Here is a 456,224-nt window from a genome sequence, read left to right as displayed (position 1 = left end):
TGGCGGGCAGGAAACGAATCAGGCCGATCAATGCCACCACGCCAATTACGGTGACGGCAAAGAACGTTGAGCGCCATCCTGCTGCCTGGCCCAGCGCGGTACCCAGCGGGACGCCCAGCACGTTGGCCAGGGTCAGGCCGGTAAACATCAGCGCAACCGCAGAGGCTCGCTTATTGGCGGGCACCAGGCCAGCGGCTACGACTGAGCCGATGCCGAAGAACGCACCATGACACAGGGCCGTGACGACACGGGCGAACATCAGCACGTTGTAATCGCTGGCCAGAGCGCAGAGCAGGTTACCGATGATGAAAATAACCATCAGCGATACAAGGGCTGCTTTGCGCGGGAGCTTTGCCGTTGCCAGCGCCATGAACGGAGCACCGATGGCCACACCCAGTGCGTAACCGGTCACGAGCCAGCCAGCGCCCGGGATGGAAACACCAAGGTCAGCTGCGACATCGGGCAGCAAGCCCATGATCACGAACTCGGTGGTCCCGATGGCGAAGGCGCTGAGCGCCAGAATGAGTAGCGAGAGGGGCATGGAAGTCCTTGTTAAAGCGTTTGGCTGAATCGTTCGAGGAAGGCCTGGATGGTTTCCTCATTACGTTTGAAAAAGTGCCACTGACCGACCTTCTGGCTGCTGATCAGGCCGGCGCGTTGCAGGGTCGCCAGGTGGGCAGAGACGGTCGACTGCGACAAGCCGCAGCGTTGATCGATCTGTCCGGCACAGACGCCGTGTTCGGTGGAGTGATGCTGATCGGGGAACTCAATCTCCGGGTTTTTCAGCAGGTGAAGGATTTCTCGGCGTACTGGGTGTGCCAGCGCTTTTATTATTTCGTCGAGGTCGATCGGCATAATGGCAGTGCTCAGTGAGGTACAACGTTATATCGCGATGAGGCGAACTTTAAATCGTTAAATCGCGATATACAAATATGATTTTGATCTGAGATCAGTTCAAATCGGTATATCGAGTTATAACGATATTTGAGGGCGGTGATGAATCCTGCAGTGCTAAACTGCAACCCATGAATTATCTCGCACATTTACACCTTGGCGGCCAGCGCCCTGAAGAATTACTCGGAAGCCTTTACGGCGACTTCGTCAAAGGGCGCCTGCAAGGCCAGTACACGCCAGCGATCGAGGCGGGTATTCAGTTGCACCGCAGTATTGATGTGTTCACGGATAACCATGCTGTGGTTGATCAGGCACTGTCACGCTTTCGTCAAACCCGCAGGCGCTATGCGGGGATCGTGCTGGATGTATTTTTTGACCATTGCCTGGCACGTGACTGGTCACAGTACGCCGATGGCTCGCTGGAAGGCTTTACATCAAGTTTTTACCGCGTGCTGGTTTCCGAGCCCCGTCTGCCTGGCCGGCTCGCAGCGATAGCACCGCATATGGCTGCGCATGACTGGTTGGGCTCATACCGCGACTTCGAGGTGCTGGAGCAGGTCTTCAACGGTATTTCACGGCGTCTGTCGCAGCCACAGGAACTGGCTGGCGCCATGCAGGACTTGAAGCGCCTGTATGAGCCATTGAGTGAGGATTTTCGAGTGTTCTATCCGCAATTGCAGGCATATGCAGCGTCCGAGCTACGAACGCGCTTCTAGCGTGCCCGTGCCTCTGGCGTGACCTCAAGACACCGCAGTGATCCCGTTGTGAGCAAGTTCTGCTTCTGCCGGGTGGTTGCCCGGTCTGGTGGCGACCACCTGCCGAATCATTTCCTGCGCTCTGAACGCCAGGACGGCCCGTTCCTGTTGTTCGCAGGCAATCGGTTCAAGCAAGTGAATTTCGACTTCGGCCTGTTCATGGGCAAACAAGCGCAGCAAATGGGACAGCAGGTCATCATTGCCCACAAAGGGCGCTATCCGGTCTGGTTCGCCATTACGCAGATAACGAATGGCCACCGGCTGCAGCGACACCCGACTTTCAATGGCCGCCGAGAATAGCCGCCCATGAAAGGTACGCACTGAACCGCCGTCGGTGGTCGTGCCTTCGGGGAACATCAGCAAGGACAGTGACTGTTGCAGGTGTCGGGTCATTTGCTCACGAATCAATTGGCTGTCACCGGCCCCTCGGCGAATAAACAGGCTGCCGGCCTTGGCCGCCAGCCAGCCGGCTATGGGCCAGCCGCGAACTTCAGATTTGGATAAAAACGACAGCGGCGTCAGTTGCCCGAGCAGCGCAATGTCGGTCCATGACACGTGATTACTGACCCATAGCATTGGTGTTGCAGGACGTTCGCCAATGACCGTGACCCGAAAGGGCAGGGCGTTGCTGAGTCGGGCCATGAAAAACATCGACCAGCGTTGTCGACGTTCCATGGTGCTGTTGCAGTTCAGGCGTTCCAGCAAGCCAAATACACTTGCCATGCTCAAGCCCAGACCCACAACCCCGAGAACACGTACAACCCGGCCGTATCGCCGCAGACGGTTCATCACATGGCCGCCTTGAAGTGACGGGCGTAGCGCGGACACAGTTCATCGCGCTTGAGCAGTATAAACACGTCCGCCACCTGGAAATCTTCATCCCAGCAAGGCTCGCCACAAATCTTGGCGCCCAGACGCATGTAGGCCTTGAGCAGGGGCGGCATTTCAGTAATGACGTTGGCAGGGATTTCCAGTGCCGGCAGCGGTTTTTTGGGTTCGGCCCGCAAGTGTTCGGTGCTCAGGTAGCGTTCACGCAAACGCTGCATGATTGCCTGCGCCTGGATACCGCCGTCCTGCATGGGGATGCTCGCACACCCCATCAAATAACGGTAATCACCCTGGTTGAGGACCTCCGCCAGCTCACCCCACAGCACCGCGATGGTGCCGCCATTACGGTAGGCCGGATCGACGCATGTACGGCCGATCTCCAGGACAGGGCCTTGCAAATGGGCCAGGCCGTGCAGGCTGAATTCTTCTTCGCTGTAAAAGTGACCGATGTTTCGCGCGGCACTGTGATCCAGTAAACGGGTTGTGGCCACGAGTTCGCCGCTATTGAGGTCGCGAACCCCGATATGTTGGCAATAAGCATCGTAAGCATCCTGGTCCAGCCCGTGTTCGGCGCTTTTGAGTGTGGCGTGCAGCTCTCCGCTGAACACTCGAAAACGCAGGGCTTGAGCCTCGCGCAAGGCGCCGGGGCCAATCAGGCGCTCTGCCTGCAGACGTCGTTCTGGTGCGGTGTCGCGGATACGGGCGATCTGAGACATTGCGAATCTCCGTGCAGGCACTGTGCCCGCCTTGGGTTTCTGCCAATAGACTGAGGTGTGCAACTTCAGGCTAGGCAGGTGCAATGTCATCGCCATGACGATTGGATGATGCTTGTATGACAGACAGGCGGGACGCATTTGCAGCGTGCAAGGAACTGGCTCTGGTAATAAGCATCCTAGGCAGTGTGAAATAATCCTGCCGACACCGCTCGCAACTGCCCAGACTCGGGTTAATGTTCGCCCACGTTTATCTGCCGATGAGTTTTTATGTTTAAAGTGTTGTTGTCTTCTGTCTGTGCCCTGTGGCTGACCCTTGGGATGAGCGTAACTGCCCAGGCCAATTGGTACCTTGATGGTGAGTCGTCACGGCTGTCCTTTATCACCACGCAAAATGCCAATGTGGCGAACGTTCATCGTTTTTTGGTCCTGCACGGTAAAGTCGACAGCAAAGGGCTCGCGCAATTGCGGATCGAGATGGACTCGGTCAACAGCGCTGTGCCGTTGCGCGATGAGCGAATGCGTGACCTGTTATTTGATTTCAAGCATTTCCCCGAAGCGCAAATTACTGCGCAAATCGACTTGCAGCCCATTAATGCATTGGCCTCTGGCGCTCAGCTGGAATTGCACTTGCCGGTCACGGTGACTTTGCGCGGCAAGCAACATGTCTATGAAGCGGAGTTGTTAGCCACCCGTCTTGATGAGCGGCGGTTTCAGGTCGTGACCCTTGAGCCGTTGATGCTCCAGGCCGAGGACTTTGGTCTGCAGCCTGAGCTTGAAACCCTGCGTAAAATGGCCGGTTTGTCGGCGATCAGTTTTTCAGTGCCGGTGGGTGCGGTGCTGATCTTTACGGCCCGCTGATCATGGCTGGCGCAATCTTCCCCTGGCGCGGCGCCAACCAGTTCGAGTTGCTGATCGATGGCCCGCAGTTTTTCCCGCGGATGATCGATGCCATCAAACACGCTGAACAGCATGTCGATCTGGAACTGTATCTGGTGGAGGCCGGGGGATGCGCCGAAGCCATTGTGCAAGCATTGGAGCATGCCGCGCAGCGCCAGGTTCGCGTGCGCTGCCTGTTTGACGGCTACGGTAGCCTGGCGTTTACCTCAAGCTTGCGCCGTCGGCTGATCGATGCCGGGGTGGAATTGCGTTTCTACAACCGTATTCGCTGGCGCAACGGGTTGAATAACCTGTACCGCGACCACCGCAAGTTATTGCTGGTCGATCAGCAGATCGCTGTGGTGGGGGGCACAGGGGTGACGGATGAGTTCTGGCAGCCCGGTCTCGATAGCTGCGACTGGCATGAAGTCATGGTCGAAATTCTGGGGCCTCTGGTTCTGGACTGGCAGATGCTGTTTGATCGTCAATGGCGCGCAAACATCAGCCGTAAGGCCTGGAAACCTGCGACTCACTTTGGCCTGCCGCATTTGCCGCGGGTGCCTGATGCGGGTGCAGGCATGGGCCGGGTCGCATACGCGGATGCGCGCCAGCATCGGGATATTCTGCAATCTCTGGTACGGGCGATTAACAGTGCCCAGCACCGGATCTGGCTGGCCACGCCGTATTTCCTGCCCACCTGGAGCGTTCGTCGTTCACTGCGTCGGGCGGCGGGGCGAGGCGTCGATGTGCGGTTGCTGCTGACGGGGCCCCGAACGGATCATCCTTCAGTGCGCTATGCCGGACATCGTTATTACCCGCGACTGCTCAAGGCCGGTGTGCAGATCTTTGAATACCAACCGTGTTTTTTGCATCTGAAAATGGTGCTGATTGATGATTGGGTCAGCATCGGTTCATGCAACTTCGACCATTGGAATCTGCACTTTAACCTTGAGGCCAACCTTGAGGCTCTCGACCCCGGCCTCACCCAGGCGGTGGCGGCCAGTTTTGCCGCAGACTTCGAGCAAAGCCTGCCCATCAGCCTGCAGGCCTGGCAATCGCGGCCACTCTGGCGTCGTGTCAAACAGCGGATCTGGGGCTGGGTTGATCGGTTGGTGGTCAATCTGCTGGGGCGTCGGCATTAATCACGCATAGCGTCCGCCCGCGGCTGCCCTGAGTTTTCCCGCGGGATTTGCAGCGCTAACGGTTACATCGTGTTTTAGAACGTGCAGAATCGGGCTCAGCCACGGATAACTGGAGACCGTGAAGCTGTTTTTCTGGAGCTTTTCGCATGACCCCTTCATTGTTATTGGCCGTACTGGCCTCAGGTTTTATCTATGGCATCACCCCTGGCCCCGGCGTGCTGGCTGTTTTTGGCATTGGTGCGGCACGGGGGCGACGTGCCGGTGCCGGATTTCTCTGCGGGCATTTATTGGGGGATGTGATCTGGTGCAGCACGGCGTTGATTGCCATCGTCGGTGCGCGTGAATTTGGCAGTACGACTTTCAACGTGCTGGGGTTGCTGAGCGGGCTTTACCTGTTTTGGCTCGGTTTGCGTGCGGTGCTCGCCCGGAAAAGCAGCGCGGCCCAACAAGGCCCGGCTCGCCAGCCTTTTGCCCATGGCATTCTTTTTGGCTTGACCAACCCTAAAGCGTATCCCGTTGCCGTCGCCACTTTCACCGCGCTGCTTTCCAGTCGTGCAGAGCTGCTGACCTGGTCAATGTTGCCGTGGTTAATCGCATTGAGCTTCGTTGGAGGAGCGGCCGCGTATGTGATTTTGGTCGGCATTGTAGGTGCGGGTCATGTCCGGGCGTTGTATCAGCGTCATGAGTTGCTGATTACCCGGTTGTGCGGCGTGATGTTTATCGGTTTTGCGATCAGCGCCCTGGTGCATGCTTTGCCGGGGTTGATCCACGCGATGGGATAAAGCGGCTCGCGCTCAAGCAAATGCTCGTTAACTTCATGGTGCGTGCGTTTGTTTGTTGGTTCAGGGGGGAGATGCGAGGAAACGGAAGGGAAGCAAAAGTGGAGCGGGTAGAGGGAATCGAACCCTCAACTAAAGCTTGGGAAGCTTTCGTTTTGCCACTAAACTATACCCGCGTAGAGCGGCTGACTTTGTACCAGAAGTCGGCCTGGATGAGAAGTTTTTATTCGTGTAATGCGAAATTTACAAGGTTGTTCAATCCCTTGGGCGTGTTTTGAGTCGCTTTCAGGGGGGACGCGCACGGACTCGGCTGACGGATCGGCGTTAAAAAATTCAGCAGGGCAATCTTGCTGATATGACGTGCGTTTTTGTGTTCCATATCCAGAAAGTGACCGGTATTTTCCAGACAAATGAACTGGCTGTTCTGAATGGGACGGGCAAAGTGGTGTGCGTCGCTGGCGGCGGTGTATTCATCCAGTGCGCCGTTGATGAATAACACCGGTATGTCGATGCCTTGGGTTGCGTTCAGGTAGCACAGGCGGTCGCTGGTCAGTACCTGGTCTATGTGGAAATGCATTTGCGCGTACTCGTGTTCGGCGAGGGTGCTGACGTGTCGAAAGTTGAAGCGCTTGAACAGTGAGGGCAAGTGCTTGCCCAATGTATCGTTGACCAGTTGCCCGACCTGTGTGCGATTGCAAGCGGCCAGGCAGCGGCTGCCTCGTTCCAGATAGTCGCGCATGGCAGAGTTGATGAGCGGCGAGAACGAGCTGATGACGGCTTTTTTGATCCGTCGGGGTGCGCTTGTCAGCGCGGTCAGTGCTGCGGTGCCACCCCATGAAAATGACAACAGATAATTCGCTTCAAAATGCTCGATCAGCTCCAGGAGCACCTGTGCTTCAAGTTCTTTTGTCAGCATTGTCTGGTGTCGGTTGTGTGCTTTTGATTGGCCTGCATAGGGCTGATCGTAAAGCACGACGTTGAGGTGCGGATGCAGGCTTTTTAGTGTCTGGGAAAATGACGCGGTGGTGGCCAGAGAGCCGTTGACCAGAATAATGGTGTGTTCTGCGGTCTCCGAGCGGTAGAGCTCGGTGTGAATTCGGAATTGCCCTTGAACATCGAGCACAGCCGTTTCAGGTTTGATCATGGCGTCAGACTCCAGCGAATCGAGCGTCGGTCAGACGAATGATGCGCCGGGATTGTGACAGGCAAGTGTGAGCACAGGCTTCAGCTTTTAGCGAATGCTCCTTCTCAAAACAGCTGGATTTCCTGATCGCTGAGCGGGCGCCAGGCACCAGGTGCCAGCAGGCTGTCGAGCGCCAATGGGCCGATGCTTTCGCGGTGCAGGCGTATGACTTTGTTGTCGAAATAACCAAACATGCGTTTGACCTGGTGATAGCGGCCCTCAACGATGCTCAAGCGGGCGCTGCAAGGTCCGAGCAATTCCAGTTCGGCGGGCAGGGTTGTCAGGTTTTCGTAGGCGAAATAGATGCCTTGCCTGAACTGGTCAATGTACTCGGGGCCGATGATGTGTTCCGTCTCGACGTAATACACTTTGGGCAGTTTGGTTTGCGGCTGGGTGAGGCGTCGCGACCATTGCCCGTCATTGGTAATCAGCATCAACCCGCTGGTATTGAAGTCCAGTCGGCCGGCGATATGCAGCTCGTGTTTGTCAGGTTCATCCAGCAGGTCCAGCACCGTGGGGTGCTCCGGATCCCGGGTGGCACTGACGCACCCCTGCGGCTTATGCAGCATGAAATAGCGCGCCGGCTTACCGTCTTGCAGGACGCCATCATCGAGTTCGATGCGACTGAATGTACGGATTTCATGATGGGGATCGCAAATGACCTGACCATCGACCCGGATGCGCTTTTCTATCAGTAACAGCCGAACGTGCTGGCGGCTGAACTGGGGGAGGTTGCTCAGAAAGCGGTCTATGCGCATGGTCAACAATCATGAGGAATACAGGCACGCATCTTACGTGATGGGTTCTGATTTCGCTGTTGGCAATTGCTGTTCGGCGTTGGCGCAACGAGGGCAAAGACAGCTCTGGTCGCGCTGTTCAAGTGGCAGGGCCCGGATGATTTGCGGGTCGATACTGACGCTGTAGCACCAGCAGGGCAGGTGCTCGGTGTCGGTGCTGGCCATTGAGCAATCATTGCGGGCTCCGCATACCGGGCAGAGGTTGGGTGTAGTCATGTCGGTTGTCCGGTGTCAGGTCGGGGTCGCATCTTAAATAGCAAACTGCGCGGTGTGTGGGATTTCTGAATACCGCTCGGCAGCTGGATTTAACAGGCGGCACCAAGTGCTGTTTTCGTGGTCATAACAAGCGTCGGATGGCATTGCCATTTGTCGCCACCCAGCGCCGCTGTGTGTGCTCTCTCGCGGTCCAGGAGGCCGCCATGTATCGTCGCCTACTTTCTATTGTTCTGATTGGTCTGGCATTGTCAGCGTGTGTGCCCTATTACTCGGGGCATGGAGGCTACCGTTCAGAAGTTTACTCTTCGCCAGCGCCTTATCCGTATGGCGGTTACCGCTCCTACCCTGTTTATCAGCGAGGCTACTACACGCCGTCCCCCCGCTATTATCAAGCGTCGCCCCGTTATCGTCCGGCGCCCTATTATCGCAGTGGTTACCGGCAGGGCTACGATCGGGGCCACCGTTATGAACGCAGGCATGAACCAAGGCATGAGCGCAGGCACGAGCGCAGTGATAATCGCGGTGATCGCCGTGGTCATTGGCAAGGCCGGAACAGACAGGGACGTTGACAAGGGGGGCGGGCTTTTCTAGTGTCCGCCCCATTGTTTCTCAGGATGTAGTCATGACGCCGGATGATCGTATAAAACTTGAACCCGTCTGGAAGCAGGCCTTGCGCGAGGAGTTCGATAAACCTTACATGGCCGACCTGCGCGAGTTTCTGCGCCAGGAGCATGTGGCCGGTAAAGAAATCTATCCTCCGGGCCCCCTAATTTTCAACGCGCTGAACCTGACGCCTCTGGACAAGATCAAAGTGGTGATCCTGGGCCAGGACCCTTACCACGGTCCTGGCCAGGCACACGGGCTGTGTTTTTCGGTGCCGCCGGGCATATCGGTACCGCCTTCTCTGGTCAATATTTATAAAGAGCTCAAGCGCGATCTGAATATCGATATTGCCAACCATGGCTGCTTGCTGCATTGGGCCGAACAGGGCGTTTTGCTGCTTAACACGACAATGACCGTGGAGCGCGCGAACGCAGCTTCCCATGCCAAAAAAGGCTGGGAGCATTTCACCGACCGGATCATTCAGGTGGTGAGTGAGCAGCAGCCCAAACTGGTCTTTTTGCTATGGGGCGCCCATGCGCAAAGCAAACAGAAGTTGATTGATGCGACCAAGCATTTGGTGCTGACTTCGGTGCATCCTTCACCGCTCTCTGCCTATCGGGGGTTTATTGGTAATGGTCACTTCAGCAGAACCAATAAGTTTCTTGAGCAAAACGGGCTGGCACCCATCGACTGGAAACTTCCGGCGGTTTAGATAACCCAAGCAGATGCTCAGGTTTTGAAACCTGTTGGCGCGGCGAGTCCGGCTGTTTTGACACACCAGGTAGGGCCGCCTGGTGTGCTGGCTTGCAGAATTGACCGAGCCATCTCAGGCCGGGTGTAATCGATGCTTCCCGGACGCCCCCATCCCCCAGAGTAGAGCCAGTCTTACCAGCACTGTCCGGGGCATTCCCGCCCGTCCACGTCGGTCGGCTCTGCCAGGCAGTAAGTGGGCATCGCCCATACAGGCATGTCGAAGACGCGACAGGAACCCCGGTGCTGCATGTACCTGTGTCAGATCAATACTCATTGTCCCGCCCCGGCAGTCTGTTGGGCCGACTTGTCGCAAGGCAGGGCAGCCTGACGCAGTTCCTGATTGACGCCGGGCAGGTGGACATCAGGGTTGGGCATGCCGCTGGGAGATAGTTCGTGGGTCATTTCAAACTCTGCCCTGACAGACCATCCGCAGGCTTCAGTGGTGCATTGCAAGTAAGCTACCCGCAAGAAAATATGCCGACCTTCGCTGGTACGGATGCGCATCCTGCTCAAGCAATGCGGACAAACCATTTTGTAGGTGCTCATGATTGACTCCAGTTGAACTAGCGTTGAGTGCCGGATTTAAAAAGCACGTTAATTTCAAATAAAGACCCATCCTTTGATCCTGCATGACGGTATGTTGTTGGCGGTGGTAGTAAAGGTCGTAATCTATAAATTGTTTTATTACATTTTCTTGTAAGATTTATGGCGTTTGATATGTGATATTTCTGATAGCTTTTGTTAAGTGTTGCGCTTTTTCTTGGGGCTCTTTATTAATGGAAAGTGCTTTTGACTTATCAGGTTGCATATCTTGGCTCTAAAAAGTACTCAATAAGAGTAAATTTTGCCAAAAAACACAACAAAGTCAAATTGAGGGTTATTCAAAGTGAGTAACAAAAAATCAATTGAAATACTCGAGCGATTGAAGCATGTCACTCAGGTTAAAACAGATTCCGGTCTTTCCGAAGTACTGGGTGTCAGTCCGCAGACACTGAGTAGCTGGAAAGGGCGAGACAGTATTCCGTACTCAATATGCATAGACATAGCCAGGGAACAAGGTATTTCCCTTGACTGGTTGTTTGGTGGCCACGGCTCCATGCGCTTATCCACCTGCTCGTGTTTGTGTGAGGCGGTAGACAGGCTGAACACTCAAGAACAAAAGATGCTGCAGGTATTTCGGGAGCTGGATGAGACGGATCAGAAAATAATTTACAAGTGGGTGGAGGAAAAGAACCGTCTGCAGGTCTTGAATAACCGTATTGAAACGCTGGCTACCCGGCTTGAAACAATAATAAATCGCTTGTGAATCATTTGGGCCACCTTAACCGACGCAGGATATCGGCAATGTCTGCTGTGTTTACCCATGTCATGACTTTAATGCTGATGGGAAGGGCGACCAGCGCACAAATGAATGCCGTAACACTTACGGGCAAACCGGGTAAATGAGGGGCGGCGGCAGGTGTAAATAAATACCCGACACAAGCACTCAGTGCGAAAGATGCCATGTGTTGCCAGCGTTTTAATATCCGGCGCGAGCGCGTCACGACCCAACCACCCAGCACTGCGCCAAGGGCGGCCTCCGGATCAATCATGGCGAGCAGGACAAACAGGCCGGAATCAGGAAAGCTGTTCTGAACGAAATGCATGAGTTGATTGTTCATGTCATGAGTTAAGGCAGTCATCGCAGTGAATAGAGGCATGGTTTTATCTCTGTGCAATACCGCTCAGGGCAATGTTGTCATACCCAGTTTTATGGCTTTGAGTACAGCTGCGTGGCGTGAAGTGACATTGAATTTTGCGCGCAAGTTGGCCATGTGAAAGTTGATGGTTGTTTCTGATTTGTTCAGGATGATTGCAATTTCTGCGGACGTTTTTCCCCGCGAGCACCAATCCAGTATTTCATGCTCCTTGGGGGTCAGATGTGGAATGTCATGCAGGGTGGCAGGTGTGTGTGATTGGTAGCGGAAGTGGGTCATGGTGAACTCTTGCTGGGTGTGTTGAAGAGGAAGGGTGCGATTGTTTTGACGTGTTAAAAATAATCGCACTCGTATTGCATCAACAACGCAGCCAGTTTGTAGGAGCGCCTCTTACATTGAGCGAATAGTCCTACGCGCAAGGGTATGATTTACATTAGTTGCCGTGGTGTCTGTTCCAGTATCGAAACAAGGGCTCTGCCAGGAATAACACGAACAGCAAGCGCATCACTTGCATGGCCGTCACCAGCGGCACTGAGAGTTGCAGGGTTTGTGCGGTGAGGCTCATTTCGGCTATGCCGCCCGGCATCATTCCCAGCGTCATGGAACGCAGGTCGAGATGAGTCAATACGCTCAAGCCCAGCGCACAGACACCGGCAATCAACATGGTAAGGGCTGTGCCCAGTAGAGTGCGGCCGATGAACGATGGTGCCCGACGGAAGAACTCGCGATTGAAGTGACAGCCCAACCCGCTGCCAATCAGCCACTGGCCGATTTGGCTGCTGCCTTCGGGCAGGCCAATGTGCAGGTCCCACAAGAGACTGATACTGGCGCTGATCAGCAGCGGCCCGAACAACCAGGGATTTGGCTGGCGCAAGCGTTGCCAGATCCAGCCCGCAAGAGCGCCGGCGGGTAACAGCAACACCATCCAATAAATATTCACAGTGGCAGGGTGCAGGGTGGGAGTGCCTTCGCCCAGCAGGAACTTGAAGGCCGCCGGGACACAGAGCACGACGGTCAGTACCCTGATGCTCTGGCCTGCGGCGACGCGGCTTAATACGGCACCATTGCGGGCGCCCAGGTTGACCATTTCACCCGAGCCGCCGGGCATGCTGGAAAAAAACGCCGTGGCACGATCCTCGCCACTACGGCGCATCAGCCATACCCCGATCACACTTGACACGCTGGTGAGCAAAGCACCGAAAAAAATCAGCCAAAAATGGGCCAGCACTTGTTCCATTACCACTGGCGTGAAGTGCAAGCCGATGCCGATACCGACCACCCATTGCCCGCATTTGCGGCCGCCGGGGATTTCGGCCAGTTGCCAGGGGGTCAGGCAACGTACCAGGATGATCGCGAGTAGCGAGCCTACCATCCACGGCAATGGCCAGCCGATCTGGCTGGCCAGATAGCCGCCTGCGAGACCGACCAGAGGGGTTCCCCACCAGTGTTTCAGTGCTGTTTTATTCATGGCACGGGTTGGTACAGGCGATCGGTTGTCGGGCGACAACCTTGCAGCGCAACAGCATGGGTTACTCCTGAGGCAAGCTGTCGGCGATCAGCGATGGTTGATCAGGCCGAATTCAACGGCCAGGGTTTTATAGTCGGCCACCTGTTGTTTCACGTAGGTGTCGAGTTCGGAACCGGTCATTGCGAATGGGAAAAACTCACTCTGGGAGCGCATTTCTGCGAATGCCCGGGAGGCCAGTAACCAGTCGAAAGCAGCTTTCCACCAGGCGTAATCTTCGTCGCTGACTTTGGGCCCCATATAGAAGCCGCGAACCACGGGCCAGACGATGTCGTAGCCTTGCTCTTTGGCCGTCGGAATATCTTTCATCTCGGGGTCGCTGAGACGCTCATCGGCGAACACGGCCAGCAGGCGCATCTCGCCACTCTGGATGTGCGGCATTGAATCGGAAATATCGGTGCTGCCCACCTGGATATGACCGCCCAGCAACGCCGTGGCAATTTCACCGCCGCCTTCGAGCGCAACGTATCGCAAGTCGCGGGGGCTGATGCCTGCCGCTTTGGCGATCAGGGCCGCCTGCATCCAGTCCTGGCCGCCGACTGTACCGCTGGAGCCGATCGCCACTTTGCTCGGGTCTTTTTTGAGTGCTTGAACCAGATCATCGAGGTTTTGGTAGGGCGAATCGTTTTTTACTGCGATTGCACCGTAACTGGTGACCACCGCCGCGAGCCAGCGTACGGCGTTTTCATCGAAGCGCCCGAACTTGCCTTGCGCCAGATTAAGCAGCGATCCGCTGGACCAGGTCACCAATGTACCGCCTTCAGCCGGGCGCTGTGCAACCACGGCGTTGTACGCAACGGCCCCTACACCACCGGGCATATACGTAATGCGCATAGGGGTGGTGAGCAGCTTTTCATGGCTCAGTGCCTTTTGCACCAGTGTGCAGGTCAGGTCAAAACTGCCGCCGGGTGACGCCGGAGCAATGCACTCGGGGTGTGTGGGCTCGGCCATTGAATAACCGCTGAACAAGCAGCAGGCGGTGATGGCCAGGATGCGCACGGATGCATTCATATCGTGTTCGCCGGGGCAGCGAAACGTGGGCGTACTTGTCGAGTGGATGCGCGGAGAACAGAAGGGCGGCTTGTGGGCTGAAGAATCAGCATGCGGGGTGTGCTCCGTTATTGTTCTTATTGGCGAAAACGCATCGAGGCGTTTTTCGGACCGTTACAGGGACGTAGCTGCCGTGATTGTAACTGTCTTTTGCGGGATCCTAGACGGCCAACCTTTCACTAACCTTTCAGTTGTCTTTCCCTGTTTTCAGGCTTCACAGCCCGTCTGCCGTCTGTACACTCCGCGCATAGAAGGGCCTGGCCCACACAAAAAAAGATGAGGTGAATCCCATGCGTGTTCTTTTGGTCGAAGACCAGCCGCAGTTGGCCGACAGTATTGCCCAAGCCTTGAAAGGGACCAGCTTGACCGTGGATGTGCTGCACGATGGGGTCGCTGCGGATCTGGCCTTGAGCAGCGAAGAATATGCGCTGGCCATCCTGGATGTGGGGTTGCCGCGCATGGATGGTTTTGAGGTGCTGGCCCGTTTGCGTGCTCGTGGCAAAACCCTGCCGGTGTTGATGCTGACTGCCCGCAGTGACGTCAAGGACAGGGTTCACGGGCTCAATCTCGGTGCCGATGATTACCTGGCCAAGCCGTTTGAACTGACAGAGCTGGAGGCCCGGGTCAAAGCCCTGTTGCGTCGCACTGTACTGGGGGGCGAACGGCAGCAGCGCTGCGGAGCGCTGGTATACGATCTTGGTACTCGACGTTTCTCTCTGGGTGATGATCTATTGACCCTGACTTCGCGAGAGCAGGCCGTGCTGGAGGCATTGATCGCGCGGCCGGGCAGGGTGATGAGCAAGGAGCAACTGGCGGCTCAAGTGTTCGGTCTGGACGAAGAGGCGAGTGCTGATGCCATCGAGATCTATATTCATCGATTACGCAAAAAACTCGATGGTCAGGCCGTTGCGATCGTGACCTTCCGGGGCTTGGGGTATTTGCTGGAAGGCCGCGATGCATAAACTCGACAGTTTGCGTTGGGGGTTGCTCTGGAACCTGACGCTGTTGATGGTGGTATTGATGCTGGCCAGCGGGCTGAGTGCCTATTTCAATGGGCGTGAAGCGGCCGATACGGCCTATGACAGAACGTTGCTGGCGTCCGCACGAACCATCGCCGCCGGTTTGTCGCAACGCGACGGCAGTTTGAGTGCGGACGTCCCCTACGTTGCGCTCGATACCTTTGCCTACGATAGCGCCGGGCGGATTTACTATCAGGTCAATGATATTCACCAGCGACTGATATCGGGCTACGAGAACTTGCCTGCGCCACCACCCGGTACATTGCGCACTGATGACTACCCGGCTCTGGCACGTTTTTATGATGGCCAGTACCAAGGGCAAAACGTGCGCGTCGTGAGTCTGCTCAAGGCCGTTACTGAGCCCGAGATGAATGGCATGGCAGAAATCCGCGTCGCCGAAACCGACGAAGCACGCGTGGCGATGGCGCGCAGTTTAATGGCCGATACCCTGTTGCGCCTGGGTATGCTGGGGTTCGGCGCGCTGTTGGTGGTGTGGTTTGCCGTTAGTGCCGCGTTACGTCCACTGGAGCGTTTGCGCACGGCCGTCGAAGAGCGTGAGCCCGATGACCTGCGTGCCTTGCCTGCGGTATCGGTGCAGCGCGAACTGCGACCGCTGGTGCGGGCGATCAATCACTTTACCGAACGCTTGCGCGGGCAATTTGAGCGCCAGGCGCAGTTTATTGCCGATGCCGCGCATGAACTGCGTACTCCGTTGGCGGTACTCAAGGCCAGGCTCGAACTGGGCTTGCGCGCACATGAACCGCAGACTTGGCGCAACACCCTCGAACAGGCGGTGCAAGACACCGATCGTTTGACTCAGTTGGCGAATCAATTGCTGTCGCTGGCCCGTATAGAGAATGGCGCGCGAGCCATCGCTGAAGGACGAGCGCAGTTACTCGACCTCAGTCAATTGGCCCGTGAGCTGGGCATGGCCATGGCACCGCTGGCCCATGCGCGGGGTGTTGCATTGGCACTCGAGGCCGACCAGCCTGTCTGGCTGCACGGCGAGCCTATCTTGTTGCATGAGTTGCTGAGCAATCTGGTGGACAACGCTCTGGCCCACACGCCGGTCGGGGGCAATGTGATCCTGCGAGTCAGCTTGCCCGCGATCCTGGAAGTCGAAGATGATGGCCCGGGTATTCCTTTTGAAGACCGCGAGCGAGTATTCGAGCGTTTTTACCGGGGGCATCAACAGGTGACTGGCGCGGGGCTGGGGTTGGCGATCGTCGGGGAAATCGGCCGTGCACATCTGGCGCAAATCAGCCTGCACGATGGCGCGAAAGGAGGGCTGAAAGTACGGGTAAGTTTCGTGCCGGCGAATGGGGGACGCCAGCAAGGTTGATTGTGTCGAAGGTTAGATAAACATGCCGCGTGCGGAGTTCAGCTCCTCCAGAAAGCTTTGGCATTCAGCCTCGATGCCCAGTTTTTTGAAGGCAGGCAGGGTGCTGAGCTCGACGCCGGTGCAAGGTACCTGGCGTGTCTGATCAATGAATACCGTCGCGATTTGCACCAGGTCGATGTAGTCAATGGTTTTGGATTGACGGGTAAAGTCCAGGTACCGGCCAGGAATCGTCAGCAGCATTTCCGGGAACTCCCAGACCGCGAGCAGTTTGTCGCCGATCAGTGGGTGAATGCTCTCGATCACGTGATTCAGTGAAACCGGGTCAGAGAGCAGTTCATTGTGCTCTTCGGCGTAGGTCAGGATGGGCAGTACGCCGATTTGATGCACCAGCCCGCCGAGTGCTGCCTGGTCAGGCTTGAGTGAGGTATGGCGGCGGCACAGGGTGTAACAAATGCCGGCGACTTCCAGGCTTTGACGCCACACGTCGCGCATTTTCTTTTCTACTGCTTCCGAGCGGGCATGGAATATTTGCTCCATGACCAGGCCAATCGCCAGATTGCTGCTGTAATCGACGCCCAGGCGGGTGATGGCTGTATGCAGATTGGTGACTTCGTTGATGGCGCGGAGCAGCGGGCTGTTGACCACCTTGATCATGCGCGCTGTCAGGGCAGTATCCCGGCCGATGACTTTGCTCAGGTGGCCGACATTCACTTCAGGGTTTTCTGCAGCCTTGCGAATATTCAACGCCACTTCAGGTAGCGTGGGCAAGACCAGATCGTCGTTGTTGATGGCCTTGATCAAGTCCATCTGGACTTTATGCGCCAGCGTGTTCATTTTTGCTCTCCAGGCTCTGTTGGCGTTTCATCGTGGCCGCAATGCAGCCTGCGATGAAACACCAGGAGACCCTTGGGTGTTGCCTTCAAGGCGTGACAGTCAGCGCTGGATTTCGCGATCGCGGTCCAGTTGATACGGCAGATCAAGCAGCGAAAGCTCAGGGCCTTGCACGTCTCCCACGTGGATGTCGCCCGCTTGTGCGGCATCGGAGGTCAGGACGGCCAGCAACTCGATGCCCTGTTCAGCGTGAGCGGCAATCACCACTTCGCCTATAGGACTGCTGTGAGTGGGTATAAACAGGGGGGTTCCCGGTGCGGGAAGGGGGCTGTCCGAGTTGAGCGACAAACGGTAGAGGTGACGTTTGAGCTTGCCCAGATACTGCATGCGCGCGACGATTTCCTGACCGGTATAACAGCCTTTTTTGAAGCTGACACCGCCCACGGCTTGCAGGTTAAGCATCTGCGGGATGAACAGCTCACGGGTCTGGCCCATGACCTGGCCGATCCCGGCACGCACCTGACCGAGCAGCCATTGATTGAGGTCGGCTTCGGGCAGTTGTGTTTTCAAGTGCTGGAGCAGGCTTTCGGCCTGCTCAATCGGCCCCCACAACTCCGCTCGCCCGGCTGAGGCGCGTACCGCAATCAGGCCATTGGCCCGTGCGACGCTGTCGGTTTCGGCAGGTAGCTGGATACCCAGGCTTACCAGTGTCGCGTCTGCCTGGCTGAGGCCAAAGCGCACCCAGTTGTCGCTGTCGTCCGTCAGTTTGGACTTGGAGAAAACTGCGTACTTCTTGAGGTCAGCCAACTGTGGCTCAACCAGCTCTCGCGCCATCGCCAGCAAGCAGCCATCGGCTTCAAGCACAATGCGAAAGCTGGATTGCATGCGACCTTTTTGCGTACAGCGAGCACCAAGACTGGAGCGTGTTTCGCTCAGGTAGTTGAGATTGCAGGTCAGCTGCCCCTGCAAAAACTTGCTGGCGTCGTTGCCGCGAACAGCAAGAACACCTTCGTGGTTCAGGGTGCAGAAAAAAGCAGAGTCGGCCATGAGTCATCGCAGGTAATAAAGTCTGAGACACATCATAGAGGTGCGCCTAGCAAATGGGTAGTTCACAAAGGATCGACGGGGCCGACCAAAGCCGACTGTTCTAAGACTGATCGGTCTGTATACTTGCGCTCTATTTGAGGAGCGCTCCATGGTCGAAGATGTAGAACTCAATCGTCTCTATTGGCACAGCCGTCGCGGCATGCTTGAGCTGGACGTGTTGCTGGTACCTTTCGTCAAGGAGGTGTATGCCACCTTGAATGACGTGGACCGTGAATGCTATCGCAAACTGCTCGAGTGCGAAGACCAGGACATGTTCGGCTGGTTCATGGAACGCTCCGAGTCCGAGGACCCTGAGCTGCAGCGCATGGTCCGGATGATTCTGGATCGTGTCCAGCCCAAGTAAGTGTTTCGAGTGCCGCTGGCATGCCTCGGGGCAATTGCTGGCGGCCTATCTTGCAGCCCAGACGCTGGCGCTGATCTCCATTTACCTTTTGGCGGTTCCTTTCTGGGCACATGTGCTCGGGGTTTTGTTGTGTCTGCTGCATGGGGTCTGGACCCTTCCTCGGCACATTCGATTGACGCATGAGAATGCCTTTACCGGTTTGCGCCATGATGCGGATGGCTGGCAGCTGTACAGCCGGGGCAATGGTTGGCAGCCGGTACAATTGCGCCGCGACAGTCTGGCGCTGCCCTGGGCCGTGATCGTGCGATTTCGCTTGCGTGGCGAGTGGCGGGTGCGGGCCGTGTGTATTCCCCGCGACGCGCTGGCGCCGGATCAGCACCGGCGCTTGCGCGTGCGACTGAAGTTCAGTCGGCGTAGGTGGCTGGCACCAGAATAGTGTCCAGCGCTTCGGGCAGCATGTGCGGGTAGTCCAGGGTGTAATGCAATCCCCGAGATTCCTTTCTGGCCATTGCGCTGCGAATCATCAACTCGGCAACCTGGGCGAGGTTGCGCAGCTCGATCAGGTCGCGGCTCACTTTATAGTTGCTGTAGAACTCATCAATCTCATCCAGCAGCAAGCGAACGCGGTGTTGCGCACGTTGCAGGCGTTTGTTGGTGCGCACGATGCCCACGTAGTCCCACATGAAACGCCGCAGTTCATCCCAGTTGTGGGCGATGATCACGTCTTCATCCGAGTCCGTGACCTGACTCGCATCCCAGCTAGGCAGGGCAACCGGAATTGAAATCTCCGGTAACTGGCTGAGGATGTCGGCTGCGGCGGAGCGGGCATAAACGAAGCACTCCAGCAGCGAATTGCTGGCCATCCGGTTGGCTCCGTGCAAGCCGGTAAAGCTGGTTTCGCCGATGGCATACAAGCCCGGCACGTCGGTGCGGCCATGGCCGTCGACCATCACTCCGCCGCAGGTGTAATGCGCGGCGGGCACCACCGGAATTGCTTGTTTGGTGATGTCGATGGAGAACGCAAGGCAGCGCTCGTACACCGTGGGGAAGTGGGTCTTGATGAACGTTTCGGACTCATGGCTGATGTCCAGATAAACGCAATCAATGCCCAAGCGCTTCATTTCATGGTCGATGGCCCGTGCCACGATGTCCCGCGGGGCCAGTTCGCCGCGTGGGTCAAAACGGTGCATGAAGCGCTCGCCATTGGGTAGCTTGAGATGGGCGCCTTCACCCCGCAAGGCTTCAGTGATCAGAAAGCTTTTGGCCTGAGGGTGATACAGGCAGGTGGGATGGAACTGATTGAATTCCAGATTCGCTACACGGCAACCCGAGCGCCAGGCCATGGCGATGCCATCACCGCAGGCGCCGTCCGGATTGCTGGTGTACAGATACACTTTGGCGGCCCCCCCCGAGGCCAGGATGGTGAAGCGCGAACCGTAGGTGTCGACTTCGCCAGTGGCGCGGTTGAGGACATAGGCTCCCAGGCAGCGATCACCTTCCAGGCCCAGTCGCCGTTCGGTGATCAGGTCGACCGCGACGCGTTGTTCAAGCAGTTCGATGTTCGGCCGTTGCCGTGCCTGCTCGAGCAGCGTCTTGAAGATGGCTGCACCTGTCGCGTCGGCGGCATGGATGATACGCCGATGGCTGTGGCCGCCCTCGCGGGTCAGATGAAATTCGAAACCGGGCTGTTCGGGGTCGGCAGGTTCATCACGGGTGAAGGGGACGCCCTGGTCGATCAGCCACTGGATGGCTTCGCGGCTGTGTTCGACGGTAAAGCGCACGGCGTCCTCGTGACACAGGCCGCCACCGGCATTCAGGGTGTCTTCAACGTGGGATTGCACCGTGTCGGTGTCGTCCAGCACAGCCGCCACGCCACCTTGTGCCCAGAACGTCGAGCCATTGGCCAGGTCGCCCTTGCTGAGGACTGCAATACGCATATGGCCGGGCAAGGTGAGCGCAAGGCTCAAACCGGCAGCACCGCTGCCAATTACCAGCACATCATGTTGAAAATGTTGGCTCATTCTTCTGACGTCCGCAAAAAAAGCGCCCACTAGTATATAGAGGGGGGGATCGGCACAATAGCCGGGCCTTTGTGGCATTGTGAAACTACAGCGGGCACGAAGTGTGCCTCAGACTTGAAGCGTCTGCATGCCGTTTTCACAATTAATCTGCAAGGTCCTCAGGGCTTGGCGGGGCTCGTGCCCAGCCGCATTCTCATGGCATCCTAGGGTTTGAATTCGTACGTTTTTTTGAACTTTTCGTACGGCTAAGGGCTCCATAGAAGGTTGCCCTGAATGCAGGAGAACAGCGTTGAATGCGATGCGGGGTTTGTACTTCGACTTCGGCGGCGGAATTTGACGACAAGATTACCGACGCAGCCGGCCATGCCCGAGCTGCGTTTTCGTGCGTGCCAAATCCGAGTGCGCAGGAAATTTGCCAGGGGGGAGAGAACTTTTGCGTAAAGCCCGAGTCTATGTTTGCAAGTCTGTTCAATTAGCAAAGCAACCTTCCTCTTGGTCCCATGAGGAGTGTTCATGCTAACCCAGGAAGAGGATCAGCAGCTGGTCGAGCGCGTACAGCGTGGCGACAAGCGCGCATTCGATCTGCTGGTGCTGAAATACCAGCACAAAATTCTCGGGTTGATCGTGCGTTTTGTGCACGACACCCATGAAGCCCAAGACGTGGCTCAAGAAGCCTTCATCAAGGCTTACCGGGCCCTTGGCAATTTTCGCGGCGACAGTGCCTTTTAAACTTGGCTGTATCGCATCGCCATTAATACGGCGAAAAACTATCTGGTATCACGCGGTCGGCGTCCACCAGACAGTGATGTCAGCTCTGAAGACGCTGAATTTTACGATGGTGATCATGGTCTTAAGGATCTCGAATCGCCGGAGCGCGCTCTGCTCCGGGATGAGATCGAGGGTACGGTTCATCGCACGATTCAGTTACTGCCAGAAGACTTACGAACGGCGTTAACTTTACGTGAGTTTGATGGTCTGAGTTACGAGGATATTGCGAGCGTCATGCAATGTCCGGTGGGTACCGTGCGCTCCCGGATTTTCCGCGCTCGGGAAGCCATCGATAAAGCCCTGCAGCCGTTGTTGCAGGAAAACTGAGACAGCGGCGACAGCCAAGAGAGGAACCGCCATGAGTCGTGAAGCCCTGCAGGAATCGCTGTCCGCGGTGATGGATAACGAAGCGGACGAACTGGAACTACGTCGGGTATTGAATGCCTTCGACGATGCACAAACGCGTGACACCTGGTCTCGCTACCAAGTGGCCCGTGCTGTGATGCACAAGGACCTGCTGATTCCGCGTCTGGACATCGCATCTGCCGTGTCGGCTGCATTGGCCGAAGAGCAAACTCCGGCCAAAGTTGCACGTGGCCCGTGGCGCACTATTGGCCGTTTGGCCGTCGCTGCTTCGGTGACAGTTGCAGTATTGGCAGGCGTAAGACTGTACAACCAGGATGAAATCGCTGGCGCCCAGCTGGCACAGCAAGACAGCCAGCAAAGCCTGACTGCTCCAACGGCTAAAGGTCCTGCGGTACTGGCCAATTACAGCGAGAGCTCTGATCAAGGCACAGGGCCGATGGCCAATGGTGTCTTGCAAGGTCAACCCGGCTGGCACGATCAGCGTTTGCCAGGTTACCTGCGCCAGCATGCCCAGCAAGCTGCGTCAAAAGGGACTGAAAGTCCTTTGCCGTATGCTCGTGCAGCTAGCCAGGATGACCGTTAAGGACAAACATGCGCGTCCTACCCTTATTACCTCTTCTGCTCAGCGGCTGGTTTGTCGTACCAGCCCAGGCGGATGAAGCCCAGAACTGGCTTAAACGCTTTGGGCAGGCTGATCAACAGCAAAGTTACAAAGGCACTTTTGTTTACGAACGCAACGGTAGTTTTTCTACCCACAGCATCTGGCACCGCGTGCAGGATGGTGACGTTCGTGAGCGATTGATCCGGCTGGACGGTGCTGCGCAAGAAGTCGTTCGTGCCGGTGGGCGCACCGAGTGTGTCACTGGCAAGGTGATTCCCACCCCCGGAGATCTCTCTGCGCCATCCAGCCGACAGCTGGATACCTCGCGCCTGAACGACTGGTACTCGGTGGAAAAAACCGGTGACTCAAGGGTGGCGGGGCGGCCTGTCGCCGTGATTGCGCTCTCTCCCCGCGACCAGCACCGCTACGGGTTTGAGCTGTATCTGGACCGTGAGACCGGGTTGCCGCTCAAATCATTGCTGCTCAATGACAAAGGGCAGTTGCTCGAGCGCTTCCAGTTTACAAGCCTCGATACCACGCCTCCGGATGACAATGAACTCAAGCCGACAGCTCAATGTCGACCGATTGTCACCGCGCAGACGCCACCTGCCACCACCGATAATACCCATGCTTGGCATTCCGACTGGTTGCCTCCCGGTTTTGAACAGATCAGCAGCGTAGTGCGCCGTGATCCACGTACAAAATCTGAAGTCACCAGCCTTTTGTATGATGATGGCATGACGCGTTTTTCGGTGTTTCTCGAGCCTTTGAAAGGTTCAGCCGTACCTGACGCCCGGGTTCAGTTGGGCCCTACCGTTGCAGTTTCCCGGCATCTCACTACGCCTGAGGGAGACATGATGGCGACGGTGGTCGGCGAAATTCCGATGGGGACTGCTGAACGCATTGCACTCTCGGTGCGCGCTGGTAAGGATGCCCCAGAGGCAAAGCCCAAGTAATGCGCTGAAACAGCTGGTAGGAATTGCGACTTGCCTTACGTTTTTTATTCCTTATATAGAGGTCAGAGCCATCAAGGCTCTGGCCTTGTTTGTATTCAGGGGTCCGAAAAGCGGTCTATGCTAGCGTTGATTTTTGGACCTGCCGTTTAATTTTGCTTGCTATCAACGGGAGCTGTATATCAATGCCTCGATTGAAATCTTACTTACCCATTTTCGCGGCCGTACTGATGCTTGGGCAGGCAGTGCCGGCATTGGCCGAAGCACAGCTACCTGATTTCACGCAGTTGGTCGAGCAGGCTTCGCCAGCGGTCGTGAACATCAGTACCACGCAAAAACTCCCGGACCGCAAAGTCTCCAATATGGGGCCGATGCCCGACCTGGAAGGCTTGCCACCAGGCTTGCGTGACTTCTTTGAGCGCAGTATTCCGCCAAACCAGGGAGGGCGTCAGCGCGAAGCCCAATCCCTGGGCTCGGGTTTTATCATTTCATCGGATGGTTACATCCTCACCAACAATCACGTGGTAGCGGATGCTGATGAGATCATCGTGCGACTGTCTGACCGCAGCGAGATGAAAGCCAAGCTGGTCGGCACCGATCCACGTTCCGATGTTGCATTGCTGAAAATCGAAGGCAAGAACCTGCCTGTCTTGAAACTGGGCAAGTCCCAGGACCTCAAGGCCGGTCAGTGGGTGGTTGCAATCGGTTCGCCGTTCGGCTTTGACCACACCGTGACCCAAGGCATCATCAGCGCCATCGGTCGTAGTTTGCCGAATGAAAGCTACGTACCGTTTATCCAGACCGACGTGCCAATCAATCCAGGCAACTCCGGTGGTCCGCTGTTCAACCTGGCGGGTGAAGTCGTCGGTATCAACTCGCAAATCTATACTCGCTCCGGTGGTTTCATGGGCGTGTCCTTCGCCATTCCTATCGATGTGGCGATGGATGTATCCAATCAACTTAAAAGCGGCGGCAAGGTCAGCCGTGGCTGGTTGGGGGTCGTGATTCAAGAGGTCAATAAGGATCTGGCCGAGTCGTTCGGGCTTGAGAAGCCGGCCGGTGCGCTGGTCGCTCAGGTGCTGGATGATGGCCCGGCCGCCAAAGGCGGCTTGCAAGTAGGTGATGTGATCCTGAGCATGAATGGTCAGCCGATTATCATGTCAGCCGATTTGCCACATCTTGTGGGCGCACTCAAGGCGGGTGGCAAGGCATCCCTTGAGGTGGTTCGCGAAGGCAAACGCAAAACCCTGGATCTGACCGTTGGAGCCATCCCTGATGAAGGGAAAGAGTTTGGTTCGCCTGCGGGTGCCGATCAGAGCAGTAATCGCCTGGGCGTGGCGGTGGCCAACTTGAGCGAAGAGCAGAAGAAGGCCAACGACATCAAAGGCGGCGTGGTCATCAAGAGTGTGCAGGATGGTCCGGCAGCCTTGATTGGCTTGCAGCCTGGCGATGTGATTACGCACTTGAACAACCAAGCGATCAGCGATACCAAGCAGTTTGCTGAAATTGCCAAGGCCTTGCCGAAAAACCGTTCGGTGTCGATGCGGGTTCTGCGTCAAGGCCGTGCGAGTTTCATTACCTTCAAACTGGCCGAGTAAGGCGTACTCGACTCGTCCCTGACGGGGTTGCAAAAAAAAAGCCCGTATCGCGAGATACGGGCTTTTTCGTTTGGGTTATTTCTTTTGTTTGGGAATTCTTACCAACTGGCTGTTGGAGTACATGTCGTGCCAGGTGCGCTTTTGTTTATCGAAGATTGACCAGATAAAGCCCAGTCCGAGACATAGCCACGAGGCAATGGAAACAATGAAGCGCAGTAGGGCCTGCCACAGGGTAATGGCGCTGCCATCAGCATTTTGCACGCGAACGCCCCAGACCTGCATGCCCAGGGTTTGGCCCGAGTGGGTCCAGAACTTCGCAAAGAAGGCAAACAGGACGAAGAATAAAAGAGTTGAAAGCAAAGGGTCGCCATCCAGCGCGCCTGACTCCGATAAAGCCCTGAGTTTGGCTTCGCCGATAAAGCTCATCATGATCAATTTGTAAATGAAGGTGGTGACAATCAGCAAGGCCGTGCACAGCAGGAAGTCGTAGAAGATGGCTGCCAATCGGCGCCCCAGACCAACGGCGGGGAAATCGCCTTGAGGGCTAAGAGGATGTTTCGACATGGCAGGGTCTCTCGGAGGAAAAAAGCCATTTTACGGAATTGCGCTCATAAAAAAGCCTCTGATGGCACCATCAGAGGCTTTTCTGTGCGAGAAGCTTAGGCTTCGGCTTGAACTTCGTCAGCCTGCATGCCTTTTTGACCCTGAACTGCGATGAAGGTCACTTTTTGGCCTTCTTTGAGGCTTTTGAAGCCGTTGCCTTGAATGGCACGAAAGTGCACGAACAAGTCTGCGCCGCTTTCCGGAGTGATGAATCCGAAGCCTTTTTCGTCGTTAAACCACTTAACGGTACCGCTCTGACGTTGGGACATTTCTTAATTCCTTGACGCTAACAATGAATGACAGCCACTTTCACAGGAAAGAGGACTGGTGCTGGGTTGCAGGAAAGTAAGAGACGCCGAACGGGTTGTAGCAAACATAGAGCTACTGCCCAGGTCACGATTCCAGCGACCCATGCAAACACAGTAAACAAACTCTACGAAACCGGAGTTGAAAAAACAAGCCCCGCCAATAACACTCCGATACCAGGTAATAAAGGGGATAGTGTTTCAAAATACGACATAGAGCGGTTCAATTATGTTCAAGATCAGACAGTATTTTCGCTATCGAAAGTTTGCCGTCAGACAAAGGCAGTTGCAGCCTGCGCAAGTAGCGCAAACAGGCAACTGCCAACTTGAAGTTTGAACCTTAACCTCTGTAATAACGTGGCGCGATAAATGGCATCTTCGAGACTTTCATCGGGACCCGTTTACCGCGCACGATGGCCCACACCTCTGAATCAACCGCTGTAAATGCAATATCCAGATAACCCATTGCCAGCGGTGCGCCCAATGTTGGGCCAAATCCGCCACTGCACACGGTGCCAATCACCGTGCCGTTGGCGTCGACGATTTCAGCGCCTTCTCGAACCGGGGTCCGCTCCTGCGGCAGCAAGCCCACGCGTTTGCGGGATATGCCATGTTGCTGTTGGGCGAAGAGGGTTTCGGCACCCGGAAAGCCACCTGCACGTGGACCGTCTGCACGGCGTGCCTTGGAGATGGCCCAGAGCAGGCTGGCCTCAATCGGTGTGGTGCTGGCGTTCATGTCATGGCCATACAGGCACAGACCGGCTTCCAGACGCAGCGAGTCCCGTGCACCGAGACCAATGGCTTGAACTTGCGGTTCGGCGAGCAGATGGCGTGCCAGCCCTTCAGCCTGTTCTGCGGGGACTGAGATTTCGAAGCCGTCTTCGCCGGTGTAGCCCGAGCGGCTGACATAGCAGTCCGCGCCCAGCAGTTTGACCGGGGCAAATTGCATGAAGGTCATGTTCGCCACTTGTGGCGCCAGGCGTTGCAGCACCTCAACGGCTGCCGGGCCTTGCAGGGCGAGCAGGGCGCGGTCTTCAAACAGGGGCTGGATTTCGCAATGTGCACTCAGGTGCTTGCGCAAATGCGCCAGGTCCTGATCCTTGCACGCGGCGTTCACCACCAAAAACAGCTCATCATTACCCAGGTTGGCGACCATCAGGTCGTCGAGGATGCCACCTTGCTCGTTGGTAAACATGGCGTAGCGCTGCATGCCTACCGGCAGATCGATGATGTCGACCGGCACCAGGGTTTCCAGCGCTCTGGCCGCATCTGCGCCAGTCAGGCGAATCTGGCCCATGTGAGATACGTCAAACAGTCCGGCCTGTTCACGGGTGTGCTGGTGTTCTTTCATCACGCCCAGAGGATATTGAACAGGCATGTCATAACCGGCGAACGGTACCATTCGGGCACCGAGTTCAAGGTGCAGGGCGTGCAGCGGGGTTTTAAGCAGTTGCTCGGTGGACATTCGTGACTCCTTAAAAATCAGCACTCAATAATGTTGACGGCCAGACCACCGCGGGCGGTCTCTTTGTATTTGCTTTTCATGTCGGCGCCGGTTTGACGCATGGTGCGGATCACTTTATCGAGGGAGACAAAATGCTGGCCGTCGCCGCGCAGTGCCATGCGTACAGCGTTGATCGCCTTGACCGAGCCCATGGCATTGCGTTCGATGCACGGCACTTGTACCAGCCCCCCGATCGGGTCGCAGGTCAGGCCGAGGTTGTGCTCCATGCCAATTTCAGCGGCGTTTTCCACTTGCTGCACACTGCCACCCAGCACCTCGCACAACGCGCCTGCCGCCATGGAACAGGCGACACCCACCTCGCCCTGACAACCGACTTCTGCCCCTGAGATAGAGGCGTTCTCTTTGTACAAGATGCCGATGGCTGCCGCGGTCAGCAGAAACCGCACCACGCCGTCTTCGTTGGCCCCGCCGATAAAGCGCATGTAGTAATGCAACACGGCGGGGATAATGCCGGCAGCCCCGTTGGTGGGGGCTGTGACCACGCGCCCGCCGTTGGCGTTTTCTTCATTGACCGCCAGCGCATACAGGTTGACCCAGTCGAGCACTGACAGCGCATCGCGCAATGAGGCCTCCGGGTTTGAACACAGTTGGCGATACAGAGCAGGGGCGCGTCGCTTGACCTTCAAGCCGCCAGGCAAAATACCTTCGTTGCGACAGCCAGCGCTGACGCAGTCCTGCATGACTTGCCAGATCTGCAGCAAACCCTGGCGGGTTTCTGATTCGGGGCGCCAGGCGCTCTCATTGGCCAGCATGATCTGGCTGATCGAGAGGTTGTGGGTCACACAATGACGCAGCAAATCTTTGGCGGTTTTGAACGGGTACTTCAGCTCAGTGCTGTCTTCAACGATACGGTCCGCACCTGCGGCGCCTTCGTCCACTACAAAGCCGCCGCCAACCGAGTAATACTCGCGGCTGCGGATCTGAATGCCGGCGGCATCCAGTGCACGAAAAATCATGCCGTTGGGGTGAAAGGGCAGAGGCTTGCGAATCATCGCCAGGTGCAGTTTTTCGTTGAAATCGATGGAGTGCTCGCCCAACAGGTTCAAGCGTCCGCTGGTGCGAATCGCGGCTAAACGTTCGGCCACGGTTTCGGTATTCACGGTATCCGGGTGTTCACCTTCAAGCCCAAGCAGTACAGCTTTGTCGCTGCCGTGACCTTTGCCGGTGGCCCCGAGGGACCCATAGAGTTCCACTTTTATACAGGCACTGGCCTGCAGTAACCCATCGCGGCGCAAGCCTTCAGCGAAGCGCGCAGCGGCACGCATGGGGCCTACGGTATGGGAGCTGGAAGGGCCGATGCCAATCTTGAACAGGTCGAACACGCTTAACGACATAGGGTTCTCCGGTTTCTTATAGATTTATTGGCTGAGAAGGTCGCGATCCTGTAGCCCTGCCGCAGGCTGCGTCCGGCAGCGGTCGTAAAACCTGAGTGTGCGCTTTATCCGTCAAAGCGCATGTTCAGGTATCACGATTGCTTCGCCATCAGACGCAGCCTTCGGCAGTGGCTACGGGCAGGGTTACGCCTCCTGGTAGCTTTCGATGGACGGGCAGGCGCAGACCAGGTTCCGGTCACCGAACACGTTGTCGACGCGGCCTACCGGCGGCCAGTATTTGCCCTCGATCAGGGAGGTAACCGGGTACACGGCTTGTTCGCGGCTGTACGGATGAGTCCATTCACCGGCGATTTCTGCAGCGGTGTGCGGGGCGTTTTTCAGCGGGTTGTCTTCTTTGTCCAGGCTGCCGTTTTCGACTTGGCGAATCTCTTCGCGGATCTGGATCATGGCCTCGCAGAAGCGATCCAGCTCTTCCTTGGATTCACTTTCGGTCGGTTCGATCATCAACGTGCCAGCCACCGGGAACGACATGGTCGGTGCATGGAAGCCGAAGTCGATCAGGCGCTTGGCCACATCATCAACGCTGATGCCGCTGCTCTCCTTGAGCGGGCGCAGGTCAAGGATGCATTCGTGTGCAACCAGGCCGTTGCTGCCCGAGTACAGTACCGGGTAGTGCTCTTCGAGACGGCGGGCAATGTAGTTCGCATTCAGAATTGCCAGCTGTGACGCGCGTGTCAGGCCTTCGCCGCCCATCATGCGGATGTACATCCAGGTGATCGGCAGAATGCTCGCGCTGCCAAAGGGCGCCGCACACACGGCGCCCTCCTTGCGCGCCATCGTGCCATGACCCGGCAGGAACGGAGTGAGGTGCGATTTGACGCCGATCGGGCCAACCCCCGGGCCACCGCCACCGTGGGGAATGCAGAAAGTCTTGTGCAAGTTGAGGTGCGACACGTCGCCCCCGAACTTGCCAGGAGCACACAGGCCGACCATGGCGTTCATGTTGGCCCCGTCGATATACACCTGACCGCCGTTGTCATGAATGATGCCGCAGATTTCGCGGATGCCTTCTTCAAACACACCGTGGGTCGACGGGTAGGTGATCATCAGTGCCGCGAGGTGATCGCGGTGCTCGATGGCTTTGGCGCGCAGGTCTTCGATGTCGACGTTACCGCGGGCATCGCATGCGGTCACCACGACGCGCATCCCGGCCATATTGGCGGTGGCCGGGTTGGTGCCGTGGGCCGAGGACGGGATCAGGCAAATGTCGCGACGCTCTTCGCCACGGCTCTGGTGGTAGGCACGAATGGCCAGCAGGCCGGCGTACTCACCTTGAGAGCCTGCGTTCGGCTGCAGGGAGATGGCGTCATATCCGGTGGCGGCACAGAGCATGGCTTCCAGCTCGGTGGTCAGTTGCTGATAGCCCAGGCTTTGCTCGGCAGGGGCAAACGGGTGCAAGTTGCCGAACTCGGCCCAGGTGATCGGGATCATTTCGCTGGCAGCGTTGAGCTTCATGGTGCACGAGCCCAGGGGGATCATGGTGCGGTCCAGCGCCAGATCCTTGTCCGCCAGACGACGCAGGTAGCGCATCAGTTCGGTTTCGGAGTGGTAACGGTTGAAGACCGGATGGCTGAGAATCGGTGACTGACGCAACAGCGCCGCCGGCAGGGTGCCGGTGACGGTATTTGCCAGATCGTCGAAACCAGGCAGGGCCTGGCCGTCAGCCGCGAACAGGGTCCAGAGTGCGATCACATCGGCGGGGGTGCTGGTTTCGTCCAGCGACAGCCCCAGGCGAGTGTCTTCAACCACGCGCAGATTGATGCGCCGGGCGTGAGCCTTGTCGTGCAGGGCTGGCGTAGCGCTGCCGGTGTTCAGGGTCAGGGTGTCGAAAAAATGATTTTGCTCGACCTTCAGCCCCAGCGTGCTCAGGCCTTTGGCCAGAATCGCGGTGAGTTGATGAACACGACGGGCGATTTGTGTCAGGCCTTGAGGGCCGTGATACACCGCATACATGCTGGCGATGTTGGCCAGCAGCACTTGCGCGGTACAGATGTTGCTCGTGGCCTTCTCGCGGCGAATGTGTTGTTCGCGGGTTTGCATGGCCAGACGCAGTGCAGGTTTTCCGTGACGGTCAACCGAAACCCCAACCAGACGCCCAGGCATGTCGCGCTTGAACGCGTCACGCGTGGCGAAATAGGCCGCGTGCGGACCACCGAAGCCCAATGGCACACCAAAACGCTGGGCACTGCCGATGGCCACGTCAGCGCCAAACTCGCCCGGCGGGGTCAGCAAGGTCAGGGCCAGCAAGTCGGCGGCCACGGCGACCAGTGCGTTGGCGGCGTGGAAGCGCTCAGCCAGTTCACGGTAATCGAACACATCACCGTTGCTCGCCGGGTATTGCAGCAGGGCTCCGAAGAAGGCCGAGACGTCGGTCAGCTCGCGTTCATCAGCCACCACCACTTCGATACCCAGTGGCTCGGCACGGGTGCGCAGCACGTCGAGGGTTTGCGGATGGCAGTGGCTTGAGGCAAAAAAGGTGTGGCTGGTTTTGTTTTTGCTCAAACGTTTGCAAAACGTCATGGCCTCGGCCGCTGCGGTAGCTTCATCGAGCAGGGAGGCATTGGCGATCGGCAGGCCGCTGAGGTCACTGATCAAGGTCTGGAAGTTGAGCAGGGCTTCGAGGCGGCCTTGCGAAATTTCTGGCTGATAGGGCGTGTAAGCCGTGTACCAGGCCGGATTTTCAAGCAGGTTGCGCAAGATTGGCGAAGGCGTGTGGCAGTTGTAATAGCCTTGACCGATCCAGGTTTTGCACAGCTGGTTCTTGGCCGCGATGGCCTTGATCGAAGCCAGTGCGTCTGCTTCGCTTTGGCCGGCCGGCAAGTCGAGGACGCTGGTGCCCTTGATGCTTTCCGGGATCACGCTGGCGCTCAGGCCCTCAAGGGAATCAAAGCCCAGGGTGGCGAGCATGGCCTGTTCGTCGGCCTGACGCGGGCCAATGTGGCGCGCGATAAATTCATTGGCAGTGCTGAGGTTGACGGTCATGGCAAGTTCCTCACACGTCATCTTGGGCTTTGATCAAGCGATCGTACGCGTCTTGATCCAGCAATTGACCGACCGCATCGGCATCGGCGGGCTTGAAGCGGAAGAACCAGCCTTCACCCAGCGGATCTTCGTTGACCAGTTCCGGGGAACTGTCGAGTGCCGGGTTCACTTCGATCACCTCGCCGTCCAATGGCATGTACACACCGCTGGCGGCCTTTACCGATTCAACCGTGGCCGCTTCTGCACCTTTAGCGTAGGACTGCAGCTCAGGCAGTTGAACGAATACCACATCACCCAGAGCGTTTTGCGCAAACGCCGTAATACCCACAGTGACGCTGCCGTCAGATTCGGCGCGCAGCCATTCGTGGTCTTCAGTAAAACGCAATTCGCTCATGGAAAATCCTCAAGCCAGACATGTCTGGTGGTCACAGTTGAATGCTCGTGCAGGGCCGAGCTCTTTGAGGTATTTACTGCAAGATGGCTGCCAGTTTGTAAAAGGCTAATGTTTTCAGGCGCTTAGTGAGTATTTGGGCGCGACAAAACCTTAGCGCTGTAGCGAAATCGCTACAGCTGCGAGGCCGTAAAAAAAACGATGAGGATCAAAGCCTTGCGCAGTGGAGGTATGGCGGCCTTGTATCGAAATCATTCCAGTGGAATGATTTTAGTACACGTCAGCCAAAGACGTCAGGCTTTGCCGGGGATACCGTATTTGCGCAGCCGATGCGCAATTGCAGTGTGGGAGGTTTGCAAACGGCTAGCCAGTTGCCGGGTAGAGGGGTAGTTGACGTAGAGCTTTTCGAGCAGCGCTTTTTCAAAGGACTCGACGGCGTGCTCCAGGGTCTCGACTTCACCGTCGCTTTGCCGTGCCACAGAGGTCCCGGCAATGTCCAGGTCGCCAATATCGACCAGCGAGCTTTCGCAAATTGCCGCCGCACGGAAGATCACGTTCTGTAATTGGCGTACGTTACCCGGCCACCGGTTGCCCAGCAGGGCCGGGTAGGTTCCGGGGGCCAGACGGCACACGGGGCGCTGGATCTGTGTGCAAGCCTGCTGCATGAAGGTGCGCGCCAGCAGCAAAATGTCCTGGCCCCGTTCACGCAGGGGGGCACTTCGATGTTGAGCACGTTCAGGCGATAGAACAGGTCTTCGCGAAAAGTGCCTTCATTGACCATTTTTTCGAGGTTGCGGTGGGTCGCACTGAGGATCCGGACATTGACCTTGACCTCACGTTCGCCCCCGACTCTGCGGAAGCTACCATCGTTTAAAAAACGCAGCAGCTTGGCTTGCAGATAAGGCGACATTTCAGCGATTTCGTCGAGGAAAACCGTCCCGTTGTTGGCCAGCTCCATCAACCCCGGTTTGCCGCCGCGTTGAGCGCCGGTAAATGCACCGGGGGCGTATCCGAACAGCTCGCTTTCAGCCAGGTTTTCGGGCAGTGCCGCGCAGTTCAGGGCCAGAAAAGGCGCACCGAAACGCTCACTGATGGCATGGCAGGCGCGGGCCACAAGTTCTTTACCGGTACCGGTTTCGCCCTGGATCAGCAGCGGTGCGTCGAGGGTTGCGACGCGCTGTGCCCGGGCCTTGAGCGTGCGAATGGCAGGCGAGTCGCCCAGCAGGGCATCAAAGCCTTCAGCGTGATCGTGGTGCAGCGCCGCCAGTCGTTCGCCGATGCGGCTCGGTTGATACAGGGTGAGCAGGGCGCCCGCGTCGGTGATAGGCGTCGCGTCGAGCATTAACGGATGCCCGTTGAGTGTGACTTCGCGCAATGGCAGGCGAAAACCGTTCTCGAGCAACACATCGAGCAATCCGGGATCGGCAAACAGTTCGCCGATGCTCTTGCCTGTCGGTTCGCGGCCATATAACGCCACCAGTGCCGGGTTGGCCAGCAGTACATGCCCGTCGCTGTCCAGCGCGAGCACGGGATCTGTCATGGCAGCGAGCAGAGCATCAAGTTGCAGGTGACGACGCTGACCGGGAAGGATGTCGACCACCATGACCGACTGCACACCCTTGACCCTGAACAGGGCTTCGCGCAGTTCGTCGAGCACTTGCGGGCTCAGGGTCGGGGCATCGATGTAAACGTTGGGTGGGACCATTTCCACCGCATCCAGGTTGAGATTACGTCCGCCAAGCAATGCCAGGACTTCCTGGGTGATGCCGACTCGGTCGATAAAGCTGACATGGATACGCATGGTAAAAACGAACACTTCGGGACTGGAGGTGGCCAGTATGCCTTGGCCTTGGGGAATGGTGAAATGCGCAAGTCCCCGTGGCCTCCCTGAGAGGGGGCGGACGTCGCCTCGTTCCACTCGTTAACTGCGATGGACATCCTGAAGCTGCGGCCCAAAAAAATTGAAGGCCCTTCGGTCCTTTGCGCAGCCTGTGGCAGTGGCTACATGCTCTGGAGCGGCGCGCAGCGATTCTATTCGAGATGTTCGGGCTTTATCGGGTCGCCGGGCTTGTGGTTGAGCTGGGCCAGAACGTCGCTGAACATTTTGTCGTAATAGCCATGCATAGCGCGGATGTCAGCGGTTTTGGGGATGCCGTACTTCACGGCAATCTGGAATGCATCATGGGCAAAGTTGTAGGCCATGTCCTTGGGCAAGGTAAAGGACTCATTGAAGTCCGTGTTGTTGATCTTGCCATGCATGTCGAACTGCATCGACTTGCCTTCCTTGGGATCTTGAACGACCTGGTAATCGATTTTGATGTCATACCCAAAGTCACCCGGCTGCAGGGGTTCTCGGTGGATATGCAAGTGCCCGGGTTCGAACGAGGCCATAGGAGTACTCCTTGAGCTGGGGATAAAGGGCAGACCGCCAAGTCTGCCCCAGGGTTCAATAGTAGGTGATTCCGGATTGTTCAGTGCTGACGCGTGTTCCTGCGGTGCCCTGAACAATCGCTTCAATATCCGACAGTGCGCCGATCACGGCGGTCTTGCCGGTCTTGCGGGCAAACTCGCAGGCCGCCTCGACCTTTGGGCCCATCGAACCTGAGGCGAACCCGAGTTTTTCCAGTGCATCCGGGTGGGCCTGGGCGATGCCTTTTTGCGTTGGCTTGCCCCAGTCGATAAACGCGGCGTTGACGTCTGTGGCGATGACCAGCAGGTCGCTTCCCAGCTGCTGAGCCAACAGGGAGGAGGCCAGATCCTTGTCGATGACCGCTTCGATGCCCTGCAGCTTGCCATCCTCACCGTACATGGTCGGAATGCCGCCGCCGCCCGCGCAGATCACGATGGTGCCTTTTTCCAGCAGCCATTTGATCGGTCGAATCTCAAAGATGCGCTTCGGTTTCGGGCTGGCGACCACGCGGCGGAACTTGTCGCCATCGGGTGCAATGCTCCAGCCTTTTTCCGCCGCCAGGCGTTTGGCTTCGACTTCACTGTAGACCGGACCAATCGGCTTGGTCGGGTTCTGGAAGGCCGGGTCTTTCGGATCGACCTCAACCTGGGTCAGCAAGGTGGCGAAAGGCGCTTCCTGAGGCAGCAGGTTGCCCAGTTCTTGCTCGATCATGTAGCCGATCATGCCTTCGGTTTCGGCGCCGAGCACATCCAGCGGGTAGGGGCTGACATCGGTGTAGGCTGCGGCTTGCAAGGAGAGCAGGCCAACCTGAGGCCCATTGCCGTGGGCAACTACCAGCTCATTGCCCGGGGCAATTCGAGCAATTTGTGCGGTGGCGGTGCGGATGTTTTCGCGCTGATTCTCTGCGGTCATGGGTTGACCGCGACGCAAGAGGGCGTTACCGCCCAGTGCAACGACGATACGCATAGAAAATGTCCTTATAGAGGGGTGCGAGCAACTCAAGTCCTGTAAGAGGTGAGCCTGCCTGCGATGCCGGCAACGCGCTTTGAGCAACAAGCCGCATCGCTTGCATCACAAACAAGCTCGCCCTTCAAAGGGCTTTAGATATCAGCCAGTGCCGACACCAGGATTGCCTTGATGGTGTGCATGCGGTTTTCAGCCTGCTCGAAGGCGATGTTGGCAGGAGACTCGAACACCTCTTCAGTCACTTCAATACCGTTTTTCAGGTTGGGGTGGTGCTCCGCCACATCTTTGCCGACTTTGGTTTCACAGTTGTGGAACGCGGGCAGGCAGTGCATGAATTTCACACGAGGGTTTTCGGCCGCTTTCATCATGTCGGTGTTGACCTGATAAGGCAGCAGCAGTTTGATGCGCTCGTTCCAGGCTTCTACCGGTTCACCCATCGAAACCCAGACGTCGGTGTGGATGAAGTCCACGCCTTTGACCGCCGCTTTCGGGTCTTCGGTCAGGGTGATTTTGGCGCCGCTTTCCTTGGCGAATTCCTGGCACTGTTTAACAAACGCCTCTTCAGGCCAGAGACTTTTCGGTGCCCCGATACGCACATCCATACCCAGTTTGGCGCCGATCATCAGCAACGAGTTGCCCATGTTGTTGCGGGCATCGCCCAGGTACGCGTAGCTGATGTTATGCAGGGGCTTGTCGCTGTGTTCGCGCATGGTCAGCACGTCAGCGATCATTTGCGTCGGGTGGAACTCGGCGGTGAGGCCGTTAAAGACGGGCACCCCGGCGTACTTGGCCAGCTCTTCCACGATTTCCTGGGCAAAGCCACGGTATTCGATGGCATCGAACATGCGCCCCAGAACCCGGGCGGTGTCCTTCATGCTTTCCTTGTGGCCGATTTGCGAAGAGACCGGATCAATGTACGTCACATGTGCGCCCTGGTCGTGGGCCGCCACTTCGAATGCGCAACGGGTGCGAGTCGAGGTTTTTTCGAAGATCAGCGCAATGTTTTTACCTTGCAGGTGTGGACGCTCGGTGCCGGTGTACTTGGCGCGTTTGAGGTCGCGAGACAAATCCAGAAGGTAGTGCAGCTCACGTGGAGTGTGGTGCATCAGGCTGAGCAAGTGACGGTTGTGCAGATTAAACGCCATGGTGATCTCCTTGGTTTCTGTTAACCGGCCTGCGTGGGCCCTTCGTGGGGGCCAGCGCAAGCAATCAAATGTAAGAATTAATAGTCGATCGGGTCGCGGATGATCGGGCAGGTCATGCAGTGACCGCCGCCACGGCCGCGCCCCAGCTCAGAGGCGCTGATGGTGATAACTTCAACGCCTGCCTTGCGTAGCAGGGTATTGGTGTAAGTGTTGCGGTCGTAACCGATGACGACGCCTGGTTCCAGTGCTACCACGTTGTTGCCGTCGTCCCATTGCTCGCGCTCGGCGGCGAAGGCGTTACCGCCGGTTTCGACGACGCGCAGGGCTTTGAGGCCCAGAGCCCCGGCCACTACTTCGAGGAAGCTGCCTTCTTCACGGCGCACGTCAATGCCGCCGGCCTTGCTTTCGTCCGGGTACAACGAAAACGCGACGATCTGCTGCACAACCTCAGGGAAAATTGTTACCAGATCGCGGTCGCAGAAGCTGAATACAGTGTCCAGGTGCATAGCGGCACGGGACTTGGGCATACCGGCGACGATGACGCGTTCAACCGCTTTGTTCTTGAACAGGTTCTGTGCCAGTTGGCCAATGGCTTGGCGTGAAGTGCGCTCGCCCATACCGATCAGAACGACGCCTTTGCCGATGGGCATGACGTCGCCGCCTTCAAGGCTGGCGTTGCCGTGTTCGAGGGTCGGGTCGCCGTACCAGATCTGGAAGTCCGCGTTGGTGAACTGTGGGTGGAACTTGTAGATCGCGGTGGTCAGCAAGGTTTCCTGGCGACGCGCTGGCCAGTACATAGGGTTCAGCGTCACGCCACCGTAGATCCAGCACGTGGTGTCACGGGTGAACTGAGTGTTGGGCAGCGGTGGCAGGATAAAGCTGGTGTGGCCGAGGAAATCACGGAACATCTGGATGGTCTTGCCACCGAAGCTGTCGGGCAGGTCATCTGCGGACACACCGCCGATCAGGTACTCGGCCGCCTGACGTGGCTCCAGGCTTTTGATCCAGGACTTGACTTCATTCACCAGCCCCACACCCACCTGGTTCGGGGTGACTTTGTGCTCCAGAATCCAGTCCAGGGCTTCGGGTATCGCCACGATGTCGGTCAGCAGATTGTGCATTTCCAGGACATCGATGCCGCGATCGCGCATCTTGGTGACGAAATCGAAATGGTCGCGCTTGGCCTGGTTGACCCACAACACGTCATCAAACAACAACTCATCACAGTTGTTCGGGGTCAGGCGCTGATGCGCCAGACCTGGAGAGCACACCATAACCTTATGCAGCTTGCCGGCTTCGGAATGCACGCCGAACTTCACTTTTTCCGTGGTCATTACAGTCATCCTCCAAAGTACATAAACAGGTTGTTACAGGGTCAGGAAGCCGTCGTAGAGCCCGTAGGCCGCTACCAGGGCACCGATCACTACGGCGGCAAAGATCACTTTCTCAATGCTTGTGAACACTTGCTGGCCGCTTTCGCGCTTGGCCTTGGCGAACAGAATGGCGCCAGGGGCATACAACAGTGCTGAAAGCAGCAGGTACTTCAGGCCACCGGCATAGAGCAGCCAGATGGCGTAGATCAGTGCAATGGAGCCGATGATCAGGTCTTTCTTGCGTTCTGCCAGGGCGTTTTCGTAAGTCTCTCCGCGTACCGCCAACAGGAAGCCATAGGCCGCTGACCAGAGGTAAGGCACCAGGATCATCGAGGTTGCCAAGTAGATCAGCGACAGGTACGTGCTGGCCGAGAACAGGGTGATGATCAGGAACAACTGGACCATGGCATTGGTCAGCCACAGGGCGTTGACCGGTACATGGTTGGCGTTTTCCTTTTTCAGGAAGGCCGGCATGGTGTGGTCTTTAGCGGCCGAGAACATGATTTCGGCGCATAGCAGCACCCACGACAACAGGGCTCCCAGCAGAGAGATGATCAAGCCGACGCTGATCAACACCGCTCCCCAGTGACCCACCACATGTTCAAGCACGGCGGCCATCGAAGGGTTCTGCAGTTTGGCCAGTTCAGGCTGAGTCATGATGCCCAGCGACAGTACGTTCACCAGCACCAGCAACAGCAGCACGGTGATAAAGCCTATGACGGTGGCCTTGCCGACGTCAGAGCGTTTTTCGGCACGTGAGGAGAAGATGCTCGCGCCTTCGATACCGATAAACACCCAGACGGTCACCAGCATCATGTTGCGTACCTGGTCCATCACACTGCCCAGGTCAGGGTTTTTCAGGCCCCAGATGTCGCTGGTAAAGATGTCCAGCCTGAAGGCGAAGAAGGCAATCAGAATGAACAGAATCAGCGGTACCACTTTGGCAATGGTGGTCACCAGGTTGATAAAGGCAGCTTCCTTGATCCCGCGCAGTACCAGGAAATGCACGGCCCAAAGCAATATCGAAGCACCAATGATCGCGGCCGGTGTGTTGCCTTCGCCGAAGATCGGGAAGAAATAGCCCAGGGTGCTGAACAGCAGCACAAAATAGCCGACGTTCCCCAGCCAGGCGCTGATCCAGTAGCCCCAGGCGGATGAGAAGCCCATGTAGTCGCCAAAGCCGGCCTTGGCATAGGCGTATACACCGCCATCCAGATCTGGCTTGCGATTGGCCAGGGTCTGGAACACAAAGGCCAGGGTCAGCATACCGACCGCGGTTATTGCCCAGCCAATCAGGACAGCGCCGACATCCGCGCTGGCGGCCATGTTTTGAGGCAGTGAGAAAATCCCGCCGCCAATCATTGAGCCGACTACCAGAGCAACCAATGCACCCAGTCGCAGTTTTCCAGGAGTATCAGACATTTGTAGTGACTCCAACCCAGGAGAAGTAAGGTCTAAAGATTAGTCCGTTAGTGTTTTAGCCAGTTGACTTAGATCAGGGCATTACTACATTCCATTGTCAGTAGAGCGGAGGGTCGCGATCGCGCATTATTTTGACGCGTCTTGAAAAGCTTGCTCCATAAGCACCTTCAAGTAATACCGCGGTGTGAACTGCAATGTCGTGAGGGTTGACGCTAGTCACTATTCGCAGATATGCAAATATCATTTTCATGTTTCATCGGTCTGTCGAACAATAAAACTGACATCTATATGTGTATTGCTTTTTAGGCTTCAATAGAAAATATGGCTATTAAAAGGGCATGCCTTATTGTGGTGAGGGTATATACGAATGATCAGTTTATATATTTAGTCTTTGAGCGCCGGTAATCTGATAATTATGAGTAATTAATAAACCAAGAGGTGGCGATGGCCCTGCAGGCACAGAAACTTCGGATTAACGCCTTGATCGCCCTGGTGGTCGGCTCAATGATTGGCGGCGGGATTTTTTCGTTGCCGCAAAATATTGCTGAGCGCGCTGCAGGTGGCGCCGTATTGATTGGTTGGGCGATCACGGCCGTGGGGATGCTGGCACTGGCCTTTGTGTTCCAGACCCTGGCCAATCGCAAACCTGAGCTGGATTCAGGCGTCTATGCCTATGCGAAAGCCGGCTTTGGCGATTACATGGGCTTCTCATCCGCCTGGGGCTACTGGATCAGCGCCTGGCTGGGGAACGTCGGCTACTTTGTGCTGCTGTTCAGCACCTTGGGCTATTTCATTCCGGTGTTTGGGCAGGGCAATACACCGATCGCCATCGGTTGCGCCTCGTTATTGCTGTGGGCGGTGCACTTCCTGGTACTGCGCGGGATCAAGGAAGCCGCCTTTATCAACCTGGTGACCACCGTCGCCAAAATCATCCCCATCGTGATGTTTATCGTGCTGGCTGCTGTGGCATTCAAGGCCGATATTTTCACCCGTGATCTATGGGGTGCGGCAACCCCTGATCTGGGCAGCGTGATGGATCAGGTACGCAACATGATGCTGGTTACGGTGTTCGTATTTATCGGCATTGAAGGTGCCAGCGTGTATTCGGGGAGAGCTGAAAAGCGCTCAGATGTGGGCAAGGCCACGGTTATCGGTTTTCTGGGGGTGCTGGCCTTGTTGGTGCTGGTCAACGTGCTGTCCTTGGGGATCATGAGTCAGCCGGAACTTGCGAAATTGCAGAACCCGTCCATGGCCGGGGTGCTCAAGCACGTGGTGGGAGAGTGGGGGGCGATCCTGATCAGTATCGGTCTGGCGATTTCATTGTTGGGCGCGTTGCTGTCATGGGCTTTGTTATGCGCCGAAATTCTGTTTGCCACGGCCAGGGACAAAACCATGCCGGCGTTCCTGAAAAAGGAAAATGCCAATCATGTACCGGTCAACGCCCTGTGGCTGACCAACTCCATGATCCAGATTTTCCTGATGATCACCCTGTTTTCTGCAGGCACTTACACCAGCCTGATCTACCTGGCCTCATCGATGATTCTTGTGCCTTACCTGTGGTCCGCGGCCTACGCGCTGCTGTTGTGCCTGAGGGGCGAGACTTACACGCACGCCAGTCGTCAACGACTCAAGGATCTGCTGATTGCAGCCATCGCGCTGATCTACGCAATGTGGTTGCTGTATGCCGCAGGGCCCAAGTACTTGCTGTTGTCGGCACTGCTCTATGCACCGGGTGTTTTCCTTTTTGCCAAAGCCAAACGCGAGGAGCATCAACCGCTGTTCAAACCGTTGGAGAAAGTGATATTCGCTGCGGTGGTGATCGCGGCGATTTCAGCGGCCTATGGGCTTTATAGCGGCACGCTGACCTTGTAAGAACAATGCGGGATCAATCGTTGGTGACAGCCAGCGGCAAGCGTTCTGGCCGCGACCAGATCCACAGATTGCCCAGGCACATGCCCGCAATGGCGAGGAACACTGGCCATTCGTGATCCAGGGCATACAGCATCAATCCTGCACAGAAAAGCATGCTGACAGTGGCGCTGATTTTGGCCCTGCGAACGATGATTTTACCGTTGCGCCAGTTGATGAGGATCGGGCCAAACAGGTGGTGATTTTCGAGCCAGGCACTCAGGCGCGGAGAGCTTTTGGTCGCAGCCCAGGCGGCAAGCAAAATGAATTCGGTGGTCGGCAGCCCGGGAATCACGATAGCGATAAGTCCAATACCCAGGCTTACGTAAGCCAGCAGGCCGAACAGGGCGCGAGCGATTTTTGACGACGATCGGGTTTGGCGGGTCATAAGCTCAGGACACATAAAAGGACGCCCGACCAGCAGTCGCCGGTCAGGCAGGTCAAGCTTAAGCCAGTTCCGGCTGCTTCACGTATGTCTGTTCAAGCAGGAAGGTGAAGCGGCTGAAGGCGTCATTGGCCGCTTGCTCCAGTTCGATGTCTTCCTCAGGAGTGAGTTCGACGGCGTCGAGCATTTCGATAAAGCTTTTCCAGTTCCGCCCGCGCCCTTCAGCGGGTTCACCCATGTGACGGGCTCCGTGGGTTTCGCTCAAACCGAGCAGGCGAGCCTGCTTGATCAATACACCTGCTCCCAGCTTGGAGCCTTCGGAAACAAATACCCAACCCAACGCCTGGGCCTTGCTCGGGTTTTTGACGGCGCCGGGTACGGGAGCCGGTAACTCAACGCCCAGATCGATCAGGTCGGCCTTGATCATGTCTGCTCGGCAACGCTCGGGTAAGTTGGGGATGTGTCGGGTCAGGCGTTCATCGGTGTGCAGCGCTGCCAGCTCAGTCAGAAACAGGTACTGAGCCATGGCGAAATGGGTGTAGTTGACCAGGGAACCGAATGGATCGCGGCCCATTACTTTTACGCCCAGCGTGTCGTGAGTCTCGCGGGTGGCCAAGGTCAGGCGCTTGGAACGTTCGGAGGGGCGCGGTGCGGTATCTGGAGTGTTCATGCCAATGTCCTTGAGAATGAGATGCGCTTTGTAACTAGACGAATCAGAAGACGGGTCACAGTAAAAAATCCTCACTGCACCGCTTCAAATAGCTGTGCAGTGGAACCGTCGGGTCAGATATCCCAAACCAGATTGACCGAGAAGTTACGCCCCGGTGCGGTCAGACGCTCCATGTTGGCCGGGTTAATCACACCGGCCTCGCCGACGCTGTCGTAGCCGCGTACGTCATCCCAGTTCCAGTATTTCTTGTCGGTCAGGTTGTACAGGCCGGCGTTGACGGTGACGTCCTTGGTGACTTTGTAGAACCCGGTCAGGTCGAGGACGCCGTAGCCCGGGGACTTGAATTGGGTGCTGGTGCCATCAGGCGAGAAGAAATTGCTGTCGTCGACCTGCGTTTTGCGTTTCACCAGCGTCCAGCTGACCAGGCCACCGTAGGTGTCCTGCTCGTAACCCAGGCCCAGCACGGCAGTCAGCGGATTGACGCTGTTGATCGGTTCGCCGGTGTCGTTGTTTTCACCATGGGCGTAAGCGACAGATCCCCGGGTGTAGAGCCCCTGTGGAGCACCGAAAACGTCGAGATTCAGGCGGCCTTTGACTTCTGCCCCTTTGATGGTGGCGTGCTTGATGTTGTTGGTCTGGAAGGAGAGCTTGTCGTAGCCGGGCGTGATGGCGTCTTCATTGATGAAATCGCGGTATTTGTTGTAGAACACCGCGACATCGAATGAGCCCGCATCGAAGTTACCGCGCAGGCCGGTTTCGAAGCTTTTGCTTTTTTCCGGCTCAAGATCAGGGTTCGGCTCAACGGAATAACCTTCGGACAGATTTTCAAAACGGCCATACAGGGCTTTGGCGCTTGGCGTGCGGAAACCTTCAGCGTATTGACCGTACCAGGTGTATTGATCACTCAGGGCGTAGGTCAAACCAAATTTTGGCGACAGGCGATGCCACACCTTTTCTTTATCGCTGACCGTTTTTTTATCGGCCGTCGACACGGTATTCATGAAATCTTGAGTAATGTGCGGTGTGAGCTTGGTGTAGTCGTAACGCAGACCCGGCATGAAGGTCCAGTTGTTCCAGCTGATTTGATCCTGAGCAAAGAGACTGTAGGTGTTGATGGTCGGGTCCGGGAAGTCGCTGGACTTGACCAGGTAGTCTTTCGGGCTGTCGGCGCCTGCCGCCGTGCAGCCCGAACCTGCCGCCAGGCAGGTGCCCGAGCCGCTGCGTGAACCGGTTACCTTCTGGTGCTTGAGGGTGGCGCCATAGGTCAGCAGGTGATCGGTGTCGGCAATGTGGAAGGCCTTGTCCGCCTGGACGTCCAGTTTCCATTGTTTCTCTTCGTACGTGGTGCTGCGTGTGCGCATCACGTGCCGGGAGAAGGGGAAATAGTCTTCAAGGGTGCTTTGATCGGTCTTGGCGGTCTGGTAATTGAGGCTCCACTTGACGTGATCGGCCAGCAGGCTGTCGAGGACAATGCTGTTTTCGAGGCCAAAACGTTCACGGCTGATGGTGTCTGTACCCGTTCGTGAGCGGTACATGCCCATTGGCTGGCCTGCATTGAACGGACCGCCGACGGCGCTTTTCTCATTGACATCAAGGCGGCCTTTGTACTTATCGTAGGTGAAAGCCAGACGATCGTCGTCATTGTAGTTCCAGCCTGCCTTGGCCAGCACGTTGGTGATTCTTGCCTCTTCGGGGTTGGCCGCGGTGCGGCTCAGTCCCGTACCACCATGATCACCGTAGGACTCGGTTTCATGGCCATCGCGACGGCTCACGTGCAGCAAGCCGTCGAAATCGCCAGTGCGCCCGGCGACGGTGCCGGATTTCAGCCAGCTGCGATCGGCAGAGCTGTAGCCGGCTTTAAGCCTGGCGCCGACATCCTTGCCGGGTTTGATGATGTCATCCGGGTCGAGGGTGAAATAGCTGACGGCACCGCCAATGGCGTTGCTGCCATAGAGCACGGAAGCCGGGCCGCGGAGAATCTCGACGCGCTTGACGATTTCGGGGTCGACATAGTTGCGCTGGGTCTTGGCATAAGGACCGTTGAAGAACGATTCCGGGATTTCAACCCCGTCAACCTGGGTCAGGATCCGGTCACCATCGATGCCGCGAATGTTATAGCCGCTGATGCCGCCGCGCTGACCCGCGCCACCGACCGAAACGCCAGGCTCATAGCGCACCAGATCCTTGAGGGTGTTGACGTTCTGCCGATCGAGTTCCTCACGGTCATGCACAGTGACGGTGCTGGGCACCGAGTTCACGTCCTGCTCCTGGCGCGTGGCACTGATGGTCACTTGCTGCAGGGCGAGGGCGCCGCTGGCGCTGCTGCGCTTTTCGAGCACGATATTGTTGTTGCTGAGTTTTCGATAGCCCAGGTTGGTACCGATGAGCAGGCGATCCAGAGCTTTTTCCGGGGACAGTGAACCCCTGACACCAGGAGATGATACATGCTGGCCAAGCTCTGCCGGCAAGCCGACCTGCCAGCCTGTCACCGCACTAAAGTCGTTCAACGCAGACACAAGTGGCTGCTGGGAGATTGAAAACGTGTAATTGCCCACTGTGCGACTGGCTGGCTCAGCCCTGGTCGCGGCCAGGACCGGCATGGCCTGTACGCCGGCAGCCAGCATGGCGACGGTCAACAACGACAACGTGCACTGATGCAAACCGCGTGTGCGGACGCTGGAAGAGGACCGGCTGTTGAAACGAGTGGGCATTGATAGCGCTCCGTGGTGAACGAATCTTATAGTTGCGAAGCTGATTCAAAATAAGAATCAGTTGCATTGACTACAACGAGACGAACGACATCGGGCTATCGAGTAAAAATACTTTCAATTAATTGAGGATGACCAGCGCCGGGTATTCGGAGAGGCTCGAGGACGTGATATGGGCGAGGGAGCGAACGATGTCCAGCGGCTGATCCAGCCGGTAGTTGCCGGTTACCGACACGTTGACCAGTTTGTCGTTGTTGTTGACGATCCAGCCCGGGTAATAGCGACGCACTTCATCCAGCACCTTGCCCATCGGACAGTTTTCAAACACCAGGCGCCCCTGCACCCAGGCCAGGTCGGTCTGAGGGTTCAGCTTGACGGGCTTGCCGAATCCATTGGGGCCGATACTCACGCTGTTACCGGCGGACAAGCGCATTTGCGTACCTGCACGGTTGACCCGCAAATTCACATCACCGCGTTGTACCCGCACGTGGGCCTCACCATTGAAGTAGCTCACGGCAAAAGCGGTATCGCGCACACTGACGCTGACCGGTCCTGCATCGACCACCAACGGCAGTGCCAGGTTGGCCGGGATCTCAAAAAACGCCTCACCCTGCAGCAGCCGGGCGCTGCTCCGGACACGGGTCATGTCGCTGGAAAAGGCCGAGTTGGTGTTGAGCAGTACTTTGGAGCCGTCTTCAAGTTCGAGGCGCTGGCGCTCACCGACCACGGTCAGGTGATCGGCTTGCAGGCGCAAAGGCACATTGCTGTAACCGCCGACAGTCAGCAGTAACACGGCCGCCGCGGCCATGTGTTTCCAGTGGCGACTCATGCGGTGCAACAGGCCGGGTTGGCGGCGGGCCTGCAGTGACTTCGCAGCAGCCAGAACCGATTGCCCGTTCCATACGGCGCTGGCTTTGGCAAAGGCTTGAGCATGGGCCGGGTCGGCATTGAGCCAGTCATCAAAGGCTGCTTTTTGATCGTCGCTCGCGCACTCAAGCGTGATCAGCCAGCCCAGCGCCTGGTTCATGGCACTGTCTTGCAGCACATCTTGAGCAGAGTGATGAGGGTCCGTCACGTATGTTCCTTGGCTGTCTCGGGCGCGGTCTTGTTCAAAATCACATGATTCTTGGCGTTAGTTCTACCAAGTAATTCAGAGCATTCTTACAGGAATTAACGGTCAAGATTAAGGCCGATTAATCCTGTCGGCTACCCCGATGCAGATTGCCATGATCAATTTGAGTTCCTTTTGCACCGTGCTCAATGAGACATTCAGCTCATCCGCGATTTCTTGATAACTGCAGCCATGAAGACGGCTGAGGATGAAAATGCGCTGCTGACGTGCGCTTAACTGACTCAGGCTCACACTCAAACGCTCCAGTAATTGTGCGGCTTGATGGGCTTCGTCCGGGGTGCTGATCGAGGAGGGCACGCCTTCGATGACCTCCATGGGCACATCTTCGAGTACCGTGCGTGACTGGATGCGCCGGGAGCGTAAGTGGTCCAGTGCCAGATTGCGTGCGGTCTGAAAAACAAAGGGCTCGAGGTGTTCGACGGTACGTTCGCTCAAGGCCCGGGTTACGCGCAGGTAAGTCTCCTGCAGCAGATCTTCTGCAGTGCTGTGGTTATTGACCATCCGTTCGAGCGTGCGCAGTAACGTAACCCGCTGGGCAAGGAAGACCTGATTGAAGTGGGACTGACTCACCGTGCTACCCGACCGTTTTCGAGCTAATGATAATGCTTATCATCCACGCTGTTGGTCAAGCGCTGTTTTATAAACGCAGGATTATCACGCCAGGCGAGTGATTCGGTATGAACCGTTGCCGCAGGCTGCGACAAGTGTGCTCAGCGACCCTGTCTTTGAAGGGTTACGGCCCTTGTTGCAACCTGCGGCAGCGGCTACAGGGCTTTGTATATTCGGCAGAGCCGGGTCAGACCCGTCCCTTCAGATAGGCGCTGTAGTCCGGGATACGGTGTTCATGGGGCTGGGTCATCAGCGGACTGGTGAGCATGTAATCCGCACTGCACTCGTTGCACGCGACCGGGATATTCCACACGGCAGCGACCCGCAGCAATGCCTTGATATCAGGGTCATGCGGCTGCGGCTCGAACGGATCCCAGAAAAACACCAGCATATCGATCCGTTGTTCGGCAATTTGGGCGCCGACCTGCTGGTCTCCCCCAAGAGGGCCACTGATCATGCTTTCGATCGGTAAACCGAGGCGCTGGCTCAACAGTAAGCCGGTGGTGCCGGTGGCACAAAGATCATGCTGACTGAGCGTTGCCTTGTGGCGCTCGGCCCAATCCAGCAAAAACGCCTTGCAGTGATCGTGGGCCACCAAGGCGATGCGCTTGCGCGCTGCCAGGGTGGCGGTGGTGAAACTGATACCGATCATCGCGTCACTCCGCGTTGCACAGCGCCAGGCAGTTATCGAGCATGCGGTTGGAGAAACCCCACTCGTTGTCATACCAGGCCAGTACTTTCAGCAGTTTGCCACTGACTTTAGTGTGGTTGGCGTCGAAAATGGACGACAGCGGGTTGTGGTTGAAGTCGCTCGATACCAGCGGCAGGGTGTTGTAACCCAGTACCTTGGAGTGCTGGCTGGCTTCTTTGAACAGCGCGTTGACTTCAGCTGCGGTGGTTTCACGCTTGAGTTCGATGGTCAGGTCGACCAGAGAAACGTTGATCACCGGAACCCGTACGGCCATGCCGGTCAGCTTTCCGGCCAGCTCAGGTAATACCAGACCCACGGCTTCGGCCGCGCCGGTTTTGCTTGGGATCATGTTCTGGGTAGCGGAGCGTGCACGGTACGGATCCGAGTGGTAAACATCGGTCAGATTCTGGTCGTTGGTGTAGGCGTGGATGGTCGTCATCAAGCCGTTTTCAATGCCGAATTCGCGGTTCAGGATTTGGGCGACCGGAGCCAGACAGTTAGTGGTGCACGACGCATTGGAAATAATCTGGTGAGATTGGCGCAGAATGTCGTGGTTAACACCGTAGACCACTGTTGCGTCTGCATTTTTACCCGGAGCAGAGATAATGACCTTGCGCGCACCGGCAGCAATGTGGGCCTCGGCCTTGCTGCGATCGGTGAACAAACCGGTGCATTCGAATACCACGTCAACCTTCAATGCGGCCCAAGGCAGTTCGGCCGGATTGCGAATGGCGGTCACGCTGATGTGGTCGCCGTTCACGGTAAGGCTCTCCTGGTCATGTTCGACCGTGGCTTCGAACGTACCGTGAACCGTGTCGTACTTGAGCAGGTGCGCGTTGATCGCGCTGTCGCCCAGATCGTTAATGGCGACGATCTGCAAGTCCTGACGATAGCCTTGGGTATACAGTGCTCGCAGGACGTTACGGCCTATCCGGCCAAAACCATTGATTGCGATTCGTAGAGTCATGGAAAGCGCCTGCCATCGATTTGTTGTTGGAATTACAAGATTATTCTCATAAAAATAGAAAACAAGCCATTTAAGTGGCAATATTTTGTTTTATCTACAACGAGTGACCTGAATCAACGGGTCCGAATGATCGAAGTCGTGGTTTCTGGCCCTTCGATCAGCATAGGACACGCACAGGTCGCCATTTCCGTTAGCCTGGAGTTCAACACATGCATCCCCGCGTTCTTGAAGTCACCGAGCGTCTTATTGCCCGCAGCCGAGCTACACGTGAGGCCTATCTGGCGCTTATTCGCGGCGCGGCCAGTGATGGCCCGCAACGCGGCAAGCTGCAATGTGCCAACTTCGCCCATGGCGTGGCGGGATGCGGGACTGACGACAAAAACAGTCTGCGGATGATGAACGCGGCGAACGTTGCAATTGTTTCGTCATATAACGACATGCTATCGGCGCATCAGCCCTACGAGCACTTCCCTGAGCAAATCAAGCAGGCTCTGCGTGAAATGGGCTCGGTTGGTCAATTCGCAGGCGGCACTCCAGCCATGTGTGATGGTGTGACCCAAGGCGAAGCGGGGATGGAGCTCAGCTTGCTGAGCCGTGAAGTGATTGCGTTGTCGACGGCCGTGGCGTTGTCGCACAACATGTTTGATGCAGCCCTGATGCTGGGTATTTGCGACAAAATCGTGCCGGGCCTGCTGATGGGTGCGCTGCGCTTCGGGCATCTGCCGACGATCTTTGTTCCGGGCGGGCCGATGCCTTCAGGCATCTCCAACAAGGAAAAGGCCGACGTGCGTCAGCGCTACGCGGAAGGCAAGGCCAGCCGCGAAGAGTTGCTGGAATCGGAGATGAAGTCCTACCACAGCCCTGGCACCTGCACATTTTATGGCACCGCCAACACCAACCAGTTGGTAATGGAGGTCATGGGCCTGCACTTGCCGGGCGCCTCCTTTGTCAATCCATACACCCCCTTGCGTGATGCGCTGACTCGCGAAGCGGCCCATCAGGTCACTCGTCTGACCAAGCAAAGTGGTGAGTTCATGCCGTTGGGCGAGATCGTTGATGAACGCTCGCTGGTTAACTCTATCGTGGCCCTGCATGCCACCGGCGGTTCGACCAACCACACTCTGCACATGCCGGCCATCGCCATGGCGGCCGGGATTCAGCTGACCTGGCAAGACATGGCGGACCTGTCCGAGGTGGTGCCGACCCTGTCCCACGTGTATCCAAACGGCAAGGCCGATATCAACCACTTCCAGGCTGCGGGCGGTATGGCGTTCCTGATTCGTGAACTGCTGGAAGCCGGGCTGTTGCATGAAAACGTCAACACCGTGGCCGGCTTTGGCCTGAGCCGTTACACCCGTGAGCCGTTCCTCGTCGATGGCAATCTGGTATGGCGCGATGGCCCGGTTGAAAGCCTGGATGAGTCCATCCTGCGTCCGGTTGCCCGTGCGTTCTCCGCTGAGGGCGGACTGCGGGTGATGGAGGGCAATCTGGGGCGTGGCGTGATGAAAGTCTCGGCGGTCGCGCCCGAGCATCAAATTGTCGAAGCCCCGGCCCGCGTGTTCCAGGATCAGCAGGAGCTGGCGGATGCGTTCAAGGCCGGTGAGCTGGAGCACGATTTTGTCGCCGTGATGCGTTTTCAGGGGCCGCGTTCCAATGGCATGCCTGAGCTGCACAAAATGACGCCGTTCCTGGGTGTGCTGCAGGATCGAGGTTTCAAGGTGGCGCTGATTACTGACGGCCGGATGTCCGGGGCGTCGGGCAAAATTCCGGCGGCGATTCATGTCAGCCCGGAAGCTTCGGTCGGAGGCGCACTGGCGCGTGTCCAGGACGGCGACATGATCCGGGTGGACGGGGTCAAAGGCACCTTGCAACTGTTGGTGGATGAGGCAGAATTCGCAGCGCGCACCCCGGCAGTCGGCACTCTGGACAATGCCGTCGGTACCGGGCGTGAGTTGTTTGCGTTCATGCGTCAGGCCTTCAGTTCGGCCGAGCAGGGTGCGAGCACCTTCACCTCATCTCTGGAAAACCTTAAATGAAGCTCGCTCTGGTCGGTGATATTGGCGGCACCAATGCACGCTTTGCGTTGTGGGAAAACGACCAGTTGCACTCGGTCCGCGTGCTGGCCACGGCGGACTTCGCTTGCCCCCAGGAGGCCATCCGGCTGTACCTCAACGATCTTGATCTGGCCTTGGGGGCGGTAGGCTCTGTGTGTTTGTCGGTGGCCGGGCCGGTGAGTGGCGATGAATTTCGTTTCACCAACAACCATTGGCGTTTGAGCCGGTCGGGCTTTTGTCATGCGCTGCAGCTCGACAATCTGCTGCTGATCAATGACTTCAGCGCCATGGCTCTGGGCATGACCCGCTTGCAACCTGAAGATGTGCGTCAGGTCTGCCCGGGCACTGCCGATCCGGCGCGGCCGGCGGTGGTGATCGGGCCAGGCACCGGGCTTGGTGTCGGTACGTTGCTCAATCTCGGAGACGCGCAATGGATGGCGTTGCCGGGGGAGGGAGGGCATGTCGATCTGCCCATGAGCAATCCCCGCGAAGTTCAGCTATGGCAGCATATCTATAACGAAATCGGGCATGTCAGTGCCGAAACCGTCTTGAGCGGGAGTGGCTTGCCACGTGTGTACAGGGCCATTTGCGCAGTGGATGGCCACATGCCGGTGCTGGACAGCGACCGTGCAATTACCGCGGCAGCATTGGCGGGTGATCCTCTGGCGCTGCAAGTGCTTGAGCAGTTCAGTTGCTGGCTGGGGCGTGTAGCAGGCAACAACGTGCTGACCCTCGGCGGTCGGGGCGGGGTGTATATCGTGGGCGGGGTGATACCGCGCTTTGCCGATATCTTCATGGCCAGCGGATTTGCCCGCAGTTTCGCCGATAAAGGCTGCATGAGTGATTACTTCAAGGGTGTTCCGGTATGGCTGGTAACGGCGCCGTACCCGGGCTTGATGGGGGCGGGAGTCGCCCTGCAGCAAGCATTTGGCTGAATGAACCTGCAGGCACGTATCGATGCTGGCGCAGGCAAGCTCGCTCCTCGGGGATGAGGAGCCGGTGTGCTTCATAACAACAATAAGGAACACGACTGTGAGCGCACTCAGCAAATCCATATTGCTGGTCGACGATGACCTGGAGATCCGCGAGCTGCTTGATCAATACCTGACCCGTGCCGGTTTCCACGTCAGGACGGTGGGTGATGGTGCCGGTTTTCGTCAGGCCCTCGAAAACACATGCGCCGATTTATTGATTCTTGATGTGATGCTGCCTGACGAAGATGGCTTCAGCCTGTGTCGTTGGGTGCGACAACACCCGCGCTTTGCCCAGACCCCGATCATCATGCTCACGGCCAGTTCCGACGAGACTGACCGTGTGATTGGACTGGAGCTGGGCGCAGACGATTACCTGGGCAAACCTTTTAGCCCGCGAGAGCTGCAGGCACGGATCAAGGCCTTGTTGCGCCGGGTGCACTTTGCCAACGGGAGTGCGGGCAACGAAATCATGGCATTCGAGGACTGGCGGCTGAACACCGTGACCCACCGCCTGTTTCATACCGACGGTGAGGAAGTGATCCTGTCTGGGGCCGATTTTGCCTTGCTCAAGTTGTTTCTGGACAACCCGCAACAGATCCTTGATCGCGACACCATCGGCAATGCCACCCGGGGTCGAGAGTTGATGCCGCTGGATCGAATTGTCGATATGGCGGTCAGCCGCTTGCGACAACGCCTGCGTGATACGGATAAACCCCCGCGTCTTATTCGTACCGTCCGGGGCAGCGGCTATCAGTTGGCGGCTCAGGTCACAGTCGGTCATGGCCTTTAATATTCTGCGCAAATGGCATATGCCCCGTTCATTGCTCGGGCGGATGTTGTTACTGACGCTGCTCGCCATTTTGCTGGCACAGGCGCTGTCGAGCGCGATCTGGTTGTCGCAGCTGCGCACCACGCAACTTGAAGGGCTGGTAACCAGTGCTCGCAGCCTGGCGTATTCAATGAATGCGACGGTCACCTACATGCGCTCATTGCCCTTGGCTTATCGTCCGCTGGTGCTTGATCAACTGCGCAGCATGGGCGGCACCCGTTTTGTTGTGAGCCTCAATGACCGGCCGCTGGACATGCCGGTATTGGCGCCGACTCAACGCAAGCAGGCGGCCCTGGAAGCCGTGGATCAGGTGTTGCGCCAGTCATTGGGCCCTGATGTCGATATGTCGGTGAAATTCGTCAGCCCGCAGGACCTGCGTATTTTTAATGCCGGCTTGAAACTCGACGAGCTGCCGCGCTCATGGGCGCATTTTGCATTGACCCTCGAGCCCGTCAACCCGCCGGTGCTGGTGACCCAAATCCAGATGGCGCCGGGCGAGTGGTTGTACATCGCCTCGCTGTTGCCGGAGCCTTACACCAGCCTGGAAGAGGAAGGTTTGCCGGCACTGCAGTTGTGGTTTATTGCCCTCAGCAGCGGCTTCCTGTTGCTTTCCATCGGCTTGCTGGTGCACTGGCAAAGTCGCCCGCTCAAGCGTTTGGCACGGGCTGCCCGTGATATGTCGCTGGGGGAGGAAGAGGTCAAGCCGGTCGAAATCGGTGGCGGCAGCGAAGTGGTTGAAGTGGGGCGGGCATTTAACACCATGCGTGCACGTATCAGCCGTTATCTGACCGAGCGCAGCCAGTTGTTCAGTGCGATTTCCCATGACTTGCGTACGCCGATTACCCGTTTGCGACTGCGGGTTGAACTGCTGGAAGACGAGCAGCTGCAACTCAAGTTCGGGCGAGACCTGGATGAGCTGGAAATGTTGGTCAAAGGCGCGCTGCAATGCGTGAAAGACACGGACATCCACGAAAACATCGACCCGGTGGACTTGAATCACCTGCTTGACTGTTTGATCGAGCCCTATTTGCACCCGCAAGGTAATGGTCGTGTGACGTTGCAGGGGCGAGCGTGCAAACCTTATCCGGGCAAGCCCCTGGCGTTGCGTCGCTGTATGGGGAACCTGATCGACAATGCACTCAAGTACGGGAAAAACGCTCACCTGCGTATCGAAGACCATGGGCAGGCTTTTGTCTTGACCGTTGATGATGAGGGGCCGGGTGTCCCTGAACAGCGGCTGGAACAAGTGTTTGAGCCGCACTTTCGTCTGGCAGGACAGCAGCAGGGCTATGGGCTGGGACTGGGCATTGCCCGCAGCATTGCCCATAGCCATGGCGGGGAAGTCAGTTTGCAAAACCTGCGGGCCGGAGGTCTGCGGGTTACTTTGTATTTGCCGCGAAATGCCGATTGATTGACTGGCTTGCCTGCTCGGCACTGATGGGCAGTACCGGTTCCAAGTGGGTATTCGAGATATCTTCGGTAGCGGGTTTGAGCTGTCTGCTACTGTTCATCGCGGCCTTGATCCGGTTTTCCCTGACACGTCTGCTGGTCTGACTGAAGTGCTGCTGCAGTTTTTCCATGGCCACTTCATAAGGCTCATCGCATAGCTTCAGTTGTCGCTCGCGCTCCTGCAGGGCCAACTGCTTGGCTTCTGCATCGCCATAACGATCAATGCGGAAGCTTTTGCTCAGGTTGTAGCCATGGATGCGGGTGGTCGCACGCCAGTAATCGACATGATTGGATTGAACACGGTAGACCCCCGGGTGGCCACTGGTGTTGTGAGGCATCAGGCGTTGACGATGCTCGTAGGTGAAGGCCAGTGGCATTCTGAGCACCAGTTGATTACGCATGATTTCGGCTGCGTGTAATGCCGGCCCTTCACCGCCGTACTCGGAAAAATCGAAAATGTGTATATGCACTTTGCCTGCACGCTGAATATCGACTTTCCAGGCGTAGGGCTTGCCGTCCTGGTGCTTCAAGGCATAGATGAAGCAATGATTGCGGGGCGTTGAGCGAGGTTTCGGCATGGTGCACATCTCCTGATAGGTGTCGGCATCCGTTCTTTAATCGCGACGATGGCTAGCAGACTCGCTGAAGTTTTTGGCTTGTACAACGTGGGAAAACGACTTCGGGATGCGTCCTACAGGTAAAGCGGAAAAAGCTTGATGTGATGGGTAGCTGAATATGGATAGCTAACAGGAACCTTGAGTTTGTCCTGGTTGAACAATCTGCATCGCGGACGGCACTTCGGTTCAAATGTCACAAGGTGGTGACATTTTGGCGTCTCTTCGTTACGTGGGGCTCGATCGTGATGGATACACTCAAAGCAAGCGCAAGCAAAAGACTTGCTCAGTTATAACAACAAGAAAGGTCCCTTCATGAACTCATTCAATCGCCTCGCCGCTATTATTTCCCTCGCCTCGATATTCCCTCTGAATGTTTACGCTGCCGACTCAAAAGGTACGGTTGAAGTCGTGCATTGGTGGACGTCAGGTGGTGAGGCCAAAGCGGTAGATGTGCTTAAAAAGCTGATCGAAAAAGACGGTTACACCTGGCAGGACAGCGCAGTTGCGGGCGGTGGCGGAGCGGCTGCCATGACCGTGCTCAAAACCCGTGCCGTCTCGGGCAACCCGCCATCCGCTGCACAAATCAAAGGCCCGGACTTGCAGGAGTGGGGCGCGCTGGGGTTATTGAGCAACCTGGACAAGGTTTCCACGGAAAACAAGTGGGACACCTTATTGTCCAAAACAGTGTCCGACACAATGAAATACGACGGTCACTACGTGGCAGTTCCGGTGAATATCCACCGTGTGAACTGGTTGTGGATCAACCCCGAAGTGTTCAAGAAAGCCGGCATCGATAAAGCCCCGACCACCCTCGACGAGCTGTATGCCGCTGGCGACAAGCTCAAGGCCGCGGGTTTTATTCCTCTTGCCCATGGCGGACAACCTTGGCAGGACAGCACGGTTTTTGAAAACCTGGTGCTGAGCGTCATGGGGCCGCAGGGCTATAAAAAAGCGTTGATCGATCTGGATGAAAGCGCCCTGACGGGTCCGCAGATGGCTGATGTGTTCACCCAGCTGAAAAAACTCCAGGGCTATATGGATCCGGATGGCACGGGTCAGGACTGGAATCTGGAAGCCGCCAAAGTGATCAACGGCAAGGCCGGCATGCAGATCATGGGGGATTGGGCCAAAAGTGAATGGTCCGCTGCAGGCAAGAAGGCCGGTACCGATTATGAGTGCGTACCGTTCCCGGGCACCAAAGGCAGCTTTACCTACAACATCGACTCGTTGGCCATGTTCAAACTGGCCAAAAAGAACGACACCCCGGGTAATATCGCTGCGCAAAATGACGTGGCCAAAGTCGCCCTTGAGCCCGAATTCCAGTACGTGTTCAACCAGAACAAAGGTTCGATCCCGGTGCGCAATGACCTGGATATGAGCAAGTTCGACAGTTGTGGCCAGGCTTCCGCCAAAGACTTCGACGAGGCCGGTAAAACCGGTGGCCAGCTGCCAAGCATGGCGCACAACATGGCGACTTCCCTGGCCGTACAAGGTGCCATCTTTGACACGGTGAGCAACTTCATGAGCGACAAGAGTGCCGACCCGGCCAGCGCCGGCAAGAAACTGTACTCCGCGATCAAGTCTGCGCAGTAAGCCCCGGCATAGCTGCAATGCTGTTCTCACTGCAGGAGCACGCCCGCTCCTGCAGTCGGCCTTGAATGAACAGCATCTGCTGCGGCTTCACGTCTTCAAACCTGGATTATTCCGATGAGTACAGTCGCTGTGTTCAGCAAAGCCTCGCCGTTTGATGCGCTCCAGCGCTGGCTGCCCAAGTTGGTCCTGGCACCCAGCATGCTGATCGTATTGGTCGGTTTTTATGGCTACATTTTTTGGACGTTTATCCTTTCGTTCACCAACTCCAGTTTTATGCCCAGTTACAAATGGGTCGGCCTGCAGCAATACGTGCGCCTGATGGAGAACGATCGCTGGTGGGTGGCAAGCAAAAACCTGGCCGTATTTGGCGGTATGTTTATTGCCATCAGCCTGGTGATTGGCGTGTTTCTGGCGGTATTGCTCGACCAGCGGATTCGCAAGGAAGGCTTTATCCGCACGATCTATCTGTACCCAATGGCGTTGTCGATGATCGTCACCGGTACGGCCTGGAAATGGCTGCTAAACCCGGGGCTGGGCCTGGACAAAATGCTTCGCGACTGGGGTTGGGAAGGCTTTCGCTTTGACTGGCTGCTGGATCAGGAACGGGTGGTTTACTGCCTGGTGATTGCCGCCGTGTGGCAAGCCTCGGGCTTTGTGATGGCGATGTTCCTGGCGGGCTTGCGCGGTGTCGATCAATCGATCATTCGTGCTGCCCAGGTGGATGGCGCGAGCCTGCCAACGATCTACCTGCGCATTGTGTTACCGAGTCTGCGTCCGGTGTTTTTCAGTGCCTTCATGATCCTGGCGCATATAGCGATCAAGAGTTTCGACCTGGTGTCCGCGATGACTGCAGGCGGGCCGGGTTACTCCTCGGATCTGCCCGCGATGTTCATGTATTCCTTTACCTTCAGCCGTGGGCAAATGGGTATCGGTTCTGCGAGTGCCATCATGATGCTGGGCGCGATTCTGGCCATTCTTGTGCCTTACCTGTACTCCGAGCTGAGGAACAAGCGCCATGATTAATGCACAGCGTTTTACCTTCAGCCGTCTGGCCATTTACGCCACGCTGATTTTCGCGGCAGCGATCTATCTGGTGCCGCTGGTCGTGATGTTGCTCACCAGTTTCAAAAGCCCGGAAGACATTCGGACCGGCAACTTGCTGAGCTGGCCACAAGTGATCGAGGGGATTGGCTGGATCAAGGCCTGGGACTCGGTCGGCGGGTATTTCTGGAACTCAGTCAAAATCACTGTGCCGGCGGTGTTGATCTCGACCTTTATCGGCGCCATGAACGGTTACGTCTTGTCGATGTGGCGTTTTCGCGGCTCGCAGTTATTTTTTGGCTTGCTGCTGTTTGGTTGCTTCCTGCCGTTTCAAACCGTGTTGCTGCCAGCCTCGTTCACCATCGGCAAACTCGGACTGGCCAATACCACCACAGGCCTGGTGCTGGTGCATGTGGTCTACGGCCTGGCCTTCACCACACTGTTTTTCCGTAACTACTACGTGAGTATCCCGGATGCGTTGGTCAAGGCAGCACGACTGGACGGTGCCGGCTTCTTCACGATTTTCGGCCGCATCCTGCTGCCAATGTCGATCCCGATAGTGATGGTGTGTCTGATCTGGCAGTTCACTCAAATATGGAATGACTTTCTGTTTGGCGTGGTGTTCGCCAGTGGCGATGCGCAGCCCATTACCGTGGCCTTGAACAATCTGGTCAACACCAGTACCGGCGCCAAGGAATACAACGTCGACATGGCCGCAGCCATGATCGCCGGGCTGCCGACACTGTTGGTCTACATCTTTGCGGGCAAGTATTTCCTGCGCGGGCTCACCTCCGGCGCGGTCAAGGGGTAACGCATGGCAACTCTCGAATTACGCAACGTCAACAAAACCTACGGCAAAGGGCTGCCGGACACACTCAAAGACATCGAGTTGAAAATCGATGATGGCGAATTTCTGATCCTGGTGGGGCCTTCGGGCTGCGGCAAGTCGACCCTGATGAACTGTATCGCCGGACTTGAAAGCATCAGCGGCGGATCGATTCTGGTAGACGACGCCGACATCAGCGGCATGAGCCCGAAAGATCGCGACATCGCCATGGTGTTTCAGTCGTACGCGCTGTACCCGACCATGAACGTGCGCGACAACATCGCGTTCGGTCTGAAGATCCGCAAAATGAGTGCTGCGGCGATCGATGAAGAAGTGGCACGGGTCGCCAAGCTGTTGCAGATCGAACACTTGCTGACCCGCAAGCCCGGCCAGCTGTCGGGCGGCCAGCAGCAGCGCGTGGCCATGGGCAGGGCGTTGGCGCGACGGCCGAAGATTTATCTGTTCGACGAACCGCTGTCCAACCTCGACGCCAAGCTGCGGGTCGAGATGCGCACTGAAATGAAACTGATGCATCAGCGCCTTAAAACTACCACGGTCTACGTGACCCACGACCAGATTGAAGCCATGACCTTGGGCGACAAAGTGGCGGTGATGAAGGACGGGATCATTCAACAGTTCGGCACTCCCAAACAGATCTACAACGATCCGGCCAACCTGTTTGTCGCCAGCTTTATCGGTTCGCCGCCGATGAACTTCATTCCTTTGCGCCTGCAACGTCAGGAAGGTCGTTTGCTGGCGCTGCTCGACAGCGGGCAGGCCCGGTGCGAGTTGCCGCTGGGTGCGCGTGACCCGGGTCTTGAGGATCGCGATGTGATTGTCGGCATTCGCGCCGAGCAAATTGTGCTGGCGTCGGGTGAACCCAATGGTCTGCCAACGATTCGCGCCGAGGTGCAAGTGGTTGAGCCTACCGGTCCGGATACTCTGGTATTTGTGACCCTCAATGGCAGCAAGGTCTGCTGCCGGATGGCCCCCGATGATGCGCCTGAGGTGGGTCAAAATCTCAATTTGCAGTTCGATCCAGCTAAAGTGCTACTGTTTGATGCAAACACGGGTGAACGTTTGGGAGTGATGCATTCACTTCAGGACCAAGTCCGGGCTGATAACGTGGCGCGATTCAAGGGTCGTTAAATCTGAACAAGGAGCTGTTTTTTGAGCTGCTTGAGCTGTGCCGCGTTAAACAAAGCCAATAAAAAACAACGAGGATAAAGGGATGACTAAAAGAATGACCCGTACCCGCCTGGCTTGCCAGCTGTCGGCAATCGCTGCACTGAGCCTGGGGGCTGGCAGTGGTTATGCCGCCGAAGCGTTCAGCGCTGATTCACCCTGGATGACCGGCGACTGGGGGGGCGAGCGGACCCGGCTGATCGAGCAGGGTATCGACATCAAAATGGATTATGTCGGTGAAATGGGCGCCAACCTGCACGGCGGCTACAACGACAACAAAACGGCACGTTACAGTGACCAGTTCGGTCTGGGTGCTGCATTCGATCTGCAAAAACTGCTCGGCTGGGACAACACCCAGGCCAAGATCCAGATCACCAACCGTAACGGTCAGAATATCTCCAATGACCGTATCGGCGACCCGCGTGCGGGTACCTTGAGTTCTTCCCAGGAAGTCTACGGCCGTGGTCACATGGTTCGCCTGACCCAGTTGTATATCCAGCATCAATTCCTCGACGGCAAACTGGACGTTAAAGCCGGCTACTTTGGCGAAGGTGAAGACTTCAACACCTTCCCGTGCGACTTCCAGAACCTGGCGTTTTGCGGTTCCCAGGTGGGCAACTGGGCCACCAACATCTGGTACAACTGGCCGGTCAGCCAGGCTGCTCTGCGCGTGAAGTACAACATCACGCCTGAGCTGTATGCGCAGATCGGCGCGTACAACCAGAACCCGTCACAGCTGGAGCACGGCAACGGCTTCAAACTCAGCGGCAGCGGTACCAAAGGCACCGTCCTGCCCGTCGAACTGGTCTGGTCGCCCAAGGTCAACAACCTGCCGGGCGAATACCGTGTCGGTTACTACAAGAGCACGGCCTCTGCCGATGACGTGATCGAAGACGTAAACGGCGGGGACGCGGCCACCACCGGTGACGATTATCGTGTTCGCGACAGCAAGCACGGCTACTGGTTTGTGGCGCAACAACAGCTCACCACCCACAACGGCGACGCTAGTCGTGGCTTGAACGTGGCAGCCAATGCCACCTTCCACGACAAGGAAACCAACATCGTCGACAACTACCAGTCCCTGATGTTTGTGTACAAGGGGCCGTTCGATGCGCGTCCAAAAGATGACATCGGTATCGGTTTCGCCCGTATCCATGTCAACGATGACGTGAAGAAAAACGCCGAGCTGGCCAACGCCGCCATTGGTGTCAGCAATTATGACAACCCGTTGTACACGCCTCTGCGTAACACCGAGTACAACTACGAGCTCAACTACGGCTTCCACGTGACTAACTGGCTGACGGTGCGTCCAAACCTGCAATACATCACTCATCCGGGTGGCGTGAATCAAGTCGACGACGCTCTGGTGGCCGGTCTGAAAATTCAGTCGGTGTTCTAGTCAGTCTCGTTTACTCTTGTGTGTATCTGGCGGACAGCTTTTGCTGTCCGCTTTTTTTCGGGTCTGCACACCCCTGCGGGCTGACCTGCATGATTTTCAGGACTGCGGCACATGCATGAGCATCCGCTTCACCGTTTTTTCAAATCCAAACGCGAACAACCTGTCTTCCAGTGGGAACGCTTCCAGCTGCGCGATGTACTGGTGATTGACCACCCGCATTGTCAGGCGGTGTTCAGTCGTCAGGGCGCTCAGTTGCTGCACTTCCAGCCAACCGGGCAAAAGCCGTGGCTGTGGTGTGCGGCCAAGTGGCCACAGGTGGGTGCCATTCGGGGCGGGGTTCCGATCTTCTGGCCATGGTACGGCCGTCATCCCAGTGAGAACGCATGGCCATCCCATGGTTGGGCGCGGTTGATCGACTGGAAGCTGTTGGACAGCAGCTTTGACGAGGAGGGCGTGAGCCTGCATTGGCGTTTACAGCTGTGCGACTGGCAGGTCGACCTCCACGCGCGTCTGGGCGAAGACATGGAGTTGCGCCTGAGCACCGAACATCAGGACGACGAACCGTGCCAGCTGAGCCAGGCTTTGCGTGCTTACTGGCGTATTGGCGATGTCGCAGAGGTAGCGCTGTCTGGTCTGGACGGGGCGCACGGCTATGACCAGCTCAATCGCGAGGTTTGCCAGCAAAAAGGCGAATTGCGCGTCGATGGCGGCTGTCAGCGGGTATTTCAACATGATGGTGAAATGCAGCTCAATGACCATGCCTGGCGACGGGCGTTGAGCATTGATACCGGTGATCGGGCCAATACCGTGGTCTGGCATCCGGGCAAGCGCCCGCTGCTGGGTGTGAGCTGGAATGAAGTGATGGGTTTTGTCTGCGTCGAATCCACCAGTGGTGGAGCCCGGAGCCAGAGCCTGGCCCCCGGCGAGCAAGCCCACTTGAGCTTGCAGGCGCGGGCAGGGCTGGTAGAGGCTTAAAAGCGCTGCAGGCACGCACTCGGCCACGCTCTGCCCGGTCGTAGACTTAGCTTTCAGCAGCGCCAGTCAGTTGAACTCATCCCCTACCGGGTAGCGGCTGGCGTTGAGGCTTTCCTTGATTTTGCGCAAGTGCGGCTGGAAGTCCACGCCCCGGCGCAAGGTCATGCCGGTTGCCAGCACATCGAGCACGGTGAGCTGGATGATGCGCGAAGTCATCGGCATATAGATGTCCGTGTCTTCAGGCAGCGGAATGTTCAGGCTCAAGGTGCTGGCTTTGGCCAGCGGCGAGTTCTCTGCGGTCAGACCCAGGACCGAGGCACCGTTGGCCCGTGCTATACGGGCGACTTCGACCAGCTCCCGGGTACGCCCCGTGTAGGAAATAATCACAAACAACTCGCCGGTGTGGGCCACCGACGCAATCATGCGCTGCATCAGCACGTCAGCATGGGCGGTGACGGCGAGGTTGAAGCGGAAGAACTTGTGCTGCGCATCCAGCGCCACCGGCGCTGAAGCGCCCAGCCCAAAAAAGTGGATCTGGCGTGCCTGGATCAGCAAATCGACTGCGCGGCTGATAAGGTTCGGGTCCAGGGCCTGGCAGGCACTGTCCAGCGAAGCTATGGCACTGCCGAAGATTTTCTGGGTGTAGGCTTGTGGATCATCGTCGGCTTCGACCGCGCGGCTGACATAGGCCGCGCCACTGGCAAGGCTTTGCGCCAATTGCAGCTTTAATTCAGGGTAGCCGCTGACACCAAAGGAGCGACAGAAACGGTTAACCGTAGGCTCACTGACGGAGGCTGCCTGAGCGAGTGCTGCGATGCTGAAACGGGTCGCCTGCTGCGGATTCTGCAGGATGACTTCGGCGACTTTACGCTCGGCCTTGTTCAGTTCTTCAAGGCGACCCTTGATCTGTTCGAGTAAATTGCGCACGCGGTCCATTTATGTTCCTTGGTTCGGCGATGCTAAGAGCGCATTAATGCAGCTCTGGAAGGAGGCCTATCCTACTGATGGCCTGATACGACCACTAGCAAGAATCTGTATTTTGAGAAAATGTTGTGTTTATTACTACATTTTTCCTTGAGTGATGCCTTGAAAAAAGGTATTTGTAGCTTAACTTGATAAAAGAACATACATCATGTCTTCGATTACGGTTGAACCTTGCACCTTCGCCCTGTTCGGCGCCTTGGGCGATCTGGCCTTGCGCAAGCTGTTTCCTGCCTTGTACCAACTGGATCGCGCCGGCCTGCTGCATGCCGACACGCGCATCATCGCGCTGGCTCGGGAGCCCGGTGAGGCCTCTGTGCACCTGGCCCATATCGACAGCCAGCTGCGCAAGTTTGTCGGCGCCCGGGAAATCGAAGATGACGTGCTGAACCGCTTCCTGGCGCGTTTGAGCTACCTGCATGTGGACTTTCTCAAGACCGAAGATTATCTGGCCCTGGCTGAAGAGGCCGGTACCGAACAGCGTCTGATCGCTTACTTCGCCACCCCCGCAGCGGTTTACGGGGCGATTTGCGAGAACCTGTCGAAAGTCGGTCTGGCCGAAAACACCCGAGTGGTGCTGGAAAAGCCCATCGGCTCGGACCTCGACTCGTCACGCAAGGTCAACGATGCCGTGGCGCAGTTCTTCCCGGAGAACCGCACTTACCGTATCGACCACTATCTGGGCAAAGAAACCGTACAAAACCTGATTGCCCTGCGATTTGCCAACAGCCTGTTCGAAACCCAGTGGAACCAGCGCTATATCTCGCACGTTGAAATCACCGTGGCCGAGAAGGTCGGTATCGAAGGCCGTTGGGGGTATTTCGACAAGGCAGGTCAGCTGCGGGACATGATTCAAAACCACTTGTTGCAGCTGCTGTGCCTGATTGCGATGGACCCGCCTGCGGATCTCTCGGCAGACAGCATTCGCGACGAGAAAGTCAAAGTCCTCAAGGCGCTGGCCCCGATCAGTGCCGAAGGTCTGACCACCCAGGTGGTGCGCGGTCAATACATTGCCGGATACAGCGAAGGCCAGTCGGTGCCGGGTTACCTGGAGGAAGAAAACTCCAACACCCAGAGCGATACCGAAACTTTCGTCGCCCTGCGGGCCGATATCCGCAACTGGCGTTGGGCAGGTGTGCCTTTTTACCTGCGCACCGGCAAACGCATGCCGCAGAAGCTGTCGCAGATCGTGATCCATTTTAAAGAGCCATCGCATTACATCTTCGCGCCCGAGCAGCGTCTGCAAATCGGCAACAAGCTGATTATTCGCCTGCAACCGGACGAAGGTATTTCCTTGCGTGTGATGACCAAGGAACAGGGCCTGGACAAAGGCATGCAGCTGCGTAGCGGCCCGTTGCAACTGAATTTTTCCGACACGTATCGCAGTGCGCGGATCCCGGATGCCTATGAGCGACTGTTGCTCGAAGTCATGCGCGGCAACCAGAACCTGTTTGTACGCAAAGACGAAATTGAAGCGGCATGGAAATGGTGTGACCAGTTGATCGCTGGCTGGAAGAAGTCTGGCGATGCGCCCAAACCGTACGCGGCGGGCTCCTGGGGGCCGATGAGTTCCATTGCATTGATTACGCGAGACGGGAGGTCATGGTATGGCGATATCTGATTTGAAACTGCCTGAAGGTGTCACTGCGCACACGTTCGAGCATTCGGCGGCTTTGGCCCGTGAACTGGCCAAAAAAGTCGCTGCGCAATTGAGTGCAGCCATTGCCGGGACTGGCCAGGCAACGCTGGTGGTCTCAGGCGGTCGTAGCCCCGTGGCTTTTTTTGAGCACCTGCGTGAACAACCGCTCGAGTGGTCGAAAGTGGTGGTGAGCCTTGCTGATGAGCGCTGGGTTCCGGTGGAACACGTCGACAGCAATGCCGGGTTGCTTAAAAAGCATCTACTGCAAGGCGCTGCCGCCAAGGCGCGCTTTGTCGGCTTGTACAACGTGGCGGCCAATCTTGAGGATGCGGCAGAACAGGCTGATCGGTTGTTGGCCGAGTTACCACCGATTGACGTGCTGATTCTGGGCATGGGTGATGACGGTCATACCGCGTCGCTGTTCCCGGACAGCCCGAACCTGAATCAGGCCTTGCAACTGGACAACCCGCGCCGTTGCTGGCCGATGCTGGCACCGACCGTGCCGCATCAGCGCTTGAGCATGAGCCGTAGTTTATTGGCGAGTGCCAAAACCACGGTGCTGTCGATTCAAGGGCAGTCCAAATTGAATACCCTAAATGACGCACTGGCTGGCAATGATGTTGCTGCCTTGCCGATTCGTGCCTTTCTGCAACCTACGTTAGAGATTTACTGGTGCCCATGAGCCAAGGATCAGCTGCCATGACAATAAAAACTGCGAACGTTTCGATGGCGGACAAAATTGCCCGGATCGACGAATTGTGCGCCACCGCGCGAATTCTGCCGGTGATTACCATCGCCCGCGAACAAGACATTCTGCCGCTGGCCGATGCGCTGGCCGCGGGAGGGCTGACCGCGCTGGAAGTGACCCTGCGTTCACAGTTTGGCCTCAAGGCGATTCGTGTGTTGCGTGAGCAACGGCCTGAGCTGGTGACAGGCGCCGGTACGGTGCTTGATCGGCATATGCTGGCAGCCGCTGAAGAAGCTGGCTCGCAATTCATTGTGACCCCAGGTATTACCCGTGACTTGCTTGAAGCCAGTGTCGACAGCGATATTCCGTTGTTGCCGGGTATCAGCAATGCCTCAGGGATCATGGAAGGCTACGGCTTGGGTTACCGTCGATTCAAGCTGTTCCCGGCTGAAGTCAGTGGCGGCGTGGCAGCGATCAAGGCGCTTGGCGGACCGTTCGGTGAAGTTAAATTCTGCCCGACCGGTGGTGTTAGCCCAGCGAACATTCGCAACTACATGGCGTTGAAAAACGTCATGTGTGTGGGCGGCAGCTGGATGCTCGACAGCGAGTGGATCAAGAACGGTGACTGGGCCCGAATCCAGGAATGCACCGCCGAAGCACTGGCGCTGCTGGACTGATGCATTTGTAACGAATTTGTTGTGTGTTCTACGGTTTTCGGTGCGCTTGGTCGGCGCACCTTTTTTTTGCCTTTTTTTTGCTCGCACCCTGTTCATCTACAAGGTGCGAGTTTGCTCGCGATGGCCTCAGGTCACGCGCTGGCGTTGCAGGAAAGCTCACGCAACGCCTTGATTAGCTGATTGATGTCTTCCAGCGTAGTGGCAAAGCCCACGGTGATCCGGATACAGCTGCCGCAAGCCGAGCCACTGCGGGCAACCGTGAACAGGTTGTAGTCGTTGAGCAGGCGCTCGACCATCGGCTGCTGATCGTCCAGATGCGTAAAACGGAATGACGTGATGGCGCAGTGCAGTCGTGGGTCGTCCGGCGTCAGTACTTCGATACCCGGCAGCTGACGTGCTTCGCTAACCCATAAATTGCGCAGGTAGTTGAGGCGTGCGCCCTTGACTGCAGAGCCACCCAGCTCAATATGCTCCTGGAGTACCTTGGGCAGCGTCAGCCAGGCCGGGATATTGACCGTGCCATAGGGCGCACGGTTGCGGACATCCGGCTCGGGAAGTCGCTGGTTGCCCATGTCCGGGTCAATACTGCTCAGGCGCTTGGGGTCGATGTACATAAAGCCCAGTGTCAGCGGTGCGCCGATCCACTTGTGCAGGTTGTAGCCGGCGAAGGCCACGCCCATTGCTTGCAGGTCAAAATCGATTTGGCCCAAGGCGTGAGCACCGTCAAGCACCACATCTACCCCATGTTCTTTTGCCAGTTGCACAATTGCTTGAACCGGCAGCACCAGCCCGGTGCGGTGTGTGACATGGGTCAGGGTCATCAGTTTGATCCGCGGATGACGTTCGAATGCCTCGCGATAACCGGCGATCAGGCTTTCATGGGTGGCCGGGTGTGAGTGGGTGATCTCGATGATCTCAAGCCCGCGTTGCCGGGCGACCCAACGCATGGCGTACTCGACGCTGGGGTATTCCAGATCGCAGATCAGTAACTGATCGCCGGGCTGCAGGCCGTTGTAATTGCCAATCAAGGATTGCAAAGCATCGGAGGCGCAACGGGTGAGGGCGATACTGGCGTGATCGACCTCCAGCAGGTCCGCCAGCCGGTTGCGGATTTCAGTGCTTTGGGTGTCATCGAATTGCTGGCGGACATGCACCGAGTTGATGCGGTTTATAAAGTCGATCTGGTGTTGATAGTCCTGGGCCACGCTGCGGGTCATTCGCCCGAAATAGCCGTTTTCCAGATTGATCGGCCCGTGCTCCAGGTCATAGCGCTGAGCAATGGTGTGCCAGAAGTTTTCGTCGCGTGCGTTCTCTTCAATCCTTGGCATGGGGCAACTCTATCAGTGTCGAGGTTTGGGTTTTCCGTGTTTGGCGCGCAACGGGTCGAGCAAATCCGACAACCCGTTGTGGTCAATCTCTTGCATCAGTGCCAGCAAGCCACCCAGCTCTCCGTTGGGAAAGCCTTCTCGGGCAAACCAGTTCAAGTACTGGCCAGGCAGGTCGGCGATGATCCGACCCTTGTATTTGCCAAAGGGCATTTCGCGTGTCACCAGCAGTTCGAGTTTTTCGGGGTTCATGGTGAAGCCTTCGAGAGCGTGAAGCATCGGAATGAAAAATACAGGCATTCTGCATGCAGGCCAATTGACAGATCATGCAAAAAAACCGGATACAGATTTTTAGTAAATTATTAAGATGTTGATTTATAAGTATTTTTAATTGTTCGTGAAGCTGGCATGAGGTGTGCACTCTCTATAGCACGATCCCCAACTGTGCAAGGAATTGAACAATGACTGACCTTAATAAAGAAGCCATTTCTGTCCTGAACGATTTGATCGAAACCAGTAAAGATGGTCAGGAAGGTTTTAAAACCTGCGCTGAAGACATCAAGCATCCAGAGCTCAAAACGTTTTTTGCCAAACGCTCTGCCGATTGCGCCACTGCGGCCTCCGAATTGCAGGCCAGGGTCCGGGAGTTGGGCGGTGATCCAGAGACCGGTACCAGCGTGGCTGGCGATCTGCACCGCCGCTGGGTTGACCTGAAGTCACTGGTTACCGGCAAGAGCGATGAGGCGATTCTCAACGAAGCCGAGCGTGGGGAAGACCATGCGCTGAAGGCTTATAAAGAAGCCATCGAAAGTATCAACAAGCACGGCCTGGTGAATATTCGTGATCTGGTCGAGCGCCAGTACCATGGCGTGCAACGCAATCACGATCAGGTCAAAGCCCTGCGCAACCAGGCGCGCGCTCAATCCTGAGAAGTTTGTCACTGAACAAAAAAACGCCGGCTAGCCGGCGTTTTTTTATGCCTGGAGGTTAGCCAATGCTGATCGCTGGCAATACTGTCAGGTTTACGGTCTGTTGCTTGCGTGGGGCAATGATCTCGGCCTCACCGTCGACAACCAGCTCATCGCGCTGATTGAACACACGGGTTGCAATACGGACGCGGAATTTCGGCAGTTTTTCCAGGATTTCCAGGCGTACGGTCAGGGTATCGCCAATTTTCACCGGCTTTTGAAAGCTCATCTGCTGGCCGACATAAATCGTTCCCGGGCCAGGCAGTTCGCAGGCCACAGCGGCACTGATCAGCGCGCCGCTGAACATTCCGTGAGCGATACGCTCTTTGAACATGGTTGCAGCCGCAAACTCGGGATCGAGGTGCACCGGGTTGTGGTCACCGGACATGGCCGCAAAAAGCTGGATATCGCGCTCTTCGACGGTTTTGCTGTAGCTGGCGGTCTGGCCGACTTCGAGGGCTTCATACGGGGTGTTGGTAACCTGGGTCATCTAGCGCATGTCCTGTGACGAGTGTTTGAATTTAAGGCGATGATTTTAAAAGCTTTTTAGAGCCATTTGGGGCGATTCATTCATTGTGCGGCGCACGAGGGTGTTGCAACGTCTTGTTGAGCCAGTCAATGAGATCGGCCACCACGGTATCGCGGTTGGTTTCATTGAAGAGTTCATGCCGCGCTTGCGGATAGAGGTTCAATTGCAATTGACGATTCCCGGCGTCGCGTAATGCCTTTGCCAGATCATTGAGACGTTTACCCTCACTGACCGGATCACATGTGCCGCCCATCACCAACAGGGGCAGGCCAGGATCGATCTGAGCGAGATTGGACGCTTTGCTGATTTGCTGCAACCCGCCGAGCAGATCTATCCACAGTTGATTGGTGCATCGAAACCCGCACAAAGGGTCACTGGCGTAAGCATCGACCTCGGCCGGATCGCGGCTGAGCCAGTCATAGCGCGTGCGAGCGGGCTTGAAGGCTTTGTTGAAGGAGCCGAAGGACAGCCACTCGATGAGCGCACTGCACCCTTTGGGGCCCTGACGCCAGCGTTCAAAGCGTGCGATCAGGCTGGCGCTGCGGTAAAGCAACGCAGGCTGGAAATTGGAGGCGCTGAGAATGGCGCCCTGCAGGCTGGCGCTGTGATGCAGTAAATACGCCTGGGCGATATAGCTGCCCATGCTATGGCCGAGCAAAAAGATCGGCACGCCCGGATGTGCCTGGCCGATATGCTGGTTCAGGCTGGCGACGTCACTGACCACCGCAGACCAGCCGTCGTTGTCGGAAAAATACCCCAGCGTCCCGCGTTCGGCCGTTTTACCGTGACCTCGTTGATCGTGGGCATAAAGCCCGAACCCGGCGTTGCACAAGGCGTTCGCCAGGTGGGCATAGCGCCCGCTGTGTTCGGCCATGCCGTGAGCCAGCAACACAATGGCTTTGGGCATGCCTTCAGGCAGCCACTGGTTAACGAAAAGACCACTGCGGTCATTTGCTTCCAGCCAAAAAGTCTCGTGGATCATGGCGATTCCTTTGTGCAGGGTCGTAGCAGTGTATAGCGCATTTGCCAGTGAGCCATCGGCCAGATGATGTCCGGGTAATAAGATTCAAGATGTTAATGGCGAAGTTCGCTGTATTTGCCTACAACTTGATAACTGTTAACGTCCATACGTTCCGCTGTTCATCCTATGAAATTCGCGGCCAGACACGTTCAGGTATGAGGATAAAAATAATGCAACCTGATTTCTGGAATGACAAACGCCCCGCCGGTGTCCCGCTGGACATCGATATGACGGCCTTCACCTCGGTCGTCGATGTGTTTGAACGCTCCTGCAAGAAGTTCGCTGACCGTCCTGCCTTCAGTAACCTTGGCGTGACCCTGACCTACGCCGAGCTTGAGCGTCACAGCGCCGCGTTTGCCGGATACCTGCAACAGCACACTGATCTCAAGCCCGGTGATCGCATTGCCGTGCAAATGCCCAATATCCTTCAATACCCCATCGCCGTATTTGGCGCGCTGCGGGCAGGCCTGGTGGTGGTCAATACCAATCCGCTGTATACCTCGCGTGAAATGCGCCATCAGTTCCAAAGCGCTGATATCCGTGCGCTGGTGTATTTGAATATGTTCGGCAAGCGCGTGGAGGAGGTGCTGCAGGACACCGAAATCGAGTATTTGATCGAAGCCCGTATGGGTGACCTGATGCCTGCCGCCAAAGGCTGGATCACCAACCTGGTGGTCGATAAGGTTAAAAAGCTGGTGCCTGCTTATCGAGTGCCCCGGGCAATACCGTTTAAAAGTGCCTTGCATCGAGGTTCGGGTCAGGTCATCCGTCCGCTGACGGTGACACTCGATGACATCGCCGTTCTGCAATATACCGGGGGTACCACCGGGTTGCCGAAAGGCGCGATGCTGACCCATGGCAACCTGGTTGCCAACATGCTGCAGGTGCGTGCGTGTCTGTCCCAGCATGATGACGATGGCCTGCCGATCCTTAAAGATGGTCGCGAAATCATGGTGGCCCCGTTGCCGCTTTATCACATCTATGCCTTTACGGCGAATTGCATGTGCATGATGGTGACAGGCAATCACAACGTATTGATCACTAACCCGCGTGACATCAAAGGCTTTATCAAAGAGCTGAGAAACTGGCGTTTTACCGCGTTGCTGGGGCTTAACACGCTATTTGTGGCGCTGATGGATCACCCCGACTTCAAGACCCTGGATTTTTCCGGGCTTAAAGTCACCAACTCGGGAGGCACGGCTCTGGTCAAGGCCACCGCCGAACGTTGGGAAAAACTCACCGGTTGCCGCATTGTCGAAGGTTACGGCCTGACCGAAACCTCACCGGTTGCCAGCGCCAACCCCTGCGGCTCTCTGGCCAGACTGGGCACGGTCGGCATGCCGGTTCCAGGCACGGCGATGAAAGTCATCAGTGATGACGGCATCGATCTGGGCCTGGGCGAGCGTGGCGAGCTATGCGTAAAAGGACCGCAGGTCATGAAAGGCTACTGGCGCAATCCGCAGGCCACGGCTGAAGTTCTGGACGCTGAAGGCTGGTTCAAGACCGGTGATATTGCGGTGATTGATCCCGATGGGTTTGTGCGCATCGTTGATCGCAAAAAAGACCTGATCATTGTCTCGGGTTTCAATGTGTACCCCAACGAAATTGAAGACATTGTCATGGCGCATCCCAAAGTGGCGAACTGCGCAGTTATCGGCGTTCCTGACGAGCGCACGGGGGAGGCGGTCAAGTTGTTTGTGGTCGCACGCGAGGGCGGTGTGAGCATTGAAGAGCTGACGGCTTATTGCAAAGACAACTTCACGGGGTACAAGGTACCGAAACAGATTGAGTTGCGTAGTTCATTGCCCATGACGCCTGTGGGCAAAATCTTGCGCCGCGAGTTGCGTGACATCACCTCGTAGCTATGATGGCGAACGCAACGCCCGTTCACGTTTAGTGAGCGGGCTTTTTTGTTGGATAAATACGCCCTGGGCCCAAAAAAAAAGGTCTGCGGTACGCTATAACTCCCTGTTTAGAGGGGTTTTATCGATTTTAGAGTTTTTAATCTAATTATGACTTCAGATTGTCCTACAGTCAGGTTCGTAACTATTGCACCTTCTTTTGGCTCTAGGCGGCCTTTGGCAAAGCTGCTACTCTCGGCGCGCTTTGATACTTCTCGGTAGGTAAAGCCAGAACTATCCATTATAAAAATCAAACAAATAATAACCGCATCAAATGCGGTGAAGAATTCGCGACGCTGAGGAGTGGGCTTCCATGATTGAAGGCTTTTGGAAGGATAAGTACCCAGCTGGGATTGCTGCTGAAATCAATCCGGATGAATATCAAAACATTCAGACGGTACTGCGGGAATCTTGCCAGCGTTTCGCCGATAAACCGGCGTTCAGTAACCTCGGCAAAACCCTCACCTACGGTGAGCTTTACGAGTTGTCAGGTGCCTTTGCAGCCTACCTGCAGCAGCACACCGACCTGCAACCCGGTGATCGCATCGCTGTTCAGTTGCCCAACGTGCTGCAATACCCGATCGCTGTGTTCGGAGCCATCCGCGCCGGCTTGATCGTGGTCAACACCAACCCGCTGTACACCGCACGGGAAATGGAACATCAGTTCAATGACTCGGGTGCCAAGGCATTGGTGTGCCTGGCGAACATGGCGCATCTGGCCGAAAAGGTTGTGCCTCAGACGTCAGTCAAGCATGTGATCGTCACCGAAGTGGCGGACATGCTGTCTCCGTTCAAGCGTGTACTGATCAACAGTGTCATCAAGTACGTGAAGAAGATGGTGCCGGCCTATTACTTGCCCAAAGCCATCAAGTTCAATGATGTGCTGAGCAAGGGGCGAGGGCAGGCTGTCAACGAAGCCAGCCCGCTAGGCAGCGACGTCGCTGTGCTGCAATACACCGGTGGTACCACCGGCGTGGCCAAGGGCGCGATGCTTACCCACCGCAACCTGATTGCCAACATGTTGCAATGCAAGGCACTGATGGGCTCCAACCTTAATGAAGGTTGTGAAATCCTTATCACGCCATTGCCGCTGTATCACATTTACGCGTTTACCTTTCATTGCATGGCGATGATGCTGATCGGTAATCACAACGTGTTGATCAGCAACCCGCGTGATCTGTCTGCCATGGTCAAGGAGCTGTCGAAATGGAAGTTCAGCGGCTTTGTCGGTCTTAATACCCTGTTTGTGGCGCTGTGCAATAACGAAGCCTTCCGCAAGCTGGATTTCTCGTCTCTGAAGGTGACGCTGTCAGGCGGTATGGCGCTGCAGCTGTCGGTGGCCGAACGCTGGAAAACCGTGACCGGTTGCCCGATCTGTGAAGGTTATGGCATGACCGAAACCAGCCCCGTGGCAACAGTCAACCCGATCCAGAATATCCAGATTGGCACGATCGGCATTCCGGTTCCGTCGACCTTGTGCAAAGTGATCAATGACGCTGGCGAAGAGTTGCCGCTCGGGGAAATTGGAGAGCTGTGCATCAAAGGCCCGCAGGTCATGAAAGGCTATTGGGAACGTCCGGAGGCGACGGCTGAAATCCTGGACAGTGAGGGCTGGTTGAAGTCAGGCGATATCGCAATCATCCAGCCCGATGGTTTCATGCGCATTGTTGACCGTAAAAAGGACATGATTCTGGTGTCCGGATTCAACGTGTATCCAAACGAGCTGGAGGACGTACTGGCTTCGTTGCCCGGGGTACTGCAATCAGCGGCGATTGGTATTCCGGATGAGAAAACCGGTGAGTTGATCAAAGTCTTTATTGTGGCCAAACCGGGCGTGAACCTGACCAAGGAAGAAGTCATGGCACATATTCGCGCGAATGTGACCGCATACAAGGTGCCGAAGATTGTGGAGTTCCGCGACAGTCTGCCGACCACCAACGTGGGCAAGATCCTGCGTCGTGAGTTGCGTGACGAGGAACTGAAAAAGCTGGGCCTCAAGAAGTAACCCGCCCGGAAATGACAAAGCCCTGCATATGCAGGGCTTTGTCGTTTCCGGGGCCAGCGATTGGAACGGTCGCTTACTTTTGCAGGAAAGACACAAAATTAACGCCGGTACCTGTCGGACGAACGTCCTGCAGGAAGGAGTCTTTGTCTGCGCTCAGCTCAAGACTCATGGTTGGCGTGCGTTTGTGGGTGGCACGCACGACCATACCTTCACGCTTTTCACGCAGGAATGCTGTGGTCACTTTCACATGCAGCAGCTCATCAGTGCTTGGGGTGTGCAACAACAGATGCACCCATTCGTACTGACCAATGGCCAGACGGGCCAATGGAATATCGAACCACCAGATGTTCTTGTTGGTGTTCAGTGCTGCGAAATGGCAGTTGTTGACGCCGAGTACTGCACCACCGAGTTCCTGGTTTCTGCGGGCAATGGCCAGCTTTTTATCGAGTTTCATAACCTTCCTACAATTCTGGATCTTCAGCGCCATAGCCTGAATACGTCGCGCATTCTCGGGGGTTCGCGGGCAAACATAAAGCCCAACCTGCGTTGATCGACGAAATGAATCACAGTAAATAAATGAAACTCTGCGTGGGAAGGGCGAGTCAACACGTTTGTCGATGTTATGACTTCCGAAATTTCATCAGGAGAAATCCCATGAGCAGCACTGGCGATAAGATCAAAGGAATGGCGAACGAAGCAGTAGGTAACGTCAAACAGGCCGTCGGTAAAGCGACAGATAACGATAAGTTGCGAGCAGAGGGCAAAGCCCAGGAATTGAAAGGCGAAGGCCAGCAGGCTGTCGGCAAAGTCAAAGATGCAGTGAAAAAGACCGTAGACAAAGCCTGATAGCATCCGCTGCGACAGATCAAAACGGTCATCCTTGGGATGGCCGTTTTTACAGGTTCAGGTGTTAAGTGTTTCCAGAGTTCGCCAGCACGGCTACTTTTGAGGTAAAACCCCACCCTTGAATGTATTGAACCGATTTTCAGGCGGCGAAAGGAGACGCTATGTTTTTTCCGGTCTTGAATGGCCTGCCCTTGGGCAAAGTCTTGATCCGCACGGTCAAAGAGTTTATCGACGATGAAATGTCGACCTACGCCTCGGCATTGGCTTATCAAATGTTGTTCTCGCTCTTTCCGTTCATTCTGTTTCTGATTGCATTGATCGGTTTCCTGCACCTTCCGGACTTCTTCACCTGGCTGCGCCTGCAGTCAGAGCTGGTGTTACCACCGCAAGCGCTGGAGCAGGTCAACCCGGTCATCGATCAATTGCAGCAGTCCAAGGGTGGATTGCTGTCGGTGGGTATCGTGATTGCGCTGTGGACGGCTTCGGCCGGCGTACGGTTGATGATGAGCGCGATGAATGCGGCCTACGATGTGGTTGAGGGGCGGCCCATCTGGAAGCGCTTCCCGCTGTCGATCTTCTACACCGTCGGGATTGCCGGCATGCTGCTGGCCGCGGCGGCGCTTATGGTGCTTGGCCCGCAGGTGATGAGCTGGCTTGCCGGGCAGGTAGGGCTTGAGGAGTTCGTCGTTACCCTGTGGACCATTCTGCGTTGGCCGGTCATCGTTCTGTTGTTGATGGTGGCTGTGGCCGTGATTTATTACGTGATGCCCGATGTAGAGCAAAAATTCCGCTTTATCACACCCGGGTCGGTACTGGCCGTGGTGGTGTGGATTGTGGCGTCGTTGGGTTTTGCCTTCTATGTCAAAACCTTCGCGGACTACAACGCCATGTATGGCAGCATCGGTGCAATTATTGTGTTGTTGCTGTACTTCTACATTTCGGCCGCCGTATTGCTGCTGGGTGCTGAAATGAACGCCGTGATCGAACACATGTCAGTTGAAGGCAAGGACCCGGGGCAGAAAACGTTTGATGAGTCCGAAGACTCTGACCCCAAGCAGCATGTTTCCGGTCTTGGCCGTGACCATTCCCTTAAACCCACTTCTGATGAAGCCTGACTATGATTCGTGAAATCTTGAAAATGGGCGATGAGCGCCTGTTGCAGGTGGCCCGTCCGGTGCCGGCCGAAATGTTCGACACACCGGAGCTCTGGCAACTGCTCGATGACATGTTGCAGACCATGGAGCACGTGGGTGGCGTGGGCCTGGCAGCACCGCAAATTGGCGTTGACCTGCAGATGGTGATCTTCGGTTTCGAACACAGTGAGCGTTATCCGGACGCCGAAGCGGTGCCGCAAACCATTTTGATCAACCCGCTGATCACACCTTTGAGCCCTACGCTTGAAGAGGGGTGGGAAGGTTGCCTGTCTGTGCCGGGATTACGTGGGGCGGTCGAGCGCTATCAGAAGATTCGCTATGAAGGCTTTACCCCGAAAGGTGAGCCGATCGTACGGGTGGCAGAAGGCTTTCACGCACGGGTGGTGCAGCACGAATGCGATCACCTGATCGGTCGCCTGTACCCTTCGCGGATAAAGGATTTCAACAAGTTCGGCTTTATCGAGGTGCTGTTCCCTGATCTGGAGCCCGGTATCAAGGAGTAGGCGTTAACTGCATCGCTATCATCGCCTTGTTGCGCTGATAGCGAACCAGCCGTTCGTGCAAGGCGTACGGCAAATCGACGTCCAGGCTAAACCCGAGGCCCTCATAGAACTTTTGCAGTTCAGGGTCGCAGAACAACCACACAGGCCCTTCACAGGCCGACACTGCGCAATCGACCAGTTTGGCGGCAATGCCTTGTCCGCGGAATGCCGGTGCGACGAACAGGCCGGTCAACCAGTGACCGTAGGCGGCCGGCCGCAAACACAACCCTGCAATGATTTGGTCCTGGCGAGCGACCCACAATTGTGCATCTTTACTCGCTTTCATCGATGACTGATGAGACCGATAAAACTTGTTCATCAAAGGCCATAAGGGTGTTTCGAGCAGGGCGTAAGCAATGGCAGTCATAAGTCCACGGGCTTTGGTCTTGGGCGCGCAGTATATACAAACAGGGCGTGTTGATCGTGACGCCGGGTGAGGATCAGTCAGTACGAGAGGTTAATTGGCGGCTTTATCGCGCTTATATGAAATAAAGGCGTTTAAATAAAAGTTCCTGTGCAATCAGTGTTATACCTGAGTCTACATCCCTGAACAGTGGAGCGTATAACATGGCAAAAGGCATGGATTCAAAAAAAGCCGCGAAGAAAAAACCGGCTAAAACCGCCGATGAAAAGCGCGCCGACAAAAAGAGCAAAAAAGCCGAGACCGGATTGTTTGGGCATTGAGTGATTGTCCGGGGATTCAGTCCAGGATCCCCTCCTTTTGTACAAAAAAGACATCCCCCATTTGTTAACTTTTCTGAACATGAGCGTTTCGTCACACACTGGTGGCAAATGGCTTGCATGTGTTATTTGACTGTCTATGCTCCCTCTTGAAGGGGCGAATACTTTAATCCCCAGAGTGCTCATCGTGCTTTCGCTAGCTCGAATGATTAACCGTGCAGTAACTCCAGGGATTGAGCCATGTTTAATCGGCATCGCAAAACTGACCTGCTTGAGAATCAGCGGCTAAACACTTCATTAAATGACATGGCTGCCAAAGTACGGGCTATCAGTCAATCCATGGCCATGATTGAGTTTTCGCCAGATGGCACCATTCTGGAGGCCAACGATAGTTTTTGCCGAGTGATGGGGTTCACCGATGAAGAGGTTCGCGGCAAGCATCATCGGATTTTTTGCGAAGAGGCTTATACCAGAGGGGATGAATACGCCCGTTTCTGGCGTGCCCTGGCAAACGGCGAAGCTTTGAGTGGGACCTTTTTACGGCTCGGCAAAAACGGCCGTGAGGTCTGGCTGGAAGCCAGTTACATGCCGATTATCGATGCTGATCGGCAGGTCACTCGCGTGATAAAAGTGGCCTCGGACATTACCCAACGCATCATCAAAGAGCATGAAAACCAGAGCATTGTGAACGCCTTGGGTCGCTCCATGGCGGTGATCGAATTTTCCCCGGACGGTCGTGTGCTCAATGCCAATCAGAACTTTCTCGACACCATGCATTATGAGCTGAGCGAAATTGCAGGGCAGCATCACAGCCTGTTCTGCCGCCGCAGCGAGAGCGAATCCTCCGGATATAAAACCTTCTGGGCGTCTCTGAATCGCGGGGAATATCATTCCCGCCGGTTTGAACGGGTCGACAAGTACGGGCAAACGGTTTACCTCGAAGCCTCATATAACCCGATTTTTGATACCAATGGTCGATTGTATAAAGTGGTGAAATTCGCCAGCAATATCACAGCTCAAGTGGCCAGTTTGCAGACTGCCGCAGAATCGGCACACACCACCTCGGTGCAAAACGATGCCTGTGCGCAGAAAGGTTCGCAGGTGGTTCAGCAGACCGTACAAATCATTGAGGCCATCTCCAGGGATCTCAACGAAGCGGCGCAAAGTATCGATGCCGTGAACAAGCAGTCGGAAATTATTGGCAAAATTGTTCAGACCATTCGCGGGATTGCCGATCAGACCAACCTGCTGGCGCTCAATGCCGCGATTGAGGCGGCCAGGGCTGGCGAGCATGGGCGCGGGTTTGCCGTTGTGGCGGATGAGGTCAGGAGCCTGGCGGCTCGAACCAGTGCTGCCACCGTCGAGATTGTCGAAGTGGTGCGCAAAAACCATGATTTATCGATAAGTGCTGTCACCAGCATGCAGTCGAGCCTGAGCCGAACCGGGTTGGGCGTCGAGCTGGCCAATGAGGCGGGCGAGGCGATCCTGGAGATCCAGCAAGGTTCCAGGCACGTGGTCGATGCTATCAGTCAGTTCAACTCGACGTTACAGCTGCACTGATCGCCCCCCGCACATAGCCCTTCTGGCAGACCTCAAGCGTGCTTCGCTTGCCAGGGCTATAGCGGGTGGAGTTCAGGACGGGACTAGCTGCTTTCACGAACCATCAGTTCAAAGCCCATGTCCTGTATGGGGTTTGCCACGCTGTTACCGGCCATGAGTGTGAGCATCTGTTCGGCAGCTCGGCGACCAATAGCTTCTCGTGGCGTACGAATACTGCTGAGGCGGGGCACCATGAACTCGGAGGAAGGCAGGTCGTTAAAGCCCAGTATGGCGATTCGCTCAGGAATCTTGATGCCGATACGTGCGGCTTCCAGAAGTGCTCCGTGGGCAAGGTCATCGTTGCCGAAAAAGATCGCATCGACCTGCGGATGGGTGGCCAGTAGCTGCAAGAACATTTCGCCGCCGAGACCTACCGAGGAGGGGCGAGGGGTCAGTACTTCCAACTCCGGGTTGTAAAGCCCGGCTCCCTGCAGGGCGCGACGGTAGCCCTCGCCACGCAAGAGCGTACGTTGATCGAGTTGCGCGCCAATGTAGGCCAGGTGTCGGCGCCCGCGCGAGATCAAGTGATGAGCTGCGGTCTCGCCCGCCTTCAACTGCGAAAAACCGACACAGTTCAGCCCGGCGCCACTGTCTAGCTCCATCATGTACACACAGGGCACATTGCTGGCTTCAATCATGAGCCGAGAGCTTTCGGAGCGGTCAAAGCCGGTCAGCAGCAGGCCTCGAGGCTGATAGGCCATGTAATTGCGCAGCAGGTTTTCTTCTTCGTCGCGCGAATAGTGAAAGTTGCCGATCAGCACTTCAAAGCCCTTGGGTCGCAATACGGCATGGATGGCTTCAAGGGTGTCGATAAACAACAGGTTGGACAGTGACGGAACCAGAACCACAACAGAGTGGCTTTGCGCCGAAGCAAGTGCCCGGGCGGCAGGATTGACTACATAGTTCAGCTCGTCGGCGGCCTTGCGGACCTTTTCTGCCAGCTCGGTGGCCACGCTGCTGATGCCGCGCAAGGCCCGGGATGCAGTAATCGGACTGACCCCGGCAAGTCGTGCGACTTCATTAAGGGTAGGGCGGCCCGTGGTTCGGGTATTTTTGTCGTTTTTAGAGGAGGTCATCGGGGCGGCTTGCCAAACAAAAAACAAGTCACTAAGGTAGCGCTGTCCAAGCGTACCCGCAATTGCCTGATTGTATGTATGTTTGCTCCCCCAGCTTTGTATGTCGAGAACGTCACCGCGTCTCCCCACAAAAATGAGAAATAGACGTCGGTAGCTCCGACTTTGTGCTTTGCTTTCAAGTATTGAACGCATGGACAAAGACAGCGCTGTCTACGGACTGAGGTGTTTCATGAGTCAACCTATCACTGCTCTGGTCATCATGGGTGTTGCCGGCTGTGGCAAATCCAGCGTGAGCCAGGCGCTGTGCCAGCTAAATGGCGCAACCCCGATTGAAGGCGATGCGTTTCATCCTGCGGCCAACATTGCAAAAATGAGTGCGGGTATCCCTCTGACCGACGAAGACCGTGCCGGCTGGCTTGACAGCCTGTGCGATGAGTTGCGTCGAGTAGTTGCCAGTGGCCAGCGTCCGGTCCTGACCTGTTCGGCACTTAAACTGCGTTATCGCGAGCGCCTGCGCGGTGCCGTGGGCGGGTTGGGCTTTGTGTTTCTGGAGCTCACCCCTGAAGTAGCGGCTGAGCGAGTGGCTGACCGTCCGGGGCATTTCATGCCCAAGACCCTGATCGACAGCCAGTTCGCTACTCTTGAATCGCCGACTGGCGAACCTCTCGTACTGACACTCAATGCAGCCGTCCAGGACATCGATCAACTGGCCAGTGCCGCCCGTGATTGGTGGCATGAGCATACCTTGCTGGCAACCATATGATTTTGCTTCAAAAAGACAGCGCTATCCGCGCCAGCTACGGCTGCACATTAGAACTTCATAACAAAAACAAGGCAGGAGACGCCCCATGCTAGGCATGTCCCAAAACACCTTTCTACTGCTTGATGCAGTGGTGACCATTATCGGGCTGATCGTACTGATCACTCGTTTCAAGTTTCATCCGTTCATCGCCCTGATTATTGCTTCCGCCTTTTTGGGTCTGACAGCCGGCATGCCTGCTGACAAGATCATCAAATCGTTTCAGGACGGCTTCGGTGGGGTTTTGGGCTTTGTCGGGATCATCCTGGCGCTGGGCACCATGCTTGGCAAAATGATGGCTGACTCCGGTGGGGCTGACCAGATCGCCCGCACGCTGATTCGTGCCTTCGGCAAGGAACGGGTGCAATGGGCGATGATGTTCGCCGCTTTCCTGGTGGGCATTCCGCTGTTTTTCGAGATCGGCTTTGTACTGTTGATCCCGTTGGTCTTTATCGTCGCGCGTCGTACTGGCGTGTCCCTGATCAAGATCGGCATCCCGTTGCTTGCCGGCCTGTCGGCGGTACACGGCCTGGTGCCGCCGCACCCGGGCCCGCTGCTGGCCATTGGCGTGTTTGGTGCCGATATCGGCAAAACCATTTTGTATGGCCTGATCGTGGCGTTGCCGACAGCGATTATTGCGGGTCCGATCTACGGGACCTTTATTGCCAAGTACATTCCAGGCAACCCTTCCCAGGAACTGGTGGATCAACTGGCGAGCGAGCCTGAGTCCAGCAGCCTGCCGAGTTTTGGCATCACCCTGGTAACCGTGCTGTTGCCGGTGTTCCTGATGCTACTCAAGACGTTTGCCGACGTTGCGCTGCCGGAAGGCAATTTCTTTCGCGTCTGGATGGACATGATCGGTCACCCGATCAGTGCCTTGTTGCTGGCGCTGTTGCTATCGCTGTACACCTTTGGCGCCAAGCAAGGGATCGACTCCAAGCGCATCCTCAAGTTGCTCGATGCCAGTTTGGCACCGACCGCGGCTATCATTTTGATCATTGGTGCCGGTGGCGGTTTCAAGCAAATGCTGGTGGCCAGTGGTGTGGGTGATGTGATCGGTCATATGGCAGTGAACGCGCAAATCTCGCCAATCTTGCTGGCCTGGCTGGTGGCTGCGGTCATTCGTATCGCAACCGGTTCTGCAACCGTGGCGACCATTACCGGGGCGGGGATTGTATTGCCGGTAGTGGATTTGATCCCGGGTGTCAATCGCGAGTTGCTGGTACTGGCGACCGGTGCGGGTTCGTTGATCCTGTCCCACGTGAACGATGCGGGTTTCTGGCTGGTGAAGCAGTACTTCAACATGACCGTGGCTGAAACCTTCAAAACCTGGACAGCGATGGAAACCATCCTGTCGATCGTTGGTTTGATCTTTATTCTGCTGCTGTCGCTGGTGGTTTAACGGATCGTTGTAATCGACTGCCGCTGAATGCGTCGCCAGACGTGGTCAGCGGTAGTCTCTACCGGTCACCGCTACCTTGCGGCAGGGGTGACCAGCGTTTGTCAGCTGGCGCTCACGCCGTCCGCACGGAACATGCTGCGGATGCCACGCACGGCCTGACGGATGCGGTCCTGGTTCTCGATCAGGGCAAACCGCACATGATCGTCCCCGTATTCGCCAAATCCCACTCCCGGTGAAACGCACACCTTGGCGTCCGCCAGCAGCTTCTTGGCAAACTCCAGCGAGCCAAGATGGGCATAGGTTTCTGGAATCTTCGCCCAGACGTACATCGACGCTTTCGGGTTTTCGACCATCCACCCCAGTTCGTGCAAACCTTTGACCAGAACGTTACGGCGTTGACGGTATTGCTCGGCAATGTCCTTCACGCACTGCTGGTCGCCTTCCAGCGCGGCAATCGCCGCCACCTGCAGCGGGGTGAACGTCCCGTAGTCGTGGTAACTCTTGATCCGCGCCAAGGCATTGACCAGTTCAGCGTTCCCCACCATAAAGCCAATACGCCAGCCGGCCATGTTGTAGCTTTTGGACAGTGTGAAGAACTCCACTGCAATATCCTTGGCGCCGGGCACTTGCATGATCGAAGGTGCTTTCCAGCCGTCGTAGACGATATCGGCGTAAGCCAGGTCATGCACTACAAGCACATCGTATTGTTTGGCCAGAGCCACCACACGCTCGAAAAAATCCAGTTCAACACATTGTGCCGTCGGGTTGGACGGGAAACCCAGAATCATCATTTTTGGCTTGGGGATTGAGCCGCGAATGGCTTTTTCCAGCTCGGCGAAAAAATCCACACCTGGAATCAGCGGGACCGATCGCACCTGGGCGCCGGCAATCACGGCCCCATAAATGTGAATCGGGTAGCTGGGGTTGGGCACCAGCACAGTATCCCCCTGATCCAGGGTGGCCAGCATCAAGTGCGCAAGACCTTCCTTGGAACCGATGGTCACGATGGCTTCATGCTCGGGGTCAATCTCAACGTCATACCGATCGGCGTACCAGCGAGAAATGGCCCTGCGTAGACGCGGGATGCCGCGGGATGTCGAGTAGCCGTGAGTATCTTCACGCTGTGCGACCGTGCAGAGTTTTTCGACAATATGCGGGGGTGTCGGGCCGTCGGGGTTGCCCATGCTGAAGTCGATGATGTCTTCGCCACGACGTCGCGCGGCCATCTTCAATTCGGCGGTGATGTTGAATACGTAGGGGGGGAGTCGATCTATGCGCGCAAAGCGTCGCGGCGAACCTTGGTCTGCCATGTGTGCCTCTGTTACGTAAGCGCCCGGAACCGTCCGAGCGACGTTGACCACTGCGGTGGTCTGGGGCAGACAATAAGGCCGGCGATGGCCTTTTGTATAGGTACAGTTAGGCAAAAAGTCTGAATAAAGCGTGACGTTTGTTTTTCCCTATACTCCATAGCCAAACTGCCTACTTACTCAAAGAGTATCCCCGTATGGACGATATGACGAAGTTCGCGCTGCCGGAACCACGGTTTACCCACGGGCCGTTTCAGCTGATTGCGGGATTGGGTGAGCGTTTCACTCAGGACACGCTGGGCGGCATTCCTGAATTATGGAAGAAGCTGCTTCCCCATATTGGCACTATCCCCGGACAAACAGGCTGCGAAACCTACGGAGTTTGCTGTCATCCGGATGGACAGGGCGGCTTTGAGTACATTGCAGGGGTGGCCATCAGTAAGCTCGATGACTTGCCTGAACAGTACCGTTGGGTAGAGCTGCCTGCGCAGGAGTATGCGGTGTTCGAGCATCAAGGGTCGCTGGCCGACCTTGGGAAAACCATGCAGGCGATCTGGAAAGACTGGTTGCCTCAATCGGGTTTCGAAGCGGCGGATGCACCGGAGTTTGAACGTTACAGTGCCGAGTTTGACCCTCAGGCGGGTGCGGGTGTGTTCGAGATATGGATACCGGTCAAAAAGCGTCACTGAGTCGACTTAGCCGACTTGTCTGGGATCGGCAATGGCGTCTGCCAGTGGCAGCACCAAGCGTCGCTCGCCGCTGTAGGCTTCACCGTGATCAATCCAGCCCATGCCTTGGTAAAAGGCCAGGGCTGTAACGTTGAATGGGCTGACCGATAGCATCAATTGGCGAATCTCGGGCCAGAGCTTATTGACTGCCGCAGGAAGTTCGCGCAAACAGGCTTTGCCGAACCCTTGGCCTTGAACGCGCCTGTCGACCTGCAAGGCATGCAACGTGGCACTGTCAGGTTCGGCCCAATGGGCCAGAAGACCGCGTCGCTTGAGGAGAAAAAAAGCCACGGGCAGCTCATCGTTCAGCAACACAAAACCTTTGATGGCGGGGTCAGCCTGAGCGGGCAATGAATACAGGGCGCAGACAATATCCCCTGAGAAGACGATCTGTTCGGGGTGAACCTCAAGCATGCGCAGTTGTTCGCGCTGGAGGGGCGTCAGGTCTTCATAGAGGCAAAGGCGAGTGTTCATGCTGAGGTTCTGTCGGTGCGTGATGGGGCTTGAATGGCACGGCTTGGTGATGACCGTTAATCAATATGCCAGTGTCTACCCATCCCGGGCCCAAATACAGATTTATCAGTGCATTGAGGGAATTGCCATCTATCATCGCTGCGACCTGGAAAGGGCAGCAATATGGGGGGATGCCTGGTCGCTCTGGTGCTTGCCCTTCCGGGGACTGAGTAGTCAGTTGTCCGCCAGGATTATTGATTCAATATTGATACATAAGGCATAAAAAAACCGCGCCCCTTCATATAAAAGTGGCGCGGTTTTTAAAAAGTTCAGGTGAACTTAAGTATCTTGTTTGTCTTGCAGGACTTCAGCTGTTTTTGCGTCAAGATCGACATCCCACTTAACACCCTTGGTGTCACGCAGTTCAACTTCATAAACCAGTTTCCCGTAGGAGTGATCAAGCTCGGTATCGAGGATAGTTGCACCTGGATGCTTGGCAATGGCCGCTTGATTAAGCTTCTCGAACGAGGTGATTTCACCGGACTTGAGCAGCTCCGGGATCTGGTCTGGACGCACATCGGCCTGGGCCAGGCCGGCGGTCAGTGTCAGGGCTACAGTGGCGAACATTACGTTAAGTGCTTTCATGTTTAGTCCCTTTGGGGTGAACTGTTTAAGTGGGTTCAGATTACCCGGCGCAACTTAATTTATCCTTAATTTCAGCGGTGAGCCCTGAAACTAAGAATCAGACGAGTTAATAGCCATTCTGCTCCAGAAGTTGGTTCACGCTCCGGGGCAGCGGACGCTGGTAGAACGAGAGCAGTTCGCTGGCACGGTTGGTAAAGATGCCGTCCACACCTGCATTCATGGCAGCCTTGAAGTCTACGGCCTGGTCAAGGGTGTAGACGTGTACCAGCAGGCCTCTGTCATGGGTGGCTTTGTTCATCCAGGGTTTTATCAGATCGAAATAACTCTGATCGCCGCCGTGGGCCAGCGCCGCGGATGGGCCGGTGCCTATGGCGCCGTTGCTCTTGGCAATATCGAGCCAGCGAATGAACTCCGCCTTGTCCTTGGGTTGCTGCCTGGCGTAGTACGCCGCTTTGTCTTTCTCGCCGGAGTTGGCGAAGCTGACGGTGTTGTCAGGCGCCATGCCCCCTTCGCCGACCCACAGCAGAAGAATTTTGGGTGTGTCCGGCATTTCTTGTTGCAGCAACGCGAGGCTGTTCTTGTCAAAGGTTTGCAGCATGACCCGACCTTTGCCTTCGCCGGTTTGCGGTTGGGCATTGCCGGATGTTGAGGCCGCAGGCTTGAGCCAGCCGCGTGCGCTCAGCTGGTTTTTCAAGTCGTGCTCAAGACCTGGAAACTGCTGGGGTTCCTTGGTTTCAATGTACAGGCCCGGTTTCAGCTGCGGGTTGCCCTGGGCAATATCGATGATTTCATCAAGGGTCAGGATTTGCAGCCCGACATACGACGGTCGAGCGCGCTCTGGGTAGGCCTGGTTGAACCAGCTGCCAGCATCCAGGGTTTTCAGTTCGGCCAGGGTGAACGCGCTGGCCGGGCTGTTCTTACGTTCCGGGAATTTTTTGGCGACATCGGTGGTGCGCAGCAGGCTGTTGTCGTGCAGTGCGAAGAGCACGCCGTCTTTACTGCGCTGCAAGTCCATTTCCAGGTAATCGGCGCCCAGGTCGCGGGCAAGCATGTAGGCTGGCGCTGTGGATTCAGGTGCATCGAAAGACGCTCCGCGGTGAGCAATAACGGCAGGTAGCGGGATGCCTTGGGCATAGGCCGGCGTGGCTTCAGGGGAAGCTGGCGTGCTGGCTGCGTGCGGGCCGGACATGACCAGCAGCAGACTTAGCAGAAGAGCGCTCTTGGCAAAAGGGACAGGCATCGTTGAGGTCCTTGGTATTGGAAAAGACAGAGGGCGGGACTGGCGGTCAACTGTATTCAGGGGCTGAGTGTTCATAGGCAGGCTGCACTGTATTTTATTATTCAGCGCTATTGCGCCTGCTTGTGCAGTATTCTTGAACTCATCAGCATCCCCGGCAGAGGGATGCGTACGAAGCCTTGCGTGTAAACCATCGTCATTTGAGCCTTCCAGGCTCGTCAGTGAGGTTTACCATGCGCATCACTTCGCAGTTGATCTGTCAGGCCGCTGATCTACTTAACGGTTTTGTTGGTTTCAATCGGAAGACAGGCCGTCACATTGTTCGTTTTAGCGAGGACTCCTTCGGGATGGACGTTGCAGATGACTCCATTACGCCCGCGCGCGAGTTTGTCTGGCAGCCCGGCATTGCCCACACCATGACCCTCAAACGAGAGTTGATTCAGTTGTTGCTGGATCAGAATATCGACGACCGCCTGAACCTTACCGAGCCCTTGCGGGTGTACATGCAACGTGAGGACGTCCCCGAAATATCGGCCGAGCGTCGTTGCATCAGCTGAATGTCGACATGGCATTGCATGCACTCGGTAAATGCCTGTACTCATTGTCGCGATATTGCAGAGAGAGGCCCCTGTTGCAGCTATACAGGGGCTATGCAGGGAGGACTACTCGATCAGGGCAAAGTCTTCACGGCCCATTGGGTCTGGCGTGGTGCCACGAATATTGCCGCCGCGCCCTGGAGCAAATCCCGGGAAGAACACCAGACCTTCGGCTTCCAGGCTATAAGCCAGCGCCAGCCGGGTGACGTCGCGCACCGGCTCTCCGGCTTCGAAGCGTTGAATCGCCTGCACTGAGACTTTTGATTGCTCGCTCAGGTGCTCGAAGTTCCAGCCAAGCATTTCGCGGGCTTGTGTGCAGTGCAGTGGCGTGAATTGATTAATGATGATGCGTTCGAACGTGCTGCGCATGGCTGAATGAGGCATGGGGATTCTCCGGGGCTGAGTCGCTTTGAAAAAATACTGTGTTTTTATACAGTTGTTTTCAGGGGGGATCAAACTCAATTTGTTGATCGGTGCTGGCCGGTGAAATCTGCGTTCATTCTGCTTTTTCGGGTGTTTCAGGAGGCACCCGACGTCGAAGATTTCGATAATGGCTGATAAAAGCCAGCCGAAAAAAAGGGCTGCCCGCAGGCAGCCCTCTTGTTCAGCGTATAGCCTGGCCGGAGATTAATCCCAGCTCAAAGCGCCGCCAGTCTGGTACTCGATGACCCGCGTCTCGAAGAAGTTTTTCTCTTTCTTCAAGTCCATGATTTCGCTCATCCATGGGAACGGGTTAGTGGTGCCCGGGTATTCTTCTTTCAGGCCGATTTGCGACAGGCGACGGTTGGCGATGAACTTGAGGTAGTCCTCCATCATGGCCGCGTTCATGCCCAGCACACCGCGTGGCATGGTGTCGCGCGCGTATTCGATTTCGAGCTGGGTGCCCTGCAGGATCATCTGCGAAGCTTCTTCCTTCATTTCGGCGTCCCACAGATGCGGGTTTTCGATTTTGATCTGGTTGATCACGTCGATGCCGAAGTTCAGGTGCATGGATTCGTCGCGCAGGATGTACTGGAACTGCTCGGCGACGCCGGTCATCTTGTTGCGGCGACCCATCGACAGGATTTGGGTGAAGCCACAGTAGAAGAAGATGCCTTCCAGAACGCAGTAGTAGGCGATCAGGTTGCGCAGTAGCTCTTTGTCGGTTTCGACGGTGCCGGTTTCGAACTTCGGATCAGAGATCGAACGGGTGTATTTCAGGCCCCAGGTGGCTTTTTTGGCGACCGACGGGATCTCGTGGTACATGTTGAAGATCTCGCCTTCATCCATGGCCAGCGATTCGATGCAGTACTGATAGGCGTGGGTGTGGATCGCCTCTTCGAACGCCTGGCGCAGGATGTACTGGCGGCACTCGGGGTTGGTGATCAGGCGGTACACGGCCAGCACCAGGTTGTTGGCAACCAGGGAGTCGGCTGTGGAGAAGAAGCCCAGGTTGCGCATCACGATGCGGCGCTCGTCGTCGGTCAGGCCTTCCGGGTTTTTCCAGAGGGCGATGTCGGCGGTCATGTTGACTTCTTGCGGCATCCAGTGGTTTGCGCAACCGTCCAGATACTTCTGCCAGGCCCAGTCGTACTTGAACGGTACGAGCTGGTTAAGGTCGGCGCGGCAGTTGATCATCATTTTTTCGTCAACGGCAACCCGGGCGCTGGCGCCTTCGAGTTCGGCCAGGCCTTCTGCCACGTCGAGGTTGTCCAGTGCAGCCTTGGCGCGAATGATCGCTGCCGAGTCGGCGGCCGTTACGGCACGGGCTTCCTGGGCTGCTACGCCGCCAGCGGCGTCGAGGCGGTCCATGTTGGCTTCAGTTGCGTGGCCTGCGTTGGCGCCTTTAACGGCGACTTCGCCTTCGTCTTCTTTGTCGAATTCGTCCCAGCTCAGCATGACGTGTCGTCTCCTGCGTGAGGGCCTGTGCCCGTGTGGTAACACTGATGATTGGTTGTCACACGGCCATAAGGCCACTTGGATCTAAGAAATGTTGCTTGCAGTAGCGGTGTGCTCACGCAAAAACATGAATGTGTTGATTGGCTTGCCCATTAGCGCTGCTGAGGGGATGCATCGGTCTGTGCATCTCAACCTTGCCCTGGAGGGCTGGACAGCGTGGGGTTATAGCCCTTTAAAGGGATAAAACAAGCTCGTTTGAAGGCGCCAGTATACGGCTTTTGCACAGGGTATTTCAGCCAGTTTTTTTTCGTGGCGTGCGACGAAATGCCCTAAATCTTGCGAGGGGTGTGTATGGCTTAGGCTGGGCGCGGCTTTGGGCGAAAGCAAGTCTTTTCGCAGCCGATCAGGAATGTCGAATGACGCGGCTTGATTGTGGTCGGTGCTGGGCGTTGAAGGGGGAGATAGGCGCTGCCCGGTCGAAACCGGGCATCAGGCTCACGGGGTTTATCAGCTCAGACGAGCACCGTTGGTACGGTCATAGCCATCTTCAGCAAAGCCGGCCGAGCGGGTGCTGTCGTAGCCGTCTTCGGCAAAAGAGGCCGAGCGGGTATTGTCGTAGCCGTCTTCGGCAAAAGAGGCCGAGCGGGTATTGTCGTAGCCGTCTTCGGCAAAAGAGGCCGAGCGGGTATTGTCGTAGCCGTCTTCGGCAAAAGAAGCCGAGTGGGTACGATCATAACCGTCAGCGGCAAAGGCGGCGCTGGCGAGAACGGACAAACTTAAAGCCAAAAGATAAGAGCGTTTCATTTAATAGTTCCTGGCGATAAAGGCGCAGGCAGGCAACGGTTCAACGGCCATCAAGTTGCATTGAAAGTTGCAGTTAAGCGCCATGAGGGATCGCTTGATTACGTGAGTTGATTGACGGGTTCAGATAATCAATCAACCGTTGGAGCAGCCGTTGCCCATCACGCGATATTCCAAGGTGTGCTGCTTGCCTTGCGAGTCTTCGTAGACCATCTGGGCCGGTACGACCTCGCAAACACTCGGGATTTCGCTCATGGAAATCACTTTGGCGATATCCAGTTCCGAAGAGTAGGAATACTGTTCAACGGCAGGTTGCTGGCTGGAAACTTGAGTGTTCACTTCATCAGCCATGGCGGTAAAGCACACACTGCTGAGGGCCAGAACTAACAACGCTTTCATTTCTTGATTACCTGTTTTGGGGCGAGTGGGGTCACGCAGCCCTTGTGAGGCTACGTGTGAAACTGAAGTAGTTAAGAGCGACTAAACATGCCTTCGTGGGGGCTGTAACTTGCGTTAATCGCAGTGCCTTGGTTGGCGAGATGAATTTTAGGCCTGTGCCGGGCAAGCATATAGAGGGGGTTTTGATAAAGACTGTTGACAGATTCCGTAACAATCGTTGAAAACGGGAGGGCGTAGTGAGTGTGTGTCGGCACCGTGCTGAACGCTGAAACGCTGCAAGTACTGTTCTTGAGCCTTCGCAAGAAAAACCACGGTTTTTCTACGTATTTCTTACTACCAACGTCGAATGGTTCTCAGGCCTTGGCCCGGCTACAACAGGGTCATAAAACAACAACTACAAACATTGAGGTATGAAACATGAGTGCCGCTTCCCTGTATCCCGTACGCCCTGAAGTCGCAGCCAATACGCTGACTGATGAGGCGACCTACAAGGCGATGTACCAGCAATCCGTCGTCAACCCCGATGGTTTCTGGCGCGAGCAAGCCAAGCGTCTCGACTGGATCAAGCCTTTCACTACCGTCAAGCAAACCTCTTTCGATGACCATCATGTCGACATCAAATGGTTTGCCGACGGGACTCTCAACGTTTCCTACAACTGCCTGGACCGCCACCTTGCCGAGCGCGGTGACCAGATCGCGATCATCTGGGAAGGCGACGACCCTTCCGAGCAGCGCAACATTACCTACCGCGAGCTGCATGAAGAAGTCTGCAAGCTTGCCAACGCCTTGCGCGGCCAGGACGTTCACCGCGGTGACGTAGTGACTATCTATATGCCGATGGTTCCCGAAGCCGTGGTCGCCATGCTGGCGTGTACCCGCATCGGTGCCATCCATTCGGTGGTTTTCGGCGGCTTTTCTCCCGAAGCTCTGGCAGGCCGGATCATCGACTGCAAATCCAAAGTGGTGATTACAGCTGACGAAGGCCTGCGTGGTGGCAAGCGCACGGCACTCAAAGCCAATGTCGACGTGGCACTGACCAACCCCGACACTTCCAGCGTGCAGAAGATCATTGTGTTCCAGCGCACAGGTGGCGACATCGCCTGGTACAAGCACCGTGACATCTGGTACCACGATCTGATGGCCGTGGCTTCGACCCATTGCGCCCCGAAAGAGATGGGCGCTGAAGAGGCTCTGTTCATCCTTTATACCTCTGGCTCCACAGGCAAGCCCAAGGGCGTGCAGCACACGACGGGCGGTTACCTCCTGTATGCAGCGCTGACCCATGAGCGCGTGTTCGATTACCGTCCGGGTGAAGTTTACTGGTGCACCGCCGACGTGGGCTGGGTCACGGGCCACACCTATATCGTGTACGGGCCGCTGGCCAATGGTGCGACCACTGTATTGTTCGAAGGTGTGCCGAACTATCCGGATATCACCCGTGTCTCGAAGATTGTCGACAAGCATAAGGTCAACATCCTCTACACCGCGCCTACCGCTATTCGCGCCATGATGGCTGAAGGCCAGGCGGCGGTGAAGGGTGCTGACGGCTCCAGCTTGCGTCTGCTGGGGTCGGTAGGCGAGCCGATCAATCCGGAGGCCTGGAACTGGTACTACACCACCGTGGGCAAGGAGCGTTGCCCGATTGTGGATACCTGGTGGCAGACCGAAACTGGCGCCTGCATGATGAGCCCGCTGCCGGGGGCGCACGCACTCAAGCCGGGTTCTGCGGCACGTCCGTTTTTCGGTGTGGTGCCGGCGCTGGTGGATAACCTGGGCAACCTTATAGAGGGTGCGGCCGAGGGTAATCTGGTCATCCTGGATTCATGGCCGGGTCAGGCGCGAACGCTCTATGGCGATCACGACCGTTTCGTCGATACCTATTTCAAGACTTTCCGTGGGATGTACTTCACCGGTGACGGCGCGCGTCGTGACGAAGACGGTTATTACTGGATTACCGGGCGCGTGGATGACGTGCTCAACGTTTCGGGTCACCGCATGGGGACCGCCGAAATCGAAAGCGCGATGGTGGCTCATCCCAAAGTCGCTGAAGCCGCGGTTGTCGGTGTGCCTCACGATATCAAGGGGCAGGGGATTTATGTCTATGTCACCCTCAATGGCGGAGAAGCTCCGAGCGAAGAGTTGCGTCTTGAGCTGAAAAACTGGGTGCGCAAGGAGATCGGTCCGATTGCTTCGCCGGATGTCATTCAGTGGGCGCCGGGGTTGCCGAAAACGCGCTCAGGCAAAATCATGCGTCGCATCCTGCGCAAGATTGCCACCGGTGAATATGAGGGCCTGGGCGATATTTCGACCTTGGCTGATCCGAGTGTGGTGCAGCATTTGATCGAGACGCACAAGTCGATGAGCGCCGCGTAACACCAGCTGTGCTTTCTGGAGCCCCGTCCGGTCTTGCCGGGCGGGGCTTTTTGCTGGGCGGGCGATGTGCTGCGTCTTCCTTCTGCGGGCGCGAGGTAGAGGGCGGTGTTACCGACGATGTAACCGTGCGCACGAAAACGGGGCCTTGCTACACCCAAAGCACTGTTTTAGAGCCGTTTTAAGTGCGTATATGAATAAGATGAAACGCTACACTTGCCGGAATAGAAGGCTTTGCGAATAATAGGCCCGCTATTTGCAACTCACATAGGTTCTATGTCTTTTGCTCTTGCATAAATTTGAAGAGCTGTCAACGCTTGGGGTCGCCTTTCTCGGTGCATCTGTAATTTGTTGTCGCATTGAAGAAATAACGGCTTGAAGCCTGTCGTTAGAATGCCGATCACTCGCTCGTCGATGTTGTGCTGTTCACAGTGCAACGCCAGTAGGACGTGGCGCCGCATTCCCGGTTTAACCTCCGCACATTGGGCTTTTGCTCACTCTGCATTTATTGCCCTTTACCGATGGAGTCCTAAGATGAAGAAACTCGTGCTTCTTGGCGCCCTGGCACTGTCCGTGCTGTCCCTGCAGGCTTTCGCTGATCAAAAACCTCTGAAAATTGGTATTGAAGCCGCTTACCCTCCGTTCGCTTCCAAAGCACCGGATGGCAGTATCGTGGGCTTTGACTACGACATCGGTAACGCGCTGTGCGAGCAGATGCAGGTCAAGTGCGTTTGGGTCGAGCAAGAATTCGATGGTCTGATCCCTGCACTGAAAGTGCGCAAGATCGACGCGATCCTGTCCTCGATGTCCATTACCGAAGACCGTAAAAAGTCTGTCGACTTCACCAACAAGTACTACCTCACACCGGCGCGTCTGGTGATGAAGGAAGGTGTAGTGGTCGGTGACAGTCTTGATGAACTCAAGGGCAAAAAAATCGGCGTTCAGCGTGGTTCGATCCATGACCGTTTCGCCAAGGAAGTGCTGGCGCCTAAAGGTGCCACCGTTGTTCCTTACGGTTCGCAGAACGAAATCTACCTTGACGTGCAGGCCGGTCGCCTTGATGGCACCGTGGCCGATGCCACCTTGCTGGAAGACGGTTTCCTGAAAACCGACGCCGGCAAAGGTTTTGCGTTCACAGGTCCAGCGTTCACCGACGTCAAATACTTTGGTGATGGCGTGGGTATCGCTGTGCGCAAGGGCGACGCCCTGAAAGACAAGATCAACGCCGCTATTGATGCCATTCGTGCGAACGGCAAATACAAGCAAGTCCAGGACAAATACTTCAACTTCGATATTTACGGTCAGTAATACATCGCAGCGGTACGTCCGAAATGGCGCAAGCAGCAGAGTTTCTGAAGTTTGCGCCATTTTTTCATCTTAATTTTCGAGGACCTGAATCATGTTGAAAGGCTACGGGGCTGTCATCCTCGATGGCGCTTGGCTGACGCTTCAGCTCGCCTTGTCGTCCATGGCCCTGGCCATAGTTCTAGGTCTGATTGGTGTTTCATTGCGCCTGTCGCCAGTGCGCTGGCTGGCCTGGCTGGGCGATTTGTACTCAACGGTAATCCGCGGGATTCCCGATCTGGTGCTTATCCTGCTGATTTTCTACGGAGGCCAGGACTTGCTGAACCGCGTCGGGCCAATGCTGGGCTACGACGACTACATTGATTTGAACCCGTTGGCAGCCGGTATCGGCACCCTCGGCTTTATCTTCGGTGCCTACCTGTCCGAGACCTTTCGTGGGGCCTTCATGGCGATACCCAAGGGGCAGGCTGAAGCCGGGATGGCGTATGGCATGAGTCGTTTTCAAGTGTTCTTCCGGGTGTTGGTGCCGCAGATGATTCGCCTGGCGATTCCTGGGTTTACCAATAACTGGCTGGTGTTGACCAAGGCCACGGCCCTTATTTCGGTGGTCGGCCTGCAAGACATGATGTTCAAGGCCAAGCAGGCGGCAGATGCCACCCGCGAGCCGTTCACCTTCTTCCTGGCCGTTGCAGCGATGTACCTGGTACTGACCAGTGTTTCGCTGCTGGCATTGCGACAACTTGAGAAGCGCTACTCGGTAGGCGTAAGGGCGGCTGATCTATGATCTTCGACTACAACGTCATTTGGGACAGCATGCCGCTGTACCTGAACGGAATGCTGGAGACCCTGAAGCTGTTGGGTATCTCGCTGTTTTTCGGTTTGCTGGCAGCGCTCCCGCTGGGGCTGATGCGGGTATCCAAAAATGCCTGGGTCAACCTGCCGGCCTGGTTGTTCACTTACGTGATCCGCGGCACGCCGATGCTGGTGCAGTTGTTCTTGATCTACTACGGGCTGGCTCAGTTCGAAGCGGTACGCGAGAGCGTCCTGTGGCCGTTGTTGTCCAGTGCAACCTTTTGCGCGTGTCTGGCATTTTCCATCAATACCAGCGCCTACACCGCTGAAATCATTGCCGGCAGCCTCAAGGCCACGCCCAATGGCGAGATCGAAGCCGCCAAGGCGATGGGCATGTCACGCGCCAAAATGTATCGCCGTATCCTGCTGCCATCGGCCATGCGCCGGGCGTTGCCGCAATACAGCAACGAAGTGATCATGATGCTGCAGACCACCAGTCTGGCGTCCATCGTGACCCTGATCGACATTACCGGGGCTGCTCGTACCGTGAATGCGCAGTATTACTTGCCGTTCGAGGCCTACATCACCGCGGGTGTTTTCTACCTGTGCCTGACCTTCATTCTGGTGCGCCTGTTTAAACTGGCCGAGCGCCGCTGGCTGGGCTATATGGCCCCGCGCAAGGCCTGACCCATGGAACGGATCGAGCATCTGTTGCCGTGGAGCAGCCTGGGCAGCGAGCGCCGGTTGTCGGTGTTTCGTTTCGGTGTCGGCGAGCGCAAGGCTTACATTCAGGCAAGTCTGCACGCGGACGAGCTGCCGGGGATGCGCTGCGCTTGGGAACTGAAAAAGCGCCTGGCCGAGCTTGAAGCTCTGGGTGCCTTGAACGGTGTGATCGAATTGGTGCCCGTGGCCAATCCGCTGGGCCTTGGCCAGTTATTGCAGGGCAGTCATCAGGGGCGCTTCGAGTACGGCAGTGGCAAGAACTTCAACCGCGATTTCGTGGAGTTGAGTGAGCCAGTGGCGGAAAGGCTGCAAGGGCGATTGGGCGATGACCCGCATGCCAATATCCGTTTGATTCGTCAGACGATGCTGGAGGTGCTGGCTGAGTTGCCGCCAGCTGCCAGCCAGCTTCAGGGTATGCAGCGCGTTTTGCTGAGTCATGCCTGTAACGCCGATATCGTGCTCGATCTGCATTGCGACGCTGAAGCCGCATTGCACATGTACGCTTTGCCTCAGCATTGGCCACAATGGCGTTCGCTGGCAGCACATTTGAATATGCGGGTTGGCTTGCTCGCCGAGGATTCAGGCGGGAGTTCGTTCGATGAGGCTTGTTCTTTGCCGTGGCTGCGGTTGCAGCGCGAGTTCGGCGAGGCGCAGATTCCTTTGGCCTGCATGGCCACCACTCTGGAGCTGGGTGGGCAGGCAGACACCGGGCGAGCAGAGGCCGAAGCCTATGCTGAAGGTATTCTGGCGTTTCTGGCCGAGCAGGGCTTGATCGCCGGGAGCTGGCCTGAGCCACAGTACGAAGCCTGTGAAGGCGTGCCTTTTGAAGGGACTGAGTTGTTGTTTGCACCGCACCCCGGTGTGGTGAGTTTTTTACGCCCGGCGGGCGCCTGGGTTGAAGCCGGCGAGCCGCTGTTTGAAGTGATTGATCCTTTATCTGACCGGGTCAGTACGGTATGCGCAGGCACGGCCGGCGTATTATTTGCCGTTGAGCGACTGCGTTATGCCCAACCCGGTTTCTGGCTGGCCAAAGTGGCGGGGCGCAAGCCTTTGCGTCACGGGCGCTTGCTCAACGACTGACTGTTTTTGTGAGAACCGACAGCATGTACAAACTTGAAGTCCAAGACCTGCATAAACGCTATGGCAGTCACGAAGTGCTCAAAGGTGTGTCTCTGGCCGCCAAAGCTGGCGATGTCATCAGCATCATCGGTTCCAGTGGCTCAGGCAAAAGCACCTTTTTGCGTTGCATAAACCTGCTCGAGCAGCCGCATGCCGGCAAAATCCTGCTCAATGGTGAAGAGCTCAGGCTGGTTGCCAACAAGGACGGCGCGCTCAAGGCTGCTGATCCCAAGCAGTTGCAGCGCATGCGTTCGCGGCTGTCGATGGTGTTTCAGCATTTCAATCTGTGGTCACACATGACGGCGCTGGAAAACATCATGGAAGCGCCGGTGCATGTACTGGGCATGTCCAGGTCCGAGGCGCGAGACAAGGCTGAGCACTACCTGAACAAGGTCGGTGTCGCTCACCGCAAGGACGCTTACCCGGGGCATATGTCCGGTGGCGAACAGCAGCGCGTGGCCATTGCCCGTGCGCTGGCGATGGAGCCCGAAGTCATGTTGTTTGACGAGCCGACCTCAGCCCTCGACCCGGAGCTGGTCGGTGATGTACTGAAGGTGATGCAAGACCTGGCTCAGGAAGGCCGGACCATGGTGGTGGTGACTCACGAAATGGGCTTTGCCCGCGAAGTGTCGAACCAGTTGGTATTTCTGCATAAGGGTATCGTTGAAGAAAGTGGCAACCCGCGTGAGGTGCTGGTCAACCCGCAATGCGAGCGCCTGCAGCAGTTCCTGTCTGGCAGTCTGAAATAACCGCACTCTTTAGACTGCCGTTGTGCACCAAAATAGGTCATGCTCCGCATCCTGCGCAGCTGGCCTAGGCTGAGTGTTTGGCGCATTTGGTTTTTATCCCCCCCGTTTTCGTTCCGGATAGCACGCTATGACCGCCCATCGAATTGGTTTCCTCATTTGGCCCAGCACCAAAGCCTTGACTCTGGCGCTGGCAGAGGAAGCGTTGCGTGTTGCTCAGCGCGTGCATCCTGAAGTCGTATACGAACTGCTTTTCTTGCAGGCCGAGCCTCCCGCTGAAGGTGCCTGGCAATTACCCGGTGAGCCGTGGGTCGGCAAGCTTGAAGGCTGTCAGAAGCTGTTTTTGCTGGCGGACGAACCGCCCGCAGGCATAGCGCCGGCCTTGAGCAGTGCGCTCAAGCAACTGGTGCGTGCCGGCTGTGTAATAGGCGGGCTTTCGGCCGGGGTTTACCCATTGGCGCAACTGGGCCTGCTCGATGGTTATCGGGCTGCGGTGCATTGGCGCTGGCAGGATGACTTTGCCGAGCGCTTCCCCAAGGTGATCGCCACCAGCCATTTGTTTGACTGGGATCGTGATCGCTTGAGTGCCTGCGGCGGGTTGTCGGTGCTGGATCTGCTGCTCGCGGTCCTGGCCCGTGATCATGGGGCCGAGCTGGCGGGGGCGGTGTCTGAAGAGTTGGTGGTGGAGCGTATTCGTGAAGGGGGAGAGCGTCAGCGCATTCCGTTGCAGAATCGTCTTGGCTCCAGTCATCCCAAGTTGACTCAGGCCGTATTGTTGATGGAGGCCAATATTGAAGAGCCGCTGACCACCGATGAAATTGCCCAGCACGTCTGTGTCTCCCGTCGGCAACTGGAACGGATCTTCAAGCAGTACCTCAATCGCGTACCAAGCCAGTATTACCTTGAACTGCGTCTGAACAAGGCGCGACAAATGCTGATGCAAACCAGCAAGTCGATCATTCAGATCGGCTTGTCGTGCGGTTTCTCTTCCGGGCCGCATTTCTCCAGCGCCTATCGCAACTTCTTTGGCGCTACGCCTCGCGAAGACCGCAACCAGCGCCGCAGCAGCAGCCCGTTCGAGTTGTCTTCGGCCCCGGCCGAACGCGGCTAGGTCCGCAAGGTTTGCACGTGGCTTGAGTCGCAGGCGGTTCGCTCCTCAGGATCGGCCCCGGTTCAAGGTGTGAGCAGCGTGCGACGCGGGCTTTGCCTTGGAACATTCTCGAGACAAAAGTCTTTTCTCCGTTCTCTCAGCGTTTAAACTGCGCCTTTGCGACGAAATATGTCGCATTGCCGTAAACCCGGTGAAACCGTGGTTTGGCGCTATAAGAAGTTGTCGCTTGGCGACAAGGCCGCAACACCATCTGTCCTTACAATCCCCCATCGCTCGCCATTTTAGGCTGGCGTTCCTCTTCAGGAGACTCCGATGTCCGTTGAGCAAGCCCCGGTGCAACGCGCCGATTTCGACCAAGTCATGGTTCCTAACTACGCACCTGCGGCCTTTATTCCTGTGCGCGGTGCCGGTTCCCGAGTGTGGGACCAGGCGGGCCGAGAGCTGATCGATTTCGCGGGTGGTATTGCCGTTAACGTCTTGGGTCATGCGCATCCTGCCCTGGTCGGAGCGCTGACCGAGCAGGCCAATAACCTGTGGCACGTGTCCAACGTCTTCACCAACGAGCCGGCACTGCGCCTGGCCAAGAAGCTGGTCGAGTCGACGTTCGCCGAGCGTGTGTTCTTCTGCAATTCCGGTGCCGAAGCCAACGAAGCCGCCTTCAAGCTGGCCCGTCGTGTTGCCCACGATCGTTTTGGTGCCGAGAAATACGAAATCATTGCCGCACTCAACAGCTTCCACGGTCGTACGCTGTTCACCGTGAACGTGGGCGGGCAGTCGAAGTATTCCGACGGTTTCGGTCCAAAAATTACCGGCATTACCCATGTACCGTTCAATGATCTCGCAGCGCTGAAAGCGGCGATCTCGGACAAGACCTGCGCTGTAGTGCTGGAGCCGATTCAGGGTGAGGGCGGCGTGCTACCGGCCGAGCTGGCTTACCTGCAAGGTGCCCGCGATCTGTGTGATCAGCACGATGCGTTGCTGGTGTTCGACGAAGTGCAAACCGGCATGGGCCGTACCGGCGAGTTGTTTGCCTACATGCATTACGGCGTCACCCCGGACATCCTGACCAGCGCCAAGAGCCTGGGCGGTGGTTTTCCGATTGCGGCCATGCTGACCACAGAAGCGCTGGCCAAGCACCTGGTGGTCGGTACTCACGGCACCACCTACGGCGGCAACCCGTTGGCGTGTGCCGTGGGGAACGCGGTCATTGACGTGGTGAACACCCCTGAAGTGTTGGGCGGCGTGAGAGCCAAGCACCAGCAGTTCAAAACCCGCCTGGAACAGATTGGTCAGCAATACGGCCTGTTCACTGAAGTCCGCGGTTTGGGCCTGTTGATCGGTTGTGTATTGAGCGATGCCTGGAAAGGCCGCGCCAAAGACATTTTCAATGCCTGTGAAAAAGCAGACCTGATGATTTTGCAGGCCGGTCCCGACGTGGTGCGTTTCGCACCAAGCCTGGTGGTCGATGATGCGGATATCGAAGAAGGTCTGTCGCGTTTTGAGCGCGCTGCGAAAGCGCTGACTCAAGCCTGAGTGTGATCTCGACGCCCGGACTTCCGGGCGTCGAACCGAATTTTATGTGCCGAGCCTGATTCTCATTTCATTCAAATACCCCTGTAGGAGCGAGCTTGCTCGCGATAGCGTCTCTGGTCGTTATCCCCATCGCGAGCAAGCTCGCGCCTACAGGTTTGGTTGAAATCCTGCTCGGTATTTTCCTATGTAGTGAAAGGATTAAGGAGTGACACCATGCTGGTGATGCGCCCCGCGCAAATGGCTGACCTGGACGAGGTACAGCGTCTGGCTGCGGACAGCCCGATTGGTGTCACTTCATTGCCGGACGATATCGAGCGCCTGCGTGACAAGATCGCTGCGTCCGAAACATCCTTTGCGGCCGAAGTCAGCTTCAATGGCGAAGAGAGCTATTTCTTTGTGCTTGAAGATACCGCCAGCGGCAAACTGGTGGGCTGTTCGGCCATCGTGGCGTCGGCCGGTTATTCGGAGCCGTTCTACAGCTTCCGTAACGAGACCTTTGTCCACGCTTCACGTGAACTGAAAATCCACAACAAGATTCACGTTCTGTCGCAGTGCCATGACCTCACCGGAAATAGCCTGCTGACCAGTTTCTATGTGGTTCCGGAGTTGGTGGGCTCGGCCTGGTCCGAACTCAACTCCCGTGGTCGCCTGCTGTTCGTGGCCAATCACCCGGAGCGGTTTGCCGACTCGGTGGTGACTGAAATCGTCGGTTACAGCGATGAGAACGGTGATTCGCCATTCTGGGATGCCATTGGCCGCAACTTCTTCGACTTGAACTATGCTGCCGCCGAACGCTTGTGCGGGCTGAAAAGCCGCACCTTCCTCGCTGAGCTGATGCCGCATTACCCGATTTACGTGCCGTTGCTGCCTGATACCGCCCAAGAGGCGATGGGGCAAGTCCATCCGCGTGCGCAAATCACCTTCGACATCCTGATGCGCGAAGGCTTCGAGACCGATCACTACATTGATATTTTTGATGGCGGCCCGACGCTGCATGCCCGGGTTTCGGGCATTCGCTCGATCGCCCAAAGCCGTGTGGTGCCGGTCCGGATCGGTGAGCTGATCAAAGGCGGTGGGCGACAGTACCTGGTGGCCAATGCCCAGTTGCAGGACTACCGCGCCGTGTTGCTGGAGCTGGACTGGGCGCCAGGCAAGCCGGTCACGCTGGATCTGGAAGCGGCCGAAGCGCTCGGTGTTGGCGAAGGTGCCAGTGTACGAGTGGTTGCGGTTTAACGCCTTTGAGCGAGTTTCGCGGGGTTCGTCAGCGAGCCCTGTTTGAGGAGATAGCATGATCGTTCGTCCTGTACGCAATAGCGATTTATCGGCTCTGATCGAGCTGGCCCGCAGCACGGGCACCGGCCTGACCACGTTACCGGCCAATGAAGAGCGTCTGTCGCACCGTGTTGGCTGGGCTGAAAAAACCTTCCGTGGCGAAGCCGAACGCGGCGATGCGGATTACCTGTTCGTGCTCGAGGACGACGACGGCAAGGTGGTCGGTATTTCGGCAATCGCCGGCGCTGTCGGCCTGCGTGAGCCCTGGTACAACTTCCGTGTCGGGCTGACCGTCAGCGCCTCTCAGGAGCTGAGTATTTATCGTGAAATTCCGACGCTGTTCCTGGCCAATGACCTGACCGGCAACTCCGAGCTGTGCTCGCTGTTCCTCAGTGCCGATTACCGCACCGGCCTGAACGGCCGCATGCTGGCCAAGGCGCGGATGTTGTTTATTGCCGAGTTCCCCGAGCTGTTCGGCAACAAGATCATTGCCGAAATGCGCGGGATGTCCGACGAGTCCGGCCGTTCACCGTTCTGGGAAAGCCTGGGCCGGCACTTCTTCAAAATGGAATTCAGCCAGGCTGACTACCTGACCGGCGTGGGCAACAAGGCGTTCATTGCCGAGTTGATGCCCAAATTTCCGGTGTACACCTGCTTCCTGTCGCCGGATGCCCGCGCAGTGATCGGCAAAGTGCATACCGACACTGAGCCTGCCTTGAACATGCTCAAGAGCGAAGGTTTCAGTTACCAGGGTTATGTCGATATTTTCGACGCCGGCCCGGCCGTGGAGTGCGAGACCAGCAAGATCCGCGCCGTTCGCGACAGTGAAGCGCTGGTGTTGTCCATCGGCACGCCGGGTGATGATGCACCGGCCTACCTGATCCACAACCGCAAGCGCGAAGAGTGCCGCATCACCGCAGCCCCTGCGCGGTTGGCGGCAGGCACGCTGGTGGTCGACAAACTGACCGCCAAGCGTTTGCAACTGAGCGCCGGCGATCAAGTGCGGGCAGTTGCGTTGTCTGCTCAACCAGTTGCCTCACGGGAGTCGAAATAATGAGCATGTTGTATATCGCAGGTACCTGGCAGGACGGGCAGGGCGAAGCCTTTGAATCGTTGAACCCGGTGACGCAGCAGGTGCTGTGGGCCGGTCGCGGCGCAGATGCTGACCAGGTGGATGCTGCCGTCAAGGCAGCCCGCGAGGCATTTCCGGCCTGGGCCCGGCGCTCTTTCGAAGAGCGTCTGAGCGTGCTCGAAGCTTTCGCTGCCAGCCTGAAAAGTCATGCTGACGAGTTGGCCCGCTGCATTGGTGCCGAAACCGGCAAACCGTTGTGGGAGTCGGCCACCGAAGTCACCAGCATGATCAACAAGGTCGCGATTTCGGTACAAAGCTACCGTGAACGCACCGGTGAAAAAAGTGGCCCGCTGGGGGATGCAACGGCAGTGTTGCGGCACAAGCCCCACGGTGTTGTGGCGGTGTTTGGTCCGTATAACTTCCCGGGGCACTTGCCCAACGGGCATATCGTTCCGGCGTTGCTCGCGGGTAACAGCGTGGTGTTCAAGCCCAGCGAACTGACCCCGGCGGTGGCAGAACTGACGGTCAAATGCTGGATCGAGGCGGGCTTGCCGGCCGGCGTCTTGAACCTGCTGCAAGGCGCACGCGAAACCGGCATCGCGCTGGCGGCTCATGGGGGCATCGATGGCTTGTTTTTCACCGGTTCCAGCCGTACCGGCAATGCATTGCATCAGCAGTTTGCCGGTCGCCCGGACAAAATCCTGGCGCTGGAAATGGGCGGCAATAACCCGCTGGTGGTCGATCAGGTGGCTGATCTGGACGCCGCGGTCTACACCATCATTCAATCAGCGTTTATTTCGGCCGGGCAGCGTTGCACCTGTGCCCGTCGTTTGCTGGTGCCGCAAGGCGCGTGGGGCGACAGCCTGCTGACGCGCCTGGTTGAGGTCAGCCAGAGCATCGAAGTCGGTGCATTTGACCAGCAACCTGCGCCTTTCATGGGGTCGGTGATTTCCATCGGTGCAGCGCGCACCTTGATGGAGGCCCAGGAAGTCTTGCTGGCGAATGGCGCGGTGTCCTTGCTGGAAATGACCCAGCCAGACGCTAACGCCGCGTTGCTGACCCCGGGTCTTATCGATGTGACCGAGGTGAGCGAGCGCTCGGACGAAGAACTGTTCGGGCCGTTGCTGCAAGTGATTCGCTACGCTGACTTTGATGCGGCAATTGCTGAGGCGAACAACACGGCCTTTGGTTTGGCGGCGGGTTTGCTGTCGGACTCCGAAGCGCGTTATCAGCAGTTCTGGTTCGAAAGCCGCGCCGGGATCGTCAACTGGAACAAGCAACTCACCGGTGCCGCCAGCAGCGCACCGTTTGGCGGCGTGGGAGCCTCGGGCAATCATCGCGCCAGCGCCTATTACGCGGCGGATTATTGCGCGTACCCGGTGGCGTCCCTGGAAACCCCAACCCTGACCTTGCCTGCGGCCCTGACCCCGGGCGTGCGCTTGTAAGCAGACCGGGTCGCCGCGGGAGCCAAGCCCCGCACGACCCCGGGCCCTGAGGGCCGGGGTCACGCCCCGATGCATCGCCGCCTGCGCCAGTCGCTACACAATTTAACCGTTTGCTGGAGCCTCACCGATGAAATCATTTGAAGTCAATTTTGACGGTTTAGTGGGGCCGACCCATAACTATGGCGGTTTGTCGTTTGGCAACGTCGCCTCCCAGAGCAACAGCCAGCAGGCTTCCAACCCGAAGGAAGCTGCGCTGCAAGGTCTGGAAAAAATGAAAGCGCTGATGGACATGGGATTTGTCCAGGGCGTGCTGGCCCCGCAAGAGCGCCCGGATGTCGGAGCCTTGCGTAGCCTGGGGTTCAGCGGCAGCGATGCACAGGTCATTGCCCAGGCGGCCAAACAGGCGATGCCGCTGCTGGTTGCCAGTTGCTCGGCCTCGAGTATGTGGGTGGCCAACGCCGCCACGGTCAGCCCGAGCGCAGATACGGCTGACGGTCGGGTGCACTTCACCGCAGCCAACCTCAATTGCAAATTCCACCGCAGCATCGAGCACCCGACCACCAGCCGGGTGCTGGGTGCCATGTTTGCCGATCAACAGCATTTTGCGCACCACGCGGCGTTGCCGGCAGTGGCTCAATTTGGTGATGAGGGTGCAGCCAACCACACGCGTTTTTGCCGGGATTACGGCGAAGCGGGCGTTGAGTTCTTTGTGTTCGGGCGCAGTGCGTTCGACAGCCGTTACCCGGCCCCGCAAAAATACCCGGCGCGCCAGACCCTCGAAGCCTCTCAGGCGGTGGCCCGACTGCACGGCCTGAGCGAGGAGGGCGTGGTATTCGCCCAGCAAAATCCGGACGTGATCGATCAGGGCGTGTTCCATAACGATGTGATCGCGGTTGGCAATGGCGAGCTGCTGTTCCATCACCAGGATGCATTCCTCAACACCGATCAGATGCTGGCCGAATTGCACGGCAAGCTGGCTGCCCGGGGCGGCAACTTCCAGTCCATTTGTGTGCCGCGCGATCAGGTGGCGGTGGAGGACGCAGTGCGTTCCTACCTGTTCAACAGCCAGTTGCTGAGTCGCCCTGACGGTTCAATGCTGCTCATCGTTCCCGAGGAGTGTCGCGCCAATCCGCGGGTCTGGCAGTATCTGCAAGGCTTGACGGCCGCGGGTGGTCCGATTCGCGAGGTCAAGGTGTTTGATCTCAAGCAGAGCATGCAGAACGGCGGTGGCCCGGCTTGCCTGCGGTTGCGCGTCGCACTCAATGAAACCGAGCTCGCGGCGGTTAACCCGGGGGTTATCATGACCCCTGCGCTGTACGACACGTTGACCGGGTGGGTGAACAGGCACTACCGCGATGCCCTGCGTGAAAGCGACCTGGCGGACCCGCAATTGTTGATTGAATGCCGTACGGCACTGGATGAACTGACGCAAATCCTTAAACTGGGCGCGGTTTACCCCTTCCAGATCAATTGAGCCTGTGCGTGCCTGTGCGTTTGGCGCACCTGGGCACGCCTTTTCACCGAGCGAGAACGAAATCATGAGCGATACCCTGAAGCTGATCCTTGAAGACACCGATGGCACCCAGCTGGAAACTTCCTGCACCCGTGTCGCCGTCATGTGGCAGGGCAAAGAGTTGTGGATCCAGCAAGACGGCCGTGGGCAGCTGCTGATCGGCGTAGACGTTGAGGAAGGTGATGCTGAATACGCCAACCTGCTGCTGCGTCCATTAGCGACTAACCTTGTCAGCCTGCAACTGGAGATGGAGCCGGCAGACCTGAGTGATGACGAAGACGGTCACGTGCACGGTCCAGACTGCAATCACTGATTAAGGAAGCACTATGCTCGCTCTCGGCAAACTGCTTGAACTGACCCTGGCCGGACGTGAACCGGCCGAGAAGACTCAACTGACTGTCGACGGCGTGCGGATGCGCTGGCTGGCCGAGGGGGCACTTGAAGTGCGCCCTCCCGAGGCCCGCGACAACGGCATGGATGTGCTGTTGTCGGCCGGCATCCACGGTAATGAAACAGCACCGATCGAGTTGCTCGACCGCCTGTTGCATGACATTGCGCGGGGCGATGTAAAACCCCGTGCCCGAATTCTGTTTTTGTTCGGCAACCCTGCGGCCATGCGCACTGGCGCAAGGTTTGTCGAAGAAGACCTCAATCGGCTGTTCAACGGTCGCCATGAGAACAGCAGTGGTCCGGAGGCCTTGCGTGCGTGCGAGCTTGAGCATTTGGCCGAAACGTTTTTCAGCCAACCGGACCGCACCCGACTTCACTACGACCTGCACACGGCGATTCGGGGTTCGAAAATCGAACAGTTTGCGCTCTACCCTTATAAAGAGGGGCGTGCGCACTCTCGCGAAGAACTGGCCCGCTTGCGCGCTGCCGGCATGGAAGCGGTGTTGTTGCAGAACAAGCCTTCGATTGTATTCAGTGCCTACACCTACGATCGGCTCGGCGTCGAGGCGTTCACCCTTGAGCTGGGCAAGGCACGACCGTTCGGGCAGAACGCGGGGGTCAACGTTACGCGACTCGAGCGACGTCTGGAGCAGATCATCGAAGGGACGGAGCCGCCTTTGGCGGATGAATCCCTGGAGGGCTTGCAGCTGTTCAGCGTGGCCCGTGAAGTGATCAAGCACAGTGATGCGTTTATTCTGCATTTGCCGGCGGATGTCGAGAATTTCAGTGAGCTGCCCAAAGGCTATCTCTTGGCGCAGGACACGCCTCAGACCCGCTGGGTCATTGAGGAAGAGGGCGCCCGGATTATCTTCCCCAACCCCAAGGTGAAGAATGGCCTGCGTGCCGGCATGATCATCGAACCCGTGAGCTCGATGGCTTTTGCCTAGTTTTTCCGGCCAATACCCGCCCGTGTCCACAAACAAAAACAGGCCCTGAAAGGGCCTGTTTTTGTTGGCAGGGCAATTACACTGCGCGTTTTTGCTGGGTATCCATGCGCTTGATGTTGCGGATTTTCTGCAGGGTATCGACGCAGGTTTTTGCGGCTTCCTGGCCTTTGTGCACGAAGTGCTCAAAGTAGAAATTCTGGTGTTCTTCGCCGGCATGGAAGTGATGCGGTGTCAGGCTTACCGAGAATACCGGGACTTCGGTTTCCAGTTGAACCTGCATCAGAGCGCTGACGACAGACTGTGCAACGAAGTCATGACGGTAGATGCCGCCATCGACCACCAGTGCGGCCCCGACGATACCGGCATAGCGGCCGGTCTTGGCCAGCAGCTTGGCGTGCAGCGGGATTTCAAACGCGCCACCCACTTCATAGAAATCGATATCGCTTTCCTGATAACCCTGCACCAGCATTTCGGCCAGGAAGCCTTTGCGGCTCTGGTCGACAATCTCTTTGTGCCAGCAGGCCTGGATAAACGCTACACGCTCGTTGTGGTGGTTTTTGCTTTTGCTGTCGATTGCGGTGGGTTGCATGTTCTGACTCCTGTTTGTGTGAAAAACAGGGCATATGAATCGAATGGGATTTAAGGGTGCGTTCAGGCGGGTCATACAGAGCGATTCTGCATCGGTACATCCCCGCCTGATTGACGGCCCTTTGGCGCCAATCCCGTTCTCTCTTCATCCGGACTATGACCGTCGGCCCCGGGATCACACCGGGTCTGCTGACCTTGCCATGCCTCAGCCAAAGCTGTCGGCGCTGTCAAGCGCTCGCGGGCTAGACGCATTGCGCGCCATTACCGCCGGTGGGGAGTTACACCCCGCCCTGAGAACGTTGCCACCAGCCTTTCTGGCGGCGGACATTTTGTATCACATATATTTCACGGATGCATCGATGCTTTTTGCTAATAGCCATCAAGATTTCAGATCGGTTTGTCCGCGCATGACCCGCAATGCCCGAAATGTGACGGTTATGGGCTGTAGTCCCCTTGTTAGACAGGGATTCGTGCGATTAGCATCAAGGCTCCTTTGACATGGCCGAGGCTTCCAAATGACTGACATCGATCTTCGCAGTGACACAGTGACCCAGCCTAGCGTCGGCATGCGCGAGGCTATGGTGCAGGCCCCGCTTGGGGATGATGTGTATGGCGAGGATCCGGCGGTGAACAGGCTGGAAAGCGAGCTGGCATTGCGCCTGGGGTTTGCCGAGGGGCTGTTCGTGCCGTCGGGAACCATGAGCAATTTGCTGGCCCTGATGGCCCATTGCGGACGTGGCGATGAGTACATCGTCGGTCAGCAGGCCCATACCTACAAATATGAAGGCGGCGGTGCGGCCGTTCTGGGTTCTATTCAGCCGCAGCCGCTGGAAGTCCTGGCGGATGGTTCGCTGGACCTGGGACAGGTGGCCGCGGCCATCAAACCCGACGATTTTCACTTCGCCCGCACCCGTTTGCTGGCGCTGGAAAACACCATGCAAGGCAAAGTGCTGCCCGCCGAGTACCTGGCCGCCGCCAGTCGCCTGACCCGCGAACATGGCCTGGCGCTGCACCTTGATGGCGCGCGGCTGTACAACGCGGCGGTAGAAATGGGCGTGGACGCGAAAGAAATTACCCGGTATTTCGACTCGGTGTCGGTGTGCCTGTCCAAGGGCCTGGGCGCGCCAGTGGGGTCGGTGCTGTGCGGCACGGCTGACTTGATCGCACGAGCCCGGCGTTTGCGCAAAATGGTCGGGGGAGGCATGCGCCAGGCCGGTCAGTTGGCGGCTGCCGGGCTGTATGCGCTGGATCATCAGGTTGAGCGTCTGGCCGATGACCATGCCCATGCCCGGTTGCTGGCGGACGGCTTGCGCGCCTCGGGTTATGCGGTCGAGCCGGTACAGACCAATATGGTGTACGTTCAGGTGGGTGAGCGGTGTGACGCGCTCAAAGCCTTTGCGGCCGCACGCGGCATTCGCTTGAGTGCGGCTGCGCGACTGCGCATGGTGACGCACATGGATGTCAGTCGTGCGCAGATTGAGCAAGTGGTCGACGTTTTTGCTGATTTTTCCCGCCAATGAGCTTGCAATCCGTCCAATTGCTTGTCGCTATCGTATAAACACGCTGTACCCGGGGCGAAGGGCCGATATAATGCGGCCCTTTGCGAGTCGCACTGTCGATTGACGTGATTTACTTGCCTCTGGCCGCAGCCTCCGTGGAAGAACCTATGAAAAGCGCAGAAATCCGTGAAGCCTTCCTTCGCTTCTTCGAGGAGCAAGGTCACACCCGTGTCCCTTCCAGCTCCTTGGTCCCGAATAACGACCCGACCCTGCTGTTCACTAACGCGGGGATGAACCAGTTCAAGGACTGTTTCCTGGGTCAAGAAAAACGTGCCTACACCCGAGCGACCAGCAGCCAGAAGTGCGTGCGCGCCGGCGGCAAGAACAGCGACCTGGAAAACGTCGGTTACACCGCGCGTCACCACACCTTTTTTGAAATGCTCGGCAACTTCAGCTTTGGCGATTACTTCAAGAAAGACGCGATCAATTTCGCCTGGACCTTTCTGACCGGCGTATTGCAGCTGCCGAAAGACAAGCTCTGGGTGACTGTCTACGCCAGCGATGACGAAGCCTACGATATCTGGACCCAAGACGTCGGCGTGCCTGCCGAGCGCATGATCCGTATCGGCGACAACAAGGGCGCACCGTACGCGTCGGACAACTTCTGGACCATGGGCGACACTGGTCCGTGTGGCCCGTGCACCGAGATTTTCTACGACCACGGCCCTGAAATCTGGGGTGGTCCACCGGGCTCGCCAGACGAAGACGGTGATCGTTACATTGAAATCTGGAACAACGTGTTCATGCAGTTCAACCGCACCGCCGATGGCGTGTTGCATCCGTTGCCAGCTCCGTCGGTCGACACCGGCATGGGCCTGGAGCGGATCAGTGCGGTCATGCAGCACGTTAACTCCAACTACGACATTGACCTGTTCCAGAGTCTGCTGAAGGCATCGGCTGAAGCGATCGGTTGTGCCAATGAGGGCCAGGCGTCGCTGAAGGTTGTGGCTGACCACATCCGTTCGTGCAGCTTCCTGATCGCTGATGGTGTACTGCCTTCCAACGAAGGTCGTGGCTACGTGCTGCGTCGCATCATTCGCCGCGCATGCCGTCACGGCAACAAGCTGGGTGCGACCGGTAACTTCTTCTACAAGATCGTCGCGGCCCTGGTGGCCGAGATGGGTGGCAGCTTCCCGGAGCTGGTACGCGAGCAGTCCAACATCGAACGCGTACTCAAAGCTGAAGAAGAGCAGTTCTCCAAGACCCTGGAGCAGGGTCTGAAAATCCTCGAGCTGGATCTGGCTGAGCTCAAGGGCACCGTGGTGCCGGGCGATGTCGTGTTCAAGCTCTACGACACCTATGGCTTCCCGATGGACCTGACGGCCGACATCGCCCGTGAGCGTAACCTGACCGTGGACGAAGAAGGCTTCGAGCGCGAGATGGAAGCCCAGCGTGTTCGCGCACGTTCGGCCAGCTCGTTCGGGCTGGACTACAACACACTGGTCAAGGTCGACGTGCCAACCGAGTTCATCGGTTACAGTGCGACCCAGGGCTCGGCCAAGGTTGTAGCGCTCTATAAAGACGGCCAATCGGTTGCCAGCCTGAATGAAGGCGACGAGGGTGTGGTTGTTCTCGATCAAACCCCGTTCTACGCCGAGTCTGGTGGCCAGGTCGGTGACTGCGGTTACCTGCAAGCGGGTGCTGCCCGTTTTGACGTGCGCGACACGACAAAAGCCGGTGGCGCTTTCCTGCACCACGGTATGGTGGCTGCAGGCGGCCTGAAGGTTGGCGAAGTCGTAGAAACCCGTGTGGATGCCGATGTGCGTCACGCCACGGCGTTGAACCATTCGGCGACCCACTTGCTGCATGCCGCCTTGCGCCAGGTGCTGGGCGAGCACGTTCAGCAAAAGGGCTCGCTGGTCGACAGTCAGCGCATGCGTTTTGACTTCAGCCACTTTGAAGCCATCAAGCCAGAGCAGATCAAGGCCCTGGAAGATATCGTCAACGCCGAGATTCGCAAGAACACCCCGGTCGAGACCGAAGAGACCGACATCGAGACTGCCAAGCAAAAAGGCGCCATGGCGCTGTTTGGCGAGAAATACGGCGACAGCGTACGCGTGCTGAGCATGGGCGGCGCTTTCTCGGTTGAACTGTGCGGCGGTATCCACGCCAAGCGCACCGGTGACATCGGCCTGATGAAGATCATCAGCGAAAGCGGTGTAGCCTCGGGTATTCGCCGGATTGAGGCCGTTACCGGTGCGGCAGCACTGGCCTACCTCAATGCAGCCGAAGAGCAGCTCAAGGAAGCGGCAACCCTGATCAAGGGTTCCCGTGAAACCCTGCTCGACAAGTTGTCGTCCGTGCTGGAGCGCAATCGCCAGCTGGAGAAGCAACTTGAACAATTGCAGGCCAAGGCCGCAAGCGCTGCCGGTGACGATCTGTCATCGTCGGCAGTGGACGTAAAAGGCGTGAAAGTGCTGACCGCTCGCCTGGACGGTCAGGATGGCAAGGCGCTGCTGGCGCTGGTAGACCAGCTGAAGAACAAGCTCGGTCGTGCAGTGATCCTGCTCGGCAGTGTTCATGAGGACAAGGTTGTATTGGTTGCAGGCGTAACCAAGGACCTGACTGGCCAACTCAAAGCCGGTGATTTGATGAAGCAGGCTGCTGCGGCAGTGGGCGGGAAGGGCGGTGGTCGTCCGGATATGGCGCAGGGTGGCGGTGTTGATGCTGCGGCCCTGGACGCTGCGTTGGCCCTGACTGTGCCATTTGTCGAACAGGGTATCTGAGGTCCAGCACGCGTCGTCTGGTGGCGGCGCGTTGTTTGAATGATAAATGGGCGCCCTTTATGGGCTGAGGCTGCTTTGAAATGGCTTTGATCGTACAGAAATTTGGAGGCACCTCGGTTGGCTCTGTCGAGAGAATCGAGCAGGTCGCCGATAAGGTTAAGAAGTTTCGCGAAGCCGGCAATGACCTGGTTATTGTCCTGTCGGCGATGAGTGGCGAGACCAATCGCCTGATTGCGCTGGCCAAACAGATCAGCGATCAGCCGTTGCCGCGTGAACTGGATGTGATCGTATCCACCGGTGAGCAGGTGACGATCGGCTTGCTGGCCATGGCGCTGAACAAGCGTGGCGTACCTGCGGTGTCCTACACCGGTAGCCAGGTGCGCATTCTCACTGACAGCTCGCACACCAAGGCCCGGATCCTGCAAATTGATGATCAGAAGATTCGCGCTGATCTCAAGGCCGGTCGTGTGGTGGTGGTGGCAGGTTTCCAGGGTGTTGATGAGCAGGGCAATATCACGACCCTCGGTCGCGGTGGCTCCGATACGACCGGTGTTGCACTGGCGGCAGCCTTGAAGGCTGATGAATGCCAGATCTACACCGATGTCGACGGCGTCTACACCACTGACCCGCGGGTTGTGGCGCAGGCGCAGCGTCTGGAAAAGATCACCTTTGAAGAAATGCTGGAAATGGCCAGCCTGGGTTCCAAGGTGTTGCAGATCCGTGCTGTCGAGTTTGCAGGCAAGTACAACGTTCCGCTGCGCGTATTGCACAGCTTCAAAGAGGGTCCGGGTACCCTCATTACTATCGATGAAGAGGAATCCATGGAACAGCCGATCATTTCTGGCATCGCTTTCAATCGCGACGAAGCCAAGCTGACCATCCGTGGCGTGCCAGACACACCGGGCGTGGCGTTCAAGATCCTGGGCCCGATCAGTGCGGCCAATATCGAAGTCGACATGATTGTGCAGAACGTTGCACACGACAACACCACCGACTTCACCTTCACGGTTCACCGCAATGACTACCAGGCAGCCATGCTGATCCTGGAAAACACCTCCCGTGAGATCGGTGCGCGCGAAGTGGTGGGTGATACCAACATTGCCAAGGTGTCGATTGTCGGTGTGGGCATGCGCTCTCACGCGGGCGTTGCCAGCCGCATGTTCGAGTCCCTGGCCAAAGAGGGCATCAACATCCTGATGATCTCGACCTCCGAGATCAAAGTCTCCGTGGTCATCGAAGAGAAGTACCTGGAGCTGGCCGTGCGTTCCCTGCACACTGCTTTTGAGCTGGATGCACCTGCCCGACAGGGTGAGTAACGCGTTGCCCAAAGGGCGCGGTTGATCCGCGCCCTTTGTTTTTTGATGAGCGTGTTCGAATACCTTTCGTTTCGTCACGCTGATCAATACGAAGGAGCGGAGGGCTTTAGCTGTTTAGCTAGTAGTCCGCCGCCCTTTTTTTTTGCAGACTGTTGTTCCTGAAATGAATTGCGTGAGGAGAAACGTATGCTGATTTTGACTCGCCGGTGCGCAGAAAGCCTGATCATAGGCGACGGCGAAATTACTGTGACCGTGCTGGGCGTCAAAGGAAACCAAGTGCGAATTGGAGTGAATGCTCCCAAGGAAGTGGCCGTACACCGTGAGGAAATCTACCTCCGGATCAAGAAAGAAAAGGATGAAGAACCAAGTCTCTAATTTTATTTAAGTTTTTGGTTGCATACGGGGAAAAGGCTGGTTATTATACGCCCCGTGTTGCGGAGAGGTGGCCGAGTGGCCGAAGGCGCTCCCCTGCTAAGGGAGTACATCTCAAAAGGGTGTCGGGGGTTCGAATCCCCCCTTCTCCGCCATTATTCATGTAGCACGTTCGAATCTAGCCATTTCAGTAAGTTGTTGAGTTTATTGAAAAAAGTACTTGGCAGAGAGATTCAACGGTCTATAATACGCAGCTTCAAATGCACTCGTAGCTCAGCTGGATAGAGTACTCGGCTACGAACCGAGCGGTCACAGGTTCGAATCCTGTCGAGTGCACCATTTAAGAGTTAGTTGCCCAGGCAGTTAACTTTGCTTCAACCAGCGGTGGTCTGGTCTAACAAACACAACTTGCACTCGTAGCTCAGCTGGATAGAGTACTCGGCTACGAACCGAGCGGTCACAGGTTCGAATCCTGTCGAGTGCACCATTTAAGAGTTAGTTGCTCAGGCAGTTAACTTTGCTTCAACCAGCGGTGGCCTGGTCTAACAAACACAACTTGCACTCGTAGCTCAGCTGGATAGAGTACTCGGCTACGAACCGAGCGGTCACAGGTTCGAATCCTGTCGAGTGCACCAAACACCAAAAAGCCCGCATTCTATGCGGGCTTTTTGCTATCTGCGATTTGAGTGGATCGCACATGCCTCTGCAGATCAGCGCGAACTTGTAACGTCACAGACTTGTCTGATGATTACTGTAGCGGCTGGCGAGGTATGAAGGCTGCGATAAAAGGCCTGAAGGGGCTTCGCTTTTAAAGCAGCAGGGTTGCCATGCAGCTCATCGCGGTCTGCCGCAGCGGCTACGCATGTGGCTTGAGGTGCAGCTTTTGTGCTCCGCTGCGATGACTCGGCGTCGCATACCCTGTCAGGCAGACAAAATCCCGTAACGTCCCTCCAAGCATTTGTTATCCCGAGATTTTTGCCTCATTAATTTTGAAGCCGTGTATGATTGCGCCCGTCAGCCCCGCCGGGGCTTGTGGAATACCTCCATGGACTTACCCAGTAGTAACTCAGTATCCCGTTTTTCCAATCACGAATTGACTGATTGATCCTTCCGGCGTGCCCTGCTGCTGGGAGTGGAGTTCGCCTATGACCGAAGTTGAAGTAAAGAAAACGCAAGACAGCCTGCAAAGCCGCCTCGCTCAAGTTATTGAGCTGCTTAATCGCCAGCGTGTGGTCGAAGACCTGACTCATCGTCAGGAAGGCCAGCACCATGATCGGGTTGAAAACCTGGTCCATCGGCAAAACCTTGTTGAGCTCCAGCGCAAACTGGAAGACCTGCACTCCGCGGACGTTGCCTACATCCTTGAAGCATTGCCACTGGACGACCGTCTGACGGTTTGGCAATTGGTCAAGGCTGATCGCGATGGCGACATTCTGCTTGAAGTATCGGACTCTGTGCGTGAAACCCTGATCGCCGATATGGACGATCATGAGCTCCTGGCCGCTGCCAAGGAGATGGACGCCGACGAACTTGCGGATCTGGCCCCTGAGCTGCCACGGGACGTCGTCCATGAGCTGATGGAAACCCTCGATGGCCAGCAGCGTGAGCGCGTTCGCTCCGCATTGTCCTATAACGAGGATCAGGTCGGCGCCCTGATGGACTTCGAGATGGTGACGATCCGTGAGGACGTCAGCCTTGAAGTGGTATTGCGTTACCTGCGTCGTCTCAAGGAGTTGCCGGGCCATACCGACAAGCTGTTTGTGGTTGATTACGACGGTGCGCTGAAGGGTGTGCTGCCGATCAAGCGTCTGCTGGTCAACGACCCTGAAAAGCAAGTGTCTGAAGTCATGGCCAATGATCCGGTGAGCTTTCATCCGGATGAAGATGCCTACGACGCAGCGCTGGCATTTGAACGTTACGACTTGATCTCGGCTCCGGTGGTCGACAAGAACGGCAAGCTGATTGGTCGTTTGACCATCGATGAGATGGTTGACCTGATCCGTGAGGAGAGCGAAAGCGAAGTCCTCAACATGGCCGGTCTGCGCGAAGAAGAAGACATCTTCGCTTCGGTCTGGAAATCACTGCGTAACCGTTGGGCCTGGCTGGCAATCAACCTGGTCACTGCATTTATCGCTTCGCGGGTGATCGGCCTGTTCGAAGGCTCGATCGAAAAGCTGGTGGCGCTGGCTGCTCTGATGCCTATTGTGGCCGGGATTGGCGGCAACTCGGGCAACCAGACCATTACCATGATCGTGCGGGCGATGGCGCTGGATCAGGTCAACACCGGCAGTACCTCGCGCTTGATGCGCAAGGAGCTGGCCGTGGGCTTGATCAACGGCCTGGTGTGGGGCGGGGTGATCGGTGTCGTTGCGTATCTGCTTTACGGCAGCTGGTCACTGGGTGTGGTCATGACCGCGGCCATGACCCTCAACCTGCTGCTGGCCGCTCTGATGGGCGTGTTGATCCCCATGACCCTTGCCCGGTTGGGGCGTGACCCGGCCATGGGGGCGAGCGTGATGATCACGGCCATGACTGACAGTGGCGGCTTCTTTATCTTTCTGGGGCTGGCGACAATCTTCCTGCTCTGATGAACAACGGCCTGAACAGATCAATATCGGTTCAGGCCGTTCAGGTTGCGGGGCACTATCGTATTCGTTGTGGAGTGGGCGCTGAATCGCGACCATAAAAAAAGCCAGCGCAGTGCTGGCTTTTTAGTGTCTGGTTTATATCAGGATGCGCTGGATGTGGCTTCGGCATCATGAGCAATCAGCGAAACCAGAGCGTTTTGCTGACGATGGGACAACTGGCGGAAGCGTTGCAGCAATTCGCGTTCATTCAGTGAGAGCTCGGGGCTGTCCATGCGCATGCTGAGTTCTTCACCCAGTGCGCCTTCCTGAATGAGGCTTTGCTCCAGGCGGGCAATGATTTCAGAGTTCATGCTGCGGTGGTGATTGCGGGCCACTTCAGCAATGCGCTCGCGCATTCCGTCTGGCAGGCGTACGACGAACTTGTCAGCCGTACGGCTAGAATAAATTGCCTGTTTCAATGGGCGCATATAGTTAACCGGTTAGTTCAGGGGAGCGGTTCTGGGGAATTGGCCGCACGATGTGTTTTAGGACCACCTTTACGGCCAAATGTTCAACCTGAATTGCTAGGAGGCGAGCATCATGCCTCAAGCTCGACACTTCCTTGGCGTCAATTCTGTGACAAATATTGAACTGGACCAAGGCGTTATGCCAGTAGTGATTGGCACTAGAGAACGATTTTTTGAGTCGTTTGCGGGCTTTTTGCTGATCTAAACACTGTGGGAGATGCAAAAAGTGCCAGGTAAGTTGATCTATTTGATGGGGCCTTCGGGTTCGGGCAAAGACAGCTTGATCGATGCAGCGCGCCCTCAACTGGCAGCGCGCGGATGTGAAGTGGTGCAGCGGGTGATTACGCGCTCGGCAGAGGCCGTCGGCGAGGATGCACAGGGCGTCTCGCGTGAGGCCTTCGGTGCGCTCAAGGCGCAAGGGGCCTTTGCCCTGGACTGGCAAGCCAACGGCCTTGAGTATGGCATTCCCGTGCAGATTGACGACTGGCTGCAGGCTGGGCGCCACGTGTTGATCAACGGATCGAGGGCGCATCTTGAACACGCTCGTGCCCGTTACCCGGATCTGCTGGCAATCAGGGTAACTGTGGATGCCGGGGTGCTGCAAAGGCGTTTGCAGGCGCGTGGTCGCGAGACACCGGACGAAATCAACACCCGGCTCAAGCGCAATGAATTGTTTATTGACGGTGAGGGCGCTCCGAGTGGCAGCTCCGTGCAGCGACTGGATAACTCGTCAACGCTGGAAGCAGGGGTTCAAGCCTTGTTGGGGTTGATCGATGCCGCGTTAACGCCCTCGACGTAACAGCGCCTCACCCTTGATCCGGCGTCCGCTCAGTCAGGGGCGAGCCGGGCTCGGATCAAAAAAACCAATGTTCGCCCTGGGGGCTCTGGCTGACCACAGGTTGTGAGCTGACCAAATGGGCCGCGGAGCCATTGACGCCCGTCATCACAGCCCATTCTGGCTGCGGTTTCAGTGGTTTGGTGTAAGTACCTGCAACCTCGACCTCCGGGACCGCCGTGGATGGGGCGGGTTGAAAGTGGGGCACCAGCAGCACGGTCAGAGCGAGGGCATTCAAGACTAAAAGGGCGCTGTTCATGATGGTCATCCCTGAAGGGGTGGGCAGAGTAAAGAGTTGCACTGATTAGAGCAGGCTTCGTGCCAACTATTTTCTGGAAAATAATCCTTATAAAACAATAGGTTATATGCTGGTGTGAGTGCTGTCGGGTTGCATTTTGCAATGATGGCTTTTTGGGGGGAGTGCAATTTGCACGATACCCGGGAGTCCGGGTGCAGGAGGGACGGTCGAAGGGTTCAACCCCTCCGACCTTTGTCAGTCAGGCTGCAGTCGTCGCTAGCGGGCAAACCGTTCAGCCCAGCCGATAATAACCTTGGGCCTGGGTGTGGCGTAGGTGCGTACTTTGGAGGTCGAAAGCCCTAGCCGGACAAGGGATTCTGCAATGGCCACCGCGGCCGTCACACCATCCACCACCGGTACACCGGTACGTCGACGAATCTGCTCATCGAGCCCGGCCATCCCCCCGCATCCCAGACAAATGACTTCAGCCTTGTCTTCACTGACGGCCAGTTCTGCCTGGCGGACAATGGCTTCGAGTGCTCTTTGCGGCGAAGACTCAAGCTCCAATACCGCCAAACCACTGGCCCGGACCGACGCGCAGCGGTCCGACAGGCCGGACAACCTGAGACGGTCTTCGATCAAGGGCACGGTGCGATCCAGTGTGGTCACCACCGAATAGCTGCGCCCCAGAAACATGGCAGTACTGGCCGCCGCGTCGGTGATATCCACCACAGGCACATTGAGCAATTCTTGCAGCCCCTCGCGGCCATGCTCACCGTACCCGGCCTGAATTACCGCATCGAACGGTTGGTCGTAAGACATGACGCAGTCCATGACCGCGATGGCCGCTAGATAACTCTCAAAGTTGCCTTCTACAGATTCAGCACCAAAGTGAGGTGTCAGCCCGATGATCTCGGTACCCGGTGCCGCAATTGATTGCGCCTGACGGGCAATGGCCTGGGTGATGCTGTCGGTGGTGTTGACGTTGACCACGAGGATTCGCATGGATTCTCCTTGGAGCAGAAAGGGCGGCCCGTGCAGTGCGGGCCGCCGTTAAATCAATGGCTGGCGTTTTCGACCGCAATGGACTCGCCGCTGACTTCGACGTAGTGGGGCTGGCGCTTGGCGATGATCAGGTAGAGCATCGCCGCGATACCTGCACCGATCAGCCAGGAAAACGGAGACACGGTGTGAAAGCCCGGCACCAGGGCCAGGACGATTGCGATCAGCGCCGCCGGCACGAACGCCGCCACAGCGCGCAAGTTGACGCCGTGCGAGTAGTAATAACTGCCGGACGGGTCTTCGCTGTACAGCGCCGGCACGTCGATCCGGCCTTTTCGTATCAGCCAGTAATCCACCATGATCACGCCATACAACGGGCCGAGCAGGGCGCCCAGGCCAGAGAGGAAGTACACAATCACCAGCGGACTGTTGTAGAGATTCCACGGCAGGATCAGCACGGCAATGGTCGCGCTGATCAGCCCGGCACGGCGGAACGTCAGGTACTTGGGCGCCAGGTTGCTCAGGACGAAGGCCGGAGCGACAAAATTGGCCATGATGTTCACCGCGACGGTCACGATCAAAAACGCCAGGCAACCCAATACCAGGAAAAAGGTGTTGGGGATCGAGGCAATGATTTGTGTCGGGCTTTCGATGATCTGGCCATTGATTTGAAACTGCGCGCCGCACAGCAGGACGGTGATCCCGGCAAACACCAGGATATTGACGGGCAGCCCCCAGAAGTTACCGACCCTGATGGTTTTGCAGCAGGGCGAGGAGCGTGAGAAGTCACTGAAATTCAGGATCATCGTGCCGTAGATCGCCAGCCACAGTGCGCCCCCGGCAAATACATTGCGCCACATCTCACCGGTGCTCAGCGCGGTGCGATTCGACCAGGCAATGGTTCCGTTGGCCTGAAAGTACATCCACGCGGCGAGGCAGATCACCGTAAACAAAATCACCGGCCCAGCGAACGCTTCATACCGTCGAACCATTTCCATGCCGTAGGCCAGGATTGCCAGTTGCACGAGCCAGATCACCACGAAGCACACCCAGCCCAGGCTTGACAGTCCAAGCAGGGAATCATGGTCATAGGCGGCGAAACCGGGGTGTATGGCGACCAGCAAAACCCGCAGAACCACAGAGGCCAGGTATGTCTGAATCCCGAACCAGGCGATGGCGATAACAGCGCGTATCAATGCTGGAATTTGTGCCCCATGAATGCCGAAACTTATCCGGCTGATGACTGGAAAGGGCACCCCCAAGCGCTGCCCCATATAGCCGGACAGGTTCATGAAATTGAATACCAGCACCGCTCCGATCGCCAGCGAGAGCAGGATTTCCCAGCCGTTCAATCCAAGCGCATACAACCCAATGGCGAATGAGTAGTTGGCGATGTTGTGCACATCGTTGGTCCACAGCGCAAAAATACTGTAGCAGCCCCAGCGCCGGCCTTCCGTTTTGGTAGGCGCCAGGTCGTGGTTATGCAGGCGCGAACTGAGCGCCATCGTGGCTGCGGGCGTGTCTGCGCAGTGTTGGGGAGTTGAAACCGGGGAAGGTAAATCCAGAGCGATAGCGGGGGAGAGTCTTGTACGCATTCTGGCAAGCTCCTGATCCTTGCTGGCGTGATGACTGTTCATGAGCGCTGGCCCGACAAATCTTCGTCACGTTTAGCAAGCATCACTGGTTATGAAAGTCCGCGACAGGCCTGTTGTTTGGCTCAGGTTTAGAAGCGGCATGTACCTAGTTTTTGTGTGTTTTGTATACAAGTGCCGTGCGGATGTAAGCGATATTCATGCCAGCCAGAAGATTCTCAGCATTGGAGATTTCTGCTGGACGAGGAGCACGAAGTTAACAATATGAAAAATAGGAGGATTTTTTTTGAAGGGCTGAAGGCGTTAAAGGCAAGGGGGCAAAACAGTTACGGCTGGGTAATGTGTGGGCTGAGCCAATGCGTTGTTACTTTTTGATGCATAAACTGTGGAAGGCGATCTGGAGTGCACCGTTCTGTGACATTTTGTATACGGTTTTCTGCCGCAGCGGTGGGGCGTGATCTGTTGTGCTGCCAACAGGCGAGACTGACACCCGCGAAGCCAGCCTGGCGGGAGCCGACAGCTAAAAAGCCCACGGACGACATGACAAACCAAGGGTAGGCCGTTACCATGCACGCCGTTGATTGCAGCGCACGCCCTGTGCGATGCAAAAAGTGTGTCTCAGTAGCTCAATTGGATAGAGCATCCCCCTCCTAAGGGGAAGGTTGCAGGTTCGAACCCCGCCTGGGACACCATATTTTTCAAGGCTTCACGACCATTGCCTATGGTCATTCATCTCATACCCGCATGAGCGTGATGTGAAGCTGAGCTTGAAAGTATTCGGATGTGTTTTTGACCATCCTGCCCCTCCAGACAGTTTCTCCCTTTCCCTTTGTTCGATCGCCAGTATTGCGCCCGCCGCCATCACGCATCTGTGTCGGGTACGCGGATGCCACAAAATGTTTCGCGTCTATTTTTAGTGTTGTACGATAACGTACCTGTGCTTACGGCAGACCCACAAATCCTATAAAAATGGGGAAGACCGACCTGTGAATATCAGCAGTATCGAAATTATCCGCATCAGTGTCCCGTTCAGTGCGGGGACCGGCCAGCGGCAGAATCGTGGCCAAGCCAAGGACGATGACGCCTTTAATGCGGCCTCGCCGAGCCACCGGCGCATGGAAAGCCTGATGCTTAAAGTCATGACGGACACCGGCCTGGTGGGTTGGGGTGAAGCGTTCGGGCATGGCTCCAATCCGGTTACGTTCAAGGCGTTGGCTACGGTTGTCGCTCCGATGTTTATCGGGACGTCGCTTGAGGACCGCGAGCAAACCCTGGAGAAGGTACGTCGCGCCGTGCATGGCTTTGGGTCTACCGGGGCGATGGTCTACGCGCTTTCGGGGATTGATATTGCCCTGTGGGATCTTGCCGCTCAGGTTGCAGGGGTTCCGTTGCATCAATTGCTAGGGGGAACCCCTCGAACGCTGGAGCTGTACGCCAGCCTGGTCAGTTATGGCAACGATCCTGATGAGGTCTATCGGCAGGTCAGTCGTGCTCGTGACCTGGGCTTTCGCAAGATCAAACTGCATGAAACCCACATCGATGCGATTGCTGCTGCCCGTCAGGCGCTGCCCGTGGAAGCGGGCGAGTTGATGGTGGATGTCAATTGCCCATGGTCTGTGGCCGAGGCCAGCGCAGTCGCTGAGCAATTGAGGGCGCTTGAACTGACCTGGCTGGAAGAACCTGTATGGCCACCCGACGACTCCATTGGGCTGGCTCAGGTACGTCAGCAGGGCGTGCCCCTGGCCGCCGGTGAAAATGCTGCCGGGGTGCAAGGCATCAAGACGCTGCTCATGCAGCAAGCGATCGATGTCGTACAGCCTAGCGTGGCGAAAGTGGGAGGCATTGGCGCCATGCTCGAGGTGTTTGCGCTGGCGAAACAGCAGGGCGTGAAAGTTGTGCCGCACTGTTTCTATTTTGGTCCTGGCCTGCTGGCCGTAGCTCACCTGTGTACGTTGCTTCCCCGTGAGGTGGCAGTCGAGGTGCCGTTCATTGAGTTCGAGCGCCTGTTGTACCCGGCTTTGGCATTCAAACCGACCATGGAACTCCCATCTGCCGCAGGTCTGGGGTTCACGCCGGATTTCCAGGTCATCGAAGATTATTGCGTCGAGCGTGCCCTGATCGATTAGTCCCCCCCTCGATTGTTTCCATTAATAAAAAAGGCCATAAAAAAATGAAAGGCAATTACCGTTGGAGCATTGCCGGCTTGTTGTTCTTTGCCGGCATGCTCAACTATCTGGACCGTGCGGCGCTCTCGGTGGTCGCGCCGCTGCTCAAAAGCGAATTGCATATCGACGATGCGCAAATGGGCTTCATCTTCAGCTCTTTTTTCATTGGCTATTGCGCCCTGTGCTTTATCGGCGGCTGGGCGGCGGACAAATACGGACCGAAAAAGGTTTTCGCCTGGGCGGCAGGGAGCTGGTCTCTGTTCTGCGGTTTGACAGCCGTCATCACCGGTTACTTTCAGTTGCTGATATTCCGGGTGTTGTTCGGCATGGGCGAGGGGCCGATGGGCACCACCACCAATAAGGCGATTACCAACTGGTTCCCCCGCGAAGAAGCAGGGCGGGCATTAGGCTTCACTAACTGCGGGCAACCATTGGGTGCGGCCCTGGCAGGGCCTGTGGTGGGGCTGGTGGCTTACAACTTCGGCTGGCGCGTGTCATTTGTAGTCATCGCCGTGCTGGGGGCATTGTGGTTGTTGGCCTGGCTGATGATGTTCAAGGACACGCCCGAACAGCACCCAAAAGTCTCCGAGGCCGAGCGCGAATTGATTCGAGCCAGCCGTGAAGAAGTGCTGGTGGAGAGTGTTGAAGAAGGTCGCAGCCTGTTCAGCTATATTTTTTCTGCGCCCGTGCTGGCTGTGGCGACGGCCTTCTTTTGCTTCAACTATGTGTTGTACTTTTTTCTTACCTGGCTACCCAGCTATTTGATGGACTACCAGCATCTCGACATCAAAAGCATGAGTATCATCGGGGTGATCCCCTGGCTGGGCGCGGCAGTGGGCTTTTTGGGCGGTGGTTTCATGACAGACGCACTCGCCAAAAAACTCGGCAATGTGATCCTGGCCCGTAAAATCATGCTCACTGTAGGCTTGGGAGTAGCAGCGGCTTGCGTATTGATTACCACGCAAGTGGTGTCGTTGGGCATGGCCGTTGCCTGTATCACCGTATCCAGTGTTTTCCTGTTTGTGACCCCGCAGATTTGCTGGGCGTTGATTCAGGACATCGTGCCCAAGAATCGCGTGGGTGGCACCGGTGGTTTCGTTCACCTGCTGGCGAATCTTGCGGGGATCATCGCACCTACGTTGACCGGGCTGGTCGTGCAGTATGGCGGTGGTTACAACGTGGCCTTTGTTATCTCGGCCGCTGTATGTGGCTTGGGTATGTTAGTGGTGGTGCTGGCTATCAAGGGGCAAAGCCATCAAGTGCCGGTTGCCGCGGTAATGCGATAACGGCGTTTTTTGGCTGCGCAGCAGTGTGCTGGCGTTCCTGCCGGGTTGTAACCTGACCACGAGTCTGTGGGGCCTGTGCCTTGCAGGCTCGCTTTTTTCAAAAGGCCTTGGTGGGTAGGTGACGCACTCACCGGCTGATTCAAGCCTCCCCAAACCCATGAATAAGCCGCGCCAGTTCAGTCTATTTGCCTGTTGGTATCGGCTGTGCGAGATTTCCGTGCATTCAGGCGTGTTCCGCGCTGTGTTCTCAGTGTCCAGTTCAAGCATGAGGCGTTTGCATGGTCAGTTCGGGTGTCAATCAGCGCAGTAGTGCGTGGGCTGTGTTTCTGGTTTTTTTGCGCCTTGGGCTGACGTCTTTCGGTGGGCCAATTGCTCATCTGGGGTATTTTCGTGAGGAGTTTGTGGCGCGGCGGCAGTGGCTGACGGATCGCAGTTATGCGGACCTGGTGGCGCTCTGCCAATTCTTGCCGGGACCGGCCAGCAGTCAGGTCGGTATCGCATTGGGGTTGTCGCGGGCAGGATACGCGGGTGCGCTGGCGGCGTGGGCGGGTTTTACCTTGCCGTCGGCAATTGTCCTGATCCTGTTTGCGCTGGGTATTTCCCATTACGGCACTGCCATTTCATCCGGCGCCTTGCACGGGCTTAAAGTGGTAGCCGTTGCGGTGGTGGCTCAAGCGGTCTGGGGGATGGCGCGCACCTTGTGCACGGACGTGCGGCGAATCACCCTGATGACGCTGGCCGCCTGCGTGGCGTTGGTCGAGCCCTCTGCGTGGGGGCAGGTCGGGGTTATTGTTGCGGCGGGGGTTGCCGGGCTGATGCTGTTCAAACCTGAACAGCGCGCCGCGCACGATCCGCTGCCGATGCCGGTCAGTCAACGGGCAGGAATCATCTGCCTGGCGCTGTTTGTGCTGTTGCTGGTCGGCCTGCCGCTTCTGGCAGAACGCTTGCCGAATCAGACCGTGGCCCTGGTGGATGCATTCTACCGGGCGGGGTCGCTGGTATTCGGTGGCGGCCATGTGGTGTTGCCCTTGTTGCAAGCTGAGGTGGTGCCTGCGGGCTGGGTCAGCAATGACGTGTTCCTGGCCGGTTATGGGGCTGCGCAAGCGGTGCCGGGACCGCTGTTTACCTTTGCCGCTTTTCTCGGGGCATCCATGAACCTCGCGCCTTCAGGCTGGGCAGGAGGCATGGTGTGTTTGCTGGCAATCTTCGCGCCCTCCTTTCTGCTGATAGTCGGCGCCTTGCCTTTTTGGGAGCAGTTGCGCCGCAGCTTGCGTACACAGGCGGCACTGGCCGGGGTAAATGCGGGGGTCGTCGGCCTGTTGCTGGCCGCGCTGTATCAACCGGTCTGGACCAGTGCGATTTTGCGGACTGAAGATTTTGCGTTGGCGCTCCTTGCCCTGGTCGCGCTGATGTTCTGGAAACTCCCGCCATGGCTGGTGGTGCTCGGTAGCGGGGTCGCAGGTTGGGGGCTGAGCGTTATGTGATGAACATGCCAGGTACCCGGTCAGAATAAAAAACGCCCCACTGGAGGATGTCTCCGGCGGGGCGTTTTCGCATCAGTGCTCAGGGGCGAGCTACATCGGTCATGCCTGGCCGAGCACGCCGCGTTGCGCCAGGTTCTTCATCAGGGCACCGACCCCGAATGCCCAGGGCGCCGCCTGGTCGCTGCCGGTGACACGGTTATGCAGCGCGCCGAGGGCAGGGGATGAGATGCTCACCACATCCCCTTCCTTATGGGTAAAGCCCTGACCTGGTTGATCGCGGTCATCGGTGGGGGCGAACAGGGTGCCGAGGAACAGCACGAAGCCGTCCGGATATTGGTGGTTGGCGTTGAGTGTCTGCTGCGCCAGGTCCGCCGGGTCGCGGCTGATCTGGCTCATTGAACTGTTGCCGTTGAGCACGTAGCCGTCCTGGCCTTCGACCCGCAAGGTCACTTCGCAGCGACGTACGTCATCCAGGCTGAAATGCTCATCGAACAGCCGAATGAAGGGCCCCAATGCACAAGAAGCGTTGTTATCCTTAGCCTTGCTCAGCAGCAGCGCACTGCGCCCTTCGAAGTCGCGCAGGTTGACGTCGTTGCCCAGGGTTGCGCCGTGGATCCGGCCTTGGCTGTCCACCGCCAGCACCACTTCCGGCTCAGGATTGTTCCAGCTGGAACCGGGATGGACGCCGATCGTGTTGCCACTGCCCACCGCCGCCAGAATCGGGGCTTTGGTGAAGATTTCGGCGTCGGGGCCGATGCCGACTTCCAGGTATTGCGACCACATGTTCTGTTCGATCAACACCTGCTTCAGGCGCATGGCCTCCGGTGATCCAGGGCGCAGGTCGCGCAGGTTGTCGCCGATCACTTCCTGCACCAGGGCACGGATGTGTTCGGCACGCAGGGCATCGCCGCCGGCTTTTTCCTCAATCACCCGCTCGATCATGCTGGCGGCGAAGGTCACGCCGGCGGCCTTGATCACTTGCAGGTCGGCAGGGGCCAGCAGGTAAGGTTGTGCCGGATCACGCTGTTCGCCGCTGTTGGCCAGCAGGGCCTGAAGTGTCCCCAGCGAAGTACCGCGGGTTTCGCGCACGGTTTGCAGCGGTGACGGCGTTTCCAGCAACAGGCTCAGGGTGGAGAAGTGTGCGGTGCAGTCGATCACTTCACCGTCACGCACCACGACCACAGCGGGGCCGCCGGACGTGCCCGGCAGCCACACCCGACCGACCAGAGTTGCGCGTTGCCAGTCGTGGGGCAGAGAGTTTTCTACGGTTAATTGCAGGGATTTCATAAGGCTCGTCCTTGGGCTTAGTGAGAATGGCGAGGTGGGCCGTTTTCCGGGATGACGCGCCAGTACAGGGTTGCCGGTTCCAGGCAGCCGCCGGTGGACAGTTGGCCGACCAGTTGGCGGTAGAGTTCTTGCCACGGCGTTTGCGACGGGGCGAGGGGAGGCAGCGGTTCCTGACGGCGGGCGTCCAGTTCGGCCTCATCCACCAGCAGATTGACGCTGCGGGCATTCAGGTCGACGCGCAGGCGATCACCGGTGCGCAGCAGCGACAGGCCTCCGCCCACGGCCGATTCCGGCGACATATTGAGGATCGACGGGCTCGCCGAGGTCCCGCTTTGGCGACCGTCGCCCATGCACGGCAACGAATCGATGCCGGCCTTGATCAGCGCCGACGGCGGGGTCATGTTCACCACCTCGCCGCTGCCCGGGAAACCAACGGTGCCACAGCCGCGAATCACCAGAATGCAGCGCTCGTCGATGTCCAGCGCCGGGTCGTTGATACGCGCCTGATAGTCTTCCGGCCCTTCGAACACGATGGCCCGGGCTTCAAAACTGTTGGGCTGTAACGGGTCGCTGAGGTAAGTGCTGCGGAAGGCTTCGCCCACCACCGACATCTTCATGATGGCGCTATCGAAGAAGTTGCCGCTGAGGACGATAAAGCCGGCGCGGTGCATCAGCGGATCCTCGTACGAACGGATCACGTCGCGGTCGCCGGTCATGGCGTCGGCCACGATCTCGCCCATGTTCCGGCCACTCACCGAACGGCAGTCACGGTGCAGGCGTCCAACCTTGTCCAGTTCATGCATCACGGCCGGTACGCCGCCAGCACGGTGGAAGCCTTCGCCCAGGTACTCGCCGGCCGGCATGCAGTTGACCAGCAACGGCACGTCTTCGCCGACGCGCTGCCAGTCTTCCAGTGACAGGTCGATGCCGCTGTGGCGGGCAATCGCAATCAGGTGCGGTGGGCAGTTGGTGGAAGCGCCCAGCGCCGAGGCGACGGCGATCGCGTTTTCAAAGGCGGCGTGGGTCATGATCTGCGACGGGCGCACGTCTTCGCGCACCAGGTCGACGATACGCATGCCGGTTGCATAGGCCATCTGCCCGCGCTCGCGGTAAGGTGCCGGGATGCTGGCGCAGCCGGGCAGTGACATGCCCAGTGCTTCGGCCAGTGCGTTCATCGACAGCGCCGTGCCCATGGTGTTGCAGTGACCAATTGAAGGGGATGAGGCAGTGGTCAGGGTCATGAACCCTTCGTAATCGATCTCGCCGGCGCTGAGCAAATTGCGCGCATGCCACAGCACGGTGCCGGAGCCGATGCGCTGGCCTTTGTGCCAGCCATCGAGCATCGGCCCGCCGGAGAGCACGATGGAAGGCAAGTCGGTGGTCGCTGCGGCCATCAGGCAAGCCGGGGTGGTTTTATCGCAGCCGGTGGTCAGCACCACACCATCCAGCGGATAGCCGTGCAGCACTTCCACCAGGCCCAGATAGGCGAGGTTGCGGTCCAGGGCCGCTGTCGGGCGGCGCGATTGTTCGGCGATCGGGTGCACCGGAAATTCCATCGGGATGCCACCCGCGTCACGGATGCCGTCCTTGACCCGCTTGGCCAGCTCGATGTGATGGCGGTTGCAGGGCGTCAGGTCACTGCCGGTCTGGGCAATGCCGATGATCGGGCGACCCGATTGCAGCTCGGCGCGGGTCAGGCCCTGGTTCATGTAGCGTTCCACGTACAGCGCGGTGAGGTCGGCGTGGCTGGGGTCATCAAACCATTGCTGGCTGCGCAGGCGGCGTGGGGTTGAATCGGTCATGACAGGCTCCATCAAATTATTCGGGCAATGAGTTGTTGCGGCGCAGCTGGCGGATCAGCCCGGCATGGTCGAGTTCGCCGTCGCCAGCCTCGACCATGGCCTGGAACAGCCCGTCGACCAGGCTGCCTACTGGCAGGCTCAGGCCCAGCTTTTGCGCCTGGGCGAGGGCGGTCCGGGTGTCCTTGAGTTGCCACTTGGCCGGACCGCCGGGTGTGAAGTCGTTGTTGATCATGCGTTGGCCATGCTGGCGCCAGATTGGAGAGTCGACGAACCCGCCCAGCAGCGCGTCATGCACTTTGGCCGGGTCCGCACCGCCGCGTTCGGCCAGCAGCAGGCCTTCGGCGACCGTGGCGATGGTGCTGGCAACGATCAACTGGTTGACCAGTTTGGACAGCTCGCCGGTACCGGCCGGGCCGACATGCACCGGCCGGCCCATGGCGGCCAGCACCTCGCGGCCGAGGTCGAAGGCGGGGGGTTCGCCGCCGACCATGATTGCCAGATTGCCTTCGCGGGCCCCACGCTCACCTCCGGACACCGGGGCGTCGAGGTAATGCAGGCCCCGTTCGGCACAACGTCGAGCGTGCTCGACGGCGGTGTCGACCGGAATCGAGCTCATGACAATCACCAGCGCACCTGGCGCCAGAACCAGCGCCGCGCCTCCTTCGCCAAACAGCACCTGGTCACAGGTCGGGCCATCGCTGAGCATGCAGATCAACACCTGCGCGCCGTTTGCCGCTTGGGTCGGGGTCTGGTAAATCTCGGCGCCGTGGGCGGCCAGTGCGTCGGCCTTGGCGATCGAGCGGTTCCAGGCCCGCACCGGGTAGCCGGCTTGCAGCAGGTTGCGGGCCATGGGTTGGCCCATGATCCCGGTACCGATAAAGGCTACGGTTGGCAAACTCATGCTTTACCTCCTGCGGCCGGGGCCAGTTCTGCGCCAATCTGCGACACCTTGTTGCGCGGCATCATCACCATGCCCAGACCACCAAGGCCGACCAGCGCAGCAATCACCAGGAAGCCTGGGGTGTAGCTGCCGGTCACGGTGAACAGATAGCCGGTCAGGTAAGGGCCGATGAAGCCGCTGAGGTTACCGATGGAGTTGATCAGGCCAATGCCCACGGCAGCGCCCACGCCGGTCAGCACTTGCCCCGGTACGGCCCAGAACACGTTGATCGCGCTGTAGACACCCATCGCCAGCAGGATGAAACCGATGACGATGATCCACGGCTGGTTGAGCCATAGCGCTACGGCAATGGACAGCGCCGCAAGCATGGCGGCACCGCCCGCATGCCAGTGGCGTTCTTGCAGACGGTCGGAGCGACGGCTCCACCAGATCATGGCGACTGCGGCGACGGCGTACGGGATTGCGGTGATCAGGCCGTTCTGCATCAGGCCGATCTCCAGGCCGAAGGTGCCGCGGAACGATGCCAGCACCGTTGGCATAAAGAAGTTCATCGCGTTGGAGCCCGAGGTGATACCGAAATACACCAACGCCAGCATCCATACCTGACGGTTGCACAGGGCCTTGCGGATCATCTGGCCCTTGGTCGGCTGAACGCCCACCACCAGCGGTTTGTTGCGCTCTTCCTGGGCCAGGGTGTTGATCAGCCAGGTGCGCTGTTTTTCAGTCAGCCAGTGAGCATCGGCCGGGTGATCAGTGAGGTAGAAGAAGCACACCACACCAAGGATCACCGCCGGTATGGCTTCGACGATGTACATCAGGCGCCAGCCGACGAAGCCCCAGGCATCACCCATTTCCATCAGGCCCACCGACAGCGGGGCGCCGATGATTTGTGCGATGGGTACGCCCAGGTAGAAAGAAGCGATCATGCGGGCGCGGTAACGGCTCGGGAACCACAGCGACAGCAGATAGATCACGCCCGGGAAGAACCCGGCTTCGGCAATGCCCAGCAGCACGCGCAGGGAGATGAAGTGAACCGGCGTCTGCAAAAAGCCCATGGCACCAGCGATGATGCCCCAGGTCACCATGATCCGTGCGATCCAGACCCGAGCGCCGTAGCGGTGCAGCAAAATGTTGCTCGGCACTTCGAACATAAAGTAACCGAGGAAGAAAATACCCGCACCCAGGCCATAAATGGTCTGGCTGATGCCGATATCTTCGTTCATGCGCAGCGCGGCGAAACCAACGTTGTTGCGGTCCAGAAAGGCAACTACAAACAGCAGGACCAGAAAGGGGATCATGCGTCTGGTAACGCGTTTGATCGTCTGTTGTTCGATGTCCGAGACATCGGGGAGCGATGGGGTGGTCATGTCGCATGGCCTCGATTTTTTATTGTTGTGGGTAACGCGAACGGGTTTTGCTTTCTGCCGGAGCGAGCTTGCTCGCTCCGGCAGGTGGGTACTTCTGTCAGACAGCGGTGTCCTCGATGTGGGCCTGGACGATGGCGTCGAAATCAGGATCGGCGGTAAAGCCCAGGGCGCGGGCGCGCGGTGCTTCAACCCGGCTCGGCCAGCTTTCGACAATGCGCTGGATGGTGGCGTCCGGTTCCCAGCGGATCAGCTTGGCCACGTCTTCGCCGGCCACGCGTTGCAGGGCAGATACCATGTCGGCGACCGTGGTGGTCACGCCCGGCAGGGGAATGATCCGTTGATTGCCCAGGGTCTGCGGCGACAGGGTCATGCCGAGCAGCATGGATTCAATGATGCGTCGTGGCGATGTCAGATACACCTGCGTATCCGGACGCACCGGGCAGACGGCAGGCAGGCCTACCAGCGGTTCGCGAATGATCGAGCTGAAGAAAGTCGAGGCGGCCTTGTTCGGTTTACCCGGGCGCACGGCCACGGTTGGCAGGCGCAGCACGCGGCCATCGACAAAACCTTTGCGCGCATAGTCGGCCACCAGCAGCTCGCCGACGGCTTTTTGCATGCCGTAGGACGATTGCGGGGTGAGGACGGTGTCGTCATTGACCACTTCCGGCAATGTACCGCCAAACACTGCAAAGCCGCTGGCGTAAACCAGGCGGGTGGCGTTGCCCTGTTTGCGCAGGGTTTCCAGCAGCAGCATCAGGCCGTGCAGGTTGACCTGCATGCCCAGGTCGAAATCGGCCTCGGCTGCCGAACTGACCACCGCTGCCAGGTGCCATACCAGATCTACGCCATCGGTGACCCGGGCAATCACCGCAGGGTCGGCGACATCACCGGTGACCAGCTCGATGCGCGGGTCATTGGGCACGTCTTCACCGGCAAAGGCGTCGAACAGCACGATGCGTTCGATGGTGCGCGGTGCCTGGCCTTCGAGGCTCAGGCTGTTGAGGTCGAGCAGGCGCTGAGCCAGTTGTTTGCCGATAAAGCCGGTGCCGCCAGTGATGAGAATTCGCATGTGTTACTCCTGTTTCTTATCGTTCTTATGTCGGTGGAGAGTGTTCGACGCGTGAGTCAGTCAGCCTGAACCGTGCGCTGGGATTGCTCTCCGAGGCCGGCGATGCCCAGACGCATTTGCTGGCCGGCACGCAGGAACACCGGCTCAGGCTGGATGCCCAGGCCTACACCCGGTGGTGTGCCGGTAGAAATGATGTCGCCTGGCTGCAAGGACATGCAGCGGCTCAAATAGGCAATCAGCGCCGGAATCTGGAACACCATGGTGCGCGTGTTGCCGTTCTGGTAGCGGTGGCCATCGACCTCCAGCCACAGGTCGAGCTGGTGCGGGTCGGTGATTTCATCACGGGTCACCAGCCACGGGCCGATGGGGCCGAAGGTGTCAAAACCCTTGCCCTTGTCCCAGGTGCCACCGCGTTCCAGCTGCCATTCACGTTCGGATACATCGTTGATCACGCAATAGCCGGCCACGTGTTCCATGGCGTTACTTTCGTCGATGTAGCGACCGCCCTTGCCAATCACCACGCCGAGTTCGACTTCCCAGTCGGTCTTGGTCGACCCGCGAGGGATTTCGACATCATCGTTCGGCCCGCAAATGGCGCTGGTCCACTTGTTGAACAGCACTGGCTCGCTGGGCACGGCCATGCCCGACTCGGCTGCGTGGTCGGCATAGTTAAGGCCGATGCAGATGAACTTGCCCACCTGTCCGACGCAGGCGCCAATGCGCGGCGAACCTGGAACCAGGGGTAATGTTGAAGGGTCGATGTTGCTCAGCGCCTGGAGGCTGACCGGGTCCAGCGCCTTGCCGGCCACATCGGCGATATGTGCCGACACATCGCGAATGTTGCCTTGAGCGTCCAGTAGCCCGGGTTTTTCCTGACCTTTTTCGCCGTAGCGCAGCAGTTTCATAAAAGCTCCTTTATCCAAAACGTAGAAATCAATGCTCTTTGTGGGAGAGCGCTTGCTCGCGATTGCATCACCGCGGTGCTTCAGACAAACCGCGTCGTCTGCATCGCGAACAAGCTCGCTCCTACGGGATGCATCTGCGTTTAATTACTCATCCCGCCATCGATGACATGCACGCCACCGGTGGTGTAGGCGCTGGCGTCGCTGGCCAGGTAGAGCGCGAGCCGGGCGATTTCTTCGGCGGTGCCGATGCGGCCCATGGGCTGGCGGTCGACAAATGCCTGGTACACCTCAGCCTCCGAGCGTCCCTGTTCGCGGGCCTGTTCGGCGATACGCTGGCGCAGGGAAGGGGAGTCCACCGTGCCCGGGCAAATGGCATTGCAACGAATTCCCTGGCGCACGTAGTCACTGGCGACCGACTTGGTCAGGCCGACGACGGCTGCCTTGCTGGCGGTGTAGGCGAAACGGTTGGGCACGCCTTTGACGCTGGAGGCCACCGAGGCCATGTTGACGATACTGCCGCCGCCGGCGGCCAGCATGCCGGGCAGGTATGCGCGGATCATCCGGTACATGGCGGTGACATTGAGGTCGAAGGAGAACTGCCAGGCCTGCTCGTCGCATTCGAGCAACGCACCGCTGTGCACGTAACCGGCACAGTTGAACAGAGCGTCCAGCGTGCCGACCTGCTGGCAGGTCGCAGAGATGGCTGTCGGGCTGGTTACGTCCAGTCGCAAGGCCTGGATGCCGGGGATGTCTTGCAAGGTTTCAATGTTCAGATCAGTGGCGATGACCTCGGCGCCCGCGTCACGAAAGGCCAGCACCGATGCCAGACCAATACCCTGTGCCGCAGCGGTGATCAGAACGCGTTTGTTGGCGAGGTTCATGGGGGAGTTCCATTGTTATTATTTAGCGCAACGGCACCACCCTAATGTTGCTTTCCGATAATCGCCAATGAGATATTCTCAAGCCTTAATAACCGGAGGTTATCGGATGGCGGACGTAGGTTTTAATCAACTGTGCAACTGGCTGCGCGTTCGTCATCTGGTGCTGATCGACACCCTCGCGCGCACGCAAAATATGCACGCCACAGCCCAGGAGATGAACATCAGCCAGCCGGCGGTGAGCAAGATGCTGCGCGAGATCGAGCATCAACTGGGCTTCGATGTGTTCCAGCGTTTGCCGCGCAGCATGTCGCTCACCGACCTCGGTCGGCACGTGGCCCGGTTTGCCCAGATCGCGCTGAACGACACACAGCAGTTCGTTGGCCAGATCAACCACCTGCGCCAGGGCGGGCATGGTCTGCTCAAGGTAGGCACCATTTATGCGGCCACGGCGGTGGCGGTGCCGGCGGCGATTGTCGACGTCAAACACAGCTGGCCATTGCTGACCCTGGAAATACTCGAAGGCACCAGCGCCAACTTGCTGACCATGCTTGAGCACAAGGAACTGGATGTAGTGGTTGCCCGGTTTACGCTCGACCGGCACCGCGAACTGTTTGATTTCCAGCCATTGGCGCCGGAACCGCTGTGCCTGGTCACCGGCAGCCAGCATCCGTTGGCCGGAGCCAGCGAGGTACCGCTGGCCGAACTCGGCAGTTGGCCGTGGGTGGTCTATCCAACCGGCACCCCGATGCGTGCACGGCTGGAGCGGGCGTTTGTCGAGGCGGGCATGCAGACGCCGGAAAACACCGTAGAAACGGTCTCTCTGCAAACCACCATGCAATTGCTGCAGACGGCCCCCGTGGTCTCGATGCTGGCTGAGTCGATGGTCGAGCCGGAGATTCTGGCCGGTCGCTTGGCCCGCCTGGCGCTGCCGTTTCCGCTGGTGCTGGCGGACTACGGCATTATCACCCGCCGCAACGAGCCACCACGGTGGTCTGCGCAGGCCTTTATCGACGCCTTGCTCAGCGGCCCCGACGCGCTGCGTGGTGCTCGTCAGAGCGTTTGATAACTCATGGTTATCGTCTGATGGGAACTTGTAATTAGGCAGCCATTGAGCGGCCCTCTAGAGTGAGCCTCGCCCCACCTGACAGGTAGAGGCGCAATCGCTCACTAGAGGCGCTTATGAAAACAATAAAAAGCTACAAGACGCTGACGATTTTTTTCCTGTTCCTGATCGGCGTGGTCAACTACCTCGACCGCAGCGCACTGTCCATCGCTAACACCACCATCCAAAAAGACCTGGCCATCAGCCCGATGCAAATGGGTGTGATGCTCTCGGCCTTTTCAATTGCCTACGCATTCTCGCAACTTCCCCTGGGCGCCTTGATCGACAAGCTGGGCAGCAAGCTGGCGCTGGGCGGATCGCTGGTGGTGTGGTCGGTGGCGCAGGCGGCCTTCGGTCTGTTCAGCAGCTACGGCCATCTGGTCGGCCTGCGGGTGTTGCTGGGGATTGGCGAAGCACCGGTGTTTCCCTCGGCGGCCAAGGCATTATCAGAGTGGTTTGATACTCAGGAGCGTGGCACGGCCACCGGCTGGGTGTGGTCCTCGACCTGCATTGGCCCGTGCCTGGCACCGCCTTTGCTGACCGTGTTCATGGTACATCTGGGCTGGCGCGGCATGTTCATCCTCACCGGTGTCATGGGCTTGCTGCTGGCGGTGTGCTGGTTCAAATTCTATAAAAGCAAAGCGCAGTACATGGCTGAAACCGGCCGTGCCGAACCTGTGCCGGTGCAGCACAAGGCAGCGCCGAAAGTGCGCTGGACCTCGTTGTTCAAGGATCGCAATACCTGGGGTGCTTTCCTCGGGTTCATGGGCGTGATCTACATGATCTGGCTCAACCTCACCTGGTTGCCCGGCTATTTCGAGCGTGAGCATGGCCTGGATTTGTACCGCACCGCCTGGGTGGTGTCGCTGGCCTACCTGTTTGGCGCGCTGGGTACCATCGTCGCCGGCAAGTGCTGCGACCGGTTGGTTGCACGCGGCATGAAAGTACTGGCGAGCCGCAAACTGATGGTGATTATGGGGTTGCTTGGCGGGGCGCTGTTTACCCTGATCGTGGCGTTCACCACCAACGTGGTGGCCTGCACGGTGTTGCTGTGCCTGACGATGTTTTTCATCAACATCTCCAGTGCCACGGCATGGATGATCGTCAACACCATCGTGCCCTCGGAACGGGTGGCGTCATTCGGTTCGATCCAGAACTTCGGTGGCTATCTGGCAGGCTCCATCGCCCCGATTCTCACGGGCTTTAGCGTGCAGCAGAGCGGCTCGTTCTCTTCCGCGTTCGTGATCAGTGCAGTGGTTGCGGTGTGTTCAGCGTTTGCTTATTTTGCGCTGCTCAAGGAGCCGCAGGCGGGTCTTCCGTCAGCGTCGACACTGGAAGGCGAGGCCGCAACGGCCTGAGTCAGAGCCCTAAAAAAACCGGTTCAATGAACCGGTTTTTTTAGGGGGTGGTGATGCATCGCAGCCTTTGTCAGAGGCTAGGAAGACGCTTTGACGCTCAAGGCAGCATCAACCGATTGGCCGGGTTTACGCCCGGCCCTGGCTGAGCGGACCAGCATCAGGGCCCCCAGCAACGCTGTCCCGGCCAAAAAGTACATGCCCGCATGGGCGTTATTGAAGTAGCCCTCGGCCCAGGTCTTGACCGTAGGTGCGAGGAAGCCCCCCAGGTTGCCCAGCGCACCGATCACGGCAATTCCACTGGCTGCTGCGGCGCCACCCAAAAAGCGCGTAGGCAAGGTCCAGAACAACGGTTGCACGGTGATAAACCCGGCGGCTGCGACGCAGAACGCCAGAATCACCAGTGGCAAGCTGCCGCTCAGGGTCGAGCCGACCATGCCCACAGCAGCCAGTGCCAGCATGATGGCGGCGAAGCGGGTTTGCTGGCCTTTGCGGTCGGCGTAGCGGGTGACGGCATACAGCATGATCACGGTGGCAATCCACGGAATTGATGTCAGCAAGCCAACTTTCAAGCCAATGCCGGTGCCCAGCAGTTCGGCGATCCGCGTCGGCAGGTAGAACAGTACGCCATACACGCTGACCTGAATGGTGAAGTAGATCAGGGTGAAGTACAGCACCACGGGGTTGATCATTGCCGCACGCCACGAAGACGGTCCCTTGTTGGCTTTTTGCAGGTGCTCTTTTTCAAGTTCGTGCTCGATCGCGACCTTTTCTTCGTTGTTCAGCCACTTGGCATCGCGGGGTTTGTCGGTCAGGTAAAAGAACGCAAACACGCCGATGATCGAAGCCGCGAGGCCTTCAGTCACAAACATCCATTGCCAGCCGGTGAGGCCGAATTGGGCGGTTTCCAGCAACCAGCCCGACACGGGCCCGCCGACCATCAGCGATACGGGCACGCCGAAGTAATAGATGCCGTAGGCCGAGCCGCGCTGGTTCTGCGGGAACCAGTAGGTCAGGTACAACACCACGCCCGGCGACAGGCCGGCTTCGGCTACGCCCAGCAAAAAGCGCAGGATGTAGAAGCTGGTTTCGTCGTGGGCAAACATCATCGCCGCCGACACCAGGCCCCAGGTGACCATGATCCGGCTTAGCCAGATGCGGGCACCAATCTTGTGCAGCATCAGGTTGCTCGGGACTTCAAACACCGCATAGCCGATGAAGAAAATCCCCGCGCCCAAGGCAAATGCCGCGTTGCTGAGGCCGGTGTCCGCCTGGAAGGCATGCTTGGCAAAACCGATATTGGAGCGGTCGATGATCGCCATGGCGAACATCAGTGCGACAAAGGGCAGGATGCGCCAGCGAATCTTGCTTAGCGCTTGTTGGAGTACGGGATTTGACATGAGGTGCTCCGATTGTTTTTTTTGTGGAGTACAGCAATCAGTTTTTCTTCAGGGCGCCACGGGCATAAACCGCAACGATCACAAAACAGCCCATCGGTAGCAGGTACGCCACGGCGGTGGAAGAGTGGTCAGCCACCAGGCCCATGACGTAGGGCAGCAGCGCACCGCCGACAATGGCCATGATCATGAACGAGCTGCCGCGCTTGGTGTGCGGGCCGAGGTTTTTCACGCCCATCGCAAACAGGGTCGGGAACATGATCGACATGAAAAAGAACATCGCCACCAGCGCAACCACTGACACACCTTCCAGGCCGAGCGCCACCAGAGCACAGAGCCCGACGTTGATCAGGGCATAAACCAGCAGCAGGCGTTGGGCATTGATGCGGCCCATCAGCCAGGTGCTGAAGAAGCGTCCAAACATGAAACTGAGCATCGCAATCGACAGCAGATACGCCGCTTGCTGGCTGCTCATTTGCGCCCAGTGTTCAGTCACGTAGTTGATGAAAAACGCCCCCACGCCGACCTGCGCGCCGACATAGAAAAACTGGGTAATCACCCCGGCGACGAACTCGCGGTGTTGCCACAGGGTCTTGTGGTCGTGTTGTTGGACCTGAACTTCCTGCTCACGCAGATCAGGCAACGGTGTACGGGCGATCAGAATGGCCACCAGCAACACCAGTGCGGCAATCACCAGATAGGTCATTTGCAGTGATTGCGTGGTGTCGGTGCTGTTGGCGCCACTGAAAAACAGCGCGCCGCCAATCAGCGGTCCGAAAAATTGCCCCAGCCCGTTGAACGACTGCGCCAGGTTGAGGCGTCGCTCGGCCCCGGCCGGTTCACCCAGCACCGTGGCGTAAGGGTTGGCCGCAGTTTCCAGGCAGCCCAGGCCGCAGGCGATCACGAACAGGGCGAACAGAAAGAACTGAAAACTCTGCGCGGCAGCGGCTGGCATGAACAGCACTGCGCCAGTGGCATAGAGGCATAGACCGAGCAAAATTCCCGCCTTGTAGCCGTATTTATCCATCAGGAAACCGGCGGGCAGAGCGATCAGGAAATAGGCCCCGAAATAGGCGCTTTGCAGCAGGCCGGATTGCGCTTTGGTGACATGCAGGGTGTCCTGGAAATGCTTGTTCAGCACATCCAGCAGCCCATAGGACAGCCCCCAGAGAAAGAACAGACAGGTCACTAGAATCAGGGCCCAGCGATAGGAAGTAACCTCCCGCGCGAAGGGCGGTGCTGCGACGTTCGGGTGCTTGGTTGACATGACGCCTCTCCTTTTTATTGTTGTGAGTGCTCAACCGCTCGCAGCCGCCGAAGGCTGCATCCGGCGGTAGAACCGTCGTAAAGTCAGGGTTTTCGGTGTTACCGGTAAACGTGTGTTCAGGTTTAATGATGGCTGGGCCATCGGACGCAGCCTCCGGCAGCGGCTACGGACCCGTCTGGTGCGACAGGCTGAAAATCTGGCTCATCGGCGCCCATTTTTCATCGGGCAAGGTCCAGGGCGTGCGCTGCTGAAAGCGCCACATCAGCGCTTCCCATTCCTGTACCTGCGGGTCGCTGGCGCTGATCCGGGCAAAGGCCTTGGCGTTGAAGTCGGAGGCGGTGTCCATGACCATGAACAACCGCGTGCCCAGGCGCCATATCTGCATGTCGAGCACGCCGTGCTGGCGCAGATGGGCGCTGATCTGCGGCCAGATGTGCTGGTGCAGACGCTCGTACTCGGCGATCAGTGCCGGGTCGTCCTTCAAGTCCAGGGCCATGCATTGGCGGTTCATGTCAGCGCCCGGTCCAGATGGGTGTAGCCGCCATCCACCACCAGCCACTGCCCGGTGGTGTGGGATGCACGTGACGACAACAGGAACAGCACGCTGTCGGCAATTTCTTCAGCCGTGGTCATGCGTTGGCCGAAAGGGATTTTTTCGACGATGCTCGCCAGTTTGGCCTTGGGGTCGGCAAAGGTGTCGATCCAGCGCTCGTACAACGGGGTCATGACTTCCGCCGGGATCACGGCGTTGACCCGGATTCCGTCGCCCAGCAGTGAAGTGGCCCACTCCCGAGTCAGCGATAGCTGTGCGCCTTTGGCGGCGGTGTAGCCGCTGGTGCCGCCTTGGCCGGTGAGCGCGGTTTTGGAGCTGATATTGACGATGGCGCCGCGGGTGACCTTGAGTGCGTCCACGCACAAATGGGTCATGAGGTAGTAATGGATCAGGTTTTTTTCCAGAGATTCCACAAAAGCGGAGCACCCGGCCTCCAGCCCGACACCATCATTTGCGCCGGCGTTATTGACCAGTCCATCGATCCGTCCGAAACGTTGCAGCACGGTGGCGACCGCGGCACGACAAGCGTCTTCGTCGCGCAACTCGACCTGCACAAACAGGCTTTGGCCACCGCGCTGATCCAGCTCCCGGGCCAGTTCTTCGGACAGCGGGCTATGGCCGAAAATCACCGGGATCGCGCCTTCGTCGGCCAGTCCCAAGGAGATGGCGGCGCCAATCCCCGAGCCGCCGCCAGTCACGATAAAAACCTTGTTTTGCAGATACAGATTCATCGAGTCGTTCCTTCTATGTTGTAGACGCGGCACGCCGTCTCCCCCCAAATGGCCGCGTGCTGTGACACGCTACCGACCAGGCTGCAGGTGGCCTGGTAGTCGCTGGCCAACAGGCACACCGGCCAGTCCGATCCAAACATCAGGCGTTCAGGACCGAACAGTTCCAGCGCGGTTTCCAGGTAGGGGGTCAATTGCGCGTTATGCCAATGCTGCCAATGGGCCTCGGTGATCAGCCCCGACAGTTTGCAACTGACATGGGACAGGGCGGCCAGCGGCGCGAGCTGCTTGGCCCAGGCGTTCAAATCGTTGCCTTGCACATCGGGCTTGCCCAGATGATCGAGCACCAGGTGGTGCCGGTCATGCTGGTGGCACAGCGCGGTGACCGCGCCCAGATCCTTTGCCTTGACCAGCACTTCATAGACCAGCCCCTGACGTTGCAGCGTGGCGAGGCCACGCTGGAATTCGGCCTTTTGCATAAACCCGGCGGGCGAGGTCTCGTCCTGCAACTGATGGCGAAAGCCCCGCAATGCCGGGGCTTGTGCCCAGCGTTCCAGCGACTGCTCAAGGTCGCTGGCACACAGGTCGACCCAACCCACCACGGCGCGAATCCACGGGTAACGTTCAGCCAGTAGCAGCAACTGATCGGTTTCGCTTTCGCAGGCCCGGGCTTGCACCGCAATACAGCCGTCAAACCCGGCTGCATCCAGCAGCGGCCGCAGATCGTCCGGCTGGAAATCCTGGCGCAAGCAGGGCATGTCCTGGCCAATCCATGGATAGCTGGCGGTGTCATAGCGCCAGAAATGCTGGTGAGCATCCAGCCGAAGTGAGTGTCGGGACGACATTATTGTTGTACTCCGTCCGCTGAAACGTCTGGTTTAACCCCGGTAACGGTACTGTTCGCGGGACGCGGCTTTCATCTGGATCGAAAACCCCGGTGCTTGCGGTGGCATGTACGCGGCATTGCGAATCACGCAAGGGTCTTCGAAGTGCTCGTGCAGATGGTCGACAAACTCCACCACGCGGCCTTCGTGAGTACCGGCGATGCACAGGTAGTCGATCATCGACAGATGCTGTACGTATTCGCACAAACCAACGCCACCGGCATGCGGGCACACCGGCAAGTTGTATTTGGCGGCCATCAGCATCACCGCGAGCACTTCATTGACCCCGCCCAGACGGCAGGCATCGATCTGCACCACATCGATGGCTTCACGCATGATCAGTTGCTTGAACACGATACGGTTCTGGCACATCTCGCCTGTGGCGACCTTGACCGGAGCCACACCGAGGCGGATTTTGCGATGACCCTCCACGTCGTCGGGGCTGGTGGGTTCTTCGATGAACCACGGGTTGGCGAATGACAGTTCGCGCACCCAATCGATGGCGGCGTCCACCTCCCACACCTGGTTGGCGTCGATCATCAACTGGCGATCCGGCCCCAGCACTTCGCGGGCGATCCGGACGCGGCGGATGTCATCCTGCAGGTCATGGCCAACCTTCAATTTGACGTGGGAGAAGCCCGCATCCACGGCTTCCTGGCATAGCCGGCGGAGTTTTTCATCGGCATAACCCAGCCATCCGGCGGAAGTGGTGTAGCACGGGTAACCTTCGGCTTCGAGCAAGGCCAGGCGCTCGGCTTTGCCCTTCGAACGCTCACGCAGCAAGTGCAGGGCTTCATCCGGGGTGATGCAGTCGGTGATGTAGCGGAAATCAATGCAGCGCACCAGTTGCTCGGGGCTCATGTCAGCCACCAGGCGCCACACAGGCTTGCCTTCGGCCTTGGCCCACAGATCCCATGCCGCATTGACTACAGCGCCGGTCGCCAAATGGATCGCCCCTTTGTCCGGGCCGATCCAGCGCAATTGGCTGTCGCTGGTTACATGGCGCCAGAATCGCCCCATGTCCTCGGCAATCCATTCCAGTTTCAACCCGACCAGCAGGCCGGCCAGTGCGTTGATCGATGCGCAGCAGATCTCGTTGCCGCGGCCGATGGTGAACGTCAGGCCATGGCCTTGCAGGCCGGGGGTATCGGTTTCGAGGATGACATAGGCCGCAGAATAATCCGGGTCCGGGTTCATCGCGTCAGAACCGTCCAGGGATTGCGAGGTAGGGAAGCGAATGTCTTCAACCCGAACAGCAGTAATAGTGGTCATGGTGGCTCTCCCTGTCAGTCGGCATCTACGGTACGTTGCTGTTGCTCGCCCAGCCCGCTGATGCCCAGGCGGATGTGCTGGCCGGCGCGCAGGTAAACCGGCTCGGGCTTGATACCCAGGCCAACCCCGGGCGGTGTGCCGGTGGAGATCACGTCACCGGGTTGCAGGCTCATGAACTGGCTGAGGTAGCTGACGATTTTCGGGATCTGGAAAATCATGGTTCGGGTGTTGCCGTTCTGATAACGCTTGCCATCCACTTCCAGCCACAGGTCGAGCTGGTGCGGGTCGGCGATTTCATCTCGGGTCACCAGCCATGGGCCGAGCGGGCCAAAGGTATCGCAGCCTTTGCCCTTGTCCCAGGTGCCACCCAGCTCCAGCTGGAACTCGCGTTCGGACACGTCGTTGATCACGCAATAACCGGCCACGTGCTCAAGCGCATCGCTTTCACTGATGTAGCGGCCGCCTTTGCCGATCACCACGCCCAGCTCGACTTCCCAGTCGGTTTTGCGGGAATTGCGCGGGATTTCAATGTCGTCATTCGGGCCGACGATCGCGCTGGTCCATTTGTTGAACACCACCGGTTCGGCAGGAATGGCGGCTCCGGTTTCGGCGGCGTGATCGGCATAGTTGAGGCCGATGCAAATGAACTTTCCAACCTGACCGACGCAGGCGCCGATACGTGGCGAGCCTTCAACCCGTGGCAGGGTGGAGGGGTCGATAGCTTGCAGGCGGGCAATGCTTTGCGGGCTTAGCGTGTCGCCTGCGATATCAGTGACCACTGCGGACAAATCACGCAGTTGGCCGTTGTTATCGAGCAGGGCGGGACGTTCCTGGCCTTTTTCACCGTAGCGCAGCAGTTTCATATGAGTTCCTTGGTCAAATAATGAGAGTGCAATAAAACCTGTAGCCGCTGGATCAGTTGCTCCAGCCGCCATCGATGATTTGTGCCGTGCCGGTGGTGAAACCGCTGGCACTCGACCCCAGGTACAGCGCCAATTGCGCGATCTCTTCGGCGGTACCAATGCGGCCCATGGGCTGGCGTGCGGCAAAGGCGGCATATACCTCATCGACATGGCGACCTTCGCGCAATGCTTGCTCGCTGATGCGTTGACGCAGAGAGGGGGAGTCCACCGTACCGGGGCAAATGGCGTTGCAGCGGATGTTCTGGCTGACAAAATCAGCGGCCACCGAGCGAGTCAGGCCGATCACCGCACCTTTGCTGGCGCAGTAGGCAAAACGGTTGGGCACGCCTTTGACGCTGGAGGCGACCGAGGCCATGTTGATGATCGAGCCGCCGCCGTTGCTCAGCATCCCCGGCAGAAATGCGCGGATCATGCGGTACATGGCCGTGACGTTAAGGTCCAGGGCAAAGGACCAGTCTGTTTCGCTGCATTCGAGAATGTTGCCGCTGTGCACGACGCCCGCGCAGTTGAACAGCACATCCAGTGGGCCCAGTTGTGCGGCCAGGCGCTCGATGGCGGCTGCGTCGGTAACGTCCAGCTGATGTTTGTGCGCCCCTTCAAGGGCTTCGAGTGCGCTTGCATTGATGTCGGCGGCGAAGACTTCGGCGCCTGCGGCGAGATAGGCCTGTACAGTGGCTTGACCTATGCCTTGAGCGGCTGCGGTGATCAGCACGCGTTTGCCGGAAAGATTCATGGGGGCTCCCTGACGATGTTCATTATTGTTATTTGGCCCAATGGTCAGGCCATTGGTGACGCAGTGAATGGCAAAACCAGGCAATGAACGGGATAAGGTTTGCTATGATCGCATTACGTTAGTCGTTCAATGGTCAGGCCATTGAGCCTTTTGTAGCATGCACCTCACGTCTCAACAAGCGTCTTTTTTCTCGAGAACGGCTCGTAGACCGCTGTCAACACCAGGGCTAATTCCACAATGCCATTTCAAGTTATTGATAACCAAAGACTTTACCGGCAGATCGCTGATCAGCTGCGAGCACTGATCGACAGCGGCGAGTTCCCACCGGGCAGCCGCTTGCCCGCAGAACGCGAGTTGGCCAAATTACTGGGTGTGAGTCGAGCCTCGGTACGAGAAGCCATGATCGCTCTGGAAGTAATCGGGCTGGTGGATGTACGCGTCGGGAATGGGGTGCTGGTGTGTGAACCGCCCATGAGGGCAGTCTCCGACGAGCCCGTAATGGCCCAAGCCACCCGTGATCAGTGGAAAGAGCTGGACCCGGAGCTGGGCATTGAAGTCGACTTCAGTGCCGAGATCCCGCCCTTTGCGTTACTTCAAGCTCGTCGCCTGATCGAGCCGGAAGCCGCGGCATTGGCGGCGGTGAATGCCAGCGACGAAGAACTGGCGGGCATTCGCGAGGCGTTCGAGCGTAATACCCGCGACAACCGCGAAGGCTCCCACACGCATCCCGGTGATCGGCTGTTCCATATCCGCATTGCGCAGGCATCGGACAACCCGGCGTACGCCCTGATGATTCAGCACCTGTTGGGGCATCGTTACGGCAGCATGTTCCAGCGTTTGCAAAGTCACTACACCTCGGGCGATATGCCTCATCGCTCCGAAGATGAGCACCGGCGTGTGCTGCAGGCCCTCGAGCAGCACGACCCCGAAGCGGCGCGACAGGCAATGGCCGAGCATCTGGATGAAGTGATCCGGATCTTCAGCCGTAACGCTCAATAAACCCCGCAGTGAGTCAGGCCGTTCACCGGAGCGGGCGCAGGCGTCACAGCCAGGACTCGGTCACACGGCGGTCCAGCTCTTCCCAGTCGGCCATACCCAGCACCCGGGTGGTGTTCAGGCCGCGCAAGTAGCCTCTGAGTTGATGGGCGATGGCATGCACGTGTTCAGGCTGTGCCGGTTCATCGTGCAGCGCGTCTTCGTAGAGGCTCAGGTAGTCATTAACGCGGTCGCGATACTCAGGCAGTACGGCTTCGCGAATCAGGTCGAACGTTCTCAGTTTTTGATTGGTATTCAAGAGGCACCCTTTGTGAGATGACGGGCTGTTGTTTTGATGACAAGCCGTTTCAATGTATCTCACGTCACTGCAGGGTATCTACTGGTGTAAACGCCTGCCGGGTGCGGGCAGGGCGTTTATGGGGCACAGGCTTACTGAAAGGTGTAAGGCGTCAGCGCTGTCGGGTCGATATTTTTATCAACGGTTGAGATCGCGTCTTTGAGGGGGCAGAGCAGGCCGAGGCTCGTCGTGCGGCAGTCCTTGCTGCTTGCGAAGTCCGTGCGGTAGGGTTTTGCGGTTTCGCTCAGCGTGATCAGGTTGCGAATCTGATCCATCGACTGGGCCTCAAAGCCGATGCGCAAAAAGTATTCACCGGTTTTGACTTCCTTGTAACGTTCAAACTGCAGCGTCCCCACGGGCGGGATGTTGTTGTCGATGTAATCCCCTTGCTTCCAGTTGAACCCGAGCATGGTACGCAGGTACGAGATGTTGGTGTCGTGGGCGACCAGCAGCATCAGCGGTACATCGGGCGGGGTGCTTTCAGTGCGCGTGCTGGCCAGCGGGGTGCCTTGCTTGAGTTCCAGCGAGATCTGGTTCATCAACTCGGACGCGCCGCGGCTGGCGATGTAGGGGATGTCGTTGACGAAATCATATTTGGCTTTGGTCAGCACCATCAGGCTAGAGACTTCGGCTGCGCTACGGGCATGGCCGAACGCGACTTTATCCAGCGGCAGGCCCTGGCTGTATTCCAGGCGGAACACTTCGCCCATGTTGGCACCGGCGCTCAGGCCCTTGATCGAAAAACGGCCCTTGGCGTTTTCTTCCAGCGTCCAGGCTTGCTTACCGTACGGACAATCGGCGTCGGGCAGGCAGGCCACGGCCCTGAGCTTGTCTTCGTAGGGCTTATAGCGGGCCTGGGCGGCTTCGACACTGCCACCCAGTGCTTTGAGGATGCCCGCCTTGGCTTTTTCCGGATCAAGGGCGGCAAACTTCATTTCATTGGCCTGAAACAAGGCGTCCTGGGAACCCCTGACATAGGTTGGCTGGAAGCCGCAGCCCGGGAACATTCCATCGAGCAAGGCCTGTGCAGTGGCTTTGGTGCGCTGCATGGGGCTGGAGTGCGCCAGTAGCTGTCCGGCGTCCGGGCAGCCTTGAGGGATGAGACCGGCGTTGCGCAGCACGTCGCCACGGTAGCGGCCCATTTCAACCGCACCGGTGTAGCCATGACCCGTGAGGTTGCCAAAAGGCACCAGCCACGTTGGCCATTGCCGTTGTGTCACGGCCGTCAGCAGTTTTTCATTGGACTCAGTCGGCGGTCGCACCCCGTGGCGGCTGACCTGGACCACTTTATCCAGCACGTAAGCCTCGCTGCTGGTGGTTTGGGCAAGCGTCATCGGGGTGAACATACCGGCCAGGATCAGGCTGGCGCAAAGACGGGGCATTGTGAACACAGATCGATTCATGGTTTTCCCTTTTGGCAACATGGCGCAGGTTTGGCCTGCCGGGTCTTCCTGGACACACGCGTCGTTGAGTCTAGACGGCAAATTGTGCCGCTCGAAGATTTCATCTGTTCGCTCAATGGACGGCAGTGGAGTCGGTGATCAAGTGAGTGTCGTATGTAGACATGTTGGGTCTGGAGAGAGGAAATAACATGACCCATGAGGTCATCGACAGCCGGCGATCGACACCGGCTGATCAGGGGAAGAGCGGATTTTGTGCGGGACTCGCTTGAAATCTCGAACAGGTGGTGCGTATTTTGTACGGGTCGCCGTTCGCGGCCTGTACAACAACAAGGAAAGTGTCATGACGACCGATGGCCAGGGCTCTCTCGCGCAGCGACTGACCGGCATTGATGAGATTGAATGTGTAACCCCCGATTTGAATGGCGTCCCGCGGGGCAAAGTGATGACCGCCGAGGGATTCCTCGAGGGACGACGCCTGCAGATGGCCCGTGGCGTATTGCTGCAATGCATCATGGGCGGTTATCCCGAATCACGTTTTTACGGCAGCGATGATGGCGACCTGGCTCTGGTGCCAGACCCGGCGCACATTCATGTTTTGCCCTGGAGCGAGCCGCCACGGGCGTTGGCGATCTGTGATGCGGATGAGCTGACTGGCGAGGGCTCGAGCCTGTCGACCCGCGCTCAATTGAAGGCCGTGATCGCGCGTTATGCTGCACGCGGGCTGGCGCCGGTCGTGGCGACCGAGCTTGAGTTCTTTGTCTTTGCGCCCAACACCGACCCGACCCAGCCGTTCCGTCCGCCTCTGGGGCTCGATGGTCGTCGTGAGGACGGTTTCTCGGCCTTCAGCATCAGCTCCAATAACGGCCTGCGCCCATTTTTCAACGAAGTGTATGCCGGCATGGCGGCATTGGGCTTGCCGCGTGACACCTTCATGCACGAGATGGGCGTCAGCCAGTTCGAGATCAACCTGCTGCACGGCGATCCGCTGCTGATTGCCGACCAGACCTTTTTGTTCAAGCACCTGCTCAAGGAAGTTGCCCTCAAGCACGGCCTGACCGTGGTCTGCATGGCCAAGCCGCTGGCACACACGGCTGGCAGTTCGATGCACATTCACCAAAGCGTGGTAGAACTGGGCAGCGGACGCAATGTCTTCAGCGACGAGGCGGGGCAGCCGACTGCGACATTCCGGCACTTTATCGGCGGGCAGCAGGCCGGCATGGCAGACTTCACCGCGTTGTTTGCACCGAACGTCAATTCGTATCAGCGCCTGTGTCACCCGTATGCATCTCCGAACAATGCGTGCTGGTCCCACGATAATCGCGCGGCCGGTCTGCGCATACCTGCCAGCTCGCCTGTGGCGCGGCGGGTCGAAAACCGCTTGCCGGGCGCTGACGCTAACCCGTACCTGGCGATTGCGGCCAGTCTGGCGGCGGGTTTGCATGGTATCGAGCATGAGTTGGAATCGACCGCGGCCATTCAGGGTCAGTTCGAAGTGCCCGAGGCGTTGTCCTTGCCATGTACGTTGCATGCCGCCCTCGAGCGTCTCAAACGCAGTGACTTGGCAAAAGCGTTGTTCGGCAAAGACTTCATTGAAGGCTACGTCGCGACCAAAACCCTTGAACTCACAAGCTTCTATGATGAAATCACGCCCTGGGAGCGTCGCGTACTGGCGGCTCAGGCTTAATCGTTCAGACGGATAACGGCTCAGGCTTTACTGTTTGAACCCGTGGCAGTCAGCTATCGTTTACTGGCTGACTGCTCGCACAAGGAGCCGCACGTAAAGCCATGCGCCAAATCTGGAAGTCTTTTCGAGCGTTATATTTTGCCTCGCTGATGATGTTGATCGGCTCGGGGCTTTTGAGTACCTATCTGGCACTGCGGCTGGCGGCAGACAATGTCGACGGCCTGTGGGTCGGTGCCTTGATGGCGGCCAACTATTTTGGTCTGGTGCTGGGCGGCAAGATTGGCCATCGGCTGATCGCCCGGGTCGGACATATCCGCGCCTACGCCACGTGCGCCGGCATCGTCGGTGCCGCAGTGCTGTGTCACGGACTGACCGACTGGTTGCCTCTATGGCTGCTGCTGCGGGTGATCGTGGGGCTGGGGATGATGTGCCAGTACATGGTCATCGAAAGCTGGCTCAATGAGCAGGCTGATGCCAAGCAGCGTGGCGTGGTCTTCAGCCTGTACATGATTGCGTCCTACCTGGGCCTGGTGCTGGGGCAACTGATTCTGGTGGTTCACCCGGCGCTGGGGCTTGAGCTGCTGATGCTGGTGGCGCTGTGTTTTGCCCTGTGCCTGGTGCCTGTGGCGATGACCCGGCGCATTCACCCGGCGCCCTTGCACCCGGCGCCGATGGACCCGAAGTTCTTCATGAAGCGCGTACCGCAATCGTTGATTGCGGTGCTGGGCGCCGGCTTGCTGGTCGGTGCGTTCTACGGCCTGGCACCGCTGTATGCCGCTCAGCAAGGGCTCTCTACCGAGCTGGTCGGTTTGTACATGGGCTGCTGCATTTTCGCCGGGCTGGTGGCTCAATGGCCACTGGGCTGGTTGTCGGACCGCTATGACCGGCCGCTGCTGATTCGTATCTTCGCCTTCCTGCTGGCAATAGCCTCGTTGCCGCTGGCGATCTTGCCGGCGGTACCGCTTGAAGTGCTGTTCGTGGCCGGTGGCCTGAGCGCACTGGTGCAGTTTTGCATCTATCCGCTGGCGGTGGCTTTCGCCAATGACCACATTGAGCCGGAGCGCCGCGTGTCGTTGACCGCGATGTTGCTGGTGACCTACGGCATCGGCGCAAGCATCGGGCCATTGGTCGCGGGCGTATTGATGAAGGTATGGGGGAGCCAGATGCTGTACGCGTTTTTCAGCGTGGCCAGTCTGACTCTGGTATGGCGCATTCGCCCGAATGCAGTCACTAACCTGCACCAGGTCGACGACGCTCCGCTGCATCACGTGGCCATGCCCGACAGCATGTCCAGTTCGCCGCTGGTTGCCGCGCTCGACCCGCGTGTGGATGAGCAAGTGGTGCAAGACCAGATGGTGGATAACATCGAGCCGGAACCAGAGCCGGAACCAGACAGTGAAACGGTCGGGCCAGAGCCCGATCCGGACGCGTCAGAGCGCGTGTAGGCCGGGCTTCAAACCTGGCTATAGGCGCGAGGTTTGCTGAGCATCGACGTCGAGCCTCGTGCGTCATACAGCGTCGGGGCTTCGCCGCCATGCAGGATGCGCAACTGATTGGCAGTGATTGCCTGCTGGGTCTGGATCGATTGCCCGTTCAGCACGTTGGCGGCTTGGCATTGAGCCAGCAGGTGATTCAGGGCATCGCTCTGGCTGAGCAACTGCTGACCCACGCTTGAGTGGCTGGCAAGGCTTTCGAGGCCGCTGCGGTTGGTGGTCAGGCCGAGGCCCGCCAGAATCTCGCTGCGTCTGCGGCCATGTTGCTCAAGCAAAATGATCAACGATTGTTTACGCGCCAGAATCTTTTCCAGCACCTGCATGTCGCGGCCCTTGAGGGCGATGTGCTCGTCCTGCAGCAGGCCAAGCAGTTGCTCGGCCGGTGCCAGGTCGTCGTTGATCAATTGCAGTAATTGGGTGTCGTGCATGCTGGGCTCTGGGAGTTAAGCGTCCAAAAGCCTGCACTGGCCGTGGGGCTAGCGCTGGGCTTCCATTTCAAGCAGTTTGCCGGCGACCCGTTGGCTGTCGACTTTATAGCTGCCATCGGCGATGGCTTGTTTCAGTTCGGCCACACGACTGCTGTCGACTGCCGGTTGTTCACGCAACGCGTCGCCGATTTTCTGCAACTGTTGAGCTTCGGGGCTCAGTCGAACCGATTCCCCGCTCGGAGCGCTGGCTTGCTCAGGGCTGGGTGCAGGGGCCGCTTGCGTGGCGCTGCCTGCTTCCTGATGGTTGCTGCTGCGCGTACTGCCGGTTAAAGGCGGTGCGCTGTTAAGACGACTGAAGTCGATGACCATGATGCAAAACCTCTGGGTATTTGGACGCTTGCCATGTTTTCGGCCATACCCGGGAAAACTTTAGGCTCGATTAATCATAGGTCGGCGCCGACGGGTACTGATCTGCGTCAAGTCACAGTGTAGGAAAGCAGCGAGACTGACGCCAACTTTCCTACAAGGCTACCTCAACTTGCCCCGGTGCGATGATTCGCGCCCGGATCACGCGTTTGGAGTTCAGGTTACGAACCCGGATCTGCTCGCTGAGGCCGCCATCGGACAGGGCTTCGCCGGGCATTTTGACACTTAACGTGCCGCTGCGGGCATTGATCACGACCTGATCGCCCTTGCGTACGGCCGCTGCCTGTTCCAGGTGGGTGAGGGTCAAGACCTGATCGGTCACCATGGGCCGCAACAGTTTTTGCCCCACCGCCAGCTCGACGGCAGTCAAATACCCCTGATTGATCTGGCTGATATCCCGCTCGCGCAGGGTGACATCGGCGTAGTCGATCAACATGCCGCGCTTGAGCGGGTGGGCCACCGTGACCACCTCGCGGAACAGTTTGACCTGGGCCGGCACGAAGATGGTCCAGGGCGAGAGGCCGTCACAGCGGATGCGTACGGTCACGCGACCCATGGGTTGCGCCGGACTTTCGAGGCTGGCTGTCAATTCCTTGTCGCAGTGGGCCAGGCGCAGGCGCGGGTCCAGAGTGTTGACCTGTATCTCGTAGCGGCCTTCTGTCTGACGAGTGGCGAGATAGTCTTCGACGGCAAATTCAAGAAAGCCCTGGGTCACGCCGATAAGCTGATCAGGCGATGTAAAAGCGTCGGCGTGGGCCTGAGTGCCAGCGCCCAACAGGCCCGCAGCCGTCACGATGCCCAGGCCACGGTACACAGAGTGCATGAGTGGCCAGTGGCAGGATTTTGTCGTTTTTGCGTTCATGCCGGATAAATAGCAAAGCCCGTGCCGTTTCGCGGGCTTTGCGCCGCAACTTAAAGTTTTAAGAGGATCTGAGTATGGCTGGGGTGATGGATGCGGTTAACCAGCGCACTCAACTGGTGGGTCAAAACCGCCTGGAGCTGTTGTTGTTTCGTCTGGATGGGCCGCAGCTTTACGGGATCAACGTATTCAAGGTGCGGGAGGTGCTGCAGTGCCCGACATTGACGGTCATGCCCAAGTCCAATCCGGTGGTGTGTGGCGTGGCGAGTATTCGCGGAACGACCATTCCGATTCTTGATCTGGCCATGGCCACCGGGTTCGGTGCGTTGAAAGACCAGAGCAACCCGTTCGTTATCATCACGGAGTACAACACCCGGACCCAGGGGTTTCTGGTTCGATCGGTCGAACGGATCGTCAATATGAACTGGGAGGATATTCATCCGCCACCCAAGGGCACCGGGCGCGACCATTACCTGACGGCGGTGACCCGGATGGACGATCAACTGGTCGAGATCATCGATGTTGAAAAGGTTCTGGCTGAGGTTTCACCCTCGTCTGAAACCATTTCCCAAGGAGTGGTGGATGTCGATATCCAGAGCAAGGCGATCGCATTGCGGGTGCTGACGGTCGACGATTCGTCGGTGGCGCGCAAACAGGTGAGCCGTTGCCTGCAAACGGTGGGTGTTGAGGTGGTGTCGCTCAACGACGGACGCCAGGCCTTGAACTACTTGCGCAAGCTGGTAGAAGAGGGCAAGGATCCGTCTGAGGAATTCTTGATGATGATCTCGGACATCGAAATGCCGGAAATGGACGGCTATACCTTGACTGCCGAGATCCGGAACGATCCACGCATGCACAACCTGCACATCATTCTGCATACTTCGTTGTCCGGGGTCTTCAATCAGGCAATGGTCAAAAAAGTCGGTGCCGATGACTTTTTGGCCAAGTTTCGACCTGATGACCTGGCATCCCGGGTAGTTGACCGGATCAAAGCATCAGACCTTAGCTAGGGGCGCAGCCCCTGGCGGTCAACACGATTTAAGAGGCGGGATCATTTGTCGACGGCTAATTTGGATTTTGAACAGTTCCGGGTTTTCCTGGAAAAAGCCTGTGGCATTTTGCTGGGTGAAAACAAACAGTACCTGGTCTCCAGCCGTCTCAACAAGATGATGGAGCAGCAAGGTATCAAGTCGCTGGGCGAGCTGATTCAGCGGATTCAGAGCCAGCCGCGCAGCGGGCTGCGCGAGCAGGTGGTCGATGCCATGACCACCAACGAAACCCTGTGGTTTCGGGATACCTATCCCTTCGAAGTGCTAAAGAACAAAGTCCTGCCCGAGCTGATCAAGGCTAGCCCGGGTCAACGCTTGCGCATCTGGTCGGCGGCGTGTTCGTCTGGCCAGGAACCGTTTTCACTGTCGATGACCATCGACGAGTTCGAGCGCAGCAATCTGGGGCAGTTGCGGGCGGGGGTGCAAATCATGGCCACCGACCTGTCGGCCTCGATGCTCTCGACGTGCAAAACCGGTGAGTACGACAACCTGGCGATTGGCCGCGGTTTGTCCCAGGAGCGTTTGCAGCGTTATTTCGACCCCAAGGGTCCTGGGCGCTGGGTGCTCAAGGCGCCGATCAAAAACCGTGTCGAGTTTCGCTCTTTCAACTTGCTGGACAGCTACGCCGGCTTTGGCAAATTTGACGTGGTGTTCTGCCGCAACGTCCTGATCTACTTCTCGGCCGAGGTCAAAAAAGACATCCTGCTGCGTATTCACAGCACCCTGAAACCGGGGGGATATCTGTTTTTGGGTGCCTCAGAAGCGCTCAACGGCTTGCCCGATCATTACCAGATGATCCAGTGCAGCCCGGGGATTATTTACCAGGCCAAGTAATCAACGCCATCCTTTGCAGGCGCGAGCAAGCTCGCTCCTGCACAGAGAACGCTGATTAAAAGCGGCAGAAAAGCGGCAGTCAGCGGACATCCATTGCCGCTTTTCTGGCATTGCCGCCTTCAATTCCCCCGGCCAGGCCTTGAAATACGGCGATGTGAAAACTGGCACGGCACTTGCTCTGATCAACCTATGTAAAACCTGAACCTATCTCTCAGGTCAGCCCACAAAGGTTTTTCGACATGAGCATCAGCTTCGATAAAGCGCTCGGTATCCATGAGCAAGCCCTGGGTTTTCGCGCCCAGCGCGCCGAAGTACTGGCGAACAATATCGCCAACGCCGACACCCCGAACTACAAAGCCCGGGATCTGGATTTTGCTTCTGTGCTTGCCGCGCAGAACGATAAAAACCAGAACGGCAGTTTTGCCCTGAACAAGACCAATACCCGCCATATCGAAGCCCAAGGCCTGAGCGGCAGCGATGAGTCGTTGCTGTATCGCACGCCGATGCAACCCTCGATTGACCAAAACACCGTGGACGCCCAGCTGGAACAGTCCAGTTACGCAGAGAATGCGGTCAACTTCCAGGCCAGCTTCACCCTGCTCAACAGCAAATTCAAAGGGCTTATGTCAGCCCTGCGCGGGGAGTAATTCATGTCTCTAGCCAGTGTGTTCAATATTGCCGGTAGCGCCATGAGTGCTCAGACCACGCGTCTGAATACCGTTGCCAGCAACATCGCCAACGCCGAAACCGTGTCTTCGAGCATTGACCAGACGTACCGTGCGCGTCACCCGGTGTTTGCCACGATGTTCCAGGGGGCGCAAAGCGCAACCGGAGAGTCGCTGTTCCAGAACCAGGACGCTGCCGGCCAAGGCGTGCAGGTTCTGGGGGTGGTCGAAGACCAGAGCACCCTTGAAGCCCGTTACGAGCCTAACCATCCTTCTGCCGACGCCAAGGGCTATGTGTATTACCCCAACGTCAATGTGGTGGAAGAAATGGCCGACATGATTTCCGCCAGTCGTTCGTTCCAGACCAACGCTGAAATGATGAACACCGCCAAAACCATGATGCAGAAGGTCCTGACCCTCGGTCAGTGATAAGGGGCGACGTAAATGAGTGTGACCGATTCCACCAGCGGCCCGACCTTGAATCAGGTGCTCGCCAACTCTGCCCAGGCCAAGACCACAGACACCAGTCTGGCCGCTGCTTCCAAAGCGGTTTCCGGCAGCGGTTCGGCGCTGGGCAAGGACGCGTTCCTGCAATTGCTGGTCACCCAGCTGAAAAACCAGAACCCGCTGGATCCGCAGGACAACACCGCATTCGTGGCACAGCTGGCACAGTTCAGCAGCCTGGAAGGGATCACGACGCTGAACGATTCGGTCAACGCCATTTCCGGCAACTTCCAGTCTTCGCAGGCCTTGCAGGCCTCGTCGCTGGTGGGCCGCTCGGTGATCGTGCAAACCGGCGAAGCCTACGTCGACCCCACGAGCGACAAACCTTTCAATGGCACGGTCGTGGTGGCAGACGCGGACTCCAGGCCGGTCATCAGCATTACCAACGCTGACGGCGAAGTGGTCAGGACCCTTGAGCTGGGCACGCAAAAAGCCGGCAGTGTGGACTTCACCTGGGATGGCATGGACGACGATGGCCTGTTGCTGGACAAGGGCAACTACACCTTTACCGCCTCGAGCAAAACCGACACCGGCACCACGGCGCTGACGACTTACCTGCCAGCCACGGTAAACAGCGTGACCCTGAGCAAGACCGGTGGCGAGATCATGCTCAACCTCGCGGGTCTGGGCAGCATTGGTATTTCCAAAGTCCAGACCATTGGCCTCTAAGCCGACTCATACGCCTCAAGGAGAGAAACATGTCATTCAATATCGGCCTTAGCGGCCTCTATGCGGCGAACAAACAACTCGACGTTACCGGCAACAACATCGCCAACGTCGCGACCACCGGCTTCAAGGCATCCCGCGCAGAGTTCGCCGATGTCTACTCGGCCAGCAAGCTGGGCGTGGGCAGCAAGACCATTGGCAGTGGCGTCAACCTGGCCAACGTGTCGCAAAATTTTGGCCAGGGTGCGATCAACAACACCGGCAACCTGCTGGACATGGGCATTCAAGGCAGCGGGTTCTTCGTCCTGAGCGACAACGGCTCCCTCAGCTACACCCGCGCCGGTACATTCAAGTCTGACAAAGATGGCTACGTGACCAGTACCGACGGCACTTCGCGCTTGCAAGGCTACGGCGTGGATGCGAACGGCAAGATCGTCAACGGCGAACTGACGGACTTGCGTATCGACACCTCTAACCTTGCGCCCAAGGCGAGCAGTTCAGTTGACTCGACGATCAACCTCAATTCCAATTCTGAAGTGATCGATCAGACGCTTAACCCTTTTAATCCTGCCGAGCTCTCCAGCTACAGTAAAAAATTCAACACCATCGTCTACGACACCCAGGGCAACCCGCACCCGATGGATCAGTACATGGTGAAAACCGATTCCAATACCTGGAAAACCTACACCTTGATCGACGGACGCAATCCGGATGGCTCTCCGGTGACCGGTGAAAATGCCAAGACTCCGATCGCTTCGATCCTGGAGTTTGATTCGGCCGGTGCGCTGTCGAGCGTCTCGACGCCAAGTCCGGTTGCCGGCGAGGACCCCATTGTCAGCAGCACCCTGACTGTGGCGGACTGGATGCCGGGCGCTACGGTCAACGGCCAGTGGGTCTCCAACGGAGCAGCGGCCAACGGGACCGGGATTGGCATCGACATGACCAAAACCACCCAGTACAACACCGACACCTCGCGTAACCCGCCGACTCAGGACGGCTACGCCACTGGCCAGATCAACAATCTGACCATCGACGGTTCAGGGGTGATGTTCGCCAACTTCAGCAACAACCAAAGCCGCGCCATTGGCCAGATATCCCTGGCCAGTTTCACCAATGAGCAAGGTTTGCAGCCGGCGGGCGGCACCGCCTGGAAAGAAACCTACGCCTCGGGCCAGGCCGGTTATGACGTGCCCAAGATCGGCTCGCTGGGCGCCATTGCCTCGAACTCGCTGGAAGACTCCAACGTCAACCTGACCAATGAGCTGGTTGACCTGATCAAGGCGCAGAGCAACTACCAGGCCAACGCCAAAACCATTTCGACCCAAAGCACCATCATGCAGACCATCATTCAGATGACCTGATAGCGGTGATGCAACACAAAGCCCCGGCGCTCACACGTCGGGGCTTTGTGGTTTTTGAGGCAGTACCGAGGGCGATCATGTGCCCGCTCTCCGGGTGAGCCGGGGCCCCTCACAGGGCCGTGCGTTGCGCCAGCAATGCCTTGAACTCGGGTTGGCGGGCAGTCGGGACACAGACATTGATCACCTGCTCGATGGCCAGTGGTGTGGCGTTTTTTTGCTGCATCAATTCGATCGCTCTGTTCCACAGGGCATGGCGGCAATGCGCTTCGAGGTAATCGGGGGGCGAGATGGCCTGACCATAGATGATCATCTTGGCTGCCGGACGCAGGGGTTTGGCGACTGACAAAAGGCGGACTTTGGCCAGTGTTCGTGCCACCAGCCCCGGTCCGGGGAAGAATACCGGCACTGTTGCCGACAGTTGTGGCAGGTCGCTGCGGTACTGCTCGCCATACGTCTCAAAAAAGCCTTTGTTCATCGCATGGTGATAGCGTTTTTTGGCGTAGTAGTGATTTACGCAGTCACGGGCGGTGACCACCTTCGAGTCTCCCATCATGAACGAGACCGCGATCTGTTCGATGGTATGCAGGGTACTGCCATGGTCCGCCCATTCATCGATCAAGGCGATCACGGCGTCCATCAGTCCGGTGTTGGCGCGGGTGATCCCGCAGATACCGCTGTTGTAGAGTTTCAGGGTGTCTGCGGGGGCTTTGCCCCGGGCCACGAGATCGGCTGCAAAACGCTGATAAACAGGACGTTTGGCAGCCTCACGCCAGGTCCACTCAAATTGATCCATCAAATACTGATGATCGTTGATGCGCTCAAAGAGAGTGGCTGGGTCTTTGAAAAAGACCGTATCGGTGTCGACGAAAATGGTTTTGTCCGCGAGCTTGACCCCGGCAGCGATGGCGCAGGCCTTGCGTCTGTGGGTGTAGCCGTTGGCGCCTTTCCAGTCGGCCAGCATGGCGGTGGTCAGGGGGATGACATTGACGGGCCAGCCATCAAACGCCTGAGGTTCGTCAGTCATTACGCTGATCGTGAAGCTACCCGGTATGCGCTGCTCTCGAAGCGCAGTCAGTATGCTGAACCTGGCTTCCTGACGGTACACTTCATTACCGCCGTAGAGCAGATACAACAATTGATGGCTATCCATACGTGCATGCTTATCCATAGAGTGCGAGGGGCGCCCCGAGTCGGGTTTTTGGCAGGTGGGCATTATGCCGTATCACTTGACCATCAACCACAATGGCCTTCCCGGTGACCGTCATGAACCGGTGAGGGAGGCGGGGCGTCGTCTCGCGGCAGCTCAATCAGCCATTGAATTCAACCTGTTCCGGTATGCGCGTCATCAACACCTTGCCCCCGCGGATCGACACCCGTGCCTTGGCCTGGCGGCGTACCGCTTCGTAGTCGCTCTCTGCGTCCAGCACCAGCAGATTCGCCGGGCGACCCACGGCAATGCCGTAGCGCTCTCCGAGGTTGAGGGTTCGCGCGCTGTTGTCCGTGACCAGGTCCAGGCTACGTGCCAGGTCGTCAAACCCCATCATGTGGCAGATGTGCAATCCGGCATCCAGCACCCGCAGAATGTTGCCGTTGCCCAGTGGATACCACGGGTCCTTGATCGAGTCCTGGCCAAAGCAGACGTTCATTCCGGCACGATCCAGTTCGGCGACACGAGTGACGCCCCGGCGTTTGGGGTAGCTGTCGAAACGGCCTTGCAAGTGAATGCTTTCGGTCGGGCACGACACGAAGTTGATCCCCGATGCCTTGAGCAGGCGGAACAGTTTGAAACAGTAGGCATTGTCGTAAGAGCCCATGGCCGTGGTGTGGCTGGCAGTTACCCGGCTGCCCATGCCGCGCCCCCGTGCTTCTTCGGCCAGTACTTCAAGAAAGCGGGAATTAGGGTCGTCGGTTTCGTCGCAGTGCACGTCTACCAGGCAGCCGGTACGCTCGGCGAGGTCCATCAGGAACTTGATGGAGCTGACTCCCTGTTCGCGGGTGTTTTCAAAGTGAGGAATACCGCCAACCACATCGGCCCCCAGTTCGACCGCACGGGTCATCAACTCGCGCCCACCGGCATACGACTCAATACCTTCCTGGGGGAAGGCGACAATTTGCAGATCGATCAGGTGGCGTGTTTCTTCGCGGACTTCAAGCAAAGCCTTGAGCGCCCCCAGCGTAGGATCGGTCACGTCGACATGGGTGCGTACGTGCTGGATGCCGTGTTCGGCCAGCATCCGGAGAGTGGTGTGGGCACGTTGCTTGGTGTCTTCGTGGGTGATGGTTTCCTTGCGCTGGGCCCAGCGCTCGATACCTTCGAACAACGTGCCGCTCAAATTCCACTCGGGCTGACCTGCGGTCAGGGCCGCATCCAGGTGGATATGAGGCTCAACCAGAGGGGCGATCAGCAGTTGCCCGCGGGCATCGATATCACCCGCCCGGGCGAGCACCGTACCCGATTGCAAGGTGATGGCACTGATGCGCTCACCTTCGCAGGTGACGGTGTGCAGGCCTGGGGTTTTACGCAAGGTGGCATTGATGATGTTCATGTTCGGTCCTGTCGTTGGGCTTCAGTCATGCGCCACACGAGGAGGGCAACCGAAGCGTTCATGCGAAAAAGGGGATCGTCGAGCGATTGCCCGCTGTGGTGCTCGATGCGTTGTATCCGTTGGTTGATGGTATTGCGATGTACGTTCAGACGCTGGGCGGTCTTGAGGGCATTGCCGTTTTCCTGAAGCAGCGCGTCAAGGGTTTCGATCAGGCTGTTGGGGTGCTTGCGCCGGGATTCGATCATCCGGCCAAGGGTCTGCCTGACGAACCTATCGATCACGGAGCGGTCGCCAATGGCCTGTAACAGGCGCAGGACCCCCAACTCGCTGAAATCGCACAACCCGGTGTCCGGGCGTAGACTTTCCGCGACCTCCAGCGCCTGACGAGCCTCGTTCAATGCCTGGCGGTAATTCGCGCAGTCCTCGACCTTGGTTGCTAGCCCCATAAACAGCGGCATGTCTCCGGTGACGGCTTGCAGCCCTTGATAAAGAATCGACAGTTCTGCGCGAATGGCTTGGCGTTCTGCCAGCAACAGGATGAACAGGTCGCCTTGCACGATGACTGGTAGCGCATCGTGCAGACCACGGTTCCAGATGTCGAGATGGTCCTGCACGGCTTGACGAGTGTGTTGCAACACGCGCTCAGCTTCTTCTGGTGCATGGTTGACGAACAGCGTGCCGACCGCTGACAGGCGCAGCGCTACCAGGTGCCGCGGGCCGTCGAGGGGCAACTGCAAATGAGCTGCCCGCTGCCGGGCGGTGGCCAGGCTCGGGTAATCGCCGCTGAGCAACTGAGCCAGGATGTCATGGCGTGAACGTTTGACCTGGGCCATTTGCACCAGCGCGGTGCCGATCAGGTGGGTGACGATAACCATCTTCAGCAGGTACGGTTGTTCGATCAACGGCAAGCCGCACTGCTCGGCCAGGGCCACCACCGTGTCGGGGATGCGCTGGATGAATGTGCCCCCGGTCAGGATCACCAGCCCGGCGATTCCGCTGGCATTGCCATCGGCCACCAGGCGCATCAGGTTAGCCTCATCCCGGGGGTGATTGATCCCGGTGACGAATACCAGTTCGCCGCCCATGACCCATTCGGCGATACCTTCGTTCTCTGCAACGTACGACCAGCGCACATTACGCTGCAGGTTACGGGCGCCGGCGCGCAGGGACATGCCCTGCAAGCCGGGCAGGGCGAGAATTTCTTCGATAGTCAGGCTCAAAGCTCCTCCTGAGCTCGGGGTAACTGAAAGCGGCGGCTGATTTCCAGGAGCACGATGTAGCTCACGGCGGAAGCGACGATCCCGACCAGCGGCGCGACCCATGCCGAGCAATACGCCAGCAGCGCACCCAGCGCATAAGCGGTCAAGCCCAGCAAGTTGTAGCGCGGCAGCGTAACACTGGCCAGCGCCGGGTATTGACCGCGATGGCGATACCAGAAGTCAGCCATGATGACACCGCCAATCGGTGGAATGATGGAGCCGAGCAATACCAGGAACGGGATCAGCAGTTCGTACATGCCGCCCATGGCCAGTACCACTCCGATGGCGGCGGCGATCAAGGTCATCGTGCGACGGCGTTCGCTGCGCACCAGGTGGCAAGCCGATGCCGCGACGTTGTAGATCGTCGGGCCCTGGATCGTCCACAGGTTGAGGCACAGCATGACCACGGCGGCGAAGGACAAGCCTTGCAGCATCATCACTTCAACGATGTCGGCTTGTTGATACACCATGGCGCACCAGGCACCGGCAACGATCATCAAACCATTTCCGAGCAAGAAACTGACCACGCTGGCGATGACCGCAATGCGCCCGGTGCGCGACAGTCGCGTCCAGTTGGTGGCCTGGGTCGCACCGCTGGCGAAGGTGCCGAAGACCATGGTGATAGCGGCAGAGACACTCATGGTTTCATTCGGGATCACCGCCGCGAGCCCTTTGAAGCCGCCGACATGTTGAGTGGCGATGTACATGGAGATGACCAGCAGAGCACACATCAACGGCACTGACACCCGCGACAAAACATCCAGCCCCTTGTAGCCGATGATCGCAGTGATACTGAAGCCCAGGCCGAACAGGACCATCAGCGGCAAGGTGAAGCCCTCGGCCAGTCCCAGTATTTTCACCAGTACGATCGCAACCGTCGCAGTGCCCCAGGCGTACCAGCCCAGTTCGGCGAAACCGAGCAAAAAGTCCGAAAGCCGACTTCCGGCCTCGCCAAAGCAGAAGCGGCCCATCAGTACCGTATTCAGGCCGCTGCGGGCGGCGATCAACGCCAGAGCAGCGGCATAGAGCGCCAACAGGCTATTACCGATGGCGGCGATCCACAGCATGTCGATGAAATTGAACGCCATGCCCAGCTTGCCGCCGGCGAACATGGTTCCGGTAAAGAAGGTGAAGCTGAACAACACCATCGAAATTGACAGCAGCCCTTTGCGTGCTGAACGCGGGGCTTCGCTCAAAGGAAAGTCGCCGGGTGAACTCATGGTGTATTTCTCCGCCTCGAATGGATGACGCCGTAATCAATGGCACCCATGGGCTAGAGCAATAAGCGGGCCTGTTCAGCGTAGTGCGTAAAAACAGGAAAAGCGGGCACAGGCCATAGAGGGGCCTGTGCAGAGTGAACATATTCAGCGTGATTGCATGATTCAGGGTAGGCAGAGTGATTCATTTTGAGGCGTGGCCGCACTGTTTACGCACGCTATGTCGCAGCAGTCGCGGAGTCCGGTGCACATCCCATGGGCGTATTCCTCCCCCTAAAACAAAACCCCCGCCAGACCCGATTGTTGCCCGGGTCGTGCGGGGGTTTTGGTCAGGCGGTTAAACCGCCCGGGGAGCTCAGCTTATTGGCAAGCTTCGCAATCCGGCTCGTCAATCGCACAAGCCTTCGGCACCGGAGCCGGGCCAGCAGGTGCGGCGGCGACGTCTTCACTCTTGTTGCCGCTCGATACGGCGTTGAGCTTGCCAGTGTTGACGGTGGACTTCTCGGTGCTGGTCGCAGCCAGGGCACGGAGGTAGTAAGTGGTTTTCAGACCACGGTACCAGGCCATGCGGTAGGTCACGTCCAGTTTCTTGCCCGAAGCGCCAGCGATGTACAGGTTCAGCGACTGAGCCTGGTCGATCCACTTCTGACGACGGCTTGCAGCGTCAACGATCCACTTGGTGTCGACTTCGAACGCGGTGGCGTAAAGCTCTTTGAGCTCTTGCGGGATGCGTTCGATCTGCTGCACGGAACCGTCGTAGTACTTCAGGTCGTTGATCATGACCGAGTCCCACAGGTCGCGCGCCTTGAGGTCGCGAACCAGGTACGGGTTGATCACGGTGAACTCGCCCGAGAGGTTCGATTTCACGTACAGGTTCTGGTACGTCGGTTCGATCGACTGCGATACGCCGGTGATGTTGGCGATGGTCGCGGTCGGTGCGATGGCCATGATGTTGGAGTTACGAATGCCTTTTTGTACACGGGCGCGAACCGGTGCCCAGTCCAGGGATTCGTTCAGGTCAACATCGATGTATTTCTGGCCGCGCTGTTCGATCAGGATCTGTTGCGAATCCAGCGGCAGGATGCCTTTGGACCACAGCGAACCCTGGAACGTCTCGTAAGCGCCGCGCTCGTCGGCCAGGTCGCAGGAGGCCTGGATCGCGTAGTAGCTGACGGCTTCCATCGACTTGTCGGCAAATTCCACGGCTGCTTGCGAAGCGTATGGAATGTGCTGCAGGTACAGCGCGTCCTGGAAGCCCATGATCCCCAAGCCCACTGGACGGTGCTTGAAGTTCGAGTTGCGGGCTTGTGGCACCGAGTAGTAGTTGATGTCGATCACGTTGTCGAGCATGCGCACGGCAACGTCGATGGTGCGCTTGAGCTTGTCGGTGTCCAACTTGCCGTTGACGATGTGGTTCGGCAGGTTGATCGAGCCCAGGTTGCAGACCGCGATTTCATCCTTGTTGGTGTTCAGGGTGATCTCGGTGCACAGGTTCGAGCTGTGGACCACGCCCACGTGCTGCTGCGGGCTGCGCAGGTTGCACGGGTCTTTGAAGGTCAGCCATGGGTGGCCGGTTTCAAACAGCATGGACAGCATTTTGCGCCACAGGTCTTTGGCCTGGATGGTCTTGAACAGCTTGATCTTGCCCGGGTACTGGGACAGGGCTTCGTAGTACTCGTAGCGCTCTTCGAAAGCCTTGCCGGTCAGGTCGTGCAGGTCCGGTACTTCGGATGGCGAGAACAGGGTCCACGGGCCGTCATCGAAGACACGCTTCATGAACAGGTCAGGGATCCAGTTGGCGGTGTTCATGTCGTGGGTACGACGACGATCATCACCGGTGTTCTTGCGCAGCTCGATGAACTCTTCGATGTCCATGTGCCAGGTTTCCAGGTAGGCACAGACAGCGCCCTTGCGCTTGCCACCCTGGTTAACGGCCACGGCGGTGTCGTTCACGACTTTAAGGAACGGAACCACGCCCTGGGATTTGCCATTGGTGCCCTTGATCCACGAACCCAGTGCACGCACCGGCGTCCAGTCGTTGCCCAGGCCTCCGGCGAATTTGGACAACATGGCGTTGTCGTGGATCGCGTGGTAGATGCCCGAGAGGTCGTCCGGCACGGTAGTCAGGTAGCAGCTGGACAGCTGCGGACGCTGAGTACCGGCGTTGAACAGGGTAGGGGTAGACGACATGTAGTCGAAAGACGACAACAGGTTGTAGAACTCGATGGCACGGTCTTCTTTTTGCTTCTCTTCGATCGCCAGGCCCATGGCCACGCGCATAAAGAAGATCTGCGGCAGTTCGAAACGCACACCATCCTTGTGGATGAAGTAACGGTCGTACAGGGTTTGCAGGCCCAGGTAGGTGAACTGCTGGTCACGCTCGTGGTTGATCGCCTTGCCGAGTTTTTCCAGGTCAAACGTGGCCAGAACCGGGTTCAGCAGGTCGAACTCGATACCCTTGGCGATGTAGGCAGGCAGGGCCTTGGCGTACAGGCTGGCCATCTCGTGGTGAGTGGCGCTGTCGGCCACTTCGAGGAAGCTCAGACCTTCTGCACGCAGGGTGTCCATCAGCAGGCGAGCGGTCACGAACGAGTAGTTCGGCTCACGCTCTACCAGGGTACGAGCGGTCATCACCAGAGCGGTGTTGACGTCGGTCAGGGCTACGCCGTCGTAGAGGTTCTTCAGGGTTTCGCGCTGGATCAGGTCGCCGTCGACTTCAGCCAGACCTTCGCAGGCCTCGGTGACGATAGTGTTCAGGCGGCCCATGTCGAGCGGCGCGAAAGTGCCGTCGGCAAGAGTGATGCGGATCGACGGGTGAGCCTGGACAGCTTCTTCGGCCGGCGCGCGGATGGCGCGTTCCTTGGCACGCGAATCGCGGTAGATCACGTAGTCGCGAGCCACTTTCTGTTCGCCGGCGCGCATCAGGGCCAATTCAACCTGGTCCTGGATTTCTTCGATGTGGATCGTGCCGCCCGAGGGCATGCGACGCTTGAAGGTCGCGGTCACTTGTTCGGTCAGGCGCGCTACGGTGTCATGGATACGCGACGAGGCAGCAGCGTTGCCGCCTTCAACTGCGAGAAACGCTTTGGTGATGGCGACGGTGATCTTGTCATCAGTGTAAGGAACAACCGTTCCGTTACGCTTGATCACGCGCAATTGGCCTGGTGCAGTTGCAGACAGATCCAGATTGGAATCATCGGCCTGCGACGCAGTGCCCTGCGAGTTCTCGCGAGTTGTGTCGGTTTGCATGGGGGTGTCTCCACATTCTCTATGTTTGTTTGGGCGCCTTATGGGTGCCCACCGTTCCGTCCGAAGCGCTACAACCGGGTTGAGTCGGTATAAAGACCTCGAAGGTACAGAAAGGAGTTTGGGCCGCTTCCTTGCGAAGTCCTGAGTTTCAATGTACTGCCAGAAACTTTAATCCAGCTGGATGACAGTCTGCCTTCGGCTCTGCAACATCCAGGCCGCTTTCCGGCTTTTTGACTGGAAAGCGGAATCCATCCGCATGGGCGGTTGGAGTGTTTCAAAATGGTTTTGTCAACCAAACTGGCGCGAGAAAAGGACTTGAAATTCTCAGCTGAGCTGTGTTTGGTTTTTTTGCTGAAACCCTATATGTGGTGTGTTTCAGCAAGATTTATACAAGATATGCGTTTTTCAACGCATGTGCAACGTAGTATCCGGGCTTGAAACGTAGTGCGCTTTGTGTATGAAAGCCACAAAAACAGCGCAGACCGCGTACCTGCTAGGTCGAACCGTTTGTCACCCATTTTTACCGGATTAAACTGCCCGGACTGAATTTTGAGGGCGCGAACCCTACCACAAAAAACAGCGCTGTCCGAACGCATTTTGGGGCAGCGGCAAAGATAGAAAAGGTCAAGCGGAGATTGGAGGGAAAAGTGCCCGGGAGACCTCTCGGGGCCTTCCGGGCAATTGCGCGAAGTTAGAGCAACTGGAAGCTGTTTTGCTGGACGTTTTGCGAATCCAGGCCAATTTGTACCTTGAATTCACCGGGTTCGGCGGCGTACTTCAGTTGCGCGTTGTAAAACTTCAGGACGTCTTCATCGATCTTGAACTGCACGACTTTCTCTTCGCCGGGCTGCAGCATCAGCTTCTGGAAGTTTTTCAACTCCTTGACCGGACGGCTTAGCGATGCGGTGACGTCCTGGATGTACAGCTGGACGACCGTTTCACCGGCGCGCTTGCCGGTGTTTTTTAGCGTCACGCTGGCAGTCAGTGTTGCACCCGGTTTCAACGTACGGGCTGAGAGGCTGACATCCGACAGGCTGAAATCGGTGTAGCTCAAGCCATAGCCAAACGGGTACAGCGGGGTGTTCGGCTCATCAAAGTATTGCGAGGTGTAATTGCCCGGTTTACCCGGTGTGAAAGGACGACCAATGCTCAAATGATTGTAGTAGGTAGGAATCTGACCTACAGAGCGTGGGAAGGTGATTGGTAGCTTGCCTGACGGATTGTAATCACCGAACAGGACATCAGCAATGGCATTGCCACCCTCGGTTCCACTGAACCAGGTTTCCAGCACGGCATCAGCCTGTTGCTGTTGCACGTCAATCGACAGCGGACGCCCGTTCATCAACACCAGCACCAATGGTTTTCCAGTGGCTTTGAGGGCGGTGATCAGCGCGCGTTGGCTGGCAGGAATGTCGAGGTTGGTGCGGCTCGACGATTCGTGGGACATGCCCCGTGATTCGCCCACCACCGCCACCACCACATCGGCTTGCCGGGCAGCCTTGACCGCTTCATCGATCATCACCTGTGCCGGGCGCGGGTCGTTGGTCACTTCCGGGGCATCGAAGTTGAGGAAGTTGAGGTAGTCGACAATGGCCGTGTCGTCGGTGATGTTGGCGCCGCGGGCATAGATCAAGGAACCGTGCTCACCGAGTACATTGCGCATGCCGTCATACACGGTCACTGACTGCGCGGGCTGACCATTGGCCGCCCAGCTGCCCATCATGTCGATCGGTGCTTTGGCCAGGGGGCCAACCAGCGCGATCCTGGCCTGCTTGTTCAGGGGCAGGGTTTGTGCACGGTTCTTCAACAGTACCAGGCTCTTGCGCGCTACTTCGCGGGCTTCGGCACGGTGCAGGCGGCTTTCGGCGTTGGTTTCGGCCGGGTCATCTTCGGCCTTGCCGATCCGCAGGTACGGGTCGGCAAACAGGCCCATGTCGTATTTGGCGCCAAGGACTTCACGCACCGCGTTGTCCAGATCGCTTTGCGGGACCTCGCCGGACTTGAGCAGACCAGGCAGCTCCTCACCGTAAAGCGAGTCGTTCATGCTCATGTCGATACCGGCCTTGATCGCCAGCTTGGCCGCTTCGCGGCCATCTTTGGCGACGCCGTGCTTGATCAGTTCGAAAATCGCACCATGGTCGCTGATTGCCACGCCTTTGAAGCCCCAGTCCTTGCGCAGCAAGTCCTGCATCAGCCACATATTGGAGGTCGCCGGGACGCCGTTGATGGAGTTCAACGCCACCATCACCCCGCCTGAGCCTGCATCAATGGCGGCACGGTAAGGTGGCAGGTAATCCTGGTACATGCGGAGCGGACTCATATCGACGGTGTTGTAGTCGCGTCCGCCCTCTACCGCACCATACAGGGCGAAGTGTTTGACGCTGGCCATGATGTTGCCCGGCAGTGCGGGGGAGGCCCCTTGATACGCCTGCACCATCACTTTGGCGATTCGCGACACTAAATAGGTGTCTTCGCCAAAGCCTTCGGAGGTACGACCCCAGCGCGGGTCACGGGCGATATCAACCATGGGCGCGAAGGTCATGTCGATGCTGTCGGCGCTGGCTTCTCTGGCGGCGATGCGGCCGCTGAGGCCGATGGCATCCATGTCCCAGCTGGAAGCCAGCGCCAGGCTGATCGGGAAAATGGTGCGGTGACCGTGGATCACGTCATAGGCAAAGAACATCGGGATTTTAAGCCGGCTGCGTTGAGCTGCATCTTGCATCGGACGGTTTTCGGCGCGACTGATGGAGTTGAAGGTGCCACCGATACGGCCTGCGGCGATTTCCTTGCGGATCAGCTCACGGGGCATTTCCGGGCCGATACTGATCAAGCGTAGCTGGCCGATTTTCTCATCGACAGTCATTTGCTTCAGCAGGTCGGCGACAAACACCTCTTTGGCTGGAAGCGGCGCCGACAGGGCCTGACCCCATGCAGCGTGACTGGCAAGGCTGATGGCAATGCCCAGCAAACACATGTTTTTCATTAGGACTCTTCTGCGCGTCGCTTGCTTAAAGCGTGGGACAAACCCGTGCTTTCGAAACGATATTGTTCTGTGTGGAATGTATGTGCGGCTTAACTCGGAAAATTACCCTATCGTTAAAGCCAGTATTCATACATGGAAGGCAAGTCTTTTAGCTGATTCACCACGAGCAATCCAGTGCCACCTTGCGATATTGCGGGCGGCACGCGGCGATGAACTTAATCGGGTTATGCGGAGTACAAAGCGTATGTACAGCAAGAATGCAGGCATCATGGGCTGGAAAGCCATCGTACTGTTAGCCCTCGGCAGTATGCTGGCCGGGTGCGGGATCAACACCATTCCCACCCTCGACGAACAGGTCAAGGCCGCCTGGTCGCAAGTACAGAACCAGTACCAGCGTCGCGCCGACCTGATTCCCAATCTGGTCGAGACAGTCAAGGGGGCGGCCAAGCAGGAACAGGCGACTTTGACCGCGGTGATTGAGGCGCGGGCCAAGGCGACTTCGATTCAGGTCGATGCCAGTACCTTGGACAACCCGGAAAAACTCAAGCAGTTCCAGGACGCGCAAAACCAGCTGACGGGGGCCTTGAGTCGCTTGATGGTGGTGTCTGAGCGTTATCCGGAACTCAAGTCGAACCAGAACTTCCTTTCGCTGCAGTCTCAGCTCGAAGGCACGGAAAACCGCATCAGTGTCGCCCGTCGCGATTTCATTCTCGCCGTGGAGCGCTACAACACCGAGATCCGCACCTTTCCGGGCCGTCTGTGGCACACCGTGATGTACAGCGATTTGCCGGTACGCCCTACCTTCGAAGCCACCACGCCGGATGCCGACAAAGCACCTGAAGTGAAGTTTTAAACCGCAACGCACGACTCTGTAGCCGCGGGTGCAGCCTGCGGCAGCGACTACAGACTCCCTCACGCTGATTGACCGAGGTGCTGATGCGCGTATCAAAACTGGGGGTTGGCTTGCTGCTCTGGCTATTTATAGCCACCGCGCAAGCGCTGACCTTTCCCGCCTTGAGTGGGCGGGTGGTGGACGAGGGACAGATGCTTGACCCGGCCACGCGCCAGCAACTGGCGCAAAATCTGGAGGCCCATGAAAAGGCCACCGGTGAGCAAGTGGTGGTGGTCACCGTGCCGGATTTACAGGGCACTCCGATTGATGAGTTCGGCTACCAACTGGGACGAGCCTGGGGTATCGGGCAAAAGGACAAAAACAACGGCGCCTTGCTGATCGTTGCCCGAGATGACCGCAAGCTGCGGATCGAGGTCGGCTACGGTCTGGAAGGCCGTCTTACAGATGCGCAGTCCTCAGTCATTATCAACCAGGTCATTACCCCGGCCTTCAAGGCCGGCAATTTCAGTCAAGGCATCAGTGACGGCGTTGCCGCGATACTGCAAGTGCTGGGCGGTGATCCCTTGGCCGAACCGCTCCATGCCAGCGGGCAGGGCGATGGCAGCGATTTTATCGCTGAACACCCGGGCCTCGTCTTGCTGCTGTTTGTGCTGTTCATACTGGTGGTCGGCGCTTGCCAGTTCTATGGCATTTGCAACTCGGGCGGCGGCGGTGGTTCGCGCTCCGGCGGATTTGGCGGAATGGGGGGCGGTTTCGGCGGGGGAGGCGGTGGCGGTTTTGGCGGAGGTGGCGGCAGCTTTGGCGGCGGCGGAGCCTCTGGCGGTTGGTAATTCAACTCACATAGCGAGTATCGAGACCCATGTTATTGACACAGCAACAACAGCAGCAGGTCGCAGACGCCGTCACCCGGGCGGAACAGCGCACCGATGCCGAAATTGTCACCGTGCTGGCTCCGCGTGCCGACGATTACACTTATATCCCCTTGCTGTGGGCCAGCTTGATTGCCTTGCTGGTGCCCGGCCTGGTGCATTTCTTTATCGGCGGCCTGGAGATCTACCCGCTGCTGATGGTGCAGTGGGCCAGTTTCATCTTCCTCAGCCTGATCTTCCGCCTGCCGGCCATTACCACGCGATTGATACCGGCCCGCATTCGACACTGGCGCGCCGGCAACCTTGCCCGACGCCAGTTTCTCGAACAAAACCTGCACCACACCCAAGGCGGTACCGGTGTGCTGATCTTTGTCAGCGAAGCCGAGCGCTACGTGGAAATCCTGGTAGATGAAGGCATTTCGCGTCACCTGGACAACGGGGCCTGGGACACCATCGTCGGTGACTTCATCCGCCGCATCAGCCTGGGCCAGACTGCCGAAGGCTTTATTGCCTGCATCGAAGCCTGTGCTGAACTGCTGGCACACCCCGTGCCCAAAACCCTGCCGCGCAATCAATTGCCCAATCGGTTGGTGATGTTGTAATTACGTGCTGTTTGGTTTGGATGTTTCCGACACTTTGCTAAGAAGTGTCGGGTTATAAGGTGTGTTGTTAGTGCTCTTTTGTTTGTAAGTAAGTTCTTGTTCGAATGTAATATGTATTCTTGCTTGTTGTGACTTTTCGGTTTATGAAAATTATTGTTGTCATTTATTTAAATGATGGCTAGGTTAGATTGTGTCTTGGTGTTTTAGTTTGCGTAGGAAATATGTTGGTTGGTTGTTGCCTGGATGGAATTAGGTGGTTTTGAATGGATGGATTGAAGCTGACTCGCAGGGAAATGGATGTGCTTGATTGGCTCATGCAAGGCTACGCGAACAAGGAAATAGCGCAGCGTCTGAATATCAGTTGTTTCACGGTGCGTGATCATGTTTCATCCTTGTTGTTTAAGCATGGAGTAAAAAGCAGGCTGGCACTCATGGTGATGTGTGGTCGACTGGACAATGGTCGTTAGGGGGTACAACGGTAGGGTTGCGAGTATGAAGGCGGAGGTTTAGTTTGAAGTCGTCAGGTCGAACGGGTGAAGTGAGAAAACGATCGATATATATTCCGCCGCGAGGCTATGTGGCTGGGGTCGGTGAGTTGATCGTTTTGTTTGCTTGTATTTTAGTCATGGCGGGGCTTGGTTCTATGATGTGGGACTCCTTGGTCGAGATTCCGTCAGTTCCGAAAAGATTGGTGTTGAGGAGTGCCTATGTCACTCATGCCCTTGGCGTGTCTAAATCAACGTCACAGATGTATATCAAAGTGGCACGACAGGGTGGGGAATACGATCACTCATTTGATATACCCAATAGAGAGGCCCGCCTATTGGGTATTCATAAATTCAAGAGGTTGTGGGTGGCAATAGATGCGGACAGCGATAATCAATTTGTGTGGGCTGTCTATGATGAACGATTTCAATTGATGATGAGTCGTCGGCAAATAGTTGGCTGGGCGGAGCAGGGTAATGATGTGGCTCTTCTTATGGTTTTTTGCTCGTGCTTAATTGTCGTGTATGGCGTTTTTAATATGGGTGTGTGCGGGGTCTGGAACAGGTATTACTATAAAAAGGACAGCGAATGAAAATAGAGATGATTGATGAGTCAATTTATGTGATTGATGATTTTTTGACGGAAGCGGAAGAGCGTGAAATTAATGTGCTACTTAAAGGTTCTGTCTGGCGATATAACTGGCCAAACTACGAGGCTTTGCCGTTTATCAGGCCCTGTTGGCACGTGTTCATTGCGGGTAAAGGACGTCCTTTAGGCCAGTCAAGCTTGGAGGAACTGAATGAAAATAAATCGTGGCAATTTTTGAGTGGGGTATGGGCACGTTTTTTAGAATTGCATAGCTTTAAAATCACCTTATTGGGTGTGTATGCAAACGGGCAGACATTCGGTCAGGACACGATTATTCATCGGGAGAATAAAGTGCATCCTGGTTTAACCATCATTGTGTTTTGTAATGAATATTGGCCAACCTCCTGGGGAGGGGAACTGGTTTTTTACGATGACTCAAAAGAAAATATTATAAAGGCGGTGCTCCCTAAATCAAGGCGTGTAGTGGTATTCGATGGGCGAATACCACATGCGGCGCGATCACCGTCAGTCAAATGTGATCAGGTTCGAATGACCCTGGCGTTTAAAACAATCATTGAGGCGTAAGAGATGGCAGGGAAGACGGAATTAATAGTAGGTATCATAAATGAGGGTGCGACCGTAGCTTCGGGGGCGGTGGCAATATCAGACCAATTTATAACTAATAATCAAGGGATGGTATTGTTGAGTCAGACGGCCCAGACGGGAGCTGTTATAGCCAGTATTACGTCGATCACAAAGTTGGCAGGTCCGTACGTGCCAATAATAAGCATGCCGGGCAATACAGTGGCGGGGACCATTACTTTTCTAAAAGTAGGCATGGACCTTAAGGAGGGGCGTGAGATAAAATCTGGCGATATTTATAGTCTTGTAGGTAATGTGGCTGGAATTATTGCTACATTCGCTGTTCTGACGGGGGGAGGGACTTTAGTCGTTGGCTTTTTAGCAGGTGCTAGCGTGGCTGCGAGTTTGTTGTCAATTAGAGAGACGGAAACCTTTAAAAAAATCATGGTGGCCGCCAAGGACTTCTTCAGCACTACCCCCGCCGACAATTACCTCGACTATATGTGTGCGCCTGATATGAGGATTGTTGATCGAAATACCATCAGGCAGGCGTATGCCAACATGATGTTGTCCTGTAACTGGATATCGGAGACAGGTGAGTTGCAGTCATCCTCAGTGGTTGTGCCTAATGAGACTGACAGCATGGGTGCTGGTAGCGCTGGCGGTTCAGTGTCCGGTGGTACTTACAATCTGCCTGGCCCGACAATTCCCTCGCCAACGCCAACGCCTCATAATGTCGGCAATGTGGGTCTCAGTATTATCGTTGGAGGTCATACATATGATGCCGGTGATCAATATGGATGCTGCACAGGCACCAGTGACGGTTACATGTAGTTGTTTCACCTGGGCGAGCAATCAGCTCAATTACTGACCTTTCATCGTTAAGTTTTCGTCCCGCGAGTGGGGCAGTCTGGATTGTTGCCGGCCGGCATATCGTTCGTTTTTGCTTTTTCGGGAAGGCATACATTGAGCCTGTACCGAGCGCTCCGATAGCGTGTCCCCAAAATAACCCCGTGCCCTCAACGGCGAACACGCCTAAAATAGTCGCCATTCCTTTCTGATTTTCCCTCCTGCACCCCCGAGGCGCCTTTTTCAATGTCAGTGACTGCTATCACCGCCCCGTCTGTGCCGGATCACCGTGCGCAATTTTTGAGCCTGCTGGAAACCGGTCTGGCCCAGAGCTCCTTTATCAAACTGGTGCTGGCCAAGTACGTTGGCGCTGAAGCCGAATTGCAACGGGTCATCATCAAGCAGGTCACGGTCAAGGATCAGCCTTGCCTGTCATTTGTGTATCGCTACAAAACCCGCGACATCACCAAGAACTTCCCGCTGGACGAAGGTGTGGCGATCATTGCAAGCCTGCTGCCGGAAGCATTCAAGAATGCACATTTGCTGACGCTGACCGACGAAGTGCAGTTGGAGTACAGTAAAAAGGGCAAAAGCTCGCTGTTCAAAGGTAAGAGCCAGCAGGAACGGGAGGTGCCGTCGGCTGAGCACAACCGTGAGAAGAACCGCTTTCTGGACCTGTCACGGCCGTTTCTGGCCGATCTGGGCGTGACCAACAAGCAGCAAGAGCTGATTCCGGCGATGTCGCGCAAGTGGAAGCAGATCAACAAATTTATCGAGGTGTTTTCCCACGCCCTGAGCAACTCACCGCTCAAGCTCGACCAGCCCGTCAAGGTGGCGGATTTTGGTTCCGGCAAGGGCTACCTGACGTTCGCCATTCACGACTATCTGCGTCACAGCCTGCAAGCCGAAGGCGTGGTGACCGGCGTCGAGTTGCGCGAAGACATGGTCACCCTGTGCAACAACGCAGCCCAGCGCCTGGAGCATCCGGGGCTGAGTTTCCAGCATGGCGATGTCCGCAGTTTTGCCCCGACGCCGATCGACGTCATGATCGCGCTGCATGCCTGTGACATCGCGACCGATTATGCGATTCATATGGGGATTCGTTCGGGGGCGGCGATCATCATGTGCTCACCGTGCTGCCACAAGCAGATTCGCCTGCAAATCCAGAGCCCGGCGTTGCTCAAGCCGATGCTGCAATACGGTCTGCACTTGGGGCAGCAGGCAGAAATGGTCACTGACAGCCTGCGCGCGCTGTTTCTTGAAGCCTGCGGTTATGAAACCAAGGTGTTTGAGTTCATTTCACTGGAACACACCAACAAAAACAAAATGATCCTTGCGGTCAAACGCGCTGAACCAGTAGATCCGGCGCAATTACTGGAGAAGATTGAGGCCCTCAAGGCGTTCTATCACATTCAGGAACACTGCCTCGAAACGCTGCTGCGAGCCGATGGTTTGTTGAAGTAAGCATGTAAGACGCCCGTGCTGGGTACGTAGTATTTGGCTATTACCCATGCGGGCGCTCAGCAGTTACCTTGGCTACTCTTATTGGCCCAAGGTCTTACCTGAGGAGCATTTACCATGGCAGCGAAAAAAATTCTGATGCTGGTTGGCGATTACGTCGAAGACTACGAAGTGATGGTGCCGTTTCAGGCGCTGTTGATGGTGGGGCATCAGGTTCACGCGGTATGCCCTGGCAAAACTTCGGGTCAGACGGTGCGCACGGCAATTCATGACTTCGAAGGCGATCAGACCTACAGCGAAAAGCCAGGCCATCTGTTTGCCTTGAACTTCGATTTCGACAAGGTCAAGGCCAGCGATTATGACGCGCTGCTGGTGCCAGGCGGTCGTGCGCCGGAATACCTGCGATTGAACGAAAAGGTGTTGGAGCTGGTGCGTGACTTCGACAAAGCAGGCAAGCCGATTGCTGCCGTGTGCCACGGTGCGCAATTGCTGGCCGCGGCCGGTACGCTCGAAGGTCGTGAATGCAGTGCTTATCCGGCGTGCGCCCCGGAAGTTCGTCTGGCGGGCGGCACGTATATCGATATTGACGTGACCAAGGCCCATGTCCAGGGCAATCTGGCCACGGCACCGGCCTGGCCTGCGCACCCTGCGTGGCTGGCGGCGTTTCTGGGTCTGTTGGGTACGACCATCACGCTGTAAGAGAGGGGAGCGACCATGTGTGAGCTGTATGTCAAAGCCGATCCGATTCTCTACGAGTCGCGCTCGCGTTCATTGCGTATTTGCGGCGTGGTCACCACCTTGCGCCTGGAAAACCAGTTTTGGGACATCCTCAGCGACATTGCTGAAACCGATGGCATGACCACCAATCAGTTGGTGGCCAAGCTTTACGAGGAAGTAATGGATTATCGCGGCGAAGTGGTCAACTTTGCTTCGTTTTTACGGGTGAGTTGCACCCGCTACTTAAGCCAGCGCCGGGTGCAACCGGCGCCGTTGAAGGACGCTGCCACCCTGACCAGCCTGCAAGCCCGACGCTGACTCCAGAGCCACCCCGGGCCGTCTCCTCGACCCCCGGGCACGGGCTGGATACCCCGCTTAAAAGAACCGTGTCACGCTGATCTTGGCGTTACGGCCCTGGCTGTAGGCGTTCAGGCCACTGAGCGGAGGGCGATAGCTTTTGTTGAACAGGTTGTCCACCGTCAGGTTGACCTCAGTACCCTTGAGGTAAGCCTGTCGCGGTTTCCAGTTGGCGAACAGGCCCTGCACGTTGTACCCGTCATTGTCGTAATGGTTATAGAACGTGTCACCGAAGTTGCTGTTGTAGCCTTGCGCGTATTTGTCGCTCGGCAAGCGATCGGTTTTACGGACGAACTCACCTTGCCATCCCAGGCGAGCATCCCAGTCGGGAATTTTCACACCCAGTACGGCAATCCATTTTGGGGGCGGGATGTCCCGTGCCCACACGTCAGGCCCCCAAGGATTGGTATAGGCCCCTTGGTGTTTTCCGGTCATCCATGAATAAGACAACGACCCGAAGGTATACGTCGAGTCGTAGAAGCTCTCGACCTCAAAGCCTTTGATGGTGAGGCTGCCGATATTGCGATACACCGACATCGGCATCATGTCGCCACAGTCTTCAGTCATGCTGGAGGCGTCTTGCTGGGCTGCGCAACCTACGCCGGTAGCTTTGAAAATCTCATTGTCGATCTTGTTGCGAAACAGCGTTGTACGGATCAGCGCGGTGTCGTTTTCGCCGAACAGGCCATTGAAGGTGGTGATGTTCCCGGCGCGCCAGCCGGTGATGCGTTCCGGATCAAGATTAAGGCTGGTCGCGCTGCGGCTGCCCAGACCTTGCACCTCGTATTGTTCGTCAATCACCGGGGCACGCCAGGTTTTGCTGTAGTCGGCAAACAGGGCGGTGTGCGGCGTTATCTTCCAGAATGCCGACAAGCGCGGGGACCAGCCGGTGTAGGTTTTATTGCTGTAGTCGTGGCCCATTTCCGGATGGTTGTAAAGCGATGCATCGTTGGCCTGGCCCCGGTTGCGCACGTGGTCGTAACGCATGGACGGCGTCAGGGTGAAGTTGCCCAGGGTCATGGCATCCTGAACATAGAAACTGTGGGTATCGACCTTGCCCTGGGGCATGAAACCCGGCTGGTAGTGGCCGTAGTTGTATTTCTCAACCTCGTAGGTTTTGCCCGGCATCCACATTTGCACATCACGTTCATGCTTGCGAACTTGCAGGCCGGTGGTCACCACATGATCCAGCGGGCCGGTGGCAAACAGGCTGATGTTGGTGAGCTGCAACATGTTATCGGTGTAGCCGGTTTCCATCTTGCGCCCGCCGCTGGTGGGCTGCACAAAGGCTTTTTCACCACGTTCGTCGGTCTGCTCGGTGTTGGAGTAAGAATACTTCACCTCCAGATCGATCCATGGATTGTCGATGGGCTGGTACTGGTACCGGGTGACCCACGTGGTATCGCGGGTCACGCGGTCAGAGAGATACAGCTGGGTGGCAGCGTCATAGCCGACCTTGTCGATGTTGTGCTGGCTGGGCGGCGCGGGGTAGCTGGTGGCCGAGAAGGGCACCCACAACTGGTTGTTGGAGCGCGAATACGAGAAACCGACACGGTGCTCGTCATTGAGTTGCAGGTTCAGTTTGAACAGCTGTGCGTCGAGGTCCTGAGCGGTGTTGGGCAGGCGTCTGGGGTTGATCGGGTAGCTGTTGTCGGGGTCAGGCATGTTATCGGCCAGCTTCATGTCATCGCCGTCGCGCTTGGTCAAAAACAGCAGGGCATCTGCGCGCCCGTCGTCGGTGCGACCATACACGGCGCCGCTGTACACCTGTTGGTGGTCATTGCTGCTGTAGCCGTACTTGAGCATGCCCCCGGTATTCTTGCCGTCTTCGAGCAGGTCCGGTGCGTCTTTGGTTTCCATGTGTACCACCCCGGCAAAACCACCATTGCCGGTGCGTACATCGTGCGGGCCTTTCTCGACTTCAAGGCTTTTGATCAATTCCGGCTCGATGAAAATCGTGCCCTGCTTGTAGCGTTCAAAGCCGCTTTTGGTTGCGCCGTCCATGGTGATCTGAACGTCTTCGGCCTCGCCCAAGCCCCAGATATTGATGGTCTGGCCGCCCGGTTTCAGCGAGCCGCCGAGGTTTATGCCCGGTAACCTGGACAGCAGGGAAGGAATGTTATTGGCCTGATAGCGGTTGATTTCGGCCTGGTCCATGGTCGACTTTCCGACATTGCTTGAGTCGACCTCGTTACCGTTGCCGACCACGCTGACGGCCCCGAGCTCCAGGCGGGAGCTGGTGGTGGTGCCGTGTTCCGTGGGGCGAACCACATAGGTGCGATCGACCTGAATCAGGCTGAAAGCGGTATCCCGGAGCAGGTGGCTGATCGCCTCCTGCGGCGTATAAGTGCCTGTGAGGGCGGGAGCTTTTACGTTGCGCAACACGTCTTCGTCGAACAACAGCTGGATTTTTCCCTGCTGCGCCACCTCGCTCAACGAACTGGCCAGCGGTTGCGCCGGCAGTTGCAGCTGGATCGATTCGGCGTGGGCGTTAACGCTGATTGCCATGCACGCAGCGAGCAGCGTCGGGCGCATGCAGGCGTGCGAGAAGTGATGTGGTGCGCGAAACATGAAATCCCCCAGTGCGGCAACAAAGGCCAAAAAGACATGCGTTAGCAACGCAGACCGAAGGAAGACGCAGGGCGCTGAAAAAACCACATATGCGAATGAAAAATATTCGCATATGTTTTTTAGCGGGGTTCAATCCGGATTTTTCCGCTGCTCAACAGCACGGTTTTTACCGGAATAAGCGCGGGCAAAGCGTTGACCAGCGCCATCGGATCACTGACGTCCAGATTGCCAGAGACCTTGTAGTGGCTGAGCGGGCCACCAGCCAGTTGAATGATGCCGGGGCGGTACAAGTCCAGTTCGTCTACCAGGCTGGCCAGTTCGCGATTGCGAAACGCCAGGCGGCCGCTGCGCCAATCGGCGACTTCGCCTTTGCCAAGGGTTTGCGACTGCAGTGAAGCGTTGGCATAGCTGTAGGTAGCGCGCTGTCGGGCCGTCAGCAATGTGGACGTTTTGGGGTCGGGCATGAATGCAACCTGGCCGTGGTCGACACTGACAACCAGTTGCCGCTGGCTGCGGCGCACATCAAACCCGGTGCCGACAACGCGGATGCGTGCTGCACCGGCCTGCACCACCAATGGCTGTTCTTTATTGGGTGCCACCTCGATATAGAGTTGGCCCTGATCCAGATAAAGCGTGCGCTGATGGGCGCTGAAGTCGACACGAACCCGGGTATTGGCATTAACGGTCAAGCGGCTGCCGTCGGCCAATACCACGGTGCGTGCGCCTTGCTCCCGGGTGACGATCTGCTGTTGCTGCAGCGTGACGGGCGCGCCGATATTCATGGCAAACACGGCGCAAAGTACGGCGGCTGCAGTGGCGAGTGCCAAGCCTGTGCGCCGACGCTTGCGCACGGGCAGGGCAAGCGGTGCATTGGGCGCTTCAAGCTCGCCGAGTTCTGTCCACAAAGCTTCGAATTCGGCGTACGCCTGTGCATGGGCAGGGTCGGCCAGCCACGTATTGAACAGGTCGCGGCTCGCGTGACTGCGATCATTACGGTTGCGCGAAAACCAGTTGGCCGCTTGTGTGTCGATGCTGTCGTTATCGGTCGCTCGAAAAGGGCTCATTGCTGCGATTCCTTGCCCGTGTCCCGTTGGAGGTGCTGCTTGCAGTGCAACAAGGCAAAGGCAATGTGCTTTTCCACCATGCTTACGGAGATTCCCATTCGTTCAGCGATCTGTGCTTGGCTCAGGCCTTCAAAGCGATGCAGCATAAGGGCTTCGCGTCGGCGAGGGGAGAGTTCGGCGAGCACGGTCTTGAGCTGCGCAAGGCGCTGCAAGCGCTGAACGGCGGCCATCGGATCATCCTTCTCATCGCTTAAGGGCTCGGGTGCATGTTCGGCATTGTGCGGGTGCACGGCCTGTCGTACCTGCTGACGGCGCCAGTGATCACGCAACAGATTGCGCGCCACCTGGAACAAAAAGGCTCGGGGTTGTTCGACCTTGGCCCGGTTCTGATAACCCAGCCATTGCGTGAAGACATCCTGGGTCATGTCTGCGGCATCGCTGGCGTTATCCGTGCGTTTACGCAGGAACTGCAAAATCTGCGCATAGCACTCACGGAAAGATTCGGCCGCCAGCGGGTCGGATTTAAAGCGAGACATGAAGATCCTTGTGGATACAGCAATGCAATTTATTCTTGAATGGTATCGAGAATTATTGCTATTTGTCTGCCTTTAAAAATTATCTTCCGTTATTTCCTACAGATAAATGGCTAAAAGTCTGATGAGCGCTTTACTGGAGAAGACATATGCGTGTTCAACATCCAGGAGAAGACTATGTCGGGTTGGTACGAACTGAGCAAAACCAGCAGCGGGCAATTTCGGTTTGTGTTGAAAGCGGCGAATGCTGAAACCATATTGACCAGTGAGCAGTACACCACCCTCGCAGCCGCAAAAAGCGGGATTGCGTCGGTGCAAGTCAACAGCCCGCTGGATGAGCGTTATGACAAGAAAGTAGCCAAAGACGGTAAACCGTACTTCAACCTCAAGGCGGCCAATCACCAGATCATTGGCAGCAGCGAGCAATATTCCAGTGAGGCGGCACGGGACAAAGGCATTGCCAGCGTCAAAAACAACGGGCCAACCACGGTGATCAAAGAAAAGCTCTGATCGCGCACCCTGCAGGTGCGAGGCAATCTTGCTCCTGCAGGGCATCTCGGTGTTACACCTCTACTGGTACCGAGTGCCTGGTGTAGCCCATTGGGTGCGTTTTCGAGTTGAAGAAGCGCAGTGTCAGCTTCTGCTCGGCAAATAGCCGGCTGTAGTGGTTTTTCTGAAAGCGGATAAACGCCTCGTTGCGCGGGTATATCGAGATGCACAGGGTTTTCAGCGGGGCCTGACGCAGCGCATCAATCAGGTGCTGGTCCTGCTCGCCAAGGCTATGGCCAAAAATACACAGGGCGTCTTTGTGCCCCATCAATTGCTCATGGCAAAAGGACAGGTAATCCGAGTGGCGTATGGATTTACGCTTGTCCTCACTGCTGCCTTCGCTGACAAACAGTGGTACATCATCCAGTGCGCTGATGGAGTGGTTGATCGCAAAATTGCTCAATAGCGTGGGTGCGGTATTGATGATTTTGCGCGCCTTGCCTTCCTGATTCTTCACCAGATGCAAGCCTCCGTGCAGGTACAGCACGCGGGTGGCTTTGCTTTTGGCCAGCGCTGCGCCGGGTTCAAAGGTGGCTCCCGGGGTGTTGAACATATCATTGAAGCCTTTGGGCGCCTGCATCACCGCCCAGGGTGTGAGCAGGTCGTAGTTGCTGCAGTACACCGTGGCGTAACGTGCCAGCTCCTGGTTCCAGCAATCCAGCGTTTCGGCCTGCATCAGGCGCCAGGGAATGTGCACGTCCTGGGTGCAGTTGATCAGCGCTTCCTTGATTGCGTAATAGCGTTTGCGGGGCGAGGCCGAGCTGATGGCCAGCGCCTTGTTGACCTTGCTCGCGGTTTTAAGGGCACTTAATACGTGCTCGAAGTTACGCGTGTTCAGGGCCTCGAATACGCTGAGTTCGGTCTGGCTAAGGGGCTTTTCGGCGACGCTTTTGGCTTTTTCAAACAGTGAGTCGTAATAAAAGTCATGCCAGATGGCCATGCTTGCACCGTTGCCCACCAGTAGCCCGCTGCATGGCGCGCTGGTGCTTAGCGCATTCCAGTCTTCTAGTTCGGCATCAAATTCCTGGAAGGGGGTCATCGCAAATATCGTCTCAAGGCGTGGGCGGTGCAGGACTTTATCACGCTCAAGTGTTGAGCCAGATCAACATTGAAAACGTCCGGTTGGGTGAAACTGAGTTTATTGACTTCTCCACCGTCGCGGGGTGTGACCCGCACACCTGAAAGAGGACTTGCCATGACCAGTACCTTCTTTATCCCCGCCGTGAATATCATGGGCAACGGGTGCCTGGACGAAGCCATGACCGCGATTCGCAATTATGGTTTTCGCAAGGCCTTGATCGTGACGGATACAGGCCTGGCCAAAGCCGGTGTGGCGGCTCGAATCGCGGAGAAACTGACGTTGCAGGGTATCGAGTCGGTGATATTCGATGGCGCCAAACCCAACCCGAGCATCGCCAACGTCGAGGCCGGTCTGGAGGTCTTGAAGCAGCATCAATGTGACTTTGTCGTGTCGCTGGGTGGCGGCTCACCCCATGACTGCGCCAAGGGCATTGCGTTGTGCGCCACCAATGGTGGGCACATCCGGGATTACGAAGGGGTCGATCAGTCCAGCAAGCCGCAGCTGCCTCTGGTTGCGATCAATACCACGGCGGGGACGGCCAGTGAAATGACGCGTTTCTGCATCATTACCGATGAAGAGCGCCATGTAAAAATGGCCATCGTTGACCGCAACGTGACACCGTTACTCTCGGTCAACGATCCGGAGTTGATGGTGGCAATGCCTAAAGGACTGACCGCGGCCACCGGCATGGATGCGCTGACCCACGCCATTGAGGCCTATGTGTCGACGGCGGCCAACCCGATTACCGATACCTGTGCCATCAAAGCGATGGAACTGATTAGCCAGAACTTGCGTAAGGCGGTACAGGACGGCAAAGATCTGACGGCACGGGAGAACATGGCCTACGCACAATTCCTCGCTGGTATGGCATTTAACAACGCGTCGCTGGGCTTTGTGCACGCGATGGCCCACCAGTTGGGCGGCTTCTATGACTTGCCCCACGGGGTGTGCAATGCGGTGCTGTTGCCCCATGTACAAACCTTTAACGCCAGCGTCTGTGCGGTCCGCTTGACTGATGTGGCCCGTGCCCTTGGGGTTGATGTGAGTGGCCTGAGCCCGGAAGATGGCGCAAAGGCAGCCGTCGCGGCGATTTGCGCCCTGGCACGGGACGTCGAGATTCCGGCCGGTTTGCGGGATCTGGGGGCTAAGCTGGATGACATCCCGATTCTGGCGACCAATGCGCTGAAGGACGCTTGCGGTCTGACCAACCCGCGGCGGGCGGATCAGGGCCAGATTGAAGAGATCTTCCGCAACGCGTTCTAACGAAACAGCTGGTGCGGATGCAAAAAAAAACGGCCGGGTTAACCCGGCCGTTTTTATGTCTGGCTCAGAAGTGCTTATTGCACTTCAACGGCCAGGCTGTCGCTGATTTTCTTCTGCCAGATCGCCGGGCCGGTGATGTGCACCGACTCGCCTTTGCTGTCGACAGCCACTGTTACAGGCATGTCTTTTACGTCGAACTCGTAGATCGCTTCCATGCCCAGTTCGGCAAAGGCCACGACGCGCGACTTCTTGATTGCCTGGGCAACCAGATAGGCCGCGCCACCCACGGCCATCAGGTACACGGCTTTGTGTTCCTTGATGGCTTCGATGGCGGTAGGGCCGCGCTCGGATTTACCGATCATGCCCAGCAGGCCGGTCTGATCGAGGATCTGACGGGTGAACTTGTCCATCCGCGTGGCGGTGGTCGGGCCTGCAGGGCCAACCACTTCGTCGCGCACCGGATCAACCGGGCCTACGTAGTAGATGAAGCGGCCTTTCAGGTCGACCGGCAAGGTTTCACCCTTGTTCAGCATTTCAACCATGCGCTTGTGTGCAGCATCGCGGCCGGTCAGCATCTTGCCGTTCAGCAGCACGGTTTCGCCTGGTTTCCAGCTTTGCACGTCTTCCGGCGTCAGGGTGTCGAGGTCGACACGGCGGGCAGACGGGCCTGCTTCCCAGACGATTTGCGGGTAGGCGTCCAGCGGTGGCGCTTCGAGTTCTGCAGGGCCGGAGCCATCCAGAACAAAGTGCGCGTGACGGGTGGCTGCGCAGTTCGGGATCATGCACACCGGCAGCGAGGCTGCGTGGGTCGGGTAGTCCATGATTTTAACGTCAAGTACGGTGGTCAGACCGCCCAGGCCCTGGGCACCGATGCCCAGCTGGTTGACCTTCTCGAACAGCTCCAGACGCATCTCTTCGATACGGTTGGACGGGCCACGCTTGATCAGCTCGTGAATGTCGATGGACTCCATCAACACTTCCTTGGCCATCACTGCCGCTTTTTCAGCCGTGCCGCCAATGCCAATGCCGAGCATGCCCGGTGGGCACCAGCCAGCGCCCATGGTCGGAACGGTCTTGAGCACCCAGTCAACGATCGAGTCGGACGGGTTGAGCATGGCCATTTTCGACTTGTTCTCGGAACCGCCACCCTTGGCGGCTACATCCACTTCAACGGTGTTGCCCGGAACGATTGAGTAGTGGATGACTGCCGGGGTGTTGTCCTTGGTGTTGCGACGAGCGCCGGCCGGGTCGGCCAGGATCGAAGCACGCAGGACGTTTTCCGGCAGGTTGTAAGCGCGACGCACGCCTTCGTTGATCATGTCGTCCAGGCTCATGGTGGCGCCTGTCCAGCGCACATCCATGCCCACGCGTACGAATACGGTGACAATGCCGGTGTCCTGGCAAATCGGGCGGTGGCCAGTGGCACACATGCGCGAGTTGATCAGGATTTGTGCCATCGAGTCACGGGCTGCTGGCGATTCTTCGCGCAGGTAAGCTTCGTGCATGGCCTGGATGAAATCCACGGGATGGTAGTAAGAAATGAATTGCAGGGCGTCAGCAACGCTCTGAATCAGGTCGTCTTGCTTGATCACGGTCATGGGTCGCGCTCCTCTATAAGACGGGAACATTCAAAAAGGTGTTTGCGACCTTGGTCTATCGGTCTGTCGTAAACAACTTTGCTAGGCATACCGGACACGCATGACCGGTACAAAAAAGGCGCGGCAGTATAACCCGGAGCACTCTGTGATACACCCGCTGTGGTGCAAACGAAAGTAGGATGTGATTGTTGGCGCCATTAGACTGTCTGCGACCAAGGCCATTTGTAGCAGCGGTCGGGCGGAACGAGGTCGCGTCCGGTGGCGCAGCCGTCGTAAAGCCCGGTGTACCTCTCCCTTGGAGGTGCCGCTCTAGGGCAAGACACTCTCTACGGATTTGACTGCTATCAGGAGGCATGAAGTGCCCGAGTTACATGTTGCTGATCGCCGCTGGTCAGTTGCCCGAGACAGCAACTTGCTCGACAGCCTGAATCAGGCGGGTGTGACCGTACCCTACAGTTGCCGGGCCGGCAGTTGCCACGCTTGCCTGGTGCGTTGTGTGCGGGGCGAACCTGCAGACCTCAAGCCAGAGGCCTTGGCGCCGGCCCAGCGCGAGCAAGGGTGGCGCCTGGCCTGCCAGTGTCAGGTGACCGAGGACTTGCAACTCGAGACGTTCGATCCGGTGCGCGATGGATTGGCAGCCGAGGTGTCGGAGCTCGAGTGGCTCAGTCCGAATGTGCTGCGCTTGCGGCTGTCGACGCAGCGTCCCTTGCGGTATCGCGCCGGGCAGCATGCAGTGCTGTGGACCGTCAACGGGGTCGCTCGCCCGTATTCGCTGGCCAGTCTGCCCGAAGAAGACCGTTTTCTGGAGTTTCACCTGGACTGCGCCCATCCCGGTGAGTTCGTCAACGCGGCGCGACAGTTCAGTGTCGGTGATCCGGTGCGCCTGGGCGAGTTGCGCGGCGGAGCCTTGCATTACGATCCCGACTGGCAAGAGCACCCGCTCTGGCTGCTGGCGTCGGGTACGGGGTTGGGGCCGTTGTACGGGGTACTGCGCGAAGCCCTGCGCCAGGATCATCAGGGCCTGATCCTGCTGGTTCATGTGGCTCGGGATCACACCGAACATTATCTTGAGCATGAAATTAAGGCCTTGGCCGCAGCGCATCCGAATCTTCAGGTCGAATGGCTGGTGCGTGAGCAATTAGCTGATTTTCTAGTCCGGATGCGTCTTGTTTCCCGGCAAACCCGGGCCTTAGTCTGTGGTCACCCCGACAGTGTCGAGGCGTTTTCCAAACGCTTGTATCTGGCAGGGCTGGCGCGCAGTCAACTGTTGGCGGATACCTTTTTAACCCGCAGTTAAGCGCCGTTTCCCGACGTTTCGAGAGTGAGCATGACTCAAGCCATAGTGGTTGAACGCGACGGCGCGGTGCTGACCTTGCGTCTGAATCGCCCGGACAAGAAAAACGCCCTGACCCGCGAGATGTACGGTCAATTGGCGCAGGCCCTGGAGCAGGCCGATGCCGATGCCTGCGTGCATGCACTGCTGATCTGCGGTACGGCTGAATGCTTCACCAGCGGTAACGATATTGCTGACTTCCTGCAGCAACCGCCAGAGGACATGAGCAGCCCGGTGTTTCGTTTTATGCGCAGCCTGCTGGAATGCCGCAAGCCGGTGGTGGCTGCAGTGGCAGGCGCGGCGGTGGGGATTGGTACCACTTTGCTGCTGCATTGCGATCTGGTTTATGTGAGCCGCGACGCGCGATTGCGCATGCCGTTTGTCAATCTGGGGTTAAGCCCGGAGTTTGGCTCCAGCCTGTTATTGCCGCAGTTGCTCGGGCCGGCGAGGGCGGCGCAACTGTTGCTGTTGGGCGAGGGGTTCAGCGGCGAGCAGGCGGCGGCCTGGGGGTTGGCCAATGCCGCGTTGCCCGAAGGCGTGGCCACACTGGAAGCCGCGAGGGACGCCGCACAGCGGTTGGCGGCATTGGCCCCGGCGGCGGTACAGGACAGCAAGCGGCTATTGAAGGCGCCAGGGCGTGAGCAATTGCGCCAGGTGATCGAGGATGAAGGCTGGCTGTTCATTCAGCGCCTGAGCTCCTCGGAAGCGGTGGCCGCGTTATCGGGGTTTATGAATAAGCCCCGTAGCCCGTAGCCGCTGCCGAAGGCTGCGATGGGCCCGGCCAGCAAAACTGTGAAAAAAAGCCCCGCCTGATCACTCAGGCGGGGCTTTTTGGCTGTGGCCTTGTCAGGCTCAGACCATTTTGTCGCCGACATGCAGAATCTTCATGCCGTTGGTGCCACCGATGGTGTGGTAGCTGTCGCCCTTGGTCAGGATGACCCAGTCGCCTTTCTCAACGACGCCACGCTTGAGCAGCTCGTCGATAGCCGCTTGGCTGACCTGCTCGGGCGGCAGCGAAGCCGGGTCGAACGGTACGGTGTACACGCCACGGAACATGGCCGCGCGAGCTTGGGTTTCACGGTGCGGGGAGAACGCGTAGATCGGCACCGAGGAACGGATACGCGACATGATCAACGGCGTGTAACCGCTTTCGGTCAGGGCGATGATCGCTTTGACACCCGGGAAGTGGTTGGCGGTGTACATGGCCGCCAGCGCAATGCTCTGGTCGCAGCTTTCGAAGGTCTTGCCGATACGGTGGCTGGAGGTTTTGCTGGTCGGGTGCTTTTCAGCGCCGACGCAGATACGGGCCATGGCCTGTACCGCTTCCAGTGGATAGGCACCGGCAGCACTTTCAGCCGAAAGCATCACGGCGTCGGTGTAGTCGAGAACGGCGTTGGCAACGTCGGACACTTCGGCACGAGTTGGCATCGGGTTCTGGATCATCGACTCCATCATCTGGGTCGCAACGATCACCGCTTTGTTGTGGCGACGTGCATGCAGAATGATTTTCTTCTGAATGCCTACCAGCTCGGCATCGCCGATTTCAACGCCCAGGTCGCCACGGGCAACCATCACGGCGTCGCTGGCCTTGATCAAACCGTCGAGGGTTTCATCGTCGGCCACGGCTTCGGCGCGTTCAATCTTGGCAACCAGCCAGGCAGTACCGCCCGCTTCGTCACGCAATTGACGTGCGTATTCCATGTCGGCGGCATCGCGGGGGAACGACACGGCCAGGTAGTCGACTTCCATTTCGGCAGCCAGCTTGATATCGGCCTTGTCTTTTTCAGTCAGGGCTGGTGCGGTCAGGCCACCACCACGACGGTTGATGCCTTTATGGTCCGACAGCGGGCCGCCGATCAGGACCGAGCAATGCAGTGCGTCGGCGGTGGCGGTATCGACACGCATGACAACACGGCCGTCATCGAGCAGCAGCTCGTCGCCCACGCCGCAGTCCTTGACCAGATCGGGGTAGTCGATACCGACGATTTCCTGGGTGCCTTCAGTCAGCGGGTGGCTGGTGGAGAAGGTAAAACGATCACCGATTTTCAGTTCGATGCGTTTGTTGGCAAATTTGGCGATGCGAATTTTCGGGCCTTGCAGGTCACCCAGAAGGGCAACGAAGCGACCATGCTTAGCGGCGATTTCGCGCACCAGCTTGGCACGAGCCTTGTGCTCATCCGGAGTACCGTGGGAAAAGTTCAGACGGGCGACGTCCAGGCCAGCGAGGATCAGCTGTTCCAGCATCTCCGGTGAATTACTGGCAGGGCCAAGTGTGGCAACGATTTTAGTTCGACGAACGGACATGCAAAGACTCCTGAGTTCAAGCGCTGCCAAAGGCTACTATGGTCTTTCGCTGTAGTCATTGTTCCTCTGCACTACTTTCGACTTAAGTTGTGGTGCATCGGTGCGATGAGCGTTTAATTGCTGTTAAACCGGGCTTGAAGAATTTGGCGGTGGGGTCGATACACTGTTAAGAACAGGAGAGACCCATGCGATTCATGCTCGTTTTAATAATGGCCTGCACGGTGGCGGGCTGCACACGCTGGTCGATGAACCATCATTTGAATAATGCTTACCGGGCTTATGATCGCGGCAACTGCGAAACGGTCATGCTGGAGTTGTCCAAGGTTGACCGTGACAGCCGCAGCCGGCCCTATATCTGGCCGCAAACGGCCATGTTGCGCGGCTTGTGCCTTGAACGTACCCGGTTTTATCTGGATGCCGCGCAGACTTATCAATACATCATCAACGAATTCCCGAAGAGCGAATATGCCTACCGGGCCAAGGCGCGGATTGAGACGTTGCGCATCCTGAAGTTTATTCCGGGGCCGGGAACGGCTCAGGCACTGCCTGCGAAAATTTGACTGGGAATGACCTCTGACTGGTCGTTTGATCTCTTTTTACTATGGTATGTGTTCATTTGAGTTATTTTTCAGGGTGAAAAGCTCAAAGGTTTCAGTGCTGGGTAGCGGGTGTGTGGCTGTGCTTCCAAGGCTGTTGCCCTGAGTTTCGGGCGAATGCGGCGCGTGATGGCGGGGGTGAAAAGCCCGGTCCGAATGACGCGCAGGGCATTTCTAACGTCGGGCGCAGTTAGGCAGGATGGCTTTTTATCGTGATATTCAACAGGATGTCTGACCGCCGTATCGAGCGCCATCAACTGGTGTGTTTTTTGAAAGTGTTCAATCGGTTCACGGATAAACCCTTGGGTTTTCTGGGTAATGTGACCGAAGACCGAATCATGTTGATCAGCCAGCTGCCGTTGCTGGTGGGAGGCAATTTTGAATTTCGCCTCAAACTGCCCGCCCATGAAGGTGGCCAGCAGTTTATTGATCTGTCGGCGCGCTGCCTGTGGAGCCATGAGGATACCTCGCCACATTATTACGACTCCGGTTTTATCCTGTTCAAACCGCCTGCCGAATACGCCTCGCTGATCAGTGCCTTGCATCGGTACTTCAGTTTTCATCCCTTGCAAGCCTCTGCATAAGGCGAGCTTCTGGCTCGGGCGTCAGGTGCAGGGCTGGCCGTGCCCGGGCCTGAACGCCTAGACTGATGGGGTCTACTGTTCAGGAACACCCCGTGACCTCTATTTTCTGGTACGACTATGAAACCACCGGCATCAACCCGCGCTGCGATCGAGCCGTGCAGGTCGCCGGTATCCGCACCGATGCTGAACTCAATGAGATTGATCAGCCCCTCAACCTTTATTGCCAGCCCAGCGACGACATCCTGCCTCACCCCATGGCTTGCCTGATTACCGGCATCACCCCCGGGCGCCTGGAAGATAAAGGCCTCGGTGAAGCCGAGTTCATGACCCGGACACATGCCCAGCTGGCGCTGCCCGGTACCTGCGGTGCGGGCTACAACACATTGCGTTTCGATGATGAGGTCACGCGATACAGCCTGTATCGAAACTTTTTCGACCCTTACGCACGTGAGTGGCAGGGCGGCAACAGCCGTTGGGATTTGATTGATGTGGTGCGCACGGCATATGCCTTGCGCCCCGAAGGGATTGTCTGGCCTCAGGAAGACGGCCGAGTAACACTCAAGCTGGAGCGATTGACGGCGGCCAATGGCATTGACCATGGTCAGGCTCACGATGCGTTATCCGATGTGCGGGCCACTATCGCGCTGGCGCGGCTGATCAGGTCCAGGCAGCCCAAGTTATATGACTGGTTATTTCAATTAAGGACCAAACAGCGAGTGCTGGATCAGGTTCGCTTGTTACAGCCGATGGTGCATATTTCCGGGCGCTTTTCTGCGGCCAGGCATTATGTGGGCGTGGTATTGCCTCTTGCGTGGCATCCTAAAAATCGTAATGCGCTGATTGTGTGTGACCTGCACTTTGATCCCCAGCCTTTATTGGACATGGATGCCGAATCATTGCGGGCGTTGCTTTATACACGTCGGGAAGACTTGCCCGAAGGGCAACTGCCAATACCGCTCAAGCTGATACACGTTAATCGTTGCCCGGTGGTCGCGCCCTTGAATGTAGTGCGTGCGCAGGATCAACAGCGTTTGCAATGGGACATGGCGCACTATGAGGCCCGTGCACGCCAGCTGACGGAGACGCAGGAAGTTTGGCAGGATAAGTTATCCGCCCTTTATGCCCGTGAAGACTTTACCCCCAGTGAAGACCCCGAGCAGCAGTTGTATGACGGCTTTCTCGGCGACCGTGATCGTCGACTGTGTGAACAGGTCAGGCTGAGCGACCCCGAGCAATTAGCGAATGACGCCTGGCCTTTTGATGACGAGCGTTTGCCCGAGTTATTGTTTCGTTATCGGGCCCGAAACTTTCCTCATACCTTGAGTGCACAAGAACTCGAACGTTGGCATTTATTCTGCCAACAACGTTTGACCGATCCGGCCATGGGAGCACCCCTGACCCTGGAAGCGTTTACGCAGCAGGCTGACGAGCTGTCCCGTGCGGCCACGCCCGCGCAGTTGAAACTGCTGGATGAGTGGAAGCGATACGCCCGGGGCTTGAGTCGTCGTGTCGGCCTGGACACACAAACCGAGCACTCAAGTTAAAATAAGCCCATAAAAAAACGCCAGCTTGCTGGCGTTTTTTTATGGGTGACGCAACAGCGTTGCGCACACGGTGTCACTTAGTCCAGCAAAGTAGCCCAGCCTTCAACCACGTCGCCGCCCCACTTGGATTTCCACTCTTTCAGCGTCTTGTGATTGCCGCCTTTGGTTTCAATCACTTCGCCGTTGTGCGGGTTTTTGTACTGTTTAACCTTGCGGGCACGTTTGGTGCCGGTAGTTTTCACTACGCCACGGGGGGCTTTGCTTACTTTGGACTCTGGATCCAGCAGCGCGATGATATCGCGCAGCGATTTTTGATATTCGCCCATCAGGGTGCGCAGTTTACCTTCAAATTCCAGCTCGGTTTGAAGTTTGTCATCTTCCGACAGGTTCTTCAGGCGCGCTTGCAATTCTTTGATGGCTTCTTCTGTTGCGCGGTATTCGTTGATCAAGGACATGAGGATAACCTTATGTTGAAAAGGGTTTACAGGGAGACAGTGGCGCAATAATAGTCAGGCAGTTACGGCAAGTAAATATCCGAGGGCTGAATAATTTAAAAAAAAGAATCATTAACTTTTCATTCTTCTCATATACACGCTATTAAACAGTGGGCGTTTATCCGGATAATAAGGCGTCATAATAATTGATTCAAAGCTTGGTGAAAAACGCTGCAGGCCTCGACCGCATTGACGTGGGCTCATGTGCTGTGTGACCGCGTGACGCTTGCAATAAGCCTCAAGGAATACTGTCGTTTTGCTGCGCACTCGCTAGAATGGCGGCCTTAGTAAAGTTTTGGAGTTTTTCCCTCATGCGCACTTTTCGATTGGTGATTGCGTGCCCCGACGGCGTCGGCATTGTTGCCAAGGTCAGTAATTTCCTGGCCTCCCACAATGGCTGGATCACTGAAGCGAGCCACCACTCGGACGATCAAAGCGGTTGGTTCTTCATGCGTCACGAGATTCGTGCTGATTCTCTGCCCTTCGGGCTGGAAGCGTTTCGCGAGGCATTTGCCCCGATTGCCGAAGAGTTTTCAATGGTGTGGCGGATCACCGACACGGCGCAAAAAAAGCGTGTGGTATTGATGGCCAGTCGCGAATCCCACTGCCTGGCTGACTTGCTGCACCGCTGGCACAGCGATGAGCTGGACTGCGAGATTTCGTGCGTGATTTCCAACCACGACGACTTGCGCAGCATGGTCGAGTGGCACGGCATCCCTTACTACCATGTGCCGGTTGATCCTAAGAACAAAGAACCCGCCTTCGCTGAAGTCTCGCGCCTGGTCAAACAGCATGACGCCGAGGTTGTGGTGCTGGCGCGCTATATGCAAATCCTGCCGCCAGACCTGTGCCGCGAATATGCGCATCAGGTGATCAACATTCACCACAGCTTCCTGCCGTCATTTGTGGGTGCCAAGCCCTATCACCAGGCCTCGCTGCGTGGCGTGAAGCTGATCGGCGCAACGTGCCACTACGTGACCGAAGAGCTGGATGCCGGCCCGATCATCGAACAGGACGTGGTGCGCGTCAGCCACAGCGACAGCATCGAAGACATGGTGCGTTTCGGACGGGATGTCGAGAAGATGGTGCTGGCCCGTGGCCTGCGTTATCACCTGGAAGACCGCGTTCTGGTGCACGGCAACAAGACCGTGGTGTTCTGAGAACTCACAGCGCTGTTGCGTGACTGATTTTGTCGTCGCGGCCCACAGGGCGCGACGACAGGATATTGATATGACAGACCCTCTCGAACAAGCCGTTTCACGGGCACCGGCAACGTTGGGCGAAGGCTGCTTGAGCCGATACGACCCTGATGCGCTGGGCCCTGAAGACGGTACGGAATTTCCGGATGCAGCCGCCTTGTGGCGTGCGCTGCATCCGCTCCCGCCCCCCGAATCCGCTCCTGATGAAAGCACGCCCTCAGAAACGTGAGGCGGTTTACAGCGGGCGCGTGTCGATGGATGGCGCAGTTGAAGCCAGCCACTGAGCTTTGGTCACCGGCTTGCGGCCCTCGGCAATCAACCTTTGTACGGTCCGGAACCAGTAATCTCGGGAAAAACGGTGGCGCATATCCACCGGGTGCAGCCCCAGTCGGATCAATGGCGCATTGTGCCAGCGCTGTTCGCGCACATCGCTGATCAGTTTCGACACGCCTCGGCGCCAGGCGCTGCCGGCACTCCAGACCAGGCCCGGCGCCTCGATGGCGGTGAATTCAGGCAGGCGATAAAGATGCTGTGGGTCGCTGGTGTAGCGAAAGGGTAACTGGCGCAAGGCCTGGCGCGTTCCCTCACTCATCAGCCAGGCAGGGGCGACGAACCCCTGAACGGGCCATTGATAACGCTCGAACACCTCCAAGCCTTGCTGCAGCCGGTTCAATGCCTGTGCTTCGGACAACGTGTAAAACTCGCCCTCCCAGGTATACACCCTGCGCATGAACCAATCCCGCGGCGTACGTGGCGCTGGCTGGTCATCGGCATGAAAGTAGCCATGCAGCACCAACTCATCGCCCTTCATGACGCGGCTGTCCAGCTGTTGCCTGAACGCACCGGCTTCGGCCAGGGGACTGGCATGATGAAAGTCCGGCACCACCAGCCAGGTGATCGGGATGGCGCCAAGGGCATCGATGCGCTCGACGAATGGCTGGTAGTCCGGCCATGTTTGCGGGGCCACGTCATGCAGCACCAGCGCGACACTGAGATCAGACATGGGCAGCTAGCGCCTGATGGCTACCGAGCACGGCTTGATAATGCGTCAGGAGCGCCTGTACCACCTTGTCCCAGGAGTAATGCAGCTCGGCATGCAGACGCGCTTGGCGGCCGAGGCACTGGGGATCGCCGGCGAACAGCTCGCGCACGGCATCGGCCATGGCCTGTGGCTGATTGGGCTGGCAGAGAATGCCGACCTGATCGTGGACCAGTTCGTTGAATGCCCCGGCAGCCACGGCGACCACTGGAATGCCGCTGGCCATGGCTTCGAGGATGACCAGGCCGAAGGTTTCCTGATCGCCGGCATGGATCAATGCATCGGCACTGGCCATAAGGCGCGCCAATTGAGCGGCGGGACAAAAGTCATCAATCACCGTGACGTTATCCGGGACATGGGAGGGCATCTGCGAACCTACCAGTAGCAGATGATACCGATCCCCCAAGTGGCGCATGCACTCGAGCAGGACCGGCAGGTTTTTTTCTTTGGAGCCGCGACCGGCAAAAATCAACAAGTGAGCATTTTCGTTGATCTGCAATTCGGCGCGCAGTTCGGGATCGCGATGCTGAGGGTTGAACGTTTGCAAGTCGACGCCCAGTGTTTGCACGAACACATTTTCGACCCCCAGGTTTATCAACTTGTCAGCCATGACCTGGCTGGGTGCCAGCACGCGGTCGAAGTGGCTGTACAGGCGGCTGATATAGGCTTCGGCGTTGGGTTTGAGCCAGTTACCCATACGGTTGCGCACCAGCAGTGGGAGGTCCGAGTGATAAAAACCGATCACGGGTATATCCAGCTGGCGTCGAGCGTCGAGTGCGGCCCAGGCGGTGAGGTACGGGTCGCCGACTTCGATCAGGTCAGGTTGCAGCTCGTGCAACATGTTGCACCAGGGCGCGAGCCGGATAGGGAAGCGAAAACCATTGCCGAAGGGCAGGGCAGGCGAGGGGACCTGATAAATACCGTCGTGTTGACTCAGGTTGCTGCCCGGTATCAACAGGCTGTGACGAATGCCCGGCAAGCGGCTCAAACGTCGGTGTTTGGCATCCAGATAGGTGCGCACTCCGCCGCTGGCGGGCGCATAGAACATGGTGATGTCAGCAATATGCACGGCCTTGAGTCCTCTGATTCACTATCATCCATGGGATTGACCTCATTGGATGATAGATGCTCATCAGGATTGAGCGGCTGCAAAGCAGCGCGTAACTGCCGGCCAGCAGTTACGCGGTCCCGGGATCAGATGCGGAAGCTGCCTACCAGTTGTTTCAGGCGAGCTGCTTGTTGCTCCAGATCGGAGCAAGCGCGAAGCGTTGACTGAAGATTTTCGACGCCTTCCTGATTGAGCGTGTTGATCTCGGTGATGTCTATATTGATCGATTCGACCACCGAGGTCTGCTCCTCGGTCGCCGTGGCGACGGATTGATTCATGCCGTCGATTTCGCCAATACGCGCCGTCACGCCGATCAGTCGCTCGCCCGCCTGATTGGCAATCTCCACACTGTCCTGGCTACGGCGCTGACTCTCTTCCATCGTGCTGACAGAGTTGCGGGCACTGACCTGCAACTCTTCGATCATGGTCTGCACTTGCTGCGCCGACTCCTGGGTGCGATGTGCCAGGTTGCGAACCTCGTCGGCCACGACAGCAAAACCGCGCCCGGCCTCACCGGCCCGGGCGGCTTCAATGGCGGCGTTCAGTGCCAGCAGGTTGGTTTGTCGGGAGATGCTGGTAATCACTTCCAGGATCTGCCCGATGTTGACGGTCTTGTCGTTCAGCGCTTCGATATGGCTGCTGGACGTGCTGAGCATGTGTGACAGCTGCTGCATCGAGTTGATGCTGTGTTCAACCACTTGCTGGCCGTCTTCGGCAAGCCCGCGGGCATCGCTGGCCTGGTGGGATGCCTGTGCGGCGTTGTGGGCTATTTCCTGTGCGGCGGCGCCCAGTTCGTTGATGGCCGCCGCGACGCTGTTGGTGCGGCTGGCCTGTTCGTCCGAATTGAGCATTGACGAGTTGGATGCACTGACGACACGCAGGGCAACTTCGTTGACCTGCTCGGTGGCGGAGGCCACTTCGCCGATTGAGGTGTGAATGCGCTCGACAAACTGGTTAAAGGCACTGCCCAGTGTGCCGAACTCGTCCCGGGATTCAACGGCCAGTCGGCGAGTCAGATCACCTTCACCTTCGGCGATGTTCTGCATGGCCCGGGTCATGACATGCAATGGCTGCATAAGCAGGCGGATCAACAGGCCGAGCAGGGCAATGATCAAGACCACGGCAATCGCGGTGGCAATAATCGCAGAGGTGCGGAATGTCGTGAGCATGGCGAAGGCTTGCTCTTTATCAATGGACAGACCGATGTACCAATTGACCGAGCCCAGCCCTTTGATTGGCGCAAAGGTCACAATCCGGATCTGGCCATTGACCTGGATTTCGCTGATATCGGTACTGATGGGCGGCGTGTCCTGAGGGTAAATGTCTTTCAGGTTTTTCATCACCAGAGCGTTATCAGGGTGTACCAGGATTTTGCCGTCTTGCCGAACCAGGAACGCATAGCCCATGCCGTCGAAGTTCAAGGCATTGATGGTGTCGGTAATGGTTTTGAGTGACAGGTCTGCGCCGACGACGCCCAGGGTTTGCCCGGCTTTTTTCACCGCCGTGCCGATGGAGATGATCATCTGGCCGGTAACCGCATCGATGTATGGCTCGGTCAGGCTGGCAGTGTCGTTGTTCAGCGCATCCTTGTACCAGGGACGGGTACGCGGGTCGAAACCTTCAGGCATTTGACTGTCGGGGCGCATGGTAAAGTTGCCCAGGCTGTCACCCAGATAAACCCCCATGAACGTGCTGCTCAATGCTTTTTGTTCCAGCAGGCTTGCCACCTGGGCCGGCTCTGGAGCGATGGCGATCGATTGCGCCAGGTTTTCGACCAGCAGTATCCGGCCGCCGAGCCAGTTCTGGATGTTGTTGGCGGTGACGCCGCCCATCTCGTGCAAGTAGCTCTCCAGATCATCGCGGATGGCGTTACGTTGCAGGTAATCGTTGTACAGCGTAAATAGCGAGAAGGCGGCTATTACGATCAGGGACGCGGCAAGCAGTATTTTGTGGCTGAAACGCAGGTTTTTATTCATGGCTTGAAGGGTCCGCTAAGGTCTAAAAGTTTGAGGCCTACACTCTGAAAAAACGCGCACACTAGAAATCGCTGCCCAAACTGGCGAAATTTCTATATTTAATGGGGCGCCTTCCTACGCTAAATTCGGAATTTCCTGGTCTAGCATTAAGGGTGTATCGACGTCGGACCGTGAAAGATTAATTAAAGGTGGCAAAATGCCTGACTCTTCTGCTCTTGTTCTCGGTGCTGACCTCTCAGGTCAGGCCATCGCTCAGTCATTGCGCCTGGCAAACCGCCACGGCTTGGTGGCAGGGGCCACGGGGACAGGTAAAACCGTCACCCTGCAACGTCTGGCCGAGCAGTTCAGCGATGCCGGCGTGGCGGTGTTCGCCGCCGACATCAAAGGTGACTTGTGTGGCCTGGGGGCGGCAGGCAATCCCCAGGGCAAAGTTGCGGAGCGGATTGCCGGGATGCCGTGGCTTAACTATCAGCCTAAGGCGTATCCGGTAACGCTGTGGGACATACAGGGAAAAACAGGTCATCCATTACGTACGACGTTGAGTGAAATGGGGCCGTTGCTGCTTGGCAGCCTGCTGGAGCTCACAGATAGCCAGCAAGCCGCCTTGTATGCCGCGTTCAAGGTGGCGGATCGTGAAGGTCTGTTGCTGCTCGATCTGAAAGACCTCAAAGCGTTGCTCAATCATTTGCGTGACAACCCTGAAGTGTTGGGGGATGACGCAGCGTTGATGACCACCGGATCGAGCCAGGCGCTGTTGCGACGCTTGTCCACCCTTGAGCAGCAAGGCGCCGAAGCGTTGTTTGGTGAGCCAGCACTGCAGCTGGAAGACATTTTGCAACCTGCCAGCGATGGGCGCGGGCAGATTCACCTGCTTGATGCCAGCCGTCTCGTGCATGAGGCGCCCAAGGTTTATGCGACCTTTCTGCTGTGGCTGCTGGCGGAGCTTTTCGAGCAGTTGCCAGAGCGTGGCGATGCAGACAAACCTTTGCTGGCCTTGTTTTTTGACGAAGCGCACTTGCTGTTTGTCGACACCCCGAAAGCGCTTCAAGACCGTCTGGAGCAAGTGGTTCGGTTGATTCGTTCCAAAGGTGTCGGGGTGTATTTCGTCACTCAGTCACCGGCCGACCTGCCGGATGCGGTGCTGGCGCAACTGGGCTTGCGTATCCAGCACGGGCTGCGGGCGTTTACAGCCAAAGAGCAAAAGTCCTTGAGGGCAGTTGCAGACGGCTTTCGGCCGAATCCGCAGTTCGATGCCCTGGCGGTGCTGACAGAGCTGGGAACAGGGGAGGCGCTGGTCGGCATGCTGGAAGAAAAAGGCACGCCGGCCATGGTTCAGCGTGTGCTGATTGCACCGCCGCAATCACGCATCGGGCCATTGACCGAGGCAGAGCGTTCAGCGTTGATCGCCGGTTCTGCCTTGCAAGGGCGGTATGACAAGCCGGTTGACCGTGAGTCCGCGTACGAAATCCTGCTGGCCCGCAAAGGAGTGCCCTCTGAGGCGCCAGCGCAATCCGTCCCGGGCAAAGCAGATGCCCCGGAACCGGGCTTTCTTGATCAGGCCGGGGATTTTCTGGGGTCGACAGCGGGCAAGGCACTGCAATCCATGGCCCGGCAGGCCGCAGGCCAGCTGGGGCGTCAACTGGTTCGCGGGCTGATGGGATCATTACTGGGGAGCAGCAAGCGCAAGTAAGCAGGTGATGCATGTACACCGCTGACTCGCTCCTGCAGATCAGCGGTGTCTAGTCTTTAGGTCTGGCGTGACTGGCCAGGCGCTCAAGCGCGGCACGCAGCGCCGGATCGGTGATGCCGTCGGCGGTGGCCTGGATGGTCTGTGCGGCATCTACCGAAAGATCAAGCGTGTGCCCGGCCACTTTGGCCAGTACGGTTGGCGGCTGCACTTTAAACAGGATCCGGGTCAGGCTGGCGAATTCGTCGAACGCTTGCAGCTGGCGTTGCAGGCGCTTTTGCTGATAGCGCAGACGGGTGGCCCAGTGTCCGTCAGTGACGATCAACAGCAGGCTGCCTTCGCGCCATGAAGCGACGTGACAATGTTCACGTGCAGCAGGCTGGAGTTGGCTTTCGAGCAGGCGCTGCAAATGCGCCAGCCGTTTGGCATGGCCAAAAATGGCTTTTAGGGGCTTGGCCTCGCGGAGCAGAACGGCAGGGGCCCGTGCTGGGTGTGGGCGAAATGCCATGTTCAAACACCTGAGAAAACAGAGCTGCAATCTTAGCAGAAACCGCCTGTTCCACTCGAAGGCATCCTGATTTCACGGACTTTATTTGTGAAATCAATGAGTAACTTCTACACATCGTGGGTTGAAGTTCAGCAAAAAGGCCTTATTTTAGTGGGGCCCCGTCACAACGCTGCACCAGTATCGTGGAATAACGCCACTTTCCTCACCGCCGTTTCCGGGTAGAATGCTCGTTCGCATGCGGCCATCAGGGCTGCTCGGGCGACTCACGGGGCCGCCCTCCATCCCTATGTGTGGAAGATCCTGCCGATATGTTTGCGCCTTTGTTAAAGAAACTTTTTGGAAGCAAGAACGAGCGCGAAGTTAAACGCATGCTCAAGACGGTACAGGTCGTCAATGCCTTCGAAGAGCAAATGGTTGCTCTGAGTGATGAGCAATTGCGCGCCAAGACCGAAGAGTTCAAGGCCCGCATAGCTAAAGGTGAGACCCTCGATCAACTGCTGCCGGAAGCATTTGCGGTATGCCGCGAAGCCGGTAAGCGTGTCATGGGCATGCGCCACTTTGACGTACAGCTGATCGGCGGCATGACCTTGCATGAAGGCATGATCGCAGAAATGCGTACCGGTGAAGGCAAGACCTTGGTCGCAACCCTTGGGGTTTACCTCAACGCGTTGTCCGGCAAGGGCGTACACGTTGTTACCGTGAACGATTACCTCGCACGCCGGGATGCCAACTGGATGCGTCCGCTCTACGAATTCCTGGGCCTTACAGTGGGTATCGTCACGCCGTTCCAGCCGCCTCAGGAAAAACGTGAGGCCTACGCTGCCGACATCACGTATGGCACCAACAACGAGTTTGGCTTCGATTACCTGCGCGACAACATGGCTTTCAGCATGGAAGAAAAATTCCAGCGCGAGCTTAATTTCGCCGTGATCGACGAAGTCGACTCGATTCTGATCGACGAAGCCCGTACCCCGCTGATCATCTCCGGTCAGGCCGAAGACAGCTCCAAGCTCTATACCGAGATCAACAAACTGATCCCGCGCCTTGAGCAGCACATCGAGGAAGTGGAAGGCGAGGTCACCAAGGCCGGCCATTTCACGATCGATGAGAAGACTCGCCAGGTCGAGCTGAACGAAGCCGGTCACCAGTTTGTTGAAGACATGCTGACCCAGATCGGCTTGCTCGCCGAGGGCGAAAGCCTGTACTCGGCGCATAACCTGGGCCTGCTGACCCATGTGTATGCGGCGCTGCGAGCCCACAAGCTGTTCAACCGCAACGTTGAATACATCGTGGAAGACGGTCAGGTACTGCTGGTCGACGAACACACCGGCCGTACGATGCCCGGTCGTCGTCTGTCCGAAGGCCTGCACCAGGCCATCGAAGCGAAGGAAGGCCTGAACATCCAGGCCGAGAGCCAGACACTGGCCTCCACAACCTTCCAGAACTACTTCCGTCTGTACAACAAGCTGTCCGGCATGACCGGTACGGCTGACACCGAAGCGTTCGAGTTCCACCAGATATACGGTCTGTCGGTGATGGTCATCCCGCCGAACAAACCGCTGGCCCGTAAGGATTTCAACGACCTGGTGTTCCTCACTGCGGACGAAAAGTACGCGGCGATCGTAGCCGACATCAAGGACTGCATGGCCAAGGGCCGTCCGGTACTGGTGGGTACGGCCACCATCGAAACCTCCGAGCACATGTCCAACCTGTTGAACAAGGAAGGCATCGAGCACAAGGTGCTGAACGCCAAGTTCCACGAAAAAGAAGCCGAGATCATTGCCCAGGCCGGTCGTCCGGGTGCACTGACCATCGCCACCAACATGGCAGGTCGTGGTACCGATATCCTGTTGGGCGGTAACTGGGAGGTGGAAGTCGCTTCTCTTGAGAATCCGACCCCGGAACAGATTGCCCAGATCAAGGCCGACTGGCAAAAGCGTCACCAGCAAGTGCTGGAGTCGGGTGGCCTGCACGTGATCGCTTCCGAGCGTCACGAGTCGCGCCGTATCGATAACCAGCTGCGTGGTCGTGCCGGCCGTCAGGGTGACTCGGGTTCCAGCCGTTTCTACCTGTCGCTTGAAGACAGCCTGATGCGTATCTTCGCCTCTGACCGGGTGAAGAATTTCATGAAGGCCCTGGGCATGCAGTCTGGCGAAGCGATCGAGCACCGCATGGTGACCAACGCCATTGAAAAGGCTCAGCGCAAGGTTGAAGGTCGCAACTTCGACATTCGTAAGCAATTGCTGGAGTTTGATGACGTCAACAACGAACAGCGTAAAGTGATTTATCACATGCGTAACACGTTGCTGGCTGCCGACAACATCGGTGAAACCATTGCTGACTTCCGCAAGGACGTGCTCGACAGCACGATCAACGCGCATATCCCGCCTCAATCGTTGCCTGAGCAGTGGGATGTGACAGGGCTCGAAGCCGCGATCGAAAGCGGCTTTGGTGTGAAATTGCCGATCCAGCAATGGCTCGACGAAGATGACCACCTGTACGAAGAAACCCTGCGTGAGAAGCTGCTGGCTGAACTGATCGCGTCTTACAACGAGAAAGAAGAGCAGGCCGGTGCTGATGCGCTGCGCACGTTCGAGAAACAGATCGTCCTGCGTGTACTGGACGACCTGTGGAAGGACCACCTGTCGACCATGGACCACCTGCGTCACGGTATCCACCTGCGTGGTTATGCGCAGAAGAACCCGAAGCAGGAGTACAAGCGCGAGTCGTTCAACCTGTTCTCCGAGCTGCTTGACTCGATCAAGCGCGACTCGATCCGTGTGCTGTCGCATGTACAGGTTCGTCGTGAAGATCCGGTCGAAGAAGAGGCTCGTCTGCGTCAGGAAGCTGAGGAGCTGGCTTCACGCATGCAGTTCCAGCATGCGGACGCACCTGGACTTGATCAGCCCGACGCCATGAGCGAAGTGCTGGAAGGCGCCGATGTCTCTGAGGTTGCAACACCTGCCGAGCCTGTTCGGAGCGAGCCGAAACTGGGTCGCAACGAGCTGTGCTACTGCGGCTCGGGCAAAAAATTCAAGCACTGCCACGGGCAAATCAATTAAAGCCCGCTTCAACTGCTGAAGCACCTGCGCCGCGACCGGCATTAGCCGTCGCGGCGTTTTACCATTGAATTCACCGTCCTCTTTCGACGGCGCACATTTTATTTAGGAGCGCATCATGGCTGTTGGTCTTGGTCCTTTGCCCACTTTGCACCCGGTGGCCGGTTTTGAACTTGGCATTGCATCAGCGGGCATCAAGCGTCCAGGACGCAAGGATGTGGTGGTGATGCGCTGTGCCGAAGGCTCCAGCGTTGCCGGCGTGTTCACACTGAACGCATTTTGCGCAGCACCGGTTAATTTGGCCAAGCAACGGGTTCAGGGGCCAGTCCGCTACCTACTGACCAATACCGGCAATGCCAACGCCGGCACCGGTGAGCCCGGGCTGGTTGCCGCCACGCGTACCTGCGCCAAGCTGGCCGAGTTGACCGGTGTCGATGCCAGCGCCGTGTTGCCATACTCCACAGGTGTTATCGGCGAGCCATTGCCGGTCGAGAAAATCGAAGGCGCGTTGCAAGCAGCGCTGGACGACCTCTCGGAAAACAACTGGGCCCAGGCCGCTACAGGGATCATGACCACCGACACCCTGCCCAAAGGGGCCAGCCGTCAGTTTGAGCACGACGGTATCACCGTCACCGTGACGGGCATCAGCAAAGGTGCCGGGATGATTCGTCCGAACATGGCAACCATGCTGGGCTACATTGCTACTGATGCCCGGGTTTCCCGCGATGTGCTGCAAAACCTGTTGCTCGATGGGGCTAACAAGTCGTTCAACCGCATTACGATCGATGGTGATACGTCGACCAATGACTGCTGCATGTTGATCGCCACCGGCAAGACCAGCCTGCCTGAAATCACCGAGGCCAGCGGCCCGTTGTTCGCTGCCCTGAAAAAGGCCGTGCTTGAAGTCTGCATGGAAGTGGCCCAGGCCATCGTGCGTGACGGCGAGGGCGCGACCAAGTTCGTGACCGTGGAAGTGAACGGCGGCGGTAACCATCAGGAATGCCTGGACGTGGGTTACACCGTGGCCCACTCACCACTGATCAAGACGGCGCTGTTTGCCTCTGATCCCAACTGGGGTCGTATTCTCGCCGCTGTCGGCCGTGCCGGTGTCCCGAACCTGGATGTGAGCAAGATCGATGTATTCCTCGGTGAAGTGTGCATTGCCAGTGGTGGTGCCCGTGCGGCCACCTACACCGAGGAGCAGGGTTCTGCGGTGATGGCCCGTGAGGAAATCACGATCCGGATCGAGCTGGGTCGTGGCGACTGCAGTGAAACTATCTGGACCACGGATTTGTCCCATGAATACGTGAAAATCAACGCCGAATACCGTACCTGAATCGTCTCGACAATCACGGGCCGTTCAGTCGATGCTGTCGCGACCGGCTGGTGATTGTCGTCTCATTCGGCTTTCCCTCGTTGACTGAAGGTGCCTTCCTATGAGCTTCCACCTGATCATTGGCGACAAGTTACACTCATCCTGGTCCTTGCGTGGCGCGCTGGCGCTGGATTTGGCGGGGGTTACGTATACAGAACAGATGATCAGGCTGGGGCAGACCGATACCCGAGCGTTGCTGCTACAGCATTCGGCAACGGGCAAAGTTCCGCTGCTGAAGACTGAGCATGGCACCATTGCCGACTCCCTGGCCATTGCGGAATACCTGAGCGAGCGCTTCCCGGCGGCGCAACTATGGCCGTCCGATATCGCGGCGCGGGCTCAGGCCCGATCAGCCTGTGCGCAAATGCACAGTGGTTTTTTCGGCCTGCGCAGCCATCTACCCTTTGACTTGCAGCGTGACGAAGCGCTGGAGCCCATGCCGGTGGAGGCCCGGACCGACATTGAACGAATGGCTGCCTTGTGGGCGGAATGCCGTGCGGCGGCCACCGAGAGCGGCCCCTGGCTGTTCGGTCGGCGGAGCTTGGTGGATGCCTTTTTTGCACCGGTTGCTGTGCGACTTCGGACTTACAAAGTCGCGCTGTCGGCTGAAGATGAAGCTTATGTCGAGGCCATTTATCAATGGCCTGCGTTTAAAGCCTGGCAACAGGCCGGATTAGAGGAAGTGCAAGGGTGAAACGAGTTCATGTGGCTGCGGCCGTTATCCGGGGCGTCGATGGCAGGATCCTGATTGCCCGTCGCGCCGACACCCAGCACCAGGGCGGCCTGTGGGAGTTTCCCGGTGGCAAGGTGGAGGCAGGAGAGTCGGTCGAGGCAGCATTGGGTCGTGAGCTGAAAGAGGAGCTGGGCATCGTCGTCGAGGCGGCACGGCCCTTGATCAAGGTCCAGCATGATTACCCCGACAAACAGGTGCTTCTGGATGTGTGGGAGGTTTTGGCCTTCACGGGCGAACCCCATGGTGCAGAAGGCCAGCCATTGGCCTGGGTTGCTCAGCGCGAGCTGGCGGATTACGCGTTCCCGGCCGCTAACCAGCCGATAGTGGCGGCTGCCCGTTTGCCTGATCAGTACCTGATTACCCCGGATGGCCTGGAAGCACCGGAGCTTCTGCGCGGGCTGCAAAAGGCCGTTGCAGGCGGGATCAAGCTGGTATCGCTGCGTGCTCCCAATGGTTATGACCCCAAGTACCGTGATTTGGCGGTAGATGCGACGGGCTTGTGTGCCGGCAAGGCGCAACTGATGCTCAAGGGACCACTGGAATGGCTGGGGGATTTCCCGTCCGCCGGCTGGCATTTGACCGCCAAGCAACTGCGCAAATTGGCCCCCAACGGCCGGCCTTTTCCCAAGACGCGCTGGCTGGCAGCATCTTGCCATAACGCAGAAGAGTTGTTGTTGGCCGAACAGATGGACGTGGATTTCGTCACCCTGTCCCCGGTTTTGCCAACCGAGACCCATCCCGATGCAGAGCCTTTGGGTTGGGAGCAGGTGCAACACCTGATCGCTGATTTCAGCAAGCCGGTATTTCTGCTCGGTGGGCTGGGGCCGGATGATCGTCAGCAAGCATGGGCGATGGGTGCGCAGGGTATTGCAGGCATACGGGCGTTCTGGCCACAGGCATGACTCTACGGGGCTCCTGTAGTCGCTGCCGCTCTGCGTGGGTTTGAAGGTTATTCGGCCCTGTGCGCAGCCTGCAGCAGCGGCTGCACACCACTCGTAGCAGCCGTCAGCTTTGAGGCTTTGCTGCTGCTTGCCACAGGATCTCGGCAATTCCCTGGCGTCTGGCGATCAGGCGTGCGGCGACGAATAGCAGGTCAGACAAGCGATTGATATAAGCCAACCCCACACCAGCCAGCGGCTCCTGGGCGTTGAGCTGTTGGCAACGCCGTTCGGCGCTGCGTGCCAGGCAGCGGCAGACATGGGCTTGGGCAATCAGGCTTGAGCCGCCGGGCAGAATGAAGTTCTCCAGCGGCCCCAATTCTTCGTTCCAGCGATCGATCGCAGTTTCCAGGCGTTCGATCTCTGTGGTGTCGAGCGCTTGGTACGCTGGCATGGCCAGTTCGCCGCCCAGGTCAAACAAGCGGTGCTGGCAAGGCTCGAGCACTTCAATCAGTTCGTTGAGCCCGGGGTGCTGCAGGCTGTGCTCGGCAAGTCCGGCCAGCAACACACCAACCTGGCTGTTGAGTGTATCGACTTCACCGATGGCTTCAATCCGCGGATGATCCTTCGGCACGCGTCGACCATCACCCAGTCCGGTTTCGCCTTTGTCGCCCGTACGGGTGTAAATCTTCGATAAACGAAAGCCCATGTTTACAACTCCACCGTGGTTGATTCGTGTAAATGCATCAGATTACCGGCCAATGGAAGGCGCAGGGTAAAACAGGTGCCTTGATCAAGGGTGGACTGTACTTCCATTTGGCCTTTATGGTTGTTGGTAATGATGAAGTACGACACGGACAAGCCGAGCCCTGTGCCCTGGCCAACTTCCTTGGTCGTAAAAAAGGGTTCGAAAATCCGTTTGCGCACGTATTCCGGCATGCCGGCGCCATTGTCCTCGACCTGTATTTCAGCCCAGGGTGGATTGAGTCTTGTGCGCAGGATGATCCGCCCTGGCTCGTGCGGATCGCGGCGCTGGTGAATCGCCTGGGCGGCGTTCTTCAGCAGATTGAGCAGGACTTGTTCCAGCTCGTTGGGAATGCCGGGGACGGGGCCGAGTTGCGGGTCGAACTGGCGGGTAATGGCTTGTCCCTTGAAGTCAAAACCGATGGCCAGGTCAAAATCATTACTGGCGATATCCACGGCTTGATCAATCAGGGCCGATAAGTCGCAGGGGCTCATTTGCCGGTTGCTGCGTCGACTGAAGCTGAGCATGTGGGTGACGATTTTAGCGGCTCTGGCGCCAGCCTGTTGAATGCCGTCGAGCAGCTCCGGCACTTCTCGCGCCTGTAGATACTGGCTGATGGCATTCAGGTCTATTCCGGCCTGTGCCGCCTGCTCGATATTCTTGGGAAGGTCGCTCGACAGGCGTCGGCGAATGTTTTGCACGTTGTGCAGGATGGCGCCCAATGGATTGTTGATTTCATGTGCCATTCCGGCTGCCAGGCCGCCGACAGAAAGCATCTTTTCTGATTGCACCATCATGTCTTCCATCGACAGGCGCTGAGTAATGTCATCGATTCGAATCACTACCCCGCGTCCGCTTCCCCCCATCAGCGGGTAGAACGTCAGGGCGTAGTGCCGTGCTTCGTCGCCGTGGCCCCAGGTCACGCGCTCGATCTTGGTGACCTGGTGGTGGGCGATGGTGTCCTTGAGCTGTGGCACGAAGGGTTGCAACGGCTCAAAGGCGAGGTAAATCAACTGATTCATGGCTTCATTCAACGGCGTTCCTGAGAGCGTGCTGGCCTCCTGATTCCATTGCGTGACATAAAGCTGCTCGTCCAGTGCAATCAAGGCCGAGGGCATGGAGTCGATGATGCAGTTCAGATAGTTCTGGAAACCGGTGAGGGTTTTTTCGATTTTGCTTCGAACCTGAACCTCTTTCTCCAGCTTGCGATTGGTATGGCGGGTTTCTTCGGCCAATGTCTGGGCTTGATCGTAAGCCCCTTGGGCTTCGTCTCTTGCGCGCTTGAGTTCCTGTTCGCGCGCTTCAATGCGCGACAGCATGGTATTGAACGCTTCTGCCAGGTTACCGATTTCATCGTTATTGCCGGGAGCGGCGCGCAAGGCGTAGTTCTCTTCCCGGGTGACCTGGCGAGACAGTTCCTCAAGTCGATGGATAGGCTGGGTAATCAGGCGCTTGATCTGCCGGGCCACGGCAAACCACAGTAAAACGCTGAAGACCAGTATTCCCAGGCTCGCAGCGAATGTGCCGGTATAAAACGCGGTGGGCAGTTCACTGCTGGCTACCAACAACAAGTGTCCGGGGGGCTGGTCGCCGTTGAGCAGGGGGGTGAGGTGATTGCTGCGTAACTCCGTCAGGCGCCAGGCTTCAATCTGGTGATAGTGCTTGGGGAGGTGCAGGTGCTCACCCTGTTGCAACTGCGCCAATCGCTCGCCGTTACTGTCATAAATGGCCGCGGCCCGCAGAGGGGCATAGCTGCCGATTTCTTTGAGCAAGGCGTTGGCGTCTTCGGGGCTGTTCAGCGCTCTGGTGACAAGGGCTGGATTTGAAGTCAGCCTGCCCAGGGTCTGCAAGGCTTGCGGGGCGGTACTTTCATGGGAAATCCAGTAAGCCACGCTGATAAACGTCAAATTGGCCACGAGCAGGACCGTTGTCAGCAGCACAAGGAGGGCGGCCAGCAACTTCTGGCCGACCGGCAGGTTTTCAAGGCGCTGGCGCAAGGGCATGGGATGGCCGCATAAAGAGGAACACGCCTTCAGGGTAGCGCGGGCCTCAGTTAGAGGGCAATCCGCGCCGTTGCAGGTGCACGGTCAGCCGCTGGTACAGTTGCTCCAGGTGGGGCAGGGTGAGCTGTTGACGGTGGGCGGCTTCGCAGGCGTAACCCAGCAGGTAGCTGATTTCGGTGCGCCGACCCTGGGCCACGTCCTGATGCATCGAAGAGTAGTTGTTGGCAGTGGCCGCGATGACCCGGCTCACTTCATCGCTGAGGTCGATGGCTGCTTCGGGTTGTCCGCAACCCTCAAGCAAGGTGGCCAGTTCGGCGCATAAAACTTCGACCTCGGTGTGGTGGGCTTTCAAGCCGCCATTCTGGCAATCATGAAGCACCGTCAGGGGATTGATCGCACAGTTAAGGGCAAGTTTTCGCCACAGCCGGCCGACAATGTTCGTGCTCCACTCATGACGGATACCACTGCGTTGAAGTTCTTCGAGCCACAGCGGTGCGGGCCCCTGATGGGCGTCACCGAGCCAGGTATTGCCGTGCCCGGCAAACACTGCGCGCCAGTCGCCATCACGAAAGGCGCCTTCGGTGCTGGAGGCAAAGATGCAGCGCGCGTGCGGAACGCGCTCGGCAACGGCTTGCTGGCTGCCCAGGCCGTTTTGCAGCAGGATCAGCTCAGCATCCGGGCTAAGCCGTGCGGCGATCTGCGCAACGGCACGTTCGGCGTCATAGGCTTTGCAAGTCACCAGCAAGCGCCGGATCGGATCGTCGTCTTCAGGGAGCTGAGCGTCGATGAGCAGCCGTTGCGCGTGGTCGCCCTCAACCAGCGTCAATCCTTGAGCTGCTTGGTAGGCTTTCAGGCGCGCTGGGTTACGCACGATCAGCCGGACCGGAAGCCCCGCTCGTGCCAGTCGTGTGGCCCACAACGTCCCCATGCTTCCGGCACCCAGAATGTGCCAGAGCCCGGACGCCCGGGGTGAGGAATCGGCAGCAGTTTGTGGGATGAATGCGTTTGGCATGTGTGCTCGCAAGTGATTGAGGTCGAAGAACCGCTATAATGCCCGCGCATTTTAACTGTCAGGCCAGGCGCGCTCCATCTGTGTTGAGCGTGCCCTTTTACTATTGGAGAAAATCACATGCCGTCGTTCGACGTGGTATCCGAACTGGACAAGCACGAAGTCACCAACGCCGTCGAAAACGCCGTCAAGGAACTGGATCGCCGTTATGACCTCAAGGGCAAGGGCTCTTTTGAGTTCAAAGAGAAGGACCTGACGGTGAACCTGACTGCTGAAGCTGACTTCCAGCTGGAAGCAATGATCGAGATCCTCAAGCTGGCATTGGTCAAGCGCAAGATCGACGTTCAGTGCCTTGAGGTCAAGGACGCTTACGCGTCAGGCAAGCTGATGAAGCAGGAAGCCGTGCTTAAAGAAGGCATTGATAAAGAGATGGCGAAGAAGATCGTCGCTCATGTCAAAGATGCCAAGCTCAAGGTCCAGGCTGCCATTCAGGGTGAGCAGGTGCGCATCACCGGCAAGAAACGTGATGACCTGCAAGAGGCAATCGCTGCCTTGCGCGCCAAGACCTTCGACCTGCCGCTGCAATTCAACAACTTCCGCGACTGATCACGGGGGCTTAAGCAGTCCTTTCGCGTCGTAATGACGCGACTAAGGGGGCTGCGGGAACCTATGGCCAGCATCGGCGTCCGTATTTCCCGGGTAATGCAGAAACGATTGAGCGTTATCCGCTCAATCGTCTCGCTGAATAAATGATATGCCGGGTTTCGGTAGAAGGAGAGATAAATGGATTTGAACACTGAAGTCGATCAACTGATCAAGGCCTCAGAGGCCTGGATTCCGATGATCATGGAATACGGCAGCCGTGTTTTGCTGGCGTTGGTCACGCTGGCAATAGGCTGGTGGTTGATCAATCGGGTGACCTCCAAGCTGGCTCATTTGCTGGCGCTGAGAAAGGCTGATCAGGCTCTGCAAGGCTTTATCAGTAACCTGGCCAATATCATCCTCAAGATATTGCTGGTGGTCAGCGTCGCTTCAATGATCGGCATCCAGACGACGTCGTTCGTGGCAGCCATTGGTGCGGCAGGCCTGGCCATTGGCCTGGCGTTGCAGGGTAGCCTGGCAAACTTTGCAGGCGGGGTGCTGATTCTGTTGTTCCGTCCGTTCAAGATCGGTGACTGGATCGAAGCCCAGGGTGTGAGCGGGACCGTTGACAGCATTCAGATTTTTCACACGGTGCTACGCACCGGTGACAATAAAACCGTCATCGTACCGAACGGCAATCTGTCCAACGGCATCATCACTAACTACAACCGTCAGCCGACGCGCAAAGTGGTGTTCGATGTGGGTGTGGATTACGACGCGGACCTGCAAAAGGTACGTGAAGTGCTGCTGACGTTGGCCGATGATCCGCGCGTACTGAAGGATCCTGAGCCTGTCGCAGTCGTGACGGCTTTGGGCGACAGTGCAATCACCGTGTCGCTGCGTGTTTGGGTGAGCACCCCGGATTACTGGGATGTGCTGTTCATGTTCAACGAACGCTCTCGTGATCGCTTGAAGGCGGCAGGTGTTGATATTCCTTTTCCGCAGCGTGTGATTCGCATGGTTCAGGAAGCTGCCGCGCAATAAGCCATGAGGTAGCGCTACGAGCAACCTCTCATTAACAAAGTTAGTGGGTATGCAAATTAAAGGGGCCGCGGCCCCTTTAATTGTTTTTGCTTTCAGTGAAACAAGCCGGTCGCAAAGCAATAATCCATACTGATAATTACTTGCATTAAAGTTAGTTGGTTAGCTTGCTATATATCTGCATCGATCACGCAGGCATAAAAAAGCCACGCACCTTATGCAAGGGCGTGGCTTTTTATTGAACCGGACTTGTGATTATGCTCTAAGGCCGTAATTAAAAGATGTTCAATGGGTACTCAACGATGACGCGAACGTCGTTGGTGTCTGTACCGTAGTTGCTGGTAGTACGATAAATCGCGCTACGCAGGCGGAAAGACAGGTCTTTGGCCGGGCCTTCCTGCATGACGTATTTGCTTTCGAAGTTGAACTCGTGCTCTTTGCCTTCGCCTTCGCTTGTGGAAATGTTGTCACCCTTCACGTAGCGAGCCATGAAGCTCAGGCCTGGAACGCCGTAGCTGGCCATGTTCAGGTCGTAGCGACCTTGCCATGAACGCTCGTCCTTGCCGTTAAAGTCGGAGTACTGCACGGAGTTGGCGAGGAAGATGGTGCCGCCGCCGTCAACGCCATAGTAGTAGCCGCTGTCACCGCTGGAGCGCTGGTGAGCGATGGTGAACTTGTGGGCGCCAAGGCTATACGCAGCTGCCAGACTCCAGATTTTGTTGTCAACGTCGCCTGCCAGTTCCTTGCCTTCGCTCGAAGTCCGGTAGCCGTTGAAGTCGAAGTTCAGGGCTTGGGAGTCGTTGATAGGCAGGGTGTAGTTCAGGTTGGCGTATTGCTTCTTGAAGTAGTCTTCAACATCGGATGCGGCCACGCCACCGACCAGGTTGTCAGTGAACTGGTAGGTCGCACCGGCAATGTTTGCCGACGTCATATGCAGGCTGTCGTGGTACATGCCGGTCTGCGAGCTCATGCCGGTGAAACGGCCTGCGCTCAGTTCCAGGCCTTCGATTTCCTTGCTGGTGAGCAAGGTGCCGGTAGCGACTTCAGGCAGCAGGCGGCTGTCGTCCGTGGAGAGAACCGGGCTGGCAACGAACTGGTTACCGTATTTCAGAACGGTGTCGGACAAGCGCATTTTCACCGCACCGCCAGCCTTGGACTGAGTGTCTTCCGGGGAGCCGTCGCTGTTGGTGGCGAACAGACCGTTACCTGCGCGGCCACCGCCGCCGTCCAGGCGTACTGTGCCCATGGCGAACGCATCAACACCCACGCCAATAGTGCCTTGAGTGAAGCCGGACTCGTAGTTGAGCAGCTCGCTCAGACCCCAGGATTCACGGTAGCCGCTTTTAAAGCCGCCGCCTGGTTTTGCAATATTGCCCGCACCGTTGCGGAAGTCGCGATTCATGTACAGCATGCGGGTTTTGGAAGTCAGCGAGCTGTCTTCAATGAAACCTTTGGATTCGTCCTGAGACGAAGCCATTGCGAACTGAGTTGTGCCGGCTGAAACAGCCAGGGCGATCATGCTCCACTTCATCACGCGCATCGTGATTTGCTCCTTTGGTTTTTAGGAAGAGTACTGCCGTCCCACCTGAATTTATTATCTGGGGCGGCTCTTTCTTTTTGTGTCGGCGCAAACTTATATCACGCCGGCCATGTTGGCGATACTTGCCCTCAAAAGCTTTCGGCTTCTTTACGGCATGTCGCAAATTGCACCCTACATGTCGCAAGCGCGTAGCGTTGTGCAGTGTTCCAGTATGTTTTCAGTGAGGGATACGTGTGAAAAAAAAGCACGTGCACAGTCATTGAAATCGCCTTGTCCTTAAGGTCCGGCTATTGTTGTTTGTCGTCAGGTTTACAGCACTCCGGCCGAGGCCCTGAGGACGATGGCAATACCTCATGCAACAAGCATGCTCAAGTTGCCCTGAGGGTTAAAAAATAATGCATTCCGGCTTTTTTGGGCGAATCTGCTCGGGAGGCGCTCGAATAAAACGTTGAAAATTTAAAACGGGTCACGGGTTTTTTCGTTGCAAGGTCAAATGCCGGTGCTGATCGAATCTGCAAAGCGTTACCGGTTACCTCTTGTTGGGGTGCTTGGTGACATTTAGGTGCACTCATAGCGCCCTGGATGTGCAGTTTTGGTGCATGCCTGTTTCTGTGCCGCAAGGGCTGCACGGGTCTGCATCCGCTGGCGTGCAGGTGCCGGTTGAGGTGATGTGGGCGCCAATCAGGCGTATCCTGCTGCTCTGTCGCTTGGCGGTTGATGCAGATGATCGGGCATCGTGTTGAGCTTAAATTACCGGTCAAACAGGAGAGTCTCCCGTGTTCGTTATGGATACACGCCTTCAAGAGGATACGTGGCTGATAGGGGACTTCCCCTTGTGCCGTTTGCTGCTTTCCAATGATTCGAATTACCCCTGGTTCATTCTGGTGCCGCGACGCGAGGGTATAAGCGAGTTGTTTCAATTGAATGACCACGATCAACAGCTGATGTGGAATGAAACGACGGCTTTGGCGCAGGTGCTGAAAGAAGTGTTTGGTGCGGATAAAATGAACGTCGCCACGCTGGGCAATGTGGTCAGTCAATTGCACATGCATGTGATTGTCCGTTATCAGGCAGACGTGGCATGGCCAGGACCGGTCTGGGGCAAGCATCCCGCGAAGCCGTATACACGTGATCAGGTGTGTGCAATCCGTGACAGGCTAAAGCCGGTTCTTGATGCAGGCTTCACTTTTTCGGAGGGTGAGTCATGACGCTCGAAGCGCGGGTGATGGATCTTGAAAGTCGACTGGCTTTTCAGGATGACACCATTCAGGCCTTGAATGATGTGCTGGTAGCGCAACAGAACGCTGTTGACCGTTTGCAAATGCAGATGGCTGCCTTGCTCAAGCGTCAGGAAGAAATGGGCGGGCAGTTCGAGTCGTTCGAGGAAGAAGCGCCGCCTCCGCATTACTAGAGTATTCAGGCAATAAAAAAACCGCGAAGCAGCCTGGCTGATCGCGGTTTTTTTTCAGGCTGGAATCAACGGCGTGGCAAAGCAGCAATCACATCTTCAGCTTGCAGGCCTTTGTCGCGGTTCATTACCGAGAACTCAACGCGTTGTCCTTCTACCAATACGCGGTGACCTTCGCCTCGAATGGCACGAAAGTGGACAAAAATGTCATCACCGGAATCTCGGGAAATAAAGCCGAAACCCTTGGACGTATTGAACCACTTTACAGTGCCTGTATCGCGGTTGGTCATGTCATAGCTCTGCGAGGCTGCAGAAGGAGACGACTTGTAGAAGCTGACTGCCAGATGAAGCAGAACGGCAATGACTGCGGGTACGAGACCCAGCAGGACTGCAGGTTGCTCGCCGATCGGCAGCAGAAGGCCGAAGAGGGTAAGCGTTTGCAGGACCACGGAAAGAACCATCAGGGCGCTGACCAGGTTTTGCAATTGATGACGCGGGCCTTTGTTCCAGAAGGGAATCACTGGAGCCAGTGTCAGGTTGAGCAGGCCAAGGAAAGCCAGGTACAGCGCATCGGCATGTTGGAGGTAAGGTACAGCGTCAGATTGCAGGCTGGGAATGAAGGACAGCAGCAAGGCAGCTGCGCCCGTTAGCAGGTGGACGATTTTCAACATTTCAATTAACTCACATTAAGACGGATCAGCAAGGAAGAGCTGATGGCGCACGGTTCGCTTCTGAAAAAATGGAGGCGCCGGACACGTACGGGGCATCAGCCTATGCGCCTTCCCCAGAGACTTGGTGAAGGCGACACGCTGCCTATTTAACAGCAAAGCTTGGGCCTTCTCAAATTAAGCGTATGGCAGTGCCTGTGAGAATCATTACGCAAGACGGTCCGAATTATGCGTGCTTATCATGAAAGCATTGTCCTAGACATTCGTAGTCCTTTTCTTGTGTTCAGGCGGATTGAAATGAGAAGAGCCGGAGTGCCCTAACTTCATTGATGGGGCGACCGTTGGTCGATTTTTTTGTTTGACTCCGTCAGGTACTTTAAATCGTCCCCGTAAAGTATGGGCGACAGTCTATGTTGTTTGTCTGGCAATGAAACTAATAAGTTGCGTAATGCTCGTTAAGTTGTCGTGTGCGCTCTATGGCGTCTGAACGTATTGTGCGGGAGGTGAATGCAAGGTGTGGTGTTTCATATATGGATATATGAAGTGGATAGTCAGGGCTCCGGTTAGGGCATTTGTTTTTTCAGCATGATCCGCGGGGCGGCGAGTTCCGGAGACGGTGCGCTGTACGGGAGGGCTGCAGGTGAGTGTGAAAAGGCTCTTGTGGCACCGGTCGGGCTGTGTGATGTCTGGTGTCTGCTGTGGTGCAGGGCAGTCGGGCTGTGGCTGAGGCGGTCGGCAGGATCTTATTCTTCAGTTGCGCCGAGAGCCCTCCTACATATTTGAGAGGAGGGTCCGCTGGAAGGGAATTCTTGCATAATGTTTTCATGAGGTGCGTCTTTCAATAAAAGTTTATGGGTTAACAACAGTTGCAAGGGAGTGCTTTCAATATGGGACGGTTAGTTCGGCAGGAGAGTGTCGGTGGCAGGATGCTGCAAAGAGTTCGGGTCGATCCTGTTGTTCTTGATTTTGGCATGGCATTGGCCCAGCCACTTTCACGGTCGGTCAGGCTGAATGGTTTTGCCACATGTTTACGGCTGGAAGAAGTGTATTGGGAGGTATTGTCTGATATTTCCCGTGTTAACGATTGCTCCATCAATGCACTGCTGTCTTATATCGACAGAGAAGTGCACTTGCGCCATGGCGGCGTAAAAAACTTCAGCGGGCTCATTCGGGTTGTCTGCGTCATGCATCTCCTCAAGGCTGGGCGTGTCGCACGGGGAGGGGGGCATGCACAGGTGTTCGTGAGTTGAAAGAGGGGGTGAGCGCGCGAGGGCGTGTTCGGCGGCTTGTAATCTTTCGGTATTCGTGATGCATTTAGGGCGCAATGGCGCCTCATGCGGCTGCAATGGCTCGATTTACCAGATATAATCACGCGCTTTGCTGCGTGGCCCTCTATAAGGGTTGCCGCTAACGGATTGTCGAGACACGCCAATGCCCATGTACGATTACCAATGCGCTTCCTGTGGTCATCAGCTGGAAGCCATTCAAAAGATCAGTGACTCACCGCTGGTTGATTGTCCTGCCTGCCAGGCCCCTGAATTGAAGAAGATGCTGTCGATGCCTGGCTTCCGCCTCAGCGGTACCGGCTGGTATGAAACAGACTTCAAGACAGGCTCGAAAAAGAATCTGGCAGGCGGCGACAAGTCCGACTGAGGTTGAACGAACGCAGTCAGAACACAAGCGGGCTCTTGCAATGCTCCCGGCACCGACGGTGCGCAAGACCTCCACCGAATTTCGAATTACGAGAAGTGAAACCACTATCATGATGCGCAGCCATTATTGCGGCCAACTGAACGAAAGCCTGGAAGGCCAGGAAATTACCCTTTGCGGATGGGTCCACCGTCGCCGTGACCACGGTGGGGTGATTTTCCTCGATATCCGTGATCGTGACGGTCTGGCTCAAGTGGTATTCGATCCGGATCGCGCTGAAACCTTCGCTGCGGCCGACCGTGTGCGCAGTGAGTACGTCGTCAAGGTCACCGGCAAGGTGCGCCTGCGTCCTGCCGGTGCTGGCAACGCCAACATGGCGTCGGGCATGATCGAAGTTCTGGGTTACGAACTGGAAGTCCTGAACGAAGCTGAGACCCCGCCATTCCCGCTCAACGAATTCTCTGACGTTGGCGAAGAAACCCGCTTGCGTTATCGCTTCATTGACCTGCGTCGTCCGGAAATGCTCGAAAAGCTGCGTCTGCGTTCGCGCATGACCACCAGCATTCGTCGCTATCTGGACGAAAACGGCTTCCTGGACGTCGAAACACCGATCCTGACCCGTGCCACCCCTGAAGGTGCGCGTGACTACCTGGTGCCGAGCCGTACCCACGCCGGCTCCTTCTTTGCCCTGCCGCAATCGCCGCAGCTGTTCAAGCAATTGCTGATGGTGGCCGGTTTTGACCGTTACTACCAGATTGCCAAGTGCTTCCGCGACGAAGACCTGCGTGCCGACCGTCAGCCTGAGTTCACTCAGATCGACATCGAAACCAGCTTCCTCGATGAAAAAGACATCATGGGCCTGACCGAAGGCATGATCCGCAACCTGTTCAAGGAAGTGCTGGATCTGGAGTTCGGTGAATTCCCGCACATGACTTTCGAAGAAGCCATGCGCCGTTATGGCTCCGACAAACCGGACCTGCGTAACCCGCTGGAACTGGTTGACGTTGCCGACCAGCTCAAAGATGTGGATTTCAAGGTGTTCAGCGGCCCGGCCAACGATCCCAAGTGCCGCATCGCCGCCCTGCGAGTACCGGGCGCCGGCAGCATGCCGCGCAAGCAGATCGACGACTACACCAAGTTCGTCAGCATCTACGGTGCCAAAGGCCTGGCGTACATCAAGGTCAACGAGCGCGCCAAAGGTGTTGAAGGTCTGCAGTCGCCGATCGTGAAAAACATCCCTGAAGCCAACCTGAACGTAATCCTCGATCGTGTGGGTGCGGTTGATGGCGACATCGTGTTCTTCGGTGCCGACAAGGCCAAGATCGTTAGCGAAGCCCTGGGCGCCCTGCGCATCAAGGTCGGTAATGACCTGAACCTGCTGACGTGCGAGTGGGCGCCGATGTGGGTTGTCGACTTCCCGATGTTCGAAGAAAACGATGACGGCAGCTTCAGCGCGTTGCACCACCCGTTCACCGCGCCTAAATGTTCGCCTGAAGAGCTTGAGGCCAACCCTGCCACTGCGCTGTCCCGCGCCTATGACATGGTGCTGAACGGTACTGAGCTGGGGGGCGGTTCGATCCGTATCCATCGCAAGGAAATGCAGCAAGCTGTTTTCCGTCTGCTGGGTATCGAAGAGGCAGAACAGGAAGAGAAATTCGGCTTCCTGCTGGATGCCCTGAAGTACGGCGCACCGCCGCACGGCGGTCTGGCCTTTGGTCTGGATCGTCTGGTGATGCTGATGACGGGCGCTCAATCGATTCGTGAAGTGATTGCCTTCCCGAAAACTCAGAGCGCCGCCTGCGTCATGACCCAGGCTCCGGGCCTGGTTGATGCCAAGGCACTGCGCGAGTTGCACATTCGTTTGCGCGAACAGCCTAAGGCAGAGTAAGTCTGACCTTCAAAGGCGCATCTCCGGATGCGCCTTTGTCATTGGGTCGAGAATTTTTATTGCCGGACCCGGTCTCACCCGGGGTTCGACAACGTGGCATAAAAGGATTCGGAGTAGGTTATGGCAGGTCATTCTAAGTGGGCGAATATCAAGCACCGCAAAGAGCGTCAGGATGCCAAAAAAGGCAAGATTTTCACCAAGTGGATTCGCGAACTGACCGTTGCGGCCCGTCAGGGCGGTGCTGATCCAGGTTCCAATCCGCGTTTGCGTCTGGCCCTGGACAAGGCCTTGGGCGCGAACATGAGTCGCGACATCATTGACCGTGCAGTTGCTCGAGGTGCTGGCGCAGCTGACACTGACGACATGGTCGAGCTGAGCTACGAGGGGTATGGCCCGGGTGGTGTAGCGGTAATGGTTGAGTGCATGACTGACAACCGTAATCGTACAGCCGCCGCGGTGCGTCACGCATTCAGCAAGTGTGGTGGCAATCTGGGCACGGACGGCTCTGTAGCGTATCTGTTCGAGCGCAAGGGGCAGATATCCTATGCGGCAGGTGTTGATGAAGACGCTTTGATGGAAGCGGCGATGGAGGCGGATGCCGATGATGTCGTGACCAATGAAGATGGCTCCATTGATGTATTCACGTCGTTCTCGGGTTTCTATGCCGTGCGCAATGCCCTTGAGGCGGCTGGCTTTACGCCTGCTGACGCCGAAATCGTGATGTTGCCGACCACCAGCGCCGAGCTGGATCTGGAGGGCGCGGAAAAGGTACTCAAGCTGATCGACATGCTTGAAGACCTGGACGACGTGCAAAACGTGTACTCCAATGCTGAAATTCCTGATGCAGTCCTAGAACAGCTAGCCTGATACCTTGCTGTAATCCTTGAGGCCGGATGTGCAACGCCGCGAAGATCGTGTGCTGTGCACCTCCGGCTTCTGCCTTTAAGCTGTCCGGGTTTGTGCCCGTGGGCATCACTTCATAAGCTGCAGGCGTTATGACTCTTATTCTTGGTATCGATCCTGGTTCGCGAATCACTGGCTACGGCGTGGTGCGGGACACCGGGCGTGGCTGTGTGTATGTGGCTTCGGGTTGTATTCGTACAGGCAGCGGCGAGCTGCACGAGCGGTTGCAGATCGTCTATCGCGGAGTACGCGAGGTCATCCAGACCTACGGGCCGGTTACGATGGGCATCGAAAAAGTGTTTATGGCCCGCAATGCCGACTCGGCGTTGAAACTGGGGCAGGCGCGGGGTGCTGCCATTGTGGCGGGTGCCGAAGAGAGCCTCGAGATTGCCGAATACTCGGCCACTCAGGTCAAGCAGGCAGTGGCGGGGACGGGGGGCGCCAACAAAGAGCAGGTGATGATGATGGTCATGCACTTGCTCAAGCTCACCACCAAGCCGCAAATCGATGCCTCGGATGCCCTGGCGATTGCTCTATGTCATGCGCACACCCGCTCCAGTCTGTTGCCCCATGGTTTGGGTGCTGCGCGCAGCCGGGGTGGGCGCCTGAGGTTGTGAGACGTTTTTTTTAATGAATTCGAGCTTGCTGGCAGCGTTTCATCTGCAATGATGAAACGCTGCCGCTCTACTTGTCAGCCATTGATCTGGCCAGAGAAAAGGATCTGAAACGTGATTGGACGCTTGCGCGGGACTCTGGCTGAAAAGCAGCCGCCGCACCTGATTCTTGATGTAAACGGCCTGGGGTATGAGCTGGAAGTACCAATGACCACGCTTTATAGGCTGCCTTCACTGGGAGAGCCCCTAACCTTGCATACGCACCTGGTGGTTCGCGAAGACGCTCAATTGCTCTATGGTTTCATTGGCAAGCGTGAGCGTGATTTTTTTCGTGAGCTGATTCGACTTAACGGTGTCGGCCCCAAACTGGCCCTGGCATTGATGTCCAGTCTGGAAGTTGATGAACTGGTCCGGTGCGTGCAGGCTCAGGACACGTCGGCGCTGACCAAGGTGCCGGGTGTCGGCAAGAAGACAGCTGAGCGGTTATTGGTTGAACTCAAGGATCGTTTCAAGGCATGGGAACAAGTGCCAAGCATGTTTGCGCTGGTCCCCAACCAGCCCGACGCACCGGCACCCGTGGCCAGTGCCGAAAGCGATGCGGTCAGCGCCTTGATTTCCCTTGGCTACAAGCCACAGGAGGCGAGCAAGGCCGTCTCGGCGATCAAGGACAAGACATTGAGCAGTGAAGACATGATTCGCCGTGCCCTTAAGGGAATGATTTAAGTGATTGAAGCCGATCGTTTGATAACCGCCTCCAGCGGGCGAGACCGGGAAGAGGTTCAGGATCGGGCAATCCGCCCTTTGAGCCTGGCTGACTACATTGGTCAGCCAACGGTTCGCGAGCAGATGGAGCTGTTTATCCAGGCCGCTCGCGGGCGTTCCGAGTCGTTGGATCACACGCTGATTTTCGGCCCTCCGGGGCTGGGTAAAACCACGCTCGCCAATATCATTGCCCAGGAAATGGGAGTGTCGATCAAAAGCACCTCGGGTCCTGTATTGGAGCGCCCGGGTGATCTGGCGGCATTGCTGACCAATCTTGAGCCTCACGATGTCCTGTTTATCGATGAAATCCATCGGTTATCACCCATCGTCGAGGAAGTTCTTTACCCGGCGATGGAGGACTTTCAGCTCGACATCATGATTGGTGAGGGGCCGGCTGCCCGTTCGATCAAGCTCGATTTGCCGCCGTTTACGCTGGTGGGGGCGACGACGCGTGCGGGTATGCTGACCAACCCGTTGCGCGACCGTTTTGGCATTGTTCAGCGGCTTGAGTTTTACAGCACGGATGACCTGGCGACGATCGTCTCGCGTTCGGCCACTATTTTCGGCTTGCCGCTGGATCCCGAGGGCGCCTACGAGATTGCCCGGCGCGCGCGCGGAACGCCGCGAATTGCCAATCGCCTCTTGCGGCGTGTCCGGGATTTCGCTGAAGTACGCGCCAAGGGGCATATCACCAAGTCGGTGGCTGACCTGGCGCTGAACCTGCTGGACGTTGATGAACATGGTTTTGATCATCAGGATCGGCGCTTGCTGTTGACCATGATTGAAAAATTCGATGGCGGGCCCGTCGGTATCGACAGCCTCGCAGCGGCGATCAGTGAAGAGCGCCATACGATTGAAGATGTACTGGAGCCTTATCTGATTCAACAGGGCTACATTATGCGTACGCCTCGTGGTCGTGTTGTGACCCGTCACGCGTATTTGCACTTCGGCTTGAACATTCCGTCCCGTATGGGCGAGATGCCGACAGCGGATGAGTTTTTGAACGCTTTGGGTGATTAATAAGCCCTTTGGGATCGATTTTTTCAGGGTTTTTGATGTCACAGGGACGGGTGCTGAAAATCCCGGGTCTTAAAGGCCGGGAAAGAGTGAAAAAACAGTCGCTTGGCGGATTGGCAACCTGAGGAGTAAGCACTAGAGTATGCGCGCGCAAAACAGGCTTGAGCCGTTCGCACACCGCTGTCGCGTTTATTACGAAGACACCGATGCGGGTGGCGTCGTGTATTACGTAAATTATCTAAAGTTTATGGAACGGGCTCGAACCGAAAGGCTCCGGGAACTGGGTTTTTCCCAGTCCGCGCTGGTGGGCGAGAACCTGTTATTTGTCGTGCATTCCAGCGAGGCGCGTTACCACGCACCGGCGCGACTGGACGATGAACTGTTGGTAAGTGCGCAAGTGACAGAACTCAACCGTGCCAGCCTGCGCTTCAAACAGCAGGTCTGGCGGGCTGCAGATACAACACTGCTCTGCGAAGGGCAGTTTTTGGTGGCCTGTGTGCGCGCCGATAGTTTCAAACCCCGGGCCATTCCCGAAGCCTTGCGTACGGCCTTTGCCGACGTGAGCGGCGCGGGTAAACATTTAGAGCAGGAGATAAAGCGTGGAAGCTAACGTCGTCGACCATTCCTCCATGTGGAGCTTGGTCAGCAATGCCAGCATCGTTGTTCAGTTGGTAATGTTGATCCTGGTAGCTGCATCGGTTACCTCGTGGGTCATGATTTTTCAGCGCAGCACCATGCTGCGCGCCGGTCGACGTGCCCTTGAAAGCTTTGAAGAGCGCTTCTGGTCGGGCATCGATTTGTCGAAGCTGTACCGTCAGGCAGGCAGCAATCCTGATCCGGACTCAGGCGTTGAACAGATTTTTCGTGCGGGTTTCAAAGAGTTCTCCCGTCTGCGTCAGCAGTCGGGTGTAGACCCTGAAGCGGTCATGGAGGGTGTGGCGCGTGCCATGCGCGTGGCGATTTCCCGTGAAGAAGAGAAGCTTGAGCAAAGCTTGCCGTTCCTCGCCACGGTGGGCTCTGTCAGCCCGTATATCGGCCTGTTTGGTACTGTGTGGGGGATCATGAACTCCTTCCGCGGGTTGGCAACTGCCCAGCAAGCAACCCTTGCCACGGTGGCACCGGGTATTGCCGAAGCCCTGATCGCGACTGCGATCGGTCTTTTCGCTGCGATTCCGGCGGTGATCGCCTACAACCGTTTTGCTGCACGTAGCGAAACGCTGATCAGCCGTTACTACACCTTCGCCGACGAATTCCAGGCGATCCTGCACCGCAAAGTGCACACCAGCGAAGAATAAGCAGGTAATTTCCAATGGCTTTAATCGCCCGAGCTCGACGCAAGCGCAAGCCGGTTGCCGAGATGAACGTAGTGCCTTACATCGACGTGATGCTGGTACTGCTGGTCATCTTCATGGTGACCGCACCGATGCTCAATCAGGGTGTGAAGGTTGATTTGCCCAAGGTCTCCAGCGAGGCCTTGCCGCAAGACAACAACACTCAGGTTTTGACTATTTCGATCAAGGCTGACAAGACCTATTTCTGGAACCTTGGCAGTGAAGTCGACACCGAAAAGCAGATGGACAGGGCCATGACCCTGCCTCAGATGACTGACGCCGTGACTAAAATCATTCGCGCAGGCAACGAAGGTGGCAAGCAGACCCAGGTCTTTATTCGCGGTGACAAAACCGTGGATTACGGCGCTGTAATGGGTGCCATGGGCGGCCTGCAAAAAGCCGGGGTCGGTAACGTTGGCTTGATAACCGAGGCTCCCTGATGCGCGAACAGCGGGAGCCGTCCGCCTCTGAGAATTACTTTTGGCCTACAGTCTGGGCGATAGGGCTGCACATCCTGATTTTTGGCATGCTGTTCGTCAGCTTTGCCATGACGCCGGAGCTGCCGCCCTCCAAGCCTATTGTTCAAGCGACGCTGTACCAGCTCAAGTCCAAAAGTCAGGCGACCACCCAAACCAATCAAAAGATTGCAGGGGAGGCGAAGAAGTCCGCCGCGCGCCAGACCGAAGTCGAACAGATGGAACAAAAAAAGGTTGAGCAGGAAGCTGTAAAGGCCGCTGAACAAAAGAAAGAAGAGTCTGCAGAAAAGGCGGCTGAGGCGAAGAAAGCCGACGAAGCCAAGGCCAGTGAAGCCAAGAAAGCTGATGAGGCCAAAAAAGCCGACGAAGCGAAAAAGGCGGATGCTGCCAAGAAGTCTGCTGACGCCAAAAAGGCTGAAGAGAAAAAGCTGGCTGACATAGCCAAGAAGAAGTCTGAGGCAGAAGCCAAGAAAGCCGCTGAAGAAGAGGCGAAGAAGAAGGCTGCCGAAGACGCCAAGAAAAAGGTTGTCGAAGATGCGAAGAAAAAAGCAGCTGAAGACGCCAAGAAAAAGGCCGTAGCAGACGCAGCGAAGAAAAAGACCGCTGATGATGCGAAGAAAAAAGCGGCTGCCGATGCTGCCAAGAAAAAGGCCGTGGAAGCAGCGCGCAAATCGACCGAAGATAAAAAGGCCCAGGCTCTGGCGGATTTGCTGTCTGATACGCCGCAACGCCAACAAGCCCTGGCAGATGAGCAGGGTGATGAGGTCGCAGGAAGCTTCGACGACTTGATTCGTGCCCGGGCAGCAGAAGGGTGGGCTCGTCCTCCTTCGGCGCGCAAGAATATGACAGTAGTGCTGCAAATCGGCATGTTGCCTGATGGCACGGTAACCTCAGTGACGGTTGCCAAGTCCAGCGGTGACGGCCCGTTCGATAGCTCGGCTGTGGCAGCGGTCAAGAACATTGGCCGTCTAACCGAAATGCAGGGCATGAAGCCCAGCGATTTCAATCCTTATCGATCATTCAAGATGACATTCACCCCTGAGGATCTAGCCTTGTGATTAACTTTTTTCGAGGACTGCTGGTCGTCGTCTGCTGCTTGGCAGGGATGGCTGTAGCAGATGAAAAGAACATTCTGGTCACCAGCGGTAGCGACCGGGCCACGCCAATTGCCGTCGTGCCATTCGGTTGGCAGGGTGGCACCGTGCTACCGGATGACATGGCTGAAATCATCGGCAATGACCTGCGCAACTCGGGTTACTACGCGCCGATTCCAAAGCAGAACATGATTAGCTTGCCGACCCAGGCCAGTGAAGTCATTTTCCGTGACTGGAAAGCCTTGGGTGCCCAATACGTCATGGTGGGTAACATCGTGCCGGCAGGCGGGCGTCTTCAGGTGCAATATGCCTTGTTCAACGTCGCAACCGAGCAGCCGGTATTGACTGGCAGCGTGTCGGGTACGACCGAGCAGCTGCGCGACATGGCGCACTACATCTCCGATCAGTCGTTTGAAAAGCTGACCGGTATTAAAGGTGCTTTCTCCACGCGCCTGCTTTACGTGACGGCTGAACGTGCCAGTGCGACAAACACGCGCTACACGCTGCAGCGTTCCGACTACGATGGTGCTCGTGCCGTCACTCTGTTGCAGTCACGTGAGCCGATCCTGTCGCCTCGTTTTGCACCCGATGGCAAGCGTATCGCTTATGTGTCGTTTGAGCAGAAGCGTCCACGTATCTTCATGCAGAACATCGACACGGGTCGTCGTGAGCAGATTACCAACTTTGAAGGCTTGAACGGCGCCCCGGCGTGGTCTCCGGACGGTTCGAAGCTGGCATTTGTCCTGTCCAAAGATGGCAATGCTGAAATTTACGTGATGAACCTGGCGTCGCGCCAATTGACTCGCGTGACGAATAGCCCGGCTATTGATACCGAACCGTTTTGGGGTAAAGATGGCTCGACTATCTATTTCACCTCCGACCGTGGCGGCAAACCACAGATTTACAAAACCACAGTTGGCAGCGGTAATGCAGAACGCGTAACGTTTATCGGGAACTACAACGCCAGTCCGAAGCTTTCGGCTGACGAAAAGACCCTGGTAATGATCCATCGTCAGGATGGTTTCACCAACTTCCGGGTTGCAGCGCAGGATTTGCAGCGTGGAAGCGTGAAAATCCTCACAGATACTAACCTTGATGAGTCAGCTACTGTTGCACCCAACGGCACCATGGTAATCTACGCCACCCGCCAGCAGGGCCGGGGAGTCTTGATGCTCGTGTCCATAAATGGACGCGTAAGGCTCCCTCTTCCTACCGCTCAAGGCGAAGTCAGAGAACCTTCCTGGTCCCCTTACCTGAACTGACGTGGTGATAGTTGTACGTTGCATATAACACTTGGGGTTCATTAGGAGTTTTACGATGGAAATGCTGAAGTTTGGTAAATTCGCTGCGCTGGCACTGGCCATGGCTGTAGCTGTAGGTTGCTCGTCCAAAGGCGGCGACAATGCCGGTGAAGGCGCTGCTGTTGATCCAAACGCTGGTTACGGCGCAAACACTGGCGCTGTTGACGGTTCCCTGAGCGAAGAGGCTGCTCTGCGTGCCATCACAGTTTTCTACTTCGAATACGACAGTTCGGACCTGAAACCAGAAGCAATGCGCGCTCTGGACGTTCACGCTAAAGACCTGAAAGCAAACGGCGCTCGCGTTGTTCTGGAAGGTAACACTGACGCCCGTGGTACTCGTGAGTACAACATGGCACTGGGCGAGCGTCGTGCGAAAGCCGTTCAACGCTACCTGGTACTGCAAGGTGTTTCTCCAGCACAGCTGGAGCTGGTGTCCTACGGTAAAGAGCGTCCAATCGCTACTGGCAACGACGAACAGTCGTGGGCTCAAAACCGTCGCGTCGAACTGCGTAAGTAATTCGTCATGCGAACGTGCCGCCGTGCTGTAACTATTCTGACTCTCAGCCTCATGCCTCTAGCGGCATGGGCTGCGGTTCCTGTGGTCGAGGATAACTCTGGCTATAACAATAGCGGGGGGAGTTCTCCGTCAACGGGTTACGGTGCGAGCGGCGCCTATGCCGGGGGAGGGGTTTCGACCCCTGTCTCGGCACAGGGCGAACTGTTCAACCAGTTGCAACAAATGCAGGAGCAGATTGCACGCCAACAGGGTGTGATCGAAGTTCTGCAAAATGATGTCTCGCGCATGAAACAAGAAAGCCTGGAGCGATACCAGGAACTTGATCGGCGCATTGGTGCTGGCATGGCTCCTGCCGCCGCGCCTGATAATTCTTCTGCTGGTGGCGCTAATGCCGCCGGTAATACTGCAGCACCTGCTTCTCAGGCGGCTGCCAGTAATGAACCTGCTGATCCTGCGAAAGAAAAGCTCTATTACGATGCGGCTTTCGACTTGATCAAAGCCAAGGATTTCGACAGGGCGAGCCAGGCATTCACCGCCTTTTTGCGCAAATACCCGAATAGCCAATACGCGGGCAATGCCCAGTACTGGCTGGGTGAAGTCAATCTGGCCAAAGGTGATCTACAAGCCGCTGGCCAGGCATTTGCGAAGGTTAGTCAGCTATATCCCAAGCACGGAAAAGTGCCGGATTCACTCTACAAGCTTGCTGATGTAGAGCGTCGCCTGGGTCATGCCGACAAGGTGAAAGGCATTTTGCAACAGGTTGTGGCCCAGTATCCGGGTACTTCGGCTGCTCAGTTGGCCCAGCGTGATTTGCAGCGCATGTAAGTGACAAACGGCTTATATCGAGAAACCCGCGCTTGTCGCGGGTTTTTTCGTTAGAATCCACGCCCTTTTATGAAATACGCTCCTCTGAACCCTGCTCGGCAGGTTTTTTGGAGTGCCTGACGGAGGCGGACAGCCTGTTTAGCTGTTACGCCCGTGGCGGATATGCAAGACACATTGAGAATTACCGAAGTTTTTTACTCGTTACAGGGTGAAACGCGAACGGCTGGCCTGCCCACCGTTTTTGTTCGTCTGACTGGCTGCCCTTTACGTTGCGGTTATTGCGACAGCGCTTACGCCTTCAGCGGTGGCACCATACGTACGCTCGACAGTATTCTGGAGCAGGTTGCCGATTTTCGTCCGCGCTACGTCTGCGTGACGGGCGGTGAGCCATTGGCCCAGCCCAATGCCATTCCTCTGCTCAAACAGCTGTGTGATGCAGGCTACGAAGTCTCGATCGAGACCAGTGGTGCGCTGGATATTTCGGCTGTCGATCAGCGCGTAAGCCGCGTGCTCGACCTCAAGACGCCGGGCTCCAAAGAGTCCCATCGCAACCTCTACGAAAATATCGCTTTGCTGACCCCCAATGACCAGGTCAAGTTTGTGATCTGCTCACGGGAAGACTACGACTGGGCGGTTTCCAAGCTGATTGAGTACGGTCTGGAGCGACGGGCCGGTGAAGTGCTGTTTTCGCCGAGCCACCATGACTTGCCAGCCCGTGATCTGGCTGACTGGATCGTGGCGGATAATCTGCCAGTACGCTTGCAAATGCAGCTGCATAAATACCTGTGGAACGACGAGCCGGGGCGCTGATATGACTGAACAGACTGTTGTTACCGAAAAACGGGCAGTGATCCTGCTCTCTGGCGGGCTCGACTCCGCCACGGTTGTGGCCATGGCGCGTGCTGAAGGCTATAGCTGCTATACCATGAGCTTTGACTATGGTCAGCGCAGCCGTGCCGAACTCGACGCCGCAGCACAGGTTGCACGCGATCTGGGCGCGGTTGAGCATAAGGTCATTGGCCTGAATCTGAACGGTATCGGCGGCTCCGCGCTGACCGACGACTCCATTGATGTGCCGGAGTCTCCGGGGGAAGGTATCCCGGTGACCTACGTACCGGCGCGTAATACGGTGTTCCTGTCCCTGGCGTTGGGATGGGCAGAGGTCCTGCAAGCACGAGATATCTTCATCGGCGTCAATGCTGTGGATTACTCGGGGTACCCGGATTGCCGCCCTGAGTTTGTCGAGGCGTTTGAAGTCATGGCAAATCTGGCGACCAAGGCCGGGGTAGAAGGGCAGGGCTTCCGGATCAAGGCGCCATTGCAAAACATGAGCAAGGCTCAGATCGTGCAGGCGGGCGTGAAACTGGGGGTGGACTACTCACTGACGGTTTCTTGCTATCAGGCGGACGCTCAGGGGCAAGCTTGCGGTAAGTGTGATAGCTGCCGCCTGCGCGCGGAAGGCTTTGCCGCCGCCGGAATTACTGACCCAACCCGCTATTTTTGAATTATTTCGCATTTATTTTTAACAGGGTGTTGAATTCTCGTTAAAAATCAGTATTATACGTACCACAACGAAGCGGGTCGTTAGCTCAGTTGGTAGAGCAGTTGGCTTTTAACCAATTGGTCGTAGGTTCGAATCCCACACGACCCACCATATAGCTACACCAAAACAGCCGGTCAGCCCTCAGGGTTAACCGGCTTTTTTGCGTCTGTGATTTAGTCGGGTGCGAATCTAGGCGGTCGTACACAATGCGGGGGGGGGGGCTTTGGCGAAACTGGCGACTGCCGTATGGCGTCTGCGCTTTAGTCTGCGGAGTTAAAGCCTCGCTGGTTTTGGCTGGCGTTGGTTAGCCCGGCGATACGGCGCGGACTCGGCCATCCCAGGCGAGCAGCAGGCCTCGATATGGCGATAGCCTAGATCGAACGCAAGCGGACAAGGTACTTATGCATCTCACCTTGTGTCTATGCTCTAGGGCTGCCGTGTTCCCGGGCAGCAAGGGTTGCGTCCATTAAGGAGGTTCATGATGAGCAAGAAAATATTGGTGGTACTGACCAGCGTCGAAAAATACCCCGAACTGCCTCGGGCAACCGGCTTGTGGTTGGGCGAGGCTGTGCATTTTGTGGCCAAGGTCCAGGCTGCCGGTTATGCCGTCGATTATGTGAGTCCACAGGGGGGTTACACGCCGATTGATCCCCACAGCCTTGCCGCAGAAATGGCCGCCGAGATTGACTGGCAGTGGTATCACGACAAGGCCTTCATGAATCGGCTGGGGGCGACGCTTAAACCCGCTGAGATTAATCCGGATGACTACATCGCCATTTATTATGCCGGCGGTCATGGGGTGATCTGGGACTTCCCGGATAATACGGAGTTGCAAGCCTTGAGCCGGAGCATCTATGAGCGTGGCGGTGTAGTCGCTTCGGTGTGTCATGGCGCCGTTGGGCTTTTGAATATCAGGCTGTCGGATGGCGAGCTGCTGATTAAAGGAAAGAACCTCACCGGTTTCTCCAATGAAGAAGAACAGCTGGTCGGACTGGCAGACTGCGTGCCGTATCTGACGGAGACCGAGCTGGTGAAGTGCGGTGCCCGGTATGAGAAAGCCGATCAGCCCTGGGCGCCCTATGTCGTTACGGACGGGCGCCTCATCACGGGTCAAAACCCGGCGTCAGGCGGGGCGGTGGCTGAAGCGCTGTTAAGCACCCTTCAATAATCGTTCCCGGCGTGAAAGCCGGTGCCTGATGCAAGACAGGTATCGGCTGTTCATTACGCCAGTGGTCTGAATCCCCTCATCACAGGCTTCCTGTAACATTAAACTTTTGAATTCCAAGGTTATTCTGTAGCCTTGTCGCCCTTGATAGCTGGTCCGTGCCTGATAACACACATTCTCCCAGCGGGACTCGAACAGTCCGGAGCTGGTGGTACACTCGACTTTCGCGCAGCAGCGCTTGCAGGTCTTGCGAACATGACGCAAATTTCTGAACGACTTCTGGTTCAAGCCCACCTCGATGCCAAGCAACCCAAACCGTTGACTGAGGCACAATCCCTTATCCTGCGCGAGCAGATTGCGGCTGAGCTCAAGGCCCGTGATGCGGTGCTGGTGGCACACTTTTATTGTGATCCGGTGATTCAGGCCCTGGCTGAAGAAACCGGCGGCTGTGTATCCGACTCCCTTGAGATGGCCCGCTTTGGCGCGGCCCACCCGGCCAAGACCATTCTGGTCGCGGGTGTGCGCTTTATGGGGGAAACGGCAAAAATCCTCACCCCTGAAAAGCGCGTGCTGATGCCGACGCTGGAGGCGACCTGTTCGCTGGACCTGGGCTGCCCGGTTGAAGAGTTCTCGGCGTTTTGCGACAAGCATCCCGAGCGTACCGTGGTGGTGTATGCCAACACGTCGGCAGCGGTGAAGGCCCGGGCTGACTGGGTGGTGACCTCAAGTTGCGCCTTGGAAATCGTCGAAAGCCTGATGGACAACGGCGAAACTATCATCTGGGGCCCGGACAAACACTTGGGACGCTACATTCAGCGCCAGACCGGTGCCGACATGCTGCTCTGGGACGGCGCTTGCATCGTCCACGAAGAGTTCAAGTCCAAGCAGCTTGAAGGCATGAAGGCGCTGTACCCGGATGCGGCCATTCTGGTTCACCCGGAATCGCCGGAGTCGGTGATCGACCTGGCCGATGCCGTGGGCTCCACCAGTCAACTGATTGCCGCTGCGCAAAACCTGCCCAACAAGACTTTTATCGTGGCCACTGACCGCGGCATTTTTTACAAAATGCAGCAGCTGTGCCCGGACAAGGTCTTTATCGAGGCGCCAACGGCCGGTAATGGCGCCGCCTGCCGCAGTTGCGCCCATTGCCCGTGGATGGCCATGAACACGCTTGAGCGCACGCTGGAGTGTCTGAAAACCGGCAGTAACGAGATTTTCGTTGATCCGGCGTTGGTGCCTCACGCCGTTCGCCCCCTCAAGCGCATGCTGGACTTTACCCAGGCCGCACGTTTGAAGCTGGCGGGCAATGCCTGACGGTCAACCCCGGCGGCGCCAGCCGGGGAGTCGGGGTCAGTTCATCATCTCTTTGATGGATCGCTCCTGGTCCATCAATTCTCGTTGACGGGCATCCAGGCGGGATGAGAGCTGGAAGTTGCTGGTGAGCTTTTTCGCAAAGTCCAGATGCTTGATGGCCTGAGAATAGTCACCCACCAGGGCGAAGTATTCGGCCCGGGCCTGATGCAGGCCGATGATGTTGCCTGACAGGCCGCGAGTTTCGGCAACCATGTACCAGACATCCGGATCATCGGGGCGGCTTTTGAGCAGGGCGTCGAGCGCCTTCTCGGCGTCTTTTGGGCGGTTCTGCTTGAGCAACAGGTCGACCCGGGCCTGATTGAGCGGGTAGTTGCCCGGGTACAGGGTGCGCATTCTGTCGATCCGCTGCTGGGCTTCAGCCAGGCGGTTGTTGGCCATGTCCAGCTCAATCTGCGCCAGGTTATAGGTGATGTCGTTAGGCGCCTTGTCCAGCAAGGTCTTGAGATTTTCGCGGGCTTCCTTGAATTGACTGCCTTTGATTTGGGCAATCGCCAGGCCATAGCGCGCCACATCGTTTTTCGGGTTTTCATCGAGCTGCACGCGGAAGCGCTTGGCGGCCAGCCCCGGGGTATCCTCATAGTTGAGTTGCACCCTGGCACGGATCAATTGATAGCGCAGGCTGTCTTCGGTGCCGCCGGAGCGTGCCTGTTCGGCACGGTTGCGGGTATCGGCGATCCGCGACTCAGTGACCGGGTGAGTCAGCAGAAACTCCGGCGGCCGGCCGTCGAAGCGGTACTGGCGCATCAGGCGCTCGAACATGGTGGGCATGGAGCGTGGGTCGTAGCCGGCTTTTTCCAGATTGAGAATGCCGATCCGGTCAGCCTCTTGCTCATTTTGGCGCGAGAAACGCCGTTGCTCTTGCATGGCTGCTGCCTGTGTCCCGGCAATGGCGGCGATCCCGGCGTCACCTGCGCCCGAGGCTGCCACGATAATGCCTGCGAGCAAGGCCGCCATCATTGGCAACTGCATGCGTTGTTGGGCTTCTACGCCCCGCGCAAAGTGCCGTTGTGACAAGTGAGCCAGTTCGTGAGCCATGACCGAAGCGTATTCACCTTCGGTCTGGGCATTGAGAAACAAACCGCCATTGACCCCGATGATCCCGCCTGGCGCTGCAAACGCGTTGAGTTGCGGGCTGTTGATCAGGATGAATTCCAGGCGCCGATCCTGAACCTGGCTGGTTTCAACCAGCTTGTAAACGCTGGTTTCGACGTAATCCTTGAGCTGCGGGTCGTTGAGTTGCGAAACCTGGCCGCGCAGCATGCTTAGCCAGGCTCGGCCCAGTTGGTACTCTTGTTGGGGCGAGACAATGGACGAGCTGGCGTCACCCAGAGACGGCAAGTTGTCGGCGAAGCTCGGTGATGCGAGCAGGCAGGCGAGCGTCAACAGGGTAGGGCGCAGAAAAGTCATGCACAAAGCTCTTGTCGGTAAAGCGCTCACTGTAGCTGGACACTCGCCCGACGACCAGTAGCGGGTCGGCTTGGGGTATTCTAGCGAGCATAAAAAATGCCAATCCTGGCACGTCTGAGGAGTCAACAATGATCGATGCATTGGCGCACGATGCGCTAGTGGATGCCAGCGGCCTGAGCTGCCCGCTGCCACTGCTCAAGGCCAAGATGGAGCTGAATCGGCTGAGCGCTGGTCAGGTGCTTAAAGTGATTGCCACCGATGCGGGCTCACAGCGTGATTTTCGATCCTTTGCGCGTCTGGCAGGCCATGAACTGCTGCGCGAAGAGTCTGATGCCGGTACCTACCGCTACTGGCTTCGCAAGGCCTGAATCCTCGCCGCACTGTCTTTTAAGGAATATCGATGTTCAAAGTGTTGCGTGATTGGGTACAGCGCTATTTCTCGGATGAAGAAGCTGTGGTCCTGGCGGTATTGCTGGTACTGGCCTTTACGGCGGTGCTGACCTTGGGCGGTATGCTCGCACCGGTGTTGGCGGGCATGGTGCTGGCGTATCTGATGCAGGGGCTGGTGGTGGCGCTGGAGCGGCTACGGGTGCCAGCCGCTGCATCCGTAGGCCTGGTGTTTGCACTCTTCATGGGGCTGTTGCTGGTGTTTATGGTGGTGGTCTTGCCGTTACTCTGGCATCAATTGATTACGTTGTTCAATGAGCTGCCGGGCATGCTTGCCAAGTGGCAATCGCTGCTGTTGCTGTTGCCGGAGCGCTACCCGCATCTGGTATCGGATGAGCAGGTGCTGCAAGCCATTGAAGCGGCGCGCGGAGAAATCGGGAAATTCGGTCAATGGGCGTTGACCTTTTCGCTGTCCAGCTTGCCGTTGCTGATCAATATCATGATCTATCTGGTGCTGGTGCCGATTCTGGTGTTCTTTTTCCTGAAGGACAGGGCGATGATCAGCCGCTGGGTCCGCGGGTATTTGCCCCGTGAGCGCGCCTTGATTACCCGCGTTGCGCAGGAAATGAACCGGCAGATTGCCAATTACATCCGCGGCAAGGTCATCGAGATTCTCATCTGCGGCGGCGTGACCTACATCGCTTTCGCGACCATGGGTCTCAATTACTCGGCGTTGCTCGCCTTGTTGGTCGGCGTGTCGGTGGTGGTGCCGTATGTGGGCGCGGTGGTGGTGACTGTGCCGGTGCTGCTGATTGCACTGTTCCAGTGGGGCTGGAGTGATCAGTTCATTTACCTGATGGCGGTCTATGGGATCATTCAGACGCTGGATGGCAACGTGCTGGTGCCGTTGCTGTTCTCGGAGGCCGTCAACCTGCATCCGGTGGCGATCATTTGTGCGGTGCTGTTGTTTGGCGGGTTGTGGGGTTTCTGGGGCGTGTTCTTTGCTATCCCCCTGGCAACCTTGTTCAAGGCCGTGCTCGATGCCTGGCCGCGAAGCGAGCAAACGGTCGCGCCCTTGCTGTAAATCATCTTCAGGCAGACATGAAAAAGCCCCGCCGCTCGAGAGGATCGAACGGCGGGGCTTTTTTGTTACCGCTTCAGCTTACGCTTGAATAACCGGGATATTGGCATTTGCAGCCGCTTCACGGAATTCGGCGATCTGATCAAAGCTCAGGTAGCGGTACACGTCCGCAGCCATGGTGTTGATCTCGGCCGCGTACGCCATGTATTCCTCAACGGAAGGCAGGCGACCCAGGATCGAGGCAACCGATGCCAGCTCGGCCGAAGCCAGGTAGACATTAGCGCCGTCACCCAGGCGGTTCGGGAAGTTACGGGTCGAAGTCGACACTACGGTGGAGTTAGGCTCAACGCGTGCCTGGTTACCCATGCACAGGGAGCAGCCTGGCATTTCCATGCGTGCGCCAGCTTTGCCGTAGATGCCGTAGTAGCCTTCTTCGGTCAGTTGGTGAGCGTCCATCTTGGTCGGTGGCGACAGCCACAGGCGCGTTGGCAGCTGACCTTTGACCTTGTCCAGCAACTTGCCCGCAGCGCGGAAGTGGCCGATGTTGGTCATGCACGAACCGATGAATACTTCGTCGATCTTCTCGCCGGCAACAGTGGACAGCAGGCGAGCGTCATCCGGGTCGTTTGGCGCGCAGAGCACAGGCTCTTTGATGTCGGCCAGATCGATTTCGATGATTTCAGCGTATTCGGCGTCAGCATCGGCTTCCATCAGTTCCGGGTTGGCTATCCAGGCTTCCATCGCTTGAGCACGACGCTCAAGGGTGCGAGCGTCGCCGTAACCTTCACCGATCATCCAGCGCAGCAGGGTGATGTTGGAGTTCAGGTATTCGGTGATCGACTCTTTGGACAGTTTGATGGTGCAGCCTGCAGCCGAACGCTCTGCCGAGGCGTCGGACAGTTCGAATGCCTGCTCGATGCTCAGGTTGTCCAGACCTTCGATTTCCAGGATGCGACCCGAGAATTCGTTGATCTTGCCTTTCTTCTCTACGGTCAGCAGGCCTTTCTGGATAGCGACGTAAGGAATGGCGTGAACCAGGTCACGCAGGGTGATGCCAGGCTGCATTTCGCCTTTGAAGCGAACCAGAATCGATTCCGGCATGTCCAGTGGCATGACGCCAGTGGCTGCGGCGAACGCTACCAGGCCGGAGCCGGCCGGGAACGAAATGCCCATCGGGAAGCGAGTGTGGGAGTCGCCACCAGTGCCGACGGTATCCGGCAGCAGCATACGGTTCAACCAGCTGTGGATGATGCCGTCGCCCGGACGCAGGGAAACGCCGCCGCGGGTCTTGATGAAGTCTGGCAGGGTGTGGTGCGTGGTCACGTCGATCGGCTTTGGATAGGCCGCGGTGTGGCAGAAAGACTGCATTACCAGGTCAGCGGAGAAGCCCAGGCACGCCAGGTCTTTCAGTTCGTCACGGGTCATTGGACCGGTGGTGTCCTGAGAACCGACGGTGGTCATTTTCGGCTCGCAGTAAGTGCCTGGACGAACGCCAGTCACGCCGCATGCCTTGCCGACCATTTTTTGCGCCAGGGTGAAGCCCTTGGTGCTTTCGACAGGTGCTTCCGGCTTCTTGAACAGGTCGGATGGACCCAGACCCAGTTCGGCACGAGCCTTCTCGGTCAGACCACGGCCAATGATCAGAGGGATACGGCCGCCTGCGCGGACTTCGTCCAACAGCACCGGGGTCTTCATTTCGAAGGTGGTGATGACTTCGTCTGTACCGTGCTTGCAGACTTTGCCTGCATGCGGGTACAGGTCGATCACGTCGCCCATGTGCATGTTGGAAACGTCAAACTCGATCGGCAGTGCGCCCGCATCTTCCATGGTGTTGTAGAAGATCGGAGCGATTTTGTTGCCGAAGCAGAAACCGCCGGCACGCTTGTTCGGTACATAAGGAACGTCGTCGCCGAAGAACCACAGTACGGAGTTGGTGGCCGATTTGCGCGAAGAGCCGGTACCGACAACGTCACCGACATAGGCGATAGGGAAGCCCTGGCCGCGCATTTCTTCGATCTGTTTCATCGGGCCGATGGCGCCTTGAACGTCCGGCACGATACCATCACGTGCCATTTTCAGCATGGCCAGGGCGTGCAGCGGGATGTCAGGACGGGACCAGGCGTCCGGTGCAGGCGACAGGTCGTCGGTGTTGGTTTCGCCGGTTACCTTGAACACGCGCAGGCTGATTTTGTCAGCCAGGGTAGGACGGTTCTTGAACCACTCGCCGTCAGCCCAGGATTGCACCACTGCTTTAGCGTGGGCATTGCCGTTTTTGGCTTTTTCAGCGACGTCGTGGAAGGCGTCAAACATCAGCAGGGTGTGCTTGAGTTGCTCGGCGGCAACCGGTGCCAGCTCTGCGTCGTCCAGCAGGTCAACCAGAGTCACGATGTTGTAGCCGCCTTGCATGGTGCCAAGCAGTTCAACAGCGCGCTTTTTGCTGATCAGAGGGGAAGTGGCTTCACCTTTGGCGACGGCGGCCAGAAAGCCCGCTTTCACGTAGGCAGCTTCGTCCACGCCAGGTGGAATACGGTTGGTGATCAGGTCAACAAGGAAATCTTCTTCGCCTGCTGGTGGGTTTTTCAGCAGCTCAACCAGGCCAGCGGTTTGTTCGGCGTTAAGCGGCTGGGGAACGATACCCAGGGCTGCGCGCTCTTCGATATGTTTGCGGTAGGCTTCAAGCACAGTTATTACCCTCATCATTGGTCCCAAATGGGTGTCCGGGACGCTCATCCAGGAATGCCGGGCACTCATGCGCTGCGGGGCTTTTTGGGCCGCTTAGCCAGAGTTGCAAGGATTCCCAACAGAAGCTGTTTTCAAAGTTTTACGCCTTCCGAACGGGGAGGATGATGAATGTTGGTGCGGGTATTTGCAGAGCAAACACCCCTCACCAACACCGTTCTTCGGGATCAACTGTGCTCGTGACGCTTTGAAAACAGCTTCTAACGGACATTGGCGCCTTAAAAGGCAGGCCGATTCTACGGCAAAAATGCGTGGAAGGTAAGTTAGCCCCTGAAGGTTGAGGGGTGATCTGCGTTAGACAAAGGGCTAACATGGGCGCCTGTTTCGCTCTCCAGTGCTCTATTTCGCTATGTCCAATCAAACCATCAAGACTCCCTGCATAGGCCTTTGCTCAACGGTTTATGGTGACCTCGTGTGCCGCGGCTGCAAGCGTTTCCATCACGAAGTGATCCATTGGAACGGTTACAACGAGGAGCAGAAACGTGCCGTCTGGTGTCGGCTGGAGCAGCTTCTGGTGCAGGTGATGTCGGGCAAGGTAGAGGTTTTCGACCCGGCGGCGCTGCGTGCCCAGTTGGTGGGGCGCAAGATTCGCTTTGTGCCGACGCAGTCTGAATATTGCTGGGCCTACCAACTGATTGCGCGGGGCGCGCGGGTGATCAATCAGCTGGAGCTGTATGGCATGGTGCTGCTTCCGGAGTTTCGCAACTGGGGCCTGCCCGAATTGCGCGATGCCATTGATCGGGAGTTTTTCCTGCTTTCGGAAGCCCACTATGAGCGGTACATCGCTCCAGGCTTCCTGAAAGAGGCCTTCAACGAATAGACCGCTGGCCAGTCAGCGTTTGGCCGCCAGTTCTTCAAGGTGCTCGATCATGTCATCAGGCTTGAGCACCAGAATGTCGCTGTCCAGCTTGTCGATGACGACTTCAGCCGTGTTGCCGATCAGTGCCCCGGAAAGTCCGGTGCGGGCCACAGTGCCCATCACGGTGACAACCGCTCCAAGTGACTTGGCGACCCGTGGAATGACCATGTCCGCCGGGCCTTCCTCGATATGCAGGCGATCGTCTTCCACCTCACAGCGTTGCTGGAACACCTGGCATTCAGCGCGGTAGCTCGCTTGCAATTGGGTGTCCATGGGGTAGACCTCGTCGACCATGGCCAGTGTCGGCGCCGGGTGCGCGCTGATGACATGCAATTGCGCATGGGCCAGGCTGGCGATGCGAAACCCGTGGTCAACAATGCTTGAATGCAGCGCCATGTGCTCGGGATCGTTGTTACCCACGTCGACGGCCGCCAGCACCACACCGTGCTCCCAGTCTCTGTGGGTCTTCACCAGCAGTACCGGGCAGGGGCAGTAGCGCAGCAGTTTCCAGTCTTCGGGCGTCAGCAGAACTTTTTTCAGGGGGTTATCAGGTACGTGCTGTTTGATCACGAGCCCGCAGCCTTTGGCTTGTTGCACCTGGAGGATGGTGGCATGCCGGCTTTCATGCCAGGCCTGTTCGCTGGTCACGTTAAAGGCTTCGTCTGCCAGTTTGGCTTCAAGCACGCTGAGCAGGTCGGCGTGTTCGTGTTTTTTATCGCAAATCAGCAGGTGCAAATGGGCTTTGGTGGTCCTTGCGATGTATTTGGCGCGTTCGAGTGCGAGGCTTTCCATGAGCTCGGGTTCAATGACGACCAGCAGGCTGCGAATGGTTTGCATGACCGAAGACTCCACAAGTAATAAAGGCGACTGTATTCACTATAGTTGCTCGGCAGGAGTGCCTGCGTTGATGCATATCAAGTTGTGCGGTTGGAGCTACGCGTTGCGGCCCGTATAATCAGCCGTTTTGCCCTGGGGCTTGATCAATGCATGGTCCGTTTGGGGGCAATCCATTGAAAACGCCTTCAATCCAGTCTTTGTGAGCCTCATGTCAGCGATTCTTCAAAACACTGCCGGTCTGCTGTGCAATTCCCCTTGGTCGGGAGTGTGCGCGTGATTCTTCCTGAAATTCACGAGTTTCTGGGCTGCCGAACCCCTGATGGCTGGATTGCGGCAGCCCTGGCGGATCAGGAAACGCTGCTGATCGACCACAAGAACTGCGAGTTCAAGGCTGCCAGCACTGCCTTGAGCCTGATCGCGAAGTACCACTCCCATGTTGACCTCATCAATATGATGTCGCGTCTGGCGCGTGAAGAGCTGGTTCATCACGAGCAGGTCATGCGCCTGATGAAAAAGCGCAAGATCGAACTGCGCCAGCTTTCGGCAGGCCGCTACGCTTCCGGACTGCGCAAGGTTGTACGCAATCACGAGCCGGTCAAGCTCGTCGATACGCTGGTGGTGGGTGCATTTATCGAGGCCCGCAGTTGCGAGCGTTTCGAAGCGTTGGTGCCTCATCTGGACGAAGAGCTCGGCAAGTTCTACTTCGGATTGCTCAAGAGTGAGGCGCGGCACTTTCAGGGATACCTGAAGCTGGCATATCAGTATGGCGATGCCAAGGATATTGCTCAGGTGATCGAGCGTGTCAGAGCGGCCGAACAGGAACTGATCGAAACCCCTGATGTTGAGTTCCGCTTCCACAGCGGTGTGCCCGCCCCGGTATAAGCCCGCTTTTACTTGCGATACAGACGCTGCGGTGCACTAGATGATTCGCAGCGATTGCGCTGTGAGCGCGGGTATCTGCAGGAATGTGTCAGGCTCAAATAGATAGCGACCTATCTACCGCCTTGACATTAGCTGCCTAGGCAGTAACATCTGGAAACATTATTGCCTGTATGGCGTTCTGGTGCCCAGATGAAGCATTTCCATCCCGATACGTTTCAAAACTGCACCCTGGGTTTGCTCCTGGGGCGTACTGCGTTGCTCAAGGACCGCATCATTGATAGCCACATGGAGCCGTACGGCATCACGGCGGCTCAGTTCAAGGTGCTGATCATCATGGCGCAATTCGCTGTAGATACGCCGGCAGACCTGTGTCGCCACCTGTCATTGGACAGTGGTTCGATGACTCGCATGCTCGATCGCCTTGAGCAGAAAAACCTGCTGCTTCGCCAGCGCTCCGAGGCCGACAGGCGCCAGGTGCAACTGGTGCTCACCGCTGATGGCCAGGCACTGGCCGACTTGCTGCCGCAGATTGGTGCCGATGCGATGAACGAATTGGCGGCCGCGATCACTCCACAAGAACTGCAAAGCCTTGAGCAGATTCTCAAAAAAATACTGCTGGCGGCGGGTGACCCGATCACCGTTCAGCGCTTGGGTGATAAATGAGCATCAGAACATTGCGAGCTGACCTGAGCCTGATATGCATGGCCATGGCCATGGCGCTGGCCGGTTGCGCCAGCTACAGCGGCTTGAATCCCGAAGGTGTCAATTTGCAGGCCAATGTTCTCAAGGCAGCACACTCGCTGGAGGACGTTGCCGTGACCCCGGCGGCCTGGCCTGAAAAGGACTGGTGGAAGCGGCTGGGGGATGAACAGCTCGATGGCTTGATTAAAGAAGCGTTGCGCGACAGCCCTGATATGCAAATGGCCAATGCTCGTGCGCATCAGGCAACGGCAGCGGTCAGTGCGGCCAATGCGCAGCGCATGCCGACCCTGGATGCCGGCGCGGATGTCACGCGCTCCCGTTTGTCCCGTGCACAAGACCCCACGGGGCAGGGCGGGCGTTACGGTACTGAGCGAGATCTGAATCTGACATTCAATTACACCTTCGACCTGTGGGGTGGCCAGCGTGATGCATGGCAAGCCGCAGTGGGTGAAGCGCGTGCCGCAGAGGTCGACAATCAGGCGGCACGCCTGACCCTCGCCGCCGATGTGGCACGCGCCTACAGCGCGCTCGGGCATGCCTATAGCGTTCGGGACCTGGCCGGGGAAGACCTCGAACGCACCCGCAAAATGCTGAGCCTGAGCCAGCGCCGTCTGGTTTCGGGGATCGACAGTCACTATCAGTATCAACAAACCGAGAGCCTTGAGGCGAGTGCGCAAGCACAGCTGATCGACGCTGAAAAACAGCTAGGCAGCGCACGGATTGCCTTGGCCGTATTGTTGGGCAAAGGGCCGGACCGAGGCGGTGATATCGCTCGTCCCGATACCCTTGCCGCGGGGGCTGTCGCGCTGCCAAGCACGTTGCCGGCCGAGTTGCTTGGTCGACGTCCGGATCTGGTGGCCGCGCGCTGGCGGGTTGAAGCCGCGAGCAAAAACATTGCCGCCGCTAAAACCCGCTTTTACCCCAATCTCAACTTGAGCGCAGCTGCCGGTACCCAGTCGTTGCTGGGGGATGCGCTGTTTGGTTCCGCCAGTCGTTTCTTCAACATCGCTCCGGCTGTCTCGTTGCCGATCTTTGACGGCGGGCGACTGCGTGCCGGGCTGGATGCAGAAGACGCCAATTACGATGTGGCCGTTGCGCAGTACAACAAGATGCTGGTCGGTGCGCTGGGTGATGTCAGCGACACCCTTGGACAGCTAAGCGCGGTGGGCCAGCAAATCAACGCCCAACAGCGCGCCACCGCGATCGCCCAGGATTCGTATGACACGGTCCTGCAGCGGTACGGCTCGGGCGTCGGCAACTATCTGGACGTGCTCAGCATTGAGCAGCAACTGCTTCAGGCCCAGCGCTTGCTGGCGGATCTGAATGCCAACCGGATCGACCTCTCGATTCAATTGATGCAGGCCCTCGGCGGCGGCTTTGAACCTGCCCACACGGCATTGGCTGCTCCCACTCAAGCCTCGCTGGCAAAATAATTTCAGGTACTGATCCATGGCTACTGTGCAAACACCAAATGAAACGCAACACCAAGAGGACGCTGCCAATCAGCGTAACCGCAAGCGCTGGCTTGGCGGGCTGGCCGTACTGGTCATTCTGCTCGGGCTGGGCGTCTGGGCCTGGCACGAACTGTATGGTCGCTGGAATGAGAGCACTGACGATGCCTATGTAAACGGCAACGTGGTTGAAATCACGCCGTTGGCCACGGGGACGGTGGTGAGTATCGGGGCCGATGATGGCGATCTGGTGCATGAGGGCCAGACACTGGTCAGCTTCGACCCGAGCGATGCCCTGGTGGGCTTGCAAAGTGCCGAGGCCAATCTGGCCCGTACGGTGCGTCAGGTTCGTGGCCTGTTCAGCAATGTTGATGGCATGAAGGCACAGGTGGCTGCGCAAAAATCCGAAGTGCAAAAAGCTCAGGACAACTACACCCGGCGTAAAAGTCTGGCGGCAGGCGGAGCAATCTCTCTGGAAGAACTTTCTCATGCCCGGGATGACCTGTCTTCCGCGCGCAGCGCCTTGCGCAATGCCGAGCAGCAACTGGATACCTCGCGGGCGCTGGTCGATAACACCGCGGTGGTCAATCACCCGGATGTGATGGCGGCTGCGGCACAGTTGCGCCAAGCCTACCTGGCGCATGCCCGTACCACGTTGATCGCACCGGTCACGGGCTACGTAGCCAAGCGTACGGTTCAGTTGGGCCAGCGGGTTCAGCCAGGCACAGCGTTGATGGCGGTCATTCCGCTGAGCCAGCTGTGGATCGATGCCAACTTCAAGGAAACCCAATTGCACAACATGCGCATTGGTCAGCCGGTGGACATCGAGGCGGACATCTATGGCAGTAGCGTGAAGTACAGCGGTTCTGTCGACAGCATCGGGGCCGGTACGGGCAGTGCGTTTGCGTTGTTGCCAGCACAAAACGCTACGGGTAACTGGATCAAGATTGTCCAGCGTGTGCCTGTGCGGATTCATATCAACCCTGAGCAACTGACCGAGCACCCGCTGCGAGTCGGGCTGTCGACGATGGTCGAGGTGAACCTGCGCGACCAGAGCGGTCCGGTGCTTGCGCAGCTGCCGCCGCAGAAAGCGGCATTCACCACCAACGTTTACCAGCAGCAACTGGCCGATGCCGAAGCGCTCATTACACGCTTGATTGACAGCAATAGCTCGGTCTCCGGTAACACTGCCGCTCAACGTTGATTCGCCAATCCATAAGCCCCTGCGCACTGGCGGGGCTGTACACCCGGTTTTAAAGGATTTGCGATGAGTACGAACGCATCATTTACGCCCCCCAGTTTGCTGATGGCCACCATCGGGCTGTCGCTGGCGACCTTCATGCAGGTGCTTGACACCACTATTGCCAACGTCGCTCTGCCTACTATCTCCGGCAACCTGGGGGTGAGTTCAGAGCAGGGCACGTGGGTCATCACCTCATTCGCTGTAAGTAACGCGATTGCATTGCCGCTGACCGGCTGGCTGAGCCGCCGTTTTGGCGAGGTAAAGTTGTTCTTGTGGGCGACCATTTTGTTCGTACTGGCCTCCTTTTTGTGCGGTATCTCGACCTCAATGCCTGAGCTGGTGGGGTTCAGGGTGCTGCAGGGGCTGGTCGCGGGGCCGCTGTATCCCATGACCCAAACCTTGTTGATTGCGGTGTATCCCCCAGCGAAACGGGGGATGGCATTGGCATTGCTGGCAATGGTTACGGTGGTTGCGCCCATTGCCGGGCCGATTTTGGGGGGCTGGATCACGGACAGCTACAGTTGGCCGTGGATCTTCTTTATCAACATACCTATTGGCGCTTTCGCAGTGATGGTGGTTCGCCAGCAGCTCAAGGCCCGGCCGGTTGTGATTACCCGTCAACCGATGGATTACGTGGGCTTGATTACCCTGATCATCGGTGTGGGAGCCCTGCAGATCGTGCTCGACAAAGGTAATGATCTGGACTGGTTCGAATCCAGCTTCATTCTGTTGGGTACAGCATTGTCCGTGGTGGCGCTGGCGGCTTTTGTCATTTGGGAAATGACCGACAAGCATCCGATCGTCAACTTGCGCCTGTTTTCACACCGTAACTTCCGCATCGGCACCATCGTTCTGGTGCTGGGCTACGCCGGCTTCTTCGGGATCAATCTGATTTTGCCGCAGTGGCTGCAAACCCAGATGGGCTATACCGCGACCTGGGCAGGGCTGGCGGTGGCACCTATCGGGATTTTGCCCGTGGTGTTGTCACCCTTCGTGGGTAAGTACGCGCATAAATTTGATTTGCGCCTGCTCGCCGGGCTGGCATTCCTGGCCATTGGCCTGAGTTGTTTCATGCGCGCCGACTTCACCCATGAGGTGGATTTCCAGCGTATTGCTATGGTGCAACTGTTTATGGGGATTGGCGTCGCGCTGTTCTTTATGCCGACCTTGAGCATTTTGATGTCGGATTTGCCGCCTCATCAAATTGCTGACGGAGCAGGGCTGGCGACGTTCCTGAGGACGTTGGGCGGTAGTTTTGCGGCGTCACTGACAACCTGGATCTGGATTCGCCGGGCTGATCAGCATCATGCCTACATGAGCGAAAGCATCAGTACCTACGATCCAGTGACGCGAAGCACTCTGGAAAGCCTGGGGGGCGCGAGTCAGCGGGCGTATGCGCAGATGGAGCAGATCCTCAATAGCCAGGCCTATATGTTCTCCACTGTGGACTATTTCACGCTGATGGGCTGGTTGTTCATGGGCTTGATCCTGCTGGTGTGGCTGGCCAAGCCGCCATTCACCGCCAAGCCGGGGCCGGCGGCGAGCGGGCATTGATCAGCGGGCTTATGCGCTTGCCCCACCCTCTGCCGAGGGTCAGGGGCTGTTGGTTCTAGGCTGGCGCGAACTCAAACGGCGCCAGTTGCATGCCTTGCTCGTCCACTTGCAAGACCCAGCCTTGGCGGTCCCAGTCGCCGAGCACAATACGCTTGGCGGCGTGATCGCCGATTTGCAGCTTGTGAATGGCCGGGCGATGGGTATGACCATGAATCAAGGTGTGTACGCCATGGTGCGCCATGATCCGCGGGATTTCCTCGGGGGTCACATCGACAATGTCGTTGGCTTTCATGCGGGTCTGGGCGCGGCTTTCGCTGCGCAACTTGCGCGCCAGTTTGTGGCGTGTGCCCAGGGGTAGGTGGCGTAATACCCACAAGGTCACGGGGTTGCGCAGGTAGCGTCGCAGACGCATGTAGGCTTCATCGCGGGTGCACAGGCTGTCGCCGTGCATCAGCAAGACCGGCTCGCCGTAAAAATCTACAACGCTCGGGTCTTTGAGTAAGGTGCAGCCAGCCGCCTTGCAAAAGGCCTGGCCCAGCAGGAAGTCGCGGTTGCCGTGCATCAGGAAGACCTGGGTGCCGGTATCGCTCAGTGTTCGCAGCGCTTCGCAAATGGAACGCTGATAGGGCGTCATTGCATCGTCGCCAATCCAGGCTTCAAAAAAGTCGCCGAGAATGTACAGCGCCTGTGCCGAACGAGCGCGTCCGGCCAGGAAATCCAGAAACGCCCGGGTTATATCCGGGCGCTCCTCTTCCAGATGCAAATCTGAAATCAGTAATATCACTCAATGATCTCGGCTTTCTCGATGATCACGTCTTCAGCTGGCACGTCCTGGTGGCCGGCTTTGGAAGTGGTCTGAACGCCTTTGATCTTGTCGACCACGTCCTTGCCTTCAATCACTTCGCCAAACACGGCATAACCCCAGCCCTGAACGGTTTTGCCGCTGTGGTTGAGGAAGTCGTTATCAGCCACGTTGATGAAGAACTGGGCGGAGGCCGAATGCGGTTCCATGGTGCGAGCCATGGCAACGGTGTACTTCTTGTTCGGCAGGCCGTTGTCAGCTTCGTTCTGGATGCTTGGGCGCTTGTCTTTCTTTTCTTTCATGCCAGGCTCAAAACCGCCGCCCTGGACCATGAAGTTACCGATTACACGGTGAAAAACAGTGTTTTCGTAGTGGCCGGCGTTTACGTATTCGATGAAGTTGGCAGCGGTAATCGGCGCCTTTTCAGCGTTCAGCTGGATCACGATGTCGCCGTGGTTGGTGCTCAGTTTTACTTTTGACATGGTCTTTATCGCTCTATCAAAGAATTCGTCGGGCTCGGGAGTGGCAGAAATCGCCTCAACCCCTGAGCTGGCTGGGTAGATACAGCCGCGTGGCGGAGTTTAGCGTGCTCGCCGGACATTTCGATGGGGTTTTTGCGATATGGGCATTAAATGCAGCGGTTTTAGCCATTCGGATTGAGACTCTGCTCTGTCAGGGACTTGACAGCATCGGCTATGATAGGCGCTTTGATTTAGTCGGCCGACCCAGGCCGCGCACCTGTTATGTCCAAGGATCCTATGAGCAAGCCCACTGTCGACCCCACTCTGAATCCAAAGGCTGGCCCAGCTGTCCCGGCCAATTTCCTGCGTCCTATCGTTCAGGCGGACCTTGACTCGGGTAAATGCAAGCAGATCGTGACCCGTTTTCCGCCAGAGCCCAACGGCTACCTGCACATCGGTCATGCCAAATCCATTTGCGTGAACTTTGGGCTGGCTCAGGAATTTGGCGGCGTGACGCATTTGCGTTTTGACGACACCAACCCGGCCAAGGAAGACCAGGAATACATCGACGCAATTGAAAGCGACGTGAAATGGCTGGGCTTTGAGTGGTCTGGTGAAGTGCGCTATGCCTCGCAGTATTTCGACCAGTTACACGAATGGGCAAATTACCTGATCAAAGAGGGTAAGGCCTACGTCTGCGACCTGACCCCTGAGCAGGCCAAGGAATACCGCGGCAGCCTGACCGAGCCGGGCAAGAACAGTCCGTTCCGCGATCGCAGCGTCGAAGAGAACCTGGACCTGTTCGCCCGCATGACCGCCGGTGAGTTCGAAGACGGCAAATGCGTGCTGCGGGCCAAGATCGACATGGCTTCGCCGAACATGAACCTGCGTGATCCGATCATGTACCGTATCCGCCATGCCCATCACCACCAGACCGGTGACAAATGGTGCATTTACCCGAACTATGACTTCACTCATGGTCAGTCGGATGCAATCGAGGGCATTACCCATTCGATCTGCACCCTGGAGTTCGAAAGCCATCGCCCCCTGTACGAGTGGTTCCTTGACAGCCTGCCTGTTCCGGCGCAACCGCGTCAGTACGAATTCAGCCGCCTGAACCTGAACTACACCATCACCAGCAAGCGCAAGCTCAAGCAGCTGGTCGATGAAAAGCACGTCAATGGCTGGGATGACCCGCGCATGTCGACCCTGTCGGGTTTCCGTCGTCGCGGTTACACGCCTAAATCGATCCGCAACTTCTGCGACATGGTCGGTACCAACCGTTCCGATGGCGTGGTCGACTTCGGCATGCTGGAATTCAGCATTCGTGACGACCTGGACCACAGCGCCCCGCGTGCCATGTGCGTGCTGCGTCCGTTGAAAGTCGTGATCACCAACTACGACGAAGACAAGGTCGAGAACCTTGAGCTGCCTTGCCATCCGAAAGCAGACATGGGTGTGCGGGTTTTGCCATTCGCCCGTGAAATCTACATCGATCGTGACGACTTCATGGAAGAGCCGCCAAAAGGCTACAAGCGTCTTGAGCCAGGTGGCGAAGTGCGCCTGCGCGGCAGCTATGTGATTCGTGCCGACGAAGCGATCAAGGATGCTGACGGCAATATAGTTGAGCTGCGCTGCTCGTACGACCCTGAGACCCTGGGCAAGAATCCGGAAGGTCGCAAGGTCAAGGGTGTTGTGCACTGGGTGCCGGCGGCGGCCAGTGTCGAGTGCGAAGTGCGTTTGTACGATCGTCTGTTCCGCTCGCCGAACCCTGAAAAGGCCGAGGATGGCGCGGGCTTCCTGGAAAACATCAACCCTGATTCGCTGCAGGTGCTGACCGGTTGTCGTGCTGAGCCTTCGTTGGGCAATGCACAGCCGGAAGACCGTTTCCAGTTCGAGCGCGAAGGTTACTTCTGCGCAGATATCAAGGACTCGAAACCCGGTCACCCGGTATTCAACCGTACCGTGACCCTGCGCGATTCGTGGGGCCAGTGATCAAGTTTTGAAGGAACAAACCGTGCTTACGATCTACAACACGCTCACCAAGAGCAAAGAAGTTTTCAAGCCGCTGGACGGCAACAATGTGCGCATGTATGTGTGCGGCATGACCGTTTACGACTACTGCCACATTGGCCATGGCCGCAGCATGATCGCTTTCGATCTGGTGACCCGCTGGTTGCGTTTCAGCGGTTACAACCTGACTTATGTGCGCAACATCACGGATATTGAAGACAAGATCATCAATCGTGCCCGTGAAAACGGCGAGCCTTTTGAGGTACTGACCGAGCGCATGATCGCGGCGATGCATGAAGATGAAGCGCGGCTCAATATCCTGAAGCCGGATATGGAGCCTCGTGCCACGGATCATATCCCGGGCATGCACGCGATGATCCAGACCTTGATCGACAAGGGTTACGCCTACGCTCCGGGTAATGGTGACGTGTATTACCGCGTTGCCAAGTTCATGGGCTACGGCAAACTGTCACGCAAAAAGATTGAAGACCTGCGTATCGGTGCACGTATCGAGGTCGACGAGGCCAAGGATGATCCGCTGGACTTCGTGCTGTGGAAGGGCGTCAAGCCTGGCGAGCCGAGCTGGGAGTCGCCATGGGGAGCAGGTCGTCCGGGCTGGCACATTGAGTGCTCGGTGATGTCGACGTGCTGCCTGGGTGAGACGTTCGATATTCATGGAGGGGGCAGTGATCTTGAGTTCCCGCACCATGAAAACGAAATCGCCCAAAGCGAGGCGGCGACCGGTAAAACCTACGCCAATGCCTGGATGCACTGCGGGATGATTCGCATCAATGGCGAGAAGATGTCCAAATCCTTGAACAACTTCTTCACCATTCGTGACGTTCTGGCGAAATATCACCCGGAAGTGGTGCGTTATCTGTTGGTATCGAGCCACTACCGTAGCTCGATCAACTACTCAGAAGACAACCTCAAGGATGCGAAAGCAGCCCTTGATCGTTTCTACAACGCACTTAAAGGCTTGCCGAAGGTGGCTGCGGCCGGTGGCGAAGCGTTTGTCGAGCGCTTTACCCAGGTAATGAACGACGACTTCGGTACGCCGGAAGCCTGTGCGGTGCTGTTCGAGATGGTTCGCGAAATCAACCGGTTGCGTGAAACCGATCTGCAGGCTGCGGCCGGTCTGGCTGCGCGCCTCAAGCAGCTGGCGGATGTGCTGGGTGTTCTGCAGTTGGAAGCCGATGACTTCCTGCAGGCGGGCGCCGAAGGCAAAGTCGATGCCGCTAAGGTTCAGGCCTTGATTGATGCGCGTCTGGCCGCCCGTGCCGGTAAGGACTGGGCGGAGTCTGATCGGATTCGCGATCAGCTCACGGCAATGGGTGTTGTGCTGGAGGACGGTAAAGGCGGTACTACCTGGCGTCTAGCTGACTAGGTTGCCCGTTGTGTGAACAAAAGCCCGCCCAGTGCGGGCTTTTGTTTGCCTGACTTTTATCGTCGCTACTAAAAACGGCACCCGAAGGTGCCGTTATCTGCAGCGGCTTGCACAATAATCAGCCGTGCAATGCTTCAGCTGCGTACAAGGTGTTTTCCAGCAGGCAGGCGCGAGTCATCGGGCCTACGCCGCCCGGCACCGGGGTGATCCAGCCGGCGCGGGGCAGGGCGGTCTCGTAAACCACGTCGCCCACCAGCTTGCCGTCAGCCTGACGGTTGATGCCAACGTCGATCACGATGGCGCCTTCCTTGATCCATTCGCCCTTGACCAGGCCCGGTTTGCCGGCAGCTACAACCACCAGGTCGGCTCGGCCGACGTGGCCCGCCAGATCCTTGGTGAAGCGGTGGGTGACGGTCACGGTGCAGCCAGCCAGCAACAGCTCCATGGCCATTGGGCGACCCACGATGTTGGAGGCACCCACAATCACGGCGTCCATTCCGTACAGGTCCTGACCGGTGCTTTCCAGCAGGGTCATGATGCCTTTAGGCGTGCACGGGCGCAGCAGGGGGATGCGCTGTGCCAGGCGGCCGACGTTATAAGGGTGAAAACCGTCAACGTCTTTGTCCGGGCGAATGCGCTCCAGCAGTCTGGACGCATCCAGATGTTCCGGAAGGGGCAGTTGCAGCAGGATACCGTCGATGTTCGCGTCTTCATTAAGGCGGTCGATCAGGTCGGTCAGGGCTTGCTGTGTCGTATCGGAAGGCAGGTCATAGGCTTGAGAAAGGAAGCCTACCTCTTCGCAGTCTTTACGCTTGTGCGAAACATAAACCTGGGAGGCAGGATCGCTGCCGACCAGAATCACTGCCAGGCCAGGGGTGCGCAGGCCTTGCTCGTGGCGCTCGGCGACACGTTTGGCAATCTGCTGGCGCAGGCTGGCGGCGATCGCTTTGCCGTCGATTAGTTGTGCAGTCATTACGCGTGATTAACCATCGTAAAGGGTGGAAAAAGGACGTGCATTCTCGCATGCCGTGGCGTAAGGGCAAAGGCGCTTGGTCTGCTTATTCCCCTAACCCCTTTATATTTCTAAACTTTTTTCAAAAAAGAGTTGACGACTTCCCGACTCACCTATAACATTCGTCGCACTTGTCGGGCACAGCCTAGCACTGGTTAAGAAGGTAGAGCGAAGTTGATGTCTAGCTTGGTGATACTGAAAGCACTTAGTTTGTAGTCGTCACAGAATACAGATTAACAAGGCGCCCGTAGCTCAGCTGGATAGAGCATCCGCCTTCTAAGCGGATGGTCGCAGGTTCGAGTCCTGCCGGGTGCGCCATTAGGCAGCTTTGGCACAAGTAAGGCAACACAGGCAATATGGTGGGCGTAGCTCAGTTGGTAGAGCACGGGATTGTGACTCCCGTTGTCGAGGGTTCGATCCCCTTCGTCCACCCCATATTTAGAAAGACGCCAGATTAATCATCTGGCGTCTTTGCTTCAAAAGTTTGAAATGCGGATGTGGTGGAATTGGTAGACACACTGGATTTAGGTTCCAGCGCCGCAAGGTGTGAGAGTTCGAGTCTCTCCGTCCGCACCAAATTTAGTGGTTCATCCACTGTTTGACAAAAAGGCGCAGCACCTGAAAAGGGCTGCGCCTTTTTCGTTCTGGCGGTTTTTGGTTCTGATAGGGGTGTCGGGCGATTTTCCGGCGTTGAGGTGAGCTGCATTGTGTTGCGGCATGATGCGGTTTTTTGATCTTCATGCGCCGTAGAGAGCTTGTCGGGCGCCTGTCTGATGCTTGCTTCTATATAGAAGGCTCTGAATTAGGGTCTGTGTGTAAAGGTTTGTGTGTTCTGAGGTGGTTAAGCAAATGATTGCTTCCGCTTAATAATGTACCTGCTGTTTCTTTGCTCGATTCCGGTAGGGTGACTTCTTGAGTTTGACCCTCTAGAATGCATGCCCTTGATTATGGGGTCGGAAACGGCCGGCTAACGTCTGTGCAACGAGGAATATCCATGCAAGTTTCTGTTGAAAATACTTCCGCTCTTGAGCGTCGCATGACCATTGGCGTGCCAGCTGAGCGTATTGAGGCTGAAGTCAACAAGCGTCTGCAACAGACTGCCCAAAAGGCCAAGATCCCGGGCTTCCGTCCAGGCAAGGTGCCAATGAGCGTGATTCGTCAGCGTTACGAAGCTGATGCACGTCAAGAAGCTCTGGGCAATGTGATCCAGGCATCCTTCTATGAAGCAGTGGTTGAGCAAAAGCTGAACCCTGCCGGCCAGCCTTCGGTCGAGCCTAAGGTCTTTGAAAAAGGCAAGGATCTGGAATACGTTGCCACGTTCGAAGTTTTCCCTGAATTCGAAGTGACCGGTCTGGACACCATCGCCATCGAGCGCCTGAGCGCCGAAGTGGCTGATGCCGACCTGGATAAAATGCTGGACGTGCTGCGCAAGCAGAACACCCGCTTTGAAGTGACTGAGCGTGCCGCTCAGAACGAAGACCAACTGAACATCGATTTCGTTGGCAAGGTTGATGGCGAAGTATTCGCTGGCGGTTCCGCCAAGGCTACCCAGCTGGTTCTGGGTTCGGGCCGCATGATCCCAGGCTTCGAAGAAGGTCTGGTGGGTGCCAAGGCTGGCGAAGAGCGCGTTCTGAACCTGACTTTCCCGGCTGACTACCAGAACCTGGACCTGGCTGGCAAAGCCGCTGAGTTCACTGTAACAGTCAACACTGTATCCGAGCCCAAGCTGCCGGAACTGAACGAAGAATTCTTCGCCCAGTTCGGTATCAAGGAAACGGGTCTGGAAGGTTTCCGTGCTGAAGTTCGCAAGAACATGGAGCGCGAGCTGCGTCAGGCGATCAAATCCAAGGTCAAGAATCAGGTAATGGACGGTCTGTTGGCTGCCAACCCGATCGAAGTGCCTAAGGCATTGCTGTCCAGCGAAGTTGATCGTCTGCGCGTTCAGGCTGTTCAGCAGTTCGGTGGCAACATCAAGCCGGACCAACTGCCGGTTGAGCTGTTCGAAGAGCAAGCCAAGCGCCGTGTAGTGCTGGGCCTGATCGTGGCTGAAGTGGTCAAGCAGTTCGACCTCAAGCCTGACGAAGATCGCGTTCGCGAAATGATTCAGGAAATGGCTTCCGCTTACCAGGAGCCGGAGCAGGTTGTAGCTTGGTACTACAAAAATGACCAGCAATTGAACGAAGTGCGTTCGGTTGTGCTGGAAGAGCAAGTTGTGGATACTGTTCTGCAGAAGGCTAAGGTGACCGATAAAGCGGTCTCTTACGAAGAAGCTGTTAAGCCGGTGGAAGCTCCACAAGCCGACTGATTTCTGAATCGTTAGAAAACACAACCATAAGCCAGCCTCGAGCTGGCTTATGCGTATTCCAGACATGACTATTTGGGAGTGACTGCCGGACATGTCCCGCAATTCTTATATTCAGCAGAACTCTGACATCCAGGCCGCAGGCGGCCTGGTCCCGATGGTTGTTGAGCAGTCTGCCCGTGGCGAACGTGCCTATGACATCTATTCGCGCCTGTTGAAGGAGCGAATCATCTTCCTGGTAGGCCCTGTAGAAGACTACATGGCCAACCTGGTGGCGGCGCAGCTGTTGTTCCTTGAGGCCGAAAATCCGGACAAGGACATCCATCTTTACATCAACTCACCGGGTGGTTCGGTAACTGCTGGCATGTCGATCTACGACACCATGCAGTTCATCAAACCGGACGTGTCGACCATCTGTATCGGTCAAGCGTGCAGCATGGGTGCATTCCTGTTGGCTGGCGGCGCGCCAGGCAAGCGTCACTGCCTGCCTAACTCGCGCATGATGATTCACCAGCCGTTGGGCGGTTTCCAGGGTCAGGCGTCGGATATCGACATCCATGCCAAGGAAATCCTCAACATTCGTCATCGTTTGAACTCGCTGTTGGCTCACCACACCGGTCAAACGCTCGAAACCATCGAGCGCGATACCGAACGTGACAACTTCATGAGCGCCGAGCGTGCAGCCGAATATGGTCTGATCGACTCTGTGTTCAGCAAGCGTCAAATGCCCGCTTAAGCAGCACAAGTGTGGCCGGTCGGGTTAACTGACCACCTGTGGGCTTGAAAAAGCCCGCAGTTGCCTTCATCTTGTGTTGCAAGCCTATCGGATTTGGATCGATCGAATGACTGACACCCGCAACGGCGAGGACAACGGCAAATTGCTCTATTGCTCCTTCTGTGGCAAAAGCCAGCATGAAGTGCGCAAATTGATTGCCGGCCCCTCGGTCTTTATCTGCGACGAATGCGTCGACCTGTGCAATGACATCATCCGTGAGGAGGTGCAGGAAGCCCAGGCCGAAAGCAGCGCGCATAAATTACCTTCGCCAAAAGAAATCAGCGGCATTCTTGATCAATACGTCATTGGTCAGGAACGTGCCAAAAAGGTTTTGGCTGTAGCGGTGTATAACCACTACAAGCGCCTTAACCAGCGTGACAAAAAGAATGACGACGTCGAACTCGGCAAGAGCAACATCCTGCTGATCGGCCCGACCGGCTCGGGTAAAACCCTGCTGGCAGAAACCCTGGCCCGTCTGCTGAATGTGCCGTTTACCATTGCTGACGCAACCACGCTGACTGAAGCCGGTTACGTGGGCGAGGATGTGGAAAACATCATTCAGAAGCTGCTTCAGAAATGCGATTACGATGTAGAGAAGGCCCAGATGGGTATTGTCTATATCGATGAAATCGACAAGATTTCGCGCAAATCCGACAATCCTTCGATTACCCGCGATGTTTCCGGCGAAGGGGTCCAGCAGGCCTTGCTCAAGCTGATTGAAGGCACCGTGGCTTCCGTGCCGCCTCAAGGTGGCCGCAAGCATCCGCAGCAGGAATTCTTGCAGGTTGATACCCGCAACATCCTGTTTATCTGTGGTGGTGCGTTCTCGGGTCTGGAAAAGGTTGTACAGGCTCGTTCGACGCGTGGGGGCATCGGCTTCAGTGCTGAAGTTCGCAGTAAGGAAGAGGGCAAGAAGGTTGGCGAATCCTTGCGTGAAGTCGAGCCTGACGATCTGGTCAAGTTCGGTCTGATCCCGGAATTCGTGGGTCGTCTGCCTGTTTTGGCGACGCTGGATGAGCTTGATGAAGCTGCATTGATGCAGATCCTCACCGAGCCGAAAAACGCGTTGACCAAGCAGTACGGCAAGCTGTTCGAGATGGAAGGCGTTGATCTTGAGTTCCGTGCCGATGCCTTGAAAGCCGTCGCCAAGCGTGCGCTTGAGCGCAAGACTGGCGCACGTGGCCTTCGTTCTATTCTTGAAGGCGTGCTGCTTGACACCATGTATGAAATCCCCTCGCAGTCCGAGGTGAGTAAAGTGGTGATCGACGAAAGCGTTATTGAAGGCAAGTCCAAGCCGTTGTTGATTTATGAAAACAACGAAGCGACTGCCAAGGCTGCACCTGACGCGTAAGTGTATTGCTTTGTATTACACGCTGCGTGTTAAAGAAGGGGCCTTCGGGCCCCTTTGTTTTTCCTGTCGTTCAATGCTTGTTTTTTTTCGAGACTGCCCCCATCTTGGCTTCAAGCTTACATCCATCTGATTACGGCCTTATGGCCGCCGTAGAGGCGAAATCATGAAGACAACCATCGAATTGCCTCTCCTGCCATTGCGCGATGTTGTGGTGTATCCGCACATGGTGATCCCACTGTTCGTGGGACGCGAGAAATCAATCGAGGCCCTTGAGGCTGCGATGACGGGCGACAAGCAGATTCTGCTGTTGGCTCAAAAAAATCCTGCGGACGATGATCCGGGCGAAGATGCCCTTTATCGCGTAGGTACTATCGCCACGGTCTTGCAGTTGCTCAAGCTCCCGGATGGCACCGTTAAAGTACTGGTCGAAGGCGAGCAGCGTGGTGCTGTCGAGCATTTTGGCCAGGCGGATGGTTACCTGAGTGCAGAAGTCTCTTTGATCGATGAAGAGGCAGCACCGGAACGAGAGTCCGAAGTATTCGTACGCAGCCTGCTCTCGCAGTTCGAGCAGTATGTGCAGCTGGGGAAAAAAGTCCCGGCCGAGGTTCTGTCTTCGCTTAACAGCATTGATGGGCCAAGTCGTCTGGTCGATACGATGGCTGCCCACATGGCGCTCAAGATCGAACAGAAGCAGGAAATTCTTGAAATCATTGACCTGCAAACCCGGGTCGAGCACGTCCTGGCGTTGCTGGATGCCGAGATTGACCTGTTGCAGGTCGAAAAACGTATTCGTGGCCGTGTCAAAAAGCAAATGGAGCGCAGCCAGCGCGAGTACTACCTGAATGAGCAGATGAAGGCCATTCAGAAAGAGCTGGGCGATGGTGACGAAGGTCACAACGAAATCGAAGAGCTGAAAAAGCGTATCGATGCGGCGGGCTTGCCAAAGGATGCAATGGCCAAGGCCCAGGCCGAGTTGAACAAGCTCAAGCAAATGTCTCCGATGTCTGCAGAAGCCACTGTGGTGCGCTCCTACATCGACTGGCTGGTTCAGGTGCCGTGGAAGGCTCAGAGCAAGGTACGCCTTGACCTGAAGCGTGCAGAGGACATCCTTGACGCTGATCACTACGGTCTGGACGAAGTCAAAGAGCGGATTCTCGAATACCTCGCCGTGCAGAAGCGCGTGAAGAAAATTCGTGGCCCGGTTCTGTGTCTGGTAGGACCTCCTGGTGTGGGTAAAACCTCGCTGGCAGAATCCATTGCTCACGCAACGAACCGCAAGTTCGTACGCATGGCTTTGGGTGGCGTTCGTGATGAGGCGGAAATTCGTGGTCATCGCCGCACCTACATCGGTTCGATGCCAGGTCGATTGATTCAAAAAATGACAAAGGTGGGCGTTCGCAACCCGTTGTTCCTGCTCGATGAAATCGACAAAATGGGCAGCGATATGCGTGGCGATCCGGCCTCTGCATTGCTCGAAGTACTGGATCCCGAACAAAACCACAACTTCAATGACCATTACCTGGAGGTCGACTACGACCTGTCCGATGTAATGTTCCTGTGCACCTCCAACTCGATGAACATCCCGCCGGCCTTGCTGGACCGGATGGAAGTCATTCGTCTGCCGGGCTACACCGAAGACGAAAAAATCAATATCGCGGTCAAATACCTCGCACCCAAGCAAATTGAGGCCAATGGCCTGAAGAAGGGTGAGCTGGCATTCGACAACGAAGCGATTCGGGACATCATTCGTTATTACACGCGTGAAGCCGGTGTGCGGGGCCTTGAGCGCCAGATCGCGAAGATTTGCCGCAAGGCGGTCAAAGAGCATGCGATGGAAAAACGCTTCACGGTGACCGTGACTCCGGAGCTCCTGGAGCACTTCCTGGGCGTAAGAAAATTCAGCTACGGCCTCGCCGAGCAGCAGGACCAGATCGGTCAAGTGACCGGGTTGGCCTGGACTCAGGTGGGGGGCGAATTGCTGACGATTGAAGCCGCCGTTGTGCCGGGTAAGGGCCAGTTGATCAAGACCGGCTCGCTCGGTGACGTGATGCTTGAGTCGATTACCGCAGCTTTGACGGTGGTTCGAAGCCGCGCCAAGAGCCTCGGTATCCCATTGGATTTCCACGAGAAACGAGACATTCACATCCACATGCCGGAAGGCGCTACGCCCAAGGATGGCCCAAGTGCGGGTGTCGGCATGTGCACGGCACTGGTCTCTGCATTGACACTTATTCCTGTGCGAGCAGATGTTGCAATGACCGGTGAAATTACTCTGCGTGGCCAGGTATTGGCGATCGGAGGCTTGAAGGAAAAGTTATTGGCTGCTCACCGCGGTGGGATCAAGACGGTAATTATTCCTGAAGAGAATGTTCGCGATCTGAAGGAAATTCCTGACAACATCAAACAGGATCTTCAAATCAAACCGGTTAAATGGATTGACGAGGTCCTGCAAATTGCGCTGCAATACGCGCCGGAGCCCTTGCCGGATGTGGCTCCCGAGATTGTTGCCAAGGACGACAAGCGAGAGTCTGACTCTAAGGAAAGAATTAGCACGCATTAATACGGATTTGCCTGATGTGCTTTCTTGACGCTTTTTAGAGCCCTTGTTATAAAGCGGCTCTATAAGTGTCAATAAGTGCTTCAGCAATCGTTTTGCTTTCACCAAAAAAACTTTAGAAACATACTCAAACAGATATAAGGGGACTTAGAGTGAACAAGTCGGAACTGATTGATGCTATCGCTGCATCTGCTGATATCCCGAAAGCTGCAGCTGGTCGTGCACTGGACGCAGTAATCGAATCCGTCACTGGTGCTCTTAAGGCTGGCGACTCTGTGGTACTGGTTGGCTTTGGTACTTTCTCTGTAACCGATCGTCCTGCTCGTACTGGTCGTAACCCACAGACCGGTAAAACGCTGGAAATTCCTGCTGCTAAAAAGCCTGGTTTCAAAGCCGGCAAAGCACTGAAAGAAGCGGTTAACTAAGTTTCTGTAACACCTTTTACCCAACCGGGTCAGGCGCACGCCAGGCTTGGCAGCGGAGCGGTAGTACCGTCGATGATGACATCGTCGTGTTACGCCGGGGGTCGCGGGTTCGAGCCCGGTCCGCTCCGCCAGTTACGAGAAGGCGCATCCTCGGATGCGCCTTTCTTCTATCCGGACTCTACCCACGCTCCACGGTTGTTCATTACGTAAGACCGTTTCTGGGGGAAGCATGCTGCAAAATATCAGGGACAATTCACAAGGTTGGATTGCCAAGACCATCATCGGAGTCATCGTCGCGTTAATGGCGTTGACAGGTTTCGATGCCATTTTCCAAGCCACCTCTACCAGCCAGGATGCCGCCAAGGTAAACGGTGAAGAAATCACTCAGACCGAACTGAGCCAGGCCGTCGACATGCAACGTCGTCAGTTGATGCAGCAGTTGGGCAAGGATTTCGACGCTTCTCTGCTGGATGAGAAGATGCTGCGCGAAGCGGCCCTCAAGGGGTTGATCGATCGCAAGCTGTTGCTGCAAGGCGCCAATGAAGCGAAGTTCTCCTTCTCCGAGGCGGCACTGGATCAAGTGATTCTGCTGACTCCTGAGTTTCAGGAAGATGGCAAGTTCAGCCCTGAGCGTTTCGATCAGGTGATTCGTCAGCTGGGCTACGGCCGTCTGCAGTTCCGCGACATGCTGGGACAGGAAATGCTGATCGGTCAGCTACGCGCCGGTTTGGCCGGCAGCGGCTTTGTGACCGATGAGCAGGTGAATGCATTTGCCCGTCTTGAAAAGCAAACCCGTGATTTCGCTTCTCTGAACATCAAGGCCGACCCGGCCGCGGTGAAACTCAGCGACGACGAAATCAAGGCCTACTACGACGAGCATGCCAAAGAGTTCATGACGCCGGATCAGGTCGTGATCGACTACATCGAATTGAAGAAGTCGGCATTCTTTGATCAGGTGGCTGTCAAAGATGATGAGCTGCAAGCGCTTTATCAGAAAGAAATTGCCAACCTGGCAGAACAACGTCGTGCTGCGCACATTCTGATCGAAGTCAACGACAAGGTCAGCGACGAGCAGGCCAAAACGAAGATCGCCGAGATTCAGCAGCGATTGGCCAAGGGCGAAAGCTTCGAGGCATTGGCCAAGGAATTCTCCCAGGATCCGGGTTCGGCTGCCAATGGCGGCGATCTGGGCTTCGCGGGTCAGGGTGTCTATGATCCGGTGTTCGAAACAGCGCTCTATGCTCTGAACAAGGATCAGGTTTCCGAACCGGTGCGTACCAGCTTCGGTTATCACCTGATCAAGCTGCTGGGTGTTGAAGCACCTGAGGTGCCGAGCTTCGCCAGTTTGAAAGACAAGCTGACGCGTGATCTGAAAACTCAACAGGTTGAGCGCAGCTTCGTTGACGCGACCAAGCAGCTTGAGGATTCGGCTTTTGAAGCATCGGATCTGGCCCAGCCTGCCCAGGAGTTGAAGCTGACTGTGCATACCTCTGAGCCATTTGGTCGAGAGGGTGGTGATGGCATTACGGCCAATCGTGCTGTGATCCAGGCTGCATTCAGCACTGAAGTGATGGATGAGGGTGCGAACAGCACTGCCATCGAACTCGATCCCGAGACCGTGGTTGTATTGCGCGTCAAGGAGCACCGCAAGCCTGAGCAGTTGCCTCTGGAAGCCGTTGCCTCGAGCATTAGTGCGCAACTGGTCAAGGAGCATGCAAGTGCTGCTGCCAAGACCAGGGCTGAAGACATCATCAAAGGACTGCGCGATGGCAAGCTGCCGTTGAATCAGCCGGTCGATGGTCAGTCGTGGAAGGCGCAAGAAGCGGTTGCCCGGAGCCAGGAAGGTATCGATCCTGCTGTCCTGCAAGCCGTGTTCCGCATGGCCAGACCTGAATCCAAGGACAAGCCGACGTTTGGCAGTGTGACCTTGGCCGATGGCAGTGTTGTCGTGTTGCGTTTGAATGGCGTTAACGATTCCGCGCAACCCACCGAAGAAGAGAAAGCGTCCTATCGCCGCTTCCTCGCTTCGCGTGCTGGCCAGCAAGACTTTGCAGCCTACCGCAAGCAGCTGGAAAACGAGGCCAAGGTCGAGCGCTACTAAGCGTTCTTCGTAGCCTCACTAAAAATGGCCGCTCATTGAGCGGCCATTTTTTATGGGCGGTAAAGTAGCCCCGGCGGGGAGTCCTTGGGCATCAGAACGAAAAACGCCCGATGCAATCAATGCACCGGGCGTTATTGGGTAACGATGACGAAGTGCTTACTCTTCGATGTTGCCCATTGCGGTGGTGTTGAAACCGCCGTCTACGTACATGATTTCGCCGCTGATGCCAGACGCCAGGTCCGAGCACAGGAAGGCGCCGGCATTGCCGACTTCGTCGATGGTGACGTTACGGCGCAGAGGCGTTTGTGCTTCGTTGGCCGCCAGCATTTTGCGGAAGTTCTTGATCCCGGACGCTGCCAGTGTGCGGATCGGACCTGCCGATACGCAGTTAACGCGTGTGCCTTCAGGGCCCAGGCTGCCTGCCAGGTAACGTACACCGGCTTCCAGGCTGGCCTTGGCCATGCCCATCACGTTGTAGTTAGGCATGGTGCGCTCTGCGCCCAGGTAGGACAGGGTCAGCAGGCTACCGTTGCGGCCTTTCATCATCGGGCGGCCAGCTTTGGCCAGGGCCACGAAGCTGTAGGCGCTGATGTCGTGAGCAATGCGGAAACCTTCACGGGTGGTGGCGTCAGTGAAGTCACCGTCCAGTTGGTCGCCCGGAGCGAAGCCTACAGAGTGAACGATGCAGTCCAGGCCATCCCACTTTTTGCTCAGTTCTTCGAAAACCTTGGCGATTTCTTCATCGCTGGCAACGTCGCAAGGGAAGCACAGTTCAGGGCTGGAGCCCCAACCTGCAGCGAACTCTTCAACGCGGCCTTTAAGCTTTTCGTTCTGATAAGTGAAGGCAAGTTCGGCGCCTTCACGGTGCATGGCGGCAGCAATGCCAGAAGCGATGGACAATTTGCTAGCGACACCGACGATCAGGACGCGCTTACCGGCGAGAAAACCCATGTGTTGTTCCTCTATCAGGTTAATCGACAGCCACTGGTGCCAAAAAGGCGGCTTCCAGCAGCTGTTGTGTATATGGATGTTGCGGTGAGGCAAAGATATTTTGCGCTTCACCCTGTTCGACCACTTGGCCATGCTTGACCACCATCAATTGGTGGCTCAGCGCTTTGACTACCGCCAGATCATGGCTGATAAACAAATATGTCAGGTTGTACTTGGCTTGCAGTGAGCGCAACAGCTCGACTACCTGACGTTGTACGGTCCGGTCCAACGCTGACGTTGGCTCGTCCAGCAAAATCAACGCCGGCTTTAACACCAATGCGCGGGCAATGGCGATTCTTTGCCGTTGTCCGCCTGAAAACTCGTGAGGGTAGCGGTGCCGGGTTTCCGGATCCAGGCCTACTTCTCGCAAGGCTTCAATAATAGCGGTTTCTTGCTCCTGGGCGGTGCCCATACGGTGAATACGCAAGCCTTCACCGACAATCTCGCTCACGCTCATGCGTGGGCTGAGGCTGCCGAAAGGGTCCTGGAACACCACCTGCATTTCCCGTCGCAGCGGTCTGACTTCTTGCTGCGACAAACAGTCTAATCGTTTGTCTCCAAAACGGATCGAGCCCTTGCTGGCAATCAAGCGCAAAATTGCCAGGCCCAGGGTCGATTTTCCTGAGCCGCTTTCTCCCACGATACCCAAGGTTTGCCCACGTGGAAGGCTGAAGTTGATGCCGTCGACGGCCTTCACATGGTCGACCGTCTTGCGCAACAGCCCTTTTTTGATCGGGAACCAGACTTTCAAGTCCTCGACGTCCAGCAAGGGTGGCCCGGCAACAGTGCTGGCGGGGCCTCCACTGGGCTCTGCACTGAGCAGTTCCCGCGTGTAGGGATGTTGCGGCGAACGGAACAACTGTTCGCACGATGCTTGTTCGACGATGCAACCGCGCTGCATGACACATACTCGGTGGGCAATTCGTCGAACAAGGTTCAAATCGTGACTGATCAGTAGCAATGACATGCCCAGCCGGGCTTGCAGATCTTTCAATAAATCGAGAATTTTCAGCTGGACCGTTACGTCCAGCGCCGTGGTCGGTTCGTCGGCAATCAACAGCTCAGGTTCGTTGGCCAGGGCCATGGCGATCATGACTCGCTGTCTCTGGCCGCCTGAGAGCTCGTGTGGCAATGCCTTGAGACGTTTTGCAGGTTCCGGTATGCCGACCAGCTCGAGAAGCTCCAGGGTGCGGCGTGTGGCCGCCTTGCCCGTGAGCCCTTTGTGAATCCCGAGAACTTCATTGATTTGCTTCTCAATGCAGTGCAAGGGGTTCAGTGAGGTCATGGGTTCTTGAAAAATCATCGCAATCCGGTTGCCACGAATATGCCGCAGTTTTTTCTCGTTCAGGGTCAGCAGGTCGTGTCCCGAATACAGGATGCTGCCGCTCGGATGGCGGGCGATGGGGTAGGGCAGCAATCTCAGGATAGAGTGTGCGGTGACCGATTTACCCGAGCCGCTTTCGCCAACCAGCGCGAGCGTTTCCCCGCGCTTGATATCAAAACTGATGCCTTGCACCACGCGCTGCGGTTTTCCATCGCCTGCAAACTCAACAGAGAGATCGCGCACTTCGATCAGGTTGTCCTGCGTCATCTCATTTCCTCGGGTCGAAGGCATCGCGAGCGGACTCACCGATAAATACCAGCAGGCTAAGCATTATCGCCAGCACCGCGAAGGCGCTCATCCCCAGCCAGGGCGCTTGCAGGTTGGATTTACCCTGGGCGACCAGCTCACCCAGCGAGGGCGCACCCGGCGGTAGACCGAAACCCAAAAAGTCGAGGGCCGTGAGCGTGCCGATCGCCCCGGTCAAAATAAACGGCATGAAGGTCATGGTTGAAACCATGGCGTTGGGCAAAATGTGGCGGTACATGATCGCCATGTTTTGCATGCCCAGGGCGCGGGCAGCCCGCACATATTCCAGGTTGCGCCCACGCAGGAACTCGGCCCGCACCACGTCTACGAGGCTCATCCACGAGAACAGCAGCATGATCCCCAGCAGCCACCAAAAGTTGGGCTGGACAAAGCTGGCCAGAATGATCAGCAGGTAAAGCACGGGCAAGCCTGACCAGATCTCAAGAAAGCGCTGGCCGACAAGATCGACCCAGCCGCCATAAAAACCCTGGAGCGCGCCAGCAATGACGCCAATGACCGAGCTCAGGAGGGTCAGGGTCAGCGCGAACAGCACCGAGATCCTGAAGCCGTAGATGACCCGGGCCAGAACATCGCGCCCCTGATCATCGGTCCCCAGCCAGTTTTCCGCCGAAGGCGGTGCGGGGGCGGGCACTTTCAGGTCGTAGTTGATGCTCTGGTAGCTGTAGGGGATGGGCGGCCAAATGACCAGGGCATCTTTTTTGGCCAGCAATTCACGGATATACGGACTTTTGTAGTTGGCTTCGAGGGGGAACTCGCCGCCAAAATCTGTCTCGGGGTAGCGCTTGAGGGCGGGAAAATACCAGTCGCCGTCGTAATGGATGACCAGTGGCTTATCGTTGGCGATCAACTCAGCCCCCAGGCTTAGTCCGAACAGCACCAGAAAGATCCACAGTGACCACCAGCCACGCTTGTTTTGCTTGAAGCGCTCGAAGCGTCTTCGATTCAGAGGCGATAGCTTCATCTCAATGCTCCCTGCTTTCAAAGTCGATGCGCGGGTCAACCAGGGTGTATGAGAGATCACCGATCAGTTTCACCAACAACCCGAGCAGCGTGAAGATAAACAGGGTGCCAAAGACCACGGGATAATCACGGTTGATTGCGGCCTCGAAGCTCATCAGCCCTAAACCGTCCAGCGAGAATATGACCTCGACCAGCAATGAGCCGGTAAAGAAAATGCCGATGAAAGCCGACGGGAAGCCGGCGATGACCAGCAGCATGGCGTTGCGGAAAACATGGCCGTAGAGCACGCGGTTGTTACTGAGTCCTTTGGCTTTGGCGGTGACCACATACTGCTTGTTGATCTCGTCCAGGAAGCTGTTTTTGGTGAGCAAGGTCATGGTCGCAAAGTTGCCGATAACCAGCGCGGTCACGGGCAGCACCAGGTGCCAGAAGTAATCGAGGATCTTGCCGCTCCAGCTGAGCTCGTCGAAGTTGTTGGAGGTCAGGCCGCGTAACGGGAACCAGTCGAAATAACTGCCGCCGGCAAACACCACGATCAGCAGGATGGCGAACAGGAACGCTGGAATGGCATACCCCACGATGATCGCCGAGCTGGTCCAGACATCAAAAGGGCTGCCGTGTCGTGTTGCCTTGGCGATGCCCAGAGGAATCGAGACCAGGTACATGATCAGGGTGCTCCACAGTCCCAGGGAGATGGACACCGGCATCTTTTCCTTGATCAGGTCGATGACTTTTGCATCGCGGAAGAAACTCTCGCCGAAGTCCAGTCGGGCGTAGTTCTTGATCATGATCCACAGTCGTTCGGGGGCTGATTTGTCGAAGCCGTACATTTTTTCGATTTCGTGAATCAGCTCCGGGTCGAGCCCTTGCGCTCCCCGATAATTGGAGCCGGCCACCGAGACTTCAGAGCCGCCGCCTGCGATGCGGCTGGTTGCTCCGTCGAAGCCTTCGAGCTTGGCGATCATCTGTTCCACTGGGCCGCCAGGCGCCGCTTGAATGATAATGAAGTTAATCAGGAGGATCCCGAAAAGCGTCGGAATGATCAGCAGCAGTCGCCTGAATATATAGGCCAGCATTTAATGCTCCTGGCTCGGACTTGGGGTGTCAGTCGGCGCGGCAGGTTTCGCATCTGGTTTTATCCACCAGGTGTTGGTGCCGATGTCGTACAGCGGAGTGACCGATGGGTGAGCGATGTGATCCCAATACGCGATACGCCAGGTTTTGATATGCCAGTTGGGTACCACGTAGAAGCCCCACTGCAAGACGCGATCCAGCGCCCGGGCATGATTGATCAGGCTTTGTCGCGATTCGGCGTGGATCAAACCTTCGGTCAGTTGATCAATGGCCGGGTCCTTGAGACCTATGAAATTGCGGCTCCCGGGTTTATCGATACTCAGCGATTCCCAATAGTCGCGCTGTTCGCTGCCAGGTGAGTTGGACTGCGGGAAACTGCCGACGATCATGTCGTAGTCCCGCGAGCGAAGGCGGTTCAGGTATTGGGAGACGTCGACCCGGCGGATCTGCAAGTCGATTCCCAGGTCGCTGAGGTTGCGCTTGTAGGGAAGCAGGATCCGTTCGAACTCGGTTTGTGCCAGCAGAAACTCGATTTGGACCGGCTTGCCCTGGGCATCCACCATTTTGTCGTCGACGATGCGCCAGCCCGCGTCCTGCAGCAGTTTCCAGGCGCGACGCTGATGGTCGCGAATCATGCCGCTGGCATCGGTGACGCTGGGCTCGAAGGTTTCGGTAAAGACCTTGTCGGGGATCTGTCCGCGCAGAGGCTCCAGAATGGCCAGCTCTGCTTCTGTGGGAGGTGCCTTGGCGGCCATCTCCGAGTTTTCAAAATAACTGCCGGTACGCGCGTAGGCGCCGCTGAATAATTGTTTGTTGGTCCATTCAAAGTCGAACAGCAGGCTGAGCGCCTCCCGCACACGTACATCCTGAAACATTGGTTTGCGCAGGTTAAACACGAAACCCTGCATGCCTGTCGGGTTGCCGTTGCGGATTTCTTCTTTCTTCAAGCGGCCCTGATTCACCGCCGGGACGTTGTAAGCGCTGGCCCAGTTTTTGGCGCTGATCTCGAACCAATAATCGAACTGACCGGCTTTGAGTGCTTCCAGTGCAACGGTGTTGTCACGGAAGTAATCGACTGTGATCGCATCAAAGTTGAACAGCCCCTTGTTGATGGGCAGATCCTTGCCCCAGTAGTGGGTGTCGCGCTCATAGCGGATCGAACGCCCGGGGTTGATCTCTGCAACCTTGTAAGGACCGCTCCCTACAGGAATTTCCAGGTTGCTTTTGTCGAATTCACGGGTTTCCCACCAGTGTTTGGGCAGCACCGGAAGCTGGCCGAGGATCAGCGGCAGCTCGCGGTTTTTGTTGTGTTTGAACGTGAACTTCACTTGCAGCGGGCTTTCTGCGATGGCCTGGTCGACGTCGCTGTAATAGCCCTTGAACAGTGGCGAACCATTGGTCATCAGGGTGTTGAAACTGAACACCACGTCTTCGGCACGGATAGGGTGCCCATCGTTGAAGTGGGCTTCAGGGCGCAGGTAAAAACGCACCCAGCTGTTGTCCGGGGCTTTTTCAATCTTCTCGGCGATCAGGCCATACGCGGTGAAGGGCTCATCAAGGCTCTGGCGGGTGAGGGTGTCGAAAGTCAGGTCGATATCCGCCGCCGGAACGCCCTTGTTGATAAAGGGGTTCAGGCTGTCAAAACTGCCGAAATCCGACTTGCGGAACGTGCCGCCTTTGGGGGCGTCCGGATTCACGTAGTCGACATGCTTGAAGTTGGCCGGGTATTTCGGCGGTTCGTCATACAGCGTCAGTGCATGTTGCGGAGCCGCTAGCGCCATGCAGGCCAGGCTGGACAGCAACAGGCCACAGAGCGGTTTTAACAATGTACGCAGAGGCATCATTGGGTTTTCTCCGTAGGCTTTATCCACCACGCACTCAGGCCTAGCGTATAGGGCGGCGTGGTTACGAAGGCGAACCGGTTGCGGTACGCCAGGCGGTGATAATTCAGATACCAGTTGGGGATGCTGTAGTGCTGCCAGAGCAGGACGCGATCCAGCGCCCGCCCTGCCGCCAATTGTTCTTCGCGGGTCCGTGCCGCCAGCAATCGCTCAAGGAGTTGATCGACTATCGGATCAGAGACGCCTGCATAGTTCTTGCTGCCCTTGACGTTGACCTGGCTGGAGTGGAAGTACTGCCATTGCTCAAGGCCCGGGCTCAGGGTCTGGTTGAGCGTCATCAGGATCATGTCGAAATCGAACTGGTCCAGCCGTTGCTTGTATTGAGCGCGGTCCACGGTACGCAGTCGGGTTTCAATCCCGATACTGGCCAGGTTCTCCACATAGGGCTGCAGGATGCGCTCAAGATTGGGGTTTACCAGCAATATTTCGAATTTGAGCGGCTGGCCTTCACGATTGAGCAGACGCTGCCCTGAGAGTTTCCATCCACCTTGTTCCAATAACCCCAGCGCGCGGCGCAAGGTGGCGCGCGGGATGCCTCTGCCGTCGGTTTGCGGCAGGGTAAAGGCCTGACTGAATAGTTCAGGTGGCAGCTGGCTGCGCCAGGGAGAGAGCATCAGCCATTCATGCCCTACGGGAATGCCGTGGGCCGAGAACTCACTGTTGGGGTAATAGCTGAGGGCGCGCTGATAGGCGCTGTTGAACAGCGTGCGATTGGTCCACTCAAAGTCAAACATCAGACCCAGCGCTTCACGCACTCGGGCCTGGTTGAAGGTGGCGCGCCGGCTGTTCATGAACAGCCCCTGGGTTTGCGTCGGGATCTGGTGCGTGATCTCTGCCTTGACCACATCGCCCCGACGCGCAGCCGGGAAATTGTAGCCATTGGCCCAGTTTTTGGCCTGGTGCTCGATGTAGATGTCGAACTCCCCGGCCTTGAATGCTTCAAATGCGACATCGCTGTCGCGGTAGAACTCCACCTGAACCCGGTCAAAGTTGTATTTGCCGCGATTGACCGGCAGGTTGGCCCCCCACCACTGTTTAACGCGCTCAAAGACCAGTTGCCGGCCCGGAGTGACCTTGGTGATGCGATAAGGACCGCTACCCAGCGGCGGCTCAAAGGTCGTGGCTTTAAAGTCGCGTTTGGCCCAGTAATGCTGAGGCAATACCGGCAGTTCGCCCAGGCGCAGGATCAGCAAGGGATTGCCGCCGCGGTTGAACACGAAGCGAATGCGCTTGGGCCCCAGGATATCGACCCGTTGGACTTCCTGAAGATGGGTTCTGTATTGCGGATGGCCTTCTTTGCGCAACAGGTTGTAAGAAAACGCCACATCATAGGCGGTGATGGGGGCACCATCGTGGAAGCGTGCTTCGGGACGCAGGTTGAACACCACCCAGCTACGGCTTTCATTGTACTCGACCGATTGCGCGATCAAGCCATAGCTTGAAGTTGGCTCGTCTCCGGAAGGTGCATATTGGCCTGTACCCGCCATCAGGGTTTCGTTGAGTTCATTGACCCCATATTGCAAGAAGTTTGGGGTTGAGACAGGGCTCGAGCCCTTGAATGTGTAGGGGTTGAGCGTATCGAATGTGCCGAATGCCATGACCTTCAGCGTCCCGCCTTTGGGCGCGGAAGGGTTTACCCAGTCAAAATGGGTGAATGTGGCCGGGTATTTGAGGGTTCCAAATTGCGCGTAACCATGGCTTTCGCTGAGGTTTGCGCTTGCGGGGAAGCTCAAGGCCAGGCTGATGAATAGCGGAAGGAGGGGACGCATCAAGTCAGAGATCCGATCCAGGCATTGGGCTTTTGGTCTTCGTACAGTAACAGCTTGTATCTGTAGGAAAAAGGCCGTGCTGGAAAGCACTACGGGCAAGCTGCTTCCTACATGTATGTAAGATTCAGCTCGCCCGTAGATCCGCGAGTGTTGTGCTTAGCGCGGTTTGGACACAGTCAGCACTTGCCCGGGCTTGAGGGCTTTGGCGCTGTTTGGGTTCCAGCGTTTGAGATGCTGCATTTCGACGTTGAAACGCTTGGCGACGATGTACAGCGAGTCACCTTTTTTCACCTTGTACTTCGTGGCTGTTTTGACGGTTGCCTTGCGCGTGTCTTGCATGACCAGCGTTTGACCGACCTTGAGGTTTTTGCCGGTGAGCTGGTTCCAGCGTTGCAGATCCTTGACATTGACCTTGTTGTTCTTGGCAATGAGCGTCAGGTTATCGCCACTTTTGACACGGTACTTGCGATTGAGCCGGGCCGGTTGCTTGCTTGCCAGGTTGTCGAAGACCGGTTTTTTCGGACGCAGGCTGATCAGCTCTTCGGGTTTCAGGCTGGACAGGTTGGCGGTCAGCAATTGCGCCTTGGAGGTGGGTACCAGCAAGTGCTGCGGGCCATCGATAGTGGCTCGTTGCTTGTACGCAGGGTTCAGCTGGAACATCTCGTCTTCGTCGATCTCAGCCAGCGCTGCCACGCGTGACAGATCCATGGACTGTTTGATCTCGACCATTTCGAAGTAGGGTTCGTTGGCAATCGGGTTGAGATTGATGCCATAGGCTTCAGGGGCCAGAACCACTTGGGACAGGGCCAGCAGTTTGGGGACGTAGTCCTTGGTTTCCTGCGGCAATGGCAGGTTCCAGTAATCGGTGGGCAGACCGAGCTTTTCGTTGCGCTCTATGGCTCGGCTGACCGTGCCTTCACCCGCATTGTAGGCGGCCAGGGCCAGCAACCAGTCACCGTTGAACATGTCGTGCAGACGGTTCAGGTAATTCAAGGCGGCCAGGGTCGAAGCCGTAATGTCACGGCGGCCGTCGTAGGCGCGGGTCTGGCGCAAGTTGAAATAACGGCCGGTAGATGGAATGAACTGCCAGAGCCCTACCGCATTGGCGTGGGAATACGCCATTGGGTTGTAGGCGCTTTCGATGGCTGGCAACAGCGCCAGTTCCAGCGGCATGTTGCGTTCCTCGAGGCGCTCAACAATATAGTGGATGTACAGACTGCCGCGCTCGCCGGCGTTCTCGAGGAACGAGGGATTGCTTGCGAACCACAGGCGCTGCTGTTCAATACGCGGATTGACGTTCTGGCCGTCCTGCAACTTGAAGCCCTGGCGCATCCGTTCCCACACATCCTGTGGGGCCGCGGGGCCAGGTTTCTCGCTGAGCCAGATCGGCTCCTGCGGGATACGCTTGGTCAGTTTGAGGCTGGGCCTTTCGGCTGTTTGTGCCGAATGATCGATGCTTTGGCAGCCCGCGAGCGTCGCGGAAACAGCCAGCGCGATGGCTTTAACCAAGCGCGTCAATGCGTCTGAATTGATGGATTTACGTATGGATGACGACATTGGCTGGAAGTTAGTTCCGGGCAAAAATGTCGGGGGATTCTAGAAAGCACATGGGGCGCGGTCAACCGTTCAGAATTTTTGTGCCAACCGCGACCCTGATTAGAACTTATCTTTCCAGCTGCGCAGGCTGGCAAAGACCGAGCAGGGCGACGTATTGTCGAGCTTGTTCCACTCGTCAGCTTTTTCTTTAACGGATGTTTCACCGACTCTCAGGAAGGGGTTGGTACGCAATTCGAGGGCCATGGTTGATGGCAAACTGATGCGTCCCTCGGCGCGCCATTGCGTCACTTGGGCCATGCGCATGGCAACTTCGGGGTTGTTGGGTTCTACCGCCTGGGCAAAGCGCAAATTGCTCAAGGTGTACTCATGGGTGCAATACACGCCGGTGTTGCCGGGGAGTGCCGCCAGACGGCTCAGCGAGTGGTGCATCTGCTCGGGCGTTCCTTCGAATAGCCGTCCGCAGCCAGCGGCGAACAGCGTGTCACCACAAAACAGCAACGGTGCCGTTGCGTCAGCGTGATAGTAGGCAATGTGCCCGAGGGTGTGACCGGGGACGAGGAATACCTCGAACGCCAGGCCCAGTACTTCAATGCGGTCATTGTCGCCGAGCGCCACTTGTCGGGCCGGGATGTTCTCCTGTGCCGGACCCCAGACCTTCGCGTTAGTGTGTTTATGCAGTTGTTCGACACCGCCGACATGATCGAAGTGATGGTGGGTAACCAGAATGTCGCTCAGTACCCAGTCCGGGTGCAGGTCCAGCCAGGCCAGAACCGGCGCGGCATCACCCGGATCGACCACGGCGCAGCGCTTGTGGAGGGTGTCCTGTAACAACCAGATGTAGTTGTCACTAAAGGCGGGCAGGGCGTCGATCTGTAACATGGTGCAATTCCCAAGTACGAAACAATGGCGCATCTTAGAGCGTGTGATAGGTGGATGGCGAGTTGGAGGGAGCAATGACCGATAAAGCATTGGCTCAGGCTGATCCTGAGTGGCTGGCGCTGATCAGTTCGGCCCGCGAATGGCTGTCGGGTCCCCATGGACAGCTGTTGCTTGCAGAGGAACAGCGCGTACTCGAGGACGAGCTTGGACGCTATTTCGGTGGTTACCTGGTGCATTACGGCCCTGGCGCCGACACTCCGCCAAAGGCCCCTCAGGTGCAGCGCAATGTACGGCTCGGGGCGCCTTTGCCAGGCGTCGAAATCATCTGTGAAGAGCAGGCCTGGCCTTTATGCGAGCATGCTGCCGATGTGGTGGTGTTGCAGCACGGTCTGGATTTCTGCCTGTCACCCCATGGTTTGCTGCGTGAAGCGGCCAGCAGTGTGCGCCCGGGCGGGCACTTGTTGATTGTCGGCATCAACCCGTGGAGCAGTTGGGGGCTTAAGCATGCTTTTGCCAAGGACGCACTGCGCCAGGCACGTTGTATTCCGCCTTCGCGCGTCGCCGACTGGTTGAATCTGCTGGGCTTCGCGCTGGAGAAACGCCGCTTCGGGTGCTATCGTCCGCCGCTGGCCTCAGTTGCCTGGCAGAGCCGTTTGGCCGGCTGGGAACGCAGGGCGAGCAGCTGGCAATTGGCCGGTGGCGGCTTCTATATACTGGTCGCCCGCAAAATGGTGGTGGGCTTGCGGCCTGTCAATCCGTCGCGTCGCGAACCGATGGGCAAGCTGATCCCATTGCCGATGGCCAAGCTCAATCGGCGCCATAGTGATTCTTGAGCCACTCCTGATCAATTCAGGGCCGGATCAGTCCGGCCTCTGGTGCTGCTGATGATTATTGGCAGGCCACAATACCCTTTTTGGATAGTTTGTAATGACCGATAGCGTTGAGATGTTCACCGATGGTGCCTGCAAGGGAAACCCGGGCCCGGGCGGTTGGGGAGCCTTGCTGGTTTGCCAGGGTGTAGAGAAAGAACTCTGGGGCGGCGAACCCGATACGACCAACAACCGCATGGAACTGATGGCAGCGATTCGCGGCCTCGAAGAGCTCAAGCGCCCCTGCGAAGTGCTGCTGGTGACCGATTCACAGTACGTGATGAAGGGCATCACCGAATGGATGGTCAACTGGAAAAAGCGCGGCTGGAAAACCGCTGCCAAAGAACCGGTAAAGAATGCCGATCTGTGGAAGTTACTCGATGAGCAGGTCAACCGCCACACCGTGAAGTGGCAGTGGGTTCGCGGCCACATTGGTCATCACGGTAACGAGCGTGCCGACCAGCTGGCCAATCGCGGCGTGGATGAAATGAGGGGCCTCAAGCATGCGTAGTGTTGTACTCGATACTGAAACCACCGGTATGCCGGTCACCGATGGCCACCGGGTGATCGAGATCGGTTGCGTCGAGTTGATGGGCCGCCGACTGACCGGGCGGCATTTTCACGTCTATCTGCAACCGGACCGTGAAAGTGACGAGGGCGCGATTGGCGTCCACGGCATTACCAACGAGTTTTTGGTGGGCAAACCCCGTTTCGCAGAAGTCGCCGATGAGTTTTTTGACTTCATCAAAGGTGCGCAACTGATCATTCATAACGCTGCGTTTGACGTGGGCTTTCTGAATAACGAGTTTGCCTTGATCGGGCAGACAGACCGGGCCGACCTGACGCAGCATTGCAGCATCCTCGATACCCTGGCCATGGCTCGGGCGCGGCACCCGGGGCAGCGCAACAGCCTCGATGCCTTGTGCAAACGCTACGGTGTGGACAACTCGGGCCGTGAGCTGCACGGCGCTTTGCTCGACTCCGAGATTCTCGCAGACGTTTACCTGACCATGACCGGCGGCCAGACCAGTCTGTCACTGGCAGGCAATGCCTCTGATGGCAATGGTTCTGGTGAAGGTTCGGGCAACCAGGCCACTGAAATACGCCGTCTGTCGGCTGATCGTCAACCAGGCCGGATTATTCGTGCAAGTGAAAGCGACTTGACCGAGCATGCGGCGCGACTTGACGCCATTGCAAAATCAGCGGGTGGTCCATCGCTGTGGACGCAGCTTCTCGACGCCAAAGGACAGACGTTGCAGTAACCGCGATTGTTGTCGCCACTGTTAGTTCCTGTGGCGGTAAACCGACATCGTTCAGGGGGTATCCGTGACCGGAAATAAGGATTTTTCATGCATCTGGTTATGACCCCCAAGGACCCTGAAGTTTCGGTACGTTTGGCCGATGAAGGTTTCGCACCCTATATCTGGGGCAACGACTTCAGCTTTGAAGTGCGTGCCTATGCCCGCGTCGACCGTCACAAAAAGGTCGAGCAGTGGCCATTGGATATGATCACCCCTTATCGCAAGTGCTACGGCATCGATCCTGATGAGTTTGCGAGCTATCGAGGTGCACCCGATAGTGCGATCTTCATGGCTTATCTTGATAATCAGCCTGTCGGTCACGTGGTGGTCAGCACCAACTGGAACGGTTATGCCCATGTTGATGAACTGGCTGTGGCCGCTCCGGCCCGTCGTCATGGTGTAGCCCGATCGTTGCTGGATGTCGTCAGGTTCTGGAGTCACAAAAAAAACCTGCCGGGCATCGTGCTCGAAACCCAAAATAACAACCTGGGCGCCTGCCGTTTGTATGAGCGGTGCGGGTATCAGGTGGGTGGGGTGGATTATCTGCGTTATCGCGGTATTGACCCGCAGACTGCTGAAGTGGCCATTTTCTGGTATTTGTTGTTCGAGAGCCGCGACTGACCTGCAACACCGGCCTTTGCAGCCGGAGGCCAGTGCAGCGTTTTTACAGCGCCACCACTCCCTGGTCAGCGAGCATACTCTCAGCTTTCTGGCGCACGATATCCAGCAAGGCATTCAACGCGAGTCCGGATTCGCAACCCTTGCGCGTCAAGGCATACAGGGTCACAGGGATGGCCGGGGATAACGGGCATACATCCAGCCCGCTGTTTTTGGCCCCCACCGCCGTAAACGGATCGACCAGCGCCAGCCCTTCACCGGCTTCCACCATGCTGCGCATCATCTGATAGTTCTGCACCTGAATCTGTATTACCGGCACCGGATGCAAGGCTTGTACTTTGCTGTCCAGCATGCGGCTCAGGGGGTCGTGCTGTTCCAGGCCAATCATCGCTTGTCCGGCAAGATCCTGCAGCGCTATGTATTTTTGCCGGGGGGAGAGCCAGCCGTGCGGGGCCAGAAACTGTACCTTGCCCTGGGTCAGCTTCAGGCAATCGATACCTGACTGCGTGGAGGGGTGCAGGCTGAGGCCAATGTCGCACTCGTCCATCAACAAACGTCTCGCGATTTCCGTGCAGGGCTGGCTGCTCAGCGTGGTCGGCGTATCGGGGAAGCGGCGTCTGAGTGCAGCGATACAGTGGGGCAGCAAGGGTTGAGCCAGTGTTTCGCTACAGACCACGCGTAATGCCGGCTCCTGATGTTGGCGCAACGAATCGCCAAGCCGTTTCAGCGGCTCGAGCTCCAGGTACAACTGGTCGATGCGGGGTTGCAGCAGAAGGGTTTCACGCGAGGCCTGCAGCCGCCCGCGAACGCTGGCGAACAACATGAAGCCAAGTTGTTGTTCTGCCTCCTGCAGCGTGGCGCTGAGGGTGCTCGCAGGCAGCTGCAGCAACTCGGCCGCATGGCCGAGGTTACCTGTTTGCAAAATAGCCTGAATTACTTCGATATGGCGTAAACGCATGCTTGAAGTCCATGTGCAGCAGATGAGGTTTCAGTGTTGAGAAGCCTGATCCAAGTCTTATCCCATGACTTCAGCGATATGCCGGGCAATTAAGCCTGTACGACAGGAGCGACAGGCGCCTCGGTCACAGGGAATTCCGGTTCACGAATCAGTTCGACGCCCGATTGCACCAACTGGAACTGATTGCCACTGATCCTGGCAACACGGTCGCCGATCGCCAATTTGTAAGTGACGACAGGCTGACCGTCTACTCCTGGGGTGGAATTTTGAAACTCATGCACGGAATAGACGCGGCCTTCCGCATCCCTTGCATGAAATTGCCCAACGAGAACTGCCGACATTTGTAGAGAACCTCTGGAGATAAACACCCAATTTTCGGTTCTGTAGACCGTTGTTCAGTAGGGGAAGTTTAGCAATGTGAAAAAAATAGTCCGGCTACTTTACAGGCTTGCAGGCTGATAGGGTGAACTGGGGTGCAAGAAAGGCTTCCAATCATCTATAACTAATCTTCTTTCAGTCACAGACTTGGGGTTTTCCATGAGCAAGGTCTTCGATGTTGCAGTATTGGTCGGCAGTTTGAGAAAGGATTCCCTCAACCGAAAAGTGGCCCTTGCCTTGGCGGAACTGGCCCCGGCCAGTCTGAAGCTGAAAATTGTCGAAATAGGGGATCTGGCACTTTATAACGAAGACATCGACGTTACGCCGGCACCTGCGTCCTACACCGCTTTTCGCGATCAAATACGCCCGGCGGATGCCGTACTGTTTGTGACACCCGAATACAACCGCTCGGTGCCGGGTGTGTTGAAGAATGCCATCGATGTGGGGTCGCGCCCTTATGGGCAAAGTGTCTTCAACGCCAAGCCGGGCGCAGTAATCAGTGTCTCACCGGGGGCCATCGGCGGATTTGGGGCTAACCATCATTTGCGCCAGTCGCTGGTTTTCCTCAATGTACCCTGCATGCAGCAGCCAGAAGCCTATTTGGGCGGTGCGGGGGATGCATTTGATGCCTCGGGGAAACTGTCTGAAAAAACGCGTCCGTTTCTGCAGAAATTCATCGATGAGTTTGCCCGCTGGGTCGAACAACATCACAAGGCCTGATAGCTCAGAGCCATAAAAAACGCGGCAGGCCTGAGTCAGGGCTGCCGCGTTTTTTGTCAGCGTACTCAGCTGCTTTGCGGCATCTCGCCCTGGGCCAGACGCTTGTTAATGTCAGCAATGACCTCCGGCAGGTCGCTGATGGTGTCGATCAAGTAATGTGGGCGCGAACCTTCGAACAGGGCGTGGATGCGCTTGCGTTCCGTGGCCAGGGTTTCAGGGGCCAGTGCCTTGTATTGCGCATGGGTCAGGCCCAGAGCGTTACCTGAGCACACGAGAGCGACCGTCCACATGCCGGCGCGACGGCCTTCGAGAATGCCAGGAACCGTGTCGTCGATCTTCACGCAGGCGCCTACATCATCAATACCCAGCGCGATCACGTTGGCCAGTGCCTGGGCTGGCCAGGGACGGCCGTTCGGTACTTCGTCGGTGGCCACTACATGGTCGGCGACGTAGCCATTGGTGGCAGCCAGTTCAACCACTTTGGCCATCACTTGTGCCGGGTAGCCCGAGCAGGAACCAATCTTGATGCCTTGAGCGCGCAGGGCGGCGATGGTGTCCAGCGCGCCGGGAATCAGTGCCGAGTGCTCGGCGATTTTTTCGATTTGCAGCGGCATGAAACGCTCATAAATAGCGGTCACGTCGTCGTCGGTCGGTGCGCGGCCAAAGACTTTTTTGTAGCGTTCAGTGATTTGTGGTTGATCGCACAGCGTCCTGATGTGATCCCACTTGCCCATGCCCATCGGGCCTCGGGCTTCTTCGATGGAGACCTGCACGTCGAACTCGCCGAAGGCCTCGACAAAGATCTGGGTCGGGGCGAAAGAGCCGAAATCGACCACGGTGCCAGCCCAGTCGAGAATGGCTGCCTGAAGCTTGCTTGGATTGGTGTAGTTCATGTCATTAAATCCTGTGTGAGCGGGCTGTGCCGCACGGAAAAATCAAAGGTGGAGCGAAGGCGATGAGGTTCAGATTTCCAGCACTTCCATTTCCTGCAGCACTTCGGCCACGGCATTGACCGCCGCCCGCATTTCGGCCTGGTTAACGTGGCCGATACAGCCGACCCGGAAGGTCTCGACCTGAGTCAACTTGCCTGGGTACAGGATGAAACCCTTGGCTTTAACCCGTTCGTAGAAATCCTTGAACTGGTAGCGAGGATCTTTGGGGGCATGGAAGGTAACGATAATGGGGGCTTGAATCGCCTCGGGCAGAAAGCTGCGGATGCCCAGGCTGGCCATACCGTCGAGCAAGGCCTGGCAGTTGTTGGCATAACGCTGATGGCGAGCCGGCAAACCGCCTTCTTCGTTGTATTGCAGCAGTGCCTCATGCAGGGCGGCTACGACGTGGGTGGGCGGGGTGAAGCGCCATTGCCCGGTCTTGACCATATAAGTGTGCTGATCATGCAGGTCCATCGCCAAAGAATGGCAGTTGCCTGCGGCATTGCTCAGTGCCTCTTTACGGGCAAAGACAAAGCCCATGCCCGGCACGCCTTCCAGGCATTTGCCGGAGGCTGCGATCAGTGCATCGAAGGGGACTTGCCGCGCGTCGATGGGCAGGGCGCCGAAAGAACTCATGGCGTCAATGATCAGGCGCTTGCCATGTTGGGCGATGACGTTGGCGATTTCTGGCAGCGGGTTAAGAATCCCGGTGCTGGTTTCGCAGTGAATCAGGGCGACGTGGGTGATGCCAGGATCCGCGCTCAGCAAGCGATCCACGTCGCTGGCTGTAGTGGGTTCGTCTTCGGCCGTTTCGAAGGTGCTGAAGCGACGTCCCAGCACCTCGCAGATTTTGGCCAGACGCTTGCCGTAGGCGCCGTTGATCAGCACCAGAACCTTGCCATCGCGTGGCACCAGGGTGCCAATGGCTGCTTCGACGGCGAAGGTGCCGCTGCCTTGCAGCGGCACGCAGTAATGGCTGTTGCTGCCATTGATAATGGCCAGCAATTGCTCGCACAGGCTGGCGGTCAGTTGGTTGAAGCGGTCATCCCACGAGCCCCAGTCGACCATCATGGCCTGGCGTGTGCGCGCCGAGGTGGTCAGTGGGCCAGGGGTCAACAGGATCGGCGCGGCAGTACTCATTCTGGTTTCCTCACAAGCGTTGGGATGGCTACTGGATACACGGCATAAATTGCAGTTTGAGTTGATATCAATCAAATTGTTTGTTGTTATGCCAGCCATCAGTGAGGGTTATGCATGTGAATTTGTTCCAGCTTCGTGCGTTCGACGCAGTGGCCCGTGAAGGCAGCTTTACCCGTGCTGCGGCCCGATTGTTTATCAGCCAGCCGGCGGTCACCGGGCACATCAAGACCCTTGAGGAGCATTACCAGATCACCTTGCTGCGGCGAACTGCGCGGCGGGTTGAGCTGACAGAAGAGGGCATCAAGCTGGCCGCCATCACCCGTGCCATGTTTGGTCTGGTTGATGAGGCGCAGGTCATGCTTGAGGCCAATCGCCAGTTATTGACCGGGCGACTTGAGGTGGCGGCCGATGGTCCGCATATGGTGATGCCGATGCTGGCGAGCCTGCGGGCACGTTATCCGGGGATTACGGTCAATCTGCGGCTGGGCAACGCACAGGAAACCCTGGCGGCACTGCTGTCGGAGCACGTTGATGTGGCGGTGCTGACGGAGATAGAACCGCGCAAAGGATTGACCCTGCGGCCTCTCGTCGAGTCACGGATCTGCGCTCTGGTCCCGGCGAGCCACCCGTGGCTGGCGTTACCGGAAGGGATCGACATTGCGCAGCTGGATCAAATCATCATGGTGTTGCGTGAACCCACTTCCATTACCCGGCGCACCTTTGATGAGGCGTGCGATAAGGCCGGGGTTAACCCGCGTGTCCTGCTGGAGCTGGACAGCCGTGAAGCAGTCACCGAGGCCGTGGCCGCGCAGCTCGGGGTCGGGATCGTATCGTCTATCGAGGTCAGCCATGATCCGCGCGTAGGGGCGGTACCGATCAAGGGCGAAGGGCTGGCCAACCGGCATATGCTCGGCTGCATGGAACGCCGTGCCGAGCTGCGGTTGATCAAGGCTTTCATGGCGCTGGCGCCGGAGCACACGCCCTGAGGTCCTCACGCACGATATCGAGAAAGGTGGACACCACCCGACGTGAACCCTGCTCCCGCAGACAGACCAGGGTTTCAGTCAGGCGCCTGTTGCAATCGGTGATCGGCAAAGCACAGACACGCGAGTCCGAGCCGAATTCGGCCGCCGACACTACCCCCACGCCGATGCCGACGACCACGGCTTCCCGTGCGGCTTCGCGTCCCTCGACCTGAATCGCCGCACGAATGCGCAGACCTGCACGGTTCATTTCTTCCTCGAGGGTTTGCCGAGTCACCGAGCCGACTTCACGCAAGACCAGCGGCGTGTCATCCAGGTCGGCCAGGCAAATGGAGCTGCGGCCGGCCCAGGGGTGGGTGCGCGCTACAAACGCCAGCATCGGGTCGCTGCGCAACGGCACACTGAGCAGACGCTCATCATTGATATCACGCCCCAACAACGCCAGGTCAGCCTGGTAGTTGAACAGGCGTGCCAATGACTCATCGGTGTTGCCGGTTTCGATTTTGACGGTGATCCCCGGGTAGCGTTCGCAGAAACGGGCAATCTGGGGCAAGACATGAACGGGAGCGTCCACGGCCAGAACCAGACTGCCCGTCAGCAACGCCTGGGAATCCTGCAGCAACTCATGGGCTTCGGCCTGCACCACAAACAGGCGTTGGGTCACACTCAGCAGCCGCTCACCCAGATCGGTCAGACGTACCGAGCGCTTGTTGCGGTGGAAAAGTTGCACGCCAAATCGTTCTTCGAGTTTTCGGACTTGATCGGAGATGGCCGGCTGGCTCAAAAACAACCGCTCGGCAGCGCGAGTGAAACTGCCATGTACCGCAACCGCATGAAACGCTTTTAACTGTGCGTGGGAAACCGACATCGGACCACCTCTCACAAGCTGAGCTTATTAGTGAAATACGATAAATCGATTTTACCTATTAGTCAGTAATTGCTTTTATCGACCTCAGCCCGGCGTTATGTCCTCGATAGCGCCGGGTCGTGACTTGCCCCTGCGCGATCCTGAAACCCAATAAAAAACGGATCGTCGTGGTTTGTCTGATTAATCCCGCCCTTGTCTGAGGGCCGGATTGAAGTGCTCAACACAATAAAAAAACAGGCGTTCTTTTTTTGATTCTGCCGGCACATTCACTTCTGAGGTCATACCCGACATGAATAACTCCATTGCCACTATCAAGCGTTGGCGCGTGCAGATTTTTGCCATCACTTGGCTGGCCTATGCAGCCTTCTACTTCACTCGCAAAGCATTTTCGGTCGCCAAACTCGGCATCGGAGAGGACCCAGCGTTCCATATGGACAAGATGGCGATGGCGAACCTGGATGCCATCTATCTCGCCGCCTACGCCGTCGGACAGTTCACCTGGGGCATCCTCGCGGACCGCTTCGGCCCGAGAGTCGTGGTATTGGGCGGGTTGATCATCTCGGCCCTGGCGGCGCTGGTGATGGGCACCTACGCCACGTTGCCGATTTTCGCTACGTGCATGCTGATTCAAGGCCTGGCGCAATCCACGGGCTGGTCAGGACTGTGCAAGAACATCGGAAGCTTTTTCCCGGCCCAGCAACGCGGGCGGGTATTGGGGTTATGGAGTTCCTGCTACGCCTTTGGCGGACTGGTGGCTTCGCCCTTTGCCGGCTGGTGGGCGTACACCCTCATAGGCTCCTGGCACGCCGCGTTCATTTCCAGCGCCGCGGTGGTTGGGCTGGTTGCCGTGCTGTTTTTTATTTTTCAGCGCAACAGACCCGAAGACGTAGGTTTGCCGGCGGTCGAACCCGAACCTGAAATGAGCGATGAAGAACGTGCTGCCGAAAAGCGCATCAGTGTCTGGGCTCCGCTGCGCGAGATTATGCGCAATCGTACGGTGCTGACCCTGGGGCTGGCGTATTTCATGTTGAAGCCGGCGCGTTACGCCATTTTGCTCTGGGGGCCGGTGATCGTATTTGAGCAGATGCCCCAGGTGGGCAAAGTCGGTGCGGCGATTATTCCGACGGCGTTTGAACTGGCCGGGTTACTGGGGCCGATCATGATCGGCCTGGCCTCCGACAAAATTTTCGGTGCGCGGCGGATGCCCGCCTGCATTTTGAGTCTGTTTGCGCTGACGATCTCGCTGGCCTTCTTTATGGGGGCGCTGCATTCCGGCAGCGTGATGCTGGTGGTGGCGCTGTTGTTCATCATGGGCCTGACGCTTTACGGACCTGACTCGATGATCAGCGGAGCTGCGGCCATTGACTTCGGGACGGCCAAGGCGGGTGCCACGGCTGCCGGTTTTGTGAATGGCTGTGGTTCGGTAGGCGCGATTCTTGGAGGGCTGCTGCCGGGGTATTTCGACACGGTCACGGTGTTTATCGTCTTTGCCGGGTGCGCGCTGTTCGCTTCGCTGGTGCTGATTCCGCACTGGAACAGTCGTCCTGCCGGATACAAGCAGGAATGTCCGTTCGTGCCCAACAACTCGCTGTTGATCAAACCTTTGCGTACCTGACCGGGAGAAGTACCCATGCGACCTTTTTGGCTGGAACAGGCGCTCGCGTTAGACAGTGGCGTCCCATGCGAAGCGTTGACCGGTGACACCCGTGCCCAAGTCTGCATTGTGGGAGGCGGTTACACCGGGTTGTGGACGGCGATCATGCTCAAGGAACAAAACCCGGAGCTGGACGTGCTGCTGATTGAAGCCGACATCTGTGGGGCAGGTGCCAGCGGGCGTAATGGCGGCTGCGCGCTGTCGTGGTCGGCCAAGTACTTCACCCTTGAGCGACTGTTCGGGGTCGAGGAGGCGGTACGGCTGGTTAAAGCGTCGGAGCAGAGCATTTATGCCATCGGCGCGTTCTGCGAGAAGTACGCCATCGATGCCGATTATCGACTGGATGGCACTCTGTATACCGCGACCAATGCGGCGCAGGTGGGCTCAACCGATAGCGTGATCGCTGCGCTGGAGCGTCAGTCGATCAACTCGTTCAGTAAGCTGGCGGTAGAGGACGTGCAGCGTCGGGCCGGCTCGGCCCAGCATCTGGAGGGCTGGTTTTCTCCAGCAGCGGCCAGTGTGCAGCCGGGTAAGCTGGTGCGGGGTTTGCGTCGGGTAGCGTTGCAATTGGGCGTGCGAATTCATGAGAACACTCCGATGACCGGGCTGGAAGAAGGAACGCCTGCGTTGATTCGAACACCTGATGGCAGTATTCGTGCTGATCGCGTGGTGTTGGGGATGAACGCCTGGATGGCGCGGGCGTTCCCGCAGTTCGAGCGCAGTGTGGCGATTGTCTCCAGCGACATGCTGATCACCAGGCCGCGCCCGGACTTGCTGCAGGAAATCGGCCTGACCAGCGGTGTCACGGTGCTGGATTCGCGGATTTTCGTGCACTACTACCACAACACCCCGGACGGCCGGATCATGCTCGGGAAGGGCGGTAATACGTTTGCTTATGGGGGCCGGATGTCGCCAGCATTTGATCGACCTTCCCCCTATGCAGGGTTACTGCAAAAAAGTCTGCAGCAGTTTTTTCCTGCCTTTGCCGGGGTGGAGGTCGAAGCCACCTGGAACGGCCCTTCGGATCGATCGGTTACCGGCTTGCCGTTCTTTGGGCAGATGAGCCCCTACGGCAATGTGTTCTATGGCTTTGGCTATTCGGGGAGTGGCGTCGGGCCATGCCATATGGGCGGACAAATCCTGGCATCGCTGGTGCAAGGCCAAATCAATGACTGGACGCGCTCGCCGTTGGTCGACGGGCCTCTGGGGTATTTCCCGCCTGAGCCCATTCGTTACCTGGGGTCGTTGATGGTGCGTAACGCCATCCGCCGCAAGGAACGGGCGGAGGATCATGGGCGCCGGCCCCGGCATTTGGACGTACGGCTGGCCAAATTTGCAGCCGCGGCGGGCAAGGCTGATAAGGCTTAAGGCAGAGTAGATTGGATTTTTTGGTCGATTGAGCTCTTTTTGCCGTATAAACTTGCGCCCATTCGACGGCTTACCCGCCGCGACACACCCGATTGAGAGAGTGAGTAATGGGCGCACAGTGGAAGGTTAAACACAAAGCGGACGCCGCCAATGCACGCGGCAAAATTTTCGGCAAACTGGCCAAGGAGCTGACGGTTGCTGCCCGTAACGGCGCAGACCCGGACATGAACTCGCACCTGCGTCTGGTTTACGAACAGGCCAAAAAAGCGTCGATGCCAGCGGACACCATCAAGCGCGCCATCAACAAGGGTGCCGGCATCGGTACCGATGCCGTGCAATACCATCGCGTGACCTACGAAGGTTTTGCCCCGCACCAGGTGCCGCTGATCGTTGAGTGTCTGACCGATAACGTCAACCGCACCGTCGCTGAAATTCGTGTGGCATTCCGCAAGGGCCAACTGGGTGCTTCGGGTTCGGTTGCCTGGGATTTCAACCATGTAGGCATGATCGAGGCCAAGCCGGATACCCCCGATGCCGACCCCGAAATGGCCGCCATCGAAGCCGGTGCCCAGGACTTCGAGCCGGGTGAAGAAGAAGGTACGACCTTGTTCATCACCGAAACGACTGACCTCGACGCCGTACAAAAAGCCCTGCCGGAACAAGGCTTCACTGTGCTGTCGGCCAAGTTGGGCTACCAGCCGAAAAATCCGGTGAGTGGCTTGAGCGACGAACAAATGGCCGAAGTCGAAGCTTTCCTCGAAACCCTGGACAACCAGGACGACGTGCAGGAAATGTTTGTGGCACTGGCCTGAGCCGTTGCCCTGCAAGCTTTGAGTTTGTCTCGCGCAGAAGTGACACCTGCGCGAGACGAGCCGGCGCCTACCGGATGGCGCGCAACACTTCGTTGACCTCGGTGAATCCGGGGCGTGCCAGTACCTCTGGCTGCATGCAGCGCCGCTGCAGATCTTCCAGCACCGTGCGCGATTGATCGCTCAGGCCTGAGTCAATTCGCTCCAGCAACTCCCCCAGCAAGATCCCGAACGCCCGAACTTCCAACCGTTGCAACGCGCGCGTTTGCGGGCTGTCGTCTGTGGCGTGGAAACACGCGGCGCCAAAATCTCCCAGCAGGCATTCGCCCTCTGGGTTGAACAACATATTGTGCCCATACACATCGCCATGACTGATGCCTTGCGCGTGGAGGTGGCCGGCAGCGGCGGCTACTCCGCGGGCGATATGCAGGGCGTGGTCAGCGCTGAAGCGCAGGCTGTGCGCATACACATCGCGACTGCAGCTATCGAAGCTGGGTAATTCGGCGAGGTTGGTGAACGACGGGGCGATCAGGGCCATGACCAGGCCCGCGGTGTTCTGCGGATGCCCTGTGACACGTCCCAGCACCGGGATCAGGTTCGGATGCTCCCCGGCGGCGATGCAGGCGTGCATTTCGTTGAGTGGCGAGCCATCGCTGGTGATGCTGCCTTTGTACAGTTTGACCGCCACTGACCGGGGCGGTTGACCGCTGACGCTCCACTGCGCCTGATAAATCACCCCAGAGGCACCTTCGCCCAGTCGCTGACCGAGTTCGAGCTGTGACCAATCGATGTGCTGCGAGTGGTCGGCTGCGCCCGGAGCACGGGTGTCATTGCACAGTGGGTTCGCGGCATAGGCCAGCCAGCTCAGACGTGGCAGGCGCACTAACCATTCGGGCAGTTCGCTGAGCTGATTGGCGGCGAGCCGGATCAGCTCCAGACGTTCGCAGTTGGCCAGGCTGGAGGGCAGTTGTTGCAGACGATTACCGGCCAGCATCAGCTTTTGCAGGCGTGGTCGCTCGCCCAATTCGACAGGTAAATGTTCGATGCAGTTATCGGTCAGGATCAGCCAGCGCAACTGCGGCGGCAGTGCTGCGCCAGGTACGGATTTGATCTGGTTGGCCTTGAAACCAATCATGCTCAGTTCCAGGCACTGGCCCAGACAGGCGGGCAACTCGGTGAATTGGTTGTCCGAGCAAAACAGGATTCGCAACCGGGTCAGGCGATGCAAGTCCTCGGGAAGTTGGCTTAAACGGTTGCCGCTCAGGTTGAGGATTTCCAGCGAGTCGGCCAACTGAAAAATCTCGTCCGGGAACTCGGTCAGGTCACAGCAGAGGTCGAGACGTTTTTGACCTGCCAGTTGGCCGGCACGCAGTTGGGCGAGGGTGTTCATATGCAGGCGCAGCTTCTCGTAAATTCGCTAAAAAAAGCCGCGCGGTAGCGCGGCTCAGGTACAGCAGGATTGCCCGGCGGGTGAGTTAGCGCAACTCGCGAACCATGGCCGACAGCGTCGTCAGCACGTCCTTGGCCAATTGCATCGAGCGTTTGCCCGACCAGCCGGTGAGTGCATCCGGCGCGTCATTGTTGTCCTTGAAAGGCATCTCAAGGGTCAGCGACAGACAGTCAAAACGTTCGCCCACACTGTTGCAGGCCAGGGTCATGTTGGCCTGGCCGGGCTCGTCGCGGGTGTAGCCATGCACGGTCTGGAAGTCCCGGGTCAGGTTGCTGAGGTGAGTGCGAAAACGCTCTTCGAGGCCGGCCAGGCGCGGGGTGTAACCAGGATTGCCTTCACAGCCAGCGGTAAACACGTAAGGGATTTCTTCATCGCCATGGATATCCAGAAACAGATCCACGCCGTAGGTGTTCATGTGCTCCAACGCAAAAAACACTTCAGGACTGATCTCCTGACGGGTGTTTTGCCAGGCGCGGTTCAGGTCCTGGCCATTGGCATTGGTGCGTAAATGCCCGTGAAAGGCACCGTCCGGGTTCATGTTCGGGATCAGGTACAGGTCGGCGAAGTCCAGCAATTTACGGATTTGCGGATCACTGCCCTGTTCCAGACGCTCGATGAGGCCCTCCATGAACCATTCGGCCATGTGCTCCCCGGGATGCTGCTGGGCGATGATCCAGATCTTGTGCTTGTGAGGCGCGCCGGAGCCTTTGCGCAGCAACGGAATGTCGCGTCCCTCGACACTTTTACCAAGGCTCAGCAGTTCGCACCCTGCCCATTTGAGGGCACGCTGGATCAATTGCTCATGGCGTGCGCGGCTGTAAGGTTCGAAGTAGGCAAACCAGACCTGAGGATGCTTGGCCTCCAGACTGATGTTCAATGCTGTGCCGTCAAACGAGGTGGGCACCCGGAACCAGTTTTCGTGATCGTAAGACGCGACGGCCTGGTAACCGTCCCAGGCTTTGTTGTAGGAAGACTGGCTGGCGTTGCACAACTGGAAATGGTGAGTCTGGCCGGGTGTCAGGCCGTCAACCTTGAAGTGGAACCACTGAAAGTGCGGGCTTTTGGTATCAGGTTTGATTGCCAACTGAACCTGCAGCGGATTGCTGGCGTCCAGTACCTTGATATTGCCACTGTCGAAGTCACTGCTGATATGAAGTGAAGAGGGCGCCCCGGTCATCGTCCAAATCCTGGAATCTGATAAATGTGGGCACTACTGTACATCGCAATGGCGACAGGCCAATACGGTTTTGACGGTTTGCAGGAGAGGTGAGATGAGCGCAGGGGGGGCGTCATCCCTGACGCCGCGCCAGAATAGAGTTTTTGCGACTGATTCTCAAGTGCTAAATTGCCATTACCGCCATAGTCCAGGACTTCAGGCTTTCGTTGGTCGATGTTCTTTTGCTATCATCTTGCGCATTGTAGCGGCCACCGAAAAAAACCGGCCGCACACCCGACTTCATTAGCCTGAAGCACGCTGAGCCAGATAACTGGCCACAAAAAAAAGACCCGGCCATGAGCCGGGTCAAATAACCGTGATTAGCCTGATGAGGAGGTAATTCAAAAGACCGACCTAAGGTCCCTTGAATTATCGACTGATCTCGCGACCAGCTGCATGCAATAATAATCATTATCATTTGCAAATCAAGTGTTTTCCCGCGCAATTTGGAAATTTATTTCCCATTCCTCGCTTAAAGGCTCTATTCCGGAGCTTGTATACGCGACCTTTATCAGTCCAGTAGCAGTTCTGTGGTGCGTTTGACCTCGCTCATGGCGATATTCGAGTGCGCTTCCTGGACGTGTGGCTTTTGCAGCAAGTGATCGCGTAAAAAACGTTCATAACTGTCGATGTCATGGGTCACGACCTTCAGCAAGTAATCCATGTCGCCTGCCATCGTGTAGCACTCGATCACTTCGGGGTAATCGGTGATGGCTTCTTCGAATTCAGTCAAATGGCGCCGCCCATGGCCGGACAGGCGTACATTGACGAACACCACCACGTTAAGTCCGAGTTTTTTCGGATTGAGCAGGGCGACCTTGCGCTCGATCAGGCCTTCCTCTTGCAGTCGGTGAATACGTCGCCAGCAGGGCGACTGCGACAACTCCACATGTTCTGCCACTTCGGCCGCTGAGAGATCAGCATTGTGCTGAAGCAAGCGAAGGATCTTGCGGTCTATTGCGCTTAATTTGATCTGCATGAACTGATCTGCTTTCTTATTTTTTTGGGTGGTTTCATGCAGATTATCAGAAGATTTCCTTCAATTTAGAAAGAAAAATCCCACGTTAAACCTTCACTCTTTTGCTACGGGTCGCGTATCCGTGTGTCGGGTCAGAAACTGACTTTTCGGTCTGGCCCACCCGCAGGCTAAAACAAGAGAGAAATGAAATGCCGATTTTTACTCACCCTGAATTCGATCAGCACGAGCAGGTTCAGTTTTGTCACGACCCGGCGACGGGCCTCAAGGCCATTATCGCGGTGCATAACACTCGACTTGGCCCAGCGTTGGGAGGCTGTCGCATGTGGCCCTATGCCGACGAACAGCAGGCCTTGAACGATGTGCTGCGCTTGTCCCGGGGCATGACGTATAAATCGGCGCTGGCCGGGTTGCCGTTGGGTGGGGGCAAGGCGGTGATCATCGCGGATCCGCGCAAGGACAAGAGCGAAGCGCTGTTCCAGGCCATGGGCGGGTTTGTCGAAAGCATGGGCGGACGGTATATCACGGCAGCCGATTCGGGTACCGGAGTGACCGAAATGGCGCAGATGGGGCAGCGTACGCGCCATGTCGTAGGGGCTGGCACGCGTGAACAACTGGGTGGCGGATTGCGCAGTGGCGATCCATCGCCCTCGACGGCGCTGGGGGTTTTTATCGGGCTTCGCGAAGCTGTCCTGCAACGCTTGGGCACTGCTGACCTGACTGGTTTGCGGGTCGCGATTCAGGGGCTGGGCCAGGTGGGATTCGACCTGGCACGCCAACTGAAGGCCGCAGGTGCGCAATTGTGGGTACACGATATCCAGGAGGCTAACGTACGACGTGCGGTCGATGAGCTGGGCGCCCATGCGGTGAGTGCGCAAGATATTTACGGGCTGGATGTGGATGTGTTCGCACCGTGCGCGCTGGGGGCGATCATCAATGATCAGACCCTGCAATTGTTACGGGCGCCGGTCATCGCCGGTGCCGCCAACAACCAACTGGCCAAAGCGTCCCATGCCGATGAGTTGTGGCGCCGGGGGTGTCTGCACGCGCCGGATTACGCGATTAATGCGGGCGGCATTATCGATGTTTCCTACGAGTACAACGGTGGGACGCCGGAACAAGTGCGTGAGCATGTTGAGCGGATCGGAGAAACCCTGCGTCAGATCTTTTTGCGAGCCAAGGCAGAAGATTGCAACACGACCCGCATCGCTGACAGTCTTGCTCTGGAGCGTCTGAACGCCTGAGGGAAGAGCGCTGGTGCCCTGTGCGGGTCCGCCAGCGCCTTTTGTACGTGTCAGCGTGCAGGCAGTTGCTGGGCATCAACGACGCGGTCCACGCAGGTCTTGGCCAGCTCGACGAAGTACACCATGCCCAGCACAAGGTCGCGGTGCGAACCCTGCAGGCTCTCGCTGGAGCCATGGGCCGTGGCGATGACGCAACGCAGCAGTTCCGAAGCATGCACCATCGCTTCTTCCTGACTCACGCCCTCGCGCAACAGGAACACTTTCTGGTCGTTGAGCTGTTGGGAAACAGATGGTTTCAAATAATAGTCGAGTGCGCGCTGCGTGGCAGCGCTGTCCTTCAACGCGTCGAGCTCAGGATCCGGATCGGTTTTAAGCGGCATCTGGGTTATGGAAGTCATGATTTACCTGCATTTCGGAAGTTAATCGAATCAGCAAATCAAGATTAGTACGCTAAGTATTTTTATCTATAGGTCAAATAATACATAATGTGTATTGTTGCGCCGAATTCAATCCGTATTGTTCGGCAGATGGATAAATGGATCGCTTTAGTCAGAACCAAATTGCGCGAGTTGAAACTCACGCAAGAAAAACTAGCCGAACGCGTAGGGGCTTCCCAGGGCGGGGTCGGGCATTGGCTTAACAAGCGTCGTCAGCCTGATCTGCCGACGATGAACGCTGTGCTGCATGCCCTTGGGCTGGAGCACCTTGAAGTGGCCCTGGTCATTCGTGAGCGCAGTGGTGCGAACGAAGAGGCCGGTCCTGATGAATACACCTACGACATCACGTCAGCCTTCCGTTACCCGGTGAGTGACTGGGTGTCGGCAGGTCAAGTCAATGAGAAAGCACAGGCGGGCTATGCACCGGGTACGGTGTTCGAAGTCAGCGATCATTACGCCAAGGGGCCGGCGTTCTGGCTGCAGGTGACGGGCGATGCCATGACGGCTCCGGTCGGCGTCAGTATTCCGCAAGGCATGATGATCCTGGTCGATCCGGACATCGAAGCCAGGCCAGGGAAAATGGTGATTGCCCGTACGCCCGAGTCTGAAGCCGCCACCTTTCGCCAGTTGATCGAAGAAAGCGGTCAGCGTTACCTCAAGCCCCTGAACCCGACCTATCCCAAGACGCTGTTCGATGATCAGTGCCGGATTATCGGGGTGGTGGTACAGGCAACCGCCAAGTTTTAAGCAGCCCCGCCAGCATCAAAAAAGCGGCTACCGGTGACGGTAGCCGCTTTTTTATGGGGCTTATTGCAACTCGGTCAGTTCAACCAGCGCAGTGCCTTCGCTAACCATCTCGCCTTCCTGGCAAAACAGCGCTTTGACCACACCCGCGTGCGGTGCCCGCAAGCTGTGTTCCATTTTCATCGCTTCGAGCACCACCAGCTGGGTACCGGCCTCGACGGTTTGGCCGACCTCGACCAGTATGCGCACGATGCTGCCATTCATCGGAGCCGTCAGGCCGCCTTGCACCGAGTGGCTGGCGTTGGCGGCAGCAATCGGGTCATCGGTGCGTATGCCGTGCAGCTCACCTTCCCAGCGCAGGTAGAGCGTATCTGCCCGGCGAACGGCCAGGTGCTGGCGGCGTATGCCGGCCTGCTCAATGATCAGTTGGTCATCTTGCAGCACGGCCGTTTGGCCACTGAGATGGATGACCCGATGCTCGCCATTGCAATTCAGCGCCAACAGCGTGCGCGCAGGCAAGCCGTTGCGAAACCCGTTACCTGCCGACCAGGGCGAAGCCGGGTCATCGTGGCGAACCTGATGGGGGCGGGTTTGATCGAAGGCTTCAGCGGCCGCTGTCCAAAAGGCTGTGGGCAAAGGCTCAATGGCGGGCAGCAATTGTTCCTGGTAGCGCGGGATGAATCCGGTATCCAGTTCTGCCGCGGCGAAGGCCGGGTGTCCGAGGATGCGTCGTAAAAAGCTCAGGTTGGTTTTCAGGCCGCCAATGGCGAACTCATCAAGCATGGCCAGCAGCCGCAGGCGTGCCTGCTCACGGTCTTCGCCCCAGGCGATCAACTTGCCCAGCATGGGGTCGTAGAACGGTGACACCTCGTCGCCCTCGCAAACCCCGCTGTCCACCCGACGCCCCGGGCCAGCCGCCGACTCGCGGTACACCTCAAGCCGTCCGGTTTGAGGCAGAAAGTCATTGCCCGGGTCTTCGGCATACAGGCGCACTTCAATCGCGTGCCCATGTAACGGTACTTCAGCCTGAGTGAGCGGCAACGCTTCACCGCGGGCCACGCGGATTTGCCAGTCCACCAGGTCCAGCCCGGTGATGGCTTCCGTGACCGGGTGTTCGACCTGGAGCCGGGTGTTCATCTCCATAAAGAAGAACTCACCCCGGGCATCGAGCAAAAACTCAACGGTGCCGGCCCCGACATAGCCTATGGCCTGTGCCGCACGGACGGCGGACTCACCCATGGCCTGGCGCTGCGCGGCACTCAGGCCTGGCGCCGGAGCTTCTTCAATGACTTTTTGATGGCGGCGCTGAATCGAGCAGTCGCGCTCGTTCAGGTACAGGCAGTTACCGTGCTGGTCGGCAAAGACCTGAATCTCGACATGACGGGGTTTGAGTACGTACTTTTCCACCAGCATGCGCGCATCGCCAAAGGATGACAGTGCCTCACGCTGCGCCGAGGCCAGTGCGTCGGCCAGTTGGCTGACGTCCTCGACCACTTTCATGCCTTTGCCACCACCGCCGGCGGTTGCCTTGAGCAACACCGGGTAGCCGATGTGTTCGGCGGCAGCGCGAAAGGTTTCCAGATCCTGGGCTTCGCCGTGGTAACCCGGTACCAAAGGCACCCCGGCGACCTCCATCAAGGCTTTGGCCGCAGACTTGCTGCCCATCGCATCAATGGCCGCGGCCGGGGGGCCGAGGAAGATCAACCCGGCGGCTTCGATGGCGCGGGCAAAGCCGGCATTCTCTGACAGAAAACCATAACCGGGGTGAATCGCCTGAGCGCCGCTGGCTTTGGCAGCGGCGATGATTTTGTCGATTTTCAGGTAGCTGTCAGCGGCCTTGCTGCCGCCCAGGTCGACACAGATATCGGCTTCGCGGCAATGCCGTGCATCCCGGTCGGTCGCACTGTGGACGGCAACCGTGGTCAGGCCCAGGGCTTTGGCCGTGCGCATCACCCGGCAGGCGATCTCGCCCCGGTTGGCCACCAGCAGCGTTGTCAGCATGGGGGACGTCATGGGCGTGGTTCCTGGGTCAATGGGGCAGACTGCCAGTTGGGTGTGCGTTTTTGCAGAAAGGCGCGCAAGCCTTCCTGGCCTTCGGGGCTGACCCTGATCCGGGCGATGGCGTTTTCGCAATAGCGGCGAATGGCCGGGGTCGGTGCGCCGTGGCTGACTTCACGCAGCAGATCCTTGCAGGCACGCATGGCGTGGGGGCTATTGAGCAACAGGTTGTCGACCCAGTGCGCGACCTGTTGTTCAAGCGCGTCAGCCGCATAGCTTTCTGACAGCAATCCCAGTTCGCGGGCGCGTTCGCCACTGAAGCGTTCGGCGGTCAGGGCGTAGCGCCGCGCGGCGCGTTCACCGATGGCCTGCACCACAAACGGACTGATGACGGCAGGCGCCAGTCCGATGCGCACCTCTGACAAGCAAAACTGTGCGTCATGCGTTCCGATGGCCATGTCGCAGGCGCTGATCAGGCCCAGCGCTCCACCGTAAGCCGCGCCTTGAACCACGGCCAGGGTAGGTATTTTCAGCTTGGCCAGGTTGTACATGAGTTCGGCCAGGTGCCGGGCGTCGTCGAGGTTGGTGTGGTAGTCGAGCTCGGCCGATTGCTGCATCCAGGCCAGGTCGGCACCGGCGCTGAAATGCTTGCCGCGTCCGCGCAGGACCAGAAAACGTATGTCGGGATCACCCTGCACCGCATGCAGGGCGAGGATCAACTCGCGAATCATCTCGGCGTTAAAGGCGTTGTTCTTTTGTTCACGGCTCAACCACAGGGTGGCAAAGCCCCGTGGATCGGTTTGCAGTTCGAGGGTGTTGAAATCGATCATGTCCGTCAGTCCTTAATGGCTGCACGCAAAGGGAATGTCTGGGGGTGCGGTTACATGCGGAACACACCGAAGCGCGTCGCCTCGACCGGTGCGTTCAACGCTGCTGACAGGCCCAGCGCCAACAGGTCACGGGTTTGCGCCGGATCGATGACACCGTCATCCCACAAGCGGGCGCTGGAATAGTAGGGGTGGCCCTGCTGTTCGTACTGGTCAAGGATTGGCTGTTTGAGTTCAGCTTCTTCCCGAGCCGAGAACGTCTCGCCATTACGTTCCGCCTGCTCACGCTTGACCTGGACCAGAACGCCGGCGGCCTGTTCTGCCCCCATTACGCCGATGCGTGCGTTGGGCCACATCCATAGAAAGCGTGGGTCATAGGCCCGGCCGCACATGCCATAGTTACCTGCACCAAAGCTGCCGCCGATGATCACCGTGAACTTGGGAACCCGGGCGCAGGCCACGGCAGTCACCAGTTTGGCGCCGTGCTTGGCTATGCCGCCGGCTTCGTACTTTTGCCCGACCATAAAGCCCGTGATGTTCTGCAGAAACACCAGCGCAATACCGCGCTGGCAGGCCAGCTCAATAAAGTGCGCACCTTTTTGCGCGGCCTCGGCAAACAAAATGCCGTTGTTGGCCAGGATCGCGACCGGATACCCGTGCAGATGCGCGAAGCCACACACCAGCGTGGTGCCGAACAGGGCTTTGAACTCATCGAATACCGACCCGTCGACCAGCCGTGCAATCACTTCGCGGACATCAAAGGGCTGTTTGGCATCGGCGGGGACTATCCCGTACAGCTCATCACTGCTGTACAGCGGTGCCAGCGGCGTGCGCTGCTGCAACTGCCCCAGTTTGCGCCAGTTGAGGTTGGCCACGCTGCGTCGGGCCAGAGCCAGCGCGTGCTCGTCACTGTCGGCGTAATGATCGGCGACCCCGGAAATCTTGCAGTGCACATCGGCGCCACCCAACTCCTCAGCGCTGACCACTTCACCGGTGGCGGCTTTGACAAGAGGCGGGCCGGCGAGAAAAATCGTCGCTTGCTGGCGCACCATGATCGCTTCGTCGGCCATGGCCGGCACGTAGGCGCCACCTGCGGTACACGAGCCCATGACCACGGCAATTTGCGGAATGCCCGCTGCACTCAGATTGGCCTGGTTGAAAAAGATCCGGCCAAAGTGCTCGCGATCGGGAAACACTTCATCCTGACGGGGCAGGTTGGCACCGCCCGAGTCCACCAGGTAGATGCATGGCAGACGGTTCTGCTCGGCAATCGTCTGTGCCCGCAGGTGTTTTTTGACTGTCAGCGGGTAGTACGAGCCGCCTTTGACCGTCGCATCGTTAGCGACAATCATGCACTCCACGCCTTCGACCCGACCAATTCCGGCAATGATTCCGGCGGCCGGAACGTCTTCGCCGTAAACGCCATACGCCGCCAACTGGCTCAGCTCCAGAAAAGGCGAGCCACTGTCCAGCAGGCGGTCAATACGCTCGCGAGGCAGCAACTTGCCGCGTGAGGTATGACGTTCCTGGGCTTTGGCGCCTCCGCCCTGTTGCACCTCGGCCAGTAGCCGGTGCAGGGCGTCGACTTGCTTGAGCATCGCGTCACGGTTAGCGGCGAACTCGGCCGAGCGCGGGTTGAGGGTGGTGTGCAGAATGGACATGGACGCGCTCCTTAGCGGGTTTCGTTAAAGAGTTCGCGACCAATCAGCATGCGGCGAATTTCGCTGGTTCCGGCGCCGATTTCATACAGCTTGGCGTCACGCAGCAGGCGCCCGGCCGGGAATTCATTGATGTAGCCGTTGCCGCCCAGGATCTGGATCGCGTCGAGGGCCATTTGTGTGGCGCGTTCGGCGCTGTACAAAATCACCCCGGCCGCGTCCTTGCGTGTGGTTTCACCCCGTTCGCATGCAGCGGCCACGGCATACAGATAGGCGCGGCTGGCGTTGAGCTGGGTGTACATGTCCGCCACCTTGCCTTGGATCAGCTGGAATTCACCGATGCTCTGGCCGAACTGTTTGCGGTCGTGGATATACGGCACCACCAGGTCCATGCAGGCTTGCATGATCCCGGTAGGGCCACCCGACAGCACCACACGTTCATAGTCGAGGCCGCTCATCAAAACCTTGACCCCGGCGTTCAGCGTGCCGAGCAGGTTCTCTTCAGGCACTTCGACATCGTCGAAGAACAGTTCACTGGTGTTGGAACCGCGCATGCCGAGCTTGTCGAAATGGCTGCTGCGGCTGAAGCCTTTCCAGTCACGCTCGACGATAAAGGCGCTGATCCCGTGAGCGCCTTTTTCCAGGTCGGTCTTGGCATAGATGACGTAGGTGCTGGCGTCAGGGCCGTTGGTGATCCAGGTTTTACTGCCGTTGAGCACAAAGTGGTCACCGCGTTTGTCTGCGCGCAGTTTCATCGACACCACGTCAGAGCCGGCATTGGGCTCGCTCATGGCCAGCGCGCCGACATGTTCACCGCTGATCAGCTTGGGCAGGTATTTGAGTTTTTGCGCGTGACTACCGTTGCGGTTGATCTGGTTGACGCACAGGTTGGAGTGCGCGCCGTAGGAGAGGGCGACGGAGGCCGAGCCGCGGCTGATTTCTTCCATCGCCACCACGTGGGCCAAATAGCTCAGGCCGGTGCCGCCGTATTCTTCAGGGACGGTGATGCCCAGCAGCCCCATGTCTCCGAACTTGCGCCACATGTCTGTGGGGAACAGGTTGTCCTTGTCGATTTGCGCCGCTCGCGGCGCCAGTTCAGCGGCGACGAAGGCCTGGACCTGATCGCGCAGCATATCGATGGTTTCGCCCAGGGCGAAGTTCAAAGTCGGGTAGCTCATGGTGCACCTTGATCGTTGTTCTTATTGGGGGCGATGGCGGCATCGCCACGGGTATGCTTTACGTTAACGTAAACTTGGCGGGCAAGGCTGTCAATGACCTTTACGTTAACGTCAACTTAGGCCAGAGTAATGACCGTTCTCCCTCTAGAGACAGCGCCGAGATCCGCGTTGCTCATGCTCCCAAAACAATCACAAGAGGAGTTGCCATGAAGTCGCAATCTGTCCCCAGTTACAGCCAGGGCGCTCAAGACAAGGCCCTGCTGGCGATGACCATCGGTCAGGCTTTCGATCAAACGGTTGCACGTTATTCTGAAGGCGAGGCGTTGGTCGTCTGCCATCAGCGCCAGCGCTATACATGGGCGCAACTGGGGCAGGCGGTTGACCTGCACGCCAGAGCGCTACTGGCATTGGGCCTGGAGGCGGGTGACCGGCTCGGGGTATGGGCGCCCAACTGTGTTGAATGGTTCATCTGCCAGTTCGCCAGTGCCAAAATCGGCGTGATTCTGGTCAATATCAACCCGGCCTATCGTCTTGCTGAGCTGGAGTACGTGCTCAAACAGTCGGCCTGTCAGTGGCTAGTGTGCGCGGGTGCGTTCAAGACATCCGATTATCACGCCATGCTCCAGACGTTGATCCCGGAACTGGCCGCGCAACCGGCAGGGCATTTCAAGAGTGAGCGCTTTGAAGCGTTGCGCGGGGTCATCAGCCTCAGCGAGCAACCGCCGTGCGGTTTCATGCCCTGGTCGCAACTCGCGACGGCAGGCGCCGGGGTGCCGGTCAGCCAGCTCTATGCCCGTCAGGCCAGCGTGCAGTTCCATCAGCCGGTGAACATTCAGTACACCTCAGGCACCACAGGCTTCCCGAAAGGGGCAACCCTCAGTCATCACAATATTCTCAATAATGGCTATATGGTCGGCGAAAGCCTCGGGTTGACATCCAGCGATCGGCTGGTAATCCCGGTGCCGCTGTATCACTGCTTTGGCATGGTCATGGGCAATCTGGGGTGTGTGACTCATGGCACGACCATGATTTATCCCAGTGATGCTTTCGACCCGGGCCTGACCTTGCAAGCGGTTGCCGAAGAGTGCGCGACCGGGTTGTACGGCGTGCCCACCATGTTTATCGCCATGCTCGATCATCCGCAACGGGCCGGGTTTGATCTGTCGAGCCTGCGCACCGGGATCATGGCCGGGGCAACGTGCCCCATCGAAGTGATGCGTCGGGTGATTCGTGAGATGCACATGGGAGAGGTGCAAATTGCCTATGGCATGACCGAGACCAGCCCGGTATCGATCCAGACCGGCCCGGCGGATGACCTGGAGTTGCGGGTGACGACGGTGGGACGTACCCAGCCGCAGCTGGAGAGCAAACTGGTCGATGCTCAAGGCAACATCGTTGAGCGTGGTCAGGTAGGCGAGCTCTGTACCCGGGGGTACAGCGTGATGCTGGGGTACTGGAACAACCCGCAGGCCACCCGGGAAGCCATCGACAGCGAAGGCTGGATGCACACCGGCGATCTGGCCGAGATGAGCGAGCAGGGGTATGTGCGCATTGTCGGGCGCAACAAGGACATGATTATTCGTGGCGGCGAAAACGTTTACCCGCGTGAGCTTGAAGAGTTTTTCTTCACGCATCCGGCGGTGGCCGATGTACAGGTGGTAGGGATTCCGGATGCCAAGTACGGTGAAGAGATCGTCGCCTGGATCAAGCTGCATCCGGGACACGTGGCCAATGAGCTGGAATTGCAGACCTGGTGCAAATCACGAATCGCCCATTTCAAGACACCGCGCTACTTCAAGTTTGTCGAGGCATTCCCGATGACCGTGACCGGCAAGATCCAGAAGTTCAAGATGCGCGAAATCAGCATTCAGGAGTGCCAGCAACTGCGCTGAACGGGCGGTGAAACCTTGCAGGAGCGAACGTCTATCGCGTGGCCATGGTGCCGCTGGCCGCTCGTTCCTGTGCTAGAGGTTTGCGGTTTTCAGGTTCTCCAGACAGCACAAAGGGGAGCCGAGGCTCCCCTTTAATTTGTCGTTGCGTGCTCTTTTTTTATTATTGAGGGGCGGTCTATTGTTGTTTTTGGAACCGTGGCCCTTTGTTGCTGTTTTGGTGATCCCCATCCGGGATCAAGAGCAAACGTATTTTTTTGAGCGCTGATCCACTTTTATCACTGGCTATCAAACCTGTGATCCAACCTGTGCGGGTGCTACCTGAAGGTAGTTTTATTATTCTCTGCCCGGTTGCGAGGTGGCTTGTTAGCTCCCCGGAAAAGTAAACCTTCTCCAAAAAAATCTGTTAGCTGCGTCTCTGCCGTGTTGTTTTTGTTATGTCAGAGTCGTTTCGTATTGTTTTTATTATGTTGCCGCAATTTTTATTCTTGTTATGCCATAGAGATAGCAGGAGCCGTGCCAACTTTTAAAAATCGTTATAAATCAATGGCTTGTATTTTATGGCCATAAAAAACCGGCCATGAGGCCGGTCGGTTTGTTTCCGTGTTACTCGTTTCAGTGACAGTGCGGTAACACCGCGGCACACTTTTAGCCCTGGCGCGCCTTGGCCACCCGTGAACCGGTAACACGACCCAGCACGTTGCAGATGTGTTGCCCGGCCAGCAGCAGCTTGTCCATGTCGACCCCGGTTTCAATGCCCATGCCCTGGAGCATGTACAGCACGTCTTCGGTGGCCACGTTACCGCTGGCACCCTTGGCGTAGGGGCAGCCGCCAAGTCCGGCGATCGAGCTGTCGAACACGGCGATCCCTTCCTGCAGGCTCGCGTAAATATTCACCAGCGCCTGACCGTAGGTGTCGTGGAAATGCCCGGCGAGTTTTTCTCGCGGCACGTGCGCGGTGACAGCCTCGAACATCGCCCGTGTAGCGTTGGGTGTACCGGTGCCGATGGTGTCCCCCAGGGAAACCTCGTAGCAGTCCATCGCGTACAGCTCTTTGGCCACGGCCGCGACCTGTTGCGGAGGCACGTTGCCCTCGTACGGGCAGCCGAGCACGCAGGACACATAGCCGCGCACGCTGATCCCGTGTTGTTGTGCGGCTTCAATGATGGGCACAAAGCGCGCCAGACTTTCGCTGATCGAGCAATTAATATTGCGTTGCGAGAAGGCTTCGGAGGCGGCCGCAAACACGGCGACTTCCTTGACGCCTGCCGCCACGGCGTCTTCAAAACCGCGCAAATTGGGTGCCAGCGCGCCATAGACCACCCCGGGCTTGTGCTGGATCCGGGCGAAGACTTCGGCGGAGCCTGCCATTTGCGGCACCCATTTGGGCGAAACGAAACTGCCGACTTCGATATAGCCAAGCCCGGCGTCGGTCAGGGCGTCTACCAGATGCACCTTGTCTGCCACGCTGATGGGCATGGCTTCATTTTGCAGGCCGTCGCGCGGACCGACTTCGATCAGGCGCACATGGGTGGGAAGTGTCATGGGGGTTCACCTGTTGAATAGCGTTAAGCCTTATAGGCGCGAAGGTGCAATGCGTTGGCGTGTCCTGATGCCATTGCAGCAGGAAAAGCCTATAGCACTGTCGAGGTCCGGGAGGCCGTCTGGCTTTTAATGGTTTGCTCAAGTGCCTGGGTACAGCGCTCCTCGGCGGTATCCAGCTCCAGCTGCATTTGCTGGATATCCAGCAACTGTTGTTCCAGTTGCTCACGGCGTTCGGCAATTTTGCCCAGCATGCTGTTCAGCTGTTTTTGATTGCCGCTGCTCGGGTCATACAACTCGATCAATTCGCGGCATTCAGCCAGCGAAAAGCCGATGCGCTTGCCGCGCAATATCAGTTTCAGGCTGACTTTGTCCCGCGCTGAATACACCCGCTCCTGACCGCGTCGTTCAGGGGCGAGCAGTCCTTGTTCTTCATAAAAGCGAATGGCGCGTGTGGTGATGTCCAGCTCGCGGGCAAGGTCGGAAATACTGTACGTCTGGCTGCTCATGGGCGGGCTCTGGAAAAATCGTATTCCTAAGCTAATGGCTGCTTGACGTATACGTCAAGCAGGTGCGCGGCTTCAGCTTTCTTTTCCTGAGCGATCTGTTGCTGGCACAGCTCGATCAGTTGCTCACGCATCCAGCGGTTGGCAGGGTCTTGCTCTGTGCTTTCGTGCCAGTACAGATGAGTTTCAACCGTAGGCAACTCATTGAGCGGCAACGCTACGAAATGCAAAGCATGACGGCGGGCGAAACGCTCGGGCACGGTCATGACCATGTCGGTTTGCTGCAGCACATTGGACGCCATCAGGTAATGCTGTGAGCGCAGGGTGATTTTGCGTTGCTGGCCCATTTTGCCCAGAGCCAGGTCCACTTCGCCGAGGCCGTTGCGCCGGGTTGAAATATGGATATGGGTCAGTCCCAGATAGTCATCGAGGCTGATCGCCGATTTGTCGGCCAGCGGGTGTTCCTGGCGCATGGCACACACGTAGCGGTCTTCCATCAGCTTGACGTGGCGCACTTGCGGGTCGGTATTGAGCGGCGCATCCACCGCGAAGTCCAGGCGTCCGGCGGCCAGGTCGCTGGTGGTTTCACGACGATGGGAGAGAAAGCTTTCAACCACTACCGCGGGAGCCTGGCGTCGCAGGCGCTGAAACAGCGGCGGCAAAATGACCGCTTCGGACAGGTCAGTCATGCTGATGCGGAATGTCTTGTTCGCCTGCAGCGGGTTGAAGGTGCGGCTTTCCTGCACCGAGACACGCAGCAACGCGAGGGCGCTGCGCACCGGGCTGATGATGTTTTGCGCCATCGGTGTCGGCACCATGCCCTGAGCCGTGCGCACGAACAACGGATCGTTGAAGCTTTCGCGCAGTCGCGCCAGAGCGTTGGACACGGCCGGCTGAGTGATACCAATGATTTGCCCGGCGCGGGTCAGATTGCCTTCGGTGTAAATGGCGTCGAACACGACAAACAGATTGAGATCGACCTTGCTCAGGTTCATGGCACGGCTCTGGTGATTGAAAGGGGACTGCGCCCGAATCATATATTGCTTATGAATGGTAATACACGCGGTAAATAGACAAGGTAAATGAAGGTCGGCTGATCTAGGATCGGAACATCACTTTTGACATGACCGGTATGAAGGTAGCTCTCCATGGATTTCGCTTATTCCCCGAAAGTTCAGGCGCTGCGCGAGCGCGTCACCGCCTTTATGGACACCCATGTGTACTCGGCAGAGGCGGTCTTCGAACAACAGGTGGCGCAGGGTGATCGCTGGCAGCCGACCGCGATCATGGAGGAACTGAAACGCAAGGCCCGGGCGCAAGGTCTGTGGAATCTGTTCTTACCCGAGTCGGAGCGCGGCGCTGGCTTGACCAACCTGGAATATGCGCCGCTCGCTGAAATCATGGGGCGTTCAATGCTTGGCCCCGAGCCATTCAACTGTTCCGCCCCGGACACCGGCAATATGGAAGTGCTGGTGCGTTACGCCAGCGCGGCGCAAAAACAGCAATGGCTCGAACCACTGCTGCGCGGCGAGATTCGTTCGGCGTTTGCCATGACTGAACCCGATGTCGCATCGTCGGATGCCACCAACATGGACGCCCGCGCCGTGCGTGATGGTGATGAATGGGTGATCAATGGTCGTAAATGGTGGACCTCCGGCGCCTGCGACCCACGCTGCAAAATTCTGATTTTCATGGGGTTGAGCAATCCTGAAGGCCCGCGTCATCAGCAACACTCGATGATCCTGGTACCGGTCGATACGCCGGGTGTGCACATCGTGCGCCCATTGCCGGTGTTCGGTTATGACGATGCGCCTCATGGGCACGCCGAAGTGCTGTTTGAACATGTGCGGGTGCCGTACGACAACGTCCTGCTTGGGGAGGGGCGTGGCTTTGAAATTGCTCAGGGCCGCCTTGGGCCCGGGCGTATTCACCATTGCATGCGTTCCATCGGTATGGCTGAGCGGGCATTGGAATTGATGTGCAAGCGCGCGCTCACGCGCAACGCCTTCGGCAAGCCGCTGGCCAGGCTGGGTGGCAACATCGATCTGATCGCCAACTCACGGATGGAGATCGACATGGCGCGGTTGTTGACGCTCAAAGCGGCGTACATGATGGATACGGTGGGTAATAAAGTCGCAAAAAGTGAAATCGCGCAAATCAAGGTCATCGCCCCAAACGTGGCGCTCAAGGTTATCGACCGGGCGATTCAGATCCATGGTGGGGCCGGGGTGTCGGGGGATTTTCCGCTGGCCTACATGTACGCCATGCAGCGCACGTTGCGCCTGGCCGATGGGCCGGATGAAGTGCACCGGGCGGCGGTGGGCAAATACGAGTTAGGCAAATATGCGGGGCAGGGCGTTTAACCTACTTGCGCTGTCAGCATGGTTACAACGCTGGGGGACTCAATACACCCACACCTCAACCCGGCGGTTTTTCAAGCGGCCCTCATCTTCGGTGTTGGCCGCCACCGGCATGTGGGCGCCATAACCGCGAATCTCACGCAGCACCACGCCGCTTTTCACCAGCTCACGGCGCACGGCCATGGCCCGTAGCTTTGACAGCAGTTCTGCCCGTTCGGGGTTGTCCTTGGCATCACCGAACCCCACCAGGGTGACGTGTTTGTTGAGTTTGTCGCTGGCGTTTAAGTAGGCCACGACACGTAGCAGATCCTGGCGTGCCTTGTTGTCCAGCGAGGCGCTGCCTTCGTCAAAGCGAAAATTAACCGACAGGCGCTCGGCCTGCTGTGTCAGCGTCAGGTAATCCTCAGGCATGTGCGGGCCGGGAAGCACGCGACTGGCCAGGACGGTTTGGGCGACAAAGCCGTGTTGCGAAACGATGGCTTGTCCGTGGGCGCCTTGAGTGAAGTTGATGAGCGCTTTGGCCCATGGGTTATTCGACGAAGGAGGCAGGTAAAAGTACAGCCGCCGGGACAAGGGATAATCTTCGCTGGCGATCAGGCTGTTGAGAGGCAGCATCGGTTGCGAGGCCCCGTCGACAAGGGCCAGGGCTTTCGCCTCGCGGATATAAGGCAGGCCGATAAAGCCGATGGCTTGCGGGTCATGGCTGACCGCTTCTGACAGTTGCTTGCTGGACTCGAAACGTTGCGACTGGGGGCTGAGCCGATGCCCGGTGCGGCTCAGGACCAATTGGTTGAAGGTGTCGTAGGTGCCCGACCGGTCGTCGCGGGCATACACGCGAATCGGCCCGCCGACGCCGCCCAGAGCTTCCCAGGTAGAGAGTTGCCCACTGAAAATCTGCGCCACTTGCTCGGTGTTCAGTTGATTCAGCGGGTTGTCGGGATGAACAATAATGGCCAGGCCATCAATGGCGATCACATGCTCGGCGTCGGGGCTTTTCAGATCGCCCAGCGGATCGAGCTGGACCAGCTCGTGATCAGTGATGCTGCGCGACGCCGCGACAAGGTCGGCCTCACCGGCCTTAAGGGCGCTAAACCCGGTGCCTGAACCGTGCGCCGAGACCGCCACCCGGATCTGTTGGCCCTGAGCGTTGGTCCCTATGATGTTGTGTTCGTTGGGCGCAGTGGTCGGGACACTGTGGATATCGTGCAGACCTTGCTCCGCCAGCATCGCCGCGACCAGCGCCGGTCCCAGACTGGCACCTATGGTATTCGAGCCCTGAATTCGCAAATCGGCAACGGGCGCGGCACACGCCAGGTGAGTCATCACGAACAACAAGAACAACGGCATCAGACGCAGCATCAACGGGCACCTTCCTCTGGGCCATAGCAGTGCCAGCAATTTAACCCGGAGGTATTGCAAGCCCATGACATCGCCCCGTTGCATTCGGGGAAGCCTGTAGCCGCTGCCGCAGGCTGCGAAAAGGGCCGAGGCCCAGCGGCTACAAAAGCTGTTTGTAGCAGCAGTCGAGCGGAGCGAGGCCGCGTCCGGCTGCGCAGCAGTCGTTTTAGTTGAGCTCCAGCCAGATAGGGGCGTGGTCGGAGGGTTTTTCCATGCCGCGCAGGTCGTAGTCGACGCCGGCATCCTTGATCCGTGGCACCAGACCGCGGGAGGCCAGGATCACGTCGATGCGCAGGCCGCGCTTGGGTTCGTCTTCAAACCCGCGGCTGCGGTAGTCAAACCAGCTGAAGCGGTCAGCCACGTCCGGGTGCAGGTAGCGGAAGCTGTCGACCAGGCCCCAGCCCTTGAGGCGTTCCATCCATTCGCGTTCTTCAGGCAAAAAGCTGCATTTACCGGTTTTCAGCCAACGCTTGGCGTTGTCCGGGCCAATGCCGATGTCGCAGTCCTGAGGAGAGATATTGATGTCGCCCATCACCACCAGCGGTTGTTCGTTGCTGAACTGGTTTTCCAGCAACAGTTGCAGGTCGCTATAGAAACGTTGCTTGGCCGGAAATTTGGTCGGGTGATCGCGGTTTTCGCCCTGCGGGAAGTAACCATTCATGATGGTCACCGGCTGGCCATTTTCGTCAGCGAAAGTACCCCAGATAAAACGTCGCTGGGCATCTTCCTCGTCAGTGGAGAACCCCTTGTGCAGCTCCAGAGGTGGCTTGCGCGAGAGCAGGGCTACGCCGTAATGGCCTTTTTGCCCGTGGAAGTGCACGTGGTAGCCCAGTGCTTCGATGTCAGCGAAAGGGAACTGTTCATCGCTGACTTTGGTTTCCTGCAGGCCGATCACGTCGGGCTGATGTTTCTCGATCAGCGCTGCCAGCTGATGCGGCCGAGCGCGCAGGCCATTAATGTTGAATGAAACGATTTTCATGAGCGGGCAGTCCTGAGCAAAACTAAGATGCTAGCGGACTGAGGCGTTAGCGGCCAGCATGCAGTAGGGTAAATGCCCTGCTAACGTAGGGTGCACGCGCCAAGATGGAACTGTCGAGGCGCTCCGGGGTTCGTACTCACTAGATACACCGTCATTCAAGCGGTGTCAGGGAGATTAATCGTCATGAGCCAACCACCGAACGCCACAGGTGAGATTTTACTGCTAGACAGCGGTTATTCACGGGAGGCGCGATCACTGCTGTATCAGGCGTATCGGCATGAGCCCACTTTCCGTTTTCTGTTCGATGCCGATCGCAGCGGCTATGAACAGCGCGTTCGGGCGACGGTGCGTGAGCTGGTCAAACAGCATTTTCTGCAAGACTTGCCTGCCTTGGGATTACTGGCCAATGACCGCCTGGTGGGCATTGCACTGATTGCGCCGCCGCAGCGCCGATTGGGCATTACGGAAAGCTGGGCATGGCAATTACGCATGTTGCTCAGTACCGGTTTACGTTGCACGCGTCGCTATCTGGACTACCATCAGGCGGTTCTGGCCTGTGTGCCGGGTGATGCCGTGCATATGTTGCCTCTGTTGGGCATCCATCCGGAATTCCAGGGCCTGCACTATGGTGAGCAATTGCTGGGCGCCGTGCATAACTGGTGTGCCGAGGACGAGCATTCCGAAGGTGTTGTGCTCGACACCGGTAACCCGCGATACCTCGAGTTTTACAAAAAACAGGGCTATGTCGAGATCGGCCAGGTGGCGGTAGGGCCAGTGGTCGAACATGTTTTTTTCCACGCCAATCCACAGGTGTTACAAACAGCAAACGCTTAGGACGAACTTTCTGTCTATTGGCGCGCTCTATGACCACCCTTGCCCGTGATAGCATTGCGCCTATGAAGTTTCCAGGAAGATTTACCAGTGGTGTTGTCCTGTTCCTCAGCAGTTTTGCGGCATCAGCCCAAAGCGAGCTGGTGGTCAAGGTCAAGCCGGCAAATAACGCCCTCAAGGCCAATGTGGAAGGCTATATAGGCAGCCTCGGCGATCGCGACGAGGAAGCCTTGCTGCGTTTCAAGCGTGGTGCGCAAGAGCAGGCCCTCAAAGCATCCCAAGCCTTGGGGTATTACCAGCCCAGCATAGAGGCCGAGGTCAAGCCCGGCGATCCGCCGCGTCTGGAGCTGAGCATCGATCCCGGTGAACCGGTGCGTCTGCGCAACGTCGATGTGCGCGTCGAGGGACCTGCGGCACAACTCAAGGCCTTCCAGATTCCAGACAGTGACGACCTCAAGCCCGGCGCAGTGCTCAATCAGGGCAACTACGAAGATGCCAAGCGAATGATTCAAAACCGGGCCCTGCGCTACGGTTTTTTCAACGGTAAATTTATCAAGCACGAATTACGGGTCGACCCGAAAGGCGGGTTCGCCGATATCAATCTGGTCTACGAAAGCGGGCCGCGCTTCTTGCTCGGGAAAGTCAGCTTTGTCGGCAACACACCGTTCGATGAAGTCCTGCTGCAACGCATGGTGCCCTTCAAGCCGGACACCCCGTACGACTCGGAGCTGGTCGCCGAACTCAATCAAAACCTGCAATCGAGCGGCTACTTTGAAACCGTGCGAGTGGAGGCAACTCCGAGTACTGCCGTGGGGCAAGTGGTCCCGGTGGATGTTGACCTGCATACCCGAAAACCGCGGACCATGACCCTGGGTCTCGGTTATTCGACAGACATTGGTCCGCGGGGCAAGGCCAGCTGGACCCGCCACTGGGACAACCCGCGCGGTGACAGCTATGGCTTCGAATCTGAAATCTCCCAGCCACGTCAAAACGTCGGTGCCTGGTATGACATCCCGCTGGATCCGCCGCTAACAGACAAATTGCGTTTTGCGGCCGGCTATCAATATGAAGAAATCGCCAACACAGACACCCTGAGCAAATTGCTCACGGTGGGCCCTGAGTGGCATAGCAAGCTGGATAACGGCTGGACGCGAATCGTGTCGCTCAAGTGGCAGCATGAAGAGTATCGCCTGGGCGATGACTCGGGACTGAGTACCTTGCTGATGCCGGGTGTGAGTTATTCGGTGTTGCGCAGTGACAACCGGGTCGACCCCAGCCACGGCTACAGCGTGATGGTGGATACCAAGGTGGCCAAGGAAGGGCTCATGTCCGACACCAACCTGCTGCACGGCAATGTGCAATTCAAAGCGCTGACGACGGTCTGGGACAAACACCGCTTTTTGGGGCGCATCCAGTTTGGCGGTAGTGCCACCAATGGTTACAAATCGATTCCGCCGTCTTTGCGCTTCTTCGCCGGTGGCGACCAGAGTGTGCGTGGCTACGACTATCAGAGCCTGTCGCCGAAAAACTCGGACGGTGATCGTATCGGTGGCCGCTACATGGTGGCGGGCAGCGTTGAGTACCAATATCAGTTTGCAGAAAAATGGCGCTGGGCGACCTTTGTCGACCAAGGGAATGCGTTCAATACGCTGGAACTTCCCAGCCTGAAAACCGGGGTCGGGATGGGGATCCGCTGGATTTCTCCAGTCGGTCCCATACGTCTCGATCTGGCGCATGCGCTGGATGACGATGGCGGCGTTCGTTTGCACTTCTCCATGGGGCCTGAACTGTGATTCGTGGTTTGAAAATAGCGGGTCTGGTGTTGTTGGCCGTGGTGATGCTGGTGGTGATTGCGCTGGGCCTGGTGCTTGGCACTCAGGCGGGTAGCCGCTGGGCCCTGAGCCAGGTGCCGGGGCTGCAGATCGATAACTTTGCCGGGCGCCTGTGGGGTCAGTGGAGTGCGGATCATCTGTTGTGGGAGCAGGGAACCAGTCGCGTTGAGGTCAATCGGCCGATCTTTGCCTGGTCGCCAGGTTGCCTGACCCGCATGACCTTGTGCATTGACCAGTTGCAGGCCGACCAGGTCAGTCTGCAATTTCCGCCGAGCGAAGACAGCAGCAGCGGGCCGATCAGCTTGCCCGAGCTGAAACTGCCGCTGTCGCTTGAGGTGGGTGAGATCAAGGTCGGCAATGTACTGTTTAACGGCATCGAGCAGCTCAAAGGGCTGCAGATGGCCGCACAATGGACGCCCAAGGGATTGCAGATCGACTCGGTGCGGGTTGATCGCGATGACCTCAACGTTGAACTGTCCGGCCTGTTGCAGCCCAATGGCGATTGGCCACTGACGCTGCAAGGCAACATCAATCTGCCTGCACCGGGGGATGCACCCTTGGCGCTGGCGCTCAAGGTTGAAGGCAATTTGCGCACAACGCTAAATCTCACGGCTGACAGCAGCGGTTATTTGAATGCACATATCAAGGGTGAGCTGCAGCCACTGGCGGAGCACCTGCCTGCGCAACTGAGCATCACGTCGGAGCAGTTCAAACCCTCTGCGGATCTGCCCGACACCCTGCAACTCAATCAGTTGTTGCTGACCGCCAAAGGCGACCTCAAAGACGGTTACGAATTGAACGGCAGCGCCAGTTTGCCCGCTGAGCAGACCCCGGTGAGCCTGTTGCTCAAAGGACGTGTGGATGCCAAGGGCGCGCAAATCTCAACCCTGGATTTGACTGCCAGCCCACAACAACGCTTGAAACTGACCGGGCAAGTGGATTGGCAGGAGGGTTTGAGTGCCGAGGCCAAGATCGACTGGCTGGCGTTTCCGTGGCACAACCTGTACCCGTTGATCGACAAGCCCGATGTTGATTTGCGCACGTTCAACGGCGAAGTGTCATATCGCGATGGTCACTACCTGGGGAACTTCAAGGCCGACCTTGATGGCCCGGCCGGGGCGTTCAGTCTCAACAGCCCGTTCAGTGGTGACCTGGGGCAAATTTTCCTGCCGCAACTGGAACTGATCGCGGGCCAGGGCAAAGCCAAGGGACACGTCAATGTGCAGTTTGCTGAAGGCGTTGCCTGGGACACGGCGCTGGACTTGAGCGCGATCGATCCCGCGTATTGGGTCGCAGAATTACCGGGTAGCCTCGCGGGCCCCTTGCGCAGCAAAGGCTCATTCAAGAACGAGCATCTGGCGCTGGATGCAGACCTTGATCTTAAAGGTCGTCTGCGGGGGCTGCCGGCCATGCTCCAGGCCAAGGTGCAGGGCGCCGCTGAGGCATGGACCGTCAACGCGCTGGACATTCGTCTGGGCGACAACCGGATTAACGGCACCGCCAGTTTGCAGCAGCAACTCAAGGCCCGCCTTGACCTGAACATGCCGCGCCTGGGGCAGCTCTGGCCTGGGCTTCGCGGCCAGCTCAACGGGCGGGTCGACATGGACGGTACGCTCAAGGCACCGCAAGGAACGGCAAAGCTTAATGGGCAGCAACTGGCCTTTGCCGATAATCGCCTGCAAAACCTGACGCTGGACGCCAGCCTTGATCGCAATCAACGGGGGCGATTCGAACTGAAAGGCAGCGGGATTCAAGCAGGGGATACCCCGCTCGGTGTGCTGACTGCCAGCGGCAGTGGCGACATCAAGCGCCAGCAACTCGACCTGGCCCTGCAAGGGCCAAAGCTGCAGCTCGGCCTGGGGCTGGACGGTGTACTGGATAAAGGCAACTGGCGCGGACGCCTGGCCAAGGGTGACATCAAGGCTGGCGGACAGGACTGGGTGCTGCAAGCCCCGGCGCGCCTGGAGCGTCTGGCCGATGGCCGGATCAACCTGGGTGCGCAGTGCTGGATGTCCGGGCCGGCCAGTTTGTGCAGCGAAGACCAGCGCTTGATGCCGGAGCCGAAACTGCGTTTCCACCTGAAACAGTTCCCTCTCGACAGCCTGGCGCAATGGTTCCCCAAAGACTTCCAATGGCAGGGCCAGCTCAATGCCGACTTGCTGCTGGATCTGCCGGCCAGCGGGCCAAAAGGTCAGGTGGTGGTGGATGCCAGCGGCGGCACGTTGCGGATCAAGGATAAGGGCCGGTGGCTGGACTTCCCGTACCAGACATTCAAGTTGACCAGTAACCTGACCCCGAGCCGTGTGGATAGCCATTTTGACTTCAATGGCGGCAAGCTGGGCCAGTTGATGCTGACGGCAAGGATCAATCCGTTGCCCAAAAACAAGCCGGTCACCGGAGAGTTCCGCCTGACCGGGCTGGACATGTCGGTGATACGGCCGTTCGTGCCTATGGTCGAGAAAGTCAGTGGCCAGTTGAACGGATCGGGCACGATCAGTGGCGGGTTGCTCGCGCCGAAGATCAACGGCAACGTGGCGCTGAGTGGCGGCGAGATTTCAGGTCCGCAATTGCCGACCAATCTGGAGAACTTGCAGCTCACAGCCCGGATCATGGGCGAAACGGCGCAGCTCGATGGCGGTTGGACCAGCGGCAAGCAGGGCCAGGGCAGCATCGCCGGTAACGTGGCCTGGGGCCAGCAACTGGCGGTCAATGTGTTGCTCAAGGGCAACCATCTGCCGGTCACGGTCGAACCCTATGCCAAGCTGGAAGTCGCACCGGACCTGAGAATATCCCTGAGCCCGGACAACACCTTGTTGATCGCGGGCACCGTGAATGTGCCCAAGGGTGAGATTGTGGTTCGGGAGCTGCCGCCCTCGACCGTCAAAGTGTCGGATGACACGGTGATCGTTGGCCAGCAGGTACAGGAATCGGCAGCACCCATGGTGGTCGACATGGACATCAATGTGGTGGTCGGGCAGGAGCTGCTGACGTTCTCGGGCTTTGGCCTGAATGCCGATCTGGCCGGTCAAGTGCACATCGGCAACAACATGGAGACCCGAGGCGAGTTGCGCCTGAATAACGGTCGCTACCGTGCCTACGGCCAGAAGTTGACCATTCGCCGTGCGCGTCTGTTGTTTGCCGGGCCGCTCGACCAGCCGTATCTGGATATCGAAGCGGTGCGCAAGACCGATGACGTCATTGCCGGGATTCGCCTGACGGGCAGCGCCGAGCAGCCAACGACGCAGATTTTCTCGGAGCCGGCGATGAGCCAGGAGCAGGCATTGTCGTACCTGATTCTGGGGCGTCCGCTGACGGGCACGGGTGAAGACGAAAACATGCTGGCGCAAGCGGCCCTGGGACTGGGCTTGATGGGCAGTTCGGGGGTCACCACCAGTCTGGCCAACCACCTGGGGATCAAGGAATTTGAACTCGACACCGAAGGTAGCGGCAACGACACCGCGGTGGTGGCCAGTGGCAAGATCAACGAGCGGTTGAGCGTGCGCTACGGCGTAGGCGTGTTCGAACCGGCCAGCACCATTGCCCTGCGCTACAAGTTGAGCAAGCGGGTGTATGTGGAGGTTGCGAGCGGCATTGCCAGCTCGCTGGATATCTTCTACAAGCGGGACTTCTAGCTCCAGCGACAGACAGCCCCTGCAGGCACTTGCTCCTGCAGGGTCAATGTCAGCGATTGAGCTGCTTCATCGATTCCTCGGTATAGCGCAAACCTGCTGCGGCGCCAGCCGGGAAAATCGCGTCTAGCTGGGCTAATTCCCGGTCGTCCAGTTTGATCTCCAGCGCCGCTACGTTCTCGTCCAGGTACTTGCGTTGTTTGGTGCCTGGAATCGGGATCAGGTAATTCCCCTGAGCCAGTACCCAGGCCAGCGCCAGCTGTCCGGCAGTCACACCTTTATCGGCCGCCAGGGCTTGCACCTGTTCGACCAGGTGCAGGTTTTTGCTGAAGTTGTCACCTTGGAAACGCGGATTGAAGCGCCGGTAGTCATCGGCTGCAAAGTCGTTCGGGCTTTTCAGGGCGCCGGTCAGAAAGCCCCGTCCCAGTGGGCTGTAGGGCACGAAAGCAATCCCCAGGCGCTGGCACATGGCAAGGCAGCCGTTATCTTCCTGATCGCGGCTCCACAGTGAGTATTCACTTTGCAGTGCGCTGATGGGGTGCACCTGGTGCGCCCGTTCGAGGGTGCTCGCCGAAGCTTCGCTCAGGCCCAGATAACGAACCTTGCCGGCCTTGACCAGTTCAGCCATTGCGCCGACGGTGTCTTCGATCGGCACTTCGGGGTCCATGCGGTGCTGGTAATACAGGTCAAGGGTGTCGATCCCCAGACGCTTCAAGCTGCCTTCGATGGATTGCCGAATGTATTCCGGACGACCGTTCAGGCCACGGGCCGCGGGGTTGGCCGGGTCACGCATAATGCCGAACTTGCTGGCCAGGAATACCTGGTCGCGCTTGCCGCGAATGGCCTGGCCAATCAGTTCTTCATTGGTGTGCGGACCATACATGTCTGCGGTATCGAGCAGGTTGATACCCAGTTCCAGCGCATGGTGCAAGGTGGCCACGGCTTCGCGGGTGTCGCTGCCGGTGGTATAGAAATCACTCATGCCCATGCAGCCCAGACCGATTGCGCTGACCTGAGGGCCGTCTTTACCGAGTGTTCGAGTCATCATGCGAGGTGCTCCTGAGTGAGGTAGAGCGAGTATTCACCTCGACACAAAGAAGATAAACCGGGTAAAACCATCATCACTGTTCGCATTTTCTAAACAGTACGTGACAAACAATTCGTGTGGAGGAGGATCAGGCTATGGACCGATTCAATGCGATGCGGGTGTTTACCCGGATCGTCGAACTCGGTGGTTTTGCCAAGGCTGCCGACAGTTTGCACATGCCCCGCGCCTCGGTGACGGTGCTGATCAAGCAGCTGGAAGCGCATTTGGGCGTGCAATTGTTGCACCGCACCACGCGACAGGTCAGTCCCACCCTGGACGGAGCGGCTTACTACCAACGGTGCGTCAGCTTGCTGTCAGACCTTGAAGAAGCCGAAGGGGTGTTCAAAGACAGCCAGCCCCGGGGCATGTTGAGGGTCGAGATGCCTGCCGCCATTGGTCAGCGTGTGGTGTTTCCGGCATTGCCTGAATTCACCCGACGCTACCCATTGATCGAGCTGGAAATTGGCCTAAACGACCGCCCGGTGGACCTGATCCGTGAAGGCGTGGACTGTGTGTTGCGTGGTGGTCTGACGCTGGATGATTCGCTGGTTGCACGGCCTCTGGTGCTGATGGATCAAGTGACCTGCGCCAGCCCCGGCTATTTGCAGGCCCGCGGGGTGCCGCAATTCCTTGAGGCGCTGGACGGGCATCAGATGGTGGAATACTTCTCCAGCGTGACAGGCAAGCGCTACGGCCTGGAGTTTCAAATAGGCGATGAGGTGCGTTTGATCGATCTGCCCAAGCAGGTCTCGGTCGACAGTGCGTTGGGGTATCTGGCAGCCAGTGAGGCGGGCTACGGGCTGGTGCAAGTGCCGTATTATCATGCTGCCCAACGGCTGCGCGAAGGGCGTTTGCAAGAGGTGCTGGGCCATTGCCTGCCTCCGCCTCTGGCCCTCACGGCCTTGTACCCGGCGCACCGGCAATTGTCCCGGCGGGTGCGGGTCTTTGTGGATTGGCTGGTGGATCTGTGTGTACGACCGCAAAGTGGGTTTCGTCGCTAAAACCTGTTTGCAGTTGTAACATGGCCCACCTCTTGAGGGCGGGCCATCCCGCAAACCCGAAACATTTACGACCTTTTGACTTTGATTTTCAGTCTATTTTTCAGGAACCGGTAATGACTCCTTCGCAGCGCTTGAAATACTCGATTCTGATTTCCCTTGTGGTCCTGGGGATCATGTTTGGTCTTTCGTACATGCAAAACGCCGGCATGATCACCGAAAAAATGTTCCAGTACATCGCCATTGGTGTGGCAGTCATCGTGGTGGTCATCAACGGCGTGATGCGCCGCAAGACCAAGCTTTAAGCCTCGATCAGTACGGCTTCAGCCTGTGGATGCAGGCTGTAGCTTTTATCACTGTTGAGCACCACCACCCCCTCGCTGCACAAGCGCTTGAGCACTTCGCGCACACTCAGAAATGACAGCGGTATATCCAGTGCCAGCAAATGGCTGTGCATGCCGCGCACGCCCAGTCGGCGATCATTGCCGGCGGCGGTCAACAACGCGTCGATGACCTTGAGTCGCACCAGACTGGTCCGCAACCCGAAGCATTTGAGCAAGTGGCGGATTCGTTCGTTACCTTGCAAAGGCGTGGTTGCATCCAGCAATCCGGTCTCGGGTTGAAAAGTGGATGCGCACTGTTGTTGGCTACCGTCCGTTGGCATTTGCGGGTTGTGCATGCAAAAAACTCCTTTTCAGAGCCTGATCAGGAAAAATAAAAAACGCTCTTAGTTAACTAGACGAATGAGCGGCCTGAATCATGAACAATTGGATGTAGAAATTTTGTCGTGAGCCTGGAGAAATCACGTGCGGCCTCAGTGTGGCCGGGGTTTGAGGCAATGATTAATTTTTTTACACCCCCTTCGTCTTTAGTGTGCCGGGCAGAGGTTTTCAATGCGTGAAGCTGCCCGGTCTATCTAACGAGACAGCAGGAGTGTGCGTGATTATTTCCCGGCCATTAAGCAAAGCGTGCCTTGCAGGTTTGTGCCTGGGGCTGAGTGTCTCAGCTCTGGCCCGGACACCCGTGACAGACATGAGTGCGGACATTCGCCGCACCAGTTTTGGTGTGCCGCATATCCGCGCCGCTGATGAGCGTAGCCTGGGCTACGGCATCGGCTATGCCTATGCCCAGGACAATCTGTGCCTGCTGGCCAATGAAGTGACGACGGTCAACGGTGAGCGCTCGCAGTTTTTCGGGGCGCAGGCGTTAACCCTGGAACAGCGCGATAATCTGTCCAGCGATATGTTTTTCAAATGGCTCAATACGCCCGAAGCGGTGGATGCTTTCTGGCAGGCGCAGCCCCCTGAAGTGCGGGATCTGATCGACGGTTATGTGGCCGGTTACAACCGCCAGCTCAGCGAGCGGACACGTCTGCCGGCGGACTGCGACAATGCCTCGGTTCGACCGATCACGGCCGGGGATCTGCTCAAGCTGACGCGCCGCTTACTGGTTGAAGGCGGGGTCGGGCAATTTGCCGAGGCCCTGGTGGCGGCCAGTCCGCCCGAGGCCGTGGTACAACGCGGAGCAACCCCTGAAGGCTTTCAAATGGCCGCTGAGCGCATGCAGCGCTTTGCCCTGGATCGCGGCAGTAACGCGGTGGCCATCGGCAGCGAGCGTTCGCAAACCGGCCGCGCCATGCTACTGGCCAACCCGCACTTCCCGTGGGTGGGCGGCATGCGCTTTTATGAAATGCAGCTGACGATCCCCGGCAAGCTGGATGTGATGGGTGCAGCCTTGCCCGGATTGCCGCTGATCAACATCGGTTTCAACCAGCACATGGCCTGGACTCATACCGTCGACACCTCCAAACACTTCACCCTGTACCGACTTGAACTGGATCCAAAGGACCCGACGCGTTATTTGCTCGATGGCCAGTCGCGGGCGCTGGACAAGCAAACGGTGACGGTCCGCGTCAAGCAAGCGGATGGCAGCGTGCGCGAGCAATCACGGGATATCTACAACTCGGTGTTCGGGCCAATTGTGCAATGGCCCGGCAAGCTCGACTGGAATGACCGTGTGGCATATAGCCTGCGTGATGCCAACCTTGAAAATGATCGCGTGCTGCAACAGTGGTACGCGATGAATCAGGCATCCAGCGTCGATGCCTTGCAAACCTCGGTGAACACGATCCAAGGCATCCCGTGGGTCAACACCCTTGCCGTGGATGATCAGGGGCAGGCGCTGTACATGAACCTGTCGGTGGTGCCGTATGTGGATGCCGCCAAGCTGGCGGCCTGCAGCGACCCGCGTGCCGGGCTTGAAATGATTCTGCTCGATGGCAGCCGCAGCGTCTGCGGCTGGACAGTTGACCCCGCGGCCGCGCAAAAAGGCATCTACCCGGCAAGCCAGTTGCCGCAATTGCGGCGCAGTGATTACGTGCAACATTCCAACGATTCGGCGTGGATGGCCAACCCCGAGGCCCCGCTGACCGGATTTTCACCCCTGATCAGCCAGGATAGCCAGCCTCTGGGGCCCCGTGCGCGTTTTGCCCTGCAGCGCCTGAATCAGCCGGGAGCGATCAGTGTGTCGGATCTCCAGGGCATGGTGATGGACAATCGGGTGTACCTGGCCGGGCAAGTGATGCCCGATTTATTGACGGTGTGCGAGGAGGATGACCGACCCGAGCTGAAGGCGTTGTGCATCAGTCTCAAAGCCTGGGATCAGCAGGCTGATCTGGACAGTGGCATCGGTCTGGTGCATTTCCAGAACATCATGGCGAATGTGCTTGAAGTGCCGGATGTGTGGCGTGTGCCGTTTGATCCGGCCGACCCGCAGCACACGCCGCGAGGGTTGAACCTGCAACAGCCGGCAGTGCTGTCTGCGGTGCGAGAGGCATTACTGGCCTCGGCAATCGCGGTGAAAGCATCCGGCCTGAGCCCGGACGTGACCTGGGGCGAGATCCAGAGGGTCGGCAAAGGTGGTCGGCAAATCCCGATTCATGGCGGGCCTGCGGAGCTGGGTGTCTATAACGCCATGCAGAGCGTGCCCGGGGCGGGTGGTACACGCGAAGTGGTGAGCGGCACCAGTTACCTGCAAACGGTGACCTTCGACCGGAGTGGTCCTCAGGCACAGGGACTGTTGGCATTCTCCCTGTCCAGCGACCCGAGCGCTCGCCATTCGCGTGACCAGACGGTTGCGTTCTCGAAAAAACAGTGGCGACCATTGCCCTTCAGTGAAGCGCAGATCGAGGCCGATCCGGCGTATCAAACCGTACGGATCAGCGAGAAGACTCAGTAAACACATGGCCCGTGGCCGCTGCCGGATGTAGCCTTGGGTTACTCGGCAGCGTTACGGCGATGGCTGCGTTTCAACCTTTAGGTCTGGCGTTGATCACCGGCCTGCCATTCGGGTTCAGGCTCAGGTACACCGGCAATACTTTGGGAAGGGAAGTGACCAGTCGGTGGATGTCCTGAGTGTCGAACACGCCACCGATCCGCAGTTTGCCGGTGGCGCTGTCAGCCAGGGCGACCGGCATGTCCAGGTAACGGTTGATCAAGGGCAAGGCGTCAGCCAGGGTCAGGTTATCCAGTATCAGCTTGCCGTTGCGCCAGGCCAGGTCCTGTGTGGTGGCCGGAGTCTGGCTGACTTGCGGTGCATAATCGCCCGCCTTGTAGCGGGCCTGCATCCCGGGCTCCAGGTGCAAACCTTCGCTACTCAGGTTCTTGTTGCTGGTTACCAGCACTGAACCTTCCACCAGCGTAACCCGTACCTGATCCTCGTAGCGCCAGACGTTGAACTGAGTACCAGTGACGCGCACCCGACCTTCAGCGGCCTGGACCACGAATGGATGCGCGGCATCGTGGCTCACCTTAAAAAAAGCTTCGCCTTTGTCCAGGGTGACCTGGCGCTGGTCCTTGTAGTTGCTGAAAGTCAGTTGCGTGCCCAGGTTGAGCTCGACCTGAGTGCCATCCGGCAGCGTCATCTGCTGCCGACTGGTGCTGGCTTCCAGGCGCTCATAGGCGTTGGGTACCCAGCCCAGCTGCCAGCCGCAGTACGCGGCCGCGGGAATACCGAGGAGGGTGATGGCGGCAGCGATGCCGAAACGCTGCCAGGTGCTGCGCCGGGCTGCAGGTGGCCGCTGGTGCTTCGGCGTTGCGGCGGGAACGGGAGGAGGGAGGTGTTCGCTGACGTCCCAGATATCCAGCATGGCGTCGTATTCAGACGCGTGGAGTGGATCAGCATTCAGCCACACGGAAAAAGCTTCACGCTCACGGTCTGTGCAATCAGGCTCATGCAAGCGCATGCACCACTGCGCCGCAGCTTCGGTGATGGCATCGTATTCAGCTTCTGTGAGGCGCGTTTCGCTCATTGGCATTTCCTGATTTTGTGCATTCTAACCCTGTGCCAGATCGAACGAGAACATGAGCTGCGTCAAAAGCCTGTCATTTACCCCGCATAGTCTTTTTTTTCTCTGCTACGGTTACTGCGGCACGAGAAGTGCCTGACACAACATCAATTAATGGAGTTAAGACAATGTTGAAGAAAACGTTTGCCGCCGCTATTACCACTGCTGTTTTGTTGAGCTCTGGCGCTGCAATGGCCCAAGCCCCTGTTGATCCGAACTGGGCGTTCTCCAAAGAGGCTGTCGAGGTCTTCAAAAACAAGGCGGGCTACACCACGATCAAGAGCATCGAGCTGGAAAACCCGGCCACCGGTATCTGGAAAACCGAAGGGGTCAAGAAGATTGACGGCGTTGAAGTCGAGGTTGAAACCACATTTGACGCCACTGGCAAAGTGTTGAGCGAGAAGAAGGACTGATGCTCGACAGCATCACACGAATGGCTTGCTGAGCAAGGGTGTCCCGATCCTGCCTACTGATGGTATCAGCACGGGATCGGGCATTTTTTCAGGCTTTCCCGTGGCGCGAGAGCCATCGCGCGCGGGTAATTTCCCACAGGTCACAGACAAACCGGCCGCTGACAAAGTTTTTCTCCTGGCTGCTGACCCGGCGCATTCCCCCTCGCACCGATATCCGGCGCGAAGCCACGTTGGGTGCGGCTTTTGGCACGCGCATCATTGGGCGCCCCAGTGTCTCGAACCAAAAGCTGTCCACGGCTTCACAGGCTTCACTCATCAAACCTTGACCTTGCCAGGGTGGAGACAGCCAGAACCCCCGATTGTTGTCGACTTCATCCATCAGGCTGATACAACCGATCACGTTGTCAGGGTGTGACAACAACCTGAGGGTCCAATGCCACTCTGTGCCTCTCGCCATTGCCGGGAGTGCCACCTCTCGCAAATAACTTAACGCACCGTCTTGCGGATAAGGCCAGGGGACGAAAGCGTTCAAGTAACGCACCACTTCCCAGTGCGCGAAACGCAACTGGATGGCGTCGGCGTCCGCCAGGGTCAAGGGTTGCAACAGCAATTGCCGGGTGTAGAGGGTGGGGATGATTCGCATCGGGGTGGCTCCTTGCCATTTGTCTGAGCCGAGATTAACCCTGAACGACGATCGTCAAAAGGCCTTTTTAAATGTTGGATTATTGAAACATAGTAAGGCTGTTACGACCCGCGCTCCATTAAAACAGAGTGGACCTTGGGGGAGGCTTTTATTAATGGGCGGGATTTCAGGGGTTATTACGTTTCCGAATGCCTACCTCAAGAGAGGAGGACTAAGTATCGATGACTTGAATGAACTCCCTGCTGCACTCAGAGTTAAGATCGTAATAATGCAGGGTGTCTCATGGGGTTGTTAGGGGGCATGGCGGTATTGGTTTTGATTGAGGAATCAGGCGAATTGGAGCGATAGCAAGTACTTGTGCGGGTTTCTAAAAACGCAATATCCAGATTGTCCTCGATCACCTCAGTCTCATCTTGACTGTTTGAGCCGTCACCCTGTGTTTAATAAAAAAGCCCCCTGGAAAGAGGGGGCCGGGGCCAGCAAGGAGCGTTTAGTGCATGCTGCAGCCGTTGCCCATGACTTGATACTCCACGGTGTGGCGCTGACCCTGATGGTCTTCATAAGTCATGGTGGCCGGCACCACTTCACACACATCGGGGATGCTGGAAAGGCTAATGACTTTGGCAATGTCCAGTTTGGACCCGTAACGGTAATGCTCGATCGACGAATGGTGTGACTGTGTTGTTTCACCGGCCATCGCCAAGCTAGCAAAACCGGCAAGGAACAGTGCAAATAAGGTTTTCATGAGTGTGGCCTCTAAAGTAATCAAACGTTAAAACTGACTGACTTCATTTGCCGGTGTGGCGGGAAGAAGTTACGGTGCGACTTGAGTGATCAATATGCCCGTACGAAGTGCCGTTTACGCCTGTTAAGTCATGCGTGGAACATGCAATAAATGTTACGCCGATTCAAAAAACTTAAAACCCCAGATGGCAAAATGCTCTGTTACCGCAGGGGTAACAATGTGCGGCGAACTTGCGGTTTTTCAAGGCTTTTACGCTCTTCTTGCTGGCATACTGCCGCGTCTGAATCAGGAGCCAGCTATCGGTATGAATGTCGAGTCCCCCCTCAGCGCCTGGCAACGGGCTATTGAAGAACAAGGTTTTGTTCATGATCCCGCTCAGTGGCAGGCGGTGCAGGCGCTGCAGCGCTGTCATGATGCATTGCACCTCGGAGCCGGGCCGGTCAGTGGGGTGTATTTATGGGGGCCGGTGGGTCGGGGCAAGACCTGGTTGATGGATCAGTTCTATCAGAGTCTGCGGGTGCCCGCCCGGCGCCAGCATTTTCATCACTTCATGCAATGGGTTCATCAGCGTCTGTTTCAGTTGATCGGCACTGCCGACCCGCTCAAGGCGTTGGCCCAGGGCCTGGCCAAAGAACTGAAAGTGCTGTGTTTCGACGAGTTGTTCGTCAATGACATTGGTGACGCGATCATTTTGGGGCGTTTGTTTCAGGTGATGTTCGATGAAGGCGTGGTGCTGGTATGTACCTCTAACCAACCGCCTGAACAGCTCTACGGTCATGGCTTCAATCGGGACCGTTTTGCACCTGCAATCACTGCCATTCTTAACCACATGGACGTGGTGTCGGTGGACGGGATCGAGGATCACCGGCTGCACCCTGGTATTGCCCATCAGCGCTATTGGGTGACGAAGCCGGATGAGCCAAGTGTGATGCCCGGCATGTTTGAGACATTGACCCGGGGCCAGACGGTATCGGACCAGCCTGTGCCTGTGGGCCATCGTTCATTGCAGGTGGTGGGTGCCAGCGACAGTGTGCTGTGGTGCAACTTTCATGAGCTCTGTGAGCAGCCGTTGGCCGCGACCGAATTTATGGAGATCTGCGACCAATTCAAGGTGATTCTACTGAGCGAAGTGCCGTGCCTGAGTGCCGAGCAACGGGAAGGCAAGATTGCCCGTGGTACGGAAGATGGCGCGGTCAAGGTCGAAGCCGGAGACCGTGAACTGCCGCAGCTGTCCAGGTTCGACGACAGTGTGAGGCGTTTTATTGCCCTGATCGACGAATGTTACGACCGCAAAGTGCCGGTGTGCGTTGAGGCCCGGGTACCGATGGATGAGCTCTATACCCAGGGATACCTGGCGTTTGCCTTCCGCCGCACCCTGAGCCGCCTGCAGGAAATGCAACTGCAACGGTTTGGCCTTTAACCGCTGCCTAATGCGAAGTCGCAGCCTGCGACAAAGGTCATGTGTAGCAGCGGTCGAGTAGAGCGAGCCCGCGTCCGGCGGCGCAGCCGTCGTCAGCCCCGGGCAGGTGGCTTAAATTTAAGTGTCGAGCAAACGTTCTAGCTTGGATAACGCCTGCATTCAGGCTGAGACAGGTAGGGCAATGACGATTTCTCGACGAGGGTTCATCGCAGGTTTGGCGATCACCGGCGCGGCAGCGCCAGCAGCGTTCTACGCGCACCGAGCGTTAACGCAAGCAGACGAACCGGTCACGCCCGGTGAAGCGACGGTCGAGCTGGCCGACACCGCCGGCCAGCAATTGGCGGATCAGCTACGTGGGCGCTGGCGTATCAAGTTTAATGGCCGCGAGGCCGGACTTGAGGGCTTGCCCGCGGATGATCTGGAGCTATGGCTGGACATCGCTCCCCGCGGACGCGGTGTCCGCGGTTATCTGGATACCGCAGCGGTGTTGCAGGGAGAGACCGCACCGCACTACCGCATCCTCGGCGATCTGGTAGCCCCCGATGCCAAACGAATGCACTGGCGCTTGACTCGCAGCGATACGCTCAACGGCCAGCCAGATTACGAATTCAGTTTTAGCCTCGACGAAGTCTGGGGCACCTACGGCAACGCGGGCAGCGGCACCTTGAGCGGGCGCGTGCAACGCCTGGATCGCCCGCTGGGGCTGCCTGAGCAGGACAACCGCTTCGTCGCCCTCAAGCACACCTTTCCCGAAGCCCGTGAACGTATTGCCCTGGAGGCGCCGCTATTGGCCTGGCTGGTGGCGCCCGAACACCGGCTGTTTCATCAGCTCTGGCATGCTTCCCGCGATACTTGGCACGAACTGTCGGAAGACAAACGCAATGCCTTGCGCGGTATTGGCTGGCAACCCGGTCAACGCGGCAAAGAGCGCGATGCCCGTGGCCCGCGCAAGGATCGTAATGGCTCGGGTGTGGACTTCTTTTTTATGCACCGACACATGTTGCGCACGGCGCGTTCCCTGCAGGACCTGCCTGCGTGGGCATCTTTCCCGTTGCCTCAACCCGAGCTTGAACGCGACCGTGCAGGTTTTGGCCGCTACTTTGACAACCATGATGGCAGCGCCTTGCCGCCGACCTGGCTGGCAGAGGGGGATGAGGCCTATACCCAATGGCTCAGCGATATCAAACAGCCCGAAACCTTCCACGCTAACTTTGAGGTCTGGGAATCGCGTTATCGCGACCCTCGCTACCTGTCGACCCTGACACTCGGCCAGTTTGGTTCAGAGGTGGAACTGGGCCTGCATGACTGGCTGCACATGCGCTGGGCCTCTGTGCCCCGCGATCCCTCCAACGGTGCGCCGGTGCCCATGGCCCGCGACCCGGCTGATTTTGCTGCGCGCTGGTTTGTACCTGAAAACGATTTTTTGGGCGATCCGTTCTCTTCCCATGTCAATCCGGTGTTCTGGAGTTTTCACGGCTGGATTGATGATCGCCTGGAGGACTGGTTCCGTGCCCACGAGCGCTTTCATCCCGGTGAGTTGCAGCGTCAGGAGGTCAATGGCGTACCGTGGTTTGCGCCGGGCCGTTGGGTGGAAGTGGATGATCCGTGGTTGGGGCCCACTACCCATGGCTGCAGCACGGTGCCGGGTCTGGCCGCAGGCAAAACCGTGGAAATGGACCCGGAAACCATGAAGCTGGCATTGCGCATCACGTTTGGCGAGGAGAGCACGCTCACTCACCTGTTGCGTCGGGTGCCGCGTCGGCCCTGGTATGCACGGCACCTGTCGCTCAAGGCCTGAACGGCCTTGGCGTTCAGGCCGGCTCGGGTGAAGCCCGGGGCGAATGAACACCGGGTTTACTGTGAGTGCCAGCCACCCCCCAGCGCCTTGTACAGCGCGATGCTGGCTTGCAGTCGCGCCATGCGCAGTTGCACCTGTTGATCCTGAGCCTGATACAGCGTGCGCTGGGTTTCCAGTACCGTCAGCAGCATTTCCGCACCCGCCTGATAGCGGTTCTCGGCCATGTCGAAAGCTTGCCGGGCCTGTTTGAGTTCCTCGTCCTGCCAGTAACGCTGTTGATCCAGCCCGTGGGCACTGTTGAGCGCTTTTTCGACGTCGGCGAAGGCATTGATGATGCTTCCCCGATAGGTTTGCAGCAGCTCTTGCTGGCGGGCTGTGGCTTTGTCGCGTTCGGCGCTGAGGCGGCCGTTATTGAAAATGGGGGCCGCGAGCCCTGCGGTGAGGGTGTAGAACGGGCTGCGCAAAATATCGCTGAAGGAGTCCGCCCCGGAGCCCAGGCTGGCACTCAAAGTCAGGCCGGGCAGCATGGCGGCACGGGCAACGGTGATGTCGGCATGGGCGCCCGCCAGTTTGGCTTCGGCACTGGCAATGTCGGGCCGACGGCTCAGCAGGTGGCCGGGCTGGCCGCTGGCGATCTTCGGCCAGTGCAACCGGGCAAATGCCCTACCGTCAAGCTCAAGGTTTTGCACGGGCTGGCCGAGCAGTACCGCCAGACTGATGCGTGCTTCTTGCGCCTGTTGTTGCATCAGCGGCCATTGGCGTTGCTGGGCGGCCATCAGGCTCTTTTGCTGAGCCAGCTCCAATGCCGTGGCCGATCCGGCGTCATAGCGGGTTTGCACCACCTGTAACACGCGTTCTGCATTCGTCAGGTTGAGCCGGGCAATGCGCACTTGCTCGTTAAGCGCCAGGGTTTGTACATAAAGGGTGGCCACGCCGCTGAGCAGGGTCAGCTCAACGGTGTCCCGATCGAACTCGCTGGCCCTGAGCACTTGCTCGGCACTGTCCCGGGCCGCGGCTTTGCCCCCCCAGAAGTCCACCTCATAGCTGGCCGTCAGGCTGGCATCAAAATAGTCCACGGCCTTGTCGTCATCGCTGGTATCGAGCTGACTGTAACCCTGACCGCGCAGCAGTTTTTCACGATTGCCACTGCCGCCGAATTTGACCTCCGGCAACAGCGGAGCGCCTGCGATCGTGGCGCTGGCGCGGGCCTGACGGACCCGTGCCATGGCGGCAGCCAGGTCATGGCTGCCAGCTTTTGCCTGGGCGATCAGGCGATCCAGTTCAGGACTGCCAAACGCGCTCCACCAGTGTTGGTCGAGTTGCTGGTTGGCCTGTGAGTGCGTGGACTGCCAGGCGGCGGGCGGCACAATGCCGCTGTCGTCACGTGTAGGGGAATGGCTGCACGCGGCCAGCAACAGGCATGTGGACAGCAGGCTCAAAGACGGCTTCATCAAGAAATCATTCACTGGTAAGGGCCGTGACCGGGTCGAGCCGGGCAGCTTTGCGGGCCGGCATAAAGCCGAAAATGACACCCGTCACCAGCGCGCAAGCAAAGGCGCCGAGGACTGAGATCACAGAAAACGCGACCGCCACATCGCACAGCAGCAGTACGCCGCCGACCATGAATGCCAGGACGATACCCGCCACGCCTCCTACCACCGAGAGCATCAAGGCTTCGGTCAGGAACTGGCGCAGGATGTCGCGCTGACGCGCACCGGTCGCCATGCGGATGCCGATCTCTCGGGTACGCTCGCGTACGGTCATCAGCATGATATTCATCACCCCGATACCGCCCACCAGCAGCGAGATGGCGGCAATTGAACCGAGCATCAGCGACAGGGAGTTACGGGTTTTGGCTTCTGCCTGAATCATCGCAGCGTTGTTGGTGATTTCGAAGTCGCGTTGGCCGTGGTGCAGTTTGAGCATCAGTTGCTCAATGGCCTGCTCGGTTTGATGGACCTTGCTTGCATCGGCTGCGGCGATCACCACATATTCGGGATTATGGCTGCCGAACAGGCGCACGCTGGCGGCGGAGTAAGGCACCACGATGCGGCTGTCGCTGTCCGAATCGCCGGAGCTGGCCCCTTTTTTCGCGAGGATGCCGACGACGCGGAAGGGCACGTTTTCCAGCAGGATGTACTGGCCAATCGGATTGGGCACATCCTTGAGTACTTTGTCGCGGACCTTTTTACCGATCACCGCGACTGCAGCAGCGGCATCTTCGTCGGCCTGGGTGAAGAAGTTGCCCTGCACTACCGGCCAGTTGAAAATCGCCGGAAAATCGATGCCATTGCCGCCGGTGTACATCGTGTGGTCGACGTTGCCGTAGCGCACGCCAATGTCGGCGCCATTGATCGGCATGATCATTCTCACTTGCGGCAGGGTCGACAGGGCGGCCACATCATTGAGCGTCACAATGCCCAGTGGCGCCCGGGGTCTGGGAGACATGCCGCTGAGGTAAATAATATTTGAGCCAAACGCGCCCATTTCCGCCATCACCTGGCGTTTGCTGCCTTCGCCAACCGCCAGCATCACCACCACCGAGGCCACGCCGATCACGATGCCGAGCAAGGTCAGGGCCGTACGGAAACGATTGATCCACATCACCCGCCACGCGGCATGCACTGCATCCAGCAACTCGCCTTTCCAGGCCCCCCGGGCTTCGCTGCCCGCACTGAGTCGCTGGCGCAGGTCGATGGCTTGCAAGGCTTTGGGGTTATCGGTGGGCGCGGGTGGCTCGCCGTTGGCGCTGTCACTGATGACCTCGCCGTCGCGCACCTCGATGATCCGGTTGGCTCGGGCAGCGACTTCACGGTCATGGGTAATCAAGATAACCACATGCCCCTGGCTGGCCAGCTCGTCGAGCAGGGTCATGACCTCGGCGCCGCTGTGGCTATCGAGGGCACCGGTGGGTTCGTCAGCGAGGATGATGTGCCCGCCGTTCATCAGGGCCCGGGCAATCGAAACCCGCTGTTGCTGACCTCCCGACAGTTGATGCGGACGGTTGGCGGTGCGCTCGGCCAGACCCAGGCGGGCGAGGAGAGCAGCGGCGCGGACATGCCGTTCGGCGGCGGGCATGCCGGCATAAATCGCCGGCATTTCGACGTTTTCCTGTGCCGAGGCGGAAGGGATCAGGTGGTAGCCCTGAAACACAAAGCCAAAAGCCTCGCGGCGCAGCCAGGCCAGTTCATCGGTATCGAGATTGGCGACGTCTTCGCCGGCAAACAGATAGCGGCCGCTGGTCGGGCGATCAAGGCAGCCGAGAATGTTCATCAGGGTCGATTTGCCCGAGCCTGAAGCCCCGACGATCGCCACGAATTCGCCGGCATGGATCGACAGGCTGACGCCCTTGAGCACATGCACTTCAGGGGCGTCGACGCCGCCGTAGACCTTGCGAATGTCCTGCAGGTCAATCAAGGGAGTGGGCATTCAGCCTCCATTGCCGATGGCAGGGCCGATGAGCAGGTGATCACCTTCGTTCAGGCCTTCGAGCACTTGCACCCGCAAACGGTCGCTGAGGCCGGTGCGAATATCGCGGGGTTCGACCTTGCCGTTTTTTGCCACCACGTAAGCGGTCTGACGCTCACCCTCGGTACTGCCCTGCAAGGCCACGATCGGTGCGAGCAAGGTATTCCTGGCCTGGCCGGCGACGAAAAACACCTGAGTGGTCATTTCCGGCATCAGTGCCTGATCGGCGTTGTCGACGTCGAGGAGCACGGTGTACAGCACCACACGGGCACTTCCGCTCTTGCCGGAATTGGACGGGCTGCCCCCGCCCTGACTGGCTTCATTCAACGGTTTGGGCGGCACGGGCAGCACTTGGCGCACGGTGCTGGCCCAGCGCCGGTTACCGCCGCTCAAGGTGGTGAAATAAGCCGGCATGCCGGGTTTGACATGACCGATGTCCGCTTCCGATACCTCGGCCCAGACGGTCATGGGAGACAGCTTGGCGATGCGCAGGATCAGCGGTGTTTGTTGCTGGGCATTGAGGGTCTGGCCTTCGCGGGCATCCAGCGCCACGACGGTGCCGGACATGGGCGCATAGATGCGGGTATAGCCCAGCTCAGCCTCGTCACTGCGCAAGCTCGCCTGCGCCTGGCGAATCTGTGCCTTGAACATGTTGACCCGAGCCTGAGTGGTGCGCACTTCGGCCTGTGCGCTCTGGATATCTTCCTGGCGGGTGGCGCCGCCCTGGGCGAGGGTCTGCTGGCGCTGATATTTTTGCCGGGCCAGGTCGTGCAGGGCGCGCTGTTCTTGCAACTGGGCCTTGAGGTTGTCAATGGCGTAGCGGCTGGCGTCAAGCTTGGCGGTTTGAGTCGAGGGGTCGATTTCGACCAGCAACTGGCCTTCCTTGACTTCATCACCGACGTCGACATGGATTTTATGGATTTGCCCGGATGCTTGCGCCCCCACGTCAACATACTGTCTGGGTTGCAAGGTGCCCAGAGCGGTAACGCTACTTTCGATATCACCGCGGGTGACAGGCACGGTGTCAAATGCCTCCCGGCCGGGCTTCAGCCAAAGCCAGACAGCAAGGGCAACGACAAGCAATAAACTCAAGGCAATCAGCAGTGCACGGCGGGTCTGTCGAGGGCGTTTCATGCAGGGTTCCGGGCAATGGAAATCGGCCCGTTGTCATACCGTTGGGCGGCAAGGCCCAAGAGCAAACGCTGTCGATGGCACGACAGACACGGGGAGCTGTTGAGTAAACGAAGGGTTGAAGCGGGAATTTAACGGTGTTTCCACAAGGATATTACTGAACATTTCGGTGTCGTTACGGTGTTGGCGCTTTAAATCTATATGAGAATTACTATAAATTACATCGGCGAAAGTGCCATCATCATGCCGCTATCCCACTCAGTCTGTTCTGCGCTCATGGAAAGTTGCCGCTGCCATTGCGGTCAGGAGTCATGTTGGAAAACTACTATCGCGAGCTGGTGAGCTTCTTGAGTGCCAGGCTAGGCAATGCCCAGGCGGCCGAAGATGTGGTGCATGACGCTTATGTGCGGGTGCTGGAGCGTACCGCTGCCGAACCGATCGAGCAGCCTCGGGCATTTCTGTACCGCACGGCGCTCAACCTGGTGATCGACGGCCATCGGCGCAACACCTTGCGCCAGATCGAACCCCTGGATGTCCTGGACACCGAAGAGCGTTTTTTCAGCCCCTCGCCACAGGTCCTGATGGATCATGGCCAGCGTCTGGAGATGCTTCAGCGAGCCTTGGCAGAGCTGCCTGCGGCGTGCCGCGACAGTTTTTTGCTGCGCAAGCTGGAGGGACTGTCTCACCTTGAGATTGCCGAGCGCCTGGGAGTGTCGCGCAGTGTGGTCGAGAAGAACATTGTCAACGCCATGAAGCATTGTCGCGTTCGAATCCGGATGTGGGACAACGCCTAAATTTCATTTCCAGATGCTCGTTCCTACTCAACAGACGACCTGTTGTTCTGTCATGGATCACTCAGGTCACGGGCTTTTTTCCCTCTGTTGAGGGGTCATCCAGAGGACACTGAAAATGTCACAGGCAATCGCTTCGTCCGTCGTTCATGATCTGATCGGCATCGGCTTCGGGCCTTCCAACCTGGCGCTGGCCATCGCCCTGGAAGAACGAGGACAGGTTCAGGGCCCCTTGGACGTGTTGTTTTTGGACAAGCAGGCCGATTATCGCTGGCATGGCAATACGCTGGTGACCCAGAGTGAATTGCAGATTTCCTTTCTCAAGGATCTGGTCACCTTGCGCAATCCAACCAGCCCGTTCTCCTTCGTCAATTATCTGAAGGCCCATGGTCGGCTGGTGGATTTCATTAACCTTGGGACCTTTTATCCTTGCCGCATGGAGTTCAATGACTACCTGCGCTGGGTGGCGTCGCACTTTGAGGCGCAGAGCCGTTATGGCGAAGAAGTGCTGGCCATTGAGCCGGTGCTGCACCAGCAGCAGGTTGAAGCGCTGCGCGTAATTTCCCGCGATACCCAGGGCCAGCAATGGGTGCGCACCACGCGCTCGGTGGTGGTCAGTGCAGGTGGTACGCCGCGTATTCCGCAGGCGTTCAAGGCACTCAAGGATGACAGCCGGGTATTCCATCATTCGCACTATCTTGAGCGCATGGCCCGGCAGTCCTGCGTGTCAGGTAAACCGATGCGCATCGCGATTATCGGCGGCGGGCAGAGTGCGGCGGAAGCTTTTATCGACCTGAACGACAGCTATCCGTCGGTGCAGGTCGATTTGATCCTGCGTGGCTCGGCACTGAAACCTGCGGATGACAGTCCATTCGTTAACGAAGTGTTCTCGCCTGAATTCACCGATCTGATGTTTGCGCAAAATACCGCCGAGCGTGAGCGTCTGATCACCGAGTACCAGAGCACGAACTATTCGGTGGTGGACATCGACCTGATCGAGCGCATTTACGGGATTTTCTATCGCCAGAAAGTTTCAGGCATCGCGCGTCATGCATTCCGCAGCCTGACGTGCATTGAAAACGCTGTGGCGGGCGAGCAGGGCATCACACTTGCCCTGCGCAATACGGCCAGCGGTGAATTGAGCGAGCAGGTCTACGATGCAGTGATTCTGGCCACCGGTTATGAGCGGCAAATGCACCGTCATTTGCTGGCACCGTTGGCCGAGTACCTGGGTGACTTCGAGGTAGGCCGCGATTATCGCGTGATCACCGACGAGCGTTGCAAGGCCGGGATCTACATGCAGGGTTTCAGCCAGGCCAGTCACGGCCTGAGCGACACGCTGCTGTCAGTGTTGCCGATTCGGGCCGAAGACATTTCGGCCTCGCTGTACGCCCATGACAAGAACCGCCACACGCGCCACGAACTGGCCGAAAGGTTACTGGCCAACGCCAGCTAAAGCGCCCGTACGTGCCCCACGGATGTGCTTAGGGAGGCATTGGCGGGGTCAGGCTGAACCTTTGCTGAAGAACCTTGCGGTTCAGCCGGGTCGAGAGGGATTTTCGGTTTACTCACTAAAACACCGAGCGTAAGCTGCCGGCGTTTTTATCAATAGCGGAGCCCTTCAGTGGTTACCAGTTCGAGTGACAGTCATCTTCCGATGCTATTCATCGGTACTTACTCGGCAAGCTAGCGCGCAGACTTTCCTGCCGCTTCTTGCTGAACAGCGAGAAGCGGCCTCCTGATCAGGTCAGTCCTGACCTGATCATCGACGTCCTCTCATTGATATCGACGTGTGCGATCGCCTGTTTTCGCGGCTCGCTACACACCGTGCACGCTTGTGTTCATGACCTGGCGCGTACGTACGGCCGGCAGTGGTATCGCTGCCCGGGGACAACGACATGCAAGCACTTAACAACATCAACCTGACGTCCTTGATCGACACGCTGGTCAGTCTCAGCGCTGCTTTTATTCTGGGCGGGCTGATCGGTTATGAGCGTCAGTATCGCCAACGTACGGCAGGTTTACGCACCAATGTGCTGGTGGCGGTGGGCGCGGCTATTTTCGTCGACATGGCCAACCGCCTGGGCGGTGCTGAAGGCGCGGTGAGGGTGGTGGCGTATGTCGTGTCCGGCATCGGCTTTCTGGGCGCGGGGGTGATCATGCGCGAGGAGGGCAACGTCCGCGGGCTGAACACAGCGGCCACATTATGGGCATCAGCCGCCATCGGTGCCTGCGCCGGTGCAGACCTGGTTGTGGAAGCCTTGCTTGGCACGCTGTTTGTGCTTGCGGCCAATACGTTGTTGCGCCCGATCGTTAACAACATTAACCGCCAGCCGCTGGACGTGATCTCGTCCGAAGTGACCTACATGGTTTACGTCATTGCCCGACGTCATCAGCAGAAGGCCGCGCTGGCTCTGCTGGAGGCCGAACTGGAGCGCAGCAATTACCCGGCACGTGATCTGGATATGCATCCCTTTGGCCAGGATGACGTCGAGATTGAAGCGACGCTGGTCGCGACCTCGGTGGACGGTGATGAACTGGATGCCCTGATTGCGAGGATCTCGACGTCGACCCTGGTGGTTCAGGCTTTCTGGAGCTCAAGTACGACAGAGTAAAGCGATGCAGCACAGCAGTTCGTATATTTGAGAAAAGTCCTACAAGTTCGGTAGATTAATCCCTTCATGTAAGCGGGATTCAAATGGCGATTATGCGCGGCTTTATTTCAACCGGTTCTCTGTATGCAGTCTTCATTTTTGATCGCGGGTGACGAGAAAGTTTGTAGGAAATATCCTATAATTTTTCTATCATTCATTAGCGCATTTTTCTCCGTTCAAGCGATGTTGTTTCTATTCAAAACGATAGATATACAGCCGATACGAACAGTAGCCCGGGCTAATGGCGGGGGGGTTAAATGTTTAAAGTTCTGATTGCCGATGATCATTCGCTGATCCGCTCAGCGGTTAAAGTCCTACTGCAAAACCAGGGCTATAACGTTGTGGCAGAAGCAACCAATGGCATCGATGCGGTTCAACTGGCACGTCAGCATGTCGTGGACATGGTGATCCTGGACATCACGATGCCGGGTCTGGATGGTCTTGATGTGATCAGCCGGATCAAGGCTTCTGGCCTGAACAGCCGGATACTGGTGCTCACCTCGCAACCGCCGCTGTTTTATTCACAGCGCTGCATGAAGGCCGGTGCCGCCGGTTTCATCTCCAAGACCCAGGACCTCAGTGAGTTGCTGCGGGCAATCAAAGTGGTCATGGATGGTTATATGTTTTTCCCCAACCTGACCATTACGTCCGTGCGCAACAGTGACGGGACGTTGTCCGATCTCGAGCTGATCGAACAGTTGTCTGCCCGGGAGCTGAGCATCTTGCAGCAACTGGCGCGAGGGCTGAGCAACAAGAAAATCGCTGAAGACATGACGTTGAGCAGCAAGACCATCAGCACTTACAAAACGCGCCTGATCGAAAAGCTCAACATCAAGTCGGTGGTTTATCTGGCAGATTTTGCCAAACGCAATGACCTGATTTAAATGAAGGTCCTTGTGTGGCAAGGACTGGCCGGACTGTTACTTCTTATTATCGGGCTGCACAGTGCAATAGCTGACACGTCTGTACAAACGCTAGGGCTGTTGGGTCGTTCAAGCGTGGAAGGGTACAGCGTGGAACTTGCACCCGCTGACAGGCAATGGCTCAAACACAAAGGCACCCTTCGCCTGGGTGTTTCTGCACCCGACTACCCGCCTTTTGATTTGACGTCCAGCGGCGAGGAATTCGAAGGGCTGACCGCTGACTATGCCGCGTTGTTGTCGCAGTTGCTGAATGTGCCCATCGAGGTCAGGTGCTATCCGACGCGGCCGCTGGCGATAGCCGCGCTCAAGCGTGGCGAAATCGACCTGTTGAGCAGTGCCAATGGTTTTGAGGCGGCAGACCCCGGGCTGGTACTGAGTCTTGCCTATGCTGACGACTCGCCCGCCCTGGTGACGCGCATCAGCCCTCGAGAGGAACTGCCCGACGACCTGGCGGGCCTGCGCGTGGCGATGCTGGATCACTACTTGCCGCCCGAAAGTGTTCACGCGTTTTATCCCGAGGCCACGCTGCAACTGTATCCCTCCACCCTGACGGCGATCGGGGCCGTGGCGTTTGGTCAGGCGGACGTCTACCTAGGCGACTTCATCAGTGCGCATTACCTGATCAAAAAAAACTATTTGAACAATGTGCAACTGGCAGACTTTTCACGGCTGGAGGCCAATCCGTTCACGTTTGCCCTGAGGCGCGGTAACAAGCGGTTACTGTCTGCGGTGAACGCGGCGCTGGCCGTGATCCCGGCCAGTGAACGGATGACCATTCTGCGGCGCTGGAGCTCCGAAGGGCCGCAAATGAATAATCGCTGGCGGCTTGATTTCACCCCCGATGAGCAGCGCTGGGTGCGGGAGCATACGCGCCTGAAAGTGGCGATCAATGATCAGTTTCTGCCGTTTTCGTTTTTCGATGAACAAGGCACATTCAAAGGGTTAGTGGCTGATGTCCTCGCCACGATCAGTGCGCGTACGGGCATTCAATTCGAGCCGGTACGGGGGGATTCGGTTGAAGCTATGGAACAGTTGGTCATCAGCGGCAAGGCCGATCTGGTGGGTGCGTTCATCCCTAAAACGGGTCTAAACAGCGCGCTGCAACCCACCCGGCCTTACGTCACAACGCCTTTCGTGCTGGTGACCCGCATCGGCCCTGAAAACCCTGTCACGCTGGATCAGATGGCGGGCAAGCGAGTGACCATGGTGCGCGGAAATGTACTGGGTGAATTTGTGCGCCAGACCTACCCGCAGGTTCAGGTGCTGAATGCCGATAGTGCGGCGACGGCACTGACCATGGTGGCTGAGGGCAAGGCGGATGGGGCGATCAGTCCGCTGCTGAGTTCGCGTTATTTGATTGCCCAACACTTTAGCAAGCAGTTGCACATCACCAGCACGGTGGGTACATATCCTGCACAAGTGGGCTTTGCCACGGCAAGCCATGCGCCTGAGTTGAACTCGGTCATGGACAAAGCACTATTGAGTATCCCCCCTGAAGAAATGGGAGCGCTGATCAATCGCTGGCGCAGTGATAAGTTGCAGCCCGACAGTTATTGGTTGCGCAACCGCGCCGCGATTGTTCGAGGTTTTACCATCGCGGCGGGCCTGTTGTTAGTTGCTCTGGTGTGGATTGCCTATTTGCGTCGGGCAATCGCCAGGCGCCAGCAGTTATTGGAGCAACTGCAAGCGGCCAAACAAAGTGCCGATGAAGCGAACCGGGCGAAAACCACCTTCCTGGCGACCATGAGTCATGAAATCCGGACACCGATGAATGCGGTGATTGGCATGCTGGAGCTGGCCATGAAAAAAGCCGACCAGGGCGTCATGGACCGGTTTGCCATTGAGGTGGCATCCGGCGCGGCGCGGGAGCTGCTGGATTTGATCGGTGACATCCTGGATATCGCGCGCATCGAGTCGGGGCACCTGTCATTGAACCCTAAACGCGCCAATGTGCAGGCGCTGGTAAAAAGCGTGATGCACATGTTTGAAGGGCTGGCGCGGCAGAAGCGTCTGAGTCTGGTCTGCGAGCTGAATACCCTGACGGCGAGCACCGAAGTACTGCTCGACCCGATGCGCTTCAAGCAAATTGTCTCCAACTTGTTAAGCAATGCCATCAAGTTCACGGACAAGGGCCAGATCCGCCTGACAGTCGACATGGCCCCCGCTCACGATGCGGGTCACGTGTCGATCCGCGTGTGTGTGACAGACACCGGGATGGGCATTTCTGACGTGGACCAGCGGCGATTGTTCAGCCCGTTCGTACAGGCCAGTAACAACACTCAATCCGTTCGCAGTGGCTCGGGCCTGGGGTTGGTGATCAGCCGCACGCTTTGCGAAATGATGGACGGTGAGCTGCAGCTGAGCAGTGTCTTGGGCATCGGTACCCGGGTAGAGGTCATGTTGGTGTTACCACGGCTTGAGCCGGAGCACGCGGTGGTGGTCGCGGAGCAGGAAGGGCCTGTGCAGACACGTTCACTGAATATTCTGGTAGTGGATGATTACCCGGCCAACCGCATGCTGCTGTCCCAGCAACTGAGTTATCTGGGGCACCGCGTGACTGACGCTGAAAATGGTGCGCAGGGCTTGGCTGCATGGCGTACGGGGGCGTTCGACGGGGTGGTGACCGACTGCAGCATGCCGGTCATGGATGGCTATGGATTGACCCGTGCCATACGAGCTGAAGAAGCCGCACGAGGCCAGGCGCCGTGCCTGATTTTGGGGGTTACCGCCAATGCACAACCTGAAGAAGTCGAGCGTTGTCGAGAAGCGGGGATGGACCAGTGCCTGTTCAAACCGATCAGCCTCAAGGACTTGAGCACGGGGCTGGCTTCAGGCATACCGGATATGCAGGAAGAGGCCGAGGTCAATGACGATTCTGCAGTGGATGGTGAGATTGATTTGAAGTACCTGAGCCAGTTGAGCCAGGGCGACGACAAACTGGTTCACAGGTTGTTGGCGGAGCTGGCGAGCAGCAACAGCGAGGACCTTGTTCGTTTGCTGGCGCTGTTTGTTCGCGACGACTATCAAGGCCTGGCGAAGCTCGCGCATGGGATCAAGGGCGGAGGCATGCTGATTCGTTCCGCTCGACTGGTTGAATGTTGTGAGCAACTTGAAGCCGCCTGCGGTGCGGGTGATCTGCAGCAAATCACGGCCTGCGTCGACGCCCTGCACAGCGCCATGGAGCACCTGGCCGAGGTGCTAGACCGCTACGCCCACGCACGATAAGGTTTACCGCTGTCATCAATGGACATTACAGACGTGAATCGTCGAGGAATACGTGCAATGCCGGATGTCGTGATCGTGCAAGCCAACTATGCCAATCCTGTTCACGCCGAGGCGCTCAGGCAGGTGCTGAATCACTACGCTCAAGATCCGATGGGGGGCGGTGAAGGTCTGGCGCCAGAGGTGCTGGAGCAGTTGCCGTCCGAGCTGGCCAAACGCCCGCATGCGTTCAGCGTCCTGGCCTTTGTCAACGGCGAGGCGGCAGGGCTGATCAACTGTTTCGAAGGGTTTTCGACCTTTGCCGCAAAGCCTTTGATCAATGTACATGACGTGTCGGTGGTGGATACATTTCGCGGGTTGGGACTGAGCCAGCGCATGCTGCTCAAGGTTGAAGAGATTGCCCGTGAGCGCGATTGCTGCAAAATCACCCTCGAGGTGCTTGAAGGCAATCCGGTGGCCCAGGCGTCCTATCGCAAGTTCGGTTTCAGCGACGGGCAGCTTGATCCGGCCCACGGCCGTATGCTGTTCTGGAACAAATACCTGTAAAGGGTTGTTGTCGGCAGGAGTGGGTTGGTCGCTCCTGCCTTCGGTTAACGGTTTACAAGGTCCACTCCAGGCCTACGCTGACGGTTCGCGGATCGCCCCAGAACACGCCGTTATAGAACCCGACGTTTTCGTAGTACTTCTGATCCAGCAAGTTCTTGACATTCAATGATGCCGAGACGTGTTTGTCGAACTCGTAGCGCGCCATCAGGTCGACCAAGGTGTAGGCCTTCTGGGTAATATCTTCCTTGAAGGTGATCGGATTGCCTTTATCATTTTTGGCACCGGTCGGGCGGTTGGCTGCCCGATAGATATCACTTTGCCAGTTGACGGCGGCCCCCACAGTCATGGCATGCCATTCGCCGGGCAGGCGATAAGACGTGGAGATTTTCACCAGGTTCAGCGGCGATGCGGTGTTCATGCGCTGGCCGGCGGCGTTGCGTGAATGGGTGTAGGTGTAGCCCGCCATCATGTTCCAGTCACGCAGCACCTCACCGGCCAGCTCGACCTCAAAGCCCTTGACCTTGTTGCCCTTGCCGCCGGAGGTGTAGTACTCCTCGCCGTTCGGTCCACGAGGGACGGAGGCATCGACTTCCGGAACGTTGTCCTGCTTGCTCCAGAACACCGCACTCGACAAGTTCAGGCGCTCTTCAAGGAAGCTGCCCTTGAGCCCCACTTCATAGTTGCTGCCCACCACCGGCTCGAGGTAAGAGCCGCTCACATCCTTGTTGCTGGTGGGCTTGAAGATATCGGTGTAGCTCACATAAGCCGTCAGATCCTCAGTGAAGTCATACAACAGGCCCGCGTAAGGCGTGAGCATGTCGTTGTGTTCCTGGCTGACTTTTGCGTGCTTGAGGCTTTTGTTGTCTTTTTCGAATTCGGTACTGGCATTGGTGCTTTTCCAGCTGCCATAGCGGGTACCGAGAACGGCGTGCCAGTCATCGCTCAGATTAAAGCGCGTGGCCAGGTAACCGGACTTCTGCTTGATCACATCGTGGCTGCCCTGGATGCCGGTATTCATGTCCTGGTATTTGGGAATACCGCCCATGTCGCGCCAGTCCGGGATGGTGCCGTAGTCTTCGGGGTTGAGGTCGACCATCAACGGTGAGGTGTTGTCATTCTTGGCTTCGCCGTAACCCACCATCAGTTCGTGATCACGTCCGAATAATGGATAGGTTCCCGAGATGTTGACGTCTACTGCCGTCATTTTTTCGTCACCAATGAAGTGGCTGCTGTAGGCCGACATGCCGGTGCCATCGGCATTGGGGAAGCCGCCGCCAGCGTAATACACCTTGCCTTCGGCATCGCTGGTGCGATGGGTGTAGGCGGCTTTCAGACGCCAGTCGTCAAACAGTCGCTGGTCAAGTGTGGCAAAGGCGGTCTTGTCCTTCATCGGCCACGAACTCCAGGAAGTGGCCATGTTGGTTGAGCGGCCAAACCGGGCTTTTTCACCGGTGCCGGTCCAGTAAGGCGTCGTGCCCCAGGATGAGCCTTGTACCTGTTTGTCCTGATAGTCGTAACCCACCGCCAGGGTGGTGTCGTCGGTCAGGTCAGCTTCGAGAATGCCGTAGGCGACTTCGCGCTTGAGCGCGTAGTGGTCGCGAAATGACTTGCTGTCGCGGTAAGCCAGGACAGTACGGCCGCGCAAGCGCCCGTCGAAGGCCAGCGGGCCACCAACATCGACAAAGCTGTAATAGTCGTCATAGCTGCCGCCGCTGACCCCGGCCTTGGCGGCCAGCTCGCGGGTAGGGCGTTTGCGGATCATGTTGATGGTGCCGGAGGGATCACCCGCGCCGGTGGTCAAACCGGTGGCCCCGCGCACCACTTCAATGCGGTCGTAGATGATGGTGTCGGCGTCAGACTTCATGAAGCTGAAGGTATTGAGCATCCCGTCAATCTGGAAGTTGCTGATGCTATAGCCGCGCGACGAGTAACTGACACGGTCCGAGTCGTTATGTTGCACCACTACGCCCGTCGTATGGCGCATGGCTTCGGTCAGGGTGTTGAGGTTGAAGTCGTCCATCTCCTGGCGAGTGACAACCGAAATGGACTGTGGAGTTTCGCGAATGCTCAGGTTGAGCTTGGTGGCGGTGCTGGTCGAACCGGTGGTGTAGGAACCGGTGTTTTCGGTGGTCATTCCCAGACCGTCAGCGGTGACACGGGTGCTGCCCAGCTCCAGTGAACCGGGGGCTTTTTCGACGTCGTCCCGGTCATCGGTGTCCGCCAGCAGATAGGGGCTGGCGGCGCTGGTGATGAGGCCGAGGGCTAACGTCATGGAACGGGTGATTGGCGCGAACATCGCTGCCGACTCCTTGTCATTGTTGTGAAGTTGTCTAGTGCTTCAAACGAATGACAAGGGCAGGAGTTAGCGTTGTTGAGAATGATTGTTGTTTCTTGATGTGTCTGAGGTGGAACTAAAATGCGGCAGGGCGGTATGAGCGCCCTGCAGGGGGAGGGCTTACTGTTTGGCCACACTGCCTTCAGCAGGCGGTTTAGGCTTGATCAGGCTAAAGTCGATCAACGCTTTTTGCGGGCGTGAGTAAGGGTTGCCGATCAATTGCGGACGGGCAACGAACTGGTTGCTGACCAAGCTCTTCTTGTCGTCCAGTTCGTCAGCGCTCAACCCGGCCATATCGGCCCAGGTATGGATGAACTGCGAGCTGCTGTAAGGCCGGCCGAGGTCGTTGGAAAAATTCCAGGCATGGTCCTCACGCCACTTGGGGGAGGCCCATACCATGAAGGGAATGGTGTACATCGGCGCTGTCGGTTTGGATTCATTACGGCCCAGTGTGCCGTGGCCCGCAGAGTCAAAGACATCTTCGCCGTGGTCGGACAGGTACAGCAGGAAGCCGTTGGGATCGGTCTTGGCAAAGTCCTTGATCAGGCTCGACACCACGAAGTCGTTGTACAGGACCGCATTGTCGTAGCTGTTGTACGTCGGGACCTGATCATCGCTCAGGCCAACCGGTGCGCCGGTCCGATCGGTGAACTTGTCGAAGGTCGGCGGGTAGCGGTACTGGTAGCTCATGTGGGTGCCGAGCAAGTGAATCACGATCAGTTTGCGCGGAGCACTGTCGGCCAGGATTTTCGAGAACGGCTCCAGCACGTCGCCGTCATATTGGCGGGCGTTCTGGTTGCGGTTGTTATTCAGGTAGACCTGCTGGTCGGCCTGCTCGGAAAAGGTGGTGAGCATGGTGTTGCGTTTGGTCATGGTCTGCTGGTTGGTCACCCAGAAGGTTTTGTAACCGGCCTGCTTCATCACGCTGACCAGCGAAGGCGTGCTGAGGTAAAGGTCAGGGTTCTCTTCGTCAGCAAACGTCAGTACTTGTTGCAGGGCTTCGATGGTGTACGGGCGCGGGGTCACCACGTTATCAAAAATGGCCAGTTGGTCACGCAGTTTGTCGAGGTTGGGGGTCGTCTGACGTGGGTACCCATACAGGCTCATGCGCTGACGGTTGGTCGATTCACCGATGACCAGCACCAGCGTGGTGGGTTTGCCGGCTTCGTTATCCTTGAGGTTGGTCAGGGGCGGGATTTTGCTGGCGCTGGCAAGCATGCCTTGCATGCTGTCCAGTTGCTGCAGGTAACGGCGGTAAGCCACCACCATCTGCCATGGCACTGCGGGCTCAACCCGGCTCTCGAAGCTTTCCAGCGCAGAGGCGAAAGTATCGTGTTTGAGCGTTTGCTTGATCAGCGGGTAACCGATCACGGCTACCAATAACCCCATTGCGACGGCCCAGGCCTTTGCGCGTGGCAGGTAGACCGGACGCAGGCGAGTCCAGAGGAAAATCGCGAAGGCGGTGTGAGCGAGGAACGCGAACACCATCCACCAGGCAAAGTACTGAGTCATGTATTCGCCAGCTTCGGAAATGTTCGACTCGAACATGATGAAGATGACGCTTTGCGAGAACTCTTGTTGATAGATAAAGAAGTAGCCGAGGCTGGCCATGGAACAGGCCCACAACACAATGCCGATGACCGCAGCCATTACCCGGGTGCGCGAAGGGAACAGCAGCATGGGGGCCAGCCAGACGGCACTCATTACAAAGGCCTGGCGGAATCCTGAAAAGCCGGAGGTGCCGGTGAGTTGTATGAGCAGTTGGGTGATACCAGAGAAGTACCAGAAGAATAAAAACAGCCAGCCGAATCCGGCCCAGTCGAATCCTTTCGCAGATGTGTTACTGCGTTTAAACATCCCCATACAGCGCTCCAGCTGAAAACCACTTGGTAGGCGGGTGCCGAAAGCCCGGCACAACACAGGAAGGCTGCTTCAAGGGTGAGCAGCCATCATAAAGGGTTCAAGTATCACTAAGGGAATGTGAAAACTTTGTCAGACATGACAGCGAAGTCAGGCCCGCTGTGGTGTATGGATTCTTTTGCCGATGCAGTGGACTTGCATGTTTTTTTCAGTTTTTAGGGCTCGCGTCCGTCTGTTCAATGTATAGAAGCGCGAATATGGGTTGCTGCATGTGCGAAACTATATCCCATGTGCCAGGACTAACCCTGAGCCGAGCACCTTGAGCAATGTTGCACTAAGGTGCTGTACACCTATTTATTTGTCGTTGGGAGCAACAGTACATGCAGTTGGGAATTATTGGGTTGGGCCGTATGGGCGGTAATATCGCACGGCGTCTTATGCTCAATGGGCATACAACCGTGGTTTTTGACCGCAATACCGACTTTGTCAGCGCCCTCGAGCAAGAAGGCGCCACCGGCGTAGCCGACTTGCCTGCGCTGGTTGCCAGCCTGGAAAAGCCTCGTGCGGTATGGGTCATGCTGCCGTCCGGCGCACCGACCGAAGACACCATTGAGGCCCTGAGCCAACTGCTCGACGCCGATGACATCATCATCGATGGCGGAAACACTTTTTACAAAGACGACATTCGTCGTTCGCAGTCGCTGGCCGAGAAGGGCCTGCGCTATGTCGACGTTGGCACCTCGGGCGGCGTTTGGGGCCTGGAGCGCGGTTACTGCATGATGATCGGCGGTGATACAGCGGTGGTTAAACACCTGGACCCGCTGTTCGCAACGCTGGCACCGGGCATGGGCGATATCCCTCGCACCAAGGATCGTGTGTCTGATGATGATCGCGCTGAGCGCGGCTATATCCATGCCGGCCCGGCTGGTGCGGGTCACTTCGTCAAGATGGTGCACAACGGCATTGAGTACGGCTTGATGCAAGCCTACGCCGAAGGCTTCAACCTGATGAAAATGAAGACTTCCGAGAACCTGCCGGAAGATCAGCGTTTTGATCTGAACCTGGGCGATATTGCCGAAGTATGGCGTCGCGGCAGCGTAGTGTCGTCCTGGTTGCTGGACTTGACCGCAGACGCCCTGGCTACGGATGCTCCGCTGGACGGTTATTCGGGCGCTGTAGCAGACAGCGGCGAAGGTCGCTGGACCATCGAAGCGGCCATGGAACAATCCACACCGGTACCGGTACTGTCGAGCGCCTTGTTTGCACGCTACAGTTCTCGTCAGCAGAGCCTTTATGGCGACAAATTGTTGTCGGCCATGCGCTTTGGTTTCGGCGGCCATGTGGAGACGCCTAAAAAATGACCGAACTGTCCAGTAAACCCGATGTCAAGCCCGCACCGCCCACCACGCTGTTTCTGTTTGGAGCCCATGGTGATCTGGTCAAGCGCCTGCTGATGCCGGCGTTGTACAACTTGAGTCGAGACGGTTTGCTGGACGACGGCCTGCGCATTGTGGGCGTTGACCACAATGCGATCAGTGATGAAGGCTTTGCAAAAAAACTGGAGGACTTCATTCGCAATGAAGTCTCCAGCAAAGTGGATCATCCCGAAGGCCAAGGCTTGAATGCCGATTTGTGGGCCTCGTTGGCGAAAAACATCAGCTATGTGCAGGGCGACTTTCTGGATGACAGCACCTATACGGCGCTGGAACAGAAAATCTTCGCCAGCGGCACCGGCAATGCGGTGTTTTACCTGGCCACTGCGCCGCGCTTTTTTAGCGAAGTAGTGCAGCGGCTGGGTGCCAGCGGGCTGCTCAAAGAAACCCCGGATGCATTTCGCCGGGTAGTCATTGAAAAACCTTTTGGCTCGGACTTGCAGACAGCACAAGCGTTGAATGCTTGTCTGCTGACAGTCATGAGCGAAAAGCAGATCTATCGGATTGACCATTATCTGGGCAAGGAAACCGTCCAGAACATCCTGGTCAGCCGCTTTTCCAATGGGCTCTTCGAAGCTTTCTGGAACAATCACTACATTGACCATGTGCAGATCACTGCGGCTGAAACCGTCGGAGTCGAAACACGTGGCAGTTTCTACGAAAACACCGGTGCCTTGCGCGACATGCTGCCCAATCACTTGTTCCAGTTGCTGGCGATGGTGGCGATGGAGCCGCCTGCTGCATTTGGCGCGGATGCGGTGCGTGGTGAAAAGGCCAAGGTGATTGGTGCTATTCGTCCCTGGTCCAAGGGCGATGCCCTGAAAAACTCGGTCCGCGGGCAATACACCCGGGGTGAATCGGGTGGCAAGCCGGTCGTGGGCTATCACGAAGAGAGCAACGTGGCCCCCGACAGCACCACGGAAACCTTTGTAGCGCTCAAGGTGATGATCGATAACTGGCGTTGGGTCGGTGTGCCGTTTTACCTGCGCACGGGCAAACGCATGAGTGCCCGTGATACCGAAATTGCGATCTGTTTCAAACCTGCACCCTATGCACAGTTCCGCGACACCGAAGTCGAACGCCTGCAGCCCAACTATTTGCGTATCCAGATCCAGCCCAATGAAGGCATGTGGTTCGATCTTCAGGCCAAGCGCCCGGGGCCCGGATTAAAGATGGCGAATATCGAGTTGGGGTTTGCTTACAAGGACTTCTTCGAAATGCAGTCTTCCACAGGCTACGAAACGCTGATCTACGACTGCCTGACGGGCGATCAAACCTTGTTCCAGCGCGCCGATAACATCGAGAACGGCTGGCAGGCGGTGCAACCGTTTCTGGATGCATGGCGCGAAAACAAGGATGACGTGCATCCCTACGAGGCTGGCAAAGACGGTCCGCAGGCAGCTAAAGAACTGCTGGCTCGTGATGGTCGGGTCTGGCTGAACATAGGATGAGTGGCGTGAAGGACGACTTGATTCAACTGGTGCTGTCTGACATGGATGGCACCCTGTTATTGCCCGACCACAGTATCAGCCCCCGCAACCTGGCGGCGGTCAAGGCGTTGCAGGCGGCGGGCGTGCATTTCACGCTGGCCAGCGGACGGCCGCCCCGGGCCATGCGCGAGTACGTCGAGCAATTGGGCATTGAACTGCCGATCGCCGGCTTCAATGGCGGGATTCTGGTCAACCCCGATGGCAGTTACCTGCAGTCGCATCCTGTGCCTTATGACGCCGTGTTGCAGGCTCTTGCGCTCCTGGCCGGGCATGACGTTGAAGTGTGGCTGTTTGCGGATGATGAGTGGCTGTTGCGCGATCCACTGGGCGAAATGGTGAGTCAGGAACAGCGGGGCCTGGGCTACGGTCCGCGTGTAGTCACGAGCTTTGAACCCTACTTGAACGGCGTGCATAAAATTGTCGCCGCCAGCCGTAATGCCGCGCTTCTGGTGGACCTCGAGCAGCGTTTGCAGCCGCTGTTGAGCGGGCAGGCATCCGCCAGTCGTTCACAGGCCTGCTATCTGGACATCACGGCGATTCGCGCCAACAAGGGCGATGCGCTTGTCACGCTGGCAGAGCTGTTGAACGTGCCTTTGCCGCGCACGCTGGCTATCGGCGATGGTGGCAACGACCCGGCCATGTTCAAGCGTGCCGGACTTTCGATCGCCATGGGGCATGCCGACCCGCAGGTGCGCGAGCAAGCGATGCATGTGACCGGCAGCAACGTCGAAGATGGTGTCGCTCAGGTCATCGAGCGTTTGATCCTGGAGAGTTGAGGCGTATCCGGCTGGTCATATTGTCCGGATTATGGCGTCATTACGGCCTGCCTGGAGCTGGCAGCCCTTGTTATAGTCCGGCGCTTATTGACCGGCGACAGCGCCCCCAAAAGGATTCAGGTTATGTCCGACTACCAGGCTTTTCAGGTTGAGCTAACAGGCAATATCGCCCACGTGCAGATCAATCGACCTGAAAAGGTCAATGCAATGAATGCGGCGTTCTGGAGCGAGATTGTCGAGATCTTTCAGTGGATCGATGAAACCGATGCTGTGCGGGTGGTAGTGCTCAGTGGTGCCGGCAAGCACTTCTCGGCCGGTATCGACCTGATGCTGCTGGCTTCGGTGGCCAACGAAATGGGCAAGGATGTGGGGCGTAACGCCCGGTTGCTGCGTCGCAAGATTGTGCAAATGCAGGCGTCATTCACTGCAGTCGATCAGTGCCGAAAACCTGTTCTGGCTGCCGTTCAAGGCTATTGCCTGGGCGGTGCGATTGACTTGATTGCAGCCTGCGACATGCGCTATGCGGCCGAAGACGCACAGTTTTCAATCAAGGAAATTGACATGGGCATGGCTGCCGATGTGGGAACGCTGCAACGTTTGCCGCGTATCATCGGTGATGGCATGCTTCGGGAGCTGGCTTATACCGGGCGCATGGTCGCAGCCGATGAGGCACGTGCCATCGGGCTGGTGAACCGGGTCTACAGCACTAGCGAAACCCTGCTCGAAGGCGTCATGGACATTGCGCGGGTGATCGCCGGCAAGTCACCGATTGCCGTCGCAGGCACCAAACAGATGATCAGCTACATGCGCGATCATCGCGTCGATGACGGCCTGGAGTATGTAGCAACGTGGAACGCCGCCATGCTTCAGTCCGACGATTTGCGGTTGGCCATGACCGCGCACATGACCAAACAAAAGCCTGAATTTCTGGATTGACGTTTTTCCGGCGTCTGCTTTCAACCCTGATCAAGGATCGTTTCAATGACACCGCGTTGGACCACGGCAGTACTGGACACAGAACTCCTCGGCGGCTGGGCGGTGGCGCGCGGCCCTGACGGTTTTCTGATTGACGGCAATGGCCCGCTGTTCCCAAGGGAGTGGCTCAAGCGCCAGGAGCTGCCCGTGTTGGCAGAGCATGGCATTGGCCACCTGGACGGCGAGCCGGTGTACCTGCTGGAACTGGAGTGCCCGGCGCAGGTTGAAGGCTGTCACTGGCAAGGGTTACGGGCATTTATGCTTGAAGGCGATCACACCCTGTACCGGGTGCTGGCCTATGCAGCACAAATTGGCACGTGGGCGCGGGAGCACCGTTATTGCGGCAGCTGCGCCCGGTTGATGGTCCAGGTGCCAAGGGAACGTGCAATGCATTGCGTGGTATGCGAGATGCGCAGCTATCCGCGGATCTCGCCGAGCATGATTGTATTGATCACCCGTGGCGATGAAGTGCTGCTGGCCCGTTCGCCACGTTTTGTAGCGGGGGTGTACAGCACGCTGGCGGGATTCGCCGAGCCGGGAGAGTCAGCCGAGGAGTGCCTGGTTCGCGAGGTGCGTGAAGAGGTGCAGCTGGAGGTCAGGAACATCCAGTACATGGGCAGCCAGTGCTGGCCGTTTCCGCACTCCATGATGCTGGGTTTTCATGCTGAATATGCCGGGGGCGATATCGTGCCCCAGGCCGACGAGATCGAAGATGCACAGTGGTTCAATGTGCATCGGTTGCCGCCGTTGCCGGCATCACGCTCGATTGCGCGTTATCTCATCGACCTGTATGTAGCGCGCCGGTTAGGCCTCGCCGAACCAGTGCTGCCAGGCTAGGCGTACTGTCAGCCCCAATACCACGGTAATGAACACCGGGCGAATGAACTTCGCCCCGCCGCTGATTGCGCTGCGAGCACCAAAGAATGCACCGACCATCACGGCAAAACCCATGGTCAGGCCGATGACCCAGTCGACGTGTCCCGAGAAGATGAACACCGACAGCGCTGCGATGTTGCTGACGAAGTTCATGCTGCGGGCGACGCCGCTGGCCTTCACCAGGTCGATCGGGTACATCAGCATGCTACTGACGGTCCAGAATGCTCCCGTCCCCGGCCCGGCCACACCATCATAAAAACCCAGGCTAAAACCTTGCGGCAGCTGCCACTTCTTCTTGATGGGTGCATCGTTGTCGATGGGGGTTTTCGGTGTACCACCAAACAACAGGTACACACCGCAGGCGAAGACAATCACCGGCAACATTTTGTTGAGCCATTCGGCGGGCATGTAGTGGGCGACGATGGCGCCGATCAGCGCACCTGCAAGGGTACCGAAAATTGCCAGCTTCCACTCCCGGGGATGGAACAGCTTGCGCCGGTAGAAGGTGATACTGGCAGTGGCCGCACCAAAGGTTGAGCTGAGCTTGTTGGTGCCCAATACCAGGTGCGGAGGCAAGCCAGCAGTCAGCAGGGCGGGGGTGGTCAGCAAACCTCCGCCGCCCGCAATGGCATCGATAAAGCCAGCAACGAAAGCAACGGCAGCCAGAATGGCAAGGGTGGTCAAATCAACGCTGAGTTCAAAAGGCATGGGCTCGACTTAATTCGGCGGGACGTACAGCGCTGAGCGCAGGAAGAGCGACATCTTACCGATAACCCGGTAGAGCGGCGACAGGCCTTTTACGGGTTGGGCGTGTTGCTCGACCAACAGAGCATCAGCAAACAGTCGCTAAACATGACAGTCAGGTTCAGGCACGCGCCGGTGAACAGGCTGTTCCGCCTGGCTGGCACGGATGCTGCTCTGGTGACAGGACACCTTCTTCATGTCGAGAGCATGCCAATGAGTCAGCAAGCCATAAAATTCGCCTACTGGGTGCCCAATGTCAGCGGCGGCCTGGTCGTGAGCAAAATTGAGCAGCGCACCAGTTGGAGTATCGATTACAACCGAAAGCTCGCGCAGTTGGCAGAAGCCGCCGGTTTTGACTATGCATTGACCCAGATCCGCTTTACTGCAGGCTATGGTGCGGAGTTCCAGCATGAATCTGTGGCGTTCAGTCATGCCTTGTTGGCGGCCACGACACGCTTGAAAGTGATTGCAGCGATCCTCCCGGGGCCGTGGAAGCCGGCTTTGGCCGCCAAGCAGCTGGCAACCATAGATCAACTGACGCAGGGGCGGATCGCGGTCAATATTGTCAGTGGCTGGTTCAAAGGAGAGTTCCAGGCCATCGGCGAGCATTGGCTGGAACACGATGAACGCTATCGTCGCTCCGAAGAGTTCATTCGAGTGCTCAAAGGGATCTGGACCCAGGACAACTTCACGTTCAAGGGCGACTTCTATCGAATCAACAACTACACCCTTAAACCCAAGCCGCTAGCTTTGCCGCACCCTGAAATATTCCAGGGCGGCAGCTCGCGGGCGGCGCGTGACATGGCCGCACAGGTATCGGACTGGTATTTCACCAATGGCAATACACCTGAAGGTATCAAGACTCAGGTAGACGACATTCGGGCCAAGGCGGCTGCCCATCAGCATTCAGTGAAAATCGGGGTTAACGCTTTCGTCATTGCCCGTGACACCGAGGAAGAAGCGCGGGCGGTCTTGCAGGCGATCATCGACAGTGCCGACGTCGAGGCGGTCCATGCCTTTGGAGATGCGGCGAAGCAAGCGGGCAAGTCTTCACTTGAAGGGGAAGGCAACTGGGCAAAGTCAACCTTCGAGGATCTGGTTCAGTACAACGATGGATTCAAAACCAACTTGATCGGCACCCCGCAGCAGATTGCCGAACGAATCGTGGCACTCAAGGCCTTGGGTGTGGATTTGCTGTTGGCAGGTTTTTTACATTTTCAGGAAGAGGTCGAGTATTTCGGGCGTCGGGTTCTACCCTTGGTTCGTGAGCTGGAAGCGCGTCATCTCAAAGAGACTGCAGCGGCTTGAGGCCGGATCCAGCAGCAGCTGTCGTAAGCTGCTGCTGGCGCCTTCAGACCGATTGTTGCACAGGGGAGGAGCCGGAACTGGCTATAGGCTGACGTGTGTTAACTGACAGGGCGCCGAGTTTGATCAGGCGCGCACGCGTGACATTGCGGCTTAACCCCAGCAGCTTGGCTGTGTGCACCTGGTTGTGATGGCAAAATATGTACGCCGCCCGTAACAGGGCGTCTTCAACGGATTCATGCAATGCACCTGGCTCTTCTTCGAACAGCCGTTGGAATGCACGTTGCAACAGCGCTTGAGCCGTGTCCGGGACTTGAGGCTGAGCGGGATGATCCTGGCGTCTGGAGCGAGATTGCGAAAGACGCAGGTCTTGAACGGTGATGGTCTGATTTCGGCACAGTAGCAGGCTGTGATGGATGACGTTTTCCAGCTCGCGGATATTGCCTTGCCAGGAATGATGCCTGAGGACTTCTTCAGCGCCTCCGCTCAGCAGGGTGGGGCCATGGGACAGCCGTTGGCGATAGGTTTGCAGGAAGTGCCGGGCCAGCGGCAAGATGTCTCCCGGGCGTTCCCGCAACGGTAGCAGTTTCAGGCGGATGACATTCAACCGGTAATACAGATCCTCTCGAAAATGCCCGGCATCGATGGCCTGTTCCAGATTCACGTTGGTGGCTGCCAGCACACGCACATTGATCGGTGTGCTTTTGCGTGAGCCCAGCCTGACCACTTCCTGTTCTTGCAGGACACGTAGCAGTTTTACCTGGATCGGCAGCGACAAGTCACCGATCTCGTCCAGAAACAAGGTGCCGCCATCCGCCTCTTCAAACCAGCCCGCCTTGGCACCAAGTGCGCCCGTGAAGGCGCCTTTCTCATGCCCGAACAATTCGGCTTCGACCAGGGTTTCGGCAAACGCCCCGCAATTGACGGCCACGAACGGCTGCTGATGGCGGTGGCTGAGTTGGTGAATGTGCCGGGCGACCAACTCTTTACCGGTGCCGGTTTCGCCGATGATCAATACGCTGGCGTCGCTGGGGGCTATTTGTTGCATATGTGCGAGAAGTGCCCTGGACGCGGGGTCTTCGAACACCTGGGCGGTGGCCCTTATGGAAGTGGCGAGTGCGGGGGCGGGGGGTAAAGTTAAAAGCTGCATCCATGGCTCCTTGGTCGCGGGGCTCTGCCCACAAAAGGAAAGTCGATGGGTGTTTTATAAGGAAATTTGTTTATTCCGTAAACTAACCTAATTCCATATTTATATATCCTTATTGCATATAGGACTTGCACAAATGGCTTCTCTTGGCGCTTTATAAGGCGATGAAATTCAAGAGTCCAAGCTGACATGGATTTGGGAATGGCCCTACGGGCTTTCTTATAGGCACACCTTTTTCGTCCCGCTCAACCGGGTTCTAATGGCCGCTTTCAAACGTGGCTTCACTCTCCTGATATCAAGCACAGCCTGATTTCGGAACGCGCTCAGTGGGTTTTCAGCATGAACAAACGACCGCTTTATTTCGATTACGCTGCTACCACGCCTGTGGACGCCCGTGTCATTCAGGTGATGGTCGATTGCCTGGGGGTTGAAGGTAATTTTGGCAATCCGGCTTCCGGCTCCCATGTGTTCGGTCAGGAGGCCCGCCAGGCGGTCGAGCGTGCCCGTGAGCAGGTTGCAGCGCTGGTCAATGCCGACCCGGAGCAGATCATCTGGACGTCGGGTGCGACCGAGTCGAACAATCTGGCCTTAAAAGGCGTTGCCCAGGCCAGCGGCCACTCGCGCGGTCATGTCATCACCAGCCAGATCGAACACAAGGCGGTGCTGGATACTGCCCGTTTTCTGGAACAATCGGGTTTTGAGGTCACTTATCTGGCTCCCGACGCCAAGGGCCTTATCAGTACCGATGCCGTCAGCGCGGCACTGCGCGAAGACACCCTGCTGGTATCGCTGATGCTGGTCAACAATGAGCTGGGAACAGTGAATGACATTCCGGCTATTGGCCGGCGGGTTCGTGAGCATGGTGCGCTGTTTCATGTCGATGCTGCGCAAGGGGCGGGCAAGATCGCCATCGATCTGAGAGAGTGGGCAGTGGATCTGATGTCGTTTTCGGCGCACAAGGTTTACGGCCCTAAAGGGGTGGGTGCCTTGTATGTCGGGCCTCGTGCTCAGCATCGCTTGCAGGCACAAATGCATGGGGGCGGGCATGAGTCAGGCTTGCGTTCCGGAACGCTGGCAACCCACCAGATCGCAGGTATGGGCGCTGCTTTTGCCGTCGCCAGTGAATCATTTGCCCTGGAACTGAGCCACATCAAGGGTCTGCGCCAGCGTTTGCTTGAGTCGCTGATCGATGTGCCGGGTTTGCACTGCAACGGATGTCCAGATCAACGAATTCCACATACCTTGAGCCTGACGTTCGACAAAGGGCCTTTCAACAGCGCTGCGCTCAGTGCGGAACTGGCCTATTCGGCGACTTCTGCCTGCAATTCTGCGAGCAAGGCCCCGTCGCATGTATTGCTCGCACTGGGGCACGATGCTGAACAGGCGAGTCGAACCATTCGCCTGAGTCTCGGGCGCTTCACCCGCGAGCAGGACGTGGACGAAGCGGTAAAGGCAATCAAGGCTGCGATCACGGCGCCGGCACCTTTCTGGGTGGTTGCCGAGTCCTAGCGTCTGCTCCATCATTCATGACGAACAATAATCAGCAGTGGCTGTCAGCAGGAGACAGGATGAGTACTCAGTTGTTGAACACGGAAGCGGTGGTGTCGCGTTTGGCGCGTACCCGTGCATTGATGAGCCGGCACGGCATACATGCACTGCTGGTGCCCTCGGCCGACCCCCATCTTTCGGAGTATTTGCCTGCGTACTGGCAGGGCCGCCAGTGGCTGTCAGGGTTCCAGGGTTCGGTCGGGACGCTGATCGTGACCCCGACCTTTGCCGGGCTATGGGCCGACAGCCGTTACTGGGAACAAGCCACAAAAGAGCTTGGCGGCAGCACAATCGAACTGGTCAAGTTGTTGCCCGGTCAGCCCGGCCCTTTGGAGTGGCTGGCCGAACAGACGCCTGAAGGCGCGACCGTCTCGGTTGACGGTGCGGTACTTGCGCTGGCGTCGGCGCGAACACTGGAAAGCAAGCTCAAGGCGCGTGGTGCTTGTTTGCGGACCGATCTGGATCTGCTGGGCCAGGTTTGGGAGGATCGCCCCGCGCTTCCTGTCCGCCCGCTTTTTGAGCATCTGCCACCACAGGCCACGGTAAGCCGGGTCGAAAAGCTGGCCAAGCTTCGGGAAACGCTCAAGCAACGTGATGCCGACGCACATTTCATCGCCACTCTCGATGATATCGCCTGGTTATTTAACCTGCGGGGTTCGGACGTCTCCTTTAATCCGGTGTTTGTTTCGTTTGCGTTGGTTGAGTCTGAGCGGGCTACCTTGTTCGTGGACCCGGGCAAAGTGAATGCGCAACTGCAGCAGACACTTGAGCGGGATGGCGTGGAGCTGCGTGACTACAACGAGATCAATGCGGCGCTGGCGGCATTGCCTTCCTCGACCCGGTTGCTGGTGGACCCGGCGCGCGTGACCTGTGGGTTGGTCGGTCATTTGCAGGATGAGGTCAAGCTGGTTGAGGGGGTGAACCCGACCACTCTGGCCAAGTCGCAAAAGAGCCTCGATGACGCTTTCCATATTCGTCAGGCCATGGAGCAGGATGGCGCTGCTCTGTGCGAATTCTTCGCATGGCTGGAAAACGCCCTTGGGCGTGAGCGCATCACGGAACTGACAATTGATGAGCGGTTAACCGCTGAGCGAGCCCGACGCCCCGGCTTTGTATCGCTGAGCTTCAATACCATTGCGGCCTTTAATGCCAACGGCGCGATGCCGCACTATCACGCGACCGAGCAGGAGCATGCCGTGATTGAGGGTGACGGATTGCTGCTGATCGACTCCGGGGGGCAGTATCTGGGGGGAACCACCGACATCACCCGAATGGTGCCTGTCGGTACGCCCTGCAATGAGCAAAAGCGCGATTGTACCCGTGTACTCAAAGGCGTGATTGCCTTGTCCAGGGCGCAATTCCCAAAAGGCATCCTGTCCCCCTTGCTGGATTCCATCGCTCGGGCGCCAATCTGGGCAGAGAGTGTCGATTACGGACACGGCACCGGGCATGGGGTCGGGTATTTCCTGAACGTCCATGAGGGGCCCCAGGTTATTGCCTACCAGGCGGCTCCTGCAGCGCATACGGCCATGCAGCCGGGGATGATCACCTCCATCGAACCAGGCACATATCGCCCTGGTCGTTGGGGAGTGAGAATCGAGAACCTGGTATTGAATCGGGAGGCGGGTACTTCTGAATTCGGCGCGTTCTTGAGCTTTGAAACCTTGACCCTGTGCCCGATCGATACACGCTGCCTGGAGCCGTCGCTGCTGACGCGTGAAGAACTGGAGTGGTTTGATGCTTATCACGCACAGGTTCGTGCCCGCTTGAGCCCGTTGCTCGAAGGGGCTGCGCTGGAGTGGTTGCTGGCCAGAACGGCACCGCTTTCGATCACCGCTTGATACCGCATCCCTGTCGCGCAGTTCTCACGATCGACTGCGCGACAGGGAAGCGTGCTTACTTGCAGATGACAATCATGCTGCGGCTGGTGTAGCCGGCAGGGTTTAACCCGAAAGGATAGTCTCCCGGCTCTTCGGTCGTATCACCCGATTTGGCGATCACCCGGTAACCCTTCTTCCCGCAGGACTTGACGGCTTCGGCGTAGCACTTGTTCCAGGACGAGGACAATCCAGAGCAGTTGATATGCAAGCCTCTTTTACCGTGCCTGACGGAGGTTTCTGAGGTTGCGGCGCAGCCGGTTACAGCTAGCACGGCCAAAGCTACCAAAAATCGTTTCATTCCTGTCCTTAAGCGTTTGCGTCGGATTTACGGGATGCGGATATCTGTCAGCCATCTATTTGATGGGGCTTGCGGATAACCTTATCTGAAACCACCCCAAGCGATCTTACGAGGGATAAACATCGCTTAAATAAGAGTCAATTACCAGAACTGTGTCAAACAGATGAATTTTTGTCAGCAATAATAGGTTTTGAATGGTTGCGCATCGTTAGGGTCGCACCGACCGAGGCCAATATGATGCAAGAGATGGCCATCCACTGTGCGAATGACAGAACCTCGTTCAGGAATAACAAGCCTGAAAGCGCTCCAAAGGCCGGTTCGATGCTCATCAGCGTGCCGAATGTGCGGGTGGGCATGCGTGTCAGAGCGACCATCTCGAGTGTATAGGGTAGGGCGGTCGACAATATGGCTACAGCAATGGCTATGGGGATCAGGCCCGGAGTCAATAACGCTGAACCTGCGTGAACTATTCCGATAGGCGCAACAAACAGGGCGGCAATCATCACGCCCAGGGCTGCTGTTTGAACACCGTTGTCAGCTCCGGCCTTTTGCCCAAAAAGGATATACAGCGCCCAGCAGACACCCGCGCCCAATGCATAGCCGGCCCCTGTCAGGTCAATCCCCTGCGTGCTGTCACCTGTGGGGATGAGCAATAGAAGCCCGGTGATGGCGAGACCGATCCAGATAAAGTCGACCAATCTGCGGGAGGCGTAAATGGCAACGGCCAGAGGCCCTGTGAATTCCAGTGCCACAGCAATGCCCAGCGGAACACTGCGTAATGACATATAGAAGAGGAAGTTCATCCCTCCCAGGGCTGCGCCGTAAACAATGACGGTCTTCAGGGATTTGGCGGTGAGCTTTGCTCTCCATGGCCGCAGTATCAGCAGCATGATGATGCTGGCAAATATCAGGCGCAGAGTGGTTGTGCCTTGGGCGCCCACAATCGGAAACATGCTTTTGGCCAGGGATGCGCCGGATTGTATCGAGGCCATGGCGATCAACAGCAAGCCAACAGGTAATAGCGTCGACGAGAGGCTATGGGAGAGCTTAGTCATTTACGTAGAGAGCCTGGGGGTCTGGAGGGCTGGGGGCGAATTGAGCATCATGCTTAACTAATGCGTTATGTGCAATATAGTGCGCAAACTTGTGTTGCTTCTATCTATATAGCCGCTACATGCAATAGTTTTGATTAATGCTTGACTCAAAATTTCTACGGCCTATAATTCGCCCCACTTCCGGCGCAGTCGAAACGGAAAACTCCTTGAGTTTCAATGAGTTGGATTGGTTTTCGACGGTGTCAGCTTCAAGTCATCGAAGCAGGAAATGAGGTGTTGACAGCAGCGTGTAACGCTGTAGAATTCGCCTCCCGCTAACGAGCAATCGATAGCGCAAGTGGTTGAAGTTACAGAGGAAACTTTGAAAACTTCTTAAAATAACCGCTTGACAGCAACAGAGGCTGCTGTAGAATGCGCGCCTCGGTTGAGCGAAAGCTTAACCAACCGCTCTTTAACAACTGAATCAAGCAATTCGTGTGGGTGCTTGTGGAGTCAGACTGATAGTCAAAAAGATTATCAGCATCACAAGTTACTCCGCGAGAAATCAAAGATGTAACCAACGATTGCTGAGCCAAGTTTAGGGTTTTCTCAAAACCCAAAGATGTTTGAACTGAAGAGTTTGATCATGGCTCAGATTGAACGCTGGCGGCAGGCCTAACACATGCAAGTCGAGCGGTAGAGAGGTGCTTGCACCTCTTGAGAGCGGCGGACGGGTGAGTAATACCTAGGAATCTGCCTGGTAGTGGGGGATAACGTTCGGAAACGGACGCTAATACCGCATACGTCCTACGGGAGAAAGCAGGGGACCTTCGGGCCTTGCGCTATCAGATGAGCCTAGGTCGGATTAGCTAGTTGGTGAGGTAATGGCTCACCAAGGCTACGATCCGTAACTGGTCTGAGAGGATGATCAGTCACACTGGAACTGAGACACGGTCCAGACTCCTACGGGAGGCAGCAGTGGGGAATATTGGACAATGGGCGAAAGCCTGATCCAGCCATGCCGCGTGTGTGAAGAAGGTCTTCGGATTGTAAAGCACTTTAAGTTGGGAGGAAGGGCATTAACCTAATACGTTAGTGTTTTGACGTTACCGACAGAATAAGCACCGGCTAACTCTGTGCCAGCAGCCGCGGTAATACAGAGGGTGCAAGCGTTAATCGGAATTACTGGGCGTAAAGCGCGCGTAGGTGGTTTGTTAAGTTGGATGTGAAATCCCCGGGCTCAACCTGGGAACTGCATCCAAAACTGGCAAGCTAGAGTATGGTAGAGGGTGGTGGAATTTCCTGTGTAGCGGTGAAATGCGTAGATATAGGAAGGAACACCAGTGGCGAAGGCGACCACCTGGACTGATACTGACACTGAGGTGCGAAAGCGTGGGGAGCAAACAGGATTAGATACCCTGGTAGTCCACGCCGTAAACGATGTCAACTAGCCGTTGGGAGTCTTGAACTCTTAGTGGCGCAGCTAACGCATTAAGTTGACCGCCTGGGGAGTACGGCCGCAAGGTTAAAACTCAAATGAATTGACGGGGGCCCGCACAAGCGGTGGAGCATGTGGTTTAATTCGAAGCAACGCGAAGAACCTTACCAGGCCTTGACATCCAATGAACTTTCCAGAGATGGATTGGTGCCTTCGGGAACATTGAGACAGGTGCTGCATGGCTGTCGTCAGCTCGTGTCGTGAGATGTTGGGTTAAGTCCCGTAACGAGCGCAACCCTTGTCCTTAGTTACCAGCACGTAATGGTGGGCACTCTAAGGAGACTGCCGGTGACAAACCGGAGGAAGGTGGGGATGACGTCAAGTCATCATGGCCCTTACGGCCTGGGCTACACACGTGCTACAATGGTCGGTACAAAGGGTTGCCAAGCCGCGAGGTGGAGCTAATCCCATAAAACCGATCGTAGTCCGGATCGCAGTCTGCAACTCGACTGCGTGAAGTCGGAATCGCTAGTAATCGTGAATCAGAATGTCACGGTGAATACGTTCCCGGGCCTTGTACACACCGCCCGTCACACCATGGGAGTGGGTTGCACCAGAAGTAGCTAGTCTAACCTTCGGGAGGACGGTTACCACGGTGTGATTCATGACTGGGGTGAAGTCGTAACAAGGTAGCCGTAGGGGAACCTGCGGCTGGATCACCTCCTTAATCGACGACATCAGCTGCTCCATAAGTTCCCACACGAATTGCTTGATTCATTGAAGAAGACGGTAGAAGCGACGTTAAATCGTGGCTTCTCTATCGTAAAGCTTAGAAATGAACATTCCATCAGATGGTGGTGAATGTTGATTTCTGATCTTTTGATTAGATCGTTCTTTAAAAATTTGGGTATGTGATAGAAAGATAGACTGGATAACACTTTCACTGGTGTTTATTCAGGCTAAGGTAAAATTTGTGAGTTAAATTGCGAATTTTCGGCGAATGTCGTCTTCATAGTATAACCAGATTGCTTGGGGTTATATGGTCAAGTGAAGAAGCGCATACGGTGGATGCCTTGGCAGTCAGAGGCGATGAAAGACGTGGTAGCCTGCGAAAAGCTTCGGGGAGTCGGCAAACAGACTTTGATCCGGAGATGTCTGAATGGGGGAACCCACCTAACATAAGTTAGGTATCTTAAGCTGAATACATAGGCTTAAGAAGCGAACCAGGGGAACTGAAACATCTAAGTACCCTGAGGAAAAGAAATCAACCGAGATTCCCTTAGTAGTGGCGAGCGAACGGGGACCAGCCCTTAAGCTGTATTGATGTTAGCGGAACGCTCTGGAAAGTGCGGCCATAGTGGGTGATAGCCCTGTACGCGAAAACATCTTTGCAGTGAAATCGAGTAGGACGGAGCACGAGAAACTTTGTCTGAATATGGGGGGACCATCCTCCAAGGCTAAATACTACTGACTGACCGATAGTGAACTAGTACCGTGAGGGAAAGGCGAAAAGAACCCCGGAGAGGGGAGTGAAATAGATCCTGAAACCGTATGCGTACAAGCAGTGGGAGCCCACTTTGTTGGGTGACTGCGTACCTTTTGTATAATGGGTCAGCGACTTATTTTCAGTGGCGAGCTTAACCGAATAGGGGAGGCGTAGCGAAAGCGAGTCTTAATAGGGCGTCTAGTCGCTGGGAATAGACCCGAAACCGGGCGATCTATCCATGGGCAGGTTGAAGGTTGGGTAACACTAACTGGAGGACCGAACCGACTACCGTTGAAAAGTTAGCGGATGACCTGTGGATCGGAGTGAAAGGCTAATCAAGCTCGGAGATAGCTGGTTCTCCTCGAAAGCTATTTAGGTAGCGCCTCATGTATCACTGTAGGGGGTAGAGCACTGTTTCGGCTAGGGGGTCATCCCGACTTACCAAACCGATGCAAACTCCGAATACCTACAAGTGCCGAGCATGGGAGACACACGGCGGGTGCTAACGTCCGTCGTGAAAAGGGAAACAACCCAGACCGTCAGCTAAGGTCCCAAAGTTATGGTTAAGTGGGAAACGATGTGGGAAGGCTTAGACAGCTAGGAGGTTGGCTTAGAAGCAGCCACCCTTTAAAGAAAGCGTAATAGCTCACTAGTCGAGTCGGCCTGCGCGGAAGATTTAACGGGGCTCAAACCATACACCGAAGCTACGGGTATCACTTAGGTGATGCGGTAGAGGAGCGTTCTGTAAGCCTGTGAAGGTGAGTTGAGAAGCTTGCTGGAGGTATCAGAAGTGCGAATGCTGACATGAGTAACGATAATGGGTGTGAAAAACACCCACGCCGAAAGACCAAGGTTTCCTGCGCAACGTTAATCGACGCAGGGTTAGTCGGTCCCTAAGGCGAGGCTGAAAAGCGTAGTCGATGGAAAACAGGTTAATATTCCTGTACTTCTGGTTATTGCGATGGAGGGACGGAGAAGGCTAGGCCAGCTTGGCGTTGGTTGTCCAAGTTTAAGGTGGTAGGCTGGAATCTTAGGTAAATCCGGGATTCCAAGGCCGAGAGCTGATGACGAGTGTTCTTTTAGAACACGAAGTGGTTGATGCCATGCTTCCAAGAAAAGCTTCTAAGCTTCAGGTAACCAGGAACCGTACCCCAAACCGACACAGGTGGTTGGGTAGAGAATACCAAGGCGCTTGAGAGAACTCGGGTGAAGGAACTAGGCAAAATGGCACCGTAACTTCGGGAGAAGGTGCGCCGGTGAGGGTGAAGCATTTACTGCGTAAGCCCACGCCGGTCGAAGATACCAGGCCGCTGCGACTGTTTATTAAAAACACAGCACTCTGCAAACACGAAAGTGGACGTATAGGGTGTGACGCCTGCCCGGTGCCGGAAGGTTAATTGATGGGGTTAGCTAACGCGAAGCTCTTGATCGAAGCCCCGGTAAACGGCGGCCGTAACTATAACGGTCCTAAGGTAGCGAAATTCCTTGTCGGGTAAGTTCCGACCTGCACGAATGGCGTAACGATGGCGGCGCTGTCTCCACCCGAGACTCAGTGAAATTGAAATCGCTGTGAAGATGCAGTGTATCCGCGGCTAGACGGAAAGACCCCGTGAACCTTTACTATAGCTTTGCACTGGACTTTGAATTTGCTTGTGTAGGATAGGTGGGAGGCTTTGAAGCGTGGACGCCAGTCTGCGTGGAGCCAACCTTGAAATACCACCCTGGCAACTTTGAGGTTCTAACTCAGGTCCGTTATCCGGATCGAGGACAGTGTATGGTGGGTAGTTTGACTGGGGCGGTCTCCTCCTAAAGAGTAACGGAGGAGTACGAAGGTGCGCTCAGACCGGTCGGAAATCGGTCGTAGAGTATAAAGGCAAAAGCGCGCTTGACTGCGAGACAGACACGTCGAGCAGGTACGAAAGTAGGTCTTAGTGATCCGGTGGTTCTGTATGGAAGGGCCATCGCTCAACGGATAAAAGGTACTCCGGGGATAACAGGCTGATACCGCCCAAGAGTTCATATCGACGGCGGTGTTTGGCACCTCGATGTCGGCTCATCACATCCTGGGGCTGAAGCCGGTCCCAAGGGTATGGCTGTTCGCCATTTAAAGTGGTACGCGAGCTGGGTTTAGAACGTCGTGAGACAGTTCGGTCCCTATCTGCCGTGGACGTTTGAGATTTGAGAGGGGCTGCTCCTAGTACGAGAGGACCGGAGTGGACGAACCTCTGGTGTTCCGGTTGTCACGCCAGTGGCATTGCCGGGTAGCTATGTTCGGGAAAGATAACCGCTGAAAGCATCTAAGCGGGAAACTTGCCTCAAGATGAGATCTCACTGGAACCTTGAGTTCCCTAAAGGGCCGTCGAAGACTACGACGTTGATAGGTTGGGTGTGTAAGCGCTGTGAGGCGTTGAGCTAACCAATACTAATTGCCCGTGAGGCTTGACCATATAACACCCAAGCAATTTGCTGACTCGAAAGAGCACCAGATTGCGGTGTGTGAAGACGATACAAACCGAAAGTTTGCAATTCACAAAGCACCGACTCTATTACATACCCATTCGCTGGAGCGTGAACCGAAAGGTAAACGACCTGGCTACCGAATTTCTTGACGACCATAGAGCATTGGAACCACCTGATCCCATCCCGAACTCAGTAGTGAAACGATGCATCGCCGATGGTAGTGTGGGGTTTCCCCATGTGAGAGTAGGTCATCGTCAAGATTAAATTCCAAACCCCCTGTCTGCTCACGCAGACAGGGGGTTTGTTTTTGTGCCGAGAAAAGTCTTCCTCAGAGCTTGAGGTGTAGGGCAGTAAGTGTCCGGTAAAGTCATCTGGCTTTTTCCACGTTGTCGTTAATGACGACCTACCGACAGGAAGGTCATCGAATATGCCTATCGGGAAAGTTCACATGCCATTGCTACCATTCCAATTTCAACCAAGTCAGTTTTGAAAGGGATTTCACCGATTTCTTGGAAACCGAAACCCTCATAGAATCGCCGCGCATTTGAGTTGGTCTTGAGTACGTCAAGCCACAGCAAGCGTTCTCCGCGCTCTCTCGCTCGGCTGCAAATGAAGTGCAGGAGTTGTTTCCCATATCCTCGTCCTGCTTCGGATTTGAGAAAGTAAATTTTTTGAAGCTCCGCACCCAATTCACCAGTTAAAGGCGCAGGCGTTGACCAGTTAACTTTGGCAAAGCCTACGACCCTATCGCTTTCGTTTGAAGCTATAAGCCACAAATGGCAAGCGGAGGATTCGAGTGATTTGCCGAGCAAGTTAGGGGAAAAGTCTTGATTAAGAAAGTCTTGCATGCCGGAGAGAGACCAGATGTCCGAAAAATGCTCTTGGTAGGTCTCACAGCCGATTTCACGTAGAACATCTAGGTCGGCTTTAGTAGCTTCACGAATATTAATCATATTTCTCACCGGTTTATTTGCATACACACGAGCATCAGGCCCCGCGTAAGTAGCTAGATCGGCTGCCACCTGCCAGCTCGCATGTCCATCGGCTCGGTGGCGAGCCAGATGGAGTCGATGCGAATCATCGCAGCAGCATTTTCAGTTGGCCAGTTCACTTTGACGGTGCCACGCGGGTGTTGGATCTCAACGCAGATATTCGATGATGCAGCTTGCGAATTTACTCCGGCCAGCTGCATGGGTAACGGAATAAACTCAGGTTGCGGCGCCGTGTTTTTCTGCGTTTGTACCCGAATCCATTTATGGACAAGGTTTGCGTTGAGGCTATGGCTGAGCGCGATGCTGGCAATAGAAGCGCCGGGCTGGGCACACTCTTGAATGACTTGGGCCTTGAAGGACTTGGAGTAGGAACGGCGTTGTGGCTGCATGAAATACCCGCTTAAAAGGCTAGAACGGGTGTCCACCTAAATTTAAGTGCACACCATGTCCTGGCCTCGCGGGGCTGGGAAGATGACTTGGCCGGACGGATACGTAGGGCAGTCATGGTCTGCTGTTAATCACGGCACTGCCCGCACTTTTTTCGAATGCAAAAAAACCACCGGGCAGGTTAATGCTCGTCAGTTAAGGGAAAATGTCTTTGTAGGCGCGAGCCTTGCTCGCGATAGTCGCTAATGAGAACGCGTGTGCTGCTGGATTAACACAGCGTTTTGGAAGCCATCGCGAGCAAGCTCGCGCCTACAGGTTCAGATCGTACTGTCCTTAACTGACTGGCATTAACTGGGCAGGTGGGGTTTTTAAGCAAATCTCTCAATCACCGTAGTAGATGCAACCACTGGTGCAGGTTTCATGAATGCGTATCGCGGACAATTCTGGAAGCAACGGTTTCAGCTGTTGCCAAATCCACTTGGCCAATACTTCGCTGGTTGGGTTTTCCAGTCCTGGAATGTCATTCAGGTAGTTGTGATCAAGCTGCTCATAAAGCGGCTTGAAGATCGCCTTGATTTCGGAAAAGTCCCGGATCCAGCCTGTTGCAGGGTCAATGTCACCGCTTAAGTGGATCGCCACTTTGAAGGAGTGACCATGCAGGCGTCCGCATTTGTGCCCTTGCGGAACGTAAGGCAGGCGATGCGCAGATTCGAAGGTAAACTCTTTGAAAATTTCCACAGTTTTATAGCTCTTGAATAAATGGCTATCGCCAGGCGATGTATGCAGGCGCGCAGTTTAACAGTTAACGCTCTGTGAGCGAGTATAGCGGCCCTGTTCACTGTGCAATGGGGCACGATTTACGGGGCCTTCAGCTTCAATTAAGCCAATGGCGCTATGGTTCACACCTTTGATGTGGCAAAAATGAAACCGTATGGAGGCCGTTGAGGCTAGTGATGACTGTGAATGTGCGAATTGGCGGGCTTGTCGTGCTGATGATCTGTGCGCTTTGCTCTTTGGCTCAGGCGCGGGATTTAGGCCAGGACGAAGCGCTGCGTTTGCGGGTGCAAGGTGTAATCATGCCGTTGGAGCAGCTTCTTCAAAAGGTTCTTGAACGTCACTCAGGCGCAAAGCTGCTGGAGGTGGAGCTCGAGGAGGATGACGATATTTATGTCTACGAAGTCGAGTTGTTAACCACGAGCGGCATTGTGCGCGAGGTCAAGTTGAACGCGAGTAATGGTCAGTTGCTAAAAGATGAGGTGGATGATTAATGCGCTTGTTGCTGGTAGAGGATCATGTACCTTTGGCTGACGAGTTAATGGCTGGTTTGATTCGTGCAGGTTATGCAGTGGACTGGTTGACCGATGGTCGTGATGCCCTTTATCAGGGGCAAACAGAGCCGTATGACCTGATCATTCTCGATCTTGGCCTGCCGGGACTCCCCGGGATAGATGTCCTCAAGCAATGGCGTACGCAAGGGCTTTCAACCCCGGTGCTGATTTTGACTGCACGCAGTTCCTGGTCCGAACGCATTGAAGGGCTTAAGGCTGGAGCGGATGATTATGTGACCAAGCCGTTTCACCCCGAGGAACTACAGCTGCGGGTCCAGGCGTTATTGCGGCGTTCTCATGGCCAGTCGAACCAGCCACTCTTGCAGTCTGCGGGGTTGCATCTGGATGAGGCACGTCAATGCGTGATCAATGAGGGCGCCGAGATACAACTGACGGCGGCCGAATTTCGCCTCCTGCGGTATTTCATGTTGCACCCGCAGCAAATACTCTCAAAAAGCCACTTGGCAGAACATCTCTACGACGGCGAGACTGAGCGTGACTCCAATGTGCTGGAGGTTCATGTCAATCATCTGCGCCGCAAGCTTGGGCGAGCAGTCATTGAGACCCGTCGTGGCCAAGGCTATATATTCGGCGCAGTTCCTCAGTGAGGTCCATTCAGCAACGATTGAGCCTGGGCCTGGTCAGTGTCTTGCTGATTGCGGGTCTGGTGGTCGGTCAGGTCAGTCTCTGGTTGTTTGAAAGTGGTCTCCAGCGTTACCTGGAGTCCGGCTTGCAAAATGACAGTGAAAACCTGCTGATTGCCTTGAGTCGAGGCCCCCAGGGTTTACAGCTGGATGAGCGGCGACTGTCACCTGCTTACCAGCGACCCTTTTCCGGGCACTATTTCAGCATCGAGTTCGGGGATATCCATTGGCGCTCACGTTCGTTGTGGGATGCGCAGTTGCCGAGCTCCAGCCAGCCAGGCCTGGACAGCGAGCTTCAGCCGGGCCCCGAGGGGCAGATGTTGCTGGTTTTGCGCAGCAATTACCAACGCTTTGGCCAGGCAGTCTCCATCAGTGTGGCGCAGGACTACACGCCGATACGTGACAGCTTCAAGCAGGTTCAGCGTATCGGGTTAGGTATTGGTGTGTTTACCCTCATGGTCATTTTGCTGCTGCAGCGGCTGACGGTTCGCCGGGCTTTGCGGCCACTGGAAACCGCGCGCAAGCAAATCGTTCAGTTGCAGTCAGGGCAACGCTCGCAACTCGATACGCAGGTGCCTCTTGAACTTGAACCTCTGGTCACCCAAATCAACCATTTGCTGGCACACACTGAAGACAACCTGAAGCGCTCGCGCAATGCGCTGGGCAACCTGGGCCACGCATTGAAAACACCCTTGGCCGTTTTGTTCAGTCTGGCAAAGGATAAGCAGCTTGCTGCTTACCCCCGGATACAACACACCCTGCATGAGCAACTGGAACAGATACAGCAACGCATGAGCCGAGAGCTTAATCGGGCCCGGCTGGCCGGGGATGCGTTACCGGGCGCGCAATTTGATGTCGACAGAGAACTGCCGGGGCTGCTGGCCACTCTTGGCATGATCCACGGCGCGCATCTGGAACTGAAGTTGAATGCTTCCCCGGGCCTGCATATGCCCTGGGATCGGGAAGACATGCTCGAGCTGCTCGGCAACCTGTTGGATAACGCCTGCAAATGGGCCGACGCCCACGTAGAGTTGAGTATTCGGCAAACCCCGGCAGGGTTTGAAATCGACGTGCAGGACGACGGTCCGGGCATTCCGGAGTCTGAGCGTGATCAGGTGTTCAGTCGGGGAACGCGCCTGGACGAGCAAACCAACGGTCATGGTTTGGGTTTGGGAATTGTGCGGGATATTGTGGAGGCCTGGGGAGGGGAAATGCAGCTGGAAACGGGATCGATGGGTGGGTTGTTGGTCGTGATCCGGCTTCCGGGTCGTATCTTGAAAGCGGCGACGGCTTGAGCCGCCGTCGCTCACGGATCTATACCTCAGACGCGGAACTGATCCATCAGTTTTTGCTGCTGGTTCGCCAGCGAGTTGAGTGACTGGCTGACTCGTGCTGACTCATTCGCCTGCTCGGATAATGACTCGGTGACATCGCGGATGGTACTCACGTTACTGTTGATCTCTTCGGCTACGGCACTTTGCTCCTCCGCAGCGCTGGCAATCTGTAAGTTCATGTCGGTAATCACGGTCACGGCGTTGCCGATTTGCTGCAAGGCTGTCACCGCCAGGCTCACTTGCTCGACACTGCCTTGTGCCTGGCGATGACTGTTGTCCATGGAGCTTACGACGTCTTGGGTCCCAGCTTGTAATTGCTCAATCACCTGACGGGTTTCTTCGACCGACTCCTGGGTTCGGCGTGCCAGATTGCGCACTTCATCGGCCACTACGGCGAAACCGCGTCCGGCTTCACCTGCCCGTGCCGCTTCAATCGCGGCATTGAGGGCAAGCAAGTTGGTCTGTTCCGCAATGGCACGAATGACCTCAAGGACCGAGCCAATTTTCTCGCTATTGGCGGCCAGCCCCTCGACTTGTGTCATGGCCACGCTCATGTCGGCGGCCAGCAGATCAATGCTGGTGGTGGTGCGATCAATGATGGTGAGGCCCTCGCGAGTTGCCTGATCGGCATCGCGAGCGGCTTGGGCCGCCTGAGCAGCGCTGCGCGCGACATCTTGCGCCGTTGCGCTCATTTCATGGGACGCCGTGGCGGCCTGATCGACCTGGCGGTATTGCTGCTCCATGCCAGCACTGGTTTGAGCGGCAATGGCCGCCGATTGATCCGCTGTGTTACGGGCATCCTGTACCGAACGCTTGACCTCGGCGATGACCGGCTGCAGTTTGTCGAGAAACCGGTTGAACCAGCCAGCCAATTGCCCCAGTTCGTCTTTTTTATCGTAGGTCAGGCGCCGAGTCAGATCGCCCTCACCACTGGCAATGTCTTCGAGCATGTTGGCCACGTTGAGGATTGGCCGCGTGACGCTGCGGGCCATCAACCATACCAGCAGCAGACCTATGATCGCAGCCAGAACACCCAGGCCCAGCTCCGTCAGGGCACCTGCGCTGTTGCGCTCGTTCAGCTCTGCTTGCAGAACCTCTGCAGGGCCGACCAGCACCTTCTCCGGCACATCGAGCAAAACGCCCCAGGGTTGGCTGCCAGGGATCGGGAGAAACGGTGTCAGCACTTTCAGCCTTGAATGATCGCGAATGCTTTGTGTCGGACCGCCGCCGGTCATCATTTGCATCAGCGATGGACCATTGGCAGGGTCTACCTGATCGAAGCGTTGACCCAGCTTGCTTGAATCATCGCTGAAACCGGCCAGTACGCCGGCCGAACTGACGATGCTCACGCTGGTTTGCCCGTCGTAAAGCTTCTGGCTGGCTTTCAGGCTCATGGCTTGCAAGCTGTTCAGGTTGATATCAACCGAGAGCGAAGCGACGAGCTTGCCGTTGATCAGCAGCGGGAAAACGATGCTGGTCAGCAAGACGTTCTGCCCGTCGATCGCGTACATATAGGGCTCGATGATGCACGGTTTGAGCGTTGTGCGAGGGCAGGTAAACCAAGTGTTATTGGCCTGGCCGCTGGGGCCGGTACGGGTATCGGACATGTCCGTTTCCGGCAGGGCCATCGAGGTCAGTGTGCCGGGCGTCGGTTGCGACCAGTAAAGGGCAAAGCGCCCTTTGTCATTGCTGCCCAGCTCGGGCTGGTGGTCGAACAGTTGATCTTTTCCATCCAGGGCGTTGGCCTCAAATACCAGAGACAGGCCGAGCAAATCCGGATTGGCCTGCAAGGCCGCTTTCACCTGACGGGTCAGGTCTTCGCGAAGGTCGAATGCGTCCAGAAAGCGTTTTTCAGATTGCTCACGCAGAAACAGGACTTGTCGGGCGAACCCGTTGCCGTACTGGTAGGCGTCCATGAACTGGCGGCTGATCGACAATGCCTGCGCTTCACCCTGAGCTTCAATACGCGCTTGCGCGGCTTCATTGAGCATGTGCGCACTGGACGCCTTCACCAGCTCGGCGGTGTGATTCATGCGGTAAAGCGAAAGCCCGACCAGCAACGTCACAATACCCAACAGGCAAAGTCCGGCAAGCAGGGTGATTTTCCATTGGATGGAAAGTTGTCTGAGCGACATGACGACATCCTAAAAAGAGGCTTTGCTTGTTAGCGGCCGCTCGGGACGTTTCTTTACGCGCAGGGCTGAATTATCAGTATTGACAACCTCGCGCGCGGCAGGGGGATCAGCGCTTCGGGGATCAAGCCCGAAATCGGCTGGCGAGGCTGAGGAGAGGCTTGTTGAGCGTGCTTTGACAAGGTCGCGGTGCTGTTGCAAAGTGTGCGCCCTCAAATATGTCCCACCTTCCAGAACCGGCAGCGTGAACAACAGTCTGCGTCCGGAATTTTCCGCTTTACGGTGTTTTATCGTGGTGCGCGCTATCGCTATGAGGTTGTAATGATAAATGCAGTAATTGCCGCGGTCGGCATCATGCTGGTGCTCAGCCTGTCCCGTGTGCATGTGGTCATCGCTCTGATTGTCGGGGCTGTCGTCGGCGGTCTCGTGGGCGGGTTGGGCATCGAAGCCACGCTCAATGCCTTTAACAGTGGGCTGGGTGGAGGCGCAACGGTTGCGTTGTCTTACGCAATGTTGGGTGCCTTTGCCGTTGCGATTGCCAAGTCCGGTCTGGCCCACGCATTGGCCGACAAGGCCCTGACAATGGTCAACAGGCAGCAGCTGGGCGGTGGTAGCCGCATAAAGTGGCTTCTGATCGGTCTATTGCTGGTGGTGGCGATTTCTTCGCAAAACATTCTGCCCATCCATATCGCTTTTATTCCCCTGTTGGTTCCGCCCCTGTTGTATGTGCTGACCAAGCTGAAGATTGACCGTCGGCTGATTGCTTGTGTCATGACATTTGGCTTGATCACGCCTTATATCTTCTTGCCCGTGGGTTTCGGCAACATCTTCCTGAACCAGATCCTGCTGGCCAATGTCGGCAAGGGCGGGGTCGACGTCAGTCAGGTCAATGTCACTCACGCAATGGCGATTCCCGCGCTGGGGATGCTGGTGGGCTTGTTGGTGGCGGTTTTTATCAGTTACCGCAAAAAGCGCGAATATGACCTGGCCAGGATCGAACAGGTTGAGCAAGTTGCCGTCAGTTATAACCCGTTGACCCTGTTGGTAGCCGGGGGAGCCATTGCCGCCGCGTTTATCATTCAGCTATGGCTGGGCTCCATGATCATCGGTGCACTGGCGGGCTTTCTGATTTTTTCGGTGTCGGGCATTGTCCGCTGGCGTGAGACGGACGACCTGTTCACGGAAGGCATGAAGATGATGGCCATGATCGGATTCATCATGATCGCCGCTTCAGGTTTTGCCGAAGTCATGAAAGCCACCGGCGAAGTTAAATCGCTGGTTGAGGCGTCTGCAGGCTGGATCAATCACAGTAAGGGTTGGGGCGCGTTGCTGATGCTGCTGGTCGGATTGCTGGTGACCATGGGCATTGGCTCGTCATTTTCGACGGTACCGATTCTGGCGGCGATATTCGTGCCGCTGTGTGTGCAGCTGGGTTTCAGCCCGATGGCCATCGTGTGCATTGTCGGTACGGCGGGTGCCTTGGGTGATGCGGGCTCTCCGGCCTCGGACTCAACCCTGGGGCCGACCTCTGGCCTGAATATCGACGGTCAGCATCACCACATATGGGACACCGTGGTTCCCACGTTCTTGCATTACAACCTGCCACTGCTGGCTTTTGGCTGGGTAGCAGCGATGACGCTGTAAGGCGTCATATCCAGCACGCCGCCGGAAGGATCTGGCGGCAATGGTCAAATGTTTCGGCCTGCTCTTCAAGGCAACTCGATACGTCCCGTTTCGCCGGGTACGGTCGGCCAATCCCCCGCAGCCCAGCGGGTTCTCGCTTGTTCGATGAGCGCTGGGTCGCTGGCAACGAAGTTCCAGTTCATTCTTCGCGGCCCCTCCAGCGGCGATCCACCGATGATGACCGCATGGCAATCGCTTTCTGCGCATAGCGTCACGTCATCACCCTCAGGCAACACGACCAGGCAGTGTGGCTCAAGCGCCTGGCCATCGAGCAATGCTTCACCTTCCAGGAGATACAGCGCGCGCTCAGGGTGTTCTGCAGGGATGAGCAGGGTCGTGGCTGTTTGCATGTGCACTTGCGCATACAGCGTAGGTGACAGCACCGGTACGAGGGAGGTCATGCAAAAACCCGTGCCTGCAATCAGACGAATCCTGACGCCCAGGTTATCGCTGAACGGCAAGCTGCCAGCGTCATGGTGGCTGTAATGACCAGCCCCTTGCTCGTGTTCTTTGGGGGAGGCCAGCCACACTTGCAGCCCGCTCAATGTTGAGCCTTGCGCCAGCAATGCAGCGGGTGTGCGCTCAATGTGGGCAATGGCCGCGCCGGCGGTCATCCAGCTGACTTCACCCGGGCCCACCTGCTGGTCAGAGCCCAGGCTGTCTTTATGCTGGAGCTGGCCTTCAAACAAGTAAGTCAGGGTCGACAGGCCAATATGCGGATGCTGCCGGATATTCATGCCGTGGCCAGCCGGGTAATGGGTGCGCAGCATGTGGTCGAAAAATACGAAAGGTCCGACACTGCGGCATTTGGCTGAAGGCAGAGGGCGCAAGATGGGTTGGCCTTCAACCTCTTCGGCACGAGGACGAATAATGGTCAGTGGTGGCATGACGCTGTTCCTGGAAGGAAGGAGCGTTGAGCATAACCCAACGCTCCAGTGCTGGCAGCGGACTCTCTTTTCCTACTGGCTGAAAGCACCTTCAGACAGGTGGGTTTCGATGGTGACATCTGCGGTTGTCATCAATTTATGCAGTGGGCACTTGTCGGCCACACGGTGCAGTTCATCGCGCTGTGCATCCGTCAATACCCCTTTGAGCGTCAGCTTGACGTGCAGGGCGTACTTGCCTTGCTGCTCTTCACTGGCATCGTGCTTAACCTCCACCGTCACCCCGGTGAGCGGAATGTCCTTCTTCTGCGCGTACAGCCTGAGGGTCAAGGCCTTGCAGGCACCCAGCGCAGCATCGAAGTAATCGTGGGGAGAAGGCGCAGAGCTTTCGCCGCCCATGGAGGTGGGAAGGTCAGCAAACACTTCGTGATCATCGATCATGACACTGTGGCGAAAGTTATCGTGCGACAGGGTATTTACGGTAACAGTCATGGCAAACCTCAACTTGGCAGTGATTAAGGGACCTGATCTTTATAGAGCATACCGCGCTCCATGCGTTCCATTTGATCGAGTACCTGAACCCTTGTGGTGCCAGTCGTGTCTATCGCAGTCAACGGAGGGGGAATCATGCGGTTATTTAAATATACGGGGCTTGCGTTCGCCGTGCTGATGGCCAGCACCTGGGCCCAGGCTCGTGACTACACCTACAGTGATGCCCATCTGCATTACGTAGACTTCTTCCAGGAAACGGCAGGCATGGATGCGTTGCTTGAGGCAATGGCCAGCAATCACATTGAACACGTGATGATCTCGGGGATACCCGTGGCCAAAAAATGGCATGAAGACGAGCCCAAGCGCCCGCGTTACTACGCTGGCGATGATGCCGATGCATATTGGTACAGCGCGACCGATGTGTGGGTGGCTGCGGCAATCAACAAGCTGAGCCCGAAGCAGCGAGAGCACTTTCACCCGTTCCTGTCGGGATTTAACCCCAATGACAAGAACGCCGCGGCGCACATTCAGCGCATGCTCGATCTCGATCCGGGGTTATGGCAAGGCATTGGCGAAGTGTTCACCCGTCACGATGACCTGACAGCGCTGATCTCCGGAGATACGCCGCGTGCCAACAACGAGGCCATGATGAAGGTGTACACGCTGGCCGCTGAACATGACTTGCCCGTTTTGCTGCACTCCAACATCACGTCAAAGCGTGAGAAGAACCCGCTGTATCTGGCAGAACTCGAAGAACCATTGAACAAGCATCCCGGCACCCGTTTCATCTGGGCGCATGCGGGGACAAGTGCCGAGATACATCGGCATCAGGAAGAAATGCCCTTCCTGTTGCCAACGCTTGCCCGGTTACTGGCCGCGTACCCCAATCTCTACATAGACCTGTCCTGGAGCATGCTCACGCCGTATTTGCTGGATGAGCAAGGCAGGGCGAGGCCTGAGTGGGTTGCGCTGGTGGAGCGCTTCCCCGGGCGGTTCATGCTGGGCTCGGATGTAGTAGGGCGTTTCGACAAGTTGGGTGAGGAGTTGCGCAGCTTTGGCCCGTTTCTGGATGCGTTGCCCGACGCAGTGGCGCGCAAGGTCGCCAAGGATAATTTCTTGTCAGTGTTGCCGAAAAAAAGCCGTTAGCTTTAGGCCAGGCAAAAAAATGCCCCGAACCGTCGGGGCATTTTTATGTCGCGAGCTGAGGGCTTATTTGCCTTCCCAGCGCTTCAGAACCAGAGTGGCGTTGGTGCCACCGAAGCCGAAGCTGTTGCTCATCACGGTGTTGATGGTGGCATTTTCGCGGGTTTTGGTCAGGATCGGCATGTCTGCGACCGCTGGGTCCAGTTCTTCAATGTTGGCCGAGCCGGCCATGAAGTTGCCTTCCATCATCAGCATGCAGTAGATCGCTTCGTGAACGCCGGCGGCGCCCAGAGAGTGACCCGACAGGCTCTTGGTGGAGCTGATTGCTGGCGCGTTTTCGCCGAACACTTCACGCACGCCTTTCATCTCGGCAATGTCGCCGACCGGAGTCGAGGTGCCGTGGGTGTTCAGGTAGTCAATCGGAGCGTCAACGGTGGACATCGCCATTTGCATGCAGCGGATTGCACCTTCACCGCTTGGCGCAACCATGTCGTAGCCGTCGGACGTTGCGCCGTAGCCAACGATTTCGGCATAGATTTTCGCGCCACGGGCCAGAGCATGTTCCAGCTCTTCAACCACGACCATACCGCCACCACCGGCGATGACGAAACCGTCACGCTTGGCGTCATAGGCACGGGAGGCTTTTTCAGGGGTATCGTTGTACTGGCTGGACAGCGCGCCCATGGCGTCGAACAGGAACGACTGGCTCCAATGTTCTTCTTCGCCACCACCTGCAAACACGATGTCCTGCTTGCCCATCTGGATCTGCTCCATGGCAGTACCGATGCAATGAGCACTGGTCGCGCAGGCAGAAGCGATGGAGTAGTTCAGACCCTTGATTTTGAACGGAGTGGCCAGGCAAGCCGAAACAGTGCTGCTCATGGTCCGCGTTACGCGGTACGGGCCAACACGTTTCACGCCTTTTTCACGCAGGATGTCCAGCGCTTCCATCTGGTTCAAGGTCGACGCGCCGCCAGAGCCGGCGATCAGACCGGTACGCGGGTTGGAGACTTGCTCCTCGCTCAGGCCCGAGTCAGTGATGGCGTCTTTCATGGCCAGATAGGCGTAAGCCGCTGCGTGGCCGACGAAGCGATAGATCTTGCGATCAATCAGCTCTTCGAGAGGCAGGTCAATGGAGCCGGAAACCTGGCTACGCAGACCCATTTCGGCATATTCCGGGTTGAATCGGATGCCAGGGCGACTTGCACGCAGGTTAGCGGAGACGGTCTCTTTGTCATTGCCCAGGCACGAAACGATGCCCAGACCAGTGATAACGACGCGGCGCATGCGGATAACCCTTAGAAGTTTTCAGTGGATGTAAAAACGCCGACCCGAAGGCCTTCGGCGGTGTAGATTTCGCGGCCGTCAACGCTGACGGAACCATCGGCAATGGCCAGGTTCAACTTGCCGCGCAGAACACGCTTGATATGAATGTTGTAAGTGATCTTCTTGGCGGTCGGCAAGACCTGGCCGAAGAATTTCACCTCGCCCGAGCCCAGGGCTCGACCACGGCCTGGCAAACCTTGCCAGCCCAGGAAAAATCCAACCAGCTGCCACATGGCATCAAGGCCCAGGCAGCCCGGCATCACCGGATCACCTTCGAAGTGACAGGCGAAGAACCACAGGTCTGGATTGATATCCAGCTCGGCGACCAATTCACCTTTGCCGTACTTGCCACCCTCTTCGCTGATATGGGTGATGCGATCCACCATCAGCATGTTAGGGGCGGGCAGTTGCGCGTTACCTGGGCCGAACAGCTCGCCGCGGCTACAGCGCAGCAAATCTTCCCGAGTAAAGGCGTTTTGTTTGGTCATGCGAGCTCCTCAATAATCCCATGCGGCAGGGTGGGGCAAATCTTCCCGACCAACTGAAACATCGAGTTTCAGTTCGCCAGCCTACACATAGACTATTGCGTTGTAGTGAAAGTCACAGCGCTAAGGACAGGAATGTACACTTGTGCACTGAAAATTTAAACCGGGCCGGTTAATCGACCCATTCGGGTGCCTAAGACTGCCGCACTTTTGCCATTAACGCCAGTCGCAGGTGGTTCATTCGCCATAAGTTACTGGACCCAATGCAGCAGGATTTGTTCCAGATCAGCCCGTTTGAAGGGCTTTGCAAGGTAATCGTTCATTCCGGCCAGCAAACAGGTCTCCCGGTCGCCCTGCAACGCGTTCGCAGTCAAGGCAATGATCGGCAGCGCAGTGCCGCCCGTCAGTTGGCGGATTTGCCGGGTCGCTTCATAGCCATCGATGATCGGTAAGCGGCAGTCCATCAGGATCGCCGCAAAGCATTCGGTGTTGGCCCGATGGATCGCTTGCGCACCGTCACTGACGACACTCACCTCATAGCCCAGGCTGCTCAGCATCGCGGCAATGACGGTTTGATTGACCTTGTTATCTTCGACCAGCAACACCCGGCGTCCGGCTGGGGACACAGGCTCGGCCTCCGGGGCCGGTCTGCTGCCGGGCGCAACGGGGTGATGCAGTGCCAGAGGAATTTCCAGCGTAAACACCGAGCCCCGTGCTTCCTCGCTCTTGGCATGTAGCGTACCGCCCATGCGTTCGGCCAGGGTGCGGGCGATAGGCAGGCCCAGGCCCGTACCGCCATAACGCCTCGAAATCGAGCTGTCTGCTTGCTGGAAGGCATTGAACATCGATTCCAGTTTGTCGGTGCTTATTCCGATACCGCTGTCGCTCACGGTGCAGGTGAACCAGATCAGCTCGTGATCCAGCGGTTGACCGCGGGGTTCGATGAGCACACGTCCGTGTTCGGTAAATTTCAGGGCGTTGCCAATCAGATTCACCAGGATTTGCCGGATCCGGGTGGGATCGCCCAGCACATGCAAGCCCGGCAGGTCGTCGGGAATGTTCAGCTGCAACTGCAGGCCCCGTTGCCCGGCGCTGTGCTGGAAGGCCTGAGCGCTGGTGTTGATCAGATCGGCGAGATTGAAAGGAATGTGCTCGAGTTCCAGCGTCGAGCGTTCAATTCGCGAGAAGTCGAGGATATCGTTGATGACCTTGAGCAGATGCTCGGTGGACTCGGAGGCGAGGGCGGCATATTCAACCTGCTCCTCGGTCATTTCGGTGGTTTCCAGAAGCTGCAGCATCCCCGAGACCCCATTCATCGGTGTACGCAGTTCGTGACTCATCATCGCCAGAAAGTCGGTTTTGGCACGGTTGGCCTGCTCGGCCTCTTCGCGGGTCTGGATCAGCTGCGCGATGGTGGTCTTCTGTTCACGACTGGCTTGCTCCAGGGCTTCGGCCAGGTTGTTGATATGTTGCGCCAGGCTGCCCAGTTCGCCATCGTCAACCACGGGCAGCGGGGTTTTGTAGTCACCTTGCTGGATGGCTTTGACAGCATTGCTCATGTCGCTGATGGGTCTGGACAGGTTGGCCGCCAGGCGTTTGGCCAGCAGGAAAGTGAACCCCAGTGCAAACAGCGCGAGGATCACGGCTTTCAGCAGGATCTCGTGCTGGCGCTCATTGAATGACTCGTTGGACATGCCCACCAGGACCCGGCCCAGATAGTCCTCTCTCGGCGCCGCTACAGGATCGTTGCTGGACAGGAAGACAGGGTCGGGCGGACTTGTCTGCAGTCGGACCGGCGCCTGGAACACTTCGATCTGTGAACGCGTATCAAAGGCTGACGCCGGTTGTTCTGCGTGAGCCAGTACGTTGTCAGTCCGTCCCTGAACCTGCACGAACTGGACGTGGGGCGTGTTCAGCGAGGCCTTGATCAAGGTTTCCAGTACGTGGGTATTGCCGGACATCACCCCGTATTCCGTGGCCGGTGCCAATTGGCTGGCAATCAGCTGGCCTGTGCGGTTCAGCTCCTGACGCAAGTCCTGGATCCGCACGAAGGTAAAAAAGCTGATTAACAACAAGGTCAATAACAAGGCCGGGCCCAGACTCATCATCTGTGTCCGGGTATGGATATCCCAGCGACTGAGAGCGGTCATTCTTGCCTGCAGCAGAGCTGCCCCTAAAGTATGAGTAGCGAGGCGGCATGTTAACCGAGCCGCTCTGCTTTTCCAGTCGGGTCTATCTATTTCCGGGAACTCAATCACACAAGCATTTGCCTTGGGGGTAGTCGCGAGGGATGTGCTCCGTATAATGCGGGGATTGCCACAGCTAGATGGAAAACGGGTTTGCATATGACGGAACAGCGCGCTATTGCGGTCTTGGGAGGCGGGAGTTTCGGCACCGCCGTGGCCAACTTGCTGGCAGAGAACGGTCATCGTGTGCATCAGTGGATGCGCGATCCTGAGCAAGCCGAGGCGATTCGCCTCAATCGAGAGAACCCTCGCTACCTTAAAGGCATCAAGATTCATCCGGGCGTCGAGCCGGTCACTGACTTGCAAGCGACCCTCGATACTTGCGAACTGTGCTTTGTGGCATTGCCGTCCAGCGCATTGCGCAATGTGCTGGCGGTGCATGCCGAGCGCTTGAGCGGAAAAATGCTGGTCAGTCTGACCAAGGGGATCGAGGCGCACAGTTTCAAACTGATGAGCGAAATCCTCGAAGAAATAGCTCCGCAAGCGCGCATCGGCGTGTTGTCCGGGCCCAACCTGGCCCGCGAAGTCGCCGAGCATGCGCTGACCGCCACGGTAGTGGCCAGTGCTGACGAAGCCCTGTGCACTGAGGTTCAGGCTGCTCTGCACGGCCGCACGTTCCGGGTGTATGCCAGTGCCGACCGGTTCGGCGTGGAACTGGGCGGGGCGTTGAAAAACGTTTACGCGATCATCGCCGGCATGGCCGTAGCGCTGGGCATGGGCGAAAACACCAAGAGCATGCTGATTACCCGTGCCTTGGCAGAAATGACCCGCTTTGCCGTCAGTCAGGGTGCCAACCCAATGACTTTTCTCGGCCTGGCCGGTGTAGGTGACTTGATTGTGACCTGCTCGTCCGCTAAAAGCCGCAACTATCAGGTCGGTTATGCCCTGGGGCAGGGATTGAGCCTCGAAGAGGCGGTCAACCGTCTGGGCGAAGTGGCTGAAGGGGTGAACACCCTCAAAGTGCTCAAGACCAAGGCGCAGGAGCTGAATGTTTACATGCCGTTGGTCGCTGGCCTGCACGCCATCCTGTTCGAGGGGCGCACGCTGAATCAGGTCATCGAATTGTTGATGCGCGCCGAGCCCAAGACCGATGTCGATTTTATCTCCACCAGTGGTTTTAACTGAGCACGACAGGAGCGGCACATGAACGACCCTAAACAAGCCTCCCGCTATGAGTCTCTCGTTCTGCGCGTGCTGTGGATGCTGGTATTCCTTTTAGTCTGGCAAGTCGCGCAATTGGTGCTTGGCGGCCTGGTGCTGGTGCAACTGATTTATCGTCTGGTGTATGGCGCCCCGAACCGAGGGCTGATGAACTTCGGCGACAGCCTTAGCCTGTATCTCGCGCAGATTGGCCGTTTTGGCAGTTTTCACACCGAGCAAAAGCCTTGGCCGTTTGCCGATTGGCCAGCGTCGCGCGCACCTGAAGGTGAAGCACCTTATGAGGCACCGGACAACGGCACCGAGAGCAAGCCGTGAAGGTCTGGATTCTGCGGCACGGAGAAGCTGAGCCTCATGCCAGGCGTGATGCCGACCGCGAGCTGACGGCTCATGGGCGTGAGCAAGTGCTGCAAAGCGCTGCTCATCTGATTGGCCAACCGCTGGACAGGATCCTGATCAGCCCTTACATCCGGGCCCGGCAAACGGCGGCGTTGGTGCGTGAAGCCCTGGGCTTCACAGGCGCGTTCATCAGCGCGCCGTGGCTAACGCCTGAGAGCGAACCGAAGTACGCCCTGAGCCAGCTGCCTGACCATGGCAATGTGCTTTTGGTGAGTCATCAGCCCTTTGTCGGTGATTTTATCAGTCTGTTGCAGCATGGCCATTTGCGTCAGCCACAGCCCATGCAGACCGCAAGTCTGGCGGAGCTCGAAGGGGAATGGCCGCTCGCTGGCAGCATGACATTGCTCAGCGTGCGACACCCCTGATTGCCGCAAGCATCGGGGGCGCGCAGTCGCAACGGTTGCGCACATGGGGGAGAGTGAAAGATAGTTCGGGTTTATGCGAAAAGTCCTACGGCATTTCGGCCTCAACACTCACTGACCAAGGAATGACCCATGAGCTTGTGGAGTACTCCGCCAGACCTGGCGCAACTGAATGCGCTACGCCCCAACACCATCTGTGAGGTGCTGGACATCACCTTCGATGCTTTTGATGAGCAGTCCATCACGGCAAGCATGGTGGTCGATCATCGCACTCATCAACCGTTCGGGCTGTTGCATGGCGGGGCCTCTGTCGTGTTGGCCGAAACCCTGGGCTCGATGGCCAGCTACCTGTGCATCGATCAACAGAAATTCTACTGTGTGGGGCTTGAGGTCAACGCCAACCACCTGCGCGGTGTTCGCAGTGGACGGGTAAGCGCAGTCGCACGTCCAGTTCATATCGGTCGTACGACCCATGTCTGGGATATCCGTTTGACGGACGCTGAAGGCAAGCTCAACTGCATCTCCCGTTTGACCATGGCTGTGGTGCCACTGGGCGAAACACCGCCTGTGCGCTGAGTAAAGGATGGCTAATGGCCGTAGTGGCGTCTGTCCTGGCGTATACGGTCATTGATGTTAAGAATTTTCCTACAGACAATAAGGCGTATTCCCTATCTCTGGACGCCTTGTATGTCTCGGCAGATCTTCTTCGCCCATGCCAACGGCTTCCCTTCGGCCACCTATGGCAAGTTGTTCAACGCCCTTGCGCCGGATTTCAGCGTGGCGCACCTGTCGCAACACGGGCACGATCCGCGTTTTCCGGTGGACAACAACTGGCGCAATCTGGTTGATGAGCTGATTTTTCATCTGCAACAGCAGTCAGCCCCGGTATGGGGTGTCGGCCATTCCCTGGGCGGGATATTGCACCTGTACGCAGCGACCCGCTGCCCGCACCTCTACAAGGGGGTGGTGATGCTCGACTCGCCGGTGCTGACCCGCACCGACCAGTGGGTCATCCGTGCGGCCAAGCGCTTTGGTTTTATTGATCGTCTGACCCCGGCTGGCCGCACATTGGGCCGGCGCGAAGAGTTTGCCGACCGGGAAGCAGCCCGTACCTATTTCAATGGCAAATCGTTGTTTCGCAGCTTTGACCCGGATTGCCTGGAGGCGTATCTGGAGCACGGTTTGCAGCCGTTTGATGATCGCTTGCGATTGAGCTTCGATCCGGCCACCGAAATCGACATCTACCGCAGTGTCCCCCATATCAGTCCCGGGCGCGTCTTCCCGTTGCAAGTGCCACTGGCCATTGTGCGCGGGCGCGACAGCCGTGTGGTGATGCGCCATCATGCCCGGGCCGTTTCGCGCATGCCTAACGGCGAGTCGCTGAGCGTGCCTGGCGGGCACATGTTTCCGCTGGAGCAGCCGCAGGAGACCGCGAGCCTGCTCAAACAAATATTTACCCGCTGGGAGCTTCGCCATCCTGGCCCCTGAAGAGCACTTTGCATGAGCCCTGTGGTTGAAGAAATTCGTCTGAGCCTGCCGCATATCGAACTCGCAGCGCATATTTTTGGCCCTGAAGACGGCATTCCGGTCATTGCCCTGCATGGCTGGCTGGACAACGCCAACAGCTTCGCCCGGCTGGCTCCCCGGCTTTCAGGCTTGCGTATAGTGGCCCTGGATTTTGCCGGGCATGGCCATTCCGATCACCGACCTCAAGGGGCGGGGTATTCGTTGGCGGATTACGCTTTCGATGTACTCTGCGTAGCTGAACAATTGGGCTGGAAGCAATTTGCGCTGCTGGGGCACTCCCTTGGGGCAATTGTTTCGGTGGTGATTGCCGGGTCGTTTCCAGAGCGTGTTACCCGTCTGGCGCTGATTGACGGAATTGTGCTGCGCACGGGTGCCGAAGCCGATGCGGCCGAGCGCATGGGGCAAGCGTTGCAAGCGCAACTCGACCTGCAGCATAAACGCAAGTCGGTGCATCCCACTCTCGATAGGGCTATTGAGGCGCGGATGAAAGGCATGGTGGCGGTCAGTCGGGAGGCTGCAGAGTTTCTGGCTCAGCGCGGTTTGATGCCGGTGCCAGGGGGGTATAGCTGGCGCAGTGACAGTCGTCTGACCTTACCGTCTCCTTTGCGCCTGAGTGACGAGCAGGCCATGTCTTTCGTTCGCCGGGTGAGCTGTCCGACGACGCTAGTAGTGGCCGAGCAGGGCATGTTAGCCAGTCATTCAGAGTTGCTGAATCGACTACCCTTCAACCTGGAACGGTTACCCGGTGGCCATCATTTGCACATCAATGACGAAGCTGGGGCAATCCTTGTTGCAGACTGTTTCAATCGCTTCTTCGCTGTTCCTTGACTTGCAGCGGCCAACTGCCGAGGCTTGGCGGGTTGAAATGGGAGACAACCATGACAGATCTCTACACCGCTGCGACCCCGAACGGCCACCCGGTCTTTTTCGTGAGGAAGCTGCAACACATATCGCCCTCGGGTGATGCACGCCGATGAAAACAGTCAATGGTTTTATCCGTGTGCTGGGCCTGAGCTGTTTGAGCCCGCTGGTGTGGGCTGCCGACGTACCCGGCAGCCATGATTTGCAAGACGTGCCACGGCTGGCAGATGCACACATTGTGGATTACACCGTACGGCCCGACGTCGAACGTATTTACCCGTTGGGTGCGATCCGCAAGATCAGTGGCCGCCTTCGTTTCGAAGGGCAGGTCAACGCCCGTGGTCAGACGACGGCCATCATCTACGAGTTACCGCCTGAGCACACGGCCAATGATGCGTTCACGGCTGCTCGCGAGGCCTTGCAGGCCAAAGGTGCCGAACTGCTGTTCTGGTGCCGGGCACGGGATTGCGGCGAAAGCAGTCTGTGGGCCAATGAAGTGTTCGGCAATTCCAGGCTGGTAGGCTCAGACGATCGACAGTCCTATGTGTTGTTGCGCAGGGCGGCCCCCGCACAGAACCAGCTCATTGCGTTGTACAGCATCAATCGCGGGTCCCGCAAAGACTACCTGTATGTCGAGCAACTGGAGTCGAGCACCGATCTGGGTGAACTCTTGCCCACTTCCGCCACGCTGCAACGTCAGCTCAAAAGCACGGGCGAGCTGGATTTTCCGAACTTCACCGGCGAGCCTGATGAACAGTGGCTCACGCTGATTTCACGGGCATTGAACCTCGATACCACCTCCAGGGTCAGCCTGACGGGCCCTCAGGCAGCGGCCTGGCGCGATGCGCTGGTCAAGAAGGGAGTTCGTGCCGCCCGGATAGAACTGGGCAACAGCGAAGCCCCGGGTTTGCATATCGAGCTGCTGCGTTAAACGTTTGTCTACGACGGCTACACTCTGCGTAGCCGTTGTCTCTTTTTTGAACTCTCTGCGGAACACATATGCTCAATAACGATCGCCTGCTGGTGCAGATTCTGCTGCTGGTGTTGTTCGGTGCCAGTCTGTGGGTGATGGCACCCTTTTGGTCGGCGCTGTTCTGGGGGGCAGTACTCGCGTTTGCCAGTTGGCCCCTAATGCGGTTGCTGACGCGCGGGTTGAAAGGGCGTGAGTCGCTGGCTGCTGGCATTCTGACGCTAGGCTGGATGCTGCTGGTTGCCGGGCCGTTGGTGTGGCTGGGATTCAACCTGGCGGACCATGTGCGCGACGCAACGACTTTCGTCAAGGATGTGCAGCTCGAAGGCTTGCCCGAGGCCCCGACCTGGCTCGGCAGCATTCCGCTTATCGGCGAACGCCTGATCAGTATCTGGGACTCCATCGATGAGCAAGGGGCTGCCCTGATTCTGGCGGTCAAACCTTACCTGGGGCAGGTGGGCAACTGGCTGCTGGCGCGGAGTGCGCAGATCGGTGGCGGCATTCTTGAGTTAACGTTGAGTATCGTCTTTGTGTTCTTTTTCTATCGGGATGGCCCACGACTGGCGAATTTCGTGCATGGCCTGCTAGAGCGACTGATTGGCGATCGCGCTGATTATTATCAGGAACTGGTGGCGGGCACCGTGCAGCGGGTGGTCAACGGCGTGATTGGCACCGCAGCCGCGCAGGCGTTGTTGGCATTGATCGGCTTTTTGATCGCGGGCGTTCCCGGGGCGCTGGTGCTGGGGCTTGCGACGTTCCTGCTCAGCCTGATCCCGATGGGGCCACCCCTCATCTGGATCCCGGCGACTGCCTGGCTAGCCTGGAAAGGTGATTACGGGATGGCGGTCTTCCTCGGCATCTGGGGCACGCTGATCATCAGTGGTGTCGACAACGTGCTCAAACCTTACCTGATCAGCCGTGGTGGCAACCTGCCGTTGGTGATCGTTCTGCTCGGGGTATTCGGCGGTTTGATCGCCTTTGGTTTTATCGGCCTGTTTATCGGTCCCACTTTGCTCGCCATTGCGTACAGCCTGCTGGTGGACTGGAGCGCCAGCCAGCAGAACAAGAACAAGGCCTGAAGCTCGATAAGCGTGCAATTGCTAGCTAGCTAGCTAGCTGGCTGGCGCCGCGGGGGAGTCGCGCGCCAGCTGGCCTTTGTTCCCGGGCGGGCTTACTTCGCTTTCTGCGTTGCCTGCGCTTCGCTCACTTCCTTGAGTTTCAGCAATTCATCACCCGCACGTTCAATATCCGAGCGCAGGCTGTGCAATTGCTGGCGGCTTTGTTCAAGCATGCGCTTGGTTGAGCTGTACCCCGTGATTCCGCGCTTAAGCGCAATGGCGCCAATGCCAATCTGGATCAAGCCGATAAATCCGCCACGACGAATCCCTTTGCCCAGCATCACCACGCCACCCGCCAGGGAGCCGGCACGCTCCCAGCCTTGCACGTTTTGACAGGGCCGGTTTTCAACCGTGGACTCAATGCGCTCAACAGGATGTATTCCGCTCATGCTCAGTCTCCAATGGGATCGTCGATACAGAGCTGACTGTCGGCGGGGGCGTATCGTTCCATCGAATGACGGACGGCTCAGAACTTGGGACCGGACCGCGTGTTATTGCCTTTGGCCAGGCGGTCGTAAAGCACGACGTTGACCGTGGCGGCGAGGTTCATGCAGCCCGTGGTGGGGATGTAAATCACGTCTTCGCACCACTCCAGCACATCTTTGCCCAGTGAACCGTCTTCCGGGCCAAAGATATAGATCGCCCGATCAGGGTGGGTGTACTCAGGCAAGGAGCGTGCACCTTCGACCATCTCCACGGCGACCGGAATACAGCCCAGCGGGATGATTTTTTTCAAGTCGTCGATGCCGATGAGGGGAATGTCCTGATGGACTTTCTTGGTGTCGGTGACGAAATCGCGGGCGCGCTCATAGCGTTTTCCGGTATAGAACACTGACGCCACGCTGTAGCAACCAGCCGCACGCATCACCGAGCCGACGTTTTCCGGTGATTTGGGGTTATACAAACCAATGCAGCTGTACCGTTTGTTTGCCACGTGCCCGAGCCTTTCAGAAAAAAGACGCGAGTATACCGGCATTGGCAAGGTTTTTAAGGGCAGGGCGAAATTTGTGGCCGCTCACGCAAGACGGGCGCCAGCGGCCAAAGACAACGGTTAATCGTCTTTTTTCATCAGCCCGGCCAGCGCGGCAAACGGGTTGTGGGTGGCCTTGGCAACTTTCGGGCTGCTGGTGGAGCTGTCCGAAAAGTACTGTTGGTCGGTGTAGCGCGAGTGCTCGTTGTCGTGGCAGTACAAGCACAGCAACTCCCAGTTGGAGCCGTCCTGCGGATTGTTGTCGTGGTTATGGTCGCGGTGGTGAACCGTCAGTTCACTCAGGCGTTTGCCGGCAAACTCACGGGCACAGCGGCCGCACACGTGGGGGTACATTTTCAGGGCTTTGTCGCGGTAGCCCATTTCACGGTCGCGCTGGGCATCGGCCAGGATACGGTCCAGTTTGGCAGTGTGGGAGGGTGGGTTCGCTGAACTCATGGGTTCACCTTTCTAAGACAAATGACGGTTATGTCGTGAAGTTTAGCTGTTGATCAGCCTTTGATTTTTTCGGCAATCCAGATCGTATGCCGCGTGCCCTTATTGCCGTGGGCGAATACCTGCACTTCTTCGGCCTTGAAACCGGCCTTGCGCAGCTTGTCCGAAAACTGCTTGTCGGCACTTGCCGACCACACGGCCAGCACGCCTTTGGGGCGCAGGGCCTTGGCGCAGGCACTCAAGCCTCCAGCCGAGTAAAGCCAGCTATTGGCTTTTTGCGTCAGGCCCTCGGGGCCGTTGTCGACGTCGAGCATGATGGCGTCAAACCCACTGGGCTCGGCCTGCAGCACCTTGGCCACGTCTTCCATGCGGATGACGGTGCGAGGGTCTTGCAGCGGGTTGCCGGACTTCTCGCCCAGTGGGCCGCGGTTCCATTCCACAACGCCGGGCACCAGTTCGGCGACCACCACTTCGGCAGTCTTGCCCAAATGTTTGAGTGCAGAAGCCAGGGTAAACCCCATGCCCAGGCCGCCAATCAGCACTCGGGATTGCGGGCGTCCGGCGACTTTTCGGCAGGGGATTTCGGCCAGTGCATCTTCGGAACCGTGCATGCGGGTGTTCATCAACTGACCGCCGTCGCCGCCCTGAATCTTGATCACGAAGTCTTCGCCATACTCGAACAGGCACAAGGCACCGCCGTTTTCGGGGATTGGAGTGGTGTCGAGCAAAACAAAACGTTTCATGGATATCTCATAGAAAGGGGCAAAAACCGCAGGTTACGAGTAGCCTGAGGGCAGACAAGCCGGTCTGGCAACGGAGTGATAGATGAAACGTACTATTCTAACGGCCATTGTGTGGGGTGCGCTCATGATAAGTGCAGCCCGGGCAGCGGAGCTGGCTACGGTCCCGTCGGCTCCCGTGACGCCCGCACCGGGGTCGCCGGGCACCGCCACGCCAACCCCGTATCCGCAAATCACGCCGCGCATTGTGCCCCGACCGGCCGCCGGCAATGGCAGCCTGATTCCGCTGCCGCCAATCAACTTGCCGCAGCCGCCCAAAGACCAGCCGCTACCCGGGCTTGAACCCAAAGACTAATGATCTCTGCAGGAACCGAACAAGATTGGCTCCTGCCGCTCAGTCAGATCAGATCCCCAGCACCTTAAATACAAACGCATACTCCAGCGCCACGTCGCGCAAACCCTGGTAACGCCCGCTCATGCCACCATGACCGGCGTCCAGTTCGGTCTTGAGCAACAACAGATGATCATCGGTCTTGGTTGCACGCAGTTTGGCCACCCATTTGGCTGCTTCCCAATACTGCACACGACTGTCGTTGTACCCGGCAATGACCAGCAGAGCAGGGTACGCCTGGGCGGTGACGTTTTCATAAGGCGCATAGGCTTTGATTCGCGCATAAACCTCAGGCTCTTGCGGGTTGCCCCATTCGTCGTATTCGGTCACGGTCAGCGGCAGATCCGGGTCGAGCATGGTGTTGAGCACATCGACAAACGGCACCTCGGCAATCGCGGCCTTGAACAGCTCCGGACGTTGATTGAGCACCGCGCCAATCAGCAGGCCTCCCGCGCTGCCGCCACTGATCACCAGTTGCTCGGGACGGGTCAGGCCTTGTTTGATCAGGTGCTCGGCACAGGCGATGAAGTCGCTGAAGGTGTTGTGCTTGTGCTCCTGCTTTCCGGCGCGGTACCAGGCTTCGCCCAGTTCGCCACCGCCCCGCACGTGGGCAATGGCAAACGCGACGCCCCGCTCCAGCAGGCTGAGGCGGGCGTGGGAGAACCACGGGTCAAGACTTTCGCCATAGGCACCGTAACCGTACAAGTAGAGCGGCGTGGCTTTGCCCAGGGCATCGCGCTTGACCACCAGGCTGATCGGCACTTGGGTGCCATCGGGGGCCGTGGCCCACAGGCGCTGGCTGACGTAATCGTTTGCATCGAATGGCCCCAGCACCGGGGTTTCCTTGAGTACAGATTGCTCGCCGGAGGTCAGCGTCAATTGGCGGATCTGTGCCGGGCGATTCAGGGCTTCATAGCGCAGGCGAATGTACTTGCTGTCAAATTCCAGACTGTCTTGCACATAGAGGCTGTAGGCCGCGTCGGGCAGTTGAACCTGATACGGCGGCAACCCATCGGGACGGATTTCGATGATCGGCAGGCCGCCTTCACGCAGGCTCAGGCTCAAGGCATTCGCGTTCAGGCTCAACCCTTCGAGCATCACGTTATCGCGATGGGCGATCAGTCGCTGCCAATTGCTGCGTACCGGTACCTCATCCAAAGCGTAATACAGGGCGAAGTTGATACCGTCCTGATTGGTGCGGATAAACCAGGCCCATTGCCCTTCGAACAGACCGTGGTCGACGCTGTAATCGTGGCCTTCAACCCGTGGCGCCAGGCAGTTGAACGGCTGTTGCGGCTGCTCGGCATCCAGTACCCAGCTTTCACTGGTGGTTTTGCTGTTGAGCAACAGAATCAGCTGGCGCTCGGAGCTTGAGCGATAGCAATGCAGGAAAAATCGTCCGTCCGGCTCATGAAAAACTTCATGTGCCTCTGTCTCGCCCAGGGTATGACGCAACAGTTTGTGCGGGCGATGGGTATCGTCGAGCTCAGCGAAGAACAGCGTCTGGCTGTCATTGGCCCAGGTCATGCTGCCGTCGCAATTTTCATAAGGCAGCTCGCTGATCGCGTCGCTGCTCAATTCTTTGACGAACAGGCGGTAGGTTTCTTCGCCGCTGGTGTCCAGGCTGTAGGCCAAGCGCTGGTGGTCAGGGCTGATGCTGAAAGCCCCGAGTGAAATAAACCCGCCATCGGCCAGCGCGTTCGGGTCCAGCAGCAGGTGTTCAGCACTTTCATCGACCTGCTGGCTGTCATCCGCCGGGCGCGGGCAGCGATAGTGACGGGCGTATTCGTCCCCGGCATGGGTGCGCGTGTAGTACAGGTACGGCCCCCAGGGAGAGGGCAGAGACAAATCGGTTTCGCGAATACGGCCTTTGATTTCTTGAAACAGCGCTTCGCGCAATGCTGCCTGATCGGCCAGTTGCGCTTCCTGGTAGCTGTTTTCAGCGTTCAGGTAGTCCAAAACCTCTTTGCTGTCGCGATTCTGTAACCACGAATAGGGGTCGGAACCCTCGACCTTATGTGCGATAGGTGCGCTGTTTGCGTAGGCTGATTCGGTCATTAAGAGGTCTCTGAAACTCGCATGAAAGTAAATGGCGCGGACGGCGGTGCAGCCGCACTGCCGAAAAGCCGTTATCATAGCGTCTCATTGCCTGCCGACCATGGATACCATGACCGAGAACGACTATCTGATCGCCTGGGGCCTATATGCCTTTGCCGCTTTGGGCTGCCTGCTCGTATGGTGCCGCCTGACCCGATTTATGTGGCGTTGGTTGCGTGAGCCGCTGCGCATATTGATGGCGGTGTTGCTGTTCAGCCCGACCATCATTGATCCAGTGAAGGAAAAATTCGCCCCGGCCATCGCCATTACTGCGCTTGACCTGGCGTTCAAGGTAGGCAACAACGTCTGGCGTGCCGTCTCGGAGCTATTGATGTATGCCATTCTTGCCTTCTGCCTGTACGCGGTCTTTGCACTGATCCGCTGGTCAATCGAGCGAACCCGCAGGGCCACTGCCGCCGCGGCAGAACAGGCGCGCGACAGCGCTGAAGACGATCAGCCATTTGGCTCTGCCGGCAATGAGCGCTTCGGTCGTCCTGCTGCACGGGGTGCAACAGCACCTTCACGGGTTGAACCACGGTTGTAATTTGTTTCGTCAGCCTGAATGCGAGAGTCCGAGCGTGTGTGAATTATTGGGCATGAGCGCCAATGTCCCGACCGATATTGTGTTCAGTTTTACCGGGCTGATGCAGCGTGGCGGACGCACCGGTCCGCACCGCGACGGCTGGGGTATTGCCTTTTATGAAGGCCGTGGCCTGCGTCTGTTCCAGGACCCGGCTGCCAGCTGCGACTCTGAAGTCGCCCTGCTGGTGCAGCGTTACCCGATCAAAAGCGAAGTGGTGATTGGCCATATCCGTCAGGCCAACGTGGGCAAGGTGTGCCTGTCCAACACCCATCCCTTCGTTCGTGAACTGTGGGGCCGCAATTGGTGTTTCGCGCACAATGGCCAGTTGGCCGGCCTGTCGCCGAGCACCCGTTTTTACCGCCCGATTGGCGATACCGACAGCGAAGCCGCATTTTGTGATGTGCTCAACCGTGTGCGCGAAGCCTTCCCCGAACCGGTTGAAGTCGAACGGATCCTGCCGGTGCTGGTGGCGGCCTGCGCAGAATTCCGCAGTAAAGGCGTGTTTAACTGCTTGCTCAGTGATGGCGACTGGCTCTTTTGCTATTGCTCGACCAAGCTGGCGCACATTACCCGTCGTGCGCCGTTTGGTCCGGCTCGCTTGAAAGACGTCGATGTGATCGTCGACTTTCAGGCCGAAACCACGCCCAATGATGTGGTCACGGTCATCGCCACTGAGCCGCTGACTGAAAATGAAACCTGGACGCGCTATGAACCGGGTCAATGGAGCCTGTGGCGGCGCGGCGAATGCGTCAGCCAGGGCACAACCAAATAAGGATGGGCGTGTATGTTCTTGAGCTACCTGCGGTTGGTGTTGTTCACGTCAGGCCTGTTGATGGGTGTGCAAGTGCCGGGGTTTATCAATGACTACGCCAATCGTGTCGAAGCTCATCTGATCGAAGCGCAAACCGTACTGGCGGGTTTCCAGAACACCGCCAACCAGTTTTTCAAGGGCGATCTGCAAGCCCTGGTGGCGCATTATCAGGGCAGTGATGACCCGGTGTTTCGCAGCGATGCCAGTAGCCTGAGCACGATGCTTGGCCGTCAGCGTCTGCTCGACGAGCAGTTCCAGGCTATGCAGGGGCCGTGGTACATGCGTGCCTTGCAGGTGGCTTTCGCCGCGGACCCGGCCATGCGCCAGGAAACCCTGAATGCCTATACCTATCAGGTGCTGTTGTCGCCCGCCGCGATGGGGTGGGCCATGGCCGGTGCGCTGTTGTTTTCCTTCGTGATTGAAGGGCTCCTGCGCCTGATTGACTGGGTCGTGCTGGGGGGCAAGCGCCAGCGTGAACGCATTGCCCGCCGCGAGCGCAGCTACTAAGCCCCTTAGGGGCTGATGTTTCCAGCGCGGTCTTGTTAAGCAATCAACTTTTTCTTATCTCGGCGTCCGGCTTTTATTAGTTGGACGAACGGTGTGTGCCTGTCGAAAAATGCCGGCTCTCTAAACTATAAGAAAACACCACAAGAGCATCATCGTGAGCCGCCTGTTATTGAATTGCGACATAGGTGAGAGTTTCGGCAGCTGGACCATGGGCCTGGATGCCGAAGTGATGCCGTTTATCGATTGCGCCAACATAGCCTGCGGCTTTCACGCAGGCGACCCGAGCATCATGCGCAACACCGTGAAGCTGGCGCTGGCGCACAACGTGCGGATCGGGGCGCACCCTGCGTATCAGGATCTGGCCGGCTTTGGCCGCCGCTCGATGGCCTACTCGCCTCAGGAGCTGCAAGACCTGTTGCACTATCAGATCGGCGCCCTTGAGGGCATTTGCCGGGCTCAGGGCACGCGTGTCAGTTACGTCAAGCCCCATGGTGCGATGTACAACGACATGATGGCCAATCCCGCGCAGTTGCGGGCTGTGATTCAGGCCGTAGCGGCCTACGACGCGAGTTTGCCGCTGATGCTGATGGCCACCCGCGACAACAGTGCGGTTCAGGCGATAGGCGATGAGTATGGGCTCACGTTGTGGTTTGAGGCATTTGCCGATCGTGCCTACGACAACGCCGGGCGTTTGGTCTCACGTCAGTTGCCGGGTGCCGTGCATCACGAGGCCGATGTCATCGTGCAGCAGGCGCTGACTATTGCTGCCGGTAAACAGCTGGTTGCCAGCGACGGTAGCGCCTTGGTCTTGCAGGCCAATACCCTGTGTGTGCATGGTGACAACGCCAGTTCGGTGGCGGCGGTGCAGCGCATCCGCGAGGCCTTGAATCAGCAGATGCCGTCATGAAGCCGCGGATTGAAGTGGTGGCCATCGACTGCCTGATGCTGCGTCTGTTCGATGAAATTGCTGAAACCAACATGCCGTGGATGCTCGCCGCGAGCCAACGCCTGCGTGCCGGATTTGCCGATCAACTGATTGATCTGGTGCCGTCCTACACCACCCTGATGGTGCATTACGACGGGCTGGCGCTGAGCCCGGGCCAGGCCCGTGAATTGATCGCCCAGGCACTGACCGATCTTCAGCCCGACACGCAAAGCCGTGGCCAATGCCATGTGCTGCCGGTGTGGTACGACGTGAGCGTTGGCCCGGAACTCACCTTGTTGGCCAAGCGTACCGGCTGGTCGGTGAGTGAGGTTATTCGCCGTCACAGTGAGCATCACTATCAGGTGTTTGCACTGGGCTTTGCCCCGGGGTTTGCGTTCATGGGGCTGGTGGAAGAAGCCCTGGCGGCACCGCGTCTCGCGACACCGCGCAAACGGGTTGCCGCGGGAAGCGTCGGGATTGCCGAGCGCCAGACCGCGGCCTATCCAGCGCAATCGCCAGGTGGCTGGAACCTCATCGGACGTACTCCGAGTGCGCTGTTTGACCGTGAACGCGAGGGTTACAGCCTGATGCAACCCGGCGATAGCGTTCAGTTTGCCCCTGTCAGCCACGCTGAATTCATTAATCTGGGCGGCGACGACACGCCACAGGAGGCCCTGGCATGAGCGGTTTATTGATTCAGGCCAGCAACCCGATGTGCATGTTGCAAGATGCTGGCCGTTTCGGCGTCCGGCACCTGGGCGTTACCCAGGGCGGGGCTGCGGACTGGCTCTCAATGGCCTGGGCTAACTGGCTGTTGGGTAATTCGCCAGACGCGGCGGTTATCGAAATCACCTTGGGTGGCTTGACTCTGGTGGCGCAGGCCGATTGCAGCCTGGCCCTGGCCGGGGCTGATCTGGCAGCCACTGTCGATGGTCAGGCCCTTAAGCCCTGGCGCAGTTTTGTCCTGAAAAAAGGTCAGACGCTGGCATTCACGCAGCCGTTGCTCGGTGCACGGGCCTATTTGGCTGCGCCTGCTGGCTTTATCGCACCCCAGGTATTGGGCAGTTGTGCCACGGTGGTCCGTGAACAGCTTGGCGGTCCGGACGGTTTTGGTCGTGCGCTGGTTACCGGGGATGAGTTGACGTTTGCCGCTGCTTCCCGGCCGCTGCGTGAACTGGCACGGGACGCTATCCCGGGTTTCACGTCAAAACCCTGCCTGGACGTGGTATTGGGGGCGCAAATCGGAGCCTTCAGTGGACAAAGCACGTTTGATGCGTTCAACCAGCCATGGACCGTCGACAGCCGCGCCGATCGCATGGGGATTCGCTTGTTGGGGCCAAATCTGGTGTATCAGGGCGCGCCGCTGATTTCCGAAGGCATTCCGCTGGGCGCCATTCAGGTCCCCCCCGATGGCCAGCCGATCGTGTTGCTCAATGACCGCCAGACCATTGGTGGTTATCCGCGTCTTGGGGCCTTGACTCCATTGGCGCTGGCGCGTCTGGCGCAATGTTTGCCGGGGGAGGGCGTACACCTGCGGCCGACCACCCAGGATGCGGCGCAATGCCATCACGTCAGTTACATGCAACGCCTTGGCTAGAACCTCTGTCGGCGGGAGCTTGCCCGCGATCCAGTCAATGCGGTTTATCTGAAAAACCGCAGCGATCCAATCGCGAGCAAGCTCGACGCCTGCAGCTTCCGTTGTAACAAATGCTACTTGGCCAAATAGCGCATCGCTTCTTCCAGCCCTTCAAGCGTCAACGGGTACATGCGATCCTCGATCAAATCGCGGACGATGCCGGTTGAAGCGGTGTAATGCCAGGTGTCCTTGGGGTAAGGATTAATCCAGACAAGTTTTTTGTACTTCTCCATAAAGCGCTGCATCCACTTATACCCGGGCTCTTCGTTCCAGTGCTCGACACTGCCCCCGGCATGGGTGATCTCATACGGTCCCATTGACGCGTCACCGATGAAAATCACTTTGTAATCGGCCCCGTACTTGTGCAGCAGATCCTGGGTGGAGATACGTTCAACCTGGCGGCGCTGGTTGTTCTTCCACACCGACTCATAAACGAAGTTGTGGAAGTAGTAATACTCCAGGTGCTTGAACTCGGTTCTGCAGGCTGAAAACAACTCTTCGCAAATCTTGATATGGGCATCCATCGAACCACCGATGTCGAACAGCAACAACAGTTTGATGGTGTTGCGCCGTTCAGGCCGCATCTGAATATTCAACAGGCCTGCATCGCGGGCGGTGTGGTCGATGGTGCCATCGATGTCCAGTTCTTCTGCAGCGCCCTGACGCGCAAATTTGCGCAGGCGCCGCAGTGCCACCTTGATGTTGCGCGTGCCCAATTCGACCTGGTCGTCGAGATTCTTGTATTCGCGCTGCTCCCAGACCTTGGCAGCCTTGCCCTGACGCGCGCCGGCATCGCCCACGCGAATGCCTTCGGGGTGATAACCGCCTGAACCGAAGGGGCTGGTGCCGCCGGTGCCGATCCACTTGTTGCCGCCGGCGTGGCGTTCCTTTTGCTCTTCAAGGCGTTGTTTGAACGCCTCGATCAGTTTGTCCAGCCCGCCCAGAGACTGAAGCTGGGCCCGGTCCTCGTCGCTCAGCGAGCGCTCGAACTCCTTGCGCAACCAGTCGTCCGGAATCAAGGCCTCAAGGTGTTCATTCAGGTTTTGCAGGCCATTGAAGTACGCACCGAAGGCCCGGTCGAACTTGTCGAAATGGCGTTCGTCTTTCACCAGAATCGTACGCGCCAGGTAATAAAACTCGTCCATGTCGGCAAAAGTCACGCGGTGTTTCAGGGCGTTGATCAGGTCCAGTAACTCGCGTACCGAGACCGGCACCTTGGCTGCACGCATTTCATTGAACAGATTCAGCAACATGCTTATCGCCTTCTGGAAAAATCAGCGATTGCCGCGGCGGCTCATGAACGCCAGGCGCTCCAGCAACTGTACGTCCTGTTCGTTTTTCACCAGGGCACCTGCCAAGGGTGGAATGGCCTTGGTCGGATCACGCTCGCGCAATACGGCTTCGCCAATGTTGTCGGCCATCAGCAGCTTCAACCAGTCGACCAGTTCGGAGGTGGAAGGTTTTTTTCTTCAGGCCGGGCACTTTGCGCACATCGAAAAACACGTCCAGCGCTTCGCTGACCAGCGTTTGTTTAATGTTCGGGAAGTGCACGTCGACAATTTTTTGCAGCGTGGTGCGGTCCGGGAAGTTGATGTAATGGAAGAAGCAGCGGCGCAGGAACGCATCGGGCAGCTCTTTTTCGTTGTTAGAGGTAATGATGATGATCGGGCGAACCTTGGCCTTGATCGTTTCGTCGATTTCGTAAACGTAGAATTCCATCTTGTCGAGTTCTTGCAGCAGGTCATTCGGGAACTCGATGTCGGCCTTGTCGATTTCATCGATCAGCAGGATCACCCGCTGTTCGGCTTCGAAGGCTTCCCACAGCTTGCCTTTCTTCAGGTAGTTGCGCACATCGTGGACTTTATCGACACCCAGCTGCGAGTCGCGCAGGCGGCTGACCGCATCGTATTCGTACAAGCCTTGATGGGCCTTGGTGGTGGACTTGATGTGCCAGGTAATCAGTTTGCAACCAAAGGACTCGGCCAGTTGCTCGGCCAGCATGGTCTTGCCGGTACCGGGTTCGCCCTTGACCAGCAGCGGGCGTTCCAGGGTGATGGCTGCGTTGACCGCCAGCTTCAGGTCATCGGTGGCCACGTAGGCGCGGGTGCCTTCAAACTTCATCTGCAATTCCTCAAGCCATGACCCCGACCTGCAAGGCAGGGCGGGAAATGTTTAAACGGATGTCCGACTATAACGTGCTGCCTGTCTGGCGTGAACGCAGACGCGGTATTCAGTCTCTGAATGGCGCGTCACAGCATGACTGGACGCATGTGAGCACGAGGCCTACCCTTGAAGCCTTCCTAAACGGTGCATTAAGGACCCCCGCCATGAGCCGCATTTTTTCAGACAACGCGCACTCCATCGGTAACACGCCCCTGGTACAGATCAACCGTATCGCACCCCGTGGTGTGACTATTCTGGCCAAGATCGAAGGGCGTAACCCCGGGTACTCGGTGAAATGCCGGATTGGCGCCAACATGATCTGGGACGCCGAAAGCCGCGGGGTACTCAAGCCGGGCATGACCATTATCGAACCGACTTCGGGCAACACCGGTATCGGTCTGGCTTTTGTTGCCGCAGCGCGTGGTTACAAGCTGATGCTGACCATGCCGTCGTCCATGAGTATCGAGCGCCGCAAGGTGCTTAAGGCGCTGGGGGCCGAGCTGGTGTTGACCGAGCCGGCCAAAGGCATGAAAGGCGCCATCGACAAGGCGACTGAAATCCAGGCCAGCGATCCTGCGCAGTACTTTATGCCGCAGCAATTCGAAAACCCGGCCAACCCCGCGATTCACGAAAAAACCACCGGCCCGGAAATCTGGAACGATACCGATGGCGGCATCGATGTCCTGGTTTCGGGCGTTGGGACCGGCGGTACGATTACCGGTATTTCGCGTTATATCAAACAGACCCAGGGCAAGCCGATTCTGTCGGTGGCAGTAGAACCTGAAGGCTCGCCGGTGATTACCCAGGCCCTGGCGGGTCAGGAAATCAAGCCCGCACCGCACAAGATCCAGGGCATCGGCGCCGGATTTGTGCCGAAGAACCTTGATCTGTCGATGGTCGATAAAGTCGAACTGGTCAGCGACGAAGAGTCCAAGGCCATGGCCCTGCGTCTGATGCAGGAAGAAGGCATCCTGTGCGGGATCTCGTGCGGTGCGGCCATGGCCGTTGCTGTACGCATGGCCGAAACCCCGGAAATGCAAGGCAAGACCATAGTCGTGATACTGCCGGACTCGGGCGAGCGCTATCTGTCGAGCATGCTGTTCAGCGACATGTTCAGTGAGCAGGAGCTGCAGCAGTAATCACCCTGTAGATCCCGTAGCCGTTAACGGGTGGAGCATAGACCGACTCAGCTCCACTCGACGACTGCTGTGGGCAGTTACGTGATGTGCATCAAGCGGCTTCAGGTTTACGCATGCTAATTTTCGTTGTTACGTAATCCTTAACAATGAATGTTGGATCCGGCGGGTTTTGTCCCGGGCCGGTAGTGTTTATCATGGCCGGCTGCCATGTCGGGCTATTGGTACAGCACCGGCACGCGGCAAGAGGCCTATTTTCAAGGAGTTGTTGCATGACCTTATCCTTCGCCATCAAGGCAGGGCTGATACTGCTGTTTGTCGGCAGCATCCTGTACGTGCATTTGCGCGGCAAGGCGCGCTTGCCGGTATTACGCCAGTTCGTCAACCACTCCGCATTCTTCGCGCCCTACAATGCCTTGATGTACCTGTTCTCGGGTGTCCCGTCCAAACCTTATCTGGACCGCAGCAAATTCCCTGAGCTGGACGTCCTCAAGGACAACTGGCAGGCGATCCGCGAAGAGGCTATGCACCTGTTCGATGAAGGCTATATTCGCGCCGCCGAAAAGAATAATGACGCCGGTTTCGGTTCTTTTTTCAAGAAGGGCTGGAAGCGCTTTTACCTCAAGTGGTACGACAAGGCCCTGCCTTCGGCTGAGTTGCTGTGCCCAAAAACCGTTGAACTGGTCAACAGCATCCCTAACGTCAAGGGTGCAATGTTCGCCCTGTTGCCAGGGGGCAGCCACCTCAATCCGCACCGCGATCCTTTTGCCGGTTCCCTGCGTTACCACCTGGGCTTGTCGACCCCCAACTCCGACGCCTGCCGTATCTTCGTCGATGGCGAGGAATATGCCTGGCGCGACGGTCAGGATGTGATGTTCGATGAGACCTACGTGCACTGGGTCAAGAACGAAACCGACATCACCCGTGTCATTCTGTTCTGCGATGTGGAACGTCCACTGACCAGTCGCCTGATGACCCGCATCAATCGCTGGGTCAGTGCTCAGTTGGGCAAGGCGACGGCTCCGCAAAACCTCGATGACGAGCGCGTCGGCGGGATCAACAAGGCGTATGCCTGGAGCAAAACCTTCAGCGACCGCTTCAGTGGCGTGGTCAAGCAATGGAAGCGTCGTCACCCCAAACTGTATCGTGTGGCGCGCCCGGTGCTGGCGGTGATCGTACTGGTGCTGCTGTGGCGCTGGTTGTTCGGTTAAGTTGTTGCAATTTGTGTTGAGCGCTGTTTATAGTTGGCGCTCAATGAGCCTGGTGCTCACGTCCTTATCTTCAAGAAAGATCAGCACATGCCACTTTCCCTTATCCACGGTACCGTCAAATCAGCAGTCTCTGCTGGTGTTGTGCCGTGCGGGATCCAGCAGCCTGTGCAGATCAGTCACTATCCCCCTCCTGTCAGCAGCACCGTGGTGTACGTCGTCGTATCGCCACCGGGTGTTGTTACGGGCTGAGCTGATCATTCAGCTGCCCGTACCCGTCTGAAAAATACTGAACTTCAGCCCCGGCTGAGTTGGCTTTTTGTCTGATGACAGGTGTTGTCCATGTTTTCCATTTCTAAAGAGTCCGCATTGGCGGCTGCTTCCACGAGCCTGTTTGTACTGCTGTGGAGCAGTGGCGCCATTTTCTCCAAATGGGGGCTGGCTCATGCTTCGCCCTTTGCCTTTCTGCTGATCCGCTTTGCCATTGCCCTGTTGGCACTGCTGCTGTTAACCCCTTTGATGAAATTCAAACGGCCTCGCAGCCTCCACACCCTGGGATATGCGCTGTTAACCGGGGTTGTGCTGCTCGGCGCCTATCAGATTTTTTACATACTGGCCCTGGACCTCAAGGTCACGCCGGGAGTGATGGCGACCGTGATGGGGGTGCAGCCGATTTTGACGGCGGTGATCATGGAGCGCCGCCATTCATGGAGTCGCTCCCTGGGGCTGGTGCTGGGGCTGACCGGGTTGATTCTGGTGGTGTATCAGGGGATCGGACTGGCGGGCCTGTCGTGGCTCGGAATGCTCTTTGCGGTGCTGGCGCTGGCCAGCATGACGCTGGGCACCTTGATGCAGAAGCGCATCACTGAGAACCCGTTGGGCACCTTGCCTTTGCAATATCTGGCCGGTTTGTTGGCGTGCGGTGTGTTTGTGCCGTTCCAGCCGTTTCATTTCGAGCACAGCGTCGGCTTTGTCGTACCGGTGTTATGGATGGGGCTGGTGGTGTCGGTGCTGGCGACCTTATTGCTGTACCGGATGATCGCCAAAGGCAATCTGGTGAATGTCACCAGCCTGTTTTACCTGGTGCCTGCCGTGACAGCGATCATGGATTACCTGGTCTTTGGCAATAAGCTGGCAGCGTTGAGTGTGCTGGGCATGGCCATGATCATCATTGGATTGATGTTCGTGTTCCGCAAAACGGTATAGGCCGCACGCCCCGGCGGCGTAGCCGTCGTAAAGCCGGGTGTACCTGCCCGCTGGATGTGTCACGGCATTTGACGGCTCAGGACCTGAAGGCGGGCGGGTAAACCCCCGGACGCGGCCTCGCTCCGCTCGACTGCTGCTACGGATTTTGGGGGTTCTGTAGCCGCTGCCGAAGGCTGCGATGGGGTGCGCTGCACCCCCCGGTATCATGCAATCTGCTTGTCCGGCGTTGCCGGCTTTAACACCAACCACAACGCCACGGCAATCAGCAGCCCGCCATAGACATGCGCCATCGACAGCGGTTCATCCAGAAACAGGGCGCCCCAGAGCACGCCGAAAGGCGGGATCATAAAGGTCACGGTCATGGATTTGACCGGACCGATGCTGGTCAGTAAACGGAAGTACAGAATGTAGGCGAATGCCGTGCAGACAAGCCCCAGGCCCAGTAACGACAGCCAGACGCTCGCACCGCCCCAACTGGCGGGCGGTTGATTGATCAGGCTCAGCCCGAACAACGGTAATAGAAACAAGGTGGCGCCCAGCATGCTGCCCAGGGCCGAGAGTCTCGGATCAAGACCACCTTGCTGATCCAGCCAGCGGCGTGCCAGAAAGCCGGCAAAGCCATAGCAGGTGGTGGCCAGCAGGCAAGCGAGAGCCCCCATCAGCAGGTCGATGTCGAATGCCACAGGGCCGGCGCGGGTCAGGATCCCCACCCCGAGCAGCCCCAGAAATACGCCGCTCATTTTGGTCAGGGTGAGTTTTTCGCTGAAAAACAGCCCACCGATCAATACCCCCATCAACGGGGTCGTTGCGTTGAAAATCGCTGAGTAGCCGGCCGGCAGCACCAGTGCGGCCACGGAATACAACGTGGCGGGTAGTCCGGAGTTGATGACGCCGAGGATCAACACGACTTTGAATTTGCCACCGAAGTTCCAGCGCACGCGCATCAGCGCGAGGATCACCACCAGGCCGGTGGCGGCGATGGAGACCCGAAAAAAAGCAGTAGGAATGGACCCAAGAACCGGAGCGATAATCCGCATGAACAGAAAGCTGGCACCCCAAATGCCTGCCAGTGACAGCATGCGCATGATATCGACGAGTTTCACGTAGTTTCCTTGCTGGTTTAAGCGGGAGCTTGAGCCGGGCAGTGTAGGGGATGTTGCGCACATGGCAATGGTTGCGTGGTTTGACACCGGGCCACTAAGCTCAGTCGATCCACGGCTCTTCTACCGTCGTGTGGAGGTCTCACAATGCCCCAGTCCTGGCCGGCAGCAGCGATTGCACACATGATCCTCGAAGGCTTCGATGATTACCGTGAGCCGTTTCGACACATCACTGATGGCGCCCGGGCCCGTTTTGAAGGCGCATTATGGCAAGAAGCGCAGATCGCGTCGGCGGCACGGATCAACCTGTATGAGCAGAAGGTCAATCAGCTCAACCAGCGTTTGCAGGCGACATTCGCCGAAAAGGGCTTGTTGAATGCGGTGCATTGGCCGCAGGTCAAGCGTGCCTACATCAGCCTGATTGACCTGCGCTTTGACGATGAGCTGGCCGAGACCTGGTACAACTCGATCTTTTGCAGCCTGTTCAGCCATGACCTGATCAGCGACCGCTGCATGTTTATCCACACCACACGCCCGCTGCAGCGTCAGGCCCGTGCGGCGCAGACCCGCACTTATCGTCCGGCCGGTCAGTTGAGTCGCACCCTGGCGCAGATTTGCGCCGATTACGGGTTCAGTGAACCCTACGCCGATTTGCCGGGGGATTTGCGTCGACTTGAAGGGCAGCTGCGGGACAGTTTGCCGGACTGGGTCTGCAAAGACCCAGGCTTGAACCTTGAGCTGTTCTCTTCTGCGCTCTATCGAAACAAGGGAGCCTACCTCGTTGGGCGGCTCTACAACCAGGATGAGCAGTGGCCGCTGGTCATCGCGTTTGTGCACCGTGAAGGCGGGGGAATTCAGGCAGACGCGGTGATCACCGATGAAGCTGAAGTGTCGATCATTTTCTCGTTCACCCGCTCGTACTTCATGGTGGATGTACCTGTGCCGGCGGAGTTTGTCGGGTTTCTCCAGCGTATCTTGCCCGGCAAGCACATCGCCGAGCTCTATACCTCGATCGGTTTTTACAAACACGGCAAGTCCGAATTTTACCGTGCCCTGATCAACCACCTGGCCACCACTGACGACCGTTTCATCATGGCGCCAGGGGTTCGCGGCATGGTCATGACCGTGTTCACGTTGCCGGGCTTCAACACGGTATTCAAGCTGATCAAGGACCGTTTCTCGCCGTCGAAAAACATCAGCCGTGCCACGGTGATTGAAAAGTACCGGCTGGTGAAGCATGTCGATCGGGTAGGGCGCATGGCCGACACCCAGGAATTCGCAGATTTCCGCTTCCCGCTGAGCAAGTTCGCCCCTGATTGCCTGGCCGAATTGCTCGAGGTGGCCCCTTCAACAGTGGTCGTCGAGGGCGACACGCTGCTGATCCGCCATTGCTGGACCGAGCGGCGCATGACCCCGCTCAATCTGTACCTGGAGAGTGCCAGCGACGCGCAAACCCGCGAAGTGCTGGACGACTATGGGCTGGCGATCAAGCAATTGGCGGCGGCCAATATTTTCCCCGGCGACATGCTGCTGAAAAACTTCGGCGTCACCCGCCACGGCCGCGTGGTGTTCTATGACTACGACGAAATCTGTTACTTGACCGAAGCCAACTTTCGGTACATTCCGCAGCCTCGAACCCCTGAAGATGAAATGGCCAGTGAGCCCTGGTATTCCATCGGGCCGCTGGACGTGTTTCCTGAAGAGTTCCCGCCGTTCCTGTTCGCCGACGCCGGTCAGCGCCGCCTGTTCAGCGAACTGCACGGTGAGATCTACGATGCCAATTACTGGAAAGGCCTGCAGGCGGCAATTACCGCAGGCAAGGTGATTGACGTGTTTCCGTATCGGCGTAAGGGATAGGTGCTGCCTGTTCCTACAGATTCGTGCATAAGCGCTTAAATCTGCGACAATCCGGCCCCTGCATTTTTGAAGACTTTTGCGCACCTGATGACTGACGAATCGCCTGCTATCGACCAACTGTTGAAAAACCTTGATCAAGCCATGATTGCCGACCGCCACAAGTTGCGGCGTCAATTGCATGAGCTGCGCAAAAAGCCTGACGACGCCAAGTTGGCCGCATGGGCTGAACGGGTGCAGGCTTCGTGCGCGCAGGTCACGGCGCGGGCGGCGAGTGTGCCGTTGATTCGTTATGACGAAAACCTGCCGATTGCCGCCAAGCGCGATGAAATCAAGGCCGCTTTGCTCAAGCATCAGGTGCTGATTCTGGCCGGTGAGACCGGCTCGGGCAAAACCACCCAGTTGCCGAAAATCTGTCTTGAGATCGGTCGTGGGCAGCATGGCCTGATTGGCCACACACAACCCCGGCGAATCGCCGCCCGCAGTGTTGCCAGCCGGGTGGCCGAAGAACTGGCCACGCCCCTGGGCGCGCTGGTCGGGTATCAGGTGCGGTTCGAGGATCAAAGCGATTCCAATACCCTGATCAAGCTGATGACCGATGGCATCTTGCTGGCTGAAACCCAGCACGACCGCTATCTGGAGCGTTACGACACGATCATCGTCGACGAAGCCCACGAACGAAGCCTGAACATCGACTTTTTGCTGGGTTACCTGAAAATCCTGCTGCCGCGGCGCCCGGACCTGAAGGTCATCATCACCTCGGCCACCATCGATCTGGAGCGTTTTTCCAAGCACTTCAATGATGCGCCGATCGTCGAAGTCTCGGGCCGTACCTTCCCGGTCGAAACCTGGTATCGACCGCTGACCTCCGAGCAGGACGAAGAGGGCAACAGCGTCGAAGAGGACTTGAGCGTCGATCAGGCGATCATCGCCACCCTCGATGAGATCGCTGCATTTGAGCGTAGCGAGCGCAAGAGCCCGGGGGATGTGCTGGTGTTTTTGCCCGGTGAGCGGGAAATTCGCGATGCCGCCGACATGTTGCGCAAGGCGCAGCTCAAGCACACCGAAATCCTGCCTTTGTATGCGCGACTGTCGCCTGCCGAACAGCAGCGCATCTTTCAGTCGCACCCGGGGCGCCGCGTGGTACTGGCGACCAACGTGGCGGAAACCTCGCTGACCGTGCCGGGCATTCGCTATGTGATCGACAGCGGTACGGCACGGATCAGCCGTTACAGCTACCGGGCCAAGGTTCAGCGTTTGCCGATCGAGGCGATTTCCCAGGCCAGTGCCAATCAGCGTAAAGGTCGCTGCGGCCGGGTTGAGCCGGGTATTTGCGTGCGTTTGTACGCCGAAGAAGATTTCAACGGGCGTCCGGAATTTACCGACCCGGAGATCCTGCGCACCAACCTGGCGGCAGTGATCCTGCAAATGCTGCACCTGCGCCTGGGCGAGATTACAGCCTTCCCGTTTATCGAGCCGCCGGATGGCAAGGCCATCACTGACGGCTTTAATCTGCTGCAAGAGCTGTCGGCGGTAAACCGCGAGAATCAACTGACACCGCTGGGCCGCCAATTGGCCCGCTTGCCGGTTGATCCGCGGATGGGGCGCATGTTGCTGGAAGCCGCCAAACTCGGCAGCTTGCAGGAAGTGTTGATCGTCGCCAGTGCGATGTCGGTGCAAGACCCGCGGGAACGCCCGCCCGAGCGTCAGCAAGCGGCCGATCAAGCCCACGCACAATGGAAAGACGTAGACTCGGATTTCGCCGGGTTGATCAATGTCTGGCGCGGCTTTGAAGAACAGCGCCAGGCGCTGACGGCCAGCCCGCTGCGTAACTGGTGCCGCAAGAACTTTCTCAATTACCTGCGGTTGCGTGAATGGCGCGACTCTCACCGGCAATTGAGCCTGATCTGCCGCGACCTTCAGCTGACGGTCAATAAAGAGCCGGCCGATTACCCCAAGCTGCACAAGGCGGTGTTGTCAGGTTTGCTCAGTCAGATCGGGCAGAAGACCGAAGACGGCGATTACCTGGGCGCCCGCCAGCGCCGGTTCTGGATTCACCCCTCGTCTGGTCTGGGCAAAAAACGTCCGCAATGGCTGATGACCGCCGAACTGGTCGAAACCACCAAGCTGTATGCACGGATGGTGGCCAAGATCGAGCCGGACTGGATCGAGCCGCTGGCCGGGCACCTGATCAAGAAGAACCACTTTGAACCGCATTGGGAGAAGAAGCGCGGACAAGTGGTGGCTTATGAGCAAATCACCCTGTTCGGGCTGATCGTGGTGGGTCGGCGTGCAGTGCATTACGGGCCGATTGATCCTGTGCTGTCCCGCGAGCTGTTTATCCGCGAAGGGCTGGTGCGCGGCGAGATTCAGTCGCGGGCCAAATGCCTGACGGCCAATGCGCAGTTGCTGGAACAACTCGACGAGCTGGAGGCCAAGGCCCGCCGCCGTGACATCCTGGCCGACGAAGAAACCCTCTATGCGTTCTATGACGCTCGCCTGCCGGCAGAGATTCATCAGACCGCCACCTTTGACAGCTGGTACCGGGTTAACAGCCAGAAAGACCCGCAGCTGTTGATCATGCGCGAAGAGGACGTGCTGGCCCGCGAGGCCACCGAAATCACCGCCCGGCATTACCCGGACACTCTGCACCTGGGTGATCTGACCCTGGAGCTGAGCTATCACTTTGAACCCAATCACCCTCGTGACGGGGTAACGGTCAAGGTGCCAGCACCTTTGCTTTCGGTGTTGCCTCCGGAACGTCTGGAGTGGCTGGTGCCAGGCATGATTGAAGCCAAATGCATCGCTCTGGTACGCAGTTTGCCCAAAGCTTTGCGCAAAAATTTCGTGCCGGTGCCGGACTTCGTCAAAGCCGCCTTGCAGCGCCTGGAATTTGCCGAAGGCTCCTTGCCCCAGGCATTGGGCCGTGAGTTGCTGCGCATGACCGGGGCGCGAGTGAGTGACGAGGCCTGGGCGGAAGCCGCGCAGCAGGTGGAAAACCACCTGAAAATGAACCTGGAGATTGTCGACGCTGACGGCAAGTTCCTCGGTGAAGGGCGCGATCTGGCCGAGTTGACCGCGCGCTTTGCCCAAGCCAGTCAGGCCGCACTGGCGGTGCCGCAAACAGCCAGGAGTCAGCAGCCGGTCGAGGCCAAGGTATTTGCTCCGGTGGCCGAGAAAACCCAGCAGAAGATTGCCGGGTTGTCGATGACGGTCTACCCGGCGCTGGTGGAAGAGGGCAATACGGTCAAGGAAGGGCGCTTCTCGACCCCGGCCGAAGCGGAATACCAGCATCGACGTGCCTTGCAGCGGTTATTGATGCAGCAATTGGCCGAGACGGCGAAATTTCTGCGCGGTAAATTGCCGGGCATGACCGAGCTAGGGCTGCTGTATCGCGAGCTGGGTCGGGTTGAGAGTTTGGTAGAGGACATCCTGCTGGCCAGCCTCGACAGCTGCATTCTTGAAGGCGAAGCGGTGTTGCCGCGCGATGGTGCCGGCCTGGCTTCGCTGGCCGAGCGCAAACGGGGCGCCTGGACTGAACACGCCGAAAAACTGGCCAGGTTGACCCTGGATATCCTCAAGTTGTGGCACGGTCTGCAAAAGCGCTTCAAGGGCAAGATTGACCTGGCTCAGGCCGTGGCCCTGAACGACATCAAGCAACAGCTGAGCCATCTGGTTTATCCCGGTTTTGTACGGGAAACCCCGGCGGTCTGGCTCAAGGAGTTACCGCGTTATCTCAAGGCGATTGAGATGCGCCTGGAAAAACTCCCAGGACAGGTTCAAAAGGATCGGGTCTGGAGCGGCGAACTGAGCAACCTGTGGGCTCAATACCAGGCACGGGCCACCAAGCATGCCCAGGAAGGCAAGCGGGATCCGCAACTGGAGCTCTATCGCTGGTGGCTTGAGGAGTACAGGGTGTCGTTGTTCGGTCAGCAATTGGGCACCAAGGTCCCGATTTCGGATAAGCGTTTGAGCAAGCAGTGGAGTCAGGTAGACGCCTAACCACACTCGTTGGTGACAAATATCCGGTGCCCGCAGGGTGTTTGTCGCCAACAGGTGCAGATGACGCTAAAACTTGCCATTTATGGCAAACTTCGCGGCTATAACTACTTGATAGCAAGATGACTCAGGGCTTTTCATCCTTTGATCGGGGAACGGCCTTTTTATGATGTGGCACGTTTGTGCCAATATTTTCTGCCTGAACAGATATAGAGGAACGACCGTGCATAACGTCGTCATCAGCGGCACCGGCCTGTACACCCCGGCCAACAGCATTTCCAACGAAGAGCTGGTGCAGTCTTTCAATGCCTATGTGCAACAGTTCAATGCGGACAACGCGGCAGCGATCGAGGCGGGTGACCTCCAGCCTCTGGCCGAGTCCAGCGCTGCGTTCATTGAAAAAGCATCGGGCATCAAAAGCCGTTTTGTCATGGACAAGGAAGGCATCCTTGATCCGCAGCGCATGCGCCCGCGTCTGCCCCAGCGTTCAAATGATGAAATGTCGGTGCTGTGCGAAATGGCAGTGGGCGCCGCGAAGCAGGCACTCGAGCGAGCGGGCAAGACGGCTGCCGACATCGACGGCGTGATTGTGGCGTGTTCCAACCTGCAACGGCCGTATCCGGCGGTTGCCATTGAAGTGCAACAGGCACTGGGCATCCAGGGCTTTGGCTTTGACATGAACGTGGCCTGTTCTTCGGCGACCTTTGGCATTCAGACCGCCAGCAACAGCGTGCAGTTGGGTCAGGCCCGCGCCGTACTGCTGATCAGCCCTGAAGTGTGCACCGGACATTTGAATTTCCGTGACCGTGACAGCCATTTCATTTTTGGTGATGCGGCCACCGCGGTGATCGTCGAGCGCGCCGATCTGGCAACCTCCGAGCACCAGTTCGATATCGTCAGCACCAAACTGCTGACCACTTTCTCGAACAACATTCGTAACAACTTCGGCTTTCTCAACCGTGCCTCTGATGAAGCGGCCGACAGCCCGGACAAGCTGTTCGTGCAGGAAGGCCGCAAGGTGTTCCGCGATGTATGCCCGATGGTCGCCGAGCTGGTTGCCGAGCATTTGCAGGAAAACCGCATCGACGTCGCGGATGTGAAGCGCTTCTGGCTGCACCAGGCCAACCTGAGCATGAACCATTTGATCGTCAAGCGCCTGCTGGGACGTGAGGCATCGATCGAAGAGGCCCCGGTGATTCTGGATACCTACGCCAACACCAGTTCGGCAGGCTCCGTGATCGCATTCCACACCTACCAGGATGATCTGGCGAGCGGTGCGCTGGCGGTACTCAGTTCGTTTGGCGCCGGTTACTCGATCGGCAGTGTGATTTTGCGCAAGCGTTGAGTGCGGCTCGCGTTTTTTAACGCGCAAAAAAACGCAAGGCGCTGGATGGGACCAGCGCCTTGCGGGGTCTTTCCTGTAGCGATAAAGCCTTAGAACTTGGCTTCGAGATCCACCTGCAGCGTATTGATGTCCGCATCGGTACGGTCTTTTGCTGCGGTATCCGATTTGGCCATCAGGTACGCGGCGCCGACCGAGAAGTTCTTGTCGATTTCATAACCCACTTTGAACTTGTGGCCACGGGAGCCGGTATAGCCGTTGGCGACGAACTTGCCCAGCTTGGTCTTCACGCCCAGCAACCAGGCCGTGTCGCCATCGGTGGCGGCACGGTCGTTGACCACATACTGGCCATAGGCTGACACCGGCACCGGCAGGTTGCTCAGGTCGACCTGACCAAAGCCTTCATACAGACGGAACTGGGTGCTGGTGTTGCCGTTGACGGCCAGCGCGGCACGGGCTGCCGGGCTGTCATCACCGTCGAAGCTATAGATACTGCCGCCCAAGGTGACCTTCGTGCCGTCAAAGGGAGCGAAGCGCGCGCCCAGTTGACCTGCATACATGTTCAGGTCGTGCTTGAACTCCATGCCTTCGCCATCGACGTTGTCCTTGAGGATGTAGTAGCCGGCGCTACCGAACAGTTCGGTGTCGCCGCTGCCCACCGGCAACTTGTAGGTGGCAGCCAGGCCTTCTGGGTTGATGTCGCTATCCCAGATGATGTCGCCTTCGTTGACCCAGGGCTGGTTCATTTTACCGGCGATCAAATGCAGGTTTTTGATATTGGTAGGGTGCCAATCCAGATACGCCTGGTCGAGCCACAGCGATTTCTTGTTGAAGTAGTTGTCGAGGCTCTGGTTGGTCGAGCGGCGGTCGTCGCTGCTTCCGGTCGCAATACGTACACCGGCATCGACTTGCGGGTTGATTTCACTGTAGAACCCGACACGGGCGCGGACACGTCCCCGGTCCTGGTCGCTGGCGGCGCCATCCCCGTTCACATCTTCGTAACGCACACGTACGTCACCTTTGACCTGGGTCTTGGACGCCCACGCCACTTTTTGCTCGAAGGCGGTCAAGTCAGATTTTTTAACCTGATTGGCAACGGCTTCTTGCTGGGCTTGTTTCTCGCTGGCGAGCTCGGTTTGCAGCTCGGAATATTGCGCTGGAGAAATGGAACCGTTGGCTTTGAGCATTTCTAGCAGTTTGGCATCGACTGCTGCGCTGGCTGGAACACTCATGGCCAGAACAAGGCTGCCACACAGTCCCGCCGCAACCCGTGTAGAAACAAGACGCATATGAATCTCCCAGTGATGGGGTGGCGTTGACCACCCCAAAAAAAACGGCCCATTCAGGCTCAAAATTGAAACGGTCCGAGTGTGCCTACAGCGTGTTGGCAGACAGGCCACTCATAACCCTGTGTTCTAAGAAGCGGCGCCAGTATCGCGGCTGGATATGACAGAAAAATGGCGAAATGATATCAACTCTGTGACAGCTGACCGATTCACTGCCGGGTAGGGGGGCAGCGACGAGGCGGTGAGGGAGGTATCGCCAACGGCTAAGGGTTGTCAGGCCACTTGGTGCTACCATCGGCGCTCTACGCCGCGTATCCGGGGACATTCAATGCCGCTACACCGTCTGGACAGCCTGTCCGCCATCTCTGCCCAGGAATGGGATGCACTGGTGCCCGTGGCCCAGCCGTTTTTGCGGCATGCCTTCCTCACTGCGCTGGAAGACAGCGCCAGCCTGGGGCCGCATTCCGGTTGGCAGCCGGAGCATTTGTTGCACTATCAGGACGGGCAATTGCAGGCGGCCTTGCCCGGGTATCGAAAATGGCATTCTTACGGCGAATACGTCTTCGATCACGAATGGGCGCAGGCATGTGAGCGGGCGGGTATCGAGTACTACCCCAAACTGTTGATGGCCGTGCCGTTCAGCCCGGTCAGCGGTCCGCGCTTATTGGCCGCCCGTGCCGAAGACGGTCTTGAACTGCTGGCGGCCTTGCCCGGTTATCTGGAGATCGAAGGGCTGTCCAGTGCGCACATCAATTTCACCGATGCGCTGGCGGACAGTGCGCTGGCGCAACAGCCCGGCTGGTTGCAAAGGTTGGGGTGTCAGTTTCATTGGCAAAACCGTGAGTACCGCGACTTTCAGGACTTTCTCGATGCGCTGAGTTCACGCAAACGCAAGCAAATGCGTAAAGAGCGTGAACAAGTGGCGGCGCAGGGCTTTGAGTTTGAGTGGCTCGAAGGCCGGGAGGTCACTGAGGCGCAATGGGATTTTGTCTATGCCTGTTATGCCAACACCTATGCCGTGCGCCGGCAAACCCCGTACCTGACCCGTGCGTTTTTCAGTCTGCTGGCTGAGCGCATGCCCGAAGCGATTCGCGTGGTCCTGGCCAGGCAGGGGGCACGCCCGGTGGCAATGGCTTTCAGCCTGGTCGGGGGCGACAGCCTGTATGGGCGTTATTGGGGGTGTCTGGCCGAGTTTGACCGTCTGCACTTCGAGACCTGTTTCTACCAGGGCATGGATTACGCCATCGCCCAAGGGCTGCAGCGTTTTGACGCGGGGGCTCAGGGTGAGCACAAGTTGATTCGCGGTTTTGAACCGGTGATCACCCATTCATGGCATTACCTGCGGCATGCGGGCTTGAAAGCCGCGGTGGGTGATTTCCTGCAGCGTGAGCGTGTCGGGGTGTTGGCGTATGCCGACGAGGCGAGGGCGGCGCTGCCTTACCGGCAGGCCTGACCCTCGCCAGATTGTGTGTCAGTGGTCTTCTTTACCCAGCCAGCGATACGTCAACCCACCCAGCGCTGCGCCCACCAGCGGCGCCAGCCAGAATAACCACAACTGCTGAAGTGCCCAGCTGCCCATGATCACGGCGGGGCCGGTACTGCGGGCCGGGTTGACCGAGGTATTGGTGACCGGGATCGATATCAGGTGGATCAGCGTCAGTCCCAGGCCGATGGCAATCGGCGCCATTCCCGCCGGAGCGCGTTTATCGGTGGCGCCCATGATGATCAGGATGAACATCGCAGTCATAACGATTTCGCACACCAGCCCCGATATCATCGAATAACCGCCGGGTGAATGTTCTCCATAGCCGTTGGCTGCCAGTCCGCTGGCCAGTTCAAACCCGGGCTTGCCGCTGGCGATGAAATACAGCAACGCAGCGGCAATCACGCCACCCGCGACCTGGGCAATGATGTACGCGGGCAGCTCCCTGGCCGGGAAGCGTCCGCCGACCCATAACCCGAATGACACGGCGGGGTTGAGGTGACAGCCGGAAATATGGCCGATGGCGAATGCCATGGTTAGCACGGTAAGACCAAACGCCAGTGCCACGCCGAGCAAGCCGATACCGACATCAGGAAAGGCTGCAGCCAGTACCGCGCTGCCGCAACCGCCAAGTACCAACCAGAAAGTGCCTAACAACTCAGTCATCGAACGTTTTACTAAAGTCATGGGACGGCCCCGGATAGATGCTCTATCAAGCAAAGGAAGCTGCGGTGCATCCTGCAATTGACGGCAGGGCCCTCCTGGATCCTGTCGTTAATTACAGCAGCCTCCGGTGCTTTTGCCAGTGCCATGAAAACGCCAGAGCCCTTTGGTCACGGGCCCTGGCGCATTTTTTTCAGTAGAAGAACGGTCTCTGTTTTTTTGAGTTAGTCGATGCCGACAAATCCACCCGTTTGATGTTGCCATAGACGCGCATACAGCCCGCCATGAGCGAGCAATTCGGCATGGGTGCCGGTTTCGGCGATATGGCCTTTTTCCAGGACCACCAGACGATCCATCCGCGCGATGGTTGAAAGCCGGTGGGCGATGGCAATCACCGTCTTGTTTTGCATGAGGGTTTCGAGGCTCTCCTGAATCGCCGCTTCGACTTCCGAATCCAGGGCCGAGGTGGCTTCGTCCATGATCAGGATCGGCGCATTCTTGAGCAGGACCCGGGCGATGGCGATGCGCTGGCGTTGTCCGCCCGACAGCTTGACCCCGCGTTCGCCCACGTGGGCGTCAAAACCGGTTCTGCCCTGGGCATCGGACAGGTGCGGGATAAACTCGTCGGCCCGTGCCTTGCGCACGGCTTCCCACAGTTCATCATCGGTCGCGTCCGGTTTGCCATACAGCAAGTTGTCGCGGATCGAGCGGTGCAGCAGCGAGGTGTCCTGGGTAATCATGCCGATTTGCTCGCGCAGGCTCTCCTGGGTCACTTCGGCAATGTCCTGATCATCGATCAGGATGCGCCCGCCTTGCAGGTCGTACAGGCGTAACAGCAGGTTGACCAGCGTCGACTTGCCCGCGCCGGAAGGGCCGATCAGGCCGATTTTTTCACCAGGCCGGATCACCAGGTTGAGGTCGCTGATGATCCCGCTGCGTTTGCCATAGTGGAACGCGACGTGCTCGAAGCGCACTCCGCCATGCTTGACGTTCAGGCGCGGAGCCTGTTCGCGGTCAGTCACGGCGACGGGCTGGGCGATGGTCTGCAGCCCGTCTTGCACCATGCCGATGTTTTCGAAAATACCGTTGACCACCCACATGATCCAGCCCGACATGTTGACGATGCGAATCACCAGGCCTGTGGCCAGGGCAATGGCGCCGACGCTGATCAGCGACTGGCTCCACAGCCAAAGCGCGAGGCCGGTGGTGCCGACGATCAGCAGGCCGTTCATCAGCGTGATGGTGACGTCCATGCTGGTGACCACGCGTCCTGCGAGTTGGGTTTTCTCGGTTTGCTCGATGATGGCTTCACGGGCGTACTGTTGTTCGAACTGAGTATGGGCAAACAGCTTGAGCGTGGTGATGTTGGTATAGCCGTCGACGATGCGGCCCATGAGCTTTGAGCGTGCGTCGGAAGAGACCACCGAGCGCTCCTTGACCCGGGGTACGAAGTAATAGAGTGCGCCGATGTAGGCCAGGATCCAGACCAATAACGGAATCATCAGGCGCCAGTCGGCCTCGGCAAACAGCACCAGTGAACTGATGGCGTAGATCATCACGTGCCACAGGGCATCGACGGCCTGTACCGCCGAGTCACGCAACGAGTTGCCGGTTTGCATGATGCGCTGGGCGATTCGCCCGGCGAAGTCGTTTTGAAAGAAGTTCAGGCTTTGCTGAAGCACATAGCGGTGGTTCTGCCAGCGAATCATGCTGGTCATGCCCGGCGTCAGGGTCTGGTGCACCAGCAAGTCATGCAGGCCAAAGAACACCGGACGCAGCACCAGCGCCACCACGGCCATCCAGATCAGCTCGTTGCTGTGGACCTTGAAAAAGTCGCTGGCGGGAGTGTTTTGGGTCAAGTCGATCAGCGTGCTCAGGTAACTGAACAGCGCCACCTCGATCAGGGCGGCGATCAGCCCGATGACCAGCAGGGCGGCAAACAGGGGCCAGACCTGGCGCAGGTAATACAGATAAAACGCCCAAACGGAGTTGGGCGGGGCAGCACCTGGGGCTTCGCGGAAAATATCGATCAGGTTTTCAAAGCGACGATAAAGCATGGGCACTGACGCCCGCGGTGCGGGCTCTCCTTTAGTGATGTGACCGGCCTTGGCCGGTCAACGCTCCCTGCGCGACTCAGTCCATCAGTTCAGGCGCTTGGCCGACTTGATGATGACCGGGTCGATAGGCACGTTTTGCATGCCTTGTTTGGTGGTGGTCTGCGAATTGACGATCTGGTCGACCACGTCCATGCCATTCACCACTTTGGCGAATACGGCGTAGCCGGCATCACGGCCCGGATCGAGGAAGGCATTGTCGGCCACGTTGATAAAGAACTGGCTGGTGGCCGAGTTCGGGTTCGATGTACGGGCCATCGACAAGGTGCCACGTACGTTATGCAAACCGTTGCTGGCTTCGTTCTTGATCGGATCGCGGGTAGGTTTTTGCACCATCTGCGCGGTGAAACCGCCACCCTGGACCATGAAGCCCGGGATCACACGGTGAAAAATGGTGTTCTTGTAGAAGCCGCTGTCGACGTATTCCAGGAAATTTTTGCTGCTGATCGGGGCTTTCACCGGATCCAGTTCGATTTCGATTTTGCCGAAGCTGGTGTCCAGCTCAACACGCGGAGCTTGAGTGCTGGCAGGTGTTGCAGCCAGAACGTTGGCTGCAAAGAACAGGGCGCCAGCGGCGAGGGCAATTTTTTTGAGCATGGTTCAGGGGTCCTGGAAAAGTGGGTGACGGTTCAATGTCACGCAAACAGTGGTCAAAACTGTATTGAGGCAATGCCCGGGTCACCTGTGCGAGTGCAGGTGTTCACGGGCGGCGGGTGTTGGACAGGATATTCTTCAATCGGGTTCCTGCCCACCGCTGTTCACGCTTGCAACGGGGCCGCAAAAGGCGCATCGAGCGGCGCAGTGTCGAAGGTACGCAGCAGTTCGACCAGGATTTGCGTGGCCGGGCCCAGAGGCTTGTCCTTGTTGGAGTACAAGTAGAACAAGGGGTGACGGCTGCCGCCCTGATTCAATGGCAGCAGTTTGAGTACACCCTCCTTGAGTTCCCGCTCGATCATGTGCCGTGGCAACCAGGCAAAGCCGAGTCCGCTTCCGACAAAAGCGGCTGCAGTGGCCAGGCTGCCGACGGTCCAGCGCTGTTCGGCGCCCAGCCAGCCCATGTCGCGAGGTTGTTGCCGACCGGAGTCGCGGATCACCACTTGCAGCTGGCTTTCGAGATCCTGGAAGTGCAGTTCGCGCTGCAGGCGGTGCAGCGCATGATCGGGATGAGCGACAGCGACAAACTCCACATCGCTCAGTTCGGTGCCCAGATAGCCGGGAATATTGAAACTGCTGATGGCCAGGTCAGCGATCCCTTCAAGCAAGACTTCTTCTACACCGGAGAGCACCTCTTCACGCAGACGTACGCGGCAACCGCGGCTTTGCGGCATGAATGCGGTCAGGGCGCGTACCAGTCGGGCATTGGGATACGCCGCATCGACCACCAGGCGGACTTCGGCTTCCCAGCCTTGTTCCATGTGATGAGCGAGGTCTTCCAGCTGGCTGGCTTGCTTTACCAGCTGTCTGGAGCGGCGCAGCAACACGCCGCCGGCTTCGGTGAGTACGGCCTTGCGTCCGTCTATACGCAGCAACGGCACGCCGAGCTGGTCTTGCATGCGGGCAACGGTGTAGCTGACAGACGATTGCGAGCGATGCAGCACTTCGGCAGCCTGGGCAAAGCCTCCATGGTCGACTACTGCCTGCAAGGTGCGCCATTGATCAAGGGTCACGCGGGGCGCTTTCACGATGAATTCCTCTGGAGGGGGATAGCCGGTCGATTGGTGGGTTACACCGGCTATCCCGCAAAAGTGTTGAGGGTGCGGCATGGACGAATGCTCGCACCCTTGGCAGGATAAATAAACAGGTTTATAGATAGGTTACAGCAGATAATTGCGCTTTTTCATCGAAGCAATGCCCTATAACCTTTTATCCATCGCCTTACAGCATCTCTAGATGGAGCCTACACACCATGTCTAATGTTCTGATCATTGAAAGCAGTGCCCGTCAGCAGGATTCATTTTCCCGACAGTTGACCGAGCAGTTCATCAGCCAGTGGCGTGAAGTGCATCCCGCAGACCTGATCACTGTTCGCGACCTGGCGGTAAACCCGATCCCGCATCTCGACGCTAACCTCCTGGGCGGCTGGATGAAGCCCGAGGCGCAGCGCAGTGCTGCCGAACAGTCTTCGCTGCAGCGCTCCAATGAATTGACCGATGAGCTGCTGGCCGCCGATGTTCTGGTCATGGCTGCACCGATGTACAACTTTGCAATCCCCAGCACCCTCAAAGCCTGGCTTGATCATGTGCTGCGTGCCGGCGTCACGTTCAAATACACCGAGACCGGCCCTCAAGGGCTGCTGGCCGGCAAAAAAGCCTACGTGCTGACGGCCCGTGGCGGAATCTATGCGGGCAGTGCTGCGGATCACCAGGAACCGTACCTGCGTCAGGTCATGGCATTCATCGGGATTCACGACGTGACCTTTATCCATGCCGAAGGCATGAATCTGGGCGGAGACTTCCAGGAAAAAGGTTTGAACCAGGCCAGGGCCCAGTTATCTGCAGTCGCCTAGTCTGTTAATCGACAGATAATCAGCAGCAGGTTTAATCGCTTCATTGCTCCTTCAAGCATGCGGTTCGCGCATCGAACCTCCCTTTGCACTTTCTTGAGTGCTCGTACCCGATCAGCCATTGCGCCGGATCGGGTTTTTTTTGCCCGGGATTCACGGGGTGATGGCGTGGCTCACTGAAAAACCGCTAAGGTCGCGCACATTCTTACTGGCTCATAGGTGGTTTCTACCGTGAGCGGTGTCGACTTCTGGGCGAGAGATTCATGGGTTATCTATTATTTGTCACTTTGATTCAGGCGTTTTCCTTCAGCCTGATTGGCGAGTACCTGGCGGGGCACGTCGATAGCTACTTTGCGGTGCTGGTGCGCGTGGTACTGGCGGGGCTGGTATTTATCCCGCTGACACGCTGGCGTCAGGTCGAGCCCGGATTCATGCGCGGCATGCTGTTGATTGGCGCCTTGCAGTTCGGGATCACCTACGTGTGCCTGTACTTGAGCTTTCGCGTACTTACAGTGCCGGAGGTGTTGCTGTTTACCATCCTGACGCCGCTGCACGTGACCTTGATCGAAGATGCGCTGAACCGGCGCTTCAATCCCTGGGCGCTGGTGGCGGCCCTGGTGGCGGTCATGGGGGCGGCCGTCATCCGTTTCGACAGCATCAGCCCGGACTTCTTCAAAGGGTTTCTGCTGCTGCAACTGGCCAACTTCACCTATGCCGCAGGGCAGGTCATGTACAAGCATCTGGTGGCCCGCTACCCAAGTGATCTGCCGCATTATCGACGCTTTGGTTACTTTTACCTCGGCGCACTGGCGGTTGTCTTGCCGGCATTCCTGTTGTTCGGCAAGGCGCACTTCTTGCCTGATGCGCCGGTGCAATGGGCTGTGCTGGTGTTTCTGGGGCTGGTCTCTACAGCGCTGGGGATGTACTGGTGGAACAAGGGCGCCTGTCTGGTCAGCGGCGGTACCCTGGCGGTGATGAACAACTTGCATGTCCCGGTGGGATTGTTGCTCAACTTGCTGATATGGAATCAACACGAGCCTTTGGGGCGGCTGTTTTTGGGTGGGCTGGGGATTCTGGCTGCCGTGTGGATCAGTCGCCTGGATCGCAAGGGCGGGTTATTGCGATAAGTGCTGAAAAAACGGGCTTTAGGTGCATGGGGAATAACCAGGGGGGGAAGGCGAGGACTCTGATGATACTGGTCGGCGCGAGCCTCACTTGACTAGACCTGAGGGCCGGGGCGAGCTAACGTCTCAACGACCTATCCACCGCCTCAAGGGAGAACAGGGATGACCGTCAGGGTGTTGATATTGCCAGGCCTCTTCGATTCCGGGCCCCAGCATTGGCAAACACAGTGGGAACAGCGTTTCAGCGGGCTGCATCGAGTCGAGCAGAGTGACTGGCAGACGCCGACCTGCGCGGACTGGGTACTGCGGCTACACGACAAGGTGATGGCCAGTCAGCGTCCGGTTGTCCTGGTGGGGCACAGTCTGGCGTGCAGCCTGATCGCACAGTGGGCGCAGCAGTACCCCGAAGCGGCGCAGCGGGTGCGTGGCGCATTGCTGGTCGCCCCCAGCGATACAGAGGCCGACAGCTACCCGGAAGGTACTACGGGCTTTACCCCGATGCTCATGAACCCGTTACCCTTTAACGCGATCACCGTCGCCAGCACGGATGATCCCTATGTCTCCGTGACGCGGGCCAGTGCCTTCAGCGAGGCATGGGGCAGCGAGTTGGTGTGGTTGCACAAGGCAGGTCATATCAATGACCAGAGTGGTTACGGTGCCTGGTCCGAGGGCGTGGACCTGCTGTTCAAGCTGACAGGCGATCCGCAGTTCCAGCACGGTTAACCCTGGTGAAGCTCAAGCCCTTGTCACCACGAGCGGGTGCAAGGGCCTGAGCAGTTTGCGGATCAGGCCTCGGCTTCTGCTGTCTCGGCCGACACCACCAACGGTGCCTTGATCTTGTTCAACAGGCCATTTCGCAGGTCATTCCCGCTTGGTTGTTGATACACGCTCAGCCCGAACTCGGGCATCACGGCCAGCAAATAGTCAAAAATATCGCCCTGGATCTGTTCGTATTCGCCCCACACCGTAGTACGGGTAAAGCAGTACACCTCCAGCGGCACACCTTGGGCCGTGGTTTGTAGCTGGCGCACCATACAGGTCATGTTCGGCTGAATCTCGGCATGGCTTTTCAGGTAGGCCAGCGCATAGGCGCGGAAGGTCCCGATGTTGGTCATGCGCCGCCGATTGGCTGACAGGGCAGCAACGTTACCCTGAGCTTCATTCCAGCTTTTGAGTTCAGCCTTTTTGCGCGCCAGGTAATCGCTCAGCAAGCGCACTTGCTCCAGACGCTGTTCCTGTTCATCGGTCAGGAAACTGACGTCATTGGCATCGATGAACAGGCTGCGCTTGATCCGGCGTCCCCCCGATTGCTGCATGCCGCGCCAGTTTTTGAACGACTCGGACATCAGGCGCCAGGTCGGAATCGAGACGATGGTCTTGTCAAAGTTCTGCACTTTGACTGTATGCAATGTGATGTCGATCACATCGCCATCGGCACCCACCTGAGGCATTTCGATCCAGTCGCCGACGCGCAGCAAGTCATTGCTGGTCAACTGCACGCTGGCCACGAACGACAGCAGGGTGTCTTTGTAGACCAGCAAGATGACCGCAGACATAGCGCCCAGCCCCGAGAGAAGCAGCATCGGTGAGCGATCGATCAGGGTGGCGACAATGATGATGGCCGAAAACACATACAGCAGCATCTGGCTCAGCTGGATGTAGCCCTTGATCGGGCGGGTCTTGGCGTAATTGGTGCGCGAATAAATATCGAGCAAGGCATCCAGCAGCGCGCTGGTTACGCGGGTCAGGACAAAGATGGTGACGGCCAGTGCCAGGTTGCCCAGGAAATGGCGGCCGTTGTCGCTCAGATCCGGTACCAGGTTGCGTCCGAATTGCACCATCAGGGACGGCGTCAATTGTGCCAGACGGTGGAACACCTTGTGTTCGCGTAAGTTATTGACCCAATGCAAGGCCGGTTGACGGCCGAGGATCTTGCTCACGCGCAGGATAATGATGCGTGCGATGTAACCGGCAATCAGAGCGATACTCACCAGCACAATCAGGCCGAGAAACGCCGATACCCAGGGATGTTGATCCAGGTTGGCCCAGAGGGCCTGGAAACGGGCCCAGAGTTGTTGAGTGTCCATAAGCTAAAACGTTACCCCAAAGAGAAATGGCCCCGGAATTAGAGCATTTAAGTGCGCTTTTGGGGCTTGGACAGGACTAAAGATCTTAAAAAAGCATTTGTTTCGTGCCGTTTGTACAAAGAAACTCGGCCTGGGCGCTCGAAACCGTTACTCTATGCCGCTGATTTTTTGCATTTCTTCGAGGTAGCACCCGTGTTTTCCCAATTCGCCCTGCACGAACGCCTGCTTAAAGCCGTGGCCGAGCTTAAATTTGTCGAGCCAACGCCTGTGCAAGCAGCGGCCATTCCGCTCGCGCTCGAAGGGCGTGACCTGCGGGTGACAGCTCAAACCGGGAGTGGCAAAACCGCCGCTTTCGTCCTGCCGATTCTCAATCGCCTGATCGGTCCGGCCAAAATTCGCGTCAGCATCAAAGCGTTGATCCTGTTGCCGACCCGCGAGCTGGCACAGCAGACGCTGAAAGAAGTCGAGCGTTTTTCGCAGTTCACGTTCATCAAGTCCGGCCTGATCACCGGTGGTGAAGACTTCAAGGTCCAGGCCGCCATGTTGCGCAAGGTGCCGGACATTCTGATCGGCACGCCCGGTCGTTTGCTGGAGCAACTGAACGCCGGCAACCTGGACTTGAAAGAAGTTGAAGTGCTGGTGCTCGACGAAGCCGACCGCATGCTCGACATGGGCTTCTCGGAAGACGTCCAGCGTCTGGTCGATGAGTGTCCAAACCGTCAGCAAACCATGCTGTTCTCGGCCACCACCGGTGGCTCCGGGCTGCGCGAGATGATCGGCAAGGTCCTGACCGATCCCGAGCACTTGCAGCTCAACCAGGTCAGCCAGCTGAACGCCACGACTCGCCAGCAAGTGATCACGGCCGATCACAACCAGCACAAAGAGCAAATCGTGAACTGGCTGCTGGCCAACGAGACTTATCAAAAAGCCATTATCTTCACCAACACCCGGGCCATGGCTGACCGTATCTACGGTCGTCTGGTGGCTCAGGAGTACAAGGCGTTTGTCTTGCACGGTGAGAAGGATCAGAAGGATCGCAAGCTGGCAATCGACCGCCTGAAGCAGGGCGGGGTCAAGATCCTGGTGGCCACCGATGTGGCGGCCCGTGGTCTGGACGTTGATGGTCTGGACATGGTGATCAACTTTGACATGCCACGCAGCGGCGACGAATACGTACACCGTATTGGTCGTACCGGTCGCGCGGGCAACGATGGCCTGGCGATCTCGCTGATTTGCCACGGTGACTGGAACCTGATGTCCAGCGTTGAGCGCTACCTGAAGCAAAGCTTCGAGCGTCGCACCATCAAGGAAGTCAAAGGCACCTACACCGGGCCGAAGAAGGTCAAGGCATCGGGCAAGGCCGTTGGCGTGAAAAAGAAAAAGACCGACGCCAAAGGCGACAAGAAGAAGTCCGGCGCCAAGGCTCCGACCAAGCGTAAAATCGCCAACCGTCCGAAAACCGACGCATTGTCGTTGGTCAGCAAAGACGGCATGGCTCCGCTCAAGCGCCGCAAGCCAGAAGCACCTGCCGCCGAATAAGGCGCGCATGTGATTCACCAAAACCCGGCCCAGGCCGGGTTTTTTGTTGCCCGTTCCAGGCTGCTGATCCCGTCGTAGGCTGCAAACACCGGCTGAACGTCCTGGTGGTCTGCCGGTCACTACTGATGAAGGCTTTTTTCATCAAACAGTACGGAGCGTGACGCTGATGACCACTTACAACTGGGCACTGATCGAACGGCTACTCCATGAAGTCCAGAATAACGACGGCGTTGCATTTGCGCCGCGGGCTTATGCTGAAGAGCACGCGGCAGCCCAGGCCGCCGCCGGCCAACCGATTGGTAATCTGGATGAACTGAAAAAGCTGGCGGCTGATTATGAAGCGCTGCTGTTCAAGAACGGTTTTATTGAAAGCCGGCCTGAGGAAGAGGGCGGCAACGGCGAGAACTTTGTCCTGACCGCGCGTGGGGCCAGCCTGTTGAGCCTGATCGACAGCAGTATTCCGGGCAATGACCACCCGTTGCAGGTGCTCAACCAGCAATCGGATGCGCTGGACCCTGTGATCTTCGATGCGCTGGCCGCAAAGGTTCAAATTGCCTGAATCCAGCCGCGGGGCAGCCTTCAGTGACGGGCTTTCGACTCAGTAAAACGCGCGCTCGGCTTTAAAGGTCAGCAAGCCATCGCACTGCGAGTTTTGCCCTGAATACGCCGAGCAGTCATTGCCGTTGAGGTTGGAGTCGCTGTAGATCAGGTTCAGGTCGATTCCCATCCACGGGCGCGATAATTTAACCGACCAGTCATTGAAAGCATGTACGCTGCCACCCTCGGCGATGGACACAGGCGAGTCCAATTGGTGGGCGGTGTACTTCATGCTCATCCCGATACCAAAGGGCTGATTGAGGCCGAGGTCGGCAAACAGCGTGCTGTCACGGCGCCCTGGGTCATTACTGAAGGCTGCGCCAAAGCGCGTGCCCAGCAACGTGAGCCCGGCATAAAATTGCTGGCTGTCGAGCGGGCTCAGTTTGGGGTAGCTGTAATGAATCATCCCCAGCTCATAGCTCAGGCTTTCGTCGAAAGGGTGTTTGTAACCCAGGTAGGAGTCTACCTCGAGGTTGCTGCCCGGCTTGATGCCCATCGTCGGTGCCCATTGGCCGACATACCAGCCGCTGTCATGGCTGAGGTCGAGGCCGCCATGGAAGCTTGAGCCGGGGCTGGTGGGTTTGACCAGGCCCTGCGCCATGCTGCGGCTTGGCTGGGTGGCCAGTTTAAGGTCGAAATCTCCCAGTTCACGGGAAAACACCTGGGCATTGGCCAGCGAACTGGCCAGCATGCCGATGGTCAGCATTAACACCCGCGTGGGCATGTATTCCCTCCTTGTATGGGCCAAGAGGCTTGATCCAGAGGCTTTAGAGCATACGGATGAATAGGGGCGGATGAATGCCGTTCGTCGATTTGTCGAGTACCGGATCAATGCGAGGGGGATAAGGCGGATAAATCGTTAGTCCTAGCGCTTTGGAAGGCAAAGCGCATGAGGACACAGTGACGCGAGGGGTGTTACTTTTTGCCCAGCGTGATTTGCTTGGACGGGCCGAATGTCTGGCCGCTGACACCTTTGTCAATTTGCTGGATCTCACCGCCGGACTTCAAGAATGCGGAAATTTGCGCATTGATTGAATCGCTGGTTTCAACAGCGGGAGCTGGCTTTGCTTTGCTGGCAGATGCTTTAACGCGCATGACGGCTATTGACCTGTAGAAAATAACTTGGCCAGCGATAGTACCAGAAATACTTGACAATGGCTTGTTAAATATCTTCTTAAAATAAACCTCGCGGCCTGATCATGTACATGATCGTTCATCAAAACGTTCTCTAACTCGCTGTTTTAATTAACAACGGTGGTGATGTTTTAATCCGCCCGGGAGGTCGCCAAGCTGACTTGCGGTGTGCGCAAGGCTGACGAATGGTGCTGCAAGCGGCCAGAAAATCCTGAGAAATCAGGCCTTTCACAGATTTTTTGATTGGCAGGCGGCGGCACCTCAATTCGCCTCCCTAAACTCGGGTAGAATGCCGCCCACGTAATGAGGGTATTGAACATGGCTTTAATCGGTCGCTACAACAGTTTGCAAGTGGTGAAACACACGAACTTCGGTTTGTATCTGGATGGCGGGGCAGACGGCGAAATCCTGCTGCCCAATCGTTATATTCCCAAAGATATTCCCAGTGAAGATGAAGACTGGCTCAACGTATTTGTTTATTTGGACAGTGATGACAAATTAATTGCCACCACTGAAAAACCAAAAGTTCAGGTCGGTGAGTTTGCCAGTCTCAAAGTGGTTGAAGTTAATAGCATCGGTGTCTTCCTGGATTGGGGGTTGCCGAAAGACTTGCTGCTGCCGTATTCCGAAGAAAAACGCCAGATGACCGCTGGCGAATACGTCGTGGTGCATGTCTACCTCGACAAGCACACTCGTCGTATTACGGCGACAGCGCGACTGGACCGTTATCTGGACAAGACCCCGCCGACCTATCAAGTGGGCCAGGAAGTTGACCTGTTGGTGGCCGAAGCCACGGACATGGGCTTTAAAGCCGTGATCAACAACAAGCACTGGGGCTTGATCCACAAGAACGAAGTGTTCAAGTTTATGCGCGCGGGCAAGCAAGAGAAAGGCTTCATCAAAGAGATTCGCGCAGACGGCAAAATCAGCCTGAGCCTGCAGCCGGTAGGCCAGGAAGCCGCCAGCAGCCTGAACTCGAAGATCCTCGCCAAGTTGCGCGACAATGACGGTGTTTTGGCAGTCAGCGACAAAAGTGCCCCCGAAGTCATCAGCAGCCTGTTCGGTGTGAGCAAGGGCAACTTTAAAAAGGCTATCGGTGCACTGTACAAGGAAGGCAAGATTACGATTCATCCGGACCGTATCGAATTGATCTGATCCTGCAGACCGAGGGCTGTCGTCATGAGAAAAGTTGCGTGGGCATATACCGGTGCATTGCTGGCTTTTCTGGTGCTCGACGGCCTGTGGCTGGGTGTGCTCATGGACTCTACCTATAAAGAGTTACTGGGCCCGCTGATGCTTGAGCAACCCAAGTGGGGGCCGGCGATCGTGTTCTACCTGGTGTACGTGCTGGGTGTGGTGTTTTTTGTGGTATTGCCGGCTCTGGCCCGCAGCAGTGCGCGCAGGGCAGCATTGAGCGGTGCGTTTTTCGGGTTGGTGGCGTATGGCACCTACGACATGACCAACTGGGCTACCCTGCAAGGCTGGTCGGCCCAACTGGCCTTGATGGACATGGCCTGGGGCGGTCTGTTGACCTGCCTGGCGGCATTGTCGGGTTACTGGACGTCACACAAGCTGGCGGCCTGATTCTTTCTTAATGACACGCTGAATATTGTGCGTCCCTTGACCTTCTTCCAGGTGTAGCTATGACTGTTTCGCGGCGAGCAACGGATGCTTTCGCACTGCAAGTGATGCTGGGTCTGTGCCTGATCTGGGGCGTGCAGCAAGTCGTCATCAAAGCGGCGGCCGTGGACATCGCGCCCGTGATGCAGGCCGCCTCTCGTTCCGCGATTGCAGCGTTGCTGGTGGGGTTGTTGATCTGCTGGAAAGGCGGATGGAGCCAGGTTCCGTGCACTTGGCGAGCCGGCTTGCTGGCAGGCAGCCTGTTCGGCCTGGAGTTTTTCTTCATCGCCGAAGGTCTGCAAATGACCAGCGCCGCCCATATGTCGGTTTTTCTCTATACCGCCCCCATCTTTACCGCCCTCGGGGTTCACTGGTTTCTGCCCAGCGAGCGTTTGCGGCCATTGCAGTGGCTGGGGATTTTTCTCGCTTTCGCAGGCATCGCCTTCGCCTTTGCCGGGGGTGTTTCATTTTCCGGGATGGATCGCACCATGTTGCTGGGCGATGCCTGCGGGATCCTGGCCGGCATGGCCTGGGGTGCGACCACCGTGGTGGTGCGGGCTTCTCGGCTGTCCGAAGCCCCCGTCACGCTGACCTTGTTCTACCAGTTGATGGTCGGTTTTGTCGGGCTGTTGTTGATTGCCGCTGTCAGTGGGCAGATCAGCCATGTCAGCCTGACGCCAGTCGCCGTGGCCAGCGTGCTGTTTCAAGGGCTGGTGGTGTCGTTTTTCAGTTATCTGGTGTGGTTCTGGCTGCTCAAGCGTTACCTGGCCTCCAACCTGGCGGTGTTTTCGTTCATGACCCCGCTGTTCGGTGTGACGTTCGGTGTGCTGTTGCTCAATGAGCCCTTGAGCTTCAACTTTGTGGTGGGCGCTGTGCTGGTGTTATTCGGCATAACGTTTGTCAGCGCTGAGCCGTGGTTGCGTCGCAAGGTGCGTGCGCTGCTGGGGAGCTGACCGACTGCAAGGCCAGTCCTCCGGCAAGCAGCAGCCCCGCGGCAGCGGCAATCAACGCCGGCTGCAGGCCGCCGCTGAAATGACTGCTGAGGGCCGCCAGTAACGGCCCGCACAACTGGCCGAGGGCAAAGCAGGCGGTCAGCAAAGCGGCGTTGCGTTGCATGGCATGGGGCGCCAGATCCCGGGAGCGTTGCATGACCAGCGGCATGCAGGCCAGGAACGGGGTGCCACACAGAACCACGCCCAATGCCAGGCCCGCGCTGCTTGGCAGCAGGCATGCCAGCACCCCCAGCGCCTGTATCCACAATCCACCCGTCAACCACAGGCGTGTGGTGCCGGGGCGGGGACGGCGCAAGCTGATCAGGCCGACGCCAATTGCGGCGCACAACCCGAATGCGGGCCAGAACAGGTCCGCTTGCCACTGGCCGTGAAATCGGGCGCTGGCCATCTGCGACAGAAACGTGGCCGGGATGATGTAGCCCAGACCATACAGCGCATAGATCGCACCCAGTCGCGCAATCCCGGGCGTCCGTTCAGTCGGTTGCATCACCGCGCTGGCCTTTGCGTTTGTGACGGGCCTCGGCAGAATCGGCAAAATCGCCAACAGCATCAACAGGGCCGCGGCGGCATAAACCAGCCATAAGATGGCCGAAGGCTGGTCGAGCCTGTTCGAAACCAGCGCCAGCACCCCCGTGAGCAGTACCCCGGCACCCGGGCCGGCAAACACCAGTGCGCCTGAGCGCGGGCGATTGGCAGCTATGGCAATTTGCTGGCTGAGCGAGGTAATCATCACCATCACCCAGGCGCTGGCGACCCCGGTACCAAAGCGCAAAAGCAGGTGCGGCCAAAACCCCTGGGCCCAGAATGACAGAAGGGTCAGCCCCACGCATAACCACAGACCCGCCTGCAGCCGGTGCTGGATCTGTGCGGGACGTCTGGCGCGGATGGCATCCAGCGCTCCGAGCAAATAACCCAGGTAGTTGGCGGCAGCAATCAACCCGGCGCCGGTCAGATCGATCTGGCCTTCACTGATCAGGTGCGGCAGTTGTGGCGTCAATGAAAAACGGCCAATGCCCATTGCCATCATGAGCGCGATAAAGCTGGCGAGTAAGCGGGTCTGGGGAGACATGCTGCGGGTTCCTGGGAGAAATCAGAGACCGTCAGGCTAGAGGTTATTGACTTTCTTTAAAAATGAATAATAGTGAGATACTTGTTCTGTTTTGGAGAATATCGTGGAGTTCAGTCAATTGCGGATTTTCCAGGCCGTGGCCGAAGAAGGTTCTGTCACCCGTGCGGCTGAGCGTCTGCATCGAGTCCCTTCCAACCTGTCGACCCGTCTGAAGCAACTTGAAGAGCAGATGGGCATCGAACTCTTCATGCGCGAGCGTCAGCGCTTGCAGTTATCCCCGGCCGGTCAGGTGTTGCTGGATTACACCGCGCGCCTGTTTGCTCTCCACGACGAAGCCCTGGCTGCCGTGCAAGGTGGAGTGCCGTCTGGCAAGTTCACGCTGGGCACGATGTACAGTACGGCAGCAATTCATTTGCCAGGGTTGCTGGCGCACTATCACCGGACTTATCCGGCGGTGAACCTGCATGTGCAATCGGCTCCGAGCGGGGAGTTGCTTGAAGGCTTGCTGACCGGCCGTCTGGACGCCGCGCTGGTGGATGGGCCACTGGAGCTGGCCGGGCTGGACGGTATTGAGTTTTGCGAGGAGCACCTGGTACTGATCAGTGATCTGGATCACTCACCGATCACCCGTGCTCGGGATGTGCAGGGCCTGGAGGTGTTCACCTTTCGACAGGGCTGTTCGTATCGGGCTCGTCTTGAGGCCTGGTACGCCAGTGATCGTGCCGCCATGGGCAGGGTTATGGAGATAGAGTCCTATCAAGGCATGTTGGCGTGTGTGGTAGCCGGTTCGGGTGTGGCGCTGATGCCGGCTTCGATGCTGGCCAGTTTGCCGGGACGTGAAAATGTCAGCGTACATGCTTTGCAACAACCTTTTTCACAAGCCACAACATGGCTGATGTGGCGAAAAGGCATGATGGGCGCCAACCTGAATGCCTGGATCGAGCTACAGCAAGCGCAGCCGCTGCAAAACGGCGGCCCGGGCACGCAACTTCACGCATTGGGCTGAGTCTGATTTGTAAGGCGTTAGCCTAAAGTTCATTGACTTCCGGCAAGCATTGCGTAGGAGTTAGGGCTATTATCTGTACGAAGCGACCACAGAATTCCCGTCGCCGGTGTTACCCCAAGGGGGATATATGAAAGACAAATTGCAAACCTGGCTCCATGACGTTGGCGTTGCGCTTGGCTTGATCGAGCCGCCACTGCAACCTGTGCCGATTCCTGTCGAGGATCCGCGTCGTCATCCGCAACGTCGCCGGTAAGGCGGGGGGATAACGCTGCACACGGGTCGCTACGCCTTCTTTTGATCCTTTGTCCGAAGGGAGGTCGAGTTGTAAAAAAAACGGGTACGACCTCCGACGTCGTACCCGCTGAGACAAACATTCCTCACGTATTGATCAGGCGACGCTGACCGCTGGGGCGGGGCGCCGATTCATCAGGCTGACCACGATAAAACTGATCAACGCCACCGCCAGGCTGTAGTAAATCGGCGTATTGGCGTCCAGCCCATCCTTGAACATAAAGACCAGTGCGGTGATAAACCCCAGGCTCATGCTGGTAATGGCGCCTGCGGTGGTGGCGCGTTTCCAGTAAATGGCCCCGATCAATGGCACCAGCATACCGCCGACCAGCAGGTTATAGGCCAGGGTGAGGGCGCTGATCACATCATTGACCACCAGAGCGATTGCCAGCACCACAAACCCCGTCAGCAGAGTAAACAGCCGGTTAACCTTGAGACTCGACTGTTTGCCACCGCGCAGCTTTGGCAGCAGGTCTTCAGTCAGTACCGTGGATGCGGCCAGCAAGCCGGCGCTGGCGGTCGACATCATGGCGGCCAGGGCAGCAGCGATCACGAGCCCGCGAATGCCGTCAGGCAGGGATGCCTTGACGATGGCGGCGAAGGCGTTGTTGACGTTGTCCAGGTCAGGCAGCAGCACATGCGCCGCCATGCCGATCAATGCACAGGTCAGACCGTAGAGGATGCAATAGAACCCGGCGAATGTGCCGGCGTACTTGGCGACCCTGGCGGTCTTGGCGGTAAACACTCGCTGCCAGATATCCTGGCCGATCAGGATGCCGAAGAAGTAAATCAGGAAGTAGGTGATGATCGTGTCCCAGCCGATCTGGGTGAAGTTGAAGCTGGACGCGGGCAACTTGCTCACCAGTTCGTCCCAGCCACCGACGCGGTACAGGCAGATCGGCAGCAGGACAAACATCAGGCCCACGGTCTTGATCACGAATTGGACAATGTCGGTCAAGGTCAGTGACCACATGCCGCCGATGGTCGAATACACCACCACTACACCGCCGCCGAGCAACACCGAGATCCAGAAAGGCAGGTCGAACAGCACTTCCAGCACTGTGCCGATGGCCAGGATCGAGGTCACGCCAATCATCAGCGCATAGGCCAGCATAATGATTGCACTGGCCTGACGCGCCATGGGGTTGTAACGCTTCTCCAGGACCTGGGTGACAGTGAATATCTTCAGCTTGAGCAGCGGCTTGGCCAGGAACAGGTTGAGCGCGATGATCCCGCAGCCCAGCGCGGCACACAGCCAGAAGCCCGAAATACCGTGCACATACCCCAGGCGCACGGTGCCCACGGTCGACGCGCCGCCGAGTACGGTGGCGGCCATGGTGCCCATGTAGAGTGTCGGTCCCAGGTTGCGCCCGGCGACCAGGTAATCTTCGTGGGTTTTTGCCTTGCGCATGCCGTAGTAACCGAGCACTAGCATTGCAGCGGCGTAAATAAGGACGACCAGTAGATCTAAAGCCATGATGGCGAGTCTCCGATTTTTGTTTTTATGAATGCTGCTAGTCACGCGGGTGTGGCGCGGTGCTTTCAAGTCCAGGACTTGATAGCACCGGTGGAACGTCCTTATCGATGCACGACGCCGGGCAGCACGCAGAGCATTTCGTAGAGCAGATTGGCGCCCAGTAATGAGGTGTTGCCGGTGGTGTCGAACGGCGGCGAGACTTCTACCAGATCGCACCCGACCAGGTCGAGGCCCTGACAGCCGCGGATGATTTCCATCGCCTGAATCGTGGTCAGGCCGCCGATTTCCGGGGTTCCGGTGCCGGGTGCCCACGCCGGGTCGATGCCGTCGATATCAAAGCTCAGGTATACCGGGCCATTGCCGACCTTTTCACGCACTTCGGCCATGAGCGGTGCCAGGGATTTATGCCAGCACTCTTCGGCCTGGACCACGCGAAAACCCTGTTTGCGGCACCAGTTGAAGTCTTCAGCGGTATAGCCCTGGGCTCGCAGGCCGATTTGCACCACGCGGTCACAGTCCAGCAGACCTTCTTCCACGGCGCGGCGGAAGGTGGTGCCGTGGGCGATTTTCTCGCCAAACATGTGGTCGTTTACATCGGCGTGGGCGTCGATATGCACCAGGCCAACCTTGCCGTGTTTCTTGTGGATCGCCCGCAGGATCGGCAGGGTGATGGTGTGGTCGCCGCCCAGGGTCAGGGGGATCACATCATGCTCAAGAATCTCGTGGTACGACTCTTCGATGATGCGGACCGCATCCAGCAGGTTGAAGGTGTTGATTGCCACATCGCCGATGTCAGCCACCGACAGGGAGTCGAACGGTGCGGCGCCGGTTGCCATGTTGTAGGGGCGAATCATGACCGACTCGGCGCGGATTTCACGGGGGCCAAAACGTGTACCGGGCCGCAGTGAGGTGCCGATATCCAGTGGCACGCCGATAAACGCGGCGTCCAGGCCTTTGGCCGATTGCAAGTGGGGTAGCCGCATCATGGTGGCGATGCCGGCGAAGCGCGGCATTTCATTACCGCCCAGTGGTTGGTGAAGGATTTTTTCCACGGGATAGCCTCGTCGTTTGTTGTGGTTATGGCGACCGATTCTGCGAAAGGCATGAGGCGGGAAGAATCCCTGTGGGCAAATACTTAGTTCAGGTTTTTCTAAACTAATGCGGTGGTAGGCGTTAGACTCCGGTTATCGAATTCATGCCAATACCCTGAAGGCGCATACATGCTAACGCCGACAGGATCAGTGAGCTCTCTATGGCCAGTGCTTTACCCGATCTCAAACTATTGCGCATTTTCGCCAGCGTGGTCAGGCATCAGGGTTTTGCCAATGCGCAGCAGGCGCTCAACCTCTCGACGTCGGCGATCAGCACCTACATGAGTCAGCTCGAAGCCAATCTGGGGCTGGTGTTGTGCCATCGCGGGCGGGGCGGGTTCAGCCTGACCAGCAAGGGCGAGCTGTTCCATCAGGAAACCCTGCGGTTGCTGGGTGAGCTGGAAGGTTTCGAGCAGTATGCGGCGGCGCTCAAAGGCGAGCTGCGCGGTACTTTGAATCTGGGCGTGATCGACTCGACCGTGAGTGACAATGCATTGCCCTTTGCCGAAGCCATTGGTGCCTACAGTCAGGAACATCCGGCGGTGCATTTGCATTTGTCGGTCATGAGCCCATACGAGCTGCAATTGGGGGTACAAGACAACCGCCTGGATCTGGCCATTGGCGCGTTTTCATCGCGCATGAGCGGCCTTGTCTATCAGCCGCTGTACCGCGAACAGCACTGGTTGTATTGCAGCAACCGCCATCCGTTGTTCAGTGAGCGGCGCATCCCCGAGCCATTGATTACACAACAGCGCATGGTCGGGCGTGGCTACTGGAGCCAGGCCGAATTGGCTCGGCATGGCTTCAAGCACAGCGCGGCGACGGTCGATAGCATGGAGGCACAGCTGATTCTGGTGCTCTCGGGCGCTTACATTGGCTATTTGCCCGAGCACTATGCCGAGCCCTGGGTGGAGAAGGGCGACTTGCGTGTGTTGCTGCCTGCAACCTTCGGTTATCAAGCGCCGTTTTCGATGATCGTGCGCCGGGGCCGCAGTCGCGAGCCGTTGATTCAGACCTTTCGCGACCTGCTTAAAGCGCAGCTTAATAAACCTTGAACGAGCGTTTCCATTCCATGTCCAGAATCCAGTGTCCGCGCTGCTTGCGTCCACAAACCCATTGTTTGTGCGAGTTGATCCCGTGCCTGGAAAGTCGCACCCGGGTCTTGCTGTTGCAGCATCCGAGTGAAGTCGGCCACGCATTGAACACGGCGCGGTTGGCAGCCTTGGGGCTTAGCAATGCCGAGCTGCGGGTGGGTGAGGTGTTTGAGGATCTGGCCACGTTGCTCAACCCGCCGGGGTACCGGGCGCGGTTATTGTTTCCGGGAGAGGGCGCACAACTGATCGAGACCGAGACCGAGACCGGGTCCGGACCAGATCTGCCGCTGCTGCTGGTGGTGCCGGACGGTACATGGCGCAAGGCACGCAAGCTGTTGCACCTCAATCCGTTGCTGGCGCAGTTGCCGCGGGTCACTTTGCCCGAAGGTGCGGTCTCGCGTTACCGGTTGCGCAAGGCGCCGGGGCCGGGCGCCTTGTCGACCCTGGAAGCCATTACGCAAGCGCTTGAAATCCTCGAAGCGCCGAACTCATTCGCCGCGCTGCTACGCCCGTTCGAAGCTTTGATTGAAGGGCAGATCGAAGCCATGGGCGCCGAAACCTATCAGCGTAATCATGGCAACCCATAGCTTTGCTTGAAACCCTGTAGCCGCGGCCGGAGGCTGCGACAGGTGTCTTTCGGCACTCATTGCAACCTGCGGCAGCGGCTACACAAGGCGTGTGTTTCGCCGGTCAGGGTTTTTCGAGGGTTTTTTGCCGGAGGATGTAGAGCGTGACCAGGACCGCGCTGGTCAGCATAAAAAAACGCGCCCAGGGTAAAGGCACCAGGTAGCAGGACAGTCCAATGCTCAACCACATCAGGCCAATGGCGTAGACCTTGCCCTTGAGCGGGATGCCGTTGCCATCAAGGTAGTCGCGGATCCATGGCCCGAGCCGCGGGTGCTCGACCAGCCATTGATAAAAGCGCGGGGAACTGCGGGCGAAGCACGCGGCCGCCAGCAACAGAAAGGGGGTCGTGGGCAGTACCGGCAGGAAGATCCCGATAACCCCCAGCACTACGCTCAGCCAGCCAATGGCAAACAGTGCGTAGCGCAGCAACCGCGAACGGTTGCCGGGTGAGGGTAGGGTCATTGAAAATCAGTGGTGACGTGGCTTGAGGATCGCCGGTTTCTCGTCAGGTGCATTGCACAGCAGGTACAGGGCGGTCAGCGCTTCCGGGATCTGAACGATCATGTCGTCCATCAGGTTGGCATCCTGGGCGATGTCGGAGAACTCAGGCTGGTCATCGAACAGGCCCGAACCGACCATGATCGGCAACAGCATTTCGCTGACTTCTTCTTCGGCGGTTTCGAACCAGGCCGCTTCGCGCATGAATACGCCTTCCATGAAACCGACACACCAGCCGCGCAAGTCGGAATCATCCGGCTCGTCGCCCAGGTCCAGATCGCACGGCAGCTCGAATTCTTCGTCAGACGCCAGTTGGCGTGCGATGTGGGCCTTGAGCTGGATCAGGGTGCCTTCGATTTCGGCACGCTGGGCGTCGTCCTTGTAGTGTGGTGCTTCGGAGAAGATCGCATCGATCCACTCACGCTCAGGTACGACCTCGGAACAGATGGAAAGGGCGGTCAGGTAGCCGTGGGTGGCCACGTAGTCCAGCGCCTCGTCATGCAGCTCGTCGGCGTCGAGGAAGGCTTGCAGGCGGGTTAGTTGCTCAGCGAAGGACATTAATGTGCTACCTAGTAAATAAACGATAGCGAATTCTAGGCTTTCTTGAGCGCCCAAGCCAGCCGCAGGGCACATTTGCTGTTACTTCCCGGTGATCGGCAGGGCAATTACAGCGCCCTGCGCAGGAGAGGGCTCGGGTATACTGCCGCGTTTTGTGATGCCCTGCAGCCAATGCGGCGGATCCTGCGCTTTGCGCCCATGCCTTCAGACGGGCCTGTGGCCGCGCCGGATCACGCCCGCGCAGGGGTGTTTCGGCGATTTCTGGAGTTTCTATGCTCGAACAGGCTCAACGCGTACTCAAAGACATCTTCGGCTACGACAGTTTCCGTGGCCGCCAGGGTGACATTATTGAGCGCGTGGCCAGTGGTGGCGACGCTTTGGTGCTGATGCCCACCGGCGGCGGCAAATCCCTGTGCTTCCAGGTGCCGGCGTTGCTGCGTGAGGGCCTGGCGGTGGTGGTGTCGCCGCTGATTGCCTTGATGGACGATCAGGTCGCAACCCTGGAAGAGCTCGGGGTGGCGGCGGCGGCCTTGAATTCGACCCTGACGGCCGAGCAGCAGCGCGATCTGGCGAATCGGATCAAGCGGGGCGAAGTCAAGATGCTCTATCTGGCCCCAGAGCGTCTGGTCCAGCCGCGAATGATGGCGTTTTTGCAGAGCCTTGATATTGCCCTGTTTGCGATCGACGAAGCGCACTGCGTATCCCAATGGGGCCATGACTTCCGGCCTGAATACCTGCAACTGGGCCAATTGGCCGAGGTGTTCCCGAATGTGCCGCGCATTGCCCTGACCGCCACGGCCGACAAGCGCACCCGCGAAGAGATCGTCACGCGTCTGCATCTGCAAAATGCCGAGCGCTTCCTGTCGAGCTTTGACCGCCCCAACATTTTTTACCGCATCGTGCCGAAAGAGCAGCCGCGCAAGCAGTTGCTGGCATTTCTTTCCGAGCGGCGCAGTGACGCGGGCATCGTGTATTGCCTGTCGCGCAAAAAAGTCGACGAAGTGGCGCAGTTTCTGTGTGCCCAGGGTTTCCCGGCCTTGCCGTATCACGCCGGCCTCCCCAGCGAGACCCGGGCCGCCAACCAGAAGCGCTTTCTCAACGAGGAAGGGCTGATCATGGTGGCGACCATTGCCTTCGGTATGGGCATCGACAAATCCAACGTGCGCTTTGTGGCGCACCTGGATTTGCCCAAGTCCCTTGAGGCCTATTACCAGGAAACCGGTCGTGCGGGCCGTGACGGTTTGCCCGCTGACGCGTGGATGGCCTATGGGCTGCAAGACGTGGTGATGCTCAAGCAAATGCTGCAAAACTCCGAGGGAGATGAGCGGCACAAGCGACTTGAGCACCACAAGCTCGATGCCATGCTGTCGTTGTGTGAAGAAACCCGCTGCCGTCGCCAGACCTTGCTCGCCTATTTCGACGAAGATATGCCGCAGCCATGCGGGCATTGCGACAATTGTGTGGACGGTGTGCAGACCTGGGATGCCACCGAGCCTGCGCGCCAGGCACTTTCGGCCATTTACCGAACGGGCCAGCGTTATGGTACCGGGCATCTGATCGACGTGCTGCTGGGTCGGGAGAACGAAAAAGTCCGCAGCTTCGGGCACCAGCATTTGTCGGTGTTCGGTGTCGGCAAAGCTCGCGCTGAAGGCGAGTGGCGCACGCTGTTCCGCCAGTTGGTGGCCCGTGGCCTGGCCGACATTGATATCGAAGGTTACGGCGGACTGCGTTTGAGTGACAGCTGCCGGCCGCTGCTGCGGGGCGAGGTGACACTCGAACTGCGTCGTGAGCTCAAGCCGCAAACGTCGGTCAAAAGCAGTTCTGCCAGCCCGGCCAGTCAATTGGTACGCGGCGAAGAGCGCGAACAATGGGAGGCTCTGCGAGCGTTACGACGCAAGCTGGCCGAAGAGCACGGCGTGCCGCCTTACGTCATCTTCCCCGACTCGACGTTGCTCGAAATGCTGCGTAGCCAGCCCACTTCATTGTCCGAGATGGCCACGGTCAGCGGTATTGGCGCGCGCAAGCTGGAGCGCTACGGTGAGGCGTTCCTCGAGGTGCTGGGTGGGCAGGCCGAACCCCCGAAAGTGGTCGCGGACATTCGCCATGAGCTGATCAGCCTGGCCCGTGCCGGCATGACTCCGCTACAGATCTCCGGGCAATTACAGTGTTCTGAAAAGAATGTTTACACAATGTTGGCAGAAGCCATCGGCCGTCAGGAGTTGTCACTGGAGCAGGCGCTGGACTTGCCAGAAGAGCTGATGGAAGAAGTTCAGGACGCCTTTCTGGACGGCGAAGGCGAACTGCCGAGCGTGGCCAGCATTGCAGAACAGTTCAAGGGGCGCGTCCCGGAAGGTGTGCTGTATTGCGTGCGTGCAGCGCTGCAATCCGAGTTTGAAATATAACTGCGAGTCGCGAAAGGTGACGATTGATTGATGCGCAGGTCTTGCTTGGACGAAGGCTCCATGCTTAGCTGGCTAACAATTATCTTCACTCTATTTCAGTCTAACCATTGAGTTTTTTATGTCGTTATCCGATCAACACCGTTTTGGTATGCAGCTAGCTCAAATGTCTCGTGGCTGGCGTGCCGAACTGGATCGTCGTCTGGCAGGTCTCGGTTTGTCGCAGGCGCGCTGGTTGGTGCTCTTGCATCTGGCCCGCTTTGAAGGCGTGCCGACCCAGCGTGAACTGGCGCAAAGCGTTGGCGTTGAAGGGCCTACGCTGGCTCGTTTGCTTGACAGCCTTGAGGCTCAAGGACTGGTCAAGCGTCATGCCGTGCTGGAAGATCGCCGCGCCAAAAAAAATTGTCCTGAGTGATTCCGCTCGCCCGTTGATCGAACAGATAGAATCCATTGCCAGTGCTCTGCGCCAAGAGCTGTTTGTCGGTGTGGATGAAGAAGAACAGCGCATTTGCATGCGTGTTCACAGCCGGATCCTGGCTAACCTCGAGAAAAGCTGAACCACGACCCGTGCAGGCGCTGCCCCTTCATCTTGATGAGGGCAGCCCTCAGAACGTCTGCCCCAGGTTCAAGTACACCGCCTTCTGATCGTCATCGTTGAAGCCATAGCTGAAGTTGAGCGGGCCCAGCGGTGTGTCGAACCCGATGAAAATGCTTGCGGCATTGATATAGCCACTGTCGAACTCATTGTCGTTGTTCCAGGCGCGACCACGCTCCAGGGACACACCGGCGTACAGCGGGAAATCAAGCGGCAAATACGAACGAGGCGTCAGGCGCCGGTAGTAAACGGCACGCATGAGACTGATGTTTTGTCCGGAAATCGCATCCTGCCTGAAGCCCGACAACTGCCGGGCACCACCGAGCAAAAAGCTTGAAGTCACGACTTCGGCGGTGTTGAGCGTACGCCCGTAACGTCCGCCCAGAATCCAGGTGTTGGGTCCTGAACTCAGGGCTTTATCCAGGTTGAACTCCCACTGACGGTAGCGATCATCCGAGCCCAGCCCCGGTTCGTACTGGCGCACGCTCAGGCTGATATCTTCTCCGGAATGCGGGAAGTACACGTTATCCAGCGAGTCGAAGGAGTATTTCAGGTCGTAGAAACCTTCGTTGAAACTGATGCCCGGCAAGTCGCGTTCACCGATTCGTACATCAGCCTTGCCCCATGCTTCGCCTATGCCAAGACGGATCTCTCCGCTGTTGCCGATTTGCCGCCCAAAATTCAAACCGAACCCGTAGCGTTCCAGCCGATACTCGGCAATGGGGTCATTGTCGAGAATGGACTCAACGTTCTGTGACTGCGCATTGATGTACGGTGCGACAAAGTAGCGCGAGCCGGCATCCAGGGGCTGATAGAACTCGCTGTACAGCTCCTGCTGATCGCCAATCTGCCCCCGCGTCAGCCATTCGGCCCCCAGGGTGTTGATGCCATTGACCCGGTAGCTTGCGCCCAGGTTGAACGCGCTGTCGCCACGCATGTCGTCAGACAGGTTCAGCCCCAGTCGCAGGTAATCGGTACCGCTACGCTTGCCCCGAGCGCTGATCACCAGCGTGCGCTCCTTGCCTTTATGCACCACGCGGTATTGCACTTGTTCAAAATAATCCAGGCCGTACAACGTCCCCATGTCCCGTTGCAGGCGGGTCAGGTCCAGCGGTTCGCCGACGGGTTGGCGAATGTAGTAGCGAATCACCGAGTCGCCGATTTTTGAGTCGTTTTCAATCCGGATCGCGGTAATGACCGGCTTGCGCTCATCGGATGAACGCGCGGTATTGAGTTGCACATCACTGTCATCGTTATGGCGCAGGACGGCCAGGCGAGGTTCGAGAATCTGCGTTGCGCGGTAGCCGGCGGTGATGATGTCTTGCGAGCGCCCGAAATCAGTGGCGCCAAAACTGGTGAGCGCGGGTTGAATCAGAATGTCGTCCGGGCGCAGCGACGCCAGTTGTACTTCAGAGTTGCTGCGGGTCATCAGGGTGATGGACTGGTTGAGAATGTCGAACACGGTACTCAGCTCTTTACGCCCCCGCAGCGGGGTGCCGATGTCCACCACGATGACGCGATCCACCCCCATTTCGCGCGCCACGTCCACCGGGATGTTATCGACCATGCCGCCGTCTACCAGCAACTGCCCATTGATTTCGACAGGTGCGAACACCGCAGGGATAGACATGCTGGCGCGAATGACCTGAGGCAGATGACCTTTACGGAACACCACTTTTTCGCCGTTCACAATGTCGGTGGCCACGGCCCGGAACGGAATCGGCAGTTTGTCAAAGTCGCGGATATCGCTGCTGTGGGCCAGCAGGCTTTCGAGTAACAGCGCCAGGTTTTGTCCTTGAATGACACCCAGCGGCAGGCCGAGGCTGCCATCGTCGCGGAAGCTGAGTTTTTGCTTGACCAGAAAATCGCGGTCATCCTGTTTGCGCCGGAACGGGATGTCTTCGCGGGCGGGGTTATCGGACAACGCCTGCTGCCAGTCAATGCTCAGCGCAAGCTTCTCCAGCTCGTCGATCTTGTAGCCGGAGGCATACAGGCCGCCGATCACCGCCCCCATGCTGGTGCCTGCGATGGCATCAATGTGAATCCCTTGCTCTTCGAGCGCCCTGAGTACACCGACGTGGGCCAGGCCACGGGCGGCGCCGCCGGATAATACCAGGCCGACTTTCGGCGGTGCGGTTTCGGCGGCAAGTACCATCAGCGGGCATAAACACAACAGCAGGCAACTGAGCAGGCGGCGCATCATGAATCTCTGGGCAAGCAAGAAAGGCGGCTATTATAGCGGCGCCTTTCTCTTCAAGAGCCTTTGAAATCATGCCAGTCAGCAAGCCCGAAATTGTCATCACCTACTGCACCCAGTGTCAGTGGTTGTTACGTGCCGCCTGGTTGGCCCAGGAGCTGCTCAGTACGTTTGCCGACGATCTGGGGCGGGTGGTACTGGAGCCGGGCACCGGGGGCGTGTTCCGCATTACCTGTGAGGGCGAACAGATTTGGGAGCGCAAGGCCGATGGCGGTTTTCCGGAAGCCAAGGTGCTGAAGCAGCGGGTACGTGATCACATCGATCCGCAGCGAGATCTGGGGCACAACGACCGGGTTCAGTGAGCCGCGTCGATTGATGCCTTGCCCGTCGCCGGTGCGCCGGCCATGCGGCTCGACACCACAATCGCGATGATGATCAGCGCACCGCCCAGCAGCATGCGCAAGGTGGGTGTTTCGTGGAACAACACCCAGGCCAGAGTGATGCCATACACCGGCTCCAGGGCGAAGACCACTGCCGCGGTGCGGGCCTTGATCACTGCAAGGCTGGCGACGAACAGGCTGTGAGCAACCCCGGTGCACAGGACGCCGAGCAGGCCGATCCACAGCCAGTCGAGCGCTCGAACCGCACCCAGCCCTGGCGCTGCAAAGGGCAGCAGGCACAGCGCGACCACTGCGTTTTGCCACAGGGCGGCCTGCACGGCTGGCACTCGACCCGAGTTGGCACGGTTATTCAGCGATAGCAGCGAGAACGTCAGGCCGGAGGCAATCGCCCACAGCAAGCCTTCCGTCGCCTGGCTGGCCAGATCAAAGGCCGGGGTCACCAGGATCAGACCGACGCTGACCAGCGTCACCAGCATGATTTCGTTGAACCGGATACGTTCGCGAAACAGCAGGCCTTCGAGGATCACCGTAAAGGCCGGGAAGCTGGCAAACCCCAGGGTCGCAATGGCCACGCCGGCGACTTTGACCGAGATAAAAAAACTGACCCAATGCGCAGCCAGCAGCAACCCGCTGAGCAGCAGGTTACGGGCATCGCGCAGAGACAGTCGATAACCGTCCGAGCGCTTGGCCAGGGCGGCAAAGCCCGCGAGCGCCAGCACTGCGAAGGCAGCCCGGCCGAAGACGATGATTGACGCTGAAGCAGCGGCCAGTTTGCCGAGCACGCCGGTCAAGCCGAACAGCAGGGCGCCGATATGCAGTGCACCCAGAGCGGTACGCGGAGTCATTGCAATCCTTATGTCGAAGCAGGCAAGGGGTGCAGTCTAAGGCGTGCTCGGGTCGGATGTCTGTCGCAAGACTGGCGTCAATTGTCGCCAGACTCTCGGCGCAGGGTGCTGGGAGAGGCGCCGAACTCGCGCAGCATGGCGGCTGCGAAAGCGCTTTGCGAAGCATAACCGGTGCGACTGGCAATCTCGCCCACGGCCAGGGTGCTTTGGCGCAGCAGGGTCAAGGCGCTGCGTAAACGGCGCTGACGCAGATAGTCCATCGGCGTTTGTCCGCACTCACTGAGAAAGCGGCTGTGCAAGCGGGCGCAGGACAATCCGCAAATGCGTGCCAGATCTGCAACCTGAAGCGGGTAGGCCGCGTTCTGATCGATATAGGCGTCCAGTGCGGCGAGAGGCAGGCCTTTGGCGCGAACAGGTTCGTTTGCCTGACTGCTCAGGCTGGCCAGCAACAGAATTGCGCCTTGCCGTGAGATCAGCGGGTCCGCGACGGGGCTGGTGGACAGCCAGTTGACCAGTTGATGCTGGTGGGGGGCGAGTGGTAGATGCCCGGGGGAGTCGAGCAGTCGACGACTGGCCTCGGCATGAGCACCCAGTGATTGGCTTAGCCAGTTGTCGCCCGGGACATCGAGCACCAGGCAATGGCTGCCCTGCAGGCTGTCACAGGTATGGTGGGCCCCTGCCGGGATCACGATCAGTTGTTGTTGGCGCAACAGGCTGGTACGACCCTCCACCTCGAAATCGAGCTTGCCGGACAAGCTGATCACCACCTGTGGATGCCCATGGCTATGAGCGATCACCTCTTGGCGATAATGGCGCAGTGACAGGATTGAACCCATGCTGATCTCTGGTTGACGAGTCGAAAACGGTAGCCGCTGCCGAAGGCTGCGATAAGGGCCGCAGGCCCTTCGCTTTAACCGCCTGGGCGACTATGCCACACGCCTGCGGCAGCGGCAGCGGCTTTTTAATGCCGCCAGAACGCCGGAATACACAGTACAAATACAGTAATGATCTCCAGGCGACCGAGCAGCATGCCCAGCGACAGGATCCATTTGGCAGCGTCGGGCAAGCTCGAGAAATTGCCGGACGGGCCGATGATTTCCCCAAGCCCGGGACCGACACCGGACACGGTACTGGCAGCGCCGGTCAGTGCAGTCATCCAGTCCAGACCCAGCAGTGACAAGGCCAGGGCAATCACGCAAATAGTAATCGCGAAGAAAAACGAAAAAGTCAGGATCGAACGGACAATCTCTTCATCGAGGCGGTGCCCGTTGTACTTTTGCTTGATGACCGCACGGGGGTGGATCAACTGGTTAAGGTTGGCCTTGAGCAGGATATAGGCAACCTGGAAGCGGAAAATCTTGATCCCGCCAGCGGTCGAGCCCGAGCAGCCACCGATAAAACCGAGATAGAAAAACAACATGAGCGAGAAGTTGCCCCACAGGCTGTAGTCACCCAGGGCGAAGCCTGTAGTGGTGACCACCGAGGTGACGTTCAGCGCCACGTGACGGAAGGCATCCCACCACGGCATGTTGGTCGTCCACCAATACCAGGTGCTGAGCACCAGCCAGGTCACCAGCAGCAGCCCGAGCAAGCCCTGCACTTGCTGATCCTTGATCAGCGCCTTGCGGTGGCCGCGCAGGGTCGCGACATACAGGGTAAACGGCAGGCTGCCCATGATCATGACCGCGATGGCGACCCAATGCACGGCCGGCTGCGACCACTTGGCCAGTGACTGGTCGGACGTCGAAAAGCCGCCGGTGGAAATGGCGGACATGGCATGGTTGATCGCGTCGAACACGCTCATGCCGGCCCACCAGAACGCCAGGCTGCCGATGATGGTGATGCCGACATAGGTGGCCACGATCAGGCGTGCCACCATATGCGAGCGCGGCATGACTTTTTCGGATCGGTCAGACGATTCGGTCTGGAACAGGCGCATGCCACCGATTCGCAGCAAGGGCAGAATGGCCACCGCCATCCCGATAAAGCCGATGCCGCCCAGCCAGTGCAGCATGGAGCGCCACATCAGAATCCCCGGTGACATGTTGTCCAGGCCGCTCAGCACTGTAGAGCCGGTGGCGGTAATGCCGGACATGCTCTCGAAAAACGAGTCGGTGTAACTGATGTGTTGCGTCAGTAGAAACGGCAGCGCGGCGAAGATACACACCACCACCCAGCTTGAGACGGTCAACAGGTACATGTCGCGGGGGCGCAGGTGGACTTGTTCGGGACGTCCGGGGAGCACTAGCGCCAGGCCGGCAAGAAAGGTGATCAGACTCGCCCACAAGAAGGACGGCAGGTCGCCTGTGTGCTTGTAAATCACCAGCGTCAACATGGGCACCGCCATGCTGATTGCCAGAGTAATCAGGAAGATGCCGATAATGAAACCGATGATGCGTAAAGTCGGCAACGCCATGAAGTCAGCTCGGGCTTGGAAGAGGGGCGCCATTCTACCTGTGGGGCGAGGTATGTAAACCGCCTGCCTTCGAGGAGATACCGTTAGAATAGCCGCACATTTTCTTCAGGAGGTGGCCAATGGAGGCTCTCGACGTTTTGCTCAACCGTGTTTCTGCCCCGCGACTGCTGGATCCGGCGCCAACGGCTGAGCAGCGTGAAGTACTGTTTGCGGCCGCATTGCGTGCGCCGGACCACGGTCAGCTGCGTCCTTACCGGTTTTTGACGGTGGAAGGCGAGGCGCGCCAGCAACTGGGCGAAATACTTGCCGAGGCGGTACAGGAGCAGGGCGGTGAGGTGACTCAGGCAGCTCTGGACAAGGCCCGCGCCATGCCGTTGCGTGCACCGCTGGTGGTGGTGGTGATCGCTCGCTTGCAGGATCACGTCAAAGTGCCCAAGTCCGAACAATTGATTACTGCAGGCTGTGCGGCCCATGCCATTGAACTGGCGGCTTTTGCGCAGGGCATCGGCGCGGTATGGCGCACGGGCGAGCTGTCATATGCTGCGCATGTGGCCAAAGGCCTGGGACTGGCAGACGGCGAAGAAGTGGTGGCGTTTCTGTATCTGGGTACCCCGCAGAACGAACTGCGCACCCCGTCGAAAGTCGACACCGCTGAGTTTGTGCAGGTGTGGTCGGTTTAAATCCGGCCCTCTGCAGGTGCGTGCAAGCTCGCTCCTGCAGATTTTGCACGCGTTTAAAGATTGCCGTTTGGCGCTAGCGGCAATTCCAGCGTGGCGATAAACCCGCCCTCGGGATGATTGTCCAGAATTAACCGTCCGCCATGGCGTTCAGCCGCGCGGCGTGCGATGGCCAACCCCAGGCCATGCCCGGCAGCGGTCTGGCCGGGCGCGCGGAAGAACGGCTCGCCCAATTGCGCCAGATATTCCTCGGCCACACCGGGCCCGTGATCGCGCACGCTGATGGCGATATGCTCGCCTTCGTGACCGGCGCTCAACTCAATCGGTTGTCCTGGCGGGTTGAAACGCTGTGCGTTGCGCAGCAGATTATCGACGGCTCGCTCGATCATGTTTGGCCAGCCCCTGAGGGTCAAGTCGGGTTCGGCATTCAGGTGAACGGATTGTTCCGGAGCGGCCAGTGACGCATCTTTTTGTACAGACGTGAGCAGGGCATTGAGCTGGATAGGCTCGGCGCTGGCCTGATCGGCATCAACGCGGGCCAGGGCCAGAATCTCGCTGATCAACGACTCCAGGCGATCACATTCGCGGGTCAGGCGTGGCCAGAGTTTTTCCCGCTCATCCGGCCCCGCACGTTCGGCCAGCGCCAATGCGATACGCAGACGGGCCAATGGTGAGCGTAATTCGTGGGAAACATCGCGCAGCAACTGGCGCTGACTGCTGATCAGGCTTTGCAGGCGTGCGCCCATGCGGTTGAAGTCGGTGGCCAGCACGCCAAACTCGTCACGTCGCGATGCCAATTGGGCGAGGCTGTTTTGTTGATAGGTGGTTTGCCCAAGATCGTGCACGGCCACCCGCAAGCGACTCAGCGGGCGGGTGATCGACAGCGTGACCAACAAGCTGAAGAGCGTCAGCACCACCAATGCAATCCCCAGCGCACTCAGCGGCCAGAGCAGGCTCTGGCGGTGCCAGGCATCCAGTTCGGGGTTGGGGATCCGGTAGATCAGCAGGTAGGTTTCGGCGGTGTTCGGGCTGGTGTATTCAACGGTCAGGCGGCGCCACGGCAATGGGTGCTCGCCCGGATGCTGGCGGGCCTCCCATGCGGCTGCCCGGCGCGGGAATGTACCGCGTACCACCGGGTCGCCACTTTCATTCAGGACCTGAACGTCAATGTGATAGCGGCGTTTGCGTTGCTGAAGGAAATCTTGCGCTGCATCAGCGCCTTGAGTTTCATAACGTTGGGTCCATTCCTGAGCCAGGTTGGCAATGCCGGGATGGCGACTGAGGATCCAGGTGTCCTGATTGAGCATGTGCCCGAGCAGGATAGACAACCCTGCGACCAGAGCAATTGCCAGCCAGAAGCTGGCCAAAATGCGCCAAAACAGTGATCGCACGGTACATCCTCACAGGTAATGGATTTAAACGACCAAAGCCCAGCGGCGTGAGCCGCTGGGCCTGGTCAATGCGCGTGTTACTGCGCTTTTGTCGCTTGCTGGGCTTTCCACTCTTTGAACTGTTTCATCTCGGCCTGACGTTCTGCGCGTTTCTTTTGCATTTCGTCGAAGCTTTTTTGCTGTTCAGGCTTGAGCAGTGCCCGGATATCGCTCTGGGTTTTGTCATGCTTGGCCTTGATCTCGTCTTTCAACGCTTTTTGATCGGCGGCTGGCAGTTTTTCCAGGTACTTGTTGACCAGCTGTTTGCGCTCTTGCATTTGCTGGCCCATCAACTTGCCGATCTGCTGGCGCTGTTCGCGGCTCAGGTCCAGCTGGCTGTAAGGGGCATCGCCGCGACCGTGGTGCCCGCCGCCGTGATGTGGGCCGTCACCACCAGGCATGGCCATTGCGACGGTTGGCAAAGCTGCAGCAAACATCAAAGCAATTAGAGTCTTACGCATGGTGTGTCTCCTGATTACGGTTCCGGTAAATCCGGATGCGCCCAGTTTAGGGAGATCAAGGTCAATCGCTGTCAGCCAAGCGTAAAGCTTAGGTAAAGAAGGTCTTGCTGGAAAACCTGTGGCCGCTGACGAAGGCTGCGATAAAGCTCGAAGGGGCTTGAGCTTTTCAGGGTCGCTACGCAACCCGTCGCAGCGGCGACAGAAACAGCTCAGGCGCTGTAGAAATAACCCCGGCTGCGCAGTGCGACGATACGTGGACGACCGTCAGGGTGGGGGCCGATCTTTTTACGCAGGTTGCTGACGTGCATGTCGAGGCTGCGGTCGTACAGGGTCAGCTTGCGGCCCAGAGCAATTTGCGCCAGCTCCTGTTTGTCCAGCGGTTCGCCGGGCTGGCGCAGCAGCGCTTCCAGCAAGCGGCTTTCCGAAACGGTCAGGACAATGTCGTGCTGGTCGATCGTGACAACACCGCGCACCGGGCTGAAGCACAGATCGCCGAGTTCCATCTGGCTGGAGACCGCAGGCGGATGACTGCGGCGCAATACCGCCCGCAAGCGGGCCGTCAACTCGCGCGGGTCGCAGGGCTTGGCCAGATAATCATCGGCGCCCAGTTCGAGCCCCAGGATACGGTCAAGCGGTTCGCCGCGGGCAGACAGCATCAGTACCGGTAAATCAGGGTGATCGTTGCGCAGTTGCTTGAGCAGTTCGAGCCCGCTGCCGTCAGGCAGCATGACGTCCAGTACCACAGCGTCGGGACTGGTGTCGGCCAACGCCTTGCGGGCGCTTGAACCGTCATGACAGGCGCGAACCTGGAAGCCTTCCTGGCTCAGCCAGCTACCCAGGAGCTCACACAGCTCCTGGTCATCATCTATCAGTAACAGGTCGCTCATGACTCACTCGATTCAGCCAGTGCCGGCGTGTCGACGCCGGCGACTGTCAAAGATACCGCAGAGCAGGACCGAAGACCCTGCACCGTTGGGGTTACGGCAGGACTTTCTTGAACGGCTTGACGACCACGTTGGCGTAAACACCGGCACCGACATACGGGTCGGCGTCAGCCCAGGCCTGTGCAGCGCTCAGGGAATCAAACTCGGCGACCACCAGGCTGCCGGTGAAACCGGCCGGGCCCGGGTCGTTGCTCTCGATGGCCGGATGCGGGCCGGCCAGGACCAGGCGGCCTTGCTCTTTCAGCAGGTTCAAGCGCTCAAGGTGCGCCGGGCGGGCGGCCAGGCGGGCGTCGAGCGAGTTGGCAACGTCTGTGGCAATGATTGCGTAGAGCATGTCAATCCTTGGTTTTTGGGGTGGAGGGGTCTGCGTCATGCAGATGGCGCGACAGGTAAATGCCTTGGGCGACCAGGAACAGGACGGTCATGCCCAGGCTGCCGAAGACTTTAAAGTCGACCCAGATGCTTTGATAGGTAAACGCAACGAACAGGTTGGCCGCGCCGCAAAAAATGAAGAAGGCGATCCAGGCCAGGTTCAGGCGTGTCCATACGGCATCGGGAAGGGTCAGTGCATGGCCCATGATGCGCTTGATCAGCAGCTTGTCGCCAATGAAGTGGCTACCGGCAAACGCCAGAGCAAACAGCCAGTTCACCACCGGTGCTTTCCACTTGAGGAAGGTTTCGCTGTGGAAGGCGAGGGTCAGGCTGCCGAAGACCAGGCAGGCAATCAGGGTCAGCCATTGGCTTTTTTCGAGTTTGCGTTGCTTGAAAAACAGGAAGCCGTAAACCACCAGCGAGCTGACGATCAGCATCGCCGTAGCACTGTAGATACCCCCGACCGACAGGCTGTGCCCGGCGATTTCGACGATGCGTGGTTCGATTTTGTAGACGATGAAAAACAGTAACAGCGGGATGAAGTCGATGAATTGTTTCACAGTGGCAGCCAGAAGCAGGATGTGGCGGCATAATAACAAACATCAATGACAGCGAAAGTGTCAGCTAGAGGTTATTAAATCCCCGTGGAAATTGACTTGCATTGCCATAGCACAGCTTCTGACGGCGCCCTGGCGCCTGCGGTACTGGTCGCCCGTGCGTTCGAGAAAGGTGTGCGAGTCCTGGCCCTGACCGATCACGACACACTTGAAGGTCTGGATGAAGCCCGTGCGGCGGCGCAGGCGTTGAACATGCAGTTGGTCAATGGCATTGAACTGTCTTGCACCTGGGGCGGGGCAACGATTCATGTGCTCGGCTACGGTTTTGATGTCAATGCCCCGGCATTGCTCGAAGCGATTGCCAAGCTTCATGACGGGCGTTGGCTACGGGCCGAAGAGATCAGCCGCAAGTTGGCGCTCAAGGGCATGCCGGATGCCCTTGAAGGCGCCCGGGCCGTTCAGCAGGCCCTGGGTGACAGCGGCAATGCCCCGGCGCGTCCGCACTTTGCCGACTTTCTGGTTGAGGCCGGATACGTCAAGGACCGCGCCGAAGCGTTTCGCAAATGGCTGGGTGCGGGCAAGCTGGGCGACGTCAAGCAGCATTGGCCGACCCTAGAAGAGACTGTTGCCACCCTGCGTGCGGCGGGGGCCTGGGTCAGTCTTGCGCATCCTTCCCACTACGATTTCACCCGCAGCAAGCGCCGACGCCTGATTGGCGACTATATTCAAGCAGGGGGTCACGCGATTGAAGTGGTCAACGGGTATCAGCCGGCTGAGCAAGTCGGCAGCCTGGCGATCCTGGCGCGTGAGTTCGGTCTGCTGGTCAGTGCCGGCAGTGACTTTCATGGGCCGGGAGGTTGGTCCGAGATCGGCGAATACCGCGCCATCCCGGAAGATCTGCCGCCACTGTGGTGTCGATTCAAATATGACCAGCCCACTGCCACCGTCTGAACAGGTAAACACTGTGAGTCAATTTTTCCAGATTCATCCGGAAAACCCACAAGCGCGTCTGATTAAACAGGCCGTCGACATTATCAAAAAAGGTGGGGTGGTGATTTACCCCACCGATTCGTCCTACGCTGTGGGTTGCCAGATGGGCGACAAAAGCGCGATTGAACGGATCAAGCGCCTGCGTAACCTGGACGACAAGCACAACTTCACCCTGATGTGCTGTGACCTGTCGCAGCTGGGGCTGTTTGCCAAGGTCGATACCGGCACGTTCCGTCTGCTCAAGGCCCATACGCCGGGTCCGTACACCTTTATCCTCAATGCCACCCGTGAAGTGCCGCGACTGTTGCTGCACCCCAAGCGTCGTACCATCGGCATGCGGGTGCCGAGTCACCCGATTGCGCTGGCGCTGCTGGCCGAACTGAACGAACCGCTGATGAGTGTGACCCTGATTCTGCCGGGTGAAGCCGAGCCGATGGAAGATCCGTACGAGATCCGCGACGCCCTTGAAAAACACGTCGACCTGATCATTGACGGCGGCTTTGGCGGGCACAAGGCATCCACCGTGATCAGCCTGGTTGATGGTGATCCGGAAGTGGTGCGTGTCGGTTGCGGCGATCCTCAGCCCTTTATGGTCGAGGCCTGATGTCCGGCGTAGAAACCGCAGAAGCCGTTGACGCTCAGGCCGGTGCGCAGCAAGAACTGTCGTTTGCCATGGTGTACGGCCAGGCCGTCATCGAGATGCCGCAAGACCTGTATATCCCGCCGGATGCGCTGGAGGTGTTTCTTGACGCCTTCGAAGGCCCGCTCGACTTGCTGCTGTACCTGATCCGCAAGCAGAACATCGATATTCTCGACATCCCGGTGGCGGAAATCACCCGCCAGTACATGGGCTATGTCGAGCTGATGAAAACCGTGCGCCTGGAGCTGGCCGCGGAGTACCTGGTGATGGCGGCCATGCTGGCCGAGATCAAGTCGCGCATGTTGCTCCCGCGCTCGGCTGAAATTGAAGAGGATGAGGGCGATCCGCGGGCCGAGCTGATCCGTCGTTTGCAGCAGTACGAGCGATTCAAGGCGGCTGCCGAAGGCCTTGATGGCTTGAGCCGGGTAGGGCGCGATGTGGTGGTGCCCAAGCTCGATGCCCCTGAAGCCCGCGCACGCAAGCTGGTGCCCGATGTCGCGCTCGAGGAGCTGCTGATGTCGATGGCTGAAGTGTTGCGCCGCAGTGACATGTTTGAAAATCACCAGGTCAGCCGTGAAGCCCTGTCGACCCGCGAGCGTATGAGCGAGGTGCTGGAGCGTCTCAAGGGCGGCGGTTTTGTGCCGTTTGTCGACTTGTTCACCGCAGAGGAAGGTCGTCTTGGCGTGGTCGTGACGTTTATGGCCGTGCTTGAGCTGGTCAAAGAGTCGCTGGTTGAGCTGGTCCAGAATGAACCCTACGCGGCCATCCACGTACGGGCGAGAGCCGAATAAAGAGCTGAAACCATGAATTTGACTGAACCCCGCGAGCTGGCCCCCTTGCTTGAGGCCTTTTTGCTGGCCTCGGGAAAGCCGCAAGGCCTTGAGCGGCTGTATGAGTTGTTTGAAGAGAACGAGCGTCCCGAGCCGGCGGTGTTCAAAAAAGCCCTTGAGCTGCTGCGCAAGTCTTGTGAAGGGCGGGCGTTTGAGCTGAAGGAAGTCGCGTCGGGCTATCGCCTGCAGATACGCGAGAAGTTTTCGCCGTGGGTCGGTCGGTTATGGGAAGAACGCCCTCAGCGTTATTCGCGGGCTATGCTGGAAACCATGGCGCTGATTGCCTATCGTCAACCGATCACCCGTGGTGAAATCGAGGACGTGCGAGGTGTGGCCGTCAACAGCCATATCGTCAAAACCTTGCTGGAGCGTGAGTGGATTCGCGTGGTGGGCTATCGCGACGTACCGGGCAAGCCCGCGATGTTTGCGACGACCAAAGGCTTTCTTGATCACTTCAACCTGAAGAACCTCGACGATTTACCGCCGCTGGCCGAATTGCGCGAGCTGGAACCCGATCCGATCCTCGACTTCGACGATGCGCCGGTGCCCGCACACCTTCAGGCCCTGGCCGATGAAAGTGCAGAACCGGAAGAACCCAGGGATGAAACCAGCTTCCGCACCTTGCTGGTGGAACTCGACACCATGGAAGACGGACTTAAAACGGATTTCGATGACCTGTTGCGTGACGGCGCACCCAGCGCAGAGCCGGAGCCAGCGGAACCAGAACCGGAACCAGAACCGAAATCAGAGCCAGAACCGGAGCCAGTCCCGGAACCCAAGCCAGATGCCGCGGCCTTGGCCCGTGAACGATTGCGGGCTGTCGTGGCGGCACTTGAGCAGCGCGCGGCGCTGAGCGACGAAGAGCTGGAAGCCCAGGCCCTGGCCGACGCCATCGAGCAGGAACGCCGCGAACGCGAGGATTGACCCGACGCGGCCTCGTTCTACTCGACCGCTGCTACGGTCCGTCCACTGTGCAGCTGTCGTAGCAGTTGACGAGTGGAACGAGGCTACGTCTTGGCTCGATCACCACCGATTGGCGGAAAAGCAGGTGCATTTGCCACTTTGTGTCCAGGCTTTGATGCGTAACGGTCAACATCAGCGTATGATTCGCGACCCTTCGGCGCTCGTTCGAGCCCCAGGACTCTTTTTAACACCTCAGGCGCTTGCCTGAATCGACACACCGGGAGGTGCCCAGATGAGTGATCTAGACCCTAAAGACAGCCAGGAAATTGGCCCAGCAGGCGAAAAACTGCAAAAAGTTCTCGCCCGTATTGGCGTGGGTTCACGTCGCGACGTAGAGAGTTGGATCAGCCAGGGCCGGATCAAGGTCAATGGCAAGGATGCAACCCTGGGTCTGCGCGTAGACCTGCATGACGCCATTTCCATCGATGGCAAGGTGATCAAGCGTGAAGAGGCTGCCGAGTCGGTACGCCGCGTGATCATGTACAACAAGCCCGATGGCGAAATCTGCACCCGTGACGACCCGGAAGGCCGTCCGACCGTATTCGACAAGTTGCCGCGTCCAAAAGAAGGCCGCTGGATCAACATCGGTCGTCTCGACATCAATACTACCGGCTTGCTGATGTTCACCACTGATGGTGAGCTGGCGAACCGCTTGATGCACCCTTCCTACGAAATGGACCGTGAATACGCGGTACGTGTACGTGGCGAAGTGGATGACGACATGATCGAGCGCCTCAAGGCCGGCGTTGTGCTGGAAGACGGCCCGGCGCGTTTCACCGACATCAAGCAGGCTCCGGGTGGTGAAGGCTTCAACCACTGGTATCACTGCGTGGTGATGGAAGGCCGTAACCGTGAAGTACGTCGCCTGTGGGAATCCCAGGGCCTGGTGGTCAGCCGCCTGAAGCGCGTGCGTTTTGGTCCGGTATTCCTCAACTCCGACCTGCCGATGGGTCGCTGGCGCGAAATGAGCCAGTACGAGGTGGATATCCTCAGTGCTGAAGTCGGTCTTACGCCTGTTGCCATGCCGGTACTGAACGCCAAGAGCAAAGACAAGCTTGAACGCCTGCAGCGCAAGTCGTCGCGCCCTGTGGCCCGTGCTGACCGTGTTGCGCGTACTTTGCGCCCGGCTGAAGGTGCTCCGTTGGCACCACGTCCGGCGCGTCAGCCGCACATCGAAGGCGAACGCCCGTCGCGTCCGGCCCGTGATGAAGCGCCACGTCCGGCCCGCAAGCCGTCGGGTCGTACCGATCGTGTGCCGGCAGGCCGCGGTGCACCAGTGGCTGAGCGTCCGAGCGAGGTCAACAAGCGTCCGACCAAGCCGAGCCGCACCGGTCCAAAACTGGTTGACGATGCGCCGTCCGGCAAGCGCCGTGGTGCACCGGCCGGTTCCGGCCAGCGTCCAGGCTTCGGTCGCCGCAAGCCGCAGTAACGGTTCGTGCAGTACAAAAAACGCCAGCCCCTCGGGGCTGGCGTTTTTTTATGCCCGTCAAATGCTTACCTGCAGGCGCGAGCGTGCTCGCGATGGTATTGACACGGCGTCAGGCAGGCCGCGTCGCCCGCATTGCGAGCACGCTCGGCGGCTACAGGTGCAAGGGCGGATGATTAAAGTGGAAATTTTTCTTTACGTTGTGTCAGCCAAACGATACGGAATAGGTGATTTGACGGTGTTAAATACTTAATTTGCTGCTTCTGTAAGATAAAGTTTCCATGAAAAGCCCTTTTTGCAGCGCTTTCGTCCATAAATCGGCTTGTTTAGTGTTGCCGGCAGCGGTGTGATGGGATCTTGCCTACGTGCGGGTGTACAATGCGCCGCGTTTTAACTGTGACTCAATTGCGTACCCGCGCATTTTGTGTCTTGTCGGCGATGTGCCGATGAGCCAAAACATCGAGGCCAACCCGCCTTGTTAACTCCGCAATGCCACAAGCGTTGCGGGTTCGATTCCGTCACAGATAAAAACAAACAGGTGACGCATGACTCGTGAAACAACCTTGGATTCCTGGCGACTGCGCTGGGGTTTGATTTGTGTTGTAGAACCTTCGATCACTGCCTGGTGCTGAAGCGACAACGCACTGAATGACATCAAACCTTGTGTGGGACCCTTTCAATGAGTGGACAAACCTCGCATTCGGGCGAGCTTAAACGCGGCCTGAAAAATCGTCATATCCAGCTGATTGCCCTTGGTGGGGCGATTGGTACTGGCCTGTTCCTCGGCTCGGCCGGGGTACTGAAGTCTGCCGGCCCGTCGATGATCCTGGGCTATGCGATTTGCGGCTTTATTGCCTTTATGATCATGCGCCAGCTCGGCGAAATGATCGTCGAAGAGCCCGTAGCCGGCTCTTTCAGCCACTTTGCGCATAAATACTGGGGCGGTTTTGCCGGTTTTATGTCGGGCTGGAACTGTTGGGTGCTGTACATCCTGGTTGGCATGTCAGAGCTGACCGCGGTCGGCAAATACGTGCACTACTGGTGGCCGGAGATCCCGACCTGGGCCTCGGCAGCAGCCTTCTTCATTCTGATCAACCTGATCAACCTGACCAACGTCAAAGTGTTTGGCGAGGCCGAGTTCTGGTTCGCAATCATTAAGGTAGTGGCGATCGTCGGCATGATTGCCCTGGGCAGCTATTTGCTGCTCAGCGGCAGCGGTGGCCCTCAGGCTTCGGTTAGCAACTTGTGGGAACACGGTGGCTTCTTCCCGAACGGTACGACCGGCCTGATCATGGCCATGGCCTTTATCATGTTCTCCTTCGGTGGTCTGGAAATGCTCGGTTTCACCGCAGCCGAAGCTGACAAACCGCGCACCGTGATCCCCAAGGCGATCAACCAGGTGATCTACCGCATCCTGATTTTCTACATCGGTGCACTGGTGGTTCTGCTGTCGCTGACCCCGTGGGACTCGTTGCTGGAAACCCTGAATGCCGGTGGCGACAGCTACAGCAGCAGCCCGTTCGTGCAAGTGTTCTCGATGCTGGGCAGCAACACCGCTGCGCACATCCTCAACTTTGTGGTTCTGACGGCAGCGTTGTCGGTGTACAACAGCGGTACCTACTGCAACAGCCGCATGCTGTTGGGCATGGCTCAGCAGGGCGATGCGCCCAAGGCGCTGGCCAAAATCGACAAGCGCGGTGTACCGGTCAACTCGATCCTGGCGTCGGCGGCGGTCACTGTGATTGCGGTGTTGCTCAACTACCTGATGCCGCACGATGCGCTGGAATTGCTGATGTCGCTGGTGGTCGCCACCCTGGTGATCAACTGGGCGATGATCAGCTTCTCGCACCTCAAGTTCCGCCAGCACATGAACAAGACCGCTCAGGTTCCGCTGTTCAAGGCGCTGTGGTATCCGTACGGCAACTACGTTTGCCTGGCATTCGTGGTGTTCATTCTGGTCATCATGTTGATGATTCCGGGCATCCGCGTGTCGGTGTACGCGATTCCGGTGTGGGTCGTCTTTATGTGGGGCTGCTACCTGCTCAAGAACAAGCGCGCACTGCAAGCTTCGGCAGCGGCGTCTTACGGCTCAGCTGCCAAATAAGCTGACCTGTTCAACAACAAACCCGGCCCTTGTGCCGGGTTTGTTGCTTGTGAAAGACCGGGAGAGGGGCGTCTGAGGTATTCTGCAGGCCCTGAAGACGGACCCTTTTTATGCTGGTCATTTCCAATAACGTTCATATCCCCGATGCCGAGATCGAACTGACGGCGATTCGTGCCCAGGGCGCGGGCGGGCAGAACGTCAATAAAGTCTCAAGTGCGATGCACTTGCGCTTCGACATCCCTAATTCTTCGCTGCCGCCGTTTTACAAGGAACGTCTGCTGGCGTTGCGTGACAGCCGGATCACCAGCGATGGCGTGCTGATCATCAAGGCCCAGCAATACCGTACCCAGGAGCAGAATCGCGCGGATGCGCTGGAGCGGCTGGCCGAGTTGATTCTGAGCGCGACCAAGGTCGAGAAAAAACGTCGACCGACCAAACCCACCCTGGGTTCAAAAAAGCGTCGCCTCGAATCCAAGACCAAGCGCGGCAACATCAAGGCCGGGCGGGGCAAGGTGGACTTTTAAGGGGGAGCCGGCGGCCCTTGTTGCCGCTGACTCGCTCAGCGAGGCTGCAATCGGCCTCGTTCTACCCGGCTCGCGCCGCCTTGGCCTGCCGATACAGATAAACGCTCAGCAATAGCCCGCTAAACGCCGCCAGGGCGGCGAACAAAAAGATCGAGGCAAAGCCAAAGCCTGCGGCCACGGCGCCTACCAGTGGGCCGGTAATGCCCAGTGACAGGTCGATAAACAGCGAGTAAGCGCCCACGGCGGCGCCCCGGCTGGACGCCGGGACCAGGTTGACCGCTTCGACGCCCAAGGCCGGAAACACCAGCGAGAAGCCGAAACCGCTCAAGGCAGCACCCGCCAGGGCCAGTTCAGGGTTCGGTGCCAGCCACAGCAACAGCAAACCCAGGGTTTCGACGCTGAGGCAGACAATGGCTACTTTGAATCCGCCGATACGGTTGATCAGGTTGCCGAACAACAGGCGCGCACCGATGAAGCTGGCGCCAAACAGGCTCAGGCACAACACGGCGTTTTCCCAGTGATTCGTCGCGTAGTACAGGGTGATGAACGTCGCGATGGTGCCGAAGCCGATGGAGCCCAGCGCCAGCCCGGTACCGTGGGGCAGGACGCGTCCCAGGACATGCAGAAACGGTAGGCGCACACCGCTGACGATGGGCGCGGCGCGTTTTGGCCATGCCAGCAGCAGGCCCACGATGCCGAGGGCGATGATGCTGGCGCCCATGCTCCAGATGCCCCATTGCTTGACCATCATGACCCCCAGCGGGGCGCCGATGGCAATGGCGCCGTAGCTGGCAATGCCGTTCCAGGAAATCACCTTGGCGGTGTTCTGCGAGCCAACGCGGCCGATCCCCCAACCGATGGCGCCCGAGCCGACCAGGCTTTCTGCGCTGCCCAGCACCAGGCGGCCGATCAGCAGGCAGGCCAAGCTCAAGGCCGGTGCCGCCGACAGCCAGCTGGACACCAGCATGAACACGCCGCTCAGGCCGCAGCCTGCCAGGCCGTACATGACGGCACGCTTGCTGCCCAGGTTATCGATAATGCGGCTGGCATAGGGGCGGCTCAGCAGCGTGGCCAGGTATTGCAGGCTGATCACCAGCCCGGCGATCACGGTGCCATAACCCAGCTGGTTATGGACGTAGCCGGGCAAGACGGCCAGCGGGATGCCGATATTGAGATAACCGATAAAGGTGAACAGGACGATGGAGACCACTTGCAGGGTAACTGCCAGAGGACGTTGTGTTTCAGGCATGGAGTAAAGGTCCTGCGGGGATTTGAAAAGGCGCCGTAAGTGTAGTCGCTGCTCTGGGCGGCGATGGGCGGCGTAGGAGCCCGCTGTTGAAAGAGCTGCGAGGGTTTTCGCAGTGTTGACGCGGCTCCGGGCTGGAGCCTGTTACAGCGGTGTCACCAGCCGGGTTGCGATCAGGGCGGCGAGGGCGTTCTCTTGGGTGCCAAAGCGCTTGAGCAAAGTGGCTTGCTTCTCGGGGCTAAGGCGCTGCCACAGCTCGATCATTTTTTCGGCGGTGCCGATCAGCACGCTGGCTTGGGTTTCGCTGAAGGTGTCAGTCACGCTGGAATCCGGGGTAGGGGTAAGCGGTTGTGTCAGGCGGTATGAAAAACCAGTGCTTTTCGCACCGCCTGATGATCAGACCGTCAGTCTTCGCTGTTGGCCTTGAGGCTTTCTTGAGCCTCATCCAGTGCGGGTTTTTCAGCGCTGGTGTGTTGTGGGATTGGCTGCTGTGTTTCTTGCAGGCTTGGGAAGGGGAGGTTTGGGATTTCGTGCATCGTCGCGCTCCTCGCAAAACGTGTTTTTAAATCGCTGGGTACATCCGCGCTTTTAAAAAGCTTGTGCAGGATACAGGAGGGAGTGTGACAAATTGCCTTTTTTTTGCGTCTGGCGGGGTTTATGTCGAACTTTTCACTTTACTGTTGTCCCGAAAGGCCACGCCGCAAATTCGTGGCATAGCCGCTGCCGCCGGCGGTGACAAGGGCCTCAGGCGCCGCCCTCCTGGAGAAGAGCGGCCCTGCGGATGATCGCAGCCCACAACAGCGGTTACACGTTTGGGGCAGTGCTAGCGCTCGCAGACCTGAGCAATGGCCTTGGCCAGCAGGTTCAGGCGGGTACCGTCCACACCGGCGATGTTGGCACGGCCGGAACCGACCATGTACACGCTGTGTTTTTCCCGCAACAGTTTGACCTGGTCGGCTGTCAGTCCCGTGTAAGAAAACATCCCGCGTTGCTCATTGATATGGGCAAAGTGCTCGGCCAGGCCGAACGGCGTCAGGGCTTCAACCAGGCCGCCGCGCAGTTGCGCAATGCGGCTGCGCATGGCTTCGACTTCTTCGGCCCACAGGGTTTTCAGTTGCTCGTCACCGAGGATGGTCGCCACGACAGCGGCGCCATGGTCTGGCGGGTTGGACCACAGGTTGCGGGCCAGGTAGGCCAGCTGGCTGCGGATATCCGTCAGTTTCTCGGCATCCTGGGCGCACACCAGCAATGCCCCGACACGTTCGCGATACAGGCCGAAGTTCTTTGAGCAGGAGCTGGTGATCAGCACTTCCGGCAGTTCGCTGGCGAACAGGCGAGTAGACCAGGCGTCAGCTTGCAGGCCGTCGCCGAAGCCCTGATACGCGAAGTCGATCAGCGGCAGCAGCTCGCGGCGGCGCACCACGTCGAGCACCTGCAACCAGTCGGACTTGGACAGATCGAACCCGGTCGGGTTGTGGCAGCAGGCATGCAGCAGTACCACGTCACCTTTGGGCGCTTGCTCCAGGGTGGCCAGCATCGCCGCGACGTTGAGTCGATTGTCGCTGCCCACATACGGGTAGTGGCTGATTTTCAGGCCGGCCGCGGCAAAGATGGTTTCGTGGATCGGCCAGGTCGGGTCGCTCAGCCAGATACCGCGTCCCGGCAGGCACTGCGCAATGAAATCCGCGCTCAGGCGCAGCGCACCCGTGCCGCCCGGGGTCTGGGTGGCACCCGCACGGCGGGCGCCGAGCAAAGGGGAGTCAGCGCCCAGTACCAGCTCGCTGATCAATTGCCCGAAGCGGCTGTCGCCATGCCCGCCGATATAGGTTTTGGTCTGTTGCTGGTCCACCAGGCGCTGCTCGGCCTGTTTGACCGACTGCAGGATCGGCGTCAGGCCATTGGCATCTTTATAGACGCCCACGCCCAGGTCGAACTTGTCCGGGTTAGTGTCCTGTTGATAGGCGTCCATCAAACCGAGAATCGGGTCGCCCGGTACCCGACCAATATCGGCAAAGTGCATTACTTGCGACCTTCGGCAGTTTTGGCCACTTCGTCAGTGCGTGCAGCCATGATGAAGTCGTTGCGATGCAGGCCCTTGATCGAGTGGCTCCACCAGGTCACGGTGACTTTGCCCCACTCAGTCAGCAGGCCAGGGTGATGGCCTTCAGCTTCAGCGATTTCACCCACGGCATTGGTAAACGCCAGGGCAAATTTGAAATTCTTGAACAGAAAGACCTTTTCCAGCTGCATGACGCCGTCGCGAACTTCAATGTTCCAGTCCGGGATCTGTTTGATCAGGATCGGCAGTTCTTCGTCGCTGACCTGGGGAGCATCGGCGCGGCAGGCTTCGCAGTGGGCTTGGTTCAGTGCGTTCATCGGGGGGCTCCTGAGATCGGTTTTTCTTCTTGTTTAAAAAGTAGTGTTCAAAAAACGGGTTACGCAGCTTTGGGTTTCGGGGCAAATTTTGGCGCGTGCAGGCCCATCGTCATGCCTTTTTCCACCATGCCCATAATGTCTTCATGGGCCAGGTCGAACAGCCGCTTCAAGTCCGGGAGGACAAAATACAGCGGTTGCAAAATATCGATGCGATACGGGGTGCGCATGGCTTCCAGCGGATCGAACACCTGATGTTCAGGTTCTGAGGACAGGCTGTAAACCGTTTCTTTAGGCGAAGAAAGAATTCCGCCACCATAAATGCGCTTGCCTTGCGGGGTGTCGACCAGGCCGAACTCGATGGTCATCCAGTACAGGCGGGCGAGGTACACGCGCTGTTCTTTGCTCGCCTGCAGGCCCAGCTTGCCGTAGGTGTGGGTGAACTCGGCAAACCACGGGTTGGTCAGCAGCGGGCAATGGCCGAAAATCTCGTGGAAAATATCGGGTTCTTGCAGGTAGTCCAGCTCTTCCGGGGTGCGAATAAAGGTCGCTACCGGGAATTGCTTATTGGCCAGCAATTCAAAAAAAGTCTGGAACGGGATCAGGGCCGGTACGCGGGCGACTTGCCAGCCGGTGGTGGCAGCCAGTACCTGGTTGATTTCGTCCAGCTGCGGGATGCGATCGTGGGGCAGGCCCAGTTTTTCGATGCCTTCCATGTATTCCGGACAGGCGCGACCGTCGAGCAGCTTCAGCTGGCGGGTGATCAGCGTATTCCACACCGCGTGTTCGGCAGGTGTGTAGTCGATAAAGCCAGTGGCATCCGGCTCGCGGGCGACGTATTTCGTTTGCTTCATGGTGCTCTCCGCAAGGAAATCGTTTTTATTATTGGGCGGTGTGGCGATGCCTTAGTGATACCCCAAGTGATGAGCGCATGCAGCTAGCCTTAATCCCGTAATGCTGGGATGATGCGTGATATTCGTAAATATTTCGTTACGATGTGTGGGTTGAGCTGTCATTCTTGTTGTTAGTGACAGCGCAGCTGTCACAAAAACGTGACGATGAAATGTACCCATCAACAAAAAAGAGCGCTGCAGGCGCGCTTGTTCGCGATTCCCGCCACGCGGCTCGTCAGTCATTGCCCCGTGATGCCGTTGTGAGCACGTCCACTCCTGCAGGTTATGCCTTGCACTTATCTCCGAGTTTTCTTCATGCGTATAAAAGTCCACTGCCAAAACCGGATTGGTATTCTCCGCGACATTCTTAATCTGTTGGTTGCCTACGGGATCAACGTGAAGCGGGGTGAGGTGGGCGGGGATCAGGGCAATGCGATTTATTTGTACTGCCCGAACTTGATCAACTTGCAGTTTCAGGCCCTGCGCCCGAAGTTTGAAACCATTGCGGGTGTATTCGGGGTCAAGCGCGTCGGCTTGATGCCGAGCGAGCGCAGGCACATGGAGCTCAATGCCTTGCTCGGGGCGTTGGAGTTTCCGGTGTTGTCCATCGATATGGGTGGCTGCATTGTTGCGGCCAACCGTGCGGCCGCGCAGTTGCTCGGGGTGCGGGTGGATGAAGTGCCGGGCATTGCCCTGTCGCGCTATGCCGAGGATTTCGACTTGCCGGAGCTGGTCCGGGCCAATAAATCCCGGATCAATGGCTTGCGGGTCAAGGTCAAGGGCCATGTGTACCTGGCAGACATTGCGCCCTTGCAACTGGAGCACGATGAAAGCGAGGCGATGGCGGGGGCTGTGCTGACGTTGCACCGTGCCGACCGCGTCGGTGAGCAAATCTACAACGTGCGCAAGCAAGAGTTGCGGGGCTTCGACAGCATTTTCCAAAGCTCGAAAGTCATGGCTGCCGTGGTACGTGAGGCTCGGCGAATGGCGCCGCTGGACGCGCCGTTACTGATAGAAGGTGAAACTGGCACCGGCAAGGAACTGCTGGCCCGGGCCTGCCATCTGGCCAGCCCGCGCGGGCAGTCGCCGTTGATGGCACTCAACTGCGCCGGCTTGCCCGAGTCGATGGCTGAAACCGAACTCTTCGGTTACGGGCCGGGGGCTTTTGAAGGGGCGCGGGCCGAAGGCAAGCTGGGCCTGCTGGAGCTGACGGCAGGCGGCACGTTGTTTCTCGATGGCGTCGGTGAAATGAGCCCGCGCTTGCAGGTCAAGTTGCTGCGTTTTCTGCAGGATGGCTGCTTCCGGCGCGTCGGCAGTGATGAAGAGGTGTACCTCGATGTCCGGGTGATGTGCGCCACTCAGGTCGACTTGTCCGAATTGTGTGCCCGCGGCGAGTTTCGCCAGGACCTTTACCATCGCCTCAACGTGTTGTCGCTGCATATACCGCCGCTGCGCGATTGCCTGGATGGCCTGGAGCCGCTGGTCGAGCACTTTCTGGATCAGGCCAGCCGGCAAATCGGCTGCCCGCTGCCTCGCCTGGCTCCGGCAGCGATGGATCGCCTGAGCCACTACCATTGGCCGGGTAACGTGCGCCAGCTGGAGAACGTGCTGTTCCAGGCGGTTTCGTTGTGTGACGGCGGGGTGGTCAAGGCTGAACATATTCGTCTGCCGGATTACGGCGTACGGCAACCGGTGGGCGAGTTTTCCCTGGACGGCGGCCTCGATCAGATTGTCGGGCGTTTCGAGAAGGCAGTGCTGGAGCGCTTGTATTCCGAGCACCCGAGCAGCCGTCTGCTGGGTAAGCGGCTTGGGGTTTCCCATACCACCATCGCTAACAAGCTGCGCGAGTACGACATCATCAAGCCGGGTAAAGAGTCCTGAGGCATCCTCTGCGCAGGAGCCAGCGTACTCGCGATGCAATCACCCTCCTGCTGGAAGGTGATTGCTTGCCGCAACCGGCATAACCGCGCCGTTGAACCTCTTTCATCTGCCCCCGATCCCCGGTCAATTCCCCTCTAAACCCCCGCCAGCACAGCCTTTTCGACCGTCAAAAAATAGTTGGTGCGTTAATTGCTTGAAGCTCTGCCATGCAGGGGTGGGCGGCAAGCGTCCGTCAGACAGAGGAAAGACTGTGGACAAGTACCTTTATGTGGCAATGACGGGCGCCAGCCAGAACGCGCTGGCCCAGAAGGCGCATGCCAACAATCTGGCGAACATCTCGACCAATGGTTTTCAGCGTGACCTGGAGCAGGCGCGTTCGATGCCGGTGTTTGGCGACAGCTTCCCGGCGCGTGCCTTTGCCCTGTCCGAACGGCCTGCGACGGATTTCACCCCCGGCGCCATGATCGAAACCGGCCGCGAGCTGGATGTGGCCGTGGGCGGTAATGGCTGGATTGCCGTGCAAGCGCCTGATGGCAGCGAGGCCTATGTGCGCACCGCGAGCCTGAATGTGGATGCCCTGGGCATGCTGCGTACGGGCAACGGGATGCCAGTCATGGGCAATGGCGGGCCGATAGCCGTGCCGCCCGAGCAGAAAATCGAAATTGGCGAGGACGGCACCGTGAGCATCCGCGCCATGGGCGAAGGTCCACAGGTCATGGCCGAAGTGGATCGCATCAAGCTGGTTCAGCCAGATCTGCGGGCCATGAGCAAGGGGCTGGACGGCTTGATCCACACCAATGACGGCCAGCCGGCCCAGGCCGATGCCAATGTGCGCGTGGTCTCGGGGTTCCTGGAGGCGAGCAACGTCAATGCCGTCGATGAGATGACCTCGGTGCTGGCGCTGGCCAAGCAGTTCGAGCTGCACATCAAAATGATGAACACCGCCAAAGAAGACGACCAGGCCATGACTCGGGTCCTGTCCATCAGCTAATGACTTGAACGCAGCGCCGAAAAACCGGCGCGCGAGGAGAACACCATGCTTCCGGCACTGTGGGTTGCAAAAACGGGCTTGGCTGCACAAGACACCAACCTGACTACTATTTCCAACAACCTGGCCAACGTCTCGACCACCGGCTTCAAACGTGATCGCGCCGAGTTCCAGGACTTGCTGTACCAGATCAAGCGCCAGCCTGGTGCCCAGTCGACCCAGGACAGTGAATTGCCGTCGGGCCTGCAAGTGGGAACCGGGGTACGGATCGTCGGCACGCAAAAGAACTTTGCCGCCGGCAGCCTGCAAACCACCGAGCAGCCGTTGGACCTGGCGATCAATGGCCGTGGTTTCTTCCAGATCATGCAGCCCGACGGGACCACGGCCTACAGCCGCGACGGCACCTTTCACCTCGACTCCAACGGTCAGATCGTCACCGCCAGCGGCTTTGCCCTTGAGCCGGCGATCGTGGTGCCGGCCGATGCCCAGACCTTCACTGTCGGTCAGGACGGCACGGTGTCGGTCACCATTGCCGGCAACCCGGCGGCACAAGTCATCGGCAACCTGCAGACCGCCGACTTCATCAACCCGGCCGGTTTGCAGTCCCAGGGCGGCAACCTGTTCCTTGAAACCGCGTCCAGCGGCGCACCGCAAATCGGTACGCCCGGCTTGAACGGTTTCGGCCTGACCATGCAAAGCATGCTGGAGACGTCGAACGTCAGCACCGTGGAGGAGATGGTCAACATGATCACTACCCAACGTGCCTACGAGATGAACTCCAAAGTGATCTCCACCGCGGACCAAATGTTGTCGTTCGTTACGCAAAATCTGTAATTACGTAAATACGGCGGCCCACAGGGCGCCGGCAATGGCGGGAGAGGTCATGAAGCGCTTGTTTTCTGTTCTGGCACTGGGCGGCATTACGTTCCTGGCGGGCTGTGTCAACCCGCCACCACGCCCGAACGATCCGTATTACGCCCCGGTTCTGCCGCGTACGCCGCTGCCGGCTGCGGCCAACAACGGTTCGATTTACCAGGCCGGCTTTGAGCAGAACCTGTACAGCGACCGCAAGGCCTTTCGCATTGGGGACATCATCACCATTACCCTGAACGAGAAGACCCAGGCGAGTAAAAACGCCAACTCGCAGATCGGTAAAAACAGCAACACCAGCCTTGGTTTGACGTCGTTGTTCGGTGCCGGTCTGAGCACCAATAATCCGCTGGGCGGTGGTGATTTGAGCCTGGATGCTGGTTACAGCGGCAGCCGGGCAAGCAAGGGCGACAGTAAGGCGGGCCAGGGCAACAGCCTCACGGGGTCGATCACCGTGACGGTGGCCGATGTGTTGCCCAACGGGATCATCGCGGTGCGTGGCGAGAAGTGGATGACCCTGAACACCGGTGATGAGCTGGTGCGTATTGCCGGGTTGGTCCGGGCCGATGACATCTCCACTGACAACACCGTGTCTTCGACCCGCGTGGCCGATGCGCGGATCACCTATTCGGGCACCGGTTCGTTTGCCGATGCGAGTCAGCCGGGCTGGTTTGATCGGTTCTTCCTCAGCCCCCTCTTTCCTTTCTAGGTGATGGCCGCCATGTTCAACCTCAAGCATCTGCTGGCAGCCGTAGTGCTGCTGTCGACCACCCTGGGCGCCCACGCCGAGCGGTTGAAAGACATCGCCAGCATTTCGGGCGTCCGCTCCAACCAATTGATTGGTTATGGCTTGGTGGTCGGGCTTAACGGCACGGGCGACCAGACCACGCAAACCCCGTTCACCTTGCAGACATTCAATAACATGCTGTCGCAGTTCGGGATCAAGGTGCCGCCGGGCTCGGGCAACGTGCAATTGAAGAACGTCGCCGCGGTCTCGATCAGTGCCGACTTGCCGGCCTTTGCCAAGCCGGGGCAGGTGGTTGATATCACCGTGTCCTCCATCGGCAACTCCAAAAGCCTGCGCGGCGGCACCCTGTTGCTGACCCCGCTCAAAGGCATTGATGGCAACGTCTATGCCATTGCCCAGGGCAACCTGGTGGTGGGCGGTTTTGACGCCGAAGGTCGGGACGGCTCGAAAATTACTGTCAACGTACCGTCGGCCGGGCGGATTCCGGGCGGTGCTTCGGTTGAGCGCGCGGTACCCAGTGGTTTCAACCAGGGCAACAGCTTGACCCTGAACCTCAACCGTTCGGACTTCACCACCGCCAAGCGGGTGGTGGACAAGATCAACGATTTGCTCGGCCCGGGCGTGGCCCAGGCCATTGATGGCGGCTCGGTCCGGGTCACGGCGCCGTTGGACCCAAGCCAGCGCGTCGATTACCTGTCGATCCTGGAAAACCTGGAGGTCGATCCGGGGCAGGCGGTGGCCAAGGTCATTATCAATTCGCGCACCGGCACTATCGTGATCGGGCAAAACGTCAAGGTTTCCCCGGCGGCCGTGACCCACGGCAGCCTGACCGTGACCATCACCGAAGACCCGATTGTCAGTCAGCCGGGCCCGCTGTCCAACGGCGAGACCGCCGTGGTCCCGCGTTCGCGGGTCAATGCCCAACAGGAAGCCAAGCCCATGTTCAAGTTCGGCCCGGGCACCACCCTCGACGAAATCGTTCGTGCGGTGAATCAGGTTGGCGCGGCGCCGGGGGACCTGATGGCGATTCTGGAAGCGCTCAAGCAGGCCGGCGCCCTGCAAGCCGACCTGATCGTGATCTGAGGCCGGCATTATGGATATGCGTAAGAGCGGTGTGGTCAGCGGCAGCGATTCGGGTGCGTTCAGCGACCTGAACCGGCTGAACAATCTGAAGGTCGGTGATCGCGAAAGCGACGGCAACATGCGCAAGGTGGCGCAGGAGTTCGAGTCGCTGTTCCTGAACGAAATGCTCAAGTCCATGCGCTCGGCGAACGAAGTGCTGGGCAAGGACAATCCGCTCAACACGCCGGCCGCCAAGCAGTATCAGGAAATGTACGATCAGCAGCTGTCGGTGACCTTGTCCCGTCAGGGTGGTGGCATAGGCCTGGCGGATGTACTGATGCGCCAGATGGCCAAGCACAAACCGACAGCCCCGCAAGACGCCGTGCCCAACACCGGACTGGTCACGCAACCCGCAACAGCGGCACCTGCCGTCAGCCCGAGCGACAGCCCGTTTGTGCGCTCCAATGGTCAGCGACCGTTGTGGGCCTCCCGGGTCGCGGTCGCGCCGGGCGAGGGAGGACATGCCAATGACCGAGCATTGCTCAACCAGCGGCGCCTGTCGTTGCCCAACAAGCTGACCGACCGGTTGCTGGCCGGGATCGTGCCGTCGGCCGACCCGGCGATCGCCACCCTCAATGCCGGCGCTGTGCCGGGCCGTACTTCGCCCGGGATGGAGGCGGTGCTCAAGGGCGGCGGCCAGCCGATGCTCAGCGCAGCCGGCGCTTCAGGGCGGATGCAGGTGTATGGCCGCGCCGTGGCGCAGCCGCCCTTGGCTCCGGCCAGGCAAGCCTTCAACTCACCGGATACATTTGTCGCCAGCATGCTGCCGATGGCGCAACAGGCCGCCGCCCGCATTGGCGTCGACCCGCTGTACCTGGTGGCCCAGGCTGCACTGGAAACCGGCTGGGGCAAGTCAGTCATGCGCCAACAAGACGGCAGCAGCAGTCACAACCTGTTTGGCATCAAGGCTACCGGCAGTTGGCAGGGCGCACAGGCGCGGGCCATCACCAGTGAGTTCAAGGGCGGGCAGATGGTCAAGGAGACGGCGAACTTCCGTTCCTACGATTCCTACCAAGACAGCTTCCATGATCTGGTCACGCTGTTGCAGAGCAACAATCGTTATAAAGAAGTGTTGAATTCGGCCGATAAGCCGGAGCAGTTCATACGCGAATTGCAGAAGGCCGGTTATGCAACCGACCCTGAATACGCCAGCAAGATTTCGCAGATTGCCAAGCAAATGAAGACCTACCAGAGCTACGCCTCGACGGGTTCTCTCACGAATTTATAAGGTTTGAACCATGGCGAGTTTGATCAACATCGGGATGTCGGGGCTGAACGCCAGTCAAGGCGCATTGGCGACTGTCGGCAATAACATCGCCAACGCCAATACCTCGGGCTATTCACGTCAGCAAATCGTGCAGGGCAGTGCCGCCTCGCAACAGGCGGGCGGCGTGTTCATTGGCACCGGCACCACGCTGGCTGACGTGCGCCGGGTCTATAACGCTTACCTCGACGCCCAGTTGCAAACCACTACTTCGCTCAATGGTGACGCCCAGGCCTATCTCGACCAGATTGGCTCCATCGACAAGTTGCTGTCGGATAAAAGCACCGGTGTCTCGGCCGCGCTCGGCAGCTTCTTCGCCTCATTGCAAACCGCTGCCGGGGCGCCCGGTGACATATCGGCCCGCCAGTTGCTGCTCACCCATGCGCAAACCCTGAGCAACCGCTTCAATTCGATCTCGACCCAGCTCAACCAGCAAAACGAAGGCATCAACAGCCAGCTGGACACCCTGACCTCAATGGTTAATCAGCACACGGCCACCATTGCCTCGCTGAACCAGCAGATTGCCCATGCGACCACCGCCGGCAATACACCGAACAACTTGCTGGATGCGCGCAACGAAGCGGTACGCACGCTCAATGAACTGGTGGGGGTCACCGTCCAGGAACATGACAACGTGTTCGATATCTCGCTGGGCACTGGCCAGTCGCTGGTGCTGGGCGGTACCGCCAGCACGCTGTCGGCGGTGCCGGGCAAGGTCGACAAAAGCCAATACAGCATTCAGGTCAACTACGCGCAGTCCAGCATGGACGTGAGCTCGGTGATCAGCGGCGGCAAGATTGGCGGCTTGCTGCGTTACCGCGATGAGGTGCTGGCGCCGGCGATGAATGATCTGGGGCGCACTGCGATTGTGGTTGCTGATGCGATCAA

General features: G+C 57.7%; 414 protein-coding genes, 10 tRNA genes, 3 rRNA genes, 7 pseudogenes and 1 riboswitch (2 of these 435 running past the window's edge). Of the genes and pseudogenes, 241 read left to right on the top strand and 193 right to left on the bottom strand.

All coding sequences use genetic code 11. The annotated features are described in order from the left end of the window. Positions 1-541, bottom strand: partial view of an MFS transporter gene (locus DQN55_RS16935; protein WP_048378915.1) — the beginning only. The gene continues 626 nt to the left of window position 1, outside the view; 541 of the gene's 1,167 nt are visible here — the first part of the coding sequence; the start codon lies at positions 539-541; its stop codon lies beyond the left edge, outside the window. 11 nt (positions 542-552) lie between these two features. Then, positions 553-855: an ArsR/SmtB family transcription factor gene (locus DQN55_RS16930; RefSeq protein WP_074702982.1), complete on the bottom strand. Its 303-nt coding sequence runs from the start codon at positions 853-855 to the stop codon at positions 553-555. Between the two features lie 170 nt (positions 856-1,025). Here DQN55_RS16930 and DQN55_RS16925 point away from each other — a divergent pair, with 170 nt between their 5' ends. Continuing rightward, positions 1,026-1,610, top strand: a complete 585-nt coding sequence (locus tag DQN55_RS16925) for an acyl carrier protein phosphodiesterase (RefSeq protein ID WP_048378917.1) — start codon at positions 1,026-1,028, stop codon at positions 1,608-1,610. A gap of 24 nt (positions 1,611-1,634) precedes the next feature. On the opposite strand, the gene DQN55_RS16920 is transcribed toward DQN55_RS16925, so the two are convergent. Beyond that, positions 1,635-2,438 carry a lysophospholipid acyltransferase family protein gene (locus tag DQN55_RS16920; protein WP_048378919.1) on the bottom strand — a complete coding sequence of 268 codons (804 nt, stop codon included), beginning with the start codon at positions 2,436-2,438 and terminating at the stop codon, positions 1,635-1,637. Next, positions 2,438-3,193 (bottom strand): L-ornithine N(alpha)-acyltransferase, encoded by a 756-nt coding sequence (gene olsB, locus DQN55_RS16915; protein WP_048378921.1) that lies wholly within the window; start codon positions 3,191-3,193, stop codon positions 2,438-2,440. Before olsB ends, DQN55_RS16920 begins: the two co-directional genes overlap by 1 nt. A 267-nt stretch (positions 3,194-3,460) precedes the next feature. Between olsB and DQN55_RS16910 the strand changes: the two genes are divergently transcribed. The 3 genes from DQN55_RS16910 (at position 3,461) to DQN55_RS16900 (ending at position 5,993) form a co-directional block, all read left to right on the top strand. Continuing rightward, positions 3,461-4,051: a YceI family protein gene (locus DQN55_RS16910; RefSeq protein ID WP_048378923.1), complete on the top strand. Its 591-nt coding sequence runs from the start codon at positions 3,461-3,463 to the stop codon at positions 4,049-4,051. Between the two features lie 2 nt (positions 4,052-4,053). Beyond that, the gene (locus DQN55_RS16905) at positions 4,054-5,211 is read left to right on the top strand and encodes a phospholipase D-like domain-containing protein (RefSeq protein WP_048378925.1); all 1,158 of its coding nucleotides are present in this window, start codon (positions 4,054-4,056) and stop codon (positions 5,209-5,211) included. Positions 5,212-5,357: 146 nt separating this feature from the next. Then, complete coding sequence (locus tag DQN55_RS16900) at positions 5,358-5,993, top strand: LysE family translocator (protein WP_048378927.1); 636 nt, start codon at positions 5,358-5,360, stop codon at positions 5,991-5,993. A gap of 99 nt (positions 5,994-6,092) precedes the next feature. On the opposite strand, the gene DQN55_RS16895 is transcribed toward DQN55_RS16900, so the two are convergent. The 4 genes from DQN55_RS16895 to DQN55_RS16880 form a co-directional block, all read right to left on the bottom strand. Continuing rightward, a tRNA-Gly gene (locus tag DQN55_RS16895) sits at positions 6,093-6,166 on the bottom strand. A gap of 47 nt (positions 6,167-6,213) precedes the next feature. Then, entirely contained in the window at positions 6,214-7,134 is a 921-nt protein-coding gene (locus DQN55_RS16890) for an alpha/beta fold hydrolase (protein ID WP_082150726.1), read from the bottom strand. A 104-nt stretch (positions 7,135-7,238) separates the two neighbouring features. Beyond that, complete coding sequence (locus tag DQN55_RS16885) at positions 7,239-7,931, bottom strand: pseudouridine synthase (RefSeq protein WP_048378929.1); 693 nt, start codon at positions 7,929-7,931, stop codon at positions 7,239-7,241. A 33-nt stretch (positions 7,932-7,964) separates the two neighbouring features. Further along, positions 7,965-8,186 (bottom strand): cysteine-rich CWC family protein, encoded by a 222-nt coding sequence (locus DQN55_RS16880; protein WP_048378931.1) that lies wholly within the window; start codon positions 8,184-8,186, stop codon positions 7,965-7,967. A 622-nt stretch (positions 8,187-8,808) separates the two neighbouring features. Between DQN55_RS16880 and ung the strand changes: the two genes are divergently transcribed. After that, positions 8,809-9,501 carry a uracil-DNA glycosylase gene (gene ung / locus DQN55_RS16870; RefSeq protein WP_048378935.1) on the top strand — a complete coding sequence of 231 codons (693 nt, stop codon included), beginning with the start codon at positions 8,809-8,811 and terminating at the stop codon, positions 9,499-9,501. A 311-nt stretch (positions 9,502-9,812) separates the two neighbouring features. On the opposite strand, the gene DQN55_RS16865 is transcribed toward ung, so the two are convergent. After that, entirely contained in the window at positions 9,813-10,088 is a 276-nt protein-coding gene (locus tag DQN55_RS16865; protein ID WP_048378937.1) for an Ogr/Delta-like zinc finger protein, read from the bottom strand. Between the two features lie 340 nt (positions 10,089-10,428). Here DQN55_RS16865 and DQN55_RS16860 point away from each other — a divergent pair, with 340 nt between their 5' ends. Next, complete coding sequence (locus DQN55_RS16860) at positions 10,429-10,848, top strand: helix-turn-helix domain-containing protein (protein ID WP_082150727.1); 420 nt, start codon at positions 10,429-10,431, stop codon at positions 10,846-10,848. Position 10,849: 1 nt separating this feature from the next. Here DQN55_RS16860 and DQN55_RS16855 read toward each other — a convergent pair whose 3' ends face one another. The 4 genes from DQN55_RS16855 to DQN55_RS16840 all read right to left on the bottom strand — a co-directional run bounded on the left by DQN55_RS16855 (position 10,850) and on the right by DQN55_RS16840 (position 13,775). Next, positions 10,850-11,242: a putative holin gene (locus tag DQN55_RS16855; RefSeq protein ID WP_231995608.1), complete on the bottom strand. Its 393-nt coding sequence runs from the start codon at positions 11,240-11,242 to the stop codon at positions 10,850-10,852. 24 nt (positions 11,243-11,266) lie between these two features. Beyond that, on the bottom strand, positions 11,267-11,518 hold the full coding sequence (locus DQN55_RS16850) for a response regulator transcription factor (protein WP_048378939.1): 252 nt from the start codon (positions 11,516-11,518) through the stop codon (positions 11,267-11,269). 154 nt (positions 11,519-11,672) lie between these two features. Further along, a complete protein-coding gene (locus DQN55_RS16845) occupies positions 11,673-12,707 on the bottom strand; it encodes an AbrB family transcriptional regulator (RefSeq protein WP_048379558.1) in 1,035 nt (344 codons plus the stop codon). A gap of 87 nt (positions 12,708-12,794) precedes the next feature. Continuing rightward, complete coding sequence (locus DQN55_RS16840) at positions 12,795-13,775, bottom strand: Bug family tripartite tricarboxylate transporter substrate binding protein (protein ID WP_048378941.1); 981 nt, start codon at positions 13,773-13,775, stop codon at positions 12,795-12,797. Positions 13,776-14,104: 329 nt separating this feature from the next. Between DQN55_RS16840 and DQN55_RS16835 the strand changes: the two genes are divergently transcribed. Then, entirely contained in the window at positions 14,105-14,776 is a 672-nt protein-coding gene (locus DQN55_RS16835; protein ID WP_048378943.1) for a response regulator, read from the top strand. Continuing rightward, on the top strand, positions 14,769-16,175 hold the full coding sequence (locus tag DQN55_RS16830) for a sensor histidine kinase (RefSeq protein WP_048378945.1): 1,407 nt from the start codon (positions 14,769-14,771) through the stop codon (positions 16,173-16,175). The genes DQN55_RS16835 and DQN55_RS16830 overlap by 8 nt, the downstream gene beginning before the upstream one ends. Positions 16,176-16,187: 12 nt before the next feature. On the opposite strand, the gene DQN55_RS16825 is transcribed toward DQN55_RS16830, so the two are convergent. Together DQN55_RS16825 and ygfZ are read right to left on the bottom strand one after the other, a co-directional pair. After that, positions 16,188-17,009, bottom strand: a complete 822-nt coding sequence (locus DQN55_RS16825; protein WP_048378947.1) for an HDOD domain-containing protein — start codon at positions 17,007-17,009, stop codon at positions 16,188-16,190. A 99-nt stretch (positions 17,010-17,108) separates the two neighbouring features. Continuing rightward, positions 17,109-18,053 (bottom strand): CAF17-like 4Fe-4S cluster assembly/insertion protein YgfZ, encoded by a 945-nt coding sequence (gene ygfZ / locus DQN55_RS16820; protein WP_048378949.1) that lies wholly within the window; start codon positions 18,051-18,053, stop codon positions 17,109-17,111. Positions 18,054-18,201: 148 nt separating this feature from the next. Between ygfZ and DQN55_RS16815 the strand changes: the two genes are divergently transcribed. Both DQN55_RS16815 and DQN55_RS16810 read left to right on the top strand, forming a co-directional pair. Further along, on the top strand, positions 18,202-18,456 hold the full coding sequence (locus DQN55_RS16815; RefSeq protein WP_048363403.1) for an FAD assembly factor SdhE: 255 nt from the start codon (positions 18,202-18,204) through the stop codon (positions 18,454-18,456). Then, complete coding sequence (locus DQN55_RS16810) at positions 18,440-18,892, top strand: protein YgfX (protein WP_048378953.1); 453 nt, start codon at positions 18,440-18,442, stop codon at positions 18,890-18,892. The genes DQN55_RS16815 and DQN55_RS16810 overlap by 17 nt, the downstream gene beginning before the upstream one ends. Here DQN55_RS16810 and nadB read toward each other — a convergent pair. Then, positions 18,861-20,477: an L-aspartate oxidase gene (gene nadB, locus DQN55_RS16805; RefSeq protein WP_048378955.1), complete on the bottom strand. Its 1,617-nt coding sequence runs from the start codon at positions 20,475-20,477 to the stop codon at positions 18,861-18,863. The two genes, DQN55_RS16810 and nadB, sit on opposite strands and share 32 nt — an antisense overlap. Positions 20,478-20,990: 513 nt before the next feature. Here nadB and rpoE point away from each other — a divergent pair. From rpoE to DQN55_RS16785, 4 genes and pseudogenes are all read left to right on the top strand, one after another. Next, positions 20,991-21,572: pseudogene (rpoE, locus tag DQN55_RS16800) on the top strand (RNA polymerase sigma factor RpoE). Positions 21,573-21,603: 31 nt separating this feature from the next. Next, complete coding sequence (locus tag DQN55_RS16795) at positions 21,604-22,194, top strand: sigma-E factor negative regulatory protein (protein WP_048378956.1); 591 nt, start codon at positions 21,604-21,606, stop codon at positions 22,192-22,194. 8 nt (positions 22,195-22,202) lie between these two features. Beyond that, positions 22,203-23,168, top strand: coding sequence for a MucB/RseB C-terminal domain-containing protein (locus tag DQN55_RS16790; protein ID WP_048378958.1), 966 nt, complete (start codon positions 22,203-22,205; stop codon positions 23,166-23,168). Between the two features lie 182 nt (positions 23,169-23,350). Next, positions 23,351-24,763, top strand: coding sequence for a DegQ family serine endoprotease (locus DQN55_RS16785; protein WP_408634577.1), 1,413 nt, complete (start codon positions 23,351-23,353; stop codon positions 24,761-24,763). 75 nt (positions 24,764-24,838) lie between these two features. Here the strand turns inward: DQN55_RS16785 and DQN55_RS16780 are convergent, their stop codons facing one another. The 12 genes and pseudogenes from DQN55_RS16780 to arcD (DQN55_RS16725) all read right to left on the bottom strand — a co-directional run bounded on the left by DQN55_RS16780 (position 24,839) and on the right by arcD (DQN55_RS16725) (position 39,279). Next, positions 24,839-25,327, bottom strand: a complete 489-nt coding sequence (locus tag DQN55_RS16780; RefSeq protein WP_048378960.1) for an RDD family protein — start codon at positions 25,325-25,327, stop codon at positions 24,839-24,841. Between the two features lie 95 nt (positions 25,328-25,422). Next, the gene (locus DQN55_RS16775; RefSeq protein ID WP_048378963.1) at positions 25,423-25,635 is read right to left on the bottom strand and encodes a cold-shock protein; all 213 of its coding nucleotides are present in this window, start codon (positions 25,633-25,635) and stop codon (positions 25,423-25,425) included. Between the two features lie 376 nt (positions 25,636-26,011). Beyond that, positions 26,012-27,136: a glycine cleavage system aminomethyltransferase GcvT gene (gene gcvT, locus DQN55_RS16770; RefSeq protein WP_048378965.1), complete on the bottom strand. Its 1,125-nt coding sequence runs from the start codon at positions 27,134-27,136 to the stop codon at positions 26,012-26,014. Between the two features lie 17 nt (positions 27,137-27,153). After that, positions 27,154-28,530 (bottom strand): L-serine ammonia-lyase, encoded by a 1,377-nt coding sequence (locus DQN55_RS16765; protein ID WP_048378967.1) that lies wholly within the window; start codon positions 28,528-28,530, stop codon positions 27,154-27,156. Between the two features lie 183 nt (positions 28,531-28,713). Next, complete coding sequence (gene gcvP, locus DQN55_RS16760) at positions 28,714-31,572, bottom strand: aminomethyl-transferring glycine dehydrogenase (protein ID WP_048378969.1); 2,859 nt, start codon at positions 31,570-31,572, stop codon at positions 28,714-28,716. A 10-nt stretch (positions 31,573-31,582) separates the two neighbouring features. Continuing rightward, a complete protein-coding gene (gene gcvH, locus DQN55_RS16755) occupies positions 31,583-31,966 on the bottom strand; it encodes a glycine cleavage system protein GcvH (protein ID WP_048378971.1) in 384 nt (127 codons plus the stop codon). A 290-nt stretch (positions 31,967-32,256) separates the two neighbouring features. Next, a pseudogene (locus DQN55_RS16750) lies at positions 32,257-33,764 on the bottom strand (sigma-54-dependent transcriptional regulator). Between the two features lie 230 nt (positions 33,765-33,994). Then, a complete protein-coding gene (locus DQN55_RS16745; RefSeq protein ID WP_048378973.1) occupies positions 33,995-34,354 on the bottom strand; it encodes a DUF5064 family protein in 360 nt (119 codons plus the stop codon). 55 nt (positions 34,355-34,409) lie between these two features. Continuing rightward, positions 34,410-35,339, bottom strand: coding sequence for a carbamate kinase (gene arcC, locus DQN55_RS16740; RefSeq protein WP_048378975.1), 930 nt, complete (start codon positions 35,337-35,339; stop codon positions 34,410-34,412). A 134-nt stretch (positions 35,340-35,473) separates the two neighbouring features. After that, positions 35,474-36,484: an ornithine carbamoyltransferase gene (locus DQN55_RS16735; protein WP_048378976.1), complete on the bottom strand. Its 1,011-nt coding sequence runs from the start codon at positions 36,482-36,484 to the stop codon at positions 35,474-35,476. A gap of 77 nt (positions 36,485-36,561) precedes the next feature. After that, on the bottom strand, positions 36,562-37,818 hold the full coding sequence (gene arcA, locus DQN55_RS16730; RefSeq protein ID WP_048378978.1) for an arginine deiminase: 1,257 nt from the start codon (positions 37,816-37,818) through the stop codon (positions 36,562-36,564). A 33-nt stretch (positions 37,819-37,851) separates the two neighbouring features. After that, a complete protein-coding gene (arcD, locus tag DQN55_RS16725; protein WP_048378980.1) occupies positions 37,852-39,279 on the bottom strand; it encodes an arginine-ornithine antiporter in 1,428 nt (475 codons plus the stop codon). A gap of 444 nt (positions 39,280-39,723) precedes the next feature. Between arcD (DQN55_RS16725) and arcD (DQN55_RS16720) the strand changes: the two genes are divergently transcribed. Beyond that, the gene (gene arcD / locus DQN55_RS16720; protein WP_048378982.1) at positions 39,724-41,151 is read left to right on the top strand and encodes an arginine-ornithine antiporter; all 1,428 of its coding nucleotides are present in this window, start codon (positions 39,724-39,726) and stop codon (positions 41,149-41,151) included. Positions 41,152-41,164: 13 nt separating this feature from the next. Here arcD (DQN55_RS16720) and DQN55_RS16715 read toward each other — a convergent pair whose 3' ends face one another. The 7 genes from DQN55_RS16715 to gap form a co-directional block, all read right to left on the bottom strand. Further along, positions 41,165-41,575, bottom strand: a complete 411-nt coding sequence (locus tag DQN55_RS16715) for a YbaN family protein (RefSeq protein WP_048378984.1) — start codon at positions 41,573-41,575, stop codon at positions 41,165-41,167. Between the two features lie 58 nt (positions 41,576-41,633). Beyond that, a complete protein-coding gene (locus DQN55_RS16710; RefSeq protein ID WP_048378986.1) occupies positions 41,634-42,242 on the bottom strand; it encodes a biliverdin-producing heme oxygenase in 609 nt (202 codons plus the stop codon). Between the two features lie 113 nt (positions 42,243-42,355). Further along, on the bottom strand, positions 42,356-44,953 hold the full coding sequence (locus DQN55_RS16705) for a TonB-dependent receptor (protein WP_048378988.1): 2,598 nt from the start codon (positions 44,951-44,953) through the stop codon (positions 42,356-42,358). A 118-nt stretch (positions 44,954-45,071) separates the two neighbouring features. Next, positions 45,072-45,977 carry a FecR family protein gene (locus DQN55_RS16700; RefSeq protein ID WP_088500009.1) on the bottom strand — a complete coding sequence of 302 codons (906 nt, stop codon included), beginning with the start codon at positions 45,975-45,977 and terminating at the stop codon, positions 45,072-45,074. Between the two features lie 156 nt (positions 45,978-46,133). Further along, entirely contained in the window at positions 46,134-46,652 is a 519-nt protein-coding gene (locus DQN55_RS16695) for an RNA polymerase sigma factor (protein ID WP_048378996.1), read from the bottom strand. A gap of 226 nt (positions 46,653-46,878) precedes the next feature. Beyond that, positions 46,879-47,343 (bottom strand): methylglyoxal synthase, encoded by a 465-nt coding sequence (locus DQN55_RS16690; protein WP_048378998.1) that lies wholly within the window; start codon positions 47,341-47,343, stop codon positions 46,879-46,881. Between the two features lie 4 nt (positions 47,344-47,347). Further along, positions 47,348-48,349, bottom strand: a complete 1,002-nt coding sequence (gap, locus tag DQN55_RS16685) for a type I glyceraldehyde-3-phosphate dehydrogenase (protein WP_048379001.1) — start codon at positions 48,347-48,349, stop codon at positions 47,348-47,350. A 209-nt stretch (positions 48,350-48,558) separates the two neighbouring features. Here gap and edd point away from each other — a divergent pair, with 209 nt between their 5' ends. The 4 genes from edd (at position 48,559) to DQN55_RS16665 (ending at position 53,617) form a co-directional block, all read left to right on the top strand. Beyond that, complete coding sequence (edd, locus tag DQN55_RS16680; RefSeq protein ID WP_048379003.1) at positions 48,559-50,385, top strand: phosphogluconate dehydratase; 1,827 nt, start codon at positions 48,559-48,561, stop codon at positions 50,383-50,385. After that, a complete protein-coding gene (locus DQN55_RS16675; protein WP_048379005.1) occupies positions 50,382-51,338 on the top strand; it encodes a glucokinase in 957 nt (318 codons plus the stop codon). The genes edd and DQN55_RS16675 overlap by 4 nt, the downstream gene beginning before the upstream one ends. Before the next feature lie 97 nt (positions 51,339-51,435). After that, positions 51,436-52,167, top strand: coding sequence for a response regulator (locus DQN55_RS16670; protein ID WP_048379008.1), 732 nt, complete (start codon positions 51,436-51,438; stop codon positions 52,165-52,167). Then, positions 52,157-53,617 (top strand): ATP-binding protein, encoded by a 1,461-nt coding sequence (locus DQN55_RS16665; protein ID WP_048379009.1) that lies wholly within the window; start codon positions 52,157-52,159, stop codon positions 53,615-53,617. The genes DQN55_RS16670 and DQN55_RS16665 overlap by 11 nt, the downstream gene beginning before the upstream one ends. Here the strand turns inward: DQN55_RS16665 and DQN55_RS16660 are convergent. Then, positions 53,586-54,233, bottom strand: coding sequence for an AP2 domain-containing protein (locus DQN55_RS16660; protein ID WP_048379011.1), 648 nt, complete (start codon positions 54,231-54,233; stop codon positions 53,586-53,588). The two genes, DQN55_RS16665 and DQN55_RS16660, sit on opposite strands and share 32 nt — an antisense overlap. Before the next feature lie 351 nt (positions 54,234-54,584). Between DQN55_RS16660 and DQN55_RS16655 the strand changes: the two genes are divergently transcribed. The 6 genes from DQN55_RS16655 (at position 54,585) to DQN55_RS16630 (ending at position 61,291) form a co-directional block, all read left to right on the top strand. Further along, the gene (locus DQN55_RS16655) at positions 54,585-55,865 is read left to right on the top strand and encodes an ABC transporter substrate-binding protein (RefSeq protein WP_048379013.1); all 1,281 of its coding nucleotides are present in this window, start codon (positions 54,585-54,587) and stop codon (positions 55,863-55,865) included. 114 nt (positions 55,866-55,979) lie between these two features. Next, positions 55,980-56,888 (top strand): carbohydrate ABC transporter permease, encoded by a 909-nt coding sequence (locus DQN55_RS16650; protein ID WP_048379015.1) that lies wholly within the window; start codon positions 55,980-55,982, stop codon positions 56,886-56,888. Next, positions 56,881-57,717 (top strand): carbohydrate ABC transporter permease, encoded by an 837-nt coding sequence (locus DQN55_RS16645; RefSeq protein WP_048379017.1) that lies wholly within the window; start codon positions 56,881-56,883, stop codon positions 57,715-57,717. The genes DQN55_RS16650 and DQN55_RS16645 overlap by 8 nt, the downstream gene beginning before the upstream one ends. A 3-nt stretch (positions 57,718-57,720) precedes the next feature. Next, on the top strand, positions 57,721-58,881 hold the full coding sequence (locus tag DQN55_RS16640; RefSeq protein ID WP_048379019.1) for an ABC transporter ATP-binding protein: 1,161 nt from the start codon (positions 57,721-57,723) through the stop codon (positions 58,879-58,881). 82 nt (positions 58,882-58,963) lie between these two features. Continuing rightward, on the top strand, positions 58,964-60,316 hold the full coding sequence (locus DQN55_RS16635; protein ID WP_048379020.1) for a carbohydrate porin: 1,353 nt from the start codon (positions 58,964-58,966) through the stop codon (positions 60,314-60,316). 111 nt (positions 60,317-60,427) lie between these two features. Then, a complete protein-coding gene (locus DQN55_RS16630; protein ID WP_048379024.1) occupies positions 60,428-61,291 on the top strand; it encodes a D-hexose-6-phosphate mutarotase in 864 nt (287 codons plus the stop codon). Positions 61,292-61,357: 66 nt separating this feature from the next. Here DQN55_RS16630 and DQN55_RS16625 read toward each other — a convergent pair whose 3' ends face one another. After that, on the bottom strand, positions 61,358-62,218 hold the full coding sequence (locus DQN55_RS16625; RefSeq protein WP_172601062.1) for a MurR/RpiR family transcriptional regulator: 861 nt from the start codon (positions 62,216-62,218) through the stop codon (positions 61,358-61,360). 205 nt (positions 62,219-62,423) lie between these two features. Here DQN55_RS16625 and zwf (DQN55_RS16620) point away from each other — a divergent pair, with 205 nt between their 5' ends. Genes zwf (DQN55_RS16620) through DQN55_RS16610 form a run of 3 tightly spaced genes read left to right on the top strand, consistent with a single transcriptional unit; the run spans position 62,424 to position 65,276 of the window. Next, positions 62,424-63,893: a glucose-6-phosphate dehydrogenase gene (zwf, locus tag DQN55_RS16620; protein ID WP_048379027.1), complete on the top strand. Its 1,470-nt coding sequence runs from the start codon at positions 62,424-62,426 to the stop codon at positions 63,891-63,893. Then, on the top strand, positions 63,880-64,593 hold the full coding sequence (pgl, locus tag DQN55_RS16615; protein ID WP_048379029.1) for a 6-phosphogluconolactonase: 714 nt from the start codon (positions 63,880-63,882) through the stop codon (positions 64,591-64,593). Before zwf (DQN55_RS16620) ends, pgl begins: the two co-directional genes overlap by 14 nt. Then, positions 64,590-65,276: a bifunctional 4-hydroxy-2-oxoglutarate aldolase/2-dehydro-3-deoxy-phosphogluconate aldolase gene (locus DQN55_RS16610; protein ID WP_172601032.1), complete on the top strand. Its 687-nt coding sequence runs from the start codon at positions 64,590-64,592 to the stop codon at positions 65,274-65,276. The genes pgl and DQN55_RS16610 overlap by 4 nt, the downstream gene beginning before the upstream one ends. 131 nt (positions 65,277-65,407) lie before the next feature. Here DQN55_RS16610 and DQN55_RS16605 read toward each other — a convergent pair whose 3' ends face one another. Then, the gene (locus DQN55_RS16605; protein WP_048379033.1) at positions 65,408-66,604 is read right to left on the bottom strand and encodes an aminotransferase class V-fold PLP-dependent enzyme; all 1,197 of its coding nucleotides are present in this window, start codon (positions 66,602-66,604) and stop codon (positions 65,408-65,410) included. 12 nt (positions 66,605-66,616) lie between these two features. Beyond that, positions 66,617-66,853: a DUF3820 family protein gene (locus DQN55_RS16600; RefSeq protein WP_048379563.1), complete on the bottom strand. Its 237-nt coding sequence runs from the start codon at positions 66,851-66,853 to the stop codon at positions 66,617-66,619. A gap of 209 nt (positions 66,854-67,062) precedes the next feature. Here DQN55_RS16600 and DQN55_RS16595 point away from each other — a divergent pair, with 209 nt between their 5' ends. Continuing rightward, complete coding sequence (locus DQN55_RS16595) at positions 67,063-67,530, top strand: ferritin-like domain-containing protein (protein ID WP_048379035.1); 468 nt, start codon at positions 67,063-67,065, stop codon at positions 67,528-67,530. Positions 67,531-67,588: 58 nt separating this feature from the next. Here DQN55_RS16595 and DQN55_RS16590 read toward each other — a convergent pair whose 3' ends face one another. Together DQN55_RS16590 and DQN55_RS16585 are read right to left on the bottom strand one after the other, a co-directional pair. Then, entirely contained in the window at positions 67,589-68,059 is a 471-nt protein-coding gene (locus tag DQN55_RS16590) for a MaoC family dehydratase (protein ID WP_048379036.1), read from the bottom strand. A 76-nt stretch (positions 68,060-68,135) separates the two neighbouring features. Beyond that, the gene (locus DQN55_RS16585; protein WP_048379038.1) at positions 68,136-69,080 is read right to left on the bottom strand and encodes an alpha/beta hydrolase; all 945 of its coding nucleotides are present in this window, start codon (positions 69,078-69,080) and stop codon (positions 68,136-68,138) included. A gap of 209 nt (positions 69,081-69,289) precedes the next feature. Between DQN55_RS16585 and fadD2 the strand changes: the two genes are divergently transcribed. Together fadD2 and fadD1 are read left to right on the top strand one after the other, a co-directional pair. After that, the gene (gene fadD2 / locus DQN55_RS16580) at positions 69,290-70,981 is read left to right on the top strand and encodes a long-chain-fatty-acid--CoA ligase FadD2 (RefSeq protein ID WP_048379040.1); all 1,692 of its coding nucleotides are present in this window, start codon (positions 69,290-69,292) and stop codon (positions 70,979-70,981) included. A gap of 352 nt (positions 70,982-71,333) precedes the next feature. Beyond that, the gene (fadD1, locus tag DQN55_RS16575; protein ID WP_048379042.1) at positions 71,334-73,025 is read left to right on the top strand and encodes a long-chain-fatty-acid--CoA ligase FadD1; all 1,692 of its coding nucleotides are present in this window, start codon (positions 71,334-71,336) and stop codon (positions 73,023-73,025) included. A 73-nt stretch (positions 73,026-73,098) separates the two neighbouring features. Here fadD1 and DQN55_RS16570 read toward each other — a convergent pair whose 3' ends face one another. Then, on the bottom strand, positions 73,099-73,479 hold the full coding sequence (locus tag DQN55_RS16570) for a hypothetical protein (protein ID WP_048379043.1): 381 nt from the start codon (positions 73,477-73,479) through the stop codon (positions 73,099-73,101). 200 nt (positions 73,480-73,679) lie between these two features. Between DQN55_RS16570 and DQN55_RS16565 the strand changes: the two genes are divergently transcribed. From DQN55_RS16565 to def, 3 genes are all read left to right on the top strand, one after another. Beyond that, positions 73,680-73,871 (top strand): CsbD family protein, encoded by a 192-nt coding sequence (locus DQN55_RS16565; RefSeq protein ID WP_048352620.1) that lies wholly within the window; start codon positions 73,680-73,682, stop codon positions 73,869-73,871. Positions 73,872-74,032: 161 nt separating this feature from the next. Beyond that, a complete protein-coding gene (locus DQN55_RS16560; RefSeq protein ID WP_048379045.1) occupies positions 74,033-74,986 on the top strand; it encodes a YihY/virulence factor BrkB family protein in 954 nt (317 codons plus the stop codon). 2 nt (positions 74,987-74,988) lie between these two features. After that, a complete protein-coding gene (gene def / locus DQN55_RS16555; RefSeq protein ID WP_048379046.1) occupies positions 74,989-75,528 on the top strand; it encodes a peptide deformylase in 540 nt (179 codons plus the stop codon). Here the strand turns inward: def and DQN55_RS16550 are convergent. Beyond that, entirely contained in the window at positions 75,518-75,934 is a 417-nt protein-coding gene (locus DQN55_RS16550; RefSeq protein ID WP_048379048.1) for a GNAT family N-acetyltransferase, read from the bottom strand. The two genes, def and DQN55_RS16550, sit on opposite strands and share 11 nt — an antisense overlap. A 554-nt stretch (positions 75,935-76,488) precedes the next feature. On the opposite strand from DQN55_RS16550, the pseudogene DQN55_RS22690 reads away from it, so the two are divergent. Then, positions 76,489-77,211 (top strand): annotated as a pseudogene (locus DQN55_RS22690) (PAS domain-containing protein); the annotation flags it as partial. Positions 77,212-77,235: 24 nt separating this feature from the next. Further along, positions 77,236-77,808 (top strand): methyl-accepting chemotaxis protein, encoded by a 573-nt coding sequence (locus tag DQN55_RS22685; RefSeq protein WP_408634598.1) that lies wholly within the window; start codon positions 77,236-77,238, stop codon positions 77,806-77,808. An 83-nt stretch (positions 77,809-77,891) separates the two neighbouring features. Here DQN55_RS22685 and gntR read toward each other — a convergent pair whose 3' ends face one another. Next, positions 77,892-78,923 carry an HTH-type transcriptional regulator GntR gene (gene gntR / locus DQN55_RS16540; RefSeq protein WP_048379052.1) on the bottom strand — a complete coding sequence of 344 codons (1,032 nt, stop codon included), beginning with the start codon at positions 78,921-78,923 and terminating at the stop codon, positions 77,892-77,894. Positions 78,924-79,152: 229 nt separating this feature from the next. On the opposite strand from gntR, the gene DQN55_RS16535 reads away from it, so the two are divergent. Together DQN55_RS16535 and DQN55_RS16530 are read left to right on the top strand one after the other, a co-directional pair. Beyond that, the gene (locus DQN55_RS16535; RefSeq protein WP_048379054.1) at positions 79,153-79,686 is read left to right on the top strand and encodes a gluconokinase; all 534 of its coding nucleotides are present in this window, start codon (positions 79,153-79,155) and stop codon (positions 79,684-79,686) included. Positions 79,687-79,771: 85 nt separating this feature from the next. Beyond that, entirely contained in the window at positions 79,772-81,124 is a 1,353-nt protein-coding gene (locus DQN55_RS16530; RefSeq protein ID WP_048379056.1) for a GntP family permease, read from the top strand. A 101-nt stretch (positions 81,125-81,225) separates the two neighbouring features. Here the strand turns inward: DQN55_RS16530 and alaC are convergent, their stop codons facing one another. Then, on the bottom strand, positions 81,226-82,434 hold the full coding sequence (alaC, locus tag DQN55_RS16525; protein WP_048379058.1) for an alanine transaminase: 1,209 nt from the start codon (positions 82,432-82,434) through the stop codon (positions 81,226-81,228). A 194-nt stretch (positions 82,435-82,628) separates the two neighbouring features. Between alaC and DQN55_RS16520 the strand changes: the two genes are divergently transcribed. Beyond that, positions 82,629-83,120: a GyrI-like domain-containing protein gene (locus DQN55_RS16520; RefSeq protein ID WP_048379059.1), complete on the top strand. Its 492-nt coding sequence runs from the start codon at positions 82,629-82,631 to the stop codon at positions 83,118-83,120. 6 nt (positions 83,121-83,126) lie between these two features. On the opposite strand, the gene DQN55_RS16515 is transcribed toward DQN55_RS16520, so the two are convergent. The 3 genes from DQN55_RS16515 to DQN55_RS16500 form a co-directional block, all read right to left on the bottom strand. Beyond that, entirely contained in the window at positions 83,127-83,633 is a 507-nt protein-coding gene (locus tag DQN55_RS16515) for a GNAT family N-acetyltransferase (RefSeq protein ID WP_048379060.1), read from the bottom strand. A gap of 318 nt (positions 83,634-83,951) precedes the next feature. Beyond that, positions 83,952-84,257, bottom strand: coding sequence for a PepSY domain-containing protein (locus DQN55_RS16505; RefSeq protein WP_048379064.1), 306 nt, complete (start codon positions 84,255-84,257; stop codon positions 83,952-83,954). 106 nt (positions 84,258-84,363) lie between these two features. Next, positions 84,364-85,497 (bottom strand): glycerophosphodiester phosphodiesterase, encoded by a 1,134-nt coding sequence (locus DQN55_RS16500; protein WP_048379066.1) that lies wholly within the window; start codon positions 85,495-85,497, stop codon positions 84,364-84,366. Between the two features lie 230 nt (positions 85,498-85,727). Here DQN55_RS16500 and DQN55_RS16495 point away from each other — a divergent pair, with 230 nt between their 5' ends. Beyond that, the gene (locus DQN55_RS16495; protein WP_048379067.1) at positions 85,728-86,051 is read left to right on the top strand and encodes a DUF2025 family protein; all 324 of its coding nucleotides are present in this window, start codon (positions 85,728-85,730) and stop codon (positions 86,049-86,051) included. Positions 86,052-86,156: 105 nt separating this feature from the next. Here the strand turns inward: DQN55_RS16495 and DQN55_RS16490 are convergent, their stop codons facing one another. From DQN55_RS16490 to DQN55_RS16475, 4 genes are all read right to left on the bottom strand, one after another. Beyond that, positions 86,157-86,474, bottom strand: coding sequence for a helix-turn-helix domain-containing protein (locus DQN55_RS16490; RefSeq protein ID WP_048379069.1), 318 nt, complete (start codon positions 86,472-86,474; stop codon positions 86,157-86,159). Positions 86,475-86,717: 243 nt separating this feature from the next. Beyond that, complete coding sequence (locus DQN55_RS16485; RefSeq protein ID WP_048379071.1) at positions 86,718-87,968, bottom strand: ribonucleotide-diphosphate reductase subunit beta; 1,251 nt, start codon at positions 87,966-87,968, stop codon at positions 86,718-86,720. A 507-nt stretch (positions 87,969-88,475) separates the two neighbouring features. Then, positions 88,476-88,772 (bottom strand): hypothetical protein, encoded by a 297-nt coding sequence (locus DQN55_RS16480; RefSeq protein ID WP_048379073.1) that lies wholly within the window; start codon positions 88,770-88,772, stop codon positions 88,476-88,478. Between the two features lie 132 nt (positions 88,773-88,904). After that, positions 88,905-89,168 (bottom strand): DUF2790 domain-containing protein, encoded by a 264-nt coding sequence (locus DQN55_RS16475; protein ID WP_048379075.1) that lies wholly within the window; start codon positions 89,166-89,168, stop codon positions 88,905-88,907. Positions 89,169-89,585: 417 nt separating this feature from the next. Between DQN55_RS16475 and acs the strand changes: the two genes are divergently transcribed. The 14 genes from acs to astE all read left to right on the top strand — a co-directional run bounded on the left by acs (position 89,586) and on the right by astE (position 105,506). After that, positions 89,586-91,541 carry an acetate--CoA ligase gene (gene acs, locus DQN55_RS16470; protein WP_048379077.1) on the top strand — a complete coding sequence of 652 codons (1,956 nt, stop codon included), beginning with the start codon at positions 89,586-89,588 and terminating at the stop codon, positions 91,539-91,541. A 531-nt stretch (positions 91,542-92,072) separates the two neighbouring features. Next, positions 92,073-92,846, top strand: a complete 774-nt coding sequence (locus DQN55_RS16465) for an ABC transporter substrate-binding protein (protein WP_048379079.1) — start codon at positions 92,073-92,075, stop codon at positions 92,844-92,846. A gap of 91 nt (positions 92,847-92,937) precedes the next feature. After that, positions 92,938-93,627 carry an ABC transporter permease gene (locus DQN55_RS16460; RefSeq protein WP_048379081.1) on the top strand — a complete coding sequence of 230 codons (690 nt, stop codon included), beginning with the start codon at positions 92,938-92,940 and terminating at the stop codon, positions 93,625-93,627. Next, positions 93,624-94,322 carry an ABC transporter permease gene (locus DQN55_RS16455; RefSeq protein ID WP_048379085.1) on the top strand — a complete coding sequence of 233 codons (699 nt, stop codon included), beginning with the start codon at positions 93,624-93,626 and terminating at the stop codon, positions 94,320-94,322. Before DQN55_RS16460 ends, DQN55_RS16455 begins: the two co-directional genes overlap by 4 nt. A 3-nt stretch (positions 94,323-94,325) precedes the next feature. Further along, positions 94,326-95,438 carry a succinylglutamate desuccinylase/aspartoacylase family protein gene (locus DQN55_RS16450; protein ID WP_048379094.1) on the top strand — a complete coding sequence of 371 codons (1,113 nt, stop codon included), beginning with the start codon at positions 94,326-94,328 and terminating at the stop codon, positions 95,436-95,438. Between the two features lie 23 nt (positions 95,439-95,461). Next, complete coding sequence (locus DQN55_RS16445; RefSeq protein WP_048379096.1) at positions 95,462-96,226, top strand: ABC transporter ATP-binding protein; 765 nt, start codon at positions 95,462-95,464, stop codon at positions 96,224-96,226. Positions 96,227-96,353: 127 nt separating this feature from the next. Beyond that, on the top strand, positions 96,354-97,334 hold the full coding sequence (gene argR / locus DQN55_RS16440) for a transcriptional regulator ArgR (RefSeq protein ID WP_048379098.1): 981 nt from the start codon (positions 96,354-96,356) through the stop codon (positions 97,332-97,334). A 312-nt stretch (positions 97,335-97,646) separates the two neighbouring features. Beyond that, positions 97,647-98,867, top strand: a complete 1,221-nt coding sequence (locus DQN55_RS16435) for an aspartate aminotransferase family protein (protein ID WP_048379100.1) — start codon at positions 97,647-97,649, stop codon at positions 98,865-98,867. A gap of 213 nt (positions 98,868-99,080) precedes the next feature. Further along, positions 99,081-100,100 carry an arginine/ornithine succinyltransferase subunit alpha gene (gene aruF, locus DQN55_RS16430; RefSeq protein WP_048379102.1) on the top strand — a complete coding sequence of 340 codons (1,020 nt, stop codon included), beginning with the start codon at positions 99,081-99,083 and terminating at the stop codon, positions 100,098-100,100. A 55-nt stretch (positions 100,101-100,155) separates the two neighbouring features. Continuing rightward, on the top strand, positions 100,156-101,193 hold the full coding sequence (gene astA, locus DQN55_RS16425) for an arginine N-succinyltransferase (RefSeq protein ID WP_048379103.1): 1,038 nt from the start codon (positions 100,156-100,158) through the stop codon (positions 101,191-101,193). After that, positions 101,190-102,656, top strand: a complete 1,467-nt coding sequence (astD, locus tag DQN55_RS16420) for a succinylglutamate-semialdehyde dehydrogenase (RefSeq protein WP_172601061.1) — start codon at positions 101,190-101,192, stop codon at positions 102,654-102,656. Before astA ends, astD begins: the two co-directional genes overlap by 4 nt. A gap of 127 nt (positions 102,657-102,783) precedes the next feature. After that, positions 102,784-104,130, top strand: a complete 1,347-nt coding sequence (gene astB / locus DQN55_RS16415) for an N-succinylarginine dihydrolase (protein ID WP_048379107.1) — start codon at positions 102,784-102,786, stop codon at positions 104,128-104,130. Positions 104,131-104,194: 64 nt separating this feature from the next. Continuing rightward, on the top strand, positions 104,195-104,482 hold the full coding sequence (locus tag DQN55_RS16410; protein WP_048379564.1) for a hypothetical protein: 288 nt from the start codon (positions 104,195-104,197) through the stop codon (positions 104,480-104,482). Positions 104,483-104,495: 13 nt separating this feature from the next. After that, positions 104,496-105,506, top strand: coding sequence for a succinylglutamate desuccinylase (gene astE / locus DQN55_RS16405; RefSeq protein WP_048379110.1), 1,011 nt, complete (start codon positions 104,496-104,498; stop codon positions 105,504-105,506). A gap of 76 nt (positions 105,507-105,582) precedes the next feature. On the opposite strand, the gene DQN55_RS16400 is transcribed toward astE, so the two are convergent. Beyond that, positions 105,583-106,095 carry a 6,7-dimethyl-8-ribityllumazine synthase gene (locus DQN55_RS16400; RefSeq protein ID WP_048379112.1) on the bottom strand — a complete coding sequence of 171 codons (513 nt, stop codon included), beginning with the start codon at positions 106,093-106,095 and terminating at the stop codon, positions 105,583-105,585. Between the two features lie 131 nt (positions 106,096-106,226). Continuing rightward, positions 106,227-106,396, bottom strand: a riboswitch (FMN riboswitch). A gap of 213 nt (positions 106,397-106,609) precedes the next feature. Here DQN55_RS16400 and ltaE point away from each other — a divergent pair. The 9 genes from ltaE to mgtE all read left to right on the top strand — a co-directional run bounded on the left by ltaE (position 106,610) and on the right by mgtE (position 114,655). Beyond that, positions 106,610-107,614: a low-specificity L-threonine aldolase gene (ltaE, locus tag DQN55_RS16395; RefSeq protein WP_048379114.1), complete on the top strand. Its 1,005-nt coding sequence runs from the start codon at positions 106,610-106,612 to the stop codon at positions 107,612-107,614. Positions 107,615-107,760: 146 nt separating this feature from the next. Beyond that, a complete protein-coding gene (gene alaS, locus DQN55_RS16390) occupies positions 107,761-110,379 on the top strand; it encodes an alanine--tRNA ligase (protein ID WP_048379566.1) in 2,619 nt (872 codons plus the stop codon). Between the two features lie 80 nt (positions 110,380-110,459). Next, entirely contained in the window at positions 110,460-111,695 is a 1,236-nt protein-coding gene (locus DQN55_RS16385) for an aspartate kinase (protein WP_048379116.1), read from the top strand. Positions 111,696-111,881: 186 nt separating this feature from the next. Next, positions 111,882-112,070, top strand: coding sequence for a carbon storage regulator CsrA (gene csrA, locus DQN55_RS16380; RefSeq protein ID WP_003175645.1), 189 nt, complete (start codon positions 111,882-111,884; stop codon positions 112,068-112,070). Positions 112,071-112,131: 61 nt separating this feature from the next. Then, positions 112,132-112,222 (top strand) — tRNA-Ser (locus DQN55_RS16375). A 107-nt stretch (positions 112,223-112,329) separates the two neighbouring features. Next, a tRNA-Arg gene (locus DQN55_RS16370) sits at positions 112,330-112,406 on the top strand. A gap of 71 nt (positions 112,407-112,477) precedes the next feature. After that, positions 112,478-112,554: transfer RNA gene (locus tag DQN55_RS16365), tRNA-Arg, on the top strand. A 71-nt stretch (positions 112,555-112,625) separates the two neighbouring features. Next, positions 112,626-112,702: transfer RNA gene (locus tag DQN55_RS16360), tRNA-Arg, on the top strand. A 510-nt stretch (positions 112,703-113,212) separates the two neighbouring features. After that, positions 113,213-114,655, top strand: a complete 1,443-nt coding sequence (gene mgtE, locus DQN55_RS16355; protein WP_048379117.1) for a magnesium transporter — start codon at positions 113,213-113,215, stop codon at positions 114,653-114,655. Positions 114,656-114,795: 140 nt separating this feature from the next. Here the strand turns inward: mgtE and DQN55_RS16350 are convergent, their stop codons facing one another. Then, positions 114,796-115,122, bottom strand: coding sequence for an Arc family DNA-binding protein (locus tag DQN55_RS16350; protein ID WP_048379119.1), 327 nt, complete (start codon positions 115,120-115,122; stop codon positions 114,796-114,798). 265 nt (positions 115,123-115,387) lie between these two features. Here DQN55_RS16350 and phnN point away from each other — a divergent pair, with 265 nt between their 5' ends. Beyond that, positions 115,388-115,960: a phosphonate metabolism protein/1,5-bisphosphokinase (PRPP-forming) PhnN gene (gene phnN / locus DQN55_RS16345; protein WP_048379568.1), complete on the top strand. Its 573-nt coding sequence runs from the start codon at positions 115,388-115,390 to the stop codon at positions 115,958-115,960. 55 nt (positions 115,961-116,015) lie between these two features. Here phnN and DQN55_RS16340 read toward each other — a convergent pair whose 3' ends face one another. From DQN55_RS16340 to DQN55_RS16330, 3 genes are all read right to left on the bottom strand, one after another. Continuing rightward, complete coding sequence (locus DQN55_RS16340; protein WP_048379121.1) at positions 116,016-116,255, bottom strand: hypothetical protein; 240 nt, start codon at positions 116,253-116,255, stop codon at positions 116,016-116,018. Between the two features lie 255 nt (positions 116,256-116,510). Then, positions 116,511-117,239, bottom strand: a complete 729-nt coding sequence (locus tag DQN55_RS16335) for an aspartate/glutamate racemase family protein (protein WP_048379123.1) — start codon at positions 117,237-117,239, stop codon at positions 116,511-116,513. 53 nt (positions 117,240-117,292) lie between these two features. Then, positions 117,293-118,831, bottom strand: coding sequence for an NCS1 family nucleobase:cation symporter-1 (locus tag DQN55_RS16330; RefSeq protein WP_048379126.1), 1,539 nt, complete (start codon positions 118,829-118,831; stop codon positions 117,293-117,295). A gap of 612 nt (positions 118,832-119,443) precedes the next feature. On the opposite strand from DQN55_RS16330, the gene DQN55_RS16325 reads away from it, so the two are divergent. The 4 genes from DQN55_RS16325 to chrA all read left to right on the top strand — a co-directional run bounded on the left by DQN55_RS16325 (position 119,444) and on the right by chrA (position 123,763). After that, positions 119,444-119,520 (top strand) — tRNA-Arg (locus tag DQN55_RS16325). Positions 119,521-119,814: 294 nt separating this feature from the next. Continuing rightward, positions 119,815-120,954, top strand: coding sequence for a mandelate racemase/muconate lactonizing enzyme family protein (locus DQN55_RS16320; RefSeq protein ID WP_048379128.1), 1,140 nt, complete (start codon positions 119,815-119,817; stop codon positions 120,952-120,954). 44 nt (positions 120,955-120,998) lie between these two features. Beyond that, positions 120,999-122,279: an MFS transporter gene (locus DQN55_RS16315; protein WP_048379131.1), complete on the top strand. Its 1,281-nt coding sequence runs from the start codon at positions 120,999-121,001 to the stop codon at positions 122,277-122,279. Positions 122,280-122,557: 278 nt separating this feature from the next. Next, positions 122,558-123,763, top strand: a complete 1,206-nt coding sequence (chrA, locus tag DQN55_RS16310; RefSeq protein WP_048379134.1) for a chromate efflux transporter — start codon at positions 122,558-122,560, stop codon at positions 123,761-123,763. Positions 123,764-123,862: 99 nt separating this feature from the next. On the opposite strand, the gene DQN55_RS16305 is transcribed toward chrA, so the two are convergent. From DQN55_RS16305 to DQN55_RS16275, 7 genes are all read right to left on the bottom strand, one after another. Further along, positions 123,863-125,050, bottom strand: a complete 1,188-nt coding sequence (locus DQN55_RS16305) for a fumarylacetoacetate hydrolase family protein (protein WP_048379136.1) — start codon at positions 125,048-125,050, stop codon at positions 123,863-123,865. A gap of 17 nt (positions 125,051-125,067) precedes the next feature. Continuing rightward, the gene (locus DQN55_RS16300) at positions 125,068-126,852 is read right to left on the bottom strand and encodes an IlvD/Edd family dehydratase (protein WP_048379137.1); all 1,785 of its coding nucleotides are present in this window, start codon (positions 126,850-126,852) and stop codon (positions 125,068-125,070) included. A gap of 16 nt (positions 126,853-126,868) precedes the next feature. Next, positions 126,869-127,753, bottom strand: coding sequence for an NAD(P)-dependent oxidoreductase (locus tag DQN55_RS16295; protein WP_048379139.1), 885 nt, complete (start codon positions 127,751-127,753; stop codon positions 126,869-126,871). Beyond that, positions 127,750-129,120 carry an MFS transporter gene (locus tag DQN55_RS16290; RefSeq protein ID WP_048379142.1) on the bottom strand — a complete coding sequence of 457 codons (1,371 nt, stop codon included), beginning with the start codon at positions 129,118-129,120 and terminating at the stop codon, positions 127,750-127,752. Before DQN55_RS16290 ends, DQN55_RS16295 begins: the two co-directional genes overlap by 4 nt. Positions 129,121-129,217: 97 nt before the next feature. Beyond that, positions 129,218-130,189, bottom strand: a complete 972-nt coding sequence (denD, locus tag DQN55_RS16285) for a D-erythronate dehydrogenase (RefSeq protein ID WP_048379144.1) — start codon at positions 130,187-130,189, stop codon at positions 129,218-129,220. Between the two features lie 56 nt (positions 130,190-130,245). Continuing rightward, entirely contained in the window at positions 130,246-131,094 is an 849-nt protein-coding gene (locus DQN55_RS16280; protein WP_048379146.1) for an ureidoglycolate lyase, read from the bottom strand. Positions 131,095-131,234: 140 nt separating this feature from the next. Beyond that, entirely contained in the window at positions 131,235-131,975 is a 741-nt protein-coding gene (locus tag DQN55_RS16275; protein ID WP_048379148.1) for an SDR family oxidoreductase, read from the bottom strand. A 106-nt stretch (positions 131,976-132,081) separates the two neighbouring features. Between DQN55_RS16275 and DQN55_RS16270 the strand changes: the two genes are divergently transcribed. Together DQN55_RS16270 and DQN55_RS16265 are read left to right on the top strand one after the other, a co-directional pair. Then, complete coding sequence (locus tag DQN55_RS16270; RefSeq protein ID WP_048379151.1) at positions 132,082-133,038, top strand: LysR family transcriptional regulator; 957 nt, start codon at positions 132,082-132,084, stop codon at positions 133,036-133,038. Positions 133,039-133,154: 116 nt separating this feature from the next. After that, the gene (locus tag DQN55_RS16265) at positions 133,155-134,435 is read left to right on the top strand and encodes an MFS transporter (RefSeq protein WP_048379153.1); all 1,281 of its coding nucleotides are present in this window, start codon (positions 133,155-133,157) and stop codon (positions 134,433-134,435) included. Positions 134,436-134,512: 77 nt separating this feature from the next. Here DQN55_RS16265 and DQN55_RS16260 read toward each other — a convergent pair whose 3' ends face one another. The 8 genes from DQN55_RS16260 to DQN55_RS16225 form a co-directional block, all read right to left on the bottom strand. Beyond that, the gene (locus DQN55_RS16260) at positions 134,513-135,832 is read right to left on the bottom strand and encodes an MFS transporter (protein WP_048379155.1); all 1,320 of its coding nucleotides are present in this window, start codon (positions 135,830-135,832) and stop codon (positions 134,513-134,515) included. Between the two features lie 37 nt (positions 135,833-135,869). Beyond that, complete coding sequence (fucP, locus tag DQN55_RS16255; RefSeq protein ID WP_048379158.1) at positions 135,870-137,096, bottom strand: L-fucose:H+ symporter permease; 1,227 nt, start codon at positions 137,094-137,096, stop codon at positions 135,870-135,872. 163 nt (positions 137,097-137,259) lie between these two features. Beyond that, positions 137,260-137,607 (bottom strand): L-rhamnose mutarotase, encoded by a 348-nt coding sequence (locus tag DQN55_RS16250; RefSeq protein WP_048379160.1) that lies wholly within the window; start codon positions 137,605-137,607, stop codon positions 137,260-137,262. After that, the gene (locus tag DQN55_RS16245; protein WP_048379162.1) at positions 137,604-138,380 is read right to left on the bottom strand and encodes an L-fucose dehydrogenase; all 777 of its coding nucleotides are present in this window, start codon (positions 138,378-138,380) and stop codon (positions 137,604-137,606) included. Before DQN55_RS16245 ends, DQN55_RS16250 begins: the two co-directional genes overlap by 4 nt. Next, complete coding sequence (locus DQN55_RS16240; protein ID WP_048379164.1) at positions 138,377-139,222, bottom strand: amidohydrolase family protein; 846 nt, start codon at positions 139,220-139,222, stop codon at positions 138,377-138,379. Before DQN55_RS16240 ends, DQN55_RS16245 begins: the two co-directional genes overlap by 4 nt. Positions 139,223-139,255: 33 nt before the next feature. Beyond that, positions 139,256-140,533, bottom strand: a complete 1,278-nt coding sequence (locus DQN55_RS16235; protein WP_048379166.1) for an L-fuconate dehydratase — start codon at positions 140,531-140,533, stop codon at positions 139,256-139,258. Between the two features lie 14 nt (positions 140,534-140,547). Continuing rightward, entirely contained in the window at positions 140,548-141,396 is an 849-nt protein-coding gene (locus DQN55_RS16230; protein WP_048379171.1) for a fumarylacetoacetate hydrolase family protein, read from the bottom strand. Positions 141,397-141,448: 52 nt separating this feature from the next. Continuing rightward, positions 141,449-142,189 (bottom strand): SDR family oxidoreductase, encoded by a 741-nt coding sequence (locus DQN55_RS16225; RefSeq protein WP_048379173.1) that lies wholly within the window; start codon positions 142,187-142,189, stop codon positions 141,449-141,451. A gap of 237 nt (positions 142,190-142,426) precedes the next feature. Between DQN55_RS16225 and DQN55_RS16220 the strand changes: the two genes are divergently transcribed. After that, the gene (locus DQN55_RS16220; protein ID WP_048379175.1) at positions 142,427-143,188 is read left to right on the top strand and encodes a FadR/GntR family transcriptional regulator; all 762 of its coding nucleotides are present in this window, start codon (positions 142,427-142,429) and stop codon (positions 143,186-143,188) included. A 43-nt stretch (positions 143,189-143,231) separates the two neighbouring features. Here DQN55_RS16220 and DQN55_RS16215 read toward each other — a convergent pair whose 3' ends face one another. Then, positions 143,232-143,483, bottom strand: a complete 252-nt coding sequence (locus DQN55_RS16215; RefSeq protein WP_048379177.1) for a hypothetical protein — start codon at positions 143,481-143,483, stop codon at positions 143,232-143,234. A gap of 131 nt (positions 143,484-143,614) precedes the next feature. Next, positions 143,615-144,904, bottom strand: coding sequence for a histidine-type phosphatase (locus tag DQN55_RS16210; protein WP_088500008.1), 1,290 nt, complete (start codon positions 144,902-144,904; stop codon positions 143,615-143,617). A gap of 463 nt (positions 144,905-145,367) precedes the next feature. Here DQN55_RS16210 and DQN55_RS16205 point away from each other — a divergent pair, with 463 nt between their 5' ends. Together DQN55_RS16205 and DQN55_RS16200 are read left to right on the top strand one after the other, a co-directional pair. Beyond that, on the top strand, positions 145,368-146,609 hold the full coding sequence (locus DQN55_RS16205) for a glutamine synthetase family protein (protein WP_172601060.1): 1,242 nt from the start codon (positions 145,368-145,370) through the stop codon (positions 146,607-146,609). A gap of 101 nt (positions 146,610-146,710) precedes the next feature. Further along, positions 146,711-148,054 (top strand): MFS transporter, encoded by a 1,344-nt coding sequence (locus DQN55_RS16200; protein ID WP_048379181.1) that lies wholly within the window; start codon positions 146,711-146,713, stop codon positions 148,052-148,054. 8 nt (positions 148,055-148,062) lie between these two features. On the opposite strand, the gene DQN55_RS16195 is transcribed toward DQN55_RS16200, so the two are convergent. The 3 genes from DQN55_RS16195 to flgA all read right to left on the bottom strand — a co-directional run bounded on the left by DQN55_RS16195 (position 148,063) and on the right by flgA (position 149,818). Then, positions 148,063-148,530 (bottom strand): flagella synthesis protein FlgN, encoded by a 468-nt coding sequence (locus tag DQN55_RS16195; RefSeq protein ID WP_048379183.1) that lies wholly within the window; start codon positions 148,528-148,530, stop codon positions 148,063-148,065. A gap of 48 nt (positions 148,531-148,578) precedes the next feature. Further along, positions 148,579-148,899, bottom strand: a complete 321-nt coding sequence (gene flgM / locus DQN55_RS16190) for a flagellar biosynthesis anti-sigma factor FlgM (protein WP_048379185.1) — start codon at positions 148,897-148,899, stop codon at positions 148,579-148,581. Positions 148,900-149,050: 151 nt separating this feature from the next. After that, a complete protein-coding gene (gene flgA / locus DQN55_RS16185; RefSeq protein ID WP_048379186.1) occupies positions 149,051-149,818 on the bottom strand; it encodes a flagellar basal body P-ring formation chaperone FlgA in 768 nt (255 codons plus the stop codon). 74 nt (positions 149,819-149,892) lie between these two features. Here flgA and DQN55_RS16180 point away from each other — a divergent pair, with 74 nt between their 5' ends. From DQN55_RS16180 to flgE, 6 genes are all read left to right on the top strand, one after another. Then, positions 149,893-150,825, top strand: a complete 933-nt coding sequence (locus DQN55_RS16180; protein ID WP_048379188.1) for a chemotaxis protein CheV — start codon at positions 149,893-149,895, stop codon at positions 150,823-150,825. A 45-nt stretch (positions 150,826-150,870) separates the two neighbouring features. After that, on the top strand, positions 150,871-151,698 hold the full coding sequence (gene cheR / locus DQN55_RS16175; RefSeq protein ID WP_048379190.1) for a protein-glutamate O-methyltransferase CheR: 828 nt from the start codon (positions 150,871-150,873) through the stop codon (positions 151,696-151,698). A gap of 239 nt (positions 151,699-151,937) precedes the next feature. Then, positions 151,938-152,345, top strand: a complete 408-nt coding sequence (gene flgB / locus DQN55_RS16170; protein WP_048379192.1) for a flagellar basal body rod protein FlgB — start codon at positions 151,938-151,940, stop codon at positions 152,343-152,345. Positions 152,346-152,348: 3 nt separating this feature from the next. Continuing rightward, on the top strand, positions 152,349-152,792 hold the full coding sequence (gene flgC / locus DQN55_RS16165; RefSeq protein ID WP_048379194.1) for a flagellar basal body rod protein FlgC: 444 nt from the start codon (positions 152,349-152,351) through the stop codon (positions 152,790-152,792). Positions 152,793-152,807: 15 nt separating this feature from the next. Next, complete coding sequence (locus DQN55_RS16160; RefSeq protein ID WP_048379195.1) at positions 152,808-153,536, top strand: flagellar hook assembly protein FlgD; 729 nt, start codon at positions 152,808-152,810, stop codon at positions 153,534-153,536. Positions 153,537-153,565: 29 nt separating this feature from the next. Further along, complete coding sequence (gene flgE, locus DQN55_RS16155; protein WP_048379197.1) at positions 153,566-154,894, top strand: flagellar hook protein FlgE; 1,329 nt, start codon at positions 153,566-153,568, stop codon at positions 154,892-154,894. 109 nt (positions 154,895-155,003) lie between these two features. Here the strand turns inward: flgE and DQN55_RS16150 are convergent, their stop codons facing one another. The 6 genes from DQN55_RS16150 to bglX form a co-directional block, all read right to left on the bottom strand. After that, a complete protein-coding gene (locus DQN55_RS16150) occupies positions 155,004-156,044 on the bottom strand; it encodes a hypothetical protein (protein ID WP_053070892.1) in 1,041 nt (346 codons plus the stop codon). 157 nt (positions 156,045-156,201) lie between these two features. Next, entirely contained in the window at positions 156,202-157,440 is a 1,239-nt protein-coding gene (codA, locus tag DQN55_RS16145) for a cytosine deaminase (protein ID WP_048379199.1), read from the bottom strand. After that, complete coding sequence (locus DQN55_RS16140; RefSeq protein ID WP_048379201.1) at positions 157,437-158,660, bottom strand: PucR family transcriptional regulator; 1,224 nt, start codon at positions 158,658-158,660, stop codon at positions 157,437-157,439. The genes codA and DQN55_RS16140 overlap by 4 nt, the downstream gene beginning before the upstream one ends. Continuing rightward, positions 158,657-159,919: a cytosine permease gene (gene codB, locus DQN55_RS16135; RefSeq protein ID WP_048379203.1), complete on the bottom strand. Its 1,263-nt coding sequence runs from the start codon at positions 159,917-159,919 to the stop codon at positions 158,657-158,659. Before codB ends, DQN55_RS16140 begins: the two co-directional genes overlap by 4 nt. Before the next feature lie 357 nt (positions 159,920-160,276). After that, positions 160,277-163,165, bottom strand: a complete 2,889-nt coding sequence (locus DQN55_RS16130; RefSeq protein WP_048379205.1) for a ribonucleoside-diphosphate reductase subunit alpha — start codon at positions 163,163-163,165, stop codon at positions 160,277-160,279. Between the two features lie 691 nt (positions 163,166-163,856). Beyond that, the gene (gene bglX, locus DQN55_RS16125) at positions 163,857-166,148 is read right to left on the bottom strand and encodes a beta-glucosidase BglX (RefSeq protein WP_048379207.1); all 2,292 of its coding nucleotides are present in this window, start codon (positions 166,146-166,148) and stop codon (positions 163,857-163,859) included. Between the two features lie 244 nt (positions 166,149-166,392). On the opposite strand from bglX, the gene DQN55_RS16120 reads away from it, so the two are divergent. From DQN55_RS16120 to DQN55_RS16110, 3 genes are all read left to right on the top strand, one after another. Beyond that, complete coding sequence (locus tag DQN55_RS16120) at positions 166,393-167,001, top strand: LemA family protein (RefSeq protein ID WP_048379209.1); 609 nt, start codon at positions 166,393-166,395, stop codon at positions 166,999-167,001. An 83-nt stretch (positions 167,002-167,084) separates the two neighbouring features. Then, complete coding sequence (locus DQN55_RS22555) at positions 167,085-167,831, top strand: TPM domain-containing protein (RefSeq protein WP_048379211.1); 747 nt, start codon at positions 167,085-167,087, stop codon at positions 167,829-167,831. Positions 167,832-167,860: 29 nt separating this feature from the next. Beyond that, a complete protein-coding gene (locus DQN55_RS16110; protein ID WP_048379213.1) occupies positions 167,861-168,472 on the top strand; it encodes a TPM domain-containing protein in 612 nt (203 codons plus the stop codon). 203 nt (positions 168,473-168,675) lie between these two features. Here DQN55_RS16110 and DQN55_RS22480 read toward each other — a convergent pair whose 3' ends face one another. Then, positions 168,676-168,855 (bottom strand): hypothetical protein, encoded by a 180-nt coding sequence (locus DQN55_RS22480; protein ID WP_231995706.1) that lies wholly within the window; start codon positions 168,853-168,855, stop codon positions 168,676-168,678. On the opposite strand from DQN55_RS22480, the gene DQN55_RS16105 reads away from it, so the two are divergent. The 7 genes from DQN55_RS16105 (at position 168,787) to DQN55_RS16075 (ending at position 173,473) form a co-directional block, all read left to right on the top strand. Beyond that, entirely contained in the window at positions 168,787-168,939 is a 153-nt protein-coding gene (locus tag DQN55_RS16105; RefSeq protein WP_231995696.1) for a LuxR C-terminal-related transcriptional regulator, read from the top strand. The genes DQN55_RS22480 and DQN55_RS16105 overlap by 69 nt on opposite strands. A gap of 44 nt (positions 168,940-168,983) precedes the next feature. Further along, positions 168,984-169,550, top strand: a complete 567-nt coding sequence (locus tag DQN55_RS16100; protein WP_126514215.1) for a hypothetical protein — start codon at positions 168,984-168,986, stop codon at positions 169,548-169,550. Beyond that, a complete protein-coding gene (locus DQN55_RS16095; protein WP_048379218.1) occupies positions 169,547-170,131 on the top strand; it encodes a 2OG-Fe(II) oxygenase in 585 nt (194 codons plus the stop codon). Before DQN55_RS16100 ends, DQN55_RS16095 begins: the two co-directional genes overlap by 4 nt. A 3-nt stretch (positions 170,132-170,134) precedes the next feature. Continuing rightward, positions 170,135-170,962, top strand: a complete 828-nt coding sequence (locus tag DQN55_RS16090; RefSeq protein ID WP_053070893.1) for a hypothetical protein — start codon at positions 170,135-170,137, stop codon at positions 170,960-170,962. Positions 170,963-171,223: 261 nt separating this feature from the next. Continuing rightward, complete coding sequence (locus DQN55_RS16085) at positions 171,224-172,441, top strand: class I SAM-dependent methyltransferase (RefSeq protein WP_048379219.1); 1,218 nt, start codon at positions 171,224-171,226, stop codon at positions 172,439-172,441. A gap of 114 nt (positions 172,442-172,555) precedes the next feature. Next, positions 172,556-173,137, top strand: a complete 582-nt coding sequence (locus DQN55_RS16080; protein WP_048379221.1) for a DJ-1/PfpI family protein — start codon at positions 172,556-172,558, stop codon at positions 173,135-173,137. 15 nt (positions 173,138-173,152) lie between these two features. Continuing rightward, positions 173,153-173,473: a ribbon-helix-helix domain-containing protein gene (locus tag DQN55_RS16075; protein ID WP_048379223.1), complete on the top strand. Its 321-nt coding sequence runs from the start codon at positions 173,153-173,155 to the stop codon at positions 173,471-173,473. Between the two features lie 57 nt (positions 173,474-173,530). Here DQN55_RS16075 and DQN55_RS16070 read toward each other — a convergent pair whose 3' ends face one another. The 3 genes from DQN55_RS16070 to DQN55_RS16060 all read right to left on the bottom strand — a co-directional run bounded on the left by DQN55_RS16070 (position 173,531) and on the right by DQN55_RS16060 (position 177,683). Further along, on the bottom strand, positions 173,531-176,083 hold the full coding sequence (locus DQN55_RS16070; RefSeq protein ID WP_048379225.1) for a TonB-dependent receptor: 2,553 nt from the start codon (positions 176,081-176,083) through the stop codon (positions 173,531-173,533). A gap of 119 nt (positions 176,084-176,202) precedes the next feature. Continuing rightward, positions 176,203-177,147, bottom strand: coding sequence for a FecR family protein (locus DQN55_RS16065; RefSeq protein WP_048379228.1), 945 nt, complete (start codon positions 177,145-177,147; stop codon positions 176,203-176,205). After that, on the bottom strand, positions 177,144-177,683 hold the full coding sequence (locus DQN55_RS16060; protein WP_048379230.1) for an RNA polymerase sigma factor: 540 nt from the start codon (positions 177,681-177,683) through the stop codon (positions 177,144-177,146). The genes DQN55_RS16065 and DQN55_RS16060 overlap by 4 nt, the downstream gene beginning before the upstream one ends. Positions 177,684-177,857: 174 nt before the next feature. On the opposite strand from DQN55_RS16060, the gene DQN55_RS16055 reads away from it, so the two are divergent. Continuing rightward, on the top strand, positions 177,858-178,190 hold the full coding sequence (locus DQN55_RS16055; protein ID WP_048379232.1) for a YegP family protein: 333 nt from the start codon (positions 177,858-177,860) through the stop codon (positions 178,188-178,190). Between the two features lie 52 nt (positions 178,191-178,242). Here DQN55_RS16055 and DQN55_RS16050 read toward each other — a convergent pair whose 3' ends face one another. Beyond that, on the bottom strand, positions 178,243-179,268 hold the full coding sequence (locus DQN55_RS16050; protein ID WP_048379234.1) for a DUF4917 family protein: 1,026 nt from the start codon (positions 179,266-179,268) through the stop codon (positions 178,243-178,245). A gap of 156 nt (positions 179,269-179,424) precedes the next feature. On the opposite strand from DQN55_RS16050, the gene yiaY reads away from it, so the two are divergent. Beyond that, positions 179,425-180,573 (top strand): L-threonine dehydrogenase, encoded by a 1,149-nt coding sequence (gene yiaY, locus DQN55_RS16045; RefSeq protein ID WP_048379236.1) that lies wholly within the window; start codon positions 179,425-179,427, stop codon positions 180,571-180,573. 74 nt (positions 180,574-180,647) lie between these two features. Here yiaY and DQN55_RS16040 read toward each other — a convergent pair whose 3' ends face one another. Continuing rightward, positions 180,648-182,171, bottom strand: coding sequence for a fumarate hydratase (locus tag DQN55_RS16040; protein WP_048379238.1), 1,524 nt, complete (start codon positions 182,169-182,171; stop codon positions 180,648-180,650). A gap of 358 nt (positions 182,172-182,529) precedes the next feature. Between DQN55_RS16040 and DQN55_RS16035 the strand changes: the two genes are divergently transcribed. Further along, on the top strand, positions 182,530-183,468 hold the full coding sequence (locus tag DQN55_RS16035; RefSeq protein WP_048379240.1) for an iron-sulfur-binding ferredoxin reductase: 939 nt from the start codon (positions 182,530-182,532) through the stop codon (positions 183,466-183,468). A gap of 30 nt (positions 183,469-183,498) precedes the next feature. Beyond that, on the top strand, positions 183,499-184,257 hold the full coding sequence (locus DQN55_RS16030) for an enoyl-CoA hydratase-related protein (RefSeq protein ID WP_048379242.1): 759 nt from the start codon (positions 183,499-183,501) through the stop codon (positions 184,255-184,257). 99 nt (positions 184,258-184,356) lie between these two features. Here the strand turns inward: DQN55_RS16030 and pyk are convergent, their stop codons facing one another. Further along, on the bottom strand, positions 184,357-185,808 hold the full coding sequence (pyk, locus tag DQN55_RS16025) for a pyruvate kinase (protein ID WP_048379244.1): 1,452 nt from the start codon (positions 185,806-185,808) through the stop codon (positions 184,357-184,359). 185 nt (positions 185,809-185,993) lie between these two features. Between pyk and DQN55_RS16020 the strand changes: the two genes are divergently transcribed. From DQN55_RS16020 to sbcB, 3 genes are all read left to right on the top strand, one after another. Beyond that, the gene (locus DQN55_RS16020) at positions 185,994-186,368 is read left to right on the top strand and encodes a tetratricopeptide repeat protein (RefSeq protein ID WP_048379247.1); all 375 of its coding nucleotides are present in this window, start codon (positions 185,994-185,996) and stop codon (positions 186,366-186,368) included. Positions 186,369-186,631: 263 nt separating this feature from the next. Beyond that, the gene (locus DQN55_RS22475) at positions 186,632-186,988 is read left to right on the top strand and encodes a hypothetical protein (RefSeq protein WP_048379250.1); all 357 of its coding nucleotides are present in this window, start codon (positions 186,632-186,634) and stop codon (positions 186,986-186,988) included. Positions 186,989-187,080: 92 nt separating this feature from the next. Next, positions 187,081-188,532 carry an exodeoxyribonuclease I gene (gene sbcB / locus DQN55_RS16010; RefSeq protein ID WP_048379252.1) on the top strand — a complete coding sequence of 484 codons (1,452 nt, stop codon included), beginning with the start codon at positions 187,081-187,083 and terminating at the stop codon, positions 188,530-188,532. Positions 188,533-188,609: 77 nt separating this feature from the next. On the opposite strand, the gene mvaT is transcribed toward sbcB, so the two are convergent. Next, the gene (gene mvaT, locus DQN55_RS16005; protein ID WP_048379254.1) at positions 188,610-188,987 is read right to left on the bottom strand and encodes a histone-like nucleoid-structuring protein MvaT; all 378 of its coding nucleotides are present in this window, start codon (positions 188,985-188,987) and stop codon (positions 188,610-188,612) included. Positions 188,988-189,337: 350 nt separating this feature from the next. Between mvaT and purU the strand changes: the two genes are divergently transcribed. Together purU and DQN55_RS15995 are read left to right on the top strand one after the other, a co-directional pair. Continuing rightward, positions 189,338-190,186 carry a formyltetrahydrofolate deformylase gene (purU, locus tag DQN55_RS16000; RefSeq protein WP_048379257.1) on the top strand — a complete coding sequence of 283 codons (849 nt, stop codon included), beginning with the start codon at positions 189,338-189,340 and terminating at the stop codon, positions 190,184-190,186. A 70-nt stretch (positions 190,187-190,256) separates the two neighbouring features. Then, the gene (locus DQN55_RS15995; RefSeq protein ID WP_048379258.1) at positions 190,257-190,454 is read left to right on the top strand and encodes a hypothetical protein; all 198 of its coding nucleotides are present in this window, start codon (positions 190,257-190,259) and stop codon (positions 190,452-190,454) included. A 6-nt stretch (positions 190,455-190,460) separates the two neighbouring features. Here DQN55_RS15995 and DQN55_RS15990 read toward each other — a convergent pair whose 3' ends face one another. The 4 genes and pseudogenes from DQN55_RS15990 to DQN55_RS22675 form a co-directional block, all read right to left on the bottom strand. Further along, a complete protein-coding gene (locus DQN55_RS15990) occupies positions 190,461-191,228 on the bottom strand; it encodes a DUF2334 domain-containing protein (protein ID WP_048379276.1) in 768 nt (255 codons plus the stop codon). Continuing rightward, positions 191,221-192,333, bottom strand: a complete 1,113-nt coding sequence (locus DQN55_RS15985) for a glycosyltransferase family 4 protein (RefSeq protein WP_048379280.1) — start codon at positions 192,331-192,333, stop codon at positions 191,221-191,223. Before DQN55_RS15985 ends, DQN55_RS15990 begins: the two co-directional genes overlap by 8 nt. A gap of 125 nt (positions 192,334-192,458) precedes the next feature. Beyond that, positions 192,459-193,223: a methyl-accepting chemotaxis protein gene (locus DQN55_RS22680; RefSeq protein WP_408634597.1), complete on the bottom strand. Its 765-nt coding sequence runs from the start codon at positions 193,221-193,223 to the stop codon at positions 192,459-192,461. Positions 193,224-193,364: 141 nt separating this feature from the next. After that, a pseudogene (locus tag DQN55_RS22675) lies at positions 193,365-194,204 on the bottom strand (cache domain-containing protein); the annotation flags it as partial. Positions 194,205-194,544: 340 nt separating this feature from the next. Between DQN55_RS22675 and DQN55_RS15975 the strand changes: the two are divergent. After that, on the top strand, positions 194,545-196,038 hold the full coding sequence (locus DQN55_RS15975; protein ID WP_048379284.1) for a helicase HerA-like domain-containing protein: 1,494 nt from the start codon (positions 194,545-194,547) through the stop codon (positions 196,036-196,038). A gap of 49 nt (positions 196,039-196,087) precedes the next feature. On the opposite strand, the gene DQN55_RS15970 is transcribed toward DQN55_RS15975, so the two are convergent. Further along, a complete protein-coding gene (locus DQN55_RS15970) occupies positions 196,088-196,543 on the bottom strand; it encodes a DUF721 domain-containing protein (RefSeq protein WP_048379286.1) in 456 nt (151 codons plus the stop codon). Between the two features lie 308 nt (positions 196,544-196,851). On the opposite strand from DQN55_RS15970, the gene secA reads away from it, so the two are divergent. The 4 genes from secA to DQN55_RS15950 all read left to right on the top strand — a co-directional run bounded on the left by secA (position 196,852) and on the right by DQN55_RS15950 (position 202,612). Continuing rightward, positions 196,852-199,605: a preprotein translocase subunit SecA gene (gene secA / locus DQN55_RS15965; RefSeq protein ID WP_048379288.1), complete on the top strand. Its 2,754-nt coding sequence runs from the start codon at positions 196,852-196,854 to the stop codon at positions 199,603-199,605. 115 nt (positions 199,606-199,720) lie between these two features. Then, positions 199,721-200,938, top strand: a complete 1,218-nt coding sequence (gene argJ / locus DQN55_RS15960) for a bifunctional glutamate N-acetyltransferase/amino-acid acetyltransferase ArgJ (RefSeq protein ID WP_048379290.1) — start codon at positions 199,721-199,723, stop codon at positions 200,936-200,938. A 100-nt stretch (positions 200,939-201,038) separates the two neighbouring features. Continuing rightward, positions 201,039-201,671 (top strand): glutathione S-transferase family protein, encoded by a 633-nt coding sequence (locus tag DQN55_RS15955; protein ID WP_048379291.1) that lies wholly within the window; start codon positions 201,039-201,041, stop codon positions 201,669-201,671. Beyond that, positions 201,668-202,612, top strand: coding sequence for a Nudix family hydrolase (locus tag DQN55_RS15950; RefSeq protein ID WP_048379293.1), 945 nt, complete (start codon positions 201,668-201,670; stop codon positions 202,610-202,612). The genes DQN55_RS15955 and DQN55_RS15950 overlap by 4 nt, the downstream gene beginning before the upstream one ends. A 103-nt stretch (positions 202,613-202,715) precedes the next feature. Here the strand turns inward: DQN55_RS15950 and DQN55_RS15945 are convergent, their stop codons facing one another. From DQN55_RS15945 to DQN55_RS15935, 3 genes are read right to left on the bottom strand one after another with little or no spacing between them, the layout of a single operon-like run. Next, on the bottom strand, positions 202,716-203,297 hold the full coding sequence (locus DQN55_RS15945; protein WP_048379295.1) for a cob(I)yrinic acid a,c-diamide adenosyltransferase: 582 nt from the start codon (positions 203,295-203,297) through the stop codon (positions 202,716-202,718). Positions 203,298-203,299: 2 nt separating this feature from the next. Continuing rightward, positions 203,300-205,336, bottom strand: a complete 2,037-nt coding sequence (locus DQN55_RS15940; RefSeq protein ID WP_048379297.1) for a sensor histidine kinase — start codon at positions 205,334-205,336, stop codon at positions 203,300-203,302. Positions 205,337-205,382: 46 nt separating this feature from the next. After that, positions 205,383-206,348, bottom strand: coding sequence for a putative 2-dehydropantoate 2-reductase (locus tag DQN55_RS15935; RefSeq protein ID WP_074702976.1), 966 nt, complete (start codon positions 206,346-206,348; stop codon positions 205,383-205,385). 117 nt (positions 206,349-206,465) lie between these two features. Between DQN55_RS15935 and DQN55_RS15930 the strand changes: the two genes are divergently transcribed. Next, positions 206,466-206,951, top strand: a complete 486-nt coding sequence (locus DQN55_RS15930) for a YajQ family cyclic di-GMP-binding protein (protein WP_048379301.1) — start codon at positions 206,466-206,468, stop codon at positions 206,949-206,951. A gap of 177 nt (positions 206,952-207,128) precedes the next feature. Beyond that, positions 207,129-207,971: a mechanosensitive ion channel family protein gene (locus tag DQN55_RS15925; RefSeq protein WP_048379303.1), complete on the top strand. Its 843-nt coding sequence runs from the start codon at positions 207,129-207,131 to the stop codon at positions 207,969-207,971. 271 nt (positions 207,972-208,242) lie between these two features. Here DQN55_RS15925 and DQN55_RS15920 read toward each other — a convergent pair whose 3' ends face one another. Next, positions 208,243-209,508, bottom strand: coding sequence for an OprD family porin (locus DQN55_RS15920; protein ID WP_048379305.1), 1,266 nt, complete (start codon positions 209,506-209,508; stop codon positions 208,243-208,245). 776 nt (positions 209,509-210,284) lie between these two features. Here DQN55_RS15920 and DQN55_RS15915 point away from each other — a divergent pair. Both DQN55_RS15915 and DQN55_RS15910 read left to right on the top strand, forming a co-directional pair. Then, on the top strand, positions 210,285-210,716 hold the full coding sequence (locus DQN55_RS15915) for an HIT domain-containing protein (RefSeq protein WP_048379307.1): 432 nt from the start codon (positions 210,285-210,287) through the stop codon (positions 210,714-210,716). Continuing rightward, positions 210,713-210,919: a SlyX family protein gene (locus DQN55_RS15910; RefSeq protein WP_029611570.1), complete on the top strand. Its 207-nt coding sequence runs from the start codon at positions 210,713-210,715 to the stop codon at positions 210,917-210,919. The genes DQN55_RS15915 and DQN55_RS15910 overlap by 4 nt, the downstream gene beginning before the upstream one ends. Positions 210,920-210,984: 65 nt before the next feature. On the opposite strand, the gene DQN55_RS22550 is transcribed toward DQN55_RS15910, so the two are convergent. Next, positions 210,985-211,587, bottom strand: coding sequence for a cold-shock protein (locus DQN55_RS22550; RefSeq protein ID WP_048379309.1), 603 nt, complete (start codon positions 211,585-211,587; stop codon positions 210,985-210,987). An 884-nt stretch (positions 211,588-212,471) separates the two neighbouring features. On the opposite strand from DQN55_RS22550, the gene DQN55_RS15900 reads away from it, so the two are divergent. From DQN55_RS15900 to nadA, 19 genes are all read left to right on the top strand, one after another. After that, complete coding sequence (locus DQN55_RS15900; RefSeq protein ID WP_074702974.1) at positions 212,472-212,834, top strand: ribbon-helix-helix domain-containing protein; 363 nt, start codon at positions 212,472-212,474, stop codon at positions 212,832-212,834. A gap of 181 nt (positions 212,835-213,015) precedes the next feature. Beyond that, complete coding sequence (locus DQN55_RS15895) at positions 213,016-213,237, top strand: FmdB family zinc ribbon protein (RefSeq protein ID WP_003441220.1); 222 nt, start codon at positions 213,016-213,018, stop codon at positions 213,235-213,237. 109 nt (positions 213,238-213,346) lie between these two features. Further along, positions 213,347-215,122 carry an aspartate--tRNA ligase gene (gene aspS, locus DQN55_RS15890; RefSeq protein WP_048379315.1) on the top strand — a complete coding sequence of 592 codons (1,776 nt, stop codon included), beginning with the start codon at positions 213,347-213,349 and terminating at the stop codon, positions 215,120-215,122. A gap of 120 nt (positions 215,123-215,242) precedes the next feature. After that, entirely contained in the window at positions 215,243-215,989 is a 747-nt protein-coding gene (locus DQN55_RS15885; RefSeq protein WP_048379317.1) for a YebC/PmpR family DNA-binding transcriptional regulator, read from the top strand. Between the two features lie 128 nt (positions 215,990-216,117). Continuing rightward, entirely contained in the window at positions 216,118-216,642 is a 525-nt protein-coding gene (gene ruvC, locus DQN55_RS15880) for a crossover junction endodeoxyribonuclease RuvC (RefSeq protein WP_003441230.1), read from the top strand. A 111-nt stretch (positions 216,643-216,753) separates the two neighbouring features. Beyond that, positions 216,754-217,362 (top strand): Holliday junction branch migration protein RuvA, encoded by a 609-nt coding sequence (gene ruvA / locus DQN55_RS15875; RefSeq protein WP_048379320.1) that lies wholly within the window; start codon positions 216,754-216,756, stop codon positions 217,360-217,362. Then, complete coding sequence (gene ruvB / locus DQN55_RS15870; RefSeq protein WP_048379322.1) at positions 217,363-218,421, top strand: Holliday junction branch migration DNA helicase RuvB; 1,059 nt, start codon at positions 217,363-217,365, stop codon at positions 218,419-218,421. It abuts the gene before it with no gap. A gap of 139 nt (positions 218,422-218,560) precedes the next feature. After that, entirely contained in the window at positions 218,561-219,028 is a 468-nt protein-coding gene (gene ybgC / locus DQN55_RS15865; RefSeq protein WP_048379324.1) for a tol-pal system-associated acyl-CoA thioesterase, read from the top strand. Beyond that, positions 219,018-219,713, top strand: a complete 696-nt coding sequence (tolQ, locus tag DQN55_RS15860) for a protein TolQ (RefSeq protein WP_048379326.1) — start codon at positions 219,018-219,020, stop codon at positions 219,711-219,713. The genes ybgC and tolQ overlap by 11 nt, the downstream gene beginning before the upstream one ends. Before the next feature lie 23 nt (positions 219,714-219,736). Beyond that, on the top strand, positions 219,737-220,189 hold the full coding sequence (tolR, locus tag DQN55_RS15855) for a protein TolR (RefSeq protein ID WP_162199347.1): 453 nt from the start codon (positions 219,737-219,739) through the stop codon (positions 220,187-220,189). After that, positions 220,189-221,283, top strand: a complete 1,095-nt coding sequence (gene tolA, locus DQN55_RS15850; RefSeq protein ID WP_048379329.1) for a cell envelope integrity protein TolA — start codon at positions 220,189-220,191, stop codon at positions 221,281-221,283. The genes tolR and tolA overlap by 1 nt, the downstream gene beginning before the upstream one ends. Before the next feature lie 47 nt (positions 221,284-221,330). Then, complete coding sequence (gene tolB / locus DQN55_RS15845) at positions 221,331-222,581, top strand: Tol-Pal system beta propeller repeat protein TolB (protein WP_218017839.1); 1,251 nt, start codon at positions 221,331-221,333, stop codon at positions 222,579-222,581. A gap of 55 nt (positions 222,582-222,636) precedes the next feature. Further along, positions 222,637-223,137 carry a peptidoglycan-associated lipoprotein Pal gene (gene pal, locus DQN55_RS15840; protein ID WP_003441254.1) on the top strand — a complete coding sequence of 167 codons (501 nt, stop codon included), beginning with the start codon at positions 222,637-222,639 and terminating at the stop codon, positions 223,135-223,137. Between the two features lie 6 nt (positions 223,138-223,143). Then, positions 223,144-223,962 carry a tol-pal system protein YbgF gene (gene ybgF, locus DQN55_RS15835; RefSeq protein WP_074702972.1) on the top strand — a complete coding sequence of 273 codons (819 nt, stop codon included), beginning with the start codon at positions 223,144-223,146 and terminating at the stop codon, positions 223,960-223,962. Between the two features lie 162 nt (positions 223,963-224,124). Next, on the top strand, positions 224,125-224,772 hold the full coding sequence (gene queE / locus DQN55_RS15830) for a 7-carboxy-7-deazaguanine synthase QueE (RefSeq protein WP_048379578.1): 648 nt from the start codon (positions 224,125-224,127) through the stop codon (positions 224,770-224,772). A gap of 1 nt (position 224,773) precedes the next feature. Beyond that, positions 224,774-225,466, top strand: coding sequence for a 7-cyano-7-deazaguanine synthase QueC (queC, locus tag DQN55_RS15825; protein ID WP_048379335.1), 693 nt, complete (start codon positions 224,774-224,776; stop codon positions 225,464-225,466). 74 nt (positions 225,467-225,540) lie between these two features. Then, positions 225,541-225,616, top strand: a tRNA-Lys gene (locus DQN55_RS15820). Positions 225,617-225,986: 370 nt separating this feature from the next. Continuing rightward, positions 225,987-226,673: a type 1 glutamine amidotransferase domain-containing protein gene (locus DQN55_RS15815; RefSeq protein ID WP_048379338.1), complete on the top strand. Its 687-nt coding sequence runs from the start codon at positions 225,987-225,989 to the stop codon at positions 226,671-226,673. A gap of 252 nt (positions 226,674-226,925) precedes the next feature. Next, the gene (gene nadA, locus DQN55_RS15810) at positions 226,926-227,984 is read left to right on the top strand and encodes a quinolinate synthase NadA (RefSeq protein WP_048379340.1); all 1,059 of its coding nucleotides are present in this window, start codon (positions 226,926-226,928) and stop codon (positions 227,982-227,984) included. A 36-nt stretch (positions 227,985-228,020) separates the two neighbouring features. On the opposite strand, the gene DQN55_RS15805 is transcribed toward nadA, so the two are convergent. Then, the gene (locus tag DQN55_RS15805; RefSeq protein ID WP_048379342.1) at positions 228,021-229,451 is read right to left on the bottom strand and encodes a M48 family metalloprotease; all 1,431 of its coding nucleotides are present in this window, start codon (positions 229,449-229,451) and stop codon (positions 228,021-228,023) included. 128 nt (positions 229,452-229,579) lie between these two features. Between DQN55_RS15805 and DQN55_RS15800 the strand changes: the two genes are divergently transcribed. Together DQN55_RS15800 and DQN55_RS15795 are read left to right on the top strand one after the other, a co-directional pair. Further along, positions 229,580-229,819 carry a sulfurtransferase TusA family protein gene (locus DQN55_RS15800; RefSeq protein ID WP_048379344.1) on the top strand — a complete coding sequence of 80 codons (240 nt, stop codon included), beginning with the start codon at positions 229,580-229,582 and terminating at the stop codon, positions 229,817-229,819. Between the two features lie 32 nt (positions 229,820-229,851). Next, on the top strand, positions 229,852-230,922 hold the full coding sequence (locus DQN55_RS15795; RefSeq protein WP_048379345.1) for an AI-2E family transporter: 1,071 nt from the start codon (positions 229,852-229,854) through the stop codon (positions 230,920-230,922). A gap of 78 nt (positions 230,923-231,000) precedes the next feature. Here DQN55_RS15795 and acnB read toward each other — a convergent pair whose 3' ends face one another. Beyond that, the gene (gene acnB, locus DQN55_RS15790; protein ID WP_048379347.1) at positions 231,001-233,601 is read right to left on the bottom strand and encodes a bifunctional aconitate hydratase 2/2-methylisocitrate dehydratase; all 2,601 of its coding nucleotides are present in this window, start codon (positions 233,599-233,601) and stop codon (positions 231,001-231,003) included. 406 nt (positions 233,602-234,007) lie between these two features. On the opposite strand from acnB, the gene DQN55_RS15785 reads away from it, so the two are divergent. After that, a complete protein-coding gene (locus DQN55_RS15785; RefSeq protein WP_048379349.1) occupies positions 234,008-234,478 on the top strand; it encodes a DUF1289 domain-containing protein in 471 nt (156 codons plus the stop codon). Positions 234,479-234,490: 12 nt separating this feature from the next. On the opposite strand, the gene DQN55_RS15780 is transcribed toward DQN55_RS15785, so the two are convergent. Further along, on the bottom strand, positions 234,491-235,354 hold the full coding sequence (locus DQN55_RS15780) for a universal stress protein (RefSeq protein ID WP_048379351.1): 864 nt from the start codon (positions 235,352-235,354) through the stop codon (positions 234,491-234,493). A gap of 273 nt (positions 235,355-235,627) precedes the next feature. On the opposite strand from DQN55_RS15780, the gene miaE reads away from it, so the two are divergent. From miaE to DQN55_RS15755, 5 genes are all read left to right on the top strand, one after another. Continuing rightward, positions 235,628-236,236 (top strand): MiaE family protein, encoded by a 609-nt coding sequence (gene miaE / locus DQN55_RS15775; RefSeq protein WP_048379353.1) that lies wholly within the window; start codon positions 235,628-235,630, stop codon positions 236,234-236,236. Positions 236,237-236,425: 189 nt separating this feature from the next. After that, positions 236,426-236,899, top strand: a complete 474-nt coding sequence (locus tag DQN55_RS15770; RefSeq protein ID WP_048379355.1) for a MarR family winged helix-turn-helix transcriptional regulator — start codon at positions 236,426-236,428, stop codon at positions 236,897-236,899. After that, complete coding sequence (locus tag DQN55_RS15765) at positions 236,896-238,371, top strand: efflux transporter outer membrane subunit (RefSeq protein ID WP_048379357.1); 1,476 nt, start codon at positions 236,896-236,898, stop codon at positions 238,369-238,371. The genes DQN55_RS15770 and DQN55_RS15765 overlap by 4 nt, the downstream gene beginning before the upstream one ends. Positions 238,372-238,387: 16 nt before the next feature. Beyond that, a complete protein-coding gene (locus DQN55_RS15760) occupies positions 238,388-239,593 on the top strand; it encodes an HlyD family secretion protein (RefSeq protein ID WP_048379359.1) in 1,206 nt (401 codons plus the stop codon). 63 nt (positions 239,594-239,656) lie between these two features. Then, positions 239,657-241,186, top strand: coding sequence for a DHA2 family efflux MFS transporter permease subunit (locus tag DQN55_RS15755; RefSeq protein WP_048379361.1), 1,530 nt, complete (start codon positions 239,657-239,659; stop codon positions 241,184-241,186). Positions 241,187-241,241: 55 nt separating this feature from the next. On the opposite strand, the gene lpxH is transcribed toward DQN55_RS15755, so the two are convergent. Both lpxH and DQN55_RS15745 read right to left on the bottom strand, forming a co-directional pair. Then, positions 241,242-241,970 carry a UDP-2,3-diacylglucosamine diphosphatase gene (gene lpxH / locus DQN55_RS15750; protein ID WP_048379363.1) on the bottom strand — a complete coding sequence of 243 codons (729 nt, stop codon included), beginning with the start codon at positions 241,968-241,970 and terminating at the stop codon, positions 241,242-241,244. After that, the gene (locus tag DQN55_RS15745) at positions 241,967-242,470 is read right to left on the bottom strand and encodes a peptidylprolyl isomerase (RefSeq protein ID WP_048379365.1); all 504 of its coding nucleotides are present in this window, start codon (positions 242,468-242,470) and stop codon (positions 241,967-241,969) included. Before DQN55_RS15745 ends, lpxH begins: the two co-directional genes overlap by 4 nt. 276 nt (positions 242,471-242,746) lie before the next feature. Here DQN55_RS15745 and DQN55_RS15740 point away from each other — a divergent pair, with 276 nt between their 5' ends. Together DQN55_RS15740 and cysS are read left to right on the top strand one after the other, a co-directional pair. Further along, on the top strand, positions 242,747-244,444 hold the full coding sequence (locus DQN55_RS15740; RefSeq protein WP_048379368.1) for a glutamine--tRNA ligase/YqeY domain fusion protein: 1,698 nt from the start codon (positions 242,747-242,749) through the stop codon (positions 244,442-244,444). Between the two features lie 22 nt (positions 244,445-244,466). Continuing rightward, positions 244,467-245,849 (top strand): cysteine--tRNA ligase, encoded by a 1,383-nt coding sequence (cysS, locus tag DQN55_RS15735; RefSeq protein ID WP_048379370.1) that lies wholly within the window; start codon positions 244,467-244,469, stop codon positions 245,847-245,849. 118 nt (positions 245,850-245,967) lie between these two features. Here cysS and folD read toward each other — a convergent pair whose 3' ends face one another. Further along, positions 245,968-246,822 (bottom strand): bifunctional methylenetetrahydrofolate dehydrogenase/methenyltetrahydrofolate cyclohydrolase FolD, encoded by an 855-nt coding sequence (folD, locus tag DQN55_RS15730; RefSeq protein ID WP_048379372.1) that lies wholly within the window; start codon positions 246,820-246,822, stop codon positions 245,968-245,970. Positions 246,823-247,102: 280 nt separating this feature from the next. Here folD and DQN55_RS15725 point away from each other — a divergent pair. From DQN55_RS15725 to DQN55_RS15680, 9 genes are all read left to right on the top strand, one after another. Next, positions 247,103-247,179: transfer RNA gene (locus DQN55_RS15725), tRNA-Arg, on the top strand. Positions 247,180-247,220: 41 nt separating this feature from the next. Beyond that, a tRNA-His gene (locus DQN55_RS15720) sits at positions 247,221-247,296 on the top strand. 56 nt (positions 247,297-247,352) lie between these two features. Next, positions 247,353-247,437, top strand: a tRNA-Leu gene (locus DQN55_RS15715). Between the two features lie 418 nt (positions 247,438-247,855). Further along, positions 247,856-249,166, top strand: a complete 1,311-nt coding sequence (gene tig, locus DQN55_RS15710; protein WP_048379374.1) for a trigger factor — start codon at positions 247,856-247,858, stop codon at positions 249,164-249,166. 91 nt (positions 249,167-249,257) lie between these two features. Further along, the gene (gene clpP, locus DQN55_RS15705) at positions 249,258-249,899 is read left to right on the top strand and encodes an ATP-dependent Clp endopeptidase proteolytic subunit ClpP (protein ID WP_019408040.1); all 642 of its coding nucleotides are present in this window, start codon (positions 249,258-249,260) and stop codon (positions 249,897-249,899) included. A 106-nt stretch (positions 249,900-250,005) separates the two neighbouring features. Next, entirely contained in the window at positions 250,006-251,289 is a 1,284-nt protein-coding gene (gene clpX, locus DQN55_RS15700; RefSeq protein ID WP_048379377.1) for an ATP-dependent Clp protease ATP-binding subunit ClpX, read from the top strand. A 163-nt stretch (positions 251,290-251,452) separates the two neighbouring features. Continuing rightward, the gene (gene lon / locus DQN55_RS15695) at positions 251,453-253,849 is read left to right on the top strand and encodes an endopeptidase La (protein ID WP_048379379.1); all 2,397 of its coding nucleotides are present in this window, start codon (positions 251,453-251,455) and stop codon (positions 253,847-253,849) included. Positions 253,850-253,998: 149 nt separating this feature from the next. Next, on the top strand, positions 253,999-254,271 hold the full coding sequence (locus tag DQN55_RS15690) for an HU family DNA-binding protein (RefSeq protein ID WP_003183171.1): 273 nt from the start codon (positions 253,999-254,001) through the stop codon (positions 254,269-254,271). A 229-nt stretch (positions 254,272-254,500) separates the two neighbouring features. Further along, positions 254,501-256,372, top strand: coding sequence for a SurA N-terminal domain-containing protein (locus tag DQN55_RS15680; protein ID WP_048379381.1), 1,872 nt, complete (start codon positions 254,501-254,503; stop codon positions 256,370-256,372). A 156-nt stretch (positions 256,373-256,528) separates the two neighbouring features. On the opposite strand, the gene fabI is transcribed toward DQN55_RS15680, so the two are convergent. From fabI to gloB, 8 genes are all read right to left on the bottom strand, one after another. Continuing rightward, positions 256,529-257,323, bottom strand: coding sequence for an enoyl-ACP reductase FabI (gene fabI / locus DQN55_RS15675; RefSeq protein ID WP_048379384.1), 795 nt, complete (start codon positions 257,321-257,323; stop codon positions 256,529-256,531). Between the two features lie 19 nt (positions 257,324-257,342). Then, positions 257,343-258,953, bottom strand: coding sequence for an ABC transporter ATP-binding protein (locus tag DQN55_RS15670; protein ID WP_048379386.1), 1,611 nt, complete (start codon positions 258,951-258,953; stop codon positions 257,343-257,345). Between the two features lies 1 nt (position 258,954). Then, positions 258,955-259,974 (bottom strand): ABC transporter permease, encoded by a 1,020-nt coding sequence (locus tag DQN55_RS15665; protein WP_048379388.1) that lies wholly within the window; start codon positions 259,972-259,974, stop codon positions 258,955-258,957. A gap of 1 nt (position 259,975) precedes the next feature. Then, positions 259,976-261,049, bottom strand: coding sequence for a microcin C ABC transporter permease YejB (locus tag DQN55_RS15660; RefSeq protein ID WP_048379390.1), 1,074 nt, complete (start codon positions 261,047-261,049; stop codon positions 259,976-259,978). Beyond that, a complete protein-coding gene (locus DQN55_RS15655) occupies positions 261,050-262,891 on the bottom strand; it encodes an extracellular solute-binding protein (protein WP_048379392.1) in 1,842 nt (613 codons plus the stop codon). Further along, positions 262,888-264,717 (bottom strand): extracellular solute-binding protein, encoded by a 1,830-nt coding sequence (locus tag DQN55_RS15650; RefSeq protein WP_048379394.1) that lies wholly within the window; start codon positions 264,715-264,717, stop codon positions 262,888-262,890. The genes DQN55_RS15655 and DQN55_RS15650 overlap by 4 nt, the downstream gene beginning before the upstream one ends. 156 nt (positions 264,718-264,873) lie before the next feature. Continuing rightward, on the bottom strand, positions 264,874-266,274 hold the full coding sequence (locus DQN55_RS15645) for a lytic transglycosylase domain-containing protein (RefSeq protein WP_048379396.1): 1,401 nt from the start codon (positions 266,272-266,274) through the stop codon (positions 264,874-264,876). A 99-nt stretch (positions 266,275-266,373) separates the two neighbouring features. After that, a complete protein-coding gene (gene gloB / locus DQN55_RS15640) occupies positions 266,374-267,153 on the bottom strand; it encodes a hydroxyacylglutathione hydrolase (RefSeq protein ID WP_048379398.1) in 780 nt (259 codons plus the stop codon). 74 nt (positions 267,154-267,227) lie between these two features. Here gloB and DQN55_RS15635 point away from each other — a divergent pair, with 74 nt between their 5' ends. The 4 genes from DQN55_RS15635 (at position 267,228) to DQN55_RS15620 (ending at position 269,944) form a co-directional block, all read left to right on the top strand. Then, complete coding sequence (locus tag DQN55_RS15635) at positions 267,228-267,986, top strand: methyltransferase domain-containing protein (protein WP_048379401.1); 759 nt, start codon at positions 267,228-267,230, stop codon at positions 267,984-267,986. A gap of 94 nt (positions 267,987-268,080) precedes the next feature. After that, complete coding sequence (gene rnhA / locus DQN55_RS15630) at positions 268,081-268,533, top strand: ribonuclease HI (RefSeq protein ID WP_048379403.1); 453 nt, start codon at positions 268,081-268,083, stop codon at positions 268,531-268,533. Continuing rightward, complete coding sequence (gene dnaQ, locus DQN55_RS15625) at positions 268,526-269,284, top strand: DNA polymerase III subunit epsilon (protein ID WP_048379405.1); 759 nt, start codon at positions 268,526-268,528, stop codon at positions 269,282-269,284. The genes rnhA and dnaQ overlap by 8 nt, the downstream gene beginning before the upstream one ends. 87 nt (positions 269,285-269,371) lie before the next feature. Beyond that, positions 269,372-269,944, top strand: a complete 573-nt coding sequence (locus DQN55_RS15620; protein ID WP_048379407.1) for a GNAT family N-acetyltransferase — start codon at positions 269,372-269,374, stop codon at positions 269,942-269,944. Positions 269,945-269,987: 43 nt separating this feature from the next. Here DQN55_RS15620 and DQN55_RS15615 read toward each other — a convergent pair whose 3' ends face one another. Further along, positions 269,988-270,899, bottom strand: a complete 912-nt coding sequence (locus DQN55_RS15615) for a LysR substrate-binding domain-containing protein (protein ID WP_048379409.1) — start codon at positions 270,897-270,899, stop codon at positions 269,988-269,990. A gap of 89 nt (positions 270,900-270,988) precedes the next feature. After that, a complete protein-coding gene (locus tag DQN55_RS15610) occupies positions 270,989-271,240 on the bottom strand; it encodes a hypothetical protein (RefSeq protein WP_048379411.1) in 252 nt (83 codons plus the stop codon). A gap of 196 nt (positions 271,241-271,436) precedes the next feature. Between DQN55_RS15610 and DQN55_RS15605 the strand changes: the two genes are divergently transcribed. Continuing rightward, complete coding sequence (locus tag DQN55_RS15605; protein WP_048379413.1) at positions 271,437-271,997, top strand: NADPH-dependent FMN reductase; 561 nt, start codon at positions 271,437-271,439, stop codon at positions 271,995-271,997. Between the two features lie 65 nt (positions 271,998-272,062). On the opposite strand, the gene phnX is transcribed toward DQN55_RS15605, so the two are convergent. Both phnX and DQN55_RS15595 read right to left on the bottom strand, forming a co-directional pair. Continuing rightward, a complete protein-coding gene (gene phnX, locus DQN55_RS15600) occupies positions 272,063-272,890 on the bottom strand; it encodes a phosphonoacetaldehyde hydrolase (RefSeq protein ID WP_048379415.1) in 828 nt (275 codons plus the stop codon). Between the two features lie 69 nt (positions 272,891-272,959). Further along, the gene (locus tag DQN55_RS15595; protein WP_048379417.1) at positions 272,960-274,069 is read right to left on the bottom strand and encodes a 2-aminoethylphosphonate--pyruvate transaminase; all 1,110 of its coding nucleotides are present in this window, start codon (positions 274,067-274,069) and stop codon (positions 272,960-272,962) included. A gap of 116 nt (positions 274,070-274,185) precedes the next feature. Here DQN55_RS15595 and DQN55_RS15590 point away from each other — a divergent pair, with 116 nt between their 5' ends. Continuing rightward, positions 274,186-275,055 carry a LysR substrate-binding domain-containing protein gene (locus DQN55_RS15590; RefSeq protein ID WP_048379580.1) on the top strand — a complete coding sequence of 290 codons (870 nt, stop codon included), beginning with the start codon at positions 274,186-274,188 and terminating at the stop codon, positions 275,053-275,055. On the opposite strand, the gene DQN55_RS15585 is transcribed toward DQN55_RS15590, so the two are convergent. Continuing rightward, positions 275,024-275,920: a LysR substrate-binding domain-containing protein gene (locus DQN55_RS15585; RefSeq protein WP_048379421.1), complete on the bottom strand. Its 897-nt coding sequence runs from the start codon at positions 275,918-275,920 to the stop codon at positions 275,024-275,026. The two genes, DQN55_RS15590 and DQN55_RS15585, sit on opposite strands and share 32 nt — an antisense overlap. Before the next feature lie 289 nt (positions 275,921-276,209). Between DQN55_RS15585 and DQN55_RS15580 the strand changes: the two genes are divergently transcribed. The 3 genes from DQN55_RS15580 to DQN55_RS15570 all read left to right on the top strand — a co-directional run bounded on the left by DQN55_RS15580 (position 276,210) and on the right by DQN55_RS15570 (position 279,754). Then, positions 276,210-277,535: an MFS transporter gene (locus DQN55_RS15580; protein ID WP_048379423.1), complete on the top strand. Its 1,326-nt coding sequence runs from the start codon at positions 276,210-276,212 to the stop codon at positions 277,533-277,535. A 15-nt stretch (positions 277,536-277,550) separates the two neighbouring features. Beyond that, the gene (locus tag DQN55_RS15575) at positions 277,551-278,942 is read left to right on the top strand and encodes an FAD-dependent oxidoreductase (RefSeq protein WP_048379425.1); all 1,392 of its coding nucleotides are present in this window, start codon (positions 277,551-277,553) and stop codon (positions 278,940-278,942) included. Between the two features lie 107 nt (positions 278,943-279,049). Further along, positions 279,050-279,754 (top strand): YebC/PmpR family DNA-binding transcriptional regulator, encoded by a 705-nt coding sequence (locus DQN55_RS15570; protein ID WP_048379427.1) that lies wholly within the window; start codon positions 279,050-279,052, stop codon positions 279,752-279,754. 67 nt (positions 279,755-279,821) lie between these two features. Here DQN55_RS15570 and DQN55_RS15565 read toward each other — a convergent pair whose 3' ends face one another. The 3 genes from DQN55_RS15565 to DQN55_RS15555 all read right to left on the bottom strand — a co-directional run bounded on the left by DQN55_RS15565 (position 279,822) and on the right by DQN55_RS15555 (position 283,396). Continuing rightward, entirely contained in the window at positions 279,822-281,141 is a 1,320-nt protein-coding gene (locus DQN55_RS15565; RefSeq protein WP_048379429.1) for a leucine-rich repeat-containing protein kinase family protein, read from the bottom strand. Between the two features lie 85 nt (positions 281,142-281,226). Further along, positions 281,227-282,378: a M14 family metallopeptidase gene (locus tag DQN55_RS15560; protein WP_048379431.1), complete on the bottom strand. Its 1,152-nt coding sequence runs from the start codon at positions 282,376-282,378 to the stop codon at positions 281,227-281,229. A 550-nt stretch (positions 282,379-282,928) separates the two neighbouring features. Then, positions 282,929-283,396: an Lrp/AsnC family transcriptional regulator gene (locus tag DQN55_RS15555; RefSeq protein WP_016782348.1), complete on the bottom strand. Its 468-nt coding sequence runs from the start codon at positions 283,394-283,396 to the stop codon at positions 282,929-282,931. A 188-nt stretch (positions 283,397-283,584) separates the two neighbouring features. On the opposite strand from DQN55_RS15555, the gene DQN55_RS15550 reads away from it, so the two are divergent. Next, positions 283,585-284,637: a Glu/Leu/Phe/Val dehydrogenase dimerization domain-containing protein gene (locus tag DQN55_RS15550; protein WP_048379434.1), complete on the top strand. Its 1,053-nt coding sequence runs from the start codon at positions 283,585-283,587 to the stop codon at positions 284,635-284,637. A 50-nt stretch (positions 284,638-284,687) separates the two neighbouring features. On the opposite strand, the gene DQN55_RS15545 is transcribed toward DQN55_RS15550, so the two are convergent. After that, on the bottom strand, positions 284,688-285,035 hold the full coding sequence (locus tag DQN55_RS15545; RefSeq protein ID WP_048379435.1) for a DUF6124 family protein: 348 nt from the start codon (positions 285,033-285,035) through the stop codon (positions 284,688-284,690). 129 nt (positions 285,036-285,164) lie between these two features. Here DQN55_RS15545 and DQN55_RS15540 point away from each other — a divergent pair, with 129 nt between their 5' ends. Then, positions 285,165-285,821, top strand: a complete 657-nt coding sequence (locus tag DQN55_RS15540) for a LexA family protein (protein WP_048379437.1) — start codon at positions 285,165-285,167, stop codon at positions 285,819-285,821. A gap of 60 nt (positions 285,822-285,881) precedes the next feature. Here DQN55_RS15540 and DQN55_RS15535 read toward each other — a convergent pair whose 3' ends face one another. From DQN55_RS15535 to DQN55_RS15520, 4 genes are read right to left on the bottom strand one after another with little or no spacing between them, the layout of a single operon-like run. Continuing rightward, entirely contained in the window at positions 285,882-287,831 is a 1,950-nt protein-coding gene (locus DQN55_RS15535; protein WP_048379439.1) for an acetyl/propionyl/methylcrotonyl-CoA carboxylase subunit alpha, read from the bottom strand. Then, a complete protein-coding gene (locus tag DQN55_RS15530; protein ID WP_048379441.1) occupies positions 287,828-288,646 on the bottom strand; it encodes a gamma-carboxygeranoyl-CoA hydratase in 819 nt (272 codons plus the stop codon). The genes DQN55_RS15535 and DQN55_RS15530 overlap by 4 nt, the downstream gene beginning before the upstream one ends. A gap of 50 nt (positions 288,647-288,696) precedes the next feature. Then, positions 288,697-290,304 carry a carboxyl transferase domain-containing protein gene (locus tag DQN55_RS15525; protein ID WP_048379443.1) on the bottom strand — a complete coding sequence of 536 codons (1,608 nt, stop codon included), beginning with the start codon at positions 290,302-290,304 and terminating at the stop codon, positions 288,697-288,699. Between the two features lie 11 nt (positions 290,305-290,315). Beyond that, on the bottom strand, positions 290,316-291,479 hold the full coding sequence (locus tag DQN55_RS15520) for an isovaleryl-CoA dehydrogenase (protein WP_048379444.1): 1,164 nt from the start codon (positions 291,477-291,479) through the stop codon (positions 290,316-290,318). Between the two features lie 206 nt (positions 291,480-291,685). Here DQN55_RS15520 and DQN55_RS15515 point away from each other — a divergent pair, with 206 nt between their 5' ends. Then, positions 291,686-293,371, top strand: coding sequence for an AMP-binding protein (locus tag DQN55_RS15515; protein WP_048379446.1), 1,686 nt, complete (start codon positions 291,686-291,688; stop codon positions 293,369-293,371). 645 nt (positions 293,372-294,016) lie between these two features. Here the strand turns inward: DQN55_RS15515 and DQN55_RS15510 are convergent. From DQN55_RS15510 to DQN55_RS15500, 3 genes are all read right to left on the bottom strand, one after another. Further along, positions 294,017-294,913 carry a hydroxymethylglutaryl-CoA lyase gene (locus tag DQN55_RS15510; RefSeq protein WP_048379447.1) on the bottom strand — a complete coding sequence of 299 codons (897 nt, stop codon included), beginning with the start codon at positions 294,911-294,913 and terminating at the stop codon, positions 294,017-294,019. Positions 294,914-295,002: 89 nt separating this feature from the next. After that, positions 295,003-295,419, bottom strand: coding sequence for a MerR family transcriptional regulator (locus DQN55_RS15505; protein WP_048379449.1), 417 nt, complete (start codon positions 295,417-295,419; stop codon positions 295,003-295,005). Between the two features lie 26 nt (positions 295,420-295,445). After that, positions 295,446-296,411: a LysR family transcriptional regulator gene (locus DQN55_RS15500; RefSeq protein WP_048379452.1), complete on the bottom strand. Its 966-nt coding sequence runs from the start codon at positions 296,409-296,411 to the stop codon at positions 295,446-295,448. A gap of 153 nt (positions 296,412-296,564) precedes the next feature. Here DQN55_RS15500 and DQN55_RS15495 point away from each other — a divergent pair, with 153 nt between their 5' ends. After that, a complete protein-coding gene (locus DQN55_RS15495; RefSeq protein WP_048379454.1) occupies positions 296,565-297,779 on the top strand; it encodes an acyl-CoA dehydrogenase in 1,215 nt (404 codons plus the stop codon). Positions 297,780-297,818: 39 nt separating this feature from the next. Here the strand turns inward: DQN55_RS15495 and DQN55_RS15490 are convergent, their stop codons facing one another. Both DQN55_RS15490 and xthA read right to left on the bottom strand, forming a co-directional pair. Next, positions 297,819-299,135 (bottom strand): substrate-binding domain-containing protein, encoded by a 1,317-nt coding sequence (locus DQN55_RS15490; protein ID WP_048379456.1) that lies wholly within the window; start codon positions 299,133-299,135, stop codon positions 297,819-297,821. A 205-nt stretch (positions 299,136-299,340) separates the two neighbouring features. Further along, on the bottom strand, positions 299,341-300,153 hold the full coding sequence (xthA, locus tag DQN55_RS15485; RefSeq protein WP_048379458.1) for an exodeoxyribonuclease III: 813 nt from the start codon (positions 300,151-300,153) through the stop codon (positions 299,341-299,343). A gap of 183 nt (positions 300,154-300,336) precedes the next feature. On the opposite strand from xthA, the gene DQN55_RS15480 reads away from it, so the two are divergent. The 3 genes from DQN55_RS15480 (at position 300,337) to DQN55_RS15470 (ending at position 306,448) form a co-directional block, all read left to right on the top strand. Then, positions 300,337-300,987 (top strand): GNAT family N-acetyltransferase, encoded by a 651-nt coding sequence (locus DQN55_RS15480; protein ID WP_048379460.1) that lies wholly within the window; start codon positions 300,337-300,339, stop codon positions 300,985-300,987. Between the two features lie 62 nt (positions 300,988-301,049). Then, a complete protein-coding gene (locus tag DQN55_RS15475) occupies positions 301,050-302,777 on the top strand; it encodes an autotransporter assembly complex protein TamA (RefSeq protein WP_048379582.1) in 1,728 nt (575 codons plus the stop codon). After that, complete coding sequence (locus tag DQN55_RS15470) at positions 302,774-306,448, top strand: translocation/assembly module TamB domain-containing protein (RefSeq protein WP_048379462.1); 3,675 nt, start codon at positions 302,774-302,776, stop codon at positions 306,446-306,448. Before DQN55_RS15475 ends, DQN55_RS15470 begins: the two co-directional genes overlap by 4 nt. 49 nt (positions 306,449-306,497) lie before the next feature. On the opposite strand, the gene DQN55_RS15465 is transcribed toward DQN55_RS15470, so the two are convergent. Next, on the bottom strand, positions 306,498-307,493 hold the full coding sequence (locus DQN55_RS15465) for an aldo/keto reductase (protein WP_048379464.1): 996 nt from the start codon (positions 307,491-307,493) through the stop codon (positions 306,498-306,500). 134 nt (positions 307,494-307,627) lie between these two features. Here DQN55_RS15465 and DQN55_RS15460 point away from each other — a divergent pair, with 134 nt between their 5' ends. Both DQN55_RS15460 and DQN55_RS15455 read left to right on the top strand, forming a co-directional pair. Further along, a complete protein-coding gene (locus DQN55_RS15460) occupies positions 307,628-308,533 on the top strand; it encodes a LysR family transcriptional regulator (RefSeq protein ID WP_048379466.1) in 906 nt (301 codons plus the stop codon). Positions 308,534-308,646: 113 nt separating this feature from the next. Further along, positions 308,647-308,835 (top strand): hypothetical protein, encoded by a 189-nt coding sequence (locus tag DQN55_RS15455; protein WP_048379468.1) that lies wholly within the window; start codon positions 308,647-308,649, stop codon positions 308,833-308,835. On the opposite strand, the gene DQN55_RS15450 is transcribed toward DQN55_RS15455, so the two are convergent. Continuing rightward, a complete protein-coding gene (locus DQN55_RS15450; RefSeq protein WP_048379470.1) occupies positions 308,832-309,209 on the bottom strand; it encodes a hypothetical protein in 378 nt (125 codons plus the stop codon). The genes DQN55_RS15455 and DQN55_RS15450 overlap by 4 nt on opposite strands. 260 nt (positions 309,210-309,469) lie before the next feature. Here DQN55_RS15450 and pvdQ point away from each other — a divergent pair, with 260 nt between their 5' ends. Further along, complete coding sequence (pvdQ, locus tag DQN55_RS15445; protein WP_048379472.1) at positions 309,470-311,767, top strand: bifunctional acylase PvdQ; 2,298 nt, start codon at positions 309,470-309,472, stop codon at positions 311,765-311,767. A gap of 70 nt (positions 311,768-311,837) precedes the next feature. On the opposite strand, the gene DQN55_RS15440 is transcribed toward pvdQ, so the two are convergent. After that, on the bottom strand, positions 311,838-312,839 hold the full coding sequence (locus DQN55_RS15440) for a FecR family protein (RefSeq protein ID WP_048379474.1): 1,002 nt from the start codon (positions 312,837-312,839) through the stop codon (positions 311,838-311,840). A 164-nt stretch (positions 312,840-313,003) separates the two neighbouring features. Here DQN55_RS15440 and DQN55_RS15435 point away from each other — a divergent pair, with 164 nt between their 5' ends. Next, the gene (locus DQN55_RS15435) at positions 313,004-313,288 is read left to right on the top strand and encodes a PepSY domain-containing protein (RefSeq protein WP_048379476.1); all 285 of its coding nucleotides are present in this window, start codon (positions 313,004-313,006) and stop codon (positions 313,286-313,288) included. An 88-nt stretch (positions 313,289-313,376) separates the two neighbouring features. On the opposite strand, the gene DQN55_RS15430 is transcribed toward DQN55_RS15435, so the two are convergent. Both DQN55_RS15430 and DQN55_RS15425 read right to left on the bottom strand, forming a co-directional pair. Then, entirely contained in the window at positions 313,377-313,931 is a 555-nt protein-coding gene (locus DQN55_RS15430) for a GNAT family N-acetyltransferase (RefSeq protein WP_048379477.1), read from the bottom strand. Positions 313,932-314,421: 490 nt separating this feature from the next. Beyond that, entirely contained in the window at positions 314,422-314,676 is a 255-nt protein-coding gene (locus DQN55_RS15425) for a DUF2790 domain-containing protein (RefSeq protein ID WP_048379479.1), read from the bottom strand. A gap of 304 nt (positions 314,677-314,980) precedes the next feature. On the opposite strand from DQN55_RS15425, the gene zapE reads away from it, so the two are divergent. Both zapE and pvdP read left to right on the top strand, forming a co-directional pair. Further along, positions 314,981-316,096 (top strand): cell division protein ZapE, encoded by a 1,116-nt coding sequence (gene zapE, locus DQN55_RS15420; RefSeq protein WP_048379481.1) that lies wholly within the window; start codon positions 314,981-314,983, stop codon positions 316,094-316,096. Between the two features lie 181 nt (positions 316,097-316,277). Further along, on the top strand, positions 316,278-317,894 hold the full coding sequence (pvdP, locus tag DQN55_RS15415) for a pyoverdine maturation tyrosinase PvdP (RefSeq protein ID WP_048379483.1): 1,617 nt from the start codon (positions 316,278-316,280) through the stop codon (positions 317,892-317,894). Between the two features lie 56 nt (positions 317,895-317,950). On the opposite strand, the gene DQN55_RS15410 is transcribed toward pvdP, so the two are convergent. From DQN55_RS15410 to DQN55_RS15400, 3 genes are read right to left on the bottom strand one after another with little or no spacing between them, the layout of a single operon-like run. Further along, positions 317,951-319,345: an efflux transporter outer membrane subunit gene (locus tag DQN55_RS15410; RefSeq protein WP_048379485.1), complete on the bottom strand. Its 1,395-nt coding sequence runs from the start codon at positions 319,343-319,345 to the stop codon at positions 317,951-317,953. Between the two features lie 7 nt (positions 319,346-319,352). Then, entirely contained in the window at positions 319,353-321,323 is a 1,971-nt protein-coding gene (locus DQN55_RS15405; RefSeq protein WP_048379487.1) for a MacB family efflux pump subunit, read from the bottom strand. Beyond that, on the bottom strand, positions 321,324-322,496 hold the full coding sequence (locus tag DQN55_RS15400; RefSeq protein ID WP_048379489.1) for an efflux RND transporter periplasmic adaptor subunit: 1,173 nt from the start codon (positions 322,494-322,496) through the stop codon (positions 321,324-321,326). Positions 322,497-322,804: 308 nt separating this feature from the next. Between DQN55_RS15400 and DQN55_RS15395 the strand changes: the two genes are divergently transcribed. The 6 genes from DQN55_RS15395 (at position 322,805) to DQN55_RS15370 (ending at position 330,629) form a co-directional block, all read left to right on the top strand. After that, positions 322,805-323,287 (top strand): sigma-70 family RNA polymerase sigma factor, encoded by a 483-nt coding sequence (locus DQN55_RS15395; protein ID WP_172601031.1) that lies wholly within the window; start codon positions 322,805-322,807, stop codon positions 323,285-323,287. Between the two features lie 115 nt (positions 323,288-323,402). Further along, the gene (locus DQN55_RS15390; RefSeq protein WP_048379491.1) at positions 323,403-324,740 is read left to right on the top strand and encodes a lysine N(6)-hydroxylase/L-ornithine N(5)-oxygenase family protein; all 1,338 of its coding nucleotides are present in this window, start codon (positions 323,403-323,405) and stop codon (positions 324,738-324,740) included. 442 nt (positions 324,741-325,182) lie between these two features. Then, on the top strand, positions 325,183-325,899 hold the full coding sequence (locus tag DQN55_RS15385; protein WP_048379586.1) for an MgtC/SapB family protein: 717 nt from the start codon (positions 325,183-325,185) through the stop codon (positions 325,897-325,899). A 296-nt stretch (positions 325,900-326,195) separates the two neighbouring features. Beyond that, entirely contained in the window at positions 326,196-326,822 is a 627-nt protein-coding gene (locus tag DQN55_RS15380) for a response regulator transcription factor (protein WP_048379492.1), read from the top strand. After that, the gene (locus DQN55_RS15375; protein ID WP_048379494.1) at positions 326,823-330,086 is read left to right on the top strand and encodes an ATP-binding protein; all 3,264 of its coding nucleotides are present in this window, start codon (positions 326,823-326,825) and stop codon (positions 330,084-330,086) included. A 57-nt stretch (positions 330,087-330,143) separates the two neighbouring features. After that, the gene (locus tag DQN55_RS15370; RefSeq protein ID WP_048379495.1) at positions 330,144-330,629 is read left to right on the top strand and encodes a GNAT family N-acetyltransferase; all 486 of its coding nucleotides are present in this window, start codon (positions 330,144-330,146) and stop codon (positions 330,627-330,629) included. A gap of 52 nt (positions 330,630-330,681) precedes the next feature. On the opposite strand, the gene DQN55_RS15365 is transcribed toward DQN55_RS15370, so the two are convergent. Continuing rightward, positions 330,682-332,925 carry a TonB-dependent siderophore receptor gene (locus DQN55_RS15365; protein WP_048379497.1) on the bottom strand — a complete coding sequence of 748 codons (2,244 nt, stop codon included), beginning with the start codon at positions 332,923-332,925 and terminating at the stop codon, positions 330,682-330,684. Positions 332,926-333,084: 159 nt separating this feature from the next. Continuing rightward, positions 333,085-334,827, bottom strand: coding sequence for a phosphoethanolamine transferase CptA (locus DQN55_RS15360; RefSeq protein ID WP_048379499.1), 1,743 nt, complete (start codon positions 334,825-334,827; stop codon positions 333,085-333,087). A 377-nt stretch (positions 334,828-335,204) separates the two neighbouring features. Between DQN55_RS15360 and gnd the strand changes: the two genes are divergently transcribed. The 5 genes from gnd (at position 335,205) to nudC (ending at position 340,335) form a co-directional block, all read left to right on the top strand. Then, on the top strand, positions 335,205-336,185 hold the full coding sequence (gene gnd / locus DQN55_RS15355; protein ID WP_048379501.1) for a phosphogluconate dehydrogenase (NAD(+)-dependent, decarboxylating): 981 nt from the start codon (positions 335,205-335,207) through the stop codon (positions 336,183-336,185). Further along, positions 336,182-337,708 (top strand): glucose-6-phosphate dehydrogenase, encoded by a 1,527-nt coding sequence (gene zwf, locus DQN55_RS15350; protein ID WP_048379503.1) that lies wholly within the window; start codon positions 336,182-336,184, stop codon positions 337,706-337,708. The genes gnd and zwf (DQN55_RS15350) overlap by 4 nt, the downstream gene beginning before the upstream one ends. Further along, entirely contained in the window at positions 337,705-338,523 is an 819-nt protein-coding gene (locus tag DQN55_RS15345) for a Cof-type HAD-IIB family hydrolase (RefSeq protein ID WP_048379505.1), read from the top strand. Before zwf (DQN55_RS15350) ends, DQN55_RS15345 begins: the two co-directional genes overlap by 4 nt. Before the next feature lie 123 nt (positions 338,524-338,646). Then, positions 338,647-339,459, top strand: coding sequence for a crotonase/enoyl-CoA hydratase family protein (locus DQN55_RS15340; RefSeq protein ID WP_048379507.1), 813 nt, complete (start codon positions 338,647-338,649; stop codon positions 339,457-339,459). 45 nt (positions 339,460-339,504) lie between these two features. Continuing rightward, entirely contained in the window at positions 339,505-340,335 is an 831-nt protein-coding gene (nudC, locus tag DQN55_RS15335) for an NAD(+) diphosphatase (protein ID WP_048379509.1), read from the top strand. Here the strand turns inward: nudC and DQN55_RS15330 are convergent. Continuing rightward, complete coding sequence (locus DQN55_RS15330) at positions 340,303-341,082, bottom strand: TSUP family transporter (protein ID WP_048379511.1); 780 nt, start codon at positions 341,080-341,082, stop codon at positions 340,303-340,305. The genes nudC and DQN55_RS15330 overlap by 33 nt on opposite strands. A 243-nt stretch (positions 341,083-341,325) precedes the next feature. Between DQN55_RS15330 and sfnG the strand changes: the two genes are divergently transcribed. Beyond that, a complete protein-coding gene (gene sfnG / locus DQN55_RS15325) occupies positions 341,326-342,426 on the top strand; it encodes a dimethylsulfone monooxygenase SfnG (protein WP_162199348.1) in 1,101 nt (366 codons plus the stop codon). Between the two features lie 43 nt (positions 342,427-342,469). Here the strand turns inward: sfnG and DQN55_RS15320 are convergent, their stop codons facing one another. Beyond that, the gene (locus tag DQN55_RS15320; RefSeq protein WP_048379515.1) at positions 342,470-343,573 is read right to left on the bottom strand and encodes a sigma-54 interaction domain-containing protein; all 1,104 of its coding nucleotides are present in this window, start codon (positions 343,571-343,573) and stop codon (positions 342,470-342,472) included. A 336-nt stretch (positions 343,574-343,909) separates the two neighbouring features. Between DQN55_RS15320 and DQN55_RS15315 the strand changes: the two genes are divergently transcribed. Further along, positions 343,910-345,079: a cysteine desulfurase family protein gene (locus tag DQN55_RS15315; RefSeq protein WP_048379517.1), complete on the top strand. Its 1,170-nt coding sequence runs from the start codon at positions 343,910-343,912 to the stop codon at positions 345,077-345,079. Between the two features lie 59 nt (positions 345,080-345,138). After that, entirely contained in the window at positions 345,139-346,959 is a 1,821-nt protein-coding gene (locus DQN55_RS15310) for an aminopeptidase P family protein (protein WP_048379519.1), read from the top strand. Between the two features lie 55 nt (positions 346,960-347,014). Here DQN55_RS15310 and DQN55_RS15305 read toward each other — a convergent pair whose 3' ends face one another. Then, positions 347,015-347,296 carry a hypothetical protein gene (locus tag DQN55_RS15305; protein WP_048379521.1) on the bottom strand — a complete coding sequence of 94 codons (282 nt, stop codon included), beginning with the start codon at positions 347,294-347,296 and terminating at the stop codon, positions 347,015-347,017. Between the two features lie 155 nt (positions 347,297-347,451). Next, positions 347,452-348,351: a threonine/homoserine exporter RhtA gene (gene rhtA / locus DQN55_RS15300; protein ID WP_048379523.1), complete on the bottom strand. Its 900-nt coding sequence runs from the start codon at positions 348,349-348,351 to the stop codon at positions 347,452-347,454. 607 nt (positions 348,352-348,958) lie between these two features. Here rhtA and DQN55_RS15290 point away from each other — a divergent pair. The 3 genes from DQN55_RS15290 (at position 348,959) to rrf (ending at position 353,974) form a co-directional block, all read left to right on the top strand. Continuing rightward, a 16S ribosomal RNA gene (locus DQN55_RS15290) occupies positions 348,959-350,495 on the top strand. A gap of 314 nt (positions 350,496-350,809) precedes the next feature. After that, positions 350,810-353,701 (top strand): 23S ribosomal RNA (locus DQN55_RS15285). 157 nt (positions 353,702-353,858) lie between these two features. After that, positions 353,859-353,974 (top strand): 5S ribosomal RNA (rrf, locus tag DQN55_RS15280). Together the 16S, 23S and 5S rRNA genes form the textbook arrangement of a ribosomal RNA operon. Before the next feature lie 171 nt (positions 353,975-354,145). Here the strand turns inward: rrf and DQN55_RS15275 are convergent. The 3 genes from DQN55_RS15275 to queD all read right to left on the bottom strand — a co-directional run bounded on the left by DQN55_RS15275 (position 354,146) and on the right by queD (position 355,831). Continuing rightward, positions 354,146-354,667 carry a GNAT family N-acetyltransferase gene (locus DQN55_RS15275; protein ID WP_048382917.1) on the bottom strand — a complete coding sequence of 174 codons (522 nt, stop codon included), beginning with the start codon at positions 354,665-354,667 and terminating at the stop codon, positions 354,146-354,148. Positions 354,668-354,720: 53 nt separating this feature from the next. Then, positions 354,721-355,095: an IS66-like element accessory protein TnpA gene (tnpA, locus tag DQN55_RS15270; RefSeq protein ID WP_231995605.1), complete on the bottom strand. Its 375-nt coding sequence runs from the start codon at positions 355,093-355,095 to the stop codon at positions 354,721-354,723. A 379-nt stretch (positions 355,096-355,474) separates the two neighbouring features. Then, positions 355,475-355,831: a 6-carboxytetrahydropterin synthase QueD gene (gene queD, locus DQN55_RS15260; RefSeq protein WP_048382918.1), complete on the bottom strand. Its 357-nt coding sequence runs from the start codon at positions 355,829-355,831 to the stop codon at positions 355,475-355,477. A gap of 215 nt (positions 355,832-356,046) precedes the next feature. Here queD and DQN55_RS15255 point away from each other — a divergent pair, with 215 nt between their 5' ends. The 3 genes from DQN55_RS15255 to DQN55_RS15245 are packed head-to-tail and all read left to right on the top strand — an operon-like array spanning position 356,047 to position 358,360. Continuing rightward, positions 356,047-356,361, top strand: coding sequence for a PepSY domain-containing protein (locus DQN55_RS15255; protein ID WP_048382919.1), 315 nt, complete (start codon positions 356,047-356,049; stop codon positions 356,359-356,361). Next, the gene (locus DQN55_RS15250; protein WP_048382920.1) at positions 356,361-357,029 is read left to right on the top strand and encodes a response regulator transcription factor; all 669 of its coding nucleotides are present in this window, start codon (positions 356,361-356,363) and stop codon (positions 357,027-357,029) included. The genes DQN55_RS15255 and DQN55_RS15250 overlap by 1 nt, the downstream gene beginning before the upstream one ends. Next, positions 357,026-358,360, top strand: a complete 1,335-nt coding sequence (locus DQN55_RS15245) for an ATP-binding protein (RefSeq protein ID WP_048382921.1) — start codon at positions 357,026-357,028, stop codon at positions 358,358-358,360. Before DQN55_RS15250 ends, DQN55_RS15245 begins: the two co-directional genes overlap by 4 nt. A 26-nt stretch (positions 358,361-358,386) precedes the next feature. Here the strand turns inward: DQN55_RS15245 and DQN55_RS22670 are convergent, their stop codons facing one another. After that, positions 358,387-359,091, bottom strand: a complete 705-nt coding sequence (locus DQN55_RS22670; protein WP_408634596.1) for a methyl-accepting chemotaxis protein — start codon at positions 359,089-359,091, stop codon at positions 358,387-358,389. A gap of 201 nt (positions 359,092-359,292) precedes the next feature. After that, a pseudogene (locus DQN55_RS22665) lies at positions 359,293-359,349 on the bottom strand (hypothetical protein); the annotation flags it as partial. 1,506 nt (positions 359,350-360,855) lie between these two features. Here DQN55_RS22665 and DQN55_RS15235 point away from each other — a divergent pair. Beyond that, on the top strand, positions 360,856-362,175 hold the full coding sequence (locus tag DQN55_RS15235; RefSeq protein ID WP_162199360.1) for a Na+/H+ antiporter family protein: 1,320 nt from the start codon (positions 360,856-360,858) through the stop codon (positions 362,173-362,175). A 65-nt stretch (positions 362,176-362,240) separates the two neighbouring features. On the opposite strand, the gene DQN55_RS15230 is transcribed toward DQN55_RS15235, so the two are convergent. Both DQN55_RS15230 and DQN55_RS15225 read right to left on the bottom strand, forming a co-directional pair. Further along, entirely contained in the window at positions 362,241-363,101 is an 861-nt protein-coding gene (locus tag DQN55_RS15230; protein ID WP_048382924.1) for a pirin family protein, read from the bottom strand. A 72-nt stretch (positions 363,102-363,173) separates the two neighbouring features. Beyond that, positions 363,174-363,590, bottom strand: a complete 417-nt coding sequence (locus DQN55_RS15225) for an OsmC family protein (protein WP_048382925.1) — start codon at positions 363,588-363,590, stop codon at positions 363,174-363,176. Positions 363,591-363,725: 135 nt separating this feature from the next. On the opposite strand from DQN55_RS15225, the gene DQN55_RS15220 reads away from it, so the two are divergent. After that, on the top strand, positions 363,726-364,736 hold the full coding sequence (locus DQN55_RS15220; RefSeq protein WP_048382926.1) for an amidohydrolase family protein: 1,011 nt from the start codon (positions 363,726-363,728) through the stop codon (positions 364,734-364,736). 63 nt (positions 364,737-364,799) lie between these two features. Here the strand turns inward: DQN55_RS15220 and fabB are convergent, their stop codons facing one another. From fabB to DQN55_RS15205, 3 genes are all read right to left on the bottom strand, one after another. After that, positions 364,800-366,020, bottom strand: coding sequence for a beta-ketoacyl-ACP synthase I (fabB, locus tag DQN55_RS15215; RefSeq protein ID WP_048382927.1), 1,221 nt, complete (start codon positions 366,018-366,020; stop codon positions 364,800-364,802). 11 nt (positions 366,021-366,031) lie between these two features. After that, on the bottom strand, positions 366,032-366,547 hold the full coding sequence (gene fabA, locus DQN55_RS15210) for a 3-hydroxyacyl-[acyl-carrier-protein] dehydratase FabA (protein WP_048382928.1): 516 nt from the start codon (positions 366,545-366,547) through the stop codon (positions 366,032-366,034). Positions 366,548-366,795: 248 nt separating this feature from the next. Further along, complete coding sequence (locus tag DQN55_RS15205) at positions 366,796-368,694, bottom strand: ATP-binding protein (RefSeq protein WP_048382929.1); 1,899 nt, start codon at positions 368,692-368,694, stop codon at positions 366,796-366,798. Positions 368,695-368,889: 195 nt separating this feature from the next. On the opposite strand from DQN55_RS15205, the gene DQN55_RS15200 reads away from it, so the two are divergent. The 8 genes from DQN55_RS15200 (at position 368,890) to DQN55_RS15165 (ending at position 375,146) form a co-directional block, all read left to right on the top strand. Continuing rightward, a complete protein-coding gene (locus tag DQN55_RS15200) occupies positions 368,890-369,915 on the top strand; it encodes an NAD(P)H-dependent glycerol-3-phosphate dehydrogenase (protein ID WP_048382930.1) in 1,026 nt (341 codons plus the stop codon). An 18-nt stretch (positions 369,916-369,933) separates the two neighbouring features. Continuing rightward, complete coding sequence (locus DQN55_RS15195; protein WP_048382931.1) at positions 369,934-370,266, top strand: DUF4389 domain-containing protein; 333 nt, start codon at positions 369,934-369,936, stop codon at positions 370,264-370,266. Further along, complete coding sequence (gene sixA, locus DQN55_RS15190) at positions 370,263-370,712, top strand: phosphohistidine phosphatase SixA (protein WP_048382932.1); 450 nt, start codon at positions 370,263-370,265, stop codon at positions 370,710-370,712. Before DQN55_RS15195 ends, sixA begins: the two co-directional genes overlap by 4 nt. A gap of 129 nt (positions 370,713-370,841) precedes the next feature. Then, on the top strand, positions 370,842-371,285 hold the full coding sequence (locus DQN55_RS15185) for a hotdog fold thioesterase (protein ID WP_048382933.1): 444 nt from the start codon (positions 370,842-370,844) through the stop codon (positions 371,283-371,285). 111 nt (positions 371,286-371,396) lie between these two features. Continuing rightward, positions 371,397-372,197 carry an alpha/beta fold hydrolase gene (locus DQN55_RS15180; protein ID WP_048382934.1) on the top strand — a complete coding sequence of 267 codons (801 nt, stop codon included), beginning with the start codon at positions 371,397-371,399 and terminating at the stop codon, positions 372,195-372,197. A 12-nt stretch (positions 372,198-372,209) separates the two neighbouring features. After that, positions 372,210-373,064, top strand: coding sequence for an alpha/beta hydrolase (locus DQN55_RS15175; protein WP_048382935.1), 855 nt, complete (start codon positions 372,210-372,212; stop codon positions 373,062-373,064). Between the two features lie 145 nt (positions 373,065-373,209). Further along, positions 373,210-374,028: a DUF4892 domain-containing protein gene (locus DQN55_RS15170; RefSeq protein WP_048382936.1), complete on the top strand. Its 819-nt coding sequence runs from the start codon at positions 373,210-373,212 to the stop codon at positions 374,026-374,028. A 68-nt stretch (positions 374,029-374,096) separates the two neighbouring features. Then, positions 374,097-375,146, top strand: a complete 1,050-nt coding sequence (locus tag DQN55_RS15165; RefSeq protein WP_048382937.1) for an AI-2E family transporter — start codon at positions 374,097-374,099, stop codon at positions 375,144-375,146. 92 nt (positions 375,147-375,238) lie between these two features. On the opposite strand, the gene DQN55_RS15160 is transcribed toward DQN55_RS15165, so the two are convergent. The 4 genes from DQN55_RS15160 to DQN55_RS15145 all read right to left on the bottom strand — a co-directional run bounded on the left by DQN55_RS15160 (position 375,239) and on the right by DQN55_RS15145 (position 377,351). Further along, on the bottom strand, positions 375,239-375,574 hold the full coding sequence (locus tag DQN55_RS15160) for a DUF2892 domain-containing protein (RefSeq protein ID WP_048382938.1): 336 nt from the start codon (positions 375,572-375,574) through the stop codon (positions 375,239-375,241). 77 nt (positions 375,575-375,651) lie between these two features. After that, positions 375,652-376,119, bottom strand: a complete 468-nt coding sequence (locus DQN55_RS15155; RefSeq protein WP_048382939.1) for an RNA methyltransferase — start codon at positions 376,117-376,119, stop codon at positions 375,652-375,654. 117 nt (positions 376,120-376,236) lie between these two features. After that, complete coding sequence (locus DQN55_RS15150; protein ID WP_048382940.1) at positions 376,237-376,611, bottom strand: YajD family HNH nuclease; 375 nt, start codon at positions 376,609-376,611, stop codon at positions 376,237-376,239. Positions 376,612-376,664: 53 nt separating this feature from the next. Further along, the gene (locus DQN55_RS15145) at positions 376,665-377,351 is read right to left on the bottom strand and encodes a spermidine synthase (RefSeq protein ID WP_048382941.1); all 687 of its coding nucleotides are present in this window, start codon (positions 377,349-377,351) and stop codon (positions 376,665-376,667) included. Positions 377,352-377,433: 82 nt separating this feature from the next. Here DQN55_RS15145 and DQN55_RS15140 point away from each other — a divergent pair, with 82 nt between their 5' ends. After that, positions 377,434-377,703: a hypothetical protein gene (locus tag DQN55_RS15140; RefSeq protein ID WP_048382942.1), complete on the top strand. Its 270-nt coding sequence runs from the start codon at positions 377,434-377,436 to the stop codon at positions 377,701-377,703. Between the two features lie 48 nt (positions 377,704-377,751). Here the strand turns inward: DQN55_RS15140 and DQN55_RS15135 are convergent, their stop codons facing one another. Next, on the bottom strand, positions 377,752-379,797 hold the full coding sequence (locus DQN55_RS15135) for a S9 family peptidase (protein ID WP_048382943.1): 2,046 nt from the start codon (positions 379,795-379,797) through the stop codon (positions 377,752-377,754). A 100-nt stretch (positions 379,798-379,897) separates the two neighbouring features. On the opposite strand from DQN55_RS15135, the gene DQN55_RS15130 reads away from it, so the two are divergent. The 6 genes from DQN55_RS15130 to DQN55_RS15105 all read left to right on the top strand — a co-directional run bounded on the left by DQN55_RS15130 (position 379,898) and on the right by DQN55_RS15105 (position 384,259). Next, positions 379,898-380,380: a hypothetical protein gene (locus DQN55_RS15130; protein ID WP_048383216.1), complete on the top strand. Its 483-nt coding sequence runs from the start codon at positions 379,898-379,900 to the stop codon at positions 380,378-380,380. 34 nt (positions 380,381-380,414) lie between these two features. Then, positions 380,415-381,191, top strand: a complete 777-nt coding sequence (locus DQN55_RS15125; RefSeq protein ID WP_048382944.1) for a class II glutamine amidotransferase — start codon at positions 380,415-380,417, stop codon at positions 381,189-381,191. A gap of 12 nt (positions 381,192-381,203) precedes the next feature. Beyond that, positions 381,204-381,737: a DUF2937 family protein gene (locus tag DQN55_RS15120; RefSeq protein WP_048382945.1), complete on the top strand. Its 534-nt coding sequence runs from the start codon at positions 381,204-381,206 to the stop codon at positions 381,735-381,737. A 154-nt stretch (positions 381,738-381,891) separates the two neighbouring features. After that, positions 381,892-382,644, top strand: a complete 753-nt coding sequence (locus tag DQN55_RS15115; RefSeq protein ID WP_048382946.1) for a 5-oxoprolinase subunit PxpA — start codon at positions 381,892-381,894, stop codon at positions 382,642-382,644. Beyond that, on the top strand, positions 382,641-383,345 hold the full coding sequence (gene pxpB, locus DQN55_RS15110; protein WP_048382947.1) for a 5-oxoprolinase subunit PxpB: 705 nt from the start codon (positions 382,641-382,643) through the stop codon (positions 383,343-383,345). The genes DQN55_RS15115 and pxpB overlap by 4 nt, the downstream gene beginning before the upstream one ends. Next, the gene (locus DQN55_RS15105) at positions 383,342-384,259 is read left to right on the top strand and encodes a 5-oxoprolinase subunit C family protein (protein WP_048382948.1); all 918 of its coding nucleotides are present in this window, start codon (positions 383,342-383,344) and stop codon (positions 384,257-384,259) included. Before pxpB ends, DQN55_RS15105 begins: the two co-directional genes overlap by 4 nt. A gap of 113 nt (positions 384,260-384,372) precedes the next feature. Here the strand turns inward: DQN55_RS15105 and DQN55_RS15100 are convergent, their stop codons facing one another. Next, positions 384,373-385,551 carry a vWA domain-containing protein gene (locus tag DQN55_RS15100; protein ID WP_048382949.1) on the bottom strand — a complete coding sequence of 393 codons (1,179 nt, stop codon included), beginning with the start codon at positions 385,549-385,551 and terminating at the stop codon, positions 384,373-384,375. Positions 385,552-385,572: 21 nt separating this feature from the next. After that, a pseudogene (locus DQN55_RS15095) lies at positions 385,573-386,419 on the bottom strand (AAA family ATPase). Positions 386,420-386,625: 206 nt separating this feature from the next. Here DQN55_RS15095 and cysK point away from each other — a divergent pair. The 3 genes from cysK to DQN55_RS15080 all read left to right on the top strand — a co-directional run bounded on the left by cysK (position 386,626) and on the right by DQN55_RS15080 (position 390,011). After that, complete coding sequence (cysK, locus tag DQN55_RS15090; RefSeq protein WP_048382951.1) at positions 386,626-387,600, top strand: cysteine synthase A; 975 nt, start codon at positions 386,626-386,628, stop codon at positions 387,598-387,600. 269 nt (positions 387,601-387,869) lie between these two features. Beyond that, positions 387,870-388,808 carry an aspartyl/asparaginyl beta-hydroxylase domain-containing protein gene (locus DQN55_RS15085; protein ID WP_048382952.1) on the top strand — a complete coding sequence of 313 codons (939 nt, stop codon included), beginning with the start codon at positions 387,870-387,872 and terminating at the stop codon, positions 388,806-388,808. A gap of 339 nt (positions 388,809-389,147) precedes the next feature. Then, complete coding sequence (locus DQN55_RS15080) at positions 389,148-390,011, top strand: DMT family transporter (RefSeq protein WP_048382953.1); 864 nt, start codon at positions 389,148-389,150, stop codon at positions 390,009-390,011. A 203-nt stretch (positions 390,012-390,214) separates the two neighbouring features. On the opposite strand, the gene DQN55_RS15075 is transcribed toward DQN55_RS15080, so the two are convergent. Beyond that, the gene (locus tag DQN55_RS15075; protein WP_048382954.1) at positions 390,215-391,114 is read right to left on the bottom strand and encodes a DMT family transporter; all 900 of its coding nucleotides are present in this window, start codon (positions 391,112-391,114) and stop codon (positions 390,215-390,217) included. 144 nt (positions 391,115-391,258) lie between these two features. Between DQN55_RS15075 and aceK the strand changes: the two genes are divergently transcribed. From aceK to DQN55_RS15060, 3 genes are all read left to right on the top strand, one after another. Continuing rightward, positions 391,259-392,968 (top strand): bifunctional isocitrate dehydrogenase kinase/phosphatase, encoded by a 1,710-nt coding sequence (gene aceK / locus DQN55_RS15070; RefSeq protein ID WP_048382955.1) that lies wholly within the window; start codon positions 391,259-391,261, stop codon positions 392,966-392,968. An 87-nt stretch (positions 392,969-393,055) separates the two neighbouring features. Further along, on the top strand, positions 393,056-396,967 hold the full coding sequence (gene hrpA / locus DQN55_RS15065; protein ID WP_048382956.1) for an ATP-dependent RNA helicase HrpA: 3,912 nt from the start codon (positions 393,056-393,058) through the stop codon (positions 396,965-396,967). Positions 396,968-397,187: 220 nt separating this feature from the next. Further along, positions 397,188-398,309 (top strand): beta-ketoacyl-ACP synthase III, encoded by a 1,122-nt coding sequence (locus tag DQN55_RS15060; RefSeq protein ID WP_048382957.1) that lies wholly within the window; start codon positions 397,188-397,190, stop codon positions 398,307-398,309. An 89-nt stretch (positions 398,310-398,398) separates the two neighbouring features. Here DQN55_RS15060 and DQN55_RS15055 read toward each other — a convergent pair whose 3' ends face one another. Next, positions 398,399-399,595: a putative porin gene (locus DQN55_RS15055; protein ID WP_074702967.1), complete on the bottom strand. Its 1,197-nt coding sequence runs from the start codon at positions 399,593-399,595 to the stop codon at positions 398,399-398,401. A 325-nt stretch (positions 399,596-399,920) separates the two neighbouring features. Between DQN55_RS15055 and DQN55_RS15050 the strand changes: the two genes are divergently transcribed. Beyond that, positions 399,921-401,045 (top strand): GNAT family N-acetyltransferase, encoded by a 1,125-nt coding sequence (locus DQN55_RS15050; RefSeq protein WP_048382959.1) that lies wholly within the window; start codon positions 399,921-399,923, stop codon positions 401,043-401,045. Positions 401,046-401,063: 18 nt separating this feature from the next. Here the strand turns inward: DQN55_RS15050 and aqpZ are convergent, their stop codons facing one another. The 4 genes from aqpZ to DQN55_RS15030 form a co-directional block, all read right to left on the bottom strand. Then, positions 401,064-401,762, bottom strand: coding sequence for an aquaporin Z (aqpZ, locus tag DQN55_RS15045; RefSeq protein ID WP_048382960.1), 699 nt, complete (start codon positions 401,760-401,762; stop codon positions 401,064-401,066). Between the two features lie 200 nt (positions 401,763-401,962). Continuing rightward, complete coding sequence (locus tag DQN55_RS15040) at positions 401,963-403,795, bottom strand: ABC transporter ATP-binding protein (protein WP_048382961.1); 1,833 nt, start codon at positions 403,793-403,795, stop codon at positions 401,963-401,965. A gap of 84 nt (positions 403,796-403,879) precedes the next feature. Then, a complete protein-coding gene (locus DQN55_RS15035) occupies positions 403,880-404,449 on the bottom strand; it encodes a peptidylprolyl isomerase (RefSeq protein WP_048382962.1) in 570 nt (189 codons plus the stop codon). A gap of 161 nt (positions 404,450-404,610) precedes the next feature. Then, positions 404,611-405,534, bottom strand: coding sequence for a LysR family transcriptional regulator (locus DQN55_RS15030; protein ID WP_048382963.1), 924 nt, complete (start codon positions 405,532-405,534; stop codon positions 404,611-404,613). A 224-nt stretch (positions 405,535-405,758) separates the two neighbouring features. On the opposite strand from DQN55_RS15030, the gene DQN55_RS15025 reads away from it, so the two are divergent. From DQN55_RS15025 to DQN55_RS15015, 3 genes are all read left to right on the top strand, one after another. Continuing rightward, positions 405,759-406,358 carry an FMN-dependent NADH-azoreductase gene (locus DQN55_RS15025; RefSeq protein WP_048382964.1) on the top strand — a complete coding sequence of 200 codons (600 nt, stop codon included), beginning with the start codon at positions 405,759-405,761 and terminating at the stop codon, positions 406,356-406,358. A gap of 260 nt (positions 406,359-406,618) precedes the next feature. Continuing rightward, a complete protein-coding gene (locus DQN55_RS15020) occupies positions 406,619-407,482 on the top strand; it encodes a carboxylate/amino acid/amine transporter (RefSeq protein ID WP_048382965.1) in 864 nt (287 codons plus the stop codon). Positions 407,483-407,641: 159 nt separating this feature from the next. Beyond that, positions 407,642-408,202 carry an RBBP9/YdeN family alpha/beta hydrolase gene (locus DQN55_RS15015; RefSeq protein ID WP_048382966.1) on the top strand — a complete coding sequence of 187 codons (561 nt, stop codon included), beginning with the start codon at positions 407,642-407,644 and terminating at the stop codon, positions 408,200-408,202. Between the two features lie 62 nt (positions 408,203-408,264). Here DQN55_RS15015 and DQN55_RS15010 read toward each other — a convergent pair whose 3' ends face one another. Beyond that, a complete protein-coding gene (locus DQN55_RS15010) occupies positions 408,265-409,566 on the bottom strand; it encodes a mechanosensitive ion channel family protein (RefSeq protein ID WP_048382967.1) in 1,302 nt (433 codons plus the stop codon). A gap of 192 nt (positions 409,567-409,758) precedes the next feature. On the opposite strand from DQN55_RS15010, the gene DQN55_RS15005 reads away from it, so the two are divergent. Further along, complete coding sequence (locus DQN55_RS15005; RefSeq protein ID WP_048383217.1) at positions 409,759-411,105, top strand: DEAD/DEAH box helicase; 1,347 nt, start codon at positions 409,759-409,761, stop codon at positions 411,103-411,105. A 166-nt stretch (positions 411,106-411,271) separates the two neighbouring features. Then, positions 411,272-411,664 carry a hypothetical protein gene (locus DQN55_RS15000; protein WP_048382968.1) on the top strand — a complete coding sequence of 131 codons (393 nt, stop codon included), beginning with the start codon at positions 411,272-411,274 and terminating at the stop codon, positions 411,662-411,664. Between the two features lie 39 nt (positions 411,665-411,703). Here the strand turns inward: DQN55_RS15000 and DQN55_RS14995 are convergent, their stop codons facing one another. Next, positions 411,704-412,426: a TorF family putative porin gene (locus DQN55_RS14995; RefSeq protein ID WP_048382969.1), complete on the bottom strand. Its 723-nt coding sequence runs from the start codon at positions 412,424-412,426 to the stop codon at positions 411,704-411,706. Positions 412,427-412,617: 191 nt separating this feature from the next. Continuing rightward, complete coding sequence (locus DQN55_RS14990; protein ID WP_048382970.1) at positions 412,618-412,797, bottom strand: hypothetical protein; 180 nt, start codon at positions 412,795-412,797, stop codon at positions 412,618-412,620. Positions 412,798-413,154: 357 nt separating this feature from the next. On the opposite strand from DQN55_RS14990, the gene DQN55_RS14985 reads away from it, so the two are divergent. From DQN55_RS14985 to DQN55_RS14975, 3 genes are read left to right on the top strand one after another with little or no spacing between them, the layout of a single operon-like run. After that, positions 413,155-413,991 (top strand): CvfB family protein, encoded by an 837-nt coding sequence (locus DQN55_RS14985; protein ID WP_048382971.1) that lies wholly within the window; start codon positions 413,155-413,157, stop codon positions 413,989-413,991. A gap of 24 nt (positions 413,992-414,015) precedes the next feature. Continuing rightward, a complete protein-coding gene (locus DQN55_RS14980; RefSeq protein ID WP_048382972.1) occupies positions 414,016-414,420 on the top strand; it encodes a DUF2177 family protein in 405 nt (134 codons plus the stop codon). A gap of 59 nt (positions 414,421-414,479) precedes the next feature. After that, entirely contained in the window at positions 414,480-415,409 is a 930-nt protein-coding gene (locus DQN55_RS14975) for a DMT family transporter (RefSeq protein ID WP_048382973.1), read from the top strand. Here the strand turns inward: DQN55_RS14975 and DQN55_RS14970 are convergent. Next, on the bottom strand, positions 415,357-416,538 hold the full coding sequence (locus DQN55_RS14970) for an MFS transporter (protein ID WP_048382974.1): 1,182 nt from the start codon (positions 416,536-416,538) through the stop codon (positions 415,357-415,359). The genes DQN55_RS14975 and DQN55_RS14970 overlap by 53 nt on opposite strands. Before the next feature lie 103 nt (positions 416,539-416,641). Between DQN55_RS14970 and ptrR the strand changes: the two genes are divergently transcribed. Then, positions 416,642-417,544 (top strand): putrescine utilization regulator PtrR, encoded by a 903-nt coding sequence (gene ptrR / locus DQN55_RS14965; protein ID WP_048382975.1) that lies wholly within the window; start codon positions 416,642-416,644, stop codon positions 417,542-417,544. A gap of 127 nt (positions 417,545-417,671) precedes the next feature. Then, positions 417,672-417,797: a PA1414 family protein gene (locus DQN55_RS22545; protein ID WP_268876088.1), complete on the top strand. Its 126-nt coding sequence runs from the start codon at positions 417,672-417,674 to the stop codon at positions 417,795-417,797. A 135-nt stretch (positions 417,798-417,932) separates the two neighbouring features. On the opposite strand, the gene DQN55_RS14960 is transcribed toward DQN55_RS22545, so the two are convergent. Both DQN55_RS14960 and speB read right to left on the bottom strand, forming a co-directional pair. After that, positions 417,933-419,312, bottom strand: coding sequence for a sodium:solute symporter family protein (locus DQN55_RS14960; protein ID WP_048382976.1), 1,380 nt, complete (start codon positions 419,310-419,312; stop codon positions 417,933-417,935). Positions 419,313-419,413: 101 nt separating this feature from the next. After that, positions 419,414-420,364 carry an agmatinase gene (gene speB, locus DQN55_RS14955; RefSeq protein ID WP_048382977.1) on the bottom strand — a complete coding sequence of 317 codons (951 nt, stop codon included), beginning with the start codon at positions 420,362-420,364 and terminating at the stop codon, positions 419,414-419,416. A gap of 200 nt (positions 420,365-420,564) precedes the next feature. Between speB and DQN55_RS14950 the strand changes: the two genes are divergently transcribed. Continuing rightward, a complete protein-coding gene (locus DQN55_RS14950; RefSeq protein WP_048382978.1) occupies positions 420,565-421,458 on the top strand; it encodes a LysR family transcriptional regulator in 894 nt (297 codons plus the stop codon). A gap of 17 nt (positions 421,459-421,475) precedes the next feature. Then, positions 421,476-422,084 (top strand): tRNA-uridine aminocarboxypropyltransferase, encoded by a 609-nt coding sequence (locus DQN55_RS14945; RefSeq protein ID WP_048382979.1) that lies wholly within the window; start codon positions 421,476-421,478, stop codon positions 422,082-422,084. A 103-nt stretch (positions 422,085-422,187) separates the two neighbouring features. On the opposite strand, the gene DQN55_RS14940 is transcribed toward DQN55_RS14945, so the two are convergent. Further along, complete coding sequence (locus DQN55_RS14940; protein WP_048382980.1) at positions 422,188-422,586, bottom strand: YbaN family protein; 399 nt, start codon at positions 422,584-422,586, stop codon at positions 422,188-422,190. 6 nt (positions 422,587-422,592) lie between these two features. Beyond that, positions 422,593-423,180: a UPF0149 family protein gene (locus DQN55_RS14935; protein ID WP_048382981.1), complete on the bottom strand. Its 588-nt coding sequence runs from the start codon at positions 423,178-423,180 to the stop codon at positions 422,593-422,595. 272 nt (positions 423,181-423,452) lie between these two features. Between DQN55_RS14935 and recQ the strand changes: the two genes are divergently transcribed. Together recQ and DQN55_RS14925 are read left to right on the top strand one after the other, a co-directional pair. After that, positions 423,453-425,582 carry a DNA helicase RecQ gene (gene recQ, locus DQN55_RS14930; protein WP_048382982.1) on the top strand — a complete coding sequence of 710 codons (2,130 nt, stop codon included), beginning with the start codon at positions 423,453-423,455 and terminating at the stop codon, positions 425,580-425,582. A 118-nt stretch (positions 425,583-425,700) separates the two neighbouring features. Next, positions 425,701-426,136 (top strand): annotated as a pseudogene (locus tag DQN55_RS14925) (MarR family transcriptional regulator). Positions 426,137-426,184: 48 nt separating this feature from the next. Here the strand turns inward: DQN55_RS14925 and DQN55_RS14920 are convergent. Next, a complete protein-coding gene (locus tag DQN55_RS14920; RefSeq protein ID WP_048382984.1) occupies positions 426,185-428,374 on the bottom strand; it encodes a patatin-like phospholipase family protein in 2,190 nt (729 codons plus the stop codon). Between the two features lie 71 nt (positions 428,375-428,445). Between DQN55_RS14920 and DQN55_RS14915 the strand changes: the two genes are divergently transcribed. After that, positions 428,446-428,733 carry an Rdx family protein gene (locus tag DQN55_RS14915; protein ID WP_048382985.1) on the top strand — a complete coding sequence of 96 codons (288 nt, stop codon included), beginning with the start codon at positions 428,446-428,448 and terminating at the stop codon, positions 428,731-428,733. Here the strand turns inward: DQN55_RS14915 and DQN55_RS14910 are convergent. The 3 genes from DQN55_RS14910 to DQN55_RS14900 all read right to left on the bottom strand — a co-directional run bounded on the left by DQN55_RS14910 (position 428,727) and on the right by DQN55_RS14900 (position 432,033). Further along, the gene (locus DQN55_RS14910; RefSeq protein ID WP_048382986.1) at positions 428,727-429,617 is read right to left on the bottom strand and encodes a DMT family transporter; all 891 of its coding nucleotides are present in this window, start codon (positions 429,615-429,617) and stop codon (positions 428,727-428,729) included. The genes DQN55_RS14915 and DQN55_RS14910 overlap by 7 nt on opposite strands. Positions 429,618-429,694: 77 nt before the next feature. After that, positions 429,695-430,453, bottom strand: coding sequence for a helix-turn-helix transcriptional regulator (locus DQN55_RS14905; RefSeq protein WP_048382987.1), 759 nt, complete (start codon positions 430,451-430,453; stop codon positions 429,695-429,697). Positions 430,454-430,578: 125 nt separating this feature from the next. Beyond that, positions 430,579-432,033 (bottom strand): TrkH family potassium uptake protein, encoded by a 1,455-nt coding sequence (locus tag DQN55_RS14900; protein ID WP_048383218.1) that lies wholly within the window; start codon positions 432,031-432,033, stop codon positions 430,579-430,581. Positions 432,034-432,152: 119 nt separating this feature from the next. On the opposite strand from DQN55_RS14900, the gene DQN55_RS14895 reads away from it, so the two are divergent. Then, positions 432,153-432,713 (top strand): NAD(P)H nitroreductase, encoded by a 561-nt coding sequence (locus tag DQN55_RS14895; RefSeq protein ID WP_048382988.1) that lies wholly within the window; start codon positions 432,153-432,155, stop codon positions 432,711-432,713. Positions 432,714-432,766: 53 nt separating this feature from the next. Here DQN55_RS14895 and DQN55_RS14890 read toward each other — a convergent pair whose 3' ends face one another. The 5 genes from DQN55_RS14890 to DQN55_RS14870 all read right to left on the bottom strand — a co-directional run bounded on the left by DQN55_RS14890 (position 432,767) and on the right by DQN55_RS14870 (position 436,477). Continuing rightward, positions 432,767-434,101: a sensor histidine kinase gene (locus DQN55_RS14890; RefSeq protein ID WP_048382989.1), complete on the bottom strand. Its 1,335-nt coding sequence runs from the start codon at positions 434,099-434,101 to the stop codon at positions 432,767-432,769. A gap of 77 nt (positions 434,102-434,178) precedes the next feature. Then, positions 434,179-434,601 (bottom strand): LTXXQ domain protein, encoded by a 423-nt coding sequence (locus DQN55_RS14885; protein WP_048382990.1) that lies wholly within the window; start codon positions 434,599-434,601, stop codon positions 434,179-434,181. A 209-nt stretch (positions 434,602-434,810) separates the two neighbouring features. Then, the gene (locus DQN55_RS14880) at positions 434,811-435,488 is read right to left on the bottom strand and encodes a response regulator transcription factor (protein WP_048382991.1); all 678 of its coding nucleotides are present in this window, start codon (positions 435,486-435,488) and stop codon (positions 434,811-434,813) included. Between the two features lie 91 nt (positions 435,489-435,579). Continuing rightward, on the bottom strand, positions 435,580-435,879 hold the full coding sequence (locus DQN55_RS14875; protein ID WP_048382992.1) for a YciI family protein: 300 nt from the start codon (positions 435,877-435,879) through the stop codon (positions 435,580-435,582). 1 nt (position 435,880) lies between these two features. After that, positions 435,881-436,477, bottom strand: a complete 597-nt coding sequence (locus tag DQN55_RS14870; protein ID WP_048382993.1) for a septation protein A — start codon at positions 436,475-436,477, stop codon at positions 435,881-435,883. Between the two features lie 84 nt (positions 436,478-436,561). On the opposite strand from DQN55_RS14870, the gene DQN55_RS14865 reads away from it, so the two are divergent. The 7 genes from DQN55_RS14865 (at position 436,562) to arfB (ending at position 443,951) form a co-directional block, all read left to right on the top strand. Then, positions 436,562-437,425: a PHP domain-containing protein gene (locus DQN55_RS14865; RefSeq protein WP_048382994.1), complete on the top strand. Its 864-nt coding sequence runs from the start codon at positions 436,562-436,564 to the stop codon at positions 437,423-437,425. A gap of 13 nt (positions 437,426-437,438) precedes the next feature. After that, entirely contained in the window at positions 437,439-438,068 is a 630-nt protein-coding gene (locus DQN55_RS14860; RefSeq protein WP_048383219.1) for an L-threonylcarbamoyladenylate synthase, read from the top strand. Between the two features lie 128 nt (positions 438,069-438,196). Further along, positions 438,197-438,895, top strand: a complete 699-nt coding sequence (locus tag DQN55_RS14855; RefSeq protein WP_162837543.1) for a segregation and condensation protein A — start codon at positions 438,197-438,199, stop codon at positions 438,893-438,895. A 12-nt stretch (positions 438,896-438,907) separates the two neighbouring features. Continuing rightward, on the top strand, positions 438,908-439,858 hold the full coding sequence (scpB, locus tag DQN55_RS14850) for an SMC-Scp complex subunit ScpB (protein ID WP_048382996.1): 951 nt from the start codon (positions 438,908-438,910) through the stop codon (positions 439,856-439,858). Positions 439,859-440,129: 271 nt separating this feature from the next. Next, positions 440,130-441,326 (top strand): 23S rRNA pseudouridine(2605) synthase RluB, encoded by a 1,197-nt coding sequence (rluB, locus tag DQN55_RS14845; protein WP_048382997.1) that lies wholly within the window; start codon positions 440,130-440,132, stop codon positions 441,324-441,326. Positions 441,327-442,002: 676 nt separating this feature from the next. Further along, positions 442,003-443,427 carry an amino acid permease gene (locus tag DQN55_RS14840; protein ID WP_048382998.1) on the top strand — a complete coding sequence of 475 codons (1,425 nt, stop codon included), beginning with the start codon at positions 442,003-442,005 and terminating at the stop codon, positions 443,425-443,427. Between the two features lie 110 nt (positions 443,428-443,537). Next, positions 443,538-443,951, top strand: coding sequence for an alternative ribosome rescue aminoacyl-tRNA hydrolase ArfB (gene arfB / locus DQN55_RS14835; protein WP_048382999.1), 414 nt, complete (start codon positions 443,538-443,540; stop codon positions 443,949-443,951). Positions 443,952-444,012: 61 nt separating this feature from the next. Here arfB and DQN55_RS14830 read toward each other — a convergent pair whose 3' ends face one another. From DQN55_RS14830 to phhA, 6 genes are all read right to left on the bottom strand, one after another. Continuing rightward, positions 444,013-445,200, bottom strand: coding sequence for an MFS transporter (locus DQN55_RS14830; protein WP_048383000.1), 1,188 nt, complete (start codon positions 445,198-445,200; stop codon positions 444,013-444,015). 141 nt (positions 445,201-445,341) lie between these two features. Next, positions 445,342-445,518 carry a hypothetical protein gene (locus tag DQN55_RS22305; RefSeq protein WP_088500038.1) on the bottom strand — a complete coding sequence of 59 codons (177 nt, stop codon included), beginning with the start codon at positions 445,516-445,518 and terminating at the stop codon, positions 445,342-445,344. Positions 445,519-445,601: 83 nt separating this feature from the next. Next, complete coding sequence (locus DQN55_RS22540; protein WP_256930434.1) at positions 445,602-445,733, bottom strand: hypothetical protein; 132 nt, start codon at positions 445,731-445,733, stop codon at positions 445,602-445,604. Positions 445,734-446,020: 287 nt separating this feature from the next. Beyond that, the gene (locus tag DQN55_RS14825) at positions 446,021-447,217 is read right to left on the bottom strand and encodes an amino acid aminotransferase (RefSeq protein ID WP_048383001.1); all 1,197 of its coding nucleotides are present in this window, start codon (positions 447,215-447,217) and stop codon (positions 446,021-446,023) included. Beyond that, positions 447,217-447,573 carry a 4a-hydroxytetrahydrobiopterin dehydratase gene (locus tag DQN55_RS14820; RefSeq protein ID WP_048383002.1) on the bottom strand — a complete coding sequence of 119 codons (357 nt, stop codon included), beginning with the start codon at positions 447,571-447,573 and terminating at the stop codon, positions 447,217-447,219. Before DQN55_RS14820 ends, DQN55_RS14825 begins: the two co-directional genes overlap by 1 nt. A 59-nt stretch (positions 447,574-447,632) precedes the next feature. Then, positions 447,633-448,424, bottom strand: coding sequence for a phenylalanine 4-monooxygenase (phhA, locus tag DQN55_RS14815; RefSeq protein ID WP_048383003.1), 792 nt, complete (start codon positions 448,422-448,424; stop codon positions 447,633-447,635). A gap of 354 nt (positions 448,425-448,778) precedes the next feature. On the opposite strand from phhA, the gene DQN55_RS14810 reads away from it, so the two are divergent. The 7 genes from DQN55_RS14810 to flgK form a co-directional block, all read left to right on the top strand. Continuing rightward, entirely contained in the window at positions 448,779-450,344 is a 1,566-nt protein-coding gene (locus tag DQN55_RS14810; RefSeq protein ID WP_048383004.1) for a sigma-54-dependent transcriptional regulator, read from the top strand. A gap of 250 nt (positions 450,345-450,594) precedes the next feature. After that, positions 450,595-451,335 carry a flagellar basal body rod protein FlgF gene (locus DQN55_RS14805; RefSeq protein ID WP_048383005.1) on the top strand — a complete coding sequence of 247 codons (741 nt, stop codon included), beginning with the start codon at positions 450,595-450,597 and terminating at the stop codon, positions 451,333-451,335. Between the two features lie 45 nt (positions 451,336-451,380). Then, a complete protein-coding gene (flgG, locus tag DQN55_RS14800; RefSeq protein WP_048383006.1) occupies positions 451,381-452,166 on the top strand; it encodes a flagellar basal-body rod protein FlgG in 786 nt (261 codons plus the stop codon). Positions 452,167-452,215: 49 nt separating this feature from the next. Beyond that, positions 452,216-452,911, top strand: a complete 696-nt coding sequence (flgH, locus tag DQN55_RS14795) for a flagellar basal body L-ring protein FlgH (RefSeq protein ID WP_048383007.1) — start codon at positions 452,216-452,218, stop codon at positions 452,909-452,911. A gap of 12 nt (positions 452,912-452,923) precedes the next feature. After that, the gene (locus DQN55_RS14790; protein ID WP_048383220.1) at positions 452,924-454,033 is read left to right on the top strand and encodes a flagellar basal body P-ring protein FlgI; all 1,110 of its coding nucleotides are present in this window, start codon (positions 452,924-452,926) and stop codon (positions 454,031-454,033) included. A gap of 10 nt (positions 454,034-454,043) precedes the next feature. Then, complete coding sequence (gene flgJ, locus DQN55_RS14785; protein WP_048383008.1) at positions 454,044-455,300, top strand: flagellar assembly peptidoglycan hydrolase FlgJ; 1,257 nt, start codon at positions 454,044-454,046, stop codon at positions 455,298-455,300. A 10-nt stretch (positions 455,301-455,310) separates the two neighbouring features. Continuing rightward, positions 455,311-456,224: the 5' portion of a flagellar hook-associated protein FlgK gene (flgK, locus tag DQN55_RS14780; RefSeq protein WP_048383009.1), read on the top strand. Its footprint extends 1,105 nt past the window's final position; only the first 914 of its 2,019 coding nucleotides appear in the window; it begins with the start codon at positions 455,311-455,313; the stop codon falls past the right edge of the window.

Origin of the sequence: Pseudomonas taetrolens, from assembly GCF_900475285.1 — a bacterium.
Lineage (GTDB): Bacteria > Pseudomonadota > Gammaproteobacteria > Pseudomonadales > Pseudomonadaceae > Aquipseudomonas > Aquipseudomonas taetrolens.
The sequence above is the reverse complement of the archived record's forward strand: the minus strand, read 5'-3'. Positions and strand labels throughout refer to the sequence as shown.

Coding starts and splice junctions, on each gene's coding strand:
- DQN55_RS16930 (WP_074702982.1), bottom strand. CDS start 855: ATGCCGATCGACCTCGACGAAATAATAAAAGCGCTGGCACACCCAGTA.
- DQN55_RS16925 (WP_048378917.1), top strand. CDS start 1,026: ATGAATTATCTCGCACATTTACACCTTGGCGGCCAGCGCCCTGAAGAA.
- DQN55_RS16920 (WP_048378919.1), bottom strand. CDS start 2,438: ATGAACCGTCTGCGGCGATACGGCCGGGTTGTACGTGTTCTCGGGGTT.
- olsB (WP_048378921.1), bottom strand. CDS start 3,193: ATGTCTCAGATCGCCCGTATCCGCGACACCGCACCAGAACGACGTCTG.
- DQN55_RS16910 (WP_048378923.1), top strand. CDS start 3,461: ATGTTTAAAGTGTTGTTGTCTTCTGTCTGTGCCCTGTGGCTGACCCTT.
- DQN55_RS16905 (WP_048378925.1), top strand. CDS start 4,054: ATGGCTGGCGCAATCTTCCCCTGGCGCGGCGCCAACCAGTTCGAGTTG.
- DQN55_RS16900 (WP_048378927.1), top strand. CDS start 5,358: ATGACCCCTTCATTGTTATTGGCCGTACTGGCCTCAGGTTTTATCTAT.
- DQN55_RS16890 (WP_082150726.1), bottom strand. CDS start 7,134: ATGATCAAACCTGAAACGGCTGTGCTCGATGTTCAAGGGCAATTCCGA.
- DQN55_RS16885 (WP_048378929.1), bottom strand. CDS start 7,931: ATGCGCATAGACCGCTTTCTGAGCAACCTCCCCCAGTTCAGCCGCCAG.
- DQN55_RS16880 (WP_048378931.1), bottom strand. CDS start 8,186: ATGACTACACCCAACCTCTGCCCGGTATGCGGAGCCCGCAATGATTGC.
- ung (WP_048378935.1), top strand. CDS start 8,809: ATGACGCCGGATGATCGTATAAAACTTGAACCCGTCTGGAAGCAGGCC.
- DQN55_RS16865 (WP_048378937.1), bottom strand. CDS start 10,088: ATGAGCACCTACAAAATGGTTTGTCCGCATTGCTTGAGCAGGATGCGC.
- DQN55_RS16855 (WP_231995608.1), bottom strand. CDS start 11,242: ATGCCTCTATTCACTGCGATGACTGCCTTAACTCATGACATGAACAAT.
- DQN55_RS16850 (WP_048378939.1), bottom strand. CDS start 11,518: ATGACCCACTTCCGCTACCAATCACACACACCTGCCACCCTGCATGAC.
- DQN55_RS16845 (WP_048379558.1), bottom strand. CDS start 12,707: ATGAATAAAACAGCACTGAAACACTGGTGGGGAACCCCTCTGGTCGGT.
- DQN55_RS16840 (WP_048378941.1), bottom strand. CDS start 13,775: ATGAATGCATCCGTGCGCATCCTGGCCATCACCGCCTGCTGCTTGTTC.
- DQN55_RS16835 (WP_048378943.1), top strand. CDS start 14,105: ATGCGTGTTCTTTTGGTCGAAGACCAGCCGCAGTTGGCCGACAGTATT.
- DQN55_RS16830 (WP_048378945.1), top strand. CDS start 14,769: ATGCATAAACTCGACAGTTTGCGTTGGGGGTTGCTCTGGAACCTGACG.
- DQN55_RS16825 (WP_048378947.1), bottom strand. CDS start 17,009: ATGAACACGCTGGCGCATAAAGTCCAGATGGACTTGATCAAGGCCATC.
- ygfZ (WP_048378949.1), bottom strand. CDS start 18,053: ATGGCCGACTCTGCTTTTTTCTGCACCCTGAACCACGAAGGTGTTCTT.
- DQN55_RS16815 (WP_048363403.1), top strand. CDS start 18,202: ATGGTCGAAGATGTAGAACTCAATCGTCTCTATTGGCACAGCCGTCGC.
- nadB (WP_048378955.1), bottom strand. CDS start 20,477: ATGAGCCAACATTTTCAACATGATGTGCTGGTAATTGGCAGCGGTGCT.
- DQN55_RS16795 (WP_048378956.1), top strand. CDS start 21,604: ATGAGTCGTGAAGCCCTGCAGGAATCGCTGTCCGCGGTGATGGATAAC.
- DQN55_RS16790 (WP_048378958.1), top strand. CDS start 22,203: ATGCGCGTCCTACCCTTATTACCTCTTCTGCTCAGCGGCTGGTTTGTC.
- DQN55_RS16785 (WP_408634577.1), top strand. CDS start 23,351: ATGCCTCGATTGAAATCTTACTTACCCATTTTCGCGGCCGTACTGATG.
- DQN55_RS16780 (WP_048378960.1), bottom strand. CDS start 25,327: ATGTCGAAACATCCTCTTAGCCCTCAAGGCGATTTCCCCGCCGTTGGT.
- DQN55_RS16775 (WP_048378963.1), bottom strand. CDS start 25,635: ATGTCCCAACGTCAGAGCGGTACCGTTAAGTGGTTTAACGACGAAAAA.
- gcvT (WP_048378965.1), bottom strand. CDS start 27,136: ATGTCCACCGAGCAACTGCTTAAAACCCCGCTGCACGCCCTGCACCTT.
- DQN55_RS16765 (WP_048378967.1), bottom strand. CDS start 28,530: ATGTCGTTAAGCGTGTTCGACCTGTTCAAGATTGGCATCGGCCCTTCC.
- gcvP (WP_048378969.1), bottom strand. CDS start 31,572: ATGACCGTCAACCTCAGCACTGCCAATGAATTTATCGCGCGCCACATT.
- gcvH (WP_048378971.1), bottom strand. CDS start 31,966: ATGAGCGAATTGCGTTTTACTGAAGACCACGAATGGCTGCGCGCCGAA.
- DQN55_RS16745 (WP_048378973.1), bottom strand. CDS start 34,354: ATGGCCTCGTTCGAACCCGGGCACTTGCATATCCACCGAGAACCCCTG.
- arcC (WP_048378975.1), bottom strand. CDS start 35,339: ATGCGTATCGTCGTTGCACTGGGCGGTAACGCCCTCTTGCGTCGCGGT.
- DQN55_RS16735 (WP_048378976.1), bottom strand. CDS start 36,484: ATGGCGTTTAATCTGCACAACCGTCACTTGCTCAGCCTGATGCACCAC.
- arcA (WP_048378978.1), bottom strand. CDS start 37,818: ATGACCACGGAAAAAGTGAAGTTCGGCGTGCATTCCGAAGCCGGCAAG.
- arcD (WP_048378980.1), bottom strand. CDS start 39,279: ATGTCTGATACTCCTGGAAAACTGCGACTGGGTGCATTGGTTGCTCTG.
- arcD (WP_048378982.1), top strand. CDS start 39,724: ATGGCCCTGCAGGCACAGAAACTTCGGATTAACGCCTTGATCGCCCTG.
- DQN55_RS16715 (WP_048378984.1), bottom strand. CDS start 41,575: ATGACCCGCCAAACCCGATCGTCGTCAAAAATCGCTCGCGCCCTGTTC.
- DQN55_RS16710 (WP_048378986.1), bottom strand. CDS start 42,242: ATGAACACTCCAGATACCGCACCGCGCCCCTCCGAACGTTCCAAGCGC.
- DQN55_RS16705 (WP_048378988.1), bottom strand. CDS start 44,953: ATGCCCACTCGTTTCAACAGCCGGTCCTCTTCCAGCGTCCGCACACGC.
- DQN55_RS16700 (WP_088500009.1), bottom strand. CDS start 45,977: ATGAACCAGGCGCTGGGCTGGCTGATCACGCTTGAGTGCGCGAGCGAC.
- DQN55_RS16690 (WP_048378998.1), bottom strand. CDS start 47,343: ATGATCGGTATCAGTTTCACCACCGCCACCCTGGCAGCGCGCAAGCGC.
- gap (WP_048379001.1), bottom strand. CDS start 48,349: ATGACTCTACGAATCGCAATCAATGGTTTTGGCCGGATAGGCCGTAAC.
- edd (WP_048379003.1), top strand. CDS start 48,559: ATGCATCCCCGCGTTCTTGAAGTCACCGAGCGTCTTATTGCCCGCAGC.
- DQN55_RS16675 (WP_048379005.1), top strand. CDS start 50,382: ATGAAGCTCGCTCTGGTCGGTGATATTGGCGGCACCAATGCACGCTTT.
- DQN55_RS16665 (WP_048379009.1), top strand. CDS start 52,157: ATGGCCTTTAATATTCTGCGCAAATGGCATATGCCCCGTTCATTGCTC.
- DQN55_RS16660 (WP_048379011.1), bottom strand. CDS start 54,233: ATGCCGAAACCTCGCTCAACGCCCCGCAATCATTGCTTCATCTATGCC.
- DQN55_RS16655 (WP_048379013.1), top strand. CDS start 54,585: ATGAACTCATTCAATCGCCTCGCCGCTATTATTTCCCTCGCCTCGATA.
- DQN55_RS16650 (WP_048379015.1), top strand. CDS start 55,980: ATGAGTACAGTCGCTGTGTTCAGCAAAGCCTCGCCGTTTGATGCGCTC.
- DQN55_RS16645 (WP_048379017.1), top strand. CDS start 56,881: ATGATTAATGCACAGCGTTTTACCTTCAGCCGTCTGGCCATTTACGCC.
- DQN55_RS16640 (WP_048379019.1), top strand. CDS start 57,721: ATGGCAACTCTCGAATTACGCAACGTCAACAAAACCTACGGCAAAGGG.
- DQN55_RS16635 (WP_048379020.1), top strand. CDS start 58,964: ATGACTAAAAGAATGACCCGTACCCGCCTGGCTTGCCAGCTGTCGGCA.
- DQN55_RS16630 (WP_048379024.1), top strand. CDS start 60,428: ATGCATGAGCATCCGCTTCACCGTTTTTTCAAATCCAAACGCGAACAA.
- zwf (WP_048379027.1), top strand. CDS start 62,424: ATGTCTTCGATTACGGTTGAACCTTGCACCTTCGCCCTGTTCGGCGCC.
- pgl (WP_048379029.1), top strand. CDS start 63,880: ATGGCGATATCTGATTTGAAACTGCCTGAAGGTGTCACTGCGCACACG.
- DQN55_RS16610 (WP_172601032.1), top strand. CDS start 64,590: ATGAGCCAAGGATCAGCTGCCATGACAATAAAAACTGCGAACGTTTCG.
- DQN55_RS16605 (WP_048379033.1), bottom strand. CDS start 66,604: ATGCCAAGGATTGAAGAGAACGCACGCGACGAAAACTTCTGGCACACC.
- DQN55_RS16600 (WP_048379563.1), bottom strand. CDS start 66,853: ATGAACCCCGAAAAACTCGAACTGCTGGTGACACGCGAAATGCCCTTT.
- DQN55_RS16595 (WP_048379035.1), top strand. CDS start 67,063: ATGACTGACCTTAATAAAGAAGCCATTTCTGTCCTGAACGATTTGATC.
- DQN55_RS16590 (WP_048379036.1), bottom strand. CDS start 68,059: ATGACCCAGGTTACCAACACCCCGTATGAAGCCCTCGAAGTCGGCCAG.
- DQN55_RS16585 (WP_048379038.1), bottom strand. CDS start 69,080: ATGATCCACGAGACTTTTTGGCTGGAAGCAAATGACCGCAGTGGTCTT.
- fadD2 (WP_048379040.1), top strand. CDS start 69,290: ATGCAACCTGATTTCTGGAATGACAAACGCCCCGCCGGTGTCCCGCTG.
- fadD1 (WP_048379042.1), top strand. CDS start 71,334: ATGATTGAAGGCTTTTGGAAGGATAAGTACCCAGCTGGGATTGCTGCT.
- DQN55_RS16570 (WP_048379043.1), bottom strand. CDS start 73,479: ATGAAACTCGATAAAAAGCTGGCCATTGCCCGCAGAAACCAGGAACTC.
- DQN55_RS16565 (WP_048352620.1), top strand. CDS start 73,680: ATGAGCAGCACTGGCGATAAGATCAAAGGAATGGCGAACGAAGCAGTA.
- DQN55_RS16560 (WP_048379045.1), top strand. CDS start 74,033: ATGTTTTTTCCGGTCTTGAATGGCCTGCCCTTGGGCAAAGTCTTGATC.
- def (WP_048379046.1), top strand. CDS start 74,989: ATGATTCGTGAAATCTTGAAAATGGGCGATGAGCGCCTGTTGCAGGTG.
- DQN55_RS16550 (WP_048379048.1), bottom strand. CDS start 75,934: ATGACTGCCATTGCTTACGCCCTGCTCGAAACACCCTTATGGCCTTTG.
- gntR (WP_048379052.1), bottom strand. CDS start 78,923: ATGACCTCCTCTAAAAACGACAAAAATACCCGAACCACGGGCCGCCCT.
- DQN55_RS16535 (WP_048379054.1), top strand. CDS start 79,153: ATGAGTCAACCTATCACTGCTCTGGTCATCATGGGTGTTGCCGGCTGT.
- DQN55_RS16530 (WP_048379056.1), top strand. CDS start 79,772: ATGCTAGGCATGTCCCAAAACACCTTTCTACTGCTTGATGCAGTGGTG.
- alaC (WP_048379058.1), bottom strand. CDS start 82,434: ATGGCAGACCAAGGTTCGCCGCGACGCTTTGCGCGCATAGATCGACTC.
- DQN55_RS16520 (WP_048379059.1), top strand. CDS start 82,629: ATGGACGATATGACGAAGTTCGCGCTGCCGGAACCACGGTTTACCCAC.
- DQN55_RS16515 (WP_048379060.1), bottom strand. CDS start 83,633: ATGAACACTCGCCTTTGCCTCTATGAAGACCTGACGCCCCTCCAGCGC.
- DQN55_RS16505 (WP_048379064.1), bottom strand. CDS start 84,257: ATGAAAGCACTTAACGTAATGTTCGCCACTGTAGCCCTGACACTGACC.
- DQN55_RS16500 (WP_048379066.1), bottom strand. CDS start 85,497: ATGCCTGTCCCTTTTGCCAAGAGCGCTCTTCTGCTAAGTCTGCTGCTG.
- DQN55_RS16495 (WP_048379067.1), top strand. CDS start 85,728: ATGCGCATCACTTCGCAGTTGATCTGTCAGGCCGCTGATCTACTTAAC.
- DQN55_RS16490 (WP_048379069.1), bottom strand. CDS start 86,474: ATGCCTCATTCAGCCATGCGCAGCACGTTCGAACGCATCATCATTAAT.
- DQN55_RS16485 (WP_048379071.1), bottom strand. CDS start 87,968: ATGCTGAGCTGGGACGAATTCGACAAAGAAGACGAAGGCGAAGTCGCC.
- DQN55_RS16480 (WP_048379073.1), bottom strand. CDS start 88,772: ATGAAACGCTCTTATCTTTTGGCTTTAAGTTTGTCCGTTCTCGCCAGC.
- DQN55_RS16475 (WP_048379075.1), bottom strand. CDS start 89,168: ATGAAAGCGTTGTTAGTTCTGGCCCTCAGCAGTGTGTGCTTTACCGCC.
- acs (WP_048379077.1), top strand. CDS start 89,586: ATGAGTGCCGCTTCCCTGTATCCCGTACGCCCTGAAGTCGCAGCCAAT.
- DQN55_RS16465 (WP_048379079.1), top strand. CDS start 92,073: ATGAAGAAACTCGTGCTTCTTGGCGCCCTGGCACTGTCCGTGCTGTCC.
- DQN55_RS16460 (WP_048379081.1), top strand. CDS start 92,938: ATGTTGAAAGGCTACGGGGCTGTCATCCTCGATGGCGCTTGGCTGACG.
- DQN55_RS16455 (WP_048379085.1), top strand. CDS start 93,624: ATGATCTTCGACTACAACGTCATTTGGGACAGCATGCCGCTGTACCTG.
- DQN55_RS16450 (WP_048379094.1), top strand. CDS start 94,326: ATGGAACGGATCGAGCATCTGTTGCCGTGGAGCAGCCTGGGCAGCGAG.
- DQN55_RS16445 (WP_048379096.1), top strand. CDS start 95,462: ATGTACAAACTTGAAGTCCAAGACCTGCATAAACGCTATGGCAGTCAC.
- argR (WP_048379098.1), top strand. CDS start 96,354: ATGACCGCCCATCGAATTGGTTTCCTCATTTGGCCCAGCACCAAAGCC.
- DQN55_RS16435 (WP_048379100.1), top strand. CDS start 97,647: ATGTCCGTTGAGCAAGCCCCGGTGCAACGCGCCGATTTCGACCAAGTC.
- aruF (WP_048379102.1), top strand. CDS start 99,081: ATGCTGGTGATGCGCCCCGCGCAAATGGCTGACCTGGACGAGGTACAG.
- astA (WP_048379103.1), top strand. CDS start 100,156: ATGATCGTTCGTCCTGTACGCAATAGCGATTTATCGGCTCTGATCGAG.
- astB (WP_048379107.1), top strand. CDS start 102,784: ATGAAATCATTTGAAGTCAATTTTGACGGTTTAGTGGGGCCGACCCAT.
- DQN55_RS16410 (WP_048379564.1), top strand. CDS start 104,195: ATGAGCGATACCCTGAAGCTGATCCTTGAAGACACCGATGGCACCCAG.
- astE (WP_048379110.1), top strand. CDS start 104,496: ATGCTCGCTCTCGGCAAACTGCTTGAACTGACCCTGGCCGGACGTGAA.
- DQN55_RS16400 (WP_048379112.1), bottom strand. CDS start 106,095: ATGCAACCCACCGCAATCGACAGCAAAAGCAAAAACCACCACAACGAG.
- ltaE (WP_048379114.1), top strand. CDS start 106,610: ATGACTGACATCGATCTTCGCAGTGACACAGTGACCCAGCCTAGCGTC.
- alaS (WP_048379566.1), top strand. CDS start 107,761: ATGAAAAGCGCAGAAATCCGTGAAGCCTTCCTTCGCTTCTTCGAGGAG.
- DQN55_RS16385 (WP_048379116.1), top strand. CDS start 110,460: ATGGCTTTGATCGTACAGAAATTTGGAGGCACCTCGGTTGGCTCTGTC.
- csrA (WP_003175645.1), top strand. CDS start 111,882: ATGCTGATTTTGACTCGCCGGTGCGCAGAAAGCCTGATCATAGGCGAC.
- mgtE (WP_048379117.1), top strand. CDS start 113,213: ATGACCGAAGTTGAAGTAAAGAAAACGCAAGACAGCCTGCAAAGCCGC.
- DQN55_RS16350 (WP_048379119.1), bottom strand. CDS start 115,122: ATGCGCCCATTGAAACAGGCAATTTATTCTAGCCGTACGGCTGACAAG.
- DQN55_RS16340 (WP_048379121.1), bottom strand. CDS start 116,255: ATGAACAGCGCCCTTTTAGTCTTGAATGCCCTCGCTCTGACCGTGCTG.
- DQN55_RS16335 (WP_048379123.1), bottom strand. CDS start 117,239: ATGCGAATCCTCGTGGTCAACGTCAACACCACCGACAGCATCACCCAG.
- DQN55_RS16330 (WP_048379126.1), bottom strand. CDS start 118,831: ATGCGTACAAGACTCTCCCCCGCTATCGCTCTGGATTTACCTTCCCCG.
- DQN55_RS16315 (WP_048379131.1), top strand. CDS start 120,999: ATGAAAGGCAATTACCGTTGGAGCATTGCCGGCTTGTTGTTCTTTGCC.
- chrA (WP_048379134.1), top strand. CDS start 122,558: ATGGTCAGTTCGGGTGTCAATCAGCGCAGTAGTGCGTGGGCTGTGTTT.
- DQN55_RS16305 (WP_048379136.1), bottom strand. CDS start 125,050: ATGAAATCCCTGCAATTAACCGTAGAAAACTCTCTGCCCCACGACTGG.
- DQN55_RS16300 (WP_048379137.1), bottom strand. CDS start 126,852: ATGACCGATTCAACCCCACGCCGCCTGCGCAGCCAGCAATGGTTTGAT.
- DQN55_RS16295 (WP_048379139.1), bottom strand. CDS start 127,753: ATGAGTTTGCCAACCGTAGCCTTTATCGGTACCGGGATCATGGGCCAA.
- DQN55_RS16290 (WP_048379142.1), bottom strand. CDS start 129,120: ATGACCACCCCATCGCTCCCCGATGTCTCGGACATCGAACAACAGACG.
- denD (WP_048379144.1), bottom strand. CDS start 130,189: ATGCGAATTCTCATCACTGGCGGCACCGGCTTTATCGGCAAACAACTG.
- DQN55_RS16280 (WP_048379146.1), bottom strand. CDS start 131,094: ATGAAACTGCTGCGCTACGGCGAAAAAGGTCAGGAAAAACCCGGGCTA.
- DQN55_RS16275 (WP_048379148.1), bottom strand. CDS start 131,975: ATGAACCTCGCCAACAAACGCGTTCTGATCACCGCTGCGGCACAGGGT.
- DQN55_RS16270 (WP_048379151.1), top strand. CDS start 132,082: ATGGCGGACGTAGGTTTTAATCAACTGTGCAACTGGCTGCGCGTTCGT.
- DQN55_RS16265 (WP_048379153.1), top strand. CDS start 133,155: ATGAAAACAATAAAAAGCTACAAGACGCTGACGATTTTTTTCCTGTTC.
- DQN55_RS16260 (WP_048379155.1), bottom strand. CDS start 135,832: ATGTCAAATCCCGTACTCCAACAAGCGCTAAGCAAGATTCGCTGGCGC.
- fucP (WP_048379158.1), bottom strand. CDS start 137,096: ATGTCAACCAAGCACCCGAACGTCGCAGCACCGCCCTTCGCGCGGGAG.
- DQN55_RS16250 (WP_048379160.1), bottom strand. CDS start 137,607: ATGAACCGCCAATGCATGGCCCTGGACTTGAAGGACGACCCGGCACTG.
- DQN55_RS16245 (WP_048379162.1), bottom strand. CDS start 138,380: ATGAATCTGTATCTGCAAAACAAGGTTTTTATCGTGACTGGCGGCGGC.
- DQN55_RS16240 (WP_048379164.1), bottom strand. CDS start 139,222: ATGTCGTCCCGACACTCACTTCGGCTGGATGCTCACCAGCATTTCTGG.
- DQN55_RS16235 (WP_048379166.1), bottom strand. CDS start 140,533: ATGACCACTATTACTGCTGTTCGGGTTGAAGACATTCGCTTCCCTACC.
- DQN55_RS16230 (WP_048379171.1), bottom strand. CDS start 141,396: ATGAAACTGCTGCGCTACGGTGAAAAAGGCCAGGAACGTCCCGCCCTG.
- DQN55_RS16225 (WP_048379173.1), bottom strand. CDS start 142,189: ATGAATCTTTCCGGCAAACGCGTGCTGATCACCGCAGCCGCTCAAGGC.
- DQN55_RS16220 (WP_048379175.1), top strand. CDS start 142,427: ATGCCATTTCAAGTTATTGATAACCAAAGACTTTACCGGCAGATCGCT.
- DQN55_RS16210 (WP_088500008.1), bottom strand. CDS start 144,904: ATGCCCCGTCTTTGCGCCAGCCTGATCCTGGCCGGTATGTTCACCCCG.
- DQN55_RS16205 (WP_172601060.1), top strand. CDS start 145,368: ATGACCGCCGAGGGATTCCTCGAGGGACGACGCCTGCAGATGGCCCGT.
- DQN55_RS16200 (WP_048379181.1), top strand. CDS start 146,711: ATGCGCCAAATCTGGAAGTCTTTTCGAGCGTTATATTTTGCCTCGCTG.
- DQN55_RS16195 (WP_048379183.1), bottom strand. CDS start 148,530: ATGCACGACACCCAATTACTGCAATTGATCAACGACGACCTGGCACCG.
- flgM (WP_048379185.1), bottom strand. CDS start 148,899: ATGGTCATCGACTTCAGTCGTCTTAACAGCGCACCGCCTTTAACCGGC.
- flgA (WP_048379186.1), bottom strand. CDS start 149,818: ATGAACGCAAAAACGACAAAATCCTGCCACTGGCCACTCATGCACTCT.
- DQN55_RS16180 (WP_048379188.1), top strand. CDS start 149,893: ATGGCTGGGGTGATGGATGCGGTTAACCAGCGCACTCAACTGGTGGGT.
- flgB (WP_048379192.1), top strand. CDS start 151,938: ATGAGCATCAGCTTCGATAAAGCGCTCGGTATCCATGAGCAAGCCCTG.
- flgC (WP_048379194.1), top strand. CDS start 152,349: ATGTCTCTAGCCAGTGTGTTCAATATTGCCGGTAGCGCCATGAGTGCT.
- DQN55_RS16160 (WP_048379195.1), top strand. CDS start 152,808: ATGAGTGTGACCGATTCCACCAGCGGCCCGACCTTGAATCAGGTGCTC.
- flgE (WP_048379197.1), top strand. CDS start 153,566: ATGTCATTCAATATCGGCCTTAGCGGCCTCTATGCGGCGAACAAACAA.
- DQN55_RS16150 (WP_053070892.1), bottom strand. CDS start 156,044: ATGGATAGCCATCAATTGTTGTATCTGCTCTACGGCGGTAATGAAGTG.
- codA (WP_048379199.1), bottom strand. CDS start 157,440: ATGAACATCATCAATGCCACCTTGCGTAAAACCCCAGGCCTGCACACC.
- codB (WP_048379203.1), bottom strand. CDS start 159,919: ATGAGTTCACCCGGCGACTTTCCTTTGAGCGAAGCCCCGCGTTCAGCA.
- DQN55_RS16130 (WP_048379205.1), bottom strand. CDS start 163,165: ATGCAAACCGACACAACTCGCGAGAACTCGCAGGGCACTGCGTCGCAG.
- bglX (WP_048379207.1), bottom strand. CDS start 166,148: ATGAAAAACATGTGTTTGCTGGGCATTGCCATCAGCCTTGCCAGTCAC.
- DQN55_RS16120 (WP_048379209.1), top strand. CDS start 166,393: ATGTACAGCAAGAATGCAGGCATCATGGGCTGGAAAGCCATCGTACTG.
- DQN55_RS22555 (WP_048379211.1), top strand. CDS start 167,085: ATGCGCGTATCAAAACTGGGGGTTGGCTTGCTGCTCTGGCTATTTATA.
- DQN55_RS16110 (WP_048379213.1), top strand. CDS start 167,861: ATGTTATTGACACAGCAACAACAGCAGCAGGTCGCAGACGCCGTCACC.
- DQN55_RS16105 (WP_231995696.1), top strand. CDS start 168,787: ATGCAAGGCTACGCGAACAAGGAAATAGCGCAGCGTCTGAATATCAGT.
- DQN55_RS22480 (WP_231995706.1), bottom strand. CDS start 168,855: ATGATCACGCACCGTGAAACAACTGATATTCAGACGCTGCGCTATTTC.
- DQN55_RS16095 (WP_048379218.1), top strand. CDS start 169,547: ATGAAAATAGAGATGATTGATGAGTCAATTTATGTGATTGATGATTTT.
- DQN55_RS16090 (WP_053070893.1), top strand. CDS start 170,135: ATGGCAGGGAAGACGGAATTAATAGTAGGTATCATAAATGAGGGTGCG.
- DQN55_RS16085 (WP_048379219.1), top strand. CDS start 171,224: ATGTCAGTGACTGCTATCACCGCCCCGTCTGTGCCGGATCACCGTGCG.
- DQN55_RS16080 (WP_048379221.1), top strand. CDS start 172,556: ATGGCAGCGAAAAAAATTCTGATGCTGGTTGGCGATTACGTCGAAGAC.
- DQN55_RS16075 (WP_048379223.1), top strand. CDS start 173,153: ATGTGTGAGCTGTATGTCAAAGCCGATCCGATTCTCTACGAGTCGCGC.
- DQN55_RS16070 (WP_048379225.1), bottom strand. CDS start 176,083: ATGTTTCGCGCACCACATCACTTCTCGCACGCCTGCATGCGCCCGACG.
- DQN55_RS16065 (WP_048379228.1), bottom strand. CDS start 177,147: ATGAGCCCTTTTCGAGCGACCGATAACGACAGCATCGACACACAAGCG.
- DQN55_RS16060 (WP_048379230.1), bottom strand. CDS start 177,683: ATGTCTCGCTTTAAATCCGACCCGCTGGCGGCCGAATCTTTCCGTGAG.
- DQN55_RS16055 (WP_048379232.1), top strand. CDS start 177,858: ATGTCGGGTTGGTACGAACTGAGCAAAACCAGCAGCGGGCAATTTCGG.
- DQN55_RS16050 (WP_048379234.1), bottom strand. CDS start 179,268: ATGACCCCCTTCCAGGAATTTGATGCCGAACTAGAAGACTGGAATGCG.
- yiaY (WP_048379236.1), top strand. CDS start 179,425: ATGACCAGTACCTTCTTTATCCCCGCCGTGAATATCATGGGCAACGGG.
- DQN55_RS16040 (WP_048379238.1), bottom strand. CDS start 182,171: ATGACCGTGATCAAGCAAGACGACCTGATTCAGAGCGTTGCTGACGCC.
- DQN55_RS16030 (WP_048379242.1), top strand. CDS start 183,499: ATGACTCAAGCCATAGTGGTTGAACGCGACGGCGCGGTGCTGACCTTG.
- pyk (WP_048379244.1), bottom strand. CDS start 185,808: ATGTCCGTTCGTCGAACTAAAATCGTTGCCACACTTGGCCCTGCCAGT.
- DQN55_RS16020 (WP_048379247.1), top strand. CDS start 185,994: ATGCGATTCATGCTCGTTTTAATAATGGCCTGCACGGTGGCGGGCTGC.
- DQN55_RS22475 (WP_048379250.1), top strand. CDS start 186,632: ATGTCTGACCGCCGTATCGAGCGCCATCAACTGGTGTGTTTTTTGAAA.
- mvaT (WP_048379254.1), bottom strand. CDS start 188,987: ATGTCCTTGATCAACGAATACCGCGCAACAGAAGAAGCCATCAAAGAA.
- purU (WP_048379257.1), top strand. CDS start 189,338: ATGCGCACTTTTCGATTGGTGATTGCGTGCCCCGACGGCGTCGGCATT.
- DQN55_RS15995 (WP_048379258.1), top strand. CDS start 190,257: ATGACAGACCCTCTCGAACAAGCCGTTTCACGGGCACCGGCAACGTTG.
- DQN55_RS15990 (WP_048379276.1), bottom strand. CDS start 191,228: ATGTCTGATCTCAGTGTCGCGCTGGTGCTGCATGACGTGGCCCCGCAA.
- DQN55_RS22680 (WP_408634597.1), bottom strand. CDS start 193,223: ATGCTCAATTCGGACGAACAGGCCAGCCGCACCAACAGCGTCGCGGCG.
- DQN55_RS15975 (WP_048379284.1), top strand. CDS start 194,545: ATGCCTGACTCTTCTGCTCTTGTTCTCGGTGCTGACCTCTCAGGTCAG.
- DQN55_RS15970 (WP_048379286.1), bottom strand. CDS start 196,543: ATGGCATTTCGCCCACACCCAGCACGGGCCCCTGCCGTTCTGCTCCGC.
- secA (WP_048379288.1), top strand. CDS start 196,852: ATGTTTGCGCCTTTGTTAAAGAAACTTTTTGGAAGCAAGAACGAGCGC.
- argJ (WP_048379290.1), top strand. CDS start 199,721: ATGGCTGTTGGTCTTGGTCCTTTGCCCACTTTGCACCCGGTGGCCGGT.
- DQN55_RS15955 (WP_048379291.1), top strand. CDS start 201,039: ATGAGCTTCCACCTGATCATTGGCGACAAGTTACACTCATCCTGGTCC.
- DQN55_RS15945 (WP_048379295.1), bottom strand. CDS start 203,297: ATGGGCTTTCGTTTATCGAAGATTTACACCCGTACGGGCGACAAAGGC.
- DQN55_RS15940 (WP_048379297.1), bottom strand. CDS start 205,336: ATGCCCTTGCGCCAGCGCCTTGAAAACCTGCCGGTCGGCCAGAAGTTG.
- DQN55_RS15935 (WP_074702976.1), bottom strand. CDS start 206,348: ATGCCAAACGCATTCATCCCACAAACTGCTGCCGATTCCTCACCCCGG.
- DQN55_RS15930 (WP_048379301.1), top strand. CDS start 206,466: ATGCCGTCGTTCGACGTGGTATCCGAACTGGACAAGCACGAAGTCACC.
- DQN55_RS15925 (WP_048379303.1), top strand. CDS start 207,129: ATGGATTTGAACACTGAAGTCGATCAACTGATCAAGGCCTCAGAGGCC.
- DQN55_RS15920 (WP_048379305.1), bottom strand. CDS start 209,508: ATGCGCGTGATGAAGTGGAGCATGATCGCCCTGGCTGTTTCAGCCGGC.
- DQN55_RS15910 (WP_029611570.1), top strand. CDS start 210,713: ATGACGCTCGAAGCGCGGGTGATGGATCTTGAAAGTCGACTGGCTTTT.
- DQN55_RS22550 (WP_048379309.1), bottom strand. CDS start 211,587: ATGTTGAAAATCGTCCACCTGCTAACGGGCGCAGCTGCCTTGCTGCTG.
- DQN55_RS15900 (WP_074702974.1), top strand. CDS start 212,472: ATGGGACGGTTAGTTCGGCAGGAGAGTGTCGGTGGCAGGATGCTGCAA.
- DQN55_RS15895 (WP_003441220.1), top strand. CDS start 213,016: ATGCCCATGTACGATTACCAATGCGCTTCCTGTGGTCATCAGCTGGAA.
- aspS (WP_048379315.1), top strand. CDS start 213,347: ATGATGCGCAGCCATTATTGCGGCCAACTGAACGAAAGCCTGGAAGGC.
- DQN55_RS15885 (WP_048379317.1), top strand. CDS start 215,243: ATGGCAGGTCATTCTAAGTGGGCGAATATCAAGCACCGCAAAGAGCGT.
- ruvC (WP_003441230.1), top strand. CDS start 216,118: ATGACTCTTATTCTTGGTATCGATCCTGGTTCGCGAATCACTGGCTAC.
- ybgC (WP_048379324.1), top strand. CDS start 218,561: ATGCGCGCGCAAAACAGGCTTGAGCCGTTCGCACACCGCTGTCGCGTT.
- tolA (WP_048379329.1), top strand. CDS start 220,189: ATGCGCGAACAGCGGGAGCCGTCCGCCTCTGAGAATTACTTTTGGCCT.
- tolB (WP_218017839.1), top strand. CDS start 221,331: ATGGCTGTAGCAGATGAAAAGAACATTCTGGTCACCAGCGGTAGCGAC.
- pal (WP_003441254.1), top strand. CDS start 222,637: ATGGAAATGCTGAAGTTTGGTAAATTCGCTGCGCTGGCACTGGCCATG.
- ybgF (WP_074702972.1), top strand. CDS start 223,144: ATGCGAACGTGCCGCCGTGCTGTAACTATTCTGACTCTCAGCCTCATG.
- queE (WP_048379578.1), top strand. CDS start 224,125: ATGCAAGACACATTGAGAATTACCGAAGTTTTTTACTCGTTACAGGGT.
- queC (WP_048379335.1), top strand. CDS start 224,774: ATGACTGAACAGACTGTTGTTACCGAAAAACGGGCAGTGATCCTGCTC.
- DQN55_RS15815 (WP_048379338.1), top strand. CDS start 225,987: ATGAGCAAGAAAATATTGGTGGTACTGACCAGCGTCGAAAAATACCCC.
- nadA (WP_048379340.1), top strand. CDS start 226,926: ATGACGCAAATTTCTGAACGACTTCTGGTTCAAGCCCACCTCGATGCC.
- DQN55_RS15805 (WP_048379342.1), bottom strand. CDS start 229,451: ATGACTTTTCTGCGCCCTACCCTGTTGACGCTCGCCTGCCTGCTCGCA.
- DQN55_RS15800 (WP_048379344.1), top strand. CDS start 229,580: ATGATCGATGCATTGGCGCACGATGCGCTAGTGGATGCCAGCGGCCTG.
- DQN55_RS15795 (WP_048379345.1), top strand. CDS start 229,852: ATGTTCAAAGTGTTGCGTGATTGGGTACAGCGCTATTTCTCGGATGAA.
- DQN55_RS15785 (WP_048379349.1), top strand. CDS start 234,008: ATGTCCAATCAAACCATCAAGACTCCCTGCATAGGCCTTTGCTCAACG.
- DQN55_RS15780 (WP_048379351.1), bottom strand. CDS start 235,354: ATGCAAACCATTCGCAGCCTGCTGGTCGTCATTGAACCCGAGCTCATG.
- DQN55_RS15770 (WP_048379355.1), top strand. CDS start 236,426: ATGAAGCATTTCCATCCCGATACGTTTCAAAACTGCACCCTGGGTTTG.
- DQN55_RS15765 (WP_048379357.1), top strand. CDS start 236,896: ATGAGCATCAGAACATTGCGAGCTGACCTGAGCCTGATATGCATGGCC.
- DQN55_RS15760 (WP_048379359.1), top strand. CDS start 238,388: ATGGCTACTGTGCAAACACCAAATGAAACGCAACACCAAGAGGACGCT.
- DQN55_RS15755 (WP_048379361.1), top strand. CDS start 239,657: ATGAGTACGAACGCATCATTTACGCCCCCCAGTTTGCTGATGGCCACC.
- DQN55_RS15745 (WP_048379365.1), bottom strand. CDS start 242,470: ATGTCAAAAGTAAAACTGAGCACCAACCACGGCGACATCGTGATCCAG.
- DQN55_RS15740 (WP_048379368.1), top strand. CDS start 242,747: ATGAGCAAGCCCACTGTCGACCCCACTCTGAATCCAAAGGCTGGCCCA.
- folD (WP_048379372.1), bottom strand. CDS start 246,822: ATGACTGCACAACTAATCGACGGCAAAGCGATCGCCGCCAGCCTGCGC.
- tig (WP_048379374.1), top strand. CDS start 247,856: ATGCAAGTTTCTGTTGAAAATACTTCCGCTCTTGAGCGTCGCATGACC.
- clpP (WP_019408040.1), top strand. CDS start 249,258: ATGTCCCGCAATTCTTATATTCAGCAGAACTCTGACATCCAGGCCGCA.
- clpX (WP_048379377.1), top strand. CDS start 250,006: ATGACTGACACCCGCAACGGCGAGGACAACGGCAAATTGCTCTATTGC.
- lon (WP_048379379.1), top strand. CDS start 251,453: ATGAAGACAACCATCGAATTGCCTCTCCTGCCATTGCGCGATGTTGTG.
- DQN55_RS15680 (WP_048379381.1), top strand. CDS start 254,501: ATGCTGCAAAATATCAGGGACAATTCACAAGGTTGGATTGCCAAGACC.
- fabI (WP_048379384.1), bottom strand. CDS start 257,323: ATGGGTTTTCTCGCCGGTAAGCGCGTCCTGATCGTCGGTGTCGCTAGC.
- DQN55_RS15670 (WP_048379386.1), bottom strand. CDS start 258,953: ATGACGCAGGACAACCTGATCGAAGTGCGCGATCTCTCTGTTGAGTTT.
- DQN55_RS15665 (WP_048379388.1), bottom strand. CDS start 259,974: ATGAAGCTATCGCCTCTGAATCGAAGACGCTTCGAGCGCTTCAAGCAA.
- DQN55_RS15660 (WP_048379390.1), bottom strand. CDS start 261,049: ATGCTGGCCTATATATTCAGGCGACTGCTGCTGATCATTCCGACGCTT.
- DQN55_RS15655 (WP_048379392.1), bottom strand. CDS start 262,891: ATGATGCCTCTGCGTACATTGTTAAAACCGCTCTGTGGCCTGTTGCTG.
- DQN55_RS15650 (WP_048379394.1), bottom strand. CDS start 264,717: ATGCGTCCCCTCCTTCCGCTATTCATCAGCCTGGCCTTGAGCTTCCCC.
- DQN55_RS15645 (WP_048379396.1), bottom strand. CDS start 266,274: ATGTCGTCATCCATACGTAAATCCATCAATTCAGACGCATTGACGCGC.
- gloB (WP_048379398.1), bottom strand. CDS start 267,153: ATGTTACAGATCGACGCCCTGCCCGCCTTTAGTGACAACTACATCTGG.
- DQN55_RS15635 (WP_048379401.1), top strand. CDS start 267,228: ATGACCGATAAAGCATTGGCTCAGGCTGATCCTGAGTGGCTGGCGCTG.
- rnhA (WP_048379403.1), top strand. CDS start 268,081: ATGACCGATAGCGTTGAGATGTTCACCGATGGTGCCTGCAAGGGAAAC.
- dnaQ (WP_048379405.1), top strand. CDS start 268,526: ATGCGTAGTGTTGTACTCGATACTGAAACCACCGGTATGCCGGTCACC.
- DQN55_RS15620 (WP_048379407.1), top strand. CDS start 269,372: ATGCATCTGGTTATGACCCCCAAGGACCCTGAAGTTTCGGTACGTTTG.
- DQN55_RS15615 (WP_048379409.1), bottom strand. CDS start 270,899: ATGCGTTTACGCCATATCGAAGTAATTCAGGCTATTTTGCAAACAGGT.
- DQN55_RS15610 (WP_048379411.1), bottom strand. CDS start 271,240: ATGTCGGCAGTTCTCGTTGGGCAATTTCATGCAAGGGATGCGGAAGGC.
- DQN55_RS15605 (WP_048379413.1), top strand. CDS start 271,437: ATGAGCAAGGTCTTCGATGTTGCAGTATTGGTCGGCAGTTTGAGAAAG.
- phnX (WP_048379415.1), bottom strand. CDS start 272,890: ATGAACTACACCAATCCAAGCAAGCTTCAGGCAGCCATTCTCGACTGG.
- DQN55_RS15595 (WP_048379417.1), bottom strand. CDS start 274,069: ATGAGTACTGCCGCGCCGATCCTGTTGACCCCTGGCCCACTGACCACC.
- DQN55_RS15585 (WP_048379421.1), bottom strand. CDS start 275,920: ATGTCGGTTTCCCACGCACAGTTAAAAGCGTTTCATGCGGTTGCGGTA.
- DQN55_RS15580 (WP_048379423.1), top strand. CDS start 276,210: ATGAATAACTCCATTGCCACTATCAAGCGTTGGCGCGTGCAGATTTTT.
- DQN55_RS15575 (WP_048379425.1), top strand. CDS start 277,551: ATGCGACCTTTTTGGCTGGAACAGGCGCTCGCGTTAGACAGTGGCGTC.
- DQN55_RS15570 (WP_048379427.1), top strand. CDS start 279,050: ATGGGCGCACAGTGGAAGGTTAAACACAAAGCGGACGCCGCCAATGCA.
- DQN55_RS15565 (WP_048379429.1), bottom strand. CDS start 281,141: ATGAACACCCTCGCCCAACTGCGTGCCGGCCAACTGGCAGGTCAAAAA.
- DQN55_RS15560 (WP_048379431.1), bottom strand. CDS start 282,378: ATGACCGGGGCGCCCTCTTCACTTCATATCAGCAGTGACTTCGACAGT.
- DQN55_RS15555 (WP_016782348.1), bottom strand. CDS start 283,396: ATGCAGATCAAATTAAGCGCAATAGACCGCAAGATCCTTCGCTTGCTT.
- DQN55_RS15550 (WP_048379434.1), top strand. CDS start 283,585: ATGCCGATTTTTACTCACCCTGAATTCGATCAGCACGAGCAGGTTCAG.
- DQN55_RS15545 (WP_048379435.1), bottom strand. CDS start 285,035: ATGACTTCCATAACCCAGATGCCGCTTAAAACCGATCCGGATCCTGAG.
- DQN55_RS15540 (WP_048379437.1), top strand. CDS start 285,165: ATGGATAAATGGATCGCTTTAGTCAGAACCAAATTGCGCGAGTTGAAA.
- DQN55_RS15535 (WP_048379439.1), bottom strand. CDS start 287,831: ATGACGTCCCCCATGCTGACAACGCTGCTGGTGGCCAACCGGGGCGAG.
- DQN55_RS15530 (WP_048379441.1), bottom strand. CDS start 288,646: ATGATCGATTTCAACACCCTCGAACTGCAAACCGATCCACGGGGCTTT.
- DQN55_RS15525 (WP_048379443.1), bottom strand. CDS start 290,304: ATGTCCATTCTGCACACCACCCTCAACCCGCGCTCGGCCGAGTTCGCC.
- DQN55_RS15520 (WP_048379444.1), bottom strand. CDS start 291,479: ATGAGCTACCCGACTTTGAACTTCGCCCTGGGCGAAACCATCGATATG.
- DQN55_RS15515 (WP_048379446.1), top strand. CDS start 291,686: ATGAAGTCGCAATCTGTCCCCAGTTACAGCCAGGGCGCTCAAGACAAG.
- DQN55_RS15510 (WP_048379447.1), bottom strand. CDS start 294,913: ATGACACTTCCCACCCATGTGCGCCTGATCGAAGTCGGTCCGCGCGAC.
- DQN55_RS15505 (WP_048379449.1), bottom strand. CDS start 295,419: ATGAGCAGCCAGACGTACAGTATTTCCGACCTTGCCCGCGAGCTGGAC.
- DQN55_RS15500 (WP_048379452.1), bottom strand. CDS start 296,411: ATGAACCTGAGCAAGGTCGATCTCAATCTGTTTGTCGTGTTCGACGCC.
- DQN55_RS15495 (WP_048379454.1), top strand. CDS start 296,565: ATGGATTTCGCTTATTCCCCGAAAGTTCAGGCGCTGCGCGAGCGCGTC.
- DQN55_RS15490 (WP_048379456.1), bottom strand. CDS start 299,135: ATGCTGCGTCTGATGCCGTTGTTCTTGTTGTTCGTGATGACTCACCTG.
- xthA (WP_048379458.1), bottom strand. CDS start 300,153: ATGAAAATCGTTTCATTCAACATTAATGGCCTGCGCGCTCGGCCGCAT.
- DQN55_RS15480 (WP_048379460.1), top strand. CDS start 300,337: ATGAGCCAACCACCGAACGCCACAGGTGAGATTTTACTGCTAGACAGC.
- DQN55_RS15475 (WP_048379582.1), top strand. CDS start 301,050: ATGAAGTTTCCAGGAAGATTTACCAGTGGTGTTGTCCTGTTCCTCAGC.
- DQN55_RS15465 (WP_048379464.1), bottom strand. CDS start 307,493: ATGATGACTCGAACACTCGGTAAAGACGGCCCTCAGGTCAGCGCAATC.
- DQN55_RS15460 (WP_048379466.1), top strand. CDS start 307,628: ATGGACCGATTCAATGCGATGCGGGTGTTTACCCGGATCGTCGAACTC.
- DQN55_RS15455 (WP_048379468.1), top strand. CDS start 308,647: ATGACTCCTTCGCAGCGCTTGAAATACTCGATTCTGATTTCCCTTGTG.
- DQN55_RS15450 (WP_048379470.1), bottom strand. CDS start 309,209: ATGCACAACCCGCAAATGCCAACGGACGGTAGCCAACAACAGTGCGCA.
- DQN55_RS15440 (WP_048379474.1), bottom strand. CDS start 312,839: ATGAGCGAAACGCGCCTCACAGAAGCTGAATACGATGCCATCACCGAA.
- DQN55_RS15435 (WP_048379476.1), top strand. CDS start 313,004: ATGTTGAAGAAAACGTTTGCCGCCGCTATTACCACTGCTGTTTTGTTG.
- DQN55_RS15430 (WP_048379477.1), bottom strand. CDS start 313,931: ATGCGAATCATCCCCACCCTCTACACCCGGCAATTGCTGTTGCAACCC.
- DQN55_RS15425 (WP_048379479.1), bottom strand. CDS start 314,676: ATGAAAACCTTATTTGCACTGTTCCTTGCCGGTTTTGCTAGCTTGGCG.
- zapE (WP_048379481.1), top strand. CDS start 314,981: ATGAATGTCGAGTCCCCCCTCAGCGCCTGGCAACGGGCTATTGAAGAA.
- pvdP (WP_048379483.1), top strand. CDS start 316,278: ATGACGATTTCTCGACGAGGGTTCATCGCAGGTTTGGCGATCACCGGC.
- DQN55_RS15410 (WP_048379485.1), bottom strand. CDS start 319,345: ATGAAGCCGTCTTTGAGCCTGCTGTCCACATGCCTGTTGCTGGCCGCG.
- DQN55_RS15405 (WP_048379487.1), bottom strand. CDS start 321,323: ATGCCCACTCCCTTGATTGACCTGCAGGACATTCGCAAGGTCTACGGC.
- DQN55_RS15400 (WP_048379489.1), bottom strand. CDS start 322,496: ATGAAACGCCCTCGACAGACCCGCCGTGCACTGCTGATTGCCTTGAGT.
- DQN55_RS15395 (WP_172601031.1), top strand. CDS start 322,805: ATGTTGGAAAACTACTATCGCGAGCTGGTGAGCTTCTTGAGTGCCAGG.
- DQN55_RS15390 (WP_048379491.1), top strand. CDS start 323,403: ATGTCACAGGCAATCGCTTCGTCCGTCGTTCATGATCTGATCGGCATC.
- DQN55_RS15385 (WP_048379586.1), top strand. CDS start 325,183: ATGCAAGCACTTAACAACATCAACCTGACGTCCTTGATCGACACGCTG.
- DQN55_RS15380 (WP_048379492.1), top strand. CDS start 326,196: ATGTTTAAAGTTCTGATTGCCGATGATCATTCGCTGATCCGCTCAGCG.
- DQN55_RS15375 (WP_048379494.1), top strand. CDS start 326,823: ATGAAGGTCCTTGTGTGGCAAGGACTGGCCGGACTGTTACTTCTTATT.
- DQN55_RS15370 (WP_048379495.1), top strand. CDS start 330,144: ATGCCGGATGTCGTGATCGTGCAAGCCAACTATGCCAATCCTGTTCAC.
- DQN55_RS15365 (WP_048379497.1), bottom strand. CDS start 332,925: ATGTTCGCGCCAATCACCCGTTCCATGACGTTAGCCCTCGGCCTCATC.
- DQN55_RS15360 (WP_048379499.1), bottom strand. CDS start 334,827: ATGGGGATGTTTAAACGCAGTAACACATCTGCGAAAGGATTCGACTGG.
- gnd (WP_048379501.1), top strand. CDS start 335,205: ATGCAGTTGGGAATTATTGGGTTGGGCCGTATGGGCGGTAATATCGCA.
- zwf (WP_048379503.1), top strand. CDS start 336,182: ATGACCGAACTGTCCAGTAAACCCGATGTCAAGCCCGCACCGCCCACC.
- DQN55_RS15345 (WP_048379505.1), top strand. CDS start 337,705: ATGAGTGGCGTGAAGGACGACTTGATTCAACTGGTGCTGTCTGACATG.
- DQN55_RS15340 (WP_048379507.1), top strand. CDS start 338,647: ATGTCCGACTACCAGGCTTTTCAGGTTGAGCTAACAGGCAATATCGCC.
- nudC (WP_048379509.1), top strand. CDS start 339,505: ATGACACCGCGTTGGACCACGGCAGTACTGGACACAGAACTCCTCGGC.
- DQN55_RS15330 (WP_048379511.1), bottom strand. CDS start 341,082: ATGCCTTTTGAACTCAGCGTTGATTTGACCACCCTTGCCATTCTGGCT.
- sfnG (WP_162199348.1), top strand. CDS start 341,326: ATGCCAATGAGTCAGCAAGCCATAAAATTCGCCTACTGGGTGCCCAAT.
- DQN55_RS15320 (WP_048379515.1), bottom strand. CDS start 343,573: ATGCAGCTTTTAACTTTACCCCCCGCCCCCGCACTCGCCACTTCCATA.
- DQN55_RS15315 (WP_048379517.1), top strand. CDS start 343,910: ATGAACAAACGACCGCTTTATTTCGATTACGCTGCTACCACGCCTGTG.
- DQN55_RS15310 (WP_048379519.1), top strand. CDS start 345,139: ATGAGTACTCAGTTGTTGAACACGGAAGCGGTGGTGTCGCGTTTGGCG.
- DQN55_RS15305 (WP_048379521.1), bottom strand. CDS start 347,296: ATGAAACGATTTTTGGTAGCTTTGGCCGTGCTAGCTGTAACCGGCTGC.
- rhtA (WP_048379523.1), bottom strand. CDS start 348,351: ATGACTAAGCTCTCCCATAGCCTCTCGTCGACGCTATTACCTGTTGGC.
- DQN55_RS15275 (WP_048382917.1), bottom strand. CDS start 354,667: ATGATTAATATTCGTGAAGCTACTAAAGCCGACCTAGATGTTCTACGT.
- tnpA (WP_231995605.1), bottom strand. CDS start 355,095: ATGCAGCCACAACGCCGTTCCTACTCCAAGTCCTTCAAGGCCCAAGTC.
- DQN55_RS15255 (WP_048382919.1), top strand. CDS start 356,047: ATGACTGTGAATGTGCGAATTGGCGGGCTTGTCGTGCTGATGATCTGT.
- DQN55_RS15250 (WP_048382920.1), top strand. CDS start 356,361: ATGCGCTTGTTGCTGGTAGAGGATCATGTACCTTTGGCTGACGAGTTA.
- DQN55_RS22670 (WP_408634596.1), bottom strand. CDS start 359,091: ATGAGCGCAACGGCGCAAGATGTCGCGCGCAGCGCTGCTCAGGCGGCC.
- DQN55_RS15230 (WP_048382924.1), bottom strand. CDS start 363,101: ATGCCACCACTGACCATTATTCGTCCTCGTGCCGAAGAGGTTGAAGGC.
- DQN55_RS15225 (WP_048382925.1), bottom strand. CDS start 363,590: ATGACTGTTACCGTAAATACCCTGTCGCACGATAACTTTCGCCACAGT.
- DQN55_RS15220 (WP_048382926.1), top strand. CDS start 363,726: ATGCGGTTATTTAAATATACGGGGCTTGCGTTCGCCGTGCTGATGGCC.
- fabB (WP_048382927.1), bottom strand. CDS start 366,020: ATGCGCCGCGTCGTTATCACTGGTCTGGGCATCGTTTCGTGCCTGGGC.
- fabA (WP_048382928.1), bottom strand. CDS start 366,547: ATGACCAAACAAAACGCCTTTACTCGGGAAGATTTGCTGCGCTGTAGC.
- DQN55_RS15205 (WP_048382929.1), bottom strand. CDS start 368,694: ATGACCGCTCTCAGTCGCTGGGATATCCATACCCGGACACAGATGATG.
- DQN55_RS15200 (WP_048382930.1), top strand. CDS start 368,890: ATGACGGAACAGCGCGCTATTGCGGTCTTGGGAGGCGGGAGTTTCGGC.
- DQN55_RS15195 (WP_048382931.1), top strand. CDS start 369,934: ATGAACGACCCTAAACAAGCCTCCCGCTATGAGTCTCTCGTTCTGCGC.
- DQN55_RS15185 (WP_048382933.1), top strand. CDS start 370,842: ATGAGCTTGTGGAGTACTCCGCCAGACCTGGCGCAACTGAATGCGCTA.
- DQN55_RS15180 (WP_048382934.1), top strand. CDS start 371,397: ATGTCTCGGCAGATCTTCTTCGCCCATGCCAACGGCTTCCCTTCGGCC.
- DQN55_RS15175 (WP_048382935.1), top strand. CDS start 372,210: ATGAGCCCTGTGGTTGAAGAAATTCGTCTGAGCCTGCCGCATATCGAA.
- DQN55_RS15170 (WP_048382936.1), top strand. CDS start 373,210: ATGAAAACAGTCAATGGTTTTATCCGTGTGCTGGGCCTGAGCTGTTTG.
- DQN55_RS15165 (WP_048382937.1), top strand. CDS start 374,097: ATGCTCAATAACGATCGCCTGCTGGTGCAGATTCTGCTGCTGGTGTTG.
- DQN55_RS15160 (WP_048382938.1), bottom strand. CDS start 375,574: ATGAGCGGAATACATCCTGTTGAGCGCATTGAGTCCACGGTTGAAAAC.
- DQN55_RS15150 (WP_048382940.1), bottom strand. CDS start 376,611: ATGAGTTCAGCGAACCCACCCTCCCACACTGCCAAACTGGACCGTATC.
- DQN55_RS15145 (WP_048382941.1), bottom strand. CDS start 377,351: ATGAAACGTTTTGTTTTGCTCGACACCACTCCAATCCCCGAAAACGGC.
- DQN55_RS15140 (WP_048382942.1), top strand. CDS start 377,434: ATGAAACGTACTATTCTAACGGCCATTGTGTGGGGTGCGCTCATGATA.
- DQN55_RS15135 (WP_048382943.1), bottom strand. CDS start 379,797: ATGACCGAATCAGCCTACGCAAACAGCGCACCTATCGCACATAAGGTC.
- DQN55_RS15130 (WP_048383216.1), top strand. CDS start 379,898: ATGGATACCATGACCGAGAACGACTATCTGATCGCCTGGGGCCTATAT.
- DQN55_RS15120 (WP_048382945.1), top strand. CDS start 381,204: ATGTTCTTGAGCTACCTGCGGTTGGTGTTGTTCACGTCAGGCCTGTTG.
- pxpB (WP_048382947.1), top strand. CDS start 382,641: ATGAAGCCGCGGATTGAAGTGGTGGCCATCGACTGCCTGATGCTGCGT.
- DQN55_RS15105 (WP_048382948.1), top strand. CDS start 383,342: ATGAGCGGTTTATTGATTCAGGCCAGCAACCCGATGTGCATGTTGCAA.
- DQN55_RS15100 (WP_048382949.1), bottom strand. CDS start 385,551: ATGTTGCTGAATCTGTTCAATGAAATGCGTGCAGCCAAGGTGCCGGTC.
- cysK (WP_048382951.1), top strand. CDS start 386,626: ATGAGCCGCATTTTTTCAGACAACGCGCACTCCATCGGTAACACGCCC.
- DQN55_RS15085 (WP_048382952.1), top strand. CDS start 387,870: ATGACCTTATCCTTCGCCATCAAGGCAGGGCTGATACTGCTGTTTGTC.
- DQN55_RS15080 (WP_048382953.1), top strand. CDS start 389,148: ATGTTTTCCATTTCTAAAGAGTCCGCATTGGCGGCTGCTTCCACGAGC.
- aceK (WP_048382955.1), top strand. CDS start 391,259: ATGCCCCAGTCCTGGCCGGCAGCAGCGATTGCACACATGATCCTCGAA.
- hrpA (WP_048382956.1), top strand. CDS start 393,056: ATGACTGACGAATCGCCTGCTATCGACCAACTGTTGAAAAACCTTGAT.
- DQN55_RS15055 (WP_074702967.1), bottom strand. CDS start 399,595: ATGCGTCTTGTTTCTACACGGGTTGCGGCGGGACTGTGTGGCAGCCTT.
- DQN55_RS15050 (WP_048382959.1), top strand. CDS start 399,921: ATGCCGCTACACCGTCTGGACAGCCTGTCCGCCATCTCTGCCCAGGAA.
- aqpZ (WP_048382960.1), bottom strand. CDS start 401,762: ATGACTTTAGTAAAACGTTCGATGACTGAGTTGTTAGGCACTTTCTGG.
- DQN55_RS15040 (WP_048382961.1), bottom strand. CDS start 403,795: ATGCTTTATCGTCGCTTTGAAAACCTGATCGATATTTTCCGCGAAGCC.
- DQN55_RS15035 (WP_048382962.1), bottom strand. CDS start 404,449: ATGCTCAAAAAAATTGCCCTCGCCGCTGGCGCCCTGTTCTTTGCAGCC.
- DQN55_RS15025 (WP_048382964.1), top strand. CDS start 405,759: ATGTCTAATGTTCTGATCATTGAAAGCAGTGCCCGTCAGCAGGATTCA.
- DQN55_RS15020 (WP_048382965.1), top strand. CDS start 406,619: ATGGGTTATCTATTATTTGTCACTTTGATTCAGGCGTTTTCCTTCAGC.
- DQN55_RS15015 (WP_048382966.1), top strand. CDS start 407,642: ATGACCGTCAGGGTGTTGATATTGCCAGGCCTCTTCGATTCCGGGCCC.
- DQN55_RS15010 (WP_048382967.1), bottom strand. CDS start 409,566: ATGGACACTCAACAACTCTGGGCCCGTTTCCAGGCCCTCTGGGCCAAC.
- DQN55_RS15000 (WP_048382968.1), top strand. CDS start 411,272: ATGACCACTTACAACTGGGCACTGATCGAACGGCTACTCCATGAAGTC.
- DQN55_RS14995 (WP_048382969.1), bottom strand. CDS start 412,426: ATGCCCACGCGGGTGTTAATGCTGACCATCGGCATGCTGGCCAGTTCG.
- DQN55_RS14990 (WP_048382970.1), bottom strand. CDS start 412,797: ATGCGCGTTAAAGCATCTGCCAGCAAAGCAAAGCCAGCTCCCGCTGTT.
- DQN55_RS14985 (WP_048382971.1), top strand. CDS start 413,155: ATGGCTTTAATCGGTCGCTACAACAGTTTGCAAGTGGTGAAACACACG.
- DQN55_RS14980 (WP_048382972.1), top strand. CDS start 414,016: ATGAGAAAAGTTGCGTGGGCATATACCGGTGCATTGCTGGCTTTTCTG.
- DQN55_RS14975 (WP_048382973.1), top strand. CDS start 414,480: ATGACTGTTTCGCGGCGAGCAACGGATGCTTTCGCACTGCAAGTGATG.
- DQN55_RS14970 (WP_048382974.1), bottom strand. CDS start 416,538: ATGTCTCCCCAGACCCGCTTACTCGCCAGCTTTATCGCGCTCATGATG.
- DQN55_RS22545 (WP_268876088.1), top strand. CDS start 417,672: ATGAAAGACAAATTGCAAACCTGGCTCCATGACGTTGGCGTTGCGCTT.
- DQN55_RS14960 (WP_048382976.1), bottom strand. CDS start 419,312: ATGGCTTTAGATCTACTGGTCGTCCTTATTTACGCCGCTGCAATGCTA.
- DQN55_RS14950 (WP_048382978.1), top strand. CDS start 420,565: ATGGCCAGTGCTTTACCCGATCTCAAACTATTGCGCATTTTCGCCAGC.
- DQN55_RS14945 (WP_048382979.1), top strand. CDS start 421,476: ATGTCCAGAATCCAGTGTCCGCGCTGCTTGCGTCCACAAACCCATTGT.
- DQN55_RS14940 (WP_048382980.1), bottom strand. CDS start 422,586: ATGACCCTACCCTCACCCGGCAACCGTTCGCGGTTGCTGCGCTACGCA.
- DQN55_RS14935 (WP_048382981.1), bottom strand. CDS start 423,180: ATGTCCTTCGCTGAGCAACTAACCCGCCTGCAAGCCTTCCTCGACGCC.
- recQ (WP_048382982.1), top strand. CDS start 423,453: ATGCTCGAACAGGCTCAACGCGTACTCAAAGACATCTTCGGCTACGAC.
- DQN55_RS14920 (WP_048382984.1), bottom strand. CDS start 428,374: ATGCGCCGCCTGCTCAGTTGCCTGCTGTTGTGTTTATGCCCGCTGATG.
- DQN55_RS14915 (WP_048382985.1), top strand. CDS start 428,446: ATGCCAGTCAGCAAGCCCGAAATTGTCATCACCTACTGCACCCAGTGT.
- DQN55_RS14910 (WP_048382986.1), bottom strand. CDS start 429,617: ATGACTCCGCGTACCGCTCTGGGTGCACTGCATATCGGCGCCCTGCTG.
- DQN55_RS14905 (WP_048382987.1), bottom strand. CDS start 430,453: ATGGGTTCAATCCTGTCACTGCGCCATTATCGCCAAGAGGTGATCGCT.
- DQN55_RS14900 (WP_048383218.1), bottom strand. CDS start 432,033: ATGGCGTTGCCGACTTTACGCATCATCGGTTTCATTATCGGCATCTTC.
- DQN55_RS14895 (WP_048382988.1), top strand. CDS start 432,153: ATGGAGGCTCTCGACGTTTTGCTCAACCGTGTTTCTGCCCCGCGACTG.
- DQN55_RS14885 (WP_048382990.1), bottom strand. CDS start 434,601: ATGCGTAAGACTCTAATTGCTTTGATGTTTGCTGCAGCTTTGCCAACC.
- DQN55_RS14880 (WP_048382991.1), bottom strand. CDS start 435,488: ATGAGCGACCTGTTACTGATAGATGATGACCAGGAGCTGTGTGAGCTC.
- DQN55_RS14875 (WP_048382992.1), bottom strand. CDS start 435,879: ATGCTCTACGCAATCATTGCCACAGACGTTGCCAACTCGCTCGACGCC.
- scpB (WP_048382996.1), top strand. CDS start 438,908: ATGAATTTGACTGAACCCCGCGAGCTGGCCCCCTTGCTTGAGGCCTTT.
- rluB (WP_048382997.1), top strand. CDS start 440,130: ATGAGTGATCTAGACCCTAAAGACAGCCAGGAAATTGGCCCAGCAGGC.
- DQN55_RS14840 (WP_048382998.1), top strand. CDS start 442,003: ATGAGTGGACAAACCTCGCATTCGGGCGAGCTTAAACGCGGCCTGAAA.
- arfB (WP_048382999.1), top strand. CDS start 443,538: ATGCTGGTCATTTCCAATAACGTTCATATCCCCGATGCCGAGATCGAA.
- DQN55_RS14830 (WP_048383000.1), bottom strand. CDS start 445,200: ATGCCTGAAACACAACGTCCTCTGGCAGTTACCCTGCAAGTGGTCTCC.
- DQN55_RS22540 (WP_256930434.1), bottom strand. CDS start 445,733: ATGCACGAAATCCCAAACCTCCCCTTCCCAAGCCTGCAAGAAACACAG.
- DQN55_RS14825 (WP_048383001.1), bottom strand. CDS start 447,217: ATGCACTTTGCCGATATTGGTCGGGTACCGGGCGACCCGATTCTCGGT.
- DQN55_RS14820 (WP_048383002.1), bottom strand. CDS start 447,573: ATGAACGCACTGAACCAAGCCCACTGCGAAGCCTGCCGCGCCGATGCT.
- phhA (WP_048383003.1), bottom strand. CDS start 448,424: ATGAAGCAAACGAAATACGTCGCCCGCGAGCCGGATGCCACTGGCTTT.
- DQN55_RS14810 (WP_048383004.1), top strand. CDS start 448,779: ATGCGTATAAAAGTCCACTGCCAAAACCGGATTGGTATTCTCCGCGAC.
- flgG (WP_048383006.1), top strand. CDS start 451,381: ATGCTTCCGGCACTGTGGGTTGCAAAAACGGGCTTGGCTGCACAAGAC.
- flgH (WP_048383007.1), top strand. CDS start 452,216: ATGAAGCGCTTGTTTTCTGTTCTGGCACTGGGCGGCATTACGTTCCTG.
- DQN55_RS14790 (WP_048383220.1), top strand. CDS start 452,924: ATGTTCAACCTCAAGCATCTGCTGGCAGCCGTAGTGCTGCTGTCGACC.
- flgJ (WP_048383008.1), top strand. CDS start 454,044: ATGGATATGCGTAAGAGCGGTGTGGTCAGCGGCAGCGATTCGGGTGCG.